General features: G+C 69.7%; 453 protein-coding genes, 5 tRNA genes and 2 pseudogenes (2 of these 460 only partly in view). 229 read left to right on the top strand and 231 right to left on the bottom strand.

The window, feature by feature from the left end:
• Positions 1 to 296, top strand: the 3' portion of a protein-coding gene (sfsA, locus tag E3328_RS05845) for a DNA/RNA nuclease SfsA (RefSeq protein WP_135363658.1). Its footprint begins 439 nt before the window's first position; 296 of the gene's 735 nt are visible here — the last part of the coding sequence; its start codon lies beyond the left edge, outside the window; the stop codon is at positions 294 to 296.
• Positions 297 to 462: 166 nt separating this feature from the next.
• Entirely contained in the window at positions 463 to 741 is a 279-nt protein-coding gene (locus E3328_RS05840; protein WP_135363657.1) for a DUF8108 domain-containing protein, read from the top strand.
• A 72-nt stretch (positions 742 to 813) separates the two neighbouring features.
• Here the strand turns inward: E3328_RS05840 and E3328_RS05835 are convergent, their stop codons facing one another.
• Positions 814 to 3,534, bottom strand: a complete 2,721-nt coding sequence (locus E3328_RS05835) for a valine--tRNA ligase (protein ID WP_135363656.1) — start codon at positions 3,532 to 3,534, stop codon at positions 814 to 816.
• A 324-nt stretch (positions 3,535 to 3,858) separates the two neighbouring features.
• Positions 3,859 to 4,140: a hypothetical protein gene (locus E3328_RS05830; RefSeq protein WP_135363655.1), complete on the bottom strand. Its 282-nt coding sequence runs from the start codon at positions 4,138 to 4,140 to the stop codon at positions 3,859 to 3,861.
• Between the two features lie 78 nt (positions 4,141 to 4,218).
• Here E3328_RS05830 and E3328_RS05825 point away from each other — a divergent pair, with 78 nt between their 5' ends.
• Positions 4,219 to 5,259, top strand: coding sequence for an NAD(P)-dependent alcohol dehydrogenase (locus E3328_RS05825; protein ID WP_135363654.1), 1,041 nt, complete (start codon positions 4,219 to 4,221; stop codon positions 5,257 to 5,259).
• Positions 5,260 to 5,324: 65 nt separating this feature from the next.
• Here E3328_RS05825 and E3328_RS05820 read toward each other — a convergent pair whose 3' ends face one another.
• The 6 genes from E3328_RS05820 to E3328_RS05795 all read right to left on the bottom strand — a co-directional run bounded on the left by E3328_RS05820 (position 5,325) and on the right by E3328_RS05795 (position 10,852).
• Entirely contained in the window at positions 5,325 to 6,035 is a 711-nt protein-coding gene (locus E3328_RS05820) for a hypothetical protein (RefSeq protein ID WP_135363653.1), read from the bottom strand.
• Between the two features lie 91 nt (positions 6,036 to 6,126).
• Positions 6,127 to 7,050, bottom strand: a complete 924-nt coding sequence (locus tag E3328_RS05815; RefSeq protein ID WP_135363652.1) for a DUF6807 family protein — start codon at positions 7,048 to 7,050, stop codon at positions 6,127 to 6,129.
• Positions 7,047 to 8,129, bottom strand: a complete 1,083-nt coding sequence (locus tag E3328_RS05810) for a Gfo/Idh/MocA family protein (protein ID WP_135363651.1) — start codon at positions 8,127 to 8,129, stop codon at positions 7,047 to 7,049. The genes E3328_RS05815 and E3328_RS05810 overlap by 4 nt, the downstream gene beginning before the upstream one ends.
• A gap of 66 nt (positions 8,130 to 8,195) precedes the next feature.
• Positions 8,196 to 9,098 (bottom strand): HFX_2341 family transcriptional regulator, encoded by a 903-nt coding sequence (locus tag E3328_RS05805; protein ID WP_135363650.1) that lies wholly within the window; start codon positions 9,096 to 9,098, stop codon positions 8,196 to 8,198.
• 73 nt (positions 9,099 to 9,171) lie between these two features.
• Positions 9,172 to 10,638 (bottom strand): sodium:solute symporter family protein, encoded by a 1,467-nt coding sequence (locus E3328_RS05800; RefSeq protein WP_135363649.1) that lies wholly within the window; start codon positions 10,636 to 10,638, stop codon positions 9,172 to 9,174.
• The gene (locus tag E3328_RS05795) at positions 10,631 to 10,852 is read right to left on the bottom strand and encodes a DUF3311 domain-containing protein (protein ID WP_135363648.1); all 222 of its coding nucleotides are present in this window, start codon (positions 10,850 to 10,852) and stop codon (positions 10,631 to 10,633) included. The genes E3328_RS05800 and E3328_RS05795 overlap by 8 nt, the downstream gene beginning before the upstream one ends.
• Before the next feature lie 254 nt (positions 10,853 to 11,106).
• Here E3328_RS05795 and dnaG point away from each other — a divergent pair, with 254 nt between their 5' ends.
• Positions 11,107 to 12,738, top strand: a complete 1,632-nt coding sequence (gene dnaG / locus E3328_RS05790) for a DNA primase DnaG (protein WP_135363647.1) — start codon at positions 11,107 to 11,109, stop codon at positions 12,736 to 12,738.
• A gap of 45 nt (positions 12,739 to 12,783) precedes the next feature.
• On the opposite strand, the gene E3328_RS05785 is transcribed toward dnaG, so the two are convergent.
• Positions 12,784 to 13,257: a GNAT family N-acetyltransferase gene (locus E3328_RS05785; protein ID WP_135363646.1), complete on the bottom strand. Its 474-nt coding sequence runs from the start codon at positions 13,255 to 13,257 to the stop codon at positions 12,784 to 12,786.
• Positions 13,254 to 14,603, bottom strand: a complete 1,350-nt coding sequence (locus E3328_RS05780; RefSeq protein WP_135363645.1) for a DUF92 domain-containing protein — start codon at positions 14,601 to 14,603, stop codon at positions 13,254 to 13,256. The genes E3328_RS05785 and E3328_RS05780 overlap by 4 nt, the downstream gene beginning before the upstream one ends.
• Positions 14,604 to 14,805: 202 nt before the next feature.
• On the opposite strand from E3328_RS05780, the gene E3328_RS05775 reads away from it, so the two are divergent.
• Both E3328_RS05775 and E3328_RS05770 read left to right on the top strand, forming a co-directional pair.
• Positions 14,806 to 15,414 carry an undecaprenyl diphosphate synthase family protein gene (locus tag E3328_RS05775; RefSeq protein ID WP_135363644.1) on the top strand — a complete coding sequence of 203 codons (609 nt, stop codon included), beginning with the start codon at positions 14,806 to 14,808 and terminating at the stop codon, positions 15,412 to 15,414.
• Positions 15,415 to 15,606: 192 nt separating this feature from the next.
• Entirely contained in the window at positions 15,607 to 16,272 is a 666-nt protein-coding gene (locus E3328_RS05770) for a hypothetical protein (RefSeq protein WP_135363643.1), read from the top strand.
• Between the two features lie 126 nt (positions 16,273 to 16,398).
• On the opposite strand, the gene E3328_RS05765 is transcribed toward E3328_RS05770, so the two are convergent.
• From E3328_RS05765 to E3328_RS05750, 4 genes are all read right to left on the bottom strand, one after another.
• Entirely contained in the window at positions 16,399 to 17,577 is a 1,179-nt protein-coding gene (locus E3328_RS05765) for an inorganic phosphate transporter (protein WP_135363642.1), read from the bottom strand.
• On the bottom strand, positions 17,577 to 18,302 hold the full coding sequence (locus E3328_RS05760) for a hypothetical protein (RefSeq protein WP_135363641.1): 726 nt from the start codon (positions 18,300 to 18,302) through the stop codon (positions 17,577 to 17,579). Before E3328_RS05760 ends, E3328_RS05765 begins: the two co-directional genes overlap by 1 nt.
• Positions 18,303 to 18,530: 228 nt before the next feature.
• Positions 18,531 to 18,794 carry a hypothetical protein gene (locus E3328_RS05755; RefSeq protein WP_135363640.1) on the bottom strand — a complete coding sequence of 88 codons (264 nt, stop codon included), beginning with the start codon at positions 18,792 to 18,794 and terminating at the stop codon, positions 18,531 to 18,533.
• Positions 18,795 to 18,870: 76 nt separating this feature from the next.
• Positions 18,871 to 19,746, bottom strand: a complete 876-nt coding sequence (locus E3328_RS05750) for a homoserine kinase (protein WP_135363639.1) — start codon at positions 19,744 to 19,746, stop codon at positions 18,871 to 18,873.
• A 109-nt stretch (positions 19,747 to 19,855) separates the two neighbouring features.
• Here E3328_RS05750 and E3328_RS05745 point away from each other — a divergent pair, with 109 nt between their 5' ends.
• Together E3328_RS05745 and E3328_RS05740 are read left to right on the top strand one after the other, a co-directional pair.
• Positions 19,856 to 21,163, top strand: coding sequence for an NAD(P)/FAD-dependent oxidoreductase (locus E3328_RS05745; RefSeq protein ID WP_135363638.1), 1,308 nt, complete (start codon positions 19,856 to 19,858; stop codon positions 21,161 to 21,163).
• A gap of 169 nt (positions 21,164 to 21,332) precedes the next feature.
• Positions 21,333 to 22,901 (top strand): hypothetical protein, encoded by a 1,569-nt coding sequence (locus E3328_RS05740; RefSeq protein WP_135363637.1) that lies wholly within the window; start codon positions 21,333 to 21,335, stop codon positions 22,899 to 22,901.
• Positions 22,902 to 23,002: 101 nt separating this feature from the next.
• Here E3328_RS05740 and E3328_RS05735 read toward each other — a convergent pair whose 3' ends face one another.
• Positions 23,003 to 23,590: a DUF6149 family protein gene (locus E3328_RS05735; protein ID WP_135363636.1), complete on the bottom strand. Its 588-nt coding sequence runs from the start codon at positions 23,588 to 23,590 to the stop codon at positions 23,003 to 23,005.
• Positions 23,591 to 23,815: 225 nt separating this feature from the next.
• On the opposite strand from E3328_RS05735, the gene E3328_RS05730 reads away from it, so the two are divergent.
• From E3328_RS05730 to carB, 6 genes are all read left to right on the top strand, one after another.
• Positions 23,816 to 25,096 carry an NAD(P)/FAD-dependent oxidoreductase gene (locus E3328_RS05730; RefSeq protein WP_135363635.1) on the top strand — a complete coding sequence of 427 codons (1,281 nt, stop codon included), beginning with the start codon at positions 23,816 to 23,818 and terminating at the stop codon, positions 25,094 to 25,096.
• Between the two features lie 223 nt (positions 25,097 to 25,319).
• Entirely contained in the window at positions 25,320 to 26,141 is an 822-nt protein-coding gene (locus E3328_RS05725; RefSeq protein ID WP_135363634.1) for a DUF7847 domain-containing protein, read from the top strand.
• Positions 26,142 to 26,179: 38 nt separating this feature from the next.
• Complete coding sequence (locus E3328_RS05720; RefSeq protein WP_135363633.1) at positions 26,180 to 26,596, top strand: DUF7124 domain-containing protein; 417 nt, start codon at positions 26,180 to 26,182, stop codon at positions 26,594 to 26,596.
• A gap of 179 nt (positions 26,597 to 26,775) precedes the next feature.
• Positions 26,776 to 27,309, top strand: coding sequence for a DUF5815 family protein (locus E3328_RS05715; RefSeq protein WP_135363632.1), 534 nt, complete (start codon positions 26,776 to 26,778; stop codon positions 27,307 to 27,309).
• 234 nt (positions 27,310 to 27,543) lie between these two features.
• Positions 27,544 to 27,774 carry a hypothetical protein gene (locus E3328_RS05710; protein WP_135363631.1) on the top strand — a complete coding sequence of 77 codons (231 nt, stop codon included), beginning with the start codon at positions 27,544 to 27,546 and terminating at the stop codon, positions 27,772 to 27,774.
• 280 nt (positions 27,775 to 28,054) lie between these two features.
• A complete protein-coding gene (gene carB, locus E3328_RS05705) occupies positions 28,055 to 31,342 on the top strand; it encodes a carbamoyl-phosphate synthase large subunit (protein ID WP_135363630.1) in 3,288 nt (1,095 codons plus the stop codon).
• A gap of 909 nt (positions 31,343 to 32,251) precedes the next feature.
• Here the strand turns inward: carB and E3328_RS05700 are convergent.
• The gene (locus E3328_RS05700; protein WP_008418277.1) at positions 32,252 to 32,458 is read right to left on the bottom strand and encodes a cold-shock protein; all 207 of its coding nucleotides are present in this window, start codon (positions 32,456 to 32,458) and stop codon (positions 32,252 to 32,254) included.
• A 138-nt stretch (positions 32,459 to 32,596) separates the two neighbouring features.
• Here E3328_RS05700 and E3328_RS21820 point away from each other — a divergent pair, with 138 nt between their 5' ends.
• Entirely contained in the window at positions 32,597 to 32,743 is a 147-nt protein-coding gene (locus E3328_RS21820; protein WP_167837319.1) for a hypothetical protein, read from the top strand.
• Between the two features lie 22 nt (positions 32,744 to 32,765).
• Here E3328_RS21820 and E3328_RS05695 read toward each other — a convergent pair whose 3' ends face one another.
• Entirely contained in the window at positions 32,766 to 33,092 is a 327-nt protein-coding gene (locus tag E3328_RS05695) for a DMT family transporter (RefSeq protein ID WP_135363629.1), read from the bottom strand.
• A 190-nt stretch (positions 33,093 to 33,282) separates the two neighbouring features.
• Between E3328_RS05695 and E3328_RS05690 the strand changes: the two genes are divergently transcribed.
• The 4 genes from E3328_RS05690 to E3328_RS05680 all read left to right on the top strand — a co-directional run bounded on the left by E3328_RS05690 (position 33,283) and on the right by E3328_RS05680 (position 35,261).
• Entirely contained in the window at positions 33,283 to 33,687 is a 405-nt protein-coding gene (locus E3328_RS05690; protein ID WP_135363628.1) for a CBS domain-containing protein, read from the top strand.
• Between the two features lie 216 nt (positions 33,688 to 33,903).
• On the top strand, positions 33,904 to 34,218 hold the full coding sequence (locus E3328_RS05685) for a HalOD1 output domain-containing protein (RefSeq protein ID WP_135363627.1): 315 nt from the start codon (positions 33,904 to 33,906) through the stop codon (positions 34,216 to 34,218).
• A gap of 70 nt (positions 34,219 to 34,288) precedes the next feature.
• A complete protein-coding gene (locus E3328_RS21815; protein WP_167837318.1) occupies positions 34,289 to 34,453 on the top strand; it encodes a hypothetical protein in 165 nt (54 codons plus the stop codon).
• Positions 34,454 to 34,598: 145 nt separating this feature from the next.
• Positions 34,599 to 35,261, top strand: coding sequence for a hypothetical protein (locus E3328_RS05680; protein ID WP_167837317.1), 663 nt, complete (start codon positions 34,599 to 34,601; stop codon positions 35,259 to 35,261).
• A 35-nt stretch (positions 35,262 to 35,296) separates the two neighbouring features.
• Here the strand turns inward: E3328_RS05680 and carA are convergent, their stop codons facing one another.
• Positions 35,297 to 36,364, bottom strand: a complete 1,068-nt coding sequence (gene carA / locus E3328_RS05675; protein WP_135363626.1) for a glutamine-hydrolyzing carbamoyl-phosphate synthase small subunit — start codon at positions 36,362 to 36,364, stop codon at positions 35,297 to 35,299.
• Positions 36,365 to 36,467: 103 nt separating this feature from the next.
• On the opposite strand from carA, the gene E3328_RS05670 reads away from it, so the two are divergent.
• Entirely contained in the window at positions 36,468 to 36,881 is a 414-nt protein-coding gene (locus E3328_RS05670; protein ID WP_135363625.1) for an Lrp/AsnC family transcriptional regulator, read from the top strand.
• Positions 36,882 to 36,974: 93 nt separating this feature from the next.
• On the top strand, positions 36,975 to 37,577 hold the full coding sequence (locus E3328_RS05665; protein WP_135363624.1) for an NUDIX hydrolase: 603 nt from the start codon (positions 36,975 to 36,977) through the stop codon (positions 37,575 to 37,577).
• Positions 37,578 to 37,679: 102 nt separating this feature from the next.
• Here the strand turns inward: E3328_RS05665 and E3328_RS05660 are convergent, their stop codons facing one another.
• The 3 genes from E3328_RS05660 to E3328_RS05650 all read right to left on the bottom strand — a co-directional run bounded on the left by E3328_RS05660 (position 37,680) and on the right by E3328_RS05650 (position 41,020).
• Positions 37,680 to 39,473, bottom strand: a complete 1,794-nt coding sequence (locus E3328_RS05660) for a histidine kinase N-terminal 7TM domain-containing protein (RefSeq protein WP_135363623.1) — start codon at positions 39,471 to 39,473, stop codon at positions 37,680 to 37,682.
• 109 nt (positions 39,474 to 39,582) lie between these two features.
• On the bottom strand, positions 39,583 to 39,981 hold the full coding sequence (locus E3328_RS22485) for a DUF7977 family protein (protein WP_246022905.1): 399 nt from the start codon (positions 39,979 to 39,981) through the stop codon (positions 39,583 to 39,585).
• Positions 39,974 to 41,020, bottom strand: a complete 1,047-nt coding sequence (locus E3328_RS05650; RefSeq protein WP_135363622.1) for a zinc-binding dehydrogenase — start codon at positions 41,018 to 41,020, stop codon at positions 39,974 to 39,976. Before E3328_RS05650 ends, E3328_RS22485 begins: the two co-directional genes overlap by 8 nt.
• Before the next feature lie 166 nt (positions 41,021 to 41,186).
• Between E3328_RS05650 and E3328_RS05645 the strand changes: the two genes are divergently transcribed.
• The 4 genes from E3328_RS05645 to E3328_RS05630 all read left to right on the top strand — a co-directional run bounded on the left by E3328_RS05645 (position 41,187) and on the right by E3328_RS05630 (position 47,539).
• Positions 41,187 to 42,368 carry an ABC transporter substrate-binding protein gene (locus E3328_RS05645; RefSeq protein ID WP_135363621.1) on the top strand — a complete coding sequence of 394 codons (1,182 nt, stop codon included), beginning with the start codon at positions 41,187 to 41,189 and terminating at the stop codon, positions 42,366 to 42,368.
• 129 nt (positions 42,369 to 42,497) lie between these two features.
• A complete protein-coding gene (locus tag E3328_RS22800) occupies positions 42,498 to 43,826 on the top strand; it encodes a molybdenum cofactor synthesis domain-containing protein (RefSeq protein WP_209452137.1) in 1,329 nt (442 codons plus the stop codon).
• Positions 43,827 to 44,138: 312 nt separating this feature from the next.
• Positions 44,139 to 45,098, top strand: a complete 960-nt coding sequence (locus tag E3328_RS05635) for a WD40/YVTN/BNR-like repeat-containing protein (protein ID WP_135363620.1) — start codon at positions 44,139 to 44,141, stop codon at positions 45,096 to 45,098.
• A 245-nt stretch (positions 45,099 to 45,343) separates the two neighbouring features.
• The gene (locus E3328_RS05630) at positions 45,344 to 47,539 is read left to right on the top strand and encodes a beta-glucosidase family protein (RefSeq protein WP_135363619.1); all 2,196 of its coding nucleotides are present in this window, start codon (positions 45,344 to 45,346) and stop codon (positions 47,537 to 47,539) included.
• 10 nt (positions 47,540 to 47,549) lie between these two features.
• Here E3328_RS05630 and E3328_RS05625 read toward each other — a convergent pair whose 3' ends face one another.
• A complete protein-coding gene (locus E3328_RS05625; protein WP_135363618.1) occupies positions 47,550 to 48,215 on the bottom strand; it encodes an HD domain-containing protein in 666 nt (221 codons plus the stop codon).
• 125 nt (positions 48,216 to 48,340) lie between these two features.
• Between E3328_RS05625 and E3328_RS05620 the strand changes: the two genes are divergently transcribed.
• Complete coding sequence (locus E3328_RS05620) at positions 48,341 to 49,015, top strand: MBL fold metallo-hydrolase (RefSeq protein WP_135363617.1); 675 nt, start codon at positions 48,341 to 48,343, stop codon at positions 49,013 to 49,015.
• A 27-nt stretch (positions 49,016 to 49,042) separates the two neighbouring features.
• Here the strand turns inward: E3328_RS05620 and E3328_RS05615 are convergent, their stop codons facing one another.
• From E3328_RS05615 to E3328_RS05605, 3 genes are all read right to left on the bottom strand, one after another.
• Complete coding sequence (locus E3328_RS05615) at positions 49,043 to 49,708, bottom strand: hypothetical protein (RefSeq protein ID WP_135363616.1); 666 nt, start codon at positions 49,706 to 49,708, stop codon at positions 49,043 to 49,045.
• A gap of 78 nt (positions 49,709 to 49,786) precedes the next feature.
• Positions 49,787 to 50,569 (bottom strand): hypothetical protein, encoded by a 783-nt coding sequence (locus tag E3328_RS21810; protein ID WP_167837316.1) that lies wholly within the window; start codon positions 50,567 to 50,569, stop codon positions 49,787 to 49,789.
• A gap of 110 nt (positions 50,570 to 50,679) precedes the next feature.
• Positions 50,680 to 51,018, bottom strand: a complete 339-nt coding sequence (locus tag E3328_RS05605; protein ID WP_135363615.1) for a DUF7126 family protein — start codon at positions 51,016 to 51,018, stop codon at positions 50,680 to 50,682.
• Between the two features lie 120 nt (positions 51,019 to 51,138).
• Here E3328_RS05605 and E3328_RS05600 point away from each other — a divergent pair, with 120 nt between their 5' ends.
• Positions 51,139 to 52,473, top strand: coding sequence for an outer membrane protein assembly factor BamB family protein (locus E3328_RS05600; RefSeq protein ID WP_135363614.1), 1,335 nt, complete (start codon positions 51,139 to 51,141; stop codon positions 52,471 to 52,473).
• A 28-nt stretch (positions 52,474 to 52,501) separates the two neighbouring features.
• On the opposite strand, the gene guaA is transcribed toward E3328_RS05600, so the two are convergent.
• The 4 genes from guaA to E3328_RS05580 form a co-directional block, all read right to left on the bottom strand.
• A complete protein-coding gene (gene guaA, locus E3328_RS05595) occupies positions 52,502 to 53,419 on the bottom strand; it encodes a glutamine-hydrolyzing GMP synthase (RefSeq protein ID WP_135363613.1) in 918 nt (305 codons plus the stop codon).
• The gene (locus E3328_RS05590) at positions 53,419 to 55,116 is read right to left on the bottom strand and encodes a CTP synthase (RefSeq protein ID WP_135363612.1); all 1,698 of its coding nucleotides are present in this window, start codon (positions 55,114 to 55,116) and stop codon (positions 53,419 to 53,421) included. Before E3328_RS05590 ends, guaA begins: the two co-directional genes overlap by 1 nt.
• A gap of 125 nt (positions 55,117 to 55,241) precedes the next feature.
• Entirely contained in the window at positions 55,242 to 55,904 is a 663-nt protein-coding gene (locus E3328_RS05585) for an alpha/beta hydrolase (RefSeq protein ID WP_135363611.1), read from the bottom strand.
• Between the two features lie 91 nt (positions 55,905 to 55,995).
• Positions 55,996 to 58,086: a hybrid sensor histidine kinase/response regulator gene (locus E3328_RS05580; protein ID WP_167837315.1), complete on the bottom strand. Its 2,091-nt coding sequence runs from the start codon at positions 58,084 to 58,086 to the stop codon at positions 55,996 to 55,998.
• Positions 58,087 to 58,312: 226 nt separating this feature from the next.
• Between E3328_RS05580 and E3328_RS05575 the strand changes: the two genes are divergently transcribed.
• Complete coding sequence (locus E3328_RS05575; RefSeq protein ID WP_135363609.1) at positions 58,313 to 59,224, top strand: PspA/IM30 family protein; 912 nt, start codon at positions 58,313 to 58,315, stop codon at positions 59,222 to 59,224.
• Positions 59,225 to 59,301: 77 nt separating this feature from the next.
• Entirely contained in the window at positions 59,302 to 61,164 is a 1,863-nt protein-coding gene (locus E3328_RS05570) for a threonine--tRNA ligase (protein ID WP_135363608.1), read from the top strand.
• Between the two features lies 1 nt (position 61,165).
• Here E3328_RS05570 and E3328_RS05565 read toward each other — a convergent pair whose 3' ends face one another.
• Positions 61,166 to 61,945, bottom strand: a complete 780-nt coding sequence (locus E3328_RS05565; RefSeq protein WP_135363607.1) for an HTH domain-containing protein — start codon at positions 61,943 to 61,945, stop codon at positions 61,166 to 61,168.
• A gap of 185 nt (positions 61,946 to 62,130) precedes the next feature.
• On the opposite strand from E3328_RS05565, the gene E3328_RS05560 reads away from it, so the two are divergent.
• Positions 62,131 to 62,565 carry a universal stress protein gene (locus E3328_RS05560; protein WP_135363606.1) on the top strand — a complete coding sequence of 145 codons (435 nt, stop codon included), beginning with the start codon at positions 62,131 to 62,133 and terminating at the stop codon, positions 62,563 to 62,565.
• A gap of 4 nt (positions 62,566 to 62,569) precedes the next feature.
• Positions 62,570 to 63,004: a CBS domain-containing protein gene (locus E3328_RS05555; RefSeq protein WP_135363605.1), complete on the top strand. Its 435-nt coding sequence runs from the start codon at positions 62,570 to 62,572 to the stop codon at positions 63,002 to 63,004.
• A gap of 39 nt (positions 63,005 to 63,043) precedes the next feature.
• Here the strand turns inward: E3328_RS05555 and E3328_RS05550 are convergent, their stop codons facing one another.
• From E3328_RS05550 to E3328_RS05540, 3 genes are all read right to left on the bottom strand, one after another.
• Positions 63,044 to 63,703, bottom strand: a complete 660-nt coding sequence (locus tag E3328_RS05550; RefSeq protein WP_135363604.1) for a uracil-DNA glycosylase — start codon at positions 63,701 to 63,703, stop codon at positions 63,044 to 63,046.
• Between the two features lie 37 nt (positions 63,704 to 63,740).
• Complete coding sequence (gene aroC / locus E3328_RS05545; RefSeq protein WP_135363603.1) at positions 63,741 to 64,967, bottom strand: chorismate synthase; 1,227 nt, start codon at positions 64,965 to 64,967, stop codon at positions 63,741 to 63,743.
• A gap of 95 nt (positions 64,968 to 65,062) precedes the next feature.
• Positions 65,063 to 66,280: an RNA-guided endonuclease InsQ/TnpB family protein gene (locus E3328_RS05540; RefSeq protein WP_135363602.1), complete on the bottom strand. Its 1,218-nt coding sequence runs from the start codon at positions 66,278 to 66,280 to the stop codon at positions 65,063 to 65,065.
• Between the two features lie 193 nt (positions 66,281 to 66,473).
• On the opposite strand from E3328_RS05540, the gene E3328_RS05535 reads away from it, so the two are divergent.
• Positions 66,474 to 67,508, top strand: coding sequence for a DUF7972 family membrane protein (locus E3328_RS05535; RefSeq protein ID WP_135363601.1), 1,035 nt, complete (start codon positions 66,474 to 66,476; stop codon positions 67,506 to 67,508).
• Positions 67,509 to 67,555: 47 nt separating this feature from the next.
• Positions 67,556 to 68,110 (top strand): peptide-methionine (S)-S-oxide reductase MsrA, encoded by a 555-nt coding sequence (gene msrA, locus E3328_RS05530; protein ID WP_135363600.1) that lies wholly within the window; start codon positions 67,556 to 67,558, stop codon positions 68,108 to 68,110.
• A gap of 21 nt (positions 68,111 to 68,131) precedes the next feature.
• Here msrA and aroA read toward each other — a convergent pair whose 3' ends face one another.
• A complete protein-coding gene (gene aroA / locus E3328_RS05525; RefSeq protein WP_135363599.1) occupies positions 68,132 to 69,421 on the bottom strand; it encodes a 3-phosphoshikimate 1-carboxyvinyltransferase in 1,290 nt (429 codons plus the stop codon).
• A gap of 111 nt (positions 69,422 to 69,532) precedes the next feature.
• Between aroA and E3328_RS05520 the strand changes: the two genes are divergently transcribed.
• Positions 69,533 to 70,705: a M24 family metallopeptidase gene (locus E3328_RS05520; RefSeq protein WP_135363598.1), complete on the top strand. Its 1,173-nt coding sequence runs from the start codon at positions 69,533 to 69,535 to the stop codon at positions 70,703 to 70,705.
• 23 nt (positions 70,706 to 70,728) lie between these two features.
• On the opposite strand, the gene E3328_RS21805 is transcribed toward E3328_RS05520, so the two are convergent.
• Positions 70,729 to 71,154 (bottom strand): hypothetical protein, encoded by a 426-nt coding sequence (locus E3328_RS21805; RefSeq protein WP_167837314.1) that lies wholly within the window; start codon positions 71,152 to 71,154, stop codon positions 70,729 to 70,731.
• A gap of 78 nt (positions 71,155 to 71,232) precedes the next feature.
• Complete coding sequence (locus E3328_RS05515) at positions 71,233 to 71,709, bottom strand: GNAT family N-acetyltransferase (RefSeq protein WP_135363597.1); 477 nt, start codon at positions 71,707 to 71,709, stop codon at positions 71,233 to 71,235.
• A gap of 186 nt (positions 71,710 to 71,895) precedes the next feature.
• On the opposite strand from E3328_RS05515, the gene E3328_RS05510 reads away from it, so the two are divergent.
• Positions 71,896 to 72,105, top strand: coding sequence for a ribbon-helix-helix domain-containing protein (locus E3328_RS05510; protein WP_135363596.1), 210 nt, complete (start codon positions 71,896 to 71,898; stop codon positions 72,103 to 72,105).
• 39 nt (positions 72,106 to 72,144) lie between these two features.
• On the opposite strand, the gene E3328_RS05505 is transcribed toward E3328_RS05510, so the two are convergent.
• From E3328_RS05505 to E3328_RS05495, 3 genes are all read right to left on the bottom strand, one after another.
• Entirely contained in the window at positions 72,145 to 72,555 is a 411-nt protein-coding gene (locus tag E3328_RS05505) for a JAB/MPN domain protein-containing protein (RefSeq protein WP_135363595.1), read from the bottom strand.
• A gap of 92 nt (positions 72,556 to 72,647) precedes the next feature.
• On the bottom strand, positions 72,648 to 73,325 hold the full coding sequence (locus E3328_RS05500; protein ID WP_135363594.1) for a hypothetical protein: 678 nt from the start codon (positions 73,323 to 73,325) through the stop codon (positions 72,648 to 72,650).
• 88 nt (positions 73,326 to 73,413) lie between these two features.
• Positions 73,414 to 73,716, bottom strand: coding sequence for a DUF5779 family protein (locus E3328_RS05495; protein ID WP_135363593.1), 303 nt, complete (start codon positions 73,714 to 73,716; stop codon positions 73,414 to 73,416).
• A gap of 159 nt (positions 73,717 to 73,875) precedes the next feature.
• On the opposite strand from E3328_RS05495, the gene E3328_RS05490 reads away from it, so the two are divergent.
• Both E3328_RS05490 and E3328_RS05485 read left to right on the top strand, forming a co-directional pair.
• Positions 73,876 to 74,418, top strand: a complete 543-nt coding sequence (locus E3328_RS05490) for a DUF1684 domain-containing protein (RefSeq protein WP_135363592.1) — start codon at positions 73,876 to 73,878, stop codon at positions 74,416 to 74,418.
• Positions 74,419 to 74,490: 72 nt separating this feature from the next.
• Entirely contained in the window at positions 74,491 to 75,459 is a 969-nt protein-coding gene (locus tag E3328_RS05485; protein ID WP_135363591.1) for a VOC family protein, read from the top strand.
• 55 nt (positions 75,460 to 75,514) lie between these two features.
• Here the strand turns inward: E3328_RS05485 and E3328_RS05480 are convergent, their stop codons facing one another.
• Complete coding sequence (locus E3328_RS05480; RefSeq protein WP_135363590.1) at positions 75,515 to 76,456, bottom strand: VOC family protein; 942 nt, start codon at positions 76,454 to 76,456, stop codon at positions 75,515 to 75,517.
• A gap of 93 nt (positions 76,457 to 76,549) precedes the next feature.
• Positions 76,550 to 77,209, bottom strand: coding sequence for an alpha/beta hydrolase (locus E3328_RS05475; RefSeq protein ID WP_135363589.1), 660 nt, complete (start codon positions 77,207 to 77,209; stop codon positions 76,550 to 76,552).
• Between the two features lie 180 nt (positions 77,210 to 77,389).
• Between E3328_RS05475 and E3328_RS05470 the strand changes: the two genes are divergently transcribed.
• Entirely contained in the window at positions 77,390 to 78,880 is a 1,491-nt protein-coding gene (locus E3328_RS05470) for an aldehyde dehydrogenase family protein (protein WP_135363588.1), read from the top strand.
• Between the two features lie 55 nt (positions 78,881 to 78,935).
• Here the strand turns inward: E3328_RS05470 and E3328_RS05465 are convergent, their stop codons facing one another.
• On the bottom strand, positions 78,936 to 79,766 hold the full coding sequence (locus E3328_RS05465; RefSeq protein ID WP_135363587.1) for an SDR family NAD(P)-dependent oxidoreductase: 831 nt from the start codon (positions 79,764 to 79,766) through the stop codon (positions 78,936 to 78,938).
• A 40-nt stretch (positions 79,767 to 79,806) separates the two neighbouring features.
• Between E3328_RS05465 and E3328_RS05460 the strand changes: the two genes are divergently transcribed.
• Entirely contained in the window at positions 79,807 to 80,076 is a 270-nt protein-coding gene (locus E3328_RS05460; RefSeq protein ID WP_167837313.1) for a PD-(D/E)XK family putative nuclease, read from the top strand.
• A 43-nt stretch (positions 80,077 to 80,119) separates the two neighbouring features.
• Here E3328_RS05460 and E3328_RS05455 read toward each other — a convergent pair whose 3' ends face one another.
• A complete protein-coding gene (locus tag E3328_RS05455; protein WP_135363585.1) occupies positions 80,120 to 80,956 on the bottom strand; it encodes a hypothetical protein in 837 nt (278 codons plus the stop codon).
• A gap of 261 nt (positions 80,957 to 81,217) precedes the next feature.
• Between E3328_RS05455 and E3328_RS05450 the strand changes: the two genes are divergently transcribed.
• The 7 genes from E3328_RS05450 to leuD all read left to right on the top strand — a co-directional run bounded on the left by E3328_RS05450 (position 81,218) and on the right by leuD (position 88,625).
• Positions 81,218 to 82,474 carry a LeuA family protein gene (locus E3328_RS05450; protein ID WP_394345903.1) on the top strand — a complete coding sequence of 419 codons (1,257 nt, stop codon included), beginning with the start codon at positions 81,218 to 81,220 and terminating at the stop codon, positions 82,472 to 82,474.
• 309 nt (positions 82,475 to 82,783) lie between these two features.
• Positions 82,784 to 84,613, top strand: a complete 1,830-nt coding sequence (ilvB, locus tag E3328_RS05445; RefSeq protein ID WP_135363584.1) for a biosynthetic-type acetolactate synthase large subunit — start codon at positions 82,784 to 82,786, stop codon at positions 84,611 to 84,613.
• 1 nt (position 84,614) lies between these two features.
• Complete coding sequence (gene ilvN / locus E3328_RS05440; protein ID WP_135363583.1) at positions 84,615 to 85,271, top strand: acetolactate synthase small subunit; 657 nt, start codon at positions 84,615 to 84,617, stop codon at positions 85,269 to 85,271.
• Complete coding sequence (gene ilvC / locus E3328_RS05435; protein WP_135363582.1) at positions 85,264 to 86,265, top strand: ketol-acid reductoisomerase; 1,002 nt, start codon at positions 85,264 to 85,266, stop codon at positions 86,263 to 86,265. The genes ilvN and ilvC overlap by 8 nt, the downstream gene beginning before the upstream one ends.
• 19 nt (positions 86,266 to 86,284) lie before the next feature.
• Positions 86,285 to 86,584, top strand: coding sequence for a DUF7989 family protein (locus E3328_RS05430; protein ID WP_246022903.1), 300 nt, complete (start codon positions 86,285 to 86,287; stop codon positions 86,582 to 86,584).
• Positions 86,581 to 88,005 carry a 3-isopropylmalate dehydratase large subunit gene (gene leuC / locus E3328_RS05425; RefSeq protein WP_135363581.1) on the top strand — a complete coding sequence of 475 codons (1,425 nt, stop codon included), beginning with the start codon at positions 86,581 to 86,583 and terminating at the stop codon, positions 88,003 to 88,005. Before E3328_RS05430 ends, leuC begins: the two co-directional genes overlap by 4 nt.
• Positions 88,005 to 88,625 (top strand): 3-isopropylmalate dehydratase small subunit, encoded by a 621-nt coding sequence (leuD, locus tag E3328_RS05420; RefSeq protein WP_135363580.1) that lies wholly within the window; start codon positions 88,005 to 88,007, stop codon positions 88,623 to 88,625. Before leuC ends, leuD begins: the two co-directional genes overlap by 1 nt.
• Before the next feature lie 71 nt (positions 88,626 to 88,696).
• Here the strand turns inward: leuD and E3328_RS05415 are convergent, their stop codons facing one another.
• Both E3328_RS05415 and E3328_RS05410 read right to left on the bottom strand, forming a co-directional pair.
• On the bottom strand, positions 88,697 to 90,100 hold the full coding sequence (locus tag E3328_RS05415) for an MEDS domain-containing protein (protein ID WP_135363579.1): 1,404 nt from the start codon (positions 90,098 to 90,100) through the stop codon (positions 88,697 to 88,699).
• A gap of 75 nt (positions 90,101 to 90,175) precedes the next feature.
• A complete protein-coding gene (locus E3328_RS05410) occupies positions 90,176 to 93,346 on the bottom strand; it encodes a methyl-accepting chemotaxis protein (protein ID WP_135363578.1) in 3,171 nt (1,056 codons plus the stop codon).
• A 143-nt stretch (positions 93,347 to 93,489) separates the two neighbouring features.
• On the opposite strand from E3328_RS05410, the gene E3328_RS05405 reads away from it, so the two are divergent.
• From E3328_RS05405 to E3328_RS21800, 3 genes are all read left to right on the top strand, one after another.
• Positions 93,490 to 94,161, top strand: a complete 672-nt coding sequence (locus tag E3328_RS05405) for a cyclase family protein (protein ID WP_135363577.1) — start codon at positions 93,490 to 93,492, stop codon at positions 94,159 to 94,161.
• Between the two features lie 74 nt (positions 94,162 to 94,235).
• Entirely contained in the window at positions 94,236 to 95,216 is a 981-nt protein-coding gene (locus E3328_RS05400; protein ID WP_135363576.1) for an isocitrate/isopropylmalate dehydrogenase family protein, read from the top strand.
• Between the two features lie 60 nt (positions 95,217 to 95,276).
• A complete protein-coding gene (locus E3328_RS21800) occupies positions 95,277 to 95,417 on the top strand; it encodes a DUF7557 family protein (protein WP_167837312.1) in 141 nt (46 codons plus the stop codon).
• A gap of 69 nt (positions 95,418 to 95,486) precedes the next feature.
• Here E3328_RS21800 and E3328_RS05395 read toward each other — a convergent pair whose 3' ends face one another.
• Positions 95,487 to 95,936, bottom strand: a complete 450-nt coding sequence (locus E3328_RS05395) for a DUF5799 family protein (RefSeq protein WP_135363575.1) — start codon at positions 95,934 to 95,936, stop codon at positions 95,487 to 95,489.
• Between the two features lie 73 nt (positions 95,937 to 96,009).
• On the bottom strand, positions 96,010 to 97,461 hold the full coding sequence (locus E3328_RS05390; RefSeq protein WP_135363574.1) for a DHH family phosphoesterase: 1,452 nt from the start codon (positions 97,459 to 97,461) through the stop codon (positions 96,010 to 96,012).
• Between the two features lie 103 nt (positions 97,462 to 97,564).
• Between E3328_RS05390 and E3328_RS05385 the strand changes: the two genes are divergently transcribed.
• Positions 97,565 to 97,638: transfer RNA gene (locus tag E3328_RS05385), tRNA-Lys, on the top strand.
• A 138-nt stretch (positions 97,639 to 97,776) separates the two neighbouring features.
• Positions 97,777 to 98,985 carry an MFS transporter gene (locus E3328_RS05380; RefSeq protein ID WP_135363573.1) on the top strand — a complete coding sequence of 403 codons (1,209 nt, stop codon included), beginning with the start codon at positions 97,777 to 97,779 and terminating at the stop codon, positions 98,983 to 98,985.
• 90 nt (positions 98,986 to 99,075) lie between these two features.
• Here E3328_RS05380 and E3328_RS21795 read toward each other — a convergent pair whose 3' ends face one another.
• From E3328_RS21795 to E3328_RS05350, 7 genes are all read right to left on the bottom strand, one after another.
• Positions 99,076 to 99,249, bottom strand: a complete 174-nt coding sequence (locus E3328_RS21795; protein WP_167837311.1) for a DUF7556 family protein — start codon at positions 99,247 to 99,249, stop codon at positions 99,076 to 99,078.
• A gap of 271 nt (positions 99,250 to 99,520) precedes the next feature.
• Positions 99,521 to 100,360 (bottom strand): aldo/keto reductase, encoded by an 840-nt coding sequence (locus tag E3328_RS05375; protein ID WP_135363572.1) that lies wholly within the window; start codon positions 100,358 to 100,360, stop codon positions 99,521 to 99,523.
• A gap of 69 nt (positions 100,361 to 100,429) precedes the next feature.
• Complete coding sequence (locus tag E3328_RS05370) at positions 100,430 to 100,618, bottom strand: hypothetical protein (protein WP_135363571.1); 189 nt, start codon at positions 100,616 to 100,618, stop codon at positions 100,430 to 100,432.
• Between the two features lie 19 nt (positions 100,619 to 100,637).
• Complete coding sequence (locus E3328_RS05365) at positions 100,638 to 101,039, bottom strand: type II toxin-antitoxin system VapC family toxin (RefSeq protein WP_135363570.1); 402 nt, start codon at positions 101,037 to 101,039, stop codon at positions 100,638 to 100,640.
• A complete protein-coding gene (locus E3328_RS22795) occupies positions 101,036 to 101,485 on the bottom strand; it encodes an antitoxin VapB family protein (protein ID WP_342775072.1) in 450 nt (149 codons plus the stop codon). The genes E3328_RS05365 and E3328_RS22795 overlap by 4 nt, the downstream gene beginning before the upstream one ends.
• A 166-nt stretch (positions 101,486 to 101,651) precedes the next feature.
• Positions 101,652 to 102,944, bottom strand: a complete 1,293-nt coding sequence (locus tag E3328_RS05355) for a DUF4365 domain-containing protein (RefSeq protein WP_167837310.1) — start codon at positions 102,942 to 102,944, stop codon at positions 101,652 to 101,654.
• Positions 102,945 to 103,135: 191 nt separating this feature from the next.
• Entirely contained in the window at positions 103,136 to 103,657 is a 522-nt protein-coding gene (locus E3328_RS05350; RefSeq protein ID WP_135363568.1) for a hypothetical protein, read from the bottom strand.
• A 123-nt stretch (positions 103,658 to 103,780) separates the two neighbouring features.
• On the opposite strand from E3328_RS05350, the gene E3328_RS05345 reads away from it, so the two are divergent.
• A complete protein-coding gene (locus E3328_RS05345; RefSeq protein WP_135363567.1) occupies positions 103,781 to 104,251 on the top strand; it encodes a hypothetical protein in 471 nt (156 codons plus the stop codon).
• Positions 104,252 to 104,494: 243 nt separating this feature from the next.
• Here E3328_RS05345 and E3328_RS05340 read toward each other — a convergent pair whose 3' ends face one another.
• The 7 genes and pseudogenes from E3328_RS05340 to E3328_RS05310 form a co-directional block, all read right to left on the bottom strand.
• Positions 104,495 to 105,493: a hypothetical protein gene (locus E3328_RS05340; RefSeq protein WP_135363566.1), complete on the bottom strand. Its 999-nt coding sequence runs from the start codon at positions 105,491 to 105,493 to the stop codon at positions 104,495 to 104,497.
• A 951-nt stretch (positions 105,494 to 106,444) separates the two neighbouring features.
• Positions 106,445 to 108,085, bottom strand: a pseudogene (locus E3328_RS22890) (DUF7845 domain-containing protein).
• Between the two features lie 2 nt (positions 108,086 to 108,087).
• On the bottom strand, positions 108,088 to 108,228 hold the full coding sequence (locus E3328_RS21790; RefSeq protein WP_167837309.1) for a hypothetical protein: 141 nt from the start codon (positions 108,226 to 108,228) through the stop codon (positions 108,088 to 108,090).
• Between the two features lie 117 nt (positions 108,229 to 108,345).
• Positions 108,346 to 108,546, bottom strand: a complete 201-nt coding sequence (locus E3328_RS05325) for a sigma factor-like helix-turn-helix DNA-binding protein (protein WP_135363564.1) — start codon at positions 108,544 to 108,546, stop codon at positions 108,346 to 108,348.
• On the bottom strand, positions 108,543 to 109,247 hold the full coding sequence (locus tag E3328_RS05320) for a hypothetical protein (RefSeq protein WP_135363563.1): 705 nt from the start codon (positions 109,245 to 109,247) through the stop codon (positions 108,543 to 108,545). Before E3328_RS05320 ends, E3328_RS05325 begins: the two co-directional genes overlap by 4 nt.
• The gene (locus tag E3328_RS05315) at positions 109,244 to 109,480 is read right to left on the bottom strand and encodes a hypothetical protein (RefSeq protein WP_246022898.1); all 237 of its coding nucleotides are present in this window, start codon (positions 109,478 to 109,480) and stop codon (positions 109,244 to 109,246) included. Before E3328_RS05315 ends, E3328_RS05320 begins: the two co-directional genes overlap by 4 nt.
• A 193-nt stretch (positions 109,481 to 109,673) precedes the next feature.
• A tRNA-Val gene (locus E3328_RS05310) sits at positions 109,674 to 109,747 on the bottom strand.
• 89 nt (positions 109,748 to 109,836) lie between these two features.
• Here E3328_RS05310 and E3328_RS05305 point away from each other — a divergent pair.
• The 4 genes from E3328_RS05305 (at position 109,837) to E3328_RS05290 (ending at position 113,434) form a co-directional block, all read left to right on the top strand.
• Positions 109,837 to 110,352, top strand: a complete 516-nt coding sequence (locus E3328_RS05305) for a DUF192 domain-containing protein (protein ID WP_135363562.1) — start codon at positions 109,837 to 109,839, stop codon at positions 110,350 to 110,352.
• A 101-nt stretch (positions 110,353 to 110,453) separates the two neighbouring features.
• The gene (locus tag E3328_RS05300) at positions 110,454 to 112,409 is read left to right on the top strand and encodes an ABC transporter ATP-binding protein (RefSeq protein WP_135363561.1); all 1,956 of its coding nucleotides are present in this window, start codon (positions 110,454 to 110,456) and stop codon (positions 112,407 to 112,409) included.
• A gap of 135 nt (positions 112,410 to 112,544) precedes the next feature.
• A complete protein-coding gene (locus tag E3328_RS05295; RefSeq protein WP_135363560.1) occupies positions 112,545 to 112,910 on the top strand; it encodes a universal stress protein in 366 nt (121 codons plus the stop codon).
• Entirely contained in the window at positions 112,907 to 113,434 is a 528-nt protein-coding gene (locus E3328_RS05290; protein WP_135363559.1) for a GNAT family N-acetyltransferase, read from the top strand. Before E3328_RS05295 ends, E3328_RS05290 begins: the two co-directional genes overlap by 4 nt.
• A 30-nt stretch (positions 113,435 to 113,464) precedes the next feature.
• Here the strand turns inward: E3328_RS05290 and E3328_RS05285 are convergent, their stop codons facing one another.
• Positions 113,465 to 113,902, bottom strand: a complete 438-nt coding sequence (locus tag E3328_RS05285) for a universal stress protein (RefSeq protein WP_135363558.1) — start codon at positions 113,900 to 113,902, stop codon at positions 113,465 to 113,467.
• A gap of 168 nt (positions 113,903 to 114,070) precedes the next feature.
• On the opposite strand from E3328_RS05285, the gene E3328_RS05280 reads away from it, so the two are divergent.
• Entirely contained in the window at positions 114,071 to 114,520 is a 450-nt protein-coding gene (locus E3328_RS05280; RefSeq protein WP_135363557.1) for a universal stress protein, read from the top strand.
• A gap of 120 nt (positions 114,521 to 114,640) precedes the next feature.
• Positions 114,641 to 115,732 (top strand): DHH family phosphoesterase, encoded by a 1,092-nt coding sequence (locus tag E3328_RS05275; protein ID WP_135363556.1) that lies wholly within the window; start codon positions 114,641 to 114,643, stop codon positions 115,730 to 115,732.
• Positions 115,733 to 115,734: 2 nt separating this feature from the next.
• Here E3328_RS05275 and E3328_RS05270 read toward each other — a convergent pair whose 3' ends face one another.
• The 4 genes from E3328_RS05270 to E3328_RS05255 all read right to left on the bottom strand — a co-directional run bounded on the left by E3328_RS05270 (position 115,735) and on the right by E3328_RS05255 (position 119,089).
• Positions 115,735 to 116,784: a phosphotransferase family protein gene (locus E3328_RS05270; RefSeq protein ID WP_135363555.1), complete on the bottom strand. Its 1,050-nt coding sequence runs from the start codon at positions 116,782 to 116,784 to the stop codon at positions 115,735 to 115,737.
• A 7-nt stretch (positions 116,785 to 116,791) separates the two neighbouring features.
• Complete coding sequence (locus E3328_RS05265; protein ID WP_135363554.1) at positions 116,792 to 117,223, bottom strand: DUF5807 family protein; 432 nt, start codon at positions 117,221 to 117,223, stop codon at positions 116,792 to 116,794.
• 80 nt (positions 117,224 to 117,303) lie between these two features.
• A complete protein-coding gene (locus tag E3328_RS05260) occupies positions 117,304 to 118,098 on the bottom strand; it encodes a molybdate ABC transporter permease subunit (RefSeq protein ID WP_135363553.1) in 795 nt (264 codons plus the stop codon).
• A complete protein-coding gene (locus tag E3328_RS05255) occupies positions 118,073 to 119,089 on the bottom strand; it encodes an extracellular solute-binding protein (RefSeq protein ID WP_135363552.1) in 1,017 nt (338 codons plus the stop codon). Before E3328_RS05255 ends, E3328_RS05260 begins: the two co-directional genes overlap by 26 nt.
• A gap of 65 nt (positions 119,090 to 119,154) precedes the next feature.
• Between E3328_RS05255 and E3328_RS05250 the strand changes: the two genes are divergently transcribed.
• Positions 119,155 to 119,880 (top strand): TOBE domain-containing protein, encoded by a 726-nt coding sequence (locus E3328_RS05250; protein ID WP_135363551.1) that lies wholly within the window; start codon positions 119,155 to 119,157, stop codon positions 119,878 to 119,880.
• A 15-nt stretch (positions 119,881 to 119,895) separates the two neighbouring features.
• Here E3328_RS05250 and E3328_RS05245 read toward each other — a convergent pair whose 3' ends face one another.
• On the bottom strand, positions 119,896 to 120,324 hold the full coding sequence (locus E3328_RS05245) for a GNAT family N-acetyltransferase (protein WP_135363550.1): 429 nt from the start codon (positions 120,322 to 120,324) through the stop codon (positions 119,896 to 119,898).
• Positions 120,325 to 120,471: 147 nt separating this feature from the next.
• Between E3328_RS05245 and E3328_RS22715 the strand changes: the two genes are divergently transcribed.
• On the top strand, positions 120,472 to 120,600 hold the full coding sequence (locus E3328_RS22715; RefSeq protein ID WP_281275763.1) for a hypothetical protein: 129 nt from the start codon (positions 120,472 to 120,474) through the stop codon (positions 120,598 to 120,600).
• A gap of 27 nt (positions 120,601 to 120,627) precedes the next feature.
• Here the strand turns inward: E3328_RS22715 and guaB are convergent, their stop codons facing one another.
• Positions 120,628 to 122,112 (bottom strand): IMP dehydrogenase, encoded by a 1,485-nt coding sequence (gene guaB / locus E3328_RS05240; RefSeq protein ID WP_135363549.1) that lies wholly within the window; start codon positions 122,110 to 122,112, stop codon positions 120,628 to 120,630.
• A gap of 270 nt (positions 122,113 to 122,382) precedes the next feature.
• Here guaB and E3328_RS05235 point away from each other — a divergent pair, with 270 nt between their 5' ends.
• The 6 genes from E3328_RS05235 (at position 122,383) to E3328_RS05210 (ending at position 124,887) form a co-directional block, all read left to right on the top strand.
• Positions 122,383 to 122,604, top strand: coding sequence for a hypothetical protein (locus E3328_RS05235; protein WP_135363548.1), 222 nt, complete (start codon positions 122,383 to 122,385; stop codon positions 122,602 to 122,604).
• A 4-nt stretch (positions 122,605 to 122,608) separates the two neighbouring features.
• Entirely contained in the window at positions 122,609 to 123,514 is a 906-nt protein-coding gene (locus E3328_RS05230) for a DUF5794 domain-containing protein (protein WP_135363547.1), read from the top strand.
• A gap of 69 nt (positions 123,515 to 123,583) precedes the next feature.
• A complete protein-coding gene (locus tag E3328_RS05225; protein WP_135363546.1) occupies positions 123,584 to 123,811 on the top strand; it encodes a DUF5795 family protein in 228 nt (75 codons plus the stop codon).
• 54 nt (positions 123,812 to 123,865) lie between these two features.
• Positions 123,866 to 124,042 (top strand) — tRNA-Trp (locus tag E3328_RS05220).
• 139 nt (positions 124,043 to 124,181) lie between these two features.
• Positions 124,182 to 124,613, top strand: a complete 432-nt coding sequence (locus E3328_RS05215) for a nucleotidyltransferase domain-containing protein (RefSeq protein WP_167837307.1) — start codon at positions 124,182 to 124,184, stop codon at positions 124,611 to 124,613.
• Entirely contained in the window at positions 124,606 to 124,887 is a 282-nt protein-coding gene (locus E3328_RS05210) for a HepT-like ribonuclease domain-containing protein (protein ID WP_135363545.1), read from the top strand. The genes E3328_RS05215 and E3328_RS05210 overlap by 8 nt, the downstream gene beginning before the upstream one ends.
• Positions 124,888 to 124,894: 7 nt before the next feature.
• Here E3328_RS05210 and E3328_RS05205 read toward each other — a convergent pair whose 3' ends face one another.
• From E3328_RS05205 to E3328_RS05180, 6 genes are read right to left on the bottom strand one after another with little or no spacing between them, the layout of a single operon-like run.
• On the bottom strand, positions 124,895 to 125,761 hold the full coding sequence (locus E3328_RS05205; RefSeq protein ID WP_135363544.1) for a DUF58 domain-containing protein: 867 nt from the start codon (positions 125,759 to 125,761) through the stop codon (positions 124,895 to 124,897).
• Positions 125,762 to 125,763: 2 nt separating this feature from the next.
• Positions 125,764 to 126,711, bottom strand: a complete 948-nt coding sequence (locus E3328_RS05200) for an AAA family ATPase (RefSeq protein WP_135363543.1) — start codon at positions 126,709 to 126,711, stop codon at positions 125,764 to 125,766.
• Between the two features lie 18 nt (positions 126,712 to 126,729).
• On the bottom strand, positions 126,730 to 127,656 hold the full coding sequence (locus tag E3328_RS05195) for a DUF7502 family protein (RefSeq protein ID WP_135363542.1): 927 nt from the start codon (positions 127,654 to 127,656) through the stop codon (positions 126,730 to 126,732).
• Positions 127,653 to 128,486: a coiled-coil domain-containing protein gene (locus E3328_RS05190; RefSeq protein WP_135363541.1), complete on the bottom strand. Its 834-nt coding sequence runs from the start codon at positions 128,484 to 128,486 to the stop codon at positions 127,653 to 127,655. Before E3328_RS05190 ends, E3328_RS05195 begins: the two co-directional genes overlap by 4 nt.
• Positions 128,483 to 130,873 carry a VWA domain-containing protein gene (locus E3328_RS05185; protein ID WP_135363540.1) on the bottom strand — a complete coding sequence of 797 codons (2,391 nt, stop codon included), beginning with the start codon at positions 130,871 to 130,873 and terminating at the stop codon, positions 128,483 to 128,485. The genes E3328_RS05190 and E3328_RS05185 overlap by 4 nt, the downstream gene beginning before the upstream one ends.
• Entirely contained in the window at positions 130,873 to 132,666 is a 1,794-nt protein-coding gene (locus E3328_RS05180) for a vWA domain-containing protein (protein WP_135363539.1), read from the bottom strand. Before E3328_RS05180 ends, E3328_RS05185 begins: the two co-directional genes overlap by 1 nt.
• Positions 132,667 to 132,826: 160 nt before the next feature.
• Between E3328_RS05180 and E3328_RS05175 the strand changes: the two genes are divergently transcribed.
• Together E3328_RS05175 and E3328_RS21785 are read left to right on the top strand one after the other, a co-directional pair.
• Positions 132,827 to 133,138 (top strand): HalOD1 output domain-containing protein, encoded by a 312-nt coding sequence (locus tag E3328_RS05175; protein ID WP_209452135.1) that lies wholly within the window; start codon positions 132,827 to 132,829, stop codon positions 133,136 to 133,138.
• Between the two features lie 3 nt (positions 133,139 to 133,141).
• Complete coding sequence (locus E3328_RS21785) at positions 133,142 to 133,306, top strand: DUF7576 family protein (protein WP_167837306.1); 165 nt, start codon at positions 133,142 to 133,144, stop codon at positions 133,304 to 133,306.
• 1 nt (position 133,307) lies between these two features.
• On the opposite strand, the gene E3328_RS05170 is transcribed toward E3328_RS21785, so the two are convergent.
• From E3328_RS05170 to E3328_RS05155, 4 genes are all read right to left on the bottom strand, one after another.
• Entirely contained in the window at positions 133,308 to 136,733 is a 3,426-nt protein-coding gene (locus tag E3328_RS05170; RefSeq protein WP_167837305.1) for an MEDS domain-containing protein, read from the bottom strand.
• A 311-nt stretch (positions 136,734 to 137,044) separates the two neighbouring features.
• Positions 137,045 to 138,100 carry a zinc-binding dehydrogenase gene (locus tag E3328_RS05165; RefSeq protein WP_135364676.1) on the bottom strand — a complete coding sequence of 352 codons (1,056 nt, stop codon included), beginning with the start codon at positions 138,098 to 138,100 and terminating at the stop codon, positions 137,045 to 137,047.
• A 2-nt stretch (positions 138,101 to 138,102) separates the two neighbouring features.
• Positions 138,103 to 138,867, bottom strand: a complete 765-nt coding sequence (locus E3328_RS05160) for an aldo/keto reductase (protein ID WP_135363537.1) — start codon at positions 138,865 to 138,867, stop codon at positions 138,103 to 138,105.
• A 95-nt stretch (positions 138,868 to 138,962) separates the two neighbouring features.
• Positions 138,963 to 140,015 carry a lamin tail domain-containing protein gene (locus tag E3328_RS05155; protein WP_135363536.1) on the bottom strand — a complete coding sequence of 351 codons (1,053 nt, stop codon included), beginning with the start codon at positions 140,013 to 140,015 and terminating at the stop codon, positions 138,963 to 138,965.
• A 109-nt stretch (positions 140,016 to 140,124) separates the two neighbouring features.
• Here E3328_RS05155 and E3328_RS05150 point away from each other — a divergent pair, with 109 nt between their 5' ends.
• Positions 140,125 to 140,901: a class I SAM-dependent methyltransferase gene (locus E3328_RS05150; RefSeq protein ID WP_135363535.1), complete on the top strand. Its 777-nt coding sequence runs from the start codon at positions 140,125 to 140,127 to the stop codon at positions 140,899 to 140,901.
• A gap of 50 nt (positions 140,902 to 140,951) precedes the next feature.
• Here the strand turns inward: E3328_RS05150 and hflX are convergent, their stop codons facing one another.
• Complete coding sequence (hflX, locus tag E3328_RS05145) at positions 140,952 to 142,259, bottom strand: GTPase HflX (protein WP_135363534.1); 1,308 nt, start codon at positions 142,257 to 142,259, stop codon at positions 140,952 to 140,954.
• 315 nt (positions 142,260 to 142,574) lie between these two features.
• Positions 142,575 to 143,552, bottom strand: coding sequence for an mRNA 3'-end processing factor (locus E3328_RS05140; RefSeq protein ID WP_135363533.1), 978 nt, complete (start codon positions 143,550 to 143,552; stop codon positions 142,575 to 142,577).
• Between the two features lie 159 nt (positions 143,553 to 143,711).
• On the opposite strand from E3328_RS05140, the gene E3328_RS05135 reads away from it, so the two are divergent.
• Both E3328_RS05135 and E3328_RS05130 read left to right on the top strand, forming a co-directional pair.
• Positions 143,712 to 144,137, top strand: a complete 426-nt coding sequence (locus E3328_RS05135; RefSeq protein WP_135363532.1) for an NUDIX domain-containing protein — start codon at positions 143,712 to 143,714, stop codon at positions 144,135 to 144,137.
• Between the two features lie 117 nt (positions 144,138 to 144,254).
• Complete coding sequence (locus E3328_RS05130) at positions 144,255 to 144,851, top strand: helix-hairpin-helix domain-containing protein (protein ID WP_135363531.1); 597 nt, start codon at positions 144,255 to 144,257, stop codon at positions 144,849 to 144,851.
• 50 nt (positions 144,852 to 144,901) lie between these two features.
• On the opposite strand, the gene E3328_RS05125 is transcribed toward E3328_RS05130, so the two are convergent.
• The 5 genes from E3328_RS05125 to E3328_RS05105 form a co-directional block, all read right to left on the bottom strand.
• Positions 144,902 to 145,678, bottom strand: a complete 777-nt coding sequence (locus E3328_RS05125) for an SAM hydrolase/SAM-dependent halogenase family protein (protein ID WP_135363530.1) — start codon at positions 145,676 to 145,678, stop codon at positions 144,902 to 144,904.
• A 66-nt stretch (positions 145,679 to 145,744) separates the two neighbouring features.
• A complete protein-coding gene (locus tag E3328_RS05120; RefSeq protein WP_135363529.1) occupies positions 145,745 to 146,788 on the bottom strand; it encodes an ABC transporter ATP-binding protein in 1,044 nt (347 codons plus the stop codon).
• Positions 146,781 to 148,523 (bottom strand): ABC transporter permease, encoded by a 1,743-nt coding sequence (locus E3328_RS05115; protein ID WP_135363528.1) that lies wholly within the window; start codon positions 148,521 to 148,523, stop codon positions 146,781 to 146,783. The genes E3328_RS05120 and E3328_RS05115 overlap by 8 nt, the downstream gene beginning before the upstream one ends.
• Positions 148,524 to 149,720, bottom strand: coding sequence for a thiamine ABC transporter substrate-binding protein (locus E3328_RS05110; RefSeq protein WP_135363527.1), 1,197 nt, complete (start codon positions 149,718 to 149,720; stop codon positions 148,524 to 148,526).
• Between the two features lie 163 nt (positions 149,721 to 149,883).
• Positions 149,884 to 150,762, bottom strand: coding sequence for an aldo/keto reductase (locus E3328_RS05105; RefSeq protein WP_135363526.1), 879 nt, complete (start codon positions 150,760 to 150,762; stop codon positions 149,884 to 149,886).
• 152 nt (positions 150,763 to 150,914) lie between these two features.
• On the opposite strand from E3328_RS05105, the gene E3328_RS05100 reads away from it, so the two are divergent.
• A complete protein-coding gene (locus tag E3328_RS05100) occupies positions 150,915 to 151,451 on the top strand; it encodes a multiprotein bridging factor aMBF1 (RefSeq protein ID WP_135363525.1) in 537 nt (178 codons plus the stop codon).
• A 43-nt stretch (positions 151,452 to 151,494) separates the two neighbouring features.
• Here E3328_RS05100 and E3328_RS05095 read toward each other — a convergent pair whose 3' ends face one another.
• On the bottom strand, positions 151,495 to 152,055 hold the full coding sequence (locus E3328_RS05095; protein ID WP_135363524.1) for a response regulator: 561 nt from the start codon (positions 152,053 to 152,055) through the stop codon (positions 151,495 to 151,497).
• A 246-nt stretch (positions 152,056 to 152,301) separates the two neighbouring features.
• On the opposite strand from E3328_RS05095, the gene tpiA reads away from it, so the two are divergent.
• Entirely contained in the window at positions 152,302 to 152,949 is a 648-nt protein-coding gene (gene tpiA / locus E3328_RS05090; protein ID WP_135363523.1) for a triose-phosphate isomerase, read from the top strand.
• Position 152,950: 1 nt separating this feature from the next.
• On the opposite strand, the gene E3328_RS05085 is transcribed toward tpiA, so the two are convergent.
• Positions 152,951 to 153,307: a DUF7344 domain-containing protein gene (locus tag E3328_RS05085; protein WP_135363522.1), complete on the bottom strand. Its 357-nt coding sequence runs from the start codon at positions 153,305 to 153,307 to the stop codon at positions 152,951 to 152,953.
• Between the two features lie 58 nt (positions 153,308 to 153,365).
• Positions 153,366 to 154,028 (bottom strand): helix-turn-helix domain-containing protein, encoded by a 663-nt coding sequence (locus E3328_RS05080; RefSeq protein WP_135363521.1) that lies wholly within the window; start codon positions 154,026 to 154,028, stop codon positions 153,366 to 153,368.
• 114 nt (positions 154,029 to 154,142) lie between these two features.
• Between E3328_RS05080 and E3328_RS05075 the strand changes: the two genes are divergently transcribed.
• Positions 154,143 to 154,415, top strand: coding sequence for a HalOD1 output domain-containing protein (locus tag E3328_RS05075; protein ID WP_135363520.1), 273 nt, complete (start codon positions 154,143 to 154,145; stop codon positions 154,413 to 154,415).
• A 72-nt stretch (positions 154,416 to 154,487) separates the two neighbouring features.
• The gene (locus E3328_RS05070; RefSeq protein ID WP_135363519.1) at positions 154,488 to 155,819 is read left to right on the top strand and encodes an MFS transporter; all 1,332 of its coding nucleotides are present in this window, start codon (positions 154,488 to 154,490) and stop codon (positions 155,817 to 155,819) included.
• A 35-nt stretch (positions 155,820 to 155,854) separates the two neighbouring features.
• On the opposite strand, the gene E3328_RS05065 is transcribed toward E3328_RS05070, so the two are convergent.
• Positions 155,855 to 156,496 (bottom strand): hypothetical protein, encoded by a 642-nt coding sequence (locus E3328_RS05065; protein WP_135363518.1) that lies wholly within the window; start codon positions 156,494 to 156,496, stop codon positions 155,855 to 155,857.
• 93 nt (positions 156,497 to 156,589) lie between these two features.
• Positions 156,590 to 158,731: a helicase HerA domain-containing protein gene (locus tag E3328_RS05060; protein WP_135363517.1), complete on the bottom strand. Its 2,142-nt coding sequence runs from the start codon at positions 158,729 to 158,731 to the stop codon at positions 156,590 to 156,592.
• An 831-nt stretch (positions 158,732 to 159,562) separates the two neighbouring features.
• On the opposite strand from E3328_RS05060, the gene surE reads away from it, so the two are divergent.
• The 5 genes from surE to E3328_RS05030 all read left to right on the top strand — a co-directional run bounded on the left by surE (position 159,563) and on the right by E3328_RS05030 (position 164,489).
• Positions 159,563 to 160,354: a 5'/3'-nucleotidase SurE gene (gene surE / locus E3328_RS05055; protein WP_135363516.1), complete on the top strand. Its 792-nt coding sequence runs from the start codon at positions 159,563 to 159,565 to the stop codon at positions 160,352 to 160,354.
• A gap of 161 nt (positions 160,355 to 160,515) precedes the next feature.
• Positions 160,516 to 161,937, top strand: a complete 1,422-nt coding sequence (locus E3328_RS21780) for a hypothetical protein (protein WP_167837304.1) — start codon at positions 160,516 to 160,518, stop codon at positions 161,935 to 161,937.
• 76 nt (positions 161,938 to 162,013) lie between these two features.
• Entirely contained in the window at positions 162,014 to 162,829 is an 816-nt protein-coding gene (locus E3328_RS05040; RefSeq protein ID WP_135363515.1) for an AAC(3) family N-acetyltransferase, read from the top strand.
• Positions 162,830 to 162,914: 85 nt separating this feature from the next.
• Entirely contained in the window at positions 162,915 to 163,703 is a 789-nt protein-coding gene (locus tag E3328_RS05035) for an NAD(P)H-hydrate dehydratase (protein WP_135363514.1), read from the top strand.
• Between the two features lie 105 nt (positions 163,704 to 163,808).
• Positions 163,809 to 164,489, top strand: a complete 681-nt coding sequence (locus tag E3328_RS05030; RefSeq protein ID WP_135363513.1) for a carbonic anhydrase — start codon at positions 163,809 to 163,811, stop codon at positions 164,487 to 164,489.
• A gap of 54 nt (positions 164,490 to 164,543) precedes the next feature.
• Here E3328_RS05030 and E3328_RS05025 read toward each other — a convergent pair whose 3' ends face one another.
• The 5 genes from E3328_RS05025 to E3328_RS05005 form a co-directional block, all read right to left on the bottom strand.
• The gene (locus tag E3328_RS05025; RefSeq protein ID WP_135363512.1) at positions 164,544 to 167,012 is read right to left on the bottom strand and encodes a DUF2309 domain-containing protein; all 2,469 of its coding nucleotides are present in this window, start codon (positions 167,010 to 167,012) and stop codon (positions 164,544 to 164,546) included.
• A complete protein-coding gene (locus tag E3328_RS05020; protein ID WP_135363511.1) occupies positions 167,002 to 168,486 on the bottom strand; it encodes a proton-conducting transporter transmembrane domain-containing protein in 1,485 nt (494 codons plus the stop codon). Before E3328_RS05020 ends, E3328_RS05025 begins: the two co-directional genes overlap by 11 nt.
• A gap of 522 nt (positions 168,487 to 169,008) precedes the next feature.
• Positions 169,009 to 169,473 carry an Lrp/AsnC family transcriptional regulator gene (locus tag E3328_RS05015; protein WP_135363510.1) on the bottom strand — a complete coding sequence of 155 codons (465 nt, stop codon included), beginning with the start codon at positions 169,471 to 169,473 and terminating at the stop codon, positions 169,009 to 169,011.
• 93 nt (positions 169,474 to 169,566) lie between these two features.
• The gene (locus E3328_RS05010) at positions 169,567 to 169,866 is read right to left on the bottom strand and encodes a chorismate mutase (protein ID WP_135363509.1); all 300 of its coding nucleotides are present in this window, start codon (positions 169,864 to 169,866) and stop codon (positions 169,567 to 169,569) included.
• The gene (locus E3328_RS05005) at positions 169,863 to 170,717 is read right to left on the bottom strand and encodes a shikimate kinase (RefSeq protein ID WP_135363508.1); all 855 of its coding nucleotides are present in this window, start codon (positions 170,715 to 170,717) and stop codon (positions 169,863 to 169,865) included. The genes E3328_RS05010 and E3328_RS05005 overlap by 4 nt, the downstream gene beginning before the upstream one ends.
• 145 nt (positions 170,718 to 170,862) lie before the next feature.
• On the opposite strand from E3328_RS05005, the gene E3328_RS05000 reads away from it, so the two are divergent.
• Complete coding sequence (locus E3328_RS05000) at positions 170,863 to 171,291, top strand: DUF5796 family protein (protein ID WP_135363507.1); 429 nt, start codon at positions 170,863 to 170,865, stop codon at positions 171,289 to 171,291.
• 87 nt (positions 171,292 to 171,378) lie between these two features.
• Here E3328_RS05000 and E3328_RS22710 read toward each other — a convergent pair whose 3' ends face one another.
• Positions 171,379 to 171,513 carry a DUF7128 family protein gene (locus E3328_RS22710; RefSeq protein ID WP_281275762.1) on the bottom strand — a complete coding sequence of 45 codons (135 nt, stop codon included), beginning with the start codon at positions 171,511 to 171,513 and terminating at the stop codon, positions 171,379 to 171,381.
• A 471-nt stretch (positions 171,514 to 171,984) separates the two neighbouring features.
• On the opposite strand from E3328_RS22710, the gene E3328_RS04995 reads away from it, so the two are divergent.
• Positions 171,985 to 174,183 (top strand): AAA family ATPase, encoded by a 2,199-nt coding sequence (locus E3328_RS04995; protein ID WP_135363506.1) that lies wholly within the window; start codon positions 171,985 to 171,987, stop codon positions 174,181 to 174,183.
• 42 nt (positions 174,184 to 174,225) lie between these two features.
• Here E3328_RS04995 and E3328_RS04990 read toward each other — a convergent pair whose 3' ends face one another.
• Entirely contained in the window at positions 174,226 to 174,981 is a 756-nt protein-coding gene (locus tag E3328_RS04990; RefSeq protein WP_135363505.1) for a hypothetical protein, read from the bottom strand.
• 317 nt (positions 174,982 to 175,298) lie between these two features.
• Between E3328_RS04990 and E3328_RS04985 the strand changes: the two genes are divergently transcribed.
• Positions 175,299 to 176,828, top strand: coding sequence for an aldehyde dehydrogenase family protein (locus tag E3328_RS04985; protein ID WP_135363504.1), 1,530 nt, complete (start codon positions 175,299 to 175,301; stop codon positions 176,826 to 176,828).
• Positions 176,829 to 176,918: 90 nt separating this feature from the next.
• On the opposite strand, the gene E3328_RS04980 is transcribed toward E3328_RS04985, so the two are convergent.
• The 8 genes from E3328_RS04980 to E3328_RS04945 form a co-directional block, all read right to left on the bottom strand.
• A complete protein-coding gene (locus E3328_RS04980; RefSeq protein ID WP_135363503.1) occupies positions 176,919 to 177,641 on the bottom strand; it encodes a TIGR00266 family protein in 723 nt (240 codons plus the stop codon).
• A gap of 373 nt (positions 177,642 to 178,014) precedes the next feature.
• Positions 178,015 to 179,160 (bottom strand): DUF4349 domain-containing protein, encoded by a 1,146-nt coding sequence (locus E3328_RS04975; RefSeq protein WP_135363502.1) that lies wholly within the window; start codon positions 179,158 to 179,160, stop codon positions 178,015 to 178,017.
• 59 nt (positions 179,161 to 179,219) lie between these two features.
• Entirely contained in the window at positions 179,220 to 180,029 is an 810-nt protein-coding gene (locus E3328_RS04970) for a nitrilase-related carbon-nitrogen hydrolase (RefSeq protein WP_135363501.1), read from the bottom strand.
• Positions 180,026 to 180,454, bottom strand: coding sequence for an SRPBCC family protein (locus E3328_RS04965; RefSeq protein ID WP_135363500.1), 429 nt, complete (start codon positions 180,452 to 180,454; stop codon positions 180,026 to 180,028). Before E3328_RS04965 ends, E3328_RS04970 begins: the two co-directional genes overlap by 4 nt.
• Positions 180,455 to 180,490: 36 nt before the next feature.
• Complete coding sequence (locus tag E3328_RS04960) at positions 180,491 to 180,715, bottom strand: DUF7123 family protein (RefSeq protein WP_135363499.1); 225 nt, start codon at positions 180,713 to 180,715, stop codon at positions 180,491 to 180,493.
• Between the two features lie 35 nt (positions 180,716 to 180,750).
• Positions 180,751 to 180,948: a DUF7525 family protein gene (locus E3328_RS04955; RefSeq protein ID WP_135363498.1), complete on the bottom strand. Its 198-nt coding sequence runs from the start codon at positions 180,946 to 180,948 to the stop codon at positions 180,751 to 180,753.
• A gap of 82 nt (positions 180,949 to 181,030) precedes the next feature.
• Positions 181,031 to 182,080 (bottom strand): phosphate uptake regulator PhoU, encoded by a 1,050-nt coding sequence (locus E3328_RS04950; protein ID WP_135363497.1) that lies wholly within the window; start codon positions 182,078 to 182,080, stop codon positions 181,031 to 181,033.
• 170 nt (positions 182,081 to 182,250) lie between these two features.
• Entirely contained in the window at positions 182,251 to 183,396 is a 1,146-nt protein-coding gene (locus E3328_RS04945) for an ATP-NAD kinase family protein (RefSeq protein WP_135363496.1), read from the bottom strand.
• A gap of 137 nt (positions 183,397 to 183,533) precedes the next feature.
• Between E3328_RS04945 and E3328_RS22705 the strand changes: the two genes are divergently transcribed.
• Entirely contained in the window at positions 183,534 to 183,659 is a 126-nt protein-coding gene (locus E3328_RS22705) for a hypothetical protein (RefSeq protein ID WP_281275760.1), read from the top strand.
• A 7-nt stretch (positions 183,660 to 183,666) separates the two neighbouring features.
• Here the strand turns inward: E3328_RS22705 and E3328_RS04940 are convergent, their stop codons facing one another.
• The 6 genes from E3328_RS04940 to E3328_RS04915 form a co-directional block, all read right to left on the bottom strand.
• Positions 183,667 to 184,362: a competence/damage-inducible protein A gene (locus tag E3328_RS04940; protein WP_135363495.1), complete on the bottom strand. Its 696-nt coding sequence runs from the start codon at positions 184,360 to 184,362 to the stop codon at positions 183,667 to 183,669.
• A gap of 93 nt (positions 184,363 to 184,455) precedes the next feature.
• Positions 184,456 to 185,250 carry a DUF5803 family protein gene (locus E3328_RS04935; RefSeq protein ID WP_135363494.1) on the bottom strand — a complete coding sequence of 265 codons (795 nt, stop codon included), beginning with the start codon at positions 185,248 to 185,250 and terminating at the stop codon, positions 184,456 to 184,458.
• Positions 185,247 to 185,927, bottom strand: coding sequence for a DUF2110 family protein (locus E3328_RS04930; protein WP_135363493.1), 681 nt, complete (start codon positions 185,925 to 185,927; stop codon positions 185,247 to 185,249). The genes E3328_RS04935 and E3328_RS04930 overlap by 4 nt, the downstream gene beginning before the upstream one ends.
• Positions 185,927 to 186,454 carry a transcription factor E gene (tfe, locus tag E3328_RS04925; protein WP_135363492.1) on the bottom strand — a complete coding sequence of 176 codons (528 nt, stop codon included), beginning with the start codon at positions 186,452 to 186,454 and terminating at the stop codon, positions 185,927 to 185,929. Before tfe ends, E3328_RS04930 begins: the two co-directional genes overlap by 1 nt.
• Positions 186,455 to 186,548: 94 nt before the next feature.
• The gene (locus tag E3328_RS04920) at positions 186,549 to 187,133 is read right to left on the bottom strand and encodes a tRNA (cytidine(56)-2'-O)-methyltransferase (RefSeq protein ID WP_135363491.1); all 585 of its coding nucleotides are present in this window, start codon (positions 187,131 to 187,133) and stop codon (positions 186,549 to 186,551) included.
• 73 nt (positions 187,134 to 187,206) lie between these two features.
• Positions 187,207 to 187,875 (bottom strand): DsbA family protein, encoded by a 669-nt coding sequence (locus tag E3328_RS04915; RefSeq protein WP_135363490.1) that lies wholly within the window; start codon positions 187,873 to 187,875, stop codon positions 187,207 to 187,209.
• Between the two features lie 138 nt (positions 187,876 to 188,013).
• Between E3328_RS04915 and E3328_RS04910 the strand changes: the two genes are divergently transcribed.
• Positions 188,014 to 188,937, top strand: coding sequence for an NAD-dependent epimerase/dehydratase family protein (locus E3328_RS04910; protein WP_135363489.1), 924 nt, complete (start codon positions 188,014 to 188,016; stop codon positions 188,935 to 188,937).
• A 40-nt stretch (positions 188,938 to 188,977) separates the two neighbouring features.
• On the opposite strand, the gene E3328_RS04905 is transcribed toward E3328_RS04910, so the two are convergent.
• Complete coding sequence (locus E3328_RS04905; RefSeq protein ID WP_135363488.1) at positions 188,978 to 189,439, bottom strand: YbhB/YbcL family Raf kinase inhibitor-like protein; 462 nt, start codon at positions 189,437 to 189,439, stop codon at positions 188,978 to 188,980.
• 205 nt (positions 189,440 to 189,644) lie between these two features.
• On the opposite strand from E3328_RS04905, the gene E3328_RS04900 reads away from it, so the two are divergent.
• The 4 genes from E3328_RS04900 to E3328_RS04885 all read left to right on the top strand — a co-directional run bounded on the left by E3328_RS04900 (position 189,645) and on the right by E3328_RS04885 (position 192,542).
• Positions 189,645 to 190,400: a DUF2797 domain-containing protein gene (locus E3328_RS04900; protein ID WP_135363487.1), complete on the top strand. Its 756-nt coding sequence runs from the start codon at positions 189,645 to 189,647 to the stop codon at positions 190,398 to 190,400.
• Between the two features lie 97 nt (positions 190,401 to 190,497).
• Entirely contained in the window at positions 190,498 to 191,517 is a 1,020-nt protein-coding gene (locus E3328_RS04895; protein WP_135363486.1) for a DUF7490 domain-containing protein, read from the top strand.
• A complete protein-coding gene (locus tag E3328_RS04890; RefSeq protein ID WP_135363485.1) occupies positions 191,514 to 191,945 on the top strand; it encodes a DUF8060 family membrane protein in 432 nt (143 codons plus the stop codon). The genes E3328_RS04895 and E3328_RS04890 overlap by 4 nt, the downstream gene beginning before the upstream one ends.
• 108 nt (positions 191,946 to 192,053) lie before the next feature.
• The gene (locus E3328_RS04885; RefSeq protein ID WP_135363484.1) at positions 192,054 to 192,542 is read left to right on the top strand and encodes a hypothetical protein; all 489 of its coding nucleotides are present in this window, start codon (positions 192,054 to 192,056) and stop codon (positions 192,540 to 192,542) included.
• 46 nt (positions 192,543 to 192,588) lie between these two features.
• Here E3328_RS04885 and E3328_RS04880 read toward each other — a convergent pair whose 3' ends face one another.
• The 11 genes from E3328_RS04880 to E3328_RS04830 form a co-directional block, all read right to left on the bottom strand.
• Positions 192,589 to 193,080: a dual specificity protein phosphatase family protein gene (locus tag E3328_RS04880; RefSeq protein WP_135363483.1), complete on the bottom strand. Its 492-nt coding sequence runs from the start codon at positions 193,078 to 193,080 to the stop codon at positions 192,589 to 192,591.
• Between the two features lie 40 nt (positions 193,081 to 193,120).
• Positions 193,121 to 193,465, bottom strand: coding sequence for a helix-turn-helix transcriptional regulator (locus tag E3328_RS04875; protein ID WP_135363482.1), 345 nt, complete (start codon positions 193,463 to 193,465; stop codon positions 193,121 to 193,123).
• Positions 193,466 to 193,491: 26 nt separating this feature from the next.
• Positions 193,492 to 194,235 carry an NRDE family protein gene (locus E3328_RS04870; RefSeq protein ID WP_135363481.1) on the bottom strand — a complete coding sequence of 248 codons (744 nt, stop codon included), beginning with the start codon at positions 194,233 to 194,235 and terminating at the stop codon, positions 193,492 to 193,494.
• A gap of 55 nt (positions 194,236 to 194,290) precedes the next feature.
• A complete protein-coding gene (locus E3328_RS04865; RefSeq protein ID WP_135363480.1) occupies positions 194,291 to 195,874 on the bottom strand; it encodes a class I adenylate-forming enzyme family protein in 1,584 nt (527 codons plus the stop codon).
• The gene (menC, locus tag E3328_RS04860; RefSeq protein WP_135363479.1) at positions 195,871 to 196,935 is read right to left on the bottom strand and encodes an o-succinylbenzoate synthase; all 1,065 of its coding nucleotides are present in this window, start codon (positions 196,933 to 196,935) and stop codon (positions 195,871 to 195,873) included. Before menC ends, E3328_RS04865 begins: the two co-directional genes overlap by 4 nt.
• Positions 196,932 to 197,888: a 1,4-dihydroxy-2-naphthoate polyprenyltransferase gene (locus E3328_RS04855; RefSeq protein WP_135363478.1), complete on the bottom strand. Its 957-nt coding sequence runs from the start codon at positions 197,886 to 197,888 to the stop codon at positions 196,932 to 196,934. Before E3328_RS04855 ends, menC begins: the two co-directional genes overlap by 4 nt.
• 289 nt (positions 197,889 to 198,177) lie before the next feature.
• Entirely contained in the window at positions 198,178 to 198,705 is a 528-nt protein-coding gene (locus E3328_RS04850) for a hypothetical protein (protein ID WP_135363477.1), read from the bottom strand.
• Positions 198,706 to 198,810: 105 nt separating this feature from the next.
• Positions 198,811 to 201,843: a 5'-nucleotidase C-terminal domain-containing protein gene (locus tag E3328_RS04845; RefSeq protein WP_209452133.1), complete on the bottom strand. Its 3,033-nt coding sequence runs from the start codon at positions 201,841 to 201,843 to the stop codon at positions 198,811 to 198,813.
• Between the two features lie 195 nt (positions 201,844 to 202,038).
• A complete protein-coding gene (locus tag E3328_RS04840; protein WP_135363476.1) occupies positions 202,039 to 202,674 on the bottom strand; it encodes an HAD family hydrolase in 636 nt (211 codons plus the stop codon).
• Positions 202,675 to 202,940: 266 nt separating this feature from the next.
• On the bottom strand, positions 202,941 to 203,837 hold the full coding sequence (locus tag E3328_RS04835; protein WP_135363475.1) for a 1,4-dihydroxy-2-naphthoyl-CoA synthase: 897 nt from the start codon (positions 203,835 to 203,837) through the stop codon (positions 202,941 to 202,943).
• Positions 203,838 to 203,871: 34 nt separating this feature from the next.
• Positions 203,872 to 204,258: a RidA family protein gene (locus E3328_RS04830; RefSeq protein ID WP_135363474.1), complete on the bottom strand. Its 387-nt coding sequence runs from the start codon at positions 204,256 to 204,258 to the stop codon at positions 203,872 to 203,874.
• Between the two features lie 147 nt (positions 204,259 to 204,405).
• On the opposite strand from E3328_RS04830, the gene E3328_RS04825 reads away from it, so the two are divergent.
• A complete protein-coding gene (locus tag E3328_RS04825) occupies positions 204,406 to 205,503 on the top strand; it encodes a J domain-containing protein (RefSeq protein ID WP_135363473.1) in 1,098 nt (365 codons plus the stop codon).
• Positions 205,504 to 205,512: 9 nt separating this feature from the next.
• On the opposite strand, the gene menD is transcribed toward E3328_RS04825, so the two are convergent.
• On the bottom strand, positions 205,513 to 207,312 hold the full coding sequence (gene menD, locus E3328_RS04820; protein WP_135363472.1) for a 2-succinyl-5-enolpyruvyl-6-hydroxy-3-cyclohexene-1-carboxylic-acid synthase: 1,800 nt from the start codon (positions 207,310 to 207,312) through the stop codon (positions 205,513 to 205,515).
• Positions 207,309 to 208,655, bottom strand: coding sequence for an isochorismate synthase (locus tag E3328_RS04815; RefSeq protein ID WP_135363471.1), 1,347 nt, complete (start codon positions 208,653 to 208,655; stop codon positions 207,309 to 207,311). Before E3328_RS04815 ends, menD begins: the two co-directional genes overlap by 4 nt.
• 211 nt (positions 208,656 to 208,866) lie before the next feature.
• Between E3328_RS04815 and E3328_RS04810 the strand changes: the two genes are divergently transcribed.
• From E3328_RS04810 to E3328_RS04800, 3 genes and pseudogenes are all read left to right on the top strand, one after another.
• Positions 208,867 to 209,088, top strand: a complete 222-nt coding sequence (locus tag E3328_RS04810) for a ribbon-helix-helix domain-containing protein (RefSeq protein ID WP_135363470.1) — start codon at positions 208,867 to 208,869, stop codon at positions 209,086 to 209,088.
• A gap of 65 nt (positions 209,089 to 209,153) precedes the next feature.
• Entirely contained in the window at positions 209,154 to 209,432 is a 279-nt protein-coding gene (locus E3328_RS04805) for a UPF0058 family protein (protein WP_135363469.1), read from the top strand.
• 122 nt (positions 209,433 to 209,554) lie between these two features.
• Positions 209,555 to 210,325 (top strand): annotated as a pseudogene (locus E3328_RS04800) (enoyl-CoA hydratase/isomerase family protein); the annotation flags it as partial.
• A gap of 6 nt (positions 210,326 to 210,331) precedes the next feature.
• Here E3328_RS04800 and E3328_RS04795 read toward each other — a convergent pair.
• The 3 genes from E3328_RS04795 to E3328_RS04785 all read right to left on the bottom strand — a co-directional run bounded on the left by E3328_RS04795 (position 210,332) and on the right by E3328_RS04785 (position 211,749).
• A complete protein-coding gene (locus E3328_RS04795; RefSeq protein WP_135363467.1) occupies positions 210,332 to 210,781 on the bottom strand; it encodes a hypothetical protein in 450 nt (149 codons plus the stop codon).
• 498 nt (positions 210,782 to 211,279) lie between these two features.
• Positions 211,280 to 211,352 (bottom strand) — tRNA-Arg (locus E3328_RS04790).
• A 76-nt stretch (positions 211,353 to 211,428) separates the two neighbouring features.
• A complete protein-coding gene (locus E3328_RS04785; RefSeq protein ID WP_135363466.1) occupies positions 211,429 to 211,749 on the bottom strand; it encodes a Sec-independent protein translocase subunit TatA/TatB in 321 nt (106 codons plus the stop codon).
• Between the two features lie 259 nt (positions 211,750 to 212,008).
• Here E3328_RS04785 and E3328_RS21775 point away from each other — a divergent pair, with 259 nt between their 5' ends.
• The 26 genes from E3328_RS21775 (at position 212,009) to E3328_RS04670 (ending at position 231,269) form a co-directional block, all read left to right on the top strand.
• Positions 212,009 to 212,167 carry a hypothetical protein gene (locus tag E3328_RS21775; RefSeq protein ID WP_167837253.1) on the top strand — a complete coding sequence of 53 codons (159 nt, stop codon included), beginning with the start codon at positions 212,009 to 212,011 and terminating at the stop codon, positions 212,165 to 212,167.
• Positions 212,160 to 212,993: a DUF6884 domain-containing protein gene (locus E3328_RS04780; RefSeq protein ID WP_135363465.1), complete on the top strand. Its 834-nt coding sequence runs from the start codon at positions 212,160 to 212,162 to the stop codon at positions 212,991 to 212,993. The genes E3328_RS21775 and E3328_RS04780 overlap by 8 nt, the downstream gene beginning before the upstream one ends.
• Positions 212,986 to 213,471, top strand: coding sequence for a hypothetical protein (locus E3328_RS04775; RefSeq protein WP_135363464.1), 486 nt, complete (start codon positions 212,986 to 212,988; stop codon positions 213,469 to 213,471). Before E3328_RS04780 ends, E3328_RS04775 begins: the two co-directional genes overlap by 8 nt.
• 187 nt (positions 213,472 to 213,658) lie before the next feature.
• Positions 213,659 to 215,758, top strand: a complete 2,100-nt coding sequence (locus E3328_RS04770; protein ID WP_135363463.1) for a minichromosome maintenance protein MCM — start codon at positions 213,659 to 213,661, stop codon at positions 215,756 to 215,758.
• A gap of 2 nt (positions 215,759 to 215,760) precedes the next feature.
• Entirely contained in the window at positions 215,761 to 216,507 is a 747-nt protein-coding gene (locus E3328_RS04765; RefSeq protein ID WP_135363462.1) for a DNA cytosine methyltransferase, read from the top strand.
• The gene (locus E3328_RS04760) at positions 216,504 to 216,872 is read left to right on the top strand and encodes a hypothetical protein (protein ID WP_135363461.1); all 369 of its coding nucleotides are present in this window, start codon (positions 216,504 to 216,506) and stop codon (positions 216,870 to 216,872) included. The genes E3328_RS04765 and E3328_RS04760 overlap by 4 nt, the downstream gene beginning before the upstream one ends.
• Positions 216,869 to 217,153, top strand: a complete 285-nt coding sequence (locus E3328_RS04755; RefSeq protein WP_135363460.1) for a helix-turn-helix domain-containing protein — start codon at positions 216,869 to 216,871, stop codon at positions 217,151 to 217,153. Before E3328_RS04760 ends, E3328_RS04755 begins: the two co-directional genes overlap by 4 nt.
• Before the next feature lie 151 nt (positions 217,154 to 217,304).
• Positions 217,305 to 217,874, top strand: a complete 570-nt coding sequence (locus E3328_RS04750) for a hypothetical protein (protein WP_135363459.1) — start codon at positions 217,305 to 217,307, stop codon at positions 217,872 to 217,874.
• Entirely contained in the window at positions 217,871 to 218,032 is a 162-nt protein-coding gene (locus E3328_RS21770; RefSeq protein WP_167837303.1) for a hypothetical protein, read from the top strand. The genes E3328_RS04750 and E3328_RS21770 overlap by 4 nt, the downstream gene beginning before the upstream one ends.
• A gap of 406 nt (positions 218,033 to 218,438) precedes the next feature.
• Complete coding sequence (locus E3328_RS04745; protein ID WP_135363458.1) at positions 218,439 to 218,624, top strand: hypothetical protein; 186 nt, start codon at positions 218,439 to 218,441, stop codon at positions 218,622 to 218,624.
• 2 nt (positions 218,625 to 218,626) lie between these two features.
• Positions 218,627 to 218,902, top strand: a complete 276-nt coding sequence (locus tag E3328_RS04740) for a hypothetical protein (protein ID WP_135363457.1) — start codon at positions 218,627 to 218,629, stop codon at positions 218,900 to 218,902.
• Positions 218,899 to 219,063, top strand: a complete 165-nt coding sequence (locus tag E3328_RS21765) for a hypothetical protein (protein ID WP_167837302.1) — start codon at positions 218,899 to 218,901, stop codon at positions 219,061 to 219,063. Before E3328_RS04740 ends, E3328_RS21765 begins: the two co-directional genes overlap by 4 nt.
• The gene (locus E3328_RS04735) at positions 219,060 to 219,524 is read left to right on the top strand and encodes a hypothetical protein (RefSeq protein ID WP_135363456.1); all 465 of its coding nucleotides are present in this window, start codon (positions 219,060 to 219,062) and stop codon (positions 219,522 to 219,524) included. The genes E3328_RS21765 and E3328_RS04735 overlap by 4 nt, the downstream gene beginning before the upstream one ends.
• Positions 219,511 to 220,884: a phage terminase large subunit gene (locus E3328_RS04730; RefSeq protein WP_135363455.1), complete on the top strand. Its 1,374-nt coding sequence runs from the start codon at positions 219,511 to 219,513 to the stop codon at positions 220,882 to 220,884. The genes E3328_RS04735 and E3328_RS04730 overlap by 14 nt, the downstream gene beginning before the upstream one ends.
• Positions 220,881 to 222,851 (top strand): phage portal protein, encoded by a 1,971-nt coding sequence (locus tag E3328_RS04725; protein WP_135363454.1) that lies wholly within the window; start codon positions 220,881 to 220,883, stop codon positions 222,849 to 222,851. Before E3328_RS04730 ends, E3328_RS04725 begins: the two co-directional genes overlap by 4 nt.
• 74 nt (positions 222,852 to 222,925) lie before the next feature.
• Positions 222,926 to 223,057 (top strand): hypothetical protein, encoded by a 132-nt coding sequence (locus tag E3328_RS22700; RefSeq protein ID WP_281275757.1) that lies wholly within the window; start codon positions 222,926 to 222,928, stop codon positions 223,055 to 223,057.
• A gap of 12 nt (positions 223,058 to 223,069) precedes the next feature.
• Positions 223,070 to 224,545 carry an XkdF-like putative serine protease domain-containing protein gene (locus tag E3328_RS04720; protein ID WP_209452132.1) on the top strand — a complete coding sequence of 492 codons (1,476 nt, stop codon included), beginning with the start codon at positions 223,070 to 223,072 and terminating at the stop codon, positions 224,543 to 224,545.
• 12 nt (positions 224,546 to 224,557) lie between these two features.
• Complete coding sequence (locus E3328_RS04715; protein WP_135363452.1) at positions 224,558 to 225,634, top strand: hypothetical protein; 1,077 nt, start codon at positions 224,558 to 224,560, stop codon at positions 225,632 to 225,634.
• A gap of 11 nt (positions 225,635 to 225,645) precedes the next feature.
• Positions 225,646 to 225,996, top strand: a complete 351-nt coding sequence (locus E3328_RS04710; protein WP_135363451.1) for a hypothetical protein — start codon at positions 225,646 to 225,648, stop codon at positions 225,994 to 225,996.
• Positions 225,997 to 225,998: 2 nt separating this feature from the next.
• Complete coding sequence (locus E3328_RS04705; RefSeq protein ID WP_135363450.1) at positions 225,999 to 226,313, top strand: hypothetical protein; 315 nt, start codon at positions 225,999 to 226,001, stop codon at positions 226,311 to 226,313.
• A gap of 200 nt (positions 226,314 to 226,513) precedes the next feature.
• Positions 226,514 to 227,380, top strand: coding sequence for a hypothetical protein (locus E3328_RS04695; protein WP_135363448.1), 867 nt, complete (start codon positions 226,514 to 226,516; stop codon positions 227,378 to 227,380).
• Position 227,381: 1 nt separating this feature from the next.
• Positions 227,382 to 227,810, top strand: coding sequence for a hypothetical protein (locus E3328_RS22465; protein WP_135363447.1), 429 nt, complete (start codon positions 227,382 to 227,384; stop codon positions 227,808 to 227,810).
• Entirely contained in the window at positions 227,807 to 228,331 is a 525-nt protein-coding gene (locus E3328_RS04685; protein ID WP_135363446.1) for a hypothetical protein, read from the top strand. Before E3328_RS22465 ends, E3328_RS04685 begins: the two co-directional genes overlap by 4 nt.
• 32 nt (positions 228,332 to 228,363) lie before the next feature.
• Positions 228,364 to 228,705: a hypothetical protein gene (locus E3328_RS04680; protein ID WP_135363445.1), complete on the top strand. Its 342-nt coding sequence runs from the start codon at positions 228,364 to 228,366 to the stop codon at positions 228,703 to 228,705.
• Positions 228,706 to 228,707: 2 nt separating this feature from the next.
• Entirely contained in the window at positions 228,708 to 230,360 is a 1,653-nt protein-coding gene (locus tag E3328_RS04675) for a glycoside hydrolase family protein (protein ID WP_135363444.1), read from the top strand.
• A 33-nt stretch (positions 230,361 to 230,393) separates the two neighbouring features.
• Positions 230,394 to 231,269: an alkaline phosphatase family protein gene (locus E3328_RS04670; protein WP_135363443.1), complete on the top strand. Its 876-nt coding sequence runs from the start codon at positions 230,394 to 230,396 to the stop codon at positions 231,267 to 231,269.
• 93 nt (positions 231,270 to 231,362) lie between these two features.
• Here E3328_RS04670 and E3328_RS04665 read toward each other — a convergent pair whose 3' ends face one another.
• Positions 231,363 to 232,082, bottom strand: coding sequence for a site-specific integrase (locus E3328_RS04665; protein ID WP_167837301.1), 720 nt, complete (start codon positions 232,080 to 232,082; stop codon positions 231,363 to 231,365).
• Positions 232,083 to 232,286: 204 nt separating this feature from the next.
• Between E3328_RS04665 and E3328_RS04660 the strand changes: the two genes are divergently transcribed.
• From E3328_RS04660 to E3328_RS04630, 7 genes are all read left to right on the top strand, one after another.
• Complete coding sequence (locus E3328_RS04660) at positions 232,287 to 232,697, top strand: hypothetical protein (protein WP_135363441.1); 411 nt, start codon at positions 232,287 to 232,289, stop codon at positions 232,695 to 232,697.
• Entirely contained in the window at positions 232,694 to 233,620 is a 927-nt protein-coding gene (locus tag E3328_RS04655; RefSeq protein ID WP_135363440.1) for a hypothetical protein, read from the top strand. The genes E3328_RS04660 and E3328_RS04655 overlap by 4 nt, the downstream gene beginning before the upstream one ends.
• A gap of 3 nt (positions 233,621 to 233,623) precedes the next feature.
• Complete coding sequence (locus E3328_RS04650; RefSeq protein ID WP_135363439.1) at positions 233,624 to 234,145, top strand: hypothetical protein; 522 nt, start codon at positions 233,624 to 233,626, stop codon at positions 234,143 to 234,145.
• A 169-nt stretch (positions 234,146 to 234,314) separates the two neighbouring features.
• Positions 234,315 to 235,382: a hypothetical protein gene (locus E3328_RS04645; protein WP_135363438.1), complete on the top strand. Its 1,068-nt coding sequence runs from the start codon at positions 234,315 to 234,317 to the stop codon at positions 235,380 to 235,382.
• Between the two features lie 240 nt (positions 235,383 to 235,622).
• Positions 235,623 to 236,579: a hypothetical protein gene (locus tag E3328_RS04640; protein WP_135363437.1), complete on the top strand. Its 957-nt coding sequence runs from the start codon at positions 235,623 to 235,625 to the stop codon at positions 236,577 to 236,579.
• Positions 236,580 to 236,582: 3 nt separating this feature from the next.
• A complete protein-coding gene (locus E3328_RS04635) occupies positions 236,583 to 238,652 on the top strand; it encodes an RHS repeat domain-containing protein (protein ID WP_135363436.1) in 2,070 nt (689 codons plus the stop codon).
• A 3-nt stretch (positions 238,653 to 238,655) separates the two neighbouring features.
• Positions 238,656 to 240,512, top strand: a complete 1,857-nt coding sequence (locus E3328_RS04630; RefSeq protein WP_135363435.1) for an outer membrane protein assembly factor BamB family protein — start codon at positions 238,656 to 238,658, stop codon at positions 240,510 to 240,512.
• Positions 240,513 to 240,515: 3 nt separating this feature from the next.
• Here the strand turns inward: E3328_RS04630 and E3328_RS21760 are convergent, their stop codons facing one another.
• Genes E3328_RS21760 through E3328_RS04620 form a run of 4 tightly spaced genes read right to left on the bottom strand, consistent with a single transcriptional unit; the run spans position 240,516 to position 241,679 of the window.
• Complete coding sequence (locus E3328_RS21760; RefSeq protein WP_167837300.1) at positions 240,516 to 240,692, bottom strand: hypothetical protein; 177 nt, start codon at positions 240,690 to 240,692, stop codon at positions 240,516 to 240,518.
• Entirely contained in the window at positions 240,679 to 241,326 is a 648-nt protein-coding gene (locus E3328_RS04625) for a J domain-containing protein (RefSeq protein WP_135363434.1), read from the bottom strand. Before E3328_RS04625 ends, E3328_RS21760 begins: the two co-directional genes overlap by 14 nt.
• Positions 241,319 to 241,444, bottom strand: coding sequence for a hypothetical protein (locus E3328_RS22695; RefSeq protein ID WP_281275756.1), 126 nt, complete (start codon positions 241,442 to 241,444; stop codon positions 241,319 to 241,321). Before E3328_RS22695 ends, E3328_RS04625 begins: the two co-directional genes overlap by 8 nt.
• Complete coding sequence (locus tag E3328_RS04620; RefSeq protein WP_246022896.1) at positions 241,434 to 241,679, bottom strand: hypothetical protein; 246 nt, start codon at positions 241,677 to 241,679, stop codon at positions 241,434 to 241,436. Before E3328_RS04620 ends, E3328_RS22695 begins: the two co-directional genes overlap by 11 nt.
• Positions 241,680 to 241,859: 180 nt before the next feature.
• On the opposite strand from E3328_RS04620, the gene E3328_RS04615 reads away from it, so the two are divergent.
• From E3328_RS04615 to E3328_RS04580, 8 genes are all read left to right on the top strand, one after another.
• The gene (locus tag E3328_RS04615) at positions 241,860 to 242,192 is read left to right on the top strand and encodes a hypothetical protein (RefSeq protein ID WP_135363433.1); all 333 of its coding nucleotides are present in this window, start codon (positions 241,860 to 241,862) and stop codon (positions 242,190 to 242,192) included.
• Positions 242,192 to 242,506 carry a hypothetical protein gene (locus E3328_RS04610; protein ID WP_135363432.1) on the top strand — a complete coding sequence of 105 codons (315 nt, stop codon included), beginning with the start codon at positions 242,192 to 242,194 and terminating at the stop codon, positions 242,504 to 242,506. The genes E3328_RS04615 and E3328_RS04610 overlap by 1 nt, the downstream gene beginning before the upstream one ends.
• Positions 242,496 to 242,744, top strand: a complete 249-nt coding sequence (locus tag E3328_RS04605; protein ID WP_135363431.1) for a hypothetical protein — start codon at positions 242,496 to 242,498, stop codon at positions 242,742 to 242,744. Before E3328_RS04610 ends, E3328_RS04605 begins: the two co-directional genes overlap by 11 nt.
• On the top strand, positions 242,741 to 242,929 hold the full coding sequence (locus E3328_RS04600; RefSeq protein ID WP_135363430.1) for a hypothetical protein: 189 nt from the start codon (positions 242,741 to 242,743) through the stop codon (positions 242,927 to 242,929). Before E3328_RS04605 ends, E3328_RS04600 begins: the two co-directional genes overlap by 4 nt.
• The gene (locus tag E3328_RS04595) at positions 242,922 to 243,173 is read left to right on the top strand and encodes a hypothetical protein (RefSeq protein WP_135363429.1); all 252 of its coding nucleotides are present in this window, start codon (positions 242,922 to 242,924) and stop codon (positions 243,171 to 243,173) included. Before E3328_RS04600 ends, E3328_RS04595 begins: the two co-directional genes overlap by 8 nt.
• A gap of 56 nt (positions 243,174 to 243,229) precedes the next feature.
• The gene (locus tag E3328_RS04590) at positions 243,230 to 243,796 is read left to right on the top strand and encodes a hypothetical protein (protein ID WP_135363428.1); all 567 of its coding nucleotides are present in this window, start codon (positions 243,230 to 243,232) and stop codon (positions 243,794 to 243,796) included.
• A 451-nt stretch (positions 243,797 to 244,247) separates the two neighbouring features.
• A complete protein-coding gene (locus E3328_RS04585) occupies positions 244,248 to 245,270 on the top strand; it encodes a Cdc6/Cdc18 family protein (protein ID WP_167837299.1) in 1,023 nt (340 codons plus the stop codon).
• A gap of 90 nt (positions 245,271 to 245,360) precedes the next feature.
• A complete protein-coding gene (locus E3328_RS04580; protein WP_135363426.1) occupies positions 245,361 to 245,606 on the top strand; it encodes a hypothetical protein in 246 nt (81 codons plus the stop codon).
• 7 nt (positions 245,607 to 245,613) lie between these two features.
• On the opposite strand, the gene E3328_RS04575 is transcribed toward E3328_RS04580, so the two are convergent.
• Positions 245,614 to 245,916, bottom strand: coding sequence for a hypothetical protein (locus E3328_RS04575; protein WP_209452131.1), 303 nt, complete (start codon positions 245,914 to 245,916; stop codon positions 245,614 to 245,616).
• Positions 245,917 to 246,314: 398 nt separating this feature from the next.
• On the opposite strand from E3328_RS04575, the gene E3328_RS04570 reads away from it, so the two are divergent.
• From E3328_RS04570 to E3328_RS04515, 14 genes are all read left to right on the top strand, one after another.
• On the top strand, positions 246,315 to 246,965 hold the full coding sequence (locus tag E3328_RS04570; protein WP_135363425.1) for a hypothetical protein: 651 nt from the start codon (positions 246,315 to 246,317) through the stop codon (positions 246,963 to 246,965).
• On the top strand, positions 246,965 to 247,330 hold the full coding sequence (locus E3328_RS04565) for a hypothetical protein (RefSeq protein ID WP_135363424.1): 366 nt from the start codon (positions 246,965 to 246,967) through the stop codon (positions 247,328 to 247,330). Before E3328_RS04570 ends, E3328_RS04565 begins: the two co-directional genes overlap by 1 nt.
• Positions 247,330 to 247,533, top strand: coding sequence for a hypothetical protein (locus tag E3328_RS04560; protein WP_135363423.1), 204 nt, complete (start codon positions 247,330 to 247,332; stop codon positions 247,531 to 247,533). The genes E3328_RS04565 and E3328_RS04560 overlap by 1 nt, the downstream gene beginning before the upstream one ends.
• A complete protein-coding gene (locus E3328_RS04555) occupies positions 247,534 to 247,716 on the top strand; it encodes a hypothetical protein (protein WP_135363422.1) in 183 nt (60 codons plus the stop codon).
• A 100-nt stretch (positions 247,717 to 247,816) separates the two neighbouring features.
• Entirely contained in the window at positions 247,817 to 248,050 is a 234-nt protein-coding gene (locus E3328_RS04550) for a hypothetical protein (protein WP_135363421.1), read from the top strand.
• On the top strand, positions 248,047 to 248,949 hold the full coding sequence (locus E3328_RS04545; protein ID WP_135363420.1) for a hypothetical protein: 903 nt from the start codon (positions 248,047 to 248,049) through the stop codon (positions 248,947 to 248,949). Before E3328_RS04550 ends, E3328_RS04545 begins: the two co-directional genes overlap by 4 nt.
• The gene (locus E3328_RS04540; RefSeq protein ID WP_135363419.1) at positions 248,942 to 249,328 is read left to right on the top strand and encodes a hypothetical protein; all 387 of its coding nucleotides are present in this window, start codon (positions 248,942 to 248,944) and stop codon (positions 249,326 to 249,328) included. The genes E3328_RS04545 and E3328_RS04540 overlap by 8 nt, the downstream gene beginning before the upstream one ends.
• Positions 249,321 to 249,611 (top strand): nucleoside triphosphate pyrophosphohydrolase family protein, encoded by a 291-nt coding sequence (locus E3328_RS04535; RefSeq protein ID WP_135363418.1) that lies wholly within the window; start codon positions 249,321 to 249,323, stop codon positions 249,609 to 249,611. The genes E3328_RS04540 and E3328_RS04535 overlap by 8 nt, the downstream gene beginning before the upstream one ends.
• Complete coding sequence (locus tag E3328_RS04530) at positions 249,601 to 249,915, top strand: hypothetical protein (RefSeq protein WP_135363417.1); 315 nt, start codon at positions 249,601 to 249,603, stop codon at positions 249,913 to 249,915. The genes E3328_RS04535 and E3328_RS04530 overlap by 11 nt, the downstream gene beginning before the upstream one ends.
• The gene (locus E3328_RS21755; RefSeq protein ID WP_167837298.1) at positions 249,915 to 250,052 is read left to right on the top strand and encodes a hypothetical protein; all 138 of its coding nucleotides are present in this window, start codon (positions 249,915 to 249,917) and stop codon (positions 250,050 to 250,052) included. Before E3328_RS04530 ends, E3328_RS21755 begins: the two co-directional genes overlap by 1 nt.
• Positions 250,049 to 250,216, top strand: coding sequence for a hypothetical protein (locus tag E3328_RS21750; protein WP_167837297.1), 168 nt, complete (start codon positions 250,049 to 250,051; stop codon positions 250,214 to 250,216). The genes E3328_RS21755 and E3328_RS21750 overlap by 4 nt, the downstream gene beginning before the upstream one ends.
• Positions 250,213 to 250,848: a hypothetical protein gene (locus E3328_RS04525; RefSeq protein ID WP_135363416.1), complete on the top strand. Its 636-nt coding sequence runs from the start codon at positions 250,213 to 250,215 to the stop codon at positions 250,846 to 250,848. The genes E3328_RS21750 and E3328_RS04525 overlap by 4 nt, the downstream gene beginning before the upstream one ends.
• Positions 250,848 to 251,234, top strand: coding sequence for a hypothetical protein (locus E3328_RS21745; RefSeq protein ID WP_167837296.1), 387 nt, complete (start codon positions 250,848 to 250,850; stop codon positions 251,232 to 251,234). The genes E3328_RS04525 and E3328_RS21745 overlap by 1 nt, the downstream gene beginning before the upstream one ends.
• Positions 251,231 to 251,422 carry a hypothetical protein gene (locus E3328_RS04515; protein ID WP_135363415.1) on the top strand — a complete coding sequence of 64 codons (192 nt, stop codon included), beginning with the start codon at positions 251,231 to 251,233 and terminating at the stop codon, positions 251,420 to 251,422. The genes E3328_RS21745 and E3328_RS04515 overlap by 4 nt, the downstream gene beginning before the upstream one ends.
• Here E3328_RS04515 and E3328_RS04510 read toward each other — a convergent pair.
• On the bottom strand, positions 251,383 to 252,669 hold the full coding sequence (locus E3328_RS04510) for a tyrosine-type recombinase/integrase (protein WP_135363414.1): 1,287 nt from the start codon (positions 252,667 to 252,669) through the stop codon (positions 251,383 to 251,385). The two genes, E3328_RS04515 and E3328_RS04510, sit on opposite strands and share 40 nt — an antisense overlap.
• A gap of 165 nt (positions 252,670 to 252,834) precedes the next feature.
• Here E3328_RS04510 and E3328_RS04505 point away from each other — a divergent pair, with 165 nt between their 5' ends.
• From E3328_RS04505 to E3328_RS04490, 4 genes are all read left to right on the top strand, one after another.
• Entirely contained in the window at positions 252,835 to 253,311 is a 477-nt protein-coding gene (locus tag E3328_RS04505) for a redoxin domain-containing protein (protein ID WP_135363413.1), read from the top strand.
• A 75-nt stretch (positions 253,312 to 253,386) separates the two neighbouring features.
• On the top strand, positions 253,387 to 254,199 hold the full coding sequence (locus tag E3328_RS04500) for an HD domain-containing protein (RefSeq protein WP_135363412.1): 813 nt from the start codon (positions 253,387 to 253,389) through the stop codon (positions 254,197 to 254,199).
• 121 nt (positions 254,200 to 254,320) lie between these two features.
• Positions 254,321 to 255,613 (top strand): MFS transporter, encoded by a 1,293-nt coding sequence (locus E3328_RS04495; RefSeq protein ID WP_135363411.1) that lies wholly within the window; start codon positions 254,321 to 254,323, stop codon positions 255,611 to 255,613.
• A gap of 154 nt (positions 255,614 to 255,767) precedes the next feature.
• Positions 255,768 to 256,220, top strand: coding sequence for a hypothetical protein (locus E3328_RS04490; RefSeq protein WP_135363410.1), 453 nt, complete (start codon positions 255,768 to 255,770; stop codon positions 256,218 to 256,220).
• 9 nt (positions 256,221 to 256,229) lie between these two features.
• On the opposite strand, the gene gfcR is transcribed toward E3328_RS04490, so the two are convergent.
• Positions 256,230 to 256,865 carry a transcriptional regulator GfcR gene (gene gfcR, locus E3328_RS04485; protein ID WP_135363409.1) on the bottom strand — a complete coding sequence of 212 codons (636 nt, stop codon included), beginning with the start codon at positions 256,863 to 256,865 and terminating at the stop codon, positions 256,230 to 256,232.
• A gap of 178 nt (positions 256,866 to 257,043) precedes the next feature.
• On the opposite strand from gfcR, the gene E3328_RS04480 reads away from it, so the two are divergent.
• The 10 genes from E3328_RS04480 (at position 257,044) to E3328_RS04435 (ending at position 267,876) form a co-directional block, all read left to right on the top strand.
• Positions 257,044 to 258,378: an HAD family hydrolase gene (locus tag E3328_RS04480; protein WP_135363408.1), complete on the top strand. Its 1,335-nt coding sequence runs from the start codon at positions 257,044 to 257,046 to the stop codon at positions 258,376 to 258,378.
• A 154-nt stretch (positions 258,379 to 258,532) separates the two neighbouring features.
• Positions 258,533 to 259,597 carry a Gfo/Idh/MocA family protein gene (locus E3328_RS04475; RefSeq protein WP_135363407.1) on the top strand — a complete coding sequence of 355 codons (1,065 nt, stop codon included), beginning with the start codon at positions 258,533 to 258,535 and terminating at the stop codon, positions 259,595 to 259,597.
• A 134-nt stretch (positions 259,598 to 259,731) separates the two neighbouring features.
• The gene (locus tag E3328_RS04470) at positions 259,732 to 260,829 is read left to right on the top strand and encodes a glucose 1-dehydrogenase (protein WP_135363406.1); all 1,098 of its coding nucleotides are present in this window, start codon (positions 259,732 to 259,734) and stop codon (positions 260,827 to 260,829) included.
• Positions 260,830 to 260,934: 105 nt separating this feature from the next.
• The gene (trmB, locus tag E3328_RS04465; RefSeq protein WP_135363405.1) at positions 260,935 to 261,993 is read left to right on the top strand and encodes an HTH-type sugar sensing transcriptional regulator TrmB; all 1,059 of its coding nucleotides are present in this window, start codon (positions 260,935 to 260,937) and stop codon (positions 261,991 to 261,993) included.
• A 424-nt stretch (positions 261,994 to 262,417) separates the two neighbouring features.
• Positions 262,418 to 263,197, top strand: a complete 780-nt coding sequence (locus E3328_RS04460; protein WP_135363404.1) for a helix-turn-helix transcriptional regulator — start codon at positions 262,418 to 262,420, stop codon at positions 263,195 to 263,197.
• Between the two features lie 285 nt (positions 263,198 to 263,482).
• Positions 263,483 to 264,226, top strand: a complete 744-nt coding sequence (fabG, locus tag E3328_RS04455) for a 3-oxoacyl-[acyl-carrier-protein] reductase (RefSeq protein WP_135363403.1) — start codon at positions 263,483 to 263,485, stop codon at positions 264,224 to 264,226.
• A 1-nt stretch (position 264,227) separates the two neighbouring features.
• Positions 264,228 to 265,871, top strand: coding sequence for an acyl-CoA carboxylase subunit beta (locus tag E3328_RS04450; RefSeq protein ID WP_246022894.1), 1,644 nt, complete (start codon positions 264,228 to 264,230; stop codon positions 265,869 to 265,871).
• Entirely contained in the window at positions 265,871 to 266,227 is a 357-nt protein-coding gene (locus E3328_RS04445; protein WP_246022893.1) for a DUF8022 family protein, read from the top strand. Before E3328_RS04450 ends, E3328_RS04445 begins: the two co-directional genes overlap by 1 nt.
• A 123-nt stretch (positions 266,228 to 266,350) precedes the next feature.
• Positions 266,351 to 267,499 carry a thiolase family protein gene (locus E3328_RS04440; protein ID WP_135363402.1) on the top strand — a complete coding sequence of 383 codons (1,149 nt, stop codon included), beginning with the start codon at positions 266,351 to 266,353 and terminating at the stop codon, positions 267,497 to 267,499.
• Positions 267,499 to 267,876, top strand: a complete 378-nt coding sequence (locus E3328_RS04435; RefSeq protein WP_135363401.1) for a Zn-ribbon domain-containing OB-fold protein — start codon at positions 267,499 to 267,501, stop codon at positions 267,874 to 267,876. Before E3328_RS04440 ends, E3328_RS04435 begins: the two co-directional genes overlap by 1 nt.
• A 31-nt stretch (positions 267,877 to 267,907) precedes the next feature.
• On the opposite strand, the gene E3328_RS04430 is transcribed toward E3328_RS04435, so the two are convergent.
• The 4 genes from E3328_RS04430 to E3328_RS04415 all read right to left on the bottom strand — a co-directional run bounded on the left by E3328_RS04430 (position 267,908) and on the right by E3328_RS04415 (position 272,210).
• Entirely contained in the window at positions 267,908 to 269,449 is a 1,542-nt protein-coding gene (locus tag E3328_RS04430) for a S41 family peptidase (protein WP_167837295.1), read from the bottom strand.
• Between the two features lie 238 nt (positions 269,450 to 269,687).
• Positions 269,688 to 270,176, bottom strand: a complete 489-nt coding sequence (locus E3328_RS04425) for an HTH domain-containing protein (protein WP_135363399.1) — start codon at positions 270,174 to 270,176, stop codon at positions 269,688 to 269,690.
• Between the two features lie 126 nt (positions 270,177 to 270,302).
• A complete protein-coding gene (locus E3328_RS04420; protein ID WP_246022891.1) occupies positions 270,303 to 271,034 on the bottom strand; it encodes a DUF7547 family protein in 732 nt (243 codons plus the stop codon).
• Between the two features lie 78 nt (positions 271,035 to 271,112).
• Positions 271,113 to 272,210, bottom strand: coding sequence for a Gfo/Idh/MocA family protein (locus E3328_RS04415; protein ID WP_135363398.1), 1,098 nt, complete (start codon positions 272,208 to 272,210; stop codon positions 271,113 to 271,115).
• A 165-nt stretch (positions 272,211 to 272,375) separates the two neighbouring features.
• Between E3328_RS04415 and E3328_RS04410 the strand changes: the two genes are divergently transcribed.
• The gene (locus tag E3328_RS04410; protein ID WP_135363397.1) at positions 272,376 to 272,570 is read left to right on the top strand and encodes a hypothetical protein; all 195 of its coding nucleotides are present in this window, start codon (positions 272,376 to 272,378) and stop codon (positions 272,568 to 272,570) included.
• Between the two features lie 3 nt (positions 272,571 to 272,573).
• Here the strand turns inward: E3328_RS04410 and dpsA are convergent, their stop codons facing one another.
• On the bottom strand, positions 272,574 to 273,122 hold the full coding sequence (gene dpsA / locus E3328_RS04405; protein ID WP_135363396.1) for a DNA starvation/stationary phase protection protein DpsA: 549 nt from the start codon (positions 273,120 to 273,122) through the stop codon (positions 272,574 to 272,576).
• Positions 273,123 to 273,246: 124 nt separating this feature from the next.
• Positions 273,247 to 273,633 carry a DUF8048 family protein gene (locus tag E3328_RS04400; protein ID WP_135363395.1) on the bottom strand — a complete coding sequence of 129 codons (387 nt, stop codon included), beginning with the start codon at positions 273,631 to 273,633 and terminating at the stop codon, positions 273,247 to 273,249.
• Between the two features lie 54 nt (positions 273,634 to 273,687).
• Between E3328_RS04400 and E3328_RS04395 the strand changes: the two genes are divergently transcribed.
• From E3328_RS04395 to E3328_RS04385, 3 genes are all read left to right on the top strand, one after another.
• A complete protein-coding gene (locus E3328_RS04395; RefSeq protein ID WP_135363394.1) occupies positions 273,688 to 274,161 on the top strand; it encodes a YbaK/EbsC family protein in 474 nt (157 codons plus the stop codon).
• Between the two features lie 153 nt (positions 274,162 to 274,314).
• Positions 274,315 to 276,450 carry an acetate--CoA ligase family protein gene (locus tag E3328_RS04390; RefSeq protein ID WP_135363393.1) on the top strand — a complete coding sequence of 712 codons (2,136 nt, stop codon included), beginning with the start codon at positions 274,315 to 274,317 and terminating at the stop codon, positions 276,448 to 276,450.
• On the top strand, positions 276,447 to 277,583 hold the full coding sequence (locus E3328_RS04385; RefSeq protein WP_246022889.1) for a phosphotransacetylase family protein: 1,137 nt from the start codon (positions 276,447 to 276,449) through the stop codon (positions 277,581 to 277,583). The genes E3328_RS04390 and E3328_RS04385 overlap by 4 nt, the downstream gene beginning before the upstream one ends.
• Positions 277,584 to 277,877: 294 nt before the next feature.
• On the opposite strand, the gene bioD is transcribed toward E3328_RS04385, so the two are convergent.
• The 3 genes from bioD to E3328_RS04370 form a co-directional block, all read right to left on the bottom strand.
• A complete protein-coding gene (gene bioD / locus E3328_RS04380; protein ID WP_135363392.1) occupies positions 277,878 to 278,585 on the bottom strand; it encodes a dethiobiotin synthase in 708 nt (235 codons plus the stop codon).
• On the bottom strand, positions 278,582 to 279,793 hold the full coding sequence (locus tag E3328_RS04375) for an aminotransferase class I/II-fold pyridoxal phosphate-dependent enzyme (RefSeq protein WP_135363391.1): 1,212 nt from the start codon (positions 279,791 to 279,793) through the stop codon (positions 278,582 to 278,584). The genes bioD and E3328_RS04375 overlap by 4 nt, the downstream gene beginning before the upstream one ends.
• An 86-nt stretch (positions 279,794 to 279,879) precedes the next feature.
• Positions 279,880 to 280,479: a hypothetical protein gene (locus E3328_RS04370; protein ID WP_135363390.1), complete on the bottom strand. Its 600-nt coding sequence runs from the start codon at positions 280,477 to 280,479 to the stop codon at positions 279,880 to 279,882.
• A gap of 150 nt (positions 280,480 to 280,629) precedes the next feature.
• Here E3328_RS04370 and E3328_RS04365 point away from each other — a divergent pair, with 150 nt between their 5' ends.
• Entirely contained in the window at positions 280,630 to 281,739 is a 1,110-nt protein-coding gene (locus E3328_RS04365) for a glutamate-cysteine ligase family protein (RefSeq protein WP_135363389.1), read from the top strand.
• Positions 281,740 to 281,745: 6 nt separating this feature from the next.
• Here E3328_RS04365 and E3328_RS04360 read toward each other — a convergent pair whose 3' ends face one another.
• From E3328_RS04360 to E3328_RS04340, 5 genes are all read right to left on the bottom strand, one after another.
• Positions 281,746 to 282,855 (bottom strand): (S)-8-amino-7-oxononanoate synthase BioU, encoded by a 1,110-nt coding sequence (locus E3328_RS04360; RefSeq protein WP_135363388.1) that lies wholly within the window; start codon positions 282,853 to 282,855, stop codon positions 281,746 to 281,748.
• A gap of 30 nt (positions 282,856 to 282,885) precedes the next feature.
• The gene (gene bioB, locus E3328_RS04355) at positions 282,886 to 284,055 is read right to left on the bottom strand and encodes a biotin synthase BioB (protein ID WP_135363387.1); all 1,170 of its coding nucleotides are present in this window, start codon (positions 284,053 to 284,055) and stop codon (positions 282,886 to 282,888) included.
• 118 nt (positions 284,056 to 284,173) lie between these two features.
• The gene (locus E3328_RS04350; protein ID WP_167837294.1) at positions 284,174 to 284,878 is read right to left on the bottom strand and encodes a protein sorting system archaetidylserine synthase; all 705 of its coding nucleotides are present in this window, start codon (positions 284,876 to 284,878) and stop codon (positions 284,174 to 284,176) included.
• A gap of 97 nt (positions 284,879 to 284,975) precedes the next feature.
• Positions 284,976 to 285,311, bottom strand: a complete 336-nt coding sequence (locus E3328_RS04345) for a DUF7344 domain-containing protein (protein WP_449404979.1) — start codon at positions 285,309 to 285,311, stop codon at positions 284,976 to 284,978.
• A 71-nt stretch (positions 285,312 to 285,382) separates the two neighbouring features.
• Positions 285,383 to 286,048, bottom strand: coding sequence for a helix-turn-helix domain-containing protein (locus E3328_RS04340; protein WP_135363384.1), 666 nt, complete (start codon positions 286,046 to 286,048; stop codon positions 285,383 to 285,385).
• A gap of 175 nt (positions 286,049 to 286,223) precedes the next feature.
• On the opposite strand from E3328_RS04340, the gene E3328_RS04335 reads away from it, so the two are divergent.
• Entirely contained in the window at positions 286,224 to 287,501 is a 1,278-nt protein-coding gene (locus E3328_RS04335) for a threonine synthase (protein WP_135363383.1), read from the top strand.
• A 26-nt stretch (positions 287,502 to 287,527) separates the two neighbouring features.
• Here E3328_RS04335 and E3328_RS04330 read toward each other — a convergent pair whose 3' ends face one another.
• Positions 287,528 to 288,850 carry a right-handed parallel beta-helix repeat-containing protein gene (locus E3328_RS04330; RefSeq protein ID WP_135363382.1) on the bottom strand — a complete coding sequence of 441 codons (1,323 nt, stop codon included), beginning with the start codon at positions 288,848 to 288,850 and terminating at the stop codon, positions 287,528 to 287,530.
• Positions 288,851 to 289,017: 167 nt separating this feature from the next.
• Positions 289,018 to 289,689 (bottom strand): metal-dependent hydrolase, encoded by a 672-nt coding sequence (locus tag E3328_RS04325; protein WP_135363381.1) that lies wholly within the window; start codon positions 289,687 to 289,689, stop codon positions 289,018 to 289,020.
• A 212-nt stretch (positions 289,690 to 289,901) separates the two neighbouring features.
• Between E3328_RS04325 and E3328_RS04320 the strand changes: the two genes are divergently transcribed.
• Positions 289,902 to 290,978 (top strand): hemolysin family protein, encoded by a 1,077-nt coding sequence (locus E3328_RS04320; RefSeq protein ID WP_135364670.1) that lies wholly within the window; start codon positions 289,902 to 289,904, stop codon positions 290,976 to 290,978.
• Positions 290,979 to 291,065: 87 nt separating this feature from the next.
• Here the strand turns inward: E3328_RS04320 and trxA are convergent, their stop codons facing one another.
• Positions 291,066 to 291,539, bottom strand: coding sequence for a thioredoxin (trxA, locus tag E3328_RS04315; protein WP_135363380.1), 474 nt, complete (start codon positions 291,537 to 291,539; stop codon positions 291,066 to 291,068).
• Positions 291,540 to 291,683: 144 nt separating this feature from the next.
• Here trxA and E3328_RS04310 point away from each other — a divergent pair, with 144 nt between their 5' ends.
• On the top strand, positions 291,684 to 291,983 hold the full coding sequence (locus tag E3328_RS04310) for a PRC-barrel domain-containing protein (RefSeq protein ID WP_135363379.1): 300 nt from the start codon (positions 291,684 to 291,686) through the stop codon (positions 291,981 to 291,983).
• Positions 291,984 to 291,986: 3 nt separating this feature from the next.
• On the opposite strand, the gene E3328_RS04305 is transcribed toward E3328_RS04310, so the two are convergent.
• A complete protein-coding gene (locus tag E3328_RS04305) occupies positions 291,987 to 292,172 on the bottom strand; it encodes a hypothetical protein (protein WP_135363378.1) in 186 nt (61 codons plus the stop codon).
• Between the two features lie 88 nt (positions 292,173 to 292,260).
• The gene (locus tag E3328_RS04300; protein WP_135363377.1) at positions 292,261 to 292,659 is read right to left on the bottom strand and encodes an OsmC family protein; all 399 of its coding nucleotides are present in this window, start codon (positions 292,657 to 292,659) and stop codon (positions 292,261 to 292,263) included.
• Between the two features lie 128 nt (positions 292,660 to 292,787).
• Between E3328_RS04300 and E3328_RS04295 the strand changes: the two genes are divergently transcribed.
• Positions 292,788 to 294,188, top strand: coding sequence for a sensor histidine kinase (locus E3328_RS04295; RefSeq protein WP_135363376.1), 1,401 nt, complete (start codon positions 292,788 to 292,790; stop codon positions 294,186 to 294,188).
• Between the two features lie 3 nt (positions 294,189 to 294,191).
• Here E3328_RS04295 and E3328_RS04290 read toward each other — a convergent pair whose 3' ends face one another.
• Entirely contained in the window at positions 294,192 to 294,926 is a 735-nt protein-coding gene (locus E3328_RS04290) for a metal-dependent hydrolase (protein WP_135363375.1), read from the bottom strand.
• Between the two features lie 108 nt (positions 294,927 to 295,034).
• Between E3328_RS04290 and E3328_RS04285 the strand changes: the two genes are divergently transcribed.
• Positions 295,035 to 295,391 carry a hypothetical protein gene (locus E3328_RS04285; protein ID WP_135363374.1) on the top strand — a complete coding sequence of 119 codons (357 nt, stop codon included), beginning with the start codon at positions 295,035 to 295,037 and terminating at the stop codon, positions 295,389 to 295,391.
• Positions 295,392 to 295,432: 41 nt separating this feature from the next.
• Here the strand turns inward: E3328_RS04285 and E3328_RS04280 are convergent, their stop codons facing one another.
• Both E3328_RS04280 and E3328_RS04275 read right to left on the bottom strand, forming a co-directional pair.
• On the bottom strand, positions 295,433 to 295,780 hold the full coding sequence (locus E3328_RS04280) for a hypothetical protein (protein WP_135363373.1): 348 nt from the start codon (positions 295,778 to 295,780) through the stop codon (positions 295,433 to 295,435).
• A gap of 53 nt (positions 295,781 to 295,833) precedes the next feature.
• Positions 295,834 to 297,765, bottom strand: coding sequence for an ABC transporter ATP-binding protein (locus E3328_RS04275; RefSeq protein WP_135363372.1), 1,932 nt, complete (start codon positions 297,763 to 297,765; stop codon positions 295,834 to 295,836).
• Between the two features lie 150 nt (positions 297,766 to 297,915).
• Between E3328_RS04275 and E3328_RS04270 the strand changes: the two genes are divergently transcribed.
• A complete protein-coding gene (locus tag E3328_RS04270; protein WP_135363371.1) occupies positions 297,916 to 299,079 on the top strand; it encodes a S1C family serine protease in 1,164 nt (387 codons plus the stop codon).
• Positions 299,080 to 299,170: 91 nt separating this feature from the next.
• Here the strand turns inward: E3328_RS04270 and E3328_RS04265 are convergent, their stop codons facing one another.
• The 3 genes from E3328_RS04265 to E3328_RS04255 form a co-directional block, all read right to left on the bottom strand.
• Complete coding sequence (locus E3328_RS04265) at positions 299,171 to 300,343, bottom strand: DNA replication complex subunit Gins51 (protein WP_246022887.1); 1,173 nt, start codon at positions 300,341 to 300,343, stop codon at positions 299,171 to 299,173.
• 13 nt (positions 300,344 to 300,356) lie between these two features.
• Positions 300,357 to 301,517, bottom strand: coding sequence for a DNA primase small subunit PriS (gene priS, locus E3328_RS04260; RefSeq protein ID WP_135363370.1), 1,161 nt, complete (start codon positions 301,515 to 301,517; stop codon positions 300,357 to 300,359).
• 87 nt (positions 301,518 to 301,604) lie between these two features.
• Positions 301,605 to 302,090, bottom strand: a complete 486-nt coding sequence (locus E3328_RS04255) for a GNAT family N-acetyltransferase (protein ID WP_135363369.1) — start codon at positions 302,088 to 302,090, stop codon at positions 301,605 to 301,607.
• Positions 302,091 to 302,195: 105 nt separating this feature from the next.
• Between E3328_RS04255 and E3328_RS04250 the strand changes: the two genes are divergently transcribed.
• The 4 genes from E3328_RS04250 to E3328_RS04235 all read left to right on the top strand — a co-directional run bounded on the left by E3328_RS04250 (position 302,196) and on the right by E3328_RS04235 (position 306,518).
• Positions 302,196 to 303,224: a DUF502 domain-containing protein gene (locus tag E3328_RS04250; RefSeq protein ID WP_135363368.1), complete on the top strand. Its 1,029-nt coding sequence runs from the start codon at positions 302,196 to 302,198 to the stop codon at positions 303,222 to 303,224.
• Positions 303,221 to 303,643: an archease gene (locus E3328_RS04245; RefSeq protein ID WP_135363367.1), complete on the top strand. Its 423-nt coding sequence runs from the start codon at positions 303,221 to 303,223 to the stop codon at positions 303,641 to 303,643. Before E3328_RS04250 ends, E3328_RS04245 begins: the two co-directional genes overlap by 4 nt.
• 68 nt (positions 303,644 to 303,711) lie before the next feature.
• Positions 303,712 to 304,803 carry a DoxX family protein gene (locus E3328_RS04240; protein WP_135363366.1) on the top strand — a complete coding sequence of 364 codons (1,092 nt, stop codon included), beginning with the start codon at positions 303,712 to 303,714 and terminating at the stop codon, positions 304,801 to 304,803.
• 251 nt (positions 304,804 to 305,054) lie between these two features.
• The gene (locus E3328_RS04235) at positions 305,055 to 306,518 is read left to right on the top strand and encodes an RtcB family protein (protein ID WP_135363365.1); all 1,464 of its coding nucleotides are present in this window, start codon (positions 305,055 to 305,057) and stop codon (positions 306,516 to 306,518) included.
• Between the two features lie 96 nt (positions 306,519 to 306,614).
• Here the strand turns inward: E3328_RS04235 and E3328_RS04230 are convergent, their stop codons facing one another.
• Positions 306,615 to 307,067 (bottom strand): type IV pilin N-terminal domain-containing protein, encoded by a 453-nt coding sequence (locus tag E3328_RS04230; RefSeq protein ID WP_135363364.1) that lies wholly within the window; start codon positions 307,065 to 307,067, stop codon positions 306,615 to 306,617.
• Positions 307,068 to 307,220: 153 nt separating this feature from the next.
• Between E3328_RS04230 and E3328_RS04225 the strand changes: the two genes are divergently transcribed.
• Positions 307,221 to 308,072 carry an eIF2B alpha/beta/delta subunit family protein gene (locus E3328_RS04225; protein WP_135363363.1) on the top strand — a complete coding sequence of 284 codons (852 nt, stop codon included), beginning with the start codon at positions 307,221 to 307,223 and terminating at the stop codon, positions 308,070 to 308,072.
• Between the two features lie 49 nt (positions 308,073 to 308,121).
• On the opposite strand, the gene E3328_RS04220 is transcribed toward E3328_RS04225, so the two are convergent.
• A complete protein-coding gene (locus E3328_RS04220) occupies positions 308,122 to 308,868 on the bottom strand; it encodes a proteasome assembly chaperone family protein (protein WP_135363362.1) in 747 nt (248 codons plus the stop codon).
• Positions 308,869 to 309,069: 201 nt separating this feature from the next.
• On the opposite strand from E3328_RS04220, the gene E3328_RS04215 reads away from it, so the two are divergent.
• Together E3328_RS04215 and E3328_RS04210 are read left to right on the top strand one after the other, a co-directional pair.
• The gene (locus E3328_RS04215) at positions 309,070 to 309,513 is read left to right on the top strand and encodes a hypothetical protein (RefSeq protein ID WP_135363361.1); all 444 of its coding nucleotides are present in this window, start codon (positions 309,070 to 309,072) and stop codon (positions 309,511 to 309,513) included.
• Positions 309,514 to 309,673: 160 nt separating this feature from the next.
• Positions 309,674 to 310,786, top strand: a complete 1,113-nt coding sequence (locus E3328_RS04210; RefSeq protein WP_209452130.1) for a mechanosensitive ion channel family protein — start codon at positions 309,674 to 309,676, stop codon at positions 310,784 to 310,786.
• Between the two features lie 19 nt (positions 310,787 to 310,805).
• On the opposite strand, the gene E3328_RS04205 is transcribed toward E3328_RS04210, so the two are convergent.
• Together E3328_RS04205 and E3328_RS04200 are read right to left on the bottom strand one after the other, a co-directional pair.
• Positions 310,806 to 311,207 carry a universal stress protein gene (locus E3328_RS04205; protein WP_135363360.1) on the bottom strand — a complete coding sequence of 134 codons (402 nt, stop codon included), beginning with the start codon at positions 311,205 to 311,207 and terminating at the stop codon, positions 310,806 to 310,808.
• A gap of 78 nt (positions 311,208 to 311,285) precedes the next feature.
• On the bottom strand, positions 311,286 to 312,641 hold the full coding sequence (locus tag E3328_RS04200; protein WP_135363359.1) for a bifunctional metallophosphatase/5'-nucleotidase: 1,356 nt from the start codon (positions 312,639 to 312,641) through the stop codon (positions 311,286 to 311,288).
• A gap of 172 nt (positions 312,642 to 312,813) precedes the next feature.
• On the opposite strand from E3328_RS04200, the gene E3328_RS04195 reads away from it, so the two are divergent.
• The 5 genes from E3328_RS04195 (at position 312,814) to E3328_RS04175 (ending at position 315,218) form a co-directional block, all read left to right on the top strand.
• Complete coding sequence (locus E3328_RS04195) at positions 312,814 to 313,053, top strand: DUF5816 domain-containing protein (protein ID WP_135363358.1); 240 nt, start codon at positions 312,814 to 312,816, stop codon at positions 313,051 to 313,053.
• A 158-nt stretch (positions 313,054 to 313,211) separates the two neighbouring features.
• Complete coding sequence (locus E3328_RS04190; protein WP_135363357.1) at positions 313,212 to 313,520, top strand: DUF7116 family protein; 309 nt, start codon at positions 313,212 to 313,214, stop codon at positions 313,518 to 313,520.
• A 92-nt stretch (positions 313,521 to 313,612) separates the two neighbouring features.
• Positions 313,613 to 314,251, top strand: coding sequence for a hypothetical protein (locus tag E3328_RS04185; RefSeq protein ID WP_135363356.1), 639 nt, complete (start codon positions 313,613 to 313,615; stop codon positions 314,249 to 314,251).
• On the top strand, positions 314,248 to 314,901 hold the full coding sequence (locus E3328_RS04180; RefSeq protein ID WP_135363355.1) for a DUF2238 domain-containing protein: 654 nt from the start codon (positions 314,248 to 314,250) through the stop codon (positions 314,899 to 314,901). The genes E3328_RS04185 and E3328_RS04180 overlap by 4 nt, the downstream gene beginning before the upstream one ends.
• Before the next feature lie 116 nt (positions 314,902 to 315,017).
• Positions 315,018 to 315,218, top strand: coding sequence for a dodecin (locus tag E3328_RS04175; protein ID WP_135363354.1), 201 nt, complete (start codon positions 315,018 to 315,020; stop codon positions 315,216 to 315,218).
• On the opposite strand, the gene E3328_RS04170 is transcribed toward E3328_RS04175, so the two are convergent.
• From E3328_RS04170 to E3328_RS04145, 6 genes are all read right to left on the bottom strand, one after another.
• Positions 315,215 to 315,586 (bottom strand): HesB/IscA family protein, encoded by a 372-nt coding sequence (locus E3328_RS04170; protein ID WP_135363353.1) that lies wholly within the window; start codon positions 315,584 to 315,586, stop codon positions 315,215 to 315,217. The genes E3328_RS04175 and E3328_RS04170 overlap by 4 nt on opposite strands.
• Before the next feature lie 84 nt (positions 315,587 to 315,670).
• Positions 315,671 to 316,174, bottom strand: coding sequence for a GNAT family N-acetyltransferase (locus E3328_RS04165; RefSeq protein WP_135363352.1), 504 nt, complete (start codon positions 316,172 to 316,174; stop codon positions 315,671 to 315,673).
• Positions 316,175 to 316,254: 80 nt separating this feature from the next.
• Positions 316,255 to 317,604: a histidinol dehydrogenase gene (gene hisD, locus E3328_RS04160; protein WP_246022885.1), complete on the bottom strand. Its 1,350-nt coding sequence runs from the start codon at positions 317,602 to 317,604 to the stop codon at positions 316,255 to 316,257.
• A 100-nt stretch (positions 317,605 to 317,704) separates the two neighbouring features.
• Complete coding sequence (locus E3328_RS04155; RefSeq protein WP_167837292.1) at positions 317,705 to 318,895, bottom strand: ArsR/SmtB family transcription factor; 1,191 nt, start codon at positions 318,893 to 318,895, stop codon at positions 317,705 to 317,707.
• A 93-nt stretch (positions 318,896 to 318,988) separates the two neighbouring features.
• A complete protein-coding gene (locus E3328_RS22315; protein WP_209452129.1) occupies positions 318,989 to 320,047 on the bottom strand; it encodes a J domain-containing protein in 1,059 nt (352 codons plus the stop codon).
• A gap of 141 nt (positions 320,048 to 320,188) precedes the next feature.
• A complete protein-coding gene (locus E3328_RS04145) occupies positions 320,189 to 320,380 on the bottom strand; it encodes a hypothetical protein (protein ID WP_135363350.1) in 192 nt (63 codons plus the stop codon).
• Between the two features lie 188 nt (positions 320,381 to 320,568).
• Between E3328_RS04145 and E3328_RS04140 the strand changes: the two genes are divergently transcribed.
• Entirely contained in the window at positions 320,569 to 321,408 is an 840-nt protein-coding gene (locus E3328_RS04140; RefSeq protein ID WP_135363349.1) for a CPBP family intramembrane glutamic endopeptidase, read from the top strand.
• 4 nt (positions 321,409 to 321,412) lie between these two features.
• Here the strand turns inward: E3328_RS04140 and E3328_RS04135 are convergent, their stop codons facing one another.
• Together E3328_RS04135 and E3328_RS04130 are read right to left on the bottom strand one after the other, a co-directional pair.
• Positions 321,413 to 321,808 (bottom strand): hypothetical protein, encoded by a 396-nt coding sequence (locus tag E3328_RS04135; protein ID WP_135363348.1) that lies wholly within the window; start codon positions 321,806 to 321,808, stop codon positions 321,413 to 321,415.
• A 446-nt stretch (positions 321,809 to 322,254) separates the two neighbouring features.
• A complete protein-coding gene (locus tag E3328_RS04130) occupies positions 322,255 to 322,719 on the bottom strand; it encodes a transporter (protein WP_135363347.1) in 465 nt (154 codons plus the stop codon).
• A 137-nt stretch (positions 322,720 to 322,856) separates the two neighbouring features.
• On the opposite strand from E3328_RS04130, the gene hisC reads away from it, so the two are divergent.
• The 9 genes from hisC (at position 322,857) to E3328_RS04085 (ending at position 331,128) form a co-directional block, all read left to right on the top strand.
• A complete protein-coding gene (gene hisC, locus E3328_RS04125) occupies positions 322,857 to 323,939 on the top strand; it encodes a histidinol-phosphate transaminase (protein ID WP_135363346.1) in 1,083 nt (360 codons plus the stop codon).
• A gap of 49 nt (positions 323,940 to 323,988) precedes the next feature.
• Positions 323,989 to 324,513, top strand: a complete 525-nt coding sequence (locus tag E3328_RS04120) for an adenylate kinase family protein (RefSeq protein ID WP_135363345.1) — start codon at positions 323,989 to 323,991, stop codon at positions 324,511 to 324,513.
• A gap of 10 nt (positions 324,514 to 324,523) precedes the next feature.
• A complete protein-coding gene (locus E3328_RS04115) occupies positions 324,524 to 325,132 on the top strand; it encodes a CDP-alcohol phosphatidyltransferase family protein (protein ID WP_135363344.1) in 609 nt (202 codons plus the stop codon).
• A gap of 239 nt (positions 325,133 to 325,371) precedes the next feature.
• Positions 325,372 to 325,692 carry a hypothetical protein gene (locus E3328_RS04110; RefSeq protein ID WP_135363343.1) on the top strand — a complete coding sequence of 107 codons (321 nt, stop codon included), beginning with the start codon at positions 325,372 to 325,374 and terminating at the stop codon, positions 325,690 to 325,692.
• A gap of 146 nt (positions 325,693 to 325,838) precedes the next feature.
• Positions 325,839 to 326,042, top strand: a complete 204-nt coding sequence (locus E3328_RS04105) for a hypothetical protein (protein WP_135363342.1) — start codon at positions 325,839 to 325,841, stop codon at positions 326,040 to 326,042.
• Between the two features lie 728 nt (positions 326,043 to 326,770).
• The gene (locus E3328_RS04100) at positions 326,771 to 327,505 is read left to right on the top strand and encodes a hypothetical protein (protein WP_135363341.1); all 735 of its coding nucleotides are present in this window, start codon (positions 326,771 to 326,773) and stop codon (positions 327,503 to 327,505) included.
• Positions 327,506 to 327,620: 115 nt separating this feature from the next.
• Positions 327,621 to 328,937 carry a DNA polymerase IV gene (dinB, locus tag E3328_RS04095; protein WP_135363340.1) on the top strand — a complete coding sequence of 439 codons (1,317 nt, stop codon included), beginning with the start codon at positions 327,621 to 327,623 and terminating at the stop codon, positions 328,935 to 328,937.
• Positions 328,938 to 328,988: 51 nt separating this feature from the next.
• On the top strand, positions 328,989 to 329,708 hold the full coding sequence (locus tag E3328_RS04090) for a fumarylacetoacetate hydrolase family protein (RefSeq protein ID WP_135363339.1): 720 nt from the start codon (positions 328,989 to 328,991) through the stop codon (positions 329,706 to 329,708).
• A 106-nt stretch (positions 329,709 to 329,814) separates the two neighbouring features.
• A complete protein-coding gene (locus E3328_RS04085) occupies positions 329,815 to 331,128 on the top strand; it encodes an MFS transporter (protein WP_135363338.1) in 1,314 nt (437 codons plus the stop codon).
• A 35-nt stretch (positions 331,129 to 331,163) separates the two neighbouring features.
• Here E3328_RS04085 and E3328_RS04080 read toward each other — a convergent pair whose 3' ends face one another.
• From E3328_RS04080 to E3328_RS04065, 4 genes are all read right to left on the bottom strand, one after another.
• Positions 331,164 to 331,961, bottom strand: coding sequence for a CAP domain-containing protein (locus E3328_RS04080; protein ID WP_135363337.1), 798 nt, complete (start codon positions 331,959 to 331,961; stop codon positions 331,164 to 331,166).
• A gap of 79 nt (positions 331,962 to 332,040) precedes the next feature.
• A complete protein-coding gene (locus tag E3328_RS04075) occupies positions 332,041 to 332,388 on the bottom strand; it encodes a hypothetical protein (protein ID WP_135364667.1) in 348 nt (115 codons plus the stop codon).
• Positions 332,389 to 332,999: 611 nt separating this feature from the next.
• A complete protein-coding gene (locus E3328_RS04070) occupies positions 333,000 to 334,490 on the bottom strand; it encodes a small ribosomal subunit Rsm22 family protein (RefSeq protein WP_135363336.1) in 1,491 nt (496 codons plus the stop codon).
• The gene (locus E3328_RS04065; RefSeq protein WP_135363335.1) at positions 334,487 to 335,326 is read right to left on the bottom strand and encodes a prephenate dehydrogenase; all 840 of its coding nucleotides are present in this window, start codon (positions 335,324 to 335,326) and stop codon (positions 334,487 to 334,489) included. The genes E3328_RS04070 and E3328_RS04065 overlap by 4 nt, the downstream gene beginning before the upstream one ends.
• Before the next feature lie 117 nt (positions 335,327 to 335,443).
• On the opposite strand from E3328_RS04065, the gene E3328_RS04060 reads away from it, so the two are divergent.
• Positions 335,444 to 336,223, top strand: coding sequence for a fumarylacetoacetate hydrolase family protein (locus E3328_RS04060; RefSeq protein WP_135363334.1), 780 nt, complete (start codon positions 335,444 to 335,446; stop codon positions 336,221 to 336,223).
• A complete protein-coding gene (locus E3328_RS04055; protein WP_135363333.1) occupies positions 336,220 to 336,579 on the top strand; it encodes a hypothetical protein in 360 nt (119 codons plus the stop codon). The genes E3328_RS04060 and E3328_RS04055 overlap by 4 nt, the downstream gene beginning before the upstream one ends.
• 28 nt (positions 336,580 to 336,607) lie before the next feature.
• Here E3328_RS04055 and E3328_RS04050 read toward each other — a convergent pair whose 3' ends face one another.
• Entirely contained in the window at positions 336,608 to 337,969 is a 1,362-nt protein-coding gene (locus E3328_RS04050) for an NAD(P)/FAD-dependent oxidoreductase (protein WP_135363332.1), read from the bottom strand.
• Between the two features lie 132 nt (positions 337,970 to 338,101).
• Here E3328_RS04050 and E3328_RS04045 point away from each other — a divergent pair, with 132 nt between their 5' ends.
• Positions 338,102 to 338,554: an acyl-CoA thioesterase gene (locus E3328_RS04045; protein ID WP_135363331.1), complete on the top strand. Its 453-nt coding sequence runs from the start codon at positions 338,102 to 338,104 to the stop codon at positions 338,552 to 338,554.
• A 117-nt stretch (positions 338,555 to 338,671) separates the two neighbouring features.
• Positions 338,672 to 339,133: a DUF7992 family protein gene (locus E3328_RS04040; RefSeq protein WP_135363330.1), complete on the top strand. Its 462-nt coding sequence runs from the start codon at positions 338,672 to 338,674 to the stop codon at positions 339,131 to 339,133.
• Positions 339,134 to 339,169: 36 nt separating this feature from the next.
• On the opposite strand, the gene E3328_RS04035 is transcribed toward E3328_RS04040, so the two are convergent.
• Positions 339,170 to 339,313, bottom strand: a complete 144-nt coding sequence (locus E3328_RS04035; protein WP_135363329.1) for a rubrerythrin-like domain-containing protein — start codon at positions 339,311 to 339,313, stop codon at positions 339,170 to 339,172.
• Between the two features lie 215 nt (positions 339,314 to 339,528).
• Here E3328_RS04035 and E3328_RS04030 point away from each other — a divergent pair, with 215 nt between their 5' ends.
• A complete protein-coding gene (locus tag E3328_RS04030) occupies positions 339,529 to 339,714 on the top strand; it encodes an HEWD family protein (protein ID WP_135363328.1) in 186 nt (61 codons plus the stop codon).
• Positions 339,715 to 339,767: 53 nt separating this feature from the next.
• Here the strand turns inward: E3328_RS04030 and E3328_RS04025 are convergent.
• Together E3328_RS04025 and E3328_RS04020 are read right to left on the bottom strand one after the other, a co-directional pair.
• Positions 339,768 to 339,841 (bottom strand) — tRNA-Thr (locus E3328_RS04025).
• 11 nt (positions 339,842 to 339,852) lie between these two features.
• Positions 339,853 to 340,335, bottom strand: coding sequence for a GNAT family N-acetyltransferase (locus E3328_RS04020; RefSeq protein ID WP_135363327.1), 483 nt, complete (start codon positions 340,333 to 340,335; stop codon positions 339,853 to 339,855).
• 255 nt (positions 340,336 to 340,590) lie between these two features.
• Here E3328_RS04020 and E3328_RS04015 point away from each other — a divergent pair, with 255 nt between their 5' ends.
• From E3328_RS04015 to E3328_RS04000, 4 genes are read left to right on the top strand one after another with little or no spacing between them, the layout of a single operon-like run.
• Positions 340,591 to 341,865 (top strand): branched-chain amino acid ABC transporter permease, encoded by a 1,275-nt coding sequence (locus tag E3328_RS04015; RefSeq protein ID WP_135363326.1) that lies wholly within the window; start codon positions 340,591 to 340,593, stop codon positions 341,863 to 341,865.
• Positions 341,862 to 343,328, top strand: a complete 1,467-nt coding sequence (locus E3328_RS04010) for a branched-chain amino acid ABC transporter permease (protein WP_135363325.1) — start codon at positions 341,862 to 341,864, stop codon at positions 343,326 to 343,328. The genes E3328_RS04015 and E3328_RS04010 overlap by 4 nt, the downstream gene beginning before the upstream one ends.
• On the top strand, positions 343,321 to 344,244 hold the full coding sequence (locus tag E3328_RS04005) for an ABC transporter ATP-binding protein (RefSeq protein ID WP_135363324.1): 924 nt from the start codon (positions 343,321 to 343,323) through the stop codon (positions 344,242 to 344,244). The genes E3328_RS04010 and E3328_RS04005 overlap by 8 nt, the downstream gene beginning before the upstream one ends.
• Complete coding sequence (locus E3328_RS04000) at positions 344,241 to 345,047, top strand: ABC transporter ATP-binding protein (RefSeq protein WP_246022882.1); 807 nt, start codon at positions 344,241 to 344,243, stop codon at positions 345,045 to 345,047. The genes E3328_RS04005 and E3328_RS04000 overlap by 4 nt, the downstream gene beginning before the upstream one ends.
• A gap of 33 nt (positions 345,048 to 345,080) precedes the next feature.
• On the opposite strand, the gene E3328_RS03995 is transcribed toward E3328_RS04000, so the two are convergent.
• The 4 genes from E3328_RS03995 to E3328_RS22460 all read right to left on the bottom strand — a co-directional run bounded on the left by E3328_RS03995 (position 345,081) and on the right by E3328_RS22460 (position 348,760).
• A complete protein-coding gene (locus E3328_RS03995) occupies positions 345,081 to 346,460 on the bottom strand; it encodes an ABC transporter substrate-binding protein (RefSeq protein WP_135363323.1) in 1,380 nt (459 codons plus the stop codon).
• A gap of 231 nt (positions 346,461 to 346,691) precedes the next feature.
• Positions 346,692 to 347,285 (bottom strand): CBS domain-containing protein, encoded by a 594-nt coding sequence (locus E3328_RS03990; RefSeq protein ID WP_135363322.1) that lies wholly within the window; start codon positions 347,283 to 347,285, stop codon positions 346,692 to 346,694.
• 110 nt (positions 347,286 to 347,395) lie between these two features.
• Complete coding sequence (locus tag E3328_RS03985) at positions 347,396 to 348,184, bottom strand: GTP cyclohydrolase III (RefSeq protein WP_135363321.1); 789 nt, start codon at positions 348,182 to 348,184, stop codon at positions 347,396 to 347,398.
• A gap of 102 nt (positions 348,185 to 348,286) precedes the next feature.
• A complete protein-coding gene (locus tag E3328_RS22460) occupies positions 348,287 to 348,760 on the bottom strand; it encodes a DUF7344 domain-containing protein (RefSeq protein WP_246022880.1) in 474 nt (157 codons plus the stop codon).
• Between the two features lie 171 nt (positions 348,761 to 348,931).
• On the opposite strand from E3328_RS22460, the gene glmU reads away from it, so the two are divergent.
• The 4 genes from glmU to E3328_RS03960 all read left to right on the top strand — a co-directional run bounded on the left by glmU (position 348,932) and on the right by E3328_RS03960 (position 352,401).
• Positions 348,932 to 350,116 carry a bifunctional sugar-1-phosphate nucleotidylyltransferase/acetyltransferase gene (gene glmU / locus E3328_RS03975; RefSeq protein ID WP_135363320.1) on the top strand — a complete coding sequence of 395 codons (1,185 nt, stop codon included), beginning with the start codon at positions 348,932 to 348,934 and terminating at the stop codon, positions 350,114 to 350,116.
• 111 nt (positions 350,117 to 350,227) lie between these two features.
• Positions 350,228 to 350,410, top strand: a complete 183-nt coding sequence (locus E3328_RS03970) for a DUF7576 family protein (protein WP_135363319.1) — start codon at positions 350,228 to 350,230, stop codon at positions 350,408 to 350,410.
• A 47-nt stretch (positions 350,411 to 350,457) separates the two neighbouring features.
• Entirely contained in the window at positions 350,458 to 350,994 is a 537-nt protein-coding gene (locus tag E3328_RS03965; RefSeq protein ID WP_246022878.1) for a response regulator transcription factor, read from the top strand.
• Positions 350,995 to 351,156: 162 nt separating this feature from the next.
• Positions 351,157 to 352,401 carry a mandelate racemase/muconate lactonizing enzyme family protein gene (locus E3328_RS03960; RefSeq protein WP_135363318.1) on the top strand — a complete coding sequence of 415 codons (1,245 nt, stop codon included), beginning with the start codon at positions 351,157 to 351,159 and terminating at the stop codon, positions 352,399 to 352,401.
• 86 nt (positions 352,402 to 352,487) lie between these two features.
• On the opposite strand, the gene E3328_RS03955 is transcribed toward E3328_RS03960, so the two are convergent.
• Genes E3328_RS03955 through E3328_RS03945 form a run of 3 tightly spaced genes read right to left on the bottom strand, consistent with a single transcriptional unit; the run spans position 352,488 to position 355,068 of the window.
• Positions 352,488 to 353,420: a hypothetical protein gene (locus tag E3328_RS03955; protein WP_135363317.1), complete on the bottom strand. Its 933-nt coding sequence runs from the start codon at positions 353,418 to 353,420 to the stop codon at positions 352,488 to 352,490.
• Between the two features lie 55 nt (positions 353,421 to 353,475).
• Complete coding sequence (locus E3328_RS03950; protein ID WP_135363316.1) at positions 353,476 to 354,114, bottom strand: hypothetical protein; 639 nt, start codon at positions 354,112 to 354,114, stop codon at positions 353,476 to 353,478.
• Positions 354,115 to 354,159: 45 nt separating this feature from the next.
• Positions 354,160 to 355,068 carry a hypothetical protein gene (locus tag E3328_RS03945; protein WP_135363315.1) on the bottom strand — a complete coding sequence of 303 codons (909 nt, stop codon included), beginning with the start codon at positions 355,066 to 355,068 and terminating at the stop codon, positions 354,160 to 354,162.
• A gap of 117 nt (positions 355,069 to 355,185) precedes the next feature.
• Here E3328_RS03945 and E3328_RS03940 point away from each other — a divergent pair, with 117 nt between their 5' ends.
• Positions 355,186 to 355,926: an HFX_2341 family transcriptional regulator domain-containing protein gene (locus tag E3328_RS03940; RefSeq protein ID WP_135363314.1), complete on the top strand. Its 741-nt coding sequence runs from the start codon at positions 355,186 to 355,188 to the stop codon at positions 355,924 to 355,926.
• A 380-nt stretch (positions 355,927 to 356,306) separates the two neighbouring features.
• Entirely contained in the window at positions 356,307 to 356,885 is a 579-nt protein-coding gene (locus E3328_RS03935) for a hypothetical protein (RefSeq protein ID WP_135363313.1), read from the top strand.
• Between the two features lie 61 nt (positions 356,886 to 356,946).
• Here E3328_RS03935 and gfo6 read toward each other — a convergent pair whose 3' ends face one another.
• The 10 genes from gfo6 to E3328_RS03885 form a co-directional block, all read right to left on the bottom strand.
• Positions 356,947 to 358,014 carry a D-xylose 1-dehydrogenase Gfo6 gene (gene gfo6, locus E3328_RS03930; RefSeq protein ID WP_167837291.1) on the bottom strand — a complete coding sequence of 356 codons (1,068 nt, stop codon included), beginning with the start codon at positions 358,012 to 358,014 and terminating at the stop codon, positions 356,947 to 356,949.
• A 111-nt stretch (positions 358,015 to 358,125) separates the two neighbouring features.
• Positions 358,126 to 359,142: a 3-oxoacyl-ACP synthase gene (locus tag E3328_RS03925; RefSeq protein WP_135363311.1), complete on the bottom strand. Its 1,017-nt coding sequence runs from the start codon at positions 359,140 to 359,142 to the stop codon at positions 358,126 to 358,128.
• A 49-nt stretch (positions 359,143 to 359,191) separates the two neighbouring features.
• Positions 359,192 to 360,283, bottom strand: a complete 1,092-nt coding sequence (locus E3328_RS03920) for a branched-chain amino acid ABC transporter permease (protein WP_246022876.1) — start codon at positions 360,281 to 360,283, stop codon at positions 359,192 to 359,194.
• 199 nt (positions 360,284 to 360,482) lie between these two features.
• The gene (locus E3328_RS03915) at positions 360,483 to 361,478 is read right to left on the bottom strand and encodes a branched-chain amino acid ABC transporter permease (protein ID WP_135364664.1); all 996 of its coding nucleotides are present in this window, start codon (positions 361,476 to 361,478) and stop codon (positions 360,483 to 360,485) included.
• 107 nt (positions 361,479 to 361,585) lie between these two features.
• Positions 361,586 to 362,284: an ABC transporter ATP-binding protein gene (locus E3328_RS03910; protein ID WP_135363309.1), complete on the bottom strand. Its 699-nt coding sequence runs from the start codon at positions 362,282 to 362,284 to the stop codon at positions 361,586 to 361,588.
• 31 nt (positions 362,285 to 362,315) lie between these two features.
• The gene (locus E3328_RS03905) at positions 362,316 to 363,188 is read right to left on the bottom strand and encodes an ABC transporter ATP-binding protein (RefSeq protein ID WP_135364663.1); all 873 of its coding nucleotides are present in this window, start codon (positions 363,186 to 363,188) and stop codon (positions 362,316 to 362,318) included.
• Between the two features lie 2 nt (positions 363,189 to 363,190).
• A complete protein-coding gene (locus E3328_RS03900) occupies positions 363,191 to 364,675 on the bottom strand; it encodes an ABC transporter substrate-binding protein (protein WP_135363308.1) in 1,485 nt (494 codons plus the stop codon).
• Between the two features lie 125 nt (positions 364,676 to 364,800).
• The gene (locus tag E3328_RS03895; RefSeq protein ID WP_135363307.1) at positions 364,801 to 365,511 is read right to left on the bottom strand and encodes a helix-turn-helix domain-containing protein; all 711 of its coding nucleotides are present in this window, start codon (positions 365,509 to 365,511) and stop codon (positions 364,801 to 364,803) included.
• 141 nt (positions 365,512 to 365,652) lie between these two features.
• Entirely contained in the window at positions 365,653 to 367,212 is a 1,560-nt protein-coding gene (locus E3328_RS03890; protein ID WP_135363306.1) for an AMP-binding protein, read from the bottom strand.
• The gene (locus E3328_RS03885) at positions 367,205 to 368,005 is read right to left on the bottom strand and encodes an alpha/beta fold hydrolase (protein WP_135363305.1); all 801 of its coding nucleotides are present in this window, start codon (positions 368,003 to 368,005) and stop codon (positions 367,205 to 367,207) included. The genes E3328_RS03890 and E3328_RS03885 overlap by 8 nt, the downstream gene beginning before the upstream one ends.
• Positions 368,006 to 368,303: 298 nt before the next feature.
• Here E3328_RS03885 and ppc point away from each other — a divergent pair, with 298 nt between their 5' ends.
• Positions 368,304 to 371,000, top strand: a complete 2,697-nt coding sequence (gene ppc / locus E3328_RS03880; RefSeq protein ID WP_135363304.1) for a phosphoenolpyruvate carboxylase — start codon at positions 368,304 to 368,306, stop codon at positions 370,998 to 371,000.
• Between the two features lie 82 nt (positions 371,001 to 371,082).
• A complete protein-coding gene (locus tag E3328_RS03875; protein WP_135363303.1) occupies positions 371,083 to 371,526 on the top strand; it encodes a universal stress protein in 444 nt (147 codons plus the stop codon).
• 16 nt (positions 371,527 to 371,542) lie between these two features.
• On the opposite strand, the gene E3328_RS03870 is transcribed toward E3328_RS03875, so the two are convergent.
• The 4 genes from E3328_RS03870 to glpA form a co-directional block, all read right to left on the bottom strand.
• A complete protein-coding gene (locus E3328_RS03870) occupies positions 371,543 to 371,761 on the bottom strand; it encodes a hypothetical protein (RefSeq protein WP_135363302.1) in 219 nt (72 codons plus the stop codon).
• A gap of 49 nt (positions 371,762 to 371,810) precedes the next feature.
• A complete protein-coding gene (locus tag E3328_RS03865; RefSeq protein WP_135364662.1) occupies positions 371,811 to 373,136 on the bottom strand; it encodes an anaerobic glycerol-3-phosphate dehydrogenase subunit C in 1,326 nt (441 codons plus the stop codon).
• A 212-nt stretch (positions 373,137 to 373,348) separates the two neighbouring features.
• Entirely contained in the window at positions 373,349 to 374,662 is a 1,314-nt protein-coding gene (glpB, locus tag E3328_RS03855; RefSeq protein WP_135363301.1) for a glycerol-3-phosphate dehydrogenase subunit GlpB, read from the bottom strand.
• A complete protein-coding gene (glpA, locus tag E3328_RS03850; RefSeq protein WP_135363300.1) occupies positions 374,652 to 376,400 on the bottom strand; it encodes an anaerobic glycerol-3-phosphate dehydrogenase subunit GlpA in 1,749 nt (582 codons plus the stop codon). The genes glpB and glpA overlap by 11 nt, the downstream gene beginning before the upstream one ends.
• Positions 376,401 to 376,801: 401 nt before the next feature.
• Between glpA and glpK the strand changes: the two genes are divergently transcribed.
• From glpK to E3328_RS03835, 3 genes are all read left to right on the top strand, one after another.
• Positions 376,802 to 378,334 (top strand): glycerol kinase GlpK, encoded by a 1,533-nt coding sequence (glpK, locus tag E3328_RS03845; RefSeq protein WP_135363299.1) that lies wholly within the window; start codon positions 376,802 to 376,804, stop codon positions 378,332 to 378,334.
• Between the two features lie 3 nt (positions 378,335 to 378,337).
• Positions 378,338 to 379,429, top strand: coding sequence for a DUF7973 family transport facilitator (locus E3328_RS03840; RefSeq protein WP_135363298.1), 1,092 nt, complete (start codon positions 378,338 to 378,340; stop codon positions 379,427 to 379,429).
• 98 nt (positions 379,430 to 379,527) lie between these two features.
• Entirely contained in the window at positions 379,528 to 380,703 is a 1,176-nt protein-coding gene (locus E3328_RS03835) for a Cdc6/Cdc18 family protein (RefSeq protein ID WP_135363297.1), read from the top strand.
• A 565-nt stretch (positions 380,704 to 381,268) separates the two neighbouring features.
• Here E3328_RS03835 and E3328_RS03830 read toward each other — a convergent pair.
• The 4 genes from E3328_RS03830 to E3328_RS03815 form a co-directional block, all read right to left on the bottom strand.
• On the bottom strand, positions 381,269 to 382,243 hold the full coding sequence (locus tag E3328_RS03830) for an ROK family protein (RefSeq protein WP_135363296.1): 975 nt from the start codon (positions 382,241 to 382,243) through the stop codon (positions 381,269 to 381,271).
• A gap of 175 nt (positions 382,244 to 382,418) precedes the next feature.
• The gene (gene pyk / locus E3328_RS03825) at positions 382,419 to 384,191 is read right to left on the bottom strand and encodes a pyruvate kinase (protein ID WP_135363295.1); all 1,773 of its coding nucleotides are present in this window, start codon (positions 384,189 to 384,191) and stop codon (positions 382,419 to 382,421) included.
• A gap of 141 nt (positions 384,192 to 384,332) precedes the next feature.
• Positions 384,333 to 385,868 (bottom strand): TrkH family potassium uptake protein, encoded by a 1,536-nt coding sequence (locus tag E3328_RS03820; RefSeq protein WP_135363294.1) that lies wholly within the window; start codon positions 385,866 to 385,868, stop codon positions 384,333 to 384,335.
• Positions 385,869 to 386,076: 208 nt separating this feature from the next.
• Positions 386,077 to 386,280 carry an HVO_0649 family zinc finger protein gene (locus tag E3328_RS03815; RefSeq protein ID WP_135363293.1) on the bottom strand — a complete coding sequence of 68 codons (204 nt, stop codon included), beginning with the start codon at positions 386,278 to 386,280 and terminating at the stop codon, positions 386,077 to 386,079.
• Positions 386,281 to 386,452: 172 nt separating this feature from the next.
• Here E3328_RS03815 and E3328_RS03810 point away from each other — a divergent pair, with 172 nt between their 5' ends.
• Positions 386,453 to 387,199: an Lrp/AsnC family transcriptional regulator gene (locus E3328_RS03810; RefSeq protein WP_135363292.1), complete on the top strand. Its 747-nt coding sequence runs from the start codon at positions 386,453 to 386,455 to the stop codon at positions 387,197 to 387,199.
• Between the two features lie 15 nt (positions 387,200 to 387,214).
• Here the strand turns inward: E3328_RS03810 and kdgK1 are convergent, their stop codons facing one another.
• Positions 387,215 to 388,171 (bottom strand): bifunctional 2-dehydro-3-deoxygluconokinase/2-dehydro-3-deoxygalactonokinase, encoded by a 957-nt coding sequence (gene kdgK1, locus E3328_RS03805; protein ID WP_135363291.1) that lies wholly within the window; start codon positions 388,169 to 388,171, stop codon positions 387,215 to 387,217.
• 251 nt (positions 388,172 to 388,422) lie between these two features.
• On the opposite strand from kdgK1, the gene E3328_RS03800 reads away from it, so the two are divergent.
• The 4 genes from E3328_RS03800 to E3328_RS03785 all read left to right on the top strand — a co-directional run bounded on the left by E3328_RS03800 (position 388,423) and on the right by E3328_RS03785 (position 393,203).
• Entirely contained in the window at positions 388,423 to 390,345 is a 1,923-nt protein-coding gene (locus tag E3328_RS03800) for a PDC sensor domain-containing protein (RefSeq protein WP_135363290.1), read from the top strand.
• 191 nt (positions 390,346 to 390,536) lie between these two features.
• Complete coding sequence (locus E3328_RS03795) at positions 390,537 to 391,610, top strand: ABC transporter substrate-binding protein (RefSeq protein ID WP_135363289.1); 1,074 nt, start codon at positions 390,537 to 390,539, stop codon at positions 391,608 to 391,610.
• Between the two features lies 1 nt (position 391,611).
• Complete coding sequence (locus E3328_RS03790) at positions 391,612 to 392,430, top strand: ABC transporter permease (protein ID WP_135363288.1); 819 nt, start codon at positions 391,612 to 391,614, stop codon at positions 392,428 to 392,430.
• Positions 392,427 to 393,203 carry an ABC transporter ATP-binding protein gene (locus tag E3328_RS03785; protein WP_135363287.1) on the top strand — a complete coding sequence of 259 codons (777 nt, stop codon included), beginning with the start codon at positions 392,427 to 392,429 and terminating at the stop codon, positions 393,201 to 393,203. The genes E3328_RS03790 and E3328_RS03785 overlap by 4 nt, the downstream gene beginning before the upstream one ends.
• 1,264 nt (positions 393,204 to 394,467) lie before the next feature.
• Here the strand turns inward: E3328_RS03785 and E3328_RS21740 are convergent.
• Positions 394,468 to 394,635: a hypothetical protein gene (locus E3328_RS21740; RefSeq protein WP_167837290.1), complete on the bottom strand. Its 168-nt coding sequence runs from the start codon at positions 394,633 to 394,635 to the stop codon at positions 394,468 to 394,470.
• Between the two features lie 595 nt (positions 394,636 to 395,230).
• On the opposite strand from E3328_RS21740, the gene E3328_RS22310 reads away from it, so the two are divergent.
• From E3328_RS22310 to E3328_RS03770, 3 genes are all read left to right on the top strand, one after another.
• Entirely contained in the window at positions 395,231 to 396,094 is an 864-nt protein-coding gene (locus E3328_RS22310) for a hypothetical protein (RefSeq protein WP_209452128.1), read from the top strand.
• Between the two features lie 189 nt (positions 396,095 to 396,283).
• Positions 396,284 to 396,712, top strand: coding sequence for a DUF5805 domain-containing protein (locus E3328_RS03775; RefSeq protein ID WP_135363286.1), 429 nt, complete (start codon positions 396,284 to 396,286; stop codon positions 396,710 to 396,712).
• Entirely contained in the window at positions 396,705 to 397,730 is a 1,026-nt protein-coding gene (locus E3328_RS03770; RefSeq protein WP_135363285.1) for a tyrosine-type recombinase/integrase, read from the top strand. Before E3328_RS03775 ends, E3328_RS03770 begins: the two co-directional genes overlap by 8 nt.
• Positions 397,731 to 398,334: 604 nt before the next feature.
• On the opposite strand, the gene xacF is transcribed toward E3328_RS03770, so the two are convergent.
• The gene (xacF, locus tag E3328_RS03765) at positions 398,335 to 399,786 is read right to left on the bottom strand and encodes a 2,5-dioxovalerate dehydrogenase (RefSeq protein ID WP_135363284.1); all 1,452 of its coding nucleotides are present in this window, start codon (positions 399,784 to 399,786) and stop codon (positions 398,335 to 398,337) included.
• A 154-nt stretch (positions 399,787 to 399,940) separates the two neighbouring features.
• On the opposite strand from xacF, the gene E3328_RS03760 reads away from it, so the two are divergent.
• On the top strand, positions 399,941 to 401,182 hold the full coding sequence (locus E3328_RS03760; protein WP_135363283.1) for a mandelate racemase/muconate lactonizing enzyme family protein: 1,242 nt from the start codon (positions 399,941 to 399,943) through the stop codon (positions 401,180 to 401,182).
• 409 nt (positions 401,183 to 401,591) lie between these two features.
• Positions 401,592 to 402,353 carry an IclR family transcriptional regulator gene (locus E3328_RS03755; RefSeq protein ID WP_135363282.1) on the top strand — a complete coding sequence of 254 codons (762 nt, stop codon included), beginning with the start codon at positions 401,592 to 401,594 and terminating at the stop codon, positions 402,351 to 402,353.
• 466 nt (positions 402,354 to 402,819) lie between these two features.
• Here the strand turns inward: E3328_RS03755 and thsA are convergent, their stop codons facing one another.
• From thsA to E3328_RS03705, 10 genes are all read right to left on the bottom strand, one after another.
• Positions 402,820 to 404,505, bottom strand: coding sequence for a thermosome subunit alpha (gene thsA, locus E3328_RS03750; protein WP_135364661.1), 1,686 nt, complete (start codon positions 404,503 to 404,505; stop codon positions 402,820 to 402,822).
• Positions 404,506 to 404,624: 119 nt separating this feature from the next.
• A complete protein-coding gene (locus E3328_RS03745; protein ID WP_135363281.1) occupies positions 404,625 to 405,815 on the bottom strand; it encodes an oligopeptide/dipeptide ABC transporter ATP-binding protein in 1,191 nt (396 codons plus the stop codon).
• Positions 405,812 to 406,957: an ABC transporter ATP-binding protein gene (locus tag E3328_RS03740; RefSeq protein ID WP_135363280.1), complete on the bottom strand. Its 1,146-nt coding sequence runs from the start codon at positions 406,955 to 406,957 to the stop codon at positions 405,812 to 405,814. Before E3328_RS03740 ends, E3328_RS03745 begins: the two co-directional genes overlap by 4 nt.
• 42 nt (positions 406,958 to 406,999) lie before the next feature.
• Entirely contained in the window at positions 407,000 to 408,025 is a 1,026-nt protein-coding gene (locus E3328_RS03735; protein WP_135363279.1) for an ABC transporter permease, read from the bottom strand.
• Positions 408,026 to 408,027: 2 nt separating this feature from the next.
• Entirely contained in the window at positions 408,028 to 409,050 is a 1,023-nt protein-coding gene (locus tag E3328_RS03730) for an ABC transporter permease (protein WP_135363278.1), read from the bottom strand.
• 38 nt (positions 409,051 to 409,088) lie between these two features.
• A complete protein-coding gene (locus E3328_RS03725) occupies positions 409,089 to 409,811 on the bottom strand; it encodes a YIP1 family protein (protein WP_135363277.1) in 723 nt (240 codons plus the stop codon).
• A gap of 22 nt (positions 409,812 to 409,833) precedes the next feature.
• On the bottom strand, positions 409,834 to 410,808 hold the full coding sequence (locus E3328_RS03720) for an AAA family ATPase (protein WP_135363276.1): 975 nt from the start codon (positions 410,806 to 410,808) through the stop codon (positions 409,834 to 409,836).
• A gap of 218 nt (positions 410,809 to 411,026) precedes the next feature.
• On the bottom strand, positions 411,027 to 411,560 hold the full coding sequence (locus tag E3328_RS03715) for a DUF7519 family protein (RefSeq protein WP_135363275.1): 534 nt from the start codon (positions 411,558 to 411,560) through the stop codon (positions 411,027 to 411,029).
• Complete coding sequence (locus E3328_RS03710) at positions 411,560 to 413,578, bottom strand: DUF58 domain-containing protein (protein ID WP_135363274.1); 2,019 nt, start codon at positions 413,576 to 413,578, stop codon at positions 411,560 to 411,562. Before E3328_RS03710 ends, E3328_RS03715 begins: the two co-directional genes overlap by 1 nt.
• Positions 413,568 to 414,560 (bottom strand): DUF4129 domain-containing protein, encoded by a 993-nt coding sequence (locus tag E3328_RS03705; protein ID WP_246022874.1) that lies wholly within the window; start codon positions 414,558 to 414,560, stop codon positions 413,568 to 413,570. Before E3328_RS03705 ends, E3328_RS03710 begins: the two co-directional genes overlap by 11 nt.
• A 266-nt stretch (positions 414,561 to 414,826) precedes the next feature.
• Between E3328_RS03705 and E3328_RS03700 the strand changes: the two genes are divergently transcribed.
• Positions 414,827 to 416,629, top strand: a complete 1,803-nt coding sequence (locus tag E3328_RS03700; protein WP_167837289.1) for an ABC transporter substrate-binding protein — start codon at positions 414,827 to 414,829, stop codon at positions 416,627 to 416,629.
• A 149-nt stretch (positions 416,630 to 416,778) separates the two neighbouring features.
• Here the strand turns inward: E3328_RS03700 and E3328_RS03695 are convergent, their stop codons facing one another.
• Positions 416,779 to 418,923, bottom strand: a complete 2,145-nt coding sequence (locus E3328_RS03695) for an ABC transporter substrate-binding protein (RefSeq protein WP_246022873.1) — start codon at positions 418,921 to 418,923, stop codon at positions 416,779 to 416,781.
• Positions 418,924 to 419,060: 137 nt separating this feature from the next.
• Between E3328_RS03695 and E3328_RS03690 the strand changes: the two genes are divergently transcribed.
• Positions 419,061 to 419,438 (top strand): hypothetical protein, encoded by a 378-nt coding sequence (locus E3328_RS03690; RefSeq protein ID WP_135363272.1) that lies wholly within the window; start codon positions 419,061 to 419,063, stop codon positions 419,436 to 419,438.
• 135 nt (positions 419,439 to 419,573) lie between these two features.
• Here E3328_RS03690 and E3328_RS03685 read toward each other — a convergent pair whose 3' ends face one another.
• The 6 genes from E3328_RS03685 to E3328_RS03660 form a co-directional block, all read right to left on the bottom strand.
• Positions 419,574 to 419,822 carry a hypothetical protein gene (locus E3328_RS03685; protein WP_135363271.1) on the bottom strand — a complete coding sequence of 83 codons (249 nt, stop codon included), beginning with the start codon at positions 419,820 to 419,822 and terminating at the stop codon, positions 419,574 to 419,576.
• 348 nt (positions 419,823 to 420,170) lie between these two features.
• On the bottom strand, positions 420,171 to 422,531 hold the full coding sequence (locus E3328_RS03680; RefSeq protein ID WP_394345902.1) for a glycoside hydrolase family 3 N-terminal domain-containing protein: 2,361 nt from the start codon (positions 422,529 to 422,531) through the stop codon (positions 420,171 to 420,173).
• A gap of 198 nt (positions 422,532 to 422,729) precedes the next feature.
• Positions 422,730 to 427,865, bottom strand: a complete 5,136-nt coding sequence (locus E3328_RS03675; RefSeq protein ID WP_167837288.1) for an endo-1,4-beta-xylanase — start codon at positions 427,863 to 427,865, stop codon at positions 422,730 to 422,732.
• Positions 427,866 to 428,147: 282 nt separating this feature from the next.
• Positions 428,148 to 430,238, bottom strand: coding sequence for an endo-1,4-beta-xylanase (locus E3328_RS03670; protein WP_135363269.1), 2,091 nt, complete (start codon positions 430,236 to 430,238; stop codon positions 428,148 to 428,150).
• 108 nt (positions 430,239 to 430,346) lie between these two features.
• Complete coding sequence (locus E3328_RS03665; RefSeq protein WP_135363268.1) at positions 430,347 to 431,897, bottom strand: endo-1,4-beta-xylanase; 1,551 nt, start codon at positions 431,895 to 431,897, stop codon at positions 430,347 to 430,349.
• Between the two features lie 83 nt (positions 431,898 to 431,980).
• Positions 431,981 to 432,907 carry a hypothetical protein gene (locus E3328_RS03660; protein WP_135363267.1) on the bottom strand — a complete coding sequence of 309 codons (927 nt, stop codon included), beginning with the start codon at positions 432,905 to 432,907 and terminating at the stop codon, positions 431,981 to 431,983.
• Between the two features lie 253 nt (positions 432,908 to 433,160).
• On the opposite strand from E3328_RS03660, the gene E3328_RS03655 reads away from it, so the two are divergent.
• Positions 433,161 to 435,233, top strand: a complete 2,073-nt coding sequence (locus tag E3328_RS03655) for an alpha-glucuronidase family glycosyl hydrolase (RefSeq protein ID WP_135363266.1) — start codon at positions 433,161 to 433,163, stop codon at positions 435,231 to 435,233.
• 91 nt (positions 435,234 to 435,324) lie between these two features.
• Here E3328_RS03655 and E3328_RS03650 read toward each other — a convergent pair whose 3' ends face one another.
• The 5 genes from E3328_RS03650 to E3328_RS03630 form a co-directional block, all read right to left on the bottom strand.
• Positions 435,325 to 436,317: a glycoside hydrolase family 11 protein gene (locus E3328_RS03650; protein ID WP_246022871.1), complete on the bottom strand. Its 993-nt coding sequence runs from the start codon at positions 436,315 to 436,317 to the stop codon at positions 435,325 to 435,327.
• Between the two features lie 315 nt (positions 436,318 to 436,632).
• Complete coding sequence (locus E3328_RS22690) at positions 436,633 to 437,841, bottom strand: glycoside hydrolase family 11 protein (RefSeq protein ID WP_135363264.1); 1,209 nt, start codon at positions 437,839 to 437,841, stop codon at positions 436,633 to 436,635.
• 660 nt (positions 437,842 to 438,501) lie between these two features.
• On the bottom strand, positions 438,502 to 439,956 hold the full coding sequence (locus tag E3328_RS03640) for a family 4 glycosyl hydrolase (RefSeq protein WP_135363263.1): 1,455 nt from the start codon (positions 439,954 to 439,956) through the stop codon (positions 438,502 to 438,504).
• A 100-nt stretch (positions 439,957 to 440,056) separates the two neighbouring features.
• Positions 440,057 to 442,540 (bottom strand): glycosyl hydrolase family 95 catalytic domain-containing protein, encoded by a 2,484-nt coding sequence (locus E3328_RS03635; protein WP_135363262.1) that lies wholly within the window; start codon positions 442,538 to 442,540, stop codon positions 440,057 to 440,059.
• A gap of 3 nt (positions 442,541 to 442,543) precedes the next feature.
• Positions 442,544 to 443,341, bottom strand: a complete 798-nt coding sequence (locus E3328_RS03630) for a TIM barrel protein (protein WP_135363261.1) — start codon at positions 443,339 to 443,341, stop codon at positions 442,544 to 442,546.
• 209 nt (positions 443,342 to 443,550) lie between these two features.
• Here E3328_RS03630 and E3328_RS03625 point away from each other — a divergent pair, with 209 nt between their 5' ends.
• Positions 443,551 to 443,670, top strand: partial view of a mannonate dehydratase gene (locus E3328_RS03625; RefSeq protein ID WP_135363260.1) — the 5' end (the start) only. Its footprint extends 966 nt past the window's final position; 120 of the gene's 1,086 nt are visible here — the first part of the coding sequence; it begins with the start codon at positions 443,551 to 443,553; its stop codon lies beyond the right edge, outside the window.

The following is a 443,670-nucleotide window of genomic DNA, read 5'->3' as shown; positions in this document are numbered from 1 at the left end:
CGACGCACGTGGACGAGGGGGTGGCGAAGTTCCCCGACCGGCCCACGGAGCGGGGCCGTCGGCATCTGGAGAGCCTACGGTCGCTTGTCGAGGACGGGACCGAGGCGCATCTGGTCTTCGTCGTCCAGCGGCCCGACGTGCGTCGGTGGGAGCCGTTCCGCGAGGTCGACCCCGAGTTCGCGGATTTGCTTGGGGATGTAGTGGAGTCGGGCGTCGACGTGCGGGCGCTGACCACCGCGTTCCAACCGCCGCGGTACCGGCTCCGGGAGACGGATCTGCCGGTGAAAATCGACTGAAGCGATTCGAAATCAGGCCGATGTGAGAGCCCGCGTCCTACAGGATACCGATCTCGCGTGATCGCTGCAGGTACTGAAATACAGGGGATGAAGCGCAAAGCAGGTTCGGTGTAACTGCCATCTAACAGGGACATACCCCTTTTCGGTGCGGCGCCGTACGGTGCCCATGGAATACTCCGACTCCTATCGGCGTGAGGTCACCGCGAAGGTCGAATCCGGGTGGCGGATCGAGGAGGAGACACGGGATCGAGTGACGCTCGTGCGACGGGAGTTCGGCGACGTGGGTATCCACATCCTCATCGCCATCTTCACGATCTGGTGGGCAGCAGGGGTCCCGAACCTGCTGTACGCCGCGTACAAGTACTTCACCGATAGCCAGCGCACCGTCGTCTGGAAGGACCGGCCCGAAGCCGAGACGGAGGAGCTGACAACGAACGCGGAGTGATACGTTCTCGGCCGCCGAAATCTCGTTCCAGTCGGCGGGCGGACCTTCCTCCGGGAAATCTGAAACCCGGACTCAGCCGACGATGAGGACCGCCGACTCGGTCTCGATCATCTCGCCCTCGCCCGAATACGTCCGCTCTTCCTCGATCTCGTACATCTCGCTGTCGAGTTCGACGCCGGCGACGTGGAGTTTCCCGTCGACTTCCTCGAACTCACCACTCTCGATGGCGGCGTCGATGTCGCCGACCTCGCTGCCGTACTCGGGGCCGACAAGCGAGTAGTCCAGATCGACGCCGGTGACCTCGGTGGTGACCTCGGGCGCCTCGTCGAGCGTCTCAAGCTCGGCGACGTGCATCGCCTCGGCGACGGCGTCCTCGAAGCCCGCAATCGTGCCGTAGACCTGGACGCGGTCGAGGTCGGCGTTGAGCGCCAGCCCGTTGTCGGTCTTGTAGCGGCGCAGCGCGGCGATGACCTCCATCGCCGTCTCGCCGGCCGCCAGGTCGGCCTCGTAGCCCCGCGTCTCCGGCCAGTCCGTCGTGTGGATGGAGTCCAGCCCGTCGCCGTCGTCCGCGTAGAGGCGCTGCCACAGTTCCTCCGTGACGTGCGGGAGGAAGGGAGCGAACAGCTTCAGGAAGGTTTGGTGGGCCGTCAGCAGCGCGTACTCCGTCGAGCGGGCGTCCGCGCCGCCGTCGGCGTCGTCCAGTCGCTGTTTCGCGATCTCCAGGTAGTCGTCGCAGAAGCTGTTCCAGAAGAACGACCGCAGCTCGTTGCGGGCCTTCGAGAACTCGTAGGCCTCGAACTGCTCGGTCAGGGAGGCGACGGCGTCGTCCAGCTCGGCGAGCATCCAGCGGTCGACGGCCGCCAGGTCCTCGTCGGCCGGCCGCTCGATGCTCCCGGGCTCGCCCGTCAGCTGGTCGATGAGCCGCGAGGCGTTCCAGAGCTTCTGGAGCAGGCGCTCGCCGGCCTCCAGGTCGCCCTCCTTGTAGGGGAAGTCGTCGCCGATGGAGGTGCCGGCGGCCCAGTAGCGGGCGGCGTCGACCGGGAAGTTCGCCGTGACCTCCTCCGGGGGGATCACGTTGCCCTTCGACTTGGACATGGCCTCGCGGTTCTCGTCCAAGACCATCCCGTTGATCATGACGCTCTCGAAGGGGACCTCGCCGGTGTGCTCGTAGCACTTGACGACGGTGTGGAACAGCCAGAAGGAGATAATGTCGTGGCCCTGCGGCCGCAGGTCGAACTGGTAGAGCTCCGGCCGCTCCATCGTGAACTCCTCGGCGTCGGCGTCCCAGTCCCAGCCGGCGTTGACCAGCGGGGTCAGCGACGAGGTGGCCCAGGTGTCGAAGACGTCCTCCTCGGGGCGGAAGTCGCTGCCGCCGCACTCCGGACAGCTATCGACCGGCGGGTCGTCCGAGAGGGGGTCGACGGGGAGGTCCTCCTTGCGGGCCATGACCGTCTCGCCGCAGTCGTCGCAGTACCAGACGGGGATCGGGATCCCGGAGTCGCGCTGGCGGGAGATACACCAGTCCCACTCCAGGCCCTCGATCCAGTGCTGGTACCTGGTGAACATCTTCTCGGGGTACCAGTCCATCTCCTCGCCGGCCGCCAGGTACTCGTCGGTCTTGTCGAGCATCTCGACGTACCACTGCTCGGTGACGAGGTACTCGACCTCGGTCTCGCAGCGCTCGTGGACCTGGACGGTGTGCTCGTGGTTGCGGCTCTCGACGAGCGCGCCCGCGTCGTCGAGGTCGTCGATGATCGCCTCGCGGGCCTCCTCGGTGGACATGCCCTCGTAGTCGCCGGCGAGGTCGGTCATCGTGCCCGACTCGTCGATGGCGATCCTGAGGGGGAGGTCGTGGGCCTGGTACCACTCGATGTCGGTCTGGTCGCCGAACGTACAGCACATGACGATGCCGCTGCCGGTCTCCATGTCGACGCGCTCGTCCTCGATGATGGGGACCTCCTGGCCGAAGATGGGGACCCGCGCGGTGCCGCCGACGAGGTGCTGGTTGTCCTCGTCGTCGGGATGGACGAAGACGGAGACGCAGGCCGGCAGCAGCTCCGGCCGGGTCGTCGAGATGGTGAACGTCGCGTCCTCGTCGGCCGGCCCCTCGCCGGTCTCGACGAGGTCGAAGTGGATGTCGTTGAACTTCGTGTGCTTGTCCTCGTCCTCCTGTTCGACCTGCGAGATGGCGGTCTCGCAGTCGGGGCACCAGATGGTCGGCGCGCGCTGGCGGTACTCCCGGCCCTGCTCGTACAGATCGATGAAGGAGAGCTGGGAGATGCGCTGGACCCGCGGCTCGATGGTCTTGTAGGTGTTGTCCCAGTCGACGGAGACGGCGAGCGACTGAACGTCGTCGGTGAAGGCGGCCTCGTAGTCGGTACAGACCTCGCGGCACTTCTCCTGGAACTCCCGGCGGGTGAAGTCCTGGTGGCGGATGCCCAGTTCGCGCTCGGTGAGCCGCTCGGAGGCGATGCCGTTGTCGTCGTAGCCGAACGGGAAGTAGACGGCCGGGTCGGCCATCCGGTGGTAGCGGGCGACGAAGTCCTGCAGCGTGAACTGGTAGAGGTGACCCATGTGGAGGTCGCCCGAGACGGTCGGCGGCGGCGTGTCGATGCTGAAGGCCGTGTCGGCGTCGAGGGCGGCCTCGCGGTCGTAGGCGTAGGTGTCCTCCTCGACCCAGCGGCGCTGCCACTTCGACTCGACCTCGTCGGGCTCGTACTCGCCGGGGAGCGCGCCGTCGTCCTCGCGAGCGTCGGGGCCGTCGGCGTCCCCGGCGTCGCTGTCGGTGCTCATCGCTGCTCACTCCCGGCGGTCGGGCGCGCTCGGGGTCCGAGCGCGGCGGCTGTCGGGCGGTGCGTGCTGTCGGTCGGTATCGTGGTGTCGTACATCGGTCTGTCTGTCGGCCGGTCGTCGAACGGTGCGAACGCGGAGGTCAGAATGGGGGTGGTGTGGGGCTAGGGAGCCCCTACACGTACGGCGGCTACGGACAGCCGGGGCTCGTTCGCGGCGCGAGCGGCGGCTCCGTCGAACGGCCCTGTCATCGGTAGAGAGTGGACGAGGCTCGAAAATAACTCTTACGTCATCGCCACGGGCGCTCCGCCCGCGGTTCCGGCCGTCTCAGCCGTCGCCCTCCGACGGGCTGGGCGTCCACCGCTGGGGACCGTCGTGGCCCCGGTCGTCGCGCTCCCCGCCGTCCGACGGCGCGACCGCCCCGCTGCCGTCTTCCCACGGGCGACTGCTCCCCCGGCGCCCGAACGCGACTGCCGACACGCCGTATCCCCCGCCGACTTCGCGACCGGGACCGAACTCCCGGTCGGTCCGCTCGTCGATGAACTCGTCGCGGAGCAGTTCGCCGCGGTCACAGTCGAGCGACCGGTCGCCGCACTGGAGCGTGGGCATGGCGGCAATTATAATGAAAAACCAATATAGTTTGGGGCGGCGCCCGGATTTAACCGGCTCTCGTCCGTACCGTCGTCCATGCGCGCTGCCAGACTCCACGAGTACACCGAGGACATGGCGAACGGGCTGACCGTCGAGGAGATCGACCGTCCCGAGGTGTCGGCGGGCGACGACGTGGTCGTCGAGGTCGAGGGCGCGGGCTGGTGCCAGACGGACAACCACATCATCGAGGGGATGTGGACCGATTACGTCGACCAAGAGCTCCCGCTGACGCTCGGCCACGAGAACGCCGGGACCGTCGTAGAGGTCGGCGACGACGTGCGGACGGTCGAACCCGGCGACCGGGTGGTCTGCCACCCCGTCCAGACCTGCGGGGTCTGCCGGGCCTGCCGCGAGGGCGAGACGATGTACTGCGAGAACCAGGCGTTCAACGGCCTCACGGTCGACGGCGGGTTCGCCGAGTACCTCCAGACCGGCGAGCGATCGGTCGTCCCGCTACCCGACGGGGTCGACCCCGCGGACATCGCGCCCCACGCCGACGCCGGGATCACCGCCTACCACGCCGCCAAGCGGGCCGTCGCCGACCTGAACCCCGGTGACACAGCGGTCGTGGTCGGCGTCGGCGGTCTCGGCCACATCGGCCTCCAGTGTCTCGACGCGATGTCCGCCGCCGACATCGTCGCCGTCGACCTCAAGGAGTCGGCCCGCGACCTCGCCGAGGACCTGGGCGCCCGCCTGACCGTCGACCCGACGAGCGAGGACGTGCCCGCGGTCGTCGACGACTTCACCGACGGCGCGGGCGCCGAGCAGGTGCTCGACTTCGTCGGCGCCGACGAGACGACCGCGCTCGCGCCCGACATCGTCGCCGCCGGCGGCGACCACCAGATCGTCGGCTACGGCGGCCACATCCACGAGCCCTCGCAGGCGCTCGTCAACGGCGAGTTCGCCTACCAGGGCAACATCGTCGGCCGGTTCACCGAACTGCAGGAGCTGGTCGCGCTGGTCGAGCGCGACGAGGTCGACCTCCACACCAGCCGCTACGACCTCGGCGAGATCAACACCGTCGCCGAACGGCTCGAACACGGCGAGATCGACGGCCGCGCCGTCATCACGCCGTAGCGTCGACTAGCGGTTCGTCGTCACGACATGACGAATGATACGCGCGCGTCTCGCCCTCCCTTCGATCAGCCACCGAAGGGGCGCTCGTCGGCGAGATCGAACAGGTGGACGATGTCCTCGCGGCCGTAGTGGTCGAGCAGGTCGCGGAGCGAGCGGAAGGTGAGCGTCTCGGTCGCCCCGGCGTCGGCGAGCGCCAAGTACCGTTCGCCGAACACTGGAACGTCCTTGTTGATCACTTTCTCGAATCCCTCGTACTTCGGCGGTCGCAGTTCGTCGAGGTCGATACCGTGGTCGTAGTCGGCCCACCGAGTATCGGCGGTTTCGATACCGACCTCGGCACATACCTCTTCGAGACGAGTGTACTCCCCGAACGCGTCCCACGCAGCCGGTTGGATGTCGTCGTGAGTCAGTTCCTCCTCGAACAGCGACCTGATTCGCTGGTACGGGGCGGTTCGGTCGGGGCACTCCTCCATCGCGGCCTCGGAACGACCGACGAGATGCACGAGGTCAAACCCCTCCCCGCCGTAGGTGAGGCACACCTCTCCCGGACGGTCAGCGATCCACTCCCAGGTCCGGTCGACGAGGTCGAGTTCCCCGCCGGGTCCGTCCGCCTCCCGATACAGCATCTCGGTTTCCCGCTCGCCGTCCGGGCTCTCGTACCCGATGACGACCGCGAGCAGTTCGAAGTGTTCCGGGTCCTGAAAATCGGGCGGTCGCTCGTAGTAGTCGAGCGACGGGCTGATCGTCTCGATGTCTAGTGCGAACCTGCCGGTCACGTGCGGGTTGCATTCGGTCGACTATCAAAAGCGTACGGATACTTCCGTTGGACTCGTGTCGAGATCGCCAGTACGCTACCGGGCGGTTCATCTACACGGCGTCGACGAACGACTCGTAGGCCCGCTCCACCCGCTTCTCGTCGGGCGTCCCGGAGTGGACCCACAGCCCCCAGGTCCACGACCGCGACTCCCCTTCCGCCAGCGTCTCGACGGTGCCCCATGTCGGGTTCGCCGCCAGGAAGCCGAACGGCTCGTCCATGACGAACCAGTTGACGGCCTCGTCGCCGTTGTCGGGGTGGTCGAACATGGCGACCCCTGCCGACCAGGGATCGCCGACCGCGGCCGCGCCGGGCCGCCCGTCCAGCGGTCCCGAGTAATCGCACCACCGAGCGGCGGGACCGCTCGCGGCCCGCGGCGGAGATGTCTCGCCCGGATCCTGGCCGTCGGGCAACAGCACGCGCCCCTCGCGGAGGCTGCGTGCGAACCGCAGGCTCAGCCCGCTGTAGTGGCCGTGCAGCGTCTCGCTTGAGAGGTGCCGGCACTGCTCCAGCGCGGTCAGTTCCTGCTCCCACGTCAGCAGGTACCCTTCGTCGTCGGGCTCGCCGACCCGGATGACCCGCTCGTCGTTGAGCAGTTCCTCTCCGGAATCCGTCCGCCAGGTCGCCTCCTGTTCGATCACGGCGCTCGCTCCGTCACCGTCGTCCGCCGTCCGAACGTCGTACGCGCCGGCCTCCGCGTAGCCGTGGGGGTTCCCCGCGGCGGCGTTGGGCTCGGACTCCCAGCAGTTGACCCCGTCGACGAGCTTCTGACAGAAGAACAGGCCGAGGTGCCAGGGGTGGTCGTGGGGCGACGACACCACGAGGTTCTCGCCGGGCTTGGTGTCGACGCCCGGCGGGAGCGCGAGCGTGTCGAAGCCGGGCTTGCTGCCCGCCGGCTCCGCGTCGTACCGAGCGACTCGCGTCCCGTCGACGGACACCGACACCGCGCCGTCCGCGACGGCGGTCTCCAGGGTCATCGCGCGGCCTCCCGGGCGTCCGCGAGTACCTCGTCGGTCGTCACGCGCTCGCCGTCGCGGGCCGCGCTCCGGTAGATCGCCCGGACGGCGGCCATCGTCCCGAGGTTGTCGCGGCCGCTCGTGAGCGGCTCCGCCCCGGAGTCGACGCAGTCGACGAAGTGCAGGATCTCGTTGACGAACGCGTCGGAGGTGGGCAGGTCCGTCCCCTCCGGCTCCACCGGGGCGAACTCCTTCCGCGAATCGGGGTCGTCCCGGGTGTTGATCCGCGGCGTCGGCGACCCGACGTAGCCCTCCTGCTGTCGCCCTTCCGGGAGCGTGTGCACGACGCCGTCGTCGCCCAGCAGCCAGAACGACTCCGTGTAGGGCATCGCGGGCGCCGACAGCGCCACCGAGAAGTCGGCGATGGCACCGGATTCGAACTCCAGCATCCCCGTCGCGTAGTCCTCGGCGCCGTCGAAGGCCTCGTCGATCGTCCGGGTCCAGGCCGCCGCCCGGGCCACGTCGCCGAGGTAGTACCGCAACAGGTCGAGCTTGTGGACGCTGTAGCCGATGACGCCCCCGCCGCCCGCCTTCTCGCCGTCGTAGAGCCAGTGGCCCTCCGGGAACAGGTCGGCCTGATTGACCAGCGCGTCGCAGCGGGCGTGGCGGACCTCCCCCAGATCGCCCGCGGCGACGCGCTCCTTCAGCGCCCGGTAGGGCGGGTGGTACCGCTGCATCTGCCCGACCAGCAGGGTCAGGTCGCGCTCGTCGGCCAGGTCGACGAGTTCGACGCAGTCGCTCAGTGAAGGTGCCAGCGGCTTCTCGATCAGGACGTGTTTCCCGGCCGCCAGCGCGGCCTTCGCCACCGGGTAGTGGACGTGGTGCGGCAGCGCGATGTCCACCGCGTCGATGTTGGCCTCCGCCAGGAAGGTCTCGTGGTCGGTCCAGCAGTCGACGCCGAAGTCGTCGGCTACCGACTCCGCTTTCTCGGCGTCCACGTCACAGACGCCCGCGAGCGTCGCCTCGTCGGGGTGGTCCTCGTAGGCCGGCAGGTGCAACTCCGAGATGCCGCCGGCGCCGATCAGTCCGATCCTCGTCATGGGTCCGTCTCCGACCCGGGCGGTCTTTACGCTTGTCGCGCCGGCCGAACCCGCTTTGACCCCGGCTCAGTCGTCGGAGTGCGCCCGGACCCACAGCTCGCCGATCCGCGACAGGCGCGTCCGGTAGGACTTGCCCTGTTCCTCCTGCTCGATGTAGCCCTTCCCGCCCGGGCCCAGGCGGTCGACGTTGTAGATGACCTTGGATCGAAAACTGTCGGTGTACTCCTCGCCGAGTTCGCGGGCGAGCTCCTGGGCCAGCTCCGAGACGGACTCGAACTCGCTGTGTTCGCCGAGAGTGAAGAGGATGAGTTCCTCGAACGGTTTGACGTTCGAGAACGACGCGACGGGGAGTTCGAGGATGTGTTTGCCGTCGAACTCCTTGGCGCCGATAGTGGTGCCGCGCTCGTCGAACTCCGAGAGCAGTTCCTCGGCGGCGTCCAGCCGCTCGTCGACGCGCTCGGCCAGTTCCGGGTCGTCGACGCTCCCCTCCAGGTCCGAGAGCAGGTCGATGCCCCGCCGGAGTTCCTCCGCGAGTTCCGTCTCCAGGTACTTCTCGGGGACCGTGTAGTAGGTGTGGATGCGCTGACGGTCCTCCTCGCGCTCGACCATGATGGAGTGGGCGGCCGTCGCGAAGGCGAACGAGACCGTGCGGGGCATCGCGGAGATGTTGACCCAGACGCCGGCGTCGTCCTCGCGGTCGAGTTCGGCGTTGATGAGCTCGAAGGCCTGCTCGAAGGCCTCGTCGTAGTCGTAGACGTCCTCGACGACGAACCGCTCGGTCTCGGCGCCCAGCAGGTTGCGGTAGTCCTGCTCCAGCTTGGCGGCGAGATTGCGGGAGTACTCGACGTTGGCCTCGCTGCCGACCGCGCCCTCCAGCAGGACGACGCGGTCCACGTCGAGCCTGTCGCGCACCAGCGGCGCGATCAGCCGGTCGTAGTCGAACCCGACCGGGACGATGTGGGTCTGCATACGCGGTAGGTGGCCCCCGCGGCGTATAAATTCAGCAGACTCGCCGGACCGATCCGTCGGTCCGAACGGGTCGTCAGTCCGCGCCCGTCGCGTACACCGAGGCGTCCTCGCCGAGCGCGTGGCTGGTGACGAGCGAGACGGTCACCGTCAGCACCAGCCCCAGCACCATCCCGACCACCGACGAGGACCAGCCGCCGAGGAAACTCGCGGGGACGACGTCGGTGAACTCGCTCGACAGGTAGAACGCCTGGCTCCCGACGATCCCGACGTACATGCCCCACCGCGTCGTGTCCGTCCAGTACAGCGCCACCCCCACAGGCAGCGCTAACTGGGCGAACCCGCCGAAGGCGAAGTCGCCGATATCGAGCAGCGTCGCCGGCTGGAACAGGCTGGCGACGAACGACAGGGTGGCGAAGACGGCGACGCCGACCCGACCGAGGAACGCCTCGCGCTGCTCGGAGGCCTCGGCGACGAACGGGCGGTAGATGTCGCGGGTGAAGTACGACGAGCCCGACAGCAGCATCGAGTCGCTGGAGGACATCATCGCGGCCATCGCGCCCGCGATGACGAGCGCCGCGAACCACGCGGGCGTGTACTCCGCGAGCAGCAGCGGGAGGACGTTCTCGTTGGCGCCCGCCTGGATGCCGAGGCCGCGCGCCCACGACCCCAGCATGAACGCCGGGACGAACAGGAGGACGACGAGGACGGGCCACAGCGGGAGCGTCCGCTTGATGACGGCCTTCGACTCGGCGACGAAGAATCGCTGGTTGACCTGCGGGAACATCGTGACGCCGAAGGCGATCGAGATGGCCGTCGAGAGGATGTACTCGGGGGTGTAGGTGCCGCCGCCGAGCGCGAGGAAGTTGCCGTCCACGTCGCCGAGCGTCGCGGTCGCCGAGCCGACGCCGCCGACGGCGCTCGCCACCCAGACGAACGCGGCCCAGACCATCACGAGCATGAACGCGCCCTGGAGGGTGTCGGTCCAGGCGACGCCGCGCATCCCCGAGAGCGCGACGTAGCCGATCATGAAGAGGGTGATCGCGCCGGCGCCGGCCCAGTAGGGGACGGCGCCGCCGGTCAGCGCCTCGATGGCCGTGCCGGCGCCCTGCTGCTGGAGCATCACGTACGGGAACAGCCAGAAGATGCTGACCCCTGCCACGAGCAGCCGGAGGCGGAGCGAGCCGAAGCGGTCGCCCAGCATCTCGCCGAGCGTGACGTAGCCGTTGGCCTTCCCGACGAGCCACTGTTTGTATCCCAGCACGTACCACAGGACCGCGAAGATGACGCCGTCCATCAGGCCCATGACGAGGATCCACTCCGGGCCGGCGCCGTAGCTGATGTTCGGGCCGGCGAAGAACGTGAAGGCCGACAGCAGCGTCGCGAACGTGGTGAAGAGGAGGACGACGGTCCCGAGCGTCCGGCTCGCGAGGTAGTAGTCCTCGGCGGTCCGCTCGGTCAGCCGGTAGGCGACGACGCCGACTCCCAGCGCGACGAGCATGTAGCCGACGATGATCCCGACCTGGAGGGCGGTGTCAGCCATCGCGACCCACCCCCTCGACGCCGAGCCCCCAGGCGCGCCGCGTGAACGCCCAGAGGACGACCGCGACCAGACAGAGCCAGCCGACGTGGTAGGCGACCCACACCGGCAGTCCCGCGACGACGCCGTCGGCGCCCCACATGAACCACGGGACCGACAGCGCCGCCAGCGCGACCGCCACCGCTGCCCAGCCGACCACCCGCATGCGCTCGTTCATGTACGCCCGTTCGACTACTCGCCCCTTAACCTTTCGTCGTTCGCCTACGAACGATACGTTCGAAGAGATTTTCTCTTCGACCCCGCGGGGGGCGGGCGGGCCGCCGCGCCGCGGTGCGGAAATTTCGGGGGCATCGGCAGATATTACAGTCGTCGAGTGACAAGTTACGGGTTGTTCCATGAGGGCGTTCATGGACGGCGGTTCACCATCATCCACACCACCATCACCACGCCCCCGACCGGGGCAGTTCACCGATGTACGATTCAGCCAAGTATCTGATCCACGCGGACATCAGGACCAGCGGGGTGGTCGAGCGGAGTGACGTGGTCGGCGCGGTCTTCGGACAGACCGAAGGCCTGCTCGGCGACGAGCTCGACCTCCGCGACCTCCAGGAGTCGGGCAAGCTCGGCCGCATCGACGTCGAGATCGAGTCCGAGCGCGGGAGCTCGTTCGGCGAGGTAACCATCGCCAGCGGGCTCGACCGCGTCGAGACGGCGATCCTCGCGGCCGCCCTGGAGAGCATCGAGCGCGTCGGCCCGTCGACGGCCGACGTCGAGATACGCGACATCGAGGACGTGCGCTCCGCGAAACGGCGCCGCGTCGTCGAGCGCGCCAAGGAGCTGCTCGCGGAGTTCGACGCGACCACGATGTCCAGCGAGGACCTGGTCGAGGAGGTCCGGCGGAGCGTCCGCGTCGAGGACGCGACCGAGTTCGCGGGTATGCCGGCCGGCCCGCGCGTCGCCGACAGCGACGCCGTCATCGTCGTCGAGGGCCGGGCCGACGTGCTCCAGCTGCTCAAGTACGGTATCAAGAACGCCATCGCGGTCGAGGGGACCGACGTGCCCGACGCCGTCGCGGAACTGACCGAGGAGCGGACCGTGACGGCGTTCCTCGACGGCGACCGCGGGGGCGACCTCATCCTGAAGGAGCTGTCGCAGGTCGGCGACATCGACTACGTCGCGCTCGCCCCGACCGGCCGGTCCGTCGAGGACCTCCCGCGGAGCGCGGTCATGGACGCGCTGCGCGACAAGGTGCCCTTCGAGGCGGTCCCGACCGACGACGCGTCCGAGATGGCCGAGGGAGCGACCGACGAGACGACGGGGCTGGCCGCCACCGACGGCTCCGCCCAGCCCTCGCCGCCGGACGGCGACACCGGGACGGCCGACCCCGAGTCGCCGACGGACCCCGAGTCGCCGACGGACCCCGAGTCGCCGACGGACCCCGAGTCGCCGACGGACCCCGACGACTCCGCCGTCGAGGCGGCGCCCCCGTCCCACGAGACGGGAGCGCGGGCGGACACCGCCGACGGTCCCGGTACCGACAACGCCGACGGTCCCGGTACCGACGCCGCCGTCGATCCCGCCGGCACCGACTCCGACGGCGAGCCCGGGGGTGACGAGCCGGACGGTGCCCCCGGGACGGCGGACGCCGGGAAGCCGTCCGTCGGGGCGGCAGACGCCGAGGCGTCGGCCGCCGAGACGGCCGACGGGGCGACCGAGGGGACGAACGATGCCGAGGAACCGCCCGCCGAGGCGGGCGACGGGACGACCGAAGAGGCGTCGCCATCGGAAGTGGAGTCGCCGGCCGGGTCGCCCCCGGACACGCTCGCGAGCCACGTCGAGGCGGTCGTCGACGAGGGAACGGGTCGCGTGCGGCTCCTCGACGCCGCGTACGACACGATCGCCGAGGGCGACGCCGACGAGGCGTTCGACCTCGTCGAGGGCGCCGAGACGGTCCCGGCGTCGGTCGTCCTCGACGGCGAACTCCCCCAGCGCGTCCTCGACGTGGCGGCCCAGCGCGGCGTCGACCTCGTCGTCGCCCGCGAGGAGGGCGAGTTCGTCAAACAGCCGGTCAACGTCCGGGTGCTCGCCGCCGACGAGGTCTGAGCGCCGGACCGCGCGGGCATCAGTATTTCCGGCGGAGCCCGATTCTCAGCCGTCGATCGGCCGCTCCAGCAGGAACCCGTCCCCCCGTTCGTAGTGGTCGGGGAGCCGCTCGGCCCGCTCGAAGCCCCGCTCGCGGTAGAACGCGCGCGCGTCCTCGTCCACCTCGCGGACCGTCACGCGGAGCCGTTCCACGCCCGACGCGCGCAGTCGCTCGACGAGCGCGTCCAGCAGCGCCGACCCGTACCCCTCGCCCTGGTGGTCGGGCGCGACCGCGAGCTCGGCGAGGTAGCCGGCGTCGTCGTCGCCGTCGGTGACCGCGAGCGCGTAGCCGACGGGCGTGGCCGTCCCGCCGGTCGCGCTCCCGGAGTCTCGGGGTATCGCGACCAGTAGCACCGGCGGTCCGTCGGCGGCGACGGCCAGCAGTTCCGTCCAGGGTTCGGCGAGGACGGCGGCCTGGATGGCCCGGAGGGCGGGGAGGTCCGCGGACCGGCCCTCGCGGACGCGGGGTCGGTCGCTCATGCGACGGGGATGGGGAGCGCCGCGGCGGCGACGGCGGCCGCGGCGATCCCGGCCGCGAGCGTCGCGAAGAAGTTGACGCCCTCGTTCTCCAGAAACACGCCCTCGACGGTGGCGCCCAGCAGGCTGTCGACGGTCATGCCGACGACGCCGCCGAAGACGACGATGCCGGCGCCGACGCCGCCGACCTGCCCGAACGCCGCGACCGCGATGGCCGCGATGAGGCAGGCGCCGGCGAGGCCGGCCACCTCGCCCTGCCAGGTGACCGCGCCGTCGGTGCCGGGCTCGACGCGCTCGAAGGTGGTGATCAGCCGCGGGTTGTCGAAGACGCCGCCGATCTCGCTGGACAGCGTGTCGCTCATCGCGGCGGCGACCGAGCCGGCGAACGCGAACAGGAAGAGATCGGGGTGCAGCCCCGTCAGCGTCGGGCTCGCCGACCACCCGAGCACGGCGAACAGGCCGACCAGCGAGTTGGCGAGGACGTTCCCGCTGCCGCGGGCGCCCTCGTTCTCCTCGGCGATGCCGCGGCGTTCCTTCTCCTCGTAGCGGAACTTCGTCGAGAGGCCGCCGACGCCGAAGAAGGTGACCAGCAGCAGGAACCAGCCGAAGTCGCCGAGGACGATCGTCTGCAGACAGAGGAAGACGCCGGTGATCATCCCCGGGAGCGACGCCGTCTCCAGCGCGTAGGCGAGGTAGCCGAACAGGAAGGCGACGGCCAGCGCGATCGCGACGCCCGTCGGGTCGATCGACAGCGGGAGGTCGGCGAACAGCCACAGCAGCAGGCCGATCGATATCATCACCAGCGGGTCGTCGCGCTCGAAGAGGACCGCTCGCAGGAGCGCGCCGAGCAGGGCGCCGCTGGCGGCGAGGAATGCCACGAGGGGCCACTCGGTCGGGACGCCGATCAGGACGGCGGCGGCGTACTGGCCGACGGTCCCGGCGAGAAAGCCCGCGAGGACGAACCCGGCAGTGGCGACGAACGGCTCGTCGCGCACCGAGCGGACGAGGTGGCCGCCGAGGTTACCCCACGCGAGCAGGAAGACGGTGCCGACGAACACGGGCATCGGCAGGGTGAACCGCACGGACAACAGCGCCAGGGCCGCGGCGGCCAGCGCGAAGCCGGCGAGCCCGTACAGCCGGCCGTCGCGGCGGTCGCCCGGCCGGGCGAACAGCTCGAAGACCGGTCCCTCGTCGACGACGTACAGCGCCAGCGCGGCGACGAGGAGGAACGGGCCGGGCGCGGCGACGGTCGCGAGCGCCGCGCTCGTTCGGCTCGCGATCGGCGGGACGGCGAGCGCCAGCGTCCCGACGAGGGCGAACGCGCCCGCGCGCCGGACTGTCGTTGTCACGCTATGTCCGGTATCCCCGGTGAGCTACTTACCGTTTCCGAACCACTTCGCCCGCTGGCGGTCGCGTGACACGTCCGGCACACGCTCGGTCGCGCCGGACGGGCCCTGCTCGGACCCGCCGAGCGTTCGACCGCGGACTGCCGAGCGTTCGACCGGGGCCGTCGAGCGTGAGATTTAGGGCGCGTCCGGGGAAAGCGGGTGTGTGGGACTGTACGACCGCTATCTCGCCCTCCGCATCCGCTACAGCGACGCCGCCCTCCCGGAGACGGTCGCGGTCATCGTCACCGAGCGGGACCTGCTCGAGGCCGACGCCTACGAGACGCTGGAGGACTGCTTCGAGTGGGCCTTCGAGTTCGGCGCCGAGCGCGTCGTCGTCTACGTCAGCGTCCTCGACAGCGAGGTCGTCGACACCATCCGCCGGGAGCTCGCCGACGTGAACGCGCCCCGCGAACTGGCCGTCCGCGGCCCCGGGGACGACGAACAGGCCGAGGCGCCGATCCAGGTCGGCATCGGCCTCGGCGGCAAACACGAGTTCGCCGCCGCCGTCCAGAGCCTCGCCGAGGAGGTCGAAGCCGGCGATCTGGCGCCCGAGGACATCGACGAGGCCGCCATCGAGGGGGAGCTGGTCTTCCCCGTCCAGCCCGACCTGGTCATCAAGACCGGCGCCGAACGCCTGTCGGATTTCATGATCTGGCAGTCCGTCTACTCCGAGCTGTACTTTACCGACGTGAACTGGCGGGACTTCCGCCGCCGGGACTACCTGCGGGCGCTGCGCGATTACCAGAACCGCCAGCGGCGGTTCGGGCGGTAGGGCGAACATCGAGGGACGATCCCGACTACCCTCTTGGAATTTCGGATGCTGAGTGCCTGGAGCGCCCGAATCACGCGCCTCTCCGATTCGTGGCGGTTCGGCCGGTCGGTCGCGCCACCCTGGGCGTTCCGCGAGTCGGAGGCGCGACCGACGCGGCAACTTATGCCGCTGGTGGACGAAGTGACTCCTGTCATGAGCGACCAGCTACAGCCGCGGATCCACGACGAGTTGGTTCGCAGGGGCCGGTACCTCTATCCGACCGACGTGGTCGACGTCATCGAGCGCTTCCACGGGGTAGCGGGACCCGGTGTTCCGCGGACTGTCGTCAGAGGGTACGTAACCGAGTTGTTGGATCGGCTCGGGCCACGAGCGCCGTACACCGTCGAGCGGTTCGAACGGATCCTCGACGGTCGCATCACCGACCTCGACCTCTGGATTCCGGACGCTCTCTACGAGGTCGGGGCCGATCGAGTGAGCGTCTACCCCGCCCACTGGCACCGGACGCTCGGCGGCGTCCGCGACCCCGCTCGGTACGTCGAAGTCATCGCCGCCGACTTGGCGGCCACCAAGGGCGCGGCCCCGGACGACCCGCCGCCACCCGTCCCGCGACACCTCCTGATCGACGCGATGATGGTCCTGGGCGGAACGAGTCGCCCTGCGGCGGGCGGACTCCTCCAGACGGCCCGTCTCGACGGTCGCCTCGTCGTCGAACCGTTCCAGAACCCGGAAGCGGACGTCTGGGTCGCCGACGCGGTCAGCCACCGGTCCACGCCGGCCGACTCGGTCCCGTCGGTCCGCCCGACGGACGCGGCTGGCCCGCCCGGGCGACCGGCTGAACGCGACGTGGGTCGACCGTAACCGGCGGTCCGGTCGGGGGATACCGACCGAGCAGAAGAGCGGGCTACCGGGGTCGGGTGGGAACGATCCGTCGTCGACGCGGGCGCCGTCGGGGACGACCTGCACGAGTCGACCGGTCGCGGGCCGTCAGAACCCGAACACCGGGACGAACCGGAAGGTGAGGTACGCGCCCAGCGTCGCGATGGCCGGCACGACGTTCTGCATCAGGACGACGCGGGCGGTCGTCGCGGGGTTGAACAGGTCGCCGGGTTCGGGGATGTCCTCGGAGTCCTCCTCGCCGATGGGGGGCAGCTCCTCGCCGGGTTCGTCGGCGGCCAGCGCGTCGACGGTGACCGGCGGGGTCTCCTCAGCGGAGACGGCCTCCGGGACGGTCACCGGGCGGGTCGCCCGGCCCCACCCGAGACCGATGATGCTCACCGTCGCGATGATGACGAAACTCGCGGGGATACCCAGCGCCGAGAGGAAGACGACCAGCGCCGAGCTGACCGTTGCGACGACGATCGCGGCCGTCAGCGGCAGCTCCGTGATGTCGCTGCCCATCGTCTCCAGGGTCCGCCGCGCGATGGTGAACGCGCCGATGGTGACGGCGACCCCGCCCAGGATGATCGCGGGATCCATCGCCAGCGCGTCGCTCCCGACCAGCGGCGCGACGGCGTTGGCGATGTTGGACGTGCCGGAGCTGAAGGCCATCAGACAGCCGATCGCGACGACCGTGACCGTCCCGACCAGCTCGCGACGGTTGGTCGTCCGGTGGACGCTCACCGACGGGACGAGCCCGGAGCGGTCGACGTCCAGCAGCGGCCCCTCGCTGCGCTCCATCGCCACCAGCCGGTTGAGCCGGGCGTAGAAGTACCGGCCGACGATCAGCGAGACCCAGAAGCCGATGATCGGCGAGACGATCCACCAGGTGACGATCTCCCCCATGACGGCCATGTCGAGCACGCCGCCGGCGAACGCGAGGCCGGCGATCGCGCCGACCGCGGTCATCGAGGTCGAGGCCGGGACGCCGAAGACGTTCCCGACCAGCAGCGCGACCCCGATGAAAAACAGGACGGCGATCGACGATTCGAGCGTGAACACGGCGGGGTCGGTGACCAGCTCCGTCCCGAGCTTCGTCACGACGTTGCGGCCGATCGTCCAGGCGCCCACGAAGAAGAACACGCCCATCAGCGCCGCCGCCGCCGTCTTCGAGATGGCGTCGGCGCCCACGGCCGGCCCGAACGCCGGACCGGTCGTCGACCCGCCGATGTTGTAGGCGACGAACATCGAGACGAGTACGCCGACGACGAGGAGCGGGTCGACCATCAGTTCCCCTCGCCGTCGGGTTCGTCGTCGTCAGTTTCGTCGGCCTCGGTTCCGTCGGCGTCGGTCTCGCCGTCCTCCAGCTGTTCTTCCAGCGTCTCCTCGACGGTATCTTCGACAGTCTCCTCGACGGTATCTTCGACAGTCTCCTCGACGGTATCTTCGACAGTCTCCTCGACGGTATCTTCGACAGTCTCCTCGACGGTATCCTCGACAGTCTCCTCGACCGTTTCGCCGACTGTTTCTTCGACGGTCTTCTCGACCGTCTCTCCGACTTTCTCCTCGACGGACTTCTCGACGGTCTCTTCGACGGACTTCTCGACGGTCTCCTCGACCGTTTCGCCGACGGTTTCCTCGACCGTCTCGCTGACCGTCTCGTCGACCTTCGCTTCGACGGCTTCGCTGACGGTTTCGTCGACCGTCTCGCCGACCGTCTGTTCCACCGTGTCGCCGACGGTCTCCTCGACTGATTTCTCGACCGTTTCGCCGACCTTCTCCTCGACCGTCTCGTCGACCGTCTCCTCGACGGTCTCCTTGACCGCGGTGGTCATCCAGTCGGGGTCGAACCGGGCCATCTTCCAGACGACGTGGATGAGATACGACAGCAGGACGCCGAAGCCGAACGCCAGCCCGACGGCGTTGTCGGCGACGACGATGAGCCCCACGGACACCGCGATAAGCAGCCCGTAGGTCAGGTCGACCAGGGAGTCGACGCGGCTCGGGTTCATCGTCCACCCGAGCGAGGCGGGGGACACTCGGTTACACGTTCGGTTCGTCGACCGTCGAAGGAGAGCGGAAACACGTATAGACGTATGGGCGGGCCCTCGACCCAAGAAGCTTGGCAACGACGGCGGAGAACGGGCGGATCGGTCGGGAACCGACGGGGTTTCAGTGGGTGGTCTCACACCCACTGCGGCCTCGGAGCCATAGACCGGCCGGCGGCCCGTCCGCGTCTCTCACTGGTCGGCGAGCTGGACACCTCTGGCGACGACGTAGATGAGCACGACCCCCGTGCCGACGGCGAGCACGAACTGCGTCGCGAGGGCGAAGACGAAGCCGAGACCGGTGGTGCCACCGAACAGGAACACGCCCAGAAACGGGACGAGCGCCAGTCCGACGAACAGCCCGATCAGCCCCGCGAGCGGGACCGCTTCGGTCCGGATCTGGTCAGTGTCTAACGTTCCCGACTGCTCGATGAACGGAGCGGAGGGCGGCGTCACACGTCGAGGTCGACGGCTCCGTTGAAGGTTCTGTCGGACTCCGGGCAGTCGGGGAGATCGGGCCCGGCGCGCTCGCTCAGTGGAACGTGGCGCCCTCGCCGATCTCGGTCTGATAGACGCGGGCCTCGACGCCCTCCTCGTCGAAGGCGTCGACCATGGCGGAGGCGATGGCGCGCCGGTCGGACTCGTAGCAGGCGGCGATGACGCTGGGGCCGGCGCCGCTGATGGTGACGCCGGTGGCGCCGGCGTCGAAGGCGGCCTGACGGACCTCGCTGTAGCCGTCGATGAGCTCGGCGCGGGCGGGGGTGACCACGGAGTCCTCCATCCCGCGGCCGACGAGTTCGGGGTCCGAGCGGTGCATGCCCGTCGTCAGGGTCGCGGCGTTGCCGACGGTCTCGACCATGTCGCTCACGCGGGCGCCGTCGGGGACGACCTCGCGGGCGTCGCGGGTCGAGACGACGATGTCGGGGAGACACGTCACCAGCGAGATGTCGGCGTCGACCTTCGAGATGCCGCTCGGCGTGGCGATCGTGAACCCGCCGAGGATGGCGGGCGCGACGTTGTCGTCGTGGGCGTCGCCGGAGACGACCGCCTCCCCCTCCGCGGCGATGGGGACGAGCTCCTTCCGGGTGAGCCCGCGGTCGTACAGTTCGTTGAGCGCGACCGCGGCGGCCGCGGCGGAGGCGGCCGACGAGCCCAGGCCCGAGGCGGGGCGGACGCCCTTGTCGATCTCGATGTGGGCGGGGGCGTCCAGCGCCTCGGCGACCGCGCCGACGGTGTTGTCCGCGGGGTCCTCCGGGATGAACTGGCTGCCGGCGCCCGTCACGTCGATGGTGGTCTCGGCGGCCCGCTCGACGCGGACCACGTCCGCCGGTCTGTCCAGCGCCACGCCGAACACGTCGAAGCCACTCCCCAGGTTCGCGCTCGTCGCCGGCGCCCGCACCGTCACCATATCGAGCGATTTCCGCGACTGCGGGCAAAAAGGTAGCGGACTGCCGGGCGGTCGCCGACCGCGGCGGGGCGAGCGAAAGGGCTTTTCCGGTCACCGCGGAACGGTGGGTATGATCGGAGTCGTCGGCGGCGGCATCGCCGGCCTCGCGGCCGCGTATCGCCTCCAGGAGCGCGGCCGCGAGGTCCAGGTGTTCGAGGCGAGCGACGACGTGGGCGGGCTGGCCGCCGTCTACGGGACGGCCGGCGACCCCATCGAGAAGTTCTACCACCACCTCTCGGCCTCCGAGGAAACGATCGTCGAACTCATCGAGGATCTGGGACTCGGCGACGACCTGGAGTGGCGCTACAAGACCGACTCCTACTACGTCGACGGGGTCGTCCACCCGATGGAGAAGGCCTGGGAGATCCTCGCCTACCCGCACCTCTCGATCTACGACAAATTCCGGCTGGCGATGCTCGTCAAGGAGATCGACGTGCGCGGCGGCGTCCCGAAGTTCGACACCTACGACGACATCACCGACTTCGAGGACGTGCCCATCAAGGAGTTCCTGCTCGACCACACGACCCGCCACGTCTACGAGTCGTTCTGGGAGCCGCTGCTGGACGCGAAGTTCGGCTCCCGGAAGGAGGATGTCTCGGCGGCGTGGCTGCTCGGTCGGGTGAAGTTCCGCGGCGAGCGCGACCCGCTGCGCGGCGAGCAACTGGGCTACCTGCGGGGCGGGTTCGGCGTCCTGCTGGACGAACTGCTGGCGGCGGTCGGCGAGGGGAACGTCACCACCGGCGCGCGCGTGAAGGCCCTCGACACGGCCGGCGGCGCGGTCCAGTCGATGACCGTCGAGCGGGACGGGCGGACGGAGACGCACGACGTGGACGCCGCCGTCGTCGCGGCGATGCCGAACGTGCTGGAGGAGTTGACGGGCTACCCCTGCGAGATCGACTTCCAGGGGACGGTCTGCTCGGTCTGGAGCATGGAGGAGTCGCTCTCCGATACCTACTGGCTGAACATCAAGGACGACGCGCCGTTCGGCGTGTTCATCGAGCACACCAACTTCGTGCCCCCCGAGCGCTACGGCGGCGAACACCTCTACTACACCGCGAGCTACATCCAGGACCCCGCCGAGGACCTCTGGCAGATGTCCGACGAGGAAGTCGAGGACCACTGGGCCGACGGGATCGAGGGGCTGTTCCCGGACTTCGACCCCGATAGCGTCAACTGGGTCGAGACCGCCCGGAACCCCCGGACGGCACCCATCTACGAGCGGGGCTACCTCGACATGGTCGTCCCCTACGACCTCGGCGAGGAAGTGGCGGAGGGCGTCTACTACGCGGGGATGGCCTCGCGGGCGCAGTACCCCGAACGGTCGCTCAACGGCGGGATCGAGGCGGGGTACGCCTGCGCGGACCTGATCGCCGACTAGCGGCGACGGTCGACCCCGGTCGGACCCGGTCGACGGCCGATCCGCGTTAACAATCGAAATATTCCCGCAAGTAACTGGACGTATCCGGAATTCTCAGTCGGTGGGAGTGGGATGTAGAGGGCACATACTGATTAGACAGTGAACCGTACGTTTCGGCTGGCGGTAACGAATGCAAGACGACCTCTCTCTGGCGGTCTCGAAGCGGCTCGACGCGGACGAGTACAAGTATCCGTCCGTCAGGATCCGGCTGACGGCGTACGGGGACGGTCCGGTCGCCGTCCGGCTCGTCGAGTCGCTCCCACAGGGCGTGGACGCGACCGCCGTGGGATTCCACGCGGACGAAGGGTACCGGCACTGGTCCGTGGCGGGTGAGGGTCGGATAGTCTACGAGAACGTCGTCGACGCGGGCGAGACGGTCTCGACGCTCTACGGGATCACCGACGCCGACGCCGCCGAGCTGTCGGCGTGTCTGGACGAGCCGACGGTGCGAGTCGCGCGGAGCGGCGACCTCGACGCGGTCGGCCCCGACGAGTGGCGGACGGTCGGCGACGGGCGACTTGAGCTGTCCGTCGGCGACGACTCCCCGGACCCGGACCGACAGAACAGTCCGAGGGACGGGGATTGGGGCGATTCGAACGATACGATGACCGAGGACGATCCGAACGACCGGGGCGAACAGGGCGACCGAACGGAGCGGGACGAACGGGCCGAACCGACGGGCGGTGACGGACGGACGGAGCCGACAGAGGCGGGCGGACCGAACGGGTCGACGGACGGGGACGACGAGGAGTCCGTCCTCTACCGCGGCGGGAGCGCGGCCCGGGAGACGGGCGGATCTGCGGCGCCGTCCGCGGCCGTCACCGACGACCAGCCGGACGGCGCTACCGCCGTCGACGGCCAGTCGGACGGCACTGTCGCGGACGACGACCAGTCGGAGAGCGCTACCACCGGGGACGACCAGCAGGACGGGGCCACCACCGACGAGGAGTGGCCAGACGCGGCCCCCGGCGACGACCGGTCGGACGGGAGCGTCGGCGACGACCGGTCGGACGGGAGCGTCGGCGGCGACCGGTCGGACGGGAGCGTCGGCGGCGACCGGTCGGACGGGAACGCTGGCGAGGACGAGCCGAACGGAAGTGGCGGCGACGATGAGCCGGACGGCGTCGCCGGGGCGGAATCGGTCGCGGACCGTGTCGCGGCGGAGCTCCGGCGCGACGAGGCCTCGGCGCAGACGGTGGCGACGCTCCGCCGGCACCTGACGCCGGACACCTCGGGGACGGTCGAGGCGAAGCTCGACCACTGCATGACGCGCATCGGCGAACTCGACGCGTACGTCGACGCGCTGGAGGCGTTCCTCGACGACGAGGGCACGGCCGAGCGGCTCCTCGCCGAGGTCCGCGAGGACCTCCAGCGGGTCGAGGCGCGGACGGAGGACGTGGCCCGGCGCGTCGAGGCGGTCGAGGCGGCCCAGTCCCGCCTCGACGACCGGCTGGCCGCCGTGGAGTCCGAACTCGACGACCTGGACGAGGAGATGGAGTCGGTAGACGAGCTGTCGGCGTCGGTCGAGGAGCTCGACGCGGGGCTTTCGGAGACGCGGGCCGAACTCAGCGACGCCGTCGAGGCGGTCGAGTCAGACGTGTCGCGGCTCGACGACGACGTCGAGAGCATCGAGGAGTGGCGGTCGACGGTCGTGACCGCGCTCTCGGCCGCGGAGACGAACCCGTCCGATGCCGACTGACGGCCTCTCCGAGCCGGCCGACCGCCGTCCCCGGGGCAGTCGACGAGTGTCCCGGGGCGGCCGGCGGACGGTACCGCGCCGCCGCGCCGCCAGTTGTCCGATTACCGGTCGGACTCGCCGACGCCGGGCGCCTCCTCTACGTCCACGTCGTCGGGTTCGTCCTGCCCGCCGACCACCAGGTCGCCGTCGGGGGTCTCGACGTACACGTCGTCGGCGAACCCGCCCTCGGCGTAGGGGTGTTCGGGGTCGTCGAGTTTCTCGGGCGTCGACGGGGCGTCGGCGATCCCGTCGGCGGGCCGGAACTCGCCGAGTGGGTCGTCGATACTGATGTCGTAGCGCTCGAAGAACTCGCGGTAGCGGTCGTAGTGGTCGCCGAGCTCGTCGCTCGGGAACTCCATCATCTCGGTCCAGCCGTGGTTGTAGAAGTCGAAGTTGGCCTGGACGTGGGTGATCTCCCTGGCCTCGGCCTCGGGGAACCCGTCCTCCAGCGCGGCGACGTAGGTGTCCATCGTCGCGTCGAAGAAGTCGTCGAGGTGGTCCCGGCGCTCCTCGCGGCGGCCCTCGTCGGCCTTCTCGGCGAAGATGTCCGTGTGCATCCCGACCAGTCGGTCGTTGACCTTCTCCCCGACGACGGGCAGCGTCAACGCCTGCTTGGCCGCGAAGTGACGGACGTTCTGGCGTATCTTCATCGTGTGCGTAGCGTTCGGACCCGACCGTATTCAACGTCTCGACCGAACGCGAGCTGATATCCCGACGGAACGCCGACCGGATCGGCGAACCGGTAGCCGTTTCGGCACCTGCCGGCGTTCGACATGACGGAACGATCAGATATTTCGTTCGTGGGAATGTGTTTGCCAACCACCCGCATGGAGAGATAGCAACCCACATTAACCACGCTTGCGAACACCCTGGGCATGAGCGCATCCCACGTCATCATCGGTGATGGCATCGCGGGGAGTTCGGCGGCCGAGACGATTCGCGAGGAGGACCCCGACGCGGACATCACCGTCATCACCGATGAGGGTGAGGCGCTGTACAACCGCATCCTGATCAAGGAGTTCGCCAAGGGCAAGCTGCCCGAGGCACCCATCTCGATCCACGAGCCCGAGTGGTACGAGGAGCGGGACATCGACCTCCAGCTCAACACCCACGTCACGACGGTCGACACGGAGAACAACGAGATCCGGACCCACGAGGGCACGGTCTACGAGTACGACAAGCTCCTCGTGGCGACCGGCGGGACGCCCGCCAGCCTGGCGAGTTTCGGCATCGACAACGCCGACGCCGACGGCATCGACCACTTCTGGACGTTCCAGGACGCCCGCTCGATCAAGGAGAACGTCGAGGCGGCCGACCAGGGCATCATCGTCGGCGCGGGCCTGCTGGGCATCGACCTGGCGGCCATCTGCGGCGCCCAGGAGCTCGAGGCCAACTACCTCATGCGCGGCGAGTGCTGGTGGCGCTACGCGCTCGACGAGGAGGGCGCGGAGATCCTCCACGAGGCGATGCGCGAGCGCGGCGTCACCCCCGTCTTCAACTCCGGCGTCGACGAGTTCGAGACCGACGACGACGGCCGCGTCCAGGCCGCCGTCGACCCCAACGGCGAGCGCTTCGAGGGCGACTGGGCCGGCGTCGCCATCGGCCTGAACTTCAACACCGAGTTCCTGCAGGACACGCCCGTCGAGACCAACGACAACGGCGTCGTCGTCGACGAGTATCTGCGCACCAACGTCGACGACGTCTACGCCGCGGGCGACCTGACGTGGTTCTACGACACCATCCTCGGCGAGATGGGCCAGAACGGCTCGTGGGGCTCGGCGAAGGAGCAGGGCTCGATCGCTGCCAAGAACATGATCAAGGATCTGGAGGCCGGCGGCGAGACCGACGACCCGGAGGAGTTCCGCTGGGTCTCCTCGTACTCGATCACCCACTTCGACTTCCCGTTCCTCTCCTTCGGCCACCCGACCGAGGGCGACGACGGCGCCGCCCGCAAGTACAGCGACACCGAGTGGCGCCGCCTCGCCTTCAAGGACGGCAAGATCGTCGGCGGCGTCCTCATCGGCGACCTCTCCCAGCAGTCCAAGTTCAAGAAGCTCATGCGCGAGGAGCGCGAGGTCGCCCAGCACAAGGACCTGCTCCTCGAGGAGGACGTGGACATGGACAAGCTCGAAGAGGCCGCCCCCAAGCCCGAGTAACTCCGTCGCCGCCTTTCCGCCGTCGCCGCCTTTCCGCCGTCGCCGCCTTTCCGCCGTCGCCGCCTTTCCGCCGTCGCCGCCTTTCCGCCGTCGCCGCCTTTCCGCCGTCGCCGATACCGTCTCCGTCCGTACCGCGGCGTGCGCTCACCGCCGACAGGACCGGAGGCGTCCTGTTGTCTGACGGATCGTATCGCTTAAGTAACAGAGGCGAACACTCGGGGACATGTCAGTGTCCGTGGGTGACACGCTGGAAGACGCGGTCAGACGGATCGCGACCGTTCCGGGCGTACTCGTGTTGGTCCTGTTCGCTGTCTTCAGGCTCACGAACCCGGTGGTGTACAACACGTTCCTCGCGCGCGGCGTCGAGTTCGCCCTCGACCGGGCGGGGGGGTACACGCTCGCCGATGTGGAGGACGAACTGATCGAGCGGGGGTACACGGAGCTGCTCCCGGTCGTGGACATGGTCGACACGACGGGGATGGATATCCCCTTCGTCGCGGCGGTCGGCCTGCTCCTGACGCTCCCGTTCATCATGGAGTTTCTGCACGTCGTGGGGGTCCGGGCGCTCGCGGCGCGGGACCCCAACAGCGTCCCGGTCGACGAGATCGTCTCGGGACTTCCGAGCGCGTACGTCAAGTCGGTGGTCGCGAGCTTCCTGGCGCTGTTGCTGGTCGTACTCACGGCCCCGCTCCTCGTGGGGTTCGTGCTGGCGATCCTGTTCCTGTTCGTCCGCCAGCGGGTCGTGCTCGACGGCGACGGCGTCTTCGAGGCGATGTCGAACAGCTACGGGCTGGTGAAGGAGAACGCACTCCAGATGATCGTGCTCGTCGCGGTCTTCTGGCTGACCTGGGTCGTCGTGACGTTCATCAGCGGACTGGTCCCGCTGGGTGACCTGACCGGGCCGTTCAGGCGGACCGTCGAGACGACGGTCGTCGTGTTCGGCGTGTCGCTGTTCACGAGCGCGTACCTGCAGGCGGTCGGCGGCCGCGCGGGCGGCCAGCCCAGCGGCGCGCCCGCGGGCCAGAGCGACACGCTCGGGGCCTGATCGAAGGCGTTTTCCCCGGGCCAGTACCCCTATCGTGTATGGACAGCGGCGGCAGCAGCGACATGACCCTCGCCTTCGACCTGGACGCGCTGAAGGCCCTGGCCTACCCGGACCGGGTGTTCCAGGACGCGCGCCAGTGGAGCGAGTACGTCGGCGTCGTCTCCGAGCAGCCGACCTACGTGGTGACGAACTTCACGCGCAAACACCGCATCCGCCAGGACTTCTTCTCCGGGCCCCGCAGCCGCGCCGAGAGCCTCGAAAACGTGCAGAAACAGTTCGGCACCGAGCGACACGTCTTCGTCGGGACCGACGACGAGGACGCCGAACTCGCCGAGGAGGTCGGCTGGGAGTACCTCGCCGTCTCCGACGCGGCCGAGGCCGCCGAGTGGGAACTCGGCGAGCCGGAGACGCCCGACGAGGACGCCGGCGACGACGAGCGCGACGACTGGCCCTGATACGGATTATCGCAAGCGTTTACCGGGTCGACCGCACGACTGCGTGCGGTCGATCCCGGAATGACCTGCGATAATCCGTACGACTTCTGAACGGCGGCGCGCCCCGCGTTCCGCGACGGGACGGTCGAACGCCGGGCGGTACCGCGGCGTTTAAACGGCTGACGGCGGTACACCGGGTAATGGCAGAGCCGCGCGTCCCCGGGAGCGAGGGGGCGGACATCGAGTTGCCCTGCGGGGAGACCGTCGCCCTCCACGACCTGGACATGGGCCTGCGGGAGTACGACTGCGCCTGCGGCGAGGCCCACGCGGTCGTGATGGACGTGCACCCGCTGGGCCGGTTCGTCCCGGAGTTCCTCGTCGAGGTGCTCACCGAGACCGTCGAGACGGCCGACGAGTTCCCCGAGTTCACGACCGCCCACGTCATGGGCATCGTGATGGAGGAGTTCCCCGAGGCCGTGGTCAGCGAGGACCTCTCCGACCAGGGGGAGGTGGGCTACTCGCTGCTGTGGCTGACCGACTTCGACGCCCGCCGGCTCCACGAGATCGTCGTCGAGCTCGTCGTCGAGCTGATGGACCACGCGGTGAGCCACGCCGACGACGAGGCGGCGGCCGCGCAGTTCGAGGAGTGGCTCCACGAGTTCGACGTGAGCGCGTTCGTCGACCAGTACCGCGAGGAGCGCGAGTTCGAGACGGAGCACGACTCGGCGGTCTGAGCGCGCCGGGCGTCCGTCGGGCCCGCGGGTCGCGGGGCTGTCGACTACTGCGGAACGGCTGTCCGCGGATATCGAACATCCGTCCGGAACGTTCGGGTCAGTTGCACGTAGTTGCGTGGTGCGTATGACAGCGGCCGACACACCCGGGCCGGTGCCGTCCTGCGATTCCCAGAGATCGGCCGTCTGACGGCTGTCTGACGGCGTTTAATGGTGGGGGAGGCTGTACGGGTGTGTATGCGCGTACGGCAGCGCGACTTCGAGCGCATCCGGTCCGTGCTGGAGGAGGCCGACGCGGAGGAGCCGCTGACGGCCAGGGAGATCCTGAACCTCCTCGACGACCACGGGGTGGAGTTCGACAGCGCTCACCGCGTGGCGACCGTCCTCGGGCGCCACGCCCAGTCCGGCGAGGTCGAGGTCATCCGCGACCAGCCGTATCGCTACGAGTTCACCGACCGCAACAACTGAGGCCGTGCCTTCCGGAGCGGAGGTCGCCACCAGCCGCTGCCGACCGCCGCTGGCCGCCCCCCGTATCGTCGCCCCTTTACGTGCCGTCACAGTATGTCCGGTAGACACCCGACGGCCGGGGCGAGGCCGCGCTCGTCCCGATCCCCCGCCCACACCGCGCCGTGCGTCCGATCCGTACCGCTGCGCGACCCGGAGCGCGCCGGTACGATTTTCGAAACTCGATTTCGATTTCCGCATTCTTTCGCCGGGTTTATTACGATGAGCGGACTCCGCCCGAGTAATGACACAGGACGAGGACCGTACCATTCTGCTGATCGGGAGCGGGCCGATCAAGATCGGACAGGCGGCCGAGTTCGACTACTCGGGGGCGCAGGCGTGTCGCGCGCTCCAGGAGGAGGGGGCGCGCGTCGTGCTCGTCAACTCGAACCCGGCGACGATCATGACCGACCCGGAGATGGCCGACGCCGTCTACATCGAGCCCATCAACACCGAGGCCATCTCGGAGATCATCCGGAAGGAGAACCCCGACGGGGTCATCGCCGGCCTGGGCGGCCAGACGGGGCTGAACGTCACCGCGGAACTCGCCGAGGAGGGCGTCCTCGACGAGCACGACGTCGAGGTGATGGGCACGCCGCTGGACACCATCTACGCGACGGAGGACCGCGACCAGTTCCGCCAGCGCATGGAGTCCATCGGCGAGCCGGTCCCCGAGTCGATCACCATCGAGTCCATGGACGAGGTCGAGGAGGCCGTCGAGGCCGTCGGCGGCCTCCCGGTCATCATGCGCACGACCTACACGCTGGGCGGCGCCGGGTCGGGCGTCATCGACGACATGGACGAACTCAAAGACGCCGTCCGGAAGGGGCTGCGCCTCTCGCGGGACGACCGCGTGATGATCACGGAGTCCATCGACGGCTGGATCGAGCTGGAGTACGAGGTGATGCGCGACGCCGACGACTCGTGTATCATCATCTGCAACATGGAGAACCTCGACCCGATGGGCATCCACACCGGGGAGTCGACGGTCGTGACTCCCTCCCAGGTCATCCCCGACGAGGGCCACCAGGTCATGCGCGACACCGCGCTCGACGTGATCCGCGAACTCGGTATCCAGGGCGGCTGTAACATCCAGTTCGCCTGGCGCGACGACGGCACCCCCGGCGGCGAGTATCGCGTCGTCGAGGTCAACCCGCGCGTCTCCCGCTCCTCCGCCCTCGCGTCGAAGGCGACCGGTTACCCCATCGCCCGCGTCACCGCGAAGGTCGCGCTGGGCAAGCGCCTCCACGAGATCGAAAACGAGATCACGGGTCAGACCACCGCGGCCTTCGAGCCGGCCATCGACTACGTGGTCACGAAGGTCCCCCGGTGGCCCAAGGACAAGTTCACCGACGTGGAGTTCGAGCTCGGGCCGGCGATGAAATCGACCGGCGAGGCGATGTCCATCGGCCGCACGTTCGAGGAGTCGCTGCTGAAGGCGCTCCGGTCGAGCGAGTACGACCCGGCCGTCGACTTCTCGACGGTGTTCAACGACGAACTGGAGGAGTACTACCTCGAACGCCCCTCGCCGGACCGTCCCTACGCCATCTTCGAGGCGTTCAGTCGCGGCTACGACGTCGAGACGATCCGCGAGATCACGGAGATCCGCGAGTGGTACCTCGAACGGTTCAAGCGCATCGCCGACGCCGCCGAGGCCGCGGCCGACGGCGACTACCAGGCCGCCGCCGACGTGGGCTTCACCGACCAGGAGATCGTCGCGCTGGCCGGCGGCGAGTTCAACGACACCCACGCCTCCTGGCTGCCGACCGTCGAGGGCCCCGACGCGCCCGACGACGACACCGCGATGGCCGACGGTGGGGCGGAGGCCGAATCCGCCGAGGCCGCGACCTCGCCCGGTCCGGACGTGACCGTCGACGAGGTCGAGAGCCAGACCTCCGACAGGGACTTCAAGCTCGTCGACACCTGCGCCGGCGAGTTCGCGGCGACGACGCCGTACTACTACTCCTCCCGTGACCCCATCTCGGGGCTGGGCCGCAACGAGGTGCAGGTCGACCGCGACGCCGAGAGCGTCGTGGTCGTCGGCGGCGGCCCGATCCGCATCGGGCAGGGCGTCGAGTTCGACTACTGTTCGGTCCACGCGGTCCGCGCGCTGGAGGAGCTGGGCATCGACGCCACCGTCGTCAACAACAACCCCGAGACGGTCTCGACCGACTACGACACCTCCGACGGGCTGTTCTTCGAGCCCATCACGGCCGAGGAGGTCGCCGACGTGGTCGAGGAGACCGGCGCCGACGGCGTGATGGTCCAGTTCGGCGGCCAGACCTCCGTCGACATCGGCCACCCGCTGGAAGCGGAACTCCAGCGCCGTGACCTCGACTGCGAGATCATGGGCACCTCGGTCGACGCCATGGACCTCGCGGAGGACCGCGACCGCTTCAACCGCCTGATGGACGACCTGGGCATCGCCCAGCCCCAGGGCGGCTCCGCCACCAGCGAGCAGGAGGCGCTGGACCTGGCCCACGAGATCGGCTACCCCGTCCTCGTGCGCCCCTCCTACGTGCTGGGCGGCCGCGCGATGGACATCGTCTACAGCGACGAGGACCTCAAGGAGTACATCGAGGAGGCCGTCCGCGTCAGCCCGGACAAGCCCATCCTCGTCGACGAGTTCCTCGAGGACGCCGTCGAACTGGACGTCGACGCCGTCTCCGACGGCGAGAACGTCCTCATCGGCGGCATCATGGAGCACGTCGAGAGCGCGGGCGTCCACTCGGGCGACTCCGCCTGCATGATCCCGCCGCGCTCGCTCGGCCGCGACGTGAACCGCAAGGTCCGCCAGGTCACCGAGGACATCGCCCGCGCGCTCGACACCGTCGGCCTGCTGAACGTCCAGCTCGCGGTCAAGGACGGCGAGGTGTACGTCCTCGAAGCGAACCCCCGCTCCTCGCGCACCGTCCCGTTCGTCTCGAAGGCGACGGGCGTCCCCATCGCGAAGCTCGCCGCGAAGGTCATGGCCGGCGAGTCCCTCGACGAGCTGGACGTGAACGAACAGGTGCCCGAGCAGACCTCCATCAAGGAGGTCGTCCTGCCGTTCGACCGCCTGCCGGGTTCGGACCCGCGCCTCGGCCCGGAGATGAAGTCCACGGGCGAGGTCATGGGGACCGCCGACTCCTTCGGCAAGGCCTACCAGAAGGCCCAGATGTCCGTCGGCAAGCCCATCCCGCTGGAGGGGACCGCCGTGGTCGACCTCTCGGAGAGCGAGTTCCCCGGCCGCGAGACCGAGGCCGGCGAGGAACTGGTCGACCAGTACGCCGAGCACTTCGACCTGGTGACCTTCGACGACACCGAAGAGTTCGTCGACGCCGTCGAGAGCGGCGACCTCGACCTCATCGTCTCGCGCCAGCGCGCACCCCTCGAAGCGGCCGTCGAGGAGGAGATAACCTACTTCTCGACGCTCGCCTCCGCCCGCGCGGCGCTGGAGGCTATCGAGGCCGCCGACGAGCCGCTGGACGTCCAGCCCGTCGGCGACCGCGTCAAGCGCGACGAGTACTGGGGCCAGCCCAAGCAGGACTGAGCCGCGACTCGACCTCAGACCGCTCTACTCTCCGCTTTCTCTCTCCGTTCCGACCGTCCCCTAGCGGCGGTGATGGCGATCGTGCTCAGTACAGACGGCACAAGTATCGGTCAGTACAGCGGACTCACTCACTCGCATCGCTCGCGGTGCCTTCGTCGTGTCGCAGAGAGACACTGTCGCGCATCGCGGACAGTAAAGCACCGCCCCCGGAACTGGCAAACGATTCGATCCAGCTGCCGGATCCCGATCCGATCCCGAAAATGGAGCCGCTACGTCGATTGATTGCGATATCTTCGAATCTTGGTAACACTGGTGAGTAGAAACCCGGCGAGCAAGAAACCGAATGCTACGACACTAGCGGGAAAGGTGATCTTGGGAGGCAGACTGCTGACACTCATCACTCCGATACCGATTACGAGGCCCAGTAACGTTACGCCGAGTCCAAGACGCACTCGCCGGATCTCGGAATCTCGTAGCATACCCCCACATAAAACTGCCAAAATCATCCAGGCGAAGACTGGACTGTAGTCCGTCATCGCTCGTTACGCACGATCATAACATAGTATTACTAAAATAGTTTGTACTAGTATTATGTCGACTCGCCTACTCGCCATATAGAATACGCTTCCACGAGGGGTCAGAGTGTGAGTCCGAGCAAGGCGCGAAAACCGTTGTCACCGTCCTCAATCCGAGAATTCGAGAGGTGCCCGTACGGTTTTGTGGCGGTTTGCAACTGTCTGTTGTCCGGTATGCGCGTGGAGTGAGCAATACGTTTCGCCAGTATTGACCGGAGCCATCGGTCCGGAACGGTTCAATACAGCGTGTACAGATAGCGCCGGCTCGGACGCGTAACCGTCTGAAAAATCGAGGTCGGTGTCTGCCGCTGTGAGCGACAGCCGTGTCCCGGTGTTACTGCCGGACGACGTTCGCCGCGCGAGGCCCCTTCGGCGAGGACTCGATGTCGAACTCGACCTCGGTACCTTCCGTGAGGTCTTCGCCGCCGACGTCCTCCATGTGGAAGAAGACGTCTTCGTCGTCGTCGAGATCGCCGTCGTCAGTCGAAATGAAACCGTAGCCGCCAGTGTCGTTGAAGAAGTCAACCTTACCGTTTGCCATTACGAACAAACAGAGGTTTGGCTGGGGGATAACCCTTCCGAGGGTCGAGGTACCACGACTCCTCATATTGGCTCGCAAACCGGATGTCATCGAACCCCCGACCGGACACCTTTCCGTTCGGACCACCAACTGGTTCGCATGGCCTTCCGGACCACGCTCGGCTGGTCGCTGATCTCCTCGGGTATCGTCACGCTCCTGCTCGGTGTCCTCCCGGGCGGCGACCTGATGTGGGGACTGCTCCTCCTCGTGCTCGGGGTCGCGACGCTGCTGTACCGGCAGACCTGACACACGGGCCCGACAGCCCGCCTCAGGAGGCGCCGCTCGCGGTGAGGTTCAGCCCGGCGATGCCGACGACGATGAGGCCGACGAACGCGACGCGAGCGGCGCTCAGCGGTTCGTCGAAGAGGACGATCCCCAGCGCGGCAGTGCCAACCGCACCGATCCCGGTCCAGACGGCGTAGGCGGTACCGACGGGCAACTGTTCGACCGCCTTCGCGAGCAGGACGACGCTGATCAGCATCGCGACGCCCGTCGCTGCGGTCGGGACGGGTCGGCTGAGCCCCTCTGAGTACTCCAGCCCGACCGCCCACGCGATCTCGAACAGCCCGGCGACGAAGAGGAGATACCACGACATGGGCGTTCCTTCCGGGAGGACGCGCCTGTGGTTTGCGGTTCGGGTCGTCCGGCGGTCGGAGCGGCCCGGCGGACTCGTTCGAGCGCCACCGGAGTCGAGGGGCACCGCGGGGTCGTGGCGGGGGCGCTATCGCCCGACCGCTCTGCCGGGACCGACGGTGTTTATACGCTGGGTATGTGTAGCAGTGTCTATGGAAGACATCTTCGTCGCGCGGCTGATGAGTTCGGACCTGCAGACGGTCGGCCCCGACACGCTCGTCGAGGACGCCGCCGCACAGATGCAGGACAACGGGGTCGGGTCGCTGGTCGTCGTCGACGAGGACAACCGGCTTCTGGGCATCCTCACGACGACGGACTTCGTCGACATCGTCGCCAAGTCCAAGCCGAAGGCCCAGACGACCGTCGAGCGGTACATGACGACCGACGTGGTCACGACGACCGCCCAGACCTCCATCGTCGAGGCGGCCGACCTGATGATCGACCACAGTATCCACCACCTCCCCGTCGTCGACGACGAGGAGGGCGTCATCGGCATCGTCTCGACGACCGACCTGACGGGCTACATCTCCAGCGTGCAGACGCCGTCGCCGGCCTGACCCGGAGCCGTCTCTTCTCCCGCGCTGTGGGCGACCGGACAGCGCGCCGTCGGGCCGCGAGCGGCGCCTGCGCGAACCGCTCCGGGTCCGGTGCCAGGGTGGCCCCGAACCCGCAACCCGACCGCATCACCGAGTCACCAACCCGGGGTTATCGGTGCGTAGCTGACCGAAAGCTGGCAATTACACTTGTCCCCGGCGCTCCGCACCTCATACTGTATGGCACGCGAGCCGTTCGACGACGCCGACGAGACGGGAGGGGACCAGCCGGGAATCGTGCGAGCGCGGATCGAACCGCGGTCAGAGACGGCCGAACACGAGTTCCTCGAACTGATCGCGGGGCTCGAAGGGGTCGACGCGACGGAGTTGCCGTCGCTGTATCGCGAGGTCGACCACGCCGTCGAGAACCTCTTCAAGCGGCCGCCCTCGTCGGGGGCGCAGATGGAGATCGCCTTCTCCTACGCGGGATACAGGGTCACGATCGACCAGCGGGGCCACGTCAGGCTGATCCGGGTCGGGGACACTGTCCAGTAGTCCCGCGAGCGGGCGAACTCGGCGCGGCGACCGGTCAACGTATTTCCCGGTCGCCCGCCAACGGGTGCACATGGCGTTCCCCAGCTACTCCGAGTACTGGAACGAGATCGAGCCGAGCCTCCTGATCCTGGTCGGGTTCGTCCTGTTCGTCTTCCCCGAGCCCGCCACCTCGGCCCTGGGCGCCGGACTCCTGTTGCTCGGCGCGTCGTGGTGGTTCTACGAGTGGGAGCGCTAGCTCGCCCGACCCCGCGGCCCTCATTGGAACCGTATTAGGACCTCCCCCCACCCAAAGGAATCGTAGGCGTATTCTGATATGAACCGGGTGACAACGCCCGGGTGATGACCGACGAGACGCTCGCGACGCCGCCCGGAGGGAGTCGATGAGCGACGGCACCGCCCTCGACAGGGCGATGACGCTCGCGGAGATGGCGCCCCACCCGTCAGTGACGGTCGGCGTGCTCGCGGGGCGCGAGGAGTCGTTCCCCGACGGACGGCTGCACGACCCGCCCGTGACCCATCTCGACGGGACGGAGGCGCCGGCTTACGTTCTGACGAACGGGAAACGCGGTATCGGCCTCGGCACCAAGCGCAACACGACGAAACCGGCCGGCGACCGCGGCACCGTCGTCGTGGTCACCGACCGCCGGACGCTCTGTCTGGTCGGCGGCGACGACGAGGACACCGCCGTCGAGGTCCCACACGACTCGGTGGTCGCGGCCGCCTACCGCACGGGGCTGTTCGCCACGCGGTTCGTCCTGCGGACGCCGCGCAAGCAGTACCACTGCTGGGCGAAGCGGTCGACGGACGAGTCGCTGCTCGCGGCGGCCGCGGAGTACGTCGAGGACCGCACCGCCGAGTCGCCCGAGGAGATCGAGGCCGACGACGGCGCCAACCAGCTGACCTACCGCGGCCGGCCGGTCAGCCGCGAGAACCACCCCGGCGTCCCCGACGAACCGCCGTCGGACGACGAACGACGGGACGACGAGGACGCCGGCTCACAGACACGGTATCGCGGAAAACAGGTCGACCGCTCCGGCGAGTGAGCCGCTGACGGACGACGGTCGGCGGACGAGCCGCCTCAGTTCGTCGTCGCGGCGGGCTCGTCCTCGGCCATGGCGAGGACCTCGTCGAAGAAGCCCTTCGAGTCGTTGGGGCCGGGGTTGGCCTCGGGGTGGTACTGCCGGGTGAGGATGTCGAGTTCGTCGTTCTCCAGGCCCTCGGGGGTGTCGTCGTTGACGTTGATCTGGGTGACCTCGAGGTTGTCGCCGGGGTCGGCGACCGTGTAGCCGTGGTTCTGGGTGGTCATCACCACGCGGTCGGTCCGCAGGTCGCGGACCGGCTGGTTGACGCCGCGGTGGCCGAACTCCATCTTCTCGGTCTCGCCGCCCAGCGCGTTGGCGACGACCTGCTGGCCGAGACAGATGCCCGCGATGGGCTTCTCGCCGACGAAGTCGTCGACCAGTTCGTTGGCCTGGTCGAAGTTCTCCGGGTCGCCGGGGCCGTTGGAGATGAAGAGCACGTCGGGGTCGAGGTCGGCGACCTCCTCCTCGGTGGTGTCGTGGGGCATCAGGTGGACCGTCGCGTCGCGCTCGACGAGCGAGGAGATGATCGAGCCCTTGGCGCCGCAGTCGATGAGCGCCACGTCGGCGCCCGACCCGTCCTCGTTGTAGACGACCGTCTCGGGCGTGGTGACCTGGTCGCCGATGTCCGTGTGGTCGCTCATGTGCTTGCACCGGTCGAGCTCGTCCAGCGCGTCCTGCTCGGTCACGTCCTCGCCGGCGGCGATGCCGCACTTCATCGCGCCGGAGTCGCGGATCTCGGTGACGATGTCGCGGGTGTCGAGCTTGTCGACGGCGGGGACGCCCTCCTCCTTCAGCCACTCGACCACGTCGTCGGTCAGGTCGCGGGCGACGACGCCGCGGGGGTGGACGCGGTCGGACTCGAAGCGCTCCTCCCGGACGCCGTAGTTGCCGATCAGCGGATAGGAGAACGTGAGGATCTGCTCCTCGTAGGAGGGGTCGGTGAGGCTCTCCTCGTATCCCGTGTACGCTGTCGTGAAGACCAGTTCCCCGCGAGTCGTGCCCGGCGAGCGCGCGCGCGCCTCGACGACGCGTCCGCCCTCCAGTGCCACGTAGGCGTCCGTCATTACGAGATGCGTATACCACCTCCGGTGATAAGCCTTGCTTTCGAAGCCAGGTTACGAAATTCGTAACGGTCAAGTGGGGTGGCTCGGAACTGTGGCGTATTCGATGGACGACCTCGACCGGGAGATCCTGAACATCCTCCGCAGGGACGCGCGGACGCCGTACACGGAGATCGCCGACGACGTGGGGACCTCCGAGGGGACCGTCCGCAACCGCGTGGAGTCGCTGGTCGAGGAGGGCGTCATCGAGCGCTTCACCGTGGCGACGCGGACGGGGAACGTCAAGGCGATGATCGAGGTCGGCGTCGACGTGAGCGTCGACACCCACGACATCAGCGACCGCGTCGCCGAGTGGACGGAGGTCGACTTCGTCTGGCAGGTCTCCGGCGAGGAGGACATCGTCTTCGTCGTCGACGCCCAGGACACCGAGCGGGTCAACGAGATCATCACCCAGACGCGCGAACTCGACGAGGTCGTGAGCACGAAGACGAGACTGATCCTCGACGAACGGGTCGGGTGAGCGCAGCGCCCCGCGGCCCGGTTCGCACTGCGTAGCGGATCGACTGCACTGCAAGTCGAAGACTGTTTGAACCCGCTCTCCGACGTGACTCCCATGAGTACGGACGACGAGGGGGTCCCCGGAGACGACGGCGCGCCGTCGGCCGAGGGGGCCGACGACTACCACGAGAACGCCGAGCAGTCGGTGATCGCCGTCGACGAGAACGACGAGGAGCAGGGGCTGGTCAACCGCCTCGACGCCCACACCGGCGACGGCCGGCGCCACCGCGCGTTCACCTCGCTGCTGTTCGACGAGGACGACCGCATCCTGCTCGCCCAGCGCAGCCCGAAGAAACGGCTGTGGGACACCTACTGGGACGGCACCGTCGCCTCCCACCCCAGGAAGGGCCAGACGCAGGTCGAGGCGACCCGCCAGCGACTCGAGGAGGAACTGGGCGTCACGCCCGACCAGTACGACAACCTCCGGGTGACCGACCGCTTCGAGTACAAGCGCTACTACATGGACGAGGGGGTCGAACACGAGGTCTGTGCGGTGCTGAAGGCCACGCTGCTCGACACGACCCTCGACCCCGACCCCGAGGAGGTCGGCGGCCTGATGTGGGTCCCCTACGAGCGCCTGTACGAACACCCGCGGTGGTACCGGCAACTGCGTCTCTGCCCCTGGTTCGAGATCGCGATGCGACGCGACTTCGAGTGACCGACGGCGACCGACCCTCCGACCCGTTACCTCTCCCGGCCGAAGCGACGCACAGCGGCCGCACCGAGAGCGCGACACCGGCCGCACGGGTCCGGTCGGCGCTCAGTCGTCCGCTCCGGCCCCCGTCCGTTCGGAGTCCCGTGAGCCGCCGGACCTGCCTGATGCGGCGTCGTCCTCGCTTTCGGAGGGGATCGAACCGCTACCGACGGACTCGCCGGCGGTGTCGGCCAGCGGGAGGGTGAGCGCGACGGTGCAGCCCTCCCCGTCGCCGACGAACTCGACGGAGCCGCCGCACTCGGTGACGACCCACTTGACGAGCCAGAGGCCGACGCCGCTGCCGTGTTCGAGCGCCGTCTCGCGACCCGCCTCGATGACGGCGCGTTCGTGGTCCTCGATCCCGGGTCCGTCGTCCGCGACGCGGATCTCGACGAACTCGTCGCCGCGGCGGGCCGTCCGCACTTCGACGTTCGGCTCGTCGCCGGCGTGTTCGGCGGCGTTCGCCAGCAGTTCCTCGACGGCCCGCTCCAGGCTGGCCCCGCCGACGACGGCCAGCCCGTCGGGCAGGTCGACCTCGACGGTCACGCCGTCGTGTGCGGACTCGACGCGGTCGGCGAGCCCCTCGACGCGCTCGGCGGCGGCGAACGCGCTGTCGCACTCGCCGTCGACCGTCCGGGCGACGTGGCCGATCTTCTCGCTGCGGGCGACGACGCCGTCGACCGTCTCCTCGATGCGGTCGAGCCGGCGCCGGGCGTCGTCGGTCAGCTCCGCCTCCCGGCGGAGCAGTTCGGCGTTGCCGCGGACGACGTTCAGCTCGTTGCGGAGGTTGTGCCGGAGGACCCGGTTGAGCACGTCGAGCCGTTGCTCGTGCTGGCGCCGGTCGGTCACGTCCCTGAGGCTGAGGACGCAGCCCGCGACGCCCCCGTAGCTCCGGTACAGCGGCGAGACCCGGACGTCGTAGTAGCGACGGCCGTCCGGGCCGTCGAGTTCGAGGTCCGACTGGCCGGTGGAGACGTCGTCGGCCGAGCCGGTGAGCATCGGCGCGGCGGTCTCGATCGGCGTCCCGACGACGCCCTCGGGGTCGACGTCGAACAGCCGCGCGGCGGCGGGGTTGACGTCGACGACGCGGTCGTCGTCGTCGAGGATGACGATGCGGTCGTCCATCTCGTCGATGACGGCCTCGCGGCCGAGCTGTCGCGTGGCGGGCGTGATAGACAGGAGGCGGCCGCGGAACAGGGCGGCGGTCATGACGAGTCCGCCGAAGACGGCCCCGATCCCTGAGAGGGGGTAGCGGTCCGGGACGACGCCGAACAGCGAGACCGCACACAGGGCCGCGACGGCGGCTATCGCGGCCAGCAGCGCCGTCCCCTGGCCCCGGAAGAAGTCCGTCGTCCGGAAGTTCAGCCGGACGACCCCCAGACTGCCGACGGCGACAAGCAGGTACGAGTAGCCGACGTGTGCCCACATCGCGAGGCCGAACTCCTGGGCGAGGTACGCGGTCCCGGCCGCCGTCTCGACCCACCGGTCGGTCCAGACGAGGGCGTGGGCGTCGTTCGTCCAGACGAGCGCGGCGAAGACGAGGGGTTCGACGGCCAGCAGCGCCAGCCGGCGACCCCCGAGCGCGCGGTCGCTCTCGGTGTACGCAAGGGCGGTCACCAGCCAGGCGGCCGGGAGGACCACGGAGACGGTCGCCGCGACGCTCGACCACCGGAGCTTCCCGGCCAGCCCCGGCGTCGCGAGCCCGATCCCCTGGGCGAGCGCGAACAGGCCGGCCGCGGCGACGAACACCGACAGCGGCCGGGCGGCGGGCGTGTCGCGGAACGTCCACACGAACGCGGCGACGCCGCTCGCGACGATGGCGGCGAGCAACACGACGGGCGTGAACGCCGGCGTCGGCATCGGTAGCCGGTGGGTTTCTCCCTCCCCGAAATAAGTGTACGTGACCCGCTATCAGAATTGGATACGTCGGAGGCGCCGGGAGCGTAGCGGGTCGCGTCGGGGACCCCGGTCAGGGCCGCCGGTTCGCGACGGCGGTCCAGACGCCGAGCAGGCCGAGGAAGACCGCCGGGACGAACGGGAGCACGAGGTAGGCGTCGCGGTAGCCGAGCGGGAGCGCTTCGAGCAGGCTCTGGGCCTGCGGGATCGCGATAATCGTCCAGGGGATCACGACGAGGGCGACGACCAGCGCGGCCACGAGCGCCCACCCGCGGCGTCCGAACTCCCGCGACTCGGGGTCGGGCACGTCGTAGCCGCCGGGGTCGGCCGGCGGGAGGTCGCCGTCCCCGCCGGTTCCGCGGACGTGTCCGTCGACGCCGTCCCGGTCGTCCGGACCGCCGGCAGTCCCCCGGTCGCCGCGACGGCCCTCGTCGTCGGGGACCTCGCCCTCGGGGGCGGACGCCTCAGTCATCGAACTCGCTGTCGGGGACGACCACGACCTTCCCGAAGCCCTCGCGGTCCTCCAGCAGTTCGTGGGCGCGGGCCGTCTCGCTCATCGGCAGGCGGTCGCGCACGCGCACCTCGAAGGTCCCGTCCCACACCTTCGCGAGGGCGTCGTCGACCTCGCCGGGCGTCGCCATCGTCGACCCGATTATCGACAGCTGGTTCCAGAACACCCGGTTGACGTTGGTCTGGGGCCGACCGCCCGCCGTGGCGCCGCAGGTGACCAGCCGGCCGCCCTTCGCGAGGCTCTTCAGCGAGTCGTCCCAGGTCTCGCCGGCGACATGGTCGACCACCACGTCGACGCCGCGGCCGTCCGTCAGTTCCCTGATCTGTGCGGCGAAATCGTCCTCCGTGTAGTCGATGGCGTGGTCGGCGCCGACCTCGCGGGCGTAGTCGAGCTTCTCGTCGGTGCTCGCGGTCGCGAACACCTCCGCGCCGGCGAAGTCGGCGATCTGGACGGCGGCGTGACCGACGCCGCCCGACGCGCCGAGCACGAGGACGGACTCGCCGGGGTCGATGTCGGCGCGGGTGACCAGCATCCGCCAGGCGGTCTGGAAGACCAGCGGCGCCGCGGCGGCGGTCGCCCAGTCGACGCCCTCGGGGACGGCGACGAGGTTGTCCTCGGGGACGGCCGCGAGTTCGCCGTGGACGCCGGGGACGTGCTCGCCGATGATGTGGTAGTCGACGCACATCGACGCCTCGCCGTCGCGGCAGAACTCGCACTCGCCGCAGCTGACGCCCGCGGTGACCGCCACGCGGTCGCCGGGCTCGAAGCGGGTCACGTCCGCGCCGACCGACTCGACGACGCCCGCGGCGTCGCAGCCGGGGACGTGGGGCATCTCCAGGTCGATCCCCGGCAGGCCCTTGCGGGTCCACACGTCGAGGTGGTTCAGCGCGCCGGCCTTCACGTCGACGAGCACGTCGCCCCGGCCCACCTCGGGGTCGGGCCGCTCGGCGTACTCGACCACGTCCCGGTCGCCGTGGTCCGCATACTGGACTGCGTACATGGTCGGACCGACGCGCGCGGTGTGCAAAACAGTGACGAACGCGCCCGGTCCGACCGAAGCTACGGCCCGTCGCCGCGGCGGCCCGTCGGGCCGACCGTCCCGACCGATTCTCAGTTCGGATAACTCGGGGGCAAGGTCATTATGGAGGTCGCCCGCACGGTAGCGTATGTCAACGGCCGTGGGCGGACAGCGCGAGATAGAGATCCACCACCACTTCGTGTGGGGGAGCGAGGAGGAGGCGATGGACACCGTGCTGGCGGAGTACACCGACCGCAACCCGGACGTGTCGGTCGCCGAGGAACAGACGGTCATCAACGCGCTCCGCCTGATGATCAAGAGCCGGATCCTCCGGGAGGACCCGCCTGACGTGTGGGACGAGTGGCCGGGCGCGAACCTCCGGCCGACCGTCGAGGCCGGCGCGACCGCCGACATCACCGACCTCTGGGACCGGGCGGGCATGGAGCGGGCGTACTTCGACGGGATGGTCGACGTGGCCCGCTTCGACGGCGAGTTCCACGCCGTCCCGCTGGACATGCACCGGATCAGCAACCTCTACTACAACGTCGAGCTGTTCGAGGCGGCCGGGGTCGACCCCGCGCGGCTCTCCGGCCCGGACGACCTCGTCGAGGCCCTGCCGGCGCTGGCCGAACGGGCCGAACAGCCGATCGCCGTCTTCGGCCGGAACCCGTTCGGACTGCTCCAGCTGTGGGAGACGCTCCTGCTCGCCCACGGGGGCGAGAGCGGCTACGAGGAGGCGGCCGACGGGCGGCCGTCGTCCCACCGGACGGCCATCCGCGCCGCCTTCGACACGCTCGGGGAGTTCCTGGCCGCCGGCCCGGACAACCCGGAGTTCATGGACTCCAGCGACCTGGAGTTCGCCTTCTCCGACGGGGAGGCGGCCTGCATCAACAACGGGTCGTGGTCGACGGGTCACATGGCCGGGACCGACATGGAGTTCGGCCGCGACTGGGACTGCGTCCCGTTCCCCGGCACCGACGGCACGCACATCGTCAACACGAACGCCGTCGTCCCGGCGGCCCACACCGAGGGCGACGACGCCGTGACGGACTTCGTCGAGTACCTCGGCTCCGCCGAGACGATCGAGCGGTTCAACACGATCAGCGGGTCGGTGCCGCCGCGGAGCGACGTGTCTGTCGCCGAGCTGCACCCGATGAGCCGCGAGCTCCACGAGGCGTTCGGCGGCCGCGCGACCCAGCTGCCGTCGATGTGTCACGGGCTGGCCGTCCGGCCCGAGCAGGTCGTCCAGCTCAAGGACGCCGTCGCCACGTTCCTCCAGGACCGCGACGCCGACGCCGCCGCCGACGACGTGGTCGCCGCGCTGTCCTGACCCCCGGCCCCCGTGGCGGGGCCGCTCTCCGCGGTGTCTCCACCCCGCCGACCGCAGGTGGTCCCGGCCGCCGCGACCCGGGTCCGGTCGGATGCTGGCCTTTTTGGTTCGCTGCCGGGTAGCGATCCCATGGTCGATTTCCAGTCACGGGACACCAGCCACGGGTACGGGGACGACGAGGAGGGGGACGACGCCGAGGCGGACGACGGTGACGAGGACGCCGGCGACGAGCAAACCGGGACGGACCCCGTCGGGGAGTCCGGCGAGCGGACCGAGGGGGCGGAGACCGACCCCGCGGGGGACGACCCGGCGGAGCCGGAAGGGGGAGCCGCCGGCGAGCGCGCGGACGACGCGGCCGACGAGCACGCGGACGACGCGGCCGACGAGAGCGCGGGACCCGGGGCGGACGACGACCCGCTTGCGCCGTCGTCCGGAGACGGGAGCGGCGATCCGCTGGCGCCGGACACGTCCGGTCCGGACCCGGAGTCGGGTGCCGACGACCGCGGTGCGCCGACCGACAGCGACCGCGGTCCACAGAGCGGCGACCACGACTCGCCGGCCGGCGACACCGACGACGAGGCCCCCGGAGGGGACGGCGGCGCCGACCCGACGGCGGACGACCCGCTGGCGCCGTCGAGCGAGTCGGAGCAGGGGGACGGGACGGCCGACAACGCGGACGACCACCCGTTCGCCGACGCGGACGGCGCGGACGCCGCTGACGCCGCCCCGAGCACCGACGCCGGCGGAACGGTCGACCACTCGTCGAGCGAACCCGCCCGCGAGGGAGGCGACCGCGCCGAGCCCGGCGCGCGTTCGACGGACTCCAGCGGCCACCCACAGGACACGGGCGACCACTCGGAGGGTCCCGGCCACCAGGAGGGCGTCGACAACCCGGAGAACGCGGACCACTCGGACGGCGCGGCGGAGCACGCACACGGCGCGGGCGGCCACTCGCACGACCACGCTCACGGCGCCGACGTCGGGCTGCTCGGCGTCGCGGTCGTCACGGTCTCGTCCACGCGCACACGCGAGGACGACGCGAGCGGCGACGTGATCGAGGCGGTCGTCGAGGCCGCCGACCACGAGGTCGTCACCCGCGAGATCCTCCGGGACGACCTCGACGGCGTCCAGACCGCGCTGTTGAACCTCACCGGCCGCGGCGACGTGGACGTGGTCGTCACGACCGGCGGGACCGGCGTCACGCCGGACGACGTGACCGTCGAGGCCGCCCGTCCCCTCTTCGACCGCGAACTCCCGGGGTTCGGCGAGCTGTTCCGGATCCTCTCCTACGAGGAGATCGGCACCCGCGCGATGGTCTCCCGGGCCACCGCCGGCATGGTCGACGGCGTCCCCGTCTTCTGCCTCCCGGGCAGCGAGGCCGCGGCCCGCCTGGGGACCGAGGAGCTCGTCGTCGAGGAGATGGCCCACCTCGTCTCGCTCGCTCGCCGGGACGATTGAACGCCGGACCTCCCCGCTGGCCCTCGCCGCGCCCGCGCCGTACCACAGTATTCGGGTGTCCGTACGCTGCGACGAGGCGAACGTATTCGGGCCTCACCGGCCCGCTCGCGGGCGTTCAGTTTCGAAACTTCAATCTTTCGTCGTTTTATGTCGATTAAGTCGGTCTAGCGGCGGGGGGTGCGCGGACCCCGGAATCCGTCCGTTCGGACGAGTGAACGGATCCAAAATGGGAGTTTCAGGCCCTAAAACGCCCTAAATCGGCGCCAAGGGCGACCCCCCATTAAGTGCAACCCGTCGCATGTCCCGGATGCAATGTCCGAACGCACCTCCACTCGACGCACCGTGTTGAAGGCAGCCGGCGCAGCGATCGGCGCGGCGGCGGTCCCGACGGCCGCGGCCGCGTCCGGCGACGACTCCGAATGGACGGCCGTGAAGTCCCCGGTCGGCGGAACCCTCTACGACGTCGAGGAGACGAGCGAAGGCGCGTACGCGGTCGGCGACGCGGGGGTCGTCCTCGAACGCACCGAGAAGGGCTGGCGGAAGATCCTCGACGGCGGTCCGACCGGCAACGGCAACAACCTCTACGGCGCGGACGTGACCGACGACGGGAAGCGCCTGTGGTTCGTCGGCTCCTCCGGCGCCATCGGCGAGTACGACGTGACGACCGGCAACCTGAACGACCACTCGGCGCCGATGGACGTGACCAACAACTTCAACGACGTGTCGGTCACGGGCGAGGCCGGCGAGGCCAACGTCTACGTCGCCGGCGACTCCGGGAAGATGTACTACAGCTTCGAGAACGGCGCCACCCAGACCTGGGACTACGTCACGCCGGGCTCGGGGTCGGCCATCAACGCCGTCGACTTCTACGACGACCGCAAGGGTCACATCGTCGACGGCAACAAGTCCGTCTTCTACACTCAGGACGGCTCGACCTGGGACAAGATCGGGCTGGCCGACGCCAACGTCAACTTCTACGGCGTCGACTCCGACGGCGCCGACGACGTGTGGATCTCCGGCGGCGGCGGGATGGTCTTCCACTGGACCGGCTCCCGGTGGGTACCCGCCGACACCGGCGACGCCGGCCTGCGCGACATCGAGGTCGAGGACGGCGAGGGGTACACCGTCGGCGGCGGCGGCAAGGTCTTCGACCGCGAGAACGAGGAGTGGAAGCCCGACGCCACCCCGACCGGCCAGAACCTGAAGGCCGCCTGCCGGAAGAGCGAGGTCGAGATCGCCGTCGGCGCCGGCGGCACCATCCTCGAACACTGACGACCGCTCCCCGACCGCTGGTCGCTGGCTGACCCCTCCACCACTCCACCCGCGTCACCTCCACACTCCGCGTCGCTCGAATTCCCGCTGCCGTCGTCGGTCCCCGTTCCCTGCGTCCTCCGGCTGTCAGGCATCCGGTCCCCGTTCCCGGTACCCTCCGCTGTCAGGCGTCCGGAACCCGTTTTCTTCGCTTCGCACCCGCGGTGGGGAAACCGTTAAGCCGATCCTGACTGAACGTCCAGTCAATGACGCCCGACACGGTGGACCGGCTCCTCGCGGAGCTCCGGCTGGCGGAGAAGGTACAGCTCACGCACGGCGCGACGGACACGGAAGGGACGGCGACCGGCTTCATACCAGGGGTCGAGCGGCTTGACATCCCGCCGGTGAGGTTCTCGGACGGGCCGCTGGGCGTCCGCACCGACGACCCGGCGACGGCGTTCCCGGCGTCGACGGCGCTGGCGTCGACGTTCGATCCGGAACTGGCTCGCGAGTTCGGCCGGGCGCTCGGCCGGGAGGCGCTGGCCCGGGACCAGGACGTGCTGCTCGGGCCCGGACTGAACCTCGTCCGGGTGCCCCACTGCGGGCGCAACTTCGAGTACTACTCGGAGGACCCGGTCGTGACCGGCCGCTTCGCCGCGGGCGTCGTCGACGGCATCGAGTCGACGGGCGTGGTCGCCACGCCGAAACACTTCGTCGCGAACAACCAGGAGACGGCCCGCGCGTCGGTCAGCGCCGAGGTCGACGAGCGCGTCCTCCGGGAGATCTACCTGCCGGGCTTCCGCGACGCCGTCGACGCCGGCGCCGGCGCGGTGATGTCATCGTACAACCGCGTCAACGGGACGTACATGAGCGAACACGAGGAACTGCTGACGGACGTGCTCAAGGAGGAGTGGGGCTTCGACGGCGTGGTCATGTCCGACTGGTTCGGCACCGAGAGCGTCGTCGGCACTGCCAACGGCGGGCTGGACCTGCAGATGCCCGGCATCTCCGCCGAGGAGCTGTTCGAGTCGATGGGCGCGCCCGGCGGCGAGGGCGACGGTGCGGACCGCGGGGACGGCGGCGACGCGGACCGCAATGGGGCCGGTCCCGACGGCGAGGGGGCTCCCGCGGATCCGACGGAGGGATTCGACTACGCCGACGGGATGCCGGACCCGACGACGGGCGGGCTCTACCGCGAGGAGCTGGCCGACGCCGTCGAGGCGGGCGAGGTGCCGGAGTCGCGGCTCGACGACATGGTCCGGCGGCTGCTCACCCAGCTGCACAGTCATGGACTGCTCGACGGGTCCCGGGACGGAGCCGACCCCGGCGGTGCCGTCGACACGCCGGAACACCGCGAGCTGGCCGAGCGCGTCGCGGTCCGCGGGACCGTCCTGCTGGACAACGACGGCGTCCTGCCGCTGGCCGACGACGCCGACGTGGCCGTGGTCGGCCCCAACGTCGACGAGGCGATCCTCGGCGGGGGCGGCTCCTCGGAGGTGACCCCGGTCACCGAGACGAGCCCGGTCGAGGGGATCGAGGCCCGCGCCGAGGGCTCGGTCTCGGTCGCCCGCGGCCACCCGCGGGTCGAGGACATCTCGCTGTTCGACGCGTTCGAACCGGACGACGGCGACGAGGGCGAGGCGGGGCCCGACCCTTCGGTCGACGACGCGGTCGCGGCGGCCGCCGAGGCCGACGTGGCCCTCGTGTTCGTCCGCGACCAGGCGACCGAGGCCGCCGACCGCGAGACGCTCGCGCTGCCCGGCGAGCAGGACGAGTTGATCGAGGCCGTCGCCGCCGAGAACCCCCGGACGGTCGTCGTCGCGAACACGAGCGGTCCCTTCGAGGCGCCCTGGCGCGAGGACGTGGCGGCCGTCGTCGCGGGCTGGTACCCCGGCCAGGCCCACGGGTCGGCCGCGGCGGCCGTCCTCTACGGCGACAGCGACCCCGGCGGGCGGCTCCCGGTGACGTTCGCGCCCGCCGAGGCGTATCCCGCGGCCGACGAACGGCGGTACCCCGGCGTCGACGGCGAGGCCCACTACGACGAGGGGCTGCTCGTCGGCTACCGGCACTTCGACGCGACCGACGCCGAACCGACCTACCCGTTCGGCCACGGCCACTCCTACGCGACTTTCGAGTACCGCGACGCCGAGGCGGTCGACGACGCGACCGTCGAACTCACCGTCGAGAACACCGGCGACCGGCGCGGCAGGGAGGTCGTCCAGACGTACGTCGACTCGCCGGCGGCGCCCGACGACCTGGACCGACCGCCGCGGGAACTCGGCGGGTTCGCCCCGCTGGCGCTCGACGCCGGCGAGTCCCGCCGCGTCACCCTCGACCTCGACGAGCGGGCGTTCGGCCGCTACGACGCCGGCGAGGGCTGGACGGTCGACCCCGGCGAGTACCTGATCTCGCTCGGCCGCTCGTCGCGGGACCTGCGGCTCGACGTGACTGTCGAGCGGTAAGCCGCCGACCTTACTGGTCGCCGCGCCACTCGGCCTCGAACCGCTCGACGAACTGCTCGACGAACGCGGCCCGCTCGGCGGCGAGTTCGCGGCCGGGCTCGGTCTCCATCGCCTCGGGCAGCCGCAGCAGTTTCTCGCGGGCGTGCTGGATCACGGTGTTGTCGCGGTCGTTCCGGTCGTAGCTGTCCCGGACCTCCCGTTCGGGGTCGTACATCCCCTGGCCGTGGTGGGCGCCGAAGGTGAACGCCCGGCCGATCCCGACCGCGCCGAGCGCGTCGAGGTTGTCGGCGTCCCGCAGGACCCGCTCCTCGCGGGTCGGCTCGTGGTCCAGGTCCGTCCGCTCGGCGAAGTCGTACTCCTCGTGGTGGGCCACGCAGTGACAGACCGCCTCCCGACGGTGTTCGGGAAATTCCGCGTCCGCGAGAGTCGTCCGGACCTCCGGGAGCGTCTCCTTCGGGTGGGTGAACCCCTCGCCGCGGAGGCGGTGGAGGTCGTGGACCAGCGCCGCCGCGCCGACGACGGCGAAGTCGGCGTCCGTCGCCGCCGCGAGGCGCCGGCCCAGCCGGTAGACTCGCCAGGCGTGGGCCATGTCGTGGCCCGTGTCGTCGCCCGCGAAGTGCTCGCGGGCCTCGTCGGCCACCCGCTCGTGGACCGCCGGCACGTCGTCCGCTCGCATGCCCGTGGGCGGGCGGCCCTGGACGAAAAGCGTCCCGGTGGCCGCCCGGTCTCCGTAACCGATCTTGCCGGCCGCCGGATCCGACCCGCCCGCCGGTTTATCCCGCCGACGGCCCTACGGGCGGTATGGTCACGCGACTCTCCGAGGCGGCGTGGTGGATCGACCTCGGCGGCGTCAACGCCTACCTCGTCGACGACGGGGGCACGCTGACGCTCGTCGACGCGGGGACGCCCTGGCGCGGCGGCGCACTCGCGAACGCCGTCGTCGAGGCGGGGTTCGCCCTCGGCGACCTCGACCGGGTCCTGGTCACCCACTACGACCTGGACCACGTCGGCGGCCTCCCGCGCCTGGACGGCCTCGACGTCACGATCTACGCCGGCCGGCGCGACGCCCCGCTGGTGACCGGCCGGGAGAAACCACCGTTCTCCGTCCCGAAGGGGGTCTTCCAGCGACTGGTCGGCCCGTTACTCACGCCGCCGGACAACGATGTCGTCCCGCTGACCGGGGGCGACACCGTCGGCTCGTTCACCGTCCACGAGACGCCCGGCCACACCCCCGGCCACGTCGCCTACGTCAGCGAGGACCTGGAGTTCGCTGCGCTGGGCGACCTCGTGCGCGAGTCCGGCGGCGAGCTGAAGCCGACGCCGTGGGTCGTCACCGACGACACCGCAGTCGCCCGCGAGAGTATCGGTCGGCTGGCCGCCGACGCGCCGGCGTTCGAAGTCGGGGCGATGGGCCACGGCGTGCCGTTCGAGCGCGGCGGGGGCGACAGACTCGCGGACCTCGCGGGACGCCTCTGAGCCCCGCCCACCGGACGGGTCGACGACTCACATATCGCCGGTGGACTCGCTGCCGACGTTTTTCTCCGCGCCACCCTGGTTGGAGGCCAGACCCGGCGAGTGTCGCGAGGTGCCGCCGGTGAAGTCGGTCTCCCCGCCCCCACCGCCGCCGGGGAACCGCCCGTTCTCGAAGTCGGCCGCAGTGACGCCGGACGGGCGCGCGTCCTCGGCGCGCGTGACCTCGGGGCGTTCGGGGCGGTCGGAGGTGGTGTAGGCCGCCACCAGGTCTGGGTCCGTCACGACCGCCGACCGGGGGACCGGCTCGTCGTCCGGCCAGCGCCGCCAGGCGACGCGGTCCTGCTGGAGCGCCGCGCGTTTCTCCGCCTCGCCACCGGCCTCGACCCGGTCGCGGGGCGCCGGCACGCGAGCGTCGAGCGCGCGTTCGACCCCCTCGGTGTCGGCGACGTGGTGGAGCTTCACCGTCGACTTCCCGGAGCGGACCAGGTCGTAGCTCCCGGCGCCGAGCAGCCGGTCGAGCCGCCCGTCGCGGCGGAGGACGAGGTCGACATCCTCCCACTGGACGGTCTCCGACCCGCGGAGGAGGCCGCCCAGCCCGCCGGGGTCGTACTCCAGGTGGTCCCGGAAGACACGTAGCTCGGACCGAACTCCGGGGACGGTCCCGACGAACCGTTCGCTCGGGATCGGGTCGGTCATCGTCCTAACTCGTCGGTGATCGGGGATAAGTTTCGTGGGGAGTGAGCGGCCGGCGACCCGCCTTCGGCGCCCAGGGTGCTACTCGGCAACTCCGTCGCCCCCGGTTCCTCCGGTGAACTCCTCGGCCTCGCTGCCGTTCCCGTTGCGGGTTATCCCGTCGAGCGTGGCCGGTCGGTCCGGGCCGGGCGAGGAGCGACGCGGTCGCTCGTCGTCGTCCCCGCGGGCGGGGGTCACGTCCCCCTCTCCGCCGAGTTTCTCGACGAGCACGTCGTCGGTCACGACCGCCGAGCGGGGGAGCGGCTCGTCGCTCGGCCAGGTTCGCCAGAACACGCGGCTCCGCTGGAGCGCCTCGCGGACCGTCGCCTCGTCGACGGCGTCGACCCGCTCGCGCGGGGTCGGCACGCGGGCGTCGAGCGCGCGCTCGAACTCCCCGGGGTCGCGCAGGTGGCCGAGGAAGCGGCTCGACCCGCCCGACCGAACCAGCTCGTAGCTCGCCGTCCCCAGCCGACGGTCGACGGCGGTATCACGGCGGATCGCCAGGTCGATGTCGTCGTACGCGACGGTCGTCGCGCCCGGCGAGAGCCCGCTCTCGACCGTGAGGGCGTCGCGGCCGAACCGGACGCGGCGGCGGGTCGCGCCGGCCGCGACGACGCCGAGGACGCAGACGAGCGCGGCCACCGCCCCGCCGCCGACGAGCGCGGCCGCCGACGGCGCCGCGACGCCGTTGATCGCCAGCAGCGACCGGGCGAGGGCCCCGAGGAGCGCGCCGCCGGCCAGCGCGCCGACGCCCTCGCGCCAGGCCGAGAGCACCGCGGCTCCCGGCGACGCGCTCGCCACGGGACCGGTCGACACTTCGGTCATACTGCGAGAGTTTCTCCCGCAGTAACAATAATGTTGCCCCGGAAGCAACGCGGCGGGACCGTCGTGGCGGTCCGGACACTCGCGGCGGTCGGGGCGGCCAGGTCCGAGTGTCAGTCGTCCGCGTCGTCGGCGTCGGTCAGTTCCTCGGCGACGGTGTCGGCGTCGAACAGCGCGGGGTCCATCCCGAGGACCTGCTGGCCGCTGACGAACTCCGGCAGCGAGTCGGCGGTGTAGGCGACGACCCGGATGTCGGGGTTGAGGTCCCGGGCGACGACGATAGAGGTGGCCTGGCCGGCGTCGGTGAGGACGAACACGTCGGCGTCGTGGACGCCCGCCTCTTCGAGCGCCGGGCGATTGGCGATCCCGTCGACGACCGACACGGTCGCGCCCCGCTCGCGCAACTCGTCGGCGAGTCCCTCGGTGTCGGTCCCCGCGAAAACTGCGTTCATACCCACTGATCGGGGCCGGGGGGTTTGTGCTTCACGTTTCGCGCGGCCGCGGCCGCGTGCCCCGACAACGAGTCACGCGTTCAGGAAAAAACACTTACCAGTCCGTCCGAAACGCCCGACATGGATACGTCCCTCCGACGGCGGTCCCTGCTCCGCGCGCTCGGCGCGACGGGTGCTGCGGCCCTCGCCGGCTGTCCGGCGGGTATCGGCGGATCGTCCGGGTTCGAGCCCGGCGAGACGGACTGGCCGAGCTACCGGTTCGACGCGCGCAACAGCGCGGCCCACCCCTCCGCGCCCGGCCCGGGCGGCGACCTCTCGGTCGCGTGGACGGCCAGCTACACCGACGGCTCCGAGGGCCCCGCCGGAGTGAGCGTTCTCTCCGCACCCGTCGTCCTCGACGGGACGGTCTTCGCCGCGGCGGACCTCAACGACGACTCCGGCTGGCGGACGGTCGTCTCCGCGTTCGACCTCGCCACCGGCGAGCGGCAGTGGGAGCGGTCGTTCCCCATCGCCGAGATCGACGGCGAGGGGGACACCTCGCCGGCGCGGACGCTCGGGTCGGGCGGCGAGCGTCTCGTCGTCGGGACCGTCTCGGAGGGCCCGGGACTCGCCGCGCTCTCACCGGACGACGGCGAGACGGCGTGGGAACAGGCCCTCGACACGCCGTACGAGTCGCCGGTGACCGCCGAGGGGGGGTCGCTGTTCGTCGGCGACCGGCTCTACGCCGCCTTCGACGCCGGCGACGGGAGCCGCGAGTCGCGGTACGCGCCCGGCGAGGACCCGCTGTGGCGCAACCGGTACCCGCCCACGGTGACCGACGATACCGTCTACGCCACGGACCACGACGAGATCCACGCCGTCGACCGCGAGAGCGGCGAGCGTCGCTGGACGGCGAGCAACGACTTCTACACCATCCTCTACCAGGAGGAGGGCGCCCCGTTCAACTCCCCGGTCGTCGTCGACGGCGTCGCCTACGCGGTCTGCGGCCGAATCACCAACCGGGACACGGGCGGGATGGTCGCGATCGACGTCGAGGACGGGTCGGAGCTGTGGACGGCGATACCGGAGGGCGACGACCCCCAGACCTACGAGGGAGACCCCGCCGAGGCCGAGCAGGCCGCCTTCTACGGGATGCCCCTCGTCGTCGACGACACCGTCTACGTCCAGGGCATAGGGCGCGACGAGTGGGGCTTCTTCGCCGTCGACGCCGCCGACGGCTCCGTCGAGCGGATGGACACCGACGGCGGGCTCGTCGCCGCCGACGGCCTCCTGTACGGCGTCACCACCGAGGACGGGACCTTGACGGCCAGCGCGGTCGACCCGGCGGCCGACGAGCGGGTCGGCTCCGCGGCGGTCGAACAGTGGGAGAATCCGCGGGTCGGTCCGCAGGCCGTCGCCGGCGAGTACTACCTCGCCACGATGGACCAGGGGATCGTCGCGTTCGGGTCGGAGTGAGTGAAAATCCGCTCCCGCGGCGGACCGATTACTCGTACTCGATGGTCGCCGGCGGCTTGTGGGTCACGTCGTAGAGGACCCGGGAGACGTTGTCGAGTTCGCCGGTGATGCGGCTCTGGATGCGCTGGAGCGTCTCCCAGTCGATCTCCTGTGCGCGGGCGGTCATGCCGTCCCGGCTCTCGACCGAGCGGACGGCCACGACCCAGCCGTGGACGCGGTTGTCGCCCTTGACGCCGGTGGCCTTGCCGAGTACCGCGGCGAGGGCCTGCCAGGGCTCGTACTCCTCCAGCTCCTCCTCGACGACGTGGTTGGCCTCGCGTGCGACTTCGAGTTTCTCCTCGGTGACCTCGCCGATGATCCGCACCGCGAGCCCGGGGCCGGGGAACGGCATCCGCTCGGAGATGATCTCCTCCAGGTCGAGTTCGCGGGCGACCTCGCGGACCTCGTCCTTGTAGAGGTCGCGCATCGGCTCGACGATGCCGTCGAAGTCGATGCGCTCGGGGAGTCCGCCGACGTTGTGGTGGGACTTGATCGTCCCCTCGCTCTCGATTCGGTCGGGGTAGATGGTCCCCTGGACGAGGTAGTCAGCGTCGACCTCGCGGGCGACCTCCTCGAACTCGCGGATGAACTGCTCGCCGATGATGTGGCGCTTCTCCTCGGGATCGGTGACGCCCGAGAGCGCGTCGACGAAGCGGTCCTGGGCCTCGATGACCCGCAGCGAGTCCATGTAGTCGAAGGTCTCGCGGATCTGGTCGGTCTCGCCCTTGCGCATGAGGCCGGTGTCGACGTAGACGGCGGTGAGCTGGTCGCCGATGGCCTCGTAGGCCAGCGCGGCCGCCGTCGAGGAGTCGACGCCGCCCGACAGGCCGATGACGGCGTTGGCGTCGCCGATCTCGGTCGCGATTTCGTCGAGTTTCTCGTCGATAAAGGAGTCGACGTCGACCATCAGACCTCCACCTCCTCGGTGTCGCGGTCGTCGCCACCGCGGGCGGACTCGCCCGCGCCGCCGTCGCCGCTCCCGGCTTCCTGCAGGTCCAGCGCGGCGTCGAGCAGCCCGACGAACGGCGGACTCGCGCGGCCGGGTCGCGAGCGGAACTCGGGGTGGAACTGCGTCCCGAGGAAGTAGGGGTGGTCGGGCAGTTCGAGGATCTCCATCCGGCGGCCGGACTTGCCGGAGAAGCGCAGGCCCGCCGCCTCCAGGTCGTCGATGTACTCGGGGTTGACCTCGTAGCGGTGGCGGTGCCGTTCCGTGCAGGAGTCGTCGCCGTAGATCTCTTCGGCGAGGGTGCCCCCCTCGATCTCGGTGACGTGGGCGCCCAGGCGCATCGTCCCGCCCATGTCGTCGACGCCCTCCTGCTCGGGGAGGATGTCGATGACCGGGTGGGGGGTCTCCTCGTCGAGCTCGGCGGAGTGGGCGCCTTCCAGCCCGAGGACGTTGCGGGCGTACTCGACGACGGCGAGCTGGAAGCCCAGGCAGAGGCCGAGGTAGGGCACGCCGTGCTCGCGGGCGTAGCGGATGGCCTCCATCTTGCCCTCGGTGCCCCGCGAGCCGAACCCGCCGGGGACGACGACGGCGTCCATCCCGTCGAGTTCGCCCTCGTGGCCGTCCGCCAGTTCCTCGGCGTGGATCCACTCGGTGTCGACGTTGACGTTGTGGGCGAGGCCGGCGTGTTTCAGCGACTCGTAGATGGAGAGGTAGGCGTCTTCGAGGCCGTACTTGCCGACCAGCGCCACGTCGACGGAGCCGGTCTGGTCCTGGGTGACCAGCTCGCGCCACTCGTTGTGCCGCTCGTCCTCGGGCAGGGCGTCGTCGGCCAGGTCGAGCCGCTCCATGACGTACTCGTCGAGGCCCTCGTCCTCGACCATCAGCGGCACCTGGTAGATGTCCGGCACGTCCGGGTTCGAGAAGACGGCGTCGGTCGGAACGTCGCAGAAGAGGGCGATCTTCTCCTTGGTCTGGTCCTCCAGCGGGTCGTCGCAGCGGCCGACGAGCACGTCCGGCTGGAGGCCGATCGAGCGCAGTTCCTTGACGCTGTGCTGGGTCGGCTTGGTCTTCTGCTCGCCGTTCTTCGAGTAGGGGACCAGCGTGACGTGGACGAACAGGATGTCATCCTCGTCTTCCTCGTGGGCGAACTGCCGCAGGGCTTCGAGGTAGGGCATCCCCTCGATGTCGCCGACGGTGCCGCCGACCTCGATGATACAGACGTCGCTGCCCTCGGCGACCTCGCGGATGCGCCGCTTGATGTCGTTGGTGACGTGGGGGATGACCTGCACCGTCTTCCCGAGGTAGTCGCCCGCCCGCTCCTTCTCGATGACCGACTGGTAGACCTTGCCCGTCGTCACGTTGTGCTTCGAGGTCATGTCGATGTCGAGGAACCGCTCGTAGTTCCCCAGGTCGAGGTCGACCTCGCCGCCGTCCTTGAGGACGTACACCTCCCCGTGCTGGAAGGGGTTCATCGTGCCCGCGTCGACGTTGAGGTAGGGGTCGACCTTCACGGCGGTCACGTCGAACCCGGCGTTCGAGAGCAGTCTGCCGGTGCTGGCGGCCGTGATACCCTTGCCCAGCCCGGACATGACGCCCCCGGTGACGAAAACGAACTTGTTCCCCAGAGTTTCGTCGTACTCTGTCTCCGGTTCCGGCATACCGACCGTGCGCGGTGTGACCTGAAAACCGTTTCGGGAGCCGCCGGGGATCCGTCCGTTTGTCAACGTGTGACGGCCGCGGACCGCCGATCCCGTCGGTTCGCGAACCGGTCGAGACGGCCGGGTCAGAGCCGCGGTCCGAGAAAGTCCGCGACGACCGCCGCGACCGCGTCCGCCTGGCCGACGAAGTGGTGGTCGGCCGCCAGTTCCGTCACCGCGAACCCGCGCTCGCGCGCCCGTTCGACGACCGCCGCGGCGTCGACCGTGTCGTCGCGGCTCCCGGAGACGACCTGGCCGGGACAGTCGATCCGTTCGATAGCCGCGACCGCGTCGACCGCGTCCGGGCCGTCGCCGACGCGCGGCGCGGGCGCGAGCGCCGAGACGGCCGCGGGACCGTCCCCGGCGTCGGCGCCGTCGGTCCCGGCATCGACCCGGTCGGTCGCCGGGTCCCCGCGCTCGGCCGCCGCGACTAGGGCGAGGCAGCCGCCGAAGCTGTAGCCGAACAGGCCGACCCTGTCGTAGCGCTCGGCCGCCCAGCCGAACGCCGCGGTGGCGTCGCGAAGCTCGCCCCGGCCCTCGTCCCACTCGCCGTAGTCGAACCGCAGGCAGGCGATCGACCGGTCGGTCAGCGCGTCCGCGACGGCGGCCAGCCGCCGGTCCGACCGGCTCCCGCCCATCTCCGGGTGGGGCGGACAGGCGACCACGCAGGCTGTCGGGTCCGCGTCGTCCGGTTCGTCCAGTGACCCGCGCACGTCGCGGGGGCCCGGGACGATCACTGGTTCGCTCACGGGTCGAGCGTGGTCTGGCAGCACCTCGAACCTGTCGGCGGGCGCTCGCAGCCGGGACCAGTCGATGTCACTCGGTCGGTTCGGCGGCCGGTCACTCCCCGAAGTCGACGCCGGTGATCTCGAAGCGCGCGCCGCCGTCCTCGCTCTCGGTCGCCGCGACGCTCCAGTCGTGGGCCTCGGCGATCCGGTCGACGATGGCCAGCCCGAACCCGGTGCTGTCGCCCCGCGTCGAGAACCCCGATTCGAACACCTCCTCGCGCACGTCCCCCGGGATCCCCGGACCGTCGTCGGCGACGAAGAACCCGCCGTCGACGTCACCGACGCGGACGACGAGCCCGTCTTCGCCGACCTCGTCCGCCGCCCGGCCCGCGGCGCCGTGTTCGACCCCGTCGTCGGCCTCCGGGTGACCGCTCGTCGAGCCGTGCTCGACGGCGTCTCCTGGAGCGTCAGCGACCGACGGCTCGGCGGAGCTCGCTCCGTCGGCGTCCCCAGGAGCCTGCGACTGAGGGCTCGTGGAACCGTGTTCCACGGCGTTCCGGAACAGGTTCTCCAGCAGGTGCGCGAGCCGGTCGGGGTCTGCCCGGATCGTCCGGTCGGTCTCGACGGCGAGGCGTTCGGCGTCGGTCTCGACGGCGCCCCACGCCCGGACGGCCGCCTCCGCGAGGTCGACCGATTCGGGCTCGGAGATCGCCTCGCCCTGCCGGGACAGCGCCAGGAGGTTCTCGATCATCGCGTCCATCCGGTCGACGGCGTCCCGGCCGCGCTCGAAGTGTTCGGGGTCGCCGGTCGCCTCGGCCGCCTCGATCGCGCCGTTCAGCACCGTCAGCGGGTTCCGGAGGTCGTGGCTGACGACGCTCGTGAACTCCTCCAGGCGTTCGTTCTTCCGTTCGAGCTCGTCGCGCTGGCTGCGCAGCTCCGCCCGGCGCTCGGTGCGGTCGAGGGCGGCTTCGAGCGTCGTCGCCAGGATCTCGACGAGCACCTCGTCGGTCCCCGAGAAGGCGTGGGTCCGCTCGGCGGAGACGACGAACACGCCGTGGTCGCCCATCGGGTAGAGGATCACGCTCCGCGAGGGGGTCGGCTCGTCGACCCGGTCGTCGGCGGGGACGTCGTCGATCCGGACGGGCTCGCCGGTCTCGAAGGCGTCCCACACCAGCGCGGCCCGCGACCCCTCGGGGGCGTCCCGCGGGTACTCCGGGACCTCGTCGAACGCCTCGCGGACGGCGTCGACGACGGCGGCCGGTTCGAGCCGATCGCCGCCGTCGTCGAGCAGGAACACGCCGCTCAGTCGGGCTTCCAGGAGGGCGTCGGCGGCCTCGGTCGCCACGCGGGCGGTCTCCTCGGCCGTCTCCGTGTGCATCAGCGCCCGGGTCCGGTGTTGCAGCCGTTCGAGCTTCCGCTCGCGCTCCGCCCGGTCGGTCACGTCGCGGGTCACGCCCAGCACCGCGCGGTCGCCGTTCTCGCCGATGTCGTAGGGGAATATCTGCGGCTCGAAGACGTGGGTCCGCCCCTCGGCGTCGGCCACCTCGACCCCCGAGAGGTGTTTCGGCTCGCCGGTCTCGATGACCGACCGGAAGTCCTGCAGGAACTTCGCCGCCGCGCGGTCGCTCAGCACGTCGTCGACGGTCGAGCCCTCGATCGCCTCGACGGTCGTCCCGTGGAACGCCGCCAGCGCCTCGTTGACCAGGCGGTAGGTCCCAGACCCGTCGACCACGTAGACCAGGTGGGGCAGCGAGTCGACGATCTTCCGGAGCCGGCGCTCGCTGCGTTCGACCCGCCGCTGGGACCGGGCGTGCTCGACGGCGTTGGCGACCCGGTTGGCCAGCACCGTGTACTGGTCGGTCCCGGTCTCCTTCTGGAGGTAGTCGGTCACGCCGGCGGAGATGGCCTCGCTCGCCACCGCCTCCGACCCCTTCCCGGTGAAGAGGATGAAGGGGAGCTCCGGGCAGGACTCCCTGACCCGCTCCAGGAACTCGATCCCGTCGAGCCCCGGCATCTCGTAGTCCGAGACGACGCAGTCGAACGCGCAGTCCTCGAGCCGGTCCAGCCCCTCGGCGGCGTCGGCGGCCGTCTCGACGGTGAACCGCTCGTCGGCCCGTTCGAGGAACGTGGCGGTCAGCTCGGACACGTCCCGGTCGTCGTCGACGTGGAGGACCCGGATCCCGTCCCCCGACACCCCGCTCATAGTCCCTGACAACCGGTAGCGGGCTATAACTGTTGTGGCCGAGTATCGCGTCTGAGACCGCTCACCCCGGTCGAAACTGGATTCCGCGCTCGCTGATAGCCGTTCCCGCCGGGACCGGCCCGGCGATCCGGCGGCGGGGACGCCGACCCGCGATCCGGTCGCCGAACCCGAACACGGCCGGAATGTGGCTGAAAAACAATTAAAGGCTCGGGCACAAAGCGGGGGTATGGGAATCATCTCGCGCGCCTCGTACGTCGTCCGGTCGAAGATCAACGCCGTGCTCAACCGGGCGGAGGACCCCTCCGAGACGCTCGACTACTCCTACGAGCAGCTGCGCGACCAGCTCCAGGACGTGAAACAGGGGATCGCCGACCTGACCACCCAGAAGAAGCGCCTGGAGATCCAGAAGCGTCGGCTCGAGGAGAACGTCGAGAAGCACAACGAGCAGGCCCGCGAGGCGGTTCGGCAGGACCGCGACGACCTGGCGCGGAAGGCCCTCGAGAAGAAGAAACAGAAGATGAACCAGATCGAGGACCTGGAGGGGCAGATCGCCCAGCTCCAGGACCAGCAGGACAAGCTGGTCGAGCAGAAGAACAAGCTCCAGAGCCGCATCGAGGAGTTCCGCACGAAGAAGGAGACGATGAAGGCCCGCTACGAGGCGGCCGAGGCCAGCGCCAAAGTTTCGGAGGCGATGACCGGCGCGGGCGACGAGTTCGAGGACGTGGGCCGGGCCATCGAGCGCGCCGAGGAGCGCACCGAGGACATGGAGGCCCGCTCGCAGGCGATGGACGAGCTCCAGGAGACCGGCGCGTTCGACGACGTGCTCTCCGACAAGGACGACATCGACCGCGAGCTCGAACAGCTCAGCACCGACAGCTCCGTCGACGCCGAGCTGAACACGCTCAAAGGCGAGATGGGCAAGGGAACGACCGAGAGCGAAAGCGAGTCCGAGAGCGCGAGCGGGAACGGGTCCGGCGGGTCCGACAGTGGGTCCGCCGACGTGGAGGACGCGGACGTGGACATGGACGTGGATACCGACGTGGACGCGGCCGACGTGGAGGCCGACGCCGAGGACGTGTCGGTCGACGACTCGGAGGTCGAGGCGGAGCTGGAGGAGCTCAAGGAAGACGAGAAGTAGCGCCGCCGAGACGGCCGTATTGACGACGCCCCCGACTCCGCCAGCACACTTTTTGCGCCGCCGCGCCACGGTCCGGTATGCGACTCCTGTTCGTCCACTCGGACCACCTGGAGTTCGAGGCCCGCGAGGAGGCCGGCCCCGACGACCTCGCGGAGACGGAGGGCGTCCCGATGGAGGGGCGCATGGAGGAGTGCGTGACCGCGTTCATCAGCGTCGAGTCCGACGACGAGTCCGACCTCGACGGGGTCGTCGCGAACGCGACCGACGAACTCAGGGACGTGACAGGACAACTCAACACGAACCGGGTGGTGCTGTACCCCTACGCTCACCTCAGCGAGGACCTGGCGGACCCCGACGCCGCCAAGGCCGTCATGCGGGACCTGGAGTCCGAACTCGAAGGAGAGGGCTACGAGGTGCTCCGGGCGCCGTTCGGCTGGTACAAGGCCTTCGAGGTCGCCTGCAAGGGCCACCCGCTCTCGGAGCTCTCCCGGCACGTCTCGGCCCACCGCGACGAGGCGGGGGGCGGAACCGGTGAGGGCGAGGGGGAACCCGACCGCGAACCCAGCGAGTGGCGGATCATGTGGCCCGACGGCTCGACCGAGGACGCGGTCGCGGCCAAGCCCGAGGTGAGCGAGGACATGCGGGCGTTCGTCGAGAGCGAGGTCGAGGACGTGACGGCTTCGCCCGGCGAGGAGCCGCCCCACGTCGAACTCATGCGGGAGAAGTCGCTGGCGGGGTACGACGAGCTGTCGGACGCCGGCAACCTGCGATGGTACCCTCGCGGGAAGCTGGTCCGGGACTCGCTGATGGAGTACGTGAACGATATGGTCGTCGATTACGGCGGGATGCCGGTCGAGACGCCGGTCATGTACGACCTGGGCGCCCGACCCATCGACGAACACGCCGGCAAGTTCGGGGAGCGCCAGTACCGCTTCGAGTCGGGCGACCGCCGGATGATGCTCCGGTTCGCGGCCTGCTTCGGGCAGTTCTCGATCATGCGGGACATGCACATCGCCGCGAGCGACCTGCCGCTGCGGATCTACGAGATGTCGACCTACTCGTTCCGCCGCGAGCAGAAGGGCGAGGTGACGGGGCTCAAGCGCCTGCGCTCGTTCACGATGCCGGACATGCACACCGCGACGGCCGACATGGCGGGCGCCCGCGAGGAGCTACTGCGCCAGGCGAAGCTCTCGCTGCGGACGGGCGACGACCTCGGGCTGGAGTACCAGCCCGCACTGCGGGTGACCCGCGAGTTCTACGAGGCCAACGAGGCGTGGGTCGCCGAGGTGGTCGCGGAACTCGACAAGCCCGCCCTCCTGGAGATCATCCCCGAGCGGCACCACTACTGGTCGGCGAAGGTCGACTTCGCGGCCATCGACGGGCTGGGTCGACCCATGGAGAACCCGACGGTCCAGATCGACGTGGAGAGCGCCGAGCGGTTCGACATCACCTACACCGACGCCGAGGGGAGCCACCACCCGCCGATACTGCACTACTCGCCGTCGGGCGGGATCGAGCGGGTGGTGGCGGCGCTGCTGGAGGAGACGGCGACGATGGAGACGCCGCGGCTGCCGACGTGGCTCTCGCCGACGCAGGTGCGGTTCGTCCCGGTCGGCGAGGAACACGTCGAGTACTGCGACGAGCTGGTCGAGGAGCTGGCGGCGGCCGGGGTCCGGGCGGACGTGGACGACCGCTCGGAGTCGGTCGGCAAGCGCATCGCCCGCGCGGAGACGGACTGGGTGCCCTACTACGCCGTCGTCGGCGACCGCGAACTCGACAGCGGTCGCCTCGACGTGAACGTCCGCGCCGACGACACCGAAGTCGAGCTGACGCCCCGGAAGCTGCGCGAGCGGGTCCGCGACGAGACCGCGGGCCTGCCCCGAAAGAAGCGCTACCTGCCGAAACACGTCAGCGACCACCCGAGCTTCACCGGGCGGTGACTCAGTACGGCGGGTACGGCGTCCGCGGCGGGTCGCCGCGGTCGTCCCCGCTCCCGGCGCTCCCGGGGTCCGAGCCCGTCTCGTCGCCCTGCTGTTCAGTCGGTTCGGCGGGCCCCTCGACCGGCTCGGCCGGTTCCCCCGTCGGTTCGACCTCTCCCTCGACCGGTTCGGTCGGTTCCGGGTCTCTCCGTGTCACACCCGCCACGTCCGGTGACCTCGTGGTTCGGTCGCGATCCACCGGCGCGACCTGCTCGCGCCTGTCTGTCGGCCCGGTATCCGTGTCCCGGACGCCGCCGAGCGGGCGCAGTTCGACGGCCGTCGTCGCGGGGAGCGACCCGTCTTCGAGACGGTCGAGGACGGCGTCGACCGGGCGGTGTTCGCCGTCGACGGAGGCGGGCGCGACGGCCAGCAGCCGGCCCTCCCGGACCGCGGCCACCGCGAGCCGCGGGAGCACGAGTTCCTCGTGTCGCTCCCCGGTGATCGACGAGTCCACGGTCCGCACGCCGAACGCGTCCTCGATGGACGCGTCGTTGCGCTCGGCCCATCGCTGGAAGACCGTCACGCGATCGAGGACGAACCGGCCCGCCCGCGTCCGGACCGCGGCCCGCGAGGGCGGCGCGCGGTCCCCCCAGACCACGACCTCGTAGCCCTCGATGTCGCCGGCCGCCGCCAGCGCGTCCAGTCGGTCGAGCGCGCGCCGCTGGGGCCGGTCCTCGCCGGGCTCCAGCGACCGCACGTACACCTCTATCCGCGTGTCGCTCGCGTCTCGTCCCCCCTGCATGGCGGTCGTGTTATTCGGTACCAATAAACATAACGCTGTCGCAACCGTCCGGGGGGATCGGTGAACGGTAGTGGGACGGGCGGGACACGGTGGGACGTTCGACGGTGAGAGGACGGCCACGGTGGGCCTCCGGACGGCGGGAACGGCCACCCACCACTATACGGCCCGGCGACGAACCCCCGGGTATGTACGACGACATCCTGTTGCCGACGGACGGGAGCAAGGGGACGACCGAGACGGTGGAGCACGCCATCGCCATCGCGCGGGACAACGACGCGACGGTCCACGCGCTGTACGTCGTCGACAGCCGCCGCTATCGCGCGGCCGAAGCGGACACGAAAGAGGAGATCGTCCGCTCGCTGGAGGTCGAGGGCGAGCGCGCCGTCGAGGACCTGCAGGTCGCCCTCGAAGACGAGGGGCTCGCCGTCGAGACGCGACTGCGCGACGGCATCCCCCACCGCGAGATCGTCGACTACGTCGAGGAGGCGGGTATCGACCTGGTGGTGATGGGGACCCACGGCCGCACCGGCCGCGACCGCGTTCAAAATCTCGGCAGCGTCACCGACCGCGTCGTCGAGGACGTGGGGACGCCGGTCCTCGTCGTCGACATCGGCGACTGAATTCATGCTCGTCCGCGAACTGATGACGACCGAGGTTGTGACCGTCGGCGTCGACGCGACGCTCGACGACGCCGTCGGCAAGCTCCTCGCGGAGGGCGTTGGCAGCGTCGTCGTCGTCGACGGGGAGACGCCCACCGGGATCGTCACCGAGAGCGACGCGCTGCGGGCCGCCCACGAGCGTGGCCAGCCCCTCGATGAGATCGCTGTCCGCGACTTGGCGCATCCGCCGCTCGTGACGACCGACCCCGACCGGACCGTCCAGCGCGTCGCCCGGACGATGGCCGAGGAGGGAGTCAAGAAAGTGGTCGTCACCGAGGGGCTGTCGGTGCTTGGTATCGTCACGCTCACCGACGTGGTCTACCACGTGGCCGACCTCCGGAAGGAGGCCGCCGCGGCCGCCGAGGACCTGGCCGAGCGCGACTGGCGACGCGGCGGCTGAGGCCGATTCGAGTGGCGGAAGGGCGAGGCGTGGTGGTCCCTACTCGTCGGTGTCGGGTCCGCGGCCGGTCTCCAGGCTGCCCTGTCGGCCCTTCGTCTGGCGGTAGTCCGTCCCCAGGAGGTCGGCGAAGTGCTCGACGAACGCCTCGGTCTGCTCGGGCGTCTGGTCGGCGGGGTCGACCATGGGGACGAGTTCGAACCCGCGGCCGCGCATCGTCGTCGCGTGGAGTTCCTCGACGTCGAGTTCCTCGGCGCTCTTCGTGGTGTACTGGAAGGCGAGCGCCTCGATGGCGCGCTGGCCCACGGGGACGATGATCTCGGGGTTTATCATCCGCAACTCGCTGGAGCGGTATCCCTCGCAGGCCCTGACCTCCTCGTCGGTCGCGCCGCGGTCGGGGTGGCGACAGCGCGTCACGTAGGTCAGGTACACCTCGTCGGGGACTGGCTCCTCCGCGCCCGGGTCGCCCTCGACGAGCCCCACCCGATCGAGGATGTCCCAGACGAGCGACTGGTCGCCCGCGAAGGGGACGCCCGTCTCGTCGGCCGCCGCGCTGGGCTGGTCGCCGACGACGACGAAGTCCGCGCCCACGTCGCCGTAGCCGTGGACGACCCGCTCGCGCGTCTCGACCAGCTCCGGGCAGTTCGTACACTCGCTGTCCATCCCGAACGGGTTGGCGATCTCGTCCTGGCGTGCGTCCATTATGGGGTGTCCGTGTTCGGTAGTGGCTCCACGCCTATCAGTCCTCGTCGACCGTCTCGGTCATCGTGTCGGCGTCGTCGGGATCGTTCTGCGGGCTCTCGGGGTGATAGTCGGTGTCGTACTCGCCGGGGCGGTCGTCGAGGCGGTCCGGATTGATCCGGCCTGAAAGCAGCATGAAGTCGAGGATCGTCACGCGGAGCATCGCCTCGACGACGGGGACGGCGCGGGGCGGCAGGCTCGGGTCGTGGCGGCCGACGACCTTCGCCTCCTTGGTCTCGCCGGTCTCCCAGTCGACGGTCTGCTGGGTCTTCGGGATGGAGACGGGCGCGTGCCAGGTCACCTCGCCGTAGACGGGTTCGCCGGTCGTGATCCCGCCCTGGAGGCCGCCGTGGTCGTTGCCGACGGGGACGGGGTCGCCTTCCTCGCTGACCACGTCGTCGCGGGTGCCGTCGTCGAACTCCCAGTCCTCGTTGCGGTCGATCCCCCGGGTCTCCCGGGCCTCGCGGCCCTGGCCGTACTCGACGGCCGTCGTCGCCGGGATGGAGAACATGGCCTGGCCGAGGCGGGCGGGGAACGAGTCGAAGCGGGGCGCGCCCAGGCCGCGGGGCACGCCGCGACACTCGAAGTAGACCGAGCCCCCGATGGAGTCACCCTCCTGCTGATACCGGTCGATGGCGTCGCGCATCTCCTCCGCCTTCTCGGGGTCGGCACACCGCACCTCGTTGTCCTCGGTGTGTTCGAGCATGTCCTCCCAGGTCACGCCCTCCGCTTTGATGTCGCCGATCTGGTTGACGTGGGCCTTGACCTGTACGTCGTGGTCGGACTGCTCTAGAACTTGCTTCGCGACGGCGCCGGCGGCGACCCAGTTGACCGTCTCCCGGGCCGACGAGCGGCCGCCGCCGCCCCAGTTGCGCGTGCCGAACTTCGCCGAGTAGGTGTAGTCGCCGTGCGAGGGCCGGGGCGCCGTGATGAAGGGTTCGTACTTGCCCGAACGGGCGTCCTTGTTCTGGATGACCATCCCGATGGGGGTCCCCGTCGTGTAGCCGTCCTGGGTGCCCGACTTGATCGACACCTCGTCGGGTTCCCCCCGGGAGGTCGTGATCATCGACTGGCCGGGTTTGCGCCGGTCGAGCTCCTCCTGGACGACCTCCTCGGAGATCTCGACCCCCGCCGGGCAGCCGGACACCGTACAGCCCATCGCCTCCCCGTGGCTCTCGCCGAACGTCGTGAACCGGAAGAGCCGGCCGAACTCGTTGCCGTTCATTACGTGCGGGTGAGTGACCCTGCCATATAGTTCTGAAGATATCACCTACCTCGGCGTGAACGCCGAGGTTTGTCGGTGGACTCCCGGTCTATCCACTATACCGTGGAAGGCGAGTAGTCGCCGTTCCCGTTCAACGTCCCCGACTTGAGGGCGAGGTGATTGGTCGCCCGTCCAGAACCAGACTTGAGCCGATTCTGGACGTACCTGTGTGCGATATTCCGTGCCGCGTTGTAGTCGCTATGTAGCTCTCTGCCGCACTCCTGACAGGCAAAGTCGTCGCCGTCGCGGTTGTCTTCGTGCGTGAAGCCACAGTCGGCGTGACTACACCGTTGACTGGTGTACGCAGGATGGACTGACTCGACGGCGATTCCTTCGCCACGGGCTTTGTACGTCGTCTGTCGTTTCAACTCGCGGAACGCCCACTGCTGGAATTTCGAGGCGTTCGAGATACGTTCGCGTATCTGTTCCAAGTCCTCGAAGACGATTACCGAACAGCCCTGTGACACGGCTTCTTTGACCAGCCGTTTCGACGCTTGGTGCAGGAAGTTTTCTGACCAGTTAGCAAAGGTGTCACCGATAGACTGAATTGTTAGGTGGGCGCTTCGCGTGCCCTGCTGTTGGAGTTTGGCACGGCGGCGTTCGTATTCGCGGCGTTTGTGATTCAGCAGGTCAGCATTGCCGATGAACGCACCTGTGCTGGTGACAGCCAGATACCCGTCCACGTTCCGGTCTACGCCGAGAACTGTTCGGCTCTCGGCTTCTTCCGACGACTCGTCGCGTTCCTGCTTGACGGAAACGTGTAGGTAGTAGGTATCGGTCTGGCGGTCGTAGCGGAGTTTCGCGCCCTGTTTCTGCCACTCGTCGCTTTCCATGTATTCAGCTTGGGGTGAGTCGTCCGAGTAAACGTACTCGGCTTGAACACGCCCACTGCCGTATGCGGCCAACGAACAGTAACCGTCGAAGTAGCTTATTGCGTTGGTGTTGTAGACAGTCGTGTTCGACGTGAACACGGGTTTCGAGGTTTGTTCTCCCTCTTTCATTCTGTCTACACAACCAGTGAGTGCGTCGGCGGCATGGTTGACAGCGGCAACCGTCAAATCGGAGTGTAGCCCTGTGTCTTCCCGTATCTCGTCGTAGACAAGCGGCTGAAGTCGAGAGCGCGACGTTATCACGTACCCGTCGTCGTCGCCGCCCCACCCCCGGTCGGCAAACCGCTGTGCGGCGTCCCGAAACGTATTCATCGTTCGTTTCAGGTCGTCGCGCCGCTCGTCGGGGACGGAGAGCTTGACGACAGCGGTACGCTGAATCTCCATCTACATACCACATGCGGCACAATCTATATATAAATGCTTGCGAGTAGGCTGGGTCGTTGAATGTTGTTCGGTTCTCGGAGCTTACGCGATTCCCGCCCGCCGTGAACGGCGGGACTCCCTCGCTGAATTAGGTGGGCGGAGGGCCGTGCGTTCAGCGGAACCACTAAGCACGAGCGGCCGTCAGCACGACCGGATGAGCGACCGAGACTCGGTGTCGACGGAGGGCGGTCCGTCGGGACCGGCGGCGCCGGCGGCGCGGTTCTGGCGCTGGCTCCTGCTGACGGGTGACCGCGTCCGGGTCGCGGGGGCGGTCCTGGTCGCCGGCTTCCTCCTGGTCGGCGTCGCCGGCTACGCGCTGGAGCGGACCCTCGCGGGGGATCCGACCTACGACCGGACGACCGTCTCGCTGGTCGGCGCGCTGCTGAGCGGGAACTTCCTGCTGTTCTCGATCGTCGTCTCGGTGAACTCGCTGTTCGTCACCGGGAGCGACACGCCGCTGGACCGCGAGCTGGGGCGGGTCCGCAGCGTCGTCGAGTTCCGCCGCCAGCTCGAGTCGGTGATCGACGCCGACCACGTCCCGGCGGACCCGCCGCGGCTGGTTCGGCTCCTCTCGGCGGAAATCCTCGGGCTGGCGCAGACAATCGACGAGGACCTGCGTGCCGCGGATCTGGACCTGCGGGCGGACCTGGACGCGTACCTCTCGTCGCTGGCCGAGGAGACCGGCGAGATGAACGAACAGCTCGACGACGCGACCTCGAACGTCGACCTCGTCGTCGCGATGATGGACTACAACCACGACCGCCAGATCAACGACCTGCGGCACCTGCAGTCGACTCACGCCGACGCGCTCCCGGCGGAGACCGACGAGGCCATCGGCGATCTGCTGCAACTGCTCCAGTACTTCGCGACGGCCCGCGCGTACTTCCAGTCGCTGTACGTCAGACGGGAGTTCGCCGACCTCTCGCGGAACCTCGTCTTTACCTCCGTCGTCGCTGTCGCCACGACCGCCTCGTTCATGCACTATCTGGAGGTCCTCCCGACGACGCACTTCCTCGTGGTGACCGTCGAGGCGGTCGCTCTCGCCCCCTTCCTCCTCGTCGGGAGCTACGTCCTGCGGGTGTCCGCGGTCGCCCGGCGGACAGGCGACGGCGGCGGGTTCGTCCTCAGCGACCGCGCGACCGGCGACATCGACGGCATCTCCCCCGGCGACGGCGCCCGGGACGACTGACTGTTCCGGTCGCTGGGTTCAAGCGGTTCCGCGCCCAAGCGCGGGTAATGACCGAGACAGAGACGGCGACGCTCGCGGGCGGGTGCTTCTGGTGTATCGAGGCGGCGTTCAAGGAACTGGACGGCGTCGAGTCGGTCACCTCCGGCTACGCCGGCGGCCACGTCGAGAACCCGAGCTACAGGGAAGTCTGTTCGGGGTCGACCGGCCACGCAGAGGTCGTGCAGGTCGAGTACGACCCCGCGACCGTCGCCTACGAGGACCTGCTGGAGGTGTTCTTCCGCATCCACGACCCGACGACGAAAGATCGGCAGGGCCCCGACGTGGGCTCGCAGTACCGCTCGGCCGTCTACTACCACGACGACGAGCAGAAGGCGGTCGTCGAGCGGTTCGTCCACAACCTCCAAGAGGGCGGCGACTTCGACAGCTACGAGAACGACGAGATCGTCACCGAGATCGAACCGCTGGACACCTTCTACGAGGCCGAGGAGAAACACCAGGACTACTACGACAAGAACCCGGGAGACCGCTACTGCCAGTTCCACGCCGAGCCGAAGGTAAAGAAAGTGCGCGAGCAGTTCGGCGACCGCGCCGCCACGCAGTGACCGTCCGGGGCGGTTCGCTTCTCACTTCGAGACGGTCGCGCCCAGGTCGGCGAGCGTGTCGAAGAAGCCGGGGAACGACACGTCCACGTCCTCGGCCTCGGTGACGGTGGTCTCGCCGTCGGCGACGAGGCCGGCGACGGCCAGCGACATGATGATGCGGTGGTCGTCGCGGCCGGGCAGGGTCGCGCCGCGCAGGTCGGTCTCGGCGCCGCGGATGGACAGGCGGTCCCGTTCCTCGACGACGGCGGCGCCCATCTCCGTGAGCGAGTCGGCCATGACGCTGACGCGGTCGGTCTCCTTGTAGCGGACGTGCTCGCAGTCGACGATCGAGGTGGTGCCGTCCGCCGCGGCGCCGAGGACCGCGATGGTCGGGAGCAAGTCGGGGGTGTCGGCGACGCTGACCTCGACGCCCGTCAGGTCGGACTGTCTGACGGTGATCTCGCCGGTCTCGCGGTCCCAGTCGATGTCGGCGCCCATCCGTTCGAGCACGTCGACGATGGCCGAGTCGCCCTGCGCGCTGGGGTAGGCGCCCTCGACGGTAATCCCGTCGGGGGCCGCGAGCGCGCCGGCGGCGAGGAGGTACGACATCGAGGAGAAGTCGCCGGGGACGCGGTACTCGCCGCCCTCGGGGGCGTAGGACTGGCCGCCTTCGACGCGGTAGCCGCCGTCGGTCTCGCTGGCTTCGACGCCGAACGCCTCCAGCACCTCGATCGTGATGTCGACGTAGGGCGCGGACTTGAGCTCGGTTTCGAGGTCGACCGTGACCCCGTCCTCGGAGACGGCGCCGGCCATCAGGAGGGCGGTGACGAACTGCGAGGACACGTCGCCCGGGATGGAGGCGGTGCCGCCGGAGACGGGCCCGCCGACGACGAGCGGGGCCTGGCCGTTGCCGCGGGTGCTCTCGGCGCGGCCGCCGAGCTGTTCGATGGCGTCCAGCAGGGGGCCCTGCGGGCGCGAGCGCAGCGACCCGTCGCCGGTGAGGACGGTCGTGCCGTCGGCGAGCGCGGCCGTCGCGGTGGTCAGGCGCATCGTCGTCCCGCTGTTGGCGCAGTCGATCACGTCGGCGGGCACGTCCGGGCGGCCGTCGAAGCCCGCGACCGCCAGGGTCGACCGGTCCTCGGAGAGGTCGGTCTCGCCGCCGTAGGCTTCGACGGCGCGGCGGGTGGCCTGCGTGTCGGCGCTGACCAGCGGGTCGCGGACGGTCGCCTCCGTCCCGTACCCCGCCGCGAGGATCGCCCGGTGCGTGTAGCTCTTCGACGGCGGGGCCCGCGCCCGGCCCCCGACCGTCGACCGCTCGATGGTGGCGTCCATGTGGTCCGGGTCGGCCCCCCGCGGTATCAGGCTACCGGAGGCGGCGACGCTGGTAGCGACTCGTTTGCAGGCGCCACACGCTATTTATCCCGGGCGATGCTTCCTGGGGGTATGGACCCGGATCTCTCCGCGCTCGACGAGTATCTGGACGAGCAGGGCGTCGACGGCTACCTCGTCCACGCCGACTCGACGGACTCGACGCAGTACTACCTCTCGGGCTTCGACGCGCCGGACCCGTTCGTCACGCTCTACGACGGCGACGTACGGCTCTTCTTCGGGCGCAGCCTGGAGTTCGGCCGCGCGAAGCGGGAGGCCCGCGCCGCCACGGTCGAGCGCGCCATCGACTACGACTACGGCGCCTATAGCGAGGAGTACGGCCCTCGCGAGGCCATCCACCGCTCGCTCGCGGACTTCCTCTCGGCCCACGGCGTCGACAGCGTCGCCGCGCCGCCGCGGTTCCCGCTGCACGTCGCCGACGGCCTGCGCGAGCTGGGCGTCTCCGTGAGCGTCGACGGCGAGGACACCGTCTCGGACATCCGCGCGGTCAAGACCGACGAGGAGATCGAACACGTCCGCGAGGCGCAGAAAGCCAACGAGGCGGCCATGCACGCCGCCGAGGACCTGATCGCCGAGGCCGACGTGGAAGACGGGACGCTCTACCGCGACGGCGAGGTGCTGACGAGCGAGGCCGTCAAGACGGAGATCGAGGCGACGCTGCTCCGGCACGGCTGCGCGCTGGACGAGACGATCGTCGCCTGCGGCGCCGACGCCGCCGACCCCCACGACCGCGGGAGCGGCCCGCTGGAGGCAGGCGAGCCGATCATCGTCGACATCTTCCCCCAGAACAAGGCGACGAAGTACCACGCCGACATGACCCGGACGTTCTGCAAGGGCGAGCCCTCGGAGACCCTGCGGGAGTGGTACGACCTGACCGAGGACGCCTACCGCGCCGCGCTGGACGCGGTCGAGCCAGGTGCGACGGGCGCGGACGTACACGACGCCGCCTGCGACGTGTACGAGGAAGCCGGCGAACCCACTCTGCGGAGCGACGAGGGGACCGAGACGGGGTTCATCCACTCGACCGGCCACGGCGTCGGTCTAGACGTACACGAGGGACCGAGTCTCGCTCCGAGCGGGGAGGAACTGGAACCGGGCCACGTCATCACGATCGAACCGGGGTTGTACGACCCGGCGGTGGGCGGCGTCCGCATCGAGGACCTGGTCGTCGTCACCGAGGACGGCTACGAGAACCTGACCGACTACCGCGTCGAACTGACGGTGTAGACGAGCGGGTGCGGTGGCCGGCGTCACGCGGTCTCGCCGGCCAGCCGGTGGAAGGCGAACCGGCTGGCGAGCCCGCCGAACAGCAGGCCGACGACGGCCCCCGCGACGACGGCCGCGCCCTGGGTCCCACCGAGCGCGAGCGTCAGCGCGACGACGCCGCTCGTGACGGCGGCGATCACCGACGCCATCACGAGGCCGACCCTCGCGGCGGTGTCCATCGGGACCTCGATCCTGATTCCGCGCCAGTAGCCGAGGCTCGGGCCCGACGCGGTCGACAGCCAGACCGGATACAGCGCGGCCGGGTCGACGACGGCCGCGGCGGCGAGGCCGGCGGGGATCGCCACCGCGACGGCGACCGCCGCGACCACGGTGTCCGCCGAGAACAGCTCTTCCTTCCAGCGCCGGACGATGTCCGCGCGGAGTGTTTCGGGCTCGTCGTTGGAGGGCATCGTCCCTCGGATTCGTGGGCGCGATGTGTAGTTCTTGTGACGGAGTCTGGTAGGTATTCAGTGTGTGTTGGGTACCTTTCAAAGAGGGGCTTTCATCAAAACACTCGGAATGTCTGGCCCGCCCTCTTCCCCAACGGTAGTCCGCTCTACTTCCGTGTATCCAAGTTTCCGATAGAATTCCACTGCATTCAAAGACGCGTATGTTCGTAGGTTTTCGTGTCCTTCGTCTCGGGCTATATCATGTAGGTGTCGGACAATTCTGCTTCCGATCCCTTGGTCGGCTACTGATGGCTCAACGAACGTTGCTAATAGGATTCCTTCACCGATACTGATTCCGCCGTACCCAACAGGATTCCCTTCATCCTCTACGATCACGTATCTATTTTCTTCCGAACTGACTCGCTTTTCAGGAACTATTTCGCGGTCAGATTCCGCTGCAACCATGTGGCGGAGCTGATCGGGCGAATACCTCCCCTCGGCACGTTCCAGTAGTGCTTCCCGCTGAATACGAGACATCACCCTCGTATCACTTGTTGTCGCCTCCCGGAAGTTCATTCGCTCGCATTTCTAGCCATACGACAATAATTTCTTCTACGACATTAGGGGGTGTGTATACTGTTCTGAACGATACGTGCTTCACCTGCTCTGAGCATTCGAACGTCCGGTATCGTCGACGGGGAGCGGGTACGTCGTTCAGGGCCAGCCACAACGACTAACCCCGCCCCTCCCCATCCGCACGGTATGACCGACTACACCACCGTCTCGATCCCGAAGGACCTGGCCGACCGCGTCGAGGAGACCATCGAGGGGACGAGCTTCTCGTCGACGAGCGACCTGGTCCGGTTCCTGCTCCGGAGCATCGTCATCCAGAACCAGCAGAAGGGCGAGCTGACCGAGGCGGAGTTCTCCGAGATCGCCGACCAGCTCGAAGACCTGGGGTACCTGGACTGAACGGCGGTCCGACCGCACGGCGGGTGCGCCGACGAGCGGTCACTCGGGGAACTCCTCGGGCGGTTCCACGTCGAGCAGTTCCAGCGGCTGCTCTTCGCCGCGGCGGTCGAAGACGGCCACCGACCCCTCGTCCCACGGCGGGACGGCGACGAAGATGCGCTCGTGGAAGTCGTCGCGCTGGCGGACGCGCAGCTCCCCGTTGGGGTGGGAGACGAACCGCGCCTGGGTCTGGCCGACCGGCGTCCCCATGTCGACGCCGAAGACGAAGTTGACCGACCCCGCCGAGTCCGGGTAGTAGAAGTGCGTGAACACCGGCGTCTCCGGCGGGAGGTCCGCGCCCGGCAGCTCCCCGGCGGGCGTCACGGACAGCGAGATGGTCACCGGGTCCGGGTCGGACTCCCTGGCGAACCTGAGACACGACTCGACCAGCCCCCGCGTCGCGTAGACCACGGTGGGTTATTCGCCGCCCGGGGCAAAACTCCGTCGCTCGCGGCGCTCCTCGTTCCCCTCCCAGCACCGTCGAGCTTCGGCACGGACCTGGCTCAAAACAGGAACTCCCGGGCGGTCTGGGCGTACAGCCGCGGCGTCCGCTTGCGCGACCCGTCGAGCGCGTCGGTCAGCGCCTCGGCCGCGCCCTCCATGACGCCCTCGCCGTGGCCCACCAGGATCCGGTCGGGCGAGTAGCGACCGAGCGCCTTCGGCGGTTTGAGCCGGAGCGCGGGGTGGACGCCGAGTCGCTCGTCGCTCGTGCGCATGAACGCCGAGGTGCCGACCGCCTCGGCGACGACCAGCGTCTTCGAGTCCTCGTCGTAGAGGAAGCCCTCCTTCCAGACCGGGTTGTCGACGAGCTTGTGCAGATCGTAGCCGCTGTCGGGGAGGCTCCGCCGGATCAGGTCGACGGGCGCCGAGAGCTCCGAGCGCACGCCGCTCATCCACTCGGGGACGTACACCGGCACCTCGTGGCGGCGCGCGAGCGCGTCGGCGTCGCGCTTGTGGCGGTCCAGCAGGAGGACGACGCCCCGGACGGTGCCGTACTCTGCGAGGGTTTCGTCCAGCCCGTCGCAGTCGACGGGGTCGACGAGCCACACGTCGCCGTCGGAGACCAGCGCGTGGCTCGCCCGCTGCATCTCCTCGTCGGGGTAGGCGATCCAGCCGGTGCCGCCCTCCCACTGGTCGATCTCCCGCCACGACGCCGCCTGTCCGGAGCCTTTCATCGGCATACCCCACTGTTGGCCCGCCGGCCACATAAGCGCCGATACCGACGAGTTGGGGCGTCTGGTCTCGACGGACTGCTGGCGTCGACCCCACTCAGTCCAGCCGGCTCGTGTCGATGCCGACGCCGGGCGGCGTCACCACGAGGAACCCGCGGAACTGCATGAGGTCGCCGTCGAGTTCGCGCACGTCGCGGGCGAACCCCGCCGCGAGTTCGTTCACGTCCCCCTCGATGGAGAGCACGAGCGTCCCGCCGTCCTCGACGATCTCGGCCCACTCCTCGTCGGGGGTCGTCCCGTCGAGCACGCCGAGGACGACCCGGCCGCCCCCGTCGTCGCCCTCCTCCTCGTCGGTCAGTTCCTCCTCGACCGTCTGGAGGTCGAGGTCGATCTCGCTCATACCCGCCCCCTCGCGGTCGACCGAGAAAAAGGTGTGCGCCCCGGAGCGTGTTCGGGCCGTCGCGGGGCTATCACAGACGCCGTCGTGCGGGATCGGTCGGACAGATATCGAGCGACCGTGACCGCCGGACTCAAACCGCCGGGGCGGCAATCCCGGGCCATGAGCGAGACAGACGAGTGGGCCGAGCAGTTGCGGGCGAACCGCGCCGAGAAGGACGAGTTCCTGGCCGAGCACCCCCAGTCGCCGATCCCGCCGGGCGAGCGCGAGGACTTCGACGGGCTGGACTACTTCGAGCCCGACCCCGACTACCGCGTCGACGCGACGGTGACGGTCCACGACCAGCCCGACCCCGTCGAGATGGAGACCTCCGACGGTCGGACGGTCCGCTACGAGCGCGTGGTCACCTTCGCGTTCGAACTCGACGGGGAGACTCGCGAACTCCACGGGTACCGGCAACAGCCCGAGGACGAGTCCATCTTCGTCCCGTTCCGCGACAAGACGACCGGCCAGGCGACCTACCACGGCGGCCGCTACATGGAACTGGAACCGGACCGCGACCTCGAAGACGGCGACGAGGTGACGGTCGACTTCAACCTCGCGTACTCCCCGTTCTGCGCGTTCAGCGACACCTTCTCCTGTCCGTACCCGCCCGAGGAGAACTGGCTGGAGACGACGGTCGAAGCCGGCGAGCGCCACGAGTGACCGGCTGGTTCGGCCCTCGTCCGGTCGTCCGCCGCTGACAGGCTTATCCCGGCGCGGCCCCTACCGCCGGCAGTGCTCTCGGACACGCTCGGCGTCCATCACGTGTCGGTCGTCGCGGGCGACCCCGGCGAGAACCGGCGGTTCTACGCGGAGACGCTCGGACTGCGCTTTCTCCTGCGGACGGTCAATTTCGAGGAGCCGTTCGTCTACCACCTCTACTACGGCGACGAGCGCGGGACCCCCGGCTCGGTGCTCACCTTCTTCACCTACCCGCGGGAGGAACCGGGTCGGATCGGAAAACCCGACATCACGAGCGCGGCGCTGCGGATCCCCGCGGGCTCCGTCGACTACTGGGCCGACCGGCTGGCCGACCGCGGCGTGGCCGTCGACCGGGGCGAACGGTTCGGCGAGCCCGTCCTGACCTTCGAGGACCCCGACGGCACCTCACTGGAACTCGTCGGTGTCCCGGAGGGCGATGCCGCGCCGACCGACCTCGACGCGGAGGCCGACCACCCCTGGACCGGCGGCCAGCCGGACGGTGCGATCCCCGCCGAACACGCGGTCCGCGGCGTCCGCGGCGTCGCCGTCCGCTCCGCGGACCCGTACGTCACCGCGAGCCTGCTGGACACCTTCGGGTTCGAGATCGTCGCCGAGCGCGACGACCTCGTCCGCTATCGACTGCCCGGAGGCCGCGAGTCGACGGTCGACCTGCTGACCGACGACGCCGCGTACGGCAAGGAGGGGCGGGGGTCGATCCACCACGTCGCGCTGAGCGTCGAGAGCGGCGAGCAGTTGCGCGAGTGGCGCGAGCTACTCGACGAGCGGGGCTTCGACGTGTCGCGAGTGAAAGAACGCCACTTCTTCGAGTCGCTGTACGTCCGCGACGGCGGCGGGATCCTGTTCGAACTGGCGACCGAGCGACCGGGACTCGGCGTCGCCGAGCGTGAACCCGACCCCGGCAGTGACCTCGTCCTCCCGCCGTGGCTGGAGGAGGACCGCGGGATGATCGAGGGGCAACTGCCGCCGTTCGACGGCGAGTGACCCTCCGCAGGGAGTGGCCGTCGTTCGCGGTCCGGGTGGCGCCGCGCGGTCCCGCTCAGGCCTCGCGGGGTGCGCTCGGCAGCTCGGGCAGGTTCGCCTCGATCTCGGCGCGGCGGTCCTCGAGCCACTCGGGGAGCACGAGGTGCTCGCCGAGTTCGTCGACGCTCTCGTCGACGGTGTAGCCGGGCGACTTGGTGGCGAACTCGAAGAGGACGCCGCCCTCGGTGCGGGCGTAGATCGACCGGAACCACTTGCGGTCGATGATCTGGGTTGGGCGGAGCCCCCGCTCGACGAGGGCGTCGTGCCACTGTGCCTGTTCGGCGTCGGAGACCTGGAAGGCGACGTGGTGGACCGTGCCGGCGCCCGCCTCGCCGCGCGGGGCCTCGGGGTCCTCCAGCACGTCGACGACGGCGCCCAGGTCGCCGCCGGCGCGGAACCGCTGGCGGTGTTTCTCGCTGCGGGTCGGCTGGAACCCCATCGTCTTGAGCAGGCTCCCCGTGCCGCTGGCGGTCGCCAGCGAGAGCGTCACCCCGAAGAAGCCGCGGACGGCGTGCTGGTCCGGGACGGGACCGTCCGGCGGGTCGCCGTCGGGCGCGTCCGCGCGTGCGACGAGTTCCATCGGGAGCCCGTCGGGGTCCTCGAAGGTGACCACGGTGTCGCCGAAGCGCTCGCGGGGCGGACCGTGGGCGACGCCCTCCGAGTCGAGGCGGTCGGTCCAGTACTCGACGGACCCGGCGGGGATCGTGAACTGGACGGTCGTCACCTGGCCCGTGCCGACGCGGCCGGGCTGGGCGTCCGTGTACGGGAAGTACGTCATGCTCGTTCCGGGGGACCCGCTCCGGTCGCCGTAGAAGAGGTGATACACCGACACGTCGTCCTGGTTGACGCTGCGTTTCACCAGTCGTAACCCCAGCGTCTCGGTGAGAAAGCGGTGGGTACGGCCGGGGTCGCTGGAGATGGCCGTCACGTGGTGGATCCCGGGGATGTCCGCTGGCATTGCCCCCGGTTCGGTGCCGACCACGATACCCCCTCTGCAGGCACACTCAACCCCCGGCCGCTCCGCCGCGACCGGGGTCGGGGACGAGCCCGGTCACGGGTCCGGCGGCTCGTCGCCCCCGTCGGCCAGCAGGTCCTCGACCAGGTCGCCGACCGCCGCGAGTTCGGCGTCCGTGATCCCGTGGTCGTCGCCCGGTTCGATGCGGATCCGCACGTCGCCGCCGAGCGACTCGAAGACCGCGGCCGTCTCGCGGACGCGGTCGACCGGGACCGCCGGGTCGCCCTCGTGGCCGCCGACGAGCACCGGCGTCCCGTCGAGACTGCCCTCGTACTGGCCGACCTCGGGGCCCATCAGCCCGCCGCTGGCGAGGACGACGCCGCCGTACCGCTGGGGATTCCCCGCGGCGAACTCCGCGACGAGGCAGGCGCCCTGGGAGATCCCGAGGACGACGGTCCGCTCGCTCGGGACGCCCGCCTCGCGGACCGTCTCGACCGCGTCGGCGACCGCCTGCAGGGCCGACGAGAGCTCGGGCTCGTTGGCCTCGCGGGGTGCGAGAAACGAGTTGGGGTACCACCGGTTGCGCCGGGCCGCGGGCGCGACCAGCGCGAGGCCGTGGCGGTAGAACTCGTCGGCGAGTCGGACCATCCCGTCGGCGCTCCCGCCGCGGCCGTGGACGAGGACGGCGGCCGCTCCGGCGACCGAGAGGGGCGCGCCGGCGGTGACGAGCGGCCGGTCCTGATGCGGCCCGGTCATCTCCGCGCCTCCGTCGTGTCGACCGGAGTCCGAGGACTCGCGTGGAACATCCGTCCTGTGGTAGGAGTACCGGCGACTTCAAGCCGTTCGCTCGCCGGTCGCCTGCGTTTGCGACGGGAACCGGCAGCACCGCCCGGGTCCTCGCCCCTTTTCGGTCCGAATTCCCTAGCCGAGACACTCGTGCCCGACAGCTACGCGATCGACGACGACTGGAACGCACTGTACGTCGACGGCGAGTGGACGGCCGCCGAGAGCGACGAGACCATCGCGGTCGAGGACCCCTCGACCCGCGAGCAGGTGGCGACGGTCCCCGCCGCCGGCGAGGCCGACGTGGAAGCCGCCTACGAGGCCGCCGCCGAGGCGCAGTCGGAGTGGGCCGAGGCGCCGCCCGGGCGCCGGGAGACGCTCGTCCAGGACGCCCTGGAGGCGATGCAGGCTCACAGCGAGGGGATCGCGGAACTGCTCGCCGCCGAGGTGGGCGGGTCGCAGATCATGGGCGAGACGTCGCTGCGGATCGCCGCGGACCAGATGGGCGAGGCGGCGACGATGCCCCGGCGGATGAAAGGCGAGCTCGCGGACTCGAACGTCCCCGGGAAGGACAACCGCGTCGAGCGCGTCCCCCGCGGGGTCGTGACGGTGATCTCGCCGTGGAACTTCCCGCTCAACCTCTCCATGCGCGCGGTCGCGCCCGCCCTCGCGGCGGGCAACGCGGTCGTGCTCAAACCGTCGTCGAACGCGCCGATCACGGGCGGGCTGCTGTTCGCGAAGATCTTCGAGGACGCGGGCCTGCCCGACGGACTGCTGAACGTCGTCACGGGCAGCGGCTCGGACATCGGGGACCGCGTCGCCGGCCACCCCGAGAGCGACATGGTCGCGTTCACGGGCTCGACGCCGGTCGGCCGGCAGGTCGCCGCGACCGCCGCCGAGAACCTCTCCGCCCAGGCGATGGAGCTCGGCGGGAACAACGCCCACATCGTGACCGCCGACGCGGACATCGACCGCGCCGTCGACAGCGCTACGTTCGGCTCGTTCGTCCACCAGGGCCAGGTCTGCATCTCGATCAACCGCCACGTCGTCCACGAGGACGTATACGACGAGTACGTCGACGCCCTGGTCGACCGCGCCGAGTCGCTCCCGGTCGGCAGCGCTCACGACGAGGACACCATCGTCGGCCCGATCATCGACGAGTCCCAGCGCGACGAGATGCTGGCGTACGTCGAGGAGACCGTCGACGCCGGCGCGACCCTGGAGACGGGCGGCGAGACGGCCGACCTGGAGGGCGTCGACGACTCGCTGGTCGTCCGGCCGACCGTCCTCTCGGGCGTGACCAACGACATGGCCGCCGCGTGCAACGAGCACTTCGGCCCCATCGCGCCGGTCATCCCCTTCTCCGATATCGACGAGGCGGTCGAGATCGCCAACGACACCGAGTACGGCCTCGCCGGGTCGGTCCACGCCGGCGACCTCGGGACCGGGATGGACATCGCCGACCGCATGAAGACGGGTCAGGTCCACGTCAACGACCAGCCGATCAACGACGAGGCCCACGTCACATTCAGCGGGACCCGCGCCTCCGGCATGGGCGGGTACAACGACGGGACCATCCTGGAGCAGGTGACCGAGACGAAGTGGGTGTCGCTGCAGCGCGAGCCCCGCGAGTACCCGTTCTGACTGGGCTGTACCCTGGTCACCTTCCAACGAGGGTCGATCACCGCTCGGCCGCCGCTCAGTCGGCCGCCTGGCCGCCGTCGACGGGGATCGTCGTCCCGGTGATGTAGGAGGCGTCGGCCGAGCAGAGGAAGGCGACCGCGCCGGCCATCTCCTCGGGGTCGGCGATCCGGCCCATCGGCACGTCCCGCATCGCGGACGTGTCGAAGTCGGCGCGGAGGCTCCAGAGCGCCATCTTGACCATCTGAACGATAGAGCGGACCCGGCCGAGTATCCCCGACCCGCCGGTGTCGCCGAGGATCCCCGACTGGATGTTGGTCTTCGTCGGTCCGGGGGCGATGGCGTTGACGCGGACTCCGCGCTCGGCGTACTCCAGCGCGACGGACTTCGTCAGCCCGACCACGCCGTGTTTGGTGGCCGAGTAGCTGGAGAGCCCGCCCATCCCCACCAGCCCGGCCTCGGAGGCGGTGTTGACGATGGCGCCGCCGTCCCCGTGCTCGACGACGGGGAGTTCGGCCTTCATGCACGACCAGATCCCCTTGAGGTTGATGTCGACGATCCGGTCCCAGTTGGCCTCGTTGATGCCCGTGGTCTCCACGAAGTCGGTGAGGATGCCCGCGTTGTTGTGCGCGAAGTCGAGCCCGCCGTAGGTCTCGACGGCGGTGTCGACCATCCGCTCGACCGACTCGGTGTCCGACACGTCGACCTCCACGAAGGTCGCGTCCCCGCCGGCATCCTCGATCAGGTCGACGGTCTCCCGTCCGCCCTCGGTGTCGATGTCCGCGACGACGACGTTCGCGCCCTCCTCGGCGAATCGGAGTGCCGAGGCGCGTCCGATGCCCGACCCCGCTCCGGTGACGAGTGCCGATTTTCCGGCTATGCCGTTCATAGCTCGGGAATTTCGTCGACCAGCTACTCAAGTGTATGCCTTGGTAATCGCTTGGATTCACGAAACGCTCGCGAGCGGCGCTGCAGGCCGGTTCAGGCTGTGGGAGGACCAACACCGCTCGCTGACGGCGGCGGAAGGCGCAGAGGGGCAAACCGCCTGGTACGCGTTCGTGCTATTCGACGAGAGCGACGACGTGGTCCGGCGGAAGTCGTCGACCGTCACCGAGATCGTCGGTGGCGAGTGGAATGAGACCGGCCACGCTCAGCGGGATGGGCGGCAGTATAAAGTTGTATGGAACGAGGTATTCTGAAATCTGTCTGTATTCTATTCCCATTCGGATTCAGGAAAATTCTCTACGAGTTCCGCTTGTCGTAAAATCTCAATGCCCCCATTAGAATTGTAACAGTTAGAACCCCCCAGCTTTGCCCCTTCCATAGAGCGACTATCGTTCCGACTATAGCTGCGATGAAGAAGAGCGCCCAAAATACGTAGGAGGTGTTAATATTCTCTGAGTCTACTGAGGATCTAAGTACGGACATAAATCCAATTTTCTTTTCCTGTGTCTCATCCGAAGAAGATTCAATCTCGTCGTTGACTGAGAACCTATGATTTACCACACTCTGAGTCTCATCCACTAGAATGTCTAAATATTCTTTTGTTTCTCTCTCATGTACACCCTCTTTTTCCTGAATGTCTTCAATATAGCTGTCAAAGTCTTGTCTCCGTTTTTTAGAGATGTACGGATTATTCCTAAACTTCCCCTCCCACTTTTCATAGGTTTCAACCAACTTTTCGCTTCCACCACTATCGAAAGAGGACAGGAGAGAAGCGATAACATGACGAGATACCAAATCATCATTGATATCTGACTTCTTGGCATTGAGCCGGAACAAAACAGTCAGGGTAATAGCGAGAATGGAAAGACCTCCTGATACCGCGACATAGAGTTTGTTCGATGGCCAGTGTTCAACGTACATTGCCAAGAGCATATATAATGAGATACCCGAACCCCATTTTCCAATTTTTGCGTAATACTTTGACTTGGTGTAAAGCTTAATGTCTTTTGTGTCCTTCAGATTCTCATCGATAAACCTCACCCAGCTTGATTCTTCATCTGTTGACTGAGAATTCAAGGCGCCATCATCAACAGATTGGCTATTTATTTCCTCTTTCTCAATGTTCTCAGCCATATTTTCGAATTAGAGATGATTTCTCACTACAGATAATATAATTAACGCTCGATTTTATTGTACAGACTCAAGCATTCTGAGGCCGATCATAGTGTCCGGTTCTGCAAAGACGGTAAATCCCGCTAATTAACCCTCTAACTGCCACTCCGTTCTCCAATTCATCGCAAACGGTCCGCTTTACTCCCAAAACCGGATCACCACCGGCCTGAGAACGACATCGTGCCACGCGCTAGCGCGGCGCCGCGCCGAGCGGAGCCTTTATTGCCCCCGAGAGAACAGATAGGGGTACAATGTCCAATACAGAGGGCACGTCGGCTTCGCCGGCGGATCGAGTTCTTCCAGGGTACTCTGAATAGTACCTCGGAAGTCCACGAGGCACGCATTTTCGACACCACGCTCCGCGACGGGGAGCAGTCGCCGCGCACGTCGTTCTCCTACGAAGACAAACGGGAGATAGCGGCGGTGCTGGACGACATGGGGACCCACGTCATCGAGGCGGGCTTCCCGGTCAACTCCGACGCGGAATTCGAGGCCGTCCGCGACATCGCGGAAGCGACCTCGACGACGACCTGCGGGCTGGCCCGGGTCGTCGAGAAAGACGTCGAAGCGGCACTGGACTCCGGCGTGGAGCTGGTCCACGTGTTCGTCTCGACGAGCGACGTACAGCTGGAGGACTCCATGCACGCCACGCGCGAGCAGGCCGTCGAGCGCGCCGTCCAGTCGGTCGAGCGCGTCAAGGAGGCCGGCGTGGAGTGCATGTTCTCCCCGATGGACGCCACCCGCACCGACGAGGCGTTCCTGATGGAGGTCGTCGACGCGGTCTCGGAGGCGGGCACCGACTGGATCAACATCCCGGACACCTGCGGGGTGGCGACGCCCGGTCGGTTCCGCGACATGATCGCGAAGGTCGTCGACCGCACGGACGCCCGCATCGACGTGCACACGCACGACGACTTCGGGCTGGCGGCGGCCAACGCCCTGTCGGGCTTCGAGGCCGGCGCCTCGCAGGCGCAGGTCTCGGTCAACGGCATCGGCGAGCGCGCGGGCAACGCGGCCTACGAGGAGGTCGTGATGGCCCTGGAGTCGCTGTACGACGTGGACACGGGGATCGACACGACCCGGATCACGGAGATCTCGCGGGTCATCGAGGGCAAGAGCGACATCCCGGTGCCGGCGAACAAGCCGGTGGTCGGCCGCAACGCCTTCTCCCACGAGAGCGGGATCCACGCGGCCGGCGTCATCGAGAACTCCGACACGTTCGAGCCGGGGGTCATGACCCCGGAGATGGTCGGGGCCTCGCGCGAACTCGTCCTGGGCAAACACACCGGCCAGCACTCCGTCCGGGAGCGGCTGGTCGAGGCCGACTACGAGCCCACCGACGAGGAGGTGCGCGAGATCACCCGGCGCGTCAAGGAGTACGGCGCGGACGACAACCGCGTCACCATGGAGGTCCTGGAGGAGTTCGCCCAGGACGTCGGCGTCGACCGCGAGGTCGAGGAAGAGGAGGTCCGGGCGTAGGACGATGCCCGCCTCCCCGGCCGCCGAGCGCACACGGAGAGAGCCGACGCTCCACCGGGGAGCCACGCGAGCGGCTGGAATCCCACGAGAGGCGTCGGCGGCCGCGCGCCGGACACGGAAAATTTATTGCCGCCGGTGTGCAGATACCCGTAGTGATGAGACCGACCGCTGGCGGCGAGGCGTTCGAACTCCCGTCCAGCGGCGCGCTTCGCGCGATCGTAGGGGCTCCCTAGCCCCACCACTCACAGCTGTTCATTCTCGGCGGACGCATCGGACCGACGCGGAGCGAACTCGACGACACCACCACACATGAGCGAGCAAACACCAGTGTCGCCACCAGACGGCGAGACGACGGGAGAGGGCGAACAGACAGCGGAGACAGCGGCGGAGGCCGACGAGGGATCGACGACGCGCGACAGCGTGAGCACGGGCGCGGAGTCGGTCGTCGCGGCGCTCGAACAGGCCGGCGCGGAGACGCTCTTCGGCGTGCAGGGCGGGGCGATCATGCCCGTCTACGACGCCCTGTACGACTCCGAGGAGCTGACCCACGTCACGATGGCCCACGAGCAGGGGGCCTCCCACGCGGCGGACGCCTACGGCATCGTCTCGGGCAAGCCGGGCGTCTGCCTGGCGACCTCGGGGCCGGGCGCGACCAACCTCGTGACCGGCCTCGCGGACGCGTCGATGGACTCGGACCCCGTGATCGCGCTGACCGGGCAGGTCCCGACGAACTTCGTCGGCAACGACGCGTTCCAGGAGACCGACACCGTGGGCGTGACCCAGCCGGTCACCAAGCACAGCTACTTCGCGGCGGACTCGGACACGGTCGGCACCGAGGTCGGCGAGGCGTTCGCGCTGGCCGAGGAGGGCCGCCAGGGGCCGACGCTGGTCGACCTGCCGAAGGACGTGACCCAGGGCGAGACCGACGAGTTCCCGGGCGAACCGGAGACCCCGGACACGTACAACCCGCCGAACGAGGCCGAGCCCGAGGCCGTCGACTCGGCGGCCGCGGCGCTGGCGGAGGCCGAGCGGCCCGTGATCCTCGCGGGCGGCGGCGTCATCAAGGCCGAGGCAAGCGACGAACTGCGCCAGTTCGCGACCGACTACGAGATCCCGGTCATCACGACGATGCCCGGCATCGGCTCGTTCCCGGAGGACCACGAGCTGTCCCTGGAGTGGGCCGGGATGCACGGCACCGGCTACGCCAACATGGCGATCACGAACACCGACTGCATGCTGGCCATCGGGACCCGGTTCGACGACCGGCTGACCGGCAGCGTCGAGACGTTCGCGCCCGACGCCGAGGTCATCCACGTCGACATCGACCCCGCCGAGATCTCCAAGAACATCGAGGCGGACTACCCGCTGATCGGGGACGCGAAGCAGGTCCTGCGCCAGCTCGACGACGCGATGCCCGTCGCCTACGAGGCGATGGACACCTCGCCCGACGAGTACGCCGAGTGGCGCGAGCAGTGCCAGGCCTGGAAGGACGAGTACGCGATGACCTACGACATGCCGGAGGACGAGCCGCTCAAACCGCAGTACGTGGTCGAGCGGTTCTCCGAGCTGGCCGACGACGACGCCATCGTCACGACCGGCGTCGGCCAACACCAGATGTGGGCCAGCCAGTTCTGGACGTTCACCGAGCCCCGCACCTGGGTCTCCAGCCACGGCCTGGGCACGATGGGCTACGGCGTCCCCTCGGCCATCGGCGCGAAGATCGCCGCCCCCGACCAGGAGGTCGTCTGCTTCGACGGCGACGGATCCTTCCTGATGACCGTGCAGGAACTCTCCGTCGCGGTCCGGGAGGACCTGGACATCACGTACGTCGTTCTCAACAACGAGGCGGTCGGGATGGTCCGCCAGTGGCAGGACGGCTTCTACGAGGGCCGGCGGATGGCCTCGGAGTACCCGTGGATCCCGCAGTTCGACATGCTCGCCGAGGCCTTCGGCGCCCGCGGGTTCCGCCTGGAGGACCCCGCGGAGGTCGACGAGATAATCGAGAAGGCGCGCAGCTACGACGGGCCCGCGGTCGTCGACGCGATCATCGACCCGGCGGAGAACGTCTACCCGATGGTCCCCAGCGGCGGGGACAACGGCCTGTTCGCACTGAACGGCGACCAGCTGGGTGATCTCTGAGATGACACAAGGCATGGACGGCCCCCATCCCGACGAGCGGATGCGTCCGGAGGGCCGACGAAACTCGCAGGGAATTCGTATCGATCCGGAAGCCGAAGCGACCCACCAGCCGCGCAAGGCGGTGCTGTCGACGCTGGTGAACCACGAGCCGGGCGTCCTCGCGGAGGTCTCCGGACTCTTCAGCCGCCGGCAGTTCAACATCGAGAGCCTCACCGTGGGCGCCACGGACGACCCCGAGGTCGCACGGATGACGATCGTCATCGAGGAGCCCGAGCCCGGGGTCGACCAGGCGAAGAAGCAGCTGGAGAAGCTCGTGCCGGTCATCTCCGTCGAGGAGCTCGAACCGGAGGCGGTCCAGCGCGAGCTGGTCCTCGTGAAGGTCAGCGGCGAGAAGCCCGACGACGTGAACGCGGTCGCGGACATGTACGACGGCAACGTCGTCGACGCCTCCCCCGAAGCGATCACGGTCGAGATCACGGGCAGCCAGCAGAAGATCGAGGCCGCGGTCGAGGCGTTCGACCAGTTCGACGTGCAGGAGGTCGTCCGCACGGGCGCGGCGGCGGTCGAGCGCGGGGCGGACACCCTGGAGGACACGCGGCGGAAAGCGGAGACGATATCAGAGACGGGCGAGACCCCTCAGACAGCTACAGATGACTGACGACTTCACCGTACCCGTCTACGACGACGGCGACGCCGACGCATCGTACATCGAAGACGAGACCGTGGCCATCCTTGGCTACGGCAGCCAGGGCCACGCCCAGGCGCAGAACCTCGCCGACAGCGGGGTCGACGTGGTCGTCGGCCTCCGCGAGGGCTCCAGTTCGCGCCAGGAGGCCGAGGCCGACGGGCTGCGCGTCGAGACGCCCGACGACGCCGCCGCGGAGGCGGACATCGTCGTCATGCTCGTCCCGGACACCGTCCAGCCGGCCGTCTACGAGGCCATCTCGGACGGCATCGAGGAGGGCGACACCCTCCAGTTCGCCCACGGCTTCAACGTCCACTACGGCCAGATCGAACCGCCGGAGGGCGTCGACGTGACGATGGTCGCCCCCAAGAGCCCCGGCCACCTCGTCCGCCGCACGTACAAGCGCGGCGAGGGTACCCCCGGTCTGATCGCCATCGAGCAGGACGCCACCGGCTCCGCGAAGGAGCAGGCGCTGGCCTACGCGCAGGCCATCGGCTGCGCCCGCGCGGGCGTCATCGAGACGACCTTCCAGGAGGAGGTCGAGACCGACCTGTTCGGCGAGCAGGCCGTCCTCTGCGGCGGCGTCACCGAGATGGTCAAGGCCGGCTTCGAGACCCTCGTGGATGCGGGCTACGCGCCCGAGATGGCCTACTTCGAGTGCCTCAACGAACTGAAGCTGATTGTCGACCTCATGTACGAGGGCGGCCACATGGGCATGTGGAACTCCGTCTCGGACACCGCCGAGTACGGCGGGCTCACCCGCGGCGAGGAGGTCATCGACCGCGAGGGGATGGACGAACTCCTCGAAGAGGTCCAGAACGGGGAGTTCGCCCGCGAGTGGATCAGCGAGAACCAGGCCGGCCGGCCGGCCTACAAGCAGTACCGGAGCGCCGAACAGAACCACCAGATCGAGGAGGTCGGCGGCCGCCTGCGCGAGCTGTTCGCGTGGGAGGAAGCCGACGAGTGACCACCGACACACCACACCGATGACAGACGAACCGACCACGACACCGACGACAGACACGACGACCGACACCGTCGGCGACGCGGCCCCGAAGGCGACGATGGCCGAGTTCAGCCACACCAACCCCCACACGGGGAAGGCGTTCGGCGACGACTTCGCCTTCCAGCGGGGCCCTGCTGTGGCTGCGGACGGCGGGCGCGCGGACGCCGAGACGGACGAGCAGACGATGGAAGACGTCGACCACGAACACCCCGACGACGACGCGGCGGACGCCAACCGCGTCTTCCAGCGGGGTGAAGAGGGACGAGACGGATCAGTATGAGTCAGGGCACACTGTACGACAAGGTCTGGGACCGGCACAAGGTGACGACGCTGCCCAACGGGCAGGACCAGCTGTTCGTCGGGCTGCACCTCATCCACGAGGTGACGAGCCCGCAGGCGTTCGGCATGCTCCGCGAACGGGACATCGAGGTCGCGCGACCGGACCTGACGCTGGCGACGGTCGACCACATCGTCCCGACGGCCGACCAGTCGCGGCCCTACGGCGACGACGCGGCCGAGAACATGATGTCCGAGCTGGAGGAGAACGTCCGCGAGGCGGGCATCGACTTTCTCGACCCGACCAGCGGCGAGCAGGGCATCGTCCACGTCGTCGGCCCGGAACAGGGGCTCACCCAGCCCGGCAAGACGATCGTCTGCGGCGACTCCCACACCTCCACGCACGGCGCGTTCGGCGCGCTCGCCTTCGGCATCGGCACCTCCCAGATCCGCGACGTGCTGGCCACCCAGACCATCGCGATGGAGAAGCAGAAGGTCCGGAAGATCCAGGTCGACGGCGAGCTCGGCGAGGGCGTCGAGGCCAAGGACATCATCCTCGAGATCATCCGCCGCCTGGGCACCGAGGGCGGCGTCGGCTACGTCTACGAGTACGCCGGCGAGGCCATCGAGAACCTCGACATGGAGGGGCGGATGTCCATCTGCAACATGTCCATCGAGGGCGGCGCCCGCGCGGGCTACGTCAACCCCGACGAGACCACCTTCGAGTGGCTGAAGGAGACGGACTACTTCCAGGACAACCCCGAGAAGTTCGACGAACTGAAACCGTACTGGGAGTCCATCCGCAGCGACGCGGACGCCGAATACGACGACGTGGTCCGCATCGACGCGAGCGAGCTGGACCCCGTCGTCACGTGGGGCACGACGCCCGGCCAGGGCATCGGCGTCCACGACCCGATCCCGGCCCCTGAGGACCTGCCGGAGGGCAAGCAGGACACTGCCCGTCGCGCCCAGGAGCACATGCGCGTCGAGCCCGGCGAGACGATGGCGGGCTACGACATCGACGTGGCCTTCCTCGGTTCGTGTACCAACGCGCGCCTGCCGGACCTGCGGCGGGCGGCCCGCGTCGTCAAGGGCCGCGAGGTCGCCGACGACGTGCGCGCGATGGTCGTCCCCGGCAGCCAGCGCGTCCAGAGGCAGGCCGAGAAGGAGGGCCTGAAAGACGTCTTCGAGGAAGCCGGCTTCGACTGGCGCAACGCCGGCTGTTCGATGTGCCTCGGGATGAACGAGGACCAGCTGGAGGGCGACGAGGCGTGTGCCTCCTCGTCGAACCGCAACTTCGTCGGCCGCCAGGGCAGCAAGGACGGGCGGACCGTCCTGATGAACCCGCGGATGGTCGCCGCGGCGGCGATCACCGGCGAGGTCTCTGACGTGCGCGAGCTGCCGGAAGCGGAGGTGTCCGCCTGATGGTCGACGCCGACGACATCCCGTCGGTCGACTACGTGGAGGGGACGGGCATCCCGATCCGGGGCAACGACATCGACACCGACCAGATCATCCCGGCGCGGTTCATGAAGGTCGTCACCTTCGACGGCCTGGGCCAGTTCGCCTTCTTCGACCAGCGGTTCGACGACGACGACAACGAGAAAGACCACCCGATGAACGAGGACCGGTTCCAGGACGCCTCGGTCATGGTGGTCAACGACAACTTCGGCTGCGGCTCCTCCCGCGAGCACGCCCCGCAGGCGCTGATGCGCTGGGGGATCGACGCCCTCGTCGGCGAAGGGTTCGCCGAGATCTTCGCGGGCAACTGCCTGGCGCTCGGCATCCCGACCGTCACCGCCGACCACGAGACGATCAACGCCCTCCAGCAGTGGGTCGACGACAACCCGGACGGCGACATCGAGGTCGACGTGCGCGCCGAGACGGTGACCTACGGGGACAACGAGATCAGCGTCAGCGTCGACCGCGCCCAGCGCGAGGCGCTGGTCGAGGGCAACTGGGACACGACCGCGCTGATGAAAGCGAACCGGAACGCGATCGAGGAGACGGCCGCGTCGTTGCCGTACCTCGAATCCGCGGACTGACTCGCGCAGGTCGCCCCCTGACTGTCGTCGCTTTCTGACGCCGCGTTCGGCGGCTGTCTTCGCCGGCGCCCCTAGACGGACCTGTCGGTCGGGCCGCTACTCGGAACGGTCGGCACAGTGAACTCGATCCGGTCGACCGGTCCGTCGGAGGGCATACGGAGGGAGCCGTTCACCGACTCGACGACCCACTTGACGACCCACATGCTGAGGCCGACGGCGTGCTGGAGCGACTCCTCGGAGCCCGACCGCAGGGTGTCGCGGGTCCCCTGGGAGACGAAGGGATCGGTCGCGGCGACGTCGACGGTCGCGACGCCGGCGGGGCCGTCGGTTCGCACCGAGACGGTGACTGACGGGTCGTCCAGTCGCTCCGCCGCGACCGAGATGACCTCGCGGATCGCCAGCCCGACGACGCTGTCGGCGGCGGCGGCCGCGTCCGGCGGCGCGCGTTCGAGCGTGACCCGGAGGTCCGGAAGCTCGGATTCGAGGTCGTCGACGGTCTCTTCGATACAGTCGAGGAGGGGGACCTGTCCGTGGTCGACCGATTCGAGCGTCCGGTCGACGTGGCGGGCCTTCTCGGAGAGCGCGAGCAGCCGCTCGGCGGCGTCGCGGATGACCCGGATCTGCTCGGCCTGACCCGGATCCGCATCGGAACGCTCGAACCAGTCCAGTCGCCCGAGGATCACGTTGAGGTCGTTTCGGAGGTTGTGTCTGAGGACGCGGTTGACGACCGAGAGACGCTGTTCGCGGCGTTCGATGTCGCGCTCGAAGCGGTCCACGTCGCGGGTCTGTTCCAGCAACAGCGTACCGTTGGAAAGCGGCGCGCCCGCTTCCAGGGCTTCGGCGGGCGGCACGTAGTAGGGGTTCTCGCAGAGCCGTCCGCGGTAGACGACCTGCTCGTGGGTCTGGAGCGCCTTGCCGACCGCGGCGTCGTCGAACCGGTCGAGGCTGTACTGGCAGAGCGCGGTCACCTCGAACTCCGGACATCGCCGGTCGAAGTCGCGTTCGAACTCGATCACGCTATCGAACTCGCAGTCGGCTTCGAACGACCAGGTGTTCTCGCCGGCGAGCCTGAGTCCCGCGTACCCGTCCTCGACGGCCTCGCGTGCGAGGGACTCGACGCCGTCGACCGTCCGGGCCGGGTCGAACGTGTCCTCCCCGTAGACCGCCCGGGCGTCTTCGACGCGGAGCCGTCCCCGGTCGCGGCAGGCCGCCACGTCGATCCCCGTCGCATCGAGCGCGTCGACCACCGTCTCGACCTCGTTTTCGTCGGCGAGGTAGACGACTCGCTCGTCGAGCGCCAGTCCGCGCTCCACGAACGCCGAGACCGTCGCAAGTTGCTCCGCGCGAGTGCGGTAGAACAACGCGAGGTGACGGGGGAGGTCGGCAGTCGCGAACTGCGCCCGGATCCGCGGCCCGTCGGGAGGGTCTCGACTCCCCGCTCCCGTCTCTGTTCCTCGTCCGACGGGGTCAGGCATGAGCCGCTTTAGACTCTACACGGACTTCAATCTTCAGTCGTGTCTCCGGCTGGATCGCGGCCGCGAGCGGCCGCCTTACTCTTCGCCCCCGTCCGTGGCCGCCCGGTCGTCGCCGGCGGACGCGGACGGATCCGCGCTCCCGCCCGTGTCCCCGGGCTCCACGGTCAAACCGTCGTCGTCTCCGCCGCCCGGTGCGGTGTCGGTACCGTCCCCCTCGCCGACGGTGAACTCGTCGAGGCGCTCGCGCAGCCGGTCGGCCAGGTCGTCCAGTTCGTCGGCGGTGCCGGCCATCTGCGAGGCGGTCGTCGTCTGTTGCTCGGCGGCGGAGGCGACCTCCTGGGCCTCCGAGCGGGTCTCGCGGCTGGCCGATGCCACGTCGTCGGCCATCGCGACGACCTCCTGGGCGGAGGCGGCCTGCTCGTCGGTGGCGTCGTTGATCGACTGGACGCCGGTGTTGGCCTCCTCGACGCGGTCGGCGATCTCCTCCAGCGTCCGCAGGCTCTCGTCGACGGTCTCGCGGCCCTCCTCGACGGCCGCGTGCATCTCGCGCATGTCCGCGACCGTCTCGGCCGTCGACGACTCCACGCCGTCGATGCGGTCGGCGATCTCGTCGGTCGCCTCGCTCGTCTCCTCGGCGAGCCCCTTGACCTCCTGGGCGACGACGGCGAAGCCCTCGCCGGCCTCGCCGGCGCGGGCGGCCTCGATGGAGGCGTTCAGCGCGAGGACGTTCGTCTGCTCGGCGATGTCGTCGATGAGCGCGACGATCTCGTCGATCTCCGAGACCGCCGCCTCCAGTTGCTCCATCTCCGCGACGGTCGCGTCGGCCTGGGCCTCGATGGTCTCCATCACGTCGATCGACTCCGCGGCCAGGTCGGTCCCGTCGCGGGCGTCCGCGGCGGCCGCCGCGGAGAGCTCGGCCACCTCGTCCGAGGAGGAGGCGATCTCCTCGACGGTCGCCGAGAGGTCGTTCATCTCGCCGGAGACCTCCTCGAGGCTCCCGGTCTGCTCGGCGGCGCGGGCGGCGATGTCCTCGATGGACTCGGCGACCTCCCGGCTGGCCGAGGACACCTCCGTCGACCCGCGGGAGACCTGCTCGCTGACGCCCGCGACCTCGTCGCTGAACCGCTTGATCTCGACGACGGTCTCCTCCAGGTCGGCGAGCATCGCGTTGAACTCGGTGGCGATGGTCCGCATCGCCTCGCTGTCGCGGGCCTCGTCCATCCGGGCGGTCAGGTCGCCGTCGGCGGCCCGTTCGAGGACGCCCGCGGCCTCCTCGGCCTGCCGCTGCAGGTCGGCGGCCAGCTGTTCGGCCTCCTCGCGGGCGGCCTCGGCCTCGCTGCGGGCCTCGTCCAGGTCCGCGACGAACGCCTCGGTGTTCTCGTGCATCGTCGTCAGCGCGGCGCCCAGCCGGCCCGGGACCTCCTCGTCGAGGACGGGCGCGTCGAACTCCTGGTCGGCCAGCGCGTCCGCCTGGGCGGCGGCCACCGAGAGGTTGTCGTGCATCCCCTCGAAGGCGGTGACCATCTCGCCGATCTCGTCGTTGCCGGCGTCGACATCCAGTTCCTCGTCGAACTCGCCGCGGGCGAGCCGCTGGGCGTGGTCGCGGACCCGCTCGATCGGCCGGGCGAAGTAGCGGGCGAGCCCGTAGCCGGTCGCGACGACGCCGACCAGGACGGCGCCGAGGATGAGCAGGATCGTCTGGCGGGTCGCGTCGGCCTCCGCGCGCAGTTGCGCCCCGAGCGCGGCCGCCGGGTCGGTCACGTCGGACTCGGGGACGGTTGCGACCATCGTGAAGGTCCGCTCGCCCACGTCGATCGGCCGGAAGCCGACGTAGCGTTTGGCCGCGTCGCTGTCGTTGCCGAGGCTGTAGGTCGCGAGTCCGGCCTCGCCCTGGAGCATCCGTTCGTTGACGATCGTCGCCAGGGAGTCGCCCAGCGCCCCCTGGGCGACGTTGGCCTGCTCGCGCAGCAGCGCCTCGCGGGGGTAACTGACGAGTTCGCCCCGGTCGTTGACGATGTAGAGGTACCCCGACTCCGCGACGGTCACGCCGTTGGTCATGTTGGTGACGTGGTGGTAGTTGAACTCCGCCGCCAGCACGCCCGCCAGGCGACCGTCGTGGTACACCGGCGTCGCGAGCACGCTCCGCTGTTCGCCGTCTCGCATCCCGATGTCGCCGACGACGACCCGGCCGGGTCGGGCGCCCTCCGCGCGGGAGAACCACTCCGCGTCCGCGTAGGAGGTCCCGTTCTCCGAGACCTCGACCGACCCGCCGCCGGTCCGGGTGACGCCGACGACTTCCCGCCCGTCGGCGTCGGTCAGGCGGAGGCTCCGGTAGGCCTGTACGTCTTCGCCGCCGACAGTCATCGTCTGAGTCCACAGCGCGCTCTCGAAGGAGGCCGCGACGGTCGACCGCGCCTCGACGACGCTGCCCCGGCGGAACTCGGCGACCGGGACCGTCGGCGCGATCACCCAGTCGAACCGGTCGTAGTACGCGTAGGAGACGACCCGTGTCGCGTCGTCCTCGCCCGCTGCGTAGGTCTCGCTCGCCCAGTCCTCGCCGGCGCGGACGCGCTCGTCCGACCGGACCGTCCGGTCGACCGCGTCGTAGACCATCGCGAGCCCGCCGACGCCGTCGCCCAGCCGCTCGCCGTCGCCGACCTCGTGGTGGACGACCACCGACCCGTTGCGGTCGGTGACCATCGCGTACCCGGTCTCGCCGACGTAGCCGGGGCGGAACGTGTCGGCGAGCGCGCCGCGGTCGGCCGTCCCGTCGCCGGCCGTGCCGGCGATCCGTCGCTCGACCGCCGTCTCGACCGCCCGTCGTTCGTCGGCGCTCAGGTCCTCCCAGGCCCGCCCGTCGTAGCGCTCGGCGATGACCGTCTCGGCGGTGCTCTCGACGGCGTCGCGGACGTGGAGCGCGAGGGTCCCGAGCCGCCGGGCGCTCCGCTCGCGCGCCGCCGTCGACTCGCCGCTCGCCGTCGCGTAGTAGTCGGCGACCGCCGCGGTCCCGGCCAGCGACTTCACGTCGGCGCGGCGCTCGTTGAGCAGGTTCCCGACCCCCTCGCTGCGGGCCTCGACGCTGTTGTTCAGCTCGTCGGTCACCTGCGCTTCCAGCGACGCCGCGCTCGCGCGCTGGGACTGCTCGCTCAGGTCGGTCATCGCCCCGTTCGCCGTCACCCCGACTACCGCCGTCGGTATCAGCGAGACCACCAGAAAGACGAGGATGAGTTTCGCACTCAGTCTCATTGTCCCTCCAGCTATCGCCGGATATCTTATGTCTAATTCACCAGTTATCAGACGTGATACCTGTTTAGGCCGAATTCGCGAGCCCGCGGGGCGGCCGCGGCCGCGCCGCCGCCCATTTCAGTCGGGCGGGCGTACGCCCGCGGGTGTCACCCCTGGACCTCACCCATCCGCTGGCCACCGGGATGCCGGTGTACCCCGGCACGGAGCCCGTGCGGGTCGAGCCCGACGCGACCCGCGACGCGGACGGCTACCGGACGACGCGGCTCGACCTGGACTCCCACGCGGGGACCCACGTCGACGCGCCCGCGCACCTCACGGACGGCTCGTCGCTCGACGAGTTCCCCGTCGAGCGGTTCCGGTTCGACGCCGCCGCGGCCGACCTGCGGCCGCTCGAACCCCGCGAACGGATCGGCCGCGACGCGCTCCGGGACGCGCTGACCGCCGACCCCGACGGGGTGGACCTGGTCGCGGTCGTCACCGGCTGGGACCGCCACTGGGGCGACGACCGGTACTTCGACCACCCGTATCTCTCCGCCGAGGCGGCCGCGTGGCTGGCCGCCCACGGCTGCGATCTGGGCGTCGACACGGTCAACCCGGACCCGACGCCGACCGAGCGCGCGGACGAGGGCGAACCTGACGGATTCCCCGTCCACGAGCGGCTGTTCGACGCCGACCGGCTGATCGTCGAGAACCTCCGCGGGCTCGGGCGGGTGTCCGGGGGGTTCGAACTCCGGGCCTACCCGCTCCGGTTCGACGGGGCCGACGCCTCGCCGGTGCGGGCGGTCGCGTACCCGGGTGACGCCGGCCGCGACTGATCGGGCGTCAGACCGCCGAAGCGCCGCTGTCGCACATCGACACCCTCTTTTCGGCACCCGCTGGAGTTACTCGCATGACTCACGAGATCGCCGTGATCCCCGGCGACGGCATCGGGCAGGAAGTCACACCGGCGGCAGTCGACGTGCTGGAGGCGGTCGACGCCGACTTCGACTTCGTCGAGGGCGAGGCCGGCGACGCGGTGGAGGCGGAGACCGGCGAGGCGCTGCCCGCCGAGACCCGGGAGCTGGCGGCCGACGCCGACGCGACGCTGTTCGGCGCCGCCGGCGAGACGGCCGCCGACGTGATCCTCCCGCTGCGGGACGTGGTCGGCTCGTTCGCCAACGTCCGCCCCGCTCGCTCCTATCCCGGCCTCGACGCCGTCCAGCCGGACACGGACCTCGTCTTCATCCGCGAGAACACCGAGGGCGTCTACTCCGGCATCGAGGCCGAGATCGACGACGGCGTCCGCACGCTGACGCGCGTGATCACCGAGGACGCCTCCCGCGAGATCGCCGAGTTCGGCTTCCGCTACGCGAAACAGAACGGCTTCGAGAACGTCACCATCGCCCACAAGGCCAACGTCATGCGCGAGACGGACGGCCTCTTCCTGGAAACTGCCCAGGAGGTCGGCGACTCGTTCGACGTCGACTACGACACGGCGCTGATGGACGCCCTGGCGATGCACCTCGTCATGCACCCCGAGGACTACGGCGTCGTCATCTGTCCGAACCTCGCAGGGGACATGCTCTCGGACCTCGCTGCCGGGCTGGTCGGCGGGCTGGGCCTGCTCCCGAGCGCGAACGTCGGCGAGGACAACGCGCTGTTCGAACCGGTCCACGGGTCGGCCCCGGACATCGCCGGCGAGGGGATCGCCAACCCCTCCGCGATGATACTCTCGGCGGCGATGCTGCTCGACCACCTCGACTACGGCGACGAGGCGGCCGCCGTCCGCGAGGCCGTCGAGGGCGTCCTCGCCGACGGCCCGCGCACGCCGGACCTGGGCGGCGACGCCTCGACCGACGAGGTGACCGCGGCCGTCGTCGACCGCCTCTGAGCGTCGAACCCGGCGCTGTCCCGGTATTTTAAGTCTCCGAGCGTCCCTAGTGCCGACTGTATGCCGACGGTCGAACTCGACGAGGAGACGATCGAGCGCCTGGACGCACTGCGCGAGGACGGCGAGTCCTACGACGAGATCGTCGCCGAACTCATCAACATCTACGAGGCCGAGGGACTGACGCTGTTCACCAGCGAGTAGCGGATCGGGACCGCCGAACGGCGGCCGGTCGGTCGCCGTTCGGACCCGGCGGGAACCACCGGGACCGCGTCACTCCCGGGCGAGGACACAGACCTCCTCCCACTTGCCCCGGGATTCGAGCCTCTCCTGGAGGTCGCCGGCGTACATCTGCGCCATCTCCTCGGCGGCGGCCAGCTGCTCGCGGTCGATACCGTCTCCCCCGCCGCCGAGGCCGAGGGCGTCCTTGACCCCGTCGAGGATGCCCCCGGCGTCGTCGTCCGGTCGACCGCCGCCGGCGGCCATCCCCGCGGCCTGGTCGACCTTCTCCAGCTCGGGGACGACGCTCTCGACCTTGCTCGTGTCCGCCACCAGGCGGGCCGACTCGGGGTCGTCGGGGTTCTCGATCTCGAACTCGACGGCGGTCATGATCAGCCCCCACTGCTGGCGCGAGAAGTTCGAGGCGGCGACCTTCTCGGCGAACTCCTGGTCGGTCTGCATCCGCTCGCCGACGATCCGGTCGCTCCAGTCGCTGTCGCTCATGCGTTGGAGTTCGCCCCTCTCCGGTATGTATCTCCCGCTCGCGCGAGGCGCACCCGTCGAAAAGTACCGTCCGTCAGCTGCCGTTGCTCTCGCCCGCGGAGTCGACGCCCATCGCGTCGAACAGTTTCTTGCGGACGGCCTCCTCGGTCAGTTGCAGGAGCGTCTCGCGGTTGTCCTCGCTGGTCTCGATGCCGGTGAAGATGCCCAGCGGGATCTCGACGGCGGCGTCGGTCGAGTGGCCCTTCGCCTCGCCCATCTCGCCGAAGGCGTCGTCGAGCACCTTCCCGATGTTCATGCGGATGTCCTTCGAGCGGGCGGCGAGGTAGATGGTGTCGTCGGCGATGGCGAAGACGGCGGTCGTGGTGATGCCTTCGAGGTTCAGGAGGTGCTGGGCGGCCTGGGCCAGGGCGTCGCGGTCGCGGATGAACCCCGCGTTGGAGACGAGGTGGGAGCCGCTGACCTCCCGGTTGCGGATCGCCTCGGCGAGCACGTCCAGCGTCTCGGGCGACATCGACGGCGACTCGACCTGTTCGAGCGTGTCGTGGTCGGCGAACGGGTAGAGGTAGGCCGCCGCGGTGAGGTCGGCGGGGGTCGTGTCGCGCTTGAAGTCCAGCGTCTCGGCGCGGATGCCGTAGAGCAGGGCGGTGGCGACCTCCTGGCTGAGATTCAGATCGAGTTCCTGAATGTACTTGGTGAGGATGGTCGAGGTGGCGGAGACGTTCGAGCGCACGTCCTCGAAGCCGGTGTCCAGGTCCTCGTTCTCGTACTCGTAGTGGTCGAGGAGGATGTCGATCTCGCCGGCGGCGGGCTCGCCGCCCTTCGCGTAGTCGACCAGGGCGACGGTGTCGTAGTCGTCCATGTCGACCTCGTCGCGGGAGACGAGGTCGATGCCCAGCAGGTTGACGAACGCGCGGTTCTCCTGGTGGCCGATCTCGCCCTCGTAGATGATGTCGGCCTCCACGTCGCGGCTGGCGGCGATGTCCCGCAGCGCCGCGGCGGAGGCGATCGAATCGGGGTCCGGACTGCGGTGGACGAGGATGGCCATGCGCTCCTCGGTGTCGTCGATGACCTCGGCGAGGTTGCGGGCCTTGAACTCCAGTTCGCCGGTCTCCAGGGCGCGCAGCGCGGAGTCGGCGATGACGGCGGAGGGGTTGATCACCACGTCGGCGCCCAGATCCGTGAGTTCGTCGGCGGAGACGGGGTCGGAGGCCCTGGCGACGATGAAGTGGTCGTCGCCGCGGGCGCGGATGTTCTCGACGGCGGCGGAGTTGGCCTCGACGTCGGAGGACATGATGAGGACCACGTCGCAGTCGGCCACCGCGTCGACGACGGCCTCGTCGCGGATGTCGGCGACGTTGGCGTCCAGGTCCTGGTCGCGCAGCGCCTCGACGCGTCCCTCGTCGCGGTCGATGATCTCGACCTCCTTGCCCTCGTCGACGAGTTCCTCGGCGACGGCGTGACCCACGCTCCCGCACCCGAGGATGGCGTAACGAGACATCGACGCCATCGTGATGCCGGCACTCATACTGTCACGTCACAGGGCCACGACGCATATAATTCCCCCTTGTTCCGACCGCCCGGGACCGAACAGTAACGTATTTCAGTCAACCTCCGTAACTCGAATCCGTGGGCCGGTAGCTCAGTCCGGCAGAGCGTCTGACTCTTAATCAGACGGTCAGGGGTTCAAATCCCTTCCGGCCCGTGTTCTGCCGCGAACTAACCCGCGAGCGTCCGGCCCCTCGATACTCGCCGGCTGACCTCCGGGTAGCGTCCGCGTACGGACCCCCGAGTCGGGATAAGCGGCCCCTGTTTTTCGACGCGGGCGCCGTTCCGTCGGCGCGTGTCCGGAGCCACCGAAGACGACGACGGGGCGACAGCGGGGGTCCCGTGGCGGTCGCGGACGGTCCAGGTCGTGCTCGCGAGCACGGCGCTCGCCCCGCTTGGGGTCCCGCTGGTGAGTCCAGGGTTGCCCGTCCTCCGTGACGAGTTCGGGGTGTCCGAACCCGAGACGAGCCTGCTCGTCAGCGGGTACTTCCTCGTCGGGATCGTCCTCTCGCCGTTCGTCGGCGTCCTGACGGACCGCGTCGGGCGGAAACCCGTCCTCGTCGCCGGCCTCGCCCTGTTCGGCCTCCTCGGGGGGTCGATGGCCTTCGCCCCCTCGTTCGAGGTGGTGCTCGCGCTGCGGGTCCTGCAGGGGACGGGCGCCGCGGCGATCTTCATCACGACGGTCACGATCATCGGCGACACGTTCGACGGCCCGCAGCGCAACGCGGTCCTCGGCGTCAACGTCGCCGTCCTCTCGGCGGCCGCGGCGCTGTTCCCGGTTCTGGGCGGCGCGCTCGTCACGGTCGCCTGGAACGCGCCGTTTCTCGCGTACTTCGCGGCGCTCCCGGTCGCGCTGGGAGTGTTCCTCGTCCTCCCCGAGAGCCGGACGCGGTCAGGGGACGCCGGGACCGGCTACCTGCGCGCGGCCGCGGTGGAGATCGCGACGCCCCGGACGCTCGGGCTCTTCGGCGCGACCCTGCTGACGGAACTGCTCGCGTTCGGCGTCGTGTTCACCGCCGTCCCGTTCCTGCTCGAACGGACGCTCACGCCAGTCCTCGTGGGGGTCGCACTGCTGGCGACCGAAGCGGTGTCGACCGTCGTCGCCGCCGCCAGCGGCCGGCTGGCCCGCCGGCTGTCCAGCGACCGACTCGTCGCGCTCGGGTTCGGCTGCTACGGCCTGGGCTTCGTCGGGGCGTGGGCGGCGGCCACTGTTGCGGGGACCGCGACCGCACTCACCGCGGCCGGTGCCGGGATCGGCCTGTTGCTCCCCTCGATCGACGCCGCCGTCAGCGAAGGGGTGTCGGCCGAGTACCGCGCCGGCGCCTTCAGCCTCCGCAACAGCACGACGTTTCTCGGCCGCGCCGCCGGCCCGATCCTCTTCACCGGACTCGCGAGCCGCCCCGGCGTCGGCTACGAGTCGCTCCTCCTCGCGGCCGGCGCCGTCGCACTCGCGACCGCGCTCGCCGTCGCGCTGGCCGCAGCTGTCTCCGGGTCTGCCGAGTGAAAACTGGACTGGGACCGGTGAACCGACCGCCGGCCACACGCCGGCGGCCGAATCCGGACTCCCACTGCGTGCACCGCTACGGCCGGCAAGCTATCGCCACTCGTCGAGCGAGCAGGCGTCGGCTTCGGGAACCGAGGCCCACGCCTCGTCGCGGGCGATGTCGGCGACGACGAACCGGGCGTCCCCGTCGACCTCGTCGACCGTCGCGACGATCTCCGGCTCGGCCACCGATCGTCCGTCGACCGACCGCATATCGGTGCTCATACTCAGATATTCGTCGAATTGTGTGATGAATGTTTTGGTATGTGCGCCATCGTAATACGAATTCAAAGAAGTATTCGGCATCGTTGAATCATCGTCCCGATTTCTCCGGTAGATGTGGACGATAGCGATCTATCGGTTCGAGGCGGTCAGCCGGGTCTTCGTGGTCGGCTGACAGGGTAGTACGTCAGTGAAAATGGGTAATGTGGAAAGATGGCCGAAACCGGGCGACGTGGGACGCTCGGGCGAAATCGAGCGACTTCGCGGCGGCTCGCTACTGGTTGATACCGTACACGTCGCCCGACCAGTCGCGGGCCGGGTGGTCGTAGACCGGCTCGTCGCGGTCGCGGCCGTCGAGCGTCTCCAGGTCCTCGTCGGCCATCGACCAGTCGAACAGGTTAAGGTTCGACTCGACGTGGTCCGGCGAGGAGGACTTGGGCAGGACGACGATGTCGCGCTCGACCGCCCACTTGAGGACGATCTGGGCGGGGTGCCTGTCGTACTCGTCGGCCAGCTGCTGGACGGCCTCGTCCTCGAAGACCTCCGTGCGAGCCAGCGGCGCCGCCGCCTCGACCACGGTGTCGGTCTCGCGGCAGTACTCGACGAGGTCGGGCCGCTGGAGCCACGGGTGGAACTCGATCTGGTTGACCGCGATCGGCACGTCCGAGATGTGGTGGGCGCAGGACAGCTGGTAGGCGCTGAAGTTCGAGACGCCGACGTTCCGGACGAGCCCCTCGTCGTGCAGCGTCGCCATCGCGTCGAGCGTCTCCCGCAGCGAGATCGCCGGGTTCGGCCAGTGGATCAGGTACAGGTCGAGGTAGTCGGTGCCCAGCCGGTCCAGCGAGTCCCGGCAGGACTCGATCACCGAGTCGTAGTTGAGGTTCTTCGGGAGCACCTTCGACGTGAGGAACACGTCCTCGCGGTCGTACTCGGCCAGCGCCTCCCCGATCTCGGCTTCGTTCTTGTACCCTTCGGCGGTGTCGACGTGGCCGTAGCCGGCGTCGAGGGCAGCTCGGACGCCCTCTTTCACCGTCTCGCCGCCGATGTTCCACGTGCCGTACCCGACCTGCGGGAGTTCGTCGCCGCTCGGTAGCGTCTGCGTCGGAACCGTCATAGAAGTCTCACCGGTCGTCCGTTGGTCCGGTAGTGGGTTGTAAGTACTGATACCGGACGGTCGTGCCGGTCAGAGCCGGTGAAGCGCGAGTCCCGTGAGTGCCGCGAGCAGGCCACAGCCCAGCGCGAGTGCGAACCGGTGGAGTCCCCACCCGTCGACCGGCGAGAAGAGTAGCGGTGCGAACGTGAGCGCTATCGTCGTCCCTGCGATTATCCGTAGTTGGTCGGCCGTGTAACCGTAGTACTCGGTTTCCGTCATCTATCGGGATCGGTTCCCATCAGTCTGTATTCACCACGTCTACATCTACGAGGTCGTGCAGTGGCGGCTTGTCGAAATCGTTCCTGTTGTGAGTGACGAACGTCCCGTTCGCCTCGTGAGCGGTCGCCAGGTTCAATAGATCGACAGGAGGGACGTTCACGCCCTGGGACTGGAACTTCTCGTCGAGGTACGCGGCTTCGAGCGCGGTGTCGTCGGTGAAGTCGAGGATCCGGTCGAAATTCGACCGTAGCGTCGACTGCGTCTGTCGCATCTCGGTCCGAGAGTCCTGTGCCTTGTAGGACTCCCAGGCGACCAGCGAGGGGATCGTCCACTCTTCGCTGCTGTACTGGTGCAGGTGGTTGATCACCGACTGGTCCGTCTGAGCGAGCTTCGCGACGATGTCCCGGTCCAGAACGATCATCGGCCGATCCGTTCCTCGAGGGATTCGTTCAACTCATCGTGGGCTTCCTGCATATCCTCCTCGAAGTCCTCACCACCGATGCTGCTCAGGTCTTCTGCGATCCGCTCTACGTCTTTCTCCGTTCGGCTGAGACGGTCCAGCAAGTCGTTGAAACTCTCGTCCTCGCGTTTGAGGTCGCGAAGACGCTCTTTCACGTCCTCGCTGACTCTGATCGTGCTCATATGTATACGCTGTGTACGGCGGGCCGTATTTCTTTCGGCGTCGGCGCTCAGTCGCTCGCCGGTTTTCGCGTCGATAGCTTCCTCGATCTCCGGCGTCGCCTCGTCGTCCCATCTCCGCGCACACTGGCGGCAGTACCAGTGATTGTTCGTCGGTGCGACCTTGTGGCCGTTCGGACAGCGGAGTCGCCAGCTATCCGCCTGCGTCTCAATCGTCAACTTCGACATGGCCAACCGGCCGATTTGGAGGGGTGTGTAAAAGAGGCGAGTCTGAGGGTCAGAGTGAAAGTGAAATTCAGAATATCGTAGGTATAGATGGTCAGATGGGTGATTTTAGTGTCATCTCCACTGATGAAACTAAAAAAGTGGATTATGGTTTCGTTCAGCAATTCAGCTATTGGCTAGAGACAGAATTTTGATTGCTACAGTCGTGGCATAGAAATTCTCCATCAATTCCTATCCCGATCTCATCTAGGTCCATACTCGATGGAATCACATCGTCACAATTCGTACATTTTGTCTCCATGCTTTTTCTTAGAGAGTGGTCCAACAATTCTGCAAGAACCTGCCGCGATAACCCACATTCAATACAAAAATCAGTTTCTCCAAGCTCCCTATAATTCGATGCTTCGAAGTCATGCTTGTCTTCATCACAAGCTCCGTCTAAGGGATAATTGGATTCACCAGATTCTATGAACTCAAATCTTGACCCTCCAAATCCACCGGCTGATGCATCGTACAGAATCCCATCTTCATATTGGAGTATCGCCGCTAACATTTGGCTCTCTTCATCGGGAAGCCAGTCCTCGACATCAAGCACAATTGCCTCTTCGTCAGCCTCTGAATCAAACACCCGTGCACCGACAAAGTACCGGTCAATATAGTCCTCAGCCCTGAATTTTTTCTCTCTAAGAGAATCTACATATTCCGTAATTTCGTATTTTTCACAGAGATATAGCCCTTCAACTGCGAATCGACGCTGTGCAACTGCAATAACGGGGTCCGTGATTTCCCTTGATTCCAGAAGTTGAATTATCGCCTCAAGTTTACCTCGGTCCTCCCCAGGCATATTATAAATTTCTATTAATTCAGATAGTGCTCGGGATTTATTACCAGAGTTCAGGAGTTGACGGACCAAATCTAATCGTTGGTGCTTGTATTCCTCAGTTGAACTATTATCCGACAGATCTTCTGCATTTGACGGTGAACCGACCGTCTTGATTTCACCGATATACCTACGAAATGCGATTCGGTCCTGAACCTTCTTTACCTCAGTCCGGAGGATATGTTTTTGAAAAGTGGCAGAAAGTGGTTTCCTCTGTATCTTCAGTCGCACTGTTTCCTGATCCCGCCAATTTGATTTATTCTCTTCCAAGATATCCCAACAATATTTCTGAAGGATACACCAGTAGAATTCATCCTCTCCCCTATCGTAGAGTGCTAACATAACGGGGACCGTTGTGCTCAGACATTCTTCCAATAGATAATCTACTTCCATATCAAACGAGATCTCAGTCTCCCCCTCAAACTCTTCAGATGCTTTTAATTGGGCGTAAAAACCCGATGGCTTGACATTATAGAATCCAGATTCAGATCGCTCCGTCGGGCGGATTTCAAAGTCAAAACCAAAATCCTCCTCATCATGCGAATTTACAATCCACTCCGAAAAGAGCATCCCAAACTTCATTCGGGAATACTGTTCTAACTCTTGTTGTGGGGATTTCTTACGAGTCATTCCCTCTCTTAGTTAAGATGATTGTTGACGCTAACTGAAAACTATACCGCGGCTTCTGCGAAGGAAGCGTATGTTTCAACTTAGTCTCTTTCGAGAATCTCCTCAGTTTCAGGATCTACCGGGATGCCGACGGTTCGTCCCCCTTAGAATGCTGCGTCCTGATATATTCCTCGTATATGCTTACCGGGGTCATACAGGAAGGTGAAGATTAGACACACATCGTAACAAGTATTTGTAAACGCGAGATCTCCATATAGGTGGCGTTCGCGGTCGTCAGGATGCTCCGGGAGGTCGACCATCACCGCGATGGTTTCGAGCAGGTCCTTCTCCAGGGCTTCGTAGTTCTCGCCCAGCTCCGCGAGCGTCGAAAGCGGGTGCCCCTCCGCGTGGTGGACGCAATCAACCACGTCGTCGGTAACCAGCGTCACGTCGTCTGAATGGTTCACAAATAACTCGAACCCGAAAGAGTGGTCGACGTAGTGGGTGATGTTGAATTGCGTCACCTCGAACGGGAGATCTTCGGTGATTTCCACCAACTCGCCGTCCGGGTTTCTGGTCGACAGCAGGGACCGGAGGGTAGACTGAATCCGCTTTCGCAGATCCTCTGACAGCACTCTATCTCCGGACCACGATTCGCTCAACTCGACTTGCCGGTTAGTGGACATCGCATCTGGGAGCAGAGGGGGGTAGTAAAAAGATGCCAGCCTAGTGTAGAGTGAAAGTGAAAGTGGTTTCCGCAGAGAACAGATTGAAGTGATCTCTTTGGAATCTATCAGCCACTACAGACTATGGATGCTGAGGACTATCTGAAAAAGCAAGAGTCTCGTCTAGTTACCATAGAAGTCGACCAAACCAAGCCGGTTCCTCCCTACACCGGGAGCGGGAAAATTGTCTGTAGCGACTCCCGGCTCGTGTTCGATACCGCACAGTCGATAACAGATATTCGATTGGATAGTATCTCTGAGATAGATTATTCACCACCGTCGTATTTGAATGGTCTAACGAGATACGGTATGCTCGCAATCATTGCGGGTGCTATTCTTTGGCTCCTTCTGTCGGTCATTTCGCAGATACCAAGCGGTACAGAGATGGTAGCGTTTCTTCCGATCTCTATCGGAGTTGTTCTGGTGATCTTAGGCATCCTCTTTGCAAAAGCGTCGCTCGTCATCAAGACCGACCAATCGACGTATAGATTCCGTGGGGATGACTCCGAGATCTCTAAGCTTCCACATGCTATTCGAGGGGCGAGCGCAAACTAAGCGCTCGTGAACACGACCGGCGTATACCGTTCTACTCAGGTAACTGAGACAGTCGCTCATTATAAAAAGGCCCACAGCCCATCGCCCATCGCGTCAGAATCAGCCGCATCGAGGTTCGATTTCATCTGAGTATGCACACGGCCCGATCTCGCTCGTGTGCATATCGCGTCGAACGATTCTCTCGACGTGCGACCGCTGGGGTTCGTATCGTAGAAATTGACTACGTAGAACTAATGTGCAGGTCTAGGCGCCGTACTTGTTAACTAACTCTTCTACACTCTCTAAAAATTCTTCCTGCCGCTGAATAAATGATTCTTCGAACTCTTGGTCGATTTCTGCTTGGATATTTGCCAATTCATATGATGGCTCTGTGCTTGGTTTTTGATTTGGGCGATGGTCTCCGCCGAACAGCCTTTCTGGAAAAACCGGGTCTCCTTGATTCCTGATAGAATTCATCAACCCAACGATAACGTCATTTTGAACCATTGCGGCATTACGTGCGACAGTGAGATAAGCTTCTCTGGGCTGCTCGCCGATGAGAAGAGCCGATGGGTCGAAATCGTTGCTATCCTTATCCCAATCTACAGTTGCAAGATAGTCATTACAGCCTTTTGGAAAGACCCTTTCTCCTCCTGTTCTAGTAGCAAGTCTTTCTTCGTCGTGGAGTAGTAGAAAGAACCCGTGCGTGATCTTGTTTCTACAATCTTTTAATATATCCCAAGTATCGCTACATATATCAAAGAAATCTCGATAAGCGTCTGCGTTTCCATCCATAATTTTCCGGTAATACTCTTCATCATTAGTATCAATGTCTAATTCCGACACAGAGGGATATGACATGATGTCCTTAAAGTCACTCAAATCTGACTCCTGACCGATTGAGTCATAGAAGTCTCCGACCTGATAAGTCTTATACGTGAGGAGATTTCTTGCCCGTTCTTCCGGTGGGTCCTCTGGATTCATACTTACCGCTGCTAATCCTTCCAATATTGAGATCGTCTCAGAAACCATCTCTGCATGAAGAGCACGAATAATATTTCGCTCTTGTTGTATATTTGGCGAGTCTTGAAAATCAATCCCTCCTTGGTGTATCTTTTTAATTGTATTATTAGCATTACGTGCAAGAAAACTACGATACTGCAGCATTTGCTGTGCTGAAGCTAGAATTGTATACGATTTCAGCACATCCTCTGTGAAGTATTCGGGAACTGTGCCGTCAGTAGAATTGGTATCGACTGTCATTATACACGGGATGAACCCTTCCAAGTATAAAAATTACAAGAGGCCAATTTGCGATACATCGTAATGAATAGTTGATATATTTGCTCCCATGTTATAGAAATGAAATCCGGAAAATAGCCACAGAGACGCTGAATTGTGGAGAATATAGCTGAGACTCTAATCTAATCCCTAACCAGGCCAAATTATCATTTTACACTTCAGCTGCCAAAATCACATGACGGCAGCCGAGTGGAGATATGTAAACGGAAACCCGGCCCCCTGTAGTATACAATGGACAACCGAACACGCTCAGTCGCCTTTAGAGAGCAATACACATCATGGGCTACCCTTCTCAGCGGCCGGAGGGGTGTATATATAAGACGCGCGGCGAGCGCGATGCTCTTATCTAATCGTAGATTCAAGGCTGGCACACAATGTCAGCTACCTATGATGAAATCCGCGAATATGTGAAGCAAAAGCACGGATTCCATGCAAAGAATTGCTGGATTGCTCACGTGAAAGGGGACCACGGCCTCACCGCAGGCCCAGCATCGAATAGGCAAGAGCCAAGAGCGAATCCCTGCCCAGAGCATCGTAGAGAGGCTATTGAAGATGCACTGAGGGAATTTGATATGATATAGCGGACTGAAGCATCCAAAATTTTCGCGCGCCCCGCAAGGGGGCGGTAGGTTTCGACTTCGAGCTCTGAGATGCAGTGTGGTGTATTTTGATGATGTGGCCTTAGCCACACCCCTAAGCGGAAACGCGACCGCCCCGGTCGGGTTTCCGCTCGGGCGGTGGCCGAGGCCCATCGCCCATAGCCCATCGCTCCCGGGCTCGACGTCATCGATCTCCCCTGGTACCCTGGCCTACGCCCCGCAAATGAGGCGAAAATACCCGGAAAATAGAGCCTTCGAGAGCGTCGCCACTACCCGCGAACCGGGACGCTCCCGGCCCGCGGGCGGCCGACCGCTACGCCAGTAGCCGCCAGGCGTCGACCCGGCAGTTCTCCCCGTCCGGCCGGGTCCACTTCACCACAGCCGACCGGAACCGCTCGGCGTCTTGCTTTGCGTCGGTCCACATCGAGAACGCGCGCTTCGCCAGGAACGACGGCGACGGGTCCGCGTCCGGGTCCAGTTCCCCGAACCGGATTTTCATCCGCGCGTCGCCCTTGTCCTGATAGTCGATACCGTAGCGGTCGCAGAATGCCAGCAAGGCGCTCGTGCGCTCGTCCAGCCCGCGCTCGGCCGCCTCCAGGGCCTTCGCCGTCGCCGAGGCGGCGTCCTTCACGGCTTCCTCGGCGCGCTGTACGGCGTCGTGGACGAGTTCCGCGACGTAGGTCGACCGCAGGGAAACGCTTCCGTACTCGCGCTTCACGAGGTCGTCCATCCGGCGGAGCGCGTCGCGGACGCTATCGACGTGCCGGTCTTTCTGTTCCGCGATATCTGCGGGGGCCACCTCGCCCCCGTCGGTGACCAGGACTTCGAGCGATTCCCACTGGACCGGCGAGAGGCCGTCCTTGACGTGCTTGAGTACGACGCTCTCCTGTTCGTGGTGGATGTGCGCCATGTCCAGCGTCGGTGGCTCCTCGAAGTCCTCAGTCACCGCCGCATCGAAGTACGCATCTTCGACGAACGGGCCGCTCCCGTGGTCGGGGGCTACGTCCAGCCCGGCGTCGATAAGCACCGCGTGGAGTACCCGGTCCAACTCGCGTTCGAGCTGTGCCAGCGCTTCCTCGTCCGCGCCGAGCGTATCGTCCCAGCGGCTCACCTGATACGACACACCGACCTTCGGATGTGCGAGCGGGTCGTCCGGGTCCCGAGCGAGCGCCTCCCGCGAATAGTAGTGCTTCACCTCCACGGGTAGCTCATGCGAGGGGAACGCCTCTCGGACCCGCTGTGGCCCGAGAGTGACCGTGTGATAGTAGCCCGGTAGGTTCCGGCCGTGTTCGTCGTCGTCGTTCTGCACGACTTTGCGGTATCCGGTGCGGTCGTCTTCGAGCAAGTGGCCCATCGTTGCCACCGGGCCGTCGCGGGCGTGAACCGGCCCGCTCTCGTTCTTGTGGACGCGGACTTACCGTTCGGCGTCTTGAGTGTTGCTGAACTCCAGGGGGTCCTCGAAGTATCCCATCGAGATACCGACAGCCTCAGCGGCGCGCTTCAGCAGGCGGGAGTACCGAAAGGCGTTGATGTTGCTCCCTTGGATACGGACGTTCACGCCCTCGTCTAACTCGTCGGGTACGTCCATCTCGAAGCGCTGGCCGTCGTCGCTCTCGACTTCCATCCCCTGCCAGCGGGGCGCGAGGTGGGCGTTGAAGCTTTGCTCCCCGACCGGGTCCTCCTCGGAGTCGCGGGCGACGTGCAGCCGGAACTCCCGAATCTCATCCAGGCGGAAGTCCGTCCCCGTGGGCGTAGATGGGCCGGGGTGAACGATGCCGGAATCTTGATAATATAGCTTCACGTTCCAACACTCGCCGGCAACGTCGAAGCGGGCGTGCTGACTACCCCCGCCCGCTTTGACCCGTGAATCCGCCGCGAAGTACGGCGCCAAGCCGTCTTCGGCAAACAGGAGGTTCGCCGCGTACTCGTGCCACGCGGGTTCGATGGCCTTCACGCTCATCCCTCCTGTTCGAACTCGGCGACGGCGCGGTGGACTCGCGCCTCGCTTTCTGCGACCGGCTGGTTACCGCCCCAGTCCCAGCGGACGCGCTCGCCCGTCTCCACGTCGTACAGACGGGACGCACGGACGAACGTCACCGGAAACCTCCTCTCGCTCCACGCGGTCAGAGCGCGCTATCAGGAACGACGCCAGCCGCAGGCACGAGTGGCCGGCCAGCGCGAGCGAAGCGGCCAACAGCATCCACTCGACGGGGTTCACGTCGCCTCACCTCCGTCGAGACGACGGCGAGCCCGGCGTAGGAGATTCCCGACTGTGCCCGGCGAGCGCCAGGTCTTGCGGGCGTACTCCCGCATCCCGTAGCCGTCCTGTTCGACCGCCTCGTACACCTCCCGCTCCGCCTCGGAGAGCGCCGACAGGTCTTCCTCGTAGTGGAAGAGGGATGACTGGAACGTCACGGCCGTTCACCTCCGGTCGTGGCGGCGAACTCTCCGAGCGGGCGCTGTCGGAGTTCCGACGGGAGCGACACGTCGGGGATGCTCGGACAGTAGTGCAGGAGGTACTGGACGAACTCCCGAGGGATGGCCGACCGAATCTCCGATTCCGTCCACTCGGCGGGCACGCCCTTCGCGGCGGCGAGTTCGTGGCGAACGTACTCCGACCCGATAGAGATCTCCGCGCGGCCGCTCTCGTAGGCGTCGGGGACGGGGAAGCTCGTCTCGAAGTGCCGGCAGTTGTTCACCGGCAGGCCGAACGCCAGCCCGTTCAGCCGCGCCGGCTCTTCCAGGTCGTCGCACGTGGCGACGTTCTCGATGATGTACTCGTCCGGGTCGACTGCCGCGACGACTTCTCGGACGTTCAGGTCCGCGAAGGTAGGGTAGCGTTCTTTCGGCGTCTCCTCCCAGTCGTAGCGGCCCATGTTCGCCCATGAGAGCTTCGAATACGCCTGACACCGCGGCGACAGCCACAGCAACTCGGGCGATTCGAAACTCCCCATGAACCCAGGGTCCGACGCGTCGCCCTGGACGAACTCCCCAGGGTAGGTGTCGCTGTAGTCCTCGATGTCGATGCCCAGGTGCCGGACGGGAAGGTCCGCTAGCGCGAGCCCGACACCGCCCGGCCCGCTGTAGCCGTCGATGACGAACGGCTCCCCCGTCACCACCACTCACTCCCGAAACACTCCGGGTTCTCACAGAGCTTGTAGTGGGGGTACGCCGCCACCGGAACGTCCGTGAAGTCCGCGTCCCCGCGGTAGTCCGACTCGACGCACGCCGGCTGGGGCTCGTCGGCGTCGGCGTCCGGCCGGTGGAGGGTGTCCGCGTACTGTGAGCGGTTCCGCACGGCCGTCTCCGGCACGTCGCGCCCCTCCGCATCGGGGTGGGAACGGCTCACGCCGACCACCCCCCAGAACCGGGAGGGAACCAGCCCGATATCCTACCCTCCGAGACTGTGATCGAATCTCGATAAGTCCCGCTATCGGTGTCAGTCCGACAATGGGGAGTAAACCCGGATTCACCGCCCGTTATCGGGGTTAGAACCGGGGTGAGGAAGCCGGCAGAAATGCCCGCTTTCCTTATATATTGGATGGGTTCGGGCGGATTTGAACCACCGGTCTCGGCCTTGTAAAGGCCGCGTCATAACCAACTAGACCACGAACCCTCGCCACGACTTTCCGGCCGGGTGGGAATAACCCTTTCTCTCTCGGTCGAACCCGCAGGCTTACGCCGACGGCGGCCCTCCCGCCGACCATGGTCGACAGTCGGATCGTCTGGGGGTTCGGGGCCTGTCTCCTGCTGGTGGTCGGGGGCGTCTACGCGGTCCAGTCCGGGCTCGTCTACCAGCTGAACCCGCCGGACCCGGACGGCTACGAGCGGGTGACGGTCACGGCCTACGACGAGAACGGGACCGAACTCGCGACGGTCGAGGCCCGCGTCGCGGACACGCGACCCAAGCGGATACTGGGCCTCAGCAACACCTCCGAGCTGGCGACGGGCGAGGGGATGCTGTTCGTCCACGACGAGGTCGAGAACCACGGCTACGTGATGCGGGATATGTCGTTCCCGCTCGACATCGTCTTCGTGCGGGCCGACGAGCAGATCACGGCGATCCACCACGCGGGCGTCCCGGAGGGCAGCTACGAGAAGACCTATCGCGGCCGCGGGAAGTGGGTGCTGGAGGTGCCCCGCGGGTGGGCCAACCGCACGGGCGTCGGTGTCGGCGACCGGATCGCGATCCCCGAATCGGCACACAACGCGAGCGGGTGAGGCGGCGGGAGGGGTGGGCAGCTCTCGGGATGAGTTCCGATACGGGAACGTTTCTCACGGCTTCGACGCGTTTTAGGAACCTGGTCCCCTGAGCGTATGCGATGAGTGTAGACCTCGACGAGGAGGAGGTCTTCGACGACGTGCGCGACCGGGTCGACCGGCCGATGCGCCGGCTGTTCGCGGAGTACGGCCGCGACAACGTCCCGCAGTTCGTCGTCGGGCTGTTCAGCAGCGTCTTCGCTCGCGTGCTGGACCTCCTCCCCCCGCTTCTGTTGACACTGGCGATCGACGCGATCTTCCGCGACACCACGCCCTTCAGCCTCCCGCTGGTCCCCGACGCGTGGCTCCCGACGGAGGCGACGGCCCAGATCTGGCTGACCGTCGCGCTCATCGGCGCGGCGTTCACGGTCGGCGCGGCGTTCCACTGGACGCGCAACTGGGGGTGGAACTCCTTCGCCCAGAACATCCAGCACGACGTCCGCACCGACACCTACGACAAGATGCAGCGGCTGAACATGGAGTTCTTCTCGGACAAGCAGACCGGCGAGCTCATGTCGATCCTCTCGAACGACGTGAACCGGCTGGAGCGGTTCCTCAACGACGGGATGAACTCCTTCTTCCGGCTGTCGGTGATGGTGGTCGCCATCGCGGCCATCCTCGTCTACTGGAACTGGCAGCTCGCGCTGGTGACGCTGGTGATCGTTCCGATGATCGCCTTCTTCACCTACAAGTTCGTCCAGACGATCCAGCCCCAGTACGCGGAGGTCCGGTCGTCGGTCGGCCAGCTCAACTCGCGGCTGGAGAACAACCTCGGCGGCGTGCAGGTCATCAAGACGGCCAACACCGAGAGCTTCGAGTCCGACCGCGTCGAGGACGTCTCCGAGGACTACTTCGACGCCAACTGGGCGGCGATCAACACGCGGATCAAGTTCTTCCCCGGCCTCCGGCTGCTGTCGGGCGTCGGCTTCGTCGCCACGTTCCTGATCGGCGGGATCTGGGTGGTCTCCTACCAGACGACCGGGACCGCCCCGTGGTTCTTCACGGGCGAGCTGACCGAGGGGCAGTTCGTCGGGTTCATCCTCCTCTCTCAGCGGTTCATCTGGCCGATGGCGCAGTTCGGGCAGATCATCAACATGTACCAGCGGGCCTACGCCTCCAGCGAGCGGATCTTCGGGTTGATGGACACGCCGAGCCGGATCGTCGAGGACCCCGACGCCGACGAACTGGTCGTCGAGGACGGCCACGTCGAGTTCGACGACGTGTCCTTCGGCTACGACGACAGCGAGGACATCGTCGACGACATCTCCTTCGACGTGGAGGGCGGCGAGACGGTCGCGCTGGTCGGGCCCACGGGCGCGGGGAAGTCGACGGTGATGAAGCTGCTGCTGCGGATGTACGACGTGGACGAGGGCGCCATCCGCATCGACGGGGCGGACCTGCGCGAGGTGACGATCCCGAGCCTGCGGCGGGCGCTGGGCTACGTCAGCCAGGAGACGTTCCTCTTCTACGGGACCGTCGAGGAGAACATCGAGTACGGCACCTTCGACGCCGACCGCGAGGACATCGTCGAGGCGGCGAAGATGGCCGAGGCCCACCAGTTCATCCAGAACCTCCCGGAGGGCTACGACACGAAGGTCGGCGAACGCGGCGTGAAGCTGTCGGGCGGCCAGCGCCAGCGGATCGCGCTGGCCCGGGCGATCCTCAAGGACCCGGACATCCTCGTGCTCGACGAGGCGACCTCGGACGTGGACACGGAGACGGAGATGCTCATCCAGCGGTCGCTGGACAGGCTCACCGCCGACCGGACGACCTTCGCAATCGCCCACCGCCTCTCGACCATCAAGGACGCCGACAAGATCGTCGTCCTCGAAGACGGGCAGATCGTCGAACGGGGCACCCACGAGGAGCTGCTGGCCGAGGACGGGCTGTACGCGAAGCTCTGGGCGGTCCAGGCCGGCGAGATCGACGAACTGCCCGAGGAGTTCGTCGAGCGGGCGGCGCGGCGCCGCTCGAAGGTCGAGGCCGACGCCGAGGCCGAAGCGGGCGACGACGACTGACCCGGGAGTCGGACAACCGCGTCGGGCAGCTGTTCGCGGGGCGGCCGTGCTGGGGCCGTTTGCGGGGCGGCGGCGGGCCCGACCGGGCGGGTGCAGGCGGGAAGCTTTTTGCGTCCGGACGTGGCACCGTCGGGTATGAAGGTCCTCCTGGGCATGGGCGGGAGTCCCGACGGGTTCGACGCGCTCGACGAGACGCTGGCCCGCGCCCGCGAGGCGGGCGACGACCTGACGGTGGCCGTCCTCGACACGTCCGAGGACTACGACGTCGACGACGTGGAGTCGCGGATCCGCGACCGGGTCGCCGACGCCGAGATCGACGTCGAGGTGACCCAGCTCCCCGGCCACCCGGGAAGTCAGCTCTCGCAGTTCGCCGAGCGCGAGGAGTTCGACCGCATCGTCATCGGGGGCGGCCAGCGCAGCCCGATGGGAAAGATCGAACTCGGCGAAGTCGCCGAGTTCGTCCTGTTGAACGCCGATACGACGGTGACTCTCGTTCGATGACCGGACGCACCTACCCCGACGAGCCGGCCGGCTCGTTCCCGGAGCCCCCGCTCGAGTTCACCGACGGCGAGGACCGCGAGATCCGCATCGAGCGCAGCGGCGTCGACGACTTCGAGCGGCTGGTCGGGATGTACGACGCGTTCGACCCGGCCGACCGCGCCCAGGGCATCCCGCCGGTCAAGGAGGAGGCCGTCCGCGAGTGGCTGGACACGCTCCTCTCGGAGGAGTCGGTCAACGTCGTCGCCGTCCACGAGGGCGAGCCGGTCGGTCACGCCATCCTCGTCCCCGACCGGGAGGCGGCCTACGAGCTCGCGGTGTTCGTCCTCGGCGACTACCAGAGCGCCGGGATCGGTACCAAACTGCTGGAGGCGCTGCTGGGGGCCGGCCAGGCCGCCGACATCGAGAAGGTCTGGCTCACCGTCGAGCGCTGGAACGAACCCGCCATCGCGCTGTACGAGAAGCTCGGCTTCGAGACGAGCAACGCCGAGAGCTTCGAGCTGGAGATGGCGGTCCGGCTGTCCTGATCGGGCGCGACCGTTCTCCGGACTCCCGCGCTACACCGAGAGGACCGGCTGGCTTGCGTACTCGACGACGTACTGCGCGGACTTGCCGAGCGTCTCGTCCGGTTCGGTCCCGTGTTCGCGCGGGACGACGACGAAGTCCGCGGGGAGCTCCTCGGCCACGTCGAGGATGGCGCTGCCGGGGTGCTGGCGCAGCCGCGACCGCGAGAAGCCGACGACCGTCGAGTGGGTGACCGACACGCCGTCGGCGAACTCGGCGGCGTCGTCGGCGAACGACACCTGCTCGTCGGCGACCGCCTCGGGGTCGACCTCGCCGGTCTCGATCCCGCGCTTGACCGGCTCGTCGATCACGTGTAGCACGTGGACGGCCGCGTCGTACCGGTCGGCGATCGCGAGCCCGTAGCGGACGGCCTGTTCGGCCTGGTCCGTCGCGTCGACCGGCACGAGGACCTGCTCGATGTCCAGCGTCATTGTCTCCGGGTCGGTGGGGCGAGGGGAAAAAGACACCGGGGTCGAACTGTCGCCGCGCCGACGACGGCACCGCCGGAGCGAGGCGGCGGCTCTGGACGGCCCGACGACCAGGCCACGGCCGCGCCGGGGATGGCGTGGTTTATATCACTGGGCGCGGATCACTCGACCATGTTCGACACGGTGGTCATCGCGACCGACGGCTCGGACAGCGCCTCGCGGGCCGTCGACGTGGCGCTGGACTTCGCCGGCAAGTTCGGGGCGGAGGTCCACGCGCTGTACGTGGTCGACAGGGGGGACGTGGCGGCGTCGCCGGACGAGCTCAGGAAGGAACTCGTCGACGCGCTGGAGGCCGCCGCCGAGGAGGCGCTCGACGACGTGCGCGAGCGCACCGAGGGGTCGGTCGAGACGGCCGTCCGCAACGGCCGCCCGGGCACCGAGATCACCAACTACGCCGAGGAGGTCGACGCCGACGCGGTCGCGCTCGGGACGCGCGGCCGCCACGGCGACCACGGGTTCGTCCTCGGCAGCGTCGCCGAGGCGGTCGTCCGCCGCTGTGACCGCCCCGTGCTCACCGTCCGCCAGCTCGACGAGGGCGAGGTCGCGCCGGGCGAGGCCTGACGACCGGCCGCGTTCGGCGCCGCCGCCAGAGGCCCGGACGGCGCCTGTCCGGGACTGCGACCGGAACCGACCGGGACCCGCAACCGGGGGCTTCATACCCGCTCGGGCGCTCTCGCCCGTATGGACGACCGCATCATCGACGGCGACCGGCTCCCGCTCGAACGGAAGTCGGTCCTGCCGGGCGAGGGCTTCTTCTACCCCGATTCGCTGCGCGAGACGAAAAAGGAGAGCGAGGCCGTCGAGGCGCTGTCCGGCGCCGAGACGGTCGTGATCGCCGACACCGACGCCGACGGGCTGGGCTGCGTCGCGCTCGTCCGCGAGGTCCACGGCGACGACGCCGCCCTGGTCCCCTCCGGACCCCACGAACTGCGCCAGAGCATCGAGTGGGCCGTCGAGTACGCCCCCGACGACGCCGTCGTCTTCATCTGCGACCTCTGTCCCGACAGCGAGGGCGACATCGAGGGGATCGAGACGCTGGCGGAACGGACGACGGTCCGCTGGTTCGACCACCACCAGTGGGACGACGACCTCGCGGCCGCCGTCGAGGCCGCCGGGGTCGAGTTGACCGTCGGCGACTCCGACGAGGTCTGCACGACCGACGTGGCCCTCTCGGAACTCGACTACGGCTTCCCCGAGAAGTTCGAGGCGCTCGCGCGGGTCACCCGCGACCACGACCTGTGGATCAAGGAAGACGAGCGCAGCGACGACCTGGCCGACTACGCGATGTGGGCCGAGCCGGAGGAGTACGTCCGCGTCATCCGCCGCTACGGCGTCGACTTCCCCGAGGCCGTCGAGGAGTTCCTCGCCGAGGAGCGCGTCGAGAAGGAGGCGCTGATCGAGAAGGCCGTCGAACGGGGCGAGCTCCGTGAGGTCGGTCAGTGGACCGTCGGCGTCACCTACGGCCGCTGCTCGCAGAACGAGGTCGCCGAGGCGATGCGCCGCGAGGGCGCCGACGCGTCGGTGATCGTCAAGCCCGCGGGGAGCGCCTCGATCCGCGGCTCGGAGGGTTTCGAGCGCGCCCACGAGGTCGCCGAGCAGGTCAACGGCGGCGGCCACCCGCGCGCGGCCGGCTGCAAGCCCGACATCTACGACGACATGCTCGACTACGCCCACCACTGGACGACCCGCGGCGCGGTCGCGAAACAGGCCATCCTCGACGCGTTCCGCGCGCTCCCGCCCGAGGACGAGGAAGGCCTCGACACCGAGCGGTAAGTTCACCGTAGCTCTTTCACGTTCTCCCGGAGTCGCTCGGCCCGCGCCTCGCGCGCGGACTCGTCCGCGCCGCCCCACCAGGCGTCGAACCACCGACACTCGACCAGCCACGTGACCGCGAGGTAGAACGACTGTCGGCGTTCGAACGCCGCGTCGCGCTCGAACCGGGTCCCTCGACTCTCCTCGTACGCGTCGATGAACGCCTCGCGAACGCGCGCCCGGGCGACCGAACCGACGGGCGCCCGCCCGGCGAACTCGCGGACGGCCCAGGCCAGTTCGTATCGCGGGTCGCCGGCCTGCGCCGCGCCCCAGTCGAGGACGGCCGTGGGCTCGCCCGTCCCGGGGTCGGCGAGCAGGTTCCCGGGCCGGTAGTCGCCGTGCAGGAGCGCGGCGTCGGCCGCGAGGTCGAGTTCGTCGAAGCGGCCGTCGGCGTACTCGCGGAGCCGCTCCGCTAGATCCGCGAAGCGCGTGCCGGCCAGCCCGTCGAGCGAGTCGTCGACGATGTCGCGAAGCCTGGCGGGCCACGTCGCTCGACCGTCGCGGACGGCCGGACCGCCGTCCCCGGAGACCAGGTCCCCGAACGCGTCGAACGACCGCAGGTCGTGGATCCGGGCGAGATACCGGCCGGACTCGCGGAGGAGCCGCTCCGCGACGGCCGCCCGACCCTCGGCGGCGACCCCGAGCGGCGGCTCGCCGGGGAGTCGTTCCATCAGGAACGCCGGCGCGGGAAGTCCGTCCCGGGAGCGATAGGCGCCGTAGACTTCCGGGACGGGGATGGCCGTCTCCCGTCCGACGAGTTCGAGCAGGTCGACTTCGACGAAAAACCGTTCCGGGGAGCGACCCTCGACCGGCCCGTCCCTCCGGAAGCACTTCAGCACGACCTCGCGCCGTCGGTCGTGCGCGTCCCGGACCGTGACGCCGTACACGATGTCGCTGCCGGCCGGCATCGGCTCGGCGTCCAGAACGGTCCAGTTAGCGCGGAGTGCGGCGACGGCCGCCGCGACCTGTTCGGCCGAGAGCGGGTCGCGGGGGCCGTACTTCGGGTCGGTCATCCCCGACCTACTTCTCGCCGGCGAGCCACTTCTCGGAGTAGGCGGTGCCGCAGGAACACTGGACGTAGGCGTGGATCACGTCGCCCTCGTTGTACAGCCCCTCGACATCCTCGTTCTGTTCCTCGGCGAAAGCGAAGACGAACCGGGCGTCGTGCGGTCCCTCGGTGTCGTCGCTATCGGGGCAGACCCCGCCGGTCGCGTCGGCGTCGACGATCCCCTCGTTGGGCATCGCCTGTTTCGCGAACGCCATCGGATCGAGGTCGGTCGCGCGCTGGAAGGCGCTGCGGCCGCTGTCGCCCTCGACGACGAGGACGACCCCGTCGTCGACGCGCTCGCCGTGGCCCGCCAGGGCGTCGATCCCCGAGACGGCGTCGTCGGCGAAGTACATGAACACGTCCTCCGGCCGGTCGCCGGCCAGGAACTCCTCGCGGTCGCTCATGTCCGCCGAGAGTCGGGGAGCGGTGAAAAGTGGCGCGGCTCCGGGTCGGCGCCTCCGACCGCTTGCGGGGCGCTCCCGTCTCACTCGGGGAGGACGGGCGCGGACTCGCCGAGCAGGTTGATGAGGACCAGCGCGCCCGAGGCGAGGGCGAGGAGGACGACGGCGACGGGGTAGGCGGCTTCGAGGCCGCGGCCCTGGAAGGTGGCCCAGATCTGGACCGGGAGCGTGCGCGGGTAGTACGCGAGCACGAGCGTCGCGCCGAACTCGCCGGCCGCGCGGGCGAACGCGAGCGTGACCCCCGCCAGGATCCCACGCCGGGCCAGCGGGAGGGTCACGCGCCGAAACGTCCGCCACTCCGTCGCGCCGAGCGTCCGGGCGGCTTCCTCGGTGTGGGCGTCGACGCGCTCGAAGGCGCTCCGGGCGGTGAGGACGACGAACGGCGAGGCGACGAACGTCTGCGCGAGGACGACGCCCGCGACGGTCCCGGTGACCTCGACGCCGAGCAGGCCGGCGAGCCCCTCCGGCCCCACCGCGCTCAGGAGGACCATCCCGCTGACGACCGGCGGGAGCACGAGCGGGAAGGCGACGACCGCGGTGACGAGCGCCCGGCCGCGGAACCGCGCGCGGGCGAGCCAGTAGGCCAGGGGCACGCCGAACAGCGTCGCCAGCGCGGTGCTGACCGACGCCGAGAGGAGCGTGTTCCGGGCGGCGTCGACGACGAACGGCGCGTCCAGCGCCGCGAGCACCGTACCCGGGGGCTGGGCGACGAGCAGCCACGCGACCGGGACGGTGTAGAGGGCGAGCAACAGCCCACCGAGCAGGGGCGCGGCCGTGCCCCACGGCGAGAACTCACGGGCGGTGGGCACGCGGGACATCACCACTGTACTCGGGGAACGTTTCGGGGACGGCGAAGCCGTGGTCGCCCAGGTACTCGCCGCCGACGAGCGCCTCGAACGCCTCGGCGACCCGGTCGGCGTCCCGTCGGGCGACGGCGCCGTAGGCGATGGGGCCGCCCCGCACGGTCTCGCCGGTCGGGAGGTCGTAGCTGGCCGCGCGGTACGCGTCGGCCCGGTCGGGGTCGCTGAGGTCGAGTTCGGCGGGGAGGTCGACGTAGTCGTAGCCCCGATCCTCGGCCATGCTCCGGTAGACGACGGCGGCGTCGAGGTCGCCGGTCTCGAACCGCGAGAGCAGCGAAGTCTCGGGGTAGACGGCCCGCGGGTCGACGAGGGCGTCGCGCAGGCTCGGCCGGTCGTAGTACTCGCTCGCGAGGTTGAGCGCGAACAGCGTGCGGTAGCCCAGCGGGTCCAGGTCCGGGTCGGTCCGCCCGAGCGTTGCGTCGCCTGCGAGCAGCGGGTCGAACCACCGCTCCGCTGTGCCGACGCGGCGGCCGACCTCGCTCTCGGCGTCGTACGCGACCACGAGCGCGTTCGTCGCGAACGCGGCGTGCCAGCCGGCCGGGAGCACGCGGTCGAACAGCGCCGTGTCGGCCAGCGCGACCACGTCCGGGTCGCGCTTGCCCGCGGCGACCAGCCGCGCGGCCGTCACGGAGCCGTGAGCTTCCACCTGTACCCGCCGGTCGACCGCCGCGCGCAGACCCTCCGAGAAGGCGAGCTGGAGGCTGCCGGCGGCCAGAACCGACACCGGCCGCTCGCCGTCGCTGTCGTCGCCGTCCGCACCGACGACGCTCCCGACGCTCCCGACACAGCCACCCAGTCCCGCCGACAGGCCGACCGCTCCAGCCGCGCCGAGCCCGGTCAGGAATCCGCGTCGGGTGGCGCCATCGTCGTCCGCGCCGATGGCACCGACGCCGGAACGCCCGTCAGTGTGACTCGCGGAACGCCCGCCGGCCGACCGTTGTGTCGGCATAGACATATCGACGTTGTGTCGGTCGAGACATAACGATTTTGGTCGGCGGGGTCGAGGGGTTGGGTATGGACGCGGGGTTCGAGGCGCACCTGCGGGTCGGCGGGGGGACTTTCGACGAGCGTGACGCGGCGCTGTTGCGCGCGGTGGCCGCGGAGGGGTCGCTCAACGCCGCGGCCGCGGCGCTCGGGCGCTCGTACTCGCGGGCCCACGCCCGGATCGGCGACCTGGAGGACGCCGCGGGGCCGCTGGTCGAGCGCCGTCGCGGCGGGAGTGAGGGCGGCGGGAGCCGCCTGACGGCGGAGGCGCGCGAACTCCTCGCCGAGTTCGACCGCCTGCGGGCCGCGCTCGGTGGGACGGCCGCCACCGAACGGCTCGTCCTCGACGGCCGGGTCACGGAACGGGACGGCGACCTCGTCACCGTCGAGACCGACGCCGGGACCGTCCGCGCGCTCGCGCTCGCCGACGCCGACGACGTGCGAGTCGCCTTTCGCTCGGACGCGGTGACGCTACACGACCCCGAGAGCGCCCCTGGGGGCGGCGAGACGAGCGCGCGCAACCGGTTCCGGGGCGAGGTGTCCGGCGTCGACCGCGGCGACGGGACGGCCCTCGTGCGTATCGACGTGGGCGCGAGCGACCCGCTGGCGGTGCGAGTCACCGAGACGAGTCTCGAACGGCTCGGCCTGGAGCCCGGCGCGGACGTGGTCGCCTCGTTCAAGGCGACCGCGACGCGCGCGACCGCGGCGCCCGGTGTGGGCGTACGGGACGGCCGAGACCGCACGACCGACGAGTAAGGGCGGGGGTTCGACTCAGAGTTCTTTCTCCATCTCGACGTGGTCGATGCCCGCCTCCTCGAACACGTCGCTGGTCCGTTCGTAGCCCAGCCGCTCGTAGAACCCCTCGACGTGGGTCTGGGCGTGCATCGTCAGTCGGTCGATCCCCCGGTCGGCCGCGGTAGCCTCCAGTCGGTCCATCAGCGCCCGACCGAGCCCCTCGCCGCGGCGGTCGGCGACCACCGCCACGCGCTCGACCTTGCCGACGTCCGGGTCGACCTCGCGGAGCCGCGCCGCGCCGACGGGGTCGTCGTCGACGGCGACGAAGTGGACCGCCTCGTCGTCCTTGCCGTCCATCTCGATGTCCTCCGGGACGCCCTGTTCCTCGACGAAGACCTCGCGCCGGACCGCGAGAGCGGCCTCGCGGTCCGCCTCGCCGTCGGCGACGCGAACGTCGACGCTCATGGGGGAGCGAGGGGGCCGGACGGCCCTGAGAATTGCGGTCGCGGCGCGTCGACGGAGCGAGCCGCGCCGCTCGCCCGACCGGGGACCGGCCGCCGTCGACGGAGCCCGTTGATTTTTTGCCGGTCGCGCACCCATCTCTCGGGTGGTATGTCGGACTTCGAGACCTACGAGTGCGAACAGTGTGGCGAATCGTTCGTCGCGCACGACAGCGCTCGTGCGGCGACCGACACCTACTGCAGCCCGCGGTGTCTGTCGGACGGGAAGGGACTGAACTGACCGAAAACGGCGTCCCGGGGCGCCTCCTCAGGCGTCGTCGGGGCTGTAGTTGGGCGCCTCGTCGGTGATCATCACGTCGTGGGGGTGGCTCTCCTGCTGGCCCGCCGACGAGACCTTCACGAACTCGGCGCGCTCCTTGAACTCGGGGATGGTCTCGGCGCCGACGTAGCCCATGCCCGACTGCATCCCGCCGACGAGCTGGTGGAGTTCGGAGGCCAGCGACCCCTTGTAGGGGGTCGCCGCCTCGACGCCCTCGGGGACGAACTCCTCGTCCTCGTCCTCCTCCTTCAGGTAGCGGTCGCCGCCGCCCTCGGACATCGCGCCGACCGAGCCCATGCCGCGGTACTGCTTGTACTTCTTGCCGTTCATCGTGACGACGCGACCCGGCGCCTCGTCGGTGCCGGCGAAATAGGAGCCGAGCATGACCGCGTCCGCGCCCGCGGCGACGGCCTTGATCGCGTCGCCGGAGTAGCGGATGCCGCCGTCGGCGATGACGGGCACGTCGTGCTGGCTCGCCACGTCGGCGACCTGCGCGACGGCGGTGATCTGGGGCATCCCGGCGCCGGTGACGACGCGGGTCGTACAGATCGAGCCCGGGCCGATGCCGACCTTGACCCCGTCGGCGAAGTCGACGACGGCCTCGGCGGCCTCCCGGGTGCCGATGTTACCGACGACCACGTCGGCGTCGACGGACTCCTTGATCTCGCGGGCGCCCTCGATGACGTTGAGGTTGTGCGCGTGGGCCGTGTCGATGAACAGCACGTCGGCGCCGGCCTCGTCGGCGGCCTCGGCGCGCTCGGCCTCGAACGGGCTGACGGCGACGCCCGCCCGGAGGGCGCCGTCCTCGTCGCGCGCGGCCGCGTCGTACTCGCGGCGCTGGAGGATGCCCTGCATCGTGATGAGCCCGATGAGCCGGTCCCCGTCGTCGACGATCGGGACGCGCTCGATCTTGTGTTCGTACATGAGTTCGAGCGCCTCGCGCGGGGTCACGTCCTCCGGCGCGGTGATGACCTCGTCGGTCATCGCCTCGCGCACCTCGTCGGACTCGCCGACCTCCAGGTACGGGCGGATGTCCGTGCCCGAGATGATGCCGAGCACCTCGTCGTCGTCGCTGACGACCGGCGCGCCGGAGACGCCCGCGCGGGCCATCATCTCGTCGACCTCGCGGACCGTCTGGTCGGGCGAGGCCGTCACCACGTCGCGGATGATGAGCTCGTCGGCGCGCTTGACGCGCTCGATCTCCGCGACCATCTCGTCGACGTCCATGTTGCGGTGCATGACGCCCAGGCCGCCCTCGCGGGCCATCGCGATGGCCATGTCGCTCTCGGTGACGGTGTCCATCGCCGCCGAGAGGACCGGCACCTGCAGCCGGACGTTCTTCGAGACCCGTGTCGTCGTGTCGGCGTCGTCCGGTTCGACGCGGCTCTCCTTCGGTCGCAGGAGCACATCGTCGAACGTCAGCGCCTCCGGTACGCGGAGTTTCTCCGAGAACGGTTCGGGATCGTTCGCCATGTAAACCGTCGCCCCCGCCGGCCCAAAAGCGTTGCGAGACGCCCGCTCCGTGCCAGCCGTTCCCGAGACACCGGGCCGCCCAAGTCCGGCGATCCGCGCCGATCGGAACGGGCGTTCGGTCATCTCGGCACGTGGTTCCAGCTAGCGGGCGAACGGTTCGGTCACGCCGTGTCACGGTTCGTCTCGTCCGACCCGCGATCCGTCGGGAGCACGCCGTATGTGGCCGTCTCTCACGCAATTCTTATACTCGATAGGAAAATAATGATAGATATGGACTCCGCCAGTCCCGTCACCGCTGGCATCGGCCAGAAGACTTCCAGCGACGCCGCCGGCGTCGCGACGAAAGCTTCTGCCGAGTTCTTTACATGGGACTGGAATTTCGGGGTGAAATCGACCTCGACGTTCGGCGCGAAGCGGCGGCCCGCGGTCGCCCGCCGACGCCCGTATCGGAGGTCGGATCACCCACTGGCCACGGGAGACGGCCACGCCTGAGCGCATGAGCAGCTCCCAGCACCCGGTCGCACTCACCGTCGAGCGGCGCGTCGGCGGTGCGACGAAGCTCCTCGCGACCATCATGTGTCTCCCGCTGGTCGACGGCATCTTCCCCGCGCTCGTCCTCGCGGGCGCGCTCGGCGACCCTATCGGCATCCTCGAGGTCGGCCTGCTCATCTTCGGCGGCAGCGCCACGGTGGCCGTCGTCCTCGCCGAGATGGACGGCTCCCGCCGCGAGGTCGCCACGGCGATCCTCGCCGTCGGCGCCGTGCTGATCCCGGTCGCCGCCGTCGAGGCGGCGCTGGCGCCGACCATCCGCGACATGCTGAACATGCCGGTGTTCTCCCGGTTCGCCGGCCTGGTCATCCTCACCGTCGCGGCAAAGACCGCCAGCGCCCGCGTCGGCGAGTATCTCCCCCGTCCGGCGATCGTCATCGCCCTCGGGCTCGTGGCTAGTTTCGACCCGAGCGGCCTCTCGCTGTCGGTGACGACCGACCCCGAACTCGTCGCGCGTGCGGTCGCCGCGGCCGGCGTCGGCGTCGGCTTCGCCCTGCTCGTGGCCCTCCTGGGGCCGTGGCTCCGCGCCGTCGTCGACATCGACCGCTTCCGCTTCGGGAGCGCCGTCGCGCTCGGCGTCCTCCCGCTGTCGATCTTCGGACTCGTTCCGGGGGACGCCCCCATCGCGCTGGCGGTGCTGGGCGTCACCGCGCTGTTCGCCTTCGACCCCGACGGCGACCGCGAGTACGACGGCGTCCCGGGCGACGTGTCCGACGACCCCGCGGTCGCCGACGGCGGCGAACCCGAGGACACCGCGGCAGAACCGGAGGACCCCGACGACGAGTCGGACTCGGTCCCCGGCCGCGTCTCCGACTACGTCACCGCCGACGACGAGCGCGCCCCCTGGCTGTGAGTCCAGCCCGTTCTCGCGGCGGGCGTCCGGAAGCAGAGGGCTTACGGGCGGGCGCGGCGACGTACGGGTATGGCAGACAATCGCGTCGTGCAGGGGCGGATGGTCACCCCCAAGCGCCTGGCCGAACTGATCGAGGGCGAGTCGGTCATGGACGCCGAGGCCATCGAGGACGCCGACCGGGACTGCCCCGAGTGCGGCGAGAACGTGCTGAAGGTCGGCTACATGCCCGGCGTCACCTCCTTCGTCACCGGCTACAAGTGCCAGGAGTGCGACTGGGCCGAGACCGACGAGGACTGACTACGGGAGACCGAAACCCCTTTAGTGGAATTGGGCTTATCCGGTGATGCAGGCGGGGTCGTGGCCAAGTCCGGCATGGCGACTGACTCCAGAGGCAACGGCGCCCGGGACGACACTCCAGCTGATATACTGAACGGGTCGGCTGATCACTGACCCTGTGATGACCCTCTGGAGTTCCGAGGCGCTACCGGAGATATCAGTCGATCGGGGGTTCAAATCCCTCCGACCCCATACCGTACAAAAGTAAAGCGGCCGGCTCTGCCGCTTCTTCTCGACACGTAGAGACCTCACCATCGGGAGGTCCCGGCGGTCCGTCGACAGTGATACGGTCGGCGGGATTCTTTTGTGACGATACGCCGTCGTTTGACCTATGACCGGGAGCGACGAGCGACGGTCGGCCATCGACGCTCCCGAAGCGACGGTCTGTTCCGATCCGGCGGTCGAATTCGCGGTGGTGTTCGGGTCGCAGATCGCGGGCGAACCGAACCGCTCGTCGGACCTGGATGTCGCCGTCAAGTTCGCCGACGACCTCTCCGACCGCGAGCGGTTCGAAAAGCGGTGTTTCCTGTCGGGCGACCTCCAGCGCGAGGACGCTCCCTTCGTCGACCTCTCGGATATCGAGATGCTCCCCGTGGATATCGCACGGGACGCCGTCGACGGGCGGTTCCTCTGCGGAGACGAACGAGCGTTCGAGCGGTTCAGGGCGGACATCGAAGCGACCTTCGCCGAACGGCGCGACACGATTCGAGATCACCAGCACGACGTAATCGACCGGATCGCGGAGGACGGACTGCGTGGCTGACGAACGGGTCGTCTCGACGAAGCTCGAACAGATCGAGCAGTATCATGGCGAACTGAAAGAGAAACAGCAGACGCTATCACGGGACGAGTTCCTCCGGGACACCACCGAGCAGCGCGCCGTCGAGCGGATGTTCGAGAACGCTATCCGGGCCAGTTCCGACCTCGCTCAGCACGTCGCCACGCAGGATGAAGTGTACGAGACGCTCCAGACGGGACTCGCCGTGTACGATTCGTACAGCCGGCAGGTGGCTCAGTGGTTCCGAGACGACGAATGATGCGGCGTCACCCCAGCCACACGCTCGCGAACGAGTCGAAGTACTCGTCGCCGGTGTCGACCAGCACGTGGTCGGCTCCCAGCCCCGTCACTCGATTCTTCACCTCGTCGACGTGGGCGTCGAGCCGTGACCGATACGTGTCGGCCAGCGACTGGCTGAAATACGAGCGTCGAGTCGTCTCGCTCTCCGGATCGGCGAACAGCGCGTCGCCCACCACGTCGGGGTCGCGCTCGTCGGGGGCCATCACCCGCACGAGCAACACGTCGACGTCGTTGCGCGCCAGCGCCGACACGCCCGATTCGATCTCTTCGGGATCAGCCAGGCAGTCGGTCAACACGACGACGAGCGACCGCGAGCGGATCCGGTCCGCGTAGGCTTCGAGCACCGCCTCGAAGTCGGCCTCGCCCTCCGGGTCGAGCCCGTTGACCTGGTCGATCAGCGCGAGCACCTCGCCGCGGTTGGAGCGGCCCGTGTCCAGCCGTTCGGAGCGCTCGCCCATCGTGGAAAACCGGAAGTCGTTGTGCTCCTCGGCGGTGAGATAGCAGAACCCGAGTCCGATCTTCGCGGCGTACTCGAACTTGTGGGCCGGCCCCTCGCCGTAGTCCATCGACGCCGAGGCGTCGAGCAGGACGTGGACCGTGAGGTTGCGCTCCTCCTCGAACTGCTTGATGTAGTACTCCTCGGTGCGGGCGAACAGCTTCCAGTCGACGAGGCGGGTGTCGTCGCCGGGGGAGTAGCGGCGGTAGTCGCTGAAGGTGAGCCCCTCGCCGACGCGGGGGGACTGCTGTTCGCCCTGGCGGAGGGCGGCGGTCTCCCGGTCGAGCGCCGCGTCGAAGCGGTCGAGTTCGTCGAGGAAGTCCGGGTCGATGGTCACGGTTAGAGCAGGTCGGCGATCACGTCGTCGGGGGTCTGCCCGTCCCGTTCGGCGCGGAAGTCGAGGATGATCCGGTGGCGGAGGACGGGCGCGGCGAGCGCCTCGATGTCCTCCTCGGCGACGTGGTTGCGGCCGCGGAGGAAGGCTCTGGCCTTCGAGGCGACGACCAGCGCCATGCTCGCCCGCGGGGAGGCGCCGAACTCCACCGCCTCCGCCTCGCGGGTCCGCCGGACCAGGTCGATGGCGCGGTCGCGCAGGTCCTCGGCGATGGGCACCTCGCGGACGAGTTCCTGGGCCTCGCGGATCTCCGCGCGAGTGAGCACCCGCTCGACGGGCACCTGCTGGCTGCGGCTGGTGTACAGGTCGACGATGTCGCGCTCCTCGTCGGCCTCGGGGTAGTCGACCAGCAGCTTGAGCATGAAGCGGTCGGTCTGGGCCTCGGGGAGGGCGTAGGTGCCGCCCTGGTCGATGGGGTTCTGCGTCGCGAGGACGAAGAAGGGGTCGGGCAACTCGTAGGTGTCGCCGCCGGCGGTCACCTGGCGCTCCTGCATCGCCTCCAGCAGCGCGGCCTGGGTCTTCGGCGTCGCGCGGTTGATCTCGTCGGCGAGCACGACGTTGGCGAAGACGGGCCCCTTCTCGAAGACGAACTCCCGGCCGTCGTCGGTCTCGCGGATGATCTCGGTGCCGGTGATGTCCGAGGGCATGAGGTCGGGGGTGTTCTGGATCCGCGAGAACGCCAGATCGGTCACCTCGGCGAGGGTGCGGACCATGGTGGTCTTGCCGAGGCCGGGGTTCGATTCGAGCAGGGCGTTGCCGTCGGCGAGGATGCACACGAAGAGCCCTTCGAGCACGTCGTGCTGGCCGACGATCCGCTCGCCGACCTCCTCGCGGGCCGTCGCGAGTTTCCGCTGCAGTGCGTCCACGTCGTCCGTGTCGGGTTCGTCTTGCATGAGTCGGAGGGTCAATCGCTAGCTGCCGTTGTCGTCGCCGCTGTCGTCGTTTCCGCCGCCGGCGCCGTTCCCGCCGCGGATCCGCTGGTTGTACTCGCGGACCAGGTCGGCGTCTTCGACCTGCTCGGGGGCGGCGAACTCGGCCTGCTGGCTGTCGACGGCGCTCGAACTCCCGCCGTCGGCGCCGCCCGACTCGCGGTCGGGGAAGGTCCGGTCCTCAGCCACGTCGCGGCCGCCGCCGGACGACTCCAGCTCGGCGGTCCGGTTGTCGTCGCCGGCCGAGACCTCCTCGCGGTCGCCGAGGACGCGGTCGCCGTCGAGCAGCCCGGTGTAGTTGGTCGGCTCGTCCGTCCGGCCGTCGTCGGTCGCGGGCCCGCCCCGGTCGAACAGCGCCAGGTCGACGACCGCCACCTGGAGGGTCGCGAGGCTCAGCGCGGCGATCACGACCGCGACCGCGCCGAGCCGACCGACGTTCAGCAGGCCGACGGCCGAACTCCCCCGCAGGTCGTCCAGTACCTCCTCGTAGAGCCGCCGGGCCATCCGCGAGTCGGCGTCGGCCTCGACCGCGTCGCGGGCGGTCCGCAGCTTCCCGGCGACCTCGGGGTTGACCGCCTCGAACTGCTCGACGAGCGGCTGCCGGACCCGCAGCCACACCGCGAGCGCGAGCGCGAGCGCGCCGACGCCGGCGGCCACGGTCGCGGAGCCGGGGACGGCGACCGTCCCGAGGCTCCGGCCGAGCGCCGAGCCGACCGGCTCCGTGACGCCCGCCGGGACGAGCAGCCGGTCCGGGAGCCACGACGGATCCAGCGCCGCGAGGACGAGGTTGGCGCCGAGGAAGGCGGCCGCCGCCTCGACGGCCGCGGCCGTCACGGCCGCCTTCCAGGCCTCGCGGCGGATCTCCCGGACCGCCGCGTCCATCCGCTCGCGCGGGTCGCCGTCGGTCATCCGTACCCCTCACAGGCGCTCTTGCCCTGGTTCTCCTCCTGGGAGCACAGGGTGTTCAGATCGGATTCCAGCGTCGCGATCCGGTCGTCCTGCTCGTCGACCCGGTCCTCCAGCTCCTCGATCCGGCTGTTGCGCTCGGCCAGGTCGGCCTGCAGCTGGTCGACCTCGGTGGTGAGGTCGTCGACCCGGCCCTCCAGGTCGGCGATCGTGCGGTTCTTCCGGTCGAGGTCGTTCCGGAGGTCGTCCACGTTCGATTCGAGCTCGTCGATGCGGTCGTCGCGCTCGGTGACCGCCGCCTCCAGCTCGTCGATGCGGTCCTCGGCGTTCGAGAGGTCGGTCTCGAGCGTGTCGACCCGGCCGCGCAGGTCGGCGACCGTCGACTCCAGCTCGTCGCGGCGCTCCCGGAGGTCCGCGACCTGGCCCTCCAGCTCGTCCCGCCGGTCCTCGAGGGCGGCCACCTCGCCTTCCAGCCGGGAGATGTTCTCGTTGGCGTTCGCGAGCCGCTCGCGGGTCCGCGCGAGCTGGGTCTCGGTGGTGTTGAGCTGGCGCTCGGTGCGGTTGAGCTCCCCGGCGACCTGGTCGACGTCCTGGGTCCGGGTGTTCAGCTGCGCCCGCGTCTCGTTGAGCCGCTGGCGCAGCGTCGCTACCTCGGTCCGCGTCTCGTTGAGCTCGGCGGTCAGCTGGGCTTTCTCCGTCCGGAGGGCGTCGTTCTGTGACCGGAGCTGCTGGGCCGAGTCCTGGTAGAGGACGGTCGCGCCCGCCGCGCCGGCGGTGGTGAGGACGACGAGGGCGACCAGGCCCAGACTGATCGGTCGGCCGATTGCGCTCACGGGAGACCACTCGTGAGTGACGTGCGACCGCGGTACACTTGAACGCGCCGGACGATCACCTCAGTCGAAAAGACGACCAGCGCGCCGAGCAGCGCGACCCACCCCCAGGTGTTGCGCACCGACCGGACGCGCGTGGACTGCTCGCGGGCCAGCTCGGCGATCCGCGCGCCCTCGTCGGGGGCGAACTCCCGGCCGCCGGTCACGTCGACCAGCCGTTCGAGGTCAGGGTCGACGCCGAGGCGAGCGTACTCGACCGGGTAGTTGGCGGCGTAGGTCGCGTCGAGCAGGTCGTGGTAGCCGGCCTCGCGCGGGGTGAACTCCCCGCGGAAGGTCCGCTCGGCGACCTGGCGGAACGTGACGTTCGCCGCGGTCGGGCGCTCGTCGCCGCGGTAGGTGAGCGTCGCCCGACTCCCCACGCGGGCGTCGCTCACGTCGGTCACGCCCGTCCGCTCGCGCGCCGGGTCGCCGATGGCGTAGTTGACCGACTTCGTGACGACCAGCGAGTCCGGCCGGTCGAGCAGGCCGTCCAGTCCTCCGGAGTCGCCGTAGGCGGTCAGCGAGACGACCCGACCCAGCCCGAACCGCCAGGAGGCGATCGCGGGCGTCCCGTCGGCGGTCGCCACCTGGTAGTCCGCGCCCGCCTTGACCGCCACGTCGTTGGCCTGCGAGGGGTTGGCCGTCAGCGTCACCCCGGAGGTGATGAACGTGTTCTGGCGGACGATCGTCAGGTTCTGCCCGCGGAACTGCCGGGAGGAGCCCCCGAACAGCAGGCGCAGGCGGCTGGTCTCGTCGGCGGCGAAGTAGGAGCCGCCCGACTCCTCGGCGATCCGCTGGAGCGTGTCCTCGTCGACGCGGTCGCCGGCGCCGACGGTGATGACGCGGACGCCCTGGCGGCCCAGCTGGCTCGCGACCGCGGCCGGCTCCTCCACGTCGTCGGCGCCGTCCGAGAGCAGGATGATCGTCCCGGGCCTGTCCCCGAGCATGTCCGCCGCACCCAGCAGGCCGACGGCGATGTCGGTGCCGCCCCGGGTGGTCTGCAGCCGGCGGATCCGCTCGCCGATGGTCTCGCGGGCGTCCTCCAGGGGCTGGCGGTCCGCGATCCGGTAGGGCTCGCCGCCGAACGCGACGACCCCGACCTGGTTGCGGTCGCCCAGCTGGTCCAGCACGTCCAGCGCGATGCCCTTCTGGGTCGAGAGGCCCTCCTCTGCGCTCCCGGAGATGTCCACGAGCATCACGATGTTCGTCCGGCCGCCGGTCGCGTTGCCCATCCTGACCGGGAGCATCGCGGCGATGGGCGACTCGCCGTAGCCGCCCTCCTGGTAGGCGTTCTCACCGCCGACGTTCACGAGGCCGCCCCCGTCGATGACGTGCTCCTGCAGGGCGCTGACGTTCCCGAGCCGGCCCGCGGGCGTGTTCTGGACGACGACGGCCGCGTAGTCGTCGAGGTCGGAGGGGACGGACGTGGCGTTGGTCACGTTGTACAGCGACCCCAGATAGCCCCGCAGCGGGTACTCCCCCTGAGCCACGTACAGCAGCCGCGGCTTCTCGACGACGCGCACGTCGTGGTAGAAGGCGTCGTTGCGCTCGTAGATGTCCTCGCCGTCCACCCTGGCGGTCACCCGGTGGTCGCCGACCGCGTCGAAGGTGTGGTTGACCGCCAGCGACTCCCCCTCGGCCAGCCGCCCGGTCCGTACCTCCTCGCCGTCGATCTCGACGGTGACCGGGACGGACTCGTCGGCCTCGACGCCCGAGAGGGAGACGACGAACTCCGTCGGGAGCCCGACGCTCGCCGTCGACGGGCCGTCGACCGAGACGGCTCGTTCGGTCCGCTCGGGCGAGAGTTCGACGGCGCTGACGGTCGCGTTGAGCGCCCGGGCGTCCTCGGCGGCGACCGCGAGGCTGCGGCCGCCGGTCACCTGGCCGTCCGAGGCGACGACGACGGTCCCGTTCTCCTGCAGGTTGGCGGCGATGCCGTCGCCGAGCCGCGAGTCCGCCCCGCTGCCGACGGTCGCGGTCGTCACCGGGACCCCCGCCGCCTCGACGTCGTCGACGAGGTCGTCGGTCGCGTTCGGGAACACGCCCATGCTCGCCGACTCGTCTGTCAGCAGCGTCACGCGCGGTTCGCCGGGGGTCTCCCGCGTCTGGACGGTGTACGGCCCCATCGCCCCGACCACCAGCAGGAGGACGACGAGCAGCCGACTGGCAAAGAGCAGCCGCCGGCTCCGCGCGGAGGCCGACCGGGGGCCCGCCTCGCCGCGGAAGATCAGGTACGCGAGCAGGGCGGCGGCGACCGGCAGCGCAGCGAGCGGCCAGAGGTGCTCGACGCCGACGGTCAGCCCGTCCAGCGAGTAGGAGACCGCACCCGGAAGCGGGACCGCTCGCGCCATCACAGCTCACCCCGCCGGCGCAGGTAGCCGATCTCCAGGAGGACCACGAGCAGCGCCCCGACGGCGACGAACTCGGTGACCCGCTGTGGGACCGTTCTGGTCTCGGTCCGCGTGACGTTGCCGGTCGGCCCCGACCGCTCGGTCAGGTCGGGGGCGTCGACGGTCGACTCCCGCTCGGACAGCAGGGCCGCGCTCTCGGCGGTCCCGCCGGCTGTGTAGACCCCCGCCTCCCGGACGGTGACCGTCGGTCCCCGGAGCTGCCCGGACGGCCCCTCGATCCGCTCGGCGCCGAACTGGACGGTGTCGCCCGTCTCGTGGTTCAGCGCCGCCAAGGGTTCCCGCCCCGCGAGGTGGAAGACGGCGCGCTTCCAGAAGACGGGGTACTGGTAGTTGTACTTGAAGCTGGACCGCTCCTCGATGTAGCCGTAGTACAGCAGCCGCCCGCCGTCGCGGCTGTCGGTCGCGATCAGGGGCGTCCCGTCGCGCAGCTCGACGAGCGTCTCGCCCGACCGCAGCGACCCGGTCAGGTACTCGTCGGGCGCCTGGAAGTCGATGCCCTCGGTCAGGTCCGTCTCCGTCGTCTGTCGGACCGTGGGCGCCGAGCCGATCGACCCCGGGTCGATCAGCATGAGGTCCCGCAACCGATCGGGTGGGCTCTCCTGGGCCTGGACGGCGACGCCGCCGCCGGCGGCGAGGGTGTCCCGGCCGGCCTGGACGTTGCCGGGCAGCAGCGAGTCGGGCTCGACGTTGCTGTAGACGATCACGTCGTAGTCGCCCTCGACGGTCGTCGGCGGGGTCTCGACCGTCAGGTCGACCTGGTCGACCAGCGAGAGCGCGGTCGTCAGGTAGCGGTTGCGGTCGTTGGTGAGCACGAGCGTGTCGACGGTCGGGTCCGCGGGCGCGACGACCGGGACGGCGTCGTCGGTCGCGAAGTCGTCGCCCGGCGAGAGCCGCGCCTCGCTCGCCCCCGCGGGGACCGGGAACGTCACCGTCGCCACGTCGCCGCCGGCGAGTTCGAGTTCGCGCTCGCGGTCGCCCAGCGAGACGGTCCGCGTGACCGACTCCTCGCCGAAGTTCTTCACCGAGAGGGTCACCTCCGAGCCGCCGAACCGGCGGTCGACGAACCCGACGTTGGCCGCGCCGCCGCCGGCGAACTGCCGGAGGCTGACGCTCACGTCCCGGGCGCGCAGGCCCCGGACGGCGTCGACCCACTCCCCGCCCTGGAAGTCGCTCAGGACGACCACGCGCACGTCCTCGTCGGCGAGCGCCCGCGCCTGGGCGACGGCGCCCCGGAGGTCGCCGGGCGCGTCCGTCGCCGCGAGGTCGCCGAGCGCGTCGCGGGCGGCGTCGGGCGGTTCGCGCCGGACGGTCACCCGTCCGCCGCCGTCGGTCGTCACCACGGAGGTCCGGGTCGTCACCTCCTCGCGGGCGGCGGCGACGGCCCGGTCCAGCCGCGTCCGGTCGCCGTCGGTCGTCGCCATGCTCGCGCTGGTGTCGACGACCAGCACCGTCTCCTCGACGACCGCCCGCTCCTGGACGGGGACGTACGGCGCCGCGAGCGACCCCGCAAGCAGCAGGACGGCGAGGATCTGGATCAGCAACAGGAGGCTCCGGGAGATCCGTTCGAGCAGCGGCGTGACAGAGCGCTGGCGCTGTTCGTCGGCGACGAACTGGAACGTGGGGAGTTCGACCCGCTCGGGGTCGGGGCGGATCAGGTACAGGACGAGGATGGGGACCGCGACCAGGGCGGCGGCGAGCCCGAGCGGTGCGAGGAACACGTCGGAGAGGGCCATTCGTGTTGCGGGAACGACTGGTACCCACATTGGTCTTGTGGCCGGGACCCGCGGACGCGACGGGGACGCGGTCCCTTCTAGACTGATAGCCGCCGGTTCGGGCCGACGCTTCACACTGAGATACAACGGCTATGGGGCGGTATCCCCTGGGACCTAGTAGATGATGCAGCCATCCATCGGCACGGCGTTCACCTACCGGATCGACGACGACCAGACCGCCAGCGAGGCCGTCCTCGACGCGGTCGCCGAGCGGGCTGGGGTGGGCGTGCTCGACATCTCGACGCCGCTCTACGAGGCCGTCGACCCGGAGGCGCTCGACGCGTTCTACCGGACCAGCGAGCCGTCCGACGGGGGGGAGACGCGCGTCTCCTTCGAGTACTACGGGTACGGAGTGACCGTGTCCGGCGACGGGGAGGTCCGCCTCGACGCGGTGACCGTCGGCGACGGTGACGCCGACCAGGTACTGGGGTAAGCCGTGGCCGCCCCCGCCGACGAGGGCCCCTTCGAGACCTGCGCGCACTGCGGCGCGCGCCTGTCGGGCCCAGGGTGGTTCCCGGCGACGACCCGCATCGAGGGGGGATCGGTCTCGGTCGTCTCCTTTTGCGACGACGGCTGTCTGACCGCCTGGCGCGAGCGGTGACTCACCCGTCCTGTGCGCCCGCCTCGAACAGTTGCCGACAGAGCTTGCGGTGGGCGGTGCGGACGTGCGTGTTGAACGTCGGTTGCGAGATGTCCAGCGACTCGGCGACCTCGCTGCCGGTCTGGGCGCGCGGCGAGTCGAAGTACCCGCCGAAGTAGGCCGTCTGCAACACCTCCAGCTGTCGCTCGGTGAGTTCCGCCGTCAGCGTCGCGCGCAGTTCGGTCGGCGACCGGCGCGGCCGCTCGCGGCTCCGCTGGGCGACCAGCTCCGTGTCCGCGTAGGCGCCGCCGAAGGCCTCGACGAACCCCCGAACGTCCGCGTCGGCGCCGAGCTCGACGACGAGGCTCGCGATGCCGTCCTCGACCGTCAGCCGCCGCGGGCGCCCCCCGTGGCGGCGGGCCGTCTCGCAGAGGCTCCGCTCGCCCAGCGTCGCCTCGAACAGACAGACCGGCCCGTCGTCGGCCTCGTACTCGGAGACGAGCGACACGTCGGTCGTCGCCAGGTCGGGCGCGGCCGCGCGCAGTTCCTCGACCGGGACGCCCCGCGTCGAGGCGAACACCCGCGGGCGGCCGTCCGGGGCGGGGACGATCCCCTCCAGCGCGAGCTCGCAGCCCGTCTCGCGGACGACCTCGACGATGCCCAGGTCGTCGTCGCCGACCGCGAACTCCAGTTCGGTCACCTCGTCGCTGACCAGCGACCGCTTGCTCTCGACGGCGTTGACGGCGTAGGCGATGGTGTCGCCCAGCTCGGACAGCACCGACCGCTCCAGCTCGTCGAACACGCTGGGCTGGTTGGCGTAGACGTTGAGCACGCCGTAGAGCGCGCCGTCGTAGACGAGCGGCAGCGCGATCGAGGCGTGGTACCCGCGGGTCAGCGCCGCCTGGCGCCACGGCTCGAAGTCCGGGTCCTCGACGATGTTGTCGACGACCTGGGGATCGCGCGTCCGGACGGCCCGTCCGGCGGGGCCCCGCCCGGTCGTGTCTTCGTCGGCCGTGACGGTCACCGCGTCGAGGTACCCCTTCTCGGCGCCGGCCCACTCTCGGGGCGTGATCTCGTCGGTGACCGAGTCGTGGTCCCCGATCCACGCCAGCTCGTACGGCCCCACGTCGGCCAGCTGCTCGCAGACGACCCGCTCGATCTCCCCGCGGGTCGACGCCCCCACGAGCGACCGCCCGATCGAGCGGATGGTGTCGTTGATGCGGTTGAGCCGTGCGAGCGACTCGTTTTGCTCCTCCAGGGTCCGTTCGCGCTCCGCGAGGAGCCGCTCGCGGTCGGCCCGGCCGCAGGCCGTCTCGACGGTCGCGGCCGTCGTCTCGACGAACTCCAGTTCGGCGTCGCAGAACCCCGCCGACGCTTCGGTCGCGGTGACGAACACGCCGTGGGAGCCCAGCGGCACCGCGGCGACCGCCGTCACGTCGTCGCCGGTCCCCGAGGCGTCCACGTCGTCGACGACCCGCGTCTCGCCCGCGGTGAACGCCTTCCAGAGCGGCCCCGACGGCGTCTCGCTCAGCGCGGCCGTCGGGAGTTCGTCGACCGCGCGGTCGGTCCGCGCGGCGGTCTCCAGGCGGCCCTCGTCCCTGTCGTAGCTGACCACCGCCGTCAGCGGGAGTTCGAGCCGCTCGGCGGCGTGGTCGACGGCCGTCTCGGCGATCGCCGCCCCGGTCTCGGCGTCCATCAGGTCGCGGCTCAGCTCGTTGAGCGCGGCCAGCTGGGCCTGGCGCTGCTCGCGCTCCAGCTCGTAGCTGACCCACTGGGCGGTTAGCTCCAGGAAGGTCCGCTCGGCGTCGGAAAAGGGCCGGTCGCGCGCCTCGCGGGCGGCGAAACACAGCGTCCCGTAGCGGTCGCCGCCGACGGTCACCGTCGTCCCGACGTAGCTGTCGAGGCCGTCGGTCCCGTGGGCCGAGTCGTCCGCCCAGCCCGCCGCGGGCGCGTCGGCGACGGCGACGGGCCCGTCGTTCTTGACGACGCGGCGGCAGTACGTCTCCGAGAGGTCAGCGGTCACCTCCGACTGGATCAGCTCGTGGGAGCCGACCGCGTCGACGATCTCGAAGCGGTCGCCGGTCACGCGCGACAGGAACCCGACCTCCAGGTCGAACCGCGCGCGGCCGAGTTCGAGCAGCCGTCGGAGCTTCCCCTCGAAGGACAGGTCGCCGTCGGCCGTGACCTCGTACAGCTCCCGCTGGAACGCCTCGCGCCGGCGACGGCCGAGCTCGTACTCGATCCACTGGCCCATGAGCCGCTGGAAGGTCCGCTCCTCGTCGGAGAACGGGCGTTCCCGGGGCCGCTCCGAGAGGAAGAAGAACGTCCGGTCGTCGCCGCCCTCGACCGCGACGTGGGTGCCGAGGTAGGCCTCGACGCCCAGCTCGCGGCGGGCGACCGCGTCGGCGAACCCGGCCGCCTCGGGGTCGTCGACGCCGACGACGCCGCGCTCGTCGGCCGTCGCCGCGCAGTAGGTCTCCGACAGCGGCAACTCCAGGCCGGGCTGGAACCGTTCGTGGTCCCCGCTGACGTGCTCGACCTCGAAGGTATCGCTCTCGCGGTCGACCCGTGCCATCGCGCCGAGGTCGAGGCCGAACCGCTCGCACCCCAGCTCGAACAGCCGCCGGAGCTTCCGCTCGAACGACCGGTCCGACCGCGAGATGATCTCGTGTTGCTCGCGCATGACGGCGGTCTGGTCGCGCAGCGACGCCTTCGCTCGCGCCCGCTCGCGCAGCGTCCCCAGCATCCGGTCGAGTTCGTTCTCGGGCCGGTCGGGGCCGCAGAACTCCTCGGGGGGCGTGTAGTAGACGTTGTGACAGACCGTCGTGTCGGAGATGAGGTGGGGGTGGACGCGGACCACGTCGACCAGGGCGTCGGCCGGGAACCGCTCGCGGTCGTACTGGCACATCGCGATGGCATCGGTGTCGTCGAACAGCGCGTTCACCCGGCTCTCGTACTCCATGACCGTCTCGACGGGGACGTCCGCCTCTACGATCCACTCCATGTCGGCTACCAGCCGGAGCGCGTCGAACTCCGCGGTGGCCCCCTCGATCTCGGCCTCGTAGACCTCCATCATCGACTCGGGGTCGAACGACTCCTCGCGCAAGTACGTGTTCTGGGTGCTCTCGAAGACGAGCGCGCCCGACTCGACGGCGCCGTCGACGTCGATGCCGCGCTCGCGGAGCAGGTCCGCCACGGTCGACAGCGACGCCTCGTCGCCGACGTACATGCACTTCTCGCCGCGTTCGAGCCCCTGGCGGAGGAACGGCACCGCCGCCGCGAACTGCTCGTCGCGGCCCTCGTAGACGAGCGCGAAGTGGTCGTTGGCGTGGTCGTGGCCGTCCAGCGGCTCGATGGGCCCGCGGAACTCCGGGCTCTCCCTGAGCGCCTCGGTCCCGTTGTCCAGCCCGAGCGGCCGGCCCCCGTCCTCGCCGGCGCGGCGCTCCATACTCATCCGTCGTGACTCACCCCGTCCGCCCGCGCGCGTCCACCCGGATCGCCCCCTGTCCGTTCCCGTTCGGAGAGTAGTTGCCGTGTCATGATAGTGCGAAGGGCCGCGAGGCGACTCGCCCCGCGGTCGTCGTCGTGGGGAAGAGCGGACTAACCCGTATAAGCGAAGCGATCATTCGCTGACAATACGTCCCGGTTCGACGCCGGAAACGCGCCCGTCGCTCGTCGGCTACGCGCCGATACGGACCGGATAGTTGCCAGTGTCGTGCGCCGAGCGGCACCGCCGAGCGGTCGCGCGGTTCGGTCCGCTCAGAAGTCGGTGACGACCTCGACGCCGACGGTGTCGAACTCGCTCATCGCCGCCAGCCGGTCGGGCACGTCCGCCAGCGCGACGCGGTCGGTGACGAGCGCCCCGGGGTCGAGTTGGCCGGCGGCGACCATCGCGAAGATGTCGTCGTACCGCCGCGGGGGCATGCCGCGCGAGCCGGCGACGGTCAGGTCGTCCTGCACGAGGCGGTCGACCGGCAGGGAGACCTCGCCGCGGTCCTCGTCGCCGGTCAGCCCCACCTGGACGTGCGTGCCGCCGCTCCCCAGCGAGTCGACGGCCGTCCGGAACGTCTCGCCCGACCCGAGCGCGTCTATCGATACGTCCGCGCCGCCGAACCGGTCGCGGACGCGTTCGGGAGCGTCGACTTCCTCGGCGTTCAGCGTCGCCGCGGCGCCGGTCTCGGCGGCCAGCTCCAGCGGCGCCTCGCGCACGTCGACGGCGACGGGGGTGGCGCCGAGCGCGGCGGCGATCTGGACGGCCGAGAGGCCGACGCCGCCGCAGCCCACGACGGCGACCACGTCGCCGCCGCCCGCGTCGGCGGTCGCGTCCAGCGCCTCGAAGGCGGTGACGAACCGACAGCCCATGCTCGCGGCGGCGACGGCCGAGACGCCCTCGGGGAGCGCGACGGCGTTCACGTCGGCCGCGGGGACGTGGAACCGCTCGGCGAACGCGCCCGGCGCCTCGGGGCCGAACCCCAGCGCGGTCGCCCCTTCGCAGTAGTTCTGTCGGCCCGCCCGGCAGGCCGGACACGTGCCGTCGGCGAGGCTGAACGGGACGACCACGCGGTCGCCGACCGCGACCGTCTCCACGTCGGCGCCGACCTCGCGGACGGTTCCCACCGGCTCGTGGCCGAGGACCTGTCCCGTCGGGACGCGGTCGTCGACCCAGTCGCCGTGGCCCTGCCAGGCGTGCCAGTCGCTGCGGCAGATACCGCAGGCCTCCGTCTCGACGACGACGCCGTCCGGGTCGGGTTCGGGCTCGGCCACGTCGCGGAGTTCGAGCGGTTCGCCGTGCTCGGCGAGGACGACTGCGCGCATACTCATTCGGGGTACAGTTCCCGCTCGCGGTCGATGTCGTCGATGCGTTCGATCTCCGCGGACGAAAGCTCCAGCGACCGCGCCGCCAGGTTCGCTCGCAGGTGCTCCTCCGAGGAGGCCTTCGGGATGGTGACGACGTTCTCGTGGGCGAGCGCCCACGCGATGGCCACCGCCGCCGGCGAGGTGTCGTGGGCCGCGGCGATCTCGGTCAGCACGGGATCGTCGAACGCCTCGCCGCCGATCAGCGGCGAGTAGGCCACCAGCGGGTAGCCGTGGTCCCGCGCGTCGGCCAGCAGCTCGCGGTTCCCGAAGTAGGGGTGGAACTCGACCTGGTGGGCGGCGACCGGCGCGTCGAGCACCTCCCGGGCACGTTCCAGCTGGTCCGGCTCGAAGTTCGAGAGGCCGACGCCCTCGACGAGGCCGTCGTCGACGAGTCCGTCCAGCGCGGGCAGGGTCCGTTCGGGGTCGTAGTCGCCGCGCGGGCGGTGGACGTACAGCAGGTCGACCGAGCCGAGGCCGAGCCGGTCCAGACTCGCCGCCGCGGCGGGCGCCACGTCCCCCGCGGCCAGCGAGTCGACCCAGAGCTTCGTCGCGATCGTGAGCTCCTCGCGGGGGGTGTCGCTCGCGGCGATCCCCTCGCCGACGACCGCCTCGTTGCCGTAGATCTGTGCCGTGTCGAGGTGGCGATACCCCACGTCGACCGCCGTCTCGACCGCCCCGGGGTCGTCGATCCCCATCGTGCCGAGTCCGACCGGTGGGAGGTCCATAGCGATCCCTGCGGCGGGACACAGTTGGCTCTAGCGGTGACGAAGCGGCGGACAGCCAGACCGCCGCCGCTCGACCGTCGCGGACCCCGGGTCGCTCAGCCGTACGCGTACCGCAGCACCGTCTCGCCGTCGCGGGCGACGACCACCGTGTCGCCGCCGTTGTTCCAGACCGCCGAGTCGCTGCCCCAGTAGAGCGTGTCGGCGGTGTCCTCCCCCTCTCCCGTCCGGAGCGTCACGGTCTCGCCCGGTTCGAGGGCGAATCCCGCGGGGAACGTGTACGTGTGGTCGGCCTCGTCGCTGACCGTCCAGCCGCCCACCTCCAGCCGCCCCTCGCCGTCGTTCCCGAAGACGACGTACTCGTCGTTGGGGTTCTCGTGGTCGTTGCCCGCCGCGTCGGCGTGGACCCGCTCGACGGCCAGCCCCGCCGAGGACGTGGCGACCGGGCCGTCCGCGTCGCCGGTGGCCGGTACGGTCGCGTCCGGATCCCGGCAGCGCCACAGCCCGCGACGGTCGCTCTGTGCGTCGGCCTCGGCCGCGTAGTACCGGTCGGACCGCCGGAACGTGCTGTCGTAGACGCGGGCGTGACCGGTCGCCACCAGCCGGTAGGTGAAGTCCGTGCGGTTGGTCGCGGTCGCTGCGGTTCCGTTCGTTGCGGTACCGTTCGGAGTCGCCATCGCGGTCCCGTTCGCGCCGCTCGCGTTCACGTGGACGTACGCCAGCAGCCGGCCGTAGCGGTCCCGCCGGTCGGCCGCCGGGTCGGTGACCAGGGTCACCCGCTCGCCGGCCAGCCACCGCTCGGCGAACGCGCTGGCGTCCTCGCCCGCGGCTTCGAGGCAGGCCCGGCCCGTCTCGTTGTTCGGCACCCCCTCGAACTCGGCGGGGTCGTTGTCGGCGTACACCTCCGGCGTGTCCACGCCCAGCAGCCGCACCGTGTCCGTCGACCCGTTGGCGTAGCGCACGTCGACGGTGTCCCCGTCGACCACCTCGACCACCGTCACCGCCGTCCCGTTCGCGACCTCGGGCGCCGCGGCGGTCGGTCCCGTGGTGGTCTCCTCGCCCACCGACACCGAGAACCCCGCGCAGCCGCTCAGGGCCGCCAGGACCGTCACTGCGAGGACCGCGGCGAGTCGCGCAGGTCGACCGGTCATACCGGCGTTCCGGCCCCCAGTCGCAAGAGCGTTGGCACCTCGGAGGCCGGACGGGCGGTCGGCCCCTCCTCGCCCGGGAGTATAAGCCGCGGCGCGGTCTGTCTCCGGCATGGCCCAGGACCCCGAGACGGTCTTCGCGGCGAACCGGCGCTACTGGGACCACTCGACGCCGCGGAAGATGGCCCACGGCAGCTACCCGCTGGCGGCGTTCCGGGCGGGCGAGTCGACGCTGTTCGACCACGAACGCGAGGACGTCGGCGCGGTCTCCGGCCGGTCGCTGCTGCACCTCCAGTGCAACAACGGCCTGGAGACCCTCTCGTGGGCGCGGGAGGGCGCCGAACCCGTGGGTATCGACATCTCCGGCGAGAGCCTGCGTGTCGCCCGCGAGTTGGCCGCCGAGTCGGGGCTGGACGCCGCGTTCGTCCAGTGCAACGTCTACGACGCCGCCGACGCGCTCGACCGCCGGTTCGACGTGGTCTACACCTCCCGCGGCGTGCTCGGCTGGCTCCCCGACCTGGACGGGTGGGCCGACGCGGTCGCGCGCTCGCTCGCCGGCGACGGGGTCTTCTACCTCTTCGAGGGTCACCCGCTCGTCCACTCGTTCGACGGCGACCTGGGAGTCGGGCGTTCGTACTTCGAGACGGGGCCGCGCGAGCGAACCGAGTCCGATTTCGGCGCGGACGAGCGCCACTACCTGACCCACCACCGGCTCGGCGACGTGGTCACGGCGCTCACGTCGGCCGGGCTGCGGGTCGAGTTCCTCCGGGAGCACCCCTTCGACTACTGGCGGCGGTGGGAGCGGATGGTGCGCGACGACGCCGGTCGCTGGCGACTCCCGGGGGACCCGATCCCGCTGACCTTCTCGCTGCGAGCGCGGCCGGCGTAGCCGCTCGCGGGGCCCGTCCCGGCGCCCCCAGCGCGGTCCCACCGCCGAGGCTACTCGCCGAGCGCCTCGGCGTCGGCGCGCAGCTGTTCGACTATCGCCGGCCGCCCGCGGACCGACAGGGCGACCGTCTCTGCGCCGTACTCGATTGACTCGACGACCGCGCGGTCGTACGCCCGCGAGACGATCCCCATCGCCTCGTCGCGGTTGGGGAGCCGTAACTCGGCGCGCTCGGTCGGGAGCCGGTCCGCGATCGCCGCGCGGAGGCGGTCGAGGTTCGTCCCCTCGCGGACGCTGACCGCGACCGGCTCCGGGGCGAGGTCTGCGACCGCCTCGCGGCGCTCGGCGGGCGCGTCGCCGTCGAGCAGGTCGACCTTGTTCAGCGCCGTGACGACCGCCGACTCGTCGACGCCCTGGCCCGCCAGCACGTCGAGCGCGACCCCGACCTTCTCGCGCAACGCCGGGGGCGCGTCGCTCGCGTCGGCGACGAGCACGACCGCGTCGGCGGCCGCGGCGTCCGACAGCGTCTCGCTGAACGACTCGACCAGCCAGTGGGGGAGGTCGGCGACGAACCCGACGGTGTCGGTACAGAGGGTCCGCCGGCCGTCGACCGTCGCCCGCCGCGTCGTCGTCTCCAGCGTCTCGAACAGCCGGTCCCGCACCGCCGCCGTCTCCGTCGCGGCGTCGGGGTGGGGGTCGCGCCCGTTCGTGCCCGCCTCCTCGCCCGCGTCGAGGTCCAGGTCGTCGGCCAGCCGGCGCAACAGCGTCGACTTGCCGGCGTTCGTGTAGCCGGCGAGGGTCACCAGGTCGAACCCCTGCTCGCGGCGCTCGGCGCGGTGCTGCTCGGCCGGGTGCGGCAGGTCCGAGAGCTTGCGTTCGAGGTCGGCGATCCGGTTTTTCACCCCGTTGACCGGCGTCCCCTTCTCGACGCGCCTGTTCATCCCCTGCACGTCCGAGCGCGCCTTCAGCCGGGGGAGGTCGTACCGGAGCCGGGCGAGCTCCGTCTGCAGCTGCGCCCGGCGCGTGCTCGCCCGGTCGGCGAAGATGGCGAGCACCAGCCGGTAGCGGTCGAAGACGGTCGTCCCGTCGGGCAGCGCCTCCCTGATGGCGGCCGTCTGTCGGGGCGTCAGCTCCCCGTCGACGGCGACCAGGTCCGCGTCGGCCTCCGCGACCTGCGCCGAGAGTTCGGTGACCTTTCCGCGCCCGAAGTGCGTCCCCGGGTCCGCCGCGCGGGCCTGCGTCACCGCGCCGCGGACCTCGTAGCCCGCCGCCTCGGTCAGCGCCCGTATCTCGCCGGTGTCGACCGGCCGCTCGTCCGCTCGCGCCGCGACGATCGCTGTCGATCCCGTCCGTCGTCTCATGTCTGTGTGGATATCTCCGTCGGTGTGTCGGTCTGCGGGCGATACCGCCGCTCGGCCGCCGGACGGCCGCCGAGCTATCGGACCGTCGGAACTCGCCGGTCGCGGGCCGCCGCGGTGTCACGCCGTCGGCGCGTGAGCGCGGAGGCGACACACGGCCACGAGCGCGGGCCTGATCCGTGGATCGCTATCCACGAGGCGCGACGCGCTCGAAACCGGTGGACCGGTCAGCAGAAGTGTCTGATCTCCATCGCCGTGTCCGGGGGGTCGGCCGCGCCCGTCAAGAGCGTTGCCGTGGCGTGGCAACCGGTCCCACGATCAGAAGTCGCCCAGCGTCGCCTGGTTCTTCTTCAGCGACTGCGCGGGGATCCCGAGTTCCGAGGTGACGGCGGTCGCGAACGCGTCGGCGAAGCCGTGCTGGGTGTAGACCTGCTCGGGGTCGACGGCGGCGACGAGGCCGAGCAGTTCGTCGTAGTCGGGGTGGTCCGAGAGGACGAACCCCTCGTCGAATCCCCGGCGGTAGACGAACGAGTCGTCGACGGCCCACCCGGAGAACCCGGCCGTCGCAGCCCCGGTCGACTCGACCAGCGACTCGACCCACGGGCTCCGGGGTGAGCCCGAGAGAACGAGCGCGTCGCCCGCCCGGAGTTCCACCTCGGCGTCGTAGCGTTCCCCCGGGAAGGTCACGTCGCGGTGGCGCTCGATCACGTCGCTCACGTCGGCGACGGCGTCGGTCACGAACACCCGCTCCCGGTCGGCGCCCGCGAGGATCCGCTGGAGCTTCTGGGCCCGTCCCAGCGCGTAGCCGAACAGGAGGACCGGCCGGTCGGTCGTCGCCGCGAGCCACGACCGGACCGCCTCGACCGTCTCCTCGGTCGACGGGAACCGATACTCGGGCTTCCCGTAGGTCGTCTCGACGACCAGCACGTCGGCGGCGACGGGGTCGAACCCGTCGAGGTGGAAGCGGTCGCGCGTCGAGCAGTCGCCCGTGTAGAGGTACCGCCGCCCCGTCTCCGGGTCGGTGAGTCGCATCGCCCGCGAGCCCGCGACGTGGCCCGCGGGGAACCGCTCGACCGCGGGGTGGTCGACCGCGGTCGGGGCGGCGCCGTCGCGCCGGGCGCCGAGCAGTGCCGTCGTCAGCTCCGAGGCGACGACCGCCGACCCGGCCGCGTAGTGGTCGCCGTGTGCGTGGCTCACCAGCGTCGCGTCGGCGTCGCCGCTCCCGTCCGCGACGAACCGCTCGCCGCCCGCGAACGTCACCTCGATCCCGCTCCCCAGCCGGACTCGCCGAGTCACGCCCCTCCGTAGGCCCCTCGGCCGAATATACGTGTCGTCGGACGGTCGGCCGTCGCCGCGTACACGCTGTATGACATCGAAGACAGCGTCCGCATATCCGGCGGTTCGTCGGCTCCTACCCGGAACGCCTATGCCACCGACACCTGTAGCGGTCGGCCGATGAGCTGGCGCGACATTCGACCGGTGGCGGTCGGCGTTCCCCGTCGCGAGGACGAGGTGCTCCTGAGTCGGCTGCACGACAGCGACGGCACCGAGACGTTCTATCGCCCCATCGGCGGCGGGATCGAGTTCGGCGAGTCGAGCGACGAGGCGCTGGCCCGCGAGTTCGAGGAGGAACTCGACGTCGAGGTCGTCGAGGCCGACCTGCTGGAGACCCTGGAGAACACGTTTACCTTCGAGGGTCGGCGGGGTCACGAGATCTGGTTTCTCTACGACGTCACGCTCGCGGAGTCGTGGCCGTACGAGCGCGACGAGTTCGATGGGCGAGAGCCCGAGGCCGACGAGACCTACAGAGCGGTCTGGACGCCGGTCGACGCGCTCGACGACGTGACCGTCTATCCCGAACACCTCGCGTCGCTGCTCTGACTCGCCTGGCGGGCGACCGAGACCGTCGAATCGACAGGCCCAAACCGCCCGATAGCGTGGTGATCGTACGGGGTACGTGCCGCCGAGAAACAACCAGGCACGGCTTCGAACCCGACCATGGCAGACGCACATCGCGATCCGTCGAGAACCAGCAGGATCGACACGGCGATCGGACTCGTCCTCGAAGACCGGCGCACCGCCGAGCGACGGCAGGTGATCTACACCGACGCGCAGGTGGTGCTCCTGCGCGACGAGTCGGGCGGGACGACGCTCGTCCGCCGCGACGCCTTCGACGCCGAACTCGGGACGCGCTACCGCCCGCGGCCGGGCGCCGAGGCGCCGAGCGACGCCGGCCAGTACGACCGCCTCCGCGAACGGCTTGCCGCCTACGAGCGCGAGGAGGGCCGCAAGGCGAGACACAAGGCCGACGCGCTCCGCGAGGCGCTGGACTTGCTCGCCGAACCGGAGCGCGACCGGGACGACAGTGATCCGGACGGGAGCGGCGACAGTTCGGGCGACGCCCCCGGTCCCGATACCGACCCGGAGGTCCCCTTCGAGGCGGTCCCGGGCATCGGCCCGAAGACCGCCGGGAAACTCCGGACCGCGGGCTACGTCACGGAGAGCGACGTGCGCGGCGCGGCGGACGACGCGCTCCTGGCGGTCGCCGGGCTCGGGCGGGAGACCCTGGAGAACCTCCGCGAGTTCGTCGACTGACCGGCGGGCGACGACCGCCGCGCTCGCGGCACCGACGGCGGCAGTGCCGGCTACCACTCCAGCGAGACGGCGTCGCCGACGCCGAGGTCGAACGCCTCGTCGCCGCGGCCCCTGTTCACGGCGAACTCGACGTTGCCGTGGCTGCCGACAGTCACGAGCCGCTCGCCGGGGTCGCGGGCGGCGTAGGCGTCGCGGACCGGGACCGGCTCGCCGTCGACCCGGACCGCCTCGCGGTCGGCTACCGTCTCGCCGGGGACGTTCGTGATGACGTTGCCGAAGCCGTCGACGACGAGCACTTCGCCGCGGGCTCCGGCGCCGGTGACCTCCGGCTCGGGGAACGTCAGGTCCACCCACTCGTCGGTCCGGGTACACCGGTCGATGTCGCCGGCGCCGCCCGCGTCGTGTACGTCTGCAGCCGCGGGCGCGAACACGTCGCGGCCGTGGAACGTGTTGCTCGCCGTCTCGGCGTCCTCGTACTCGACCCGCCACACGCCGAAGTCCCGGCCGGCGGCGTCCGTATCGTCGCCGCCGGCGAGTTCGCGGGCGACCGGGATCGCGACGCCGTTGTCGGGCGCGACGATCCGGTGGTCGCCGGCCTCGACGACGACGGCGGCGCGGTCCGTCCCGACGCCGGGGTCGACGACGACGCAGTGGGTGGCCGGCGGGAAGTACGGCAGCACCTCGCGCAGCCAGAAGGCCGCCGCGCGCACGTCCTGACGCGGGAAGTCGTGGGCGATGTCCTCGATCCGGGCGTCCGACCGGGAGCAGATCACGCCCCGCATCGCCGCGGGGTACGGGCTCGGGAAGTCCGAGGCGAGCGTTATCATACCCGATGGCACGGCGATACGTCGGTTAACTCCCCCGGTCTGTTCCGGCGCGGCGATGCGGCCCGCTCACACTATCCGAGCGTCGGCCGGGTCGAACCCGAGCGTCAGCGCGTCGCCGTCGTGAGGGTCGGGCGTCCGGAAGACGACGGTCCGGTCGCCCCAGTCGGCGTAGTAGCGGGTGGTCTCGCCGAGGAACTCCGCGGTGTCGACCGCGACCTCGAAGCGGTTGGCGTCGGCGCCCACGCGCAGGTCCTCCGGCCGGACGCAGAAGGTCACTGTATCGCTCGCCGCGCCCGTCCCGTCACCGACTCCGTCGTCGATCCGGAACTCCGTCCCGTCGACCGCTACCGTGGTCCCGTCGCCGTCGCGGCCGACCGCCTCGCCGCGGAAGAGGTTGTTCTCCCCGACGAACGAGGCGACGAACTCCGTCGCGGGCCGCTCGTACACCTCCCGCGGCGTGCCGACCTGTTCGACGGTCCCGTCGCTCATCACGGCGAGGCGGTCGGAGATCGCGAGCGCCTCCGCCTGGTCGTGGGTGACGTAGACGGTGGTCACCCCCAGGTCCGTCTGGATGCGCTTGACCTGCCGGCGCAACGTCTCGCGCAGGCGGGCGTCCAGCGCCGACATCGGCTCGTCGAGCAGGAGCACGTCCGGCGCCGGCGCGAGCGCGCGGGCCAGCGCGACCCGCTGTTGCTGGCCGCCCGAGAGCTGGTCGGGCTCGCGGTCGCCCATGCCCGAGAGGTCCACCAGCTCCAGCAGGTCGGCCACACGTTCGTCGACCGACTGGCCGTCCGGCGGGTCGGCGAACTTCAGCCCGTAGGCGACGTTCTCGCGGACGCTCATGTGGGGGAACAGGGCGTAGTTCTGGAAGACGATGCCCACGTCCCGTTCCTCGGTCGGGACGCCGGCCACGTCCGCGCCGCCGAAGCGGACGGTGCCCGCGGTGGGCGATTCGAGGCCGGCGATCGTCCGGAGGGTCGTCGTCTTCCCGCACCCGGAGGGGCCGACGAGCGTGAAGAACTCGCCCTCGGCGATGTCGAGGGTGACGCCGTCGAGCGCGACGGTGTCGTCGAAGGCCTTCCGGACGCCGTCGAGCTGCAGGTCAACCACCGAAACCACTCCCCTCGCCGAGGCGGTCGATTACCACGAAGCTCACGCTCGTCACGACGAGCAGGACGACGCCCATCGCGGTCGCGGGGCCGAGCCGTCGGCCGATGAACCGCTCGATGGCGACCGGCATGGTGTAGCCCGAGCCGCCGGTGGCCAGTATAACCGTCGAATCGAACTCGCCGATGCTGATGGCGAAGGCGAAGGCGGTCCCCGCGAGGACGGCCGGGACGACCAGCGGGAGTTCGATGTCGAGCATCACCCGGGCGCGGGAGGCCCCGAGCGAGCGCGCCGACTCGACGACCGAGTCGTCGATGCCGGAGAGGGCGGGCGCGACGTTGCGCGTGACGAACGGGTAGGCGCCGACGGCGTGGGCGGCGACGATGGCGACCGCGCCCGTGGCGGTGAACCGATAGCCGAAAGCTTCGGTGCCGAAGACCCACCCGCGGAGCAGCCCCAGGCCGACGACGACGCCGCTGACGGCGAACGGCGCCATCGAGAGCGTGTCGATCAGCTTGCGCCCGCGGAACTGTCGGGTGCTGACGACGGCGAGGAACACGCCCATCGGGACCGCCAGGAGAAGCGTTCCCGCGCCGAAGATCAGGGAGTTCGTGACGGCCGTCAGCGGCTTGACCTGGAAGGCGTAGGCGCTGGTCTGCCGCTCGACCAGGAAGCGGTAGTTGCGGAGCGTGAACCCCTCGGGACCGGTGACGCTGCTGTAGACCAGACTGACGATGGGGACGACGAAGACGACGACGGCCACGACGGCGTAGCCCCAGGCGAACAGCCGCCGTTTCGTCGCCGGGCCGAACAGGTCGACCCGCTCTGCCGGGCGCGCGGCGCCGGTCGCCCGCTGGCGCGCCTCGTAGCGCAGGTAGGCGTAGGTCAGCGCCAGCGAGAACAGCATCTCCATCGTCGCGAGCGTCGAGGCGGTCCCGTAGTCGAGCTGGCTGATCCGGTGGTAGACCCACACCTCGACGGTCGCCAGCGAGAGCCCGCCGAGCGCGAGCACGACGGCGAACGACATGAACGAGAAGATGAACGTGAGCAGGGCGCCGGTCAGGATCGCGGGGAGCAACTGGGGGATCACCACGTCCCAGAACGCCCGCAGCGGCGACGCGCCCAGCGAGCGGGCGGTCTCGGTCATCTCCGCGTCGATGCCCTCCCACGACGCGGCGGTGATCCGCGCGACCAGCGGCGCGTCGTAGAAGGCGTGGGCGAGGACGATGATCCCGAGCGTGCCCGTGAAACTGGACACCTGCAGCCCCAGCGTCTGCAGCGTCCCGGTGACGACGCCGTTCGCGCCGAACGTGGCGACGAACCCGATCGCGACGAGGATCGTCGGCATGACAAAGGGGAGCGCCGTCAGCGAGCGGACCGTCCGGCGGCCGGGGAACTCGAAGCGGGCGAGGACGTACGCGCCGGGCAGCCCCAGCAGGACGGCGGCGACCGTCGACAGCAGCGCCTGGTAGGCGGTGAATCCGAACAGCCCCAGCCGGTAGTCGGGGAACGACCGCACGATAACGGCCGGGTCGTCCAGCGCCTGGGCGACGACGCCGAAGTAGAACGGGTCGCGCAGCACCTCGGCGACGGTCGCGAGGGTGTAGACGCCGTCGACGCGGACCGCCTCGACGAGGACGATCCCCACCGGGTAGAAGAACATCAGCCCCAGCAGCGCGAGCGTCGCGGCTGCCAGCGCAGGGGCGCTCAGCCGTTCGACGACCCGGGCGGGCCGCATCTACTGCGTCGCGATCTGGCGCGACCAGTCGCTGAGCCACGGCTCGACGTTGCCCATCAGCTCGTCGTAGCCGAAGCTGACGATCTCCTCGGGCTCGTAGACGAGGTCGTAGTAGTCCGAGGGGAGCTCCGCGTTGTCGACCGCCGGGAGCGCGACGTTGCGCTGGGCGATCTCCGCCTGGATCTCCGGCCGGAGGACGAAGTCGATGAACTCCGTCGCCAGCCCCATCCGGTCGGTGCCGGTGAACGGTGCGGCCCCCTCCAGATAGGCGTAGCCCGAATCGTTGAGGAACCCGACCTGGTGGCGGGCCATGTCCTGGTCGTAGCGGTCGGCGTACACCTGGTCCGTCGAGTAGGAGACGACCATCGGCGCCTCGTCGTTCGAGTAGGCGTCGTAGGCGGTCCCCCAGTCCTGCAGGACGCGCGTCCCGTTGTCCATCAGCTCCGACCAGTAGTCGAGGTAGCCGTCCTCGCCGAACTGGTCGATGGTCCAGAACATGAACTCCAGGCCCGTCTCGCTGTTTTGCGGGTTGGGCACGAGCAGCCCGTTCTCGTAGGGGTCGCTCGCCAGCTCGTCGAACGTCTCGGGCGCGTCGACGCCGCGCTCGTCGAGGGCGTTCTGGTTGTAGACGAGGCTGATGTAGGAGGCGCCGACGGGGATGGCCCGCTCCTGGGGGTCGAAGCGGTAGTCGTCGACGACCGCGTCGGCGTTCGAGAGCGCCCCCGTGTCGACGCTGGTGAACAGCGAGTCGCCCTCGCCGACCCCGCGGTCGGCCTTGACGAGGTTCTCCGGCGTCAGCCCGAGGAACAGGTCGGTGTCGATGCTGACGCCCTGCTGGCGCCGCTGGAGGAAGTAGTCCATGCTGCTCTCGGGCGCGAACCACTGCAGGTCAGCGTCGTACTCGGACTCGAAGCGCTCCTTGAGCCACGGGCCCGGGCTCGAACTCGGCGCGTCGACGAACGAGGGGTACGTGCCCACGCGCAGCAGCGGCGTCCCGCCCGAGGCGGTTCCGGTCACCGTCCCGTCGGCCGTCTCGGTCGCGGTGCCGTCGCCGTCCGTGGCGGTCGAACCGCTCCCGGGTGTGTCGGTCGAGTCGCCCTCCGTCGCGGTCGCGTCGTCGGTCGGTTCGGCGCTACAGCCGGCCACGAGTCCGGCGGCCCCCGCGCCCACGGTGGTCAGGAAACGTCGTCGGTTCACAACCAGGGAATATAGGCGGCGAATAAAATACCCCGCGATCCCGACCCGACGGATCCGGAGGAAATCTCCCGTTTCGGGACGCGAACGGACAGGATCGGACAACGAAACGGAACGAACCGGCACGGGCGCGGGACTCGCCAGCGGTCGGCTCGCGCGGCCGCCGTCAGATGTCGACGGTCGGGACGGGCGACTCGTCGGACCGCCGTTCCTCGACCATCGCGGCCTGTTCGTCGTCGTCCATCGGCTCGAACTCGGCGGCGGCGTCGAGGATGTCGCCGACGAGCCGCGGGTCGCCGGCGTTGGTCAGGGTCGTGACGCCCTCCTGTGCGAGCGTGAACCGGAGGCACCGCCGCAGGTCCGCGGGGTCGTCGTACGGCTCGTACCAGGTGTTGTAGGGCCGCTCCGCCTCGGGCAGGTCGTCGGGCCACGGCCGCTTCGCGAACGTCTTGATCGCCAGCACGCCCATCCCCTGCTCGGAGAGCTCGCGGGCCAGCGCGGGGAACTCGTGGTCCGGGCCCTCCTTCGCGGCGACGGTCGCGTTGACCGGGAACATCGCCGTCTCCAGGTCCGGGATGCGGTCGACGGCCTCGCGGATCACGTCGGGGCTACCGTGGCTCGTCAGGCCGATGTGGTCGATGATCCCTTCCTCCTGAGCCTCGCGGTAGGCCTTCAGGGCGCCGTCGTCGGCGGTTATCTCGTCGATCTCCGACGACTCGGTGACGGCGTGGAACTGGTACAGGTCGATGTGGTCGACGCCGAGGCGGTCGAGCGACGCCTCGAGCTTCTCCCAGGCGCCCTCGTAGCCCCGTTCGAGCGTCTTGCACCCGAGGAACACCTCGTCGCGGCGGTCGGCCAGCGTCGGTGCGAGTTTGACCTCAGCCGTGCCGTACTGGGGCGCCACGTCGATGTGGTTGACTCCGCGGTCGAGGACCCGCTCGGTCATCTCGTCGGCCTCGGCCTGGTCGAGGAAGTCGAGCGCGATCGCGCCGAAGGTCAACACCGTGCTCTCCTGGCCGGTGTCGCCCAGCGGTCTGGTCTCCATGGCCGGAGTAGGGACGAGAGCGGCAAAAACCCCGGTGCCCCCGGCGTGTGCGTCCGGGGGGAGGCGACCGTCGGCCGGCCGGGGGAGCGCGCGGCGCGTCCGGCAGTTATTCTGGCGTATGCTTTATGCCCGGTGACCGGCAAGGGGCGATCATGGTTCAGTGTGAGATGTGCGGGAGCGAGACGAGTTCCCCCAACCGCGTCAAGGTCGAGGGGGCGGAGCTCGACGTCTGCGACGAGTGCACCGACTTCGGCACGGAGGTCAAACAGCAGTCCTCGTCGTCGGCCTCGACGAAGTACTCGACCTCGTCGTCGGACTCGTCGTCGAGTTCGGGTGGGTCGTCGTCGGGCTCCTCGTCGAGTTCGGGCGGGTCCTCGCGGCGCCGGCAGGACATGTTCGACGAGATGGACGAGCTCGCGCAGGACTACGACGAGATCGTCCGCTCGGCCCGGGAGTCCGCGGGCATGAGTCAGGAGGACCTGGCCCGCAAGCTCAACGAGAAGGCCAGCCTCATCCGGAAGATCGAGCGGGGCGACACCCTCCCGAGCGACGAGGTCCAGCGCAAGCTCGAGAGCGCGCTGGACGTGGACCTGTCCGCCGGCGGGACGACCGACGAGTCCGAGTGGTCGGGCGGCGACTCGACCGGGGAGTACACGCTCGGCGACGTTGTCGAACGAAAGGACTCCTGATCGCTGCGGAGCGGAACCGGACGAGCGGACCGTACGCGGCCGGTCACTGCGTTTTCGTCACGTAGTCGTCACCGAGGTCGTCGGCGATCCCCTGGACGGTCTCCTCCATCTCGGCGATCTCCCGCTGGAGGCGCTGGAAGGTGTCGCTGTCGGCGAGTTCCGACTCGGTCTTCTCGACCCGCAGGACGTTGCGCTTGAGCTTCTTCGCGGTGAGCTCGCGCTTGCGGTCGGTGTACTCCGAGAGCTTCAGCAGGCGGTCGACGACCTCTCTGAGCCGGTCCCTGGTCACGGGCTTGACGACGTAGTCGTCACAGCCCATGTCGATGATGTCGAAGTCCGGGTCGACGGCGGTGACCATGGCGACCCGACACCGGAGGCCCCGCTCCTGGATCTCCGCGAGGACCTCGTTGCCGGAGACGATGGGCATCCGCCGGTCGAGCAGGACCACGTCCAGGTCCGCGGCGAGCATCTCCAGGGCCTCGGCGCCGCCGTAGGCGGTCCGCACGTCGTACTCCCCGTCGAGGTACTCGGTGTACAGCTCGGCGAGGTGGTCCTCGTCCTCCACGACCAGCACCGTCCCGCGTTCGGCGGTCCCCTGTGTCACGACGGACTGATATTGCGAGACGACCGTCTTAACTCTCACCCTCGCCGCCCGGGCCGGTTCGCCGGGCGACGGACGCCGACCGACAGCCGCGGGGCGACGGACGCCGACTGACAGCCACCGACCCCGGCCGGCTCGGGGCCTCCCCGGCCTGCGAGCGGGCAGCCGTCGCCCCTCCCTCGGGGAGCGATTCCCGACGGCGTCGCCGGACTCACAACCTATTTCCCCGTCGCGGTCGCCCACTCGGGTATGTTCGTCCTGGTCAACCTGAAGGCCTACCCGTGTGACCCCGTCGAGATCGCCGAGGCGGCCGCCGACGTGAGCGACGCGACCGGCGTGCGGATCGCCGTCGCCCCGCAGGCCGCTCACCTCTCGGCAGTCGCCGAGACGGGCGTCGAGACGTGGGCCCAGCACGTCAGCCCCGTCGAGCACGGCAGCCACACCGGCAGCACGCTCGCGGAGGCCGTCGCCGACGCCGGCGCCGAAGGGACGCTGCTCAACCACTCCGAGGCGCGGCGCAAGCTCGCCGACATCGACGCCAGTCTGGACGCGGCCGAGCGGGCGGGCCTGGAGACGGTCGTCTGCGCGAACAACCCCGGTCAGGTCGGCGCCGCGGCCGCGCTCGGCCCCGACGCGGTCGCCGTCGAACCGCCGGAACTCATCGGCACGGGGACGCCCGTCAGCAAGGCCGACCCCGACATCGTCACCGACGCAGTCGAGGCGGCCGCCGCCGTCGACGAGTCGGTCGACGTGTTCTGCGGCGCCGGCATCTCGACCGGCGACGACCTCGACGCGGCCCGCGAGCTGGGCGCGACGGGCGTCCTGCTGGCCAGCGGCGTCGCGAAGGCCGACGACCCCCGGGCCGCGCTCGAAGACCTGGTCGAGCCGCTCGCCTGACTCATTCGACGGACGGGAGCGCGACCACCTCGCGGACGGCGTCGGCGTCGACCGCGAGCGCGACCCGCTCCGTCTCGCGGTCGTAGTCCACGATCCCCGCGTCGGCGAGCTTGGGGGCGTGGACGTGATAGAGCGCCGTCGTCACCGACCGGACCGTCGACTGGGGGACCGACTCGGAGTCGTGTTTCCGCGCGGCGAGGGCGTCCGCGATCGCCGACAGGTGGAGGCTCTCCCCGCGGTCGGCGAGCATCGCGACGACGAACCGTCGGTCGGCGACGGCGAGCGCGGAGTAGACGAGGCTCGGGTCTGCTTCGGAGAGCTGGTCCGCGGAACCGTCGATGGGTCTCTGACTGCTCATTCTGGTTCGAGGGAGGGGCCACAGCCGGTTCAGGTACCGCCTTCGGTCGTACCGCCGTTCAAGTACCCTCGTCCGACCCGTCGAGCAACAGCGCGTTGCGGACGAGCGCCGCGGATCCGCGGCGGATCCGCTGGGAGGCGGCGTTCCCGGAGATCCCCAGCTGCTCGCCGAGGTCCGCCGCTGACGCGCCGCGGGGCACGTCGAAGTAGCCCGCGCGGACGGCCGCCGCGAGCGCCTCGTACTGCTCGGGGGTCAGGCCGTACTCCCGCTGGCGCGGGCCGGAGGGATGCCACAGCGAGCGCACCTCGAAGCGCCGACCCGTCTCCTCGAAGTACTCCTGGAACGACGAGACCATCCCCTCGTCGGCGAACCTGAGCCGGAGCGACCAGGTGTCGTCGCTCGCCGACGCCTCGACGATGGCCGCGTGGTGGTCGACCATGTCGTGGATCAGCTCCTGGAAGGGCTCCGCCCAGACGACCCGGAACATGACCGCGTCGTCGGCCCGCTCGGCGACCGACATCGTCTCGACGGCGGGCGCCTCGGCGAGCGACTCACCGAACGCGTCGAGGTCCTCGCCCGTCGCCCAGAGGAACGGGAACACCTCGCGCGGGCTGTGGGTGGCCTGCCGGTTGGCCGTGACGTTCGTCTCCGGGTGGCTCGCGAGCGCCTCGGCGAGCGCGAACGACTCGGTCGGGACCGTGAAGTCACCGATGACACTCACGGGATCGGTACGGCCCTCACACCGATAAGCGTCCGCTGACGTTTCGATCCCGTCTGGATACCGGATACTCCCCGCGGTGACGCACCTTTAGTCGTTCGCGGCACTACGCCGGATATGGAAGACCACGTGAAAGACGGCGCCGTCCGCAGACAGCTCGACCCGGAGGAGGCCGAACCCGCCGCGCAGGTCGCGGCGATGGTCGCCGACATCCGCGGGACGGACGTGACCGAGCTGAGGGACATGTACGGCTGCGCCGACAGCGTACTCGACAATCTCTTCTCGGACCCGCCGGACGACGACGCCCGGATGGACGTGTCGTTCGACTACGAGGGGTTCCGGGTCACAGTCGAGCAGGACGGAACCGTGCGGTTCCGGGAACGGGCGTAACTCACCGCGCCGACGGGCGGTCGGGCCGTCCGCTGTCGGTGGGTATTTCCTCGGTTCGTCACTACCCCCGGTATGGTCGGCGACGACGCGAGTCGTGACGCGGCGAGCGGCGCCACGGGCGGCGGACCGTCGGCCGATGCGTCGTCGGACGGCCGGCCGTCGGACGGCTCGGGGCCGCCCGACGGCGCGATCCCGGACGCGGTCCCGCCGAGTTCCTACGCGCTGGTCGTCCTCGGCGCTGTGAGCTACCTCCTGCTGATGGCCAACTGGTTCGCCCTGGCGGCCTTCCTCGAACCCATCGGGCGCCAGCTCGGCCTCTCGGACACCCAGGCGGGCGCGCTGGTGGGCGCAGTCCCGCTGACCTACGTCCCGCTCTCGCTGCTGTCGGGGCTCGCGCTCGACCGCATCGGCGCCCGCCGGGGCATCGCGCTCGCGGTCGGGGTCTTCGGCGTCGCGCAACTGCTGCGGTCGGCGACGACCGGCTTCACGGGGATGCTCGCGACGACCGTCCTGTTCGCCGTCGGCGCGACAGGGATCACGTTCGGCCTGCCGAAGCTCGTGGCGAGCGTCTTCCCCTCGCGGCTGCTCGGGACGATGTCGACGGTGTACATCCTCGGCTCCTACGCCGGCACGGCCGCGGCCTATAGCGTCGGCCGGGCGATTCTGGGGCCCGCGCTGGGCGGGTGGCGACCGACCTTCCGCGTCCTCGCCGGCGCGGCGCTGGCCTTCCTGGTCGTCTGGATCCCGGTCGCCGCGTGGCACGCCCGCCGCCACGGGACGCCCTACGGCGACGACGCCGAGAGCGACTTCGCGCTCGGGTCGCTCCGGGCGGACGTGGCCCGGGTCTTCTCCCACCGCGTGATGCGGCTACTGGTCGTCGTCGGCACCGTCTACCTCCTGCTGGGTCACAGCCTCCAGGGGTGGCTGCCCACCCTCGCGGGCGCTCGCGGCGCGGCCCCCGCGCGGGCCGCGGCCGTCGCGACGCTGTTCGTCGTCGGCCAGGCCGCCGGCACCGTCGTCGTCCCGCCGCTCTCCGACCGGCTGGGTCGCCGCCGCGAGGCGGTCGTCGCCTGCGGCGGCGCGGCACTGCTTGGGGTCGCCGGCCTCGCGGTCGGCCGGAGCGTGCTCGCCGCGAGCGTCGCCGCCGTGGTCGTCGGGACCGGCGTCGGCGGCGTCTCGCCGCTCGTCCGCGCTATCCCGACCGAGATCGAGGACATCGGCCCGGCGCTGACCGCGACCGCGGTGAGCCTCGTCTTCGCCGTCGGCGAACTCGGCGGCTTCTTCGGCCCGTTCCTCGTCGGCGGGCTCAGGGATCTGACGGGCTCGTTCGCCCCCGGGCTAGCGGTGCTGGCGGTCGGCGCCCTCGCGATGGTCACTGCGGGCCTGCGGCTGCCCGAGATCTGAGTCGCTCCGTCTCGTCACCCCGTGCCGCCGCGACTTCAGTCGTCCCACCGCTCCACGTCGAGTTCCAGCCGCCAGTCGAACTCGACCGCTTCGGCGTCCCCGTCGCCGCCGACCCGAACTGGTGTCGTGAACCGGTAGGTGCCGGGGCGCATGTAGCCGTCCGCCAGATAGTCGTCCCAGACCTCGTAGGTGAAGTACCGCTGGCCGCCGGATGCCAGCGTGTACCCGCCACAGGAGTACGCCCGGTAGGCGGGGCTTCCGTCGGGGACGCGGTCGAGGGTCCAGCACTCGCCCGCGCGTTCGTCGCGCCCGGGCGCGTCCTGGCTCCGGTAGAGCCACAGGCCGCCGTCGTCGCTCCGCCCGTTCCGGTTGAACAGGTGACACCGCGTGTCGTCGACGACGTTCGCCTCTCGCCGCGCGCCCGTGTTCGCGAATTCGATCCGCACCTGGGCCGGCGATTCGGGGCTGCTGTGGGCGGTCGTCACGACCGGGTCGATCATCAGTTCGGCGGCCTCGGGCACGTCGGCGGTGTCGGCGAGCGTCACCCGCCGCCCGGTCGCTCCCTCGCAAGCCGGCGGCGTCGGCGTCCCCGAGTCCGTAGAGTTCGCGCGGGCCTGACAGCCGGCGAATCCGGCCGCTCCCGCTCCGGCCGCGGCGAGCAGGTCGCGTCGGCGCACGGGTCGGCAGTCGCTCGCGGACGTGATAACGATTCGGAACGAATCCACCAGCGGGAAGCGAGCGGACAGCTCCGTCGATAGAGTCCTCGCCGGTCAGTCGAGGATCTCGACTTCGTCGTTATCGACGGCGAGGGCGGAGTCGTCGTCGGTACTGTCGTCGTCAGCACTGTCGTCGTCGTCGGGTCGCAGGTCGTCGAGGCCGTTGGTGGCGTCTCCGGCCGGTACGTCTCCGGCGCCGGTCCCAGTGGCCGCGTCGGCGCCCTCGATCTGGTCGAGTTCGTCGGCCTGCTCGTGGTCGTCGCCGTCCTCGGCCTCGTCGACCGGCACGTCCTCGGGGTCGTCCCCGTCGAGCGCGCGCTCGACCTGCTGGACGAACGAGTCGACCGTCTCGCGGTCGGTGCGCTCGCGCAGGAGCGCGGGGACGCGGTAGTCGTAGCGCCCGCGGCCGACGTGTTCGACGAGCCCGTGGACGCGCAGCCGCCGGTTGCGGGCGTAGGCCCGGGTGCGGTCGTCGGAGCCGCCGGCCGCGAACAGCGCGTCGGTCGGGGTCCCCGGCCCGTGGTCGCGGTAGTACCGCAGCATCTGCCGGGTCTCGGCCTCCAGGTCGGCCAGGTCGTCGGCCAGGTCGCGGGCGAACGCGGCGGCGTCCTCGACCGTCCCGTCGTCGACGGCCGTCGAGGTGCCCGCCTCGAAGGCGTCGGTCGCGCGGTCGCCCAGCGGGTCGTCCTCGACCCCGTCGAACCCGCGGGTCATCGCCGCGTCGTCGCCCCCGTCGAGCCCCTCGTCGGCCCGCGCGGTCGTTCCACCGTCCGTAGCCGCGCTCTCGGCGGGTTCGGCGTCGTCACCGAACCCCTCGGCAATTCCGCCGAACATCCCGCCGTCGTCGGCTGCGGGGCTGGTGTCTGCGTCCGTATCCCCGCCGCCGTCCTCCGCCCCGTCGGCGCCGCCCTCCCAGGCCTCGGCGCGGGCGGCCTCGTCGCCGGGCCAGGTCATCGCCGACTCGTCGTAGCCGTCGTCCTCGCGGGCGGTCTCGTCGGGCAGCGGCGGCTCCTCGTCGCCCGCACCCTCGTCCGCTCGCGCCGGTCCCTCGACCCACTCGTCGGCGTCGTCGAACGACGACTGGTCGCCCTTCTCGGCCGCCCGGCGCTCGCGCATCCGCTCCTGTTCCGTCCGGCCGGGGTTCGCGCCCTTGACGTGGTCGACCAGCGCCTGCGTGAACTGGTCGGCCATCCGCTGCATGTCGCGGGCGTCCTGCAGTTCCGCCTCGAGCTCGGCGATACGGGAGTTCTTCTCGTCTAACTCCTCGCGCAGCTCCGCGATTCGGTCCTCGGTCTCGGCCTTCTCCTCGCTGATCTCCTGCAACTCGGAGACCAGGTCGTCGCTGACGGACTTGAGGTCCGGCCGCTCGAAGTCGTCGAGGCCGGGGGTGGCGCCGGCGTCGAAGGTCTGCTTGCGGCGGAACTGCACCCGCCGGATGTCCTCGTCCCAGTCGTTCATCAGGAACGCCTCGCCGTCGTCGAGGTCCTCGACGGCCTCGGCGTAGTCGTTGTCGAGGACGCGGCTCACGACCTTCGTGTCGTTGTTCCAGGTGAGCCGGTGCCAGACGAGCCAGTCGCACTGGGTGATGAAGTCCTTCTTCACGTCGGCGGGCCGCTGGCTGATGCCGACGATCCCCAGGCCGTGCTTGCGGCCGCGCTTGGAGATCTTGATGAGCATCTTGCCGCACTCGCCGACGCTGCCCTTCTGGGGGATCCACTCGTGGACCTCCTCGACGAGCATGAGGAAGGGCTGTTTGAGCTTCTTGGCCTTGGCGAACAGCCGCTTGGAGACCTCCGTGAGCAGGTCCGCGGCCTCGTCCTCGTCGAGAAAGGAGGACACGTCGAGGATGATGGGGACGTTCTGCTCTAAGGCGAGCGTGGCGATCTTCTCGGCGTGTTCGGTGGTGACCTGGATGTCGCACTCGTCGTCGGCGCCGGCGTGGAGGATCTCGTACTCCTCCTTGAGGCCGTAGTACTCGCCGTCGATGTCGACGATGAGCATGCCGAAGCCGTTGTCGAGGAGCTTCTCGACGACGACGCTGGCGGTGTTGGACTTGCCCGAGCCGGACTTGCCGGTGACGAACCCGCGCCCGGTCAGCAGTTCGACGACCGGCAGGTCGACGGCCCGGCCCGGATCGCCCGACCCGCACGGTCCGTCGCTCACGTCCGCGACGGTGATCGACTCTGTCTCTGCCATTACCGATCCACACCCGCGGCCGAGCCATAAGCCCCCGTCAGACGGAGGTCTGACGCCCGATACTCGGCTGCTCCACGGTCGCTTCCGGGCCGACGACCGGTCGCAGACGCGGTCCGAGCGGCGTTCGGGCCGTACGGAGTGTTGCGGTGAGCGGTCGCGGTGCGGTCGGCGCGCGCTGGAGCGCGTTTTATCGCGCGACAGTAGCCGCGCGAGGTCTTCGTGAACTGTGTGAACGAAGGCTCGTCGGAGCTTGCTCCGACGGTGGATTCGCGACTCGCGTGTCGCGAATCGGCTGGGGAGGCTCGTGGCCGTCTGCGGTGCGGTCGCGGTGCCGTGCTGTGCGGTCCCTGGCGTCCGCGCGAACGTGTGAGCGCGGGCTCGGGAGAGCTTGCTCTCCCGGCGGACTGAACGGGCGAGGCGCGCTCGCGCCGATAGTCGCCTGAGCGGGCACTATCCGCGCGGTGCGAGGCGCTGGGCGCCTCGAAGCGAACGGCTGTGCCGTGAGCGGGCGGTGCGGAGAGCGCGGATATCCCGCTTGGTTCGAGAGAGCGTCGCTCTCTCGTCACTGAGCGAATCGGAGATTCGCGAGGTCCGCAGGAGCTCCGCTCCTGCGAGATCCCGAAAATCTTCGATTTTCGGAGACAGCGACCGCGAGCGCGCCGAGGGCGTTCAGCGCTCACCGTCGAGTGCGGTCGCTGTCGTACTCATCTCTTCCGCGCCAGAACGACCCGAAACACCCACTCGACTCACAGCGGCTCTTACCCGTCGACCGAAACGACCCCGACTCGCAGCGGTCGGTGTCCTTTTGCCGGTACCGCCGACAGGGGAGGTATGGACGAGCCGTCGATCCTCCTGACGAACGACGACGGGATCGAGAGCGCGGGCCTCCGTGCGCTCTACGAGGCGCTGACCGAGATCGGCGACGTGACGGTCGTCGCTCCGGCGGAGGACCAGAGCGCGGTCGGGCGGTCGCTGTCCCACGAGGTGACCGTCCACGAGCACGACCTGGGCCACGCCATCGAGGGGACGCCGGCTGACTGCACCGTCGCCGGACTCGGGTCGCTGGTCCCGGACGCGGACATCGTCGTCGCTGGGTGCAACCAGGGCGCGAACCTCGGGGCGTACGTCCTCGGGCGCTCCGGGACCGTCTCGGCGGCCGTCGAGGCGACCTTCTTCGACGTGCCCGCGATCTCGGTGTCGATGTACATCCCCGTCCGCGACGACGCGGCGTTCAACGACGTGCAGGTCGACCCCGACAGCTACGCCGAGGCGGCACGCGCCACGGAGTACCTCGTCCAGCGGGCCCCCGAGACGGGCGTGTTCGACAGCGCGGACTACCTGAACGTCAACGCGCCGGTCGCCGAGTGGGGGCCGGCGGAGATGGCGGTCACGTTCCCCTCGGAGGTGTACCAGATGACCGCGACCCGCGAGGAAGACGGCGTCCACCTCCACGACCGGATCTGGGAGCGGATGGCCGACGGCGACATCCCCGACCCCGAGGGCAGCGACCGCCGGGCCGTCGTCGACGGGAAGGTGAGCGTCTCGCCGCTGACCGCGCCCCACACGACCGAACACCACGAGGAACTCGACGCGCTCGCCGAGACCTACGACCCCGCAGCGTAGCCGCCTCGACCGCACGACATGCCCCGACCGCACGGCCGGCCCACCGCCCTTCCTTGCGTCCGCGCTCCTCACCGATCGATCGCCGTACTGTCGGCTAGTCGAAAGGACTACGTCCGGCCCGGGCGATACGCCGGACACACCGCCCTCCAGCGGTCCCACCGATGAGACAGACAGCCGCGACCGCGGGCGTCGTCGCCCTCCTCCTGCTGGCAGGCTGCGGGAGCCTGTTCGGCGGCCAGGGGACGGGGACGCCCGCCGAAACCGACGTATCGACCGACGAACCGACCGACACGCCGACGGCGACGGCGACCGCCACACCGTCGCCGACCGCCGCCCCCACAGCGACGGCCACACCGACGGATAGCCCGACGGCCACCGCGAACGAGAGTCCGACGGCTACGCCGACCGACACCGCGACCCCGTCGCCGACGCCGACACCCACGCCGACCGCGACGCCCACTGCTACCCCGACGCCGAGCCCGGACGACGGCGACGAACCGAACGTCGAACTGCGCGGCGGCAACCTCTCGGTCGACGAGGACGCCGTCTACGCGGACGTGCAGGAACTGCTCGGGACGGACGTGGAGCCGCCGACGGTCTACGTCCGCGAGGAGATGCCGGCGCTGGAGCGGTACAACCGCCAGCTGGCGGAGAACCCGTTCTACGACGCGTTCGGCTACGGCGACGAGTTCATCAACACCAGCGTCTACCACGGTAGCGCGACCCCGAACCGCATCGTGGTGATGCCGAAAGACGCCAACGCGACCCAGCAGAAGACGCTGCTGGCCCACGAGTACGTCCACTGGATGCAGTTCCACAGCGACGCCGTCGACACCGGGGACTTCGGCGAGTTCGTCGACGACACCGACTCCCAGCAGGTTGCCGCCGGCCTCGTCGAGGGCGCGGCGGTCTACGTGACCGACCAGTACGTCGAGCGGTACCTGAACACCTCCTGGAACCAGACCCAGGAGCTGCGCAACCAGTACGAGCACGGCGCCGAGGGGCGGCGGCTGTTCCGGGCCCGGTACCTCTACGGCGCGCGGTACATCCACTCGCAGGTCGACAGCCCGCGGAACGTCTCGTGGCTGTACGACCCCGAGACGCCCACGCCGATGACGGGCGAGCAGCTGATCCACGGCGACACGCCGGGCGAGGAGCCCGAGCGCAACCTCACGCTGTCGGTGAATCGGACCGGCGAGTGGCGCTTCCCCTACGACCACTACGACACGAAGGGGGAGATCGTCGTCCGAACGATGCTGCGGGCAGACCTGAACCGCACGACCGCCGCCAGTGCCGCGGCCGGGTGGGGCACCGACAGGATCGCCCGACTGCACGACGCCGACAGTTCCGGCCGGACGGCCTTCGCCTGGGCGCTGCGCTGGGACGACCCCGCAGAGGCCGACGAGTTCGCCGCGGCCTTCGAGTCCTGGCGGGCTGCCCAGCCGACCGACGACGACACCGTCTACCGACTCGCCCGCGTGGGCGACGGGACGACCGTCGTCTTCGCCGGCCCCGAACCGTTCGTCGGCAACGCCACCGCGTCGGGCACGGCCGGCAACGTCACCGTCTCCGTCGCGGGCTGACGGGGGAGGCGGTCCCGCCCGCCACGCCTTCTCACGGTCCCGAAACACTCAACCCGGCACTTTCCGAAGCCCGGCCATGGGTGAACGCGACGCCGTCGACCGGGTCGACGAGCCGGTGACGGTATCGACGCTCGCGGAGGACCTCCGGGAACTCGGCGTCCGGCCGGGCGGGACGCTGCTCGTCCACTCGTCGCTCTCGGCGCTCGGCTGGGTGGCCGGCGACGCGCAGGCCGTCGTCGACGCCCTCCGGAAAGTGGTCACCGACTCGGGGACGCTCGTGATGCCGGCCCACACCGGCCAGTACACCGACCCGGAGAGCTGGTCGAACCCGCCGGTGCCCGACGAGTGGATGGAGACGATCCGCGAGGAGCGACCGCCCTTCCGCCCCGAGGCGACGCCGACGCGCGGCATGGGCGCGGTCGCCGAGTGCTTCCGCGGCTACCCCGACACCGTCAGGAGCCGCCACCCGACCGTCTCGTTCGCCGCGTGGGGCGCCGACGCCGAGGCCGTCGTCGCCGACCACTCCTACGACGAGGGGCTGGGCGACGGGTCGCCGCTGGCCGAGGTCTACGACCGCGACGGGACGGTGCTGCTGCTCGGGACTGACCACGACACGAACACCTCGATCCACCTCGCGGAGTACCGCGCCGCGTTCCCGAAGGAGCGGACGACGAACGAGGCGCCCGTAATCGAGGACGGCGACGCGGTCCGCGTCGAGTACGAGGACATCGAGACCGACACCTCGGACTTCGCGGAACTCGGTGCCGACTTCGAGGACGAAGTTCCCGAAGCCGTCGAACGCGGAACCGTCGGCGCCGCCGAGGCGCGGCTGGTCGACCAGCCCGCGCTCGTCGACTTCGCCGTCGAGTGGTTCGAGGCGAACCGCGCCTGACGGCGAGGGCGGTACCGGTCGGGCGGCCCGGTGGGCCGTCGTGTGCCGGCAGGTGGCCCTTGAGCGGTCGGCTGCGACGGGGTGCATGGAGCAACTGCTCGCGGAGCTGGGCGGCGGCGACGACGCGGAGAAAGGCGACAGCGGTCGCGTCGGGGTCGTCGGCGGGAGCATCGAGTTCGCCGGCCCGCCGGCGCTGTCCGGGCTCGCGGCGCTGCGGACGGGGACGGACGTGGCGAAGGTCCTCACCTCCGAGGTCGCACTCGAGGTGGTCGCGGGGTTCTCGCCGAACGTCCTCACCAACCGGTTCGTCGGCGACGTGTTGCGGCCCGACTCGGTCGGGAAGGTGCTGTCGGTCGCCGAGTGGAGCGACGCGCTCGTCGTCGGCCCAGGGCTGGAGACGCCCACGCGGAAGGCCGTCCGGGAGATCGTCGAGCGGGTCGAAGTGCCGACGGTCGTCGACGCGACGGCCATCGAACACGCGCTGGACTGCGACCTGAGCGGGACCGTCGTCACGCCCGACAGCGCGGAGGTCGAGGCGATCGAGGCCGAGCACGGCTCGCTCGGATCGTTCGCCGCGACGAGCGGCGCGGTCGTCGTCTCGAAGGGCGCCGAGGACGAGATCTACGCCGGCGACGAGCGGTTCGCGGTCGAGGAGGGGACGCCCGCGATGACCGTCGCGGGCACGGGCGACACGCTCGCGGGGGTCGTCGGGTCGCTCCTCGGCGGCGGCCTCGACCCGGTCGACGCCGCGCGGCTCGGCCCGTGGATCGTCGGCCGCGCCGGCGAGCTCGCCGCCGAGGAGTACGGCTCCGGCCTCGTCGCGACCGACGTGATCGAGCGGATCCCCGCGGCCGTCGACGAGGGTGCGGCGTGACGACGCCGCCGTCGCCGCTCCCCGATCGCCGCGGTCCTGCGATCCAGTAGCGAGTTTGTTACACCATCTCAAAGAGCTATACGCCCGGCGCGAGTGGGTCGTCGTATGAACGGGACGGTCGTCGACCTGCTTGCGGGGAACGCGCGCCACGCCGAGCGGTTCGCCGACCGCTTCGACGAGGTTCAGGACGCCCAACACCCCGCCGCGGTCACCGTCTGCTGTTCGGACTCGCGCGTGCTCCAGGACGAGATGTGGGGCAACGAACAGCCGGGCCACCTGTTCACCGTCGGCAACATCGGCAACCGCGTCGTCCAGCTGGGCGAGGCCGGCGCGGAGGTCTCCGACGACGTGCTCTACCCGATCACCCACGCGGGCACCGGGACCGCCGTCGTCGTCGGCCACACCGGCTGCGGCGCCGTGACCGGGGCGTACCAGGCGCTGGCCGACGACCAGACCGAACCGGAGGGGATCGAGCACTCCCTCCGACTGCTGGCGCCGCACCTCGAAGCCGGCGTCGCGGCGCTGCCCGACGGGATCGACGCGGCCGAGGCGGTCAACCGACTCGTCGAGTACAACGTCGACCAGCAGGTCGAATCCCTCGTCGACAGCGAACGCGTGCCCGACTCCGTCGACGTGGTGGGCGCGGTCTACGACTTCCAGGACGTGTACGACGGCCAGCGCGGCGAGATCCACGTCGTCAACGTCGACAGCGAGCGGCGCGTCGACGCGCTCCGGGAGGCCCACCCCGAGGTGGCGGACCGGATCGACCGGATCTGGGAGTACTGATCGGGGCCGGACCGGACTCCGGCCAGCCGTGCGCAGACTCGGACGAGGCGCCGCTCAGTGGGCGAGCGGCCTGGCGGCCGAAGCCCGCTCCCACTCCAGGTCGCCCCGGTAGTGGACGGCGACGTTGTCCTGCTCGGGGTCGACGACCGTCAGCGAGAGCCAGCCGTTGTCGAACAGCCTGGCGACCTCCTCGTGGCGGGCGAGGATGTCGGTCACGCGCTCGACGGGAGCGTGGATAACTGCCGTGAGGCGGAGCGGCTGGTGGTAGGGACGCTCGCTGTCGACCATCAGCGACTGGAGCGGGAGGCCGGTCATCAGGTCGCCGCCGTTGCCCTGCACGACGCCGATGTTGCCGCGGGGGTTCTGCGTGACCTTCGACCCGCTCCCGTAGACGGCGTTGTCGACCGTCGCGAAGTAGTACTGGCTGTTGATCCACTGGGTGACCACGAGCGGCCCCGTCACGATGGCCTCCAGCGCCGCCCCGTCGGGGTCGGTCGACCAGTCGTAGGAGTGGAGGAACGCCCGCCCGTCGAGGTCCTCGCCCTCGGTCAGTTCGCGCGGACCGATGACGAACGACCCGTTGCCGGCCAGCCCCCACTCCGGGCGGGTCTCCGCCCAGTCGGCCGTCCGGCGCTTCGTCTCGCGGACGCCCTCCTCGGGGTCGGCGCCCGCCATCGACTCCGCGCGCTCGGCCGCGGCCCCGGCCCGGGCCTCGTCGAGGTCCGCGCGGAGGCGTTCGAGGTCCTCGCGGTGACTCTCCGGGACCGCCCCGTCGAACAGCGTGATCTCGTCGGTGGTCGTATTGTGCTCGCCGGCGAGGAAGACGGTGTCCTCGGGGATGTCGTGACCGCGCTCGCGGAGTTGTGCCCTGACTTCCTCGTCGTTGCAGATGGCGGCGAGGGCGCGGGCGTTCGGGCCGCCGGGGTTGCCGGCGCAGGCGCCGCAGTCGAGGCTCGAACCGAACGGATTGTTCGCCGTCTCGCTGGCGTGGCCCGCGAAGACGACCAGCCGGCCGAACTCCTCCCAGCCCATCAACTCGAAGGCGGTCCCGGCGCAGTCGACCTTCTCCGCGAGGGTCATCCCGTGGGGCAGGTCTCCCCCGTCACCCCCCTTCTCGCGGCGGTCGAGCGCGGGCTCGCAGAACTCCGCGGGCGAGGGGACCCGGTCGTCGACGGCCTCGGAGAGGTCGGCCACGGCCGACGGGACCAGCGTCCGCGCGGCCATCGCCGCGCCGTAGGCGCTCCCGCCGCCCTCGACGAAGGTGAAGGCGGCCGCCACGTTGGTCTTCAGCGACTTGAGGTGCTTCCGGGCGGCCGTCGCCAGCCCGGTCCAGCGGTCGTGGGCCGCCTCGCCGCCCTTGTGTTCCGGACGCTCGGTGACCCGGTGCTCGGGGTCGACGATGGGCGGACAGGCGTCGATCTCCACCTCCGAGTCGTAGCCCTCGTAGCGCATCGGGACGCCGAAGAAGCCGGCGTAGCCGTGGGTCTCGTACGGACCGGCGTCCTCGATGTGGCGGCGGATGACCTCCGAACGGGTGTCGATACAGAAGACCAGCTGTGCGGCCGGGCGCCCGTCGCCGCCGTCGGTCGACGGCTCCGCGGCGGACTGGTCGGCCGTGACCGACTGGTCGACCGTGATCGACTGGTCGATCCCGTCGAGCAGGCGGGCGCGGTAGCTCTTCTCCCAGGCGGTCAGCCAGACCTCGGCCAGCGGGACCTCCCCGGACTCGTCGGGCTCGACGGTCGCCTCGTGGTCGGAGGGCCCGTCTGTCGCCCCGGTGTCTTCGGGCTCGACGGGCGCGTCCAGCAAGTCGACCAGCGTCAGCCGGACGGCGAGGTAGTCGAGCAGCGAGGCGGGGTACTTCGACTGCCAGGGCCCCGCGTGGCCGTCGGCGCGCTGCTTGACGAACCCGGTCCAGCCCGGGAGCGCGGCGAGGTGGTGCTCGAAGATCGCCTCCCAGCGGCCCTCCGGGAACTCCGAGAGCACCGCCTCGACAGCCTCGACCGGCGACTCCGGGATGTCCGACGGGTCGTCGCAGCCCGGGATCTCCTCGTCGTGGGGTGCCAGGCTGCGCCAGGCGGCGTAGAAGCCGCGCTCGCGGTTGGGCATCGACCACTGGGCCTGCCCCTGGTCGAGGAAGGCGGCGAGCCACTTCGAGAGGATCCGGTCGACGGTCTCGGTGGCGTCGTCGGTGTCGCTCCCGCGCTCGCGCTCCGCCTCGGCAGTTTCCATCTCGTCGAGCAGCGCCTCGGGCGTCCCGGAGACGCCGTGGGCGTCGAGTTCCTCGCGCAGCACCTCCGGGTCGATCCGACCGTCCGCCCAGGCCCGCCGGAAGACGGAGGGATGAGGGTAGCCGCGGCCGCCGAACAGCTGCTCGGCCTCGCTCACCGCGCGGTGGAACGGCCGGTCCTCGAACCCCGCGAGGGGGTTGGCCGTGACAAAGGAGTGCAGCGGCCAGACCGAGCCGACGGTCTCGGCCGCGCGGTCGATGCTGTCTTCCAGGGTCGTGCGTTCAAGCGTCATCGTAGTCCTCCGTGGCGGTGAGGATGGTGTCCGGGTGCGGCTGCGAGCGATTCAGCAGCGCGACGTAGAGGCGTTCGCTGGAGCGGTGCCAGCCGAGCTCCGTCGCCAGGTACGCCAGGACGAACAGCGCGGCGACGCCGACGTGGACGGCCGTCAGCTCGGTCGGCGCCTTCGCCATCGGCGCGCCGGCGATCACGGTCGAGATGGCGTTGAACAGCACGCCGTAGGCGCCGATGGCCGTCAGGACGACGACCGGGACGCTGAGCAGCCGCGCGACCGGCGAGAGCGTCGCCCGCCGCAGGATGTCCCGGGTCGCGTGCATGGTCGTCAGGACGACCACCAGCGCCAGGACGAGCCCGCTGTTGATTTCGGTCCCCTTCCCGGTGAGGACGGCGAACAGGGCGCCGCCGCCGACCGCCGTGAGCAGGCCGACCGCGACGCCGGGGAGGGTCAGGCGGTCGCGCTTCGACTCTTTCGGCGCCGTCTGTTCGACCGCCTCGCCCGAGGAGAGGAACAGGTACGCCTTGTAGAAGCCGTGCAGGACGAGGTGCGCGATGGCGGCCGCGAAGAAGCCCAGGCCGCACTGGAGTATCATGAACCCCATCTGCGCGACCGTCGAGGCGCCGAGCTTGCGCTTGATGTCCGTCTGCACGAGCAGCAGCGCCTGCCCGAGCAGGGCGCTGACGGCGCCGACGACGACGATGACGGACATGACCGCAGGCGTGTCCGCGAGCAGCGGCGCGAAGCGGGTCAGCAGGATGCCGCCCGCGTTGACGAAGCCGGCGTGCATCAGCGCCGAGGCGGGCGTCGGCGCCGTCATCGACGACAGCAGCCAGGTGTGGAACGGGACGAGCGCCGACTGGAGCATCGCCGCGAGGAAGATAGCGCCGACGGCGACGAGCGCGACCGGCTGCGAGAGGGTCCCGACCTCCCCGAGGATGCCCGAGATCGAGGTCGCGCCGGTCGCCCAGACGAGGACGGCCAGGCCGACCGCGAGCAGCCCGCTGCTGGCGAGGAAGTGCCGGCGGGCGCTGGCGGCGGCGGCATGGGCCTGCTCCCAGCCGCGGACGTGGCCGACCAGCGACGCCATGAGGAGCCCCATCGCCAGCCACGCCCCCGCGAACAGCGCGACGTGGTTCGCCGCGGTCATCGCCATCACGACAAGCGTGAACGCGAAGATCCGGGCGAAGAAGGCCTCGACGCGGGCGTCGCCCGCCATGTACCGGCGGGAGTAACTGTGGACGATGCCGCTGAAGAAGGTGACCACGACCCACATCACGGCGGTCAGCCCGTCGACGACGACCAGGTCCGCGACCGCCCGCTCGCCGCCCGTCACGACGAGGGCGAGGGCGCCCGCGCTGAGGACGAAGAGTGTCCAGACCGCGACCGTGGCCGCTCGCGGGAGGAACGAGGTCGGCGGCGAGACTGTCTCCGAGAGCGCTGCGTCGTCGTTCCGTCCCGTTTGGCCGGTCATCGTTGTGTTCCCGACCAGTCCGCACGGCCGCCGAGTTCCGTCCCGGGACCCACACGAACTGGTCGTCGTTACACCCTTGTAGAACAATACGGTTATTATATTCTTTGGTTCGCACAATTCGTTCGTAGAAAATGAATGAAAGAACGTTATGGTCATTGATACGGGATAGCACAACGGCCCGGTCCCCGCACCTCGCTGCCAGGACCACGTGGCGGGTCCAAGCGGTGCCGCTACGCGTTGGGTTCCCGGGGATAGCGGTCGAACGCGGAAATCTGTCGAGACAGCGGGCGCCAATTCGGTCGACGCACGTGCGGTTCGGTCCGGGGTGGAACAGTCGCGGGGCAGAGCCGAGTGTGAACCCGAGTGGCGACGCCGTCGAACAGATCGGTGTTCAGTAGCGGCTTTGCGAACGGGCTGGTACTATTCGGGGGATCACGAGCGGAGCGACCGGAGGTCGGCCAGCGAGTGCGGACCGGTCCCGGCCGCTGCCGGTCGACTGCGGACGCCGCTCGGGCGGGGGAGTCACTCGGCCGAGAAGTCGTCGAACGGGGTCGTCTCGTGGCTGCGGACGAGCACCTCGTCGGCGACGGTCAGCCCCATGTCGAGCAGTTCCTGCGCGACCGGCGTGATATCGTCGTCGGACTCGCCGACGGCCGTCACGAGGAGGTTCTGCTCGCCCGTCACGAGTTCCTGCACCGAGACGACCCCCGGGATGTCGAGGATCTCGTCGATGAGCTCTCCGCGCTCGGGGATCGGGGCGGTACAGAACAGCAACATCCGGAGCGGGTAGCCGGACTTCTGGTAGTCGACGTCGGCGCTGTACCCCTTGACGACGTCCTCCGATTCGAGCCGCTGGATGCGCTTGCGAACCGTGCTCGACGAGGCGTCGGTCCGCTCGGCGATCTCCCCCGAGGAGAGGTTGCGCGCGTCCTCCTGCAGCGCGGCGAGGATCTCCCGGTCGACCTCGTCGAGTTCGTACTCCGCCATACCCGCGAACTTCTCCCGGGGCGCATAAGGAACTTCGGCTCCCGTCGGCGTTCGTCGCGTCCGTGGAGACGGCGAGCGGCGCGGCGCGTTCGGCTACCGGCTCTCGCGCTGTTCGACCTTGTTCAGCTCGATGAGCAGCCGGAAGATGGCCTTGACGAGGTTGGAGTCGACGTCGAACTGCTCGGCGTTCTCGCCGGCCCGGTCCATGACGGCCTGCTCCTGCTCCTCGTCGGTCGTCGGGAGGCCCCGTTCGTCTTTGACCTGCGCGATGGTGTCGGCGACGTAGGTCCGCTGGGCGATCAGTTCGACGATCTCCCGGTCGATGGACTGGATCTCGTCGCGCAGTTCGTCGAGGCTCATCTCCTCCGCGTAGTCGGATTCGTCTTGGCTCATTGGATGCGTGTGCCCTCCGTCTGTGTCGTGGTCAGCCAGGTGCGACCCTCGCGCTCGTCCCAGCGGTCGCGCAGCGCTTCGAGGTCCTCGCGTTCCCCGACGGCGGTGAAGCTCGGCCCGGTCCCCGACAGCGAGACGCCGTGGACGACCGGCATCGCCTCGACGACGGGGTCGGTCGGGAACTCCAGCGCGGCGCAGAAGGCCAGCCCGTTGACCGTCATCGCGCGGCCGAACTCCCCGTCCAGGGCCAGGTCCGCGACGAGCTCCGCCATCGGCGCGACCCGCCGGCAGCGCTCGACATCGGCGTCCGCGGAGAACGACCGCTCGGGCGGCGTCCACACCAGGACTGACCACTCGCGCTCCTCGCGGGCGAGCAGTTCGTCCTCGGTGTTGTCGGTGACCGTGACGCCGCCGAGCATGCTCGCGCTGGCGTCGTCGAACGCGCCGGTGACCGTGACGCCGGCGTCGCGGGCCGCCCGCACGCCGATCCGACAGGCGTCCTCGCGGGAGACCTCGTCGGCGGCGCCCAGGGCGTCGAGCGTCGCCAGCACGGTCGCGTTCGCGGCGGCGCTGGAGCTCTTCAGCCCCGAGGCCATCGGCACGTCGCTCTCGGTGCGGACGCGGCCCCCTTCCCCGTCGCCGAAGCGGTCGGTGACCGCGGCGACGCAGCGCTCGATCAGCTCGGTGTCCGCGTCGGGGTCCTCGGCGACCCGGCCGGTCACGCCGTCGGCGCCGGCGTCGAGTTCGACCGTCGCGGTCGTGTACTCGTCGATGGCGAACGCCGACCCGGTGCCGGTCGCGAGCGCGTTCAGCACCGTCCCCGCCGCGGGGGCGACTGCCTGTCCTTCCATCGTCCCCCTGTCTTCCCGGGCGGTATTTACCTCTGTGGGAATCCGGCAAGCGGAGCGGTCGGCGGTTGACCCGGTCGGCGCCCGTGTTCGCCGCCGGCACGACAGGAACGCGACGCTTTTGGGTCGCCCGCGGGAATCCGTGGGTATGAGCGCGCGCAACGACGTGCCGCCGGACACGCTGGGGGTCGAACTCACCGAGGACGGGGTCGCCGTCGAGTACCTCGACGGCCGCGAGGTGTTCTACCGCGGCGTCCCGACGGCCGTCGAGGAGTCCGTCCGCGCCGGCCCCGGCAAGGACGTGCACGTGCTGGTCACCGACGAGACCGAGACCCAGGGGATCATGCTGTACGTCAACGACCTGAACACCCACGACGACATCCTGGAGTCGACCGGCGTCGGGCGCGTCATGGTCGACGACGGCGGCGAGGAGCCGCTGTTCCAGGGCGTTGTGGCGCGTTCCGAGTCCCACCGCGTCGAAATCGAGGCGGACCTGTCGGTCGTCGACGGTCGCGTGTTCGTCTTCGTCGAGGACGAGATGGGCGAACAGAGCTTCGAGATCGTCGAGAACGCGTAGGGCCCCCTCGGCGGTCCGCCGTCCGGCGAACCGGTCCCCCGGCGACCGCTCCCCTGGATCGGCCCGTTTACCGGATTCCCGGCCGGTTCACTGGATGTACGACGGCTCTTCGGCGTCGCAGTTCTCCTCGTGCTGGCGCGCGTCGGACTGCTCGTCGAACATCAGCCCACAAGCCTCGCACTTGTACCAGGTCATCTCGTCGCGCTCGGTAGTCACGACCATGGTAGAGTGTGCGTCGCCACGGGGTAAAGGCGTTACTCCGGTCCCGCGGATTGGGAGGTATGTCTGCGAACCCACTTTTTGCGGCGGAGAGCTCCTCGGCGCGCTTCGCGCGCCTGCGGGAATCCTCCGCTGGAAAAACTTGGGGGAAAAAGCCGGACGGCTCGCTCCCTGCGGTCGCTCGCGTCCGGTGTCTGCGGGAGTGAGCGCCGCGAACGGCCGCAGGCTCGTCAGAGCGGAGCTCTGACGGCGAATCACCTCGCTTCCGCCGGTCGCTCGGCGGATGCTTACGTGATATATACGTCCCCTGTAGTTAGCATCCGCGCGCCGCAGGCGCGCGGTTCCCCGCACGCGCGGAGCGCGAGCGGCCTTTTTGCCCCATCTTTTTCGCGGAGGGGTGGGCAAATGGCGCCCACCCCTCCGCTAAAAAGGTGGGGGCAAACGGATTAAGAGCGTCGGCCCGATAGCGGGGGTATGGGAAGCGGCGACGCCATCGAGGTCTCCGTCGAAGGTGCGAACAAGCGCGACGCCGGCCGCGGCATCGCGCGGGTCCCCGAGCGAGTCCGGTCCGAACTCGGAGTGTTGAGCGGCGACCCGCTGGTCATCCAGGGCGAGCGGGCGACCGTCGCGAAGGCCTGGCCCGAGAGCGGCGACGGCGCCTACGTCCGCATCGACGCCGACACCCGCGCCAACGCGGGCGTCAACATCGGCGACACCGTCACCGTCGAGCAGACCTCCGTCCGCGAGGCCGACAGCCTGACCGTCCGGCTGGCCCAGTCGGTCGGGCTCGACGAGGCCCAGCAGGAGTCGGCGGTCCGGCGCGCCCTGCTGGACCGCCCGCTCCGCGAGGGCGAACAGGTCCACATCGACGGCGTCGGCGCCTTCGCCGTCTCCGGGACCGACCCCGGCGGCGCGGTGCGGGTCACCGACGAGACCGACATCACCGTCCTCCCGCCGATAGACGGGGGACCGACCGGGAGCGCCGTCGGCGGGTCCGGCGCAGCCAGCGGGGGCGGGACGGGAACGAGCGCCGGATCGAGCGGGTCCAGCGGGTCGGCCGGAACGGGATCCGGAGGACCGGCCACAGAGGCGACGCCCGACGAGTCGGCCTCCCGGACTGGCGTCTCCTACGAGGACATCGGCGGGCTCGACGACGAACTCGACCAGGTGCGGGAGATGATCGAGCTGCCGCTGTCGAACCCCGATCTCTTCACCCGGCTGGGCATCTCGCCGCCGCGGGGCGTCCTCCTGCACGGCCCGCCCGGGACGGGGAAGACGCTCATCGCGCGGGCGGTCGCCAACGAGGTCGACGCCTACTTCGACGTGATCTCCGGGCCGGAGGTCGTCTCGAAGTACAAGGGCGAGAGCGAGGAGCGGCTGCGCGAGGCGTTCGACCACGCCGAGGACAACGCCCCGGCGATCATCTTCGTCGACGAGATCGACGCCATCGCCGGCGAGCGCGACGAGGACTCCGACATGGAGAACCGCGTCGTCGCGCAGCTGCTCACCCTGCTCGACGGGCTGGAGGACCGCGGGCAGGTCATCGTCATCGGCGCGACGAATCGGGTCGACAGCATCGACCCCGCGCTCCGGCGGGGCGGCCGCTTCGACCGGGAGATCGAGATCGGCGTCCCCGACGAGACCGGGCGCCGCGAGATCCTCGACGTGCACACCCGCGGGATGCCGCTGGCCGACGACGTGGACCTGGACCGCGTGGCCGGACGGACCCACGGGTTCGTCGGCGCGGACCTGCACACCCTCACCACGGAGGCCGCGATGCACGCGCTGCGGCGGACGCGCGACGAGCCGGAGGTGACGCGGGAGGACATGGAAGCGGCGCTCCGGACCGTCGAACCATCGGCGATGCGGGAGTACGTCGCCGAGTCGCCGACGGTCACGTTCGACGACGTAGGCGGGCTCGACGAGGCGAAATCGACGCTCGAACAGGCCGTCGAGTGGCCCCTGGAGTACGGTCCCCTCTTCACCGCGACCAACACCGACCCGCCCTCCGGCGTCCTCCTCTACGGCCCGCCGGGGACGGGGAAGACCCTGCTCGCCCGGGCCGTGGCGGGCGAGAGCGGCGTCAACTTCATCCGCGTCGCCGGGCCGGAACTGATGGACCGGTACGTCGGCGAGAGCGAGAAAGCAGTCAGAGAAGTGTTCGACCGCGCCCGCCAGACAGCGCCGGCCATCGTCTTCTTCGACGAGATCGACGGCATCGCCGGCGGTCGGATGGAGGGCAACGAGGTGACCGAACGCGTCGTCTCCCAGCTGCTGACCGAGATGGACAGCGCCGCCGAGAACCCCAACCTCGTCGTCCTCGCCGCGACGAACCGGCGGGACATGCTCGACGACGCGCTCCTGCGACCCGGCCGCCTCGAACAGCACGTCGAGGTCCCGAACCCCGACGAGGCCGGGCGGCGGGCGATCCTCGACGTACACACGGAGGGCAAGCCGCTCGGCGACGACGTGGACCTGGACGACCTGGCGAGCGAGACGGAGGGGCTCTCCGGCGCCCAGATCGAGTCGCTCGTCCGCGCGGCGTCGATGCGTGCCATCAGCGAGGTCGCCGCCGGCGTCGACCCCGACGAGGCCAACGAGCGGGCCGACGACGTGGTGATCGGCCGCGACGACTTCGAGCACGCGCTGGAGCGGATCGAGCCGTCGGGCTGACACACCGGCGGGTGCGACCGCGGAGTGGCGAGTCCCGTTCGGTCACCGACGCCGTGCGATCCGCTGGTTCGCGGGGTCCGAGCGGTCGCAGACGGCCCCACAGTCGGTACACTCCCAGACGAACGCGCCGAGCCGTCGGTAGCCGGCGGGCGACCCGTCCGGGTTCACGTTCCACTGCCGGTCGCACTCCCCGCAGCCTTCGGGGCGGTACTTGCTCCCCGACTCGGGCTTGCGCTCGCGGCTCTCCCGTTCGTACTCCGGGGGCGATATCTCGTGGAGGACCGCCCGGAGTTCGTCGCTCGGGAGCCGCTTCTGGAGCGTCTCGATGCCGGCCGCCAGGTCCGTCCGGCGCGACTCCAGTCGGCGGATCCGCTCGTCCGCTTCCTGCTCGTCCGGCGGCAGTTGCACCTTCCGGGAGGCCAGCGCGGTCGTACATTCGTAGTACTCGACGAGGAGTCGTCCGAACGTGACCGCCGCTATCTGACGGCTGACCGCCGCCCGGAGCGACGACCGGTCGATCGGTTCGCAGAGGCAGGCGTCCTCGTCGACGACGGGGTCGGAGACCGGCTGGTGGTCGCTGGTCGTGAGGACGACCCGGACGCGGTCGGCCTGTCGGTCGAGGATCTCGGCCACCAGTTTCCGCTTCGGTTCCGGGAGCTCGTGGCGGACCAGCGCGACCGCCGTCGACTCGTCGACCGCGTCGCGGCCCTCCGCGATCGACCCGGCCGACTCCACCCGGATCTGCTCGGAGAGCCAGCGCCTGTAGAGGGCCGCTCTCGTCGTGCCGTCGAACACCACGACCGACGGCGTCCGCCGGTCGGACTCCTGGTCTGCGCTCGCACTGTGTTCGGACGGGCTGGACGCGGGCGGTCCACAACCGGGGGCGGTCGCCATCGGTATCTCACACCGATCGCGTATCTATAACGGACTATAATTAATATTTCTCGCCGGCTATCGGACCTGATAACGCGCCGAACTGAACCGCGGCGATCAGTGATCGTACGAGTCGGATCGGGGCCAGAATTGTGCGTTCGGGAAGAGTTCCGCCCCGCGAGTGACGGGTCTCGAACCCACCGGAACGGACTTTTTTGACCGTCGGCGTCGAACTACGGTTCATGTCCCGGCCCGACGAACCCTTCAGGCACTACGTCGACGGCGAGTGGACCGTCGGCGACAGCGAGGAGACCTTCGAGAGCGAGAACCCGGCGACGGGCGAGACGGTGGGCGAGTTCTACCGCGGGACGCCGGCCGACGTCGAGCGGGCGGTCGCGGCCGCCGACGACGCGTTCGAGGAGTGGCGCTCGCTGTCGTACATCGACCGCGCGGAGGTGCTGTGGGAGGTCTACCACGAGCTGCGGGACCGCACGGACGAACTCGGGGAGATCGTCACCCGCGAGTGCGGCAAGGAGATCAGCGAGGGCCGCGCCGACGTGGTCGAGGCCGCCCACATGGTCGAGTGGGCCGCCGGCAACGCTCGCCACCCCCACGGCGACGTGGTCCCCTCCGAGATCGCCAGCAAGGACGCCTACATGCGCCGCAAGCCCCGCGGCGTCGTCGGCTGCATCACCCCCTGGAACTTCCCGGTCGCCATCCCGTTCTGGCACATGGCCGTCGCCCTGGTCGAGGGCAACACCGTCGTCTGGAAGCCCGCCGAGCAGACTCCCTACTGCGGCCAGATCGTCGCGGAGATGATGATCGACGCCGGCGTGCCACCGGGCGTGTTCAACGTCGTCCAGGGCTTCGGCGACGCCGGCAACGCCATCGTCGAGGACGAGCGCGTCTCGACGGTCCTCTTTACGGGGTCGGCCGAGGTCGGCCACAAGATCGACGAGAAGCTCGGCGGCGTCCCCGGCCGCGACGCCGCCCTGGAGATGGGCGGCAAGAACGCCGTTGTGATCACCGAGGCGGCCGACCTCGACATCGCCCTGCACTCGGCGGTGATGTCCTCGTTCAAGACGACCGGCCAGCGGTGCGTCTCCAGCGAACGGCTCATCGTCCACACGGACGTGTACGACGAGTTCAAGGAGCGGTTCGTCGACCTCGCCGAGGACGTGGCCGTCGGCGACCCGCTCGACGAGGACACGTTCATGGGTCCGGTCGTCGACGAGAGTCAGGTCGAGAAGTTCGGCAAGTACAACGACCTGGCCCGCGAGGAGGGCGCGAACGTCCTCGTCGACCGGGCGGAACTAGAGGACTCGGAGATCCCCGACGGTCACCAAAAGGGCCACTGGGTCGGCCCGTTCGTCTACGAGATCGACTACGACCCGGACCTGCGCTGTATCCACGAGGAGGTGTTCGGCCCGCACGTCGCCCTGCTGGAGTACGAGGGCGACATCGAGCGTGCCGTCGAGATCCACAACGACACCGACTACGGCCTCGCCGGGGCCATCGTCTCCGAGGACTACCGCCAGATCAACTACTACCGCGACCACGCCGAGGTCGGGCTCGCCTACGGCAACCTTCCCTCCATCGGCGCGGAAGTGCAACTCCCGTTCGGCGGCGTCAAGAAGTCCGGCAAGGGCGCCCCGAGCGCCCGCGAAGTCATCGAGGCCGTCACCGAGCGGACCGCCTGGACGCTCAACAACTCGAAGGACATCGAGATGGCGCAGGGGCTCTCGGCCGATATCAAGACCGAAGACGACTGATCGCCAGTCTCGGCTCCGTAGACGACTGATCGCCGTACGTCGACTGCCTCGCTGGAGTCGGGGGGTGGACCGTTCGGCGGCCGCGCGCTCTCAGACGTCGCCGCCGACTTCGACGTCGGCACCGCCGCCGGAGTTGCCGGAGGGGAGCCGCGAGGCGAGGTCGCTGACGAAGTCGCCGTAGTTGCGGGTCTGCAGCAACACCGTCCCCGGGCCGGTGAACCGCATGACCAGCCCCTCGTCGCTGAACAGCGTCTCCTTCATGCCGCCGATCCGCTCGGTGTTGTAGTCCATCGACGCGTCCCAGGCGACGACATGGCCCGAATCGACCGTGAACACCTCGCCGGCGTCGACCTCGTGCTCCTGGATGCCCCCGAAGGCCGACAGGAAGAGCGGGCCGGTCCCGGCAGCCTTCAGCAGGAACAGTCCCTCGCCGCCGAACAGCGTGTCCAGGTCGCCCACGTCGGTGTCGAGTTCGACGCCCGACCCGGCGGCCTCGTAGGCGCCCGACTGGACGTAGACCTCGTCGCCGTCGAGCTCTCGGGCGGTCATGTCTCCCGGCGTGGTCGCCGCGATCTGCACGATCCCGTCGCCGCCTTCGGCGGTGAACCGGTTCCGGAACAGCGACTCGTCGCCGAGCACGGAGTCTTTGACCGACTCCAGGAACCCCTCGTCGGAGTCGCCGATCCCCGTCTCCATCCGGACCGTCTCCGTGTGCGAGACCATCGCGCCGGCCTCGGTGGTGAGTTCCTCGCCCGGTGAGAGCCTGACCGACGCGACCGCGTACGACGGCCGGTTTTCGAGTTCGTACTCCATGGCCGTTCCGAACGAGTCACACGAGGATCATATATCTTACCCTCGGTCGCCACCGGGCAGTTCACCGCCTGGACCGAGGCGTCGCTGGGCAGTTGTCGTCCGTCGGCTCGAAGCGGAACGGCGAAAGGTGAGAGGCGGGCCGTGGACGAGGAGGCGGGCCGCGGCGGCCTGTCCGGACAGGTGCCGCGGCGCGTGGTCGACGTGGGCCTGGCCGAGCGCGGTCGAATTGCCGGTTGCGACGTGAAAAGCGTCTCGCCGGCACCAGTCGGTAATGCGTCCTCCGACATAAATCTCGTGTCTGGCACTGGGTCCGAACGGCCGTCCCGTGCAATCCGTTCACACGATCTGGCGACCATCGAGGTCGGCCCGGCGATCACTCGTCGCCGGACCCGTCCTTCGACGCGCCGTCGGGGCCAGATCCCGGATCCCCGGCCGATTCGTCGGCGCTCTCGGAGTCCACGTCGTCTCCGGTGGTGGTCTCGAACTCGGTCCGGAGCCCCTCGCCCGCGCCGCCGTGGTCGCCTGACGGGCGACGCGAACGCGACCGGGTCCCGACGAACGGCACCCGGGACGGGACACCCACTCGCCGACCCGCGCCGACGACGAGGAGGGCGGGCACGCCGAGCCCGAGGACCCACGGGACCGCGGCGACGCCGGCGACGAAGACGGTGCGGGCGAACGTCACGAAGCCCTGCGCCGACGAGAGGAACACCGTCACCGGCGACTGCTCGTGGAACGGCGTCGGCTCCGCGGGCGCGACCGGGTCTGGCCGGGGCTCGCGGAGTTCGACGCGGACCGTCGAGAAGGAAACTCTGTCCCGGAGCGACCGCTTCTGGGCTTCGAGGCGTTCGATCTCGCCCTGAACCTCCGAGAGCTGTTCGCCGACTTCGAGCAGGTCCGCGGTCGTGTTGGCGGAGTCGTACAGCGAGCGCAGCCGGTCGCGCTGGGCGCGGAGGTTCTCCAGTCGCGCGTTCAGATCGACCAGCTGGTCGGTCACGTCCTTCGTGTTCGAATCGGCCGACAGCACCGTCCCCTGGCCCTGCGTGGCCTCGTACAGCGCCGTGAAGTTCCCCGAGGGGACCCGCACCTCGACGTAGCCGGTCCGCCAGGTCTGATTTTCGCGGTGGTGGAGTTCCACGTTCGACCCGGAGACGTAGCCGCCGAGCTCCGCCGCGCGGGACCGCACCGCCCGCTCGGCGACGGAGTAGTTCTCGACCTCCAGCCGCACCTCGCCGGTCTTGATCAGCGCCCGGTCCACCTGCGCCGCGGCGCTGGTTTGTCCGTCGCCGCTCCCGTCGCTCGCGCTGAACTCGGCGTCCGCCGCGTCGTCGCTCCCCCCGTCACCGCCGTCGGCGGCGCCGCCGCCGTCGCCGCCGTCTCCCCCGCTGGCGCCGTCGCCTCCACCCCCATCGGCCGCCTGCTGTTCCGGCGCGGCGCCGTCCGCCGAGTTGCCCCCCATGCCTGCACAGCCCGCGAGAACGACCAGAGCCGCCACGAGCAGCGTCGCTTTGCGAACCATACCCAGGGGATCCGCCGGCGACACAAAAGGGGTACCGTGGCCTCAAACGGGCGTTTGAGCTATCGACGGCGGTCCTCGAGCGCGGGGAACTCCGAGCGGACCTCGACGACTCGGTCGGCGTCCACGTCGGCGGTCACGAGGGCGGCCTCGTCGCCGGCGCTCGAAAGCGTCGTGCCCCAGGGGTCGTATACCGCGGAGCGGCCCAGCAACTCCGCGTCCTCGAAGGTCCCAACGCCGTTGACCGCGCCGACGTACAGCAGGTTCTCGACGGCGCGCGTCCGCGGGAACAGCCGCCAGTGCTCGACGCGCGGGTACGGCCAGGCGCTCGGGACGAGCACCATCGTCGCCCCCGCGTCGACCAGGTCGCGGCACAGCGACGGGAACCGCAGGTCGTAGCAGGTCGTCACGCCGACGGTGTGGTCGCCGAACTCGACGGTCGGCACAGCCTCGCCGGGTGTCAGCAGTTCCTGCTCCGCGGAGCCGTAGCCGAACAGGTGGTGTTTGCGGTAGACCGCCCGGCGCTCGCCCGACCGGTCGAGGAAGACCGAGGCGTTGGCCAGCCCCTCCCCTGCCGGAGTGTCGACCCCGTCGGCTCGCGAGTCCGCCAGGTCCTCGACGATGCTGCCGGCGAGGACGCCCACGCCGTGTTCCCGCGCGCTCTCGGCGAGCGCCGAGACGGTCGGGCCGGCGACGCTCTCGGCCCGGCGGGCGTACCCCTCGAACGCGAAGTAGCCGACGTTGAAGACCTCGGGGAGCGCGACCAGGTCGGCGCCGTCGGCGGCGGCCTCGGCGACGGCCGCCCGCGCGCGCTCGACGTTGCCGTCCACGTCTCCGCTCTCGATCCGGAGTTGCGCGAGCGCGAGTCTCACACTTCGACCCCGAAGTCCTCGGCGAGGGCCGCCTCCAGGTTCTCCATCTCGTCGTCGAGGTTGCGCTTGAAGAAGCGCTCGACGCCGGGGAGCGAGCCGTCGACGACGAAGCGGTTGGTGACCCGCGTGCCGCCCTCCGTCTCGGCGAGTTCGTGCTCGCCGACGACCTTCATCACCTTCGAGCGGCCGACGAACCGGACGTACTCCGGTTCCCGGCGCTCCTCGTCCTCGGTCTCGACGGCGACGGTCCGGTCGACGACCGGGATCGGGAGCGCGATGTGCCACGTGGCGCTCCCGTCGTCGTGGACCGCGTAGTCCTCGACGACGCTGATGGCGCCGGCTCGTCGGCCCGGGTCGGCGATGAACTCCCAGACGCGCTCGCGGTCGACCGGTAGCTCGAACGACCGCTCCACCCGAACAGTCATGGCGGTGCTTCGGTCCCCGTCCCCTAAAAGAGCCCGTTAACTGAGCGTGACGCGCCAGGTCGTCGAGCGGGCGCGGCCCCACTTCTCGATGTCCACGTCGTCGGACTCCTCGTCGAGTTTCGGCAGGCGCGCGCCGACCTGCTTCGAGGAGAGCCCGATCTGCTCCGCGATGTTCTTCGCTCTGAAGTAACTCTGCCCGCGCGAGACGCTGTCGCGCAGGTACTCCAGGATCTCCCTGTCCTCCTCGCCGAGTTCGCTCATACCCGCGATTGGTCGCGAATACCCTTAAGAATTCCTTACGCGTCTCGGGCGCCGTAGAGGTGGATGCCGGCGATCGAGCAGATCCCCGCGACCACCGCCAGCGCGAAACTCCACCCCGCGACGACCTGGTTGCTGTACGCGACCAGCATGCCGACGGCGCCCGCGACCGCGAGCACGCCGAACGCCAGTCCCAGCCCGATGCTCATGTCCGAGCCCGCGGCGACTTCGCTCATACCCCGTGATTCCGTCACTCCGTACTTAATTCATTCGGGGTCGGCGCGGCCAAACGGCCGCGCTCGCTCCCGAACGGCGCCCTCACTCCTCGGAGGTCGACTGGATCGTGGTGTGTTCCGACTCCTCGTTGAGGGCGAGGTTCGTCGCGATCTCGGCGTTGCGGACCGCGTACTGGGCGGTCTGCTGGAGGCTCACCAGCACCTCGCGCACGCGGAGCACGTCGTCGTTGGACATCTCGTCGAGGTCGTCCAGGATCTCGGCCTCGCGGTCGCCGATCTCGGCGAACATCTCCCGGACCTCGATGGCGATGTCGTAGTCCCGTTCGACCGCCGACTCGACGGCCAGTTCGGTGATCTCGTTGACCTGGTCGGTGAACTCCCGGATGCGGCGCATCGTCGAGGAATCGACGTTCAGCGAGTGGCCCTCCGTCTCCAGAGCGATCTCGGCGATGTCCTCGGCATTGTCCGCCGTGAGTTCGAGGTTCTTGGCGATCGAGCGGTAGCCGATGAGCGGGAAGCCGTCGTTCAGTCCCACCGCCCGCGCGAGGTTCGGGTTCTGGTAGGAGGTGAAGATCAGTCGCAACAGGAGGACGAAGATCTTGTTGGCCTGCCGTTCCCGGTTCAGGGCCCGCTGTGCGAGGTCGGGGTTGCCGTGGGCCAGCGCCTTGACCGCCTCGTTTCGCATCGTCGAGCCCGTACTTTCGAGGCGTTCGAGGAGGTTGTCGAGGGTGAAGTCCTCGGGGTCGACCGAACAGCGGATGGCGATCCGCTCGGGGGTCTCCTCGACGACGCCCAGCCCCATCAGCTGGGTCTCGGCGTTGTAGACGGCGTTGATGTGCGCGCTGTCGAGCGTCCCGCTCTCGCCGGCGTCGACGTGGATGATGCGCCGGCCGAGCACGTACTGGGAGAGGATCGCCCGCTCCAGGGCGTCGGCGTCGAGGTCCTCGGCGTGGATGATCGCCTCGGACTCCTCGCCCTGGACCGACTCGGGCATCACCGTCAGCGTCCCCTTGCCGCCCATCCGCAGCGACACCTCGTCGCCCTTCTCGACGTTGTGCTCCTTTGCCCACTTCGCAGGCAGGGTCATCGCCAGCGTCGACGGACCCAGCCGCTGGACTTTCCGCGTTTCCATACCCTTGCTTATCCGCTGTCGACCTTAAACGTATTCATACACGGTATAATACTCCGTCAAATACTATTACGTATCGTGGACGCGTGTCCAGAATTCGACCGAGGCGCCCTGAACGGTTCACATACTAGGGCGAAAGAGAGGGGGAAGGAACGGCGAGTGCCCGCCCGCAGTCACTCGATCCTGACGAGGCGCCGTTCGTAGCGGCCGACCCTGACGCGGTGCCAGCCGCGCAGCGACTCGTCGAGGTCGGGGTCGCCCGTGTCCACGCGGAGCGCGTCCAGCCCGTCGAGCTTGGCGCGGGTCGCCACGACCTCGACCGTCGACCGGCGGATCACGTCGGGGGAGATCTGCTGGTTGCCGCGGCCGAAGACGAACCCCTGGCCGCCGATCGGCGAGACGACGACCACGTTGCGCTCGCCCAGCGCCGCCTCGATGTCTGCGGCGCCGCCGTCGCGGACGACCACCTCGCCCGTCGGGGTTGCCTCGCGCTCCCCGTCTGTCCCACCCTCGACCTCGCCGTCGGCGCTCGCCCGCCACACGTCGACGCCGAGCGGCGTCCCCTCGAAGCCGAGTTCCGCCTTGATCGCGCCGACGGTCCCCCCGGGGCCGAGCACGTAGGTCACGCCGGGCTCGACCTCCTCGGCGACCCCCTCGGCCAGCGTCGCAACGGAACCGCCCCCGGTCTGTTTGCTCGCCTGGCGCTGTTCGGCGACTGGCGTCTTCGCGATCGCTCGCAGTTCCGTCGACACCTCCCGGGCGCGGTAGGCGTCCTCGTCCACGTCGTTGACCTCGCCCGTCTCCACGTCGTCGAACGACGCGGCGACGATCCCGGCCTCGCGGGGTCGCACCGCGAACACCGACGAGTAGATCTTCACGCCCGCCGGCACCCCGAGGATCGGCGTCTCGCTGTCGAGTTCGTCGAGCGCCTCGGCCACGTCGACGGCGGTGCCGTCCCCGCCGACGAACAGGATCAGGTCGACGCCGCGGTCGACGAACGCCCGGACCGCCGCGCGGGTGTCCGCCGGCGTCGTCTCGGCGTCCCCGTTTGCGCCGGTCTCCGAGTCGGGCCCGCCGACGACCACGGGGTCGAAGCCCGCCGCGCGTGCGGCGTCCTCGCCCATCGGCCCGCCGTAGGCGTAGATCTCGACGCTCGCGCCCGTCCCGGCGAGCGCGTCCAGCGCCGCACGCGCCCGCTCTGGCGCCCGCGGTTCGGCGCCCCGTTCCCGAGCCTCCTCGACTTTCCCGTCGGTGCCCTTCAGCCCGACACGCCCGCCCATGCCGGCGATCGGGTTGACGACCACGCCGATCCGTCGCATCGGCGACCGTAGGATTCGGCCTGGCAAAAGCATCCGGATCGCGGACCCGCCACGTCTCGGCCACGCCGGGCCCGCGTCTATCCGCGAGCGCGGGGAAATCGGGCGGTTTTACATCGGACGACGCGGAAGCACCGGGTATGTTCGTACCGCTGCAGGCGAGCGCCGAGGCCGTGCAGGGCGGGCTCATCAACGTCGCGGGGTTCGTGATACTGCTGGGTGGCCTGCTGTTGACCGCGCTGTGGTGGAAGGTCCTCTACCGGTAGCGCCCCGTCACTGGCCGCTCTCTTTCAGTTCGACCCGCTCGCGGAGCCACGCGGCCGCCGCCTCGGTCTCTTCCTCGCCCCCCTGGATCTTCACCCGCACGGAGTCGCCCGGGTAGCTCCCGACCGTCACGTCGAAGCGGTCGCGCAGTTCGTCGATCCGGTCTATCAGCGCGCTCTCCGGTTCGTCCGCGACCACCGACGCGACGTGTTCGACCTCGCCCGAGAACTCGTCGGCGACCGTCTCGAACATCGCCTTCATCTCCGCCGGGACGCCCGGCAGGACGTAGACGCTCCCGATCACACAGCCCGGGGCGACGCCCTCGGGATTTTTCAGCAGCCGGGCGCCCCGCGGAATGTCCGCGGTGCCCTCGGCGAGGTCGTCCGCGGTGTAGCCGCCCTCCTCGGCGAGCCACTCCAGCGCCTCCTCGCTCTCGACGACCTCGCGGCCGAACGCGGCGGCGACGCCGTCCATCGTCAGGTCGTCGTGCGTGGGACCGAGCCCGCCGGTGACGAGCACGGCGTCGTACTCGGCGCGGTACTCGTTGACGACCCGGGCGATGTCGGCCACCCGGTCCGGGAGCGTGACGACCCGCTCCACGTCGACGCCGCGCTCCGTCAGTCGCTCCCCCAGCCAGGCGGCGTTGGTGTTCACGGTGTCGCCGGCGAGCAACTCGTCGCCCACCGTGACGATAGCCACGCGCATACCCGCCGTTGGTATCCGAGCCGTAAAAGGTCGCCCGCTTCGGGTCAGATTCGGCGCCGCCCCCGTCGGCGCGTTCCGGTTGTCGGGGTCCGACTACTTCATCCCCGGCGGCGGGTCGTCGTCGTCGAACTCGTCGGTCCCCGTCTCCACGTCGAGACCGATCTCCTCGCGCCGGCGTTCGAGCACGCGGATCTGCCGCAGGTAGTACAGCGCGCCGCCGACGCCGACCAGCGCCAGGACCCCGCCGATGCCGCCGAACAAAAGCAGGTCCCGCGCGAGGTAGTACCGGGTCAGGATCGGGCCCCGCTCGACGGAGTCCCAGCGGACGATCATCCGGTCGGAGCCCTCGGGGACCGTCGTCGTCGCCCCGCCGGGCGAGACCTTCGAGAGCAGCGGCACGCCGACGCGGGCCTGCGGCGGGAGGACGACCTCCACCGAGTGCGCCGAGTCGATGAACGTCGGGACCGCGAACCGCTTGGCGTTCGGGCGGTCCGCCGTGAACGCCACCTGGCCGCCCGCCTGCGGGAGCGTCACGTTCAGCCGGGAGTTCGTCGCGTTGACGTAGAAGTTCGACCGGTCGGCCGGGGCGACGACCGTCCCGTTGTCGGGGTAGCGGAACCGCAGCGAGGCCACGTCCAGCGGCTCGTCGGTCCCAAGCTCGCTCCGCTGGTAGAGCTGGACGTACGACCGGTTCTCGACGCCGAGGATCCCCGTGAAGTTCCCGCGGGCCACGTCGTAGGTCGTCGTCGCGTTGGTGTCCCAGTCGTAGGTGGCGTTCTGGTTGAGCTGTGTCTCGTCGGGCCCGCCGCCGCCGAACGGCGACGCGCAGCCGGCCAGCGCGACCAGCACCGCGAACAGCCCGAAGGCGAGGACCAGTCGCCGCCTCATGGCACGACGCAGAGCAGCTCCGCCGGCATGTACTGGCCGATGCTCGCCAGCAGTCCCGGCGGGTCGGTGTCCTCCTGGCAGACGATGCTCTGTTCGAGCAGGCCCAGCCGCTCGACGGTCACGATGTCGTGGGCGTGGCCCGCGCGGTTGACCGTCGCCCGCGTCTCCGCCCGCGTCGCCGAGTTGACGTTGACCCGGCCCGCGCCGCGCGTCCAGTCGTACAGCCGGTCGCGCTCGGCGTCGGACAGCCGCGCGGGCTCGCCGTCCCCGCCCGCCACGAACCGCATCGGCAGGTGCTGGACGAGGCCGAACCGCGTCCGGATCTGCTCGGGCGTCCCCTGGCCGAGCCCGATCTCCTCCGAGGGGATCCGCACGTCCCGCCCGAACCCGGCGTCGAGGACGAACCCCTCGTCGTCCCACGACTCCAGCGTGCCGACGTACTCCCCGCCGGCCTCGAACTCGGGTGTGACCTCACCCCACTCCTCGGCGAGCGCGTTGCGCGCGGCCGTCGCGTCCGCGCCCTCGACGGTCACCTCGGGGAACTCGTCGTCGCGGATCTCGACGTCGACGGACACGTCGAGGTCGCCGACGACGTTGTCGACCTGCGAGCGCAGCGAGTCCGTCGCCCGCGAGCGCGCGTCGCCCTCGACGTAGAGCTTGGATGCGAGTACGACCATCAGGCCTCGCCGTGCTCGACGTTGAGTTCGTCGCGCAGTGCCTCGATCCGGTCCTCCATGGCGTCGACCAGGCGGGTGTTCTCCATCGCCTCGACGTGGTTGCCGCAGTCGGGGCACTCGAAGCCGAACTCCATCGCCTCGCCGAACTCGAAGCGGATGCCGCAGTTCTCACAGAGGTAGAACTCGTTGTTCTGCTCGTACTCCTCGCGTTCCTCCAGGGCCTCGAGCAGGCGGTACATCTCCGACTCCAGCTGCTCGGGGATCTTCTCGTACTCGAAGGTCCAGAGGTAGGTGAGCCACCCGGAGTCCTCGTCGCGCAGCCGGCGGTAGCTCGCCAGGTCGTTCTCGTAGAGGATGAACAGCGCCCGGCGCACGTCGTTGAGCTCCAGGCCGAGCTCCTCGGCCAGTTCCTCGTCGGTCACCTCGCCGTCCGGCGGCGCCGCCGCCACCGGCATCCCTTTCGGGCCGACCAGCTCGTGCAAGTACTTCTGTATAACGGGGTCCTCCAGAAGTTCGTCAAAAGCCATTACGTCCGTCTCAGTCCGTGAGGCGTTTAAAAGCACCGGATGGGCCGGACGGTCGTGTCGGGCCCGCTGCCCGCGGATCCGTCCTGCGCGGGGCTCACTCCGCCCGGTCGGCCGGTTCGCGGTCGTCCGGCCGACCGGACTCGCCGGGCTCGACGACGCGCTTGCCGGTCTCCATCGGCACCACCTCGCGGTCGGCGTCTGCCCACTCCCGATCCAGTTCCCGCCCGTCGAACAGCCGGTCGAGCGCCACCGCCAGCGACGCCACCTCCGAGTGGGGCTGGTTCGTCACGGCGACGTTGTAATCGGCCCGCTCGTACACGTCGAACGAGACCTTCTCCGCCCCGACGACGAACAGGACGGGGTCGCCGCCGTCGAGCGACGCGCGCAGGTCGTCCTGCACGTCCTGGACCGGCAGGCCGTACATCGTGAGGTGGACGACCGGCCCGGGCCAGTCGGAGATCACGCCCTTGGGCGCGTCGGTGACCTCGACCGCGAAGGGGCCGCCGAAGCGGTCGGTGATGTCGCGGACGGTGTCGGCCGAGCCGGACGCCGCCGGGCCGAAGACGACGCGGTCGGCGCCCAGCGCCCGCGCCGTGAGTCCGACGTGGGTCGTCATCCGGTCGTCGCGACCCGGCCGGTGGCCCAGCCGGAGGACGGCGACCTCGGGTTCGTCGTGCATGCGCGACGGCTACGCGAGCCCCGTTTAGGAGCCTTCCGACCGAGCGGTCCGGGGCCGCGGTCGCCGCCGGCGCTCAGGCGCTCTCGGAGCGGGCCGCCTCGATCGCCGACCGGATACTCTCCCAGTCGAGCCGCTCGACCATCGAGCCGTCGACGACGACGGTCGGCGTGGCGCGGACGCCGGCGTCGATGCCCCGCTGTTTGTCGGCCTGGACGACCGAGCTGTAGGTCCGACCCTCGGCGTCGTCCCGGACGCGATCGCCGTCGACCCCCGCGTCCAGTTCGCTCGCGAGCGTCGCGTAGGTCCCGGGACCGAGGTCCGCCTGGTCGGCGAACAGGGCGTCGGCGAACGAGAAGAAGGCCGCGTCGTCGGCCGCGTGCTGGACGGCCCGCGCCGCGTTCGCGGCCGTGTACGCGTCGGGCGCGTGCATGTCCAGCGGGAAGTCGTAGTGTTCGAGCCGGACGGCGCCCGGGTCGACGTACTCGCGCTCGATCTGCGGCGTGACCTGCTCGTTGAAGCGCCGGCAGGCCGGACAGGCGAAGTCCTTGTAGATACCGACGGTCACCGGCGCGTCCTCCGGCCCCTTGAACGGGGCCGGGAGCGACACGTCCCGGGCCGTCGGCGTGCCCCCGCCGCCCGGTCTGGATACGAGTCCGCCACAGCCCGCGAGCGCGGTCGCGGCGACCGCGCCCGCCCCCGCGAGAAACGCGCGCCTGCTCGCCCCCTGTGTCCTGTCGTCCATACGTTGCCCGTGGACCCTGCCGGGCTAATCGCTTTCGGTGACACGTTCGGGGCGGCACGGGACGACCGATCCGGGACCGGCGGACGAGCCGCGGCGACCGACCGCAATGCACATGTCGGCGCTGGACGATTTCGGCCCATGGAACTCTCCGGGAAGCGGCTGGTCGTGACGGGCGGCGCGGGCTTCGTGGGGTCGCACCTCTGCGAGCGACTCGTCGCGGACAACGAGGTCGTCGCCGTCGACGACTTCTCGAACGGCGAGCGCGATTGGCTCCCCGACGGCGTCGAAGTGGTCGAGGGCGACCTCACCGACCCCGACGTGGCCGCCGAGGCCATCACCGGGGACGCCGACGGCGTCTTCCACTTCGCCGCGAACAAGAACGCCGCCGCCGACGACATCGCGCAGTACCGCTTCAACAACCGGCTCACCGAGACGGTCCTCGACCGGATGGACGAGGTCGGCGTCGACAACATCGCCTTCACCTCCTCGTCGACCGTCTACGGCGAGGCGCCCCGGCCCACCCCCGAGGACTACGCGCCGCTGGAACCCATCAGCATCTACGGCGCGAGCAAGCTCGGCGAGGAGAGCCTCCTCTCCGTCTACGCCAACAGCCACGACTTCACGGCCTGGGTCTACCGCTTCGCCAACATCGTCGGCCCGCGCCTCCAGCTCGGCGCCGTGATCCCGGACTTCATCGACAAGCTCGAAGACGACCCCGACTCGCTCACCATCCTCGGCGACGGCCGCCAGGAGAAGTCCTACATGCACGTCGACGAGTGCGTCGACGCGATGTGCCACGTCGTCGAACACGCCGACGACGACTTCAACGTCTACAACCTCGGGACCCGGACGACCACGTCCGTCACGACCATCGCCGACATCGTCGCCGACGAGATGGGCCTCGAGCCCGACTACGAGTACACCGGCGGCGACCGCGGCTGGGTCGGCGACGTGCCGCGGATGCGCCTCTCCATCGAGAAGCTCTCGGCGCTGGGTTGGGAACCGGACGACTCCAGCGACGACGCCGTCCGCCGCGCCACGCGGGAACTGCTCGCGGACTGAACCGGCGACCGCTGTGAGCGTCCGCGGGAGCGACCCCGCGTCAGGGCGCGTAGGTGCCTTCGAGTTGCGCCTTGCCGACGACGCAGCCCTCCGCGGCGTCGTAGGCGTCGTCCTTCGTGGCGGCGGCCGACAGGTCGAGGCGGTCGTCGAGCGCGTAGAGGAGGAACCGGTAGGTGTGCTCGCGGTCCGGCGGGTTCGGGCCGCCCCAGCCGGTCTCGCCGTAGTCGTTCTCGCCGGCGACGGCGCCCGCGCCCTCGGGGTCCCAGTCCTCGGGGATCGACTCGGTGTCCCCGTCGATGTTCCAGACGACCCAGTGGTCCCAGATCTGCCCCGTCGCCTCGCGCGCGTCGGGGTCGTCGACGACGATCAGGAACGACTCCGTGCTGTCCGGCGCGCCCGCGATCTCCAGGGGCGGATTCACGTTGTCCTCGGTGTAGCCGTATCGTTCGGGGATCGTCGCGCCGTCCTCGAACGCCGGGCTGGTGAGTTGCAGGTCGGCCATGCTCTCGGCGGACCGACGGCGGCCCGACAGTTAAACCCGACCCACCGTTCGCCGGACCGACAGGTCCCCGACCGCGGCGGGGTCCCCGCGAGGGCGAGGCCGTCGCGGACTCCCGGGCCCGGGCGGGCCGCCACGAACCGCCACGGCCCGGGAGCCCCTCCGGCGGAGCGCCACGCCTATATCCGGGGGTCGCCAACCCGCGGGCGTGCAGATAGTGGGGTACGAGACGGGGACAGACGGCCCGCCAGCACTGCTGGTCGCCGACGACGGGACCGTCTCGACGGCCGCGCTCGACCCCGGCACCGAGCTGTCCTACGCGCTCGGCGAGCGCCATTGCGCCGGCGTCCTCGACGACGGCTCGCACACGCCCTGCCCCAGGGAGAGCGCGCCCTACTGCGACGACCACACCTATCGGTGGCCCTGCGCGCGCTGTACCGGCGAGTGCTCGCTCCCCCTCGAATCGTGCCGCGAGGAACACGCTATCTACCTCGCCGCGTTCGCCCCCGACACGTTCAAGGTCGGCGTCACGCGTTCGTGGCGGCTCGACACTCGCCTCCGCGAACAGGGCGCCGACCGCGCCGCCCACCTCCGGACGGTCGCCGACGGCCGCGTCGCCCGGCAGATCGAGGCCGAGATCGCGACCGAGGTCGGCGACCGCGTGCGCGTCCCGACGAAGGTCCGCGGGATCCACGAGTCCGTCGACGACGCCGCCTGGCGGGACCTGCTGGCCGGGTTCGACCCGGTCGAGACCTACGAGTTCGACTACGGGGTCGACCTGGCCGACCGACCGGTCGCGGAGACGCTCGCCTCGGGGACGGTCAGGGCCGTCCAGGGTAGGGTCCTGCTACTCGACAACGGCGGGAGCACCTACGCCGTCGACATGCGCGACCTCGTGGGCTACGACGTGAGCGACGGCGAGACCGACAGAGACCTCCAGTCCAGCCTCGGCGCGTTCGGGTAAGGGCGGCCAGTCGGCCCCGTGGGCGGGGCCTACCGCCGCCCGGCGGCCACAGCTGTTGGACACAAGACACTTACCGGGGGCCGTGTCCCCTGGGAACGTGAACCGAGAAGCGTGGCTGGCCGCGCTGACGCTCGCGCTCGTGGTCGGCGCGGCGGGGCTGGCCCTCGCCGCCCCGAACGCCCTCGCCGACCGGACCGACGAGACCGTCCGGCCGAGCGCCCTCTCCCTCCAGGAGCCCCGCGTCGCCGCCGGCGAGATCGGCGGCGAGCGCGCGGAGCTCTCGCTGGACGTGCGCATGGAACACCGCGGCGGCCCCGCCGACAACGTCACCGTCGAACTCCAGGCCGTCGACACCGACACCGGGCTCGTGGCAGCCACGGTCCGGAAAGAGCTCGGGCGGATCGAGGGGAACCGCGAGGTCCGCTCGCGCGTCAACGTCACGGTCGACCGCCAGGGCGGCTACCGCCTGTACGTCCGCGTCTACGAGGACGGCCGCCGCGTCGAGACCGGGTCCACGACGGTCAGCGGCGTCGACTCGCTGACGCCCGACTACGCGAGGTCGTCCGTCGGCTTCCACCGCTTCGGCGACGGCCCGGCCTCGATCCCGGTGATCTCCTACGAGGTCGCCGAGACGGCGAACAACCGGACCACGCTTCGGACCGGTACCTACCTCACGAACCGCGGCGACGAGCCCGCGGGCGGCCTGCGGCTGGTCGTCGCGGCGCGACAGGTCGAGTCGAACGTGATCGCCGACCGGGCGACCGTCGAGATCGACGAGATCGGTCCCGGGCAGACGGTGACGGAGGCGGCCGAGCTGACCGTCCCGTCGAACTACAACTACTACCTCGACGGGATCCTGTTCAGGGACGGGGTCGTCGTCGAGTCGGCGACCGCACCGGCGAAGCTCGACCCCACCCGCCCCGTCCCGGAGAACACGACCCGCGAGGAGGTCGACTTCCGGGCGGGCGACTTCGAGCGGGACGCCGGCGACGACGCCGGCGACGCGGGCGCGACGCCGAGAGCGACACAGAGCGGGTCAGGTCCTGGCTTCGGCGTCGCCGGCGCGCTCGCGGCCCTGTTCGCACTCGCAGCGATCGCGGCACGGAGGAACCAATGAGTGACAACGACAGCGACGACGCGACCGCACAGGGGGACGACCAGTCGGCCGGTGACGGCGGCGGAGCGGCCGACGCGGACGAGACTCCGGGCGACGACCCGGCGGGACTCACGCGAGCGAGCGACGCCCGGAGCGCCGACGGGGGCGCCGCCGTCGGGGGAGAGTCGGACCGCGACGACCGCAGCGCCGGCGGTCCCGGCGGCTCCGCCGACGGCCGGGACGTCGTCGGCTACGTCCAGTGGGCGGCGTTCGCGATCCTCTGTCTGCTCGCCCTCGTGGCGACGTTCCGGTTCTACTTCGCGGCGAGCGAGGCGATCCGGGTGTGGTTCAGCCCCGACTTCGTCCCGGTGTTCCAGGCGGTGTTCAACCTGGTCGTCCTCGCGGCGTCGGCGGTCGGCATCTCGGTGCTCGTCCGGCGGATCGCCTGACCGGTCGCTCGCCGGGAGCGATCGGTCCCGACCCGGAATCGCTCGGCCACGCCCCGGGATTTCGCCCGGTACGACAACCCTTTTGGGACGCCGCGGCCAAGCGCGACCATGGCAGACGATCCTTCAGACGAGAACGACACAGCAGCCGAAGCTCCGGACGAGAACGACACGGCAGTCGAAGAGTCAGCCGACGGAGCCGAGGGCGGCGACGCCGACGGCGAGGACGGCGGGGAGTCAAAGTCCTTCCGCGAGCGGGTCGAGGAGATCCGCCAGCAGCGCGCCGAGGAGGGCGACGGCGACGGCGAGGGCATGAGCCGCGAGGAGCGCATGGAGGAGATGATGGGCGGCGGTGGCGGCCCGCCCGGCATGGGCGGCGGCGGTGGCGGCGGCAACCCCTTCGCGCAGATGATGGGCGGCATGATGGGCGGCGGCGGTGGCGGCCCGCCCGGCATGGGCGGCGGCCCCGGCGGTCGCGGCGAGGAGGAGTCCTCCTCCAAGGCCGACGAGGAACTCGTCCGCGAGGTCCGCAAGCTCCGCGACGAGGTCCACGACGCCCGCCGCGAGCTCGCCCGCATCGCAGACGCGCTCGAAGACTGACGGTCGAGGACTGACCGGCCCGTCCCGCGCTGACGGGCCGGCGCCATCACTTTTCGGCCAGGTACCGGACGGCCTGCTCGCGTAGCGCCGGGTGAACCGTCGCGGGCGGTCGCGCCGACCGCACGAGCGCGAGCGCGTCCCGCAGCGACCGCCCCTCCGTGACGGCCAGCGCGACCGCGGCGACGGCGGCGCTCCGGGAGATGCCGTGCGAGCAGTGGACCAGCAGCGACCGCTCCCCGACGAGTCGACACGCCGTGTCCGCGGCCGCTTCGAAGGCGGCCCAGTCGTTGTCGGGACCGTCGACCAGCGGCCGGTGGTGGGTCGTCGCCGGCCGGCCCCCGGCGGTCAGCGAGAGGACGCGGTCGAACGAGCGGTCGCACCGCTCGGGATCGGCCGCGTGGACGTTGCCGACGAACAGGTCGGTCCCGTCGATCCGACGAGCAATCGGCGCGTCGTGGCGGTGGCCGAACGGGCGGACGACGGCGTCCCCGTGTCGCCACCAGTCGGGACCATCGGACCGCGAGTTCGTGCCAGGCATAGCTGTTGGCCCGGAGAGCACCGAGAACGGAAGAGTCGCGCTACTCCTCGTAGGCGAGGTTCATCACGAACTGCGAGAAGGCGTCGCTGTGGGCGTTGACCTCGTCGTCGCCGACGAACGGGGAGAGCTGGTCGCCGGCCATCAGCAGCGAGAAGTCCAGGTCGCGGGCCGCCGGGGTGAGGTAGTAGGTGTTGTGGCCGTTGTAGACGGTCTCCTCGCGCTGGATGAGGTCCTGGTCGGCCAGCGCGTCGGCGATGCGGCTCCCCTTGCGGGAGCTCACGTCCAGCTCCTTCCAGAAGTCGCTCTGGTGGATGCCTCCCGTCTCCCGGATGAGTTCCAGTCCCGCGCGCTCGTCCTCGTTGAGGTCTTCCTCGGCAGCGGCCATACGGGTACGGTCCGTGTCTGAGTGGTTTAAACCTGGCTCTCCACGTCCCTGTAGTCGGTCTCGCAGGGCGGCCCGTCGGCGTAGCGGTACCGGGACCCCTCGCGGCCGACCTCGACCAGCGACGACGAGCGCGTCCCGAAGCGGTCGCGGTGGACGCAGACGCCGTACTCGTGGTCGGCGATCACGTCCGCGGCGCGGTCGAGCCACGCGGTGCTGGTCTCGCCGGGCTCGACCTGCAGCGCGGTGGCGACCTTGCCGGCGTTTTCGGCCTGGGCCTCCCCGGACTCGGCGCGGGACTCGGGGACCGCGTAGTCGCCGTCGGCGCCCACGTTGACGACGACGTGGGTTCCGGGGTCGAAGTTGCGCACGCGGCGCGTCTCTCCGTCCCACTCGACGAGCAGGGCGGCGCTCGCGTCCGCGAGGACGAGGTTGAACCCGTCGTAGACCCGGTCGTCGAGCTCCCGCTCGACGAGGCGGGCGGCCTCCTCCGCCGAGGACTGGCGGAGCGCGTCGCGGACGAGCAGCCCGCGCGAGCGGTCGCCGGCGGGCTCGCGGCCGGTCCAGCGGTTGGTGATCGCGACGAACAGGCCGTGTTCGTTGTAGCCGATCCAGGTGCCGCCGGCCTCCTCGTCGCGGGGCGCGACGACGCGGGGCGACTCCTCGATCACCTCGGGGGGCGTCGAGGGCCTATCGAGCGCCTCGTCGCGGTTCGCGGCCGCGACGACCGGCGCGTCGGGGAACACCTGCCAGGCGAAGACGAGCGTACACACGCCTCCCGGTAGGCGACGGACGGGATTAAACCCGGTGGCCCACCGGGACCGGGACCTACCCGCGGTCGCGGGCCGATTCGAGCCGCTCGCGGACGGCCTCGCGGTCGACCGTCCCGGAGTGGGTCCGCGGGAGGTCGTCGGCGAACCCGACCGTCTTCGGGACGGCGAACGCCGCGAGGCGGTCGCGGACGGCCTCGCGGACGCCGTCGGCGGTTAGTCCCGCGGTCCCGCCGTCTCGGCTCCCGTCGGCCGGCACGACCAGCGCGGCGACGCGCTCGCCCCACTCCTCGTCGGGGAGCCCGACGACGGCGGCGTCGGCCACCCCCTCAACGTCGCGGAGCGCGTCCGCGACACGCGCGGGGTGGACGTTCTCGCCGCCGGTGACGACGGCGTCGTCGACGCGCCCGACGACCCACAGTCGCCCGTCCCGGTCGGCGTACCCCAGGTCGCCCGTGTGGAATCCCAGGTCGTCGAAGGCGGCCGCGGTCTGCTCGTCGTCCAGGTACCCCGGCGCGACCGTCGGTCCCGAGACGACGAGCTCGCCCGACTCGCCGGCTTCGACGGGCGTCCCGTCGTCGCCGACGACGGTCACGGTCGTCGGTCGGAGCGGCCGGCCGACGGTGTCGGGGTGCTCGCTGGCCTCCGTCGGGGTCGCCGTGGCGACCTGCGATGCGGTCTCGGTCAGGCCGTAGGTCGGGCAGGCGGGAACGCCGCGGTCGGCGCAGCGCTCGATCAGTTCCCGCGAGGCGGGCGCGCCGCCGAGCAGGACGAACCGGAGCGACTCGCCGGGCCCCCATCCGGCGTCGAGCAGGCGAGTCAGCATCGTCGGAACGAGCGAGACGGCGGTCGCGTCGAACTCGTCGAGGACCCGCGCGGTCGCCGCGGCGTCGAACTCCCGCTGGACCACCGTCGTCGTGCCGTACAGCGTCGAGCGGACGATCGGGGCGAGCCCGCCCATGTGGTAGGTCGGGAGACAGACCAGCCAGCGGTCGCCCGGCTGGACGCCCAGGCGGTGAGCCGAGCCGACCGCGCTCGCGACCAGGTTCCGGCGAGTGAGTCGCACGCCCTTCGGCTCGCCGGAGGTTCCGGAGGTGAACATGACGACCCGCTCGTCGTCCAGCGGCCGCCCGGACGGCTCGACACGTCCGGCGGAGCCGTTTTCACCGAGCGCGAGCGACGCGACGGCGTCCGATCCGGGGTCGTCGACCGACGCGACCGGCGTGTCCCCGGGTGCGACCGCCGTCGCGGCCTCCTCGGTCGCGCGCTCGCAGACCAGCAGGTCGACCTCGGCGCGGGCGGCCTGCGAGCGGAGCCGCTCGGTCGGCAGTTCGACGTTCAGCGCGACGGCGCTCGCTCCGAGTCGGCCGACGGCGAAGAACAGGTCGGCGACGGCCGGCCGGGTTCCGAGCAGGAGCGCGACCCGACCGCCGGCGAGGTCGCTCTGCGCGACCGACTCGATGGCCGCGGCGCGGGCCGCTACCCGGTCGTCGAGTTCGGCGTAGCTCCACACCGAGCCGTCGTCGGCATCGACGACAGCGGTCGCGTCGGGCGTCGCGGCCGCCCGCTGTGCGAGCACGTCGACCGACTGGTCCGCGACGGGGTCGTCGACGGGCCACGCCGACGGATCCGGGAGCGTCACGGTCGCACCTCGTCGCGGTCGACGCCGATCCCGGGGTCCTGCGGGACCGCGATCGAACCGTCGGACACCGGTGCGGGGTCGGCAGCGAGGTCCTCGGCGAGCATATCCGCGGTCGCGAGCCCGCACGGAGCCACGTCCGGAATCGCGGCGGCGACGTGGACCGCCGCGGTCCGGGCGACGACCGCGTCGACGGTGGTGGTCACCACGGGCTCGATCCCCCGGTAGCGGGCGCGCATCGCGAGCGTGTGGGCGTTGCCCGGCCCGCCCAGGACCATCGGCTTCAGGATCACTACGTCCGCGGCGTCGGCCTCGAACACCTCGGCCATCGAGTGCTCGGTCAACCCCTCGTCGATGGCGACGGCGACGCCCGCCCCGCGCAGGTCCGCGAGCCCCGCGAGGTCCTCGGCGGGGAGCGGCTGTTCGACGTAGGCCACGCCGAGCGGCTCCAGCCGTTGGATGGCTCGTTCGGCCGCATCGCGGGACCACGCGCCGTTGGCGTCCAGTCGGAGGGTCACGCCGTCGCCGACCGCCTCGCGGACGGCCCGGACGCGCTCGACATCCTCCTCGACCGAGCGGGCACCGACCTTGAGCTTGAGGCAGTCGAACCCGCGGTCGGCGGCCGCCTCGGCGCGCCCGACGGTCGTCTCGCGGTCGGCGTCACCCACGGTGGCGTTGACCGGCACCGACTCGACGGTCCGGGAGTCGTCGAACCAGCGGTAGAGGGGGAGGCCGTCCGCCCGCGCGTCGGCGTCGAGGAGGGCCGTGGCGAACCCGTGGCGGGCCGCCGGCGCCTCGTCGGCGTCGAGTTCGAGCAGGCCGGTACTGTGCTCGCCGCCGGCCCCCGCGTCGAGCGCCCGCTCCAGGCCCGCCTCGCAGGCGTCGAGCGACTCGGTCCAGCCGGGCAGCGGCGTCGCCTCGCCGACGCCCGTCTCGCCGCGGTGGTCGTAGCGGACCACGAAGCCGGACCGCTCGGTGATCTCGCCGGCCGCGGTCGCCAGCGGCGACGCCAGCGGGAGCGAGAAGGGGGTGACGCCGTCGGGCGTCGAGCGGTCACCGCTCATAGCAGTGCAGGGGCGGCGAGTCCGGCGGCGAACAGCAGCGAGTGGACGAACAGCGTCTGTCCCACCCGTTCGAGCGCCGGGTTGAGCGCCTCGCCGTCGGTGCGTTCGAGGACGGTCTTCGTCACGCTCGCCGCGAGCGGGAGCGAGAGCAGCGGTGCGAGCGCCGGGAGACCGTAGGCGGGGTCGAGCGCGAAGACCGCGGGGACGACGTAGGCCATCCCGACCAGCGCGAGGAACTCGACGCGGCTCCAGCGGTAGCCGAGCAGCACCGCGAGCGTCCGCTTGCCGGCCTCAGCGTCGGTCTCCCGGTCGCGAATGTTGTTCACGACGAGGATTGCGGTCGAGAGACCGGCGGCCGAGAGGCTGGCGACGACGGCCGCGAGCGGAAGGGTATCGGCGGGGATCCCGATCGGGAACAGGCCGACGCCGGCCTCGGTGACCGCCTGGACGTAGTAGGTGCCGGTGACGGCGACGACGCCGAAGTAGACGAACACGAAGAGGTCGCCGAGCCCGCGGTAGCCGTAGGGATAGGGGCCGCCGGTGTAGAGGACGCCGGCGGCGATCGACGAGAGGCCGACGACGAGGATGGGGACGCCGCCGACGGCGACGAGGTAGGCGCCGACGACGACGGCCAGCGCGTAGGTGGCGATCATCGCCCGCCTGACCTGCGCGGCCGGGATGAGGCCGCCGGCGGTGACGCGGGTGAACCCCTCGCGGTCGTCTGTGTCGGCGCCCTTGACGGCGTCGTAGTAGTCGTTGGCGAAGTTGGTGCCCACCTGGATGAGCAGGGCGCCGACGAGCGCCGCGAGCCAGGGCAGCGGCGCGAAGACCCCCGCGTGGACGGCCAGGCCGGCGCCCACGACCACGGGCGCAGACCCCGCCGGCAGCGTCTGGGGCCGCGCGGCCATCAGCCAGGCCCGCCGCTTCGAGACCTGTGCGTCTGCGGTCGACATACCCGGGAGTCGGGACCCGTCGAGTGTCAAAGTTGGCATCCCGCTGCGGGCGGCGGGGCCGGCGTGTGGACCCCGCCGGTGCCGACTCCTCGTCGACGCCGGCGGCCGCTCGGCCCGCCGCCGTCAGGCCGTGTCGGGGTCCGGGTCGCCGCCGAGGATCCGGTCGATGATGTCCCGCCGGTCGGGCGCCTGTTCCTCGTCGGGCGTGGGGAAGTCGGGAAGGTCGGGCATACTGGTCGAGCCGTCCGGTCGATCCGTGGGCCTCGACGCGGGTACGTCCGTCGCCGGCTTATCCAAGCGACCGCCCGTCGAGCCAGCGGCGACAGCGGCGGCCGAGATGTCCCAGCTTCCGCCGGAGGTACGTCTCGTGTGCGTGTTCGAGGTCGAGGTCTTCGAGTATCGACCGCGCCCGCTCGGCGCCGCGGTCGCGGTCGATTCCGGCGTCGCGGACGTGTCTCAGCGGGTGGCGCCGCCAGTTGTTCTCCTCGTGGGCGTACACGTCGACCCGTTCCGGCCCCCGCTCGACGAGAACGAGGTGGAGTTGCCGGTCGGCGAACGGCGACTCGCGGAGGACCCAGCTCCCGTTCGTCCGGTTGCCAAGCGGCGTGTAGTGGTACATACTCACCGGGTTCCAGCCGAGTCCGGCCTCCGAGAGGGCCGACTCGACGGCCTCGATCCGCCCGTTCACCGTCCCGGCGTACCCCTCGGGGTACACCCGGACCGTCTCGTCGACGACCGTCCGGACCGCCCGGTCGAGGTGCGGGCCGACCGCCCGCCGGAGGCGGTACCCCGCCCGTCGCTGGGCGTCGTCGAACATATCCCGGCTTGGGCCGACGACGGGGTGAACGTTACGCCGGCGGACGGGAACGGTACGCGGCCCGTCCCGACCGGCCGGCCCGGGCACGCCAGCGGCGGCGACCGCTCACTCGGGCGTCGCTGCGTCCGTGCGCTCGACGGCATCCTCGACGACCCAGTGGGACTGGCGCCAGGACTGCCGGAGCTGGCGGATCGCGCTCGCGCGCAGGCGGATGGCGCGCCGGCCCTCGGCGGCACGGGCGCGCTCCATCGTCCGCTCGGCGCGGTCGTAGGCCCGCTCGGCGTTGTCGAGGTGGGCCTCCATGCTCCGGACGATACCCCGATCGTCGACGTCCTCTCGCGAGTCGTTCAGCAGCCGTCGGGCGTCCGCGAGTTCGCGGGCCGCGGTCCGGTTGTCGGCGCGCAGGACCAGGTCCGCGGCCGCGGTGGCGTTGGCCTCGGCGTCGGTGCCGGCGAACGCGGTCAGCGCCTGCACGCCGACGGCGTCGTCGGTGAACAGTTTCGCCGACGCCGTCCGGACGGGGCCGCGGTAGTGCTCGCTGGACGCCTCGAACCGCTCGCTCGCGCGGTCGCGGGCCGACTCGTAGCGGCCGGCGTCGGCGTCGAGCGCCTCGGTCGCCGCGACCGCCTCGGTCCTCAGCTCCCGCGGCGTTTCGCGGTCCGCGTCGCCGCCGTCGTCGGACGACTCGTTCTCCGCGGCGAGGTGCTCCCAGCCGTCGAGGTGGCCGTTCAGCACCGACCGCTCGAAGTAGCTCCGCCGGCCGTCGTACTCGGCGTCGGTGTAGCGGGCGTACAGCCCGAGGTGGTCGCTCGCGGCCGCGAACGACCCGAACTCGTCGCGGTCGAAGTACGCGAGCAGGTCGTCGCCGGTCAACCGGACCCGCTCGGCGGGGAGCGCGGCGCCCGTGGCGTTCTCGACGCGCGCCGAGGACTCGTCGACCGACAGGACTTCCTCGGGCACCTCGTAGTGGACCGGGACCGTCGACCCGTTCGCGCCGAAGACCCACTCGGTGCCGACCTCGCGGTCGACGCGCCGTATCCGGTTGGTGTCCGCCGGCGAGACGACTCCCTGCCGCTCGATGTAGTCGGCGACCACGGTCCCGTACAGCGTGAGGTCGGTGCTCACGGTGGGGTCGTCGGCGAGGTCGTCCCAGCCGGCCATGTAGGAGTTGACCGTCACGTTGTACGTCCCGTTCGGCCGGAGCGGCTCGCCGCCGACGTACACGTCGCGGACGAGCGGCTCGGCCCCCTCGTGGGCCACCATCTCGTAGGTGACGCCGCTGACCTGCAGCTGGGCCTCCTGGCCGTACTGCTGGCCGGTGCCCGATTCGAGCGTGACGACCTGGCTGGCCAGCAGGGCGCGCAGTTCCGCGCCCGAGAGCCGTTTGGTGACCAGCGTGTTGCCGAACGGCAGCGAGGTGTACACGTCGTCGTAGGTGACGTTGCCCGGCTCGATCACGAAGTCGCCGCGGATGCCGCCGGCGTTCGTGACCGCGACCTCGGCGCCCGTCTCCGCGCGGAACGCGTCGGTGACGAGGTTGCCCCACGCCGTCTCGTCGTGGTAGTTGGCCGCGAACGTCGAGTTCAGCGGGACCGTCGTCCGCCCGACGACCTCGGAGAGGTACTGCCCACGGGCCGAGGAGACGATCCCCTCGACCGTCTCGTTGACCGGAATCGCGTCGTTGCCGGCCACCTCGACCAGGCGACCGTCCGCCATCGCGACGCTGCCGTTCGGCCCGACAGTGAGGTTGAGTTCGCCGAGGTAGGCCGCCCGCCCCTGCGCCTCCATGACGACCGTCCCGTCCGTCACCTGCGGTTCGTAGGCGACCTCGTCGTCGCCGGCGACGATCACGTCGATGTTGTCGGTCTCGCGGGCGAGCTCCTGCGAGTCGTCGATCCCGATGTGGGCCGCGGCGACGACCACGTCCACGTCTCGCTCGGTCTTCAGTTCCGTCGCGATCTCGGCCCCGACCTCGCTGTAGTCGGCGACCTCGTACCCTCGCTCGTCGAAGTCGACGGCCGTTTTGGGCCCGATGGCCTCGTCGACGAGACCGACGACGCCGACGCGGACGCCGTCGCGCTCGACGATGGTGTAGTTCTCCGTCCCGGGGACGCCGCCGCCGTCCTCGGCGCGGACGTTCGCGAGCAGCCACGGGTACTCCGAGGCGGCCGTGTAGTTGGCCACCGCGTCGAACCCGTAGTCGAGGTCGTGGTTGCCGACCACGTCGGCCGCCGGGTCGACGACGTTGGTCGCCGCGACCGGCACCGTCCAGTTGCTGACCGGCGAGAGCGAACTCGGGCTCACCTGGTCGCCCCCGCCGACGACGACGGTCGGGTTCTCGTGGGCCGCCCGTCGCTCGTTCACCGCGCCGGCGAGTCGACCCATCGCGGTCGGGTTCGAGGCCGCCGTCTGCACGTCGTTGTACGAGAGGATCGTCAGCGTCGTCGCGTTCGCGGGCGGATCCGCCGGGGTCCCGTCGCCCGGCGAGCCGCCGTCGGTCGGCTCTGCGATCTCGCCGACCGCCTTCGGCTGGATCTTGAACGCGCCGAAGTTGTAGGCGACCGGCCCGGTCAGGTCCGCGACGACCAGTCCGGTCTCGTTGGGCGTCGTCGCGTCGCCGGCGGTCACGTCGTCGACTGCGATCTCCCCGGAGCCGTCGTCGACGGCCCACTCGCCGTACTGGCCGGGCGTCGCCGTGACCGTCGCGTTCGACACGGTGACGAGCACGCCCTCGTAGCGCTCCTGTCCGACCGCGCCGGTGTCGAGTTCGACGGGGTCGGGTGTCGGCGCCGTGCCGGTCACTGTCGTCGACGCGCTCGCCGCGGTGGCGTCGAGTTCCGTCAGGTTGTAGTACTCGGTGACCGGCGCCGTCACCTCGACGGCGTCGCCGGGCGCCACGCTCGGCTGGCCTCCGGTGTAGACGTAGACGCCGCTGTAGGCGCCGGAGCCGTTCTGGATGTAGTACCCTTCCGCCACGACGGCTGTCACCGTCCCCCTGGTGGTGACGTTCTCCCCGACGTACGGCGAGGCGTCCGTCGGACCGTCGGGTCGCTGGATCTCCTCGATCGATACCTCCGCGTTGCCGGCCTGCGCCGTCGCGGTCGGCACCACCGCCGGCACCGCCGACGCGACCAGCATCACCGCCGTCGCTACTGCGAGAAGCTTGCCACTCCCCTGTGGATGATTCCTGGACACGGTCGTCTTACTATCAGCAGGAATTCCATTTGAAACTTGGTAATGATCGTACGTAGCGATAGGGAGCGATCCCTGCTGCTCCCGAGCGGACCCTTCCAGTATCGGGACGAGCGAGCGGGCGCAACTGCCGGAAGACCGTCACTGGGGGGAGGAGAGTCCGTCCGCAGCGAGGACGTCCGGGAGGTCGGCGAGCGAGGCGATCCGAACGTCGGGTTCCCGGCAGGGCGTCTCGTCGTCGGCGTTCTCGATCCACACCGACTGCATCCCGAGGCACTCGCCCATCACGAGGTCCTCGTTGTACTCGTCGCTGACGAACGCGACCGGTTCGTCGCCCTCGGGGAGACACTCGAAATAGCCCCTCGGGTGGGGTTTCGGCCGTTCGATCGCCGAGGAGACGACGAGGTCGTCGAAACACGACAGGGCGCCGTGCTCCGAGAGGACCGTCTCGACCCACGGCTCCACCATGTTGCCGAAGAGGACGAGCGTGTGGTCGTCCGCGAGGTCGCGGAGAACCTCGGTGTGCTCCTCGGGGACCTCCGGGTCGAGCCACGTCCGTTCGAGGTACTCGTAGCACGCTTCGGGGGACGCTCCGGTGAGCGTCGAGAGGAGGTCGACGTAGTCGGCCGTGCTGTCGAGAAAGCCGTCGCGGTACGCGAAGTAGGCGATCCAGCCGGGGTACGGGTCGGTCCCGGGGTCGACGCCCAGCACGTCCGCGTGCTCGCGTTCGTCGCCGTGTTCGACGATGACGCCGCCGTAGTCGAGGACGAGGTGCATAGCGGATCCAGTTGGACAGCCGACACGGTCTTGAGTCTGTCGGGAAGGCCGAACGAACTGCCGGAAGCGGGCGGCCGCGGCGAGCAGTTGCGGTGGGCGGTCGCGGAAGCGGTGCGGAGCGGGGCGGTGCGGCACAAGTTCAACTACCGGACGCGAGGGAGCGGAGCGACCGAGTCGTCCGGCTCTTTTTCCCCAAGTTTTTGGCTCGGGGGTGCCCGCAGGTCGCCGCTGGCGACCGAGGACACCCCCGAGCGAAAAAGTGGGTCCTAGTAGAACCAGTCGTAGTCGTCGAAGTCGGGGTCGCGGCCCTCGTTGAAGGCGTCGCGGCCCTCTTTCGCTTCGTCGGTCATGTAGCCGAGGCGGGTGGCCTCGCCGGCGAAGACCTGCTGGCCGACCATGCCGTCGTCGGCCATGTTGAACCCGTACTTGAGCATGCGGATGGCCATCGGGGACTTGCTGGTGATGCGGTCGGCCCACTCTATGGCGGTCTCCTCCAGTTCGTCGTGGGGGACGGCCTCGTTGACCATGCCCATGTCCGCCGCTTCCGCGGCGTCGTAGGTCTTGCCGAGGAAGAAGATCTCGCGGGCCTTCTTCTGGCCGACCTGGCGGGCGAGGTAGGCGGAGCCGAAACCGGCGTCGAAGGAGGCCACGTCGGGGTCGGTCTGGAGGAACTTGGCGTGGTCGTCGGAGGCCAGCGTGAGGTCGCAGACGACGTGCAGCGAGTGGCCGCCGCCGACGGCCCAGCCGGGGACGACGGCGACGACGGGCTTGGGGATGTGGCGGATCTGGCGCTGGACCTCGAGGATGTGGAGGCGCCCGGCCTCCGCGGCGTCGTCGCGGTCGGCGTCGTCCCCCTGGTACTCGTAGCCGTCGTCGCCCCGGACGGACTGGTCGCCCCCCGAGCAGAAGGCCCAGCCGCCGTCCTTCGGCGACGGGCCGTTGCCGGTGAGGAGGACGCAGCCGATATCGGACTGGCGCTTGGCGTGGTCGAGCGCGGTGGAGAGTTCGTCGACGGTGCCCGGGCGGAAGGCGTTGCGGACCTCGGGGCGGTCGAAGGCGATGCGGACCGCGGGCGTGTCGGTCCCGCGGTGGTAGGTGATATCGCGGAAGTCGACGGCGTCGACCGGCTCCCAGCGGTCGGGGTCGAAGATCTCCGAGACCATGCGGGTCCTCCGGTCGGACCGCGCAAAAAGATTCTCAGTCCGAGCGGACGGCCGTCGCCTCGACTTCGACCCGGAAGTCCTCGTCGACGAGGCGGCTCACCTCGACCATCGTCGAGGCGGGGCGCACGTCCGCGAACACCTCGCCGTGGGCGCGGCCGACCGCCTCGTAGTCGTCGATGTCGGTGACGTACAGTCGCGTGCGGACCACGTCCGCGATGCTCGCGCCTGCGTCGTCGAGGGCGCCTTCGACGATCTCGAGCGCGGCCCTCGTCTGTTCGTAGGGGCCGTCGCCGATCACCGCGCCGTCGTCGTCGACCGGCGTCGTCCCGGAGACGTGGACCTGTCCGTCGACCGCGACGGCCCGCGAATAGCCGACGTGCGCTTCCCACTCGGTGTCGCTGGAGACGGTCTGTCGTGACATGTGAGCCGTCTGAAAGGGGCGGAGAAGTGCGTTCCGGTCGGCGGATGGGGCCCGTCGTCGACCCGCCGCCCGCTATCGATTCCGATAGTTCGGGCACAGCCATTTTATCGTCGGCCCGCGAAGTCGGGACGATTTACGGCGCTCCCCATGACAGAGACCTTCTACGACCGTCTCGGCGTCGACGAGGACGCGACGACCGAGGAGATCGAGGACGCCTACCGGGCGGCCATCAAGCGGGTCCACCCGGACGTGAGCGACGAGGTCGACGCGGGGGAGCGCACGAAACGGCTCAACAAGGCCAAGCGCGTGCTGACCGACGACGAGGAGCGCGCCAGGTACGACCGCCTCGGCCACGCGGCTTACACCGGGGAGGGGACGCCCGACGCCGGGTCGACCCGGACGGCTGCCGGGGACGGTGACGCCGGATCGGACGAGGCGTCCACGGCCCAATCGCGGCCGGGCGGCCCCGACCCGGGCACCGAAGCGGGGCGAAGCGGGGACGACGGTCGTCGGAGCGGGTCGGACCGGGCTTCGACGGGCGAGAGCACGTGGCGCGGGTCACAGCAGCGCGGGCGACGGGCGGGCGGCGGGCGGTCCGCGCGGGGGACCGACCGGCGCCGTCGCGAGCGAGCGCGAGGGCGCGAGCGCGGGCGAGGTGACGGCCGTGCGACGAGTGCGGACCCGTCGGGTGGGACGACCCGGTCGACGACCGGGTCGACGGGGCCGTCGTGGCAGTCCAGCGGGCGGACGGCCGGTCGGAGCGCCGGCGCGAGCGGGGACTCGCCCTCGGCGCAGCGGCAGGCGGCCGCGGGCGCTTCGGACGGACCGAACGCCGACTGGTCGTGGAACTCGTGGGACGCAACCGGCGCCTGGGCCGTTCGTAACGGCCCCGACAAGGGTCGCGGGCTCCGGCTCAGCCGGCTGTTCCCGGTCGACCAGTCGGTCGTCCTGCTGGTATCGACGTTCGTCTGTTACCCCTTCTTCGTCGCCGCGACGCTGTACCCCGCCTTTCCGCTCGTCGCACGGGTGGTCGTCGGCGTCTGCACGCTGCTGACCGTCGCCTACCTGCTGTCGATCCCGGAGGCCGCGATCCTCGTCTTCGGCCTCTGGAGCGTGGTCGTGCCGATACTCCTGCTCGCGCTCCCGGCACTCAGCGTCTTCTCGCTGGCCGGGGTGATCGGCCTGACCGCGACGTGGGTCCCGCTCGGGATGTCCGTCCTGACGTTCACGCTCGTGCGGTCGTGAGCGGCCGCCCTACAGCTCGCGGGCGACCCGCTCGCGGACGCGCTCGTGTAGTCGCTCCCGGCGGCGGTGGCTCGCCTCGCCGTCGGTCCGCACCTCGACGACCTGCGTCCCGTCGGTGTCGAGCGACTCGCGGTAGGCCGCCGCGAAGTCGTCGATGTCGGTCGCGCGGCGGAACGCCAGCCCGTACAGGTCCGCCGACGGCTCGAAGTCGAGGCCGTGGGGGGTAACGAACTGCTCGGTGAAGGGCGGGTCGAACTCCTCGATGGGCAGGATGTGGAAGATGCCGCCGCCGTCGTTGTTGATCAGGACGATCGTCGCGTCGACGCCGCAGCGGGCGACCGAGAGCAGGCCGTTCATGTCGTGGTAGTAGGCCAGGTCGCCGGTGACGACGACGAGCGGGTCGTCGGTGGCGCTCCCGGCGCCCAGCGCGGTGCTGGTGATCCCGTCGATGCCGCTGGCGCCGCGGTTTCCCAGCACGGTGAGCTCCGCGGGCCGGGGCCGTCCGAAGCGGTCGCAGTCCCGGACCGGCATGCTGTTTGAGACGAACACCGTCGCGGGGTCCGGCGCGCCGGCGACGACTTCCGAGAGGACGGCCCCCTCGAACAGTTCGTCGTCGGCAGCCTCGTCGACGAGGTCCCAGTGGGCCGTCTCCGCGCGCTCGAACCGCCGGCGCCACGCCGCGGCGGCCCCTTCCGCGGTGTCGCCGCTGGCACCGTCGAGGGCCGACCGGTCGTCGACCCGCTCGGCCAGCGCACCGGCGGTCCCACTGGGATCGGCCTCGACGTAGTCGGTCGCGGTGAACTCCGCCTCGGGCCAGTCGCCGGCCGGGTCGACGACGACCTGCCGGGCGTCGGCGTCGCGCAGAAACCGCCGGAGTACCTTCGACGTGGGCGAGGCGCCCACCCGGAGGACCACGTCGGGGTCGGGCCAGCCGTCGGCGTCGAGATACGAGTCGTAGCCGCCCGCGACGAGGTGGTCCTCGACCAGCGGCCCGTAGCGGAGCCCCGACAGCGGGTCGGCCAGCAGCGGGAAACCGGTCGCGTCGAGCAACTCGGCGACCGCTTCCGGGTCACAGCGGCCGGGGTTCAGCGGGCCGGCGACGACCAGGCCGCGGTCGGCCGATTCGAGGGCGGCCGCGATGTCGGCCATCGCGGCGTCGTCGGGTTCGACCCGGCCGGCCGTCGTCCTGACGAACGGGCCGTCCCGGCCCTCGACGGCCAGCGGTGCATCGTCTGCCAGCGAATCCGGTACGTCGCCGGGTTCCTCGGTCGGTTCGAGCGGCTTGGCGACCGGGACGTTGAGGTGGACGGGCCCGGGGTTCGCGCCGGTCGTCTTCGCGACGGCGCGGTCGGCGGCCACCCGGAGCGACCGGAGCCGCCGGGGTTCGGGCGCGGGTTCGGGCAGGGTCTTGTACCACCGGACGGCGTCGCCGTAGAGCTGCTCCTGGTCGACGGTCTGGTTGGCGCCGCTGTCGACCAGTTCGGCCGGGCGGTCCGCCGTGAGCACCAGCAGCGGGACCCGCGACTGGCTGGCCTCGACCACGGCCGGGTGGTAGTTGGCGGCGGCCGTCCCGGAGGTGCAGACGACGGCGGTCGGCTCGCCGGTGCGGCGGCCGCGGCCGAGCGCGAAGAAGGCCGCCGACCGCTCGTCGAGGACGGAGTACGTCTCTATGTCGTCGTGTTCGGCCAGTGCGACCGTCAGCGGCGTCGAGCGGCTCCCCGGCGAGACGACGGCACCGGTGACGCCGCTCTTCGCGAGTTCGTCGACGAGCGTCCGGCCCCACAGCGTCGCGCGGTTCGGTGCGGTCATTCGAGCGCGTCGAGGACCGGTCGGTACTTCAGCTGTACCTCGTCCCACTCGCGGTCGGGGTCGCTGTCGCCGACGATGCCGTTACCGGCGAACAGCGTCGCCCGTCGGCCGGCCGCGACCGCCGAGCGGATGGCGACCGCGAACGTGCCGTCGCCCTCGGCGTCGAACCACCCGACCGGCGAGGCGTACCAGCCGCGGTCGAACGCCTCGGTCTCCTTGATCGTCTCCAGCGCCTCGTCGGGCGGGAGGCCGCCGACGGCCGGCGTCGGGTGCAGCGCCTCGACCAGCGAGAGGACGTGGTCGTCCTCGGCGAGTTCGGCCGTCACCGGCGTCTGGAGGTGCTGGACCGTCGCCAGCCGGCGCACCGTCCGGTCGCCCGTCGAGATCGACGTGGCGTAGGGGTCCAGTTGCGTCTTGATCGCCTCGACGACGAGGTCGTGCTCGTGGCGGTCCTTCTCGCTGTCCTGCAGCTCGCTGGCGAGCCACTCGTCCTCCTCGGGCGTGTCGCCCCGGCCGGTCGACCCGGCCAGCGCCTCCGTCCGGACGGTCCGGCCGTCCCTGCTGATCAGCCGCTCGGGCGTCGCGCCGAAGAACTGGCCGCCGCCCTCGGGCGCGACGAGGAAGCGGAAACAGTCGGGGTAGGTCGCCGAGAGCCGTTCGTACACGCCGGGGATCGACAGCTCGTCGCGCAGGTCGACGGTCAGCGCCCCCGCGAGGACGACCTTCCGGAGCGTCCCGCGGCGGATGCGCTCGACGGCCGCCTCGACCTGCCGGCGCCAGCCGGCGTCGTCGGGCGTGAACGTGCGGCGTTCGATACCGGGTCCGGATTCGGGGGGCGCGTCGTCGAGGGCCTCGACCCGGTCGGTCCACTCCTCGAGCCGCGCTTCGGCCTCGGCGGCCGCCGACGGCCCGGTGGCGGTCGCGACGACCCAGGTCGAGTCCTCGTCGGTCCGGACGACCTGGACGGCCGGGAGCACGAACTGCGCGTCGGGGAAGCCGTCCCACGGCGAGTCCCCCGAGTCCTTGTCGCCCTCGTGGAACGCGAAGCCGCCGAACAGGCGCGGCCGTGCGGCCCGGGGCAGGTCGGCGGCGACGGTGCGGCCGGCGAACAGCGACTCGCCGGCGCGCCGGACGCGGTCGAACCGGTCGGGGCCGTCGGCCGTGATCGTCGCCGCCGACCCGCCGGCGGCGACCCGCTGACCGCCCTCCGACCAGGCGACCGTCGGCCGCGGGAGTTCGCCCAGCACGGTCCCGACCGCGACGCCTTCCACCTCGCGCCCGCGCGTCGCGATGGTCGTCTCGTCGGGTTCGACCGACGACTCGTCACCACGGGGAAGTTCCATCTCCAGGCGCTTAGGACCGTACGCCTTTCAGCCTAACTACTTCGGACCGCCCCGCCGAACCCCGCCGGAACGACCGACCCGGCCCGGTCGTGTCGGCGCTCCGCCCGGCCACCGACCGGACCGCCCCGATTCGACCGCTGTGCCGTGATCGGTTCGGCTATCACCCCCGCCAAACTTAAATACCCCCTTCCCGAACCAACGGAACGATCCGATGCCCAAGGTAGACCTCACGATCCCCGAACACCTCGAGATGCGTATCGCCCAGCTCGTCGAGCAGGGCGAGTTCCTCAACCGGGAGGAGGCCATCGAGGACCTGCTCTCGACGGGGCTGAAGGCGTACAAGACGAGCGGCCCGATGGACGACGACGACGAGGCGGGGAGCGGCTACGAGGACGACGGCATGATGGGCCACGAGGACGAGTACGTTTTCTGACCCTGGTGGTTCGTGTGACCCTCTGACGGACAACCGTTAAACCGGCGGTTCACATAGGGACGCCCATGCACAAGGACGAGCTCCTCGAACTCCACGCGCAGATGCTCACGATCAAGGACTACTTCGCCGGGCTCGAAGACGTCGACGAGACGCTGTTCGACGCCTACGAGGAACTCGACGTGACCCCCGAGGACGTCCACAAGTCCAAGAGCGAGCACAAACACGCCGTGTTCGTCCTCGGCAACGCCCTCGCGACCGCCATGAGCGAGGACGAGTTCTCCGACGCCGGCCGCGTCGGCAAGCGCATGAAGGAACTCGCCGAGGACGCCGAGAAGAAGCTCTGAGCGGTCGACGCGCCGACGACGCCCGACGGTCCCGTCCAACTGCTCGTCTCTCTCTCTCGTCTCGCCGGTGTCTTCTTTTCCCGTCCGTGCCACTGGATCGCATGGACGTTGCTTCGTTCGACGGCGACCGCGACGCGATCGGCTGTGACCTGGACGACCGCGGCCGCCTCGCGGTCACGATCGACCGACCGGACAGCCTGAACGCCATCGACGACGCCGTCCGCGATGGCGTCGTCGGCCTCCTGCGCTCGGTCGATACCGAGCGTGTCCGCTGTGTCACCTTCGAGGGTGCCGGCGACCGGGCGTTCAGCGCCGGCGCCGACGTCGACAGCGTCGCCGACCGGACGCCCGCCGAAGCGATGGACGTGACGCCGATGTACGAGGTCGTCGCCGACTACCCCCGCCCGACGCTCGCCGCGATCCGGGGCTACTGCCTCGGCGGTGGCCACGAACTCGCGCTCGCCTGCGACATGCGCGTCGCCGCGACCGACGCGGAGTTCGGCTTCCCGGAGATCGGCCTCGGTCTCGTCCCGGGCGGCGGCGGCACCCAGCGCCTCGTCCGCCTCGTCGGCGAGGGCCGCGCGAAGGAACTGGTCTTCCGCGGCAACCGCATCGACGCCGAGCGGGCGGCCGACTGGGGGCTCGTCAACCGCACCGTCCCGCCGGAGGAACTCGACGACCTCGTCGAGTCGTACGTCGACGACCTCGCGAACGGGCCGCCGCTGGCGCTGAAGGCCGCCAAGCGCGTCGTCGACGCCGCCGAGGACAGCAGCCTCGCGGCGGGGATGGCCATGGAGAGCCAGGCCTTCGGCTTCCTGACCACCACCGAGGACTTCGCGGAGGGCCGGGCGGCCTTCCGCGAGGACCGCGAACCCGAGTTCGAGGGCGAGTGAGCCGCGTCATCGGCGGTCCGCCGGCTTCTCGCGCTCCGGGACCCACGTGAGTCGGCCGAGTGCGCGCCGGCATCGCCGGGCGGTCCCGGCGGGCCCCCACTGGAAGGCGAGGACGTACGCGGCCAGCAGCGCGAACAGCTGGTCGAGCGACGACGGCAGCACGGCCTCGAATGCGAGTTCGACGACCAGCAGCGCCGGGAGCTGGGTGACCACGAAGGCGGCGAAGAACGCGACCGACCGTGCCGCATCGGGCCGGTTGTCCGTCGCTTCGGCGAGCGCGATCGGGACGGCACCGGCCACGAGCACCGTCTCGCTCGTCGACAGCCCGAACGGATAGCCCGCCGGTCCGGCGACGGCCGCAGCGGCGCTCCCGACCGGCAAACCGACGAACACGAACGCGACGAGCAAGCCCCCGAGACCGCGGGACTGGTCCGACGGGCTACGCTCGCTTTCCATCGGTCACGGGTCCTCACCGACGCGGGGTAAGCCTTGTGTCGACGACACGTTCGGGCGTACCGCGGTTCGGGACGTTCGGGATTCTGCCGACTGTTCGAATTCCCACGTGCAGACGAGCATCCGCGCGCTGTGCGCGCGGTTCACCGGACGCGAGGGGGCGGAGCGAGCGAGTCGTCCGGCTTTTTCCCCAAGTTTTTCCGGCGGAGGATCCCCGCAGCGCGCCGAAGGCGCGCGAGGAACTCTCCGCTGCAAAAAGTGGTACGGGCGTGGCGGGATTCGAACCACGCCCGAGAACCTGCGCCGGAGGCGCAGAACCTCGGTCTGCTTCGAACTCCGGGCCCGCTCGCTCCTCACGTCCGTTCGTCGCAGAGCGGGCGTGGCGGGATTCGAACCGGAGCCAGACGTGCTCGCTCGTTGCACTCGCTGCGCGCGACTGGCAGGGTTCGAATCGCGGTCCGGTTCGTTCGACAGTTCGCTTCGCTCACTGTCGGAACTGCACGGGCGTGGCGGGATTCGAACCCGCGATCGAGGGGTTAGGAACCCCTCGCCCTGTCCCCTAGGCCACACGCCCTACCGGGGACAGCGGGCGCCGGGAGAAAGAACCTTGCTGTTGCTCACCGGCGCAGAGAGCGGGGAGAACGGAACCGTCAGTTGCTCGACGACGACGAGTCCGAGGAGTCGATCGCGCCCTCAGTCTCGCGCTCGGCCTCGGTCTTGAGGATCTCGCCGTCCTCGTCGACGATGTTGCCGTCGTCGTCGATGGTCGCGCCCTCTTTCATCTCCTCGAGCTCCTGCTCGACCTGCTCGCGACCCTTCTGGAACTCGCCCATGGCCTGGCCGGTCGACCGCGCGAGCTTCGGGATCTTGTTGGCGCCGAACAGCAACACGGCGATCAACAGGATCACGATCAGTTCCGTCCCGCCCGGCATACCCCCGACGGGGAACAGGGGGATGAGTGTGTCCATCATCTCTACCCGACGCTTACTCGACGCCAATTATAACCTTTTTGGCCTGCATAGCGCGGCAAGAAGGTCAGACGGCGATATATACGGCAAAATCGTCGCTCCCTGAAGCGCGCGTGTATAGCGTGCATAGCGCGCCAAACTTGTGCCTGTCGGATGCAATGGCACCCCGTGAACCGCATGGCGCGATAGGGACTACTCCGCCGTCCACCAGAAGCCCGGTGTCTCCACTAACTCGGAGCCCGGTGTCGGGAGGTGCGTCGGCATGAGCGTCTTCGAGCGGTTCGAGACGCCTGACGGCCCGACGTGCGGGTGTCTGGGCTGTACCGAGCCCGCGGCGAAAGTGATCGACCACCCCGAGCACGGCGAGCGCGTCGTCTGCGAGGACGACGTGGGCGACTACGAGGTGGTCCGGGATGTCTGAGGACGGGTTCACCGACGTTGCCGCCCCGTCCGCCGGCGGCCCGGACAACGACGACCCGCTGCTCGCGGACGTGCCCGCGATCTTCGATGAGGGAACGTTCGTCCTCGTCGGCTGCGGCGCCGCGAAGCGCGACCCCGACGACGCGCTCGACGTGCACGAGGCAGTCGTCGGTCCTGACGAGACCGTCGGCCCCAGCTGGTCCGACGAGACCGGGCCGGCATGGAGGGCGAAGGACCTCTACACGAGCACCTACTTCGGCGTCAAGCGGGACTTCGCGGAGATGGCAACCCAGTGGGCTCGCCAGCGCGACGGCTGGGCGTGGTCGATCCTCTCGGCCGAACACTACATCCTCCCACCGTGGGAGCCGGTCAAACCCTACGACACGACTATTGACGACCTCGGCGACGATCACACCAACGACGACCACCTCACCGACTTCCCGTACCAGCGCCGGCCGGACGGTCAGCCGCTCGTCACCGAGCTGGACAAGTGGGTCTACATGGTCGCCGTTGGCCTCCAGCGCTGGCTGACCATGTTCGACGGCATCGCGTCACCGCACGGGGGTGGGACGCTGCGGAACCTCATCGTCCTCGCCGGCAAGGACTACGTCGAGCCGCTTCGGGAGCGCGGCGCCTTTGACGGCCTCGGGAACATCCGCGAGGGCTGCCAGCGGATCCAGGTCGAACCGACGTTCCTGTTCGAGGAGATCGACGCCGACGGCATCGGCGAGCAGATGGCCTGGATGTCCGACGCGATGAGCCAGGTCGAGGGACGCGGCACCGAGACCGAGCAGGTCACCCTCGGGGAGGTCGGTAGCGATGACTGACGACCAGCCCGACGTGACCCCGGAGGACGCCCTGCAGGTCGCCCAGCGGGCGCTCGCGAAGGTCGGCGACCTCGAAGACCGCGTCGAGGACCAGCAGGACGCGATCGACGACCTCCAGAGCGAACTCACCGCGGTCTCGCTGCGCGTCTCCGAGTTCGACGACGATCGCGAGTACGACCAGTTCACCCGCGACGACAAGGTCGGGAAGGTCCGCGAGTACGGCTTCCGCCGGGCCGACGAGGGCCACGGCCGGACGAAACTCGACTACAAGGACATCAAGTGGAGCGTCTTCGAGGGCGAGCCCTCGCCGGCGCACTGCTACACGCTGATGGAGCTGGCTGCCTCGGCCCAGGGCTTCGAGCACCGCGACCCCGACGACGGCAACGAACACCTCGCGGTCACCGCCGCCGAGGCAAAGCGCGGACCGGCGTTTTATTCCGCGAAAAAAGACGCCGCCGAGGAGGGGCGCTCAGGATGACGCATCACGAGCGCGGCATCCCACCGCCGTTGTACTCAGTGTAGTTTAGAGCAAGTGCGGTTGTGTAAGCAAGGTTTCCGTAGCTGCGGGAATCTCGGCTCAGCACGCCTCGCACTTGCGGTTTCGAGAGGCGAATCGGGTGGAAACCGTTTATTCGCGGAATAAAACCCACGCGGCTGACATCACGATGGCAACCAACGCATCACACGACACGGCGGACAGCCCCGAACTGGTCGAGTTGTTCCTCGACCTCTACCGGGACTACTACCGGGACGAGGTCGGGACGCTCGCCCAGCGGTACCCGCAGGAACAGCAGGCGCTGAACATCGACTACCACGACATCTTCCGGCTCGACCCGGACCTGGCGGACGACTACCTCGCCCACCCCGAGGAAGTCCGCGAGTACGCCGAGGACGCGCTCGTGCGGTACGACCTCCCGGTGGATGTCGACCTCTCGGGCGCACACGTCCGCGTCCACAACCTCCCGGCCGACAAGACGCACTTCCCGGGGGAGTTCTCGCCGACCGACGCCGGCGGCAAGTACCGGACGATCCGCGGGGACGTGCTCGTCTCAACGGACACCTACTCGAAGGTCCAGCGGGCGGCTTTCGAGTGCAAGCGCTGCGGGACGCTGACCCACATCCCGCAGACGGACGGCGATTTTCAGGAACCCCACGAGTGCTCGGGCTGTGAGCGCCAGGGTCCATTCCGCATCAACCACGACAAGTCGGAGTTCATCGACGGCGAGACGATCCAGCTGCAGACGCCCCCGGAGGTCGCGACGGGCACCGGCCGGACGCTGCAGGTGTTCGTCGAGGGCGACCTCACCGACCGCGTCGAGATGGGCGACCGGGTCGCGATCTCCGGCGTGGTCCACCTCAACCAGCAGTCGGAGGGGCGCAACAAGATGACCGGCAAGTTCGAGCCCTACCTGGAGGGGCACCACATCGAGATCGAGGAGGCCACGCAAGCCGACCTCGATATCGACGCGGACATGCGGGCCCGCGTCGACGAGCTGGCCAGCGGCGCGGAGGGCGACCCGCTGACGGTCGCCGCGGAGTCGTTCGCGACGGACGTGTACGGCTACGAGACGGAAAAGAAGGCGCTCATCCTGGCGGTCGTCGGTGGTGCCACCAACACGCCGGGGATCCGCGGGAAGTTCCACGTCCTGCTCATCGGCGACCCGTCGACCTCGAAGTCCCAGCTCATCAACGCCACGAACGTGCTGGCGGTCCGGTCGATCGCCGTCTCCGGGCAGCAGTCCTCGTCGGCGGGGCTGGTCTCGACGGCGACCCAGGGCGAGTTCTCCGACGGGCGCTGGACGCTGTCGCCGGGGGCGTTCGTGAAAGCGAACGAGGGCGTCGTCACGATCGACGAACTCGACGACATGGCGCCGGAGGACCGCAAGGCGATGCTGGAGCCGATGGCCAACCAGAAGGTGAGCGTCTCGAAGGCGGGGATCAACGCCACGCTGTCCACGCAGACGGCGGTGACGGCGGCTGCGAACCCGAAGTACTCGCGGTTCGACCCGTACGAGCCGCTCGACGAACAGTTCGGCTTCGACTCGAACCTGCTGTCGCGGTTCGACCTCGTGTTCACGTTCAAGGACCGGCCCGACGAGACCAACGACGGCGAGGTCGCCGACCACGTCACGCAGTATCGCGACGCGAAGGTGCGCCAACACCGCGGCGAGGAGATCCCGCCGGCCCAGCAGGAGACAATCGACCGGCCCGTCGACGACGAGACGCTGCGGACGTGGCTGGCGCTGGCGAACCGCCAGCCCGACCCCGTCTACGAGAGTGACGCCGTCCGGGAGCAGCTCCGGGACAGTTTCGTGACGCTCCGCGGAGCGAACGGGTACAGCGAAGATGCGGAGGTGCCGGTGACGTTCCGGAAGCTGCCCGGCGTCGAGCGGGTGGCCCGCGCCCACGCGAAACTGGAGTTCTCGCCGGTCATCACCGAGCGTCACGCCAAGGCGGCGATGAACCTCGTCGGCGAGTCGATGAACGACTACCAAAAGACCGAGGACGGGACGCTCGACGCGGACATCTCCGAGACGGGCGAGTCGAAAGACCAGCGCGACCGCAAGAAAGCGCTCGTCTCGTACATCCAGGACCTGCAGGCGGAACACGACGGCGAGGCGCCCCGGGAGGCGGTCGTCGAGGCGATGGCCGAGGAGGGCTACGAGGCGGACTGCGTCGAGAACGACATCCAGACGCTGCTCAACGAGGGCCAGGCGATCGAGCCGTCTGGCCCCGGCTCGCTGAAGTACATCGGGGGGTACTGACGATGGCGGACGACGTTACATCCACGGGCGATACTGACCGAATCTGCCTCGATCTGTTCGCTGGTCTTGGCGGGTTCTCTGCGGCCTTCCAAGACGCCGACGGCTGGGAGGTCGTCACTGTCGACTTGGAAGACCGATTCGACCCGGACATCCAGGCGAACGTATTGGAGGTCACCCCGGCAGACCTGCCAGACGCGGACGTGATCCTCGCAGGACACCCCTGCGACGTGTTCAGCAAGGCAGCCGCGTGGCAGAACCACTGGGACGAGAACGGAAACCCGCAGACGGAGAAATCGCGTCGGCATCTGACGATGCTATACCACACGCTTGGGCTCATCAAGGCGATCGCGCCCGAGTACTGGTTCCTCGAAAATCCCGAGGGGCATATGCGGCGGTTCCTCGGCGAGCCGACTGGATCGGTGACCTACTGCCAGTACGGCGAGAAGTACCGCAAGCCGACCGACCTGTGGGGAAAACACCCGCCCGGGATGGCCTATCGTCGCTGCTCAAACGGCGACGACTGCCATCTGTCGAAGGGGAGCCGCGAAGAGGCAGGTTGTGGTAACCACCCGGCCCAAGCACTTCCACGCGACCCGGCAGAGAGGGCGAAGGTTCCGCGGGAGCTCTCGGAGTCGATCCTCAAAGCTGTCGAAGGCCGGGCAGAACAGCAGACTTTATTCGCGGCCGCAGGCGGTGGAAACGACCGGTCACTACACACGGATACTGAACAGTCGGAGGGGTCGGAGTGAGCACCGAGGAGACCCGCGCCGACCGCAAGGACCGCTACGAGCGCGTCCTCGGCGCCGTCCACCACAACACGGGCGAGGTCCAGCACCCGGGCTGTCGCCCCTACGAGATCCGGCTAATCCTCTGTGCCCACGCGAACTACCCCGTCGAGGGCATCAACAAGGCGATCCGCGCCGCCGTCGAGAACGACGACCTCTACCGCTGGACCGACGCGACGGGCAAGGAGCGCCTCACCCGCGCGACCAAGGACGACCTCCGCGGCGTCGCCGAGTACTGGGCTGCCCACGGCGACCAGCAGCGCCTCGAAGCGGTCAACCAGGCCATCGAGCAGGTCCGGGCCGACACGGGCCTGCCGGGGGACCGATGACCGACCAGTCGGACCACACCGACGACGTGCAGATCGAGGGCGAGGTCCTGACGGCCTACGAGCTGGCCGACCGACTCCTCTCCGACCGCGTCGTCGCGGCGACGCTGGCCGCGCAGGGCCCGGCGACCTATCAGGAGATCTCGGACGCGACGGGCATCCCCACGCGAACGGTCAAGGACGCCGTCCGCCGCCTCCGAGAGGACGACCTCGCCACGACTGAAAAGGATCCGACCAATCCCCGGGGCACACGCCACCGGCTGACCCTGTGGGCCGAGCGGTGATTGCACGCAAACCGACCGTTTACAAGGCCAGCCCGACCATTTCGTGCCAAGCTGTCGACGAGACAGTCCACGGTCCGGGGTCGAGCCGCCGCGACGACACCTCGGGTCGAGCCGATAGCCGTTGTTTTCCCCATCCGTTCCCCTGACACCCATGGCGACCACAGAAACCACCCAGCCATCGCTGACCCTGACCGCCTCGGGCGACCGTGCGCTCGCGTTTTTCGAACGCAGGATCTGGCACGACGGCCACATCTGTTCGGGCTGTTTCGCCCGGCTGCGCCGGTCGACCACCGACGAGCACGGCGACTGGGGCGAGACGACCGAGCAGACCTGGCGCACCGACGACGCCGTCGACGGCCACGACGTGCTCGCGAAGGGCACGGTCGGCGTCGAGACGACGCGTCACCCCGCTGACGGGAAGGTCACCGGCACCGCACCCAAACGCGAGTCCACGTCGACGTACCACGTCGTCCCGCGGACGACCTGCGGGGAGTGCGGGTCGGTCGGCGGCCGCGCGGGTTCGGAGACGCTGTCGACCGGGGAGGCCATCGACCGCGTCCCGCGACTCGTCGAACGGCTGCGCGAGCAGGGCTTCGCCGTCGACGCCGACCGGGTGTTCGACGTGGTCCGCCACCTCAAGACGACGCCCGACCGGGCCAGCGACGACAAGCGCATCTTCGCGACGGCGGCCGCGATGGGCGTCGAGTCCGCACGACCATGAGCACGCAGCAAGTCCAGGCGACGATCGCTGGCCGGACGGTCTCCGCCGAGATCGTCGCCCGCGAGCCCACCGCGGACTACGGCGCCGGGCCCCGGGACGAACTCGTGCTCGACGTGGACGGGTCGACCTGGCGCGTCGACGAGGACGACCTGGAGTGACGCACGGGCCCCGATGACGCCTGTCCTGGGTAGGGGCAGCACGTCCGAGACGCCGAGGGGCGTACCGAGGCCACGCCGAGGTGCGAGGCTCACGAGCGGCCACTACATGCTCGTCGTCGAGACGGACGACCTGCGACCGCGGCAGTTGCTGTCAGACACCCGCTTTCAGCTGTACGACCGGCGGTTCCGTACACCCGGCCGCATCTGTCGTCACAAGATGGCGTCGCGAGGCCCTATCGGCTCCCGGGACAACTGGGAGACGGGCTACCCGCGGCGTCCCGGGGAGCATCTCCCCGGGGGCGACCTTTTGGATGACTCCATGGCGACTTCAAAGACCCAACCACTCCGCCAACAGCTGCGGGAGTGCAACGACCGCGCCGACCGCCGACTGAGGGACCACGTAGGAATGAGCTTTCGCACGTTCAAGGTACTCAAGGCCACGACCCAGCTCGTCGGGATGATCGGCGGCGTCTACGCGATGAAACAAGGCGTCGACCCTTGGTGGGCGCTCGCGATGATGGCGTTCATCTGGGGCGGTCCCGAGGGCATCGAGATCCTCCTCGAATCTGGGGGCGCCAACAGCACCGAGTGACCATGTCGCTGATCCCATCGAGCACTGACGAGTCCGAGACCGAGCGCGACGGGCTGTTCTCGACACTCCGGGAGGTCCACGCCGGCATCGTCGGGCTGGCCGTCGGCGTCACGGTTGCGCTGACCAGCTCGTACGAACTCGCCGGGCTGTTCGTCTTCGCCGCGCTCGGGACCAAGCTCAGTTCGACCAGCCGGCTCGAAGACATCCGCCGGGAGCCCTGGTACGCGCTGGGGATGTTCCTCGTCGGACTCGTGGCGACGCTGGTACTCCACGGATGACCGCCGAACACCCCGAGCGCCCGGTCGACGGCGGCCACTCCGACGCGGACATCCGGCGGGCGTTGGAGCAGATCGACGCCGAGGCCGCCGAGCACAACGGCGACTACGCGGCCGGGATCCGACTCGGCCGCCTCATCGCCGAGGAGGAACTACTGGGATGACCGACGACGAGATCTGCGGCCACGAGACGCCGTCGGGTCCGTGCCAGAACCCGCCCACCGAGGGCGACCACTGCTGGATCGAGTCCCACGGCGGCCACGTCGACGGCCACGGCCGCCCCTCGAAGCTCGACGAGCACGAGGACGACATCCTCGAAGCCGCGAAAGAGGGGCTCACCTACGAGGGGATCGCCCGTGTCGCCGGCGTCGGCGTCTCCACGCTGCACGAGTGGCGCGACGACTACGACGATTTCTCGGAGTCGCTCGAACGCGCGCGAAGCGAAGCCGAGCGCGAACTCATCCAGGACGTGGATCCGGAGTTCGTCCTTGAGCGCTCGTACGGCTACGTCAAGACCGAGAAGCGCGAGGTCGACCTCGACGCCGATGTTGACAGCACCCACGACGTGACCGCGGACTTCGTCACCTACAGCCCGGACGAGGAGGACGACGATGGCGACGAGTGACGCCGGCGACCAGGGCACACCGCTCCAGCCGGCGCCGCAGTACTCCGTCCACGAGACCCAGCGCGAGGTGCTCCAGTCCGACGCCCGCTACCGCGTCTGCCGGTGGGGCCGCCGCGCCGGCAAGAACGTCACCGGCGCCATCGACGTGGTCGAGTACTGCCGGCGGCCCTGGGCGTCGCAGTGGGGGCCGGACGACCCGCAGAAAGTCCTCGTCTGGTGGGTCGGCCCGACCTACGACCAGGCCCTCAAGCACGGCTTCGAGAAGGTCAAGAGCGCGGTCCCCAACGCCTGGATCGCCAGCAGTGGCCGGTCCGAGCCGTACTACATCGAGTTCGTGAACGGGGCCCGCGTCGAGTTCCGCACCTTCGACAAACCGGAGTCCCTGCAGGGCGAGGGCGTCGACCGGATCGTTCTCGACGAGGCCGACCAGATGCGCGAGGGGATCTGGTACGGCGACCTCGAACCGATGCTGCTGGACTCCCGTGGGTGCGCGCTGTTCATCTCGAAGCCCTACCGGCCGCGCTCGTGGTTCCACCGCTTCTACGACTACGGCCAGTCGGCCGACTACCCCGAGTACGCCTCGTGGCACGCCACCAGCGCGGACAACCCGTTCCTCGCCGAGGATCCCGAGGACAAGCGGGGGACCGTCCCGCCGCACCTGTTCGAGCGGGAGTACCTCGCCGAGCTGCCCGACGACGGCGGCCAGGTGTTCCGCGACCTCGACGACAAGCTGTTCACCGGCGACTACGAGGTGACCGTCGAGCGCGAGCACGACCCCAGCGGGGAGTTCATCGGCGAGCTTCGGCGCTCGGTCGACGCCGTCACGACGCCGGTCGCGATCGGTGCCGACTTCGCGCGGTCGCGGGACTACCGCGTCACCGCCGCACTCGACGCCGCCGGCGACCTGGCCTACTACCACCGTGCTCGCAACGAGTCCTGGGACGGGATCGAGGACCACCTCCGCGGCGTTTACGACACCTACGGCGGGATCCTCCTGCCCGACGCCTCCCGCGACAACAAGATCGTCGCCGACCTCGCCGGCGCCGGCGTCCGGGTCTCCCCGGTGTCGTTCAGCCCGAAGACCAAGAAGCAGCTCATCGAGACACTGGCGACGCTCGTCGAGACGGGCGAGCTGTCGGTCCCCGACGTGGAGGCGCTCGACCAGCTCCACCTCGAACTTCGGCAACTACAGGAGGATGTCTCGGAGTCGGGCTACACGCGGTACCACGCCCCCGACGACGGGTACGACGACAGCGTCGATGCGCTGGCGCTGGCGGCCTCGAAGTTCGACCGCATCAGCCGGTCGGCCAGCCGGCGGGCGTCACGCGATGACACTGATACTGGAGTGAGCACGATATGAGCTCGGACACAGCTGACGACGGCCAGAAGGTAGCGATCAACGTCGAGGGCGTCGGCGGCGGGCCCGCGCTCTCGAAGGTGGACAGCAGCACGCAGCTGCCCGACCGCCGGATCCGGACGCGGGGACACGGAATCCGCCCGCCGTACAACCCCGACCGGCTGGCGTCGTTCCTGGAGTTCAACGAGACGCACGCGACGGCGGTCCGCAAGAAGTCCCGGTACGAGGTCGGGTTCGGGTTCGACATCGTCCCGGCGTCCGGCCTCGACGCCGAGGAGGCCGACGACCAGCAGCGGGCGGTCGCCGAGGACTTCTGGCGTGGGTCCGATTCGAAGTGGCTCACGGCCCCCCAGCAGAAGGCCGAACCCGTCTCCCCCGAAGAGGTCAAGGAACTCGCCCGGCAGGACCACCACTCGATCGGCTGGGAGTGTCTGGAGGTGCTCACCAACGCCGAGGGTGTCCCGGTCGGGCTGGCCCACGTGCCGGCGAACACGGTCCGGGTCCGCAAGCCCCAGGCACAGTTCGACCAGCCGCGCCACCCCGAGGATGGGCGGTTCGTCGACGGCGAGGTCGCCGAGCACGCGAGCCGGGGGTACGTGCAGGTGCGCGACGGCCGCCGGCGCTACTTCGGTCAGTTCGGCGACCGCTACCGTGGCCGTGAGCCCACCATCCAGGGCGGCGAGGGCGACCCGACAGTCACCTACACGAACGACCCGGACGACGACCGCGAGCCGCTGTTCGTCGATCCCGAGTCGGGCGACGTGGCCGTTGGCGACGCGGGCCAGCTGGACAACGGGCCCGCGAACGAACTCATCTTCATCCGCAACCCCTCGCCCATCGAGCAGGACTACGGCGTCCCCGACTGGGTTTCGGCCATCCGGACGATGTCGGCCGACGAGGCGGCGAAAGACTACAACCGCGACTTTTTCGACAACGACACGATCCCGCGGTTCGTCATCAAGGTGATCGGCGGCGAGCTCTCCGAGGAGTCGCGGCGCGACCTCAAGCAGATGCTCGACGGGCTCCGTGAGGAGTCCCACCGCGCCCTCATCTTGGAGGTCGAGAAGTTCCTCGATTCGGAGATCGACGAGGAAGTCGACATCGAACTGGAGCCGCTGGGGCAGGGCATCAGCGAGGAGATGGACTTCCGGGAGTTCCGGAAAAAGAACGAGCACGAGATCGCGAAGGTCCACGAGGTGCCACCGATCCTCATCGGCGTGACTGAGACATCGAACCGGTCGAACTCCGAGGCGCAGGTTCAGGACTTCGCGCGGAACGTCATCGCGCCGGAGCAGCACAAGTTCGCCCAGCGGCTGTACGCCACCATCCACCAGACCGCCCTCGGTGTCGACGACTGGACCATCGAGTACGAGCTGCGCGGCGCCGACCAGCCCGAGCAGGACGCCAAACTGGCTGAGCAACGGGTCCGGTCGATGCGCCTGGCCGGCGTCGGGCTGGTCAACGAGGCGCGCGAAGAGCTCGGCCTCGAACCGTTCCCGGAGGACGACCCGCGAAGCGACATGACGCTCGCCGAGTTCGAGGCCGAGGTGGGCGACGACGGCGGCGGCGAGACCGAGGCCGCCCGCGCCCTCGACGAACCACCCGAAGACCACAAGATCGGCGAGCGGGAGTGGTCAGCAGTCGAGGCCGACCTCGCGACCAAGGACGCCATCGAGACGGCGCAGTTCGACAGCAGCAACCTCGACGAGGGGCTCTACGACTACGACGAACAGGAACTGTACCTCTCGTTCAAGCGCGAGGAAGGCCAGAACAGCCTCTACGCCTACGTCGACGTGCCGGCGACGGAGTGGTCGGGGCTGACCAGCGCGTCGAGTCACGGCTCCTACCACTACGACAGCATCCGGCTGGAGTTCCCGTACATCGAGATCACGAACTTCCACGACCGGCTGCCCGAGGGCCCGGCGCCGGCCGCCGACGAGGTTCCTGACGACGTGCCGTCCGACATCTGACGACGGCCTGCCGATGACCCGGGGAGCGCCCGACTCCCCCGCGCGAGGCACGACCGGGCACTGACTACGAGACCATGAGCGACAACGACAGCAAGCGCGGCAGCAAGCGTGGCGTCCTCGGCACCGGTCGTGCCCAGCAGCTCGACAAGACCAGGGACGCCGACGCGGACGCCGCCGACGAGGACGACGAACAGAATGGGGGCTGACGGATGCCCCCCATGAAGACCAAGAAGTCCGACGGGCCCAGCGCCATCCGGAAGGATGTCGAGTGGGTCGCGAAGGACGACGACGAGCAGGTCGCCACCGGGATCGTCATGGTCCCGGACAAGGCCGACCTGCAGAACGACTTCGTCCGCGAGGACCAGATCCGCGCGTTCGCCGAGCAGTTCGAGAACTTCGAGAGCGTCGGCGAGGCCGGCGGCGGCATCATGCACGCCGTCTTCCCCGACGACTGGCTCGACCTCGAACGGAACGAGGTGCTCGACGAGCCGGAGACGATCGGCGGGGAGACGGCGCCGGCCGGCGCGTGGGTCCAGTCGTGGAAGTACAACAACGACGACCTCTGGCAGCTCGTCGCCGACGGGATCCTCGCCGGCTACTCGGTCGGCATCGACAGCGTCCGCTGGGACGGCCCCTACGAGCAGGACGACGACGCCGTCGACGATGTCGAGGTGCCGCCGGAGATCGGCGACGAGGAACTCATCTGGCGGATCGTCGAGGGGATCATGCGCGAGGTGTCGACCGTCGACATCCCCGCGGTCCCCGACGCGGAGATCCTCTCGAAGGACGACGCCGAAAAGCGACTCGGCGACTACCTCGGCAACCGCGACGGCTTCATCGAGGAGGCGATGGAGCGCGGCCACAGCGAGGCCGAGGCTGAGCGGATGTGGGATGTCCTCAACGAGGCCGCCGACCTCGAAGGCGCCGGCCAGCCGGGTGAGAAGTCAGACAACCCGATCACCCGCGCCGGCAGGGCGTTCCTCTCGGCACTCTCCGGCGGCGACGCTGGGGAGGGTGGCGCGAACGTCGCCGAGACGCCCGACGCCGACCCACGCGGGGCGTCGAAAGAGGGCCGCACGCTCTCGCAGGCGAACCGCGAGTCGGCGATGGCCGCCGTCGACGCGAACCTCGACATCCTGCACGACGCCGGCGTCGGCGAGGACATGATGCGGTTCACCGACCGCGACGACGTGGACTTCGACCTCTCGGAGCACGATGCCCGTGAGGCGGTCGGCGACCACGACGAGGACGACGAGGGCGACGGGGAAGCGGATGCCAACTACGCCGCCGGCGGCGACACGCCGGACGACGACACCACCATGAGCGACAACCCCAACGACGGCGAGGGTGAGAAGTCCCTCGCCGAGCAGAACGCTGAACAGATCGACGACCTGAGCGACAAGGTCGACGAGATCCACCGCGCCATCACCGGCGAGGAGAAGACCCGCGAGATCGAGATCGGCGGCGAGACCGTCGAGGTCTCCGAGTCCGAGCTCAAGGCCGCGCTCGGCGTCGAGGAAGAGGCGGCCGGCGGCGACATCGAGGAGCTGCAGTCCGAGATCAAGTCCCTCGAACAGCGGGTCAACACCATCGCCGAGCAGGGCGGGGCCAGCGGGCAGGTCCGCTCGGCCGCGACCGGCGACGGCGGTGAGGGTGACGACAAGCTGAGCCAGGTCGGCGAGCTACTTTCCTGAGGTGTTCAACACATGAGTTCTACCATCGACGCAGTCCGACGCGAGAACGAACTGGCCGGCACGGCCGAGAAGGACATCGGCCTCGCCGAACTCGACGGCTTCCAGCTCCCGGTCGACGTTACCGAGGAGTTCCTGGAGCGGATGCAGAAGGGCGTCCAGATCCTCGGCATGGCCGACACGATGACGCTCGCCCGCCTGGAGATGGAGGTGCCCCAGTTCGGGGTGCCGCGCCTCTCCGGTCACACCCGCGACGAGGAGGGCACGCGGACCGAGAACTCCGCGGCCGAGTCGGGCACCGTCAAGTTCAACGCGACCGACAAGAGCTACTACATCCTCGTCGAGCCCAAGCGCGACGCGCTCAAGAACACTCACTACGGGCCCGACCAGTTCGGTGACTACATCGTCGACCAGTTCGTCGAGCGCTACGGCAACGACCTCGGGCTGATGGGGATCCGCGCCGGCGCCTCTTCGGGCAACCTCCAGAGCATCGGCGGCGCCGCCGAGCTCGACAACACCTGGGACGGCTGGATCGCCCGTGCCGAGGGCGACACGCAGAGCCAGGAGAGCGGCAGCAGCACGCGCCTCGGCCTGGAGGACACTGCCACCGCCGACGCGGGCTCGATGCCCACGATCGCGAACACTGACGGCAGCGGCAACCCGGAGCCGCTGGACACGCCGCTGTTCAACGAGACCATCCAGACGCTCGACAGTCGCTATCGCGAGTCCGACGCCTACGACCCGGTCCTGCTGACCTCGCCCAACCAGGTGCAGGGCTACACGATGTCGCTCACCGAGCGCGAGGACCCGCTCGGCAGCGCCGTCATCTTCGGGGACTCGGACATCACGCCGTTCAACTACGACCTCGTCGGCATCAACGGCTGGCCCGACGAGTACCTGATGTTCACCGACCCCTCGAATCTCGCCTTCGGGCTGTTCGAGGAGATGGAGCTCGACCAGACTACCGACACCGACAAGGTCCACGAGAACCGGCTCCACTCCCGCAACTGGCTGGAGGGGCAGTTCGACTTCCAGATCAAGCAGATGCAGGCCGGCGTCCTCGTGACCGACCTGCAGTCCCCGACGGCGTGAGGTGGTGACCGATGAGCACCACTAACGGCCGCGTCCGCAACCACTTCGAGGGCGACTCGCCCTACGTGGCGACCGACGCGCCGGCGAACGGCGCCGACACTGTCGTCGACGAGACCACCAGGGCCCACGTCGTCACTGCCGACGGGACCAACACGGTCGACCTCGACGCCGCCGCTCGCGAAGGCCACGAGGTGACGGTCGTCCACGACGGCGGGGCCAACACCCCGACGCTGTCGTTCGACGACGCCAACTTCGTCGGGACCGGGCCGGCGAACATCACGACCCAGGGCGCCACGGCGACCGTCAAGAACATCGACGGGACGACCAGCGGCTGGGTCGTCGTCGCGACCGGGAGCGCCTGACCATGCCGGTGTTCGAGAAGGTCGCCGGGGGTGAGGTCCTGCTGCGGGGGATCGGCGAGCGCGTCTCCGTCGGCGACCGCGTCGACGTGGACGGTGCGTTCGCGGGCTACCTCTCGGAGCGCGGCGACTTCGAGCGGGTCGACGACGCCGGCGAGGACATCACCGCCGACGAGGTCGAGAGCCTCGCGGACGATGTCATCGCGGAGCGGATCGACGCCGGCGAGTGCCCCTGGTGCGACGAGTACGAGGGTGAGAACGTCGGCCAGCACGCCTCCAGCGCTCACCCCGACGCCTGGGACGACTACAAGGGGGAGTGACCGTGCCCGAAGAGACTATCACTCGATCCGACCGGCGGCCAGCGGACGAGACGTACCAAGAGGCACTGAGCGCGGTGGAGTCCGACCTCCGGGACCGGCATGACGTGTCCCGAATCAAGAGTGTCGACGCCTCCCGGACTGGTGGCTCAGGCGAATGGGCGGCCGTCGTCGTGGCTGAGCTGGTGGAGGAGTAGCGACCCATGGCCCAGGGGTACTGCACGCTGGCGGACCTTCGGCGCGCGCTCCGGGAGGCGGACCTCCCCGGCGACGTGAGCCAGGATAAGCGCCTCGCCGTCGACGCGATCGTCGCCGAGACGGAACCGCTGGAGAAGACCTGGCACCGCCACTGGTACGCGCCGTCGGGCGCTGACATCCTCAACGAGGCGAGCGAGGTCGAGATCCCGACCGAGGCGGCCAATCGCGACGACGAGCACGATATCCCGCGCCACGGCGGGCTGGTCCACGGCGACAGCGAGGTCGAACCCCACCGGTACAGCCCGAACAGTGACGCGCTGCTGGAAGCGGGGCCGCGCCACGAGCGCCGGCGTCGCCACGACTGGAGCGAGCCCAAGCAGGAGATCCGCATCGCCATCGGCGAGTACCACGACGGCCACCACGACGACGTTCCGGCCTACACGCGGATCAGGCTCGAACGGAAGGATGTGAAGGCCGTCAACACGCTCGCGGTCATCAACGCCGACGGCGGCTACGACGACTGGGCCCAGGAGAAGACGGGCGGCGTCGGCAACACCCACCGCGGCGAGGACTACTGGGTGCGTGTCAACAACGGCGGGGTGAGCGAGCTGTACCTGGATGTCCACGCGATGGACGACGACCTCGCGTCGCTGTCGAACGCCGTCTACGTCGACATCGACTACGGCCACAAGGGGATCCCGCGGAACGTCCGCCGGGCCGTGGCGCTGCGTGCCGGCGCCGAGTTCGCTGAGGAAGCGGCGATCCAGATCCCCGAGAACGCGACCGTGTACAACGTCGAGACCAAGGCCGATCGGATGCGCGAGAAGGCCGACGAGCTGCTCAGCGTCTACGAGACGGAGATGGAGGCGTAGCATGGTCGAACTCGCCAGCGACTTCGAGGACGACCTCCGGGAGGCCATCCTCGACGAGGTCGAACAGACGGTCCGCGACGAGATCGGCCCGCAACTCAAGCAGGCCGCCCGTGAGAACTTCGAGGCCTACGCGAACCGCCACGACTACGACATCGAGCACATCTGGCAAGACGCCGAGGGTCCAATCGTCTCTCGCGACGGCGACAGCGTCCAGCTCCGCGTCGAGTGGCCGGAGCTGACGGCGCTGTTCGAGTTCGGCGTCTCCGAGCATACGATCGAGGGGAACCCGCTGCTGCACTTCTACTGGGAGGCCAAGGACACGTGGGTCACCACCGAGTCTGTCGAGTGGGGCAGCGAGACGGGCGGGATCCCCGAGTCCCGCGCGGTGCGTGACGCGCTCAACGAGGTCCGGCGGGTGGTCTCGGCATGACCGCGAAGCCAGTCGAGTGGGTCCTCGACGAGCTGGGTGCCGTCGTCGACGCCCAGCCCGACGCCCATCCGCTGTGGCGGGTCGACCGCGACAACTCGCTCATCTACGACGGTGGCGGCACCTTCGACATGTCCGCCGCGATGGAGGACAAGACCGACGACTTCAAGCGTGCCAACTTCGTCGGCGCCCGGTTCGCCGACCGGGCGGGCGAGTACACCGGCACCGAGCCCGACCTCGACCTCGACGAGGTCGTCGGCGTCCGCGTCGAGGGGTACTCCGGCGGGTACGGCCACGTCGACCCGACGGGCCAGGACGGCGTCGTCTTTCAGGGCCGCGACGACGCGCTCGTCGAGCAGATCCAGGCGACGCTGTACGACGCGCTGCAGTGGCCCGGCGCCGGGCGGACGAACGTCGCGTTCACGCACCTGACGCTCACCAACGAGTCGCCGGCGATGGCCGAGTGGTCGGAGTACCACCGCTACGACTTCGATGTCGTGTTTGACGGCTTCGAGGAACTCTGAGCGGCCCGCGTTTTTCAGTACTGAGGTAGACCATGCCCAAGTTCAACCTTCGACAGAACCACCACGTGGAACAGGACGCCGACATCAGCACGACCGGCGAGATCGTCCGGGCGGAGGTGCCCAGTGACCACGTCGTCTCGGTCAACATCGAGGCGACGGCCGACGCGTCGTACGCGATCGATGTCGCCGCGGTCGACGAGCCCGGCGCCGACGACTGGTTCGAGAACGAGGTCGTCTACGACCAGGCCGACGAGGCGGACCCGCAGGACATCCGCGACGCGTTCGTGCTGGGTGACCGGCACATGCGGGTGCGCGTGACGACCGCGGCGGCCGACGGCGAGACCGCGACGGTCACGCTCCAGGGGGCGAAGTAGCGATGGGGATCCTGCGGAACTTCCTGCGGCAGTGGCGGGAGAAGCGCGACGGGACGCTGGAGGGGCCGGCGCTCAGTACAGAGGTTCTAAATAACACCTATCACGCCGAGAACTTCAGCGGGGCAAACGGTGGTGAGATGATCCAGAACGCGGTCGACGCCGCCGCATCAACCGTCGGCTTCAACAAGGTTGTCGTCAACGGCCCAGGACCCGACGACGTGTCGGACTCGACGGGGTCGATGAGCGATCCGACGTGGGCGGAGAATGCGTGGGAGCTTACCCAGCACCTCTCTATCCCCTCGTACACGTACGTCGTGTTCGAGAACTGCTATATTTTCCTCGCAGATGGCACTGACGACAATCTCGTACGGAATGCCGACTTTCAGAATGGTGACCAGTACATCGTCATCGAGTACCAGAACGCAGTCTTCGATGGAAACAACCTCAACCAGACCGAGATTGCACGTTCAACATCCGATGCGCTGGTCAACCTCGGATTTCGGTTCTACAACGTCGACAACCTCCACATGCACGGGAGGGGGATCGTGCGGAATACGAACGCCTGGGGCGGAAAAATCGAGGGTGTCACGGAGTCGTCGGCAAGCGGGATCACGTGGTGGCAGAACGGCGAGACCGACAACATGGACGGCATCAAAGTCCTCGGTCCCGCGGACAACGTCACTATCCGTGACTTCGATGGTCGCACGGGCGACGACATGACCTCGGCGAACGACTACGACGAGCATCTGATGGACGGGTCTGGCGGCCCCGTGCGAAACGTCACGTTCGAAAACATCCGTCGGCGTTCATCTCAAGACGGATCTGGTAACGCTGTCCGTGTCTGGCAGTACGGAAATAGTATCGTCGAGGATATCACGATAGGCACCGTGATGCACAAGGACGGATTGCAGGGGAGCGCGGCCGTCTCGCTTGGTTTCGGTCTCGGGGCAAGCTCGTTCAAGGACTTCAGTAACATCACCGTGGAAAACGTCGTCTCGAACAACGAGCGGGGCGTGACGATCATGCAGCCCGTCAGAAACGTCACCATCGACAACATCGTCACCAAGAACGGGGAAAATCCCGTCAATGTGGCGGCGGAATTGCACGGATCGTCGATTTCGAACGTGTCTGGTGTTGACTGCGCTGCAATCCTCAAGGTCGGCGGGCTACTGGCCGACACGACGGTCGACCTTGGGGGGCAAACCAACGATGCATCGCTAAACGCTGCGATCCGCGTCCCCAGCGGTGGGACCGTCGAACGATGCGATGTCGAGCTTGGTACGTTCGACCTCCAGAAAGACGGGCTTCAGAACGGAGACGTGCTGAAGGTCGAATCGGACGGGGGCTGGTACGATACCAACATTCGTGGTGGGACGATCCGACGCGCCGATTCATTCCTCAACCTCCAGCCTGACTCGACGGGGCACGTCGACAACGTCGAGATCGTTGGGACTGTGTCGACGATCTACGCCGAAACTGGCGACCTGTCGTTCGGGCCGAACATGCCCGCGTTCGACTCTGCGCCCGCTCACATCAACCGTTCGATGGCATGGGCCTCGCCATCGTGGGACCCCGACGGCGACGGGAACGGGGAGCTTGTCGTATCGGACGGGTCAAGTTGGAACGAGGCGGTCGACCTTCCCAACTGGGCGTAACTATATTAGGAAAGCAGCCGCGATACCTGCCAAATGGTGGGTATGGGCCAACTTACATTTGCGATTAAGAACCCGAAAGTTACAGCGACAGAGTTCTGGAGGGAACGGAAGGTGAGACAAAATCCACCGTTTGATACAAATGGGGTCAATATCCATACCAGGGATTGGGATGTTCTACTCGTCTTAGATGCCTGCCGTTACGATGTTTTTGAGAAACACTGCGAGATCGACGGCGACCTTCGAAAGGTGTGGTCACGAGGCTCGACGAGCGAGGAGTGGGTTCGGGGCAACTTCGTGGGCGATTATGATGACCTCGTCATCGTAGCTACGAATCCGTTTTACAGGGAATTAGCGGATGAGGTCGGGTTACGTGTCCACCATTTTGAGTGGGTAGAACCAGATGACGAAGCACGCGAATTAACCGACCCAGAACGAGTCACAGATCGTGTCTTGGAGGTTGCTGCCGAGTACCCAGAAAAGCGGGTGTTAGCGCACTATATGCAGCCTCATGCGCCTTACCTTGGGCAGACGGGGCAGGAGATCTCGTTCGAGAGAGAACCACTCCAGAAGGCGATATCTCGCAATGGGGTGTCACAAGAACTGGTTCAAAAGGCATATCGAGAGAACTTTGAGATCGTTCAAGAAGCGATCAGACCAGTAATCGACGCGGAATTAGGGAAGACCGTGATCACCGCAGATCACGGCGAACTCCTGGGCGAACCGTTGCTCCCGAATGTTGGAATTGCAGGTTTCTACGGCCATCCCTATGGGTTCCAACACGAGATCCTCCGCACGGTGCCATGGCACGTTGTTCCGACAGATCAACGCCGCACGATTCGGGACGGTAGTGGGTCAAAAATCGACTCTGCCGATGTTGGTGATCAACTCGAAGCTTTGGGCTATCTCTAACGGACTAATCGGTCAGTCCTGTAGGCGGCTCTGGTCGGGCGCTTCTCGCCGTCCCCGTCTGAAAGAAAGGTCGCGAAAAAACGAGTCGCGGGCCTACCCCTGGTGGATCGCGTCGAGCTGCCGGGCGGTCGCCGTCGAGTTCCGCGCGATGTAGAACTCGGCGGTCTCCGGCTGGGCCCAGCCAAAGAACTGCATCAGACTATGCATATCAGCGCCCTTCCCCGCCAGGTTCGTCGCCGCCGTCGCCCGGAGGCTGTGGGGTCGGACCTCGTCGACGGAGACGCCGTCGGCGGCCGCGGCGGCCTTGTCGACCCGGCGGTTGATGGCCGTCGCCGACCACGTCCAGGAGTCGAAGCGGTCGAAAAACCGCTCGATGAACAGCTGGACGCGCGGGTCGAACCCGAAGTAGACACCGCGGGCCGCCGCGTCGGTCTTGGCTTTCCACACGTCTTCGAGGGCGCGCTCGTACGAGATCCCCTCGTTGACCTCAGCGCGCTGGCGGGCGAGCTGCTTGCAGTAGCCGCACGGGCCGTCGCCCTGGCGCTCGCCGTGGCAGTCCTGCTGGCGCGGGATGCAGATCTCCTCGTTGCGCCAGTCGACCCACGACTCCCGCATGTGGCAGAGTTCGCCCCGGCGGAGACCGAGGCGACCGAGGACGAGGATGACGAACTGGGCCTGGATCCCGTAATAGTCGTCGAGGCTGCTGGCGCCCTCAAACAGCAGTTCGAACTCGACCTCGTCGAGGGCGTCTTCTTTCGAGTGGGTGGTCTGGTTGGCGGTACTCCTAAATCCGTCCGCTGCGTTGGTTGCCATGCTTCGGTCACCTGCCGGAGCGCGGCGTCGGTGTCTCCACCACCGGGGCCACTTTCCTGCGTGACCCACCGCGCTCGTGACAAGCGTGTATGTCTGCGCGTATAACATTTTGGTACGTTATCAGTAACTAAGTGGATCCCCGATGACCGCCGGTCGCCGTGGGCCGGCGCGAGGGAGCAACACGGCGTTTTTCGGACACAGACCATGGTCTACACGTACAACCTCAACGCATCAGTCGCAACGACGACCGGCGTCGACATCGGGATCGGCGGCACACCCGTTTTCGTCCAGAACGAGGACGCCGTCCTGGCGTTCACCGTTCACAACACGCCGGATCACGAGACGACCGTCGACATCTCCGGCTACACCTTCGAGTGGGTGCTCACCGACAGCAGCGGCGGCACGACTGCCACGAAGGACAACGACGGTGGTGGTGGCATCTCCATCAGTGACGCGTCGGGCGGCGTGGTCGAGGTGACTCTCGACAGCGCCGACACGTCGGGGGTCGACCCCGGGACGGTCCAGCACCAGCTCGATATCACCGACGACGGGTCGGGTAACCAGTCGACCGTTGCCATCGGTGACTTCCAGATCACGGAGGACCTCTCGGCATGAGCGGAAACAGTACAGTTGCCTACGCGCTCGAAAGCGCGTACAACGACGGTACCGCCGCGGATCCGGCGTACGTCATCCCCGGGTCAGATGTCACCGTCGAGAACCTCACGATCGAGAACTACCTCACCCGAGTCCGCAAGCCGGACAGCGTCATCGCCGACCGGTCGGTCGCACAGCAGCTGGAGGGTGCCCTCTCGGTGAGCTTCAACCTCTCCACGGGGGACTTCCACGACCTGCTGTTCGACGACACCAACGGCTCGGGTGACCAAGTCTTCGGGACCGGGCACGTCCCATCCGCGGAGTGGTACATGGGTCTGGAGTTCGCCGACTCGGTGTCGAGCACGACGACTGTCGAGCGGCAGGTGCAGGGCTGGGTTGCGACCGAGGCGACGATCGCCTACACCACGTCGGAGATCGTCCGCGTCACGCTGACCGGCCCGTACGCGACGGAGGACAAGAACACGACCATCACCCCGGACACGCTCACCGGCGCCACCGACGAGGCACCGTTCCACGGGTCGACGTTCAGCATCGACAGCTCTACCCCGTGGTCGGCGTCGCTGAACAGCGCCGAACTGTCGCTGTCGAACCTCGCCCGACTCGTCCGCGGGACCAGTCGCGAACCGTCGGATGCGATCCGCGCGACGCCGGAAGTCCAGCTGACCGCTGACGCGGACATCCGCACGGCCGACACACTCTCCCGGGCCTACGACGGGACGACCACCGCGACCTCGCCCGCCGACGAGATCGGCGGCGTCTCGGGTGCAGTCAGCTTCGAGACGGCTGCCGGGACGGTCGCCGACTACTCGCTCGGCGCGCTCCGGCCGAACGATTACGACTGGCAGGATCTCGTGAGTTCGGACGCCACGGCCAGTGAGTCGGTCACGTTCAACGTCGACGGATCCTTCGCCCAGACAGCCTAACTCATGCCTCTCAACACCACCACGATCACACTCGGCGACGAACTGGAGCGACTACAGGACGCCTACGACGACCTCGACGCCGTCGAGACCGACAGCGAGGAAGACGCGGCGGCGGTCGACACCGTCCGGGGTCACCTCGCCCGGAAGGCCAGCGCCGTCCAGTACCTCATCGAGGGCGACGACAGCGACTTCGACGGCTACGGCGCCGACGCGACCGTCACGGTCGGCGGGCTCGACATGGGCGACAAGGCGCTGGTCCGGGACAAGCTCGAAAGCGTCCAGGCCGAAGCGGGCGCCGCCGGCTTCGGCGACGCCGGGGCTGTCGGGACGCGCGACCTCTACGAGGCGGCCGCGGGGCTGGTCGACGCGCCGTTCGTCTCCGACGACATCGACGACCCGACCAGCGCCGCCGCCCACGGACAACTGGTTGCGACCCTGTCCAGCGAGTACCCGCAGGTGACGGAGTGGATCGTCGATCGGATCCGCGACCAGACGGCGCTCCCCGACGCGGTGGGAAACGCGTAGGCCGCGGTGTCGACGCGCTCGACCTGTCCGAGCCAGCCACGTACTACTGGTTTGCACGGGCCGCGCTGATACACCGCGGGTTCACGACCGAGGAGATCGACAGCATGTCCGTCCAAGACGTAGACTTGTACCTGACCGCGCTCCCGACGCTCCGTGAGGTGTTCCAGCCATGAGCGACTTCGAGACGAGTGCGAGCGTCGACATCGAGATCACCGACGAGTCGCTCGCAGAGGCCCGCCGCGTCATCGAGCGCGAGCTGGGTGACGTGGGAGGGATCGCCCCGCGACCAGTCACTGACGGTGGCGGCGCCGGCGCGGGTGGGCGTGGGATGCGCCGCATCTCCAGTGAGCTGCAGGACCAGAGCGACTATCTCGCCGAGATCTCGCAACAGGACCAGCGCCGAAACATGCTGCTGGAGGAGCTGCTGGAGAGTGGTCCCGGTGGCGGGCTCGCCGGCGGTGGCGGTGGCGGTGGTGGCGGCCTGGGCGGCATCTGGGGCACCATCTCCGATACCCTCGGCAACGCTGGCGAGGCAGGCGGGGCGGCGGCACTCACCGGCGCGGCCTCTGCACTGGGGACATCGGCGACGGCGCTGTCGGGGGCCGCCGCAGCGCTCGCGGCGTCGGGTGGGATCGGCGCACTCGAAGAGTTACTCGGCAGCGACTCCGTCGGAGTGAAAAAGCCCGAGTGGGTGCCGCTGCCGGTGACCGAGCCGGATCCGATCCCGGTCGACATGCCGTCGTCGGAGATCCCGGTCGAGGATCCTGAGGTCGACGTGAGCGTCGCCGTCTCGGCAACAGGTCGGGTTGGAGGTGGTGGCGGCGGTGGTGATGACGCCCCGTCCGGTCCAGACTCGATAGGAGATCACTTCCGGAACTTCGTCAGCAACGTCCCTGGTGGCGAGGCGTTTGCGAACTGGGACCAGCGGATGACGCACAGGGCCCAAGAGCTGTATCCGTTCATGGAGCCCAACGTCGAACCGCCCGGTGGGGAAAATCGTTCACCGACCGGCGCGGACCTTTCCCGGATTGGCGAGTCAACCAACCGGCAACAGGCAGCTGCGTTCCAAGCCGGTTCGGGTGGCGCCGGCCCCGCTGAGAGTGGCGCAAGCACCACGGTATCGGTTACTAACCACGTGGATGTCGGGACCGAGCAGCGGGAGGTCGAGCGAATCGTCGAGGAAGAGCTTGACCAGTTCGAGAATCGGCTGGAGCGGAAACTCTCCAACCGCCGGTGAACCAGCCTGACTCAACGAACAACGAGGCGGATATCGCTCGCGTAGACAAGTAGGACGACGATCGCCAGTAACGCCAGGGTGGCCAGAAACGACTGGAGGACCGCAACGAGGCCACCGCCGATGGCGACCAACCCAACAGCAAAGGCAGTCACCCTGAGTGCAGTCCGAGACCCGTTCATAGTGGTCGGTTCTTGGCGACCAGCCTAAAACTACCGGCGGATCCGACAGGACCTTTCAGACATGTTAAACGGAGTTCGATTAGACCTTCCCGGAGACAGCGGGACGTATCGCTTCACCGACGATCTCATCGTCGACGAGAATCACATCACCTCGTTTCTGTACGACGGCCAGGGTGGTCAGTTCACCGCGATCTTCGAAAACTGGCTCCAGCAAACAGGCGGCCAGCAGGGCGTCGACGACTCGCCCATGCAGAGCGCGTTTGCTGGCGTCGGTGCCGGAACGCGGACGTTCAACATCGAGGCCGTCGTCTACGAGGACAGCGACGACACATTCGGAAACACGGTCCCGAGCGACAGCGCCGTCAGCAAGGCTCAAACGTTCATGCACGACCTCGCGAACGCGAGGATTGACTCCACACGGACGGCTACCTTCGAATGGGCCGAGTACTCCGAGGACGGCAAGTTCGGCCCACTCGCGGTCGTGCCGACCGAGCGTGACATCGATACCAACCGTCGGGAGAGTTCCTCGGAGGCGGGCGTCCGGCTCACGCTCGTCGAGGCCGCGAACCTCTCGGAGACGGTCGACAGCCTCGGTGCGCCGAACGCCGAGATGTGGCTCCAGCCCGCCGGCCTGTCGACGCCGCGGATCCCGCTCCCGATGGACACGCTCGGGCTCGGCGAGCAGGCACTCCGCCGGTTCGCCGCCGAGAGTGGCCTGGTCGACACGAACGGCAACGACGGTGGGAGCAACCCCACCACGCTCGTCACGAAACTCCTCCCGAAACGGGTCGCTCTCCAGGGAGCGTTCCGCGGCCAGGAGGCCGAGTCAATCGCGACCACGCTCCGCGACGAGATCCTCGCCAACGACGGCGTCGACAGGGTGGAGGTGGTCTCACCGAACCTGCCGGACAACCCGCTGACGGGTACGTTCGCGCTGGGCGACGAGTCGAGCATCCTGCCGGTCGACCCACGAGCCAGCGGCATCTACGGCTTCGATCTGGATCTGCGGGAGGTCTAACCCGTGTCCTGGGACATCACGATCACCGACGCCGGAGGGGACGACCATTCCCCGCCGCTGTACGCGCCGGCTGGGGAGAACATGCCCCGGCGGATCCCCGCGGCGAACGGCCGGCCCGTGTTGGAGTTCGCCGTGCCGCCGAACCGCGACAGCAATGGCGATCCTGAGTGGTTCGCCTCTGCGTACGAGGATGCGAGCGTGCACGTCCTCAAGGACGGCGTCGAACAGCCGTACGACCGTCTCGTCGGCTTCGAGGACCGGCCGTCGGCGGGCGTCACGATCCTCCGCGCTATCGGCGGCGATGAGCTGGACGACAGCGCCGAGGCGTCGTTCTCGAACATCCCGACCGTCGAGGCCGCCCGCCGCGTCGTTGAGGACAACACCAGCTACGGCTTCGAGTCCGAGGTCGCCGAGACCACCGAGCAGGACGTGCTCGTCTGGGACAAGACCGACGGCCTCGCGACGACGGACATCGAGCCGCCCGCAGACGACTCGCCGGCTCGGGTCGTCGACGGCGATGTAACCAGCCACCAGACGCTGTTCCTGGGCGAGCCATCGACGACGCTCGACGCCCAGAGCAAGGCCGTCGAGCTGACGGTCGAGTTGGGCTACGCCATCCCGGCCGAGCGCGTCGGCGCCGCGGTCGACATCGACACGACCGGCGACATCGTCGGCCTCGAACTCGCCGTCGACGGCTCGGTCATCGGCGAGGTCAAACCCGGGACGACGGTGGACACGGCGCCGACGTGGATCCGTCGCGAGGGGGCCGACCAGCGTCTCGACGCCGGCGAGCACACGCTGACGGTGCAGTGCATCGCGACCGAGGACGCCGGCGGGACGGCACTCACGGCGGTCGCCCCCGACGCGATCGCCGTCTACGACGCGGGCTTCGACTACGACTTCGACCCGGACCTCGTGACCGGGCCCGAAACGCACCCGGCGGCGCTGCCCGTCTCGCTGCGGGAGCCGCTGGTCACCCGCGCCGTCACGGGCCTCCGCATCAAGGGCTACTGGGCGGACAACGAGCCCGGGACGTTCGACCTGAGCAACGGCGCCGAGTCGGAGTACGCGACCGAGGAGGTAGACTTCGACAGCTACGGCGCCGTCGCCGACGTGGACGTGGTCGTCACCCGCTACGGGAGCGACAGCACGGAGACGCCGGAGTACGGCTTCAAGGCCAACCGGCTGACGGGCTTCCGGCTGGTCGCCGACCTCTCGACCATGCCGCTGGTCGTCGACGAGACCGTCGACGGCACCGTCGCGGAGGTCCTCACGGAGCTGGCCGACACGCTGCGGGGTGACTTCATCTGGACGTTCGACACCGACGACCAGGGCAACGAGATCGTCCGGTTCGTCCAGTCCGGGAGTCGCCAGTCCACCCAGCCCGACATCGAGAACTACTCGGTGGAAAAGCGCGTCGACGACCGCCTTGACGAGGTCCGGATCCTCGGCGGCCGTGTCGACGTGGAGCGCGAGGCCGTCCGCGTCGCCCCGGCCATCCTGCAGGATGTCGGCGCGTCGTTCACGCCCGACGCCTACCTCGACAACGGCCAGGTCGTCGAGGGGAGCGAGACCGTGACCGACGCCGACTCCAGCCAGACCTACGAGCGCGGCACCCACTACACGATCGACTACGACGCCGGCACGCTCCAGACGGTCGACGACCCGCCGCGGGCCGACCCGATCCCTGCCGGCGCCGAGCTGCTCGTCTCCTACCAGTTCCAGCCGAGCGCGACGGTCACCCGCGACGGGGCGACCGCGCCCATCCGGTCGCAGACGATCGACGAGCTGCCCCTGCGCTCGGACCGGGCGTGTCGGCTGGCCGCCGAGGAGATCCTCGACGCCGCCTCGTCGCCGACCTACGACGCGACGGCCGAACTCCGGGGCAACACCACCTACTCGCCGGTCGCCGACCTCGTCTCCGCCCGGCTACCCGTCGCCAGCCTGGAGACGGTCGACATCGAGGCGACACCCGCTGGGGCCTCGGTCCGCCTGGACGCCCGCGAGCCCATCGACAGCGTCTTCTCGGGCTTCCGCTCGCGCATCGAAAGCGTCGCCCGCCACTCCCGATAACCCATGGCTCAAGTCTCCACCGCCACCCCGACCGCACAGATTCGCGAACGCCGGCCCGGGATCCCCGACGACGGCGACGGCAACATCGCCGGCGAGCTTGACCTCTCGACCTACGAGGGGTTCGCCTTCCTGTCGAGTTTCGTGATCCCCGGCGGCTGCAGCTTTTCGTACGACTCCAGTGGCCCCTCGCTGTCGATCGGCGCCGGGCGCATCGCCCGCTACACCGGGGATCGGCAGGAACTCGTGACGGTCGAGGCGGTCTCCGGGCTGGGGCTGGCCAGCGGGACGACCAACTTCGTCTACTTCCGCGGCGACAACGTCTGGGAGGTGCGCGACGCCGACGAGCCGCCCGGGCCCGACGCGCTGCTGGCGGGCACGGTCGACACGGCCTCGCGGAGGGTCGACGAGGCCGTCCGCGGGCGGTCGCCCATCCCGTCGGACCTGCCGGGCGTCGCAACCACTGGCGACGGGCCCGACGAGCCACCGGCGGTCGTCGACGCGCCGAGCCTGGTCGACGGCGAGACGCGCTACTACCGCGAGCGCATCACCGAGACCGAGCGCATCGCCCTCTACCGGGCGGGCGTGGTGTCGGACACGCTGTCCGCAACGACCGGTCTCGCGGCGCGTGTCGTCACGGAGGGTGGCGGGACGGTCCACCACGCTACCGAGGCCAAGCGGGCGACTGGCGACCCGCTGGCGACCGTCTCGGGGCCGGCCGACGTGCGCTTCGAGATCTCGAACGCGACCGGCGGGTCTGTCGCCGGCGTCTCCGGCCGCTGGACCTACCGGATCGAGCCGGTGAGCGCGCCGACGACCGTCTCCTACGGCGGGTTCGCGCAGTACCAGGTGGACGCACAAAACACGGGCGCGACGGCGAACACGGGCCCGACCGGCTCGTCGAGCCAGGCGTGGACCTACACGACGGGGTCGCTCGTCCAGGCGTCGCCGGCGGTGGTCGACGGGACCGTCTACGTCGGGAGCCGGGACGCCTCCATGTACGCGCTGGCGACCAGCGACGGCTCCGAGGAGTGGTCGACCGGTCTCGGCAGCGGGATCCTCTCGTCGGCGGCCGTCGTCGACGGGACCGTCTACGTCGGCGCCGGGAGCACGCTCTACGCGCTGTCGGCGGCCGACGGGAGCGAGGAGTGGACCTACGCGACCGGCAACACGATCTCCTCGTCGCCGGCGGTCGTCGACGGGACCGTCTACGTCGGCAGCAACGACGACTCGGTCTACGCGGTGGCGGCGAGCGACGGCAGCGAACAGTGGACCTACGCGACCGGGGGTGACGTGGTTTCCTCGCCGGCGGTCGCCAACGGCACCGTCTACGTCGGGTCCAACGACAGCACCGTCTACGCGCTCGACGCGTCCGATGGGAGCGAAGTCTGGACGGTCGCGACCGGCAACGAGGTGCGCTCCTCGCCGGCGGTCGTCGACGGCACCGTCTACGTCGGGAGCTTCGACGACACCGTCTACGCGCTCGACGCCGGCGACGGCAGTGAGACGTGGTCGACCGCGCTCGGCGGCGACGTGTTCGTCTCGCCGTCCGTGCGCGACGGGTCGGTGTTCGCCGCGACCACGGCGACCGGCCAGAACAACGTGTTCGCGCTGGCGGCCAGCGATGGCTCTCAGGAGTGGGCCTATCAGGCGGCCGACGCCGTCCAGTCGTCGCCGACGGTCACGTCGGACACGGTCTACTTCGGCGACGGCAGCGGCAACGTCTACGGGCTGGCGGTCAGTGACGGCAGCGAGAACTGGACCGCGTCGGCGGGGTCGTTCCTCGTGTGGTCACCGCCGGCGCTCGACTCCGGGCGGCTGTTCATCGGCAGCGGCGACAACAACGTCTACGCGCTGGAGTAAGGGTCAGTCTTGGACGTGGGCGTCGAAGCCGTCGAGGACGCGCTCGCGGAACTCCTCGGCGTCGACATCGGCCGGGATGCGCGTCCCGACGCGGACACCCGCGAGGAAGGTCTCGAAGTCGCGTTGCTCGCGCTCCAGCTCGGCGAGCACGTCGCGGGCCTCGCGGTCACTGGTCGGCATCGGTCAGCACCTCCCGCGCCTCTTTCAGGCGCGACATAGAGGCGTCACCGCCCTGGTCGGGGTGGCCGTCCTTGACGGCCTCCTGAAAGGCCGTCTCGACGACGCGGTCCGGCGCGTCCGGCGCGACGCCGAGCAGGTCGGCCGCCCGGTCCGCGCCCAGCTCGGGCTCGGGCGCGCCGGCGACGATCACGTCGTCGCCCTCGGCGCCGTCGCCGGGCGGCAGCGCCGCGGTCTCGAACTCCGACTCGGCGGTCGCGACTTCGCACCGTTCGGCCAGGCGCTTCCGGCGCACGTACAGCGCGATCGCCCGGGCGTTGTCCCGGAGCGAGTCCCACCGATCACAGGCCAGCGCGTACCCGCGGTCGGCGTGCTCGTCGACGCGCCGGAAGTAGACGGCGACGCCGGGGTCGTCGGGGTCGGCGCTCTTGTGCGGGATGTTCGAGTCGTTCGCGTAGGCCGTCGCCGCGAACTCGACGCGGTCGAGCGTCGCGCCCCACGCTTCGAGTTCCTCCGGGATCGAGCGGAACGCCTCGGCGTGGTCAAGCGTGATGTTGCCGGGGTAGGGCTCGCGGCCGTCCGGGTCGGTGCGGTCGTAGCCCTCGGGCCAGTCGATACGGGACATCTGTTCAGGCATCCTCGTCCTCCTCGGGATCCTCTGCGAGGTCCTCGCGGACCTTTCCGGGGAGGTCCGGGTCCGGCGCCGGCACGTCCAGCTCGTCCTCGTCGGACACGCGATCGTCGTCACTCGTCATCGTCACCCTCCCCCTCGCATACGACCTCCCGCAGTTCCTCCAGCAGGTCCGGGCGGTGTTCCCGAAGGATTTCGATATCCTGGGGGATCTCGTCCTGTATACGACTGCGGACACGCGTGACTGACTGCTGGCGTTGGTGTTCTGTGGCATCCCCCTCGCCGGAGATGTACTCCCGATCGGTGTCGGTCATCAAGGCGCGATATCGACCCATCTGACCCGGGTTGTTCGGCGGCATCTCACCTAAGACTATGCACTGGCGCACACTAATAACTTTGCACCAGTGCGTACTACGCACCAATGCAAACCTTTACTACGCACCAGTGCATAGTAAGTACTGTGAAGCGCGGGACGCCGGTCAGAAGTTGGCCGGGGCGTGTTGGAGCACGCCTGACCGCGCTTCGGGAGACACCGAAGCATGACCGAACACGAATCCGACACCCAAGAAGTTACCGAGAGACAGATCGAGCGCGCCGGCGTCTTCGGCTACGACAAAAAGGGGCGCGCCCACCGGTTCGACAGCGTCCGGTCGACGATCATCGTCACGGTCGACGGTGAAGTCACCCATGTCGAACAACTGGCCCGGCATCGCGTCGTCAACTGGATCGACTTCGTCGCTACCAAGTGCGGCTGGATCGACCAGTGGTGGACCAACACCGACTCGCTGGACTCCATGCAGCGTCACCAGGCCGCCCGGGCCCGCGCGGCGGACATCCAGTACGAGCAAGCGGCAACGGAGGCGGCGGACTGATGGCCGACGCGACCTCCCGCGCGGTCGCCGCGCTGACCGACGTGGTCGCCGTCGAGCGCGAGGCGCCGGGCATGGTCTCGGTCGTCTCCGTCTCCGACGAGTACGTCGTCGACGTGCGCGGCGAGCGCTGCGAGTGTCCGGACATGCAGTACCACCTCGAAGGCGAGGGGCGGTGCAAGCACATCCACGCCGCCCGCATCGCGACCGGCGTCGTCGACGTGCCGGGGATCGACCTGGCCGACAACCTCGACGAGGGGCCCAAGCCGCTCCCGGACTTCGAGGACTTCGACCCGGAGGGCGAGTATGTCGTCTGAGGGCATCACGCTCGCGTTCACCAACGAGGCGAGCAACCGGCGGCGCATCCGCCTCGAACGCCGCGACGCCGGCGGGTGGATCCTCCACGACGAGGAGTTCGACGGCGACAAGTGGCGGCCGGTCGGCCGGGAGATCGTCGCCGACGCCGAGCTGGAGGTCGGCGCCGAAGCGACCGACGTGGTCGACGTGGCCGGCGCCGGTCGGAGCGTCACGGGCCCGGAGGTGGGCGACCGATGAGCCTGGTCACCGTCTCCGCGGAGCTGGCTCGCGTCGGGATCCCGCGCACCGACGAGGACGTGGTCGTCGAGACGCGCGAGGGGTCGTGGGTCGAGGCCGGCCTGCCGTTCCCGGGCACGCCGGCGAAGTTGCATCTCTGCATCGGCGACCGCGCGCCGCTGGTGGAGGTGGCCCGGCGTGACTGACCTGGGGGCGCGGTCGTTCGCCGACCGCGACACGGAGTTCTACATCGACGAGTCGAAGACGCCGGTCACGGTCGACGGCTACGCGAAGGGTGAGCCGATGATCCTCGGTTGTCGATACTGCAGCGCTCAGGTACTTCTCACGAGGGATCCGACCGACCCCGGCGTCGACGACTTCTCCCACGACACGGACTGCCCCCAGCGGTTCGTCCGCTCGCGGTGGTTCCGCCGGCAGCTGACCGAGTAGTTGCTACCACTGGGTGCGAAACTACTTTTCATCGGCGGCACGTACCTTGTAGCACAGTGGCCACCGAACAGCCGGGCATCCCTCGACGCGTCGGTGAGATGATCGTCATGACGATCACGCGCAGCACCGACGCCGGCTCGACGTTGTTCTTGACGACGATCCCCGCGCAGATCGCAATCGGACTCGCCGTCGGGGCCGAGGGGGCGTTGTACCTCTATCTGGGGATGGTCGGGGCAAGCGTCCACACGGGCACGTTCATGGCGCGCAAGATCTTCAGCGAAGGCTACCCGTACATGCGGACCGAGTCGGGCGAGTTTTCGTCGGCTCGGTTCCTGCTTGTGGCGTTGCTGGTCCAAGCAAACATCACCGTGAGCTTGGGCGTCGTCGCCGGTTTCGCCGGGGCTGTGTTCGGCCCGACTACCGCCGCCATCGCTGCGATGGTCGTTCCAGCGATCGACACGATGCTCGGTGAGCACGCGTGGTACCTCTCTCCGTCGATGATAGTCGTCCAGCTGGGCGGTCGCCTCCTGGGCGAAGAGTCGGTGCTCCCCGAAGAGTTCCGCGGCGCGCTTCTCACCGAGTCCGATCTGTTCCATCTGCTTGGTCGACCCCGCTCTCGGTGAGGGACCGCTCCCGTTCGGCGGTCGAGAAACAATAGGCCTGGTTAAACACCAACACGGCCGCAGTTCCCCAGATCCCAAGAATCGTTTGCCCACCGAGCTGGGGCGCCGAGTCGACGTTGGCCAACATCCAGAACAGGACAGCAACCGGCGCCGTCGCGATCGCGACCGTTCCACCTTCGATCCCCAGCTTCACCACCAGAGCGACGGCCCGCTTCCAGACTGAGTTTGCAGTATACCACCCGACCAGCCACTCGTATCCCCGAGGCATGACACGACTGCCGTATTTACCGGCCGCCTGAAAGACCTATCGCAACCAGAACACGTTACCGGCCACCTTCACCACCTGGCAAGCGCCGAATACCGTGATCTGACGGCTCAGACGGCCATCGGAAACGCCGGAAATGCCCCCCTGATGACTTATCACCCACTATCGAGAATGTACATGGCAACGATGTCTCGCCATCGCGTCCTCGACGAGGAGGCCGTCCCCGAGCGGGATCTGGTCGTCCACCGTCGAGCTGAACTCGACCGGTTGATGGAGACCGTCCGTCCGACCGGGACCGGGCCCGCGGATCTCACCTACCTCATCGGCCCCACGGGTACCGGAAAAACGATGCTCTCGAAGCTCGCGTTCGAACTCCTCGAAGACGACGCTGCGATGCCACCCCACGACTGGGTCTATCTCAACTGCTGGTCGCACACCGAGCGGACGGCCATTCTCTACGAGATCGTCGACGACCTCCGGGAGGCGCCGATCCACAAGAACACCTCCCAGTCCGACCTCATCCGGCACTTGGAGGAGGACGCCGACCGCCCGCAGTTCGCCATCCTCGACGAGGTCGACCAGCTGCACGACAAGGCCATCCTCTACGACCTTCACGCGGCACCGAACCTGAACCTCATCCTCATCGGGAATCGCGAGGACGACCTGTTCGCCGGGATGAGCGACCGCGTGCAGTCGCGGCTGACCGTCGGAACGCGCATCGAGTGCGAGCGCTATTCCGCCCAGCAGCTGGCGGCCATCCTCCACAAGCGCGCCGAGTACGTCCTCGGCCCGCCCGGGGCCCACTACACAGAGCGCCAGCTGGACACGATCGCCACCAACGCCGAGGGCGATGCGCGCGTGGCGATCCGGACTCTTCGGGTCGCCATCGAGCACTCCGACCGGGGGCTGGAGGACGCGGCCATCGAGGAGTCGGTCCCACGCGCGAAAGACCAGCTGCTCAAGAAGAGCCGCGAGCAGTTGCCCGCCCACCAGCTGGAGGTGCTGGAGATCGTCGAGGGCCACGGCCCGATCGAGACGCCGGCCATCTACAGTCACTACCAAGACCGTGTCGACGACCCGCGCACCGAGCGCATGGTCCGGACCTACTGCTCGAAGTTGGAGCAGTACAACCACATTCGCTCGGAGGGGCCCGACAACAACCCCTCGTGGGTCGCGACCACGTCGGAAATCCCAACGGAAACGAGGTAATCGCAGGACGGTAGCGGGTCGGGTGGCCAACGGAAACGACGGAAATCAGCGGGCAACGGGTTTTGTAGTGGGGGTTCTCGGTGGTCGTGTATGCCAGACACGATGACCATGCGCGACTACGAGGGGACCGAGGTCGAAGTCGAGAAGGTCCAAGAGACCGGCGCCGGCGGTGCTCGCCTCGACGTTACCCATCCCGACGGCCGGAAGTGGCGACTGGAAGTGAGTCGGTCGGGCAAGCCCGAGGTCGTGACCAGCTGGCGTGACGGGCAGCTGACCGACCTGGAGATCCCCGAGTGGCTGGAGGACAACCTGCGCAAGGCTGCGAGGCCGGCGTAGAACAATGTCAAGACTCGTCCGACAGTTCGCGCTCGATAATCTCTTCCAACCGGTCGGTATCCCGGTCGTACTCGTCGATATGTTCGAGCGCGATCTCGCCCTCGCGAGTGATCTCGTAGACACCACGGCCGATGTTGTCGACGAGTCCGTAATCTTCGAGCTGGTTCAACCGCTTCGTCACAGTCTTCTTGTGACGGTCGATCTCGTCGGCGATGTTCGCCCCCAGGTTCCGCCCCTGCTGCAGCTCCGTGAGGATCATCTGGTCTGTGGGGAGCTGCAAGAGCATCACCTCATCGGAGAGGTTGGCCATACATGATACTATTGGTAGCACCGGACTTGATACTATTGGTAGCCTACTGAGTGGACACTACCACCAGTAACATTATTAGGCACCGAGTATACACTACTGAACGGAGGCCCCTCGCCCGGGGTTGCGCCAGAAAACCCAGCGTGCTGAGGACACGCCGGGGCGGGTGGCTTCCGATTCCCTCAGACAGGGGATTTGCCGGAAACCATGACAGACAACGGACACCGGGCTTATAAGAATAAGCCCAAGAACGCAAGCACCGCCGACCGCTCGCGCGGTCGAGATACCAGCGGCTCGTCGACCAGCGTCGCGCAGAAGGGTTGGGCAGGCCAGGGGGCCCGCACGGGCGAACAGACGCGCCCCACGCACAAAAACCGACCAGGTAGCGCGGGGGGTCAGCGATGACGGTCGTGACGCTGGCCGCGGTCGAGCGGGCGGTCGCCGAACTGGCCGCCGACGGCGTCGAGGAGGTCACCTCCCACGACGTGGCCGCCCACCTCGACCGGTCACCCCTGCAGTGGGTCCACTCCTCGATCGGCAACCAGCTCTCCCGGCTGGCCGAGGAGGGTGCCATCGAGAAGGTCCGCGACGGCCACCTCACGGACGACAAGACGACCTACCGGATCGTCGACGCCGACGCGCTCGACGCCGAGCCCCAGCCCATCGCCGACGGCGGCGCCACGGCCTGCGAGGTGTGTGGCGGCGCGGTCGACGACCTGCGCGATCTCGACCCCGGCGACGGCGACCGGGTCGTCTGCGACGGCTGCACGGTCGAGATCGACGACGCGACGCTGGCCGCGCTGCGGGAGGGCATCGCCAGCACGGTCGCCGCCGACGACGGCCGCGAGCGCCGCGACGGCGAGTTCGTCTTCCGCGCTCGCGACGACTGGAGCGGTGCGCCCGGCTCGCACGTGGTCGTCGACGCCGCGGGCGGGGACTACCCCAACTGGGCAGTCGTCCCGTTCGACCTGGCCGACCTGTACCTCGACGAGCTGGAGGTCCGGCTCGACGATGTCGACGTGACGGTCGGGGCCACGGGAGGTGACGCCTGATGGTCACCTCGGTCAAGACGCTGCGCGAGTACGCGGACATGCTGGACGAGATCGCCGACGACTGGGAGGGTGAACAGCCGCTCGTCCTCATCGGCGACGTGACGGGAAGCGTCAACATCTCGGCCGACGACGGGTTCTCGAAGTACGGCCCGGTCGGGTTCGCCCAGGAGTGTTTCGACGGGAACGGCGTGTTCGAACTCGGCCAGAAGGCCGACACCCGGTTTTTCGGGACGATGCTGCTGCACCCCGAGCATGTCGTCGAGGACGCCCTCGACGAGAAGGACATCTGCCGGTACTGCTACCACCGCTACGAGGACTGCACGTGCCCAGAGGTCGAGGAAGCAACTGCAGGAGGTGACGAGTGATGGCCCGCTTCGCGAAGGTGTCGCGGGGCGTCTCGGCGCCGAACGACGGCGCGGACACGACCGACCACCCGGAGGACCCGGGCTCGAAGTGTCGCGCCTGCGGCCACGTCGGCCACGCACACGAGAAGGTTCGCGTCTACACCGACGGCGGGCCCGACGGGAGCTACCACTACGAGTACCGCTGTCCGGGAGGTGACGCGTAGATGCCCACCTGCAACCGCTGCGGCAAGCGGATCCTCCGCGGGCGCCTCTGCACCACCCACCAGCTCGAAACCGGCTCGGCCGCGGTCGCCAACGAGTACGAGCTGTACGACTGTCCGACCTGCGACGGCGTCACGAGCGGCGAGGGCGAGCCCTGCTACAAGTGCCGGGGTGGTGAGCGATGACCCGCAACGCCTCGGCGTTCGGCCGCGCGTGGCCGCTGCTGGCGGTCGTGCTGCTGACGCTGGCGCTGACTGGCGTCGCCTTCGTCGTGGGGGTCCAGCCATGAGCGCCGAGACGTTCGGCCAGGCGTTCGCGCTGGCCGCGATGGACCTCGACGACGCGTCGGTCGGCCGCGAGGACGGTCGCCTGGTCGTCACGCGCGAGCTGACCGACGAGACGGTCAGCACCGAGGACATCATCGACCTCGCCGACGAGCACGGCCTCGACATCGTCGACGTGACCGCCGACGTGGGCGACGGCGAAGTGTGCGTCTGGATCGGGGGAGGCGAAGCATGAACGCCGGCTACGTCGTTCGCGTCGAGCCCTACGGCGACACCGCCGACGACGCCGAGCGCGCCGGCCAGACGACCACCGACGAGTCGTGGGACTGGCTCGCCAAGCCCACCGCGACCCAGCAGGTGACCGTCGGCGCGGGCACGCCCGATCAGCGGGCGGTCGACTACGTCGTCGGTGAGGCCACCTGGACCACCACGGTCGACGAGGACCGCACGGTCGTCACCGACGACGGCCGGATCACCGAGCGGACCACGACCGAACAGCGCCGTGAGGCCGCGGAGTTCGTCCTCGTCCCGGAGGCCCGCGTCGGCGCCGTCTCCGACACCGGCGCGCTGTACTACATCGAGCAGATGTTCACGACGCTGGATGTCGAGAAGCGGGAGATCGACCTCCGCCAGCTCGTCGACAGTCAGGACGTGACCCAGTGGGGCGTCGGCTTCGCCGGCCGGACGGTCGCCGACGGCGGCAACAAGGGCGCGCTGTACGGCCAGGCCATCGAGGACGATCCCGACCTTGGCGACGAACTCCAGCACACACCCCTGAGCGACGTGGGCTTCGAGCACCGCTACGGCCCGGAGTCGCTGAAGGCCTACCTCGCCGAGTCGGGCTACGTCGCCGCCTACGGCGACGAGTGGGCCACCTACGACTTCGTCCCGTGGCTCGTCGACGTGGTCGAGCCGCACCTCCGCGACGACGAGGACGGCGTCCACGAGGACCAGGCGACGCTGGAGGAGGCCGCCGACGAACCCGAGTGCGACGACTGCGGCCGGGCGACCGACTCGGTCGACGACACCGGGCTGTGCGTCGTCTGCCGGGACAAGGCCGAGGAGGACGGCGCGGATCCCTACGCCGACCTCGACACCGTGACCGAGGCCAACGGGGGTGACGGCGATGAGTAGAGTCGCCGAGATCCTCTCGAACGCCGCCGCGCTGCACCCCGGCGACCAGGCGGCACTGGTCAAGTGGGCCAAGAAGGTCGAACAGGCCGAAGGGAAACTCAAGCCGGGGTGTGACCTCGGCCCCGACACGACCGGCGTGACCGTCGCCCTCGACGAGCGCGTCGGCGACCAAGCTGATGTCGAGCCGGGGACGTTCGCCGAGGGCTGGGTCGCCACGCCGGCGCTCGGCGACTGTCCGAACTGCGGCGAGGATGCGCCGCTCATCTCCATCGGCAACCCTGACGCGGACATCATCCTGACAGACTGCGTCGACTGCCGCACGCGGTGGGATCTCGACGCCCTCGCGGCGGCTCACGGGGGTGACGAGACCGATGCGTGACCGCAAGGCTCGCGACGACCTCTATGAGCGCGCGGCAGAGGCGTGGGGCGAAGACGCCCAGCTCACCAAGGCCGCCGAGGAGTTCGCCGAACTCGCGGCGGTCGTCAACCGCGCCCAGAACGGCCAGGCCGACCACATGGACATCATCGAGGAACTGGTCGACGCGCGACTCATGCTCGAACAACTGGAGTTCCAGCTCGACGACGCGACGGTCGGACTCGCGTTCGACCAGGCCGTCGCCGATCTGGAGGATCGCCTGGAGGTGCATGGCGATGCCGAGTGACGCCGAAGCTCACGGCGGCGTCTCCGACGAGTTCATCGAGGCACTCGCGTCGTACCGCTCGGGCCGGACGGCCCCGGCGGACCCGGAGGTGCAGTCGTTCGTGGACTGGCTCGGTCAGGACCCGCCCCACGCGGCCCCGGACCACGACGACGCGATCGCGCTCGCGCCGGCGCTGCTGGGCCAGCGGTTGCTCTGCCCGATGGCCGCGCTGCCGCGCGACCGCCAGCCCCGCCCGGCCGACGCCGACGGCGCGTGGCTGCTGGTCGACGACCGCGCCCTGGTCGACCCGGAGGGGTGGTGCTGATGTCCGCCCACTGCCACTGCGACGATCGCCAGCCTCGCCGCGTCGAGACGGAGATCACGCACGGCGCGCCCGAGGGGACGACCGCCGTCCGCATCGAGTGCGCGAACTGCTGGGGCCTCATCCGGGTGGTGTCATGAGCGACGACACCGACCGCGACTGGACAGTCGTGGGTACCGCCCACATCTGCGGGCTCGGCCAGCTCCCCGACAAGATCCTCGATATGCACACGACCGAACAGTACGCCGTCTTCGCGGACGGTGAGGACCTGCTGCTGACGCCGGTCGACGAGGTGGAGCCATGACGGTCCACACCCTCGCGGAGACCCAGACCGCCGGCTTCGGCTCCGCGAACGGCAAGGTCGTCGAGACGCTGACCCTGGAGTTCGACGAGGCCCGGCCGGCCATCACGGTCCGCCACAAGCGCACCGACCACCCCGACCCGACGGTCGACCGGGACGTGCGCACGACGACCGTCGAGACGGTGACGGTCGTGCCGACCGACGACATCGACCGCCGGAAGGTCGAGATCGGGACGCGCCACGGGCGCGACCGCGTCATCGTCGAGACGCACGACCACGCCCCGCGGGCCTACGTCCGCCACGAGCGCCAGGACGGCTCTTGGACCGAGCGGGCGGCGTGGGAGCTGCACCCCGCGACCGGGATCTCGCAGGTCACCGGCGAAGCCGTCGCCGACGGTGGTACCGTCGAGGACGGCATCGAGCGCCTCGTCGAGGAGTTGTACCTGTCGGCCTACGTCAACCACCAGGAACTCGACGACGTTGATCCGGGCTACGAGTACGCAGTACAGCAACTGCTCTCTGACTTCCGGGCGCGCAACCCCGGACTGCTGACAAAGGACATGGAGACAGCCGCGATGAACCGCGCACAGGACCGGATAGAAGACCGGTCTGCACGCACGGGAGGTGAGCGGTGATGGCGACGACCCTCCCGGACTCGTTCGCGGAGCTCGCCCGCCCGGAGCTGGACGGCCACACCGCCAAGCGCTGGGACCAGCGGATGCCCGCCGCGGCGGTCGCGCCGGAGACGGCGCTGGCCGACGCGGTCCCCGTCCACCCCGAAGCGCGGGCGCTGTTCCGCACCGGCCACCACCCGACGCCCGACGACGTGCTGCTGTATCGCGGCGAGGCCGACGGCGAGGTCTACGGCGCGGTCTTCCTCGTCTACGACTACGACGACGGTCCCGAAGCGGTGACCGTCTACCGGATCCGCTCGCGCCACGACGCCAGCCTGCGCGCCTACTGCTGGGCGCGCCTCGCGGAGTACAGTGCCGACGACCAGCCCGACAGGAGGTCAGCATGAGCCAGCTACAGAAGCAACCCTACGACGTGGAACCGTTCGACCCCGACGAGGACGATGTCGACGAATGGCTCCAGGCCCACCGCGAGGCCCTGGAGTTCGAGGCCAAGAGTGATGCCCCCGACGCGTGGGTGTTCGAACGCGCGCTCGCCTACGTCGAGTCGCTCGACGGGGAGGAGTCCGCATCATGAGCGTCCGCGATCTCGCCGTTGGCCTGGACGGCCGCCAGCAGATGGGCGCGGAACTCCCGGCGGCTCATCTCCTCGACATCGACCTGTCCCTCCCCGAGCTTCGCGACGGCGTTGTCGCGGCGGTTCCGCGCCTCCTGCGTGGCGGGCTCGCCGCACCGGGGGCAGTACTCGTGATGGGGCGCCAGCGGCTCCCGGCAGTTCCCGCAGGGCCGGCGCTCGTGCTCGACGCCGTCGTCGGCGTCGCCGACGCCCGCGTGGGCGAAGATGTCCGCGTTGTGTTCCTCGGCGGCGATGTGCTGGTAGGTCTCCCACATGTCGGTGTCCACCTCCCAGTGGACTCGGTGCTCGATCTGGGCGCGGGTGTAGTCCTCGCGGACCATGCGCGTGATCGCCGAGTGTCGGAAGTTGTGGGGATGGACCGGCCGGTCGACGCCGCCGTTGTCGGCGGCCTTCCGCAGCTGCTTGCGGATCGTCGACGGCGAGAGGGCCCCGTCCTCGTCCCACGGGGCGCCGTTCCCGTGGCCGGGGATCTTGTGGAAAAAGGCGGCCTCGTCGTCGTCCGGGCGCGGATGGACCTGCCGGAGGTAGGTCCGGACCGGCGTCTTCGCGTCGATGATGGGGTAGTTCGCGATGTCGGCGCCCTTCAGGCCGACGGCCTGGTCGTTCGGCCGGTAGGTGGCCTGGTCGCCGTCGAGGTCCACGTCGCCGACCCGGAGCGACCCGAGCAGCGAGAGGCGGGCGCCGGTGTCGGCGAGGAACTCGATCATCGCGATGTCGCGCATGTTGTTCGCGCCGTCGACCAACGCCGAGATGTCCTCCGACCGGAGCATGTCCTCGGGGCTGACCTTGGTGTCCGGCGGCGGCGTCAGCTCGTAGTCGTCGGCCCACTCGGTACCCTCGATGTCGACGGCCTTCAGGAACTTCCGGACGGCGAACTCGACGTTGCGGATCGTCCCGTCGGAGAGGCCGGGCTCGTCGCCCATGCCGTACTCGGGGTTCCGGCGGAGCTCGAAGACGTGGGCGTCGAAGTCCGCCTCGGAGAGTTCGACGATCGGCTGGTCGAGGCGTTCGGCCGTCTTGCGGAGGTTCTTGAGGTACTCGGCGAGCGTGCCCTCGGCGACGGAGCCGTCGAGGCGCTTGGCGAAGCGCTTGACGTGCGGCCGGTCGACGGGATCGTGCCGGTCGACCTTGCCGAGCTCGCGCTCGGCCCGTTCGCCGAAGCCCTGGAAGTCGTCCAACCCTGCCATACCCGTGCGTCTGAGGCGAGTATTATGAAACCCAGGTACGGAAAAATAACCTTTTTGCTGTATATCACCCCGCTACAACCCCGTTTCATCAATCTTTCGGGGCGGGGATCCGGCCGACCCCGCCGGTGTCCCAACACCCTTGCCGCGCGAGGCGAACCGACCGGTATGGTCGACGAGGGAGACGCCGCCCCCGACTTCACCGCACCGCTGGCTCACGGCGACGTGACCGAGTTCACGCTGTCGGAGCGACTGGGCGAGGCCCCGCTCGTGTTCGCCTTCTTCCCCGGTGCCTTCACCGGAACCTGCACCCACGAGATGGAGACCTTCGAGGAGCGCCTCGACGAGTTCGAGGACCTCGGTGCGACCGTGTACGGCGTCAGCGTCGACACGCCGTTCGCGCTGAACGCCTTCCGCGAGGACAGCGACCTGACCTTCGGGATGATCAGCGACACGAACCGGCGGATCGTCGACGCCTACGACCTCGCCATGGACTTCGCGTCGCTCGGCGTCGACGACGTGGCCAAGCGGGCCGTGCTCGTGATCGACGGCGAGGGCGTCGTGCGCTACGCCTGGGTCGCCGGCGACCCGGGCATCGAACCCGACTACGACGCGGTGCGCGACGCCGTCGCCGACCTGCGCTGAGCTGCGCTCGCGGCTCTGCGTGGGACCGGAGGTTCGCACGGGAGGTTTTTGCGTCCGCGGGCGGATAGTCGAGACATGAGTGACGGTTCGGACGCGGTCGACGGGCGGTCGTACGATCCCGACGCCGAGCACGCCTTCCCGGACGAGCGGCTCAACGAGGTGCTCGCGTTCGTCGAGGACGACGAGGAGATACAGACGTATCTCGACGCCCAGAACGTCAACCCCGTGGCCCGGATGCGATACAACGACCACGGCGCCAAACACGTCAGCATCGTCCGCGACCGGGCGCTGACGCTGTACGAACTCTGCTACGACGGCGGCGTCGAGTTCAACGGCGCCGCCGAGCAGGGGCTGGAGACGGCCGACGAGCCGGTGATCGTGGCGCTCGCGGCGACGCTGCACGACATCGGCCACGTCGTCCACCGGGACGAACATCCCTACTACTCGATCCCGCTGGCGGCCGACCTGCTGGACCGGGCCCTCGACGAGTGGTACGACACCGCCGACGCCGTCCGGATGAAAGGCGAGGTGCTGCACGCGATCCTCTGTCACCACACCGAGGAGACGCCGCTGACGACCGAGGCGGGCATCGTCCGGCTGGCCGACGGCCTGGACATGGAGCACGGCCGGTCGCGCAGCCCCTACGAACGGGGCGGGCGGGGGATCAACACGGTCTCCAGTCAGGCCATCGAATCGGTGACGCTGAAGGCGGGCGACGGCGTGGCGGTGCTCGTGGAGATCGAGATGCACAACGCCGCGGGCGTCTACCAGGTCGACGAACTCCTGAAGGCCAAGCTGCGCGGGTCGGGACTGGAAGACCACGTCCGCATCGTGGCAGTCAACACCTCCGAGGGGGAGGGCAACATCGTCGAGCGGATCGAGCTGTAGGCGCCGGGCGACAGTGGGTCCCGGACCGGGCCGACCGCGGAGTGGGTCCCGGAGCGGACCGACCGCGGAAGGCTCCGCCGGAGACGAAACACCCTTTCGGCCGTAGCCGGACCGCCGAACTGTGAGCGACGACTCGGGCGGATCGCTGCGGCTGTTCGCCAACGCCGAGTTCGTGGCGCTGGCGGGCACGGCCTTCGCGCGGTCGCAGGCGTACTCGACCATCGCCATCGCGCTGGCGCTGTACGCCGACATGTTCGCCACCTCGGGCACCGTCGAGGGGCTGTTCGGCACCGCGTTCGCCCTCGTCCAGCTTATCATCGTCCTGCCAATGGGGCGGGCCATCGACACCGGCAACGCCAAGCGGTACCTGCTGGTCGGGCTCGCGCTGAACGTCCTCGTGTTCGTCGGCTTCGCGATGGTCGAGACGGTGAGCCACGTCGTCCTGATGCGCGTGTTCCAGGGGCTGGGCGCGAGCCTGCTGTGGATCACCGGCTCGACCGTCGTCGGGGAGATCAGCCCCGACGGCGAGCGCGGCCAGTGGCTCGGCACCTACAACCAGGTCGGCGCGTTCTCCAGCCTCGCGGGCGACCTCGTCGGGGGGATCCTGCTGGCGACCAGCGGGTTCACGCTCACCTACGGCGTGCTCAGCGGCGTGACGCTGCTTGCGTTCGTCGGCGTCTACTTCTTCCTCCGCGACGACCCGGGCGGGCAGGCCGACCCGGAGGAGGCGACCGGCGTCGAGACGCTCCGGATGTTGCTCGGCCGCGCGGCCATCCGCGCGCTGGTCGTCTTCAGGCTCGGCCTGAGCTTCGGGAAGATGGCGGTCATCCTCTTTCTGCCCATCTACGCGCGGACCCGCTTCGGGATGAGCCCGATACTCGTCGGCGGCATCCTCGCCGGCGGGAAGCTCACGAAGTCGCTGACCCAGGGGCTCGTGGGCTCGTACACCGACCGGCTGGGCCACAAACACGTCTTCGTCTTCGTCGGCGCGGTGCTGTACGCCGTCGGCGCGGCGATCATCCCCTTCGCCGAGTACGCCGTCGGCTACTTCGCGCCGATGACGATCGCGGTGGCGGGGCTGTCGACGACGCTGCCGCCCGCGTTCTTCCCGCTGTTCGGCGCGTTCGCGGTCTGCGGCGTCGCCGACAGCATCCGCCTGCCCGCGAGCATGGCGCTGTTCGTCGAGGAGGGCGAGCACTTCGACGCCGTCGCGGGGAGCATGTCGCTTCGCTCGATCGCCTGGAAGGTCGGCCAGGTCGTCGGCCCCGTCTCCGTCGGCGCGCTGTGGGACGCCACCTCCGTCTTCGTCGCCTTCTTCACCGCCAGCGCGTTCATCGTCGTCGCCGCGGTCGTCTTCTTCGGCCTCTACACCGTCGAGCCCGCGCCGGAGACCGTCCCAGCCGCTGGCGACTGACTGCAGGGAGCGACTGACCGCGGGAAACGACCCGGCCCGCAGGTGAGCGAACCGGCGCTCCTGACCGCGCCCGGACCTGACGGGAGCCCGGTAGTACCACGAGCATGTCACCGGTTGGCACAATGATTTTTACCGTTCCGGACCAAGTAGAAGTATGAGCCAGACCCCCGTCGACGGGGCCGACAGGGAGGGTCGGGCCGCCGGGGACGCCGACCGGGGAGCCGGGTCCGACTCGCTCGTCAGTCGTCTCGCCGCACGACTCCGCTCGGTCGGTCGATCCATCCGCGCCCGGCTGGGATCGCTGACCGGCCGCGAGGAGCGCACGGACTTCGAGCGCGCGCGGTCCGTCGAACGGGAGGGGACAGCGGACCGCGCGCGCTCGGTGCAGTGCGTCGGGCTCACCGAGGAGGTCGTGGAGGGCGACGGCCGCGCGGTGACCGACGACCTCGTGCGCGCGCAGGCCGCCGAGGCGCCCGACCGGGAGGGGCCGGCTGACGACCGGCCGGAGCTGGTCGTCCGGTGGACCGACGACGAACTGACGCTGTCCTCGCCCGACGAGCCCGACGCCCACATCACCTCGACGTACTGGGAAGACGTCGAGCGCTGAGCCGGCCGGTCACTCGGACTGGCCGACGCGCAGGACCTGCACCAGCGAGTAGACGGGGACGCCCTCGATCTCCTCGACGCCGCGCTTGTCGGTCAGCACCGCGCAGGCGACGGGCTCGCCGCCGCGGTCGCGGATGGCCTCGACCGTCTCGGTCATGGTGGTGCCGCTGGTGATGGTGTCGTCGACGACGTAGCACTCCCGATCCCGTATCTGGGCGAAGTTCCGGGAGAAGGAACCAGAGAGTTCCTCGCTCTCGCCGTCGTCCCACTGGTGTTTGCTCGGCGCGTAGGTGCCCAGGTCCGTGTCGAGTTCGCGGGCGACCGTCGTCGCGATCGGTGCGCCCGCCTTCTCGATCCCGATGGTCAGGTCCACTTCCTCGCCCTGTTTCGACAGCAGGTCCGCGACCGCGCGACCCACGTGTGTCAGCCGGGCGCTGTCCCGGCCGATCGCCGACCAGTCCACGTGGATGTCGTGGGGGCTCTGGGACTTCCTGTCGGTCGCCGTCGTCGTCGTGGCGCCGCTGCGCGAGACGAGCCAGGAGGCCGTCTCCTTCGAGACGTTGAGCTCGTCCGCGATCTCGCCCTTCGAGAGACCCCCCTCCGCCAGCTCCGCCGCGCTGTCGATGAGATCGTCGATGTTCTTCATGCGTGTTACCTGCTCTTTCGCACGCGGGGGTGTTACCCGTTGTGGGTTCCCGTCGCCGTCTCTCACACCCGTCGCGGGACCCCGTTGGCGCCTCTCGCGCCAGTCGTCACCCGCGCGACCCGGGGGGACCCGCGCGCCGATCCCAACCTACACAACGGGTCCCCCGGTAGGGCCGACGATGGAACGCTACGACCAGCTCTACCGGCTCTACGAGGAGTTCGACGCCGAGCGGCTGCGGGCCCACCAGGCGTTCGTGGACCTGTTCCCGCCGCTGGACTCGCGGGTCGCGCTGACCTACTGGGAGGACGCCAGCGACGAACTCGACGAGCTACGGGGGGAGATCCGCGACGCCTTCCCCGGGACCGGCGAGACGTACGCGGACGTGGCCGCCCACGCCACCCGCGACCAGGCGTTCACCGGGCTCGACCTGGCGACGAAGTACGACCGGCCGGTCAACGCCCTCGTGCTCGACGTGGACGAGACGCTGCGCTCGGCGGGGCAGACCGACAACGAGATCCCCCGCGAGACCCTGCACCTGCTGACCGAGTTCCACGAGGCCGGCGTGCCCATCGTCGTCTGCACCGGCCAGACCCTCGAGAACGTCAAGGGCTTCCTCGGTCAGGGGCTGGGCAACGCCGTCGTCAACTCCGGCGAGGTGAGCGTCGTCTACGAGAGTGGGACCGGCGTCTTCACGCCCGGCCACGGCCCCGAGACCAAGCGCCTGCTGTACGACGAGCTCGACGAGTCGGTCCGCGCGGCCTTCGACCGGCTGCGCCAGCGCGTGCTCTCGGACGCGCCCGGCGGCGTCGCCCGCGGCTGTCACCTGCAGGGCAACGAGTTCAACGTCACGCTCAAGCCCAACTTCGAGACGGGGAGCGACGACGCCGTCGCGGTGATCGACGACGCCCTGGTCTACCTGCTGGACCTTCTGGGCGTCGTCGTCGCGGACCGCATCGACGGCGCCGACCCCGAGCGTGCCGACGCCGGTGAGCGCGGCGCCGACGGGCGCGGCGACGGCGGGCGAGACAGCGGGGCCGTCCTCGGCGCGGCGGCCGGCGAGTGGACCCGGGCGTTCTACGCCTCGCGGGACCCGGAGATCGAGGCGGTGCTCGACGACCGCGGCGAACTGCCGGGAGGCAGTGAACCCGACGACGCGGACGTGCCCGACGCGGTCGCGGACTTTCTCGACCGGGTGGACGTGGCCTACTACGAGGGCGACGCGGCGGAGGTCGTGAGCCGCGAACTCGACAAGCCCGGCGGGGTCGAGGCGGCGTTCGAGGTGCTGGGGGTCGACGACCCGTTCGCGCTGGTGCTGGGCGACAGCAAGAGCGACCTCCGGGTGATGGAGTGGGTCGCCGAGCGGGACGCCGGCATCGCGGCCGCGCCCGAGCACGCGTCGACCGTCGTTCTGGACCACGTCCGGGAGCGCGACGACCTCGTCTTCCCCGCGGGGGAGGCCGGTGACGTGCTCCGAACGGTGTACGCGCTCAACAGACTGGTCGCCGTCGAGTGATCGGCGAAATTCGCGGCGGAACGGCCCTGTTCGTCCGGACAGGTCGAACGGGCCGGGGAGTCGTTCGGCGGGGGGCGGGGTTCAGCGACTGATCGCGGGAGATTTACGGGAGTCCGCGAGTAGGTATCCGTGAGAACCGAACGGAGTCAACACTATGGTCGATATCTCATCTGTCAGGCTCGGCATCGTCGGTCTGGGTAACATCGGACACCACCACGCGGAGCGGTTCGTCGACCAGGGGGCGAACCTGGTCGGCGGCGTCGACATCGCGGAGGGCGCCCGCGCCTCCTTCGCCGACGAGTTCGGGGTCGCCACCTACCAGGACCACCACGAACTCTACGAGGAGGTCGACGCCGTCGCGGTCACGACGCCCAACAAGTTCCACGAGCAGTACGTCGTCGACGCGCTGGAGGCGGGGCTGGACGTGCTCGTCGAGAAGCCGCTGGCCAACACCCTGGAGGGGGCCGAGCGGATCGCCGACGCCGCCCACGAGGCCGAGGGGTTCTGCATGGTCGGGTTCCACACCCGCTTCGAGAACCCCGTCGAGGTGATCAACGGCTACCGTCAGGAAGGCCGGTTCGGCGAGCTGAGCCACGTCGAGGCCAACTACATCCGCCGGCGGGGCGTCCCCGGCCGCGGGTCGTGGTTCACGAGCAAGGAGGTCGCCGGCGGCGGCGCGCTCATCGACATCGGCGTCCACGCCGTCGACCTGTCGCTGTACCTGCTGGGCTACCCCGAGGTCGAGGAGGTCTCGGGGATCACCCGCTCGCAGTTCGGCGGCCGCGACGACTACACCTTCATCCAGATGTGGGGCGACGACCAGGGCCCCGAGGGCTTCGACGTCGACGACTCCGCCACCGCCTTCATCCGCTGTGCCGACGGCCGCACCATCTCCCTGGAGGTCGCCTGGGCCGTCAACCGCCCGAAGAAACAGGAGTACGTCCTCCGCGGCACGGAGTCGGGCGCGACCTTCCGCCCCGGCGAGGGCGTCACCTTCCACGAGTCGGGCGCCCAGGGCGCCGGCCACATGGTCGAGTCCGATATCGAGACCCGCAACAACGACGCCCACGCGGCCGAACAGGCGTACTTCCTCGAACACTGCGTGACCGGCGAGACGCCCGAGCGCAACACCGTCGAACAGGGCCTGACCGTCCAGCGCGTCCTCTCGGCGATCTACCGCTCCAGCGAGACCGGCGAGGCCGTCTCCCTCGACGACTGACCGCCCGGCCCTTCCTCCCGTCGTCCGCCGGCCGTCCGTCACCACTGCTCAGCGGCGGGTCTCGGGCGCCGACCGGCCCGCCGCGCGGCCTCGCGAGGAAAGACTTAACTCGGAATAGAGTACTCTTTTCGCCAATGAAGGCGATCGCTGTCCAGCGGGGCTCCGAGGGACCGGCGGTGATAGAGAAGCCGCGGCCGACACCGGACGAGGGCGAGGCGCTGCTCCGGACGCTCCGGGTCGGCGTCGACGGGACCGACCACGAGGTCATCGGCGGCTCCCACGGCGGGTTCCCCGAGGGCGAGGACCACATGGTGCTGGGCCACGAGGCCGTCGCCGTCGTCGAGGACCCGAACGGCACCGACCTCGACGAGGGCGACGTGGTCGCCCCCACGGTCCGGCGCCCGCCAGCCGACGGCTCCAACGAGTACTTCGAGCGCGGCGAACCGGACATGGCCCCCGAGGGCGAGTACGTCGAGCGGGGCATCGTCGGCGATCACGGCTTCATGGCGGAGTACTTCACCAGTCCGCCGGAGTACCTGGTGGCGGTCCCCGAGTCGCTGTGGGAACTCGGCTTCTTCGTCGAGCCGATCAGCATCACGGAGAAGGCGCTGGAACACGCCTACGCCTCGCGGTCGGCGTTCGAGTGGACGCCCGAGTCCGCCCTGGTGCTGGGCAACCGGTCGCTCGGTCTGCTCACGCTCGCCATGCTGGAGTACGGCGTCGACAGCGACCGCTCGTTCGCCGCCCACGACTTCGAGCGGACCTACTGTCTGGGCCGCCGGGAGCGACCTGACCCGACCGTCGACATCATCGACGAGATCGGCGCGACCTACGTCAACTCGAACGAGACGCCGCTGGGGACGGTGCCGGAGGCGTACGAACCGATGGACTTCGTCTACGAGGCGACGGGCTACGCGCCCCACGCCTTCGAGACGGTCGAGGCGCTGGCGCCCAACGGGGTCGGGGCGCTGCTGGGTATCCCCGACTCCTGGGAGTTCGAGGTCGACGGCGGGCGCATCCACAACGAACTCGTCCTCCACAACAAGGCGCTCGTCGGGACGGTCAACTCCCACGTGAAACACTTCGAGGGAGCGGTCGACACGCTGGGCGAGCTGCCCGACTGGCTGCTCGAGGACCTCGTGACGACCGTCGCAACGCCCGACGACGTCGAGCCGGCCTTCGAGTACGGCCACGACCAGATCAAGGCGGTCGTCGAGTTCGACACCCTGTGAGCGGGCGGGCTCTCCGCGACGACCGGAGGGGGCCCACGTGACGGCCTCGCGCGGACTGCGCGAAGGGACAGACTGATTTACTCGGTGGCGAAAGAGGGAACCCACATGGCTGGTGACGACCTCCTCGCCTCGCTCGAAGCCGTCTCCGAGCGGTTCAACTTCGGGGAGTACGAGGCGAAGGCGTACCTCACGATCCTCGAACACGGGCAGGTCACGGCCTCGGAGATCGCCGACTACACGGACATCCCCCAGCCGCGCGTCTACGACACGGTCCGCAGCCTGAGCGACATCGGGCTGGTCGAACTCCAGGAGTCGCGGCCGATGAAGGTGCTGGCGCTCGACCCGGCGGAGGCGTTCGACGACCTCCAGGAGTCGCTGGACACGCTGGTCGACGACCTGGAGGAGCAGTACACCCAGCCCGCCCGCGGCACGGAGGCCGTCTCGCTCGTCAAGTCCCGGCCCACGATCCTCCGGTACCTCTCGGAGGTCATCGACTCGGCGGAGTACGAGCTGATGCTCTCGCTGACGCCGGAGCTGCTGGAGCGGTTCGAGAGCCAGCTGCGCCGCCAGCACGAGGAGGGCGTCGCCATCGAGATCCTCATCTCCCCCGCCGCCGACGCCCCCGACCCCGACGAGTACGACTACGCGGACCTCGCGAGCACGGTCAAGCAGCGCCGCGGCGTCACGACGCCCGTCATCGCCGTCGCCGACGGCCGCTACTCCATCTACGCGACCCGCGAGAGCCTCAAGGGCGACACCGACCGCTACGGCGTCATCTTCGACCGCTCGGAGCTGGGTTTCCTCGTCTCGATGTTCATGAACACGGTCCTGTGGACCACCGCCGAGACGGTCCGGACCGACGGCGAGGACGTGTCGTTCCCGCGCCGCTACGGGACGATCCGCCGCGCCATCGCCGACATGGTCGACCTCGACGGGGAGTTCTACGCGACCATCGAGGGCCGCGACGTGCTGACCGGCGAGGAGGTCGTCGTCGAGGGGAAGGTCGTCGACGCCAGCATCACGTCGAGCCTGGAGGAGGCGTCGCTCGTCGTCGAGACCGACGAGGGTCGAGTCACCGTCGGCGGCCAGGTCGCCGCGCTGGAGGACATCGAGTCGTTCGAGATCCGCATCGGCCGCGAGTCCCCGCCCGAACCCGCCGACTGAGGCCGCGAGTCGACGGCGCCGGTTCGCGACCGCTCCGACGGTGATGTCCGCGATTCCGACGCCACGACGCGCCCGGTCGGCGCGACCCGTATTCGTCTCTCCCGGTCGTCACGTTCGGGAGCCGGACCCGTATCGGGCACGGACCGCTCCCGGCCTGGAGGGCCGTCGAGAACGGGATGGGGACGAAGATTGCCAGTGAGCCGCTCTCCCCCCTTGAGGTCGAGAGGCCAGCAGGGACCCTACATCCCCCATCGAACCGCATTGTGTCCTCACCTCCCCAACGGTATAAATCTTGAACTTTTCATCCGTAAATAATTCCATCTCGGGTATATCGTTCCGCAAGACCGAAGTAATTCCGAATGGTATGGAATTCGATAATGGGGCCGCATCGTAGCGCAGTTCGGCGGTTTCCGGGGGGAGCGACGTGAGTTCCGACTCCATCGTCGAGTACGTGCTCGGCTCGTCGGTTCGGACGGACGTGTTGCTCGCCGTCGTCGCCGAGGGTCGGTCGATCGGGGAGCTCATCGACGCGGTCGAGGCGAGCGAGTCGGCGGTGTACAACGCCGTCGGCGACCTCGAACGCAAGGGGCTGGTGCGCTCGCTGGAGGCCGGGTGGGCGGCGACGGGGAGCGGGCAACTGGTCGCGGACCTGCTCGAACAGCAGGGCAACCTCTGTCGGCTGCTCGCCGACGACTACTGGCGCGAGCACGACGTGGCCGCGCTCCCGCGGCGGTTCCGGCTCCGGCTGACCGAGCTCGCCGACGCCGAGGTGGTCCGCGCGCCCGACTCCGACCCCCACGCCGTCGTCAGGGAGGTCTGCGACCGGGTCGAACGGGCCGGGACGGACGTGGACATCGTGACGCCGATCTATCAGGCCGAGTACGAGTCCGTCATGCCGGACGCCACCGACGCGCGCCTGATCGTCGACAGGACTGTCGCCCTCGACGCGCTCGAACGGATCGACTCGCCCGAAGAGGCCGACCAGTGGGCGGAGACGCCCGTGCGCGTCCTCGACCTCGACGTGGGCATCGGCGTCACCGACTCGGAGATCATGCTCTCGCTGCCGACTATCGACGGCCAGTGGGACTCCCGGACCGAGGTGATCGCAGAGGACGACCGCGCGATGGAGTGGGGGCGGGACCTGTTCGAACACTACTGGGACCGCGCGACGCCCAACGACGAGTTCGTCGCCGAACACTTCTAGCGCCGGCGTCGTTTCCGGAGCGCCGGACGCCTCCTCGGCGTGGCCCGAAGTTCACTGTCGGTCCCCGAGATGCCCACGAAGGTACCGAACGTGACAGATTTCGGGCTTTCGAACTCGCCGACGGGTCTCCGATCGCCGGAGCGCCCGTGAGGCGCGCGGTTCCGTCGGGACAGCCGCGGGACACCACTGGCGAGTTATGTAACCTTCGCAAGGGGAACTATTAACCCGTCTCCGGGGGCCACTGTATGACATGAATCGGGACCGTCGCGAACGGAGGTCGGGGCCGTGAACCTGGACGGGCAGACCTGTCTGGTCACGGGGAGTTCCCGCGGCATCGGACGGGGGATCGCCGAGGACCTCGCCGACCGCGGCGCGGACGTGGTGGTCAACTACCGCTCGTCGGCGGCGGAGGCCGAGGCGGTCGTCGAGTCCATCGAGGAAGCGGGGGGCACGGCGATCGCCGCACAGGCCGACGTGTCGGACTTTGACGAGGTCCAGGCGATGCGCGAGGAGGTCGTCGACGCCTTCGGGCCGGTCGACGTGCTCGTCAACAACGCCGGGATCACCGTCGATAAGAAGTTCGAGCACATGACCCGCGATGACTGGGACGCCGTCATCGACGTGAACCTCGGCGGCGTCTACAACTGCACCAAGACGTTCTTCGACGACATCAAGGAGAGCCGGCACGGCCGGCTCATCAACATCTCGTCGGTCGTCGGCCAGCAGGGCAACTACGGGCAGGCCAACTACGCGACGACGAAGTCGGGGCTGTTCGGGTTCACCCGGACGCTCGCACTTGAGATGGCCTCCTCCGGCTCGACCGCCAACTGCATCGCGCCGGGGTTCGTCGAGACGGACATGCTGGAGGAGGTGCCCGAGCGCGTCCAGGAGAAGATCCTGCGGGAGATCCCCCTCGACCGGTTCGCCACCGTCGAGGACATCTGCGGGATCGTCTCCTTCGTCGCCAGCGAGGAGTCCAGCTACATGACCGGCCAGGTGATCGGTGTCAACGGCGGCATGGAGTGGTGAGATGAGCGAAGAAGCGAGCGAGGACGCGACAGGTTCGGACGCATCGGACGGCACAGCCGAGAAACCGGACGGCACTGGCGGGGAGGCCGACAACACCGACGAGGAGACTGCCCTGGAGGAGCTCCGGCGGCGCCGCGAGGAGTCCCGGGTCGGCGGCGGCGAGGACCGCATCGAGCGCCAGCACTCGCGGGGCAAGATGACCGCCCACGAGCGCGTGGAGTACCTGCTCGACGACGGCACGTTCACCGAGATCGACCCGTTCGTCGAGCACCGCGCCACGTCGTTCGGGATGGACGAGAAGGAGTTCCCCGGCGACGCCGTGGTGACGGGCTACGGCGACGTGAACGGCCGGAAGGTGTTCGTCTTCGCCCACGACTTCACCGTCCTCGGCGGTTCGGTCGGCGAGGTCGTCGCCGACAAGATCTGCAAGGTGATGGACCGGGCGGTCGACGCCGGCGTCCCCGTGATAGGGCTCAACGACTCCGGCGGCGCGCGCATCCAGGAGGGCGTCGACTCGCTGGTCGGGTTCGCCAAGATCTTCCAGCGCAACACCAAGGCGTCGGGGATGATCCCCCAGATCTCGGCGATCATGGGGCCCTGCGCGGGCGGCGCGACCTACTCGCCGGCGCTGACCGACTTCACGTTCATGGTCCAGGACACCTCCCACATGTTCATCACCGGGCCGGACGTGATCGAGACGGTCACCGGCGAGCAGGTCTCGAAGGAGGAACTCGGCGGCGCCGGCTCCCACTCCACGAAGTCGGGCGTCGCCCACTTCGCCTGCGAGGACGAGGAGGCGGCGCTGGACGACATCCGGCGCCTGCTCTCGTACCTCCCGCAGAACAACATGGAGGACCCGCCGCGCGTGGCGTCGTGGGATGACCCCGACCGGGAACTCGACGGGATCACGGACATCGTGCCGGAGGCCCCGCGCAAGCCCTACGACATGACGCGGGTCATCGACCGCGTGGTCGACGAGGACTCCTTCTTCGAGGTCCACGAGAACTGGGCGCGCAACGTCGTCGTAGGCTACGCCCGCATGGACGGGCGCGTCGTCGGGATCGTCGCCAACCAGCCACGCGTCAGCGCGGGGACCCTGGACATCGACGCCTCGGAGAAGGCCGCACGCTTTATCCGGACCTGCGACTCGTTCAACGTCCCGATCGTCTCGCTGGTCGACGTGCCCGGGTTCATGCCCGGGACAGATCAGGAGCACAACGGGATCATCCGCCGGGGCGCGAAGCTCATCTACGCCTACGCCGAGGCGACCGTGCCGCTGCTGTCGGTGGTCGTCCGGAAGGCCTACGGCGGCGCCTACATCGTCATGTCCTCGAAGTTCCTCGGGTCGGACGTGAACTACGCCTGGCCGGGCTCGGAGATGGCGGTGCTCGGCCCGCGCGGCGCGGTCAACATCCTCTACCGCGACGAACTGCAGGAGGCCGACGACACGGACGCGAAGCGCCAGGAGCTGATGGACGAGTTCCGCGAGGAGTTCGCCCACCCCTACGGGCCCGCCAGGCGGGGCTATCTCGACGACGTGATCGAACCGAAGGACACGCGCAAGCGCCTGATCAGCGACCTGGAGATGCTGGAGCGCAAGCGCGAGGACAGCCCGCCGAAAGACCACGGCAACATCCCACTGTAATGGCCGACACAGCACTCTCCGACGGCGAGGCATCGGACGCCGACCCGACCGCCGACGGGTCCGGCGACGGGTCGAGTGGCGAGACGGTGGCGCTCACAGTCGACGGCGAGGAAGTGTCGCTGTCGATCCCCGCAGACGCCGACGCGGCCGAGGCCGCGGCCATCGCCTCGGCGGTCGGCGCGCACCTCCACGACCGCCAGGTCGCGGCGGCCGCGGCGGCCGCCGAGCGCGACGAGGAAGAACGGGCCGACGCATGGAAGCTCGCGGCTCGGATGAAGTCCATGGGCCGGAGCCGCTGGCCGAAGGACGTGCGGAAGGGCGAGGAGTGGAAGGCCAGCGCCCGCTCGTTCTACTGACCCGACGACCGTTAGTTTTACTGACCGGGCGGCGCCCGCCCGGCCCCCTGACCCATCGCGGCGGCCGCGCCGCGGACCCTCGCCACCGTAACACCCACATTACAGCCCTCCGAGGTGGCACACATGACAGTCGCAGTGATCGGCGCGTCGATGACGAAGTTCGGCGAGCGCGACGCCTGGATACGGGAGCTGATCGCCCAGGCGGGCGAGGCCGCGCTCGACGACGCCGGCGTCGAGCCGGCGGACGTGGACCACCTCTACGTCTCGAACATGGCCAGCGGCGAGTTCGAGGGCCAGGGCGGGATCATGAACGCCCTCGCCCACGACCTCGGGCTCATGCCGGCCTACAGCGAGCGCGTCGACCAGACCTCCTCCTCGGGCGGCGCGGGCATCTACGAGGCCTGGCAGTCGATCGCCTCCGGGGCGAGCGACATGACGCTGCTCGTCGGCGGCGAGAAGATGACCCACCGCTCGACCGCCGAGTCGACGGACATCATCGCCTCGATCACCCACCCCGCCGAGTACAAGCACGGCCTCACCCTGCCGTCGTTCGCGGGCATGACCGCCCGCCACTACCTCGAACGGTTCGACGCGCCCCGGGACTCGCTTGCGAAGGTCGCGGTCAAGAACCACAAAAACGGCGTCGACAACCCCCACGCCCAGTTCCGGAAGGAGATCGACGAGGAGACCGCCCTCGAAAGTCCGATCGTCGCGGACCCGCTCCGGCTGTACGACTTCTGTCCGATCACGGACGGGAGCTCCGGCCTCGTGTTCACAACCGAGGAGAAGGCGAAGGAGATCACCGACGACTACGCCGTCGTCTCGGGCATCGCGGGCGCGACGGACACCCACGTCGTCCACGAGCGCGACGACCCCACCGTCATGGGGGGCGTCGTCGATTCGTCCGACATGGCCTACGAGATGGCCGGGATCGGCCCCGACGACATCGACGTGGCGGAGCTCCACGACATGTTCACCATCCTTGAGTTCCTCCAGATGGAGGGCTGTGGCTTCGCCGAGCACGGCGAAGCCTGGAAGCAGGTCGAGCAAGGCCGCACCGAGAAGGACGGCGAACTGCCGATCAACACCTCGGGCGGCCTGAAGTCGAAGGGGCACCCGCTGGGCGCCAGCGGGGTCGCACAGGGCTACGAGATATACAAACAGCTCGTCGGCGAGGCAGGCCCCCGCCAGGTCGAGGCGGACACGGGCCTCGCCTGCAACGTCGGCGGGTTCGGGAACTGCGTCATCACCACCATCATGGAGGCACGATAATGTCGTTCGACGCCCACGTCTGCGAGAACGGACACGTCACGTACCCCGGCCACACCCTCTGTCCCGAGTGCGGGGCGAAACAGACGGAGACGCTCGATCTCTCCGGGCGGACCGGCGAGGTCGTCACCTGGACGAAGTCCACGGCGACGCCGCCCGGCGTCCGCGCGCCCAACACCATCGCGATCGTCCAGTTCGATCTCGGCGGCGAGGACCTGACCGACGACTACGTCCGCGCGGTCGGGCAGGTCACGACCGAGGCGGTCGAGACCGGCGACGCCGTCGAGCCGGTCTACGCCGAGGAACTGCGCGACCCCGAGGCGGGCATCAAGGTGCCCGAGAGCCAGGAGTGGGACGGCTACCGGTTCGAGTCGGTCTGAATTCCGGTCCCGACTTTCGCGGTTTCGAGCGTCAGCAGTACTCGTCGAGCGCGAGCAGCACGCTCGCGTCGCGGTCGTAGTCGTAGCGGTCGAAGGCCTCGCTCGTCAGCCGCCGATCCGGTTCGAGCACCTCGTCGGGACCGTCGGGGAGCGTCTCGATCCGCGTGGTGGCCGTCTTCGCCTCGATCCCCGAGTTCGGGAGCGAAAACCCGATCAGGTCCCCGAAGTACGTCGGTGCCTGGACCGGCGCGGTTCCGACGACGGCGGCGCCCAGTCGGCGGAGCGCCGCGAGCAGCGAGAACCCCGCGCTGAGCGTTCGCGCGTCGGTGACGACGACGAGGTCCGACGGCGTGTAGCGGGCGGCGGCGGACCAGTCGGGCGCTTCCAGTCGTTCGAACGTCGGGAGCGACCCCAGGCCGTGCTGCAGTTCCTCGACCGACGGATCGCCGTCGTCGACCACGTACTCGCCGGGGTGGAGGTCCCAGTCACGCCCCTCGCTCGCGTGGTCGAACGGGCCGGTGCCGCGCTCGGCGACGAACCGGTCGGAGTAGCGGATTGCGCTCGGCCGGTCCCGGGCCGTCGCCACGCCCTCCCACCCGTAGAGGACGTACGCCAGCAGGTCGGCCAGCAACCGGTTGCCGCCCTCGTTGCCCCGCACGTCGACGACCAGCGTCTCCGTCTCCGCCGCCGCCATCTCCGCCGCGAGCTCCCGGAAAATCGCCAGGGCGGAGGGGATCCCGTCGATCGCGTCGTCGATGTCGTCGGGGGCCGGCTCACCCGTATGAGCGCTTGCCAGCGACCGGACACGCTCCAGGGTTTCATCGTCGAGTGCGTCGAGGTCGTCGAGCACGTCGCGGAACAGCTCGTAGTGCTCCCGGTAGTCCGTCATCGAGGGGATCACCAGCCACGCGGCGTCGCGGTCGGGGAGGAGTCGATACGCGGGCCACCCTTCCGAGGTGGGACGGTCGAGCGTCGAGGGCCCGACGGTCGACTCGCCGTCCGCCGTGGGACCGAGCGTCTCGGTTCGGGTCGTCCCGTCCGGCAGTTCGAACTCGAAACCCACGCGGTCGGGCGAATCCTCGCGGTCCAGCAGCAACGGGAGCGAGCGCCACTTTCGCAGCGACCGCAAGAGGTTCCCCAGGTCGCCGTGGGGCGTCTCGCTCCCGCGGAGTCGTGCCTGTCGACCGACGAGATCCGCGACGTTCGTCCCGTCGACGCTGCCCAGTCGCGCTCCGACGAGTTCGCGTCGGCCGTCCGCCTCGGCGGCCCTGACCCGGATCGCGCCGTCGACGATACCGAGCGAAACCGGGAGGGTGCCGTCCGCTGCGGGGTGGACGACAAACGTGTGATACTCCGCGACGTTCGACGCCAGTCCGGCGACTACCTCTCGGAGGGCCCGCTCCGAACAGCCGTCGGTCGGCAGGTCGTCGATCACGGACTGCGCTCGACGGTAGTACGTGAACCGCCCGCCCGCACGGGCGAACGGCGCCGGATGGGTCGACTCGACCGCGTCGACGAACGCACGCACGTCCGCGACTGCCTCGTCGTGGGTCAGCTCCGCTTCGGAACTCATGGAACCGGAGACGCCCCGACGAGTGATAAAATATGGTAGATACGTTGAAATATCCAAACGTATAAATATCCCCTTCCCACTTTCGAGTGAAGCGGTCGCAACAGGAACGGGCGACCGGGACGCGATATCGAGTGCTCGGTGGTCTCGCGGCGCCCGCGGAGAATCCGGACCGGCGGGAGGCCGGTCCCCCTCGCCGGGGTGGCAGGGGTGGGGGTTGCGGGTGGCTGACAGCAGGGGTTCAGTCGGCGGGCGCGACCAGCGAGCGGTCGCGGTCGTCGACCGAATCGGGAGCGTCCCCGGCGAGGGCAGACAACCCATCCGCTACCGAGCGGTAGTCGTCGCCGTCGGCGTGCGGGTAGACGGCGGCGAGGTCGCCCTCGTCGTAGACTGCGAGGGTGATCGCGGGGAAGACCAGCCAGTCGCAGAGCTCGCCGGTGTCCGCGGCGTAACACTCGCGCGTCGCGAAAAACGGCCGCAAGCGCACGCCGCGGTCGCGCGCCCACCGCGAGAACGCCAGGTAGCGGTCACGAGCCGCTACCGCCTCGGGGTTCTCCCGGCGGATGCGCTTCGGACAGGTCGTCACCTCGTACGAGTCGACCCGCCCGGCCGCCTCGAGGTCGCGCAGGCTGTCGGCGAGCCGGCCTCGCTGGCGCGCCGCCGGCTCCGGGAGCGTCTCCCTGAGCCACAGCGCGACGCGCCGGTCCCCCGTCCGCTCGGTTGGCGTCATGGGTACTCGACGGTTACACGTGGTGGATAATAAATCATTATGTTTATTTAGTTATAAACGGAACGGTCGTTCGGCGATCTCGGTCAGTGGTTCCGCCGAAGAGAAACGCGGTTCACCGCGGGTGAGCTACTCGCGGTCCGCGCCGTCGGCGTCGTCCGCCCCGGAGTCGTCCGGTCCGGCGTCGTCGCCGTCCTGCGGGCCGTTCCCGGGGTCGCCACCGTCGCCGTCGGCCGGTACGTCGTCGGCGTCGGGGAGGTCGTCGAGGTCGCGCTTGATCGACTCCAGCTCGGCGTCCACGTCCACCGAGACCGCGTCGTCGCCCTCGTCGTCCCCACCTGACTCCCCCCTGTCGTCGCGGTCTGACGAGTCGCCGGATCCCCCGTCCGACGACCCGGCCGCGCCGTCGGCCGGACGGGTGCTCTCGCGGATGCGGCGCTGGATCTCCGCCCGCAGCTCGCGGGCGTCGTCGAGCAGCTCCGCCGCCTCGTCGTCGTTCGGTCGCCCCTCGACGGCGTCCTGGAGGTCGACGAGCGCGTCGTCGAGCCGCGAGAGCGTCGACTCGCTGGCGGACTTGGCGCGCTCGCGGAGCTGTTCGGTCTCGCGGCGGGCCTCGTCGGCGCCGTCGGCGAGCCGCAGCGCGCGCTGGAGGAGCCGGAGCGCGCGGATGTTCGTTTCCAGGATCAGGATGAACCCGGGGATGGCGACCTCGCTGGTGAACCGCCGCAGGTCCCGCGGCGTCGGGAGCCGCGGCCCGTCGTCGGGTCGCGGCGGCTCCAGTTCGTCCTCGAGTTCGCGCAGGGTCCGGACGAGGTCGCCGACCAGCCGCGCCAGGTCCTCGTCCGAGGAGTCGTCGGTCATGTCCCGTCCTTCGCGGGCCGACGGAAAAAACGTCACCACTCGCGCGACAGCTGATCGACAGGACCGAACGGTCGGGTTCTAGGGGTCCACGTCCGGGAAGTCGGTCGGGAGCGGCGCGGGGCGGCCGGGGTCGGAGTCGATAGTCGCGAACGCGCTCTCCTCGGAGGACGTGCGGACCGCCGACATCACGTCGAGGACGTGGCCGGCGAGGTCGCCGCTGGTGCGGTGGTCCCAGTCGCCGCGGACGGCGAAGGCGAGGTCCGCGAGGCCCGCCCCGCGGCCGGCGGTGTACTCGTGGGTCAGCGGGACGGTCTCCCAGTCGTCGTCCTCGTGGTCCCGGACGCGGACGGGCCCCTCGAAGTGGTTCGGGTCGGGCAGCGCCAGGGTCCCCTCGGTCCCGTAGATCTCGAAGGCGGGGAACGGGAGCGTCGACGCCTCCACGTCGAAGCTCATCAGCAGGTTCGCCGTCGCGCCGCCGGCGAAGTCGACGATGCCGGCCTCGTGGGTCGGTACCTCCACGTCGATCTCCTCGCCCTTCCGCGCGTCGCTCTCGATAGTCCTGGTGGCGTGCGGGCGGCTGACCGACCCCGCGACGCGCTCGGCGCTCCCCAGCAGGAAGACCAGCGCGGTCACGTAGTACGGCCCCATGTCGAACAGCGGCCCGCCGCCCTCCTGGTAGTACAGGTCGGGGTTCGGGTGCCACAGCTCGTGGCCCGGCGAGGTCCAGTGGGCGGTCGCGCCCACGGGCTCGCCGATCCGGCCCTCGTCCAGCACCGCCCGGGCCGTCTGCAGGCCCGCGCCGAGGAACGTGTCCGGCGCCGAACCGACGAGCAGGCCCGACTCGGCGGCCCGCTCGCGGATCGACTCGGCCTCCTCGGCCGTCGCGGCGAACGGTTTCTCGGTGTAGACGTGGTTGCCGGCGTCCAGCGCGTCCGTGATGACCCCCGCGTGGGCGCTCGGCGGCGTCAGGTTGACGACGGCCTCGACGGTGTCGTCCGCGAGCAGTTCGTCGACCGACTGGGCCTCGATCCCGTGTTCGGCGGCCGTCTCGCGGGCCAGCTCTGCGTCCAGATCGGCACAGGCGACGATGTCGAAGGCGTCGAAGGTGGCGTCCGCGTCGAGGTATCGCGAACTGATGTTGCCACAGCCGACGATCCCGACCGAGAGGGGTTCCATGTGCTCGCGTACGCGACCCGCGTAATGAATCCCCCGGACTCGTACGCGGCGTGGGCCCGTCGAACTCGCGCCCGGCGCCGGGACGCCGGTGACCCGGAACGCCGGCGTGGCAAATACCGGGAACGACCGCAACCCTTATCTCTTTAGGTCGGCCTAAACCGAGATATGGAAGCAACGGACGAGTCGGTCGAAGGGGGTCGCGCTCGTGTCGAACCGAACGAGGGAGCCGGGGGACCGGAGTTCGCGGACTGTCCGGCGATCGCCGCCCACGCGGCGACGGAGACGCGGACGGTGTTCACCGAGGACGGCAACGGCGACGGCTGGATCGCGACCGACCTCACGGTCGAGATCCGCGAGTAGACCTCACTTCTCGACTGCTTCGGCGGTGACCAGCGTGTCGTCCTCGAGGTAGTGCTCGATGTGGTGGGCGTCCTCCTCGGTCTGGACGAGGATCTCGCGGAGGATCTCGGCGGTGGCGTGGTCGCCCAGGTCAGTCGCGAGCTCGACGTGCTCGCGGAGGCTCTCGATGTTGTCGCCGTACATGACGAGGTCGTTCTCCAGCGACGTGCGGATGTCGTAGACATCGTCGCCCTCGAACGCGACGGGCGCCGTCTCCGCGATGTTCGTCGGGCTGGCCACGGGGGTGCCGCCGAGCGCCTGGAGCCGCTCGGCGATCTCGTCGGCCGCCTCCTCGGCGTGGTCGGCCGCCTCGCCGAGGAACAGATGCAGGTCGCGGAACTCCGCGCCCTCGACGTTCCAGTGGTGTTTCTTCAGCTGGTGGTAGAGCATGTACGTCGAGGCCAGGTCCGCGTTCAGCGCCTCGACGATCTGCTCGGCCTTCCCCCGTTCGAGCCGGAGCTCGTTCTCTTCGACCGTGCCGGCCTCCTGCAGGACGCGCTTCTGGGTGCTCATTGCGTTCGATAGATCGGCCGCTCGGCACATAAAGATTGCTATTCGAGAATAATTTTTTCGGATGTCGAAACTCAGATTCTCACTTCGACACCGATCCGTCGGGGACCCGCCAGGTCGTGACAGGTCACGGACGCGTCAGCACGAGCGCGGCGTCGCCGTCGAGTCGCGTCTCGTCGACGCCCGCCGCGTCGGGTGCGGCCCGCGCCTGCGCGTCGTGGACGGCGAGCAAGGCCTCGCTCTCCGCCTCGGTCAGGTCGAGGTCGTCGGTGAACTCCGCCCACACGTGGTCCGGCAGCGCCAGGTAGTACGCGTCCTCGGTGCGGCCGACCAGCGGGTCCAGGTGGAAGTAGTTGCGCCACTCGTAGACGATGTCCTCGACGCCCGGCAGCTCGCGGACGTTCGCCTGGTGGGTGCGGACGACATCGGTCAGTCGCTCGACGGACACCTCGCGGTCGGCCGCGACCGACTCGACGACCGCCTCGTCGAAGGCCGCGAGTTCGTCGGTGGTCATCCCCGGGAGTTGCGGGGGCGAGCGCATTTACGGTTGCGCTCCGTCCGGGGAGGCATGCACCCGCGAGCGAGCGAGTTCACGGAGCGGGCGGCCGAACGGGGGTTCGAGGTAGAGGTCCACGAGTTCCCCGAGGGGACGAAGACCGCGGCGGACGCCGCCGAGGCGATCGGCTGCGAGGTGGCCCAGATCGCGAGTTCGATCGCGATGGTCGCCGGCGAGCCCGTCGTCGTGGTCACCAGCGGCGCCAACCGGGTGAGCGAGGCGAAACTCGCCGCCCTCCGCGGCGTCGACCCCGCGGACGTTCGGATGGCCGACGCCGGGGAGGTGAAGGAGACGCTGGGCTGGGCGATCGGCGGCGTCCCGCCGTTCTGTCACGAACAATCCGTCCCAGTCTATCTGGACGAGACGCTCCGGACCTTCGAGACGGTGTGGGCGGCCGCCGGGACGCCCGAGGCCGTCTTCCCGGTCAACCCGGAGCGCATCGAGGAACTGGCCGACGCCGAGCCGGCGGACGTGGCCGCCGAGTGACCGACGGCGGGGTGGCCGTCCGGCCCGACCGGCTCGCAACGGCCGAGATGCCCTCCCGGGCCGACCGGTTCGCGCCGACCGATCCGCCCGTCTTCCTGCACTGTGAGAAGCCGGGCCAGCCTATAAATCCGGTCGGGACGAACCTCGGAGTAGATGGGCGAACTAGCCACACTCTTCGGACCGCGGCGAGTCGCCGTCGTAGGCGCGACCGACCGGGAGGGGTCGGTCGGGCGGGCGATCACGGCGAACCTCCTCGCCGACTTCGAGGGGGACGTGGTCGCCGTCAACCCCACGAAAGACGAGGTGCTGGGTCTGGAGGCACACGACGGCGTCGGCGCCGTCCCCGACGTTGACGTGGCCGTCATCGTCGTTCCGCCCCCCATCGTCCTCGACGCCATCCGCGAGGCCGCCGAGGCGGGGATCCGCGACGTGGTCGTCATCACCGCCGGCTTCGGCGAGTCCGGCAGCGAGGGCGCCCGCCGCGAGCGCGAGCTCCGGGAGCTCGCCGACGAGTACGACCTCAACGTCGTCGGCCCCAACAGCCTGGGGATCATGAACACCGGCGTCGGCCTCAACGCCACGTTCGGCCCCGAGAACGCCCAGTCGGGCTCGATCTCCTTCATGAGCCAGTCGGGCGCGTTCGTCACCGCCGTCGTCGACTGGGCCAACGACCGCAACCTCGGCTTCCGCAACGTCGTCTCGCTGGGCAACAAGGCCGTCCTCGACGAGTCCGACTTCGTCCGCGAGTGGGGCGAGGACCCCGAGACCGACGTGATCCTCGGCTATCTCGAGGACGTGGTCGACGGCCGCTCGTTCGTCGAATCCGCACGGGAGGTCTCGACGGACACCCCCATCGTCGTCGTCAAGTCCGGCCGGACTGAGGCCGGCGCCTCCGCGGCCGCCTCCCACACCGGCGCCATCGCCGGCTCGGAGGAGGCCTACGAGGCCGCGCTGGACCAGGCGGGCGTGCTCCGCGTCGAGACCGTCCAGGATCTGTTCGACTTCGGGAGCATCCTCGCGGGCCAGCCCCTGCCGGAACGGGACGGCGTCGCCATCGTCACCAACGCCGGCGGCCCGGGCGTGATGACGACCGACGCCGTCGGCGACTCCGACCTCTCGCTGGCCTCCTTCTCCGACGACACCGTCGAACGGTTCCAGGACGCGCTGCCCGACGAGGCCAACGTCTACAACCCCGTCGACATCATCGGCGACGCGCCCGTCGAGCGCTTCGAGGAGGCGCTGGACATCGCGCTGGCGGACCCGAACGTCGGCGCCGCGGTCGTGCTCGCCTGCCCGACCGCCACCCTCTCCTACGAGGACCTGGCCGACGCCGTCGTCGACCTGCAGGCCGAGTACGAGACGCCGGTCGCCGCGACGCTGATGGGCGGGTCGTCGGCCCGCGAGGCCAACGAGCGGCTCTCGCGGGCCGGCATCCCGACGTACTTCGACCCCGCCCGCGCGGTCCGCAGCCTCGACGCGCTCCGTGAGTACCGCGATATCAGCGAGCGGGAGTACACCGAACCGGAGACGTTCGACGTGGACCGAGCGGCGGCCCGGGAGATCCTCGAATCGGCCGCCCGCCGGGACACCAACCGGCTGGGCGTCGAGGCGATGGGCCTGCTCGACGCCTACGGGATCCCGACGCCCGACGGCGAGATCGTCGACGCCCGCGCGGACGCCGTCGAGGCCGCCGAGCGGATCGTCGGCGCCGGTGGCGAGGACGGAGACGGGGAGGGCGGAGACGGCGAGGTCGTCATGAAGATCGTCAGTCCCGACATCCTCCACAAGTCGGACATCGGCGGCGTCGCCGTCGGCGTCCCGCCCGAGGAGGTCGGCGACACCTACGAGGATCTGGTGACCCGCGCCCGCAGCTACCAGCCCGACGCGACGATCCTCGGCGTCCAGGTCCAGGAGATGCTGGATCTCGACAGCGGCGTCGAGACCATCGTCGGCATGAACCGCGACCCGCAGTTCGGCCCGCTGGTCCTGTTCGGCCTCGGCGGCATCTTCGTCGAGGTGCTCGAGGACACGACGCTCAGGCTCGCGCCCGTCAGCGAGGCGTCGGCCCGGGAGATGATCGACGAGATCGACGCCGCGCCGCTGCTGCGCGGCGCCCGGGGCCGCGAGCCCGTCGACGAGGGCAGCGTCGTCGAGACCATCCAGCGGCTCTCCCAGCTGGTCACCGACTTCCCCGCCATCGTGGAACTGGACATCAACCCGCTCGTCGCCACGCCCGACGGCGCCCGGGCCGTCGACGTGCGACTCACCGTCGACCAGGAGAAGCTATGAAACCCATATTCGTCACCTCGACCGGAGAAGGCACCGGCAAGACAGCCATCGCGATTGCCGTCGCGAAGCTCGCCCAGGACCGCGGCCTCGACGTGGCCTACTTCAAACCGAAGGGCACGCGTCTCAAGAGCCCCGTCGGGAAGACCCGCGACGAGGACCCGCTGCTCGCCCGGGAGATGCTCGGCATCGACGCCGACCTCGCCGACCTCGAACCCGTGGTCTACTCCCCGGCGTTCATCGAGGAGGCCATCCGCGGCAACCGCGACGGCGAGGTCCGCGAGCGGGTGCGCGAGCACTTCGACGCGCTCGCCGACGAGTACGACCTGGTCGTCGTCGAGGGCGGCGGTCGCCTGGAGACCGGCGGCATCGTCGGCCTGACCGACCCCGACGTGGCCGAGCTGCTCGACGCGCGCACGGTCGTCGTCGGCGGCTACGCCAACCCGGCCGACGTGGACGGCGTGCTCGCCGCCGCCCGGCAGTTCGAGGGCCACCTCGCGGGCGTGCTGTTCAACGCCGTCGCCGACGCCAACTTCGACTCGCTGAACACGGACGTAGTGCCGTTCCTCGAAGCGCGGGACATCCCGGTGCTCGGCATCGTCCCGCGCGTGCAGGAACTCGCGGGCGTCACCGTCGCGGACCTGGCCGACGCGCTGGGCGCCGAACTGCTGAACCCCGAGGCCTCGACCGACGGCTTCGTCGAGCGGTTCGCCGTCGGCGCGATGGGCAGCGACGCGGCGCTGCGGCACTTCCGGCGGATGCGCAACGCCGCGATGGTCACCGGCGGCGACCGCTCGGAGATCCAGGCCGCCGCGCTCGAAGCCCCGGGCATCGAATGTATCGTCCTCACCGGCGGGCTCAGGCCCTCCGGCGCCATCCTCGGCAAGGCCGCCGAGGCGGACGTGCCGGTCCTGCTCGTTCAGTCGGACACCCGGGTGACCGTCGACCGCGTCGAGGAGGTGATCTCCACCGGCCGGACCCGCGACCCGGAGACCGTCGAGCGGATGGTCGCCCTCCTCTCGGACCACGCCGACCTGGAGGGGCTGCTGGCCGACGACGACGCGACCGCCGGCACGAACACTGGGGCCGACCCGGAGGAGGACGCCGGCGACGACACCGAATCGGACGGGGAGTGACGGCTGCTTCGCCCGGCGTGGCGGACCCGAAACGGTCGTCGTCAGGCCTCTCTCGGTCCCGTCTCCCCGCCACCGGTCGCCGGTAACACGGTCCTACCCCGGTATCGGGGACGTACTTCGCCGACAACGATCGTGTATACTTTTACGTTCGGGAACCTTCGTTTCCGATGGAGCCAGTTGGCTCCGTAGTGTCACACGCTGGGGCACCCCGCCCCACCGTTCCCCTTTGCTCCCGCATCGTCGCCCGACAGCGACGGCCCCGTGCGGCCGGTCGGGTCGTTCGGCCGGGCCGCATCACTCGGTCGGAAACACGTCGGCCGGGAGGTGTTCCCGGACGCCCGCGACGGCGTCGGCGGGGTCGTCCATCGCCAGCGGCGGCAGCGTCCGCGCCGGACAGTCGGTCATCTCGGCGAGGGCGTCGGGGTTGGTCCGCTCGGCGACGGAGGCGCCCTCGTACTCGTTGAGCACGACGCCGGCGACCGCACACCCGCGGCGTTCGAGCGCCTCGACCGTGAGCGCCGTGTGATTCAGCGTCCCGAGCCCGGAGCGCGCGACGACGACCGCGGGCACGCCGAGGTCCGCGACGAGGTCGACGACCTCCCGGCCGTCGGCCAGCGGGACGCGCAGGCCGCCGATCCCCTCGACGACGCCGACCGCCGCGTCGGCGAGTTCGCGCTCGCAGCCCACACGGATCGTGTCGTAGGAGAGGTCGACGCCCTCCTGGTCGGCGGCGACGGCCGGCGCGAGCGGCGGTTCGAGCCGTTCGAGACAGGTGGCGGCCGCGTCCGTCCCGCACGCGTCGGCGACGAACCCGGCGTCGTCGTCCGGCGGGTGCCCCGTCTGCGCGGGTTTGACGGCGCGAGCGTCGACCCCCGACGCCCGGAGCCACCCGACCAGTCCCGCCGTGACGACGGTCTTCCCGACGCCCGTGTCGGTGCCGACGACGGCGAAGTCGGCCGCGTCGTCCGCCGCCGGGGCCCTCGCCGTGTCCCCGTCGCTCACAGCAGTCCCACCTCCTCGCCGGCGGCCTCGAAAGCGTCGAGGCAGCGCGCCACCTCGTCGTCGGTGTGGGTCGCCATCGGCGCGACCCTGATGCGGGCGGTCCCCTCGGGGACCGTCGGCGGGCGGATCGCCGGCGCCACGACCCCGCGGTCGGCGAGCTGGTCGCCCAGCGCCAGCGCGTCGTCGCGGTCGCCCACGAGCACCGGGAGGATCTGCGTCTCGCCGAGCACCTCGTAGCCCGTCGACGCCAGCCCGTCGCGGAGCGCCTCGACCGTCTTCCACAGCCGGTCGGCACGGTCGGTCTCGCGGGCGATCCGCAGCGACTCGCGGGCGGCGCCGACGGCCGGCGGCGCCAGCCCCGTCGAGAAGACGAACGACCGCGCGGCGTTGAGCAGGGACTCCACGAGCGCCTCGTCGCCGGCGACGTAGCCGCCCTGGCTCGCCAGCGCCTTCGAGAGGGTCCCGAGTTGCACGTCGACGCGGTCGGCCAGCCCCTCGCGCCGGACGATACCGCCGCCCTCGCCGAACAGTCCTGTCGCGTGGGCCTCGTCGACCATCACCCACGCGCCGAACTCCTCGGCCGCGTCGCAGATCGCGTCGAGCGGCGCCACGTCGCCGTCCATCGAGAAGACGGTGTCGGTGACCACGAGCCACGCCTCGTCGGCGGCGCTGTCGAGCTCCTCGGCCGCTCGCCGGGCCATCCTCGCCCGGAGGTCGCCGGGGTCGGCGTGGTCGTAGACGACGGTCTCGTCGGCCCCCACCCGGCAGCCGTCGACGATGCTGGCGTGGTTGAGTTCGTCCGAGAACACCACGTCGGGCCCGAGCGCGTCGATGGTCCCGACGTTGGCGGCGTAGCCCGACGAGAACAGGAGCGCCCGCTCGGCGCCCTTGCAGTCGGCCAGGTCCCGTTCGAGCGCCCGGTGGAGCCCGGTGTCGCCGGTGACCAGGCGGGAGGCGCCGGCCCCGGTCCCGACCGCGCGGGCGGCGTTCTCGGCGGCCTGCAGCACGCGGCGGTCGCTCGCCAGTCCGAGGTAGTTGTTCGAGGCGAACACGAGCCGCTCGTCCCCGTACTCCGGCGCGCCGCCGCGCGGGTCGTCGCTGAACCTGGTCCGCGCGCCGACGGACTCGGCCGGGTCGAGGTGGCGCCGCAGGCCCGCCCGTTCCCGCTCCCGCAGCCGCGCGTCGAGGTCGAAACCGCGCTCGGTCATATCGGTGCCCCGGGCGGACGGCCCCTTGCCCTTTCGGTCCCCCGCGAGCGCCCCCCGACCCCACACCGTGGTCGGGCGCTCGCCGCCTACCCGTCGAGATACGAGACGAAGATCAGCCCGTCGGTCTTCAGCTCGTAGTCGACCCCGGTCGTGAAGTCGGTGTAGTCGAACGGGTCGGTGACGACGTGAAACCCGTTCGGCGTCTCGCGCGCGAGCGCGACCCCGGTGTGGCCGCGGAGGTCGTCCACGAGTGCGTCCCGGTCGGCCGCCGTCGCGTCGTCGAGGTCGAAGACGAAGTTGGTCCCGTCGCGGCAGGCGTCGGACTGCAGCGTCGACAGGAACTCGCGGTCGACCCGTCTGAACTTCGGCCGGACGCCCTCGTCGCCGTGGATCCGCCCCTCCAGCCAGTCGTCCATCGACCGCCGGAGTTCGAAGGTGGCCTTCAGCGCGTCGCGGGCGTTCGCGGTGAGGTAGAGCCGAAATCGTTCGTCGAACCGATCCGCGGCGTGTTCCAGCTCGGCGGCCGTGCGGGCGAGGTCGGCCGCTTCCTCGACGACCCGCCGGAGTGTCGGTGCCGCGTCGCCCGCCGTCCCCTCGTTCTCCTTGGCCCGCGCGATCGCCAGGAGCAGGTACACCCGGTCGCCGCCGAACTCGCAGTATTCCTCGAAGGGAGTCACGTCGACCATGCCGACCGGACGGGCGCCCGCGACGTAGCTCTGGCCGTTCGGCGGCGACCGCGCCGAACCGGGCCGTCTGTCGATCCGGGAATTTTATGATGCAATGGACGTTCAGGTGACACTACGGGAGGGAGGGCCGCCGTAACGCGCCCGAGCAGCATGCAGATCAGGCTCGAAGTCGAGTACTGGACCGTCGAGCGCGACGGCTCCCTGGCGACCGCCGACCCGGTCGCCGCCGACTGCGAGTTCGTCGACAGGGAGTTCGCCGACCCGCTCGTGGAGGTGAAGACGCCGCCCTGCGAGTCGGTGGCGGCGCTGGCGAGGACGCTGGGGAACAGACTGGCAACCGTCCGCGAGGTCGCCCGCTCGCACGGGCTGTGGCTCGTCCCGCTCGGGACGCCGCTGACCCCCGACCCGGTGGCCCGCCGCCGGTCCGATCGGATCGACGTACAGCGGGCCGTCCTCGGCGACGCGCTCGACCACGCGGCCCGCTGTGCCGGCACGCACGTCCACTTCGAGCAGGTCGACGCGGCCGAACAGCTGCGGGTACTCACGGCGCTGGATCCGGCGATCGCGCTGGTCAACACCTCGCCGTACTACCGCGGCCGCCGGCTCGCGACCTGCGCGCGACCCCACGCCTACCGCAGGCTCTGTTACGGCGCCGCGCCGGAACTCGGGCAGCTGTGGAAGTATCCCGAGTCGGCCGCGGCGTGGCGCGACCGCGTCGAGAACTGCTACGAGCGGTTCGTCGCGTCGGCGACCGACCGCCCGGACACAGACCGCGAGGCGGTCGACGCGGCGTTCTCGCCGGCCGACGCGGTCTGGACACCCGTGCGCCTGCGCGACGACCTCGGGACCGTCGAGTGGCGGGCGCCCGACGCCGCGCCGCCGCTGGCGGTCTGTCGGCTGGTCGCCGACGCCGAGCGGCTCGTCAGAGCGGCCGTCGAGCGCGGGACCGCGGTCGGGACCGACGACGGGGGCGACCGCCTCGCGCTGCCGTCGTTCGACCGGCTCCGCGACCTGGTCGACGCCGCGGTCGCGGCGGGGCTGTCGGCCCCGGCCGTCGCGTCGTACCTCGACGGCCTGGGGGTCGACACCGACGCCTACCGGCCGCCGGGCGCTCGCATCGACGGCCGCCGTCGGGTCGGCGCGTCGGCGGCGAAGCGGCTCCGCCGACGCGCGGCCGACGCCCTCCTGGCGGACCTGGAGGCGCTCCGGGCGGACGGGCTCGACGCCCTGTCGACCGGCGACGAGGCGGTACCGGCCTGACACCGCTCAGAAGCGGGGCATGACCTCGGTCGGGCCGTAGACGCCGTAGTCGCCGGCGCGATTTCGGAGGACCGCGGCCTTCAGGTAGCCCAGCGCCGGCCCGTTGACGTTGGCCGCCATGCTCGTCGCGTCGTCCAGTTCGAAGGTGTTCGTCCCGCGCTCGCCGTCGAAGGTCGTCCCGGTGACGCGGACGGTGGTCGTCGTCGGCTTCTCGTCGGAGCGCACGTCGAGGACCCCGCCGACGGACACGTCCTCGGCGTCGCAGACGCCCGCCCGCTCCAGCAGCACGTCGTCGGCGTGTTCCATGTCGTGGAACTCCAGCTGTCCGCCGCGCTCGGCGACCAGTTCCTCGATCTCGTCCTCGCTCATCTCGCGGGCCCGCTCGATGTCGTAGCCGTCGAGGTGGGCGATGTCCTCGCGGACGGTGCCGCGGTTGTCCTCGTAGCCGGACTTGAGGCCGACGCCCCACCGGATCTCGACGCTCTCGACCTCGACGAACGACTGGGCGGCCAGCGCCGCGGCGCCGGTCAGGAAGCCGGGCGTCGCGCCCGCGCCGCAGACGAAGGTGATGCCGCTCGATTCGAGGGCCTCGGCGCGGTCGTCGAGCATCCCGATGACCCGCGAGCGCTTGAGCACGTCGACGAGGACGCCCTCGTAGCCCGCGTCGGCGAACCGCTCGGCCACCCGGGGGACGAAGTCGTGTTCGAGGTTCGGGAGCGCGATCAGGACCGCGTCGACGGCGTCGCTCTCGGCGATCACGTCGTCGATGGGCGTCTCCGTCGGTTCGCCCTGGGCGCTGGCGACGACGCCGGCGCCCTCGCCGGCCTGTTTCACGCCGTCGTCGACGGATCCGCCTTCCGCCGCGGCCGCGCCGCCGTCCGAGGCGTAGTCGCTCTCCGGCGTCGCGGGCGTGTCGCCGTCGGCCTCCGGTCCGGAGGCGATGTTGCCCTCGGTCGCGTCGAGCAGTTCGGCCACGTCCAGGCCGTCGTGGTCGACCGCGACGCCGTTGCGGTCGCAGGCCGCGACGGGCGTGAGACCCTCTTTGTGCCGCGCCACGTCGAGCGTTCGTCTGCCGATGCCGCCGGTACCGAGTACCGCGAATGTCACGTCGTCCATGTGTGTCTCTGAAACTGTCTGCGGTCGCCGTCAGTCGGAGACGTTGCTGGTCGCGCTGCCCGCGGCCGTCTCCGCGTCGCTGGGGGTCTCCACGTCGGGCGCGTCCGCGTCGCCGGCGGCCGCCGCCGACTCGTCGGTTCCGGCGTCGGCGTGGCGGGCCTTCACCGCCGCCGGGTCGAAGTCGTTGGCATCCGTGTTCGGTTCCAGTCCGGCGCGCTCGACGACCTCGATGTCGTCCGCGGGCGACTGGCCCTCCGTCGTGAGGTAGTCGCCGGTGAGCATCCCGTCGGCGCCCGCCTCGAACGGGAGGTGCTGTTCGTCTTCGTCGAGGTTGGCCTCGCGGCCGCCGGTCAGCCGCACTCGCGCCTCGGGGTGGAGCAGCCGATACACTGCGATGGTCGAGACGATCTCCTCGGTCGTGATGTCGGCGCCGTCGTCGAAGCGCTCGCCCAGCGGCGTCCCGGCGACGGGATTCAGGACGTTCACCGGCAGCGAGGAGACGCCCACGTCCTGCAACGCGATGGCCGCGTCCACCCGGTCGGTCGGACTCTCGCCCATCCCGAGGATGACGCCGGCACACAGGTCCATGCCGGCCTCCTTCGCGACCTCCAGGGTCTCCACCCGGTCCTCGAAGGAGTGGCTGTCGACGATCTCCGGGAAGAAGTTCGGCGAGGTCTCGACGTTGTGGTTGTAGTGGTTGATCCCCTCCTCGGCCAGGACCGCCGCCTCCTCCTCGGTGAGGATGCCCAGCGAGGCGTCGACCTCCACGTCGGTCTCGTCGCGGACCAGTCGGATGGCCCGGAGGACCTCCTCCCACTCCCCGGGGCGGTGTTCCTTCGAGACGCCCTTCTCGGCGACGACGATCCCGAATCGCTGGGCGCCGTCGCGTTCGGCTCGTTTCGCCGCCTCCAGAATCTTCTCGGGGTCGAGGAAGCCGTAGGTGTCGATGCCGGTGTCGAAGTGGACCGACTGGGCGCAGAAGCCGCAGTCCTCGGCGCAGTCGCCCGCCTTCGCGTTGACGATCGAGCAGGCGTCGACGGTGCCGTCGCCGAACTCGGCGCGGACGGCGTCGGCCGCCGCGGCCAGCTGCTCGACCGGCTGTGCGACCAGCGCCAGCCCGTCGCGCCGCGTCAGCCGCTCGCCCGCCAGCACGCGCTCGACGGCGTCGTCTATCGTCCGGTTGCCGGTCTCGTAAACCACGATCGTCGTGTCGGTTGACGGGTGGAAAAAGCTTCCCCCGGCCCCGGCGGCGGTCGGTACCGGCGAGCGGTAGTCGGTGGCGGCAGTCGATATCGGTGGTCGGTACCCGCTATCGGCCTCACTCCCCCCAGTAGAACCGGGGCGCGAGGAACATGTATCCCAGGGCCGCGACCAGCAGGAACCGCGGGAGGACGCGGCCGAAGGCGAGCGGCGCGAGGACGGCGGCGGCCTGGACGACGCCGAGGACCCCGGCGTCGCGGGCCAGCAGTTTCGGGTACGGGACCGGCGCGACCATCGCCACCGAGAGGACGGCGGCGGCGGCGAGCAGGCCCGGGACCCACGACAGGCCGGCGAGGTAGGCGGCCGCGAGGATGGTCGCGCCGAGCGTGTTCTGGATGCCCGGACGGTTCTCCTCCTCGCCGACGAACTCGCTGTACAGCGCGGTCCGGAGCACGGAGAAGACGACGAAGACGGCGCCGACGCCGACGGCCGCGACGGCCTGTGCGGGGGGCGCCGCCGCGACCCCGTCGGCCAGCCACCCCCACTCGGCGCCGGCGATCCCCACGACCAGGAGGGCGGGGGTCGCACCGAACGACACGACATCCGTCACCGAGTCCAGCAGGGGGCCGACCTCGGTGCCGCCGAAGGTGCGGGCCGCGATCCCGTCGAGCGCGTCGGCGATAGCGGCCAGGAGGACGAGGCGGGCGGCCAGGTGGGGGTCCGAGAGGGCGACGACGCCGGCGGCGAACCCGACGACGGCGTTGCCCAGCGTGATCGCGTCGGCGACGCCGAGCCGCTCGCGCACGCGCAACCCCTCGTTCATACCACCGTGGTCGGTGAGGTGGTACATCAATCACGGGGAAGCGCGGTCGCCACGCGCCCGGCGCGGCGCGACAACGGGGAATCGGCGGCCGCGACGCCTACCGGACGGCGTCGAGCACCTGCGCGAGCGTCTCGACGCGCTCGCGCGGTACGACGGTGTCGCTCTCCTGGTCGTAGCGGACGGCGTCGCCGTCGACCAGTTTCGGGACGTGCGTGTGGTACAGCGAGAGGTACAGCTCCGAGACCGCCTCGGAGTCGATCTCGCTCACCGGCCGGTCGTGCTCGCGGCGGGCCACCTCGTCGGCGAGGTCGGCCAGCGTCAGCTCGCACCCGTGGCGCTCCAGCGTCTCCACCACGTACCGCCGGTACCGATGGTCTAACAGTCCAAAGGCGTCCGTTACCGGGTCCGAAACCGCTGTCGGCTGTGACTCCATACCCGATCGTGAACCCCCGTCCGGGTCCCGGTTCGTACTGCCCACGTCAGGGGTTTATCAGGGGGCGCCGGTCACGCCTTCTCCTCGGCGAGCGGCGTCACGCGGATGGTGTTGGCGACGAGCGCGTGGTGACCGCGGCGCAGCCGCTGTGACAGCGACTGGCGCGTGATGCCCAGTTCGTCGGCGACCTCGTCCAGCGTCGTCTCCCGGGGGTCCTCGAAGTAACCGAGTTCCCAGGCGGTGTTCAGCGCCTCGTACTGTTTCGCCGTGAGCCCGTAGCGGCTCCCCGTCCGCGGGTGGTCGGTCTCGTAGAGCTTCTCCAGCCGGAAGGAGATGTCGTAGCGGTCGGCGTAGCGCTGGAACTCGTCCAGCGGCTCGCGGCCGTCGAACCGGATGCGGATGTCCCAGACCCCGTGTTGGCCCTTCGCTTCGAGGATCGTCGCGCCGGCCTGCGTCGAGGCGTACACCATCGTGTCGACGTTCTCGGTCCAGGTCCCCCGGTACAGCGACGCCGCCTCGAAGTCGTCGAGGCGCCGGAGGTCCTCGATCGACGGGTCCGCCTCGGCCGCGGTCTCGAACTCGTCGAGGTCCACCCCGGAGACCCAGAAGTAGGGGGTGAGCACCTCCTCCGAGGCCGCGACGCGGTCGATCTCGACGACGAGGTCCGGGAGCCGTTCGAGCGTCGACGACAGGGCGAAGTCCTCCGACGGGACGTGGAACTCGGCGAAGAGGCTCATGGTCGCCCGGTTGGGAGTCGGCCCGCATAACCTCGTTTGCGGGGTCGGTACCGGTCGGTTGCGCCCTGCGAGGCCGGGCGATCGCATCCCGCGGCGCCGGTCGGTCGGGCTTCGCGGCGCCGAAAAGCCAGAAGGCCTTTGTGACGGTCGGAACGACAGGTAGCCAAGGAATTCCATGACACCCGTCGAGGCCCTGGTCTGCGAGCGGTGCGGACGCCGCTACGCCCCCGACGCCGTCGAGTACACCTGTCCCGACCACGGCGGCGTGGCGGGCGTCCTCGACGTGCGCTACGACTACGACGCCCTCGGCGACGAACTCGACGGCGCCCTCGACGGCCCGACGGACGACCTGTGGACCTACGAACCCCTCCTGCCGGTCGACGGCGAGCCAGTCCGGCTGGGCGCCGGGGGGACCGACCTGCTCTCTGCGCCCGCGCTCGGCGACGCGCTGGGCGTCGACGCGCTCGTCAAGAACGAGACGACCAACCCCACGGGGTCGAACAAGGACCGGGGCAGCGCCGTCGTCGTCTCGCGGGCGCGCCAGGCGGGCCACGACACGGTCGCCTGCGCCTCGACCGGCAACGCCGCGGCGTCGCTCGCGGGGTACGCCGCCCGCGCGGACCTCGACTGCCGCATCTTCGTCCCCGCCGACCTCCCGGAGGCCAAGGCCGTCCAGCCCCGCCTCTACGGCGCGACGGTCCTGGGCGTCGACGGCACGTACGCCGACGCCTACGAACTCTGCCGGGAGGTCTCCGCCGACCGCGGCTGGTACAACCGCAACGCCGCGATGAACCCCTACGCGGTCGAGGGCAAGCGCACGCTGGGGTTCGAACTCGCCGAGGGGGCGCCCGACGCCGACTGGGTCGCGATGCCGATGGGCAACGGCTGCTCGCTGGCCGGCGCCTGGAAGGGGCTCCGGGAGTTCGAACGGCTCGGCGTCGTCGACGACGCGCCCCGGATGCTCGGCGTCCAGGCGGAGGGCGCGACGGCCATCCACGACCGGTTCGTCGCCGAGCGGGACGGTGTAGCCGCGGACGGCGGCGCCGACTCGACCGACACCGCGGCGGGCGAACGGGGTCCCGGCGCCGAGCGCCGCGACGGCGTCGGCGACACGACGGCCGACAGCATCGACGTGAGCGTCCCGCATAACGCGGGCAAGGCCTGCCGGGCGCTCCGCGAGAGCGGGGGCGACGCCGTCGCCGTCTCCGACGGGGCGATCCGCGACGCCCAGCGCCTGCTCGGCGAGTGTGAGGGCGTGTTCGCCGAACCGGCGAGCGCCGCCGCGGTCGCGGGCGTCCGGGCGGCGGTCGAGCGAGGAACCATCGCCCCCGGCGAGCGCGTCGTCGTCGTCGCCACCGGGACGGGGCTCAAGGACTCGGCGAGCGCCCGCGAGGCCGTCGACGACGTTATCTCGGTCGACGCCGCCGGCGAGGGACTGCCCGAGGACCTCTGAGCGGCGGCGGAGTCACCGCCTCGCGCTCACCGCGTCGCGTTGAGCCCCTGCTGGATGTCGGCCGTGAACCCGCGGTCCACGTCGATCGCCGTGTCGTTGTTTCGGAGCGTGTTCGTGGCGACGACCCCCGACTCGCCGGACCGCACGCGGATCCCGGCGTCGCTCGCGTCGCTGACGGTGTTGCCGGTCACGCTGAAGCCGTAGGGGCGCTGCTGGCGTCTGGCCGCCGTGTCCCCGCTGTCGGCGGGGACCGTCCGCGCGAGGACGCCGACGGGGCAGCCGTCGACCTGATTGCCCGCGATCGTGATGTCGTACGACCGCGCGGCGGGCGTGCCGGCCACCTCGTCGTTGACGTGCGTCTCCTTGTACTCGATCTCGATGCCGGCCTCGCCGCCGGGGTCGGGGGCGAACTCGGTGAGGTCACGACAGACGTTGCCCACGATAGCGCCGCGCTGTGACGGCGAGCACGCGATCAGGCTGTGACCGCCGTCGAAGACGAGGTTGCCTGAGACGGCGAAGTGCTCGACGTTGTACGGGGCGATGTTGTTGAACTTCACGCCGCCGACCGCGTTGCGGACGATCCGCACGTCCTCGGACCGCCGGAGGTCGCGCTCGCCGCCCGGCGGCGCGCTCCGGTTCGTGATCCCGTACCAGTTCGGGTCGACGACCTCGTTGCCGACCACCGTCACGTCCCGACAGCGCGTCACCGAGAGCGCCATCTGGAACCCGTTCACCGTCCGGTTGTTCGCGACGTAGACGCCGTCGCAGCCGTCGGCCTGGACGGCCTGGTTGTCCAGTTGCGTGCCGTCTGCGTCGAAGACGACGCCGGTGACGGCCACGTCGTCGCCGCGCAGCCGGACCAGGTCGTGACCCGTCGGGAGCGGGTTCGACTGGTCGTCGGTCGGGACCGGATCGTCGCGCGCCCCGGTGTCGGACGCGACGAACCGGGCGCCGCCCTGTCCGGCGAGGTGCGTCCCGCCGTGGACGGTGACCGGGCCGGCGAACTGGAACCGGGCCGGCGCGGCGACGACCGTCCCCCCGGTCTCGGCGAGCTGGTCCAGCGCGAACTGGAACGCCTCGTCCGCCGACCCGCCGGTTGTGAACGCGACGTTTCCGCGCCGACCGTCGAGGACAGTGTACTTCCCGCTGTCGCCGTTCCCCCCTCGTCCGGCGCCCCGCCGGACGTAGAAGAGGCGTCCGTCCGCCGGCTGTGCTTCCGGCAGCGAGGCGGCGGCTCCCGTGCTCGTCGCGCCGACGCCCGCCGCCGCACCGATGCCCGCCAGGAAGGTCCGCCTGGTCGACCGTACCTGTCGACGATCCGCCGGTCCGTCTCCGGTATCGTGTGCCATCGACCGTCGGTCCCCCGCGACCGCCCGAAAGCGCTTATAATTTTGATACGTTCGGGTCGGTTCGGATCCGTCGAACTCGGGTCCCGTTTGATCGACAGGGTGGCGTACCGAGACGTACGGACGAGCGAACGGCGGCCGCGCCCGTGAGCAGACGGTCGAGCGACCGCTCACTCCCCGATCTCGCCGAGTCGGAGCCGAGCGGCCGTCACGACGGTCCCGGTCACGAGGATGGCCAGTTGCCAGCCGTGGCGGACGACCGGGAACATCCGCTCGGGGTCCTCGACCGTGTCCGGGTCGGGACCGCCGCCGACCCCGCCGGGGTTGGGGTCGACGCCCGTGGAGATGTTGACCTCCTGGGAGGAGCCGCGGCTGCGCGGTCCGGTCTGCTCGGTCTCGGGGCTCAGGTCGACGTAGCTCTGGACGATCCCCCGCTGGTCGGAGATCTCGAAGCGGCCGTCGAGGACGTAGAACTGGTCGTGGAGCGGCCACAGCGGGTTGACGCCGTGGTCGACGAAGTCCAGCCCGATCCCCGCGAACGCCAGCGCGACGACGCTGACCCACGCCAGCCGGACCCCTTCCGGGCCCCAGCGGTCGTGGACGAGCGAGCGGTCCCGGAGCCGGAGGTCGACGTACAGCAGCGCGCTCGCGGCGATCGGGATGACGTAGGTGTGCAGCAGCGTCCGGTGCCCGGCGACGAAAAACAGGGCGAGAAACGAGTCCAGGTCCGGCGCGGCGACGACGGCGAGGACGACCAGCAGCGACCGGCGGTCGAAGACCGACCCCAGCAGCGCGGCGGCGATCATCCCGCCGAAGGCGAGATGCACCAGCGTCGAGGGCATACCCGCCCCTGTGGGATGCAGTGCCATAACCTTTCAGGACCTCACGCTGACCGCCGGAATCGGACGCTGGGCGGCCACATCGCCGCGGTTCCCCTGGATCTGACGTTCCGCTGGTACTATAACCCTCGAAAGAGAAGCCGGCGGCGATGACCGCCCTGGAGACCTGGATCCGACTGCTCGCGGGCGTCGGGGTGGCGCAGGCGCACGGCTCGATGAACGCTCTGGAGGTCTGGGTCCGGCTGATCGCCGGCGTCGGGTTGATCCTCGCCAACGGCTTCTTCGTCGCCATCGAGTTCGCGCTGACCCGGGCCCGGCAGTTCACCGAGGAGGAGTTCATCGGCGACGGCAGCGCCGCGCTGGAACGCGCCTGGGAGATGACCAACAACCTGGAGATCTACCTCACGACCTGCCAGGTGGGGATCACCGCCTCCAGTATCGCGGTCGGTATCGTCGCCGAGCCGGCCCTGGCGGCGCTGTTCCACCCGCTGTTCGAGGGGACGCGGCTGGCGACCGTCGGCGCCGGCGCCGTCATCGCCTTCCTGATCATCAACCTCGTCCACCTGACCCACGGCGAGCAGACGCCGACCTACCTGGGCGTCGAGCGCTCGCGGATGGTCTGCAGGTACGGCGCGGCGCCGCTGTACTGGTTCAACTGGCTCATCTCGCCGCTGATCAGCCTGGGCGACGGGATCGCCAAGTGGACGCTGCGGCTGTTCGGCATCGAGATGACCGGCGCGTGGCTCGAGACCGAGGAGGACGTCATCGAGTCGCGGGCGGACCTGCGCAACAAGCTCGGGTCGGTCCTCGAGGAGGGCGAACTGCCCGAGGACCGCCGCGAGGAGGTCATGAACGCGCTCACCATCGGCGAGCGGCCGGTCCGCGAGGTGATGCTCGACGCCGACGACGTCGTCGCGCTGTCGACCGAGGTCGACGCCGAGGAGAACTTCCGCCGGATGGAGGAGAACCCCCACACCCGCTACCCGCTGGTCGGCGAGGACCTGACCGACTTCCGCGGGATCCTCTATCTCCCCGTGCTCGCCGGCCACCGCGAGGACCTCGCGAACGACGAGGCCATCGACTTCGAGGACCTGGCGGCCCCGCCGATGACCCTCTCGCCGGACGTTGACGTCAGCGACGCCATCGACCAGTTCCAGGCCGAGAACCAGGAGCTGGCCCTCGTCATCGAGAACGGCGACGTGATCGGGATGGTCACCGTCACCGACCTGCTGGAGTCGGTCACCGGCGACATCGAGGACCCGATCGACGTGGGCGACGCGACCGGTAGCTGACCGCGCCGAACCGCGCTCCCCCGCTTCTCGCTCCCTCCGACTCGGTACCGCGAGCGGAACCGATCTGACTCCCCGCGAACTCCTGTTTCAGGCGTGCTGTGCGACGAGGTCACGCAGGGCGCCCTCGTCCTGAACGCCGACGCGGCGTTCGGTCAGTTCGCCGTCGACGAACAGCAGCAGGGTCGGGACGCCCTGGACGCCGTACTCGCGGGCCAGCCCCTGGTGGGCGTCCACGTCGACCTTCGCGACGGTCGCCGCGGTCGTCTCGGCGATGTCCGCGACGACCGGTTCGAGCATCTTGCAGGGGCCACACCAGTCGGCGTGGAAGTCGACCAGCACGACGCCGTCGGCGACGACCGACTCGAAGTCGGCCTGGCCGTCGACGTGGACCGGCTCGTCAGGGGCGTCCGCGGCGTCGGTGTCGGCCGCGTTGCCGTCGCCCGCGTCGTCCGAGAGCGTCGACCCCTCGCCGGACTTAAGCCGTTCCTTCTTGCGCTCGCGGATCCGTTCGAGCTCCTCGTCGGTCGGGTCGTCACCGGCTTCGTCGCTGGCTTCGCTCATCGCCGCCACGTAGGGGACGCGCCCGTTTAACCGCCACGGCGTCGTGTCCGTCGGACGCACGGACGACGGCCGACGGACGGAATTTCGGGGACGGCGTCAGACACAGAACAAGAATTTAAGACCCCGCCAGCCGAGTTACGGCATATGAATCCCGAGACGGCGCCACAGGAGATCACGACGCTCGTGGGGCGGGAAGTCTACACCAAAAACGGCGTGTTCGTGGGCGAGGTCGAGGACCTGCGGCTCGACCTGGACGTCGAGCAGGTGACCGGCCTCGCGCTCCACCAGATCAACACGGAGCTGTTCGGCTCCGAGGCCACCCAGTCCCGGGGCGTCATCGTGCCCTACCGCTGGGTCCAGGCGGTCGGCGACATCGTCATCGTCAACGACGTGGTCGAGCGCGTCCACGGCGACGACGAAGCCGAAGAGGAAGTCGCGGCCTGAGTCTCAGCCCGCCCCGCGCCACCGTCGACGGAGTACGGCGATCCCGACCACCACCGATATCGCTTCTGTCGCCCGTTCGACCGCCGGCCGCTCGACCGACGACCCCCTGGTCCCCGCCGTGTAGACGGCTTCGAACCCGTCGTCGGTCTCGACGACGAGCGCCACGGGGCCTCCCGTCAGTCGCGTCACGGCGACTACTCGGCGATCTCCGGCAAGTGTCCTGTCCCGGAACCCGGGTGAGAAAGCGAAGCGGCGAAGCGGTGGCGCGGCGTCCCCGCTAGAACGCGTCGTCTTCGAGCGTGATGTCGGCGTGGAGGCCCTCGCGCAGCGCCGAGTGGACGTGGCAGATCTCCTCGCCGAGCTCGACGATCTCCTGGCCGTCCTCGCCGAGGGCGGCCTCGACCTTCAGCGTCCACTCCATGGACTCGAGGTCGTCGTCCTCGTCGAGGTCCGCCTCGACCTCGATCTCGACGTGGCCGACGTCGTCGTAGCCGGTCTGGTCGGCGGCGACGCGGAACGCGGGGATGTAACAGGAGGCGTAGTCGGCCGCCAGGACCTGGTTCGCGTCGGGGCCGTCCTCCTTCAGGGCGTCGACGACCAGCGACCACTCGCCGTCGATCTCGTTTTCGACCGTGTACCCTTCCTCGCAGACGCTGGTGACTTCGATGTCGGACATACACGAAGACGTTCGACCGCCCCCTTCTAAAAGGTGCCCAAGCGAGACGAGCGGGCCGGAGACGGCCGGGGCGGCGGACCGGGGAAACACTCAATTGCAGTGATCCCAATTGGCAACTACGGACCCCGATGGCCGACCACGTTCTCGTCGTCTCCGCCGACCGGGCCGACGCGTCGGCGCTCGCGGCGGCGCTCGACCGCGCCGGAGTCGCGGCCTCGGTCGAGTCGGTCGGGTCGCTGCCCGACCTGTTCGAGGCGCTCTGTTACGACACGGTCGACTGTCTGGTCGTCCCCGCCGAGGGGGCGCCGGTCGCGCCCTCGCACGTCCAACGCGGCGTCCGGGCGCTGTACCCCGACCTGCCGGTCGTGCTTGTCGGCGACGGCGATCGTTCGACGGGGGGGTCCGACTGGAGTTCGGCGGACGGGTCCGACGACCCGCGGACGACCCGCGTCGAGGCGGACTCGCTAGCGGACGCCGAAGCGGCCGGCGCGGTCGCCGCGGCGCTGGAGGGGGACACCGACTCGGCCGCCGCCCGTCCGCCCTCGCGGCTTGAGACGCTGCTGCTGTCGATGGTCGACGGGTTCCCGATGCACCTCTACGCCAAAGACGAGTCGGCGCGACACGCGCTCGCGACCGGCGCGACCGTCGACCTCGCGGACGTGATCGGGCGGACCGACGAGGTGTTGACCGACGGGCCGCCGGACCGCACCCGTCGCTCGCGTGCGGACGACAGACGCGTGATCGACGACGAGTCCCCCCTGGTTGAGGCCGAGGAGTACACCGCCGGCGAGGACGACGAGTACGCCCTGACGACGAAGGTACCGTGGTACGGTCCCGACGGGGACGTGGTCGGGCTGGTCGGCATCACGCGGGACATCACCGAGCGCAAGCGCCGCGAGCAGGAGCTGCGCCGGCAGAACGAGCGCCTCGCGAAGGTCGCGCTGGTCGCGGCCCACGAGCTGCGCAACGAGCTCCAGGTCGCCAGCGGCCGCCTGGAGGCGGTCCCCGACGACACGCCCCACGTCGACGCGGTCGCGGCGTCGCACGCGCGGCTCGCCGCGACTGTCGACGACATCGTCCGGCTGGCCACCCGCGAGCGGGTCGGCGGCGAGGAACGGACGGTGTGGCTCTCGACGGTCGCTCGCGAGGTGTGGGCGTCCCGCGAGGCGCCCGAGGCGGAGCTGGTCGTCGCCGAGGACGCGCGGATCCGGGCCGACCCCGAGTCGCTGCGGATCCTCTTCGAGATCCTGCTGTCGAACGCCGTCGAACACGGGGGCCGCGACGTGACGGTCACGCTCCGCTGGACCGGCGAGGGCTTCGCGGTCGCGGACGACGGCCCGGGGATCGGCGCCGAGCCGACCGACCGCGTGTTCGACGCGGGGTTCGCCGCCGACGACGGCGACGGGTTCGGCCTCTACGTCGCCCAGCGGATCGCCGCCGACCACGGCTGGCGGCTCCGCGCCGAGAACAGAGACGAAGGGGGCGCCCGGTTCACCGTCGAGGGCGTCGACGGACCGGACGCGGACTGAGCGTCAGTAGCCCTCGGAGAGGTCGAACGTCTCGTCGCCGTCGAGGACGTGGACCTCGGCGTCGGAGCCGGTCGCGGCCACCTCGTCGACGACGTCCTGCGGGTCGATCTCGATCGGCGGGAACGTGTCGTAGTGCATCGGGAGGACGTGGTCGACGTCGAGCCAGTCGGCGGCGACCGCGGCCTGCATCGGACCCATCGTGAAGTGGTCGCCGACCGGCAGCGCCGCGGCGTCCGGTTCGAGGAACGGCCCGATCACGTCGCGCATCTCCGTCATGAGTCCGGTGTCGCCGGCGTGGTAGAACGTCTCGCTCTCCGCGTCCTCGACCTGCGTCGGCTTCGTGTCGGAGATCACGTATCCCGCGGCCGACCCGGCGCTGGGCACCTCGAAGCCGGCCCCGACCCCGTTCGTGTGGTCGGCGCGGTGCATCGTCACGAACGCGTCGCCGGCCTCGACGGTCCCGCCGAGGTTCATCCCGATCACGTCGTCCTCGTCGAAGCCCGCCTCGCCGGCGACGTGGTTGGTCACCTCGGGGGTGCCGACGAGCGTCGCGTCCGTGAACGCCCCGGCGTGGGCGACGTGGTCGTCGTGCCCGTGGGTCAGCAGGACGTAGTCGGGGTCGTCGACGTCCTCCGGCGACAGGTCGGTCTTCGGGTTGTCGAAGAAGGGGTCGATCAGCAGATCGGTACCTCCCACCGTCACGTGCCACGTCGAGTGGCCGTGCCAGGTCAGCTCCATAGTCGGTCGACGGTACGTGGCAGACACACTTAATGCCACGACCACCGGCAGGTCGTCGCCGGGCGCGGAGCCGACCGATTTTTGTCGCCTCGCTGTGACGAACCGGTCGTGTCCGACGATGCCCTCCGCTGTGCGTACCGCTGGGGCGTCAGGACCGCCGGCGCCGTGACGCTGCTCGTCTACGGCGGGCTCTGGCTCGGCGGCGCGACGTACGACGACGTGGTCGCAACGACGCTCGGGCTGGCGTTCGTCTGTCTCACGCCGGGGGCGGTGATCCTCGGCTGGGGCGAGTCGGGCATGGCCGAGGTCGGCGCCGCCTCGAACGCGGGCGTGACGCTGGACGCCGACACCCGCCAGCGCGCGACCGCGTCGCTCGGCTCCGCACTCGTCCCGCTCGGGTTCCTGCTCACCGGGATCGGCGTCCAGGCGATCCTGCTCACCGCCCTGGTCGGGTTGCTCGGCTGAGTCGGAGCGGGCCGGCGGAGCCGACGCGGCTGTCCTCTCGGTCACTCCTCGGCGTCGGAACTCTGTCGCGGCTGGTTCGGCTCGCTCCCCTGCTGGCGGCGCTGTCGGCGCTGGGCGCGCTCCCGCCGCTGTTTCCGCTGGCTCTCCCGGGCGCGCTCGCTCGCGTAGCGGACCCACGCGTAGGCCTGCCGGTCGAGCGCGCGGAACAGGAGCGCGGCCGACCCGACGACGGCCGCGACGACGACGGCCGCGACGACGAGCGGCGAGGAGAGGTGGACCGCGACGTAGCCCGCGACGAGCGCGACCAGGCTGATCTCCAGCCCGACCCGGAGCGCCGGCCGGCGCCAGTCCGGGCGGCCCGACTCGTCCGTCACGACCCATCGGCTCATGCCCGCCCCTTCGGGCAACTCCGTGTTGTAGTTTGTCCCGGCCGGTGGCTCCGTCAGTCGTCTGCCCCGACGGGGCTCTTCGCGGCGTTCTCGTCGGTCTGGGAGGCCCACAGGCCCGCGTAGGCGCCGCCCTCGTCGACGAGTTCCTCGTGGGTGCCCGTCTCGATCACCTCGCCGTCGTCCATGACGACGATGCGGTCCGCGTCCTGGATGGTCGACAGCCGGTGGGCGATGACGAACGCGGTCCGGTCGGCCGTCAGCGCCTCCAGGTTGCGCTGGATGAGCTCCTCCGTCTCCGTGTCCACGTCCGAGGTCGCCTCGTCCAGGATTATCACGTCGGGGTCGTTGAGCAGCGTGCGGGCGATGGAGACGCGCTGGCGCTGGCCGCCGGAGAGCTTGACGCCGCGCTCGCCGACCATCGTGTCGTAGCCGTCCGGGAGGTCGGTGACGAACTCGTGGGCGCCGGCCGCCTCCGCGGCCTCGCGGACGCGCCGGTCGACCTCCGCCGGGATGTCGTCGTAGTTGGCCAGCACCGAGCGGAACAGCTCGGCGTCACCGTAGGCGACGTTCTCGCGGATGGTCCCGGAGAACATGTACGGGTCCTGCTCGACGACGCCGATCCGGTTGCGCAGCGTCTGCAGGTCGAACTCGCGAACGTCCGTCCCGTCGATCCGGACGGCCCCGGAGTCCACGTCGTAGAACCGCGGCGGGAGCTTGAGCAGGGTGGACTTCCCCGACCCGCTCGTGCCGGCGAACCCGACCGTCTCTCCGGCCTCGACTTCGAGGTCGACGCCGTCGAGGATCTGTTCGCCGCCCTCGGCGTAGCTGAAGTCCACGTCGTCGAACGCGACGCGGCCGTCGACCGAGTCGGGGGCGTGGCCGTCCTCGGCGGTCGTCACGTCGGCGGTGTAGCCGAGGACGCCGAAGACGCGCTCGGCGCTCGATTTGGCCTTCTGGTAGTTGTTGGCGGTCTTCCCGATGCGGGTCATCGGGCCGTCGAGGTAGCGCAGGAACATGAAGTAGGTGACGAAGGCGCCGGCGGTCAGGCCGCCCGCGGTGACGGCGTCGCGGCCGCCGAGGACGAGGATGGTCACGAACATCGCGCCGACGAGCAGCCGCAGCGAGGCGAAGAAGGCCTTCCGGACGGTGATGGCGTCGATCTTCTCGTCGCGGTAGCCGCCGGACTGCTCGGCGACGCGGTCCCGCTCCACGTCGTAGCGGTCGAACGATTTGACGATGGCCGCGCCCCCGAGGTTGTTCGACAGCCGGGTGTTCATCCGCGCGACCAGCTCGCGGATCCGCTTGTACTTCGGCTCGATCCAGATGATGAACTTCGCGGTGATCAGCGCGATGATCGGCACCGGCACGAGCACGAGGAACCCGAGCCACGGCGCCGTGTAGATCATCCACCCGCCGACGAGCGTGAAGATCATGATCGCCCGCGTGATCTCGCGGATCTCGGCGTTGAAGAAGTCCTCCAGCCGGTTGATGTCGCTGTTGAGGATCGACATCATGCCGCCGGTCTGGTGGTTGTTGAAGAAGTCCAGCGACAGCCGCTGCATGTGGTCGTAGGTGTCCAGCCGCAGGTCGTGCTGGATGCGCTGGGCGGTCGTCTGGAAGAAGTAGCGCGACCCGAAGTGACTGACCGACTGGACGACGTAGGCGCCCGCCGCGAGCGCGCCGAGGTAGTACAGCAGGTCGAGTCTGGCGGCGGTGTCGTCGAGCGGGACGGGTTCGGCCGGGACGATGCCCACCGCCGAGAGGACGCTGCTGGCGGTGCCGGAGGGGTTGACCGCGAGGTCGATGGCGGCCGCGATGAGCAGCGCCGGGAACAGGCGCGCGACGCGGTTGACCATCGTCGAGACGACGCCGAGCGCCAGCGGCGCCCAGTAGGGGGTCGCGTAGCGGAACAGGCTGAGCATCGGGCGGCCGTCGACTTCCTCGCGGATCTCGTCGAAACTGCCGTGTGGGTCGGGACGTGCCATTCGGTCGCCACCGCTTGACCGCTCGCGCTCAAAAACCCGACTCAGGGGGAGAGACTCTCTGGAACCTGCCGCCGGCCCCCGGCTCCGGCCCCGGTCGGTCCGGCCCGGTGCGTCCGCGGTTTTATTCGGCTGGTGTCCTACAGTCCCGGTATGGACGACTCCGACTCGTCGCGGCGACGGTTCCTCGCGGCCTGCGGCACGGCGCTGTCGGCGGGCGTCGCGGGCTGTTCCGACTCGATCCTCGGCGGCGAGGCCGAGGACACGACGCCGGTCGACCCCGATCCGTCGACGCCGGGCTCCGGTCCGGCGGACGGGAACGGCGGCGCGGACGGCGCCGCCGGCGACTTCGAGCAGTTCGACGCCGACGGGGAGAGCACCTACGCCGAGGTGTACCGCTCGACCGTCCCGTCGGTCGCCCAGATCCAGGTGTACACCGGGGCACCGAGCCCCTCACAGGGCACCGGCTTCGTCTACAGCGACGGCCACGTCGTCACGAACCAGCACGTCGTCGAGGGGGCCGAGACGATCTACCTCCGGTTCAGCGACAGCGGCTGGCTCGACGCCACCGTCGAGGGGACGGACGTGTACAGCGACCTCGCGGTCCTCTCCGTCGAGGAGCTGCCCGAGAGCGCCGAGCCGCTGGCGCTGCGCGAGTCAGACCCCGACGTGGGGACGGAAGTCATCGCCATCGGCAACCCCTTCGGCTACTCCGGGTCCGTCTCGGCCGGGATCGTCAGCGGCGTCAACCGGACGCTCCCCGCGCCCAACAACTTCAGCATCCCCGACGCGATCCAGACGGACGCGCCGGTCAACCCCGGCAACTCCGGCGGCCCGCTGGTCACGCTCGACGGGGTCGTCGCGGGCGTCATCAACTCGGGCGGCGGCGACAACATCGGCTTCGGCATCTCCGCGCCGCTCACCCGCAGAGTGGTCCCCGCACTGCTCGAAGACGGCGAGTACGAACACTCCTACATGGGCGTCCGCCTCCAGACGGTCGACCCGCTGCACGCCGAGGCCAACGACGTGGACGAGCGCGTCGGCGTCTACATCGACCTCGTCCGCGACGGCGGCCCCTCTGACGGGGTCCTCCAGGGGTCCACCGGCGAGACGACCGTGGCCGGCCAGCCCGGCGTCGGGACCGGCGGCGACGTGGTCGTCTCGATGGACGGAACCGCGATCCCTACCAGGGAGACGCTCGCCAGCTTCCTCGCGCTGGAGACCAGCCCCGGCGACACCATCGACGTGACCGTCCTCCGCGACGGCGATGAACGGACCGTCGAACTCACGCTCGGGTCCCGTCCCGACCCGACCTGACGGGTCGGATCCGACTCACACCGATTCACCGGCCACGAATCGAAACCGAAGCCGCGGCTCGACGGTCACTTTCTCGCCGGGAGATACGGGGTCAGTCCAGCCGCTCGGCGGCGTCGCGCTCGACGAGCGGCCCGGCGTTGGCCTCGGGCAGCGTCACCACGTCCTCGGCGGTGAGGTCGTAGGCCCGCTGGTCGACGCCGAAGATCTCGCCCACGTCGCTGGTGATCCTCACGGTCGCGCGGTCGACCGACGCGTCCTCCGCGCCGCCCGTCGCCTCGTCGGGCGAAGGCGACGCGGATTCGGTCGTGGCGCCGTCGCCCGCCGGGACCGCCGGGCCGGTCTCGCGACCGGACTCGGGACTCCCCCCGGCGTCGACCGCACCGGCGCCCCCGTCGGCCTGCGGGGGGTGGTCGCGGCCCCCGTCGTCCGACTCCTCCGGCGGCGCGGCCGGGCCGGTGTCGTCCGTCGCGTCCCCTGCGTCGGCCGTCTCCGAGCCGTCGCCCATCAGGTCGGCGGCGTCGACGCCCGAGGCCCCGGCCGGTTCGTCCCCGGGCGGGCTCGGGGTCGGCTCGCCGCCGGCGCCGGACGCGGCCGGGGCGTCGCCGAGGTCCGCGGGATCGCTCGGCACCTCGCCGCGCTCGCCGTCCCCGCCGGCGGAGTCGCGTGTCGGGCCGGCGGCGGACGGATCGGCGCCGGGCGAGCCGCTCGCGTCCGGGTCGCTCGTCGGCGAATCCGGCGGGTGATCGGCGGGCGCCTCGCCCGACGCGCCCGTGTCGGCCGGGGGAGCGGGTTCGTCCGCCCCGCCGGTCGCCGGGTCGGCTCCCGCGGCGGTTTCGACGCCCGTCTCCACGTCGGCGGCCGCGGCGGCGGGGTTCTCCCCGTCGATGACCGCCTCGACGCGCGCGCGGTTCTCCTCGATCGCGCCGACGAGCGTCTCGAAGAGGCTGCGCTCCTCGGCGGTGAGTCCCTCGTCCTCGGTCGGCATGTCCGCGGCGGCGAGCGACGCCATCTTGACGATCTTGCCGACGCGGCGCTCGTAGATGGCCTCGACCGTCCCCTCGGCCGTGTCGATGTCGTCGCTGAGGCGGTTGACCTCCGGGGCGTCCCAGGGGTCGTCTGCCTCCTCGGCGGCGCGCTCGCGCTCGCGGTGCAGCTGCTGGATGAACTCCCCGGCGTCCCGGTAGAACGACTCCCGCAGCTGCTGGAGGCTGTCGGTCTGTCGTTCGCGGCTCTGTACCGAGCGCAGTTCGTCCAGGTCCATCATCGCGGGTTGCCTCTCATTCTGGTGCCTTCTCGGCGCGGCCTCTGGCCATCAGGAACGCGCCGAGGTACTCCGGAACGGACGACTCGCCCGCCTGGAGATTAAAGGTATCGCCACGCAGTTCCACGGTGCCGGGGTCGGTCACCTCGACGCTGATCTCGTGGCCGACGAACGTCTCCGGGACGGCGTCGACCAGCGGGTCGAACGCGTCCAGGTCCGCCCGGTCGATGCGTCGCACCGCCAGCGCGCTGCCGCCGTGGAGGCTGCCCGGCAGCCGGATCAGCCTGTTCACGTCGGTCGTCACCGGCTCGTCGATGGGTGCGTTCTGCTGTTCGACGACCTCGGCGACGAACGCGTCGAGCAGCGTCCGCAGCCCGACGCCGCCGAGTTCGACGTTGCCCGCCTCCAGCGCCTCGGCGTTGTTCTCCAGGGCGCCGTAGACGGTCTCGGCGCGGCCCTCGCCGATGCCGTCCAGCTCCTGCAGCCGGGCCTTCGCCTCGTCGTCGTCCATCGCGAGCAGGTCGTCGACGAATTCGAGGAGGTGTTCGTGGACCCGTCGACCCCAGCCGCCCTCGGTCCGGACGACTCGCCGGCTGACGCCGCCGCGCATCTCGCTGGTCTGGACGTACTCCTGGTCCAGCCCGATGCCGCGCACGTAGTCGACGATCTCCCGGCGCGCGTCGCTCCCCAGCTCCTGCACCGTCTCGTCGCGGACGTGGACGTGGTAGCCCCGGCCGCCTGAGAAGACGACCGTCATGTCCTCGAAGCCGAAGTCGTCGTCGAGGAAGTCCAGCAGGCGCCGCAGCGCGTCCTTGCACTTCGCGAGCATCTCGGCGTAGCTGTCCTCGCCGAGGGTCACCGAGGGCAGGTGGTCGGCGTCCAGGTCGAAGACGAGATCGGAGGAGCGCCAGGTCTTCTCGCCCATCGAGCTCGCGCCGGGGCTCTCGTAGCGGCCGGCCGAGAAGTAGACGTGTTTCGGCCGTTCGCGGGCGAGGAAGTCGTCGAGGTTGCCCATGTCGAGCAGCGAGCGGTGGCGCACCATCGTCTCGCCGGGGCCGTCGGTCCAGGGGACGTAGCCCCACTCGCGCTCGTTGGCCTCGGGCGGCGGCGAGAGGTCCGTCCGGCGGTAGTGGTCGCCGAACCGCCCCCGGAGGTACGCCCGCGTCTGTTCCTGCACGGCTACCCGGTTTCGGACCGTTCGTGAAAGCGGTTTCGCTCACCGCCGACCGCGGCTGGGAAGACCGTCTCCCCGATAGCGGTCCCGCTACCCGCCGAGCAGTTTCGAGAGGCGGTCGGCGAGCCCCTCGTCCTCGCCGAGCTTGAGGTAGTAGGCGTCGCCGCCGTCCTCGTAGTAGTCGTCGATGCGGCGCTCGATGGTGAAGCCGATGTGCTGGTAGAAGTTGATCGCCTCGCGGTTGGTCGTGCGGGCGTGGCAGGTCACGGAGCTGTAGTCCTCGGCGACGCGGGCGACCAGCGCCTCGCCGAAGCCCTCGCCGCGGTAGTCGGCGTCGACGGCGAGAAAGAGGATGTAGCCGTCCCGGCGGACGGCGGCGAACCCGACGAGCGCGTCGCGGTCGCTCCGGTCGACGAACAGGTAGACCGTCGAGCGGCGGTAGGCGTTCTCGAAGAAGCCGCGTCGCTGGCGGAGGACGCCCTCGTCCGCGCGGATCCGCTCTTTGAGTTGCCAGGCCTGCTCGACGTAGTCGGCGTCCCCCGGGTCGACAACCCGTCGCTCGACGTTGACGCTCACTATCCGGGCTGTAGCGTGTAAGCCACTATAATTCCATCGGCGTCGGACGGGTCGCGGGACGCGGACGGTCGCAAACCTTTCGGCGAGTCGGGCGCAGGTGAGCGTATGGTACTGCTCTCGTCCGGGTCCGTCACCGACGCGGGCCCCTCGTGGACGACCCTCTCCCGGAAGGTCCGGCAGGTGTTCCTCTCCGGCGCCGCGCTGACGATCCCCCTCCTGATCACGGTGATGATCCTCGCGTTCGTCGTCAACTTCATCCTCCAGGCGATCAGCCCGGTCGTCGCCTTCCTCAGCGAGAACTACGGTATCGGGTCGGACCTCTCGCCGCTCGTGATGGAGCTGCTCGCGGTCCTGACGTTCGTCACGCTCATCTTCGTGATCGGGCTCGTCGCCGAGACCCGCTCGGGCAACGGCTTCGAACGCGTGTTCGACACGCTCATGGCTCGCATCCCCGGGATCGGCTCGCTCTACACGAGCTTCAACGAGATGACCGAGCTGCTCCTGTCGAACGACGCCGAGAGCTTCCGCGAGGTGAAGCTCGTCGAGTTCCCCCGCGAGGGCTCGTATTCGCTGGCGTTCGTCACCGCGGACGCGCCGCCGACCATCGGCGACACCACCGGCCACGACGACGTGACGACGCTGTTCATGCCGCTGGCGCCCAACCCCGTGATGGGCGGGTACGTCGTCCACGTCTCCGACGACCGGGTGTACGACGTGGACCTGACCGTCGAGGAGGGGATCCGCTCGATCGTCACCAGCGGCGTGGCCACCGGCGACCGGACCGACGAGGACCCGCCGGAGGAGCTCGTCGACCTCGATACGATCCGGAAGCAGGCCCGCGACGGCGTCGACGACCTGAGCGCGTGGGGGACACGCACCGTCGACGACCTGAGCGACCTGACCGGCGACGCGGCCGACGACCTGCGCGAACAGGCCCGCCGGGAGTTCGCCGCGATCCACCCCGACATCGACGAGTCCGAGGTCGACGACGAGGAGGCCGTCCGCCACTACATGCTCGAACAGACCGGCGACGGGACCGACGAACTGGACGACGCGGCCGACGGACCCGGCGACGCGGCCGATGGATCCGGCGACGCGTCGCCCGACAGGGACGCCACGGGGGGCGACGCGTGAGTTTCGCGCTCCGGGACCACACCGCCGACGTGGCCGTCGAGGCCAGCGGGGAGTCGCTGGACGCCGTCTTCGGCGCCGTCGCCGACGGCATGGCCGCGGCGATGTGCGACGAGATCCCCGCGGAGGGCGGCGAGCGCTTCGAACTGTCCGTCACGGCCGAGGGCCGCGAGGCGCTGCTGTTCGACTACCTCGACGAACTCATCTACGAGCGCGACGTGCGCGGCGTCCTCCCGGTCGACAATGAGGCCGCGGTGACAGCGCCCTCGTCAGCCGACGGCGAGTGGCACCTCTCCGGGTCGGCGCGGGGGATCCCCCTCGCCGACGTCGAGGCGCGGGACCTGAAGGCGGTCACCTACTCGGAGATGGACCTCTCGGAGACCACGGACGGCTGGCACGCCTACGTCGTCTTCGACGTGTAGCCGCCCGTCCCGACGCCGCCCGGGCCGAGAAGCCGCCACTTATGGCGCATCGACGCCAACCGCCGGCCATGGACAGACCGGGCGTGCGGTCGGGTTCGAGCCTGTTGCTGGTCGGCGTCGCGCTCGCGACGCTCGCCGGGCGGGCCAGCGCACACGTCGACTACGTGACCGACGCGCCGACGGCGACGCGGGACGCGGTCGAGTTCGCCGTCGAGGTGCTCTCCGACCCGCTGAACCTCGCGCTCGTCGCGGGGGGCACGGTCGGCGTGGTCGGGCTGCTGACGGCGCTCTTTGTCGTGCGGCCGACGGTGCCCGATATCGACGCGTTGCGAACCGCGCTCGCGTCCTACCGGGAGTACGTCCCGTGGATGCTGCGGCTGAGCCTCGGGCTGCCGCTCGTCGGCGCCGGGTTCACGGGGTATCTCTTCAGCCCGGCCGTCCAGGTCCAGGCCCGACTGCTCCAGGTCGGCCTCGGCTTTCTCCTGCTCTTCGGCCTGGCGACGCGGGCGGTCGCCGCGGCCGGCCTCCTGACCTACCTCGCGGCGCTCGCCGCCTATCCGGAGCTCGTGCTCGGGGTCGAGTACGTCCCCGGGTTCGTCGCCATCGTCCTCGTCGGCGGCGGGCGCCCCAGCGCCGACCACATGCTGAGCGTGGTCGCGGGCACCGCCGGGACCTACTACGGCCGGATCGACCCCGTCGGCGGCGTCGCCGAGCGGTTCGCCGAGCGGGTCGCCCCCTACGAGCGGTACGTTGCGACCGTCCTCAGGGTGGGCGTCGGCCTCGCGTTCGCCTACCTCGGGCTCGTCGAGAAGCTGGCCAACCCCTCCCGGGCGGTCCAGGTCGTCGACAAGTACGACCTGACGGCCGTCGTCCCGGTCGACCCCGGGCTCTGGGTGCTCGGCGCCGGCCTCACGGAGATCGGCGTCGGCCTGCTGCTGGTCGTCGGCTACTACACCCGCGGCGCGGCCGCCGTCGCGTTCACGATGCTCGTGCTCACGCTGTTCGGCCTTCCAGACGACCCCGTGCTCGCTCACATCACGCTGTTCGGCATGATCTCCGCTATCTTCACGCTCGGCGGCGGCCCGCTCTCGCTCGACGCCCGGCTGACCGCCGCCGAGGACCGCGACCGGGGCCGCGACGCCGTCCCGACTGCTGACTGATTCTCGTAGACGGTGTTCAGTACAGGCCATCTTTTTCCCGGCGGGGTTTCCTCGGTCGCTCCGATCCCTGCGGGGAACCCCGCCGGCAAAAACATGGGTGAAAAAGGCCACCTCCGCCGTCTCCGACGGCTCCGGTGGTCGAACCGCGCGCCACAGGCGCGCGGATGCCGACGGTAAGTACGCACGACGTACCGAACACACCATCACGGAACAGCGAAACCGATTTCGGCGCGCCGGGCGGACGTTCGCGTATGACCACCTACGACGCCGACGGCATCACCCTGGAGAAGGTCAGGGACTACGTCTGGGAGATCCCGCAGGAAGGGGAGATGAACGTCCCCGCGCGGGTGCTCGCCAGCGAGGACCTGCTCGACGAGATCAGCGAGGACAAGACGCTCCAGCAGCTCAAGAACGCGACGCACCTCCCCGGCGTCCGCAAGTACGCCGTCTGCATGCCCGACGGCCACCAGGGCTACGGCTTCCCGGTCGGCGGCGTCGCCGGCATCGACGCGGAGAACGGCTGTATTTCGCCGGGAGCAGTGGGCTACGACATCAACTGCGGCGTCCGCATGATGACGACGAACCTCACCTACGCGGACGTGCAGGGCCGCGAGGAGGAACTCGTCGACGCGCTGTTCGCGAACGTCCCGTCGGGGCTGGGCGGCGGCGGCGTCTACGAGGGGTCGATGGACGACGTGGAGGCGATCCTCGACCGCGGGATGGAGTGGGCGCTGGAGGAGGGCTTCGCCGTCCCCGAGGACCTCGAACACTGCGAGGACGAGGGCGTCCGGACGGACTCGGACCCGAGCAAGGTCTCGAAGAAGGCCAAGGACCGCGGGAAGAACCAGGTGGGCAGCCTCGGCAGCGGCAACCACTTCCTCGAAGTCCAGCGGGTGACAGACGTGTACCGCGAGGACGTGGCCGCCGACTTCGGGCTGGAACCCGACCAGATCGTCGTGCTGATCCACTGCGGCTCGCGCGGGCTGGGCCACCAGGTCTGTACGGACTACCTGCGGGACATCGAGCAGGCCCACCAGGGACTGCTCTCGCAGCTGCCGGACAAGGAACTGGCAGCGGCGCCCGCGGGGTCGCAGCTCGCGGAGGACTACTACGGCGCGATGTGCGCGGCCATCAACTTCGCGTGGGTGAACCGCCAGCTCATCATGCACCGCACGCGGCAGGTCTTCGAGAAGGTGTTCGACCGGTCGTGGGAGGAGATGGAGATGGACCTGCTGTACGACGTGGCTCACAACATCGCGAAGAAGGAGGTCCACGAGGTCGAGGACGGCGAGGAACGGGAGGTGTACGTCCACCGGAAGGGCGCGACGCGGGCGTTCCCCGCGGGCCGTCCCGAGGTGCCGCCCGCGTACCGGGACGTGGGCCAGCCGATCCTCATCCCGGGGAGCATGGGCGCCGGAAGCTACGTCCTGCGCGGCGGCGAGCAGTCGCTGTCGGAGACGTTCGGGTCGACGGCCCACGGCGCGGGTCGGCTGATGAGCCGCACGCAGGCCAAACAGGAGTTCTGGGGCGGCGACGTGCAGGACGACCTGCGCGAGCAGGACCACGTCTACGTCAAGGCCCAGAGCGGCGCGACCGTCGCCGAGGAGGCGCCGGGCGTCTACAAGGACGTCGACGAGGTCGTCCGCGTCTCGGACGCGCTGGGCATCGGCGACCGCGTCGCCCGCACGTTCCCCGTCTGCAACATCAAGGGTTGACGGGGCGCGTCGGTCGACCGGGGACCGAGCGGAATCGGTGACTGCCCGGCCGCGACCGGACGAGACCGGTGGGCGTTGCCGGGGCGGCCGCCGGTATCAGCCGTCGTTCCAGCGGTCGAGCACCGTCTCGTTGCGAGCCGGCGGGGTGTAGACGACGGCGATCCGGTCGCTCGCGCCGACCGGGCGGCCGTAGGCGTTCCGGCGGCTGAGCTGGACGGTGGCTCCCGGCGAGACCGTCTCGTTCGCCGACGAGTTGGCGAGCTGGCTCCACGTCACCGCCGCCTCGCCGCTCCGGACCGTGAGGTTGCCGGCCGTGAAGTTGTCCCCGCGGTCGTGGGTGACGATGAGCACCGACGCGCTGTCGATGTGCTCGAAGGTGAAGTTCGCGTTCGGTCCCGCGGCCTCGGACGCGGGGTCGGCGAGCACGTAGAGGCCGACCGACCCCGTCACGAGCAGGGTGATCCCGACGAGGATCGCGACGCCGGCGAACTCAGAGACGCCGCGGTCGCCCCTGCCCGCTCGCTCGCGTCCCCGGCTGTCACCCGTCATGTACTCCCGATAGCGCGAGCGGACACTAAACCAGCTTCGGCGGGAGTATCAGAATCGATAGGACCGGGCGGACGCTCCGCACTCGGGGAGGCGGTTCGACGGGCGGGATCGCCAGGGGGAAAGCCTTTGAGCGCGAGCGGCGACGGTTCTAGCATGATAGACGAGACGGTCGAGGAGATCGCGGACATGCAGACGCACAGTTCGTCCGTCGTCGCGGTGAAGGCGGCGGAGGCGCTGCTCTCGCTGACCGATCGGGAGTACCCGACCGTCGAGGAGTACGTCCGGACGCTCGAACGCAACAGCCACGCGCTCCGGCGGGCCAACCCCTCCCACGCCTCCCTGCAGACGACCCAGCGGGAGGTCCTCTCGACCGTCGAGGACGCCGACGCAGACTCCGTCGACGCGGCCAAGGAGGTGACCCGCGACGCCGTCGAGTCGGTCGTCGACCGCGTCCGGTCGGCCAAGGAACGGGCCGCCGAACGCGCCGTCGAGTACCTCGAGGGCGGGCCGACGCTGCTGACCCACGACTACTCCTCGACCGTCCTCGAAGCCATCGAGCGGACCGTCGATGCGGGGACCGACCTGGAGGTGTACTGCACCGAGGCGCGCCCGCGCTACCTGGGCCGGAAGATGGTGCGGACCCTCTCGGACCTCGACGGCGTCGACGCCCACCTCATCGTCGACGGGGCGGCGGGCCACTTCCTCCCGGAGATCGACCAGGTCGTCGTCGGCATGGACTGCATCGTCGAGGACACCCTCTACAACCGCATCGGCACCTACCCGCTGGCCGCCACGGCGAGCGACGCGGGCGTGCCCGTCCGGGTCGTCGGCGCGGAGGCGAAGGTCGTCACCGGCGGGTTCGCCTTCGAGAACGAACACCGCTCGGCCAGCGAGGTGATCCGCGAACCCGCCGACGGCTTCGCCGTCGAGAACCCCGCCTACGACGCGACGCCCACCCGCCTGCTCGACGCCGCTATCACCGACGAACAGGTCCACGAGTTCTGAGACCGGGGGTCACGGACGGGGGCGCGCGACTGTTCACCCTCCCCGCCGGTCACATATACATCCGGTCTTCGGGCTGCTGTTCCTCGCGGGCCTGTTCGATGCGGTCGGCCAGGTCCCGGTAGTGGCGCTGTATCTCGGCGGCGAACGACTCCATCGGGCCGGTGTCGACGCCGAGGTCGTACACGTCGTCGACGGTCTCGACGAGCCGCAGCGCCGCCTCGGCGTCGGGCGCCTGGGCGTGGGCGGGCGTCGCGTAGACGCACGCCCGGAGCGGCGAGTCGATCCCGCGGGCGAGCACGCTGGCTTTGACGCCGTCGGTGAACCCGGTGGCCATCGGGGGCACGTCGGCGTCGTCGAGGCGCGCCCGCCGGTAGTCCTCAGTGGCGACGTAGAACGTCCGGTGGTCGTCCTCGGCGTGGGGCATCTGGACGCCCGAGAGGACGACCGTCTCCGAGATGTCGGCGTCGGCGGTCCACGAGAGCAGGGCGTCGCTGAACGACCGCGCGGCGGTCGCCGGGACGAACAGTTCGCTCACGAGGACGACGACGGGGACCGACTCGGCCGAGAACAGCCGAACCGGGTGGCGGGGCGTCCCGTCGTCGAACGGCGTGATCGTCGGCAGGTCGGGGGCGGTCACGTGCCCCACGACCTCCGGGTCCAGCTGCTGGACCAGGTAGTCCGCCGCAGTCAGTCCGGCGAGGCCGAACTCGGAGAACCCGGCGATCAGCGCTTCCCCCTCGGTGTCGCCCGTCTCGCGGATCTCGAACGTCGCCTCGGCCGCCTGCTGTGGCTCCATAGCGGCGGTACGGCCAGGAGCCACAAATCGGTTTTCCGAGCGCGGACGGCGTCCGGTCGCGGCGACCGACCCGTCGGGGCTGTCGCCGGCACCGCTCTCCTGTTCGACGCTGCGATCACCGCCGATCAGGTCTGCCAGTTCTGAACCGACGGGTCGTGGTACTGGAAAAGAACTAACCCGGAGGGATCGAAACCGGAACGTATGCTGGAACGGCTTCGGGAGCGGTTCAGCGAGAGCAGCGGACCCGACTACACCGTCGATTACCAGGAGACGGTGTCCGCGTTCGAAGCGCTCGTCGACTCCGACTCCGTGACCGTCGACGGCGATACTTCGGAACTGGTCGAGCGGTTCGAGGCGATCTGTTCCGACTACCGCGATATCAGCGCCGAGATCGAGCGCGCGGTGGAGGAGGTCACCGAGGACGGCGAGGTCACGCTCTGGACCGTGACGGGCAACGAGAAACTATCAGAGTGGCAGCAGGAGAACCAGGACGTCGTGACGGAGATCGAGTCGCTGAACGACCGGTTCGACCGACTGATCGAGGACCTGGACGCCGAGGATTCGGCGCTCGACGAGGAGGGCCCGATAGCGGACGTGAACTCGTTCTACCGGAATCTGAGCCATGCCGAGTGGTTGACCCCGTGACCCGTTCCCTGACCGGTCCGGGCGGGCCGTAGACGAACAGCGCCGTCGGGCGGAAACGGACCCGATACGGTCGGCAAGCCGTGCGACGCGAACAGTCGGGGGAGTGGCCTCGGACTGCCTGTGACACAACCCTTTTGCCGGGTGGGACGGACACCACGCCATGGTCCAGTGGCTGCGGGCGCTGGCGGGCCCGGTCGCCCAGACGGGCGGCCAGGACGGCGGCACCTCGACGCCCGCCGGCGGCGAAGCGCCGTCGTGGCTGCCCGACGGGCTGGTGCGCGTCCTCGACGCCACGCCGACGCCGGTGATCCAGCTCGCCCAGTCGCTGGTCGTCATCGCCCTCGCCTACGGCGTCTCGCAGCTACTCGTCCGGTTGCTCGGGCGCCGGATCGCCCGCCGGTTCCGCCGGCCGAGCCTCACCCGGACGGCGCTGCGGGGCATCCGGGGGGTCGTCTTCCTGTTCGCGGCGTTCACGGTCATGGGCATCTACGGCTACGGCCTCGCCGACCTGACGCTCTCTGTCGCCGTCTTCTCGGCGGTGGTCGGTGTCATCCTCGCGCCCATCGTCGGCAGCGTCATCAGCGGCGTCTTCCTGCTGGCCGACCAGCCCTACGAGATCGGCGACATGATCGAGCTCGCCGACCGCAACCAGCGCGGGTTCGTCGAGGACATCACGCTCCGCTACACGAAGATCTTCACGCTCGACAACACCTTCCTCGTCATCCCGAACGGGACGATGCGCGACCGCGACGTGGTCAACTACTCCGCCGAGGACACCCGCACGCGGCAGTCGCTGGACATCCTGGTCACCTACGAGAGCGACCTGGCCCGCGCCCGACAGCTCGCCGAGGACGCGGCCCGCAACGTCGACGGCGTGGTCGGCGGGGGCCCCCGGATCCGGGTCGGCGCGGCCCGCTATCCCGCGGGGCCGACCTGCTACGTCGACGAGTTCGGCGACCACGGGATCAACCTGCGGCTGCGCTACTGGGTCGAGGAACCGTACTGGTTGCTGCGGGTCCGCTCGGCGATCCAGACCGCCTTCGACGAGGCCATCGCCGGGGAGGACGTGGAGATCGCCTACCCCCACCAGCACCTCGTCTTCGACGAGACGAGCGGCGAGATGCAGGTCGGCGTCCGCGACAGGCCCGCGGCCGACCGCCCGGAACGGCCGGACCGCGGACGACCGGCCCGGACTGGGAGCGACGACCCCTCGGAGCGACCGCCCGACCCGTCCGCCGAGAGTGACGGGGACGGCGACGACGAGCGGCCCTGAGCGGCAACCGGGTCGCCCGTCAGCGCTCGGCGGTGACCACGTCGCAGTCCAGTTCGTCGCGCAGGAACGTCTCGATGTCCGGGTCGTCGACCAGCCGGCGGATCATCCGCCGCCAGCGGCCGGCCTGCTTCTTGCCGATGACGACGATGTCGGCGTCCTCGGCGACGATCTCGTCGAGCAGCGTCTCCTCGACGAGCAGCCCCTGGCGGACGACGTAGCGGGCGTCGGGCAGCCGACCGAACTCGCGCTCGACGGCGTCTTTCAGGTCGCGGCGGGTCGGCTGGTGGTTGTCCTGGTACTGGTTGACGTGGAGCACGGTGAGCTGGCCGCCGCGCTCTTCGACGATCTCGATGGCCCGGGCGAGCGTCGCCCTGGAGTGTTCCGAGAGCGGGTAGCGGACCGGGACGACGACCTGCGTCATCGACCGGAAGTTCTCCGCCCCACCGCGTGAAACTTTCCATTGGGAACGCCGGGTCTCGGAGTGGCCCCCGGCGAAGGTTCAGTCGGCGCCCACGGCGTCGGGGATCCGCCCCTCCAGCGGGGCGTCGAGCCCGTGTTCCCGGGCGTACTCGACGATGACCTCGTACTGGAGGCCGTGGCGCTCGACCGCGTGGTCCTCGGTCAGCGTCGGGAACTCCAGGTCGGTGACGAGCAGGTAGTTCGGCACCGCGAGCGTGTAGCGCTCGTCGTCGCCGACCGGCCGACCGTCGACGTACGGCTCGTAGCCGCCGTCCTCGGCGGCGACGCGCATGCCGCTGACGTGGCCGTACCAGTAGTCGTCGAGGCCGTCGACGGCCCGGCCGTCCGCCTCCGCCACGACCGACCGGAGCTCCCCGCCGGTGACCGAGGTGACGACGACCGGCTCCTCGAACGGGCTGACGCTGATCAGGTCCGCGACCGTCACGTCGCCGGAGAGGGGCGGCCCCTCGCGGATCCCGCCGCCGTTCTGGATGGCGGCGTCGGCGCCCGTCTTCCAGCGGTAGGCGTCGGCGACGAAGTTGCCCAGCCGCCACTCGCCGCCGAGGCGCCGCTCGCGGTCCCGGGAGACCGGCTCGTCGACGTGCGCGACCACCTCGTCGAGGTCGTTGGCGGCGATCCGGTCGCGGAGCGCGGCCGCGACGGCGGGATCGGGCTCCGCCGCCTGCGTGTCGTGGCAGGTGACCGCTCCGGTGTCGAGGTCGATCTCGTAGACGTACGCCCCGGTCGCGCCCGGCCGGGTGAACGGCGTGCCGTCGACCGCGGTGGCGTGCTGGTGGTGCGAGTGGCCCGCGAGCACGGCGTCGACGCCGGTCTCCGCGGCGATCGCGCGGGCGTCCTCGTCGTTCGTGTGGGCGAGCGCGACCACGTGGTCGGCGCCCGCCTCGCGGAGCCGTGGGGTCTCCCGGGCGACCGCCTCGACGGGGTCGCCGAACTCCAGCGGCTCGGTGCCTGGCGTCATCTCCGTGGTCGCCGGGTCGAGGACGCCGACGACGCCGACGGTCGCGTCCGCCACGTCGACGAGGACGCGGGGCTCGACGCCCGCGTCGGCGCCGAACCGCTCGCCGTCCAGGTCGACGTTGGCGAGCGTCCACCGCTGGGGCGCGTCGGCGATCACCGCCCGGAGGGCGTCGAACCCGTGGTCGAAGTCGTGGTTGCCGACCGTCTCGACGTGGGGGTCGACCGCCTCGAAGAAGTCCAGCGACTGGCGGCCGTCGGTGACCAGCGAGAGCACGCCGGGGCCGGTGTTGTCGCCCGAGCCCGCGACGAGCGCGTCCGGTCCGCGCCGGTCGGCCAGCAGACCGGCCACGCGGGCGACCCGCTCGGGCGTGTCGTAGGCGTTCTCGACGTCGGAGTAGTGGAGGAGGCGGGGCGACATCCGTCGTATCGCAGTCGCCACGGGCCCATATCGTCTTCGGTGGCCGGTCGGCCGGTCACACGCCGGGATCCGACCGCCGGCGTCGGCCCCCACGAGGGGGCGGAGTCCGGCCCGGCCGCCGGTTCCTGCCACGGACGGAAGGACTTTGGGCGGCGTGGCCCTCACCTCGGATATGGAGACGAAGACCGGTCCCGACGCGGAGACGCTGTACGTCGACACCGAGGACGCCGAGCGCGGGGCGGAGGGCCCCTTCTTCGTCGTCTACCGGACGCCCGACCGCGAGCGCCGCTGGGGGTACTTCTGCGGCAACTGCGACTCCTTCCGGACGGCGATGGACTCGATGGGGCGGATCAAGTGCAACGACTGCGGCAACCTCAAGAAACCCGACGAGTGGGACGCCGCCCACGAGTGACGCGGCTGCGAGGCCACGCCGATGTCGAGGTGGCGCCACGCTGCCCCCGTTCGGCCCCGCGTAACGAGGCGCTACCGGTCGAGGGGGACAGGTCCGCACTCCCGTCGACTGTGAACCGTAGGAACACTTATCCCGGATCCCGTGGTAACTGCACACGAATGAGGGCTGTTACCAAGCACCTCGACGAGAAGGCCCGGTCGATCTTCGCAGACCTCGGATACACGGTGACCGACAGCGGCGGCGAGTACCTGGCCGAACGGAAGTGGCGTGTCGTTCACGTCACACCGGCCGAGGAGTTCGACGAGACGCCCGACTCGGGGGAGTACCGGTGTTTCGTCGCGTGGTCCGAGGACGTGCCCGAGCTCGAACGCCGCCTGGAGACCGCCGACCCGGACTACGAGTGGGCGATCATGGGTGTCGACGAGGACGGCGACTACGAGGTCGCCTGTCACCGCAACGCGGCCTGACCGCTCGCCGGCGCCTCGACGCTGTTCTCCCGCACGGCGATCCCGGGGAGCCGTTAGCGTTTCCTTGGTGGAGCCGAATCCCTGTGGGTAGCATGGCACAACGGGACCTCGGCGAGCTGCTGACCGACACCCGGGTCAACGCCGGCGCCGCGTGGGTGCTGGTCGGCGTCGTCGGCCTGGTCTGTATCGAGAGCGTCGCCACGGGCGACCTCCTGTGGGCGGCGTTCGCCGCGACCGTCGGGGTCGTGGTCGCGCTGCCGGCGCTGGTGCGGCGGAACCCGCGCGCGATGCCGCCCGCCGAGGTCGTCCTGCTCGCGGGCCTGCCGGTCGTCGGGCGCGCCGTCGCCACGCTGCAGGTGACCAGCACCGTCGCGACCTACCTCTCGATCGCCGCGTTCGCGCTGCTGGTCGCGGTCAACCTCCACCTGTTCACCCCCGTCGAGATGAGCGTCGGCTTCGCCGTCCTGTTCGTCGTCGTCACGACGCTGGGCGCGGCGGGCCTGTGGGCGCTCGCGCGCTGGGGGTCGGACGTCCACCTCGGGACCACGCTCCTGCTCGACCCCGGACCCGACGGCGTGCTCTCCGACGCCGACCTCGAAACCATCGAACACGAACTGATGGTCGAGTTCGTCGGCTCGGGGATCGCCGGCCTGGTCGCCGGGCTCGTCTTCCGGTTCTACGTCAAGCGGCGGGCCGTCGTCGAGGGCCGGGCCCGGGGTGAGACGGCGTGAGGATCCGCGACCGCCTCGGGATCTCGACCCGGCAGCAGCGCCGGCTCACCTGGCTGATGGAGCTGGTCATGCTCGGCGTCTTCCTCTACGGCGTCTGGAGGCTGAACGTGAAGATCATCGCCAACGCCGGCGTGGCGCTGCTGATCGCGCAACTCGTCCCGGTACTGGAACGCGACTACGGCGTCCCGCTCGACGCCGGGCTGACGCTGTGGATCACCAGCGCCGTCTTCCTCCACGCCTTCGGGACCATCGGCACCGGCGGCGAGAGCTTCTACGTCTCGATCCCCTGGTGGGACCACATGACCCACGCGCTGTCGTCGTCGGTCGTCGCCGGCGTCGGCTACGCCACCGTCCGCGCGCTCGACGAGCACTCCGACCAGATCAACCTGCCGCCGCGGTTCGTCTTCGTCTTCATCCTCATGTTCGTCCTCGCCTACGGCGTCTTCTGGGAGATCATCGAGTTCACGATCGGCGTGGTCGCCTCGATGGCCGGGACCGAGACGATCCTGACCCAGTACGGCCTGGAGGACTCGCTGTGGGACCTCGTCTACAACACGCTCGGCGCCGTCGTCGTCGCGATCTGGGGCACCGCCCATCTCAACGACGTCTCCCACTACATCCGGGACCGCCTCGACGAGCGGGCCGCGTGAGCGAGCGCGGACCCGTCGGCCGCGCCCGCCGGGGCGAACGCCCGTCGGTCGACGCGCCACCTCGCTCTGTCGCCCGGCCGAACCTTTTGTACCGTGGGGGCGTACCACACAGCGCGATGGTATTCAAGAAGATCACACTGATCGGGACGAGCAGCGAGAGCTTCGACGAGGCGGTCGACGACGCGGTCGACCGCGCGGAGGAGACCCTGCAGAACGTCAAGTGGGTCGAGGTCGAGGAGATGGGCGTCGAGGTGGCCAGCGTCGAGGGTCGGGAGTACCAGGCCGAAGTCGAGGTGGCGTTCGAACTGGAAGACTAGGTACGGAAGCTCTCGCCGCAGCCGCACTCGCTGACGACGTTGGGGTTCCGGACGTGGAACCCCTCGCCCTGGAGCCCGCCCTCGAAGTCGAGCACCGACCCCTCCACGTAGTCGATGCTCGCCGGGTCGACGAACACGCGCAGCCCGTGATGTTCGTGGACGGTGTCGTCGTCCTCGGGCTCGAACTCGAAGCGCATCCCGTAGGACAGCCCCGCGCAGCCGCCCTGCTGGACGAACAGGCGCAGCCCCGCCACGTCGGTATCCATGTCCTCGTCCTCGAGGAGCGAGACGGCCTCCTCGGCGGCCGCCTCCGTGACCTCGATGCCCTGCCGGTCCGGGTCGGGCTCGGGCTCCGTCGTGGAACTCATACCCTTGAGTTTCGCCCCGAACGTGTTAACCCTGACGGCGGGGCGACGGCCGCGCCGGCTCGCGGCCGCCGCCGTCCCGGCTCGCTACAGGCGCTTCTGGAAGACGTATTCGGTCGCGGTGGTGCCCGCGAAGTCGGTCTCCTGCTCGTCGACGCGCTCGAAGCCGACCGCCTCGTAGAAGGCGACGGCGCGGTCGTTGCCGGCCAGCACCTCCGCCTCGTAGGCGGTCACGTCGCGGTCGTACAGCGCCTGCTCGACCTCCGCGACGAGGTTGCGGCCGATCCCCTCGCGCCAGTGGTCGGGGTCGACGTACAGGCGGTAGACCTGGTGGACGCGCCGGGGCGGGTGCGGTCCGGCGTGGGCGTAGCCGACGACCTCGCCGTCGACGACGGCGACGAAGAAGTCCTGTGCCTCGTGCTCGACGCCGGCCTCGATGGCGTCGTCCTCGTACCACTCGTCGAGCATCGTCTCGACCGTCTCCTCGCCGAGGATGTCGTCGTAGGCTGTGTGCCACGCGTCGGCGGCGACCCGCTGGACCCCGGCCACGTCGCCGGCGTTCGCCGGCCGATAGCGCACGTCCTCTGTCATGCCCGACCGAACGACGTTGCGCCGGAAAGACCTGACGACCCGCGGCGCGTCCGACCCGGGACAGGCCCGGTAACCCCGCGCTACTCGTCGGCCCGCTCGGCGTCCGTGTCAGTGTCGTCGCCGGCTTCGCCGGTCTCGTCGCCGCCCTCGCCGGACGCGTCGCGCTCGAAGCGCGCGTCGACGCTGTGTGCGTGGGCCTCCAGCCCTTCGGCGTCCGCCAGGGTCGTGACGGTGTCGCGCAGGTCGCCGAGCGCGTCCGCGGAGAGGCGCTGGACCGTCGTCGACCGGAGGAAGGTGTCGACGGAGAGCCCGCCGGTCACCCGGGCCTTGCCGTTGGTCGGGAGGACGTGGTTCGTGCCGGTCGCGTAGTCGCCGGCGGCGACGGGGCTGTAGGGGCCGAGGAAGGCGCTGCCGGCGCTGGGGACCCGGTCAAGCAGCGCCTCGGCGTCGTCGGCCTGGATCGAGAGGTGCTCGGGGGCGTACTCCTCGGCGAACAGCACGGCCTCGGGCATCGACCGGGCGAGGAAGACGCCGCTGGCGTCCCGGTCGAGCGCCGCGCGGATCGTCTCCTCGCGGTCGCGGCCCGCGGCGTGGTCGTCGACGGCCGCGGCGACCGCCTCGGCCGTGTCCTCGTCGTCGGTGACGGCGACGACGGAGCTCGTCTCGCCGTGTTCGGCCTGGGCGACCAGGTCCGCCGCCACGAGCGACGGATCCGCCGTCTCGTCGGCGACGACCAGCACCTCGCTCGGCCCCGCGAGGAAGTCGATCTCCACGTCGCCCCGGACCTCGGCCTTGGCGGCGGTGACCCACTGGTTGCCGGGCCCGACGACCTTCTGGACGGCGTTTATCGTCTCGGTGCCGTAGGCGAGCGCGGCGACCGCCTGCGCGCCGCCGACCTGGTAGACCGCGTCGGCGCCGGCGACCTCGATGGCCGCCAGCGTCACCGGGTTGATCTCCTCGGCCGGCGGGGTCGCCACGGCGACGTGTTCGACGCCCGCGACGACCGCCGGGATCACGCCCATCAGCACGCTGGAGGGGTAGGCGGCCGTCCCGCCCGGGGCGTAGACGCCGACCGTGTCGAGCGGCCGGAAGCGCCGGCCGAGTTCGCGGCCGGCGAAGTCCTCGGTCCAGTCCTCGGGCAGCTGGCGCTCGTGGAACTCGCGGACGTTGGCCGCCGCGTCCTCGATGGCCGCGCGGGTCTCCGCGTCGATCTCGTCGTAGGCACGCTCGACGCGGTCGGTCACGTCGAGGTTGCCGACCTCGACGCCGTCGATCTCACGCGAGAGGGTCCGCAGGGCCGCGTCGCCCTCCGACCGCACGCGGTCGACGATCTCGCGGGCGTCGTCGCGGACGGCCTCGACCCCGGCGTCGCGGTCGAACAGCGCCGCCCGCTCGTCGGGACCCAGCTCGTCCACCCGTCGCACGTTCATGCTGCGTCCTTGCCGCGACTGACCCATACGACTTGCTATCGCGACCGGCAACGGGCGGCGGACGGTCACGAGGGCGGCGACGGTCGCGGAGCCCCCGGGGTCACCCCTGGACGTACCACCAGGCGGTGACGACGAGGATCATGAACAGCCCGCCGAGGAAGAAGGCGACCGCCGGGTCGGCCAGCAGCGAGTCGCCGCCGCCGGCGACCTGCCGGGCACCGTCGACCGTCTCGGCCGGGATCTGCGTCTCGGTGTCGAGGGTGATCGTCCCCGAATCCATGCCCGTCTCGGTCGGCGTCGGCGACGGCGAGTCCGTCGGCGTGGGGGTCGACCGGGGCGTCGCCGTCTCCGTCGCGGTGGGCGTCGCGGTCGGTGCGGGCGTCGCGGCCTGGGTCTCGGTCGGCGCGGCCGTGGGCGAGGGCGTCGCTGCCGGCGTGGGCGTCCCCGCGGGCGTCGGTGACGGGGTACCGGCCGGCGTCGCCGACGCGGTCTCGGCGGGCGTCGCCGAGGGGGTCCCCGCGGGCGTGGCGGACGGGGCCTCCGTCGCGGCTCCCGGCTCGGGCGTCGGACTCGGGGTCGCCTCGCCGGCGTCCGTCTCCCCGCCGCCGAACACCCCGACATCGCCGTCGCCGGTGGTCGTGGCCTCCCCGGCGGCGTCGTCCGCTCCCGCGTCGGCACCCCCACCGTCTCCGCCGTCGGCAGCGTCTCCGCCGTCGCCGCCGTCGGCATCGGCAGTACCGTCGCCGCCGCCCCCGTCCCCACCGCCGGCGCTACCGTCCCCGGCGTCGCCGCCGTCGGCGCCGGACTGCGACCCCATCCCGAAGGAGACTCCGTAGTCGCCGAGCCGTCCGCCGGACTCGCCGAACAGCCGCCGGACGGCGAGGCTCGCGACCGCCAGCAGGCCGACCGAGCCCAGCAGCCGCGTCAGCGCCGTCTTCAGGCGCGAGCGGTCGTGCTCCTGGCCGGCGAACAGCACGAGCGCCTCGCTCGCCGGCGCGTAGATGGTCATCTCCGTGCCCTTCTCGGAGTAGCCCTCCCCCGCCGGCTGGATCAGGTCGGCGTCCTCCAGCCGCTCGACGTGGTAGTGGACGTTCTGGAGGGAGGTCCCCACCTCGTCGCGGATCTCCGGCGGCGTCTTCGGCTCCTCGTACAGCGTCGCCAGGATCTTCCGTGCGGTGTCCGACGAGAGCGCGGACAGCGCCTCCTCGGTCGCCTCGTCGTCGAGGTCGAGGACCTTCGGCTCGTCGGGCGTCCGCGTCGGCTCCGACTTGAACGGCAGCAGACGACCCATTGCCATAGCACAGATGGCCGACCGTAATGGGCTTTCCCAAAAGACAAAAACGCGTTTGAAGCTCGAACCTGCCCCAGGAGCCGTCAGCACCGGCTACCGGTAGAGCCGCGAGAGTATGTGCAACGACGACAGAACCACCGCCAGCCCCACCTCGCCGATCAGGACGAACAGCAGCGCGGCCGACCGCTCGGCCGGCGGCAGGACGACCGCGTAGACGTACCAGCCGGTTCCGACCGCCAGCGAGAGGAAGAGGACGTGGACCAGGATCCACGGCCCGAGCCGGCGGAGCGCGGTCAGGGCGCGTCGCGTCGCCGGGTCCGACGACCGCCCGGCGCCCGACCGGCTCTCGGCGGCCCCCCAGAAACTGGTCGTCGCGTACGACCCGGACGGCCGCCGGGTCCGTCGCCGCGCCCCGCTCGCCGCGTCACCGGTCGCGGACTCCCGGCTCCTCGGCCCCGACGCCGCCGCGCCGCCGGCTGTCGCCGTGGCCGTGGCGCCGCCGGTCGTCCCGCCGTCGCCCGGCGCTCCGTCGCCGCCGTTCGGCGCTCCGTCGCCGTTCGACGCCCGACCGCTGCTGGGCCCGGTCGAACCGGACGAGGCACTCCCGGACCCCGAGCCCGCCGGTCCCGGATCCGACGATCCGGCGCCGGTGGCTCCGGTCGTGGTCCGGCGGGCGCGGTCTTCGGTAGCCGACCCCGTCGCGGTCGAGGACCGGGCGGACGGCGACCGGCGGCTCTCCGCCGTTCGTCCGGCCCACGTCCCGGTAGACCCGTTCCGGGCGGGCCCGTCGGCCGGGTCGTCGGAAGCGTCCCGCGCCCCGTCGCCCGCGCCGTCGGAACCGTCCCGCGCCCCGTCGGTCGGGTCGTCGGCGGACGGGACGGTTGCATCCGTCGAGGACTCGGTCGTCCAGAGGCTCGGATCGGCGTGCGATTCGACGTACGCGCGGTGGCCGAGCCGGTCGTACCGCGCGCGCTCGGCCGCGTCGAGCAGCGTCTCCTTCGCGACGGTCAGGCGCCTGAACCGGTCGGCCGCGTCGGGGTCGGCGCTCACGTCCGGGTGGTGCTCCTTGACGCGCTCGCGGTAGGCGGCGCGGATCGCTTCCTCGTCGGCGTCGGGTCCCACCCCGAGGACGCCGTAGAACGTCCCGTTCATACACCCAGCGACCGCTTCGGGCTGTTCTTTCGACTTCACCTACAAGTAATTTGCTACCGGAGAGCCGAGTCACGGCCCGAAATCCGCGGGTTCGTCACGAAATTCGCGCGGTCGTCCCGTCAGGTCGGTCGGCCGCGGTCGCTACGTCTCGGTCCGTCTCCCCCCGTCCGCGACCGCGCGGCTCCCGGCCGCGGCCGTCCGCCCGGTCTCGCCCAGTTCGGGGTGGCAGTCCTCGCAGACCCAGGCTACCGTCCGGTGGGTCATCGTCTCCGTCCGCTCGCGGCGCCGCCACGCGCGGAACACGTCGTCGCCGCAGTGGTCACATTCTACCATCGTACCCGAACGTGTGCGAGACGTTCACATATAGCTTGCCCTGAAACGGATACCGACGCCCGGGAAGCCGTAAGATCACCTTATACATCGGGTGGACCGCCGGCCGCTGGGCGGTCGGTCCAATCGCTCGACGCCGGTCGACAGGAGGGAATCCCTTTTGGCGCGGACGGGCGTATAGACGGGTGAGAATGGCAACGAGTGAACGGTCCCCGCTTCGAACGGTAGTCGCGCTCGTCTCCGCCCTCGGCCTCGGCGGCGGCGGGCTGGCGTTCGGGTTCGTACTCGCCTCCGTCGCCGCCGCCGTACTGACTCTCGGACTCGGTATCGAGATCTCGCCGGCCGCGGTGATCGTCCTGAGTCTCGTCTTCGTACAGGGCGTGGGCTGTGCCGGCGTCGCGTTCGCGTATCTGAAACTCCGGCCCGTCGTCGGCCCCGAGGTCAGGTCGCTCCTCGGGTTCGACGGCGTCCCCGGGCCGTTCGACATCGACGCCGACCTGCCGGACCTCCGTGCGGTCGCCGTCGTCGTCGGCGGCTACGTCCTCGCGCTCGGCGCCGCCTTCGCCGGGTCGATCCTCGTCACGCTGCTTCAGGTCGACACCGGCACCAACCAGGCCGCCGAGATCGGGATGGAGAACCCCGAGGTCCTGCTGATCCTGATCCCCGCGTCGATCCTGGTCATCGGCCCGGGCGAGGAACTGCTCTTCCGCGGCGTCGTCCAGGGGCGGCTCCGCGAGGTACTCGGGCCCGTTGCGGGCATCCTCCTCGCCAGTACCGTCTTCGCGGGCCTCCACTGGTTCGCGCTGACCGGCGGCTCCGCGGCCGGCAACTTCGTCGCGCTGGCGGTGCTCGTCGGCCCGTCGCTGGTCTTCGGGGCGGCCTACGAGCTCACCGACAACATCGTCGTGCCCTCGCTGATCCACGGGATCTACAACGCGACGCTGTTCACGCTGCTGTACGTCGTTGTGGCCTTCGGCGACCAGCTGCCCGACCAGCAGAACGTGGCCGCGGCGGCGATCGCGCTCCTCTGACCCCCTACAGCGCGGAGAGCGCGAGGAGGACCGGCGGATACGCGCCGAGCACCGTCGCGCTGACGACGCCCATCAGCGCGCTCGCCCGGTCGGCGTCGGCGGCGACCCGGCCGGTGTACGTCGCCCACGCCGAGTAGAGGCCGACCAGCGACAGCGCCATCGTCGCTGCCCGCCCGAGCGCCCCCCACTCCCGCCCGACCCAGGCGAGGGCGAATCCGAGCCCGGCGAACAGCCCCGCGGCCAGCGCGAAGAACACGACCGTCTCGAACACCGGTTCGGGCGGTTCCGCCTCGCCCTCCGGCGGCGGCGGTTCGTAGTGGCGGCGCGTGACGACCGCGACCCCGCCCGCGCCCAGCAGCGAGACGACCGCGATGGCCGCGGTCTCCGGGTCGACTGGCATGGGTGCGTCGTTCGAAACGACGTGTCTTAACGGTGGGCGACTTCCGACGGCGCGGTCGCTGTCCGTTCGGGTGGTGTCGCCCGGAACACTAACGACCGACATCATCCCAGGCGGCGTGCCGTGGTCAGCCGGGAAACCCTCGTGCCGGGCGGGTGGCGGGTAGCGCCACCGGCTGCCGCACCGGCAGACGCCGCTGCGGCGGGAAACCGTCAGGTTTCCCAGTGTGCCGAGGCGACCGCGACCCCTCGGCCGGTCGGCGCTTGCGGCGCCACTCGGTGTCGCGTGCCCGGGTTCGCCGCGCGGTCATCGCTCCCGTACGGGTGCGCTCGGGCGGGGACTGAAGGCACGCACTCCGAGTAGTCGGCCGGGACGATTAAACGCTCCGCACCGCCGACCGGGACGCCGACGGGAACGACGGGAGACCACAGGACGGCACCGAAACCGGCTCAGAGGATCGTCGGGGAGGCGAGCAGCCCGCCGACGACCAGGAGGGCGGCGGCGACGACCGACGCCGCGAGGAAGAACGGGCGGGCCTCGCGAGCGGGCTCGCGGACCTTCCGCTGGTCGAACCCGTCGGCGAGTTTGCTCGACCCGATTTCGACGAGCGCGGCGAGGCCGAGCCACAGCGCGACCATCGTGAGGACGAGGTGGCCGCGGCCGGTCCCGGTCAGCGACTCGACGGTGTAGCGACCGGTGCCGCCGGCGAGGTGCCCGCCCGAGGCGAGCAGGGCGAGCGCGCTCGCCCGCGAGACCCACCGCAGTTTCTCGACGACGGCCCGGAGCGGTTCGGCGTTGGCGGTGCCGTCCTGCGCGGTGGGCAGGACGCCGAGGGTGACGAAGACGACGCTGCCGGTCCACACCCCGCCGAAGACGAGGTGCAACACGTACATCGCCGTGTCCAGCGCTGACATACGCGTCCCGGAGGACGCGACTCCCTTGAAGCTACCCACTTCCGGCGGTTCGCGGTCCTCGCCGGCGACGGGGGTCTCCCGCCACCGGCTCACGGCGTGTGAGCACGCTTAAGACGCGGCCGGCGTTCCCTTCCGATATGGAACCACGGGACCTCTCCGACCACACCGTCTACCGCGCCGGGAGGGGCATCGAGGAGGTGGCCCGCGACCTCGGGCTCGACCCCGACGACCTCGTGAAGCTCTCCTCCAACGAGAACCCCTTCGGCGCCAGCCCGGAGGCCGTCGAGGCCGTCCGCGAACACGCCGACCGCGTCTCCAGCTACCCCAAGTCGGCCCACACCGACCTCACCGAGAAGGTCGCCGACCGTCACGGCCTGGACCCCGAACAGATCTGGCTGACCCCCAGCGGCGACACGGCGCTGGACAACGTCGCCCGGGCGTTCATCGAGCCCGGCGACCGCGTGCTCGTCCCGAAACCCGGATTCGCCTACTACCCGATGTCGGCCCGCTACCACCACGGCGAGGTCGACGAGTACCGCCTGGAGAAGGCCGAGGACTTCGCACAGACGCCCGAGACGGTCCTCGACGCCTACGACGGCCACCGGATCGTCTACGTCACCTCCCCGCACAACCCGACGGGCTCGGAGATGAGCCTGGCGGACGTGCGGACGGTCGCCGAGGCGACCGACGAGGAGACGCTCGTCGTCTACGACGAGGCGTACGTCCACTTCACGGACTCCCCCACGGGGATCGAGCTCGTCGAGGACCGGGAGGACGTGGCCGTGATCCGCACGTTCTCGAAGGCCTACGGCCTGGCGGGGATGCGCCTGGGCTACGCCGTCGCGCCCGCGGAGTGGGCCGACGCCTACGCCCGCGTGAACACCCCCTTCGGCGTGACCGAGTTGACGTGTCGCGCCGGCCTGGCCGCGCTCGACGACGACGACCACGTCGAGCGGACCGTCGAGACGGCGAAGTGGGCCCGCGAGTACATGCACGAGCGCCTGGAGGCGAAGACCTGGGAGAGCGGCGGCAACTTCGTCCTCGTCGAGGTGGGCGACGCGAGCGCCGTCGCCGACGCCGCCCAGCGCGAGGGGGTCATCGTCCGCGACTGCACCAGTTTCGGCCTGCCCGAGTGCATCCGGATCACCTGCGGGACGGAAGACGAGACCCGCCGGGCAGTCGAGACGATCAACGAGGTCCTCGCGGAGGTGTCGGCGTGACGCCCGCCCGGCGGTCGCCCGCGGACCGGTCCGCGGGAGGGGTCGCCTGATGCGCGTCGCCGTGACCGGCACCCCCGGGACGGGGAAGACGACGGCCGTCGAGCGGCTGGCGGACGCGGACGGGCCCGCCGCCGACCTCGACGCCCTCCACCTCAACGACGTGATCCGCGAGGAGGACTTCGTCGTCGAACACGACGAGGAGCGCGATTCGGCGGTCGCCGACATCGACGCCGTCGCCGACTACCTCGACGGCCGCGACGACGCCCTCTTCGAGTCCCACCTCGCCCACCACTTCGACGCCGACCGCGTGGTCGTCCTGCGCTGTCACCCCGAGGAGCTGGAGCGGCGGCTGACCGAGCGGGGCGAACCGGCGGCGAAGGCCGAGGAGAACGCCGAGTCGGAGGCGCTGGACGTGATCCTCGCCGAGGCCGTCGAGCGCCACGGCGAGGAGGCCGTCTACGAGGTCGACGCGACCGACATGGACCCCGACGAGGTGGCGGCCGCCATCGAGGCAGTCGTCGCCGGCGAGCGCGAGCCCCAGGCCGGTACAGTTTCGTTCGTGGACTATCTATGACCGTATCCGGATGACTCTGGACCGGTTCCGCCCCGCGGTGAAAGGCGCCGTCGCGCCGTCGGTCACGCTCGCGAAGCGCGTCGGCCTGACGCCCAACGGGGTGAGCGTGCTCGCGCTGGCGCTCGCGCTCGTCGGCGGCGCCGCCTTCGCCGTCGCGCCGCGCCGCGACCCCCTCCTCTATCTCGGCGGCGCCGTCGCGGTGGCGCTCAACGGCTGGCTCGACCTCGTCGACGGCGAACTCGCACGCGAGACGGGCACCGGGAGCGACGCCGGCGACCTGCTCGACCACGTCCTCGACCGCTACGCCGACATCGTGATGATCGCCGGGCTCGCGGCCGGCATCGACGCCTACGCCCTCGGCCTGGCCGCCGTCACCGGCGTCCTGATGACCTCCTACCTCGGCACCCAGGCCCAGGCGGTCGGCCTCGACCGCGTCTACGGCGGGCTCGTCGGCCGCGCCGACCGCCTGGCGCTGGTCGTCGCCGTCGGCGCGGTCGCCGCGTTCGTCACGGAACCGCTCTCGGGGCTGACTATCGTGGGGTGGCTGCTCGTCTTCTTCGCCGTCGTCGGCCACTTCACCGCCGTCCAGCGGTTCTACTACGCGATGAAGGCACTCTGAGGGGCCCGCGGTCGCCAGCGAGGCCCGACGATCCCGGTCCGACCCGTCCGCGGCCGCTTCGCCCTCGATCGACTGCGAGAAGACTACGGATTCGTCCCGCTCTGTGGCCGACCACTTTCACGGCCGAAAACGGCCCGTCATTCGCGAGACGGCGCGGCGATCGGGCACGGAATTCCGTCTCCACTTTCACCGCGGAGGTGCGGCTAACGGCTTTTGTACCGGCGTCACTGCTCCCGGATATGACGGCGAGCGAGTACGCGAGCGACGGCCGGACGGGCGACCGTCGGGCGCAGACGGAGCGAGCGGACGACGAGGAAGTGCCGTGGCACCGGCGGCGCTGGACGACGATCGTACTGGAGGAGTGCGGCGGCGGCTGGCGGGCGACCCAGACCGGCGTCGCCGCGGAGGGACACGGCGACACCGCGGCGGACGCCGCCGCGGCGTACTGCCGGCGGATCGCCGGGACCGGCGACCGGCGCGGAGGGAGTGAGGGCAGCGAGCGCGACCCGGTGGAGACGGGAGCAACGGCGTCGAACGGGCGAGGGGGTCGCGATGGCTGACGCGCGGCGGCCGGGTGCGCGAGTGGTCTACCGGTGTCGCGGCTGCGGGTTCGCGTTCGGCGTCGGGAGCCCGGGTGCGGTGCCGTGCCCGCGGTGTGGCTGTATCGGCGACCACGACCGGACGGGGACGACGGCGGGGGCGACGGATGGTGGCCCCTGAGGAGCTGGCGGACCTGCTGGCGGACCCCTACCGGGTGGCCTGCCCGAACGGCCACACGGCGCTGAAACCCGCCGCGACGACGCCCAGCGCCTACTGCCGGAGCTGCCGGGAGTCCTACCACGCCAGCGAGCTGGTCGACCGACGGTCCGAGCCCGACGCCTGCAAACCGTACCGCAACGCGAAAGACTAAGTGTGCGTGGCAATAACATGCAGGTGGAGCCATACGGGGCTCCCGACGTGAACCAGCGTCGTGAACTCCCGGAATATTGGCACCGTGCACGAACGAGCGGGCGAACCGCGACGGGTCCTGGCCACCCCGTCGCACCTCGAGGTTTTTATCGACGCAACTGGGCGAGAGCGGCAGATACCGCGTTCTCGGACGAGTCCGGCGAGTGCGCGCGCAGTGGCGAGTCCGCGACCGCAGACGAACGGATGATCGTGGACGAGTGGGCGACTGCCGACAGCGTGAAAGCCCCCGCTCGCTCCGGTCGAGGGGCTCGCTGCGCTCGTTGCAGTGCTTGCGTCGCCCGTCTTCCCGGAGCGAGCGGCCCCTTTCATTCCCGCCCGCATCGGCTGGTCGGTCAGTCTGTACGGGCGGGAATGAAAGGGGCGACCCGTTCGGCGAACCCGGACGACGCAAGCACCGCAGGGCGAAGCCCGAGGAGCGTGGTTCGAGAGAGCGAAGCTCTCTCGTCATCCCGGAAATCTCCGATTTCCGGAGACAGCGAGGCCCGGGAGCCGAACGGGTCGGAGCTTTCACGCTGTTCGCGGGCACGAGTCGGTGGGCAGTCGTGGCGGGTATCGCCATCTCGGAATCGGTGCCCGTGTCCGCTCCGACCACTCCTGCGAAGACCCACCGGATGACCGTTCGAACCCGTCGGCCAGTAACTCTATTGGGGAGGGCGGAAACGGGAGTGTGTGAACGGACGCTGGGGCGCTCGCGGGCTCTCGGAGAACGTCATCCTCCTGGCGATGGCGCTGGCGGCGGTGTTGCTGGCGATGTCGCTGGTCACGTCCATCTCGGGCGGCCCGGCCGAGCCCGACCGGCCGCGGGCGAGTTTCGTCTTCGAGACCGACGGGACCGACGTGGTCGTCACCCACTACGGCGGCGACCGGCTCAACGGCTCGCACGTCCACGTCGAGTCGGCGACTCGCGGCCGACTCGGCGCATTCGCCGGCACCGACAGCGCCTGCGCGACGCCGGTCGAGAACGTCACCCGCGGCAGCGAGTGCCGGGTCCCCGGTGCGGCCTACGAACCGCTCTACGTCGTGTGGGACGGGTCGGCCGGCGACCGGCTGATCCTCGACCGCCGGCCCGCGGACCCGACGCCCTCGCCCACCCCGACTGCGACGCCGAGTCCCACGCCGACGCCGACGGCCACACCCACGGCGACCCCGACGCCAACGCCGACCTCGACACCGGACATCGGGACGCCGACGGAGGGTACCACAACACCGAACGGGACGGTCACGCCGGGACCGAACAGCACTGCCGGACCGACCGGGACCGCTGCACCGAACGGGACCGCCGCGCCGACTGGAACGGACGACGGTGGGGCGGAGACGCCGTCGGGAACGGCGACAGCTGCCCCGACCGGCGCCGACACCCCGACGGGCGCGGAGACGCTGGCCCCGACGCCCGCGGGCGGATGACCGGCGAGTGTGGCGAGGGGTTCTTGACGCGCGGCGCCAGAAGTCCGACAGAGACGATGCCCGCGAGCGAGCGCGGCGATCCGGTACGCGGGAAGCCGACGGCCGGAGGGCGGCCATGAGCGGCGACCTCGGGAGCCTGGGGGCCGACGCGACGCCCGACCAGGTGGTCTGTCACGTCGACATGGACTGTTTCTACGCGGCCTGCGAGCGACTCCGGGAGCCGGCGCTGGAGGGCCAGCCGCTCGTCGTCGGGATGGGCTACGAGTCCGAGCAGACCCACGGCGCGGTCGCCACCGCCAGCTACGAGGCCCGCGAGTTCGGCGTCGAGAGCGCGATGGCCATCTCCGAGGCGCTCGAACGGCTCCCCCGGAAGGTCGAGGCCGCACGCGACCCGGAACTCGACGTCGAGGAGGCGGGCTTCTACCGGCCGGTCGACCTCGATTTCTACGACGAGGTCGCCGCGGACGTGAAGGCGATCCTCCACGACGCCGCCGACGTGGTCCGGGAGGTCAGCATCGACGAGGCGTATCTCGACGTGACCGACCGGGTCGACTGGGACGAGGTCGAGGCGTTCGCGGCGGAGCTGAGGGAACGCATCGACGAGGAGGTGGGCGTCGCCGCGAGCGTCGGCGTCGCGCCGACGATGAGCGCGGCGAAGATCGCCAGCGACTACGACAAACCCGAGGGGCTGGTCGTCGTCGAACCCGGCGAGGTGCGGGAGTTTCTCGCGCCGCTGGACGTGGCCGAGATCCACAACGTCGGGCCGGTCACCGCCCGCCAGTTGCGCGAGATGGGCATCGAGACCGCGGGCGACCTGGCGGCGGCCGACCCCGAGCGCGTCCGGGAGACGTTCGGCGAGCGCGGACTGGAGGTCCGCCGGTTCGCCCGCGGCGAGGACCCCCGCGAGGTGACGCCCGTCGGCGAGCCGAAGAGCCTCTCGCGGGAGTCGGCGTTCACCGAGCCGACCGACGACACCGAGCGCAAGCGCGAGAAGGTCCGCGCGCTGGCCGCCGACGTGGCCGAGCGCGCGCAGCGCGAGGGCGCGCTGTACCGGACCATCGGGATCAAGGTGGTCACGCCGCCCTACGACGTGAACACGCGCGCCGAGTCGCTACCCGGCCCCGTCGACGATCCCGACCTGCTGGAGTCGACGGCACTCGACCTCCTGGAGGAGTTCGACGACGACCGGGTCCGCAAGCTCGGCGTCCGCGTCTCGAAGCTCGACTTCGCGGAGAGCGACCAGGCTAGCCTCGCCGGATTCGAGGGGTCGAACGGCGGGGACGGCGGAGCGGACGGCTCGGGCGAGCCGGAGTCCTCGGACGGGTCCGGCAGCCGCGACGCTTCGGAGGGATCCGGCAGCCGCGATGTCACGGGCGGGGCCGCCGGCGACGACGCCCACGACGGCCAGCGCTCGCTGCGGGACTACGAGTAGCGCGGGGCCGATACCGGGGATTGTTATCGGAGAGCGTCCAACGGGCGAGCCATGCGACTGGCACGACTGCAGACCCCGGAGGGCGTCGTCAGCGGGCGCTACGAGGACGGGACCGTCGTCGCCGAGGACGGCGAGTACGTCGTCGGCCGCGACGGCGAGTTGACCTACCCGTGTTCGCCGTCGGCGCTGTACTGCGTCGGCCGCAACTACGCCGAGACGCTCGACCAGATGGACTACGAGCGCCCCGAGGAACCGGACTTCTTCATCAAACCCCCCGCTTCGCTCGTGGGGCCCGACGACCCCGTCTACTACCCCGAGTGGACCGACGAACTCACCTACGCCGGCGAACTCGTCGCCGTCATCGACGAGCGGTGCCGTGACGTGAGCCCCGAGGAAGTGCCCGAGGTCGTCCGCGGGTACACGATCCTCGACGACGTGGACGCGCTCGACCAGCAGGGTCGCACCGCCCGGAAGGCGTTCGACACCTCGGCGCCGCTGGGGCCGTGGATCGAGACGGACGTGGACCCGACCGGCCTGGACATCGAGACAACCGTGGGCGGCGAGGTCCGGCAGGACGCCAGCACCGAGCTGATGCTGTTCGACCCCTACGAGGTCGTCTCCTACCTCTCGCGGCGGTTCACGTTCCGGCCCGGGGACTGCGTCGCGTTCGGGAGCCCGGCGAACCCGGGAACGGTCGAACCGGGCGAGACCGTCGAGATCACCTACGAGGGCGTCGGGACGCTGCGGAACGAGGTCGTCGAGGCGGAGTGACCGGCGGGCGGTGGTGCGCGAGACTGTCCAGCATGGACACCGGCCCGGTCAGGACCGCCTTCCGCGACCGTCGGGATAAAGGCGTTCGACGGGGTACGGACGGCCAGTGAACAGCAACGACAGGGCGATCACGGCGCTCGCGTCGCTGGCCCACGGCGCGGTCCACACCTACGAGATGACGGTCCCGCTGTTCGTCGTCGTCTGGCTGACCGAGTTCGACGCGATCCCGCTCGGCGTCGCGAGCGTCGACGTGACGACGGCGACCGTCGGCGTGGTCGTCACGCTGGGCTACGGCCTGTTCGGTCTCGGCGCGCTCCCCGGCGGGGTCCTCGTCGACCGCGTGGGCTCGCGGCGGCTCATCAGCGCCTGCCTGCTCGGGATGGGCCTCTCGTACGTCCTGCTCGGCCTCGCACCGAACATGCTCGTCGTCGCCGCGGCGCTGGTGCTGTGGGGGATCGCGGCCAGCGTCTACCACCCCGCGGGCCTCTCGCTCATCAGCAAGGGCGTCGAGGAGCGCGGTACCGGTCTCGCGTACCACGGTATCGCCGGTAACCTCGGCATCGGGCTCGGCCCGCTGGCCGCCACGGTCATGCTGCTGTTCGTCGAGTGGCGCACCGTCGCGCTCGTCCTCGGGGCACCGGCCGTCCTCGCCGCCGCCTACGCCGCCCGCGCGGACTTCGACGAGACCGCCGCCGTCGCGGAGAGCGAGGCCGCCGCGGACGGCGGATCCAAGGCCACCAGCGGCGTCGACGACCTCGGCGAGTTCCTCGCGGAGTCGCGCCGCCTGCTCGCCGGCGGGTTCGTCCTCGTGTTCGTCGTCGTGATGTGCTCGGGGCTGTACTACCGCGGCGTCCTCACCTTCCTGCCGGAACTGCTCCGGGGCCTGCCGGGCTTCGACCCGATCCCGGCTGACGCGCTCGTCCCCGAGTCCGTCAGGTCCGCCCTCGGCGTCGAGTCGGGCGCGGGCCGGCGGATCGAGCCCCAGCGGTACTTCTACTCCGGGCTCCTCCTCGTCGGTGTCGTCGGCCAGTACGCCGGCGGGAAGCTCACGGACCGGATCCCCGTCGAGTACGGGCTCGCGGGGTCGTTCGGCGTGCTCGCGGTCCTGGCGGTCCTGTTCGTCCCGGTCTCCGAGGCGGGACTCGGCCCGCTGATGGTGCTGGGCGCGCTGCTCGGTGCCTTCCTGTTCGTCGTCCAGCCGATGTACCAGGCGACCGTCGCCGAGTACACGCCGTCTGGGACCCGCGGGCTCTCCTACGGGTTCACCTACCTCGGCGTGTTCGGCGTCGGCGCCCTCGGCGGCACCATCGCCGGCGGCATCCTCGCCGTCGCGGACGCGACCGTCTTGTTCCTCACGCTGGCCGGCATCGCCGCCGTCGGGTCGCTGATCGGGCTCGTGCTGGCCCACCGAGCCGACTGACCGGCCGGTCGCTCGGGCCGACGGCCCCTCGCCCGTCAACAGAAGTTCTGCGTGGCGACCACCTGCGTCTTGCCGTTCTCGGGGTCGAGGACGACGCCGACGCCCTCCCGGTTCCAGTAGGGCCGCAGGAGGTTCTCGCGGTGCCCGGGGGAGTTCATCCACCCCTCGACGATACCGCGGGCGATCCGCGTCTCGTTGCCGTCGTAGCTCACGACGCCGTCCTCGGTCTCGACGGGCGTGTACGCGTAGGTGTACGCGAGGTTCTCGCCGCCGGTCACGTACCGCTGGCCCCCGGTGTCGACCCGGCAGTCGTAGCCGAACCGGTCGTAGCGGTCGAGCAGCGTCTGCCCGTCGGGGCCGGTGTGGGCGAAGAACTCCTCGGTCGCCATCCGGCGGCTGTAGTAGGTGGCGATCTCGGCCAGCTCCGCGTCGTAGGCCAGCGCCGGGAGGTCCCGATCGCGGCGGATCTCGTTGACCCGGTCGTGGATCGCCCGCTCGATCAGCGTCGTGTTGATCTCGCCGGACGCGTCCGAGTCGGGGCTGTCGGCGGGGGACGACCCCGCGTCGTCGGTCAGCGCGACCGGCTCGGCACCGCCGACGACCGTCCCGTCCGACCCGGTCGCGGGCGCGTCCGCGGGCCGGTCGTCGGTCGGTGACGCGGTGGCGTTCGGCGCCTCGACCGCGGCGCCCGGTTCCCCGCCGAGCGCGACCACTCCCAGGCCGACCGCGGCTGCGACGCCCAGGAGGACGACGACCGCGACGGCGACGGTCCGACCGGCGAGCGCGGCGGTACCCGGGGCGCGGACGGGGCCGCTCCGCTCGAAGTGGTCCATCGAACGGGGGTAGTCGATTCGGGCGGAAAGGACCGTGGCCGACACTCGCCGGCCGGTCGACGCTGGCCCGTCCAGCTCGTCAGTCGACGCCGTTCTCCAGATTTTCGAGGAGTTTGCCGACGAACAGCCCCATCCGCGGGGACAGCTCGTCGTTCTCGGGGGTCTCCACGGGGTGGGCGGCCATCGTCTCGACGAACCGCTCGCCGAAGGTCATGGTGTGCATCATGTCGACCACGTCGACCGTCAGCCCGGCGTCGGAGGTGTCCATCTCGGGGTGGCGCTCGCGCTCGGCGGGGGAGTAGCTGATCGTCCACGACGGGCCGCCCACGGCGTCGATCACCGCGTCGAGCGGGCCGATCTCCAGCGGCCCGTCGGGCGCGCCGACGTAGACGGTCCCCTCCTCGACGTGGGTCTCGTAGCGCGTCACCGTCCCATCCACTCCATCGGTCGCGACCACTCTACCCCCGATTCGGGCTCCGCTGGTAAATGTATTGACCATCGAACCGACGGTGCTGTTCGGGACCTCGTCGACTCGACCGCACTCGACAGCAAGCGACGAAAGCCCTCGACGCGCTCGCTAGCTGGAGTCGCTACCGCACTCGACTCGATCGCAGTCGACAGCAAGCGCTGAAAGCCCTCGGCGCGCTCGCGGTCGCTGAGCGACATACCCTCGCGGCCTGCGGCCGCTTCGGGTAGGGGTCGCTCAGGCGACTGCATAAACGCGAGCGCGCCTCGCCCGTTCAGTCCACCAGGCACAGCACCTCGACCGCACGACACCGCAACCGCACAGCGACCGCACAGCACCGCAGACGGCCACGAACCTCCCCAGCCGATTGCGCTTCTCGCAGGCCGCGATGCTCATCCACCGTCAGAGCACGCGCTGACGAGCCTTCGCTCGCAGGCTCGCGAAGACCTCGCGCGATGCTGTCGCGAGACGGGACTCGCGACAGCGCACGCCGACCGCACCGCTGATTTCCCCCACCTCGCAGAACACTCCCGTCGCCCGGAGTCGACACGGGCGCCGACCCACCGGCGGCCTCAGACGGGGATCCGGTCGACGACCGTCTCGCCGTCGATCACGAGGTTGACGGCGTCCTCGTCGTCGTTCCAGAGGACGAGGGCGTTCTCGACGGAGAGCACGTCGCCGTACTCGGCGGTCAGGAGGTCCCGGTTGAGCGTCGACTCGTCGGTGAGCACGGCGAAGTGGTCGACCTGCTGGCTGCCATCGCCGACGCGGAAGAGGGGATGGCCGTCGTCGGAGAGGTCCCGGCTGAGCTTCGCGAAGTAGACGTTCGCCCGCTCGGTGATCAGGTCGTCGGTGTCGGCCAGCCTGGCGACCCGGGCGTCGTCCGGCGTGAAGTCGACGCGCCGCCGACCGTCCGTCCGGAGGTAGGTGTAGGCGTACTGCACGTCGGCGTTCTCGAACTCGCCGTCCCGACGTTCGGGGCCGTCGAGCCCGGACTCGCCGGGGGCGCCGTCGTCGAGTCGGCGCTGGAAGACGGGCACCTCGATGTCGGGCTGCACCTCGAACGACCAGCAGTCGTCGTCGGGGGTCTCGCCCGGCCAGAGCCGGACATCGGGCCCGTAGACGGTGAGCGGCCCGCGGTCGGCGACGGCCCGCTCGACCTCCCGGAGGCCGATGGCCGTGTTGCGGTCCGCCGGCGCCAGCCCGACGATGGTCCCGCCGTCGGCGAGCGCGTCGGCGTAGCGGCGGACGACCGCTTCGGGGTCGTCCAGTTCGCTGAGTACGTTCGAGAAGAGGATCAGGTCGAAGCCGGCGTCGCCGTCGTCGGAGTCGCCGTCGCCAGAGCTGTCCGAGTCGGTTACGCCGGCGACCCCGTCGGGCTCGAACGCCTCGGCCGTCTCGCGGTGAACCGTGTGGTGGAAGTTCCGGCCGGTCTCGTCGAGCAGCGCCGCCAGCACGTCGGCGGCGTCGCTCGGTTCGACGGCGTGGTAGTCGACGAGCGCGTCGTCCGGCACGAGGTCGTGCAGGCCGAGCGCCGGCCCGCCGACGCCGGCGCCCACGTCGAGGACGCGGAGGCGCTTCGGGACCAGTCCCTCGCGGGCGAGGTCCGCGAGGACGTACTGGGCGACGGCGTAGTAGTCGGGGAGGTGATAGAGCGCGTACGCCAGCGCCGTCTCGGCGTCGTACTCGACGGCGCGCTGGTTGTAGTAGTCGTCCTTGAACGAGCGGATCCGCTCGCGCAGGCGGTCGCCCGAGTCGCCGTCGGGCCACCCCGGGCCGTACTCGGCCACGAGCCGGTCCTCCAGCACGCGCCCGTACTCGACCGGGAACGCCTCGACGCCGTGGAACGAGACGGACAGCGGTTCCGCCTCGACGGGTTCGAAAGTGCCGTCCTCGCGCTCGACGAGTCCCAGGTCGACCGCGGACTCGCGGAGCACCTGCGCGACGGCGGCCGGGTGAGGCTGGCCGTCGACGTACTCGTAGATCTCCTCCGGGTCGACCGGCCTGACCTGCCGGAGGTACTTCGCGTTCGAGCGGACCTGTTCGCGCTGGTCCGCGTTCATAATCTCTCCCCGTCCGCGCCATCGCTTCTGTCCCCGTCTGCGCTCCCGCCCTCGCCCGCGCTCGGCGGCAGTGCCGTCCCCGCGTCGCGGTACAGTTCCTCGAACGTCTCCCGGTCGGCCTCGGCCACCTCCCGGGCGGCGTCGGCGACGCTCTCCGCGCCGTCGAAGGCCTCCTGGATGTCGGCGTAGACGCCGGGGTCGTTGCCGGTGACGGTCCCGAGCACGTCGAACAGCGCCTCGGAGACCGGGGTCTCGAACTCGTCGGCCACGGGTTCGGCGGCGAGGCCGAAGGCGAGGACCGCCGCGTGGGCGCGCGCCTGAACGGTCTCCATCGCCCGGTCGTGCTCCCGGGCGGTGGTCTCGAAACAGTGGTTGCCGGCGTCGGCCAGCGCCGCGCGGATCTCGTCGGTCACGGGGCCGGGCGCGTCGGCGACGACGGCGACGTTGCCGGGCGCCCTGGCCGCGGCGAACAGCGGGTGGAAGCTCACCCGTTCGAGGTCCGGGCCGGCCGCCGCCATCGCGTCGACGGCGGGGCCCATCACGCCGGCCACGTCGACCAGCGCCCGGTCGGCCCGGTCGGCGTACCCCGGGACGACGGCGTCGAGCGCCGGGATCGGCACCGCGAAACAGACCACGTCGAACGCCTCGTCGGTGTCCGTCGGGACGGCCCGGGCGGACACCCCGTCGCCCGACTCGTCGAGGGCGTCGGCGGCCTCGCGGGCGGCGCTCGGGTCGGTGTCGGTGAACGCGACCGCCGGCGGGTCGGGGGTCCCGGCGGCGACCGTCCGGGCGAACCACCGCCCCATCTCGCCGGCGCCGACCACGAGCAGGTTCATGCGCCCGGCTACTGTGGCCCGTCTCAAAAGCCGTTCGGAACGGCCACTCGCGACCGGGCCGTGCCAACACATCCCATTCTGAAAACGCTTATCAGTCCGCCCGCAGATATCCGGACCATGAGACGCGTCCGCTTTCGCGATTCTGCCGGCAACGTCCGCGGCGGTCGGTGGACCGTCAGGGACGGGGAGGAGGTGGTCACCGCCGCCGCGGGCCCGTACGGGCGCATCGCCTTCGGCGACGAGACGTTCGACCCCGAAGAGGTGGACGTGCTCGCCCCCTGCGAACCGACCAAGATCGTCTGCGTCGGCCGCAACTACGCCGACCACGCCGACGAGCGCGACGAGGAGATCCCCGACCGCCCGCTGCTCTTTCTCAAGACGCCCAACACCGTCGCCACCCACAACAGCACCGTCACGCTCCCCGCCGGCAAGGAGCGGATCGAACACGAGGCGGAACTCGGCGTCGTCATCGGCGAGCGCTGTCGCAACGTCGACGCCGTCAACGCCGAGGACGTGATCGCCGGCTACACGCCGTTCAACGACCTCTCGAATCGCGACGACCAGGACCGCGAGCAGAACTGGGTCCGCGGCAAGGCCTTCGACGGCGCCGCCCCGATGGGCCCGGTCATCGCCACGCCCGAACACCTCGCCGACGACGCCACCGTCGAGGCCCGCGTCAACGGCGAGGTCCGCCAGTCCGAATCGATCGACAAGATGATCTTCTCCATCCCCGAGCTCATCGAGGAGATCACGACCTACATGACTCTCGAACCGGGCGACGTGATCGCCACCGGCACCCCCGAGGGCGTCGGCCCCCTCTCCGACGGCGACGAAGTCGAGATCGAGATCGACGACGTGGGGACGCTGCGACACTCCGTGCGGTTCCCGGACGCGTGACCCCGCCGGATCGAACGACGACGCTGCTGTGCGTCTGCCTGCTCCTCTCTGCGCTCGTCGCCGCCTATCCGTTCGGTATCGACGCGGAGCGAAGAGCTCTCGACGCCGAGGAAGCGTATCTCTCAGCGGGATTCGAGAACGCCCCCTGCGTCGAGAGCTGGGAGGTCTACAGTCCGGTCGTCGAGGAGGAGAGTTCGGTCGTCAACCAGACTGCCCACGAGGTCTACGTGGAAGTCAAGCATCCGTATTCGTACGGGACCGAGAGCGACGAGGTCGACGGCGCCTCGGAGGCCGTCTACCGCGTCACCGCCGAGAGCGAGACGCGGGTGAGCGGTGACGAGGTCGTACCCTGCTAAACTCGCCGAGAACGGTCCGACCGCGAGCCTACACTTCGTACTCGTCCTGTCGCAACTGCACGTACTTCCCGTTGCCGAAGCCGCGCTTGGTCCACCTGTAGTCGGCGACGAGCTTCAGCGCCGTCGTCCCCGACTTCAGCGCGCCGGCCCAGTCGTAGCCGCCCCGGTTTTTCATCGCCCGGGTCGCGGCGAAGACGCGGTCCCAGTCGGCCGGCTCCCAGCCGCGGACGACCTCGGCGAAGGTGACGTTCCGGAGGACCTCCTCGCCGATCGCCTGCTTCCAGCGGCCGTTGTACCGCAACAGCTGGTCGTTGGCGGCGAGTTCGCCGGCGATCTTGCCCGTGCGGACGGCCACGTGGTCGCCGCCCTCGTGGAACGCCGACGTGGTGCCCATCGCGCCGCCGACGACCGCGATGCCCGCGCTCGTGGGCGAGTCGATCGGCCGCGTCGAGGAGATGGGGTAGGCCTCGGTGCCGCGCTGTTTGCCCCTGTCTTCGACCAGCGGGAAGTCGTCGAGGTCGTAGCCCGGATACTCCCGTTCGAGTAGCCGCCGGAGGTAGACCGCGCCCGAAGGAATCTGTTCGTCGTCCGGTTCGAGGAGGGCGTACGATTCGGGATCCGCCACGTCGTCCAGGTCCATCCCGATCGGCATCGTCAGGCCGACGCGGGCGACGTTGTCGTCGTTCGGGAAGATCCACGGGTAGGCGGTGTGGCCCGGGATGACGCCCCACCAGAACTTGATGTGGGCGGGGTCGAACAGCTCCTCGGGGATCCGTCGGTGCTCCTGGTAGGCGATGTGGTTGGCCTGGTCCGGCGAGAGGTACTCCGAGACGCTCCGGTCGCCGGGGAGGAACTGGTCGAGAACGCCCGTCGTGACCGTCCGCTGGGGGCCGTCCGCGAGGATGAGGTAGTCGGCCCCGATCTGCTCGCCGTCCGCGAGTTCAAGGGTGTGGCGGGGGTCGCCCGACAGGTCGGTCTCGACGGCGCTGACGCTCGTGCCGACGCGGTACCGGCCGCCCGCTTCCTCGGCGCGGTCGCGCAGCCAGTCGTCGAACTTCGCGCGGTGGAAGGCGAACCCGAAGTGGTCGTACGAGGCGTCGATCCCGGTCGATTCCAGCGTCACGGACTCGGAGGGGCCGATGAACTCGGCGCCGTCGAGGACGCTCAGGATCACGTCGTCGGGGATCTCCTCGGCCGGAACGTCCATGATCTCCAGCCAGTAGTCGAGCATCCCGGCGGCGTCCGTCGAGTCGGGGCCGAGGCGGTCGCGGTCCGCCCGCGGGACGCCCTTCTCGACGACGACGGCGTCGGCCCCCTCGTCGGCGGCCGCCCACGCCGCCGCGGTGCCGGCCGGGCCGCCGCCGACGATCGCAACGTCTGCGCGGTCCATACGCCTACCCCTGCCTCGCCGGAGTATAAATCCCCCTGGGTTCGGGCCGGCCCCAGCCGGTCGCGGGTGGTCACACGCGGGCGGATCGCGGGAAAGGCCAGCCATATGGGGCCGCCCGTCCAACCGCCGTCGATGCCAGACCTGATGGACACGTTTCTGGAGAACCGCTGGATGGTCCAGCCCAACCACGCCAACTCCCTGGGGACCACCCACGGCGGGAACGTGCTCAAGTGGATGGACGAGGTGGGTGCGATGGCCGCCATGCGCTTCGCCGGCCGCGACTGCGTCACCGCCCGGATGGACCAGGTCGACTTCAAACAGCCCATCCCCGTCGGCGAGACGGCCCTCGTCGAGGCCTACGTCTACGAGACCGGCCGCTCCAGCGTCCGCGTCCGCCTGCGCGTCTTCCGCGAGAACCCCCGCTCGGGCGAGCGCGAACTCACCACCGAATCCTTCTCCGTCTACGTCGCCATCGACGACGACCGCGAGCCCGTCGAAGTGCCCGACCTCACCGTCGCCACCGACGAGGGCCGGCGACTCCGGGAGGAGGCGCTCAACGGCGACAACAAGGACAGCACGGCCTGAGTCGCCCCGGTTGCGACGGTCTACCGACGACGGCGCCCGGGTGGCGTCGACGACTGCAGGTCGACCCGATCCGCCGATGCACGTGGACTTATCCGCCGGCCCCGCCTATCCCGGAGCATGACTCTCGACGTCGACCCGCCGGACCCGCCGGAACTGGAGACCATCGACCCCAACGAGTACGAGGACGCGCAGGTGGTCGACGACACCGACTACCGCCGCGACGAGATCGAGGAGTACCTCCGCGAGGGCGCCTGGGAGCGGGCCTTCGAGAACTGGGCCGCCGACGCGTCGATGAGCGCCGGGGACTATCAGATCGTCGCCGACCTGGACCTGTTCGAGCGGTTCGACTTCTTCTGGGACTCCTACGCCGAGCGGGTCGGCTACCACGCCCCCGGGCTCCCGGAGGACTGGAAGCAGATGGACATCCACCCGGACCTGGACTCGTGGGGGACCGTCTCGGCCATCAACGCCGGGCTGACCGAACTCGGCCAGGAGGTCTGCGACGTGCTCAAGGACGACTACATCGAGTGGGAGACCGAGTACGAGGCCCCCGACGACCTCCCCGACTTCGAGGAGTAGCTCACAGCGCGCCCGGTCCGCCCCGTCCGTCCGGTTTCACTCCCGCGGGACCGCGACGTTCCTCATCCGGCCGCCACACTCCGGGCAGGCGCCGACGGTCCCGTCGGTCGTCACCCTGTGCAGACACTCGACGCACTCGTATCGGGACTTCTCCGCTGTGTACGGATCCTCACTGAACATACGAAATATGTGAACGCTCGTCACGAAAAGCGTTCCTGGAAGGAACTTCTAGGAGTATAATTCCGTTTCAGGGTCGCATCCGTCCAGTCACGTATCGCAGTCGGCCCTCGACGGCACCAGCGGTCAGCAGCCCGCGATCCGATCGCGGTGTCGCCGACTCCGGGATCCGGTCCGAGCCCACGAGATTCATTACCCCCCACGACAGAGAGTGGTGTATGACAACCATCGTCCCCCCGAGGGAACGCGAGTGCGAGCGATGCGGCCGAACCGACACCTGGGACGACGACTCCGGCACCTGGACGGTCGTCGAGGAAAACGGCGAGCGCCTCACCGGCGACCCCTACTGCCTCCACGAGTGGGACATCAACGGCGCGTACAACCCGCTCGAAGAGGGCGCCTGAACGGTCGGTTCGATCGGTAGCGGCCGTTCGCCGGTTTTCGTCGGAACGGGAGAAGCCAGGGCAGGGATTTGAACCCCGGGAGTCTCGATTACAAGTCGAGTGCTTGAACCACCCAAGCTCCCCTGGCGCGGGTGGGACTTACTCGCCCTCCTTTGAGTGGGTATCGGTTTCCAGCGGTTTCTCCAGCTGGACGCGGTGGCTGTCGTAGCCGTGGCGGCGGTAGAACCGCCGGGCGGCGAGGTTGTCGGCCATCGCCTCCAGCGTGACCGTGTCGGCGCCGAGCGATCCGAGCCGCCGCTCGGCGGTGTCGAGCAACTCGCCGCCGATCCCCTCGTCGCGGCGCTCGGGGACGACGTAGAGGTTCTCGACGACGCCCTGGGTCACGTCCATCTCGTAGCTGCCGCGGTCGAGCGTGAACATGACGAAGCCGACGACGGCGCCGTCGTCGGTGGCGACGACGAGGCGGTCGGTGACGGCGTGGCGGGCCAGCTCGTCGGCGACCGAACTCCGGTTGCGCTCCCCGAGGACGTGCGAGTCGTGCTGGGTCTGCTCCTCGGCGAGGGCGACCCACAGGTCGGTGACGGTCTCGGCCTGTGCCACCGAGGCGAGCTCGATCTCCATCCGGTGGTCGGGTGGTGGAGGGCGACCGACTAAGGTTTTCGGCCGGCAGGCGTCGAAGAGTTTTATCCCCTCCGCGTCTCCACTGCCTGTAAGGTATGTTTGCTAACCACACGATCCGGGACTCGGGTTCGGGTCGGGAACGGCTGGTGGGAGCCGAGGGAGCCGCGGCGTCGCGTCCGTCGCGCGAACGGGGACCGGCCGGGCGGGAGACGACCGAGCGGAAGACGACCGGGCGGGGGACGCCACAGTCGAGCCATGGCGACCGCTGAGCGCGTCGCCGCCCTCCGGCTGGAGGTCGCCGAGCGGCCGAAGACGGCGCTGTTCGGGCTGTTCCTCGTCGGGCTCGGCGTCGACCTCCTGCTGAAGGTCTTCGGGGTGGAGGTGGCGGTCGGGTCGGTGAAACTCCTCGGGGGGACGCTGGCCGCGAGCCGGCTGGTGACGCTGGTCTGGGACGGCGTCGTCGTCGGCCTGGGGATCGGGCTGGCGGGGATCGGCCTGTCGATGACCTACAGCATCCTGAGCTTCGCGAACTTCGCCCACGGCGACTACATCACGACCGGCGCGTTCGCCGGCTGGGCCGTCGCGTGGGTGGTCGCCGGGCTCGGCGCCGGCGTCCTCGACGGCAACTTCCTCTACCTCGCGACGGTCGGGTTCGGCCCCGAGGGCCCCAGCGCCGCGGACCTGTCGGTCAACGCGGTGGGCAACCCGCTGGCGGTGGTCGGCGGGCTCGTCGTCGCGGTGGTCGTGACGGTCGCCGTCTCGCTCGTCCTCGACCGACTGGTCTTCCGGCCGATGCGCGACCAGAGCGGGATCGCCGTGCTGATCGCGAGCATCGGCGTCGCGCTGGCGCTGCGGTACCTGATCGTCTTCGTCTTCGGCGCGAGCAACCGCGGGCTGACCGCCGGCGGCCCGAAACTGATCCTCGCGGGGGTGAGCGGAAAGCTCGCGCTGGCGACCGAGCGGTCGACGATCATCCTCGCGAGCGACGGCGGTCCGCCAGCGGACGCCTTCTACGTCGAACTGCCGGGACCGGCGTTCGGCAGCTACACCGCCGAGATCCTCTCGGTCACCAGCGCCGAGGCGACGCTGGTCGCCACGTCGCTGGCGCTGATGGTCGCGCTGCACCTCACGCTCCAGCGGACGAAACTCGGCAAGGCGATGCGCGCGATGGCCGACAACGAGGACCTGGCGCGCGTCACGGGCATTCCGACCGAACGCGTCGTCCGCGCGACGTGGATCATCGGCGGCGGCCTCGCGGGCGCCGCCGGCTACCTGATGGCGCTGGAACAGGGGACGCTGTCGTACAACCTCGGCTGGGTGCTGCTGCTGTTGATCTTCGCCGCCGTCATCCTCGGCGGGATCGGGTCGATCTACGGCGCGATCGTCGGCGGCCTGCTCATCGGGCTCACCCAGTCCGTCTCGCTGGTGTGGATCCCGTCGTCGTTCTCGACGGCGGCGGCGTTCGCGATCATGATCCTCGTGCTCGTGATACGGCCGGACGGCCTCTTCGGGGGGGTGACCACCGCATGAGCGGGACGGACGGCGCGTCGACCGCGACCGCGGGAGCGGGCGCAGTCGACCGCCTCAGGGCCGAACTGCGCGAGGGCGACGCCGGGCTGATCGCCCTCGTCATGGCCGGCATCTACGTGCTGTTCACGGTGTTCGCTATCCTCGGCCCCTCCCAGGGCGTGGGCGGCGTCGTCGCCGTGCTCCAGCGGGTCACCTTCTGGACGGCGCTGTACGCGATGCTCGTCCTCGCCCTGAACCTCCACTGGGGCTACGCCGGCCTGTTCAACATCGGCGTCGCGGGCTTCATGGCCGTCGGCGTCTACACGTTCGCCGCGATCACAGCCCCGACCGGCGGAAATCCGCCGGGCCTCGGTCTCCCGCTGTGGATCGGCGTCGTCGGCGGGATGCTGGCGGCCGCCGTCGCCGGCGCCGTCGTCTCCCTGCCGGCGCTGCGCCTCCGGGCGGACTACCTCGCCATCGTCACGGTCGCGTTCTCCGAGATCGTCCGCCTGTCGCTGCTGTCGACGACGTTCCAGCAGTTCACCCTGTTCGCGAACGTCCCCTTCCTCCCCGAGGTTCCGCTGGGCAGCGGCGCCGGCCGCGGGATCAACATCCCGATCAACCCGACGATCCCGGTCAAGTCGCTGTTCTACACGAACCCGACGAACCCGGCCAGCGGGGGGCGGACGGCCCTCGGCGAGGCCGTCATCTCGGCGTTCGGGGCCGCCGGCGTCAGGGAGACCGTCGTCGTCTCGCTGGCGTACACCGCCGTCCTGCTCGCGTTCGTCGCCCTGTTCTACTGGCTGCTCCGCCGGATCGGCAACTCGCCGTTCGGCCGGGTCCTGAAGGCCATCCGCGAGGACGAACTCGTCGCCAACTCGCTGGGCAAGGACACCCGGCTGTTCAAGGTGAAGGTGTTCATGGTCGGCTGCGCGCTGATGGGCCTCGGCGGGATCCTCTGGGAGACCCAGAAGGGCTTCACCGACCCCACGTCGACGACGTTCCTGCCGATCCAGACGTTCTACATCTTCATCGCGCTGATGATCGGCGGCGCCGGCTCGAACACCGGGAGCGTCCTCGGCGGCGCCCTCTTCGCCAGCCTGCTCTTTCTGGGCCCCCAGCAGGTCGCCGCCGTCTTCACGAAGTACTTCGTCGGCGGCGACGCGCCGAGCACGTTCGCCGGCGCCCTCGGCCCGGTCGGGTCGCTGGACTTCGGACCACTCTTCGCCTACACGGTCCAGAACGTCCCGTCGCTGCGGTTCGTCCTCGTCGGCGTCGTCCTGATCGTCCTGATGCAGCGGCGGCCGACCGGCCTGCTCGGCCACCGCAAGGAGGTCGCCGCGAGCGTCGACCTCGCCGACCGCGGCGGCCGACCCGGCGGCGAGGCCGCCCGGCCCGCGGCCGACGGCGGTGGACTGGACGATGGAGGCGAACCAACCGGCGAGAGGGACGACGGCTCCAGCGGAGGTGAGGGGGATGAGTGACGACCGCCCGACCGCCGACGCGGCCGAGACGGCGGAGGCGTCCGGTGGCACTGCCGCGGGGACCGACGGGGCCGCCGCGGACGCCGACACCGGAGACGCCGAGTCGGCGACGCCCGAGAGCGCCGAGCGCGACGGGCTCGACCCGGCGGACGCCTCGCTGGTCGTCGAGGACCTCTCGAAGCGCTTCGGCGGCATCGACGCCGTCGACGGGGCCTCCTTCTCCGTCGAACGCGGTACGCTGACGGGGCTCATCGGGCCGAACGGCGCGGGTAAGTCGACGACGTTCGACCTGGTCACCGGCGTCCACGACCCCGACGGCGGGCGGGTGGCGTTCGAAGGACGGGAGATCACCGGCCGCCGGACGGCCGAGATCGCCGACAAGGGGCTCGTCCGGACCTTCCAGATCGCCCGCGAGCTGGAGGAGATGACCGTGCTGGAGAACCTGATGCTCGCCCCGCGGGACCAGTCGGGCGAGAAGCTGGTCAACGCGGTCGCGCCCGGCCTGCGCGGGCGGGTCCGCGAGGAGGAACGGGAGCTGCGCGAGGCGGTGTGGGAGACCCTGGAGCTGTTCGAGATCGACCACCTCGCCGAGGAGTACGCCGGCAACCTCAGCGGCGGCCAGCGGAAGCTGCTGGAGCTCGCGCGGGCGCTGATGCTCGACCCGTCGATGCTACTGCTGGACGAGCCCTTCGCCGGCGTCAACCCGACGCTGGAGGAGAAGCTGCTCGACCGCGTCCACGAGCTGCGCGAGGAGGGACTGACCTTCCTGCTGGTCGAACACGACATGGACCTCATCATGGAACACTGCGAACACGTCATCGTCATGCACCAGGGCCGGGTCCTCGCCGAGGGGACGCCCGCCGAGATCCGCACGAACGAACGCGTCGTCGACGCTTACCTGGGGGAGGACATATGAGCGGCGCCGGGGATCGCGGCGACGGCGACGGCCTCGCGGCCGGGTCGGGGGCGAGCGACGCGACCGCGACGAGCGCGGAGGAGGCGGCGACGCTCGACGACCCGCTGCTTGCGGTCAGAGGGCTCGACGCCGGCTACGGCGACCTGCAGATCCTGACCGACGTGGACCTGGACGTCGACGACGGCGAGTACGTCACCGTCGTCGGCCCGAACGGCGCCGGCAAGTCGACGGTGATGAAGTCCGTCTTCGGGCTGACCAACGTCTTCGGCGGGTCGGTCACCTTCGACGGCGCGGACATCACCGACGAGCCGCCGGAGTCGATGGTCCACCACGGCCTGGGGTACGTCCCCCAGAGCGAGAACGTCTTCGCGGGCCTGTCCGTCCGGGAGAACCTGGAGATGGGCGCGTACATCCGCGACGAGTTCCCCGAGGCGGCGCTGGACGCGGTCTACGACCGGTTCCCGATCCTCGAGGAGCGAGAGGACCAGCGGGCGGGGACGCTGTCGGGCGGCCAGCAGCAGATGCTCGCGATGGGCCGGGCGCTGATGCTCGACCCCGACCTCCTCCTCCTCGACGAGCCCTCCGCGGGGCTCGCGCCGGACCTGGTCGAGGACCTGTTCGACCGCATCGACGCGATCAACGAGGCGGGGACGGCGGTCCTGATGGTCGAGCAGAACGCCAAGGAGGCGCTGCGCCGCTGCGACCGCGGGTACGTCCTCGTCCAGGGGGAGAACCGCTTCGTCGACTCGGGCGAGGCGCTGCTGGCCGACGAGAGCGTGCGCCAGCAGTTCCTCGGCGGGTGAGCGGCGCGAAAAGCGGGGGCGGCGACCGCCGCGTCAGGCGGAGTAGTCGATGTTCTCGATGACCTCGAAGCCGCCCTCCTGGTAGCGGTAGAACTGGTAGGTGGCGGCGGCGATGTCGCCCACGTCGTCGAACTCGATGGCGCTGGAGGCGCCCTGGTAGTTGACCTCGGTGCCGCTGGCGGCCATCTCCAGCCCCTCGGCGAGGTTCTCCGGCGTGACCTCCTCGCCGCCCTCGTTGGCGACCGCCTGCATCTGGTCGCGGATCGCCTCGCCGCTGTTCTCGCCGGCCGCGGCGTTGGCGAGCGCGAGCACGGCGACGGCGTCGAACGACTGGCCGGTGAACGGGCTCTCCGAGGGGTCGCTGTCGTAGGCCTCCTGGTAGAGCGAGTCGAACGTCTCCCGGCCGGGACCGGTCGAGGTCGGGGCCGTCCCCCAGACGTTGCGCATCGAGTTGCCCACGTCGCCCGGCAGGCTCCCGCTCTGGAGACCGTCCGGGACGATGACGTCGCAGAAGTCCTGCGAGTAGTCGTTGTAGAAGTCCCGGAAGATCTGGACCCCGCTGTCCGGGTAGCCGACGATCATCAGCAGGTCCGGCTGGTCCTGCAGCGCCGAACTCAGCTGCGAGGTGTACGACCCCGCGCCCGGCTCGAAGCTGACCTCCTGCTGGACGGTGCCGCCGGCGTCCTCCCAGGCGGAGACGTAGGCGTCGGCCAGCCCCTGTCCGTAGTCGTTGTTGAGCGCGAGCGTCGATGTCGTCGACGCCTCCAGCCGTTCGCGGCCGATCTGGGTCATCACCTCGGCCTGCAGCGCGTCCGTCGGGGTCGTCCGGTAGAGGTAGCCGTTGTCCTCCAGGTCCGTGATCGCCGGCGACGTGCTCGCGGGCGAACACTCCACGACGCCGTTCGGGACCGCCACGTTGTTGGCCGTCTGGATGGTCACCGTCGAGGACAGCGCGCCGGCGATCATCGGATAGCCCGCCGAGACGAGCGACTCGGCGGCCGAGATCCCCGTGTTCGGGTCCGTCGCGGTGTCCTCGAACTGGTAGTCGACCGCGAACGTGTCGCTCTCCTCGTCCATGTAGTCGGCCGCCAGCTCCGCGGCCTGACGGATCGGCGGGCCCAGGTCCGACAGCTGGCCGGTCACGCCCATCAGGATCCCCAGCCTGATCGTCCGGGACTCGGGGCCGTCCCCGCCGTCGCCGCCCGTGGCTTCCGTCTCCTCCGGTTCGGGCGTCTCGGTCGGGGTCGACTCCGGCGTGTCACCGCCGTCGCCGCCGTCACCGCCGTCACCGCCGTCGCCGTCGTCACCCTCCGTCGGGGTGTCCTCGCCCGCCTGCGCACACCCGGCCAGGCCCGCGACACCCGCGACACCCAGTCCCCTGAGCACCTTCCGTCGACGTATCTTGCGAGACATCTCACTGTGTGCCTTGTCAACCAGTCACTATAAAGGTGTCCCACGACCTGTCACGTTCCAGCCGGGTTGCGAGCGTCGGAAACGTCCGTCACACCGCTGGAAGATACGCGAAAGTCGCCCGGTCGATCTGCGGGCGTCGAAGGTACCAGAAAACGCTCATGTAACGTGCGCTTACCCGCCGAGGGCGCCCCAGGCGGGTGGCCGCGCCACGTTCGTCCGGGGGCGGCCGCGTCAGATATCCCGACAGTCCGGGCAGAGCAGCTGACCGTTGAACGTCGACAGCTCCCGCGAGAGCGACCCGCAGGCCTCGCACAGCGACTGGTCCTCGAAGCGCGAGTCGTCGCCCCGTCGCGAGTCCGCCGGCTCGACCCCCTGCTCGCCCCGGCCCTGGGTGACGCCGGCGACCGCCCGCTCGCGGTCGGTCGGCGCGGCCTCGCTCGCGGTCGGTGCGAACGGCGAGGCGGTCAGCAGGTCCCGCTCGGTCAGGACGCCGAGCGGTTCGTCGCCGTCGGAGACGAGCACGCGCTGGGTCGACCCCGCGGACAGCCGGTCGGCCGCCTCGGCGATGGTCAGGTCCGGCGGGACCGTCGGCACCTCGTCGGTCATCGCCTCCGCGGCGGTCGGCGGGTCGCCCTCGCGGTCGACGAACGCCGCCAGCGCGTCCCGCTCGGTGACGACCCCGACGGGGTCCGTTCCCCGCAGGACGACGGCGCTGTCGACCCCCTCCTCCAGCATCAACTCGGCCGTCTCCCCGAGGTCGTCGCCCTCGCTGACCCCGACGAACTCGCGGTCCATCACCTCCCGGACGCTCGCGTCTCGTTGCATGTGCGGACGTTTACCACACTGCGTCTAAAAGCTACCTGCACCACGCTTAAGACGGCACGCGACGTACTTCGGCGGTCGGTTCCGGCGAGCGAGGACTCCGGATCGACCGGTCAGGCGGCGGGGTCGGGCTCGTCGGCGGCCCAGTCGACGTGCACGTCCTCGCCGGTCGCGCGACACTCCTCCAGCGCGTGTTTGGCGGCCATCCCCGCCTCCTGGGCGAGTTCCCCGCGGCCGACGCCGACCTTGAGCTCCACGTCGACCGCCTCGCGGACGTGGTCGACCGCGTCCTGGTACTCCGCGGGGTCCATCTCCGAGCAGACGGCGATGACGTTGTCGCCGCCGACGAAGAAGGACAGCGAGTCGTAGGCCCGCCGCATGTACCGCATCAGCTCGGCGTAGCCCTGTTCGATCTGGATGAACGTGTCGAACTCGTTGAGCTCGTCGGTGTACTTGCCGGTCGCGTCGTTCACGTCGAAGTGGGCGATCTGCACGTCCTCGTCGGTCCGGAACTCCTGGTCGATAGTGCGCCCGCGCAGGATCTCCCGGCGGGACTTGTCCTGTGCGCTGCCGGCCTCCTGAAGGGCCTCCGTGGCGGTCCCGAGCGCCTCGGCGGGCGTCGTCCCCGTGGCGACGCTGAGGCTCATCGTGACCGGGTAGCGGTTGGCGACGGACTCCTGGATGAGCGCGTGGTCGTCCTCGTCGAGGCCGTTCGTGACGGCGATCATGTTGTCGAACCGCGAGAAGAAGACGTAGCCGCCGCGGTTGCCGACCAGCTGCGAGAGGTCGGCGTACAGCCGCGACTGCAGCGTCTGGAGGTCGACCTCCCGCCGGGGCTCGGGCGTGACGGTCCAGGGGCCGTAGTTGTCGATCTGGACGTGCGTTACCTGCGTGTTCGTCACAGTACCCGCCGGTTGGGTAGCTGCCTGTATTGCTCTTTCCGTTCGGCCGCGCGTGTGCGGCGCCGTGTCGGAGCGAGCCGCGCCGGTGGTCCCGCTGGGGCCTCACTCCGGCGCGACGCGGTCGTCGGTACGCCCGTCGGCATCGCCTTCGTCGGTATCGCCCTCGTCGGCGTCGTCCCCGTCGTCGCCGAGGACTCTCGGGTCCGCCGCCGCCAGCTCGACCGTGCCGACCAGCGAGTCGTACCGCACGACGCCGGTCGCGGTCAGCTTCGGGAGGTGCTGCTGGAACAGGTCCCGCCGGGCCTCGTCGACGGCCTCGTCCGGGACCGCGTCGGCCGGTTCTTCGCGCTCGACGGCGACGACGTGTCTGGCCAGGTCCGAAACCGGGATCGGGTCGGCCCGCTCGGCGAGACAGTCCAGCGCCCGCCGCCGCCGCTCGCTCGCGCGCAGGTCCGCGACCGCCGACGCTGGGAGTCGATCAGTGTCGTCCCTCGCCGTGGAATCACCCGTTTCACCGCCGTCTGTCGCCGGTGTCGCCCCCTCCGTGTCGCCGTCGGCGCCGTCGGATCGTACCATGGTCGTTCGACCCGGATCGTACGCGCTGCCCGCTTTAGTATGTGTCGCGGTAGCATACCGCAACAATCTGGCCCGGAACGGGCAGCCACGTCGTTATACGGCGCCTGAACCCGGCGCGGCTCCGGGGACGGTCGATACCACTATGGGCCGTCCGGGCGACCGACTCCGTACATGCAAGTCGTCCTGCTGACGGCCGGGGAGGGTACCCGGATGCGTCCGCTGACGGAGTCGCTGCCCAAGCCGATGCTGCCGGTCGCCGACCGGCCGCTGGTCGCCCACGGCGCCGACGCGGCCGTCGACGCCGGCGCCTCGGAGCTGGTCCTCGTGGTCGGCTACGAGGCCGAGGCGGTCAGGGCGTACTTCGGCGACGAGTACCGGGGCGTCCCCGTCGAGTACGCCGTCCAGGAGGAGCAGCTCGGGACCGCCCACGCCGTCGACTGCGCGCGCGAGCACCTGGAGGGGCCGTTCGTCGTCCTCAACGGCGACGACCTCTACGACCGCGGGAGCGTCGCGGCGCTGCTCGACGCCGACGGCCCCGCCGTCGGCACCTACCGCGTCGACGACCCGACCAGCTACGGCGTCTTCGAGGTCGAAGACGGCGTCGTCACCGGCATCGTCGAGAAGCCGGCGGACCCGCCCACCGACCTCGTCAACGTCGGCGCCTACCGGTTCCCGGCCGAGGCCCGCGAGTGGCTGGACGTGCCGATGAGCGAGCGCGGCGAACACGAGATCACCGACGTGCTCGCGCGGGTCATCGACGAGCGCTCCGTCCGCACCGTCGAGGTCGAGCGCTGGCTGGGCTGTGGCCGCCCCTGGGAGCTGCTGGAGGCCAACGAGTGGAAACTGGCCGACCTCGACCGCGACCTGCGCGGGGAGGTCCACGAGTCGGCAGACCTCCGCGGCGACGTGGTCGTCGAGGAGGGCGCCACCGTCGACGCGGGCGTCGTCGTCGAGGGGCCGGCGCTGGTCCGCGAGGGCGCCGAGGTGGGGCCCAACGCCTACGTCCGGGGCGCGACGCTCCTCGGGGAGGACACACACGTCGGCAACGCCGTGGAGGTCAAAAACAGCGTGATAATGGCGGGCACCCACGTCCCCCACCACTCCTACGTCGGCGACAGCGTGCTCGGCCGGGACGTGAACTTCGGCGCGGGGACGAAGGTGGCGAACCTCCGCCACGACGGCGGCGACGTGTACTTCACCGTCAAGGGCGAGCGCGTCTCGACCGGCCGCCGGAAGTTCGGGGTCGTCGCCGGCGACGGCGTCAAGACCGGGATCAACACGAGCCTCAACCCCGGCGTGCGACTCTCCGCCGGCGCGACGACGACGCCCGGCGAGTCCGTGACGCGGGACCGCTGAGCGGCGGTGTAGGCCCGGGAACGGAGCGCGTGTGCCGGACCCGCCGCGTGGCTCTCCGGGCCGGCGTCGATGTATGCGGTTAAGTGGGTCCGTACACACGGGTCGGACACGATGGTCGACCCCACGTCCGATCTCAACGAAGACGTATCCGAGGAGGAGGCGCCGACGTGCGCCGTCTGCGGCGCGGCGCTGGTACAGGACCCCGACCACCGGGTCGTCACGCGCGTCGACGACGGCCAGGTCGAGACGACGCACTTCTGCAGCGAGGCCCACCGCGCGGAGTGGACCGGCTGACCCGTCGGATATAAAGTTCTAAATCGGGTACCCGCCAACTGCGAAACATGGTCCGAGGGGGGGTAGCGACCGTGCTGGTCGTCGACGACGACGAGGCGGTCGCCGACGTGTACGCGAGCCAGCTGGGCGAGTTCTACGACGTGCTGACCGCCTACGACGGCGAGTCGGCGCTCGAACTGGTGACCGACGAGGTGGACGTGGTGTTGCTCGACCGCCGGATGCACGGCCTGTCGGGGCGCGAGGTCCTCGAACGCATCCGTGGCCGGGACATCGACTGCGGGGTGGTGATGGTGACAGCCGTCGACCCCGGCTTCGACATCGTCGACATGGGGTTCGACGACTACCTGCTCAAGCCCGTCGAGGGGCCGGAACTGCAGTCGGTCGTCGCCGAGACGGTCAACCGGCTCGACAAGCGCGCCGTCGTCCGGGAGTACCACGCCCTCTCGGCGAAGGTCGCCACCCTCCGGGTCGAGAAGAACCCGGCCGAACTCGAGGACAGCGAGGAGTACCAGCGACTGCTCGACCGCCTCGACGACCTGGAGAGCCGGATCGAGGGCGGCGCCGACCCCGACGCCGAGGACTGACTGCGCCGGGGGCCGCCTGGCTGACCCGAGGCGGTCCGTCCGGACGAGCCGGCGGCACCCGCGTTCCGTTCGGCCGACCCGGGATCCGATTCGTTTCGGAGAGCCGAACGGAGCGTCGGCGTTTCCTCCACACTTTAGTAGGGTCCACAAGTAGCCGCCGACATGGGACGCGACTACAGAGACCTCCACGACCCGAACGCGGAGTACACGATGCGGGAACTGTCCGCGGAGACGATGGGTACCACGGCCAGACGCGGCGGCGGCCGAGACGTGGAGATCACGGACGTACAGACGACGATGGTCGACGGGAACTTCCCGTGGACGCTGGTGCGGGTGTACACCGACGCGGGGCTCGTCGGCACCGGCGAGGCCTACTGGGGCGCGGGCATCCCCGAGCTGATCGAGCGGATGACGCCGTTCCTCATCGGCGAAAACCCCCTCGATATCGACCGCCTCTACGAGCACCTCATCCAGAAGATGTCCGGCGAGGGATCCGTCGAGGGCGTCACCGTCTCGGCCATCTCCGGCATCGAGGTCGCGCTGCACGACCTCGCCGGCAAGATCATCGAGGTGCCCGCCTACCAGCTGCTCGGCGGCAAGTACCGCGACGAGATGCGGGTCTACTGCGACTGCCACACCGAGGAGGAGGCCGACCCCGACGCCTGCGCCGACGAGGCCGAGCGCGTCGTCGAGGAGCTGGGCTACGACGCCCTGAAGTTCGACCTCGACGTGCCCTCGGGCCACGAGAAAGACCGGGCCAACCGCCACCTCCGGCCCGGCGAGATCCGCCACAAGGCCGAGATCGTCGAGAAGGTGACCGAGCGGGTCAAGGATCGGGCCGACGTGGCCTTCGACTGCCACTGGACGTTCTCGGGCAACTCCGCCGAGCGGCTGGCCGAGGCCATCGACGACTACGACGTGTGGTGGCTCGAAGACCCCGTCCCGCCGGAGAACCTCGAAGTCCAGGAGAAGGTCACCGACTCGACGACCACCCCCATCACCGTCGGGGAGAACCGCTACCGGGTCACCGAGCACCGCCGGCTCATCGAGGAACAGGCCGTCGACATCGTCGCGCCGGACATGCCGAAGATCGGCGGGATGCGCGAGACGCGGAAGATCGCCGACGTGGCCAACCAGTACTACGTCCCCGTGGCGATGCACAACGTCTCCTCGCCCGTCGGAACGGTCGCGAGCGCCCACGTCGGCGCCTCGGTGCCGAACTCCCTGGCCGTCGAGTACCACTCCTACGAACTCGACTGGTGGGAGGACCTCGTCGAGGAGGACGGCCTCATCGAGGACGGCTACATGAAGGTGCCCGAGGAGAACGGCCTCGGCGTCACGCTGGACCTCGATACCGTCGAGGAGCACATGGTCGAAGGCGAGACGCTGTTCGATCCGGCTCAGTGAGCCGGATCGGGCTTGCTGAGCTTCGCTCAGCAGTGTTCGACGAGGCGTAAGGCTCGTCGGACTCGATCGCCTCCGGGATTCTACGTTCACGCGTCGGACCGGTACTCGTCGAGCACCCAGTCGTACTCGGTGGTGAACTCGGTCGGGTCGCAGTAGAACGCCTCGCGGACCGCCTCGATCCCGCGGACGGCTTCGAGGCCAGTCAGGATCGCCGTTCCGACGCGATAGGGCAGCCGCTGCCCGCCGAACAGGTGTGTGAACAGACGGTCCCGCGGGACGGCGGACTCCCCGAGCGATCCGCGCAGGGCGTCGTAGGTCGCCACGAGCTCGGCCAGCCGGTCGTCGTCGGAGAGCACGGCGTAGTCCTCGGCGACGGGGTTGTCGTGCTCGCTCGCGCTCTCATCCGCGCCATTGTCCGCGCGACGCAGTGGGATCGGCGTGTACGTCGCGAACGCCTCGGTGTGGACGACCGTGTCGAAGACGGTCCGCTGGCCGGCCGGGTCCTCGAACGAGTCGGGGCCGAGCGCGCGCCGCGAGCGGTGGACCCGCTCGTGAAGGACGTGCGAACACTCGTGAGCCGCGGTGTAGAGCACCTCCCGCGGCGCGCCGCGGAACAGCGGTGCGTGCAGGTTCAGGTAGGCGCCACGTTCCCCGCCGACCCCCGTCCCGTAGTCGTAGCCGATCCCGAGGAACACCGTCACGTCCGTGTGGTCTTCGTCCGGGGCGACCCGTTTCAGAGCGGCCTCGATCCGCTCGGTCCAGGCCGCCTCGTTCGATCGGACCCGTTCCAGCAGGCTGCGGACCCGGTCGCGGTTCTTCGGCAGGTCCGCCACCCCGGAGAACGCGGTGTCCTCGCCGGAGAGCCCCCGCTCCACGTCCTCGCGCGCGATATCTCGACCGAGCAGGTCCGCGTGTTCGCGGACCACGTCGTAGGCGTCGTGCTCCCAGACCCGCTCCAGCGGGACCTCGCCGTCGAGGGAGGCGAGAAACCGTTCGGCCGCGGTCGCGTCGATCCGCACACCCCAGGGTCGGCGACCGACGGCAAGTGTCTTCCGGCGGGGTCCACTCGACCGGTCAGCCGAGGAAGTACCGCACGAGCGCGTCGTGGCCCGGTGCGACCTCCTCGGGAACCCCGTCGAACCAGTCGAGGTTGGGGTTCGAGGCGATGGGACCGGCGCCGGGGCCGCCGGGCGGCCCGCTGGGGCCGCCCGCTGGCGGGCCCTGACCCTCCGGAGCCTCCTCGCCGTCCGGGGCTTTCTTCCCGTCGGGACCGACGCCCGGCGGCGGGCCGCCGGGGCCCATGCCGCCCGGGCCGCCCATCGCGGGGATCAGCGAGCCGGTGAACGCGACCGTGTAGCCGACGACGCTCTCGGACCCGCCCTCGGCGCGCGTCTCCGTGCGGATGACCAGTTCGGGCTGTTCGATCTGGACGGGGAAACTGAGCGCGTCCTCGCTCCAGCGGTCGGCGGCGACCGCCCAGTCCTCGTCGGCGCCGACCGGGCCGTTGGGGAGCGTCCACCCGTCGACCCACTCGGAGTCGACCAGCAACAGCCGCTCGCGGTCGTCGGTGACCGCGACGACGACGAGGCCGCTCTGGTTCTCCGCGCCCTCGACGGCCTGCTCGAACTCCTCGGCGTCGACGACCTGCTCCTGCTCGCGGAAGTCGACCCCCGGCTCGTCCCGGAGCGACTCCGGATCCCTGACGTTGACCATGCGGCTACTCGGGCGGCTCCGGTTGTAAAGACTGGCGCCATCCCGTCACATCTCGACGACCTCGAAGTCGTACCCCACCCGCTCGCGGGCGGTCTCGATCCCCGCGACCGCCCGTCGGAACTCGTCGCCGTCGGCGAACGACAGCCGCCGGGGCGGGTCCGCCGAGCCGCCGAGGCGGTCGACCGCCCACGCGAACGCCCGCAACACGCCGCGGAGCACCCGGCTGGGCTCGCGTTCGACGCGCTCGCCGACGGGTTCCCAGTCGACGACGAGTTCTCGGCGGTCGCGGTCGACGGCGACGCGGCGCACGTGCTCCAGCGAGACGCCCGATCCGGTCTCGAACCGGATCGCCCGGTGGTTGACCTCGCCGTCGTCGCCCCAGGTGGCGACCGGGCCCGTCGGGACGACGGCACAGGGCAGGTCGGCGAGGCGCTCGCGCGCCCGGTCGGTGAACGCAGGCAGTTCCGCCGCGTCGAGTTCGAACCGCGAGTGGTGCGGGACCGAGCGATAGACCGGCCGCCCGTCGCGGTGAACCGCGACTCGCTGTACGTCCCAGCGGCGCCAGTGCGCTTCGCCGAGCGGGCCGTCGGCCTCGGGGTCCGCGACCGTCAGGGCGCGTACCAGCGCGTCGGCCTCGTCCGGAAGTGTCGCTCGCCAGGTCGGGCCGCCGAACGTGGCGTCCGCCCGGTCGAGGTCTGCCCCGTCGTCTACCCGGTCGCGGTCCGCGTCGTCGTCCACCCGGTCGAGTCGCCCGTCGAGTATCCGCTGGGTGTGGGGGCTCCGGTCGCCCACGTCGTCGGTCGCCATCGTCAGGAACGCCCGATCGCCGAGCTCACAGGCGACGGCGACCAGGCGCGTGTCGGCCGCGACCTCGTCGGCGAGGTCGCCCGTGGAGACGATCTCGTGGGTCGGTTCCCAGTCGGTCCCCTCCCCCGTCCGCTCGCCGGTCGTCATCGCCGGGGCGTACCGGCGGCGGGCCGAAGTGTCTTCGGGCGGTGTGCGGGCGCGTCACGGGATTCGGTCGGGCCGGCCACCGAAACGTTCTCGTCGGGGGCGCTCGCGCTCCCTGGCATGCGAACCATCGACGAAGTCCACGTCGTGCCGCTGGGGTACGAGCACGACCGGATCCTCCGGCCGCTCCGCAAACACGACGCGGACGTGGTCTACCTGCTCGCGGCCGACGGCGAACACACCCCGCTGACCCCCTACCAGGAGGCGCTCGTGGAGGAGCTGGAGAGCGACGGGCGGACCATCCGCTTCCGGGAGACGGCCCTTTCGGACCTGTACGACGTGCTCGCGGTCGTGACGACCGTCGCCGCCGACCACGAGCAGGACGTGGTGCGCGTCAACGTCTCCAGCGGCGGGAAACTCGCCGCCATCGGGAGCGCCATCGCCTGCATGGCCACCGACGCCACCGCCTACTACGTCCGCGCCGAGGAGCACGTCCCCGACCTGGAGGAGAACCCCCGCACCCGCGGCATGCGCGACGACGAGGTGCTCCCCTCCTACCCCATCGAGGCCGTCTCCCGCGACCAGGTCGCCATGCTCGCCTTCCTGGAGGAGACCAACACCGACACCTACACCGCCAAGAAGTCCGACCTCATCGAACACGCCGAGGCGGAGGAACTGTCCTTCATCGCCGACGCCGACCCCGCCAACGACAAGGCGAAGTTCGCGCTGCTCAACGCCAACGTCATCGACCCGCTCGTCGACGACGGCTACATCGAGGTCGAGCGCGTCGGCCGCCAGAAACAGATCCGCCTCACCGAGACCGGCCAGAACGTCCTCCACGCCTTCCGGCACAAGCTCTGATTCGGACGGTCCCGTTCGGTCGCACCGTATCGACGCTCGATAGAGTAACTGGGGTATAGCGAGTAACGATAGTATGAGTAGTATCGATACAATAGACGGTACCGAGATAGAAACTACAAACCCGTTCCGTCTACCTGCAAGTGCGCGCAGTTCGGTGGGTGCGACGGACCCCGCGTCGCCCTGTCAGGTCCCCACCCGCTGGCGCTTCGGCCCGACGCCGCCCCCGACTGCGCCGCTGTCGCATCGCCCGCCAACCGATCCACCTGTGCCTCTGACACGGGGCGACCGCCTCCGGTCGCCCCACTCCTGCTTCGACCGATTTCACCGACTGGCGACCGACCGGTACCCTTTTTCGGCCGCTCGGAACAAGCACGGTTCGCATGACCGACGGCGAGCGGACCCCGACGGGCACGCCGGTCCAGTGGCTCGGCGGCCTCTGGACGGTCGGCGTCGCGCTGGTCGCGCTCGCGTCGTCAAATCGCGGTGCGACGGCGACGGTGGTCTGGTGGGGAGTGTTTCCGGCCGCGTGGCTGCTCGGTCGGCGGCTCCGGCTCGCGCCGGGCCGCCGCCGCGCTCTGCTGACGGCCTGGACGCTCCTCGGATGCGCGCTGCTCTGTCTCGGTACGTGGCTGGCGTGGCCCTGGTACGGTCCGTTGCACACCGGGATGCGCGTCCCGCTGGAAGCGTCACCCCTCGCCGCGCGAGGGTATCAGCCCGCCGACCTCCCGATCCTGTCGCTCGCCGTCGGTGGAACTGTCGGCTCCCTTCGCTACCGGGAGGGGCCGACAGGCGCCCTGGTCCCCCTCGCTATCGGTCTGGTCTCGTTTCTGTCGTCGATCGGCGTCGCCTGGGTAGTGGGCGGCGGCCTGTGGGTCTTCAGCTGGGGCTACAACGTCACCCTCGGCGGGTCGATCGGGCTCGTCTACGCGGGGCTGTTCGGACTCGCGTCCTCCGAGTAGGTCGCCCGACGGGTGTCGCGACTGGTCGACGCGTCCGAGCGGAGAAACCGCGGAGAAGCGGCTACAGCTCGACGCGCTCGCCGGACTCGGCGGCCTCGTAGATGGCGTCGATAGCGCGCTGGTCGACGAGCCCGTGCTCGCCGTCGCCGAGGATAGGAGTGCCCGTCAGAATGTGGTCGCCGAAGTAGCCCAGCGAGCGGCGGGTCTCCTCGATGCCGTCGAACTCGGTGGTGATCGTCGTCTCGCCGCGGGTGATCGTCAGCTCGCGGTCGCCCGAGAGGAAGGCGTCTTCGAGCAGGAGTTCGCCCTCGGTGCCGATGACCCGGAGGTTGCTCGTCTCCTGGGTGTTCTGGCTGGCCGTGCAGGCGGCGACGACGCCGTCGGGGAACTCGACGGTGAAGGCGGCCCGCTCGTCGGGCACCTCGTCGAACGCCTCGTGGCCCGACCAGTCCGTCGCGGTGACGGCGACGGGGTCCTCGTCGATGACGAACCGGGTCGTGTTGACGGAGTAGATGCCCAGGTCCGTGACCGAGGCGCCCGGCCCGGCCATGTCGGGGTTGAGCCGCCACTGGTCGTAGTTGTCGTTGATCTCCAGCAGGGGCTGGGACATGTTCCCGTGGACCATCGCCACGTCGCCGATGAAGCCCGCGTCGACGAGCTTGCGCATCATCCGGACGGCGGGCTGGACGTGCATCCGGTACTCGACGCCGAGCGTCACGTCCTCGGCGGCCTCAACCAGCTGCTCGGCGCGCTCGGTGTTGGCCTCCAGGGGCTTCTCGCAGAGGATGTCCTTGCCGAACTCGGCGGCCGCCTCGACGTAGGGCAGGTGCAGGGCGTTGGGCGTCGCGATGTAGACGGCGTCGTAGGCGTCGGTCGCCTCGCCGTCGGTGAACTCGTCGTAGGTGAGTCCGTGCTCGATGGTCTCGTGGTCCTCGGCGACGCCCTCGGCCTTCTCGGTCGTCGAGGAGACGACGACCGTCGTCTCCAGGTGGTCGAGCTCCTCGGTGGCGGGGATGGCGAACTCCATCGTCCACCAGCCGAGCCCGACCATCGCGAACCGCACTTTCCCGTCGTCGGCCTGGGGCCAGTCGCGCTCCGTGAAGTCGTCGAGGTACTCCTGTAGTTCCATGGACGAGTGCGCGCACGCGACCGGCATAAGTGATGCGAAGGCGGCCGAGACCGGCCGCGTGAGCCGTTCGGTTCGGTAATTCCGGACGGCCGAACGAGTCGTTCGACGCGGTCAGTCCCGCCACTCCAGGGCGGTGGCCGCCCAGGTGTAGCCGGTGCCCGCGGCGAGAAAGAGAACCGTGTCGCCGGCCGAGAGCCACCCGCGCGACCGGGCCTCGGCGGTCACCAGCGCCTGGTCGACGCTCTGGACGTGCCCGTAGTCGTCGAGGTAGTACTGTTCGCGCTCGCCGAGGCCGAGCTCGTCGCAGAGGTGGGCGTGGAACGACCGCTTCATGTGGGTGATCGCCGCGAAATCCAGGTCCGAGCGGTCGAGCCCGGACCGGTCGAGCGCCGTGTCGGCCACGTCGAGGAAGTTCGCGAGGCTCACCTCGGCCAGCCGCTCTTTCATCGTCTCGTGGTCGGGGACCCGCAGCGAGTGCATCCCGGCGTCGACGGTGTCGTGGGAGGGCGGGTGGCGGGTCCCGCCGGCGGGCATCACCACGTCCCGCGAGAAGCTGCCGTCGGTCAGGGCGGCGCTCTCGCGGACGGTCGCGAGCGCCCGGTCGGGCGCGTCGCGTTCGAGCACCATCGCCGAGGCGCCGCTGCCGAAGTTGAACGTGAAGGAGGTGTCGGGGTCGCCGTAGTCGACCAGGTCCTCCTCCCGGCTGGCCGCGACCAGCAGCACCCGGTCGACGGAATCGGCCGCGAGTTGCGATTTCGTCTCCCGGACGGCGACCGGCGCGCCGGCGCAGAGGGCGTAGCTCTCGGCGGCGTAGGCGTCGGTCGCGCCGATCCGCTCGGCCACGTCGGCGGCGAGGCTCCAGACGACGTAGTCTTTGAACTCGCTGCCGTGGTAGCGGACGGCGTCGAGTTCCGCGGGGTCGCAGTCGGCGTCGGCCAGCGCCTCCTCCGCGGCCGCGACGCAGAGGTCGCTGGGCTGCTCGTCACCGTTCCGGCAGACGTGCTTGCGACGGACGCCCATCTTCTCGACGACCACCTCGCGGGGGATCCCCGACCGCTCGGCGATGTCGGCGCCGCCGACGGTCTCGTCGGGCAGCGCCGTCCCGATCCCGGTGAGGTGGACCGTCATCGCTCACCTCCGGCGGTCGGGGCCAGTCGCGCCGCGCGACTGTCCTGACTCATCGCTCGCCCCACAGTTTCGCGGGCAGTCGCTCGGCGACGGGGCCGCCGAGGTAGCTCCGCAGCGTTCCCACGAGCCCGCTGGGGACGTAGAGGACGAACAGGACGAACACGATCCCGACGTAGAGGGCGGCGTGGCCGTTCAGCGCCGCGCCGATGAACCCCTCGACGGTGAGCCCGCCGAGCAGTTCCGCCGAGAGGACGCCCTCGGGTAGCGTCTCCCGGAGGAACGGGAGCAGGCCGCCGCCCTGGCCCGTGTTCGAGAGGAACTCGCGGATCGAGTGGTCGAACAGGTGGCCGTACAGCGGCCCGGCGAGCGTGCCGAACCCGCCGATGATGCTCGCCAGCAGCGCGTCGCCGGTCGTCAGGAAGTAGAACGTGCTCTCCGGCGTGACCGACCGGGCGAACCCGGCGTACAGCGCCCCCGCGACGCCGCCGAAGAAGCCGCTGATGACGAACGCCCCGAGCTTGTAGCGGAACGTGTCGTAGCCGATCGCCCTCGCGCGCTCCTCGTTCTCGCGGATGGCGATCATCACGCGCCCGAACGGGGAGTGGACGATCCGCTGCATCGCGAAGTAGGAGACCAGCGCGACCAGCCCGACCATGTAGAACGAGACGGTGTAGGTGCCGAGTTCGTGGCCCAAAAGCGTCACCGTGTCGCCGGAGAACGTGCCGATGGCGAGGTTCAACTGGTCGACGAATGGGATCCCGATCTCGAAGCCCTCGGGGTGGGTCGAGCCGACGGCGGGGCCGTCGCGCGGGTTGCTCGCCACGTAGTCCCAGCCGCGGACGAACACGTACAGCACCTGCGCGAACCCGAGCGTGATCATCGCGAAGTAGACGCCGGAGAGCCGGAAGGAGACCAGCCCGATGGCGACCGCCAGCAGGCCGGCGAGGACGGCCGCGACCAGCAGGGAGACCATGAACGGCGTCCCCGCGGGCAGCAGCGGGACCTTGCCGTTGGCGATCAGGATGACGGCGTAGGCACCGGTACCGTAGAAGGCCGCGTGGCCGAAGGAGAGGTAGCCGGTGTAGCCGCTGATGAAGTCGAACGACATGGCAAAGAGCGCGAAGTAGAGGACGGCGACCATGGAGTCGACCCGCGGCAGGACGGCGACGGCGAAGCTGTGGATGGCCGAGCGGAAGACGGGGAACGGGAAGGTCGTCAGCAGGTGGTAGATCCCGGGGTAGGCGACGAGGGCGAGGATGACAGCGAGGTGGACCTGCTGGCTGCGGAGGTGTTCGACGGGCCAGGCGAACTCGCGGTCGCCGACCCAGCGGGTGACGGAGCTAATGGCCGCCCACCTCCTCGACGCCGAACAGCCCCTGCGGTTTGACGATCAGCATCCCGACGAGGATGAGGAAGACGGTGATCTCGGGCAGCCAGGTCCAGGTGACGGCGACGTTCTGGAACCACCAGGTCGTCGTCGCGTCGGCCATTCCGACGACGACGGCCCCGGCGACGGTCCCGCGGAAGGTGCCCAGGCCGCCGATGATGACGACGACGAACGCCGGCAGCAGCGTCTCGGCCGCCAGCGGGACGTTGGCGCCCCAGACCGGGTCCCACATCAGCAGCGCGCCGGCGGCGCCGGCCACCCCGGCGCCGAGCGCGAAGACGACGGTGAACACGCGGCGCACGTCGATCCCCAGCGCCTCGGCCATCTCGGCGTCCTCGCTGCCCGCGCGGATGTACAGTCCGTAGCGGGTCCGCGTGAGGAAGGCCCAGATGCCCACCACGGTCGCCGCGCCGAGCGCGATCTCGAAGAGTGCGAGGCCGCGAACGGACAGCGGCCCGAGCGAGTGCTCGGCCGAGAGCATCGCCGGCCGCGTGCCGAGGGCGGCGCGCCACTCCGAGATGGGCTGGAGCCCGTAGAACAGGACGACGATCCGGACGATCTCCTCCAGCACGAGCGTCAGCCCGAAGGTCAGGAGGATCTGGTAGATCGGCGGCCGGTCGTACAGCTGGCGGATCAGTCCGACCTCCATGACCCCGCCCAGCAGCGCGAGCGCGGCGAAGACGGCGACGAGCGCGACGAAAAACAGCGCCAGTCGCGTCCACGCGCCCGTGGCGCTGCCGACGAGCGTGACCATGACGAGGCCGGCGAGGTAGGCGCCGATCATCGTCAGCGAGCCGTGCGCGAAGTTGAGCACGCCCATCAGCCCGAAGATGAGCGTCAGCCCGCTGGCGATCATCACGTAGATGGCCGACTTCGCCAGCCCCTCGACGACCACGCTCGCGAGCGTGTCCGGCCCGAGGAACTGCCGGAGGCCCTCGCCGAAGCCCATCTGGAGCGGCGCCGTCGAGAGCGTGCGGAGGGCCGAAGCGACGGCGGGATCGGCGAGGGACGGCGCGATTCCGGGGTTCGCGGCGGCCGGAAGGAGTGCGCCCCCGGTCATGCCGAGAGGTACCTCCTGAGCCGTTCGTCGTCGGCGGACACGTCGGCGGTGTCGCCGTCGTCGACGACCCGCCCCTTGTCGAGGACGTAGAAGCGGTCGGCGAGATCGAGCGCCAGCGGGAGGTTCTGCTCGACGAGCAGGAGGGTGGTCTCGGTCGCCGCGTCGGCCAGCGCCTCGGCCACGTCGGCGACGATCTGCGGCGCCAGCCCCTCGCTGGGCTCGTCGACCAGCAGGAGGTCGTTGTCGCCGACGAGCCCGCGGGCGAGCGCGAGCATCTGCTGCTGGCCGCCCGACAGCGTCCCCGCCTCCTGGTCTCGGCGCGCTTCGAGGATCGGGAACGTGTCGTAGACCCGCGCGACCCGTTCGCCAGCGTCGGCGCCGTCCGGCACCGCGACGCGGACGTTCTCGGCGACGGTGAGCTGCGAGAAGACCCGCCGGTCCTCGGGGATCCAGCCGACGCCGCGCTCGGCGACCTCGTGGGTTTCGAGGCCGACAAGTTCCTCGCCGCGGTACTCGACGGTTCCCTCGCGGGGCGGGGTCAGCTGGAGCACCGACCGCAGCGTCGTCGTCTTGCCGACGCCGTTGCGCCCGACCAGCGCGACCACCTCGCCCTCCTCGACCGAGAGCGTGACGCCCTCCAGCACGTGACTCTCGCCGTAGTACGTCTCCACGCCGGCGAGTTCGAGGAGCGTCACGCGAACCACCGCCCGAGCGGTCGGGGCACGCTCACGCGACTCCCTCCGTGTCGTCGGGGTCGGTCGAGGTCCCGTCCTCGCGGCGGTCGAGGTCGCCCGGTTCGTAGCCGCCGAGGTACGCCTCCTGGACGGCGGGGTCCTCCCGGACCGCCTCGGGTTCGCCGTCGGCGATGACCGCGCCCTGGTTGAGGACGACCACGCGGTCGGAGACCTCCATGACGATGTCCATGTTGTGCTCGACCAGCAGGACGGCGTGGTCCGCGGCCACGTCCTCGATGAGCGCGACGATGTCGTCGACGCTCTCGGAGGAGACCCCGGCGTTCGGTTCGTCCAGCAGGAGCACGTCGGGGTCGCCCGCCAGCGCGACGGCGACCTCCAGCTGGCGGCTCGCGCCGTGGCTGAGGTTCTCCGCCAGGTCGTCGGCCCGGTCCGCCAGTCCCACCCGGTCGAGGATCCCGCGGGCCTCCGCGACGTACTCGTCGTAGGCGTCGACGTTCCGCCAGAAGGTCGCGGCGTCGTCGCCGGCCGCCTGCGCGGCGATCCGGACGTTCTCCAGCACCGACAGCGTCGGGAAGACGTTCGTGATCTGGTACGAGCGGTGGACCCCCATCGCCGCCGTCTCGTCGGGCGAGGCGTCGGTCACGTCGACCCACTCGCCGACAGCGCCGCCGGCTGCGGCGCTCCCGCCGGCGTCGCCATCATCTGCGCCGACGCTCCCGCCGCGGCGCAGCTCTATCGTTCCGCGGGTGGGTTCGAGCGCGCCGGTCAGCAGGTCGAAGAACGTCGTCTTGCCGGCGCCGTTGGGGCCGATGAGCGAGCACAGCTCGTCGCCCAGCTCGAAGTCCACGTCGTCGACGGCGGTGAGGCCGCCGAACTCCTTCGTGAGGCCGTTCGTCCGCAGCATACTCACAGCGAGCAGTTCATGTCCGAGCTGTCGGCCGGGATAGTGGCGTTCTCGCCGGAGATGCGGGCCTGCGGCTCGCCGGGCATGATCGAGGCGTCCCAGCTGTCGGCCCACTCGTCGCTCGTCGGGACCGGGCTCGCGACCGTCATCTCCGAGCGGGCCTGGTTGTTGTACTCCTGGAAGGTGTAGCCGTCCTCGCCCTTCGGCGTGTCGGCGACGGTCATGCCCTTCAGCGCGCCCGCGATGTCGGCGCCCTCCGTCGAGCCCGAGGTCTGGACGGCCTGGTGGATGGCCGAGGCGGCCGTGAACGTCCCCGAGGTGAACAGATCGGGGACGACGCCGTAGGTGCTCGTGTAGCTGTCGACGAAGGCGTCGTTGATCTCGTTGTCGTACTGGTTCCAGTGGTACCGCGTCGTGAACGGGCCGAGTTGCGAGCCCTCGATCTTCTCCCGAGTCAGCGGCGACCCGAGGACCGACTCCATCGTGTTGCCGACGACCTGGTTGGTGATCTGGGTCGCGAACCCGCCGAACGCCCGGTAGGAGTAGTCCCCGGAGAGGAACGAGCTGAACAGGTTCGGGAGCGTCGTGACGGTGAACCCGCCGACGATGCCCTCGGCGCCGGCCTCCTCTGCGTTGTCGAGCAGGCCGTCCCACTCGGCGTAGCCCCGCTCGACGAAGCGCTTGTCGATGATCTCGACGCCGTTGTCCCGCAGGACGGTCTCGTAGTTGTTGACGACGGCGCGGCCGAAGCTGTAGTCGGCGCCGAACAGGTACACCCGCGACACGTCCGTCTCGTTGGCGACGTAGCGCCCGCCCGAGCGGGCGTCCATCGCCGTGTTCTCGCTCGCCCTGAAGACCAGGTCGCTGCAGTAGTCGCCGTTCGACGTGATCGCCGCCGAGGCGGCCGGCCCGGCCACGTAGGGCACCTGCGCCTGCGTGACGACCTGGCCGATGACCCGCTCGGCCGCCGACGATGACGAACAGCCGAACAGCATGTCGACGCCGTCGTCGCGGACCAGCGACGTGGCCGCCGACTGGGCCGGGTCCGCCGCGAACTCCGTGTCCCGGACCAGCAGCCGGTAGTCCACGTCGCCCACCGTCACGGTCGTCTCGCCGGTGCCGACCTGCCCGGCCGGGTCCGCGCCGGCCTTGTAGGCCAGCCCGGAGAGGAACCCCCACAGGCCCTGCTGGCCGTAGTACGCCAGGTTCCCCGACATCGGCTGGAGGACGCCGATGGTCACCTCGCCCGATACGCTGCTCGCCGTGCCCGTCGCCGTTCCGTTCATGCCTGAGTCGGTCGCCGTGTCGCCGCCGTCTCCGCCGTCGCCACCAGCCCCGTCGCCGTTCCCGTTTCCGTCGCCGCCGGTGTCGCCGTCCCCGGCGTCGTCGGTCGGCGTGCCGCCGCCGTCGGAACAGCCGGCCAGCGCCGCGGCGCCGGCGACACCCAGCGACTTCAGCGCCCGTCTCCGCGTGATATGCTCTCGCATGATAGTTTGTGATACTCCCCTCACGGCCATATCCGTCCGGGTTCACATGTTAACGAGCGGGTTCGGGCGAAACGGGGGTTCCGGGCGATAGAACGGTGTCTCACCCGACCGCGAAAACCGGCGCGTCAGTCCGTCTCGTCGAGGTCGTCGAGCGCGTCGACGACCCGTTCGATCATCTTGCGCTGGCCCCTGCGGAGGTTCTTGGAGACGGCGGGCTTGGACACGTCGAACTCGTCGGCCAGCGTCCCGAGGGTGGCGTCGCGGGGCGACTCGAAGTAGCCCGAGGAGACGGCCGTCTCCAGGGTCTCCCGCTCGGTCTCGGACAGCTCCTCGCAGCCCTGGACGAGCGTCATCGCGGCGCCGGCGTTCTGGACCAGCTGCTGGAGGTCCGGCAGCGTCGTGTCCGACCGCTCGACCACGTCGAACTCGTTGTCCCGTTCGAGCTCGGCGAGCGTGTCGTCGGCCTGGCGCGCGCGGTCGAAGCCGACGTGCCACACCTCGCTGCCGTCCTCGATGTAGAACGGCCCGGTGATGTAGCCGTCGTTGTCCCGGATGGTCTCCATCGCCGCCGTCTCGTCGATGACCGTCCTGATGTGGGCCACGTCCTCGCGCCGGCTCAACAGCGCGTAGTCGTGCATGTTGCCGTGCTCGCGGAGCGCGTCGAGCCCGTCGGTGAGCTGGCCGCGGTCGCCCCCCTCGACGACCATCCGCGTCTCCAGCGCCCGCCGGGACTGGTCGAACTCCCAGTGGACCGCCGAGAACGCGACCCCGTGGTCCGCCGTCGTGTCGATGAACGGGCAGTCGTACTGCTCCATGTCCATCGAGATGTCGATCACGTGCGGAACACCCCTTTCCTCGAACCGACTTCCCTCACGAACATAAATGATTCTACCCTCGAAGGCATCGATCGGGGTAGCCGAACCCTACCCGGCGGCCGCGGACCGCGAACCGGGGCGCGGTCCGACGCGGAACGGCCGCTACTCGCCGAACTCGTCGGCGACGGCCTCGCGGTCGATCTTGTCGGGGCCGCTCGTGGGGAGTTCGTCGACGAACGCGAGGTGGCGGGGATGTTTGAACCGGGCCAGCCGGCCGTCGAGGAACGCCCGGAGGTCGTCGAGGGTCAGTTCTCGGTCGCCGTCCGCGGGTTCGATGACGGCCTTCCCGACCTGGCCCCACTGCTCGTCGGGGACCGGGATCACGACGGCGTCGGCGACGGCCGGGTGGTCGACGACGGCGTCCTCGACCTCGGCGGGGTAGACGTTCTCGCCGCCGCTGACGAACATGTTCTTCTTGCGGCCCTCGATGGAGACGTAGCCCTCGTCGTCGACGCGGGCCAGGTCGCCGGTCGACACCCACTCGCCGAAGGTCTCGGCGCTCTCCTCCGGCGACGACCAGTACCCGTCCGCCGCGTGGGGAGACCGCAGCTGGAGTTCGCCGATCTCGCCGGCGGGGAGTTCCTCGCCGCCGTCGTCGACGACGCGCGCGTCGACGTGTATGTTCGCCACGCCGACGGTGTGGGCCTTCTCCCGGGGCCAGTCGTCGGGCATCGCGAAGTTGTTGGGACCGCACTCCGTCAGCCCGTACCCCTGCGAGAGGTCGACGCCGCGGTCCCACCACGCCTCCATGACCGACTCGCGGCAGGGACCGCCCCCGGACTTGACGAACCGCAGCGAGGACAGATCCGTCTCCGCCCAGCGGTCGTGTTCGGTCATCATCCGCAGCACGGCGGGGACCGCGACGAGGACGGTAGCCGACCGCTCCTCGACGATCCCGAGGATCTGGCCGGGGTCGAACTCGCGGTCGATGACGACCGCCCCGCCCATGTGGAACAGGGGGAGCGTCAGGACGTTCCACCCGCCGGTGTGGAACATCGGGAACACCATCGGCGTCACGTCGTCGTCCCGCAGCCCCCACGCGGTGATCGTGTTCACCGAGTTCCAGACGAGTGCCTCATGGGAGATCACCGTCTCCTTGGGCGTTCCCGTCGACCCGCCAGTGTGGAGGAACAGGTGCGGGTCGCCGGCGTCGACCGCGGGGCCGTCGAACGCCGAGTCGTCGGCGGGCAGGACGGACTCGTAGGACTCCCAGGTGGCTTCGTCGTCGACTGCCAGGGACAGGACCGGCCCGCCGGCGTCCCAGGCCCCGTTCTCGGCCGCGTCGGCGACGAGGTCGGCGAACGGTTCCTCGACGACGACGAGTTCGGGGTCGACGGTCGCCAGGAGGTCGGCGAGTTCCGGCGCGGCCAGCCGGTGGGACAGCGGGGCGAGGACGCCGCCGGTCTTGCCCGTCGCGAAGAAGAGATCGACGTACGCCGGGCGGTTGCGGGAGACGACCGCGACGCGACCGCCCGCGTCGGCGGGCGCGTCGCTCGACGCCGCCGTGACGCCGTGGTCGGCCAGGAGTCGCGCGCAGCGGTTGGCCCGGCTGTCGAGGTCGGCGTAGGTGTACTCGGTCCCGGTCGCGGCGTCGACGAGCCCGACCCTGTCGGGCGAGAGCGCGGCGCGCTTCTCGCTCCAGGCGCCGACCCACTCAGACATCCGCCACGAACTCCCGGAGTTCGTCGGTCACGCGCTCGTCGCGCTCGACGAAAAAGAGGTGCGACCCGCCCTCGACCTCGACGAGTTCCGCGTCGGGGATCCGTTCCGCCAGGAGGCGGCCGTTCTCCGGCGGGAGCACGCGGTCGGCGGTGCCGTGGAGGACGAGCGTCGGCACGTCGATCGCCGCCAGTTCGTCGCTCGCGTCGAAACCGACCGCGGCCGCGCTCTGCCACTCGTAGGCGTCCTCCGACGGGTCGGTCTCCAGCCGCCAGTCGACGATCTGTTCGACCACGTCCCCGTTCTCCGCCCAGAACTCGTCGGTGAACGCCGGTTGCATCTTGTGGCGGATCCGCTCGGCGGGGCCGTACTCCTCGGGGACCGAGAGCATCCGCGCCTGCGTCTCCTCGGGGATGGGGACGGACTCCTCGCCGCCGTGAGTCGTGCAGAGGAGCGCGAGCGACTCGGCGCGGTCGTAGTCGAGCGCGTAGCGCTGGGCGATCATCCCGCCGAGGCTGGCGCCGACCAGGTGGGTCCGCTCGATCCCCGCGTCGTCGAGGACCGCCTCCAGGTCGGCGGCCATCTCCGCGGCGGTGTACGGTCCCTCCGGCGCGTCGGAGTCGCCGGTCCCCCGGTTGTCCATGACGACCGTGCGGTAGTCGTCGAGCCCCTCGCGCTGCCGGTTCCACATCCAGGTCCCGTAGGCCAGCCCCTCGAGGAAGGTCACCGTCTCGGCGTCGGCAGGCCCCGCCACGTCGTAGGCGATCCGGGTCCCGTCGTTGGTCGCGTACGCCATGGCGGGGTCATCGAACCCCTCGTCCTTCAACCCGGACGTTCACGTGTGAACCCCGCGACAGCTCCCCGAACGCCGATAGACCGAAATAGCTGGATTCAAACGCCGCTGGCGACGTATCTCGGCGCTCGATCGCCACGCAACGGTGTTTTCGTCAGAGCCGAACTCGATCTGTTCCAGTTCCCGACCGGATCGCCCCGGTGGGCCGGGTTCGGGAGGGGAAAGCCCGGTTTCCCATACACGATCCTGACGGATTCGGAATTCCGCTAGAGTTTTACGAGTGGCCCTGAGACGGACTGTTATGGAATTACATGCCAGAGAGGTCAACCGGGACGTGCGGGAGCTGGGCGAGCTGCTCGGGGAGATAATCCGGGAGCAGCGGTCCGACTCCGCGTTCGAGATAGTCGAACGTATCCGGACGGCGGCGGTCGACTACCGCCGGGGCGACGCCGAGGACCGCGCGGCGATCCACGAGACGCTGGACGGGCTCTCGCCGGAGGAGAGCGACGTGGTCGCGCGGGCGTTCACGACCTACTTCGAGCTGATCAACCTCGCCGAGGAGCGCCAGCGCGTCCGTGAGATCCGCGAGGGGAGCCACGAGGGGACGCTGGAGGACAGCGTCCGGGCCGCCGTCGAGGAACTCGCCGAGCGGGACCTCGACGCCGAGACCGTCGAGCGGGTGCTCGACGACGTGCTCATCCAGCCGACGTTCACCGCCCACCCGACCGAGGCCCGCCGGAAGACCGTCAAGGCGAAGCTCCGGTCGGTCGCGAACGACCTCGAACGGCTCGACGAGGTGCGGCTGACCCGCGACGAGCAGGCCGCGGTGGAGCGGGACCTGGAGGCCGAGGTGACGAGCCTCTGGCAGACCGCGCAGGTCCGCGAGCGCCGCCCGGACGTGACCGACGAGGCGCTGAACGTCCAGTGGTACCTGGAGAACGTCCTCTTCGAGGTCATCAGCGAGGTCTACGACGCCCTGGAGCGGGCCGTCGACGACGAGTTCGACGGCGAGGTCGACGTGCCGAAGCTCTACGAGTTCCGCTCGTGGGCCGGGTCGGACCGCGACGGCAACCCGTTCGTCACGCCCGAGGTGACCGAGGAGACGCTCGACCGCCAGCAGTCGGTCGCGGTCCCGCTGTACCGCGACCGGCTGAAGACGCTGTCGGGCGTCCTCAGCCAGGACGCGGCGGGGATCGACACCGGCGACCGCCTCGACGAGCGGCTGGCCGACAACCGCGAGCGGCTGCCCGCCGTGGCCGAGGCGGCCCGGGAGCGCTACCCCGACGAGCCCTACCGGCAGCTGCTGAAGCTGATGCGCGAGCGCGTCCTCCGCGTCGACGACGTGCGCCCCGGCGGCTACGGCGACGAGAGCGCGTTCCTCGACGACATCGCGGCCATCGCCGAGAGCCTGCGGGCCAACGGCGGCGAGGCCATCGCCGAGGCCCACGTCGACCCCCTCTACCGGACGGTCGACACGTTCGGGTTCAACCTCGCCAGCCTCGACCTGCGCGACCACCGCGCGAAACACACGAACGCGATCGCCGAGGCCGTCGACCGCGACGGGATCGACTACGAGTCGATGGACGAGGACGAGCGCGTCGACTTCCTCACCGAGGCCATCCTGCAGGACCAGCCCGTGGTCGACCTCGAAGACCGGGAGGGCCTGTCCGACGAGGCCGCCCGCGTCCTCCGGCGCTTCGAGAAGACCGCCGAGTGGCAGGACGACTACGGCGTCGACGCCATCGACACCTACTGCATCAGCTGGTGCGAGGAGCCCTCGCACGTCCTCGAAGTGCTCTTCCTCGCCGACCAGGCCGGCGTCGTCGACCTGCCGGGCTACTGCGGGCTGGACGTGGTGCCGCTCCTGGAGTCGAAGTACGCGCTCGACGGCGCCCGCCGCATCATGGGCACGCTGTTCGAGAACGAGGCCTACCAGCAGGCGCTGGAGGCCCGCGGCGGCGTCCAGGAGATCATGCTCGGCTACTCCGACTCGAACAAGGAGAACGGGTTCCTCGCCGCGAACTGGAGCCTCTTCCGCAACCAGCGCCGGCTGGCCGCGATCACCGACGACTACGACGTGGAGATGCGGCTGTTCCACGGCCGCGGGGGTTCCATCTCGCGGGGCGGCGGTCCGATGAACGACGCGATGCTCGCCCTGCCCAACGAGACGGTCTCGGGGCAGATCAAGTTCACCGAGCAGGGCGAGACCATCTCCGAGAAGTACGCCAACCCGAAAATCGCCGAGCGCAACCTCGAACAGATGCTCGACGCCCAGATCCGCGCCCGGCACAACGCGATGGAGCAACCCGTCGAGGACGTGCCCGAGGAGTGGGCCGAGGCCATGGAGACGGCCGCCGAGGCCGCCCGCGAGGAGTACGTCGACCTGCTCGAATCCGACGGGTTCGTCGACTTCTTCGAGACGGCCACCCCGATCACCGTCATCGAGGACCTCAACATGGGGTCGCGGCCGGCCTCCCGCTCGGAGGACCGCAGCGTCGACGACCTGCGGGCGATCCCGTGGGTGTTCTCCTGGACCCAGGCCCGCTGTATCCTGCCGGGCTGGTACTCGCTGGCGACCGGGATCCAGGCCTACCTCGATTCGGGCGGCGACGTCGAGACGCTGCGGGAGATGTACGACGAGTGGCTGTTCTTCCAGACGACGCTTGACAACGCGGCGCTCGCGCTCGCCCGCTCGGAGATGGAGATCGCCGAGCGCTACGCCGACCTGGCGCCCGACGACCTCCGCGAGGCGTTCTTCCCGCGCATCCGCGAGGAGTACGAGGCCGCGGTCGAGCTGGTGAAGACGATCACCGACCGCGACAGCCTCCTGCGGCGGGAGTGGCTGGCCGAGAACCTCGCCCGGCGCAACCCCTACGTCGACCCCCTCAACCTCCTGCAGGTGCGCCTGCTCGACCAGTCGCACCTCACCGAGGCCGAGGAGCGGACCCTGCGGCTCACGGTGCAGGGCATCGCCGCCGGGATGAAGAACACCGGGTAGGACCCCCTTACTCGCCGTTCGCCGGTTCCTCCGCGGATGAACCGACGAAAGGCGCTTGCGTCGGCGCCGCGAACCGCCGCGCATGACACTCGACACTGTGCTCGTCGCCGTCGGCCCGGGTGACGAGGCGCGTACCGACCCGGTCGTGACCGCCGTGAGCGACGTGGCGGGGCCGGCCGACGCCGGGGTCGTCCTCGGACACGTGTTCTCCCGCGAGCGATTCGCCGAGGCGGGCGACCGCCTGGGCTTCGGTGACGACGCGGAACCCGACGCGGTCGCCGCCCGGCAGACGACCGTCCAGGCGTTCCGGGACCGCCTCTCCGAGGCCGGGCTCGACGTGTCCGTCCGCGGCCGGGTCGGCGACGTGGGCGAGGGCGTCGTCGCGCTCGCGGAGGAGACCGGTGCGGACCTCGTCTTCGTCGGCGGCCGCAAGCGCCGTCCCTCCGGGAAAGCGGTGTTCGGCTCGACCGCCCAGACCGTCCTGCTGGAAGCGCCCTGTCCGGTTACCTTCGTCCGGAGCGGGTGAGTTTCGGAGACCGCCGTCAGTCACCGCCCGTCCCGCCGCCGTCGCGCCCGCCGAGTCGTATCACCCAGGCGAGCGCGGCCAGCGCGGGCAGTCCGTAGAGGACCGCGTGGACGACCGGCTCGGCGCCGGCGAAGCCGGCCGCGACGGTGACGGTGAGCACGGCGAGCAGGAAGTTCGTCCCCGTCCGGCTCGCGTAGACGGGAACCGACCGGTCGGACGGCGTGCGCTCCGGCATGTTCGCGAGAGACACGTCGGCCGACAAGAAAGTGGCGAGAGCGCCGCCCTCACTCCACCAGCGCGGCTTCCAGCAGTTCCAGCGGGTGGCGGACCTCGTAGCCGGTGCCGTGCTCCATCTGCATCGCGCAGGTGGGACACTCCGTCATGCCCGTCTCGCCTTCGGCCGACTCCATGTGCTCGAACATCTCCTCGCCGATCTCCATCGAGTAGTCGTACTTCTCCTCCTTCCAGCCGTAGGTGCCCGAGATGCCCGAGCAGGAGTCGCCCACGTCCTCGATGTCGACGCCGTCCAGCTCCCGGAACAGTTCGACGGCCTGGCGGTCGAGCCCCTGGTTGCGGGCGTGACACGGCGCGTGGTAGGCGAACTCCTCGGCGAGTTCGCCGTCCACGTCGGCCTCGGCGACGGCGCCCGCCAGGTCCTCGTGGATCCGCAGGTACTCGACGGCCTCGTAGGTGTGCGCGGCGACCTCGGCGGTCCCCTCGAAGTCGAACAGCTCCGGGTACTCCTGGCGGAGGCTCATCGAGCAGGAGGTACAGGAACAGACGGCGTCGTAGCCCTCCTCGACCAGCGCCGACAGCGACGCGACGTTGGTCTCCGCGTCGCGGCAGGCGTCGTCTAACATCCCGTTGGCGAACATCGGCGTGCCCGAACACCCCTGCTCGGGGACGGCGACCTGGTAGCCGAAGTGCTCGAACAGCCGGACGAGCGCCTTCGCCACCTCGGGGGTGTTGTACTCGGCGTAGCAGCCGTGGAAGTACGCGACCCGCTTGTCGGCGGACTGGACCTGCGCGCCGCCGCGGGCCTGCCACCAGTCGGTGAACGTCTCCGTCGCGAACTCCGGGAAGTCGCGCTCGCTGGTGACGCCGAGCGTCTTCTCCATGGCCCAGCGGGCCGGCCCGAAGTTCATCGCGAACGACGCGAGCCGGGGGACCTTGCTCGCGAGGGCGGCCGACGTGCGGTAGTTGGCGAGGATCCGGTTGCGCCAGTACTCCACGGAGAGCTTGCTCATCTGCTCGTCGACGTAGCGGCCCCGCGTCGTGTTGTGCATCTGGCTGAGCGGGACGCCGGAGGGGCAGGCGTCGTCGCAGCGCATGCAGTTCGAACACGACATGACCGACTCGTCGACCTCGTAGTCCTCGTCGGTCTGGGTGAGCCGCCACTGCTCGGGGCCCTGGAACTTCGGCCCGGGGAAGTCGTCGTCGACCTCGGCGACCGGGCAACTGGTGTCGCAGGACGAGCACTTGTAACAGGAGTCGGCGCCCGGCCGCAGGTCGAACTCCTCGGCCTCGCCGAAGACCTGTGTCGGCTCGTGGTTCTCGTCGGGGTTCGGTGCCGCCGGTTCGAAGTCGCTGGTGTGGTCCGTGTCGCTCATAGGTCCCGTCGTGTCGCTCGCGCCGCCGCTCGCCGCGCCGCCGTCCGGGACGCGCGGCGGTCCCGAATCGGAGTCGTCTCCCGCGCTGTCGTCCGTCTCGTCCGCTACACCGCCGGTATCGTCCACGCCGTCCGTCTCGTCTACGCCGTCGGCCTCATCCACGCCGTCCGTCCGGTCCCTGCGATCCGGTCCGTCGGCCGCCCGCTCGTCGCTCATCGGACCGCCTCCGCTGCGGCCGCGCCGGCCGCGTGTCCGGTCGCGATGGAGACGCCGCTGCCGGACTTCTCCGCCGCGAAGTCGTAGCCGCCCAGCACCGAGCCGGCGGCCCGGAGGTTCCCGAACTCGGGGTCGCCGTCGGCGTCGAGCGGCCGCAGGTCGCCGTCGGTCGGGACGCCGAAGCGGGCGAACGGGTGGTCGCCGAAGGCGTCCGTGTCGAACCACTCGTAGCGGTCGGCCGCGTGTGGGACGTGGCAGTCGAAGACCGGCTCCTCGACCCCCTCGCGGTCCGATCCCACCCCCTTCCCGACCAGCCCGCCCGTCGCGAGGACGAACTGGTCGGCGGCGAACGGGATCTTCGCCCCGTTGCGGTCGATCGAGACCGACGCGACCCGCCCGGCGGCGTCGGCCCCGCCGTCGGGCTCGTAGTCGACGACGGGGTTGCCCGTCTCCATGCTGACGCCGGCGGCGTCCAGCGCCGCGTAGAGGTCGTCTTCGAGTCTGAGCCCCGGCAGCGAGGGCGGCCCCATCGGCACCTCGAAGACGGGGACCCCCAGCGCCGATTCGAGGGACTCGCGGACGGCCCCGGGGTCGTCGTCGCCCAGCACCGCGGGGAAGCCGACGCGCTCGGCGCCGCCGAGGTGGGTTTCGACCGCGGCCGCGAGCGCGTCGCGGGCGCGCCGCTGCCCGCCAGACCGGGTCTCGACCGGCGCGTCCTCGTCGAGCAGTTTCGCGTAGCGGGTCACCTTCGCGTCGGCGGCCAGATCGCCGGGGAAGGCCACCGTCGCGCCCTCCACCTCGAACGGGACGCCCGCGTTTTCGAGGTGGACGGCCGCGTGTGGTGCGTCGAAGTCGACCAGCCGTTCGAAGCCGACCAGCAGGGCGTCGCGGTCGTCGCTGGCGACGCCGGCGGCGGCCCCGGCTGGGTATCGCGCCGTCGGTTTGACCGTCCCGCCGTGCGTGGGGAGCAGGGCGTTGCGGTCGGTGTGGGCGCCGCGATAGCGGTCGGCCACCTCGTCGAAGACCGCCATCGCCTCGCGGACGCCGTCGACGCCGACCGCCCGGTAGGGGTGGTCGTCCGGGAGGTCGGGGATCGCCGCGTAGGGGTCGACGACGGGGCCGCCGTCCCCGTCGCTCGCGGCCCCGTCCGGCGGGTACCCCAGCACGTCGACGAGACCGGAGGCCTGCGCGAGCGTGCTCTGTTTGTAGGAGAGCAACCGCACGTCCGCGCCTCCGCGGGCGGCCGCGAGGGCGGCGAACCCGCCGGCGAGCCCGCCGCCGACCACGACGACCTCCGACTCAATCGCCATCGCGCCCTCCGTCGGTCGCGACGCCGGTGTCATCCGCGCTCCCGCCACTGTGGCCGTCAACCGCGTCGCTCGGCCCGTCGTCGAACGCCGCGAAGTCGACGGGCTCGTCGGCGTCGGCGGGGTCGCGGTCGCGGTTCTGCGTGGTCGCGTGCAGCGCGTAGTTGAGCATCGCCTGGGAGAGCTGCTGGCCCCACAGGGCGTGCCGCTGCCCCTTCCAGCGCTCCTGCAGGAGCTCGTCCCAGGCCTCGCGCACGGTGGGTTCGTCGTAGCTGTCCTCCAGTTCGCCGGCGAGCCGGTGGGCACAGAAGCCGCCCTGGCAGTTGCCCATTGTGGCCCGCGTCCGGATGCGGACGGCGTTCAGGTCCGAGCCCGAGCCCTCGATGGCGTCCTGGACCTCCGCGCGCGTGACGCCCTCGCAGTTGCAGACGACCGGGTTCGGCCCGTCGGTGTCGAGCACCGCCTCGGCCCGCGAGCCCAGCCGCTCGACGCTGCGGCGGCCGATCGGCGACTGGAGGCCGAACTCGTCCATGTAATCGCGGAGCACGTCGAAGTCCTCGCTGCCCGGGAGGGGCACGTCGGCGGTGCGGCAGGCCGCTTCGACGCCGAAACGGTCGCAGACGTGGTCCGCAATTTGCTCGGCCATCATCCGGTAGGTGGTGAACTTGCCGCCGACGATGCTGGTCATGCCGGGCAGGTCGTCGCGGTCGTCGTGGTCGAGCAGGAAGAAGTCCCGCGTGATGTCGGTGGGGTCCTCGCTGCCCACGTCCGGCGGCTCGTACAGCGGGCGGACGCCCCAAAAGGAGCGGATGGTCCGGGCCTCTTCGAGCATGGGGATCAGCTCCGAGAGGGTGTCGATCATCATGTCGACCTCCCACTGCTCCTCCGGGTAGTCCTCGGGGTCGTCGACTTCCTCGTCGGTCGTCCCGAGGATGGCCGTCGTCTCGTGGGGGACGACGATGTCGGCGTCGCCCTTGGGACGACAGCGATTGATCACGGTGTCGACCTGCCGGACGTTCATGATCGTCATCACGCCCTTGGAGGGGCGGACCTCGATGTCGACGCCGGCCATGTCGCCGATCTGCCCGGCCCAGGCGCCGGTGGCGTTGACGACGTGGTCGGCGCGGATCTCCTCGCGGCCGCCCTCGGTGCCGTGGACGCGCAGGCCCGGGCCGGAGGCGTGTTCGACCTCGACGCCGACGACCTCGCCGTCCTCGACGAGCAGGTCCGTCACCTCCGAGTGGGTCTCGACGCGCGCGCCGTGTTCGACGGCGCTGGCCGCGTTGGCGACGACGAGTCGGAACGGGTCGACGGCGCCGTCGGGGACGTGGATCGCCCTGTCGATGTCCTCGGCGAGGTGGGGTTCCATCGCGCGGGCCTCCCGTCCGGAGAGCACCTCGGCCGGGATCCCGCAGGCCTCGCAGCCCGCGAGCTTCTCCCGGAAGTACGCCTCGGAGTCCTCGGGGCGCTTGACGAACAGGCCGCCGGTCTCCTCGACGCAGTGGGCGGCGATGTCCCGGAGGACGCGGTTCTCCTCGATACACTCGCGGGCGCTGGACTGGTCGGACACCGCGTAGCGCCCCCCGCTGTGGAGCAGCCCGTGCATCCGCCCGGTCGTCCCGTGCGTGAGGTTGCCCTGCTCGACGAGCGTCACGTCGAACCCGCGCATCGCGAGGTCGCGCGCGACCCCGCTGCCCGTCGAACCGCCCCCGAGGACCGCGATGTGGGGTGTCGATGCCATCTCTCCGGACCTTCGGCGCCCACTCACTTTACTTCACCGGCGAACCGATACCCTCGATAAATAAAATGGTTTTACCATGCTGCTGGCGCGTCGGCCCCACCGATCCGACTCCGGGAATCCGCCCGAACGGGCGCAGTACTCGGCGGAAAGCCGCCCAAACTGTCCGTAGACGGTCCGTACCGCTCGATAGAACGGGGACACCTCCCTGGCCCGCGGCCGTCGGCCCGCGAGCGCAGCGCGATCTCTCCCGAACACGGGCACGCGAGCACACGAACGGCCGGTATCACGGGCTTACCTCACCCTGACCCGCCCAACCGTCAGTAACATTTATAATGATTCCCAATATTGTTTATCGACAGGGCGGCGTCAGACGTAAACATCCCGCCACACGGTGACAGACAATGGCAGACACGTACATCGGCGCGATCGACCAGGGGACGACCGGCACCCGCTTCATGGTGTTCGACCACGCGGGGCAGGTCGTCGCGAACGCATACGAACAGCACGAACAGATCTATCCGGAGCCGGGGTGGGTCGAACACGACCCCATCGAGATCTGGGAGAACACCCAGGAGGTCGTCACGCGGGGCCTCCGCGACGGCGGGCTCGACGCGAGCCAGCTCGAGGCGCTCGGGATCACGAACCAGCGCGAGACGACCGTCGTGTGGGACGCGGAGACGGGCAAGCCGGTCCACAACGCCATCGTCTGGCAGGACCGCCGCACCACCGACCGCGTCGAGCAGCTGGAGGAGGAGGACAAGGTCGGGTGGATCCGCGAGAAGACCGGGCTGGAAGCCGACGCCTACTTCGCCGCCACGAAGGTCGAGTGGATCCTCGACAACGCCGAGCCGCTGAAGCTCCAGAGCTCCCGCGGCGAGAGCGTCCGCGACCGCGCCGACGCCGGCGAACTCCGGATGGGCACCATCGACACCTGGCTCATCTACAACCTCACCGGCGAGCACATCACCGACGTGACCAACGCCTCGCGGACGATGCTCTACGACATCGAGGGGCTCAGCTGGGACCCCGAACTCCTGGAGGAGTTCGGCGTGCCCGAGTCGATGCTTCCCGAGGTCCGGCCGTCCTCCGACGAGGCGACCTACGGGTCGACCGACCCCGACGGCTTCCTCGGCGCCGAGGTCCCGGTCGCGGGCGCGCTCGGTGACCAGCAGGCGGCCCTGTTCGGCCAGACCTGCTTCGACGCCGGCGACGCCAAGAACACCTACGGCACCGGTTCGTTCTACCTCATGAACACCGGCGACGAGGCGGTCTCCTCTGAGCACGGCCTGCTCACGACCATCGGCTTCCAGATGTCCGGCGAGCCCGTCCAGTACGCCCTCGAGGGGTCGATCTTCATCACCGGCGCCGCCATCGAGTGGCTCGAGGACGTGGACCTGATCAACAACGCCGCCCAGACCGCCGAGCTGGCCCGCTCGGTCGATTCGACCGACGGCGTGTACATGGTCCCGGCGTTCACCGGGCTGGGCGCGCCCCACTGGGACGGCCGCGCCCGCGGCACCATCGTCGGGATGACCCGCGGCACCCGGAAGGAGCACATCGTCCGGGCGACGCTGGAATCCATCGCCTACCAGACCCGCGACATCGCCGAGGCGATGGAGGCCGACTCGGGCGTCGAGACGACGAGTCTCCGGGTCGACGGCGGCGCGGTCAAGAACAACTTCCTCTGTCAGCTCCAGTCGGACATCATCCAGACGGAGATCGCCCGGCCGGAGGTCGACGAGACGACCGCGCTCGGGTCGGCCTACGCCGCCGGCCTCGCGGTCGGCTACTGGGACTCCGTCGACGAGCTGCGCGACAACTGGCAGGTCGACCGGGAGTTCACCCCGGAGATGGACGCCGACGAGGCCGACCGGATGTACGGCCGCTGGGACGACGCCGTCGAGCGCTCGCTCGACTGGGCGCGGGAGGAGTGATCCATGTACGAGACGGTCCTCCAGGTGCCGGTCATCGGCATGGAGTGGGAGCAGTTCGCTCTCCTGGTGATCACCGCGATGGCGGGCGGCGCGTTCGGCGCGGCGCTCGGGGCGCTCCCGGCGTTCATCTTCACCGGCTTCGTCGTCTTCCTCGGCGAGGGGCTGGCCATCCTCCAGCGCGAGGTCATGGACCTCCCGGCCATCGGCCAGGGCGAACTCGCCGCGGGCGTGACCGGCGTCATCGGCTTCGGCGCCGTCACCGGCCCGCACATCGCCTTCGCGGGCGGCGTGGCCGCCTCCGCGTACGCGGGCAAGAAGTACCCCGAAATGGAACCGGAGGGCTGGGACTACCACTTCGGGAAGAACATCCTCTACGCGTTCGGCACGAAGCCGGACATCCTCGCGGTCGGCGCCGTCTTCGGCGTCGTCGGGGTGGTCATCAACCAGCTCTCGGCGGCGGTGCTGGTCGTCGGCGGCACGGGCGTCACCGACTCCATCGCGCTGACGGTCGTCGCCAGCGCCTTCATCGCCCGGATCGTCTTCGGCTACCCCATCGTGGGCCGCTCGGCCGGCGGGAGCCTGCTCGACATGTCCCCCTTCGAACGGGAGGAGCCCCGCGTCGCCACCGACGGCGGGGAGGTCCCGGAGGAACACGCCGGGCGGCTGGCCACCGAGCCGTGGCTCCCCCACCAGTACAAGTGGTCGGGCGTCACCGCCATCGGCCTGGTCGGCGGGATCCTCGGCGGCTACATCTGGATCCAGACGGGCAGCATCTTCATGGGCTACGCCATCTCGGCGATGAGCCTGCTGTTCCTGAACCTCGGCGTCGAGAAGATCCCCGTGACCCACCACATCACGCTCGTCGGCGCGGTCGGCGCGGTCGTCGTTGCCCCCGTCGCCGGCAGCGTCGTCGCGCTGCTGGCCGCCGGCGTCTTCGGCGCCGTCAGCGGCCTCCTCGGCGAGGTCACCCAGCGGATCTTCTACGCCCACTCCGGCACCCACGTCGACCCGCCCGCGATGGCCATCGCCCTCGCGATGCTGGTCGTGGGGATCCTGGCGATCCTGGGCGTGCTGCCCAACGCGGGGTACCTCTGAGCGGTCCCCGCCGCGGTGGCCCCGCCCGGCCGTTCGCCACTCCCGACCGATTTATATACTGAGACGGAACTGATTCACAACCGTTCCACCGGACTCCCATGGACATCGACGCGCGCATCAAACGGCGACAGCGACGGACGGACGGCCGCCGCCTCGTCGAGGACTACGAGTCGCTCTCCCCGGTCGCCCACGTCGAGGAGCCGTCGGACCGCGGGCCGACCTTCGAGCGCCTGCTCGACCACCTCGACCCGGTCTTCGACGGCAAGCTCCCGCCGAACGCCTACGTCTCCGGCCCGTTCGGCGCCGGCAAGTCCGCCGTCGTCACCGCGCTGTTCTCGCATCTCGACCGGCTGTCGACCGAGACCCGGTCGATCATCCACACGAGCACGCGCGCGGCCACGCCCACCTCGCCCGCGTTCGCCTACGTCGACCTCCGCGAGACGACCAGCGAGTTCGCCTTCTACCACGGCGTCCTCGACGCGCTGGTCGAGGAGTCGGTGCCCGACCACGGGATCTCCACCGCGGAGCTGCGCGAGCGGCTCCACGACCTGCTGGGCGACTCCGACACGGGCGTCGTCGTCGCCGTCGACCACGTCGGCGAGCCCGAGGGCACCGGCGACGAGGAGCTGGTCGAGCGGTTCGCCGGCCTCCCGAGCAACGTGAGCTGGCTGGCGGTCGGCCGCCGCGACCCCGGGGAGGTCCTGCTGACCGAGTACACCGCGACGGAGATCCGCGTCGACCGCTACCGCCGCGAGACGCTCGTCGACCTGCTGATGACCCGCGCGTCGCTGGGGCTCAGCCGGCAGGGCCTCGATCACGACCTCGCCCGCCGGGTCGCCGAGTGGGCCGAGGGCAACGCCCACGACGCGATGGCCGCGCTGTTCGTCGCCGCCGTCCGCGCGACCGAGGACGAGCGGACGCGGCTCGCCGAGGCCGACGTGGCCGCCGCGACCGAGGAGGTCCCCCGCGGAGCGGCCTCGCTCGCCCGCGTGCTCGCGCTCCCGGCGAACAAACAGCTCGTCCTCCGGGAACTGGTCGACCTCCCCGCCGAGGACCGCGCCTCCGTCACCGCGACCACCGAGGCGATCGGCGCCGTCCCCGCGGTCGACCTCTCGCCGGGCACCGTCAAGCGCTACCTCTACGAGATGGCCGAGGTCGGCGTCGTCGAGCGCGTCCAGGCCGAGGCCACCGACGGCCAGGGCCGCCCGCCCAGCCGCGTCGAACTGCGGTTCCCCCCGACGGCGTTCCGACGGCTGTACGACCTGCGGGGGTGACGCCGGCCACGAGCGGGCGGGTGTCGTACGATAGTTTTGACACCGTTTCTGGAAATCGGCACTTGCTCAGTACAGCGGATCAATACAGCACACAGGGCGCCTTCATTCTGTCCCTGATCCACTGAAACGTGCAGTGATTGTGTCTCCATAAATTATTAGCTGGACAAGAACTAGTGGCAGATATGGGAGAAACACACGTTACCTGTGGACACTGTGACGGTGAAGGCGTTTGTAAAAATGTACAAGGAGGTGGTGATGTATATTCTTGCGAAACCTGTTACGGAGCGTCTAGCAGGTCGGGTACTCATATCGTCGTGAAATGTGATATCTGTAGTGGGACTGGTTGGGTGTCTCCATAGAAACGGTCTATGACAAATCAGCAGACACAATGACCCATGACGCTCTGCCCACTTCTGTCCCAATAGTGACCGAAGAGGATATCTTTGAGGGAGCTAACCCAAGCGTTGAATAAACAACACGAACTAAACGGGTGATTCACCCGAATCTGATAGAAGCCGCCACCTCGTGGAGTGCTCTCGACGGGCCCACCCGAACGAAGGTACCGTTACCGGACCCGCGATCGGTCGCCGGTGCCGCCGGTCATGGCGCTGGCGAGCGCGCCCTTGACGACCACGTCGTCGCCGAGCGTAGTCAGCTGCACGTCCGGGACGTTGCCGAAGACCACGTCGTCGAGCCGGTCGCGGATCGGGTCGAGGGTCCGCTCGGGGTTGTTGAGCGTGACGGCGCCGCCGACGTAGATGACCAGCGGGGCGTAGGCGTCGACGATGTTGGCGATGGCGATGACGTTCCACCGGGTCACCTGGTCGAGGACGTGCTCGGCGAACTCGTCGCCCTCCGCGGCGTGAGCGAACACGTCCGCCGAGGAGAAGTCGGCGCTGTCCAGCGGCATCGACGTGTCGACGGGGTCCTCGTCGTGGAGCCGCCGGGCGTACCGGAAGATGTTGTTGCCCGAGCAGTAGGCCTCCCAGTGGCCGTCGACGCCGCAGCCACAGGTCATGAAGCCGTTGGGGTCGACGGTCATGTGCCCGACTTCGCCGGCGTTGCCGTCCCACCCCTGGATGACTTCGCCGTCGACGCAGACGCCGGCGCCGATGCCGCTGGAGATGGTGAGATAGACCATGTCGTCGGGGTTGCGCTCCGAGTAGAACCGCTCCCCGATGACGCCGGCGGTAGTGTCGTTGTGCAGATAGATATCGTCGCTGTCGACGAGTTCCCCGATGGGGCCGGTCAGCGGGATGCGGTCGATGGAGTCCGGGAGGTTCGCGGGGTTGTCGATCGCCCCCTCCGCGAGGTCGAGCGGGCCGATGGAGCCGATGCCGACGGCGGCGATCCGCGTCGGGTCGACGCCCGCCTCGTCGGCGGCGCCGCGGAGCGCGTCGAGGACCGCCTCCGTGACCGCGATGCCGTTCGGTCCCTGGGGCGTCTCCGTCCGCCGGGACGCGACGACGGTCCCCGACTCGTCCCCCACGACGGCGCGGATGTTCGTCGCGCCGAGGTCGACCCCTGCGTAGGTGGCCATGGTACCTCAACGGTGTACCCTCCGCTACTTAACTGCACATATTCACCCGCCTCCGAGTACCTCCTTCGAGAACCGGGAACGGCGCCCTCGCGGCCTCCGGACGTTCGAACGGCCGTCCGCCGCGGCTCCGCGTCGTCGTTCGACGGGACTCTACAGGTTCCTTCCCGCCGCGGCGCTACAGGTCCCGTTCGGCCGTGCGCTCGCGCGCGCGACTCTGGATCGCCTCGTCGTAGACGATGCCCCGTTCGGCGTCCAGCGTCACGACGGTCCCCGACTCAACCTCGCGGGGCAGCGACGCGTTGGAGATCATCGGCACGTCGAGCTCGCGCGCGACGATGGCCGCGTAGCTCGTCATGCCGCCGTGGCGGTCGACGATCCCCGCCAGCTTCTCGATGTCGCCGGTGAACTCCCCGTCGAAGTCCTCCGGGACAGCCAGGATCGCCCCCTCGGGGAGTTCGGAGAGGTCGCCGTCGTCGGTCCAGTGGAGCTCCCCGGAGACGAGCCCCTCGACGACCGAGCGCCCGGAGGCGATGGTCTCGGAGGCGACGTGGACCTTCAGCATGTTCGCCGTGTTCACCCCTTCGAGTTCGGTCATCATGCCCGAGAGGACGACCACGGTGTCGCCGCTGTCGGCCGCGCCGGTGTCGAGCGCCGACTGGACGGCGTTGTTGATGACCGCGTCGGCGCCGTCGGCCGTGTAGGGCGAGCTCTTGGGGATGATCCCCCACGACAGCGCGAGCCGACGGCGGATCCGTTCGCTGGGCGTCGAGGCGACGATCGGGATCGACGGGCGGAACTTCGCGGCCTTCAGCGCGGTGTAGCCGGACTCGCTGGCCGCGACGATCGCCGCCGCGTCGATGTCCCGCGCGAGGAAGCGGGCCGAGCGGGCGAGCGCGTCCGTCCGCGTCTCGTCGGCGGTGGGCACGCGCTGCTCGCGGTTCTCGGCGTACTCGGGGGACTCCTCGACGTCCTTCACGATCCGGTTCATCGTGTCGACCACCCGGACGGGGTGGTCCCCGATGGCCGTCTCGCCCGACAGCATCACCGCGTCTGTGCCGTCGAGGACGGCGTTGGCCACGTCCGACGCCTCCGCGCGCGTGGGCCGCCGGGCCGTCACCATCGAGTCGAGCATCTCCGTCGCGGTGATGACGGGCACGCCCGCCTCGTGGCACCGCCGGATGATCCGCTTCTGGATCATCGGCACGTCCTCCAGCGGGCACTCCACGCCCAGATCCCCGCGGGCGACCATCACGCCGTAGGCCGCGTCGATGATCCCCTCCAGGTTCTCGACGGCCACGTCCCGCTCGATCTTCGCGATGACGGGGATGTCCGCGCCGAGTTCGTCCAGCGCGTCGGTGATCTCGTAGACGTCCTCGCCGTCGCGGACGAAACTCGCCGCGACGAAGTCGACCTCCTTGTCGGCCGCGACCTGCAGTTCCTCGCGGTCCTGGTCGGTGATGACCGGCAGCCCCAGGTCGACGCCGGGGACGTTGACGCCCTTGCGCGCCCCGAGGTCGCCGCCGCTCTCGACGGTCGCGGTGACGACGCCGTCGTCGACCGACTCGACGGTCGTCTCGATGCGCCCGTCGTCCAGCAGGACCACGTCGCCCGGCTCGACCGCGGAGATGTCGTGGGAGACGCCGATCTCCTCGGGCGTCGCCTCGTCGCCCTCGACGAACCGGACGGTCGACCCGCCCTCGAGCGTTATCTCGTCGCGGATCGGCGCCGTCCGGACCTCCGGCCCGGGCAGGTCGAGCATCGCCGCGACCGGGCGGTCCGTCCGGCGGTCGACCGTTCGGATGCGGTCGACGAGCTCCCGCCTGTGTTCGGGCGTGCCGTGGCTGGCGTTCATCCGCGCGACGGACATCCCCGCCTCCGCGAGCGCCTCGATCGTCTCCTCGGACTCGCTGGCGGGCCCCAGCGTACACACTATCTTCGCGCTACGCATCTCAGATCGATACCCCCCGCGGCGTCGGTGTTCGGTTCATGTGAACGGCTTCCCGCGGCAGGAATAAAGGGTTTGTCTACCGTTCTTTACCGGCGGTCCTCGCATCCCGGAGCCTCGCCGCGTATCGCCAGTCGACGGCCGTCAGGATCGCCAGTACGCCCGCGTGAGCAGGACGAGCACGGGGAAGATCTCCAGGCGGCCGATCCACATCAGGAAGACCATCAGCAGCTTCGAGAGGGCGGGGAACCCCTCGAAGTTCGCCATCGGGCCGACGACGCCGGGGCCGACGTTGCCGAGCGTCGCGGCGACGGCGCTGGTCCCCTCGAACACCGACAGCGACTCCCCGGTGTGACCGACGAGGACGACGACCACCGTCGCGACGGCGAAGATGACCAGATACAGGAGCGTGAAGGCGTAGACGCCGCGGATCGTCGACTCGTCGATGGCCGTGTCCCCCAGGCGGACGGGCTCGACGGCCTCCGGGTGGACCGTGGTGAACAGCTCGCGGAACAGCGACTTGACGATCACGACCCAGCGGATGACCTTGATCGACCCGCCGGTACTGCCGGCCGAGCCGCCGACGAACATGGCGAACAGGAGCACGAACTTGGCCTGTCGGCCCCAGAGGTCGAAGTTCGTGCTCGCGTACCCCGTCGTGGTGACGATGGACGTGACCTGGAAGGCGGCGTGGCGCAGCGACGGTTCGAGGGCGCCCGTGAGCGCGTCGTGGCCGGGGGCGGTGAAGAGGAGGCCGGCGACCAGCGCGGCGAGCACGCCGATGATCCCCAGATACGAGCCGAACTCCACGTCCTCGACGACGGTCCGGAGGTCGCGGTTCCAGCAGTGCCAGAACAGCGCGAAGTTCGTCCCCGCGGCGACCATGAACGGGATCACGAACCACTGGACCACCGCGGAGAACGCCTCGATGGACCTGGCTTCCGGCGAGAACCCGCCGGTCGGCATCGTCGTGAACCCGTGGGCGACGGCGTTGTACAGCGTCATCTCTGGCGCGACGCCGACCCGGTGGAAGGCGTAGAGGCCGACGATCTCCAGCGCGGTCAGGCCGAGATAGAGGCCCCAGAGGGTGCGGGCGGTCTCGGCGATCCGCGGGGTGAGTTTCTCGATGCCCGGGCCCGGCGCTTCGGCGTCCATCAGCTGGGCGCCGCCGACCGACAGCTCCGGGAGGATGGCGATGGCGAGGACGACGATCCCCATCCCGCCGAGCCACTGGGAGAGCTGGCGCCACATCAGCAGCGCCCGCGAGTGGTGCTCGAAGGAGATGGTGCCCATCACGGTCGACCCCGTGGTGGTGAACCCGCTCATCGACTCGAACAGGGCGTTGACCGGCCACTTCAGCGTCGAGGCCGACCCGTAGGCGGTCAGCCACCCCTCCGCGACGTACGGGACGGCGCCGACGAGACTGACCAGCAGCCACGTCAGCGCGACCATCAGGAACCCCTCGCGGGCGCCCAGCGCCTCTCCGGGCTCGTCGTGGAGTTGCTCCAGCGACCAGCCGACCGCGAGGGCGAGCGGGACGGTCACCAGGAACGGCTCGATCCCCTGACCGTAGTACAGCGCCAGAGCCACCGGGAACAGCATCGGCACCGCGAGCCACTTGACGACGCTCCCGGTGAGGCTCACGCTCGCCCGCCAGTCGACGCGGACGTCGGCGTTCATCGCTGGGATCGGTCGGAGCGTGTCGCTCGTTCGGACGCCGTCGTCCGTCCCCCACACGGCCGGTACCCGCGTTCTCCCGGCTCCACAGCCGGTCGCGCGCGAACCCCCGTGCCGTCGACGACCCCTCTCATCGTTCTCCGTTCATCGCGGCCGGTCGTGTAACAGTGTCGATCAGGCCGAGTCCCGCTCGGCCGGCCCTGTCCCGCACTCACTCGTCGCCGATCTCCAGCGTGTGTTCCCTGACGGCCCCGCACTCGGGGCACTCGTGGGTGTACTCGACCACTTCGCCGTCGGTCTCGCTGTCCCAGCTACCGCCCTCGTCCTCGTACCCGCAGTCGGGACAGACGAGCTCCTCGTGGTCGTAGTAGTCCCGTAGCTTCTCCAGCGCCGAACTCGTTTCGTCACTGGTCATGTGCGCGTGTTTTCGACGCGGGCACAAAAATATATCGGATATATTTTCGTGTCGAAAATTGAGTCCCCATTAATTACTATTTCAGAAACCACTGGCCACTATTCCCGGTGTCGGCGAGATCGTGTCGACCGGATCGCACAACTCATTTTGCCGATCCGAAACAACGACCGGTATGAGTTATCGGATCGACGAGATCGACGAGCGCATCCTCTACTACCTCGCGGGCGACGCGCGGAACACGACGGCGCCGACGATCGCGGAGGAGGTCGACGTGACGCCCGCGACGGTCCGCAACCGGATCCGCCAGCTGGAGGAGGCGGGGATCATCCGCGGGTACCACGCCGACATCGACTACGAGGCGACCGACGGGAGGATGACGACGCAGTTCACCTGTACGGCGCCGGTGGGCGAGCGCTCGGCCATCGCGAACGAGGCCCTCGCGACGCCCGGCGTCGTCGGCGTGCGCGAACTGCTCGCCGGGCAGGAGAACGTCGTCGTCACGGCCGTCGGGTCGGACACGGGCGACATCAACCGGATCGCCCAGCAGCTGTCGGCGGCCGGGCTGACGATCGAGCGGGAGGACATCGTCCGCGAGGAGACGACCCAGCCCTACGGGTCGTTCGCGCCCGAGGTCGACTCCCCGCGGTCGGCGGTCACCGACTTCCAGAGCGTGGTCGGCGGTGCCGAGGTGGTCGAGTTCACCGTCCAGGAGGACGCCGCGATCACCGGGAGGACGCTCGAGGACGCTAACGGGGACGGGCTCCTCCCCGACGAGGCGCTGGTGGTCAGCATCGAACGGGGCGACGACCGCATCACGCCCGACGGGGACACCCGGATCGAGACCGGCGACGTCGTGTCGGTATTCTCGCCCGAGACGTTCCCGGAGGAGCTCGTCCGGGCGTTCGAAGCGAGCGAATGACGGCGGACCGCCCGGCTACCGGGAGATCCCGCCCTGTTCGCCGGACTCGACGACCCGCTCGACTTCCTCGGGACTGACCAGGGCGATGTCGCCGGGGATGGTCCGCTTGAGCGAGGCCGTGGCCGCGCCGTACTCCAGGGCCTCGGGGACCGACCCCCCGTCGAGCCACGAGGCGAGGAAGCCGCCGACGAAGGCGTCGCCGGTGCCGACGGTGTCGTACTCGTCGGCCTCGAAGACGCCCTGTTCGTGTACCTCGCCGTCCGCGAGCGCGAGCGACCCCTCGCCGCCCCGGGTCACCAGCGTCAGCTCGAAGCCGAACTCCTCGGCGAGTCCCCGGGAGATGGCCTCGGCGTCACCCTCGCGGTCGAGAACGGTACGGGCGTCGCGGACGGCGACGACGAGCACGTCGACGTCGGGGAACAGATCCTCCAGGGTGTCGCGGGCCTCCTCGGGGGACCAGAGCTTCGAGCGATAGTTCACGTCGAAGACCGTCGTCGTGTCGTGGTCGCCGGCGAGTTCGAGCAGGTCCGCCGTCGTTCCCCGCAGCGTCTCGGAGAGGGCGGGCGTGATCCCGGTCGTGTGGAAGGCGTCGGCCGCGGCGATCCGGTCGGTGGCGAGTTCGTCCGCGGTGGCGGTGGTGACCGCCGAGTCGGCGCGGTCGTAGATGACGTTGGTCCCGCGGGGTTTGCCGGCCATCTCGACGTAGTAGGTGCCCATGCGGGCGTCGTCGTCCCAGACCACGTCGGCGTCGACGCCGTGGGTGCCCAGGGCGCTGGTCACCCGCCGGCCCAGCGGGGAGTCGGGCAGTTTCGACACCCAGGCGGTGTCGAGGCCGAGCCGCCCGGCGGCGACGGCGACGTTGCTCTCGGCGCCCGCGACGTGCACGTCGAGTTCGTCCATCGCTTCGAGGCGCTGGTGGTCCGGCGGCGAGAGCCTGAGCATCGACTCGCCGGCGGTCACGAGGTCGGTCATACCCGTCGCTGGGAGGGGACTCGGCTTAAATCCGCAGGGATCCCGGCCGCCCGTCCGTTCGGGCCAGTAACGTGTCACGTTGTCATATCTGGCCTCACCTTACTCCAAAGCTATATATGAGATAGTCGGACATGGGATTCCATGGGCAAGGGGCACAGCAGAGCAGTCGAGTCAGGGTTCCGGGGGCTGTCCCCGGCCGACGGTGACCCGGACACGGGGTATCGATCGCCGACCGAACGGAGACAGGACACATGAGCAGCGAAGACAGCGACAGCGGCAGTGGTGGAGCAATGGGTGTCGTCCGGACGGTGGTTCCGGACTTCGTCAGGAAACGATTCGCGCTGAAGTTCCTCATCGTGCTGCTGGTGATGGGCCTGGCGATCGGTGCGGTCGGGCTCGTCGGCACCCAGCAGTTCGTCGACCACACCCGCGACCAGGTCGAGAGCGAGTACCAGGGCCTCGCGGTCCAGGAGTCGAACCTCGTCAGCCAGTGGCTGGAGAGCAACCGGCTGTCGACGCGACTGGCCTCGGGCGACCCCGCTTACCGGGGCAACGACGGGGACTCCATGTCGCGGACGCTGCGCGAACGCCAGCGGAGCCAGATGCCGAGCGACGTGAGTTCGATGCACCTCATCCGGGGCGGCCCGGGCCAGAACACGTTCGTCGCCAGCCAGACCGTCGCGCCCGGGACGGAGGTCGACGGGACGGTCCGCGACTGGGTCACAGAACGGAACTTCCAGGAGGCGAACGAGGTGAAAGTCTCCAGCGTCTACCAGACGCCCAACGGCGTCCCTGTCGTCGGCTTCGCGAGCCTCATCAACGGCACGACCGGGCGGTACCTGCTCGTCGAGGTCGCCACGACCGACATCTCGAGCCGCCTCCAGGGGTCCGACCGCGCCGAGGGCGGCTTCACGGCGGTCGTCAACGAGAGCGGGACCATCCTGGTCGACGAGAAGGCGAGCAACCCGGACACGAACGCCGACGAGACGCTGACCGCCTACGGCGACCAGGCGACCGTCGACCGGGCGGTCTCGCTGTCCGAGGCGGGCGGGGTCGACCCGAGCCAGACGAACAGTCAGGTCATGAGCGAGGAGTACGCAGTCGGGTACGCGCCCGTCCTCGTCCCCGGGAGCTCCGAGGACTGGGCGGTGCTCGTCCACGCGCCGACGGACGTGCTCTTCGGTGACGTCCAGCAGGTCCAGCAGTTCGGCATGATCGCGACCGCCGGCGCCGTGCTCGTGATGTTGCTCATCGGCGCGGCCCTGGGGTACAACACCTCCTCGTCGATCGACCGCCTGAAGGGCAAGGCCCAGGAGATGGAGGAGGGTAACCTCGACGTCGACATCCAGTCGGGCCGCATCGACAGCATCGGCCAGCTCTACGGCGGGTTCGCGTCGATGCGCGACTCGCTGCGCGAGCAGATCGACGAGGCCGAACGCGCCCGCAAGGAGGCGGAGGTCTCCCGGGCCGAGGCGATGGAGCTGTCGAACTACCTCCAGGACCGCGCCGAGGAGTACTCGGAGATCATGCAGGCCTGCGCCCGCGGCGACCTCACCCAGCGCATGGAGCCCGAGGGCGAGAACGAGGCGATGGACCAGATCGCCGAGGACTTCAACGAGATGCTGACCGAGCTGGAGATGACGACCGGCCAGCTCAAGACCTTCGCGAGCGAGGTCGAGGAGAGCGGTCGCTCGGTCCAGCAGAGCGCCGAGACGGTCCGCGACGCCAGCGAGCAGGTCGCCGACTCCATCCAGAAGATCTCCGACGACGCCTACGACCAGAAGGAGCGCCTGCAGAACATCTCCGAGGAGATGGACGGCGTCGCCGCGCAGCTCGAGGACTTCGCGGCCGACAACCCCAACGTCGACTTCGGCGACTCGCTCGACAGCATCCGCGAGGTCGCGAGCATGATCGAGCAGGCCGCCGACCTCGCCGAGGACACGATGTCCGAGAGCGAGAACGTCGCCGGCGCCGCCGAGGAACAGGCCGCCGAGCTCAACGAGGTCTCCTCGCGCGCGGAGGAGCTCACCCGCTACGCCCAGTACCTCGGCGACGGCCTGGGTAACTTCGAGACCGAGGAGGAACACGAGTTCGTCTTCCAGACCGGCGCCGGCTCGCCCGGCCCCGGCGGTCCCGAGGACCCCGGCGACGCCGACGAACCGGCCGAAGAGTAACGGCTCCGGCCCGGATCGACCGGGCCCGCCGACGCTGCGTGTTCTTTCCGTTCACCCGTTCCCAGCAGTGTATCCCCCGTCGAAGGGAGCGTCCAGACGCCGGGCGCGGTCCGACCCGACGAACCGATCCGGCACTGGAGCCGATCCCGTTCGGGACAGATTTTATCACTCGCCCGACGAAAGCTCCGGGCATGGATTTAGGCAAGCCTAAAAAATCGGGCGTGCAGTCCGGGACGGCCAGTGCCACCCGACGGAGGTTCCTGAAAGCCGGCGGTGTCGCGACCGCGAGCGGTCTCGCGGGGTGCGGGTCGGTGCTGGGCGGGAGCGGTCTCGAGACGCTCTCGGTCGCGTACAAGCCGATCTTCCCGTTCCTGCAGTTTCTCGTGATGGACGAACGGGACGCGCTGTCCGATATCGACCCGTCGGTCGAGGCGACGAACTTCGCCAACCAGGGACTGAACATCGTGTCGGCCTACTCCGACGGCGACGTGGACGTGGCGTTCGTCGGGATCACGCCGGCGATCCGCATGAAACACGAGGGCATCCCGGGGAAGGTGACTGCGGCGAACCAGACGGGCGGGTTCGCGGTCGTCACGAGCGAGGAGTTCGCGGCGCTCTACGACGAACACGGGGCCGACGCGTTCGCGGAGTTCCGGGCGCGACACGGCCGCCGGTTCAGGTTCTCGACGTTCCCGAAGGGCAGCGTCGCGTACGTGCTGTTGCGGCAGTGGCTCGACGAGGAGCTCGGGGTCGGCGCCGACGGGGTCGAGGTCGAGAACATGGCCGGGCTCGGCCCGGTCCGGCGGTCGCTGCTGTCCGGGAACGCCGACGGGACGCTCATCATGGAACCGATCCCTACCGTGCTCGACGCCCGGGACGCGCCGTTCCGTCGGATCACCCGCGCCGGCGCGTTCATGTCCGACTCCCCGGGCGGCGTCATGTTCATGCACGACAGGGTCCGGGACGACCACCCGGAGGTCGCGAACGCGGTAGTCCGCGAGCACGTCAACGCGACGGAACTCATCACCGAGCGACCGGCCGAGGCGGCGCGGGCGGTAAGCAGTGCCTTCGGCGACCGCCTGTCACGCGACCTCGCCGAGCAGGCCGTCCGCTCGCCGCTCTCCAGCTACGTCTCGGACCCGCGGGCTATCGTCGACGGCACCGAGGTCTGCATCGAACGGATGCGCGCGCTGGGCCAGCTCTCCGACCCCGTCGGGACCGACGAGATATTCGACCCGTCGGTCTACCGGGACGTGACCTCGTAGGATGGCGACCGAATTCGAGACGGGCGAGGGGACCGACCGCGGCCGCGAGTCGGCGGGCCGGCCGGTCGACAGGGAGTGGGACTTCGTCCGAGTCCGGCGCGGGGCCGCCGGGACGGTCGCGTTCCTCGGGGTCTGGTGGGCGGCCGCGAGCACGCAGCCGACGTATCTGCTCCCCGGCCCGGCGGAAGTGGGTCGGGCGCTCCAGGCCGAGACCGTCAGCGGCGCGCTGTTCGTCCACCTGGGACAGAGCCTCGTCCACTATCTCCCCGGTGTCGTCGCGGGGGTGACGGCGGGGGCCGCGCTCGGGATCGCCATGGGCTGGTTCCGGTGGCTGGACGACGTGTTGACCCCCGTCGTCCGGGTGTTGCGTCCCGTCCCGCCCCTGGCCTGGATCGTCTTCGCGATCATCTGGTTCGGACTCGGGCACACCGGAGCGGCGTTCATCGTGTTCGTCGGCGCGTTCTGGATCACGTTCTACAACGCCTACAGCGGCGTCGAGAACGCCTCCAGGGACCTGCTAGAGGTGGCGGCGACCCTCGGGGTCGACGGGGAGTACCGGCTGATCCGCCGGGTGGTCGTCCCGGACGCGATGCCCGAACTGCTGACCGGGGTCCGGACGAGCGTCGGACAGTGCTGGATGATGGTGATCGCCGCGGAACTGTTCGGCGCGCCCGGCGTCGGCTACGAGATCATCACGAGCGCGAACAACCTCGCGATGGAACGCAGCGTCGCGTACATGCTCGCGATCAGCGGGGTGTTCCTCGCGAGCGACTGGTGCGTTCGCAGGCTCGAAGCGAGGCTCCTCAGGTGGCGAGCATGACCGAACGCGACCGCGCGACGGCGCCCGCGATCGAAGCCGAAACCGTCTCCAAGCGGTACGACGCTACCGACGGCGGGGCGACGACGGCCCTCGCGGACGTGTCTTTCGCCGTCGACCCCGGCGAGTTCGTGACCGTGGTCGGACCGTCGGGCTGCGGCAAGACGACCCTCGTCCGCCTCGTCGGTGGGCTCGAAACGCCGACAGACGGCCGGATCCTCGTGGACGGGGAACCCGTCGTGGCCCCCGGTCCCGACCGGGCCATGGTATTCCAGGAGTATCGCCTGTTCCCCTGGCTGTCCGTCCGGGAGAACGTCGCCTTCGGGCTGGTCGAGGCGGGGGTTCCGGCGCCCCGACGGACCGACCGCGTCCGCGAGATGCTGGAACTGGTCGGGCTGGACGACCGGGCGGAGGCGTACCCGTCGGAACTGTCCGGTGGCATGAAACAGCGCGTGGGCCTCGCCCGTGCGCTCGCGGTCGACCCGGGGATGTTACTGCTGGACGAACCGTTCGGGAGCGTCGACGCCCAGACGCGCCGCCACCTCGGAGCGGAGTTGCTGTCCATCTGGCGCGAGCTGGACAAGACGGTCCTGTTCGTCACACACGACATCGAAGAGGCGGTCACGCTCGCCGACCGGGTGCTCGTCCTGTCGGGAACGCCCGGTCGTGTCCGCGCAGATGTCCGGATCGATCTCCCACGCCCCCGCGACCGGACCGACGACGAGTTCGTCGACTGTGTCGACCGCCTCCTGGACCTCGTCGAATCGACCCGCTGACGACCGCACCGCCCCGATATCACCGAACTGAGATCCGGAGATCACATTCGCGTGCCCGACCCAATTGCGTATAGCGGAATGTGGTTTATACGAAAACTATCGAACGGATCGCTGGGCATCTATGATGGTAATGTTATACTTGTGGGTCCACGAGTCCGGGAACTTCCAGAATCCGGGGCAGCGAGGGGCAGTTCGATCGTGGTACCAGTTCGCAGGACACCGCGTGGTCGGCCCCGGTACCGAAGGCCACGTTCCCGCTGTGGGCCGGGGTATTGCAACCCCCGACGAATTGATATCCGGGCGCGGTAGCGGGGGCGACACCAACAGCGGAGCGGGCGAGTGTCGACACTTCGGGGAAGCGGAGTGGATCACCGGCCGACGGCCCGTACCCTCGGTGTGCCCTCGGCAGAGACTCCGGGACCCTGGGAAGGTGGTCCGACGGTCGAAGCTACGTCGATGGCTCCGTGGCGATACGTCGAACTTCGCCCCCGGGAGGTGCTCCGTCCGGATTCCACTCGGGAGGAGAGTCCACGACCTGACCGACCGAGTCGCCGGTATCGCGGGCCCGTGTGTCCCGAGATCGATGCGGCCGGCCCGAGGCGTGACGAGGTGTCTGGCCCCATCCATCAGTACCTGATGACGCACCGTCCGGGCGAGGTCAGCTGCCCCCACGGGAACTGGCCAGGAGCCGCGACGACGGACCCAGACACTACAGGGGTTCGCGATGGCCGACAGGTCCCCGGAAGGTCACCCTTCTCTCTCCTCGTGGCGACCGTGTCGAGGGCAGCAACCGGGCCTGTGGACAGCCGACGGAACGGGAGCGCTCTGACGGCCGGGACTGTGGAATCCGGCCTGCGGTGGAATCCGGATTACCGCCCCGACGACGCAGTCGCACCCGCCGTGAGCATCAGGTTCCGACCCGCTGACGGGCGCTCACGTTCGGCGGCCTGACGAAACTCCCCAATTGCGGACAGCCCTCGCCACGCGCCACAGTGACCGTAGAAACCGGTCTGAGGCGGATCGAGAGCATGGCTGAATGCCCTACTACCAAACCGACGGCGTCGGGAGTCCCCTCCTCCCGGACCGATATCCCGCAGCCCCGGATCATGGTAACAAATCTGTTGCTCACTAGACGACGAATATTAGCTGTGAATGTAGTCTATGGCCCGATCTAAGTTTAGATTCACGCCTAAAATACAACTGAGTCGGCGCATTTAGATCCTCTATTCACAAATAAGGGTCTTTATCCGGGAGTGTATACTCATCAGTTGGAATTCTCCAGTGATTCGGCGTCCGGGTCGAGCGCGAGGATGATCGCCGCTAATTCGGCTTTTGTAAGCCTTGTTTGATTATCAAATTCTCGGTCAATCGGGTAGTTCGCGAGCGCCAGCAGCGTCCGGACCACTCCCTCGCGGGTGTGGATCAGCCTCAAGTGCGAGATCCGCCGCTCTCGGTCTCAGCGGTGGATGTTTGATGGGCGCCGAGAGGGAGGGCTATCTCGCATGTCTCACCCCAGGGGTTGCGTGAACGTGAGCCGTCGAACGGGGTTTCTCTGGAGGGGGTTCACGGTTCGTCACTCCGACCAGAGAGAACGCACTGCGATCGAATCTCGATCGGGTGTCGTCGCGGAAATTACACGGAGTGGCTACTCGGGAAGGACACCCCTCCCGTAATCCTGGCTGCGCCGGCTGGGATCGGTACCCGCGAGAATTCAGTCGGTCCCTTCCGCGAGAGGTCCTACAATCGCCTGCGCCCGAGCTTCGCGACGAACGATCCGCCCAGTTCGCGCATCTGCGGAGTCACCGCTCGAAACACGCCGACAACCCCTTGGGAGGTCGTCGGGTGTCTGACGCTGTACACTGAATACCGATATAGACAAAAGAGGCCAGACCGGACCGGCGGAGTTTACACTTTTCGAGTGGGTGATTCGGCCGGATCCGCGAAACAGATGGTTTCTCGTTCGAATCCCGCGCCGTAAGGAATCCTATTGGGGTACTAATAAGTACGACAACGATCGTTGTCGGGTAATGGACTCCGACGGGGTCATGGAACGGAGGCAGTTCATAGGGTCAGCAACGCTCCTCGGCGCAACCGTTCTTTCGGGCTGTTCGGATCTCGGGGACTCCGAGAACGGGGTTCAAGACTCGGACGGCGACGGGGTGATTGACAGTGAAGATTACGCTCCGAACGACCCGGACGTACAGGAGAAAAGTGACCTCCAGAGCACGTCCACACCGTCGGCGAGCGACGGAGTGGGAACTCTCGACGAGATCGGATCGAACGGAGCGGGGACGGATTCACCGACCCCCTCGGAGAGCGATGGGGTCGATGGTCTCGATGAAATCGAACTAGACGGGACAGAAACAGACACGCCCGGAGAGAATCCGGTCCTTGTCTCGGATATCCGACACCCCGAGCCACAGGCAGTAGCGATCGACAACACACACAATCGGGGAGATTCGTACGATTTCACGGCGACTGTAGAGAACACCGGCACCGCGGGTGATATCGGACTGACGCTGGTCTTCCTCGAAGATCCCGACGACAGTGTACACTCGGTGGGGTCCAAGAAAGTCCGGTCTCAGAAACGCTTCTTTTCCTCCGGGGAGCGGAGAAGTACGACGATGACCGCCGAGCTCGAAGACGGATACGAGGGGTACGGATTCCGTCTCTGGGCGGGCGAGGTCGAAGCCGACATCAGAAATCGCGGTCGCTCCGGCGATGTCGAAGTTCAACTGCTGAATGAGGAGGGGATCGGAGACACCGGTGTCGTCCTCGACGAACAGACCGTTGATATCAGTGGCGGAGAGACGAGGACAGTGTTGTTCGAAGGGGAATACGACGGATTCATGTTCGAGAATGTGACGGTCGAGGCGTCCCGTATCGAGTGAGCGGTCGCGTTCGTGCTCTGCAGGGCGTGTTTCGAGCGACTCCGGAAGGCGCTTTCTGGCCGAACCCCGCACAGACCGGGAGCGACCGCTCGCCCGTACCCGACTCCCACGTTGCAATCGCGACCGCGATCCGACTGATCCGTGAGTGTGGCGGTAGATTGATTGCGGGAGGGGTCGAGTACGGGAACAATGACGGAGAGCGACGTAGACACCTCGCGGACGGCGGTCAGGACGTACGTCCCGGCCTACCAGCGCGAGGAGTGGGACGAACACGCCGACGCCCTCGGAATGAGCCGCAGCGAGTTCGTCCGGACGATGGTCCAGGCCGGCCGTCGAGGCTTCGGCGGCGGCGACGCGGATAGTCCCGGCTCCCCCGCGACCGATGCGCCGTCGGAAGGTACAGAGCAGGCGTCTCGGGACGCTGACTCCGGGGGTTCGGACCTCGAAGACAGGGTCGTCGAGGCGCTCCGGTCGGGCGATTACCTGTCGTGGGAGGAGCTGCTCGAAGCGGTGACTGACGACATCGAGGCGGAGCTGGAGGACGCGCTGCAGCGGCTCCAGTCGGAGGGTCGAGTCACCTACAGCGGCCGCAACGGGGGGTACACCATCGATGAGTAGAGCCGAGCGCGGGTCGACGGACGCCGAGGACCCGGTCGCGTACTTCCTCGACGACATCACGTTCCAGGGCAAGAGCCAGCGGACCCGGGACGCCTACGAGCGCGTGCTCCGGGAGTTCGAGGCGTACCTGTCCGAACGGGGACTCGACCTCGACGAAGCGAACCACCGCGACTGCATGGCGTGGATCCACCAGCTGCGAGGGTCGGTCGGCGAGAGCACGGTCGCGACGTACGCCTCGTATCTTCACCGGTTCTACGGGTACATGACGGAGGTCGGAACCTTCGAGGAGAACCCGATGGCGCTGGTCCTGGAGGAGATCGACGAGTCGATCAACGTCGATCCGGAACGGCGGGACATCACCGTCCCCGCGATGCGGTCGTTCGTTGCGGAGGTGACCCATCCGCTGGACCGGGCCGTCGTGGTGACGCTGTTGAAGACGGGGATGCGAGCCGGCGAGCTCTGCAATCTCGACAGACGGGACCTCTCGCTGTCGGACTCGCCGTTCGAGTGGACGCACCGGCCGCAGCTGGACGGGAAGCCCGACTCGATCTACGTCGACGACGCGCCCAGCGCGGGCCAGGCGTACAACGGACAGGTGCGGACCGCGTCGAACAAACGCAAGCGCGCGACGACGATCCCGGTCGACGACGAACTCGCCGCCGTCCTCGTCGAGTGGCTGGCCGTCCGACCCGACCCGCGGGCGGACGCGGACCCGCTGTTCGCCAGCACGACCGACGAGTGGGGCAAACGGCTCACCCCCGACATGGTCCACCACATCGTCGAGACGCACGCCCGCGACCAGGGCTGGTACCGTGACGGCGGCGGCGCCGAGGAGAACGTCACTCCGCACTACTTCCGGCACTTCTTCACGACGCACCTCCGGGACCGGACCGGCGACCGCGGCATCGTCAAGTACCTCCGGGGCGACGTGGCACAGGACATCATCGACACCTACACCCACGACTGGGGCGACCGCGTCCGCGAGGTGTACGCCGACCACATCTACCGACTCCTCTGAGCGAGCGAGGTCCTCCCCGTCTCTGTAATGTGTGTTCGGTGCCAGAAGCCGTGTTCGGTGGCGCACGGATAAACTATATCTCGCTATATCAAAATCGCACCGGTCGCAGATCGTTCCTTTACTCGTCAGGACCGCGATCGCGGGACGTACAGAGTGAGGCGGCCCGAGATCGAGGGATCCAGTCTGATCCCCGTCCGTTCGCGCGAACCCTCGGCGATCCGGGACCGAGTTGTCCGGGCCGATCCGGATTACACACGTAGTACTGTCATGCCTGCTAGTCGGACCCACGACCCGCCACGGAATTCGAACTTGCGTTCTAATTGAATGAACGTCGGTTACTTCTACGGAGACAGCAGTCCCGACGCAGAATGATGCGTTCTGTGCGATGACGACCGATATACTCGCTCCCTGACGGGCGTGTTAGGTCACTGGACTGTCCAGTTATCGTTCACAGCAACAGAACGGGTTCCTGGGACATGCAGCGCTACGGGACGAATTCGGCGGTTGGAGACGGAGCGTGGTCGAGCCGTCACAACCGAAAGAGAAATCGTCCGGCGATGCCGGACAGATAATTCAGAATCCGGCGACGGGGCCGACGGCGGGTCTACGTGTTGAGGTAGACCGTCTTGATCTCGGTGAAGAAGTCGAGACCGGCGTCGCCCTGCTCGCGGTAGGTGTTGGTCGAGGAGTCCTTCTTGCCGCCGAAGGGCACGTGGAGTTCGAGGCCGGTCGTCTTCTCGTTGACCTTCGCGACGCCGGCTTCGGTGCGCTCGATGAACTCGTGCGCCTCGTTCAGGTCGGTGGTGACGACCGACGAGGAGAGGCCGAACTGGCTGTCGTTGGCGGCCTCGATGGCCTCGTCGAAGTCCTCGACCTCGGTGACGGCGAGGACCGGACCGAAGACCTCCTCCTGAAAGATGCGCATGTCGCGCTCGACGTCGGTGAAGACGGCGGGGCTCACGTAGTACCCGTCGTCGTACTCGTCGCCTTCGAGACGCTCGCCGCCGGTCTCGTGGGTCGCGCCCTCGTTGGCGGCCACGTCGACGTATTCGAGCGTCGACTCCAGCTCGCTCTGGGTGACGTGCGGGCCCATGCCGGGGTCCTCCAGGCCGGGGCCGATGTCGATGGACTCGGCGTACTCGACGATGCCCTCGACGAACTCGTCGTAGACGTCCGTGTGGACGATGGCGCGGGAACAGGCGGTACAGGCCTGGCCGGTCACGCCGAACGCGCCGGCGCCGACGATGTCGACGGCCTCGTCGACGTCCGCGCTGTCGGTGATGATGGCGGGGTTCTTGCCGCCCATCTCGGCCTGCGCGCGGGCCATGTTGTCCGTCGCGGCGTCGTAGACGTGGTGGCCGACCTCGGAGCTACCGGTGAAGGAGACGGCGTCGATGCCGTCGTTCGAGGTCAGCTCGGCGCCGACGTCGCTGCCGGAGCCAGGGACGAAGTTGATGACGCCGTCCGGGATGCCCGCGTCCTCGAGCGCCTGCACGATGCTGGCGGCCGGGCCGGGTGCGGCCGAGGCGGGCTTGATGACGACCGTGTTGCCGGTCGCCAGCGCCGGGGCGATCTTCCAGGCCGGGATGGCGATGGGGTAGTTCCACGGCGTGACGAGACCGGCGACCCCCAGCGGCTCGCGCTTCGTGTAGACGGACGTGCGGCCGCCGCTCGGGCCCTTGCGCTTGCCCGCGTTGTCGGCGGCCTTCTCGGCGTAGTAGTAGAAGATGTCGATGGCCCGCTGGACCTCGGGGCTGGCCTCCGAGAGCGTCTTGCCCTCCTCGTGGGAGAGCTGCTCGGTCAGGTCCTCCTTGCGTTCCTCCAGCAGCTTCGCCGTCTCGCGGAGGATCGTCCCGCGGTCGGGCGCGGGCGTCGCTTCCCAGTCGGCCTGGGCTTCGTTGGCCGCGTCGATCGCCTTCTGGGCGTCCTCGGTCGAGCCCTTCGCGTACTCGGCGACAGTCTCCGTCGTGTCGGCCGGGTTCTCGACAGCGAAGGTGTCCCCGCTCTCGGCCGGGACCCACTCGCCGTCGATGTACAGGTTCGTTGTGTCTGTCATGCACGTAAACGGTCGTCTGGCGGCCACTTACGAGTTTCCATACAGGACACGGCCTGCCACTATCTCGATCGGATCGGGGCGGGTAGCGCCGTCGGACGCCCCCCGAGCGGATGTGGGAAACTTTAAGCGAGTTACGTAAGCACCTATACTCGTCATGGTCGATTTCGACAAGATCAGCGACCCGAACGCTGAGTACACGATGCGGGACCTCTCGGCGGAGACGATGGGCGTCTCCAAGGAGCGCGGCGGCACACGCGACGCCGAGATCACGGACGTACAGACGACGATGGTCGACGGGAACTACCCGTGGATCCTCGTGCGCGTCTACACCGACGCCGGCCCGGTCGGCAACGGCGAGTGTTACTGGGGCGGCGGCGACACCGCCATCATCGAGCGGATGAAGCCGTTCCTCATCGGCGAGAACCCCCTGGACATCGACCGCCTCTACGAGCACATGATCCAGAAGATGTCCGGCGAGGGCTCCATCTCCGGGAAGGTCATCTCCGCCATCTCCGGCATCGAGATCGCGCTGCACGACGTGGCGGGCAAGCTCACCGACCTGCCGGCCTACCAGCTGCTCGGCGGCAAGTACCGCGACGAGGCCCGCATCTACTGCGATCTGCACACCGAGAACGAGGCCGACCCGCAGGCCTGCGCCGAGGAGGCCGACCGCGTCGTCTCCGAGCTGGGCTACGACGCCATCAAGTTCGACCTCGACGTGCCCTCCGGTCACGAGCGCGACCGCGCCAACCGCCACCTCCGCGGCCCGGAGATCGAACACAAGGCCGAGATCGTCGAGGCGACTACCGAGGCCGTCGGCGACCGCGCCGACGTGGCCTTCGACTGCCACTGGTCGTACGCCACCGGCAGCGCCAAGCGCCTGGCCAAGCGCCTCGAGGAGTACGACGTGTGGTGGCTCGAGGACGTCGTCCCGCCGGAGAACCACGACGCCCAGCGCGAGGTCACGCAGTCGACCGCCACGCCGACCGCCACCGGCGAGAACGTCTACCGCACCCACGGCAACCGCGACCTCATCGAGAACGAGGCCATCGACATCATCGCCCCCGACATCCCGCGCGTCGGCGGCATGCGCGAGGGCCGTAAGATCGCCGCCATGGCCGACATGTACTACATCCCCGTCGCCATGCACAACGTCTCCTCGCCCATCGGGACGATGGCCTCCGCGCAGCTTGCCGTCGCCATCCCCAACTCCCTGGCCGTCGAGTACCACTCCTACGAGCTCGGCTGGTGGGAGGACCTGGTCGAAGAGGACGACCTCATCGAGGACGGCTACATGGAGATCCCCGAGGAGCCGGGCCTCGGCCTGACGCTCGACCTCGACACCATCGAGGCGAACATGGTCGAAGGCGAGACGCTGTTCGATCCGGCCCCGTAAGCCGGATCGGGCTCGCTAATCTCCGCTCAGCGGTGTTCGACCCGGCCCCGTAAGCCGCGTCGAACCGGCGAATCTCCGACTCGACTCGTTCGACGAGGCCCCTGAGCTTCGTCGAGCGCGAAGGTCTCCGATTCTCGCAGTTCGACCCCGAACCCCGAGCCAAACCGTGCTCGCCGAACGAAGTCCGGTGGCTTCGACGCACCACCGGGCTCACCCGCGTCTCCCGCGGTTTCGACGCTCGCGGGTCCCGATATCGCTCTCGGAGGGTTCCGGTATCGAACCGTTTCTCCTGATGGGACGCCCGGTTCGCGCGACGATCCCGTTTCCCGAGATCGAACGAGTTCGGTAACATGTAGAACGAGGTTCGGCCGAACAGAACAGGTAAGTGCGGGGCCGTGGACCGTGGGGTATGGACGAACCGAAGCACCCGGTCACGACGGTCGACCGGACGCTGCAGATCGTCGAGATCATCCAGGAGCTCGACGGGGCCGGCGTCTCGGAGATCGCCGACAGGGTCGACGTGGGCAAGAGCGCGGTCCACAACCACCTCAACACGCTCGCCAACCGCGGGTACGTCGTCACGGAGGGCGACGAGTACCACGTCGGACTCGCCTTCCTCGGGCTGGGCGCCTACGCCCGCAAGCGCAACGAGATCTTCGACGCCGCCCACGCCGAGGTCGACGAGCTCGCCGACGAGACGGGCGAACTCGTCAACCTCCTCGTCGAGAAGGGAGGACAGGGTATCTACCTCTACCAGGCCCGGGGCGACAGCGCCGTCGAACTCGACACCTACGAGGGGAAACGCGTCAACCTCCACTGCACCGGCCTCGGCAAGGCGATCCTCGGCTTCCGCCCCGAGGAAGAGGTCGAGGCGATCCTCGACGAGCACGGCATGCCCGCCGAGACCGAACACACCATCACCGACCCCGACGCCTTCTTCGAGGAACTCGCCGCGGTCCGCGAGCAGGGCTACGCCATCGACGAGGAGGAACGGCTCAACGGCCTCCGCTGTGTCGCCGCGCCCATCACCGACGACGACGACCGCGCCATCGCCGCCATCAGCGTCTCCTGTCCCGTCCACCGCGTCGACGACGAGCGCTTCTACGAGGACCTCCGCCAGGCCGTCCTCGGCGCCGCGAACGTCGTGGAACTGGAACACAACTACTCCTAACCATCTTTATCGACCGGGGGTTCCCCGCAGGTCGCCGCAGGCGACCGAGGAAACCCCCGGTCCAAAAACATGGGTGAAAAAGGCCGGACGACTCGGTCGCGTTCGCTCCCTCGCGTCCGGTGTCTGCGGGAGCGAGCACCGCGAACGACCGCGGGCTCGTCAGCGCCTGTCTCTGACGGCGAACTGGCGCTCCGCGCCGGATGCTGGAACCGCAATCTGCGGCACCGGACACTGGGACCACAGTCTCGCCGCCAAATGCCGATACCACACTGCCGAAAACACGTCGTGATATAGCGAACGATGGGAAACAGTGAGAGAACGTCCGCGCGCCGCAGGCGCGCGGTTCACCGGTCGCGAGGGAGCGGAGCGACCGCGGCGACCGGCCTTTTTCACCAAGCTTTTGCGGCGGAGGATCCCCGCAGCGCGCCGAAGGCGCGCGAGGAGCTCTCCGCCGCAAAAAGTGGTCTCACATCGCGCCGCCCATGCCGCCGCCCATACCGCCCATGCCGCCGCCGGGCGCGCCGCCCGGACCGCCTTCGTCCTCCTCGTCGTCGCCGACCGAGAGGTCGCCGGCGGAGATCACGTCGTCGATGCGGAGGATCATCGTCGCGGCGTCGACGGCGGAGTTGACGGCCGTCGTCTTGACCCGCAGGGGTTCGACGACGCCGTCCTCGAACATCTCGACGAGCTCGCCGGTGTCGGCGTCGATGCCGACGTTCACGTCGCCCGCGTCGTGGCGGGCGGTCATGTCGACCAGGGCGTCGATGGCGTCGTGGCCGGCGTTCTCGGCGAGGGTGCGGGGGCCGTCCTCGAAGGCCTCGGCGAACGCCTCGACGGCGAGCTGCTCGCGGCCCTCGACGGAGTCGGCCTCCTCGCGGAGCGCGAGCGACGCCTCGATCTCCGGGGCGCCGCCGCCCGGCAGGACGTGGCCGTCCTCGATGGCGGCGGAGACGACGCCGACGCTGTCGACGACGGCGCGCTCGACCTCGTCGAGGACGTGCTCGGTGCCGCCGCGGAGGAGGATCGTCCCCACGTCGGCGTCCGGCAGGTTGCTGAAGACGATGGTCGACTCGTGGTCGGCCTGCCGGCGGACGGTGCGGTCGCGGATGACCCGCTCGGAGACGCGGCCGGCGTGGCCGAGGTGGTCGGCCGTCAGCAGCTCCAGGTCGCCGACGCGCTCGGCGCCGGTCGCGGCCGCGACGCGCTTGCGCTTGTCGTCGTCGACCCGGCGGAAGGCGGTGATGCCGTTCTCGACGAGCAGTTCGGCGGCGTACTCGTCGATGCCGCCGTCGGCGAGCACCACGTCGGCGCCCGCTTCGACGATCTTGTCGACCGTGTCGGCGAGCTCGGACTGTTCGAGTTCGACGAACCCCTGGAGGTCGTCCATGTCGCCGACCGACGCCTCGGCGCCGATCTCCGTCTCGGAGACCTCGATGTCGCCCTCGTAGACGAGGACGTTCGCGTCGGAGAGGTCCCGGGCCATGTTCTGGTGGACCGGCTCGATGTCGAAGAGGACGCCCTCGACGAACTCGGAGTCCTCGATGGAGGCGCCGTAGAACTGGCGCACGTCGACGGCGTCCCGGTCGACGGTGCCGTCCTCGCGGACGGCGCCGCGGACGGCGCTGACGACCATCGACGACAGGAGGTCCTTGGCGGTCTCGGCGCCCTTGCCGGTCATCGCGGTGCCGGCGACCTGTTCGAGCACCTCGGTATCGTCGGGGTCGACCTCGGTCGCGATGTCCTCGAACACCTCGGTGACCGTCTCGGCGGCGTGGCGGTAGCCCGAGACGATGGAGGTGGGGTGGATGTCCTGTTCGAGCAGGTCCTCGGCGTTCGAGAGGAGCGCGCCGGCGAGGATGACCGCGGAGGTGGTGCCGTCGCCGACCTCCTCCTCCTGTGTGGTCGCCACGTCGACGACCATGTCCGCGGCGGGATGGTCGACGTCCATCTCCTCCAGCAGCGTCACGCCGTCGTTCGTGACGACGACGTTGCCGCCCTGGTCGACGAGCATCTTGTCCATCCCTCGCGGGCCGAGGGTCGTCCGGATCGTCTCCGCGACTGCGCGCCCCGCTTCGAGGTTCATCGACCGGGCGTCCTCGCCCGACGTGCGCTGGCTCTCGTCGGAGAGGACCACCATCGGTCCGTCGGCCATCTGTCGTGCCATGTGTGCTCACAACCGCGTCTGGCGGAAATAAGATTTGCTTTCCGCCGAGCGCGCCCGCTGGCGGGCTGGGAGAACGGAAAGAGAGACGCTGGCGGCGGCGGCGCCGTTCAGTCGCCGAAGCTCGCCGATTCCTGGGCGTCGTACTCGTCCTCGTCGGCGTCGACCAGCTCCGCGCTGTTCCAGTACTCGTGGGTCTCGAGCGCGCGGAAGCAGGCGGCGTCGCTCTCGCCCGCGGTGTCGAACCGCTCGGGCTCCTCCTGCGTGCAGACCTCGCGGGCCTCCGGGCAGCGCGTGTGGAACTTGCAGCCCGAGGGCGGGTCCTCGGGGTCGGGCACGTCCACCTTGCGGACCGGCGGGTCCTCCTGGATGCGCTGTTTCGCTAGGTCCGGGTCGACGGTCGGCGTCGACCACTTCAGGACCTTCGTGTAGGGGTGGGTGGGGTTCTGGAGGATCTCCTCCGGCGGCCCGATCTCGACGATCTCCCCGAGGTACATGATGGCGATGCGGCCGCCCGCGCGCTTGGCGAGGTAGCGGGCGTTCGCCAGGTCGTGGCTGATGAAGATGTAGGACGTGTCGAAGGTGTCCTGCAGGTCGAGGATCAGGTCCATCATCCCGACGCGGAGGCTCACGTCCAGCGCCGAGATGGCCTCGTCGGCGAGGATCACGTCCGGGTTCATCAGCAGGGCGCGGCCCAGGGCGATGCGCTGTTTCTCCCCGCCCGACAGCTGGTGGGGATACCGCTCGGCGTAGTCCTCCGGCGGCATCATATCCACGTACTCCAGGAAGCGGTAGATGGTGTCCTCCCGCTCCTTGGGGCCCAGCTCCGTCCGGTACTTCTTGAGCGGGTCCGAGAGGATCGCCTTGACCCGCCGCGAGGAGTTCAGGGCGTTAGCGGGGTCCTGGTGGATGATCTGCATCGCGCGGCGGATCTCGGTGAACTCGATGTCCGCGTCGCGCGGGTTGGACTTGGCGTCCCAGATGTCCTGGCCGCGGTAGGAGATCGTCCCGCTGGTGGGCTGTTCGAGGCCGATCGCGGTCTTGCCGAGCGTGGTCTTGCCACAGCCCGACTCGCCGACCAGCACGACGATGTCGTTGTCGTAGAGGTCGAAACTGACGCCGTCGACCGCGCGGACCTTCTTGTCGGTCAGCGCCCGCTTGACGATCCCGCCCGGGGTGTAGTGGACGTTCACGTCCTCCAGCGACAGGATCGGTTCGTCGTCCGGTACGTCGGTCGCCGCCTCGTCGGCGGCCGCCTCGTCCGCCGTCACGTCGTCTGCCGTGGGTTCGTCTGTGCTCATCTGTCGTCCTCCGTGGTCCCGTGGTCGAGTCTGTAGCTCAGCTCGTTGCGGGCCTGGTCGGTGTAGAAACACGCCGCCTCGTGGTCCTCGTCGACGGTCACGAGGTCGGGGTCCTCGATCTCGCAGCGGTCGTCGGCGATCGGACACCGCGGGTGGAACGAACACCCGGTCGGGATGTTCACCGGGTCCGGGCGCGCGCCCTCGATGGGCTCCATCTCGTCGATGTCCGACTCGATGCTCGGCACCGAGCGCAACAGCGCCCGGGTGTAGGGGTGGGCGGCGTCTTTCAGCAGCGAGCGCGTCTCGCCCACCTCGATGAACTCGAAGGAGTACATCACGCCGATGCGGTCCGACAGCCCGGCGACCAGCGGCAGGTCGTGCGTGATGAAGACGATGGTCAGCTCGAACTCGTCGCGCAGCTCCCGCAGCATCGAGATGATCGACCGCTGCATCAGGAGGTCGAGCGCGGCGGTCGGCTCGTCCATCACGAGCACCTCCGGTTCGAGCACCAGCGCCAGCGCGATGAGCGCCCGCTGTTTCATCCCGCCCGACAGCTCGTGGGGGTAGGAGTTCATCACGCGGTCGGGGTCGAGGTGCAGCGCCTCGAACAGGTCCCGGACGTGCTCCATGCGCTCGTCGAGGACGGCGTTGTGGGCCTGGATGGTCTCGTGGAAGTGGCCCTTGATCTTCATCGTGGGGTTGAACGAGTTCATCGCCCCCTGGAACACCATCGAGACCTCCTCCCAGCGGAAGTTCTTGAGCTCGCTCTCGCTCATCCCGAGCACGTCGATCGAGTCGTCGCCGACGGCGTCGTAGGAGCCGATCTGGTCGGCGCTCGGGGTGTCGGTGCCCTCGTCCTCCCGCGGGTAGTAGGTCACGTCGCCCGAGAGGTGGCCGGGGTCCTCGACGGCGTCCATCAGCGCGGCGGCGAACATCGACTTGCCCGAGCCGGACTCGCCGACGACGGCGAGGATCTCCTCGCGGCGCACGTCCAGGCTCACGTCGTTGAGCACCCAGGCCTGTCCCCGGGACATCCCGAACTGCACGCGGGCGTCCTCGACGCTCATGACGATGTCCTCGTCGGGGTCGTCGGTCTCCGTCGTCTCCTCCTCGCTCGATTGGTCCGGTTGTCCGATTGCCATGTCAGTTCACCTCCGGTCGTCGGGTCGGTTCGCGAGCGGGCATCACAGGTCACCCGCCCCGTCCTGTTCGTCCTCCGGGACCGTCTCGGAGTGGCGCGCCAGCAGGCGCGGGTTGAACACCCGGTCGAGCCCCTGCGAGAAGAGGATCAGCGAGAAGCTCACGCCCGAGATGGCCAGCAGCGGGAACAGCATCCAGTGGCCCGCGCGGCCGGGGGCGGAGATCGCGTTGCCCTGCTCGTAGGCCAGCTGCATCATCACGCCCCAGTTGAACGAGCTGAACGGGAGCACGCCGATGAAGTACAGCGCGACCGACTGGAAGATGACCGCGACCGCGGCGCCCGCCGCGGAGACGAGCACGAACGGCGCGACCTTCGGGACGAGCTCCTGGCCGACGATCGTCGGCGTCGAGAGCCCGATCGACCGGGCCGCCTCGACGAAGTCCTCTTCGCGCAAGGACAGCACCTGCGAGCGCAACATCCTGGCCAGTCCCGGCCACTGGTCGATGGCGATGATGGTCCCGACGATGAACGGGTCCTCCGGCGAGAAGATCGCCGCGAGGACGATGATCAGCGGCAGGCCCGGCAGCGTGATGAACACGTCGGCGATGGTCATCAGGACCGTGTCGACGACGCCGCCCTTGTAGCCCGCGATCATCCCGACGAGCACCGCGACGCCGACCGAGAAGACGATCCCGGCCAGCGCCATCTTCATCATCGCCGGCGTCGAGTGGACGAGCGTCTTGAAGACGCCCCGTCCGAGGTTGTCGGTGCCCAGCGGCATCGACCAGTCGACGAACGGCTGGAGGTAGTACGGCCCCTCGTTGATCTGTGGCGGCGGCACCAGCCAGACGCCGACGGTCCCCATCAGCAGGTAGAACAGGACGCCGACGCCGCCGATGCGGGTCCGCCAGTCCGACCACGCGACGCGGAACGGCGTCGCGATGTAGAAGTCGAACGCGCGGCGGGCGCGCTCGGCCGGCGGCGTCCGGCGGCGCTCGACCTCCTCGTCGGAACCGAAGATGCTTTCCTGCGTGACGCCTCCGTCGCTCTGTGGATTTTTCTCGGACATCGTTAGAAGCTCTCCCTCGACGCGCCGGTCCCGGCCCGCGGGTCGATGAGCCCGTAGGTGAGGTCGGCGATCAGGATGGCCGTCACCGTGATGCCCGAGAAGAACACGAACGCGGCCATCACGAGCGGGTAGTCCTGGTTGACCGCCGCCTCGAGCATGAACCAGCCGACGCCGTGGTACTGGAAGATCTGCTCCGTGATGACGTTCGAGCTGAACATCCCCGCGATCCCGAGCATGAACCCGGTGTAGATCGGGAGGATGGAGTTGCGGGTCAGGTACCGCGTCAGGATACGGTTCGTGCCGAGCCCGCGCAGCCGCGCCGACCGGAGGTAGTCACCGCCGATGACGCGGACCGTCAGCGCACGCATCCCGATGGCCCCGCCGGCGAAGCCGACGATGAAGTTCGAGAGGATGGGCAACGCGGCGTGTCTGGCGATCCCGATCATGTAGTCGAGGTTGAAGCCGGGCGTCGCCGCCGGCGGCGCGCGGCCGCCGGTCGGGAACAGGCCCCACTGGAACGCCAGCACCGACAGCATCACGATGGCGGCCACGTAGTAGGGGATCGACCGCATCACGAGCACGAACACCGTCAGCCCGGAGTCGATCTTGGTCCCCTCGTGCCAGGCCATGAACACGCCCACCGCGATGGTGGCGGTAAAGCCCAGCAGGAGCCCGTAGACGCTCAGGAAGATCGACCACGGCATCCCGCGAAAGAGGATGTCGAAGACGGGGTCCTGGAACAGGATCGACTCGCCGAAGTCCTGGTAGAGGATGATGTCCCGGATCCACTCGTAGAAGGCGATCGGGATCGGCGTGTCGGGGTTGATCCCCGTCAGTTGTTCGGCCATCTCGGCGACCTCCTGCGTGTCGACCGGCTGGCCGCGCTGTTGCATCTGCTGGACCCGGTCGGCGATGATCGCCTGGACCGGCCCACCCGGAACGAGTCGGTACAGCGCGAACGTGATGAACATCCCCACGAAGAACGTCACGATCGCTTGCCCGAATCGGCGTATGTAATAGTTCATAGTGTGTGTTGGTGTATCACAACTTCTTAATTCTTCCGTCAGAGCGCAGTGACGACGCTGTACGCGATGTACAGCACGTACCCGCCCGTCGGGACGGCGGCGACCTTGTACGCCTCGCTCGTCGTCAGGTCGCGCACGTCCTTGATCGCGTAGGCGCCGATGTACCCGGCCCACAGCGCGAAGACGATCCCGACGGCGGTCGCGGCGAGCACGACCGTCTCACCGCTGGCCTGCGACCAGACGAATGCCGACACCTCGTCGGCGATGCTCGTCGTGATCGTGATGTCCTCGTCGGTGACCTCCAGCGTCGTCGAGGCGTATGCCATCGCGGCGGTGTGGATGACGTTCGCGATCAGGATCGGGAACAGCGCCCAGGCCGTCCGCTTCATCGCCACGTAGGTCGTCCCGATCGTCGTGTACAGCCAGGCGACGTAGTACATGCCGATCCCGAACCAGATCCACAGCAGGAACGCCCCCAGCAGCGGCTCGACGACCCGCTGCTGGAGCTGGAACCGGACCTGCTCGTTGATAGTGACCGACTGGAAGCCCTCGAACTGGAAGATCAGCTCCTGGAGCATCACGTAGTTGCCCACGAGACCGACCAGCCCGGCGACCAGCACCAGCGCGAACTCCGATTTGACCCGCCGCGTCCCGATGTACTCGTCGTAGAACCGCTCCGGGTCGGTCAGCAGCGCTCGGTACAGGTCCAGCGTCCTGCTGAGATACGAGCCCGGGTTCCGAACCGCGTTTGAAACACCCATGGTGTGTCCTCCAGTTGAGTCGTTACGCCGGTGCCTCGATGGTCGGGACGGGGATCTCCTCGAGCACGTCCGCGACGATCTCCGACTTGTCCACGTCGTTGACCTGCGACTCCGCGGTCAGGCCCAGGCGGTGGGCGATGACCGGCTGGGAGACCGTCTTGACGTCGTCGGGCGTGACGTAGTTGCGCCCCTCGATGACGGCCTGGGCGCGAGCGGTCTCGTAGAGGCGCTGGGTCCCGCGCGGGCTCATGCCCGTCTCGACGCGGTGGTCGTCGCGGGTTGCCCGCGAGACGGCCGCGATGTACTCCAGCATGTCCTCGGTGACCGTCACGGTGTCCGGGACCGCCTGCAGGTCCATGACCGACTCGTGGTCGAGCACCTGGCCGACCGACGGGGTCGTCGACGTGCGGTCGTTGCGCCGGCGGAGCAGCTCGACCTCGCCGTCCACGTCGGGGTAGCCGATGGAACTCTTGACGTTGAAGCGGTCGATCTGCGCCTCGGGCAGCGGGAAGGTCCCCTCCTGCTCGACGGGGTTCTGCGTCGCGATGACGAAGAACGGCTCGGGCAGCTGGCGGGTGTCGCCCTCGGTGGTGACCTGGCCCTCGCCCATCGCCTCCAGCAGCGCGGCCTGGGTCTTCGGCGGCGCGCGGTTGATCTCGTCCGCGAGGACGATGTTCGCGAAGATGGGACCCTTGTTGAACTCGAACTCGCCCTCCTGCTCGTTGTAGATGTAGGTCCCCGTCACGTCGTTGGGGAGCAGGTCCGGTGTGAACTGGATGCGGGAGAAGGAGAGTCCGAGCGCCGTCGCGAAGCTGTTCGCGGTCAGCGTCTTGCCCGTCCCCGGTACGTCCTCCAGCAGGACGTGGCCCTTCGAGAGCAGCCCCACGAGCACCGTCTCGAGGAACTCCTCGTCGATGATGACCGACGACTGGATCTCGTCGACCACTGCGTCCAACTGCTGGCTGGCCTCCTGTATGGATAGGTCGCTCTGTGCCATGGTAAGATAGCCCGTGCTATACCTCTTAACCCTGACGGTGTAAGACGGTTTTCCGTGATGGAATACTGACTGACACGCCAGTCAGCGAGCGGATATCGACGGGACCGTCCCGGGCCGCGGCGGGACCCGAGAACGGGGGTCGAACCGGTCAGAACCGGATCGGATGCGGTGTGAAAACCGAGCCGCGAACCGGGCCGCGAACCGGAAGCGGTCGCCGGCTACTGCCGGATCGACCAGATGAAAAACAGGGCCGACAGCAGCAGGAGCGTCAGCGCCGGCACCGTCAGCGAGCCCCACGGTACGATGTAGAGGCCGTAGGAGAGGCCGGCGGCCACGACGCCCACGAAGACGGTCGCGGCGACGTGGACGGCCTCGCCCCGCTGGGTGTCGGTCTGGTCGGAGAGCTGGCGGCCGACGCTGAAGGCGTTCGACCCGAGGTCGAACGAGATTATCGTCGCCAGCGCCGCGAACAGCAGGAACTCCGGCACGTCGCCGAAGAAACCGGCGACGACGATGCCGATGAAGACGATTCCCGTCCCCGCGGTCGTCAGCCGCTCGGACTCGAAGACGAACAGGCCGGCGGCGACGCCGGCGAGTCCGAACAGTCCGACCGGCGCCGACAGCGGCGCGACCAGCGCCGTCGTCACGACCGCCAGCAGCGCCGCGGCGACCGCGATGATACCACTGAACCGTGCGGGCGAGTGCGTGACCTCGACCGCGCTGAACTCCTCGTCCTGTGTGTCGTAGCTCATTATGCCCACCTCGTCTGTGCTTTCTCGACCTCGAGCGAGAGGCGCTCGTCGGGGTCCCAGTCCATGACGCGGATCCCCCGTTCGCGGAGGTACCGGACCCGCGCGGTCCGTTCGATGCGCGTGAGCCGCTGGCCGACCGTCTCGTCGACGGTCACGTCGGGACTGATGACGGTGACCAGGTGGCCCTCGGAGTCGAGCCGCCGGGCGACCTCCGCCGCGTAGTCGTCGGCCAGCGGCGAGAACAGGAACACCTGCGACGTGCTCGGCAGCCGCCGGCGCACGTGGGTCATCGGGTCGATGTACTGGCTCTCGTGGTCCTGGCGTTCGGGCGGCCGCGGCGACAGCGCCGGGTGCTGGGCGAACAGGACCCGGGCGTTCTCCAGGTGTTCGCTGCCGGCGCCCGGCGCGTACCAACAGGGCACCGTGTCGAAGGCGGCGACGCCCACGAGGTTGCCCTGCTCGTACAGCGCGCCGAACATGTCGCTGGCCGCGTGGACCGAGTGGTCCACCGCGTGCGGTTCGTCGGGGCCCGCCGAGATGTACGCGCTCTGGCGAGTGTCGAACAGGATGGTGACCGTCGCGGCCTTCTCCTGGCGGAAGTCGATCGTCGCAAGCTCGCCGGTGCTGGCGACCTGCTTCCAGTTGATGCGGTTCATCGGGTCGCCGGGCCGGTAGTCGCGGACGGAGTGGAACTCCAGCCCGGAGCCGCCCTGCTTGGTGTCGACGTCGCCGGCGTACTGCGTGGTCTGGGCGCGCACCGGCACGTCGTTGGTGACCCGCAGCGGCGGGACGACCCGCATCCCCGCCTCGGGGGTGACCAGCGACGTGCGCTCGACGCCGCCGCTGAAGTCCCGCGCGACCACGAGCAGCGGCCACTGGTACTCGCCGCGCTCGACGCGGACGGTGTACTCCACCTGCGCCTGCGCGCCCGACTGCAGGGCCGTGTGCAGGCGCGGGACGCCGTCGGTGACGACGAACGAGTCGGGGACCACGTCGACCATCCGCAGGTCGGGCAGCATCGACCCGCTCTCGTTGCGGACCGTCAGCGTCACCTCGACGAGGTCGCCCGGCTCGGCGTCCTCGACGTCGAACTCCCGCTCGACGACCAGCCCCTCCGTCCGGGGCACGGCCGAGACGCGCGCGTAGATGGTGTAGGCGATACCGACCGTCCCGGCGAGCATCAGGCCGGGGGTGAACGTGACCACGCCGGCGCCGACCGCGACCAGCGCGAACGCCGTCACGCCCAGCCAGCGGTTCGTGTGCTGCAGGCTCACGTCCTCGAAGGGCTCGCTCGTGTCGAACGACGGCACCGAGGAGTTCGACTCGTTCCAGTTGGACTCGACGGCGTCGTCGTCGTCGCCGTCGTCGGCCGAGCGGCCGAGCAGGCGGTCGAAGAACGAGCGGTCGTCGGTCTCCTCGACGTCGACGTCGTGGCTCACGTCCACGTCGCCGACCTCGATGAGCTCCTCGACGGTGACGCGGAAGCGGTTCTCGAAGGCGGCCACGTCGTCGGTGCCCGACAGCAGCGACTCCGACAGGCCGGCCTCCTCGGCGGCGGTCCGCTCGCCCTGGAAGAACTGGGCGGCCGTCTCGTTGTCCGTCCACTCGCCGGCCTCGAGGATGCGGCGGGCCTCCTCGACCGAGCAGTCCTCGCGGTTGCGGATCACGGCGACCGCGAGGTTCTCCAGCCGCTCCTCGAGGTGTTCGCGGTTCTCGCTGACCCCCTGGCGGAGGTGGGTCATCTCGTAGAGCATCCGGTCGACGTCCTCGCCGGGCATCGGGTTGCCGGCGGGTCGCTCGGGGTTCGGCGTGACCGTCTCCTCGACCTCGCCGCGGAGGCGCCGGCGGACGACGCCCAGGCCGGTCACCACGGCGATGATCCCGACCAGGAAGACCCCCTGCGTCGCCGAGGGCAGCGCGCTCGAGAGGTCCGGGACGACGATCATCGCCGCCGCGGCGGCGAACAGGATCGCCCCGATGGCGATCAGCACGCGGTTGAGGAGCGTCTCAATATCCATCGTCGCCCCCCTCCCCGACCGAGGAGTCGGTCGCACCGCCGTACTCCTGCTCGATGTTGCGGAACACGTCGATGGCCAGGTCCTCGCGGCTCTCGGCGTCGCGCTTGCCGTAGCGGACCTCCTCGAACAGTCGCGTCAGTTCCTGTACGTCCTCTTCGCCCAGCCCGACGTCGACCGCGGCCTCGGCGAACTCGCCGGGCGTCGCGCTGTCGGGGTTGGGCACGTCGAGCATGCTGGTCATCTCCCACCACGCGCGGTAGACCTCGTTGTCCACGTCGGCGTTGTGCTCTTCCAGGCGGTCGGCCGCGCGACCGGCGGCCTGGGCGAGGTCCATCACGTCGGCGCCCTCGCCCTCGTCGACGGCTTCCTCCTCCATGGTGGTGATCTGCTGGTCGCTCGACGCGCGGAACAGGACCGCGGCCGTCGCGACGAGCACGACCCCGAACACGCCGAGGACGGCCGCGGGCGGCACGTCCATCGACGCGACCGGCGACGTGGAGGTGTTGGTCGAGCCGCCGACCGTCCCGTCGCCCAGGCCGGGACCGCCGACGGTCGCGCAGTCGGTCCCGAGGAAGTACGCCAGGAGGACGGGCGGCGCGAGCGCGTACAGCCCCAGGAACGCGGCGCCGAACGAGTACCGGCGCTTGATCAGGAAGACGAGCATCGCGGCGGCGCCGAAGTACACCAGGCCGCCGTACCACGTCGTCAGCGGCTCGACGCAGGTGGTGTACTGGACCACGTCGCCGTCGGCACCGCCCCCGCTTCGGTTGAGCCCGTCACCCCCGCCCGGGCCGTCTCCGCTGCTACCACCCTGGTTTGGTCCCTGCTCGTTCGGATCCTGCGCCGGGTCCTCCCCGGCACCGGTCGCCGCCCCGGTGTCGACGGTCGCCGTGATCGTCGCGGCGCCCACGGCGACGGCGGCCATCGCCACGAGCCCGATCACGACGAACCGCAGGGCTTCCTGTGACACATAATCATCCATACTACGACTTGTACGATCGACCCTATATGTCTTTTCCGCTTGCCGGAGGCCGGCGGGTGGCGATCCGCTGGATACAGCGAACCTGCCCCCGCCTGGCCGCCGCGGGAGAGAACCGTTCGCACCCGGGACGTTTCGGGCCGCGCCGTGTCGAATCTGATCGGACGGGGACTCTCACGGCTGACCGTCTCCGAGGCACCGCGGGCCCGACCGCTCGGGCGGGTTCGCCCCCGGAGGCCTTAAGGCGGGTCGTCCATAACCTCGCGGCGATGGAACCTGGTTCCGAAGGGCGGGCGGGCGGCGGGTTGACCCGGCGGGCGTACCTCGCCGCGCTCGGCGCCGGGGCGGCCGGGTCGCTGGCCGGCTGCACCGAGCCGAACGAGATCGTCGACTCGCCGCGGGTGTTCGGCTTCCAGTTCCCCTACGTCCCCGAGAACGTCCACGTCGGCCCGTGGTCCAGCTCGGACCCCGCGGCGTTCTACTCGGTCCTCTTCGAGGCGGAGTCGTACACCACGCCCGGCGGCGACCGCCGGCTCGGCGACGTGGTTGAGTCGGTCGATATCGACGGCGACACCGCGACCGTCACCTACGCCGACGGCTACACCTGGTGGTCGGGCGACCCCGTCACCGCCCGCGACGCGTGGGTCGAGGAGCGCATCGCGTCGTTCGTCGGCGGCGACGACGGCTACGGCGTCGACCTCCGCGACGAGCGGACCCTCCGCTACCGCTTCGAGCGGCCCCTGGACCGGCCGCTCGCGCTCGCGGCGGCGGCGGGCGGCGCCGTCCGGACCCGGGCCGACCGCTACGAGCCGTGGCTCGACCGGCTCCGCGAGGCCGGGACCGACGAGCGCCGCTCGGAGGTCGTCGCCGAGCTCCGGACGGACAGCCCCGGACTGGAGACGCTCGCCGACGAGGGGCTGGGCTGTGGCCCCTACGAGCTCGTCGAGGTGTCGATCAACCGGCTGATGCTGGAGCGCTACGACGACCACCCCCGCGCCGACGAGGTCGCGGTCCCGCGCCTGTGGTTCCCCGTCGTCCAGTCGATGTCCGTCGAGAACCTCATCGACAAGGGGTGGCTCGACGGCGGCAACGGGCTGCTCGCCGACCAGCGCGGCTCCCCGCCGGGGAACCTCGAACAGCTCGCGACCTACCCGACCGACTCCGGCACCAAGCTCGTGCTCGACTGGCGGGACCCGCACCTGGGACGCCGGCCCGTCCGGCGGGCACTCCTCTCGGTCGTCCCCGTCGACCAGATCGTCGACGTGGCCGACTGGGGCGAGCCGATCGAACTGCAGACGGGCCTCTCGGCGCCCGCCGCCCGCCGGTGGCTCCCCGACGAGGTCCGCGAGCGGCTCCACCGCTACCCCGTCGAGGCCGACGAGGCGACCGCCGCCGAGTACATGCGCGCGGGCGGCTACAGCCGCGACGACAACGGCGACTGGCGCGGCCCGGACGGCGAGCGCCCCGCGATCCGGATCGCGACGCCCGTGTGGTCCGACTACGTGTCGGCGACCGAGGTCGTCGCGTCGAGCCTCTCGCGGTTCGGCTTCGACGTCGAGACCGACCGGCTCACCAACAGCAACGTCTACAGCGCCGTCTCGAACCACACCCACGACGTCGTCGTCTGGAGCTTCGACGGCGACCCCTACAGCGTCTACGACGTGACCGGCGACGGCGCGACCGCGATCGGCTACGGCGTCGACGACCCCGGCGCCGAGGCGGGCAGCCGCGGCAAACCCGTCGCGGCGTCCGTCCCGCGGACGCCCGGCGCCGTCGACGCCCCCGACGGCGAGCGCCGGACGGTCGACCTCCTCGACACCTGGCGGACGATCGAGGCCCCGAACGACCGCGAGACGACCGTCGACGCGATCGCGACGTTCGCGACCTGGTGGAACGACGCCCTCCCGGACATCTACCTGGGCAACAGCGTCGACGGTCTCTGGGGCAACACCCGCGACTTCGAGTGGCCCGCCCACGACGACGACCGCGAGTACGGGACCGCCGGCCCCGGCGACCAGCCGGTATTCCACATGCTGAAACACGGTGCGATCCGCCCGGCGACCGACGGCTGACGCCGCGACGGTCGGCGGGAGCGGTCCGCGAATTCCGACGGTACGGAGCGGGGGCTGGCGACCACTTCTCACGCTGGACGGCGAGAAACGCGGAGAAACGTCGGCCCGGACGACCGGGTGTTCGGCTGTCGATACGGGGAGTCAGCCGCTTATTCCGGCGGCTCGAACTCCGTGTCGGTGCTGGCCTGGGTGATGCCGCCGAGCACGAGCACGTCCTCGATACCGAACGAGCGCTCGTAGTCGAAGGCGCGGGCGGACGGGTCCGGCCAGTCGAAGTCGCGCACGTCGCCGTACGAGCCCATCAGGTACTGGTGGAAGACGAAGTGCGGGACGTAGAAGTTGTAGTACTTCGCGCAGGTGCGGTACAGCTCCTGCTGGGCTTCCTCGGAGTTACCCGGCTCGCGGATCGCGTTGACCGTCTCGACGAGGTTGACCTCCGTGGCGTTGTCGAGGTCCGGCGACTTGCCGGCCTCGTCGGGGGCCTCGAAGGCGCCCGGCTCGTCGGGCACCTGCTGGACGATCGGCTTGCCCTGCGTGTCGACCTCGTCCTCGGGGTCGGCGTCGAAGGGGTTGCCGGTCGGGCTGCCGGCGACCAGGCCCAGGTCCCACCACGCGCCGCGGTCGTGGTAGTACTGGAAGACGTACGGGTCGCCGTGCCAGAACATCGTCGAGTCGTAGTTGAGGCCGTTGTTCGGGTCGATGGTGTTCGACCACGTGTTCCAGCCCTGCGTGGTGAAGTTCACGCCGAAGCCCCAGTTGGCGAGGTTGGCGCGGATGGTCTGGGCGCCCTGCACGTTTGCGGGGCTGCCCGACCGCGACGAGAGGTCGATCTCGGCGGGGTTGCCGTTGGGGTCGACCCACTGGCCGCCCTGCTTGCTGTAGCCCGCCCGCCGCATGTACTCGTTGGCGTTCTCCTTGTTCGAGGAGCGCGAGTAGTGGTGCAGCTGGTCGAGGAAGTCCTCCGAGAACGTGTTCTCGGACTGGGCGTCCAGCAGGAACGTGTCGTGCTGGGTGACCTGGGAGGCGTCCTCGCCCCAGCCGTTGGCGGAGACGGCGTTCCAGTCGATGGCCTCGATGAGCGCGCGGCGCACCCAGAGGTTCTGGAGGTGCGGGTTCTGCCAGTTGAGCTGCCAGACGTCGCCGCCCGTGGCGCGCAGCCAGCGGGTGAACTCCTGGACGTGGTCCGGCAGCGACTCGCGGGTGGTCGCCCCGCTGTCGGTGACGGCGCCGGAGTCGACGTCGAGCACGCCCTCGTTGACGAGCGTCTGGCGCCGGTCGCCCTCGGCCCAGTAGAGCGCGAGCCGCTCGACGTTGGTGTTCTCCGCGTTGGGGTGGTCGGGGTTGAGGTGCAGGATCATCCGCTCGGAGCCCACGTCGTCCATCGACTCCAGCCGGTAGGGACCCGTGCCGGCGAGCATCTCGTCGGTGCCGCCCTCCATGGCCATCCGGTCGAGGCTGATCCGGTCGCTGACGAGCTCGTCGGTGATCGAGCTGACCTCGTCGGAGTTGCCCGCGTCCTGGTAGCGTTCGAGGTACGGCTCCGTGAAGTCGGGGTGGATCGGCGGGTTGCCGTCGACCGGACCGGCCTGCGAGCGGAGCACGACCCGCGCCGTCGGGTTGGGGTCCTGCTCGGGGACCGAACCCTTGGCCTGCCACATGTGGTGAGTCCACTGGGATTCGGCGCGCTCGTTGAAGGTCGTGCCCTCGGTGAACTTGTTGCCGTCCTGGAACCAGTGGACGTGGTTGTGCGTCTCGCGCGCTTCGGCGTCGTGGGGGTCGCCGTTCCAGTAGGCCGACCGGTCGTCGTGGTGGTCGTACCAGTCGTAGGGGGGCTCGACCTCGTAGCCCGAGATCCACGTCATGATCTCGATCTCCTCGTGGTCGGGCTTGTGCGGGGTCGGCACCGTCGTCCCCGAGTACGACAGGTTCGTCGTGTGGACGTTCCGCAGCCCGTGGAGGTCCGACATCCACAGGTCGCCGATGGTGTTGTCCTGAGGCGTCCACGGGTTCCAGTTGAACACGTCCGGCGAGTTCGCCACCGCGTAGTTGACCTGCCGCGTCACCGGCTCCTCGGCGGTCGCGGTCGCGCTGTCGGTCTCACCGTCGCCACCGTCGCCGTCGTCCCCGCCGTCCCCGCTGGGCGTCGGCGTGGGGGTGTCCTCCGACCCGGGTGTGGCGGTGGACCCACCGTCGCTCCCACAGCCGGCCACGCCCGCGGCTCCCATTCCAGCCAGTATCTGCGCGTACCGGCGTCGCGATAACTCCTTGTCACGGATGCTGTCAGGCTTCCGCATACCTCTACCTTCTGCCAGCTCTATATAAAACTTCCTGATTATTTCATACCGAGCGGGGACTGATCTTGTTCGCGGGTCGGGCTGGGTCGCTCCCGCAAGCGCAACCTTCAAATAGGTGTGTGAAACACTCTATCGCAATGAGACAGGAAATCGAACGAGCCCGTCAGGAGGCGGACGGCGTCCGGGCGTACGCGCTGGCGCTGTACTACTTCATGGTCGGGAACATCTCGCTGATGGTCATCCTCATGGGCGTGGGCTGTATCGTCCTGGGCGCGACCTTCGTCAACGGGACGCCGGCCATCGTCATCGGCGGCGACGCCGGGCCGATCTCGCTGATGAACGGGATCCCCGAGCAGTACCAGACGTTCGGACAGGTCGAGGGCGTCGTCCTCGCCCACAAGGTCTTCGCCGCGATGCTGGGCATCTTCGGGACCACCCTCATCGTCCTGGGCGCGACCGCGTACGGCTTCCTGCTGGCGAACAAGCTGTACGCCCGCGCCACGTCGTCGGCCTGAGGGCCCCGGAACGTCTCGCCGCCGGTCGCATCACCCTCGAAACTTCTCGCCGTCGGTCACCTCGCCCGTAGCTACCGGACCGGACGACCGCGTACTGCGGGCCGCGACGCCGACCGCCTCTCGTCGGCCGACGACTCACATCGCCCGCTGGCGGCAGAACCAGAGCGCGCCGCCGCTGAGGAGGGCGAACGCCCCGCTCCCGACGACGTTCAACACCGCCACGACGAACAGCGACGAGTCCGCGTCGGTGACGACCAGGTACGGGAGCTGGAGCAGCAGGAACACGACGGCGATCGTGAACACGCCGAGGACCTTCCGGTTCTGCTCGCACAGCGCCTCGGCGGCCGCCTCCCTGCCCGTCTGCTCGTCGCTCTGCTCGCTCACGACCGGACCCCTCCGTCGGCGACCGACGCCCGAACCATGCTCCCCGGTTGTCGGGCGGTCCCGAAAAGGGTTGCCACACCGGCGAGAGCGCCGCCCGCCCGCGCTCGCCCGGCGGCCGGGTCGACCACATCGGTATCACCCATGAGAACTTGCCTCGTGGCGCCCGGACGGCGTAGACGGATGCTTGGATCTTACAACGCGCGTGCGCGTGAACAGGGACCGAATCGTCGGTCGCCGTGCGTATGTCACGTTCGATAATGGCCGTCCCGGCGGACGGGCCACGCCGTATCCGGGAGCGCGACGACGGAACGAAACGGCGCGGAGCGAAGCGGCGACCGGGGGGACCGGTCAGGCCCGGTCGAGGCTCGTCTCGGTGAAGTAGCGGCGGCCCGTCCGCGGGACCTGCTTCGTGTCGGTCACGGACAGGCGGGCGGTCTCGGCGATCTCCTCGGCGGAGTGGCCGACCCGCAGCTCGTAGTCGCCGGCCTCGACCGCGAGGTTCGCGTTGCGGTCGTGGTAGGCCAGCTGGCTCGCGCCCAGCTCGAAGCTCACCCGGGTCGACTCGCCGGCGTCGAGCTCGACGCGCTCGAAGCCGACCAGTTCCTGGACCGGCCGTGCCAGGTCGGGGTTCTCCGCGGAGACGTACAGCTGGACCACGTCGCTGCCGGCGCGGTCGGCCGTGTTCTCGACGGTGACGCTCGCGGTGAAGGTGCCGGAGGGGTCGACGTCCACGTCCGACAGGTCCAGCTCGGAGTACTCGAACTCGGCGTAGCTCAGCCCGTGGCCGAACGGGTAGACCGGCTGGGCGTCGTCGTAGACGTACGTCTCGCTGTAGGTGTTGGGCTTGCGGCTGTAGTGGACCGGGAGCTGCCCGACCGACTTGGGCATCGACACCGGCAGGTGGCCGCCGGAGTCGTGGCCCTCGAAGACCACGTCGACGACGGCGTTGCCGGCCTCCTCGCCGGGGAGCCACGCCTGGACGACGGCGTCGGCGCCCGCGTCGATCTCCGGGATCGCGTGGGGCTTCCCGCTGACGAGCACGACGACGACGGGTGTGTCAGTCTCCTCGACCTGCGCGACGAGCTGCTCCTGGACGCCGGGCAGCCCGAGGTCGGTCACGTCACAGCCCTCGCCGCTGGTCGGCACCATGGGCTGTTCGGACTTCTCGGCGTCCACGTCGGAGAAGTCGACGGCCGAGCGGGCGCCGACGAACGCCAGCGCCACGTCGGCGCCCTCGGCTGCCTCGACGGCGCGGCCGATCTTGTCCGTGGCGGTGCCGGTCGCCGTACAGCCCTGGGCGTAGGTCACGTCGGCGTCGACGCGGTTCTCGATGGCCGCCAGGGGGGTGTCGGCCTCGAACTCGTACTCCTCCTCGGGGTAGTGGGCGGCGTAGGCGTAGTCGCCGAGCATCCCCTTCTTGTCGTCGGCCTTCGGGCCGACCACGGCGACGGAGTCGGCGTCGTCCAGCGGCAGCAGGTCATCGTCGTTCTTCAGGACGACCAGCGAGTCGCGGGCGGCCTCGCGGGCCAGCCCGGCCGCGGCCTCGTCCTCGTAGGGGTCGGTCGCGGCGTCGACGTCGACGGTCGGGTCCTCGAACAGGCCCTTCTCGAACTTCGCGTGCAGCACGCGGCGGACCGACTCGTCGAGCGTCTCCTCTGCGAGGTCGCCGTCGCGGACGGCCTCGGCGAGGTACTCGTAGCAGTCCGTGTTGGGCAGCTCCACGTCGATGCCGGCCTCGACGGCCGAGACGGCGGCCTCCTGCTGGGTGGCGGCGACGCCGTGTTCCTCCTTGAGGAAGTCGACGCTGAAGTAGTCGGAGACGACGTGGCCGTCGAAGCCCCACTCGCCGCGCAGCACGTCGGTCAGCAGCCACTCGTCTTTCGCGCAGGGGACGCCGTCGATGTCGTGGTAGGCGTTCATCACGGCCTCGGCGTCGGCCTCCTGGACGGCCGCCTCGAACGGGAACATGTGGACCTCCCGGAGGGTGCGCTCGCTCACGTCGACCGACGAGCGGTTCTTCCCGCCCGCGCCGACGCCGTGACCGACGAAGTGCTTGAGGGTGGCGGAGATGCCGTCGGCCGGGGAGTCGCCCTGCAGCCCCCGGACGTAGGCGGTCGCCATCTCGGCGATGAGATACGGGTCCTCGCCGAATGTCTCCTCGACGCGGCCCCAGCGGAGGTCGCGGGCCACGTCCAGCACCGGCGAGAGCGCGTGGGCGGTGCCGATGGCTTCCAGCTGGTCGCCGATGGTGTCGGTGACCGCCTGCATGAGCTCGGGGTCCCAGGTGCTGGCCATGCCGATCCCCTGCGGGAAGGTGGTGCCCTCGGGGCCCATGTAGCCGCTGAGACACTCCTCGTGGGGGATCGCGGGGATGCCGAGCCGCGTCTCCTCGACGAGGTACTCCTGGATCTCGTTGGTGACGGCGGCGGCCTGTTCCGGGGGGAGGCTCCCCTCGCCGCCGACCCGGGTGAGGTGGCCGACCCCGTCGCCGATCAGTTCGTCGACGACTTCGCGGTTGAGCTGACCGTCCTCGACGAGTTCGTGCCCCTCGTCGTCCTCGCCGGCGTTGTCGGCGACGCCGCTGCTCGGGCTGACGGACCCGAGCTGGGCGGCCTTCTCCTCGACCGTCATTCGTGAGAGCAGATCCTCGATACGCCGCGATGTCGGTACCGTCGGGTCACGGTAGGCTGCGTCGGAGTCGGCTGTCATTACGGCTATTCGGTGGTGGACGCGGATATTAATGGTTCCGACGACAGTCTCACGTCCGGTATTCGGACGGGGGCCGTGGTCAGAGAACTGCCCGTCCCCACGTCGGGAAACGGGACGAGAAGGCTGCGAAGCGGGGCCTGGGACCCCCGGGGGAAGCGGCGGGCTACGTCTGACAGCGCCGGGCGGGAACGAGACGCGTCAGGCGTCGTCGTCCCCGTCGTCGCCGGCGAGGTACTTCGCGACGCTGGCGAGCCCGCCGAGGGTCGCGACCGTCGAGACGATACCCATGCCCGGGCCGTCGCCCGCCGTCGTCTCCTCCGGCTCGGGCGTCGCCGGGTCGGTCCCGGCAGGCGTCGCGGTCGGCGTGTCGGTCGGCGTCGCCGTGGGCGTCTCCGTCGGCGTGGGGGTATCCGTCGGTGTCGCGGTCGGCGTGTCGGTCGGCGTCGCCGTGGGCGTCTCCGTCGGCGTGGGGGTGTCGGTCGGCGTCGCGGTCGGCGTGTCGGTCGGCGTCGCCGTGGGCGTCGCGGTGGGGGTGGCCGTCTCCGTGGGCGTCGCCGTTGGCGTCGCCGTGTCGGCCGGTTCGACGACCACGTCGACGGTGTCCTGGGCGGTGTTGCCCCTGGCGTCGGTGACCTCCAGGCGGAAGTCAAGCGCCCGGGTCTCCTCGACCTCCGGGGCGGTGAACGACGCGCTCGCCGTCTCCTTCCCGGTGAGCGAGACCGCCGGGTCGGCGGTCGTCGACTCGTACATCTGGAACCACTCGTAGGAGATGTCCCTGCCGCTGGACCCGCCGCCGTTCAGCGTGACCTCCTCGCCGGGCCGCACGCGCTTGGCCGACCCGGCGTCGGCGGTCGGGCCGCTGTAGTCGCCACCGTCGTCGCTCTCCCCGCCGCCCTCCTCGGCGTAGTCGCCGTCGAGCGAGACTTCGAGGGTCGTCCCCCCGTCCGAGAGCGTGGTCGTCGCCGAGACAGACGCGTCCTCGTAGCTCACGTCGACCGCGTACTCGCCCTTGAAGCCCTGCAGCGAGTAGGCGCCGGAGGCGTCGGTGGTGCCCGACGCCTCGGTCCACCACTGGTCGAACACGAGGTCGCGGTAGCGGTCGAGGGCTGGTTTCTCCTCCCAGCCGGCCGCGTAGAACGGCGCGTCGTCGCGCCAGTGCAGCGTGTCGATCAGCCCCCAGACCACGAAGTCGTCGACCGCGGGGTGGCTGAAGACGGTCTTGAGGAACTGGTAGAAGAAGTCGGCCTTGTTCTCCTCGGACCAGTTCTCGTCGGACATGTCGAACTCCGTGATCCGCAGGCGCACGTCGTACTGGGCGTAGCTGTCCAGCGCCGCCATCGTCTCCGAGGGCAGCAGCTTGCTGCTCTGGCTGAAGTGGCTCTGCAGACCGACCGCGTCCAGGTCGGCGATCTCGGAGTTCTCGATGTTCTCGATCTGGGCCCGGTAGCGCTCGCGGCGGTTGTTGTACGGCCCCTCGATGGTGTTGTAGTCGTTGATCGCCAGCGAGAGGTCCTCGTGGCCGGCGTCGCGGGCCTCGGCCATCCACTCGTTTATGATCTGTGCTTCCTCCGGGCGCGGGTCGGTCATCGTCGTGTCCTCGGTCGCCTGGATGCCGTTGATCGCCTTGACCAGGCCCGGCTGCGGGATGATCTCGTTCATGACCTCCCACTCGTCGATGTCGTCGCCGTAGTACTCGATGATGTCGCGGACGTGGTTCAGCGTCTGCTCGCGGACGTACTCGGGGTCGGGCTCGCCGGCCTCGATCCCCTGGGCCTCCCAGGGGGCGCCCATCGCCTCGACCACGTCGTTGGGGACGGCGTACGAGGAGACGCTCCCCCACAGGGCGACGTGGCCGCGCACGTCCCAGCCCAACTCGTTGAACCACTCGACGGCGGCGTCGGGCGCCTCCTTGTCGTTCTCCCAGAAGCGCCACTTGTGGGCGTTCTCCAGCACGCCGAGGTTGAACATCCCCTTGCGGTTCTCGACGTAAGGGTCGCCCTCGGAGGCGCTCTGCAGTTCGCCGGCGTTGGTCATGATGCCGAAGCCGAACTCGTGGTCCCGCATCTCGACGGACACCTCGGCGCCCTCGACGGGGTCGCCCTCCTCGTCGACGACGTCGACCCGCATCTCGGCCGTCCGGTGTTCCTGGATGCGCTGGTCGGCTTCGGCCTCCCAGCCGGGGGCGGGCGACTCCTGCCAGGCCGGGAGGGCGTCGACCGAGACGCCCTGCGCGAAGTCGACCAGCGCCAGGCCGCCGATGTCGACGGTCTGGACCTCGTTGCCCAGCCACATCTCGGTGAACCACTCGCCGCTGGCGCCGTCGGAGGCGAACTCGACGGGGAAGTAGTACCGCTCCCACTCCGGGCCGACGGTCGGCCGCCCCTTCGTGACGTAGTTCGACGAGATCGACCCGTTCTCCGTCGACTTGTAGGTGATCGACGCCTCCCCGTCCTCGTCGGGCGTGCGCAGGTACGCGACGCCCAGCAGCACGTCGCCGCTGCCGATCGACCTGTCCTCGACGAGCCCCTTGAGGCTGAACTCGTAGGCGTTGTTCGGCGTCTCCGTGATGTCTATCCGGGTCGCCTCGGAGAAGGGCACGTCCGCGCCGCTCACGTCGAGCGACGAGCGGGTCGCGCTGCCGGGGCTGTCCTCCCCCGGGCGAGCGAGTTCGTACGCGGCGAAGGTGTCGGCCTCGTTGTTCGCGTAGACGAACCGGCCGGCGGCGCCCAGCTCCCGGTCCCGCAGGTCCTCGACCAGCGTCGAGTAGTAGGGGTCGGACACGTCGGGCCACTCGTCGTACTGGTCGGGGGCCAGGGTCCCGCTGGGGAGGTTCCCGACGGACGCCGCGCCGTCGAAGTCCAGCAGGGCGAACCCGCCCACGTCGACGGTCTGTCCCTCGAACCCGAGCCGCAGCTGGACGTACGCGTTCCCGGCGCTCGTGTCGTCGCTGAACTGGATCGGGAAGTAGTGGCGCTCCCACTCGCCGGCGACGGTCGGGCTGGTGTTGCCGGCCGCGTCGTTCCCGAAGTCGCCCGCGTCGACCGCGTAGAACGACGCTTGCGGGTCCTCCGAGGGTGAACGCAGGTACGCGACCGCGAGCAGCACGTCGCCCGCCGAGACCGACTCGGGGACGTTCGCCCGGAACTGCACGTCGTAGGCGTTGTCGGGTTCGCTCGTGACCTCGAAGCGCCTCGCCTCCGTGAACGGCACGTCACCCAGCGACGGCGAGGAGAGCGATCCGTTGGGGTTCTCGATGATCATCGAGCCGGACTCGATGGTCGCCGACTCCGAGTCGGCGATCTTGAACTCCGGCGCGGGCAGGTCCATCCCCATCACGTCCGTGTACACGTCGCCGTAGTACAGGTCGTCGTCGCTGGCGGTGCCCGAGGGAAGGTTCCCCGCGCTGGCACCGGACCCGAAGTCGAGCAGGGCCACGCCGCCGATGTCGACGGTGCCCTGGCCGAACCCGAGCCAGAACTCCGACCACCACGTCCCGGCGTCGGCGTCCGCGCCGATCTCGACGGGGAAGTAGTACCGCTGCCACTCAGAACCGACCGTCACCTGGTTCGTGCCGGTCGTCTCGGAGAACGCCTCGGTGTTGTCGTTCTGGACGTTGAACTGGACGGTCGCCTCGCCGCTCTCCGAGCGCATGTACGCCGCGGCCAGCAACACGTCGCCCGCGGAGACGCTCCGGTAGTCGGTGTTGTTCAGCCCGGTCCGCATCTGCACGTCGTAGTTGTTCTCCGGCGTCGAGGTGATCTCGAAGCGCCTCGCCGCCGAGAAGGGGACCGTCTCGCCGCTCACGTCCAGCGACGAGACGCTCCCGTTGCCGCCGGCGGACGTGTAGTGGCCGCTTACCGTCTCGGACTCGTTGTCGGCGTAGACGAACTCCGCCGCGGGCAGGCCGTCGCCGCTCAGGTTGTTCACCAGCCACGAGTAGTACGGGTCGCTCGGTGAGGGCCACTCCGAGGGGCTGTCGCCGCCGTTCCCGTCGTCACCGCCGCCCGACGGGACGCCGGACGGCAGCTCGGCCACGTCCACGTCCTGGCCGAAGTCGACGAGCGCGATCCCGCCCACGTCGACCGTCTGCTCCCCGTATCCGAAGTTGAGTTCGATCCACCAGTTGCCGGCGTCGGCAGCGTTCTGATACTCGATCGGGACGTACTGGCGCTGCCACTCCGATCCGATCGACGGCTTACTGTTGTCGTTTACCTCGTTGCTGTAGGGGTCGCTGACCCGGGCGCGGTACTCGACTTCGACGTCGCCCTCGGGAGCCCTGAAGTAGACGACTCCCAGGAACGTGTCGCCCGCCTCGACCGACTGGCCGCCCACGGTGCCGCGCATTTGCACCGCGTAACTCTCCGTGTCGGCGCTCTCGACCGTGATCCGCTGTGCTTCGCTGAACGGGACGCCGTCGTCGCTCACGTCCAGCGACTGTGCGGCCCCCGGACTGCCCTCCCCGACGCCGTTCGTGTTCCACGTGTCCCAGGTTCCGGACTCCGTATTAGCGTAGACGAACTCGCCGCCGGGGAACCCCGCGTCCGAGAGGTCGGAGACGAGCGTCGAGTAGTACGGACCCAGCGCCGGGCTGGTGACGCCCGACGGGAGGGTATCGAACTCGACGTTGGTCCCGAAGTCGAGCAGCGCCACCCCGCCGATATCGACGGTCTGCTCCTTGAAGCCGAGCTGCCACTGGATGTACAGGTTCTGGTCCTCGGAGTCGGCGGCCGTGTCGGCACCGAACTCGATCGGGAAGTAGTGTCGCTCCCACTCGGAGCCGATCGTGGGCTGGTAGTTCCCGACACTCCCGCTGTTGAAACCGCCGCTATCGACGGCGTAGAACTCTGCCTGCGGACTGTCGCTCGACGACCGCAGATACGCGACGGCGAGCATCACGTCTCCCGAGGAAACGTCCCGGGTGAGGTCGCCGCGCACCTGCACCGGGTAGTCCGGGTCGGGCGCGTCGGTCACGTCGATACGCCGCGCCTCCGAGAACGGTACGTCGTCGTCGCTGACGTCGATCGACTCGGCGGTCCCGTACTGGCCGTCCGACCCCGCCTGGGCGTACAGCGTGTTCCAGGCGCCCGATTCAGTGTTGTCGAACTCGAAGCTCGCCGGCGGGAGCCCGCGCCCGTTCCGCAGGTCGGCCACGAGCGACGAGTAGTACGCGTCGCCGCCCGACGCCCACGAGTCCGGCGTGTCCGCGCGAACCTCGTCCGCTGTCACGCTGGCGATGCCACCCGCGGCGCCCGCCGCCCCGATCGACTGCAGGAACGGTCGGCGCCCCACCCGCAGACGGTCGTCCCCACGACCGCCACTGTCAGGCTCTCGCATAGTGCAGGCCAACCTCTGCGATTTATCACGCATAAATATTTCCAAAAAATACTGATAATTGGTGATAGTCCACAATCGATTGTCAGGATCTCCGGATATGGTTGCCGGATTTTCACGAGTGGGCCGATTCGGCCCAGGTCAGGACGGCCCCCGGGGGCGGCTTGGCGGCAGCCCGCCCCGCCGATCCGGTGGTGCGTGGCCGGCGCGCGTCGAGCGGGTCGGCGGCGGGGCCGGGACGTTTCGACGGTCCCGACGTGGGTCACGACAGCGACGCTCGACGGGTCACGCGTCCGGGGAGAGTTCGACGGTGGCACCGCCGTCGGAGAGGGTGACCGTCTCAGTGACCTCGGTCCCGTCGACGGTGGCGGTGACCTCGTACTCGCCTTTGAATCCGGTCGTCGAGAAGGTCCCCTCGTCGGTGGTCGTCCCCGACTCCTCGGTCCACCACTCGTCGAAGACGAGCGAGCGGTACTCGTCGAGTGCGGGCTTCTCCTCCCAGCCCTCGGCAAAGAACGGCGCGTCGTCGCGCCAGTGGTTGGGGCTGTAGATGCCCCAGACGAGGAAGTCGTCGACCGCGGGGTGGCTGAACGCGACCTTGAGACACTGCCGGAAGAAGACCGCCTTGTCCGCCTCGGCCCAGTTCTCGTCGGCCATGTCGAACTCGGTGATCCGCAGGCGCACGCCCGTCTCGGCGTAGCGGTCCAGCGCCGATTTGACCTCCCCGGGCGACAGCGACGACGACTCGTTGAAGTGGCTCTGCAGGCCGGCGAAGTCCAGCCCCGCCTCGGAGTCGACGAGGAACTCGATCTGCCGCTCGTAGGCGTCGCGCGTCGATTCGTAGGGGCCGGCGAGCGTGTTGTAGTCGTTGACGCCCAGGGGCATCCCCTCGGGGGCGGCCTCCCGGGCGGCCGCGTACCACTCCGCCAGGACCGGGGCTTCGACCGGGTCCACGTCCTCCAGGGCGGTGTCGTCGGTCGCCGCCACGCCGTTGACCGCCTTGATCAGTCCCGGCTTGTGGACGATCTCGTTGGCGACCTCCCACTCGGTGATCCGGTCGCCGTAGTACTCGATGATCTCGGGGACGTGTTCCATCGTCCGCCGGCGGACGTGCTCGGGGTCGAGCTCCGGGTCCGTGACGCCGTTGGCCTCCCACTCGACTCCCATCGCTCGCACCACGTCGGGCGGGACGGACCACGCGGACACGTCGGACCACAGGCAGACGTGTCCGCGCAGGTCCAGCCCCTGCTCTACGACCCAGTCGGTCGCGGCGTCGGACAGTTCCCTGTTTTCCTCCCAGAAGCGCCACTTGTGGTGGTTGCCCAGCACCGCGAGGTTGAACAGGTCCGCGACGTGCTCGCGGTAGGTGTCGGCCTCGTCGGACTCCTCGGTCAGGAAGTCGGCGCTGACCGCGGTGCCGAAGCCGAACTCGTGTTCCTGCATGGCGACGGAGACCTCGGCGTCCGCGACCGCGCTGCCGGACCCGTCGCTCACCTCGACGGTCAGTTCGCTTGTCCGGTGCTCCGCGATGCGCTCGTCGGCCGCGGCCTCCCAGTCGCCGCCCGCCTCGCCGTCCCCGCTCTCGCCGGCCGCTCCGCTCGGCAGGTCGTCGACGGCGACCTGCCCGTCGAAGTCGACGAGCGCGAGGCCGCCGATATCGACCGTCTGGGGGCCGAACCCGAGGAACAGTTCCGTCCGCCAGGTGCCGGCCTCGGCGTCGTAGTCGTACTGGATCGGGACGTAGTAGCGGGTCCACTCCGCGGGGGGCTGGACCTGCGGGGTCGACTGCACCATGTTCGTGCTGAGGTTGTCCCGGTCCTTCGAGACGAACTGGACCGTGGGTTCGGACTCGCTCGACTCGGGGCCCCGCAGGTACGCGACGCCGAGCAGCACGTCCCCGCTTTCGACAGCGGTGTCGGTCGCGGTCCCGATCATCGTCACGTCCCAGGTGTTCTCCGTCTCCTCGGTGACCTCGACGCGGACCGCCGAGGAGAACGGCTGGTCGTCGCCCACTTCGATCTCGGACGTTTCGGCCGCGTCGGCGCCCACGCCGAAGGCGGCCATCGCCCCCGCCTCGTAGTTCGCGTAGACGAACTCCCCGGCGGGCAGCCCCATCTCCCCGCCGAGCGTGTTTGCGAGCGCCCCGTAATAGGGGTCCCGCGTCTCCGGCCACCCGTCGGGGACGGCCACCGGCGTCCCGGAGGGCGTCTCGGGGGCGCCACCGCCACCCTCACCGCCGCCGTCCGGCGCGTCCGTGTTCCCGCCGCCGCTCGGGCACCCCGCCAGTCCGGTCGCCGCGAGCGCACCGAGCAGCGTCCGTCGGCCGAGAGCCGGGTCTACCCCACTGTCCGAACCGTGGTTGGGATCGTCTGGCATCGACGTGGCTCCTACCAGCGGGAGTTCCGGTAAAAAAGATTTACATTCGGAGTGATACGGACCGCGAGAGATGACAGATGAGTTAGTTAACGGGCCGGTACCGACGGGTTAGGCGTCCGGGGAGAGTTCGACGGTGGTGCCGCCGTCGGAGAGGGTAACCGTCTCAGTGACCTCGGTGCCGTCGACCGTGGCGGTGACCTCGTACTCGCCCTTGAAGCCGGTCGTCGAGAACGTCCCCTGGTCGTCGGTGGTGCCCGACTCCTCGGTCCACCACTCGTCGTAGATCAGCCCGGTCCACACGTCGTAGGCCGGTTTCTCCGCCCAGTCCTCGTAGAACAGCGGCGCCTCGCTGCGCCAGTGGCGGCCGTCCCAGAAGCCCCACATCAGGAAGTCCTCCACGTCGGGGTGGGAGAAGGCGCCGCGGAGGTAGTTCTCCAGCACCCGCGCCCGCTGTTCGTCGTCCTCCCAGTCGTCGCCGTTGTAGGTGTCGAACTCGGTGATCTTGACGGCCGCGCCGTAGTCGGCCCACTTGTCGATCTCCTCGGCGACGCGGGCCGCGCTGACCCGCTCGTCGGGGTTGGAGTTGGTGTTGAACTCGCCGGTGCGGGCGCCGACGTGGGCCTGCAGGCCGACGGTGTCCAGCTGGACGGCGTTCTCGTTGATGTGTTCGATCTGGTCCTGGTAGCGCCCGTCGGTGTAGCTGTAGCCGAACTGGTTGAAGTCGTTGACCGCGAGCCCGATGTCGAGGTCGTTGTCCCGGCGGACGGCGTCGGCCTCGCTGTACCACTCGGCCAGCAGCGGCGAGGTCCACGGGACGACCTCGCCGGTCCAGGGCTCGGCCTGGTCGATCTCGTCGCCGTAGACGCCCAGCTGGAGCTGGTAGGCGTGCATCGCCTCGTTGACGACCTCCCACTCGGTCACGTCCTCGCCGTAGTGTTCGATGATCTCCTCGATGTGGTTCATCGAGCGCTCGCGGATCGTCTCGGCGTCGCGCTCGTCGATCGCGGTCAACACGTCCGCGGGGATGGCGCCCACGTCCTCCCGGCCCCAGATGCAGACGTGGCCCCGCACGTCGAGCCCCCGGTCGAGCAGCCACTCGACCGCGGCGTCGGCCAGGTCCGGGTCGGACTCCCAGAAGCGCCACTTCATCTGGTTCTCGATGACCGCCTTGTTGAACAGCTCCGGGATGTACTCCCGGTAGTTGTCGCCCTCGCTCGACTCCTCGATCAGCGTGCCGGCGTTGACCGCGGTGCCGAAGCCGAACTCGTGTTCCCGCATCGCGACCGCGACCTCGGCGTCGGCGACCGCGCTCCCGCTCCCGTCGGTCACCTCGACGGTCAGGTCGCTCGTCCGGTGTTCGCGGATCCGGCGCTGTACCTCGGGGTCGGGCTCGCTCGGCGTGTCGGTGTCCTCCTCCGTCGCGGTCTGCTCGGGCGTCGCGTCGCTCCCGTCGTCGGGCGTCGGATCGGTCCCGTCGCCGGGCGCCGACGTGGTTCCTGGCTGGCCGTCCCCGCCCCCCTCGGTCGCCGTGCCGTCCCCGCCGTCGCTCGGACAGCCCGCCAGCCCCGCGGCCGCGAGCGCGCCCAGCAGCGTTCGCCGACCGACCGGTCGGTCCACCGTCCCGTCCGGATCCGTTCCGGCTGTGTCCTCAGATGGCATACACGTGGCTCGTCCAAGGGGAATCGCTGACAAAAACTTTCGGTGTCCGTCCGACGGCGCTCCGGGTCGAGCCCGGGCGACGCTCACTCGTCGACGCCGGCCGGGCCGCTCGGGAGGTCCTCGATCTCCGCCGCCCGGTCGAAGTCCACGAGGGCGATACCGCCCACGTCGGTCGTCTGCACGCCGAAGCCGTGGAACAGCTCCCACCACCAGGTCCCGGCCTCGGAGTCGTAACTCCACTGCATGGGGACGTAGTAGCGCGTCCACTCGGTCGGCGGCGTGACCCGCTGTCGGGTCGTGACCATGTTCGTCTCGGGGTTGTCCTCGTCCTTGGCGACGAACTGGACCGTCGAGTCCGTCGGGCTCGACACCGGGACCCTGAGGTGGACGACGCCGAGCAACACGTCGCCCTCCGAGACCGACCGGTTGTTGACCGGCCCGTTCATCGTCACGTCCCACGGGTTGTCCGGTTCCTCCGTCACCTCGACCCGGCGGGCGGCGGAGAACGACCGGTCGTCGCCCACCGAGAGCGACGAGGTCTCGGCGATGTCCGTCCAGATCTGGAACGCGTCCAGCGCGTCCGCCTCGTCGTCGGCGTAGACGAACTCGCCAGGCGGCACGTCCATCGCCGCGAGGTCGTCCTGCAGCGCGCTGTAGTAGGGGTCCTCGACCGACGGCCACTCGCCGCCCGACGAGTCGGTCCCCGCGGGCGTCGTCGGGGTCTCGGTCGGTCGGTCAGGACCGGGTGCCGTCGGCCCGGGTTCCGTCGTCCCGTCCGGGGCCGGCGTGGCCGTCGGCTCCGGCCCGCCCTCCCGGCCGACGGTCCTGAACCCCCCGCCGTCCGGCCCGTCGTCCCCGCCGTCGCCCCCGAACCCGAGACAGCCCGCGAGCCCCGCGGTCCCCGAGATCGCCAGCGCCCCGAGCAGCGACCGACGGGTCGTCGCCCGCCGGCCCGGTTCGTCCCGCTGACCGCGCTCGCGTCCCGGACCGCCCGTTGTCGGTGTATCCATCTACGTCGGTATCGGCGGATCCGCGGCAAAAGCGTTGGTACTCGTTTCTCAGCGATGAGAACGGACCGCGGGGCCACCGCCGACCGACCCCGGTCCGACAGCGTCTCCGCCGACCGGGGGACACCTGTCGAAGCTCGACCGGGGGACCCGTCGGAGTTCGACACGCTCCCGGGCGGGGATGTCACGGTTCCGGCCACCGACGGCGGGCGCGCGTCGTCATCGTTTTGGTGGCCCCCGCGGATCGGAGTAGCGTATGCAAGAGTACGACGACTGCTGGCTCCGGTACGAGGAAGTCCCCGAGGGGGACCTCCGCGAGTCGTACCGGCGGCTCTGTTCGCACGCGTACGTCGCCGAGGAGTCGCGGGAACTCGGCGCCGTCCGCGAGGAACTGCGGCGCGGCCTCGGCGGACTGCTCGGGCGGGACCCGCACCTCTGGCAGCACCCGCCCCGGACCGTCGACGGCTTCCTCGCCGTCGGGACGCCCGGCGACATGGACGTGGTGGCACAGGCCGTCGACGAGGACCGCGTCGCGGACCTCGACGAAGGGGGGTTCGTCGTCACGACCGGCGAGTGGGAGGGGATCGACACACTCGTCGTCAGTGCCTCCTCCGACCGCGGGCTGGTCTACGGCACGTTCCACCTCCTGCGACTGCTGTCGATGCGCGAACCCATCGAGGGCGTCGACCTCGTCGAGGAGCCGGCCTCGCCGGACCGTCTGATCAACCACTGGGACAACCCCTTCCGCGGGTCGGTCGAGCGGGGCTACGCCGGCCAGTCCATCTTCGACTTCGAGGCCCTGCCGGACCTGCGCGAGCGCTACCGCGACTACGCGCGGCTGCTCGCCTCCGTCGGGATCAACGGGGTCGTCCTCAACAACGTCAACACCCAGATCCCCGGCCGCGAGTCCGCCAGCGACGCCATGGAGGAGCTGGAGGGGTGGCGACTGCTGGAGACCCGACACCTCGAAAACCTCACCGGCCTCGCCTCGATGTTCCGGCGGTACGGCATCCGGACGTACCTCTCGGTCAACTTCGGCGCGCCGGAGAAGGTCGGCGACCTCGACACCTCCGACCCGAACGACCCCGAGGTCGCGGAGTGGTGGGCCGAGAAGGCCGACGAGGTCTACGACCTGATCCCCGACTTCGGCGGGTTCCTCGTGAAGGCCGACTCCGAGGGCCAGCCCGGCCCCTACAACTACGACGCCGACCACGTCGACGGCGCGAACGTCCTCGCGGAGGCGCTGGAACCCCACGGCGGCCGCGTCTGGTGGCGGGCGTTCGTCTACGGGAGCCACAAGGACCGCGCCGTCCAGCAGTACGACACCTTCGAGCCCCTCGACGGCGAGTTCCACGACAACGTCACGATCCAGGTCAAGAACGGCCCCATCGACTTCCAGCCGCGCGAGCCGATCTCGCCGGTCTTCGGGCAGATGCCCGAGACCGATCTGGGCCTCGAACTGCAGATCACCGGCGAGTACACCGGCCAGCACGTCCACGCCTGCTACCACGTCCCGATGTGGAAGGAGGTCCTGGAGTTCGACACCGACCCCGAGGGCCACGGCAAGCAGGTCAAGGACCTGTTCACCGACCCCGGGACCGGGATGGCGGGCGTCGGCGGGCCCGGCGAGGACAGGAGCTGGACCGGTCACTACCTCGCGCAGGCGAACCTCTACGGCTACGGCCGCCTGGCGTGGGACCCCGACCTGACAACCGAGGAGATAACCGACGAGTGGGTCAAGGGGACGTTCGGCACCGACCCCGAGGTCGTCGAGACCGTCACGGAGATCATGCACGGCACGTGGCCGGCGGTCATCGACTACTCGACCGGCGGCATCGGGCTGATGCACATGATGTACAACGGCAGCGCCTATCTGGAGAACCACTACGACCCCGGCCCCGAGGAGTGGCCCGGCTACACCGGCATCACCGAAGGCGGCGTCGGGAAAGACCGGAACTCGAAGGGCAACGGCTACGCCCAGCAGTACCCCGACGCGCTGGCCGAGCTGTACGACGACCCCGAGACCTGCCCGAAGGAGCTACTGCTCTTCTTCCATCACCTCCCGTGGGACCACGAGCTGGACGACGGCCGGACGGTCGTCCAGACGCTGTACGACAACCTCTTCGCCGGCGTCGAGGAGGTCCAGCGGCTGCGCGACGAGTGGCGGACCCTGGAGGGCGAGATCGACGACGAGCGGTTCCGCCACGTCGCCGAGCGGTTCGACGAGCAGGTCGAACACGCCGGGATCTGGCGCGACCGCCTCGCCGAGCACTTCTACGAGTACGCGGCGATCCCGGACGAGCAGGGCCGCGTCCCCCGCGAGGACTGAGCGGCCGCTCGGCTGCCGGTCCGTCCCGGAGAAAGGGCACAGAGCGCGGTTCGACCCGTGCGGGTCGGTCGATACGGCTTCGGACCGCCGATTACGACACGTCGACCGTGACGCTGTCGGTCGTGGTCGTCCCCTCGTTGTTGGTCGCGTCGAGTTCGACGGTGTAGGAGCCGGCCGAGTCGTAGGTGGTGTCGGCGTACCAGCCGCTGGCCGACTCGCCGTTGCCCAGGCTCCAGGACAGCGAGTCGACCCAGTTGCCCGACTCGGTGGTGTCGGTCACGCGGAAGGCGACCCGCTCGCCGACCGACGCCGAGGTCGTGTCCGGATCGATCTCCGCGACGAGGTCGCCGCTCGATCCGCCGCCGTCACCGCCGCTGTCGCCGCCGTCGTCACCACCGTCGCCGCCGTCGCCACCTCCGCCCGCGGTGCCGACGGAGACGTCGGAGCTCCCGGTGGACTGGTAGGCCTCGGTGGCCATGATCTGGTAGTCGTGGCTGCCCATGTCCATGCCGTTGTCGGCCCACGCGTCGAAGTGGTTGCCGGTCGTGATGGTCCCGCTGGTCCGCCCCGACTGGCGGATGCTCCAGTACTGCGGGAACGTCGCCGTCCCCTCGATCGAGGGAGCGTTGGTCCGCTGGGAGGTGTAGATGTCGTAGGTGCCGCCGTCGGTGTCGACCGTGCCCTGGAACGAGTCCCCCGGCTGGTAGGGGCCGTGGTCCTCGACGATGTAGTACTCGACGAGGGGGTCGGTCGTCCACCCGTACAGGCACAGGTAGCCGTTGCTACCCGGATCGAACGTCGCGTCGTACTCGACGTTCCGGCGCGCCCCGGTCTCCCAGCCCAGGCCACAGACCGTGCTGTTCGTGTCGTTCCACTCCAGCTCGTAGTTGCCCGCCGTCCCGAGCGTCATCGTCACCGTCCCCTCGGCGTTGGTCCAGAACGAGTAGAAGTACCCGTCGTGGGTCCCGGTCTGGTTCGACGTGATCGTCTCGTCGTGCGCGGCGGCCGTCGCCGCCGACCCTCCGACTCCGATCCCCGTCGCCGCTGCCGCCCCCACCGCCTTCACGTAGTCGCGCCGGTCCATGTCCAGAATGTCGTTCGATGTCGATTCACCACTGTCGTTACCACCGGTGTCGTGTGCCATCGTATTGCACAACCGCGTCCACACCCTCTCCTCCCGCGGGGATAAAAATTGTCGATTACAACTAACGTTAAAATGATTGTTTGCGTTATATATGTAAAATAAACAACTATCGGGTGCGACGGAGGGAACGGAGGTCGGAGAGGAGAGACGGAGGTCGGAGAGGAGAGACGGAGGTCGAAGAGGAGAGACGGAGGTCGAAGAGGAGAGACGGAGGTCGAAGAGGAGAGACGGCCGTGCTGGCGGTCCGAGCGTCGCTCAGACCGACTCGAACGTCCAGAGCTGGTTGCCGCTGCCGGACCAGCTGTACTGCTGGACGTTGGCGCCGTCGCTGCCCGACGAGCCCTCGACCTCGACGGCCTTGTCGCTGTGGATGGGCTGGATGTGGTACTGGCCGCCGCCCTGGTCGTGGATGTGGAACCGCTGGTTGTCGTTGCCGTAGTCGGTGTACTGCTGGACGTTGGCCCCGTCGTCGGTCGACGAGTTGGACACGTCCAGCACCTTGCCGCTGTTGACGTTCTCGATCCTGTACCCGTTGCCCGTGGCGGTCACGTTCCACTGCTGGTTGGAGCCGCCCCAGTAGCTGTACTGCTGGACGTTGGCGCCGTCCTCGGTGGACTCGCCGGCCACGTCCATCGCCTTGCCGCTGTTGACGTTCTGGATGCTGTAGGTGCCGTCCTGGAGCGACCCGGTCGAGCCGCTCCCCCCGTCGTCGCCGCCGGAATCCCCACCGCCGCCTCCGCCGCCACCGCCGTCGGCGCCGACCCAGACCTCGGAGGAGCCGCTGGACTGGTAGCCCTCGGTGGCCACGATCTGGTAGTCGTGGCTGCCCATGTCCATGCCGTTGCTCTCCCAGGCGTCGAAGTGATTGCTGGTCGTGATCGTCCCGCTCGACCGGGTGTTCTGCCGGACGCTCCAGTACTGCGGGAACGTCGCCTCCCCCTCGATCGAGGGTTTGTTCTCCCGCAGCGACTCGTAGATGTCATAGGTGCCGCCGTCGCTGTTGACGGTCCCCTTGTAGTCGTGTTCGGGGCGGTAGCTGCCGTGGTTCTCGATGATGTAGTACTCGACGAGCGGGTCGGTCGTCCACCCGTACAGACACAGGTAGGAGTTGCCCGAAGGGCTGTAGTTGGCCGTGTAGTCGACGGTCCGGGCCGCGCCGGTCTCCCAGCCCTTGCCGCAGACGAAGTTACCCGTGTCCGACCAGTCGACGCTGTAGTTGCCGCCGTCCCCGAGGTTCATCGTCACCGTCCCCTCGGCGTTGGTCCAGAACGAGTAGAAGTATCCCCCGTCGTTGCCCGTCTGGTTCGACGTGATGTCGGCCGCGGCCGGGCTCGCCGTCGCCCCGACGCCGAGACCGGTCGCCGCGGCGGCGCCCGCCGCCTTCATGAACGCCCGCCGGTCGAAGTTCGCCGTTCCGTCGGCTGTCGATTCGCCACTGCCGCTGTCGTCAGTATCGCGTACCATGTTACCACTGCCGCACCCGCTCCGACACTCGGGAAGTAAATAAACATTAGCAATTACAACCAACATTAAAATACTACATAACTAGATAACATGTTTTAGAAGATACTATTACTGCCACGATGAGTCGGCCACGCTCCGGAGGCGAAGCGGAGAAGCGTCACCGGACTCTCGGGCCTCGGGACTGTGCCGGTCGGAGTGCTTCTCTCTGCGGTCAGCTGGGGTGTGTGTTGCCACCTCGTGTCACGGTACCACCCGCACCTCCGACCTGTGGTGTGGTGAGGTTAAATTTTATTTAGGGCAGTTATGTTTTTCAGCCGTCCATTTGGCGCTGTATCAGCGGACGACTAGTTCGGTTCGCAGATCCGGTGGTCGGATCGAGTGGAGAACGAGACGTAGCGAGCGGAGAACGACGCGCGATGGACGGACGGCCAGGGGGACCGAGTCGAGCGTGCAACGACGCGGGGCGAACGGACGGCTCGAAGAGACTACTCGACTGGAGAACGAAACTCGTCGGATAGAGAACAGTACGTGGTGCACAAAGAACAACGTGTGATGATAGAGAACGACGTGCAGCGATCGGACGCCGCTGCTGGGGAGACATGTGGTCCGACCCGGAGGATGCGGGGAAAGTCCAGCGTCGGAGGCGGTCGGGCGCGCCGCTCAGGCGTCGAAGGTGTCGGCCTTCGCGAGCACGTCGGAGTCGTCGACGTTCCAGTCGTCGAGGAACTCGATCTCGGCGGCGAACAGTTCGCCGAACAGGTCGCGCGACTCGTCGGGCGTGAGCGTCTGGACCTGGTTGTCGATAGAGAAGCCCTGGAACGCCCTGTCAACGTCACCGGTGCGGGCGGCCTCGATGACGGTCTCGATGGTGTCGACGTGGCCCTGGACCATGCTGCGGACGGGCCGCGGGAAGCCGCCGGCGTTGACCGGCTTGACCTGGTTGTCCCGGACGACCGCGTTGGTCTCGACGACCGGCCCCTGCTCGATGTCCGAGACCTGGCCGGTGTTGGGCAGGTTGACGTTCGTCACGTACGGACCGTCGCCGGTCAGCCCCTCGAGGATGTCGAGGAACTCCTCGCCCGAGGATTCGAGCTCGAACTCCCGCTCGCCCTCCATCCAGCCCTCGACGTTGGTGGTCTGCTTGGACTCGGCGGGCGTCCAGTGTTTCGCGCGGTAGTCGGCGTCCGTGCGGCGGACGCCCCAGTGGTTGAGGGAGTCCTGCCCGTCGGCGATGAACGAGGTCGCGTACTCGATGAGGTGGCGGTCGCCCGCGGCCGGGAGGACGCCGAACCGCCGGAACAGCTCCCAGGTGACCTGCCAGTTGTCGGTGAAGACGCTCTCGTCTTTCAGGTCGTCGTAGGTGAACCGCTTGCTCCCGCGCTCGCCGTCCTTGAGCTCCTCCAGGAGCGGCCAGAGGTCGACGCCGTTGCAGCGGGCCTCGTCGACCCACGTGAAGTGGTTGATCCCCTTGACGTTGACCTCGATGTCGGCGCGCTCGGCGTCCATGCCCAGTTCCTCCTCGGCGAGCATCGCGAGGTGCCAGCGCGTCCCGAGCACCTCGTGACAGAGACCGAGGGCGTTGATGTCGGGGTACTCGTCGTACAGGGCGCGGGTGACGAAGTGGACGGGGTTGGTGTAGTTGAACACCCAGGCGTCCGGGCAGTGCTCGCGGATGGCGGCGGCGAACCGGCGGAACACGGGGATGGTCCGCATCGCGCGGAAGATACCGCCCGGGCCGATGGTGGCCGCGACGGCCCCGTAGATGCCGTACTCCTTGGGGATCCGCAGGTCGTGGACGAACGTCTCGCGGGGGTCGTACTGCGTCGAGAGGATGACGGCGTCCGCGCCGTCCAGCGCCGCTTCCAGCGAGCCGACCGCCTCGTAGGACCACTCGGCGGTGGCGTCGGGGTCGTCCTGGACCCAGTTGCCGAACTCGGCGTTGGTCTCGGCGGCCTCCCGGTTGGTGTCGTAGAGGCGCACGTGGCCGTCGAACTCCGACAGCGCCAGGTCCTGGATGAGGTTCGGCGCCCACTGGCGGCTCCCGCCGCCGATGTAGGCGATATCGAGGTTATCACGGTCTATCGGCTGCTCCGCGTGTGTCGCGTCTAGTGCCATCGACTGACGGTTCTCACGCCCACGGTTAAGAACTGGGGTCGCGGAGAGCGGGGCCGCTTCGCGCGCCGGCGCGTGCGCCTGCGAGAGCGACCTTTCCGGGTCAGTCCTCGCCGACCACGATGTCGTACGACTCGCCGGCCGACGCCCGGAACTCGACGAACTCCTCCGCCCGCGATCGGTCGGTTCCGTCCGGCCGCGAGAGGTCGACCGGCCGGCCGTCGGCAGTCTCGACGGCCTCGATTCGGTCGGAGGCCTCGACCCGACAGATCCCGTCCCGCTCGGCGCGGACCGTGGCCGCGTCGAGCGCCCCGTCGCTCCAGGCCATGTCGACCTCGAACCCCCCGCGGGCGCGGAGTCCCGAGACCGACCCGTCGTTCCACGCGTCGGGGAGTGCCGGGAGCAGCCGGATCGCTCCGTCATGGCTCTGCACCAGCGCCTCCGCGATCCCCGCGGTCCCGCCGAAATTCCCGTCGATCTGGAAGGGCGGATGGGCGTCCAGCAGGGAGTCGTACGTCGAGTCGGCGAGGAGTTTCCGGACGTGCTCGCCGACGCCGGCGCCGTCGCCGAGGCGGGCGAACAGCGCGATCGTCCAGGCGCAGGACCAGCCCGTGTGGCCGCCGCCGTGGTCGAGTCGCCGCTCCAGCGACGCGCGGACCGCCTCGTCGAACTCCGCGCGGTCGAGCGCGAGGTCGGCGCTCCCCGGGCGGCCGTCGGCGGTAGCCCCGCCATCGCCGCCGTGCAGCACGTCCGCCGGGTAGTAGCCGAACAGATGCGAGACGTGGCGGTGGCCGGGGTTCACCTCCTCGTAGTCGTGGAGCCACTCCCGCAGTCCGCCGTGTTCGCCGGCCCCCATCGGCGGGAGCCGGTCGAGGGCCTCGGCCAGTTCGGCGGCGAACTCCGCGTCCCGGTCGAGCGCGTCGGCGGCCTCGATGCAGTGGCCGAACAGGTCGCGGGTGAGCTGTACGTCCATCGTCGGCATCACGCAGGTGGTCGCCTCCTGGCCGTCATCGGTCCGGAACTGGTTCTCCGGCGAGGCCGAGGGGGCGGTGACGAGCCAGTCTTCCTCGGGGTGCTCGACGAGGTAGTCCAGCAGGAACTCGGCGGCCTCGCGGAGGATCGGGTAGATCCGTTCGAGGTCGGCGCGGTCGCCGGAGAAGGCGTACCGTTCCCACAGGTTCTGACAGAGCCAGGGGGCGCCCATCGGCCAGTGGCCCCAGTGGGCGTCGGCGGTCTGACTCGTGGTGTGCCAGCGGTCGCTGTGGAGGTGGGCGCAAAAGCCCTCGCAGCCGTAGCGCTCGCTGGCCGTCTCCCGGCCGGGCTCGCGGAAGCCGTCGACGAACTCGACGAGCGCGTCGGCGCACTCCCGGAGGTTCGCCACTTCGGCGTGCCAGTAGTTCATCTCCAGGTTCACGTCCAGGGTGAAATCCGAGTCCCACGGCGGGCGGTACTCCTCGTTCCAGATCCCCTGGAGGTTGGCGGGGAGCGTCCCGGGCCGGGAGGACCCCAGCAGGAGATAGCGCCCGTACTGGAAGTACAGCTGTGTGAGATGCGTGTCGCGCTCGCCGTCGCGCACGCGGTCGAGTCGCTCGTCGGTCGGCGCGTCGACCGGCTCGCCCAGGTCGAGGTCGACCCGGCCCATCCGCTCGCGATGGTCGGCGACGTGGCGCTCGCGGAGCGCGGCGTAGTCGTCCCCGGCGACCGCGGCGAGCGTCTCGCGGCACTCGTCGCGGGGGTCCCCGTCCGAGGGCGCGACCCCGGCCGCGACGAACACCGTCACCGCGTCGGCGCCCGCGACGACTATCCCGTCGCCGTCGGCGTCGGACTCCGGATCGTCGTTGCCGATCGACGGGGCCTCCTCGTCGGCGGCCGCCGCGACGGTACCGCCCTCGGCGCGGACCCGCGTCCGGGCCTCGAATCTCTGTCCCCAGCCGCCGGGTTCCACTGCCTCGTCGTCCCCCGGCAGGTCGATCACCTGTCCCCGGAGGACGACGGTGTCGTCGACGACCGTCGCGCGGGCCGAGCGGTCGCGGTCCAGCCGGACCCGCGCGTCGACTGCACCGGGTTCGTCGGCCTCGATCCGAACCGCGAGCACGCCGTCGGGCGCGCTCGCGAAGCACTCGCGCTCGAAGCGCGTCCCGTCGGCGGTGTACTCCACGCGGGAGACCCCCTCACGGAGGTCCAGATTCCGCCGGTACTCGGCGGGGTCGTCGTGGCCCGGACAGTCGAGCAGGAGGTCGCCCAGCGGCTGGTACGGCTGAACGCCGGTGGTGTCGGTGACGAAGAACTCGTTGCACAGGCGCTGGGCGCGCTCGAACTCGCCGTCCCAGAGGCACTCGCGCACGGCGTCGAGGTCGTCGGGGCCACCGTCGGGCGTGCGGTCGGCGTGGTGACCGGCCCACAGCCGGTCGTCGTTCAGCGCCACGCGTTCGCGGGCCGGGCGCCCGTGGACCATCCCGCCGAGGCGGCCGTTGCCGACCGGGAGCGCCTCGACCCACTCGGCCGCCGGCGCGTCGTACCACAGCCGGTCGTCGTGGTCCGGGCCCGGATTCGAGTCCGAGTCCGGAGCGGATTCCCGTCCCGACATCGGTCAGTCCAGCTCCAGCGTCCCGCGGATCCCCTCGGTCAGGGTGGTCGCCTCGCTGGTCGCGAAGAACTCCAGCCCGACGTAGCCGTCGTAACCCGCCTCGTCCAGCGCGTCGAAGATGTTGCCGTAAGCCATCTCGCCGCTCCCCGGTTCGGTCCGCCCCGGGTTGTCCGCGACGTGAACGTGGCCCACCTGGTCGACGTTCTCCGTGAGGTTCCGGATCACGTCGCCCTCGGTGATCTGCTGGTGGTAGGCGTCGAACAGGACTTGCACGCGGTCGCTCCCCACCGAGCGAGTGATGTCGAACGCCTCGCGCGAGGATTCGAGGAAGTAGCCGGGGTGGTCGACGACGGTGTTGAGCGGCTCGATCACGACGGTGACGCCGGCGTCCTCGGCGGCTGGCGCCACGTCCGCGAGGACGCGTTCGAGCGCCCGGCGCTGGGTGTCGTGGGCGAACCCGCCCTGGTCGGGGCCGACGGTGACGATCAGACAGTCGGCTCCCACTTCGGCGGCGGCGTCGAGCGACCGTTCGATGTCGTCGACGGCCGTCTCGCGGTCGTAAGGGTTGACCGCGGCGGGCGCGTCGCGGTCGTCGATGTTCGACCCGGCCCCGGCAGCGAGGATCCCGGCGATCTCGACCCCGTGTTCGTCCGCGGCGGCGCGGACGGCGTCGAGGTCGGCGCCCGCCCAGTCGAAGAACTCGACGGCGTCGACGCCGAGTGCGGCGGCCCGTTCGACCCCGTCGGCGACCGTCTCGCCGTCGTCGGCGACGATCCCGGCGTTGGCGGCGAACTCGACCATCAGGCGCTCGCCTCCGTACCGGCGACCGCGAGAGGCGCGGGGGGTGTCCGGCGGCAGTCGGTCGACCGGGCGAGCGGGCGGGCGCGGCGTGCGACAGTGCGTGGCATAGCCCGAGCAAGCGCCGGGTGGCTCTTGAATCCACGCCTCGCGGCGGTCCAGTCCGGAACTCGGGTGACGAGATTTATAACGCCGCCTCCGGTACGGGGGGTATGGCGACCGACAGCGACGAGCCGAGTTCGTTCGAGGATCTGCCGATGCGGGTCGGGGCGGGTCAGTTCATGGACCCGGCCCCCGAACGGCTGCGATACATCAAGCAACTCGGCGCCGAC

The sequence above is a fragment of the Halosimplex halophilum genome (assembly GCF_004698125.1).
Classification (GTDB): domain Archaea; phylum Halobacteriota; class Halobacteria; order Halobacteriales; family Haloarculaceae; genus Halosimplex; species Halosimplex halophilum.
Note: the sequence above shows the minus strand (reverse complement) of the source record. Positions and strands in the feature narration are given on the sequence as shown.

Excerpts from the sequence above, each read along its gene's own strand:
- E3328_RS05840 (WP_135363657.1), top strand. The coding sequence starts at position 463 with ATGGAATACTCCGACTCCTATCGGCGTGAGGTCACCGCGAAGGTCGAA.
- E3328_RS05835 (WP_135363656.1), bottom strand. The coding sequence starts at position 3,534 with ATGAGCACCGACAGCGACGCCGGGGACGCCGACGGCCCCGACGCTCGC.
- E3328_RS05830 (WP_135363655.1), bottom strand. The coding sequence starts at position 4,140 with ATGCCCACGCTCCAGTGCGGCGACCGGTCGCTCGACTGTGACCGCGGC.
- E3328_RS05825 (WP_135363654.1), top strand. The coding sequence starts at position 4,219 with ATGCGCGCTGCCAGACTCCACGAGTACACCGAGGACATGGCGAACGGG.
- E3328_RS05815 (WP_135363652.1), bottom strand. The coding sequence starts at position 7,050 with ATGACCCTGGAGACCGCCGTCGCGGACGGCGCGGTGTCGGTGTCCGTC.
- E3328_RS05810 (WP_135363651.1), bottom strand. The coding sequence starts at position 8,129 with ATGACGAGGATCGGACTGATCGGCGCCGGCGGCATCTCGGAGTTGCAC.
- E3328_RS05805 (WP_135363650.1), bottom strand. The coding sequence starts at position 9,098 with ATGCAGACCCACATCGTCCCGGTCGGGTTCGACTACGACCGGCTGATC.
- E3328_RS05800 (WP_135363649.1), bottom strand. The coding sequence starts at position 10,638 with ATGGCTGACACCGCCCTCCAGGTCGGGATCATCGTCGGCTACATGCTC.
- E3328_RS05795 (WP_135363648.1), bottom strand. The coding sequence starts at position 10,852 with ATGAACGAGCGCATGCGGGTGGTCGGCTGGGCAGCGGTGGCGGTCGCG.
- dnaG (WP_135363647.1), top strand. The coding sequence starts at position 11,107 with ATGTACGATTCAGCCAAGTATCTGATCCACGCGGACATCAGGACCAGC.
- E3328_RS05785 (WP_135363646.1), bottom strand. The coding sequence starts at position 13,257 with ATGAGCGACCGACCCCGCGTCCGCGAGGGCCGGTCCGCGGACCTCCCC.
- E3328_RS05770 (WP_135363643.1), top strand. The coding sequence starts at position 15,607 with ATGAGCGACCAGCTACAGCCGCGGATCCACGACGAGTTGGTTCGCAGG.
- E3328_RS05765 (WP_135363642.1), bottom strand. The coding sequence starts at position 17,577 with ATGGTCGACCCGCTCCTCGTCGTCGGCGTACTCGTCTCGATGTTCGTC.
- E3328_RS05760 (WP_135363641.1), bottom strand. The coding sequence starts at position 18,302 with ATGAACCCGAGCCGCGTCGACTCCCTGGTCGACCTGACCTACGGGCTG.
- E3328_RS05750 (WP_135363639.1), bottom strand. The coding sequence starts at position 19,746 with ATGGTGACGGTGCGGGCGCCGGCGACGAGCGCGAACCTGGGGAGTGGC.
- E3328_RS05745 (WP_135363638.1), top strand. The coding sequence starts at position 19,856 with ATGATCGGAGTCGTCGGCGGCGGCATCGCCGGCCTCGCGGCCGCGTAT.
- E3328_RS05740 (WP_135363637.1), top strand. The coding sequence starts at position 21,333 with ATGCAAGACGACCTCTCTCTGGCGGTCTCGAAGCGGCTCGACGCGGAC.
- E3328_RS05735 (WP_135363636.1), bottom strand. The coding sequence starts at position 23,590 with ATGAAGATACGCCAGAACGTCCGTCACTTCGCGGCCAAGCAGGCGTTG.
- E3328_RS05730 (WP_135363635.1), top strand. The coding sequence starts at position 23,816 with ATGAGCGCATCCCACGTCATCATCGGTGATGGCATCGCGGGGAGTTCG.
- E3328_RS05725 (WP_135363634.1), top strand. The coding sequence starts at position 25,320 with ATGTCAGTGTCCGTGGGTGACACGCTGGAAGACGCGGTCAGACGGATC.
- E3328_RS05720 (WP_135363633.1), top strand. The coding sequence starts at position 26,180 with ATGGACAGCGGCGGCAGCAGCGACATGACCCTCGCCTTCGACCTGGAC.
- E3328_RS05715 (WP_135363632.1), top strand. The coding sequence starts at position 26,776 with ATGGCAGAGCCGCGCGTCCCCGGGAGCGAGGGGGCGGACATCGAGTTG.
- E3328_RS05710 (WP_135363631.1), top strand. The coding sequence starts at position 27,544 with ATGCGCGTACGGCAGCGCGACTTCGAGCGCATCCGGTCCGTGCTGGAG.
- carB (WP_135363630.1), top strand. The coding sequence starts at position 28,055 with ATGACACAGGACGAGGACCGTACCATTCTGCTGATCGGGAGCGGGCCG.
- E3328_RS05700 (WP_008418277.1), bottom strand. The coding sequence starts at position 32,458 with ATGGCAAACGGTAAGGTTGACTTCTTCAACGACACTGGCGGCTACGGT.
- E3328_RS21820 (WP_167837319.1), top strand. The coding sequence starts at position 32,597 with ATGGCCTTCCGGACCACGCTCGGCTGGTCGCTGATCTCCTCGGGTATC.
- E3328_RS05695 (WP_135363629.1), bottom strand. The coding sequence starts at position 33,092 with ATGTCGTGGTATCTCCTCTTCGTCGCCGGGCTGTTCGAGATCGCGTGG.
- E3328_RS05690 (WP_135363628.1), top strand. The coding sequence starts at position 33,283 with ATGGAAGACATCTTCGTCGCGCGGCTGATGAGTTCGGACCTGCAGACG.
- E3328_RS05685 (WP_135363627.1), top strand. The coding sequence starts at position 33,904 with ATGGCACGCGAGCCGTTCGACGACGCCGACGAGACGGGAGGGGACCAG.
- E3328_RS21815 (WP_167837318.1), top strand. The coding sequence starts at position 34,289 with ATGGCGTTCCCCAGCTACTCCGAGTACTGGAACGAGATCGAGCCGAGC.
- E3328_RS05680 (WP_167837317.1), top strand. The coding sequence starts at position 34,599 with ATGAGCGACGGCACCGCCCTCGACAGGGCGATGACGCTCGCGGAGATG.
- carA (WP_135363626.1), bottom strand. The coding sequence starts at position 36,364 with ATGACGGACGCCTACGTGGCACTGGAGGGCGGACGCGTCGTCGAGGCG.
- E3328_RS05670 (WP_135363625.1), top strand. The coding sequence starts at position 36,468 with ATGGACGACCTCGACCGGGAGATCCTGAACATCCTCCGCAGGGACGCG.
- E3328_RS05665 (WP_135363624.1), top strand. The coding sequence starts at position 36,975 with ATGAGTACGGACGACGAGGGGGTCCCCGGAGACGACGGCGCGCCGTCG.
- E3328_RS05660 (WP_135363623.1), bottom strand. The coding sequence starts at position 39,473 with ATGCCGACGCCGGCGTTCACGCCCGTCGTGTTGCTCGCCGCCATCGTC.
- E3328_RS22485 (WP_246022905.1), bottom strand. The coding sequence starts at position 39,981 with ATGACTGAGGCGTCCGCCCCCGAGGGCGAGGTCCCCGACGACGAGGGC.
- E3328_RS05650 (WP_135363622.1), bottom strand. The coding sequence starts at position 41,020 with ATGTACGCAGTCCAGTATGCGGACCACGGCGACCGGGACGTGGTCGAG.
- E3328_RS05645 (WP_135363621.1), top strand. The coding sequence starts at position 41,187 with ATGTCAACGGCCGTGGGCGGACAGCGCGAGATAGAGATCCACCACCAC.
- E3328_RS22800 (WP_209452137.1), top strand. The coding sequence starts at position 42,498 with ATGGTCGATTTCCAGTCACGGGACACCAGCCACGGGTACGGGGACGAC.
- E3328_RS05635 (WP_135363620.1), top strand. The coding sequence starts at position 44,139 with ATGTCCGAACGCACCTCCACTCGACGCACCGTGTTGAAGGCAGCCGGC.
- E3328_RS05630 (WP_135363619.1), top strand. The coding sequence starts at position 45,344 with ATGACGCCCGACACGGTGGACCGGCTCCTCGCGGAGCTCCGGCTGGCG.
- E3328_RS05625 (WP_135363618.1), bottom strand. The coding sequence starts at position 48,215 with ATGCGAGCGGACGACGTGCCGGCGGTCCACGAGCGGGTGGCCGACGAG.
- E3328_RS05620 (WP_135363617.1), top strand. The coding sequence starts at position 48,341 with ATGGTCACGCGACTCTCCGAGGCGGCGTGGTGGATCGACCTCGGCGGC.
- E3328_RS05615 (WP_135363616.1), bottom strand. The coding sequence starts at position 49,708 with ATGACCGACCCGATCCCGAGCGAACGGTTCGTCGGGACCGTCCCCGGA.
- E3328_RS21810 (WP_167837316.1), bottom strand. The coding sequence starts at position 50,569 with ATGACCGAAGTGTCGACCGGTCCCGTGGCGAGCGCGTCGCCGGGAGCC.
- E3328_RS05605 (WP_135363615.1), bottom strand. The coding sequence starts at position 51,018 with ATGAACGCAGTTTTCGCGGGGACCGACACCGAGGGACTCGCCGACGAG.
- E3328_RS05600 (WP_135363614.1), top strand. The coding sequence starts at position 51,139 with ATGGATACGTCCCTCCGACGGCGGTCCCTGCTCCGCGCGCTCGGCGCG.
- guaA (WP_135363613.1), bottom strand. The coding sequence starts at position 53,419 with ATGGTCGACGTCGACTCCTTTATCGACGAGAAACTCGACGAAATCGCG.
- E3328_RS05590 (WP_135363612.1), bottom strand. The coding sequence starts at position 55,116 with ATGCCGGAACCGGAGACAGAGTACGACGAAACTCTGGGGAACAAGTTC.
- E3328_RS05580 (WP_167837315.1), bottom strand. The coding sequence starts at position 58,086 with ATGAGCGGGGTGTCGGGGGACGGGATCCGGGTCCTCCACGTCGACGAC.
- E3328_RS05575 (WP_135363609.1), top strand. The coding sequence starts at position 58,313 with ATGGGAATCATCTCGCGCGCCTCGTACGTCGTCCGGTCGAAGATCAAC.
- E3328_RS05570 (WP_135363608.1), top strand. The coding sequence starts at position 59,302 with ATGCGACTCCTGTTCGTCCACTCGGACCACCTGGAGTTCGAGGCCCGC.
- E3328_RS05565 (WP_135363607.1), bottom strand. The coding sequence starts at position 61,945 with ATGCAGGGGGGACGAGACGCGAGCGACACGCGGATAGAGGTGTACGTG.
- E3328_RS05560 (WP_135363606.1), top strand. The coding sequence starts at position 62,131 with ATGTACGACGACATCCTGTTGCCGACGGACGGGAGCAAGGGGACGACC.
- E3328_RS05555 (WP_135363605.1), top strand. The coding sequence starts at position 62,570 with ATGCTCGTCCGCGAACTGATGACGACCGAGGTTGTGACCGTCGGCGTC.
- E3328_RS05550 (WP_135363604.1), bottom strand. The coding sequence starts at position 63,703 with ATGGACGCACGCCAGGACGAGATCGCCAACCCGTTCGGGATGGACAGC.
- aroC (WP_135363603.1), bottom strand. The coding sequence starts at position 64,967 with ATGAACGGCAACGAGTTCGGCCGGCTCTTCCGGTTCACGACGTTCGGC.
- E3328_RS05540 (WP_135363602.1), bottom strand. The coding sequence starts at position 66,280 with ATGGAGATTCAGCGTACCGCTGTCGTCAAGCTCTCCGTCCCCGACGAG.
- E3328_RS05535 (WP_135363601.1), top strand. The coding sequence starts at position 66,474 with ATGAGCGACCGAGACTCGGTGTCGACGGAGGGCGGTCCGTCGGGACCG.
- msrA (WP_135363600.1), top strand. The coding sequence starts at position 67,556 with ATGACCGAGACAGAGACGGCGACGCTCGCGGGCGGGTGCTTCTGGTGT.
- aroA (WP_135363599.1), bottom strand. The coding sequence starts at position 69,421 with ATGGACGCCACCATCGAGCGGTCGACGGTCGGGGGCCGGGCGCGGGCC.
- E3328_RS05520 (WP_135363598.1), top strand. The coding sequence starts at position 69,533 with ATGGACCCGGATCTCTCCGCGCTCGACGAGTATCTGGACGAGCAGGGC.
- E3328_RS21805 (WP_167837314.1), bottom strand. The coding sequence starts at position 71,154 with ATGCCCTCCAACGACGAGCCCGAAACACTCCGCGCGGACATCGTCCGG.
- E3328_RS05515 (WP_135363597.1), bottom strand. The coding sequence starts at position 71,709 with ATGAACTTCCGGGAGGCGACAACAAGTGATACGAGGGTGATGTCTCGT.
- E3328_RS05510 (WP_135363596.1), top strand. The coding sequence starts at position 71,896 with ATGACCGACTACACCACCGTCTCGATCCCGAAGGACCTGGCCGACCGC.
- E3328_RS05500 (WP_135363594.1), bottom strand. The coding sequence starts at position 73,325 with ATGCCGATGAAAGGCTCCGGACAGGCGGCGTCGTGGCGGGAGATCGAC.
- E3328_RS05495 (WP_135363593.1), bottom strand. The coding sequence starts at position 73,716 with ATGAGCGAGATCGACCTCGACCTCCAGACGGTCGAGGAGGAACTGACC.
- E3328_RS05490 (WP_135363592.1), top strand. The coding sequence starts at position 73,876 with ATGAGCGAGACAGACGAGTGGGCCGAGCAGTTGCGGGCGAACCGCGCC.
- E3328_RS05480 (WP_135363590.1), bottom strand. The coding sequence starts at position 76,456 with ATGCCAGCGGACATCCCCGGGATCCACCACGTGACGGCCATCTCCAGC.
- E3328_RS05475 (WP_135363589.1), bottom strand. The coding sequence starts at position 77,209 with ATGACCGGGCCGCATCAGGACCGGCCGCTCGTCACCGCCGGCGCGCCC.
- E3328_RS05465 (WP_135363587.1), bottom strand. The coding sequence starts at position 79,766 with ATGAACGGCATAGCCGGAAAATCGGCACTCGTCACCGGAGCGGGGTCG.
- E3328_RS05455 (WP_135363585.1), bottom strand. The coding sequence starts at position 80,956 with ATGGCTGAGAACATTGAGAAAGAGGAAATAAATAGCCAATCTGTTGAT.
- ilvB (WP_135363584.1), top strand. The coding sequence starts at position 82,784 with ATGAGCGAGCAAACACCAGTGTCGCCACCAGACGGCGAGACGACGGGA.
- ilvN (WP_135363583.1), top strand. The coding sequence starts at position 84,615 with ATGACACAAGGCATGGACGGCCCCCATCCCGACGAGCGGATGCGTCCG.
- ilvC (WP_135363582.1), top strand. The coding sequence starts at position 85,264 with ATGACTGACGACTTCACCGTACCCGTCTACGACGACGGCGACGCCGAC.
- E3328_RS05430 (WP_246022903.1), top strand. The coding sequence starts at position 86,285 with ATGACAGACGAACCGACCACGACACCGACGACAGACACGACGACCGAC.
- leuC (WP_135363581.1), top strand. The coding sequence starts at position 86,581 with ATGAGTCAGGGCACACTGTACGACAAGGTCTGGGACCGGCACAAGGTG.
- leuD (WP_135363580.1), top strand. The coding sequence starts at position 88,005 with ATGGTCGACGCCGACGACATCCCGTCGGTCGACTACGTGGAGGGGACG.
- E3328_RS05415 (WP_135363579.1), bottom strand. The coding sequence starts at position 90,100 with ATGCCTGACCCCGTCGGACGAGGAACAGAGACGGGAGCGGGGAGTCGA.
- E3328_RS05410 (WP_135363578.1), bottom strand. The coding sequence starts at position 93,346 with ATGAGACTGAGTGCGAAACTCATCCTCGTCTTTCTGGTGGTCTCGCTG.
- E3328_RS05400 (WP_135363576.1), top strand. The coding sequence starts at position 94,236 with ATGACTCACGAGATCGCCGTGATCCCCGGCGACGGCATCGGGCAGGAA.
- E3328_RS21800 (WP_167837312.1), top strand. The coding sequence starts at position 95,277 with ATGCCGACGGTCGAACTCGACGAGGAGACGATCGAGCGCCTGGACGCA.
- E3328_RS05395 (WP_135363575.1), bottom strand. The coding sequence starts at position 95,936 with ATGAGCGACAGCGACTGGAGCGACCGGATCGTCGGCGAGCGGATGCAG.
- E3328_RS05390 (WP_135363574.1), bottom strand. The coding sequence starts at position 97,461 with ATGAGTGCCGGCATCACGATGGCGTCGATGTCTCGTTACGCCATCCTC.
- E3328_RS21795 (WP_167837311.1), bottom strand. The coding sequence starts at position 99,249 with ATGAGCACCGATATGCGGTCGGTCGACGGACGATCGGTGGCCGAGCCG.
- E3328_RS05375 (WP_135363572.1), bottom strand. The coding sequence starts at position 100,360 with ATGACGGTTCCGACGCAGACGCTACCGAGCGGCGACGAACTCCCGCAG.
- E3328_RS05370 (WP_135363571.1), bottom strand. The coding sequence starts at position 100,618 with ATGACGGAAACCGAGTACTACGGTTACACGGCCGACCAACTACGGATA.
- E3328_RS05365 (WP_135363570.1), bottom strand. The coding sequence starts at position 101,039 with ATGATCGTTCTGGACCGGGACATCGTCGCGAAGCTCGCTCAGACGGAC.
- E3328_RS22795 (WP_342775072.1), bottom strand. The coding sequence starts at position 101,485 with ATGTCGAAGTTGACGATTGAGACGCAGGCGGATAGCTGGCGACTCCGC.
- E3328_RS05355 (WP_167837310.1), bottom strand. The coding sequence starts at position 102,944 with ATGAAGTTTGGGATGCTCTTTTCGGAGTGGATTGTAAATTCGCATGAT.
- E3328_RS05350 (WP_135363568.1), bottom strand. The coding sequence starts at position 103,657 with ATGTCCACTAACCGGCAAGTCGAGTTGAGCGAATCGTGGTCCGGAGAT.
- E3328_RS05345 (WP_135363567.1), top strand. The coding sequence starts at position 103,781 with ATGGATGCTGAGGACTATCTGAAAAAGCAAGAGTCTCGTCTAGTTACC.
- E3328_RS05340 (WP_135363566.1), bottom strand. The coding sequence starts at position 105,493 with ATGACAGTCGATACCAATTCTACTGACGGCACAGTTCCCGAATACTTC.
- E3328_RS05305 (WP_135363562.1), top strand. The coding sequence starts at position 109,837 with ATGGTCGACAGTCGGATCGTCTGGGGGTTCGGGGCCTGTCTCCTGCTG.
- E3328_RS05300 (WP_135363561.1), top strand. The coding sequence starts at position 110,454 with ATGAGTGTAGACCTCGACGAGGAGGAGGTCTTCGACGACGTGCGCGAC.
- E3328_RS05295 (WP_135363560.1), top strand. The coding sequence starts at position 112,545 with ATGAAGGTCCTCCTGGGCATGGGCGGGAGTCCCGACGGGTTCGACGCG.
- E3328_RS05290 (WP_135363559.1), top strand. The coding sequence starts at position 112,907 with ATGACCGGACGCACCTACCCCGACGAGCCGGCCGGCTCGTTCCCGGAG.
- E3328_RS05285 (WP_135363558.1), bottom strand. The coding sequence starts at position 113,902 with ATGACGCTGGACATCGAGCAGGTCCTCGTGCCGGTCGACGCGACGGAC.
- E3328_RS05280 (WP_135363557.1), top strand. The coding sequence starts at position 114,071 with ATGTTCGACACGGTGGTCATCGCGACCGACGGCTCGGACAGCGCCTCG.
- E3328_RS05275 (WP_135363556.1), top strand. The coding sequence starts at position 114,641 with ATGGACGACCGCATCATCGACGGCGACCGGCTCCCGCTCGAACGGAAG.
- E3328_RS05270 (WP_135363555.1), bottom strand. The coding sequence starts at position 116,784 with ATGACCGACCCGAAGTACGGCCCCCGCGACCCGCTCTCGGCCGAACAG.
- E3328_RS05265 (WP_135363554.1), bottom strand. The coding sequence starts at position 117,223 with ATGAGCGACCGCGAGGAGTTCCTGGCCGGCGACCGGCCGGAGGACGTG.
- E3328_RS05260 (WP_135363553.1), bottom strand. The coding sequence starts at position 118,098 with ATGTCCCGCGTGCCCACCGCCCGTGAGTTCTCGCCGTGGGGCACGGCC.
- E3328_RS05255 (WP_135363552.1), bottom strand. The coding sequence starts at position 119,089 with ATGCCGACACAACGGTCGGCCGGCGGGCGTTCCGCGAGTCACACTGAC.
- E3328_RS05250 (WP_135363551.1), top strand. The coding sequence starts at position 119,155 with ATGGACGCGGGGTTCGAGGCGCACCTGCGGGTCGGCGGGGGGACTTTC.
- E3328_RS05245 (WP_135363550.1), bottom strand. The coding sequence starts at position 120,324 with ATGAGCGTCGACGTTCGCGTCGCCGACGGCGAGGCGGACCGCGAGGCC.
- E3328_RS22715 (WP_281275763.1), top strand. The coding sequence starts at position 120,472 with ATGTCGGACTTCGAGACCTACGAGTGCGAACAGTGTGGCGAATCGTTC.
- guaB (WP_135363549.1), bottom strand. The coding sequence starts at position 122,112 with ATGGCGAACGATCCCGAACCGTTCTCGGAGAAACTCCGCGTACCGGAG.
- E3328_RS05235 (WP_135363548.1), top strand. The coding sequence starts at position 122,383 with ATGGACTCCGCCAGTCCCGTCACCGCTGGCATCGGCCAGAAGACTTCC.
- E3328_RS05230 (WP_135363547.1), top strand. The coding sequence starts at position 122,609 with ATGAGCAGCTCCCAGCACCCGGTCGCACTCACCGTCGAGCGGCGCGTC.
- E3328_RS05225 (WP_135363546.1), top strand. The coding sequence starts at position 123,584 with ATGGCAGACAATCGCGTCGTGCAGGGGCGGATGGTCACCCCCAAGCGC.
- E3328_RS05215 (WP_167837307.1), top strand. The coding sequence starts at position 124,182 with ATGACCGGGAGCGACGAGCGACGGTCGGCCATCGACGCTCCCGAAGCG.
- E3328_RS05200 (WP_135363543.1), bottom strand. The coding sequence starts at position 126,711 with ATGCAAGACGAACCCGACACGGACGACGTGGACGCACTGCAGCGGAAA.
- E3328_RS05195 (WP_135363542.1), bottom strand. The coding sequence starts at position 127,656 with ATGACCGACGGCGACCCGCGCGAGCGGATGGACGCGGCGGTCCGGGAG.
- E3328_RS05185 (WP_135363540.1), bottom strand. The coding sequence starts at position 130,873 with ATGGCGCGAGCGGTCCCGCTTCCGGGTGCGGTCTCCTACTCGCTGGAC.
- E3328_RS05180 (WP_135363539.1), bottom strand. The coding sequence starts at position 132,666 with ATGGCCCTCTCCGACGTGTTCCTCGCACCGCTCGGGCTCGCCGCCGCC.
- E3328_RS05175 (WP_209452135.1), top strand. The coding sequence starts at position 132,827 with ATGATGCAGCCATCCATCGGCACGGCGTTCACCTACCGGATCGACGAC.
- E3328_RS05170 (WP_167837305.1), bottom strand. The coding sequence starts at position 136,733 with ATGGAGCGCCGCGCCGGCGAGGACGGGGGCCGGCCGCTCGGGCTGGAC.
- E3328_RS05165 (WP_135364676.1), bottom strand. The coding sequence starts at position 138,100 with ATGCGCGCAGTCGTCCTCGCCGAGCACGGCGAACCGCTCGAACTCCGC.
- E3328_RS05160 (WP_135363537.1), bottom strand. The coding sequence starts at position 138,867 with ATGGACCTCCCACCGGTCGGACTCGGCACGATGGGGATCGACGACCCC.
- E3328_RS05155 (WP_135363536.1), bottom strand. The coding sequence starts at position 140,015 with ATGACCGGTCGACCTGCGCGACTCGCCGCGGTCCTCGCAGTGACGGTC.
- E3328_RS05150 (WP_135363535.1), top strand. The coding sequence starts at position 140,125 with ATGGCCCAGGACCCCGAGACGGTCTTCGCGGCGAACCGGCGCTACTGG.
- hflX (WP_135363534.1), bottom strand. The coding sequence starts at position 142,259 with ATGAGACGACGGACGGGATCGACAGCGATCGTCGCGGCGCGAGCGGAC.
- E3328_RS05135 (WP_135363532.1), top strand. The coding sequence starts at position 143,712 with ATGAGCTGGCGCGACATTCGACCGGTGGCGGTCGGCGTTCCCCGTCGC.
- E3328_RS05130 (WP_135363531.1), top strand. The coding sequence starts at position 144,255 with ATGGCAGACGCACATCGCGATCCGTCGAGAACCAGCAGGATCGACACG.
- E3328_RS05125 (WP_135363530.1), bottom strand. The coding sequence starts at position 145,678 with ATGATAACGCTCGCCTCGGACTTCCCGAGCCCGTACCCCGCGGCGATG.
- E3328_RS05115 (WP_135363528.1), bottom strand. The coding sequence starts at position 148,523 with ATGCGGCCCGCCCGGGTCGTCGAACGGCTGAGCGCCCCTGCGCTGGCA.
- E3328_RS05105 (WP_135363526.1), bottom strand. The coding sequence starts at position 150,762 with ATGGAGACCAGACCGCTGGGCGACACCGGCCAGGAGAGCACGGTGTTG.
- E3328_RS05100 (WP_135363525.1), top strand. The coding sequence starts at position 150,915 with ATGGTTCAGTGTGAGATGTGCGGGAGCGAGACGAGTTCCCCCAACCGC.
- tpiA (WP_135363523.1), top strand. The coding sequence starts at position 152,302 with ATGTTCGTCCTGGTCAACCTGAAGGCCTACCCGTGTGACCCCGTCGAG.
- E3328_RS05085 (WP_135363522.1), bottom strand. The coding sequence starts at position 153,307 with ATGAGCAGTCAGAGACCCATCGACGGTTCCGCGGACCAGCTCTCCGAA.
- E3328_RS05075 (WP_135363520.1), top strand. The coding sequence starts at position 154,143 with ATGGAAGACCACGTGAAAGACGGCGCCGTCCGCAGACAGCTCGACCCG.
- E3328_RS05070 (WP_135363519.1), top strand. The coding sequence starts at position 154,488 with ATGGTCGGCGACGACGCGAGTCGTGACGCGGCGAGCGGCGCCACGGGC.
- E3328_RS05060 (WP_135363517.1), bottom strand. The coding sequence starts at position 158,731 with ATGGCAGAGACAGAGTCGATCACCGTCGCGGACGTGAGCGACGGACCG.
- surE (WP_135363516.1), top strand. The coding sequence starts at position 159,563 with ATGGACGAGCCGTCGATCCTCCTGACGAACGACGACGGGATCGAGAGC.
- E3328_RS21780 (WP_167837304.1), top strand. The coding sequence starts at position 160,516 with ATGAGACAGACAGCCGCGACCGCGGGCGTCGTCGCCCTCCTCCTGCTG.
- E3328_RS05040 (WP_135363515.1), top strand. The coding sequence starts at position 162,014 with ATGGGTGAACGCGACGCCGTCGACCGGGTCGACGAGCCGGTGACGGTA.
- E3328_RS05035 (WP_135363514.1), top strand. The coding sequence starts at position 162,915 with ATGGAGCAACTGCTCGCGGAGCTGGGCGGCGGCGACGACGCGGAGAAA.
- E3328_RS05030 (WP_135363513.1), top strand. The coding sequence starts at position 163,809 with ATGAACGGGACGGTCGTCGACCTGCTTGCGGGGAACGCGCGCCACGCC.
- E3328_RS05025 (WP_135363512.1), bottom strand. The coding sequence starts at position 167,012 with ATGACGCTTGAACGCACGACCCTGGAAGACAGCATCGACCGCGCGGCC.
- E3328_RS05020 (WP_135363511.1), bottom strand. The coding sequence starts at position 168,486 with ATGACCGGCCAAACGGGACGGAACGACGACGCAGCGCTCTCGGAGACA.
- E3328_RS05015 (WP_135363510.1), bottom strand. The coding sequence starts at position 169,473 with ATGGCGGAGTACGAACTCGACGAGGTCGACCGGGAGATCCTCGCCGCG.
- E3328_RS05010 (WP_135363509.1), bottom strand. The coding sequence starts at position 169,866 with ATGAGCCAAGACGAATCCGACTACGCGGAGGAGATGAGCCTCGACGAA.
- E3328_RS05005 (WP_135363508.1), bottom strand. The coding sequence starts at position 170,717 with ATGGAAGGACAGGCAGTCGCCCCCGCGGCGGGGACGGTGCTGAACGCG.
- E3328_RS05000 (WP_135363507.1), top strand. The coding sequence starts at position 170,863 with ATGAGCGCGCGCAACGACGTGCCGCCGGACACGCTGGGGGTCGAACTC.
- E3328_RS22710 (WP_281275762.1), bottom strand. The coding sequence starts at position 171,513 with ATGGTCGTGACTACCGAGCGCGACGAGATGACCTGGTACAAGTGCGAG.
- E3328_RS04995 (WP_135363506.1), top strand. The coding sequence starts at position 171,985 with ATGGGAAGCGGCGACGCCATCGAGGTCTCCGTCGAAGGTGCGAACAAG.
- E3328_RS04985 (WP_135363504.1), top strand. The coding sequence starts at position 175,299 with ATGTCCCGGCCCGACGAACCCTTCAGGCACTACGTCGACGGCGAGTGG.
- E3328_RS04980 (WP_135363503.1), bottom strand. The coding sequence starts at position 177,641 with ATGGAGTACGAACTCGAAAACCGGCCGTCGTACGCGGTCGCGTCGGTC.
- E3328_RS04975 (WP_135363502.1), bottom strand. The coding sequence starts at position 179,160 with ATGGTTCGCAAAGCGACGCTGCTCGTGGCGGCTCTGGTCGTTCTCGCG.
- E3328_RS04965 (WP_135363500.1), bottom strand. The coding sequence starts at position 180,454 with ATGACTGTTCGGGTGGAGCGGTCGTTCGAGCTACCGGTCGACCGCGAG.
- E3328_RS04960 (WP_135363499.1), bottom strand. The coding sequence starts at position 180,715 with ATGAGCGAACTCGGCGAGGAGGACAGGGAGATCCTGGAGTACCTGCGC.
- E3328_RS04955 (WP_135363498.1), bottom strand. The coding sequence starts at position 180,948 with ATGAGCGAAGTCGCCGCGGGCTCGGACATGAGCATCGGGCTGGGACTG.
- E3328_RS04950 (WP_135363497.1), bottom strand. The coding sequence starts at position 182,080 with ATGGAAACGCGGAAAGTCCAGCGGCTGGGTCCGTCGACGCTGGCGATG.
- E3328_RS04945 (WP_135363496.1), bottom strand. The coding sequence starts at position 183,396 with ATGCGACGGATCGGCGTGGTCGTCAACCCGATCGCCGGCATGGGCGGG.
- E3328_RS22705 (WP_281275760.1), top strand. The coding sequence starts at position 183,534 with ATGTTCGTACCGCTGCAGGCGAGCGCCGAGGCCGTGCAGGGCGGGCTC.
- E3328_RS04940 (WP_135363495.1), bottom strand. The coding sequence starts at position 184,362 with ATGCGCGTGGCTATCGTCACGGTGGGCGACGAGTTGCTCGCCGGCGAC.
- E3328_RS04935 (WP_135363494.1), bottom strand. The coding sequence starts at position 185,250 with ATGAGGCGGCGACTGGTCCTCGCCTTCGGGCTGTTCGCGGTGCTGGTC.
- E3328_RS04930 (WP_135363493.1), bottom strand. The coding sequence starts at position 185,927 with ATGGTCGTACTCGCATCCAAGCTCTACGTCGAGGGCGACGCGCGCTCG.
- tfe (WP_135363492.1), bottom strand. The coding sequence starts at position 186,454 with ATGGCTTTTGACGAACTTCTGGAGGACCCCGTTATACAGAAGTACTTG.
- E3328_RS04920 (WP_135363491.1), bottom strand. The coding sequence starts at position 187,133 with ATGCACGACGAACCCGAGGTCGCCGTCCTCCGGCTGGGCCACCGGCCG.
- E3328_RS04915 (WP_135363490.1), bottom strand. The coding sequence starts at position 187,875 with ATGGACGACAGGACACAGGGGGCGAGCAGGCGCGCGTTTCTCGCGGGG.
- E3328_RS04910 (WP_135363489.1), top strand. The coding sequence starts at position 188,014 with ATGGAACTCTCCGGGAAGCGGCTGGTCGTGACGGGCGGCGCGGGCTTC.
- E3328_RS04905 (WP_135363488.1), bottom strand. The coding sequence starts at position 189,439 with ATGGCCGACCTGCAACTCACCAGCCCGGCGTTCGAGGACGGCGCGACG.
- E3328_RS04890 (WP_135363485.1), top strand. The coding sequence starts at position 191,514 with ATGAGTGACAACGACAGCGACGACGCGACCGCACAGGGGGACGACCAG.
- E3328_RS04885 (WP_135363484.1), top strand. The coding sequence starts at position 192,054 with ATGGCAGACGATCCTTCAGACGAGAACGACACAGCAGCCGAAGCTCCG.
- E3328_RS04880 (WP_135363483.1), bottom strand. The coding sequence starts at position 193,080 with ATGCCTGGCACGAACTCGCGGTCCGATGGTCCCGACTGGTGGCGACAC.
- E3328_RS04875 (WP_135363482.1), bottom strand. The coding sequence starts at position 193,465 with ATGGCCGCTGCCGAGGAAGACCTCAACGAGGACGAGCGCGCGGGACTG.
- menC (WP_135363479.1), bottom strand. The coding sequence starts at position 196,935 with ATGAGCGGTGACCGCTCGACGCCCGACGGCGTCACCCCCTTCTCGCTC.
- E3328_RS04855 (WP_135363478.1), bottom strand. The coding sequence starts at position 197,888 with ATGTCGACCGCAGACGCACAGGTCTCGAAGCGGCGGGCCTGGCTGATG.
- E3328_RS04850 (WP_135363477.1), bottom strand. The coding sequence starts at position 198,705 with ATGTTCGACGACGCCCAGCGACGGGCGGGGTACCGCCTCCGGCGGGCG.
- E3328_RS04845 (WP_209452133.1), bottom strand. The coding sequence starts at position 201,843 with ATGCTGGTCGCGTCGGCGGTGCCGGCGGTGGTGCCGACCGCGACGGCG.
- E3328_RS04840 (WP_135363476.1), bottom strand. The coding sequence starts at position 202,674 with ATGCACCTCGTCCTCGACTACGGCGGCGTCATCGTCGAACACGGCGAC.
- E3328_RS04835 (WP_135363475.1), bottom strand. The coding sequence starts at position 203,837 with ATGGTCTCGGAGATCTTCGACCCCGACCGCTGGGAGCCGGTCGACGCC.
- E3328_RS04830 (WP_135363474.1), bottom strand. The coding sequence starts at position 204,258 with ATGTCACGACAGACCGTCTCCAGCGACACCGAGTGGGAAGCGCACGTC.
- E3328_RS04825 (WP_135363473.1), top strand. The coding sequence starts at position 204,406 with ATGACAGAGACCTTCTACGACCGTCTCGGCGTCGACGAGGACGCGACG.
- menD (WP_135363472.1), bottom strand. The coding sequence starts at position 207,312 with ATGACCGCACCGAACCGCGCGACGCTGTGGGGCCGGACGCTCGTCGAC.
- E3328_RS04815 (WP_135363471.1), bottom strand. The coding sequence starts at position 208,655 with ATGGAACTTCCCCGTGGTGACGAGTCGTCGGTCGAACCCGACGAGACG.
- E3328_RS04810 (WP_135363470.1), top strand. The coding sequence starts at position 208,867 with ATGCCCAAGGTAGACCTCACGATCCCCGAACACCTCGAGATGCGTATC.
- E3328_RS04805 (WP_135363469.1), top strand. The coding sequence starts at position 209,154 with ATGCACAAGGACGAGCTCCTCGAACTCCACGCGCAGATGCTCACGATC.
- E3328_RS04795 (WP_135363467.1), bottom strand. The coding sequence starts at position 210,781 with ATGGAAAGCGAGCGTAGCCCGTCGGACCAGTCCCGCGGTCTCGGGGGC.
- E3328_RS04785 (WP_135363466.1), bottom strand. The coding sequence starts at position 211,749 with ATGATGGACACACTCATCCCCCTGTTCCCCGTCGGGGGTATGCCGGGC.
- E3328_RS21775 (WP_167837253.1), top strand. The coding sequence starts at position 212,009 with ATGAGCGTCTTCGAGCGGTTCGAGACGCCTGACGGCCCGACGTGCGGG.
- E3328_RS04780 (WP_135363465.1), top strand. The coding sequence starts at position 212,160 with ATGTCTGAGGACGGGTTCACCGACGTTGCCGCCCCGTCCGCCGGCGGC.
- E3328_RS04775 (WP_135363464.1), top strand. The coding sequence starts at position 212,986 with ATGACTGACGACCAGCCCGACGTGACCCCGGAGGACGCCCTGCAGGTC.
- E3328_RS04770 (WP_135363463.1), top strand. The coding sequence starts at position 213,659 with ATGGCAACCAACGCATCACACGACACGGCGGACAGCCCCGAACTGGTC.
- E3328_RS04765 (WP_135363462.1), top strand. The coding sequence starts at position 215,761 with ATGGCGGACGACGTTACATCCACGGGCGATACTGACCGAATCTGCCTC.
- E3328_RS04755 (WP_135363460.1), top strand. The coding sequence starts at position 216,869 with ATGACCGACCAGTCGGACCACACCGACGACGTGCAGATCGAGGGCGAG.
- E3328_RS04750 (WP_135363459.1), top strand. The coding sequence starts at position 217,305 with ATGGCGACCACAGAAACCACCCAGCCATCGCTGACCCTGACCGCCTCG.
- E3328_RS21770 (WP_167837303.1), top strand. The coding sequence starts at position 217,871 with ATGAGCACGCAGCAAGTCCAGGCGACGATCGCTGGCCGGACGGTCTCC.
- E3328_RS04745 (WP_135363458.1), top strand. The coding sequence starts at position 218,439 with ATGAGCTTTCGCACGTTCAAGGTACTCAAGGCCACGACCCAGCTCGTC.
- E3328_RS04740 (WP_135363457.1), top strand. The coding sequence starts at position 218,627 with ATGTCGCTGATCCCATCGAGCACTGACGAGTCCGAGACCGAGCGCGAC.
- E3328_RS21765 (WP_167837302.1), top strand. The coding sequence starts at position 218,899 with ATGACCGCCGAACACCCCGAGCGCCCGGTCGACGGCGGCCACTCCGAC.
- E3328_RS04735 (WP_135363456.1), top strand. The coding sequence starts at position 219,060 with ATGACCGACGACGAGATCTGCGGCCACGAGACGCCGTCGGGTCCGTGC.
- E3328_RS04730 (WP_135363455.1), top strand. The coding sequence starts at position 219,511 with ATGGCGACGAGTGACGCCGGCGACCAGGGCACACCGCTCCAGCCGGCG.
- E3328_RS04725 (WP_135363454.1), top strand. The coding sequence starts at position 220,881 with ATGAGCTCGGACACAGCTGACGACGGCCAGAAGGTAGCGATCAACGTC.
- E3328_RS22700 (WP_281275757.1), top strand. The coding sequence starts at position 222,926 with ATGAGCGACAACGACAGCAAGCGCGGCAGCAAGCGTGGCGTCCTCGGC.
- E3328_RS04720 (WP_209452132.1), top strand. The coding sequence starts at position 223,070 with ATGAAGACCAAGAAGTCCGACGGGCCCAGCGCCATCCGGAAGGATGTC.
- E3328_RS04715 (WP_135363452.1), top strand. The coding sequence starts at position 224,558 with ATGAGTTCTACCATCGACGCAGTCCGACGCGAGAACGAACTGGCCGGC.
- E3328_RS04710 (WP_135363451.1), top strand. The coding sequence starts at position 225,646 with ATGAGCACCACTAACGGCCGCGTCCGCAACCACTTCGAGGGCGACTCG.
- E3328_RS04705 (WP_135363450.1), top strand. The coding sequence starts at position 225,999 with ATGCCGGTGTTCGAGAAGGTCGCCGGGGGTGAGGTCCTGCTGCGGGGG.
- E3328_RS04695 (WP_135363448.1), top strand. The coding sequence starts at position 226,514 with ATGGCCCAGGGGTACTGCACGCTGGCGGACCTTCGGCGCGCGCTCCGG.
- E3328_RS22465 (WP_135363447.1), top strand. The coding sequence starts at position 227,382 with ATGGTCGAACTCGCCAGCGACTTCGAGGACGACCTCCGGGAGGCCATC.
- E3328_RS04685 (WP_135363446.1), top strand. The coding sequence starts at position 227,807 with ATGACCGCGAAGCCAGTCGAGTGGGTCCTCGACGAGCTGGGTGCCGTC.
- E3328_RS04680 (WP_135363445.1), top strand. The coding sequence starts at position 228,364 with ATGCCCAAGTTCAACCTTCGACAGAACCACCACGTGGAACAGGACGCC.
- E3328_RS04675 (WP_135363444.1), top strand. The coding sequence starts at position 228,708 with ATGGGGATCCTGCGGAACTTCCTGCGGCAGTGGCGGGAGAAGCGCGAC.
- E3328_RS04670 (WP_135363443.1), top strand. The coding sequence starts at position 230,394 with ATGGTGGGTATGGGCCAACTTACATTTGCGATTAAGAACCCGAAAGTT.
- E3328_RS04665 (WP_167837301.1), bottom strand. The coding sequence starts at position 232,082 with ATGGCAACCAACGCAGCGGACGGATTTAGGAGTACCGCCAACCAGACC.
- E3328_RS04660 (WP_135363441.1), top strand. The coding sequence starts at position 232,287 with ATGGTCTACACGTACAACCTCAACGCATCAGTCGCAACGACGACCGGC.
- E3328_RS04655 (WP_135363440.1), top strand. The coding sequence starts at position 232,694 with ATGAGCGGAAACAGTACAGTTGCCTACGCGCTCGAAAGCGCGTACAAC.
- E3328_RS04650 (WP_135363439.1), top strand. The coding sequence starts at position 233,624 with ATGCCTCTCAACACCACCACGATCACACTCGGCGACGAACTGGAGCGA.
- E3328_RS04645 (WP_135363438.1), top strand. The coding sequence starts at position 234,315 with ATGAGCGACTTCGAGACGAGTGCGAGCGTCGACATCGAGATCACCGAC.
- E3328_RS04640 (WP_135363437.1), top strand. The coding sequence starts at position 235,623 with ATGTTAAACGGAGTTCGATTAGACCTTCCCGGAGACAGCGGGACGTAT.
- E3328_RS04630 (WP_135363435.1), top strand. The coding sequence starts at position 238,656 with ATGGCTCAAGTCTCCACCGCCACCCCGACCGCACAGATTCGCGAACGC.
- E3328_RS21760 (WP_167837300.1), bottom strand. The coding sequence starts at position 240,692 with ATGCCGACCAGTGACCGCGAGGCCCGCGACGTGCTCGCCGAGCTGGAG.
- E3328_RS04625 (WP_135363434.1), bottom strand. The coding sequence starts at position 241,326 with ATGCCTGAACAGATGTCCCGTATCGACTGGCCCGAGGGCTACGACCGC.
- E3328_RS22695 (WP_281275756.1), bottom strand. The coding sequence starts at position 241,444 with ATGACGAGTGACGACGATCGCGTGTCCGACGAGGACGAGCTGGACGTG.
- E3328_RS04620 (WP_246022896.1), bottom strand. The coding sequence starts at position 241,679 with ATGCCGCCGAACAACCCGGGTCAGATGGGTCGATATCGCGCCTTGATG.
- E3328_RS04615 (WP_135363433.1), top strand. The coding sequence starts at position 241,860 with ATGACCGAACACGAATCCGACACCCAAGAAGTTACCGAGAGACAGATC.
- E3328_RS04610 (WP_135363432.1), top strand. The coding sequence starts at position 242,192 with ATGGCCGACGCGACCTCCCGCGCGGTCGCCGCGCTGACCGACGTGGTC.
- E3328_RS04605 (WP_135363431.1), top strand. The coding sequence starts at position 242,496 with ATGTCGTCTGAGGGCATCACGCTCGCGTTCACCAACGAGGCGAGCAAC.
- E3328_RS04600 (WP_135363430.1), top strand. The coding sequence starts at position 242,741 with ATGAGCCTGGTCACCGTCTCCGCGGAGCTGGCTCGCGTCGGGATCCCG.
- E3328_RS04585 (WP_167837299.1), top strand. The coding sequence starts at position 244,248 with ATGTCTCGCCATCGCGTCCTCGACGAGGAGGCCGTCCCCGAGCGGGAT.
- E3328_RS04580 (WP_135363426.1), top strand. The coding sequence starts at position 245,361 with ATGCCAGACACGATGACCATGCGCGACTACGAGGGGACCGAGGTCGAA.
- E3328_RS04575 (WP_209452131.1), bottom strand. The coding sequence starts at position 245,916 with ATGGCCAACCTCTCCGATGAGGTGATGCTCTTGCAGCTCCCCACAGAC.
- E3328_RS04570 (WP_135363425.1), top strand. The coding sequence starts at position 246,315 with ATGACGGTCGTGACGCTGGCCGCGGTCGAGCGGGCGGTCGCCGAACTG.
- E3328_RS04565 (WP_135363424.1), top strand. The coding sequence starts at position 246,965 with ATGGTCACCTCGGTCAAGACGCTGCGCGAGTACGCGGACATGCTGGAC.
- E3328_RS04560 (WP_135363423.1), top strand. The coding sequence starts at position 247,330 with ATGGCCCGCTTCGCGAAGGTGTCGCGGGGCGTCTCGGCGCCGAACGAC.
- E3328_RS04555 (WP_135363422.1), top strand. The coding sequence starts at position 247,534 with ATGCCCACCTGCAACCGCTGCGGCAAGCGGATCCTCCGCGGGCGCCTC.
- E3328_RS04550 (WP_135363421.1), top strand. The coding sequence starts at position 247,817 with ATGAGCGCCGAGACGTTCGGCCAGGCGTTCGCGCTGGCCGCGATGGAC.
- E3328_RS04545 (WP_135363420.1), top strand. The coding sequence starts at position 248,047 with ATGAACGCCGGCTACGTCGTTCGCGTCGAGCCCTACGGCGACACCGCC.
- E3328_RS04540 (WP_135363419.1), top strand. The coding sequence starts at position 248,942 with ATGAGTAGAGTCGCCGAGATCCTCTCGAACGCCGCCGCGCTGCACCCC.
- E3328_RS04535 (WP_135363418.1), top strand. The coding sequence starts at position 249,321 with ATGCGTGACCGCAAGGCTCGCGACGACCTCTATGAGCGCGCGGCAGAG.
- E3328_RS04530 (WP_135363417.1), top strand. The coding sequence starts at position 249,601 with ATGCCGAGTGACGCCGAAGCTCACGGCGGCGTCTCCGACGAGTTCATC.
- E3328_RS21755 (WP_167837298.1), top strand. The coding sequence starts at position 249,915 with ATGTCCGCCCACTGCCACTGCGACGATCGCCAGCCTCGCCGCGTCGAG.
- E3328_RS21750 (WP_167837297.1), top strand. The coding sequence starts at position 250,049 with ATGAGCGACGACACCGACCGCGACTGGACAGTCGTGGGTACCGCCCAC.
- E3328_RS04525 (WP_135363416.1), top strand. The coding sequence starts at position 250,213 with ATGACGGTCCACACCCTCGCGGAGACCCAGACCGCCGGCTTCGGCTCC.
- E3328_RS21745 (WP_167837296.1), top strand. The coding sequence starts at position 250,848 with ATGGCGACGACCCTCCCGGACTCGTTCGCGGAGCTCGCCCGCCCGGAG.
- E3328_RS04515 (WP_135363415.1), top strand. The coding sequence starts at position 251,231 with ATGAGCCAGCTACAGAAGCAACCCTACGACGTGGAACCGTTCGACCCC.
- E3328_RS04510 (WP_135363414.1), bottom strand. The coding sequence starts at position 252,669 with ATGGCAGGGTTGGACGACTTCCAGGGCTTCGGCGAACGGGCCGAGCGC.
- E3328_RS04505 (WP_135363413.1), top strand. The coding sequence starts at position 252,835 with ATGGTCGACGAGGGAGACGCCGCCCCCGACTTCACCGCACCGCTGGCT.
- E3328_RS04500 (WP_135363412.1), top strand. The coding sequence starts at position 253,387 with ATGAGTGACGGTTCGGACGCGGTCGACGGGCGGTCGTACGATCCCGAC.
- E3328_RS04490 (WP_135363410.1), top strand. The coding sequence starts at position 255,768 with ATGAGCCAGACCCCCGTCGACGGGGCCGACAGGGAGGGTCGGGCCGCC.
- gfcR (WP_135363409.1), bottom strand. The coding sequence starts at position 256,865 with ATGAAGAACATCGACGATCTCATCGACAGCGCGGCGGAGCTGGCGGAG.
- E3328_RS04480 (WP_135363408.1), top strand. The coding sequence starts at position 257,044 with ATGGAACGCTACGACCAGCTCTACCGGCTCTACGAGGAGTTCGACGCC.
- E3328_RS04475 (WP_135363407.1), top strand. The coding sequence starts at position 258,533 with ATGGTCGATATCTCATCTGTCAGGCTCGGCATCGTCGGTCTGGGTAAC.
- E3328_RS04470 (WP_135363406.1), top strand. The coding sequence starts at position 259,732 with ATGAAGGCGATCGCTGTCCAGCGGGGCTCCGAGGGACCGGCGGTGATA.
- trmB (WP_135363405.1), top strand. The coding sequence starts at position 260,935 with ATGGCTGGTGACGACCTCCTCGCCTCGCTCGAAGCCGTCTCCGAGCGG.
- E3328_RS04450 (WP_246022894.1), top strand. The coding sequence starts at position 264,228 with ATGAGCGAAGAAGCGAGCGAGGACGCGACAGGTTCGGACGCATCGGAC.
- E3328_RS04445 (WP_246022893.1), top strand. The coding sequence starts at position 265,871 with ATGGCCGACACAGCACTCTCCGACGGCGAGGCATCGGACGCCGACCCG.
- E3328_RS04440 (WP_135363402.1), top strand. The coding sequence starts at position 266,351 with ATGACAGTCGCAGTGATCGGCGCGTCGATGACGAAGTTCGGCGAGCGC.
- E3328_RS04435 (WP_135363401.1), top strand. The coding sequence starts at position 267,499 with ATGTCGTTCGACGCCCACGTCTGCGAGAACGGACACGTCACGTACCCC.
- E3328_RS04430 (WP_167837295.1), bottom strand. The coding sequence starts at position 269,449 with ATGAGTTCCGAAGCGGAGCTGACCCACGACGAGGCAGTCGCGGACGTG.
- E3328_RS04425 (WP_135363399.1), bottom strand. The coding sequence starts at position 270,176 with ATGACGCCAACCGAGCGGACGGGGGACCGGCGCGTCGCGCTGTGGCTC.
- E3328_RS04420 (WP_246022891.1), bottom strand. The coding sequence starts at position 271,034 with ATGACCGACGACTCCTCGGACGAGGACCTGGCGCGGCTGGTCGGCGAC.
- E3328_RS04415 (WP_135363398.1), bottom strand. The coding sequence starts at position 272,210 with ATGGAACCCCTCTCGGTCGGGATCGTCGGCTGTGGCAACATCAGTTCG.
- E3328_RS04410 (WP_135363397.1), top strand. The coding sequence starts at position 272,376 with ATGGAAGCAACGGACGAGTCGGTCGAAGGGGGTCGCGCTCGTGTCGAA.
- dpsA (WP_135363396.1), bottom strand. The coding sequence starts at position 273,122 with ATGAGCACCCAGAAGCGCGTCCTGCAGGAGGCCGGCACGGTCGAAGAG.
- E3328_RS04400 (WP_135363395.1), bottom strand. The coding sequence starts at position 273,633 with ATGACCACCGACGAACTCGCGGCCTTCGACGAGGCGGTCGTCGAGTCG.
- E3328_RS04395 (WP_135363394.1), top strand. The coding sequence starts at position 273,688 with ATGCACCCGCGAGCGAGCGAGTTCACGGAGCGGGCGGCCGAACGGGGG.
- E3328_RS04390 (WP_135363393.1), top strand. The coding sequence starts at position 274,315 with ATGGGCGAACTAGCCACACTCTTCGGACCGCGGCGAGTCGCCGTCGTA.
- E3328_RS04385 (WP_246022889.1), top strand. The coding sequence starts at position 276,447 with ATGAAACCCATATTCGTCACCTCGACCGGAGAAGGCACCGGCAAGACA.
- E3328_RS04375 (WP_135363391.1), bottom strand. The coding sequence starts at position 279,793 with ATGACCGAGCGCGGTTTCGACCTCGACGCGCGGCTGCGGGAGCGGGAA.
- E3328_RS04370 (WP_135363390.1), bottom strand. The coding sequence starts at position 280,479 with ATGGTCGACGTGACTCCCTTCGAGGAATACTGCGAGTTCGGCGGCGAC.
- E3328_RS04365 (WP_135363389.1), top strand. The coding sequence starts at position 280,630 with ATGCAGATCAGGCTCGAAGTCGAGTACTGGACCGTCGAGCGCGACGGC.
- E3328_RS04360 (WP_135363388.1), bottom strand. The coding sequence starts at position 282,855 with ATGGACGACGTGACATTCGCGGTACTCGGTACCGGCGGCATCGGCAGA.
- E3328_RS04350 (WP_167837294.1), bottom strand. The coding sequence starts at position 284,878 with ATGAACGAGGGGTTGCGCGTGCGCGAGCGGCTCGGCGTCGCCGACGCG.
- E3328_RS04345 (WP_449404979.1), bottom strand. The coding sequence starts at position 285,311 with ATGGAGTCACAGCCGACAGCGGTTTCGGACCCGGTAACGGACGCCTTT.
- E3328_RS04340 (WP_135363384.1), bottom strand. The coding sequence starts at position 286,048 with ATGAGCCTCTTCGCCGAGTTCCACGTCCCGTCGGAGGACTTCGCCCTG.
- E3328_RS04335 (WP_135363383.1), top strand. The coding sequence starts at position 286,224 with ATGACACCCGTCGAGGCCCTGGTCTGCGAGCGGTGCGGACGCCGCTAC.
- E3328_RS04330 (WP_135363382.1), bottom strand. The coding sequence starts at position 288,850 with ATGGCACACGATACCGGAGACGGACCGGCGGATCGTCGACAGGTACGG.
- E3328_RS04325 (WP_135363381.1), bottom strand. The coding sequence starts at position 289,689 with ATGCCCTCGACGCTGGTGCATCTCGCCTTCGGCGGGATGATCGCCGCC.
- E3328_RS04320 (WP_135364670.1), top strand. The coding sequence starts at position 289,902 with ATGAACGCTCTGGAGGTCTGGGTCCGGCTGATCGCCGGCGTCGGGTTG.
- trxA (WP_135363380.1), bottom strand. The coding sequence starts at position 291,539 with ATGAGCGAAGCCAGCGACGAAGCCGGTGACGACCCGACCGACGAGGAG.
- E3328_RS04310 (WP_135363379.1), top strand. The coding sequence starts at position 291,684 with ATGAATCCCGAGACGGCGCCACAGGAGATCACGACGCTCGTGGGGCGG.
- E3328_RS04300 (WP_135363377.1), bottom strand. The coding sequence starts at position 292,659 with ATGTCCGACATCGAAGTCACCAGCGTCTGCGAGGAAGGGTACACGGTC.
- E3328_RS04295 (WP_135363376.1), top strand. The coding sequence starts at position 292,788 with ATGGCCGACCACGTTCTCGTCGTCTCCGCCGACCGGGCCGACGCGTCG.
- E3328_RS04290 (WP_135363375.1), bottom strand. The coding sequence starts at position 294,926 with ATGGAGCTGACCTGGCACGGCCACTCGACGTGGCACGTGACGGTGGGA.
- E3328_RS04280 (WP_135363373.1), bottom strand. The coding sequence starts at position 295,780 with ATGAGCCGATGGGTCGTGACGGACGAGTCGGGCCGCCCGGACTGGCGC.
- E3328_RS04275 (WP_135363372.1), bottom strand. The coding sequence starts at position 297,765 with ATGGCACGTCCCGACCCACACGGCAGTTTCGACGAGATCCGCGAGGAA.
- E3328_RS04270 (WP_135363371.1), top strand. The coding sequence starts at position 297,916 with ATGGACGACTCCGACTCGTCGCGGCGACGGTTCCTCGCGGCCTGCGGC.
- E3328_RS04265 (WP_246022887.1), bottom strand. The coding sequence starts at position 300,343 with ATGATGGACCTGGACGAACTGCGCTCGGTACAGAGCCGCGAACGACAG.
- E3328_RS04250 (WP_135363368.1), top strand. The coding sequence starts at position 302,196 with ATGGTACTGCTCTCGTCCGGGTCCGTCACCGACGCGGGCCCCTCGTGG.
- E3328_RS04240 (WP_135363366.1), top strand. The coding sequence starts at position 303,712 with ATGGACAGACCGGGCGTGCGGTCGGGTTCGAGCCTGTTGCTGGTCGGC.
- E3328_RS04235 (WP_135363365.1), top strand. The coding sequence starts at position 305,055 with ATGACCACCTACGACGCCGACGGCATCACCCTGGAGAAGGTCAGGGAC.
- E3328_RS04230 (WP_135363364.1), bottom strand. The coding sequence starts at position 307,067 with ATGACGGGTGACAGCCGGGGACGCGAGCGAGCGGGCAGGGGCGACCGC.
- E3328_RS04225 (WP_135363363.1), top strand. The coding sequence starts at position 307,221 with ATGATAGACGAGACGGTCGAGGAGATCGCGGACATGCAGACGCACAGT.
- E3328_RS04220 (WP_135363362.1), bottom strand. The coding sequence starts at position 308,868 with ATGGAGCCACAGCAGGCGGCCGAGGCGACGTTCGAGATCCGCGAGACG.
- E3328_RS04215 (WP_135363361.1), top strand. The coding sequence starts at position 309,070 with ATGCTGGAACGGCTTCGGGAGCGGTTCAGCGAGAGCAGCGGACCCGAC.
- E3328_RS04210 (WP_209452130.1), top strand. The coding sequence starts at position 309,674 with ATGGTCCAGTGGCTGCGGGCGCTGGCGGGCCCGGTCGCCCAGACGGGC.
- E3328_RS04205 (WP_135363360.1), bottom strand. The coding sequence starts at position 311,207 with ATGACGCAGGTCGTCGTCCCGGTCCGCTACCCGCTCTCGGAACACTCC.
- E3328_RS04200 (WP_135363359.1), bottom strand. The coding sequence starts at position 312,641 with ATGTCGCCCCGCCTCCTCCACTACTCCGACGTCGAGAACGCCTACGAC.
- E3328_RS04195 (WP_135363358.1), top strand. The coding sequence starts at position 312,814 with ATGGAGACGAAGACCGGTCCCGACGCGGAGACGCTGTACGTCGACACC.
- E3328_RS04190 (WP_135363357.1), top strand. The coding sequence starts at position 313,212 with ATGAGGGCTGTTACCAAGCACCTCGACGAGAAGGCCCGGTCGATCTTC.
- E3328_RS04185 (WP_135363356.1), top strand. The coding sequence starts at position 313,613 with ATGGCACAACGGGACCTCGGCGAGCTGCTGACCGACACCCGGGTCAAC.
- E3328_RS04175 (WP_135363354.1), top strand. The coding sequence starts at position 315,018 with ATGGTATTCAAGAAGATCACACTGATCGGGACGAGCAGCGAGAGCTTC.
- E3328_RS04170 (WP_135363353.1), bottom strand. The coding sequence starts at position 315,586 with ATGAGTTCCACGACGGAGCCCGAGCCCGACCCGGACCGGCAGGGCATC.
- E3328_RS04165 (WP_135363352.1), bottom strand. The coding sequence starts at position 316,174 with ATGACAGAGGACGTGCGCTATCGGCCGGCGAACGCCGGCGACGTGGCC.
- hisD (WP_246022885.1), bottom strand. The coding sequence starts at position 317,604 with ATGAACGTGCGACGGGTGGACGAGCTGGGTCCCGACGAGCGGGCGGCG.
- E3328_RS04155 (WP_167837292.1), bottom strand. The coding sequence starts at position 318,895 with ATGGGTCGTCTGCTGCCGTTCAAGTCGGAGCCGACGCGGACGCCCGAC.
- E3328_RS22315 (WP_209452129.1), bottom strand. The coding sequence starts at position 320,047 with ATGAACGGGACGTTCTACGGCGTCCTCGGGGTGGGACCCGACGCCGAC.
- E3328_RS04145 (WP_135363350.1), bottom strand. The coding sequence starts at position 320,380 with ATGGTAGAATGTGACCACTGCGGCGACGACGTGTTCCGCGCGTGGCGG.
- E3328_RS04140 (WP_135363349.1), top strand. The coding sequence starts at position 320,569 with ATGGCAACGAGTGAACGGTCCCCGCTTCGAACGGTAGTCGCGCTCGTC.
- E3328_RS04135 (WP_135363348.1), bottom strand. The coding sequence starts at position 321,808 with ATGCCAGTCGACCCGGAGACCGCGGCCATCGCGGTCGTCTCGCTGCTG.
- E3328_RS04130 (WP_135363347.1), bottom strand. The coding sequence starts at position 322,719 with ATGTCAGCGCTGGACACGGCGATGTACGTGTTGCACCTCGTCTTCGGC.
- hisC (WP_135363346.1), top strand. The coding sequence starts at position 322,857 with ATGGAACCACGGGACCTCTCCGACCACACCGTCTACCGCGCCGGGAGG.
- E3328_RS04120 (WP_135363345.1), top strand. The coding sequence starts at position 323,989 with ATGCGCGTCGCCGTGACCGGCACCCCCGGGACGGGGAAGACGACGGCC.
- E3328_RS04115 (WP_135363344.1), top strand. The coding sequence starts at position 324,524 with ATGACTCTGGACCGGTTCCGCCCCGCGGTGAAAGGCGCCGTCGCGCCG.
- E3328_RS04110 (WP_135363343.1), top strand. The coding sequence starts at position 325,372 with ATGACGGCGAGCGAGTACGCGAGCGACGGCCGGACGGGCGACCGTCGG.
- E3328_RS04105 (WP_135363342.1), top strand. The coding sequence starts at position 325,839 with ATGGTGGCCCCTGAGGAGCTGGCGGACCTGCTGGCGGACCCCTACCGG.
- dinB (WP_135363340.1), top strand. The coding sequence starts at position 327,621 with ATGAGCGGCGACCTCGGGAGCCTGGGGGCCGACGCGACGCCCGACCAG.
- E3328_RS04090 (WP_135363339.1), top strand. The coding sequence starts at position 328,989 with ATGCGACTGGCACGACTGCAGACCCCGGAGGGCGTCGTCAGCGGGCGC.
- E3328_RS04080 (WP_135363337.1), bottom strand. The coding sequence starts at position 331,961 with ATGGACCACTTCGAGCGGAGCGGCCCCGTCCGCGCCCCGGGTACCGCC.
- E3328_RS04070 (WP_135363336.1), bottom strand. The coding sequence starts at position 334,490 with ATGAACGCGGACCAGCGCGAACAGGTCCGCTCGAACGCGAAGTACCTC.
- E3328_RS04065 (WP_135363335.1), bottom strand. The coding sequence starts at position 335,326 with ATGAACCTGCTCGTGGTCGGCGCCGGCGAGATGGGGCGGTGGTTCGCC.
- E3328_RS04060 (WP_135363334.1), top strand. The coding sequence starts at position 335,444 with ATGAGACGCGTCCGCTTTCGCGATTCTGCCGGCAACGTCCGCGGCGGT.
- E3328_RS04050 (WP_135363332.1), bottom strand. The coding sequence starts at position 337,969 with ATGGACCGCGCAGACGTTGCGATCGTCGGCGGCGGCCCGGCCGGCACC.
- E3328_RS04045 (WP_135363331.1), top strand. The coding sequence starts at position 338,102 with ATGCCAGACCTGATGGACACGTTTCTGGAGAACCGCTGGATGGTCCAG.
- E3328_RS04040 (WP_135363330.1), top strand. The coding sequence starts at position 338,672 with ATGACTCTCGACGTCGACCCGCCGGACCCGCCGGAACTGGAGACCATC.
- E3328_RS04035 (WP_135363329.1), bottom strand. The coding sequence starts at position 339,313 with ATGTTCAGTGAGGATCCGTACACAGCGGAGAAGTCCCGATACGAGTGC.
- E3328_RS04030 (WP_135363328.1), top strand. The coding sequence starts at position 339,529 with ATGACAACCATCGTCCCCCCGAGGGAACGCGAGTGCGAGCGATGCGGC.
- E3328_RS04020 (WP_135363327.1), bottom strand. The coding sequence starts at position 340,335 with ATGGAGATCGAGCTCGCCTCGGTGGCACAGGCCGAGACCGTCACCGAC.
- E3328_RS04015 (WP_135363326.1), top strand. The coding sequence starts at position 340,591 with ATGGCGACCGCTGAGCGCGTCGCCGCCCTCCGGCTGGAGGTCGCCGAG.
- E3328_RS04010 (WP_135363325.1), top strand. The coding sequence starts at position 341,862 with ATGAGCGGGACGGACGGCGCGTCGACCGCGACCGCGGGAGCGGGCGCA.
- E3328_RS04005 (WP_135363324.1), top strand. The coding sequence starts at position 343,321 with ATGAGTGACGACCGCCCGACCGCCGACGCGGCCGAGACGGCGGAGGCG.
- E3328_RS04000 (WP_246022882.1), top strand. The coding sequence starts at position 344,241 with ATGAGCGGCGCCGGGGATCGCGGCGACGGCGACGGCCTCGCGGCCGGG.
- E3328_RS03995 (WP_135363323.1), bottom strand. The coding sequence starts at position 346,460 with ATGTCTCGCAAGATACGTCGACGGAAGGTGCTCAGGGGACTGGGTGTC.
- E3328_RS03990 (WP_135363322.1), bottom strand. The coding sequence starts at position 347,285 with ATGCAACGAGACGCGAGCGTCCGGGAGGTGATGGACCGCGAGTTCGTC.
- E3328_RS22460 (WP_246022880.1), bottom strand. The coding sequence starts at position 348,760 with ATGGTACGATCCGACGGCGCCGACGGCGACACGGAGGGGGCGACACCG.
- glmU (WP_135363320.1), top strand. The coding sequence starts at position 348,932 with ATGCAAGTCGTCCTGCTGACGGCCGGGGAGGGTACCCGGATGCGTCCG.
- E3328_RS03970 (WP_135363319.1), top strand. The coding sequence starts at position 350,228 with ATGGTCGACCCCACGTCCGATCTCAACGAAGACGTATCCGAGGAGGAG.
- E3328_RS03965 (WP_246022878.1), top strand. The coding sequence starts at position 350,458 with ATGGTCCGAGGGGGGGTAGCGACCGTGCTGGTCGTCGACGACGACGAG.
- E3328_RS03960 (WP_135363318.1), top strand. The coding sequence starts at position 351,157 with ATGGGACGCGACTACAGAGACCTCCACGACCCGAACGCGGAGTACACG.
- E3328_RS03950 (WP_135363316.1), bottom strand. The coding sequence starts at position 354,114 with ATGGTCAACGTCAGGGATCCGGAGTCGCTCCGGGACGAGCCGGGGGTC.
- E3328_RS03945 (WP_135363315.1), bottom strand. The coding sequence starts at position 355,068 with ATGACGACCGGCGAGCGGACGGGGGAGGGGACCGACTGGGAACCGACC.
- E3328_RS03940 (WP_135363314.1), top strand. The coding sequence starts at position 355,186 with ATGCGAACCATCGACGAAGTCCACGTCGTGCCGCTGGGGTACGAGCAC.
- E3328_RS03935 (WP_135363313.1), top strand. The coding sequence starts at position 356,307 with ATGACCGACGGCGAGCGGACCCCGACGGGCACGCCGGTCCAGTGGCTC.
- gfo6 (WP_167837291.1), bottom strand. The coding sequence starts at position 358,014 with ATGGAACTACAGGAGTACCTCGACGACTTCACGGAGCGCGACTGGCCC.
- E3328_RS03925 (WP_135363311.1), bottom strand. The coding sequence starts at position 359,142 with ATGACGGTCCACCTCACCGGGATCGGGACGGCGCTGCCCGACGAGACC.
- E3328_RS03920 (WP_246022876.1), bottom strand. The coding sequence starts at position 360,283 with ATGGTCGCCGTCCTCTACTTCGCGCTCTTTGCCATGTCGTTCGACTTC.
- E3328_RS03915 (WP_135364664.1), bottom strand. The coding sequence starts at position 361,478 with ATGGGCTTCGGCGAGGGCCTCCGGCAGTTCCTCGGGCCGGACACGCTC.
- E3328_RS03905 (WP_135364663.1), bottom strand. The coding sequence starts at position 363,188 with ATGCTGCGGACGAACGGCCTCACGAAGGAGTTCGGCGGCCTCACCGCC.
- E3328_RS03900 (WP_135363308.1), bottom strand. The coding sequence starts at position 364,675 with ATGCGAGAGCATATCACGCGGAGACGGGCGCTGAAGTCGCTGGGTGTC.
- E3328_RS03890 (WP_135363306.1), bottom strand. The coding sequence starts at position 367,212 with ATGTCTGAGTGGGTCGGCGCCTGGAGCGAGAAGCGCGCCGCGCTCTCG.
- E3328_RS03885 (WP_135363305.1), bottom strand. The coding sequence starts at position 368,005 with ATGGCGTACGCGACCAACGACGGGACCCGGATCGCCTACGACGTGGCG.
- ppc (WP_135363304.1), top strand. The coding sequence starts at position 368,304 with ATGGAATTACATGCCAGAGAGGTCAACCGGGACGTGCGGGAGCTGGGC.
- E3328_RS03875 (WP_135363303.1), top strand. The coding sequence starts at position 371,083 with ATGACACTCGACACTGTGCTCGTCGCCGTCGGCCCGGGTGACGAGGCG.
- E3328_RS03870 (WP_135363302.1), bottom strand. The coding sequence starts at position 371,761 with ATGCCGGAGCGCACGCCGTCCGACCGGTCGGTTCCCGTCTACGCGAGC.
- E3328_RS03865 (WP_135364662.1), bottom strand. The coding sequence starts at position 373,136 with ATGAGCGACACGGACCACACCAGCGACTTCGAACCGGCGGCACCGAAC.
- glpB (WP_135363301.1), bottom strand. The coding sequence starts at position 374,662 with ATGGCGATTGAGTCGGAGGTCGTCGTGGTCGGCGGCGGGCTCGCCGGC.
- glpA (WP_135363300.1), bottom strand. The coding sequence starts at position 376,400 with ATGGCATCGACACCCCACATCGCGGTCCTCGGGGGCGGTTCGACGGGC.
- glpK (WP_135363299.1), top strand. The coding sequence starts at position 376,802 with ATGGCAGACACGTACATCGGCGCGATCGACCAGGGGACGACCGGCACC.
- E3328_RS03840 (WP_135363298.1), top strand. The coding sequence starts at position 378,338 with ATGTACGAGACGGTCCTCCAGGTGCCGGTCATCGGCATGGAGTGGGAG.
- E3328_RS03835 (WP_135363297.1), top strand. The coding sequence starts at position 379,528 with ATGGACATCGACGCGCGCATCAAACGGCGACAGCGACGGACGGACGGC.
- E3328_RS03830 (WP_135363296.1), bottom strand. The coding sequence starts at position 382,243 with ATGGCCACCTACGCAGGGGTCGACCTCGGCGCGACGAACATCCGCGCC.
- pyk (WP_135363295.1), bottom strand. The coding sequence starts at position 384,191 with ATGCGTAGCGCGAAGATAGTGTGTACGCTGGGGCCCGCCAGCGAGTCC.
- E3328_RS03820 (WP_135363294.1), bottom strand. The coding sequence starts at position 385,868 with ATGAACGCCGACGTCCGCGTCGACTGGCGGGCGAGCGTGAGCCTCACC.
- E3328_RS03815 (WP_135363293.1), bottom strand. The coding sequence starts at position 386,280 with ATGACCAGTGACGAAACGAGTTCGGCGCTGGAGAAGCTACGGGACTAC.
- E3328_RS03810 (WP_135363292.1), top strand. The coding sequence starts at position 386,453 with ATGAGTTATCGGATCGACGAGATCGACGAGCGCATCCTCTACTACCTC.
- kdgK1 (WP_135363291.1), bottom strand. The coding sequence starts at position 388,171 with ATGACCGACCTCGTGACCGCCGGCGAGTCGATGCTCAGGCTCTCGCCG.
- E3328_RS03800 (WP_135363290.1), top strand. The coding sequence starts at position 388,423 with ATGAGCAGCGAAGACAGCGACAGCGGCAGTGGTGGAGCAATGGGTGTC.
- E3328_RS03795 (WP_135363289.1), top strand. The coding sequence starts at position 390,537 with ATGGATTTAGGCAAGCCTAAAAAATCGGGCGTGCAGTCCGGGACGGCC.
- E3328_RS03790 (WP_135363288.1), top strand. The coding sequence starts at position 391,612 with ATGGCGACCGAATTCGAGACGGGCGAGGGGACCGACCGCGGCCGCGAG.
- E3328_RS03785 (WP_135363287.1), top strand. The coding sequence starts at position 392,427 with ATGACCGAACGCGACCGCGCGACGGCGCCCGCGATCGAAGCCGAAACC.
- E3328_RS22310 (WP_209452128.1), top strand. The coding sequence starts at position 395,231 with ATGGACTCCGACGGGGTCATGGAACGGAGGCAGTTCATAGGGTCAGCA.
- E3328_RS03775 (WP_135363286.1), top strand. The coding sequence starts at position 396,284 with ATGACGGAGAGCGACGTAGACACCTCGCGGACGGCGGTCAGGACGTAC.
- E3328_RS03770 (WP_135363285.1), top strand. The coding sequence starts at position 396,705 with ATGAGTAGAGCCGAGCGCGGGTCGACGGACGCCGAGGACCCGGTCGCG.
- xacF (WP_135363284.1), bottom strand. The coding sequence starts at position 399,786 with ATGACAGACACAACGAACCTGTACATCGACGGCGAGTGGGTCCCGGCC.
- E3328_RS03760 (WP_135363283.1), top strand. The coding sequence starts at position 399,941 with ATGGTCGATTTCGACAAGATCAGCGACCCGAACGCTGAGTACACGATG.
- E3328_RS03755 (WP_135363282.1), top strand. The coding sequence starts at position 401,592 with ATGGACGAACCGAAGCACCCGGTCACGACGGTCGACCGGACGCTGCAG.
- thsA (WP_135364661.1), bottom strand. The coding sequence starts at position 404,505 with ATGGCCGACGGACCGATGGTGGTCCTCTCCGACGAGAGCCAGCGCACG.
- E3328_RS03745 (WP_135363281.1), bottom strand. The coding sequence starts at position 405,815 with ATGAGCACAGACGAACCCACGGCAGACGACGTGACGGCGGACGAGGCG.
- E3328_RS03740 (WP_135363280.1), bottom strand. The coding sequence starts at position 406,957 with ATGGCAATCGGACAACCGGACCAATCGAGCGAGGAGGAGACGACGGAG.
- E3328_RS03735 (WP_135363279.1), bottom strand. The coding sequence starts at position 408,025 with ATGTCCGAGAAAAATCCACAGAGCGACGGAGGCGTCACGCAGGAAAGC.
- E3328_RS03730 (WP_135363278.1), bottom strand. The coding sequence starts at position 409,050 with ATGAACTATTACATACGCCGATTCGGGCAAGCGATCGTGACGTTCTTC.
- E3328_RS03725 (WP_135363277.1), bottom strand. The coding sequence starts at position 409,811 with ATGGGTGTTTCAAACGCGGTTCGGAACCCGGGCTCGTATCTCAGCAGG.
- E3328_RS03720 (WP_135363276.1), bottom strand. The coding sequence starts at position 410,808 with ATGGCACAGAGCGACCTATCCATACAGGAGGCCAGCCAGCAGTTGGAC.
- E3328_RS03715 (WP_135363275.1), bottom strand. The coding sequence starts at position 411,560 with ATGAGCTACGACACACAGGACGAGGAGTTCAGCGCGGTCGAGGTCACG.
- E3328_RS03710 (WP_135363274.1), bottom strand. The coding sequence starts at position 413,578 with ATGGATATTGAGACGCTCCTCAACCGCGTGCTGATCGCCATCGGGGCG.
- E3328_RS03705 (WP_246022874.1), bottom strand. The coding sequence starts at position 414,560 with ATGGATGATTATGTGTCACAGGAAGCCCTGCGGTTCGTCGTGATCGGG.
- E3328_RS03700 (WP_167837289.1), top strand. The coding sequence starts at position 414,827 with ATGGAACCTGGTTCCGAAGGGCGGGCGGGCGGCGGGTTGACCCGGCGG.
- E3328_RS03695 (WP_246022873.1), bottom strand. The coding sequence starts at position 418,923 with ATGCGGAAGCCTGACAGCATCCGTGACAAGGAGTTATCGCGACGCCGG.
- E3328_RS03690 (WP_135363272.1), top strand. The coding sequence starts at position 419,061 with ATGAGACAGGAAATCGAACGAGCCCGTCAGGAGGCGGACGGCGTCCGG.
- E3328_RS03680 (WP_394345902.1), bottom strand. The coding sequence starts at position 422,531 with ATGACAGCCGACTCCGACGCAGCCTACCGTGACCCGACGGTACCGACA.
- E3328_RS03675 (WP_167837288.1), bottom strand. The coding sequence starts at position 427,865 with ATGCGAGAGCCTGACAGTGGCGGTCGTGGGGACGACCGTCTGCGGGTG.
- E3328_RS03670 (WP_135363269.1), bottom strand. The coding sequence starts at position 430,238 with ATGCCAGACGATCCCAACCACGGTTCGGACAGTGGGGTAGACCCGGCT.
- E3328_RS03665 (WP_135363268.1), bottom strand. The coding sequence starts at position 431,897 with ATGCCATCTGAGGACACAGCCGGAACGGATCCGGACGGGACGGTGGAC.
- E3328_RS03660 (WP_135363267.1), bottom strand. The coding sequence starts at position 432,907 with ATGGATACACCGACAACGGGCGGTCCGGGACGCGAGCGCGGTCAGCGG.
- E3328_RS03655 (WP_135363266.1), top strand. The coding sequence starts at position 433,161 with ATGCAAGAGTACGACGACTGCTGGCTCCGGTACGAGGAAGTCCCCGAG.
- E3328_RS03650 (WP_246022871.1), bottom strand. The coding sequence starts at position 436,317 with ATGGACCGGCGCGACTACGTGAAGGCGGTGGGGGCGGCAGCGGCGACG.
- E3328_RS22690 (WP_135363264.1), bottom strand. The coding sequence starts at position 437,841 with ATGGTACGCGATACTGACGACAGCGGCAGTGGCGAATCGACAGCCGAC.
- E3328_RS03640 (WP_135363263.1), bottom strand. The coding sequence starts at position 439,956 with ATGGCACTAGACGCGACACACGCGGAGCAGCCGATAGACCGTGATAAC.
- E3328_RS03635 (WP_135363262.1), bottom strand. The coding sequence starts at position 442,540 with ATGTCGGGACGGGAATCCGCTCCGGACTCGGACTCGAATCCGGGCCCG.
- E3328_RS03630 (WP_135363261.1), bottom strand. The coding sequence starts at position 443,341 with ATGGTCGAGTTCGCCGCCAACGCCGGGATCGTCGCCGACGACGGCGAG.